This is a genomic window from Lentzea sp. NPDC036949, assembly GCF_055608075.1.
The window spans coordinates 1-369,045 of sequence record NZ_JBVJRA010000010.1 but is presented as its reverse complement, the minus strand read 5'-3'; the positions used below and the strand labels follow the sequence as shown (position 1 = coordinate 369,045).

The 369,045-nt window shown below is 71.8% G+C and carries 334 protein-coding genes and 6 pseudogenes; 156 read left to right on the top strand and 184 right to left on the bottom strand.

Features of this window, described 5'->3' with window-relative positions; translation table 11 throughout:
• Positions 1-264 precede the first annotated feature (264 nt).
• Positions 265-3,483, top strand: coding sequence for a fused isobutyryl-CoA mutase/GTPase IcmF (gene icmF / locus ACZ7CD_RS28035; protein ID WP_470371230.1), 3,219 nt, complete (start codon positions 265-267; stop codon positions 3,481-3,483).
• 185 nt (positions 3,484-3,668) lie between these two features.
• Here the strand turns inward: icmF and ACZ7CD_RS28030 are convergent, their stop codons facing one another.
• Positions 3,669-4,349, bottom strand: coding sequence for an MOSC domain-containing protein (locus tag ACZ7CD_RS28030; RefSeq protein ID WP_458431313.1), 681 nt, complete (start codon positions 4,347-4,349; stop codon positions 3,669-3,671).
• A gap of 4 nt (positions 4,350-4,353) precedes the next feature.
• A complete protein-coding gene (locus ACZ7CD_RS28025; protein ID WP_360396291.1) occupies positions 4,354-4,788 on the bottom strand; it encodes a nuclear transport factor 2 family protein in 435 nt (144 codons plus the stop codon).
• A gap of 85 nt (positions 4,789-4,873) precedes the next feature.
• Here ACZ7CD_RS28025 and ACZ7CD_RS28020 point away from each other — a divergent pair, with 85 nt between their 5' ends.
• Together ACZ7CD_RS28020 and ACZ7CD_RS28015 are read left to right on the top strand one after the other, a co-directional pair.
• On the top strand, positions 4,874-5,428 hold the full coding sequence (locus tag ACZ7CD_RS28020) for a CGNR zinc finger domain-containing protein (RefSeq protein ID WP_360396292.1): 555 nt from the start codon (positions 4,874-4,876) through the stop codon (positions 5,426-5,428).
• Positions 5,429-5,538: 110 nt separating this feature from the next.
• The gene (locus ACZ7CD_RS28015) at positions 5,539-6,696 is read left to right on the top strand and encodes a hypothetical protein (protein WP_470380051.1); all 1,158 of its coding nucleotides are present in this window, start codon (positions 5,539-5,541) and stop codon (positions 6,694-6,696) included.
• Between the two features lie 60 nt (positions 6,697-6,756).
• Here the strand turns inward: ACZ7CD_RS28015 and ACZ7CD_RS28010 are convergent, their stop codons facing one another.
• Positions 6,757-7,410, bottom strand: a complete 654-nt coding sequence (locus ACZ7CD_RS28010) for a hypothetical protein (RefSeq protein ID WP_470380050.1) — start codon at positions 7,408-7,410, stop codon at positions 6,757-6,759.
• Positions 7,411-7,566: 156 nt separating this feature from the next.
• Here ACZ7CD_RS28010 and ACZ7CD_RS28005 point away from each other — a divergent pair, with 156 nt between their 5' ends.
• A complete protein-coding gene (locus tag ACZ7CD_RS28005) occupies positions 7,567-9,141 on the top strand; it encodes a sensor histidine kinase (protein WP_470380055.1) in 1,575 nt (524 codons plus the stop codon).
• Positions 9,142-9,147: 6 nt separating this feature from the next.
• Here the strand turns inward: ACZ7CD_RS28005 and ACZ7CD_RS28000 are convergent, their stop codons facing one another.
• Both ACZ7CD_RS28000 and ACZ7CD_RS27995 read right to left on the bottom strand, forming a co-directional pair.
• Positions 9,148-9,798, bottom strand: a complete 651-nt coding sequence (locus ACZ7CD_RS28000) for a response regulator (RefSeq protein WP_458431317.1) — start codon at positions 9,796-9,798, stop codon at positions 9,148-9,150.
• A gap of 172 nt (positions 9,799-9,970) precedes the next feature.
• Positions 9,971-10,528: a YceI family protein gene (locus tag ACZ7CD_RS27995; RefSeq protein ID WP_360396300.1), complete on the bottom strand. Its 558-nt coding sequence runs from the start codon at positions 10,526-10,528 to the stop codon at positions 9,971-9,973.
• 95 nt (positions 10,529-10,623) lie between these two features.
• Here ACZ7CD_RS27995 and ACZ7CD_RS27990 point away from each other — a divergent pair, with 95 nt between their 5' ends.
• Positions 10,624-11,157: a MarR family winged helix-turn-helix transcriptional regulator gene (locus tag ACZ7CD_RS27990; RefSeq protein ID WP_360396302.1), complete on the top strand. Its 534-nt coding sequence runs from the start codon at positions 10,624-10,626 to the stop codon at positions 11,155-11,157.
• Here ACZ7CD_RS27990 and ACZ7CD_RS27985 read toward each other — a convergent pair.
• Positions 11,062-12,006, bottom strand: coding sequence for a GlxA family transcriptional regulator (locus tag ACZ7CD_RS27985; RefSeq protein WP_470380049.1), 945 nt, complete (start codon positions 12,004-12,006; stop codon positions 11,062-11,064). The two genes, ACZ7CD_RS27990 and ACZ7CD_RS27985, sit on opposite strands and share 96 nt — an antisense overlap.
• Before the next feature lie 70 nt (positions 12,007-12,076).
• On the opposite strand from ACZ7CD_RS27985, the gene ACZ7CD_RS27980 reads away from it, so the two are divergent.
• The gene (locus tag ACZ7CD_RS27980) at positions 12,077-12,226 is read left to right on the top strand and encodes a hypothetical protein (RefSeq protein WP_360396306.1); all 150 of its coding nucleotides are present in this window, start codon (positions 12,077-12,079) and stop codon (positions 12,224-12,226) included.
• Here ACZ7CD_RS27980 and ACZ7CD_RS27975 read toward each other — a convergent pair.
• A complete protein-coding gene (locus ACZ7CD_RS27975) occupies positions 12,219-13,328 on the bottom strand; it encodes a citrate/2-methylcitrate synthase (RefSeq protein ID WP_458431318.1) in 1,110 nt (369 codons plus the stop codon). The two genes, ACZ7CD_RS27980 and ACZ7CD_RS27975, sit on opposite strands and share 8 nt — an antisense overlap.
• Positions 13,329-13,369: 41 nt before the next feature.
• On the opposite strand from ACZ7CD_RS27975, the gene ACZ7CD_RS27970 reads away from it, so the two are divergent.
• Complete coding sequence (locus ACZ7CD_RS27970) at positions 13,370-14,497, top strand: citrate synthase (protein ID WP_470374792.1); 1,128 nt, start codon at positions 13,370-13,372, stop codon at positions 14,495-14,497.
• A gap of 535 nt (positions 14,498-15,032) precedes the next feature.
• Here the strand turns inward: ACZ7CD_RS27970 and ACZ7CD_RS27965 are convergent.
• The 9 genes and pseudogenes from ACZ7CD_RS27965 to ACZ7CD_RS27925 form a co-directional block, all read right to left on the bottom strand.
• On the bottom strand, positions 15,033-16,739 hold the full coding sequence (locus ACZ7CD_RS27965; protein ID WP_470380048.1) for a 1-deoxy-D-xylulose-5-phosphate synthase: 1,707 nt from the start codon (positions 16,737-16,739) through the stop codon (positions 15,033-15,035).
• Positions 16,729-17,670 carry a 4-hydroxy-3-methylbut-2-enyl diphosphate reductase gene (locus ACZ7CD_RS27960; RefSeq protein ID WP_470380047.1) on the bottom strand — a complete coding sequence of 314 codons (942 nt, stop codon included), beginning with the start codon at positions 17,668-17,670 and terminating at the stop codon, positions 16,729-16,731. Before ACZ7CD_RS27960 ends, ACZ7CD_RS27965 begins: the two co-directional genes overlap by 11 nt.
• 27 nt (positions 17,671-17,697) lie before the next feature.
• Positions 17,698-18,756: a family 2 encapsulin nanocompartment cargo protein polyprenyl transferase gene (locus ACZ7CD_RS27955; RefSeq protein ID WP_360396316.1), complete on the bottom strand. Its 1,059-nt coding sequence runs from the start codon at positions 18,754-18,756 to the stop codon at positions 17,698-17,700.
• A gap of 2 nt (positions 18,757-18,758) precedes the next feature.
• Positions 18,759-20,159 (bottom strand): family 2B encapsulin nanocompartment shell protein, encoded by a 1,401-nt coding sequence (locus ACZ7CD_RS27950; RefSeq protein ID WP_360396318.1) that lies wholly within the window; start codon positions 20,157-20,159, stop codon positions 18,759-18,761.
• A gap of 37 nt (positions 20,160-20,196) precedes the next feature.
• Entirely contained in the window at positions 20,197-21,207 is a 1,011-nt protein-coding gene (locus ACZ7CD_RS27945) for a terpene synthase family protein (protein WP_360396320.1), read from the bottom strand.
• 22 nt (positions 21,208-21,229) lie between these two features.
• Positions 21,230-22,279, bottom strand: a pseudogene (locus tag ACZ7CD_RS27940) (terpene synthase family protein); the annotation flags it as partial.
• Between the two features lie 3 nt (positions 22,280-22,282).
• Positions 22,283-23,689, bottom strand: a complete 1,407-nt coding sequence (locus ACZ7CD_RS27935; protein ID WP_470380046.1) for a family 2B encapsulin nanocompartment shell protein — start codon at positions 23,687-23,689, stop codon at positions 22,283-22,285.
• Positions 23,690-24,091: 402 nt separating this feature from the next.
• Positions 24,092-24,559, bottom strand: a complete 468-nt coding sequence (locus tag ACZ7CD_RS27930; protein ID WP_470380045.1) for a heme-degrading domain-containing protein — start codon at positions 24,557-24,559, stop codon at positions 24,092-24,094.
• Positions 24,556-25,563, bottom strand: a complete 1,008-nt coding sequence (locus ACZ7CD_RS27925; RefSeq protein ID WP_360396328.1) for a Gfo/Idh/MocA family protein — start codon at positions 25,561-25,563, stop codon at positions 24,556-24,558. Before ACZ7CD_RS27925 ends, ACZ7CD_RS27930 begins: the two co-directional genes overlap by 4 nt.
• A 37-nt stretch (positions 25,564-25,600) precedes the next feature.
• On the opposite strand from ACZ7CD_RS27925, the gene ACZ7CD_RS27920 reads away from it, so the two are divergent.
• The 7 genes from ACZ7CD_RS27920 (at position 25,601) to ACZ7CD_RS27890 (ending at position 31,172) form a co-directional block, all read left to right on the top strand.
• Complete coding sequence (locus ACZ7CD_RS27920; protein WP_470380044.1) at positions 25,601-26,578, top strand: ROK family transcriptional regulator; 978 nt, start codon at positions 25,601-25,603, stop codon at positions 26,576-26,578.
• Between the two features lie 50 nt (positions 26,579-26,628).
• Positions 26,629-27,024 (top strand): GntR family transcriptional regulator, encoded by a 396-nt coding sequence (locus ACZ7CD_RS27915; RefSeq protein WP_360396332.1) that lies wholly within the window; start codon positions 26,629-26,631, stop codon positions 27,022-27,024.
• Complete coding sequence (locus ACZ7CD_RS27910; protein ID WP_360396334.1) at positions 27,021-27,920, top strand: ABC transporter ATP-binding protein; 900 nt, start codon at positions 27,021-27,023, stop codon at positions 27,918-27,920. Before ACZ7CD_RS27915 ends, ACZ7CD_RS27910 begins: the two co-directional genes overlap by 4 nt.
• The gene (locus ACZ7CD_RS27905) at positions 27,917-28,882 is read left to right on the top strand and encodes an ABC transporter permease subunit (protein WP_360396336.1); all 966 of its coding nucleotides are present in this window, start codon (positions 27,917-27,919) and stop codon (positions 28,880-28,882) included. Before ACZ7CD_RS27910 ends, ACZ7CD_RS27905 begins: the two co-directional genes overlap by 4 nt.
• A 73-nt stretch (positions 28,883-28,955) precedes the next feature.
• Positions 28,956-29,747: a helix-turn-helix domain-containing protein gene (locus ACZ7CD_RS27900; protein WP_470380043.1), complete on the top strand. Its 792-nt coding sequence runs from the start codon at positions 28,956-28,958 to the stop codon at positions 29,745-29,747.
• A gap of 4 nt (positions 29,748-29,751) precedes the next feature.
• Positions 29,752-30,150, top strand: a complete 399-nt coding sequence (locus tag ACZ7CD_RS27895; protein ID WP_360396340.1) for a VOC family protein — start codon at positions 29,752-29,754, stop codon at positions 30,148-30,150.
• Positions 30,151-30,431: 281 nt separating this feature from the next.
• Entirely contained in the window at positions 30,432-31,172 is a 741-nt protein-coding gene (locus ACZ7CD_RS27890; protein ID WP_470380042.1) for a class I SAM-dependent methyltransferase, read from the top strand.
• Here the strand turns inward: ACZ7CD_RS27890 and ACZ7CD_RS27885 are convergent.
• The 3 genes from ACZ7CD_RS27885 to ACZ7CD_RS27875 all read right to left on the bottom strand — a co-directional run bounded on the left by ACZ7CD_RS27885 (position 31,169) and on the right by ACZ7CD_RS27875 (position 36,413).
• Positions 31,169-32,830: a DEAD/DEAH box helicase gene (locus ACZ7CD_RS27885; RefSeq protein WP_360396346.1), complete on the bottom strand. Its 1,662-nt coding sequence runs from the start codon at positions 32,828-32,830 to the stop codon at positions 31,169-31,171. The two genes, ACZ7CD_RS27890 and ACZ7CD_RS27885, sit on opposite strands and share 4 nt — an antisense overlap.
• A gap of 127 nt (positions 32,831-32,957) precedes the next feature.
• Complete coding sequence (locus tag ACZ7CD_RS27880; protein ID WP_470371216.1) at positions 32,958-36,083, bottom strand: phosphodiester glycosidase family protein; 3,126 nt, start codon at positions 36,081-36,083, stop codon at positions 32,958-32,960.
• Between the two features lie 54 nt (positions 36,084-36,137).
• On the bottom strand, positions 36,138-36,413 hold the full coding sequence (locus tag ACZ7CD_RS27875) for a hypothetical protein (RefSeq protein ID WP_360396350.1): 276 nt from the start codon (positions 36,411-36,413) through the stop codon (positions 36,138-36,140).
• Positions 36,414-36,699: 286 nt separating this feature from the next.
• Here ACZ7CD_RS27875 and ACZ7CD_RS27870 point away from each other — a divergent pair, with 286 nt between their 5' ends.
• A complete protein-coding gene (locus ACZ7CD_RS27870) occupies positions 36,700-37,518 on the top strand; it encodes a P-loop nucleotide/nucleoside kinase family protein (RefSeq protein ID WP_470371215.1) in 819 nt (272 codons plus the stop codon).
• Positions 37,519-37,563: 45 nt separating this feature from the next.
• A complete protein-coding gene (locus ACZ7CD_RS27865; RefSeq protein WP_360396354.1) occupies positions 37,564-38,421 on the top strand; it encodes an ornithine cyclodeaminase family protein in 858 nt (285 codons plus the stop codon).
• Between the two features lie 125 nt (positions 38,422-38,546).
• Here the strand turns inward: ACZ7CD_RS27865 and ACZ7CD_RS27860 are convergent, their stop codons facing one another.
• The gene (locus ACZ7CD_RS27860) at positions 38,547-39,770 is read right to left on the bottom strand and encodes a family 16 glycosylhydrolase (protein WP_458431334.1); all 1,224 of its coding nucleotides are present in this window, start codon (positions 39,768-39,770) and stop codon (positions 38,547-38,549) included.
• A 209-nt stretch (positions 39,771-39,979) separates the two neighbouring features.
• On the opposite strand from ACZ7CD_RS27860, the gene ACZ7CD_RS27855 reads away from it, so the two are divergent.
• Positions 39,980-40,543 carry a TetR/AcrR family transcriptional regulator gene (locus tag ACZ7CD_RS27855; RefSeq protein WP_360396356.1) on the top strand — a complete coding sequence of 188 codons (564 nt, stop codon included), beginning with the start codon at positions 39,980-39,982 and terminating at the stop codon, positions 40,541-40,543.
• Positions 40,544-40,597: 54 nt separating this feature from the next.
• Here the strand turns inward: ACZ7CD_RS27855 and ACZ7CD_RS27850 are convergent, their stop codons facing one another.
• A complete protein-coding gene (locus ACZ7CD_RS27850; RefSeq protein WP_470380041.1) occupies positions 40,598-41,077 on the bottom strand; it encodes a nitroreductase family deazaflavin-dependent oxidoreductase in 480 nt (159 codons plus the stop codon).
• Complete coding sequence (locus ACZ7CD_RS27845; RefSeq protein ID WP_360396358.1) at positions 41,077-41,841, bottom strand: LuxR C-terminal-related transcriptional regulator; 765 nt, start codon at positions 41,839-41,841, stop codon at positions 41,077-41,079. Before ACZ7CD_RS27845 ends, ACZ7CD_RS27850 begins: the two co-directional genes overlap by 1 nt.
• A gap of 115 nt (positions 41,842-41,956) precedes the next feature.
• Between ACZ7CD_RS27845 and ACZ7CD_RS27840 the strand changes: the two genes are divergently transcribed.
• The 3 genes from ACZ7CD_RS27840 (at position 41,957) to ACZ7CD_RS27830 (ending at position 45,718) form a co-directional block, all read left to right on the top strand.
• The gene (locus ACZ7CD_RS27840; protein ID WP_470374801.1) at positions 41,957-43,633 is read left to right on the top strand and encodes an AMP-binding protein; all 1,677 of its coding nucleotides are present in this window, start codon (positions 41,957-41,959) and stop codon (positions 43,631-43,633) included.
• Positions 43,634-43,709: 76 nt separating this feature from the next.
• Complete coding sequence (locus ACZ7CD_RS27835; RefSeq protein WP_360396362.1) at positions 43,710-44,531, top strand: SDR family NAD(P)-dependent oxidoreductase; 822 nt, start codon at positions 43,710-43,712, stop codon at positions 44,529-44,531.
• On the top strand, positions 44,507-45,718 hold the full coding sequence (locus ACZ7CD_RS27830; RefSeq protein WP_360396364.1) for a hypothetical protein: 1,212 nt from the start codon (positions 44,507-44,509) through the stop codon (positions 45,716-45,718). Before ACZ7CD_RS27835 ends, ACZ7CD_RS27830 begins: the two co-directional genes overlap by 25 nt.
• Here ACZ7CD_RS27830 and ACZ7CD_RS27825 read toward each other — a convergent pair.
• Positions 45,696-46,556, bottom strand: a complete 861-nt coding sequence (locus ACZ7CD_RS27825; protein WP_360396366.1) for an AraC family transcriptional regulator — start codon at positions 46,554-46,556, stop codon at positions 45,696-45,698. The two genes, ACZ7CD_RS27830 and ACZ7CD_RS27825, sit on opposite strands and share 23 nt — an antisense overlap.
• 28 nt (positions 46,557-46,584) lie before the next feature.
• The gene (locus ACZ7CD_RS27820; RefSeq protein ID WP_360396368.1) at positions 46,585-47,253 is read right to left on the bottom strand and encodes a nitroreductase family protein; all 669 of its coding nucleotides are present in this window, start codon (positions 47,251-47,253) and stop codon (positions 46,585-46,587) included.
• 71 nt (positions 47,254-47,324) lie between these two features.
• Here ACZ7CD_RS27820 and ACZ7CD_RS27815 point away from each other — a divergent pair, with 71 nt between their 5' ends.
• Together ACZ7CD_RS27815 and paaZ are read left to right on the top strand one after the other, a co-directional pair.
• Positions 47,325-48,230, top strand: coding sequence for a LysR family transcriptional regulator (locus ACZ7CD_RS27815; protein ID WP_470371212.1), 906 nt, complete (start codon positions 47,325-47,327; stop codon positions 48,228-48,230).
• A 250-nt stretch (positions 48,231-48,480) separates the two neighbouring features.
• Positions 48,481-50,502 carry a phenylacetic acid degradation bifunctional protein PaaZ gene (gene paaZ / locus ACZ7CD_RS27810; RefSeq protein WP_458431341.1) on the top strand — a complete coding sequence of 674 codons (2,022 nt, stop codon included), beginning with the start codon at positions 48,481-48,483 and terminating at the stop codon, positions 50,500-50,502.
• A gap of 65 nt (positions 50,503-50,567) precedes the next feature.
• Here paaZ and ACZ7CD_RS27805 read toward each other — a convergent pair whose 3' ends face one another.
• Positions 50,568-52,049, bottom strand: a complete 1,482-nt coding sequence (locus tag ACZ7CD_RS27805) for an FAD-dependent oxidoreductase (protein WP_360396374.1) — start codon at positions 52,047-52,049, stop codon at positions 50,568-50,570.
• A gap of 63 nt (positions 52,050-52,112) precedes the next feature.
• Between ACZ7CD_RS27805 and ACZ7CD_RS27800 the strand changes: the two genes are divergently transcribed.
• The 3 genes from ACZ7CD_RS27800 (at position 52,113) to ACZ7CD_RS27790 (ending at position 55,317) form a co-directional block, all read left to right on the top strand.
• Positions 52,113-53,381, top strand: a complete 1,269-nt coding sequence (locus tag ACZ7CD_RS27800) for an NAD(P)/FAD-dependent oxidoreductase (RefSeq protein ID WP_360396375.1) — start codon at positions 52,113-52,115, stop codon at positions 53,379-53,381.
• Between the two features lie 31 nt (positions 53,382-53,412).
• Entirely contained in the window at positions 53,413-54,339 is a 927-nt protein-coding gene (locus ACZ7CD_RS27795) for an SRPBCC family protein (protein ID WP_360396377.1), read from the top strand.
• Between the two features lie 150 nt (positions 54,340-54,489).
• Positions 54,490-55,317 (top strand): extensin family protein, encoded by an 828-nt coding sequence (locus ACZ7CD_RS27790; protein ID WP_458431344.1) that lies wholly within the window; start codon positions 54,490-54,492, stop codon positions 55,315-55,317.
• Between the two features lie 185 nt (positions 55,318-55,502).
• On the opposite strand, the gene ACZ7CD_RS27785 is transcribed toward ACZ7CD_RS27790, so the two are convergent.
• The 3 genes from ACZ7CD_RS27785 to ACZ7CD_RS27775 all read right to left on the bottom strand — a co-directional run bounded on the left by ACZ7CD_RS27785 (position 55,503) and on the right by ACZ7CD_RS27775 (position 58,614).
• Entirely contained in the window at positions 55,503-56,012 is a 510-nt protein-coding gene (locus ACZ7CD_RS27785) for an ATP-binding protein (protein ID WP_360396381.1), read from the bottom strand.
• Positions 56,013-56,668: 656 nt separating this feature from the next.
• On the bottom strand, positions 56,669-57,952 hold the full coding sequence (locus ACZ7CD_RS27780; protein ID WP_360396383.1) for a HAMP domain-containing sensor histidine kinase: 1,284 nt from the start codon (positions 57,950-57,952) through the stop codon (positions 56,669-56,671).
• Positions 57,949-58,614 carry a response regulator transcription factor gene (locus ACZ7CD_RS27775; protein ID WP_360396385.1) on the bottom strand — a complete coding sequence of 222 codons (666 nt, stop codon included), beginning with the start codon at positions 58,612-58,614 and terminating at the stop codon, positions 57,949-57,951. Before ACZ7CD_RS27775 ends, ACZ7CD_RS27780 begins: the two co-directional genes overlap by 4 nt.
• A gap of 23 nt (positions 58,615-58,637) precedes the next feature.
• Here ACZ7CD_RS27775 and ACZ7CD_RS27770 point away from each other — a divergent pair, with 23 nt between their 5' ends.
• Entirely contained in the window at positions 58,638-59,192 is a 555-nt protein-coding gene (locus tag ACZ7CD_RS27770) for a hypothetical protein (protein WP_470380040.1), read from the top strand.
• Between the two features lie 66 nt (positions 59,193-59,258).
• Here the strand turns inward: ACZ7CD_RS27770 and ACZ7CD_RS27765 are convergent, their stop codons facing one another.
• On the bottom strand, positions 59,259-60,452 hold the full coding sequence (locus ACZ7CD_RS27765; protein WP_470374807.1) for an AGE family epimerase/isomerase: 1,194 nt from the start codon (positions 60,450-60,452) through the stop codon (positions 59,259-59,261).
• Between the two features lie 176 nt (positions 60,453-60,628).
• Between ACZ7CD_RS27765 and ACZ7CD_RS27760 the strand changes: the two genes are divergently transcribed.
• From ACZ7CD_RS27760 to ACZ7CD_RS27750, 3 genes are all read left to right on the top strand, one after another.
• Positions 60,629-60,769: a hypothetical protein gene (locus tag ACZ7CD_RS27760; protein WP_154697563.1), complete on the top strand. Its 141-nt coding sequence runs from the start codon at positions 60,629-60,631 to the stop codon at positions 60,767-60,769.
• A 20-nt stretch (positions 60,770-60,789) separates the two neighbouring features.
• Positions 60,790-61,866 (top strand): nucleotidyltransferase family protein, encoded by a 1,077-nt coding sequence (locus ACZ7CD_RS27755; protein WP_360396391.1) that lies wholly within the window; start codon positions 60,790-60,792, stop codon positions 61,864-61,866.
• Between the two features lie 145 nt (positions 61,867-62,011).
• The gene (locus tag ACZ7CD_RS27750; protein ID WP_360396393.1) at positions 62,012-62,734 is read left to right on the top strand and encodes a nucleoside-diphosphate kinase; all 723 of its coding nucleotides are present in this window, start codon (positions 62,012-62,014) and stop codon (positions 62,732-62,734) included.
• Here the strand turns inward: ACZ7CD_RS27750 and ACZ7CD_RS27745 are convergent.
• Together ACZ7CD_RS27745 and ACZ7CD_RS27740 are read right to left on the bottom strand one after the other, a co-directional pair.
• The gene (locus ACZ7CD_RS27745) at positions 62,681-63,655 is read right to left on the bottom strand and encodes a hypothetical protein (RefSeq protein ID WP_470380039.1); all 975 of its coding nucleotides are present in this window, start codon (positions 63,653-63,655) and stop codon (positions 62,681-62,683) included. The genes ACZ7CD_RS27750 and ACZ7CD_RS27745 overlap by 54 nt on opposite strands.
• The gene (locus ACZ7CD_RS27740) at positions 63,652-64,593 is read right to left on the bottom strand and encodes a GNAT family N-acetyltransferase (RefSeq protein WP_458431348.1); all 942 of its coding nucleotides are present in this window, start codon (positions 64,591-64,593) and stop codon (positions 63,652-63,654) included. The genes ACZ7CD_RS27745 and ACZ7CD_RS27740 overlap by 4 nt, the downstream gene beginning before the upstream one ends.
• Before the next feature lie 131 nt (positions 64,594-64,724).
• On the opposite strand from ACZ7CD_RS27740, the gene ACZ7CD_RS27735 reads away from it, so the two are divergent.
• The 4 genes from ACZ7CD_RS27735 to ACZ7CD_RS27720 are packed head-to-tail and all read left to right on the top strand — an operon-like array spanning position 64,725 to position 70,462.
• Positions 64,725-65,924 carry a tRNA lysidine(34) synthetase gene (locus ACZ7CD_RS27735; protein WP_360396398.1) on the top strand — a complete coding sequence of 400 codons (1,200 nt, stop codon included), beginning with the start codon at positions 64,725-64,727 and terminating at the stop codon, positions 65,922-65,924.
• A complete protein-coding gene (locus ACZ7CD_RS27730) occupies positions 65,917-67,629 on the top strand; it encodes an aminotransferase class I/II-fold pyridoxal phosphate-dependent enzyme (protein WP_458431349.1) in 1,713 nt (570 codons plus the stop codon). Before ACZ7CD_RS27735 ends, ACZ7CD_RS27730 begins: the two co-directional genes overlap by 8 nt.
• The gene (locus ACZ7CD_RS27725; RefSeq protein WP_458431351.1) at positions 67,626-69,278 is read left to right on the top strand and encodes a DUF4910 domain-containing protein; all 1,653 of its coding nucleotides are present in this window, start codon (positions 67,626-67,628) and stop codon (positions 69,276-69,278) included. Before ACZ7CD_RS27730 ends, ACZ7CD_RS27725 begins: the two co-directional genes overlap by 4 nt.
• The gene (locus ACZ7CD_RS27720) at positions 69,278-70,462 is read left to right on the top strand and encodes an MFS transporter (protein WP_470371203.1); all 1,185 of its coding nucleotides are present in this window, start codon (positions 69,278-69,280) and stop codon (positions 70,460-70,462) included. Before ACZ7CD_RS27725 ends, ACZ7CD_RS27720 begins: the two co-directional genes overlap by 1 nt.
• Here the strand turns inward: ACZ7CD_RS27720 and ACZ7CD_RS27715 are convergent.
• Positions 70,441-71,418, bottom strand: a complete 978-nt coding sequence (locus ACZ7CD_RS27715) for a hypothetical protein (RefSeq protein WP_470380038.1) — start codon at positions 71,416-71,418, stop codon at positions 70,441-70,443. The two genes, ACZ7CD_RS27720 and ACZ7CD_RS27715, sit on opposite strands and share 22 nt — an antisense overlap.
• Positions 71,419-71,533: 115 nt before the next feature.
• On the opposite strand from ACZ7CD_RS27715, the gene ACZ7CD_RS27710 reads away from it, so the two are divergent.
• Positions 71,534-72,418, top strand: a complete 885-nt coding sequence (locus tag ACZ7CD_RS27710; RefSeq protein WP_360396406.1) for a Ppx/GppA phosphatase family protein — start codon at positions 71,534-71,536, stop codon at positions 72,416-72,418.
• 7 nt (positions 72,419-72,425) lie between these two features.
• Here ACZ7CD_RS27710 and ACZ7CD_RS27705 read toward each other — a convergent pair whose 3' ends face one another.
• The 3 genes from ACZ7CD_RS27705 to ACZ7CD_RS27695 all read right to left on the bottom strand — a co-directional run bounded on the left by ACZ7CD_RS27705 (position 72,426) and on the right by ACZ7CD_RS27695 (position 73,478).
• Positions 72,426-72,779 (bottom strand): STAS domain-containing protein, encoded by a 354-nt coding sequence (locus tag ACZ7CD_RS27705; RefSeq protein WP_360396408.1) that lies wholly within the window; start codon positions 72,777-72,779, stop codon positions 72,426-72,428.
• Positions 72,780-72,858: 79 nt separating this feature from the next.
• Complete coding sequence (locus ACZ7CD_RS27700) at positions 72,859-73,023, bottom strand: DUF6480 family protein (RefSeq protein WP_470374812.1); 165 nt, start codon at positions 73,021-73,023, stop codon at positions 72,859-72,861.
• 68 nt (positions 73,024-73,091) lie between these two features.
• Entirely contained in the window at positions 73,092-73,478 is a 387-nt protein-coding gene (locus tag ACZ7CD_RS27695; RefSeq protein ID WP_470371200.1) for an ATP-binding protein, read from the bottom strand.
• A gap of 104 nt (positions 73,479-73,582) precedes the next feature.
• Here ACZ7CD_RS27695 and ACZ7CD_RS27690 point away from each other — a divergent pair, with 104 nt between their 5' ends.
• Positions 73,583-73,951 carry an STAS domain-containing protein gene (locus tag ACZ7CD_RS27690; protein ID WP_360396413.1) on the top strand — a complete coding sequence of 123 codons (369 nt, stop codon included), beginning with the start codon at positions 73,583-73,585 and terminating at the stop codon, positions 73,949-73,951.
• Positions 73,952-74,037: 86 nt separating this feature from the next.
• Here the strand turns inward: ACZ7CD_RS27690 and ACZ7CD_RS27685 are convergent, their stop codons facing one another.
• Positions 74,038-78,186, bottom strand: a complete 4,149-nt coding sequence (locus tag ACZ7CD_RS27685; protein ID WP_360396415.1) for a hybrid sensor histidine kinase/response regulator — start codon at positions 78,184-78,186, stop codon at positions 74,038-74,040.
• Between the two features lie 137 nt (positions 78,187-78,323).
• Here ACZ7CD_RS27685 and ACZ7CD_RS27680 point away from each other — a divergent pair, with 137 nt between their 5' ends.
• Complete coding sequence (locus ACZ7CD_RS27680) at positions 78,324-79,709, top strand: PP2C family protein-serine/threonine phosphatase (RefSeq protein ID WP_360396417.1); 1,386 nt, start codon at positions 78,324-78,326, stop codon at positions 79,707-79,709.
• Positions 79,710-79,766: 57 nt separating this feature from the next.
• On the opposite strand, the gene ACZ7CD_RS27675 is transcribed toward ACZ7CD_RS27680, so the two are convergent.
• Positions 79,767-80,624 (bottom strand): helix-turn-helix transcriptional regulator, encoded by an 858-nt coding sequence (locus ACZ7CD_RS27675; RefSeq protein WP_458434364.1) that lies wholly within the window; start codon positions 80,622-80,624, stop codon positions 79,767-79,769.
• Positions 80,625-80,757: 133 nt separating this feature from the next.
• Between ACZ7CD_RS27675 and ACZ7CD_RS27670 the strand changes: the two genes are divergently transcribed.
• The gene (locus ACZ7CD_RS27670; protein WP_470380037.1) at positions 80,758-81,687 is read left to right on the top strand and encodes an SDR family oxidoreductase; all 930 of its coding nucleotides are present in this window, start codon (positions 80,758-80,760) and stop codon (positions 81,685-81,687) included.
• 14 nt (positions 81,688-81,701) lie between these two features.
• On the opposite strand, the gene ACZ7CD_RS27665 is transcribed toward ACZ7CD_RS27670, so the two are convergent.
• The 3 genes from ACZ7CD_RS27665 to ACZ7CD_RS27655 all read right to left on the bottom strand — a co-directional run bounded on the left by ACZ7CD_RS27665 (position 81,702) and on the right by ACZ7CD_RS27655 (position 84,119).
• The gene (locus ACZ7CD_RS27665; RefSeq protein WP_470380054.1) at positions 81,702-82,814 is read right to left on the bottom strand and encodes an IS630 family transposase; all 1,113 of its coding nucleotides are present in this window, start codon (positions 82,812-82,814) and stop codon (positions 81,702-81,704) included.
• A 119-nt stretch (positions 82,815-82,933) separates the two neighbouring features.
• A complete protein-coding gene (locus tag ACZ7CD_RS27660; protein ID WP_360396422.1) occupies positions 82,934-83,542 on the bottom strand; it encodes an alpha-ketoglutarate-dependent dioxygenase AlkB in 609 nt (202 codons plus the stop codon).
• A 37-nt stretch (positions 83,543-83,579) separates the two neighbouring features.
• Positions 83,580-84,119, bottom strand: coding sequence for a TetR/AcrR family transcriptional regulator (locus ACZ7CD_RS27655; protein ID WP_470371198.1), 540 nt, complete (start codon positions 84,117-84,119; stop codon positions 83,580-83,582).
• Between the two features lie 49 nt (positions 84,120-84,168).
• On the opposite strand from ACZ7CD_RS27655, the gene ACZ7CD_RS27650 reads away from it, so the two are divergent.
• Positions 84,169-85,764, top strand: coding sequence for an AMP-dependent synthetase/ligase (locus ACZ7CD_RS27650; protein ID WP_470380036.1), 1,596 nt, complete (start codon positions 84,169-84,171; stop codon positions 85,762-85,764).
• A gap of 60 nt (positions 85,765-85,824) precedes the next feature.
• Here ACZ7CD_RS27650 and ilvD read toward each other — a convergent pair whose 3' ends face one another.
• Positions 85,825-87,504: a dihydroxy-acid dehydratase gene (gene ilvD / locus ACZ7CD_RS27645; protein WP_360396428.1), complete on the bottom strand. Its 1,680-nt coding sequence runs from the start codon at positions 87,502-87,504 to the stop codon at positions 85,825-85,827.
• Between the two features lie 20 nt (positions 87,505-87,524).
• Entirely contained in the window at positions 87,525-88,694 is a 1,170-nt protein-coding gene (locus tag ACZ7CD_RS27640; RefSeq protein ID WP_470371196.1) for an alginate lyase family protein, read from the bottom strand.
• Between the two features lie 105 nt (positions 88,695-88,799).
• On the opposite strand from ACZ7CD_RS27640, the gene ACZ7CD_RS27635 reads away from it, so the two are divergent.
• From ACZ7CD_RS27635 to ACZ7CD_RS27620, 4 genes are read left to right on the top strand one after another with little or no spacing between them, the layout of a single operon-like run.
• Positions 88,800-89,261, top strand: coding sequence for a TetR/AcrR family transcriptional regulator (locus ACZ7CD_RS27635; RefSeq protein WP_360396434.1), 462 nt, complete (start codon positions 88,800-88,802; stop codon positions 89,259-89,261).
• Position 89,262: 1 nt separating this feature from the next.
• Positions 89,263-89,616: a hypothetical protein gene (locus ACZ7CD_RS27630; protein WP_360396436.1), complete on the top strand. Its 354-nt coding sequence runs from the start codon at positions 89,263-89,265 to the stop codon at positions 89,614-89,616.
• Entirely contained in the window at positions 89,613-90,086 is a 474-nt protein-coding gene (locus ACZ7CD_RS27625; protein ID WP_470380035.1) for a hypothetical protein, read from the top strand. The genes ACZ7CD_RS27630 and ACZ7CD_RS27625 overlap by 4 nt, the downstream gene beginning before the upstream one ends.
• Positions 90,083-90,613 carry a hypothetical protein gene (locus tag ACZ7CD_RS27620; protein WP_470380034.1) on the top strand — a complete coding sequence of 177 codons (531 nt, stop codon included), beginning with the start codon at positions 90,083-90,085 and terminating at the stop codon, positions 90,611-90,613. Before ACZ7CD_RS27625 ends, ACZ7CD_RS27620 begins: the two co-directional genes overlap by 4 nt.
• 240 nt (positions 90,614-90,853) lie before the next feature.
• On the opposite strand, the gene ACZ7CD_RS27615 is transcribed toward ACZ7CD_RS27620, so the two are convergent.
• Positions 90,854-92,317 carry a DUF1996 domain-containing protein gene (locus ACZ7CD_RS27615; protein ID WP_470380033.1) on the bottom strand — a complete coding sequence of 488 codons (1,464 nt, stop codon included), beginning with the start codon at positions 92,315-92,317 and terminating at the stop codon, positions 90,854-90,856.
• An 84-nt stretch (positions 92,318-92,401) separates the two neighbouring features.
• Positions 92,402-93,295 carry a DUF4142 domain-containing protein gene (locus tag ACZ7CD_RS27610; RefSeq protein WP_360396441.1) on the bottom strand — a complete coding sequence of 298 codons (894 nt, stop codon included), beginning with the start codon at positions 93,293-93,295 and terminating at the stop codon, positions 92,402-92,404.
• 139 nt (positions 93,296-93,434) lie between these two features.
• Between ACZ7CD_RS27610 and ACZ7CD_RS27605 the strand changes: the two genes are divergently transcribed.
• Positions 93,435-94,193 (top strand): SGNH/GDSL hydrolase family protein, encoded by a 759-nt coding sequence (locus tag ACZ7CD_RS27605; RefSeq protein WP_360396442.1) that lies wholly within the window; start codon positions 93,435-93,437, stop codon positions 94,191-94,193.
• Between the two features lie 36 nt (positions 94,194-94,229).
• Here the strand turns inward: ACZ7CD_RS27605 and ACZ7CD_RS27600 are convergent, their stop codons facing one another.
• On the bottom strand, positions 94,230-95,000 hold the full coding sequence (locus ACZ7CD_RS27600; protein WP_470380032.1) for a class I SAM-dependent methyltransferase: 771 nt from the start codon (positions 94,998-95,000) through the stop codon (positions 94,230-94,232).
• Between the two features lie 93 nt (positions 95,001-95,093).
• On the opposite strand from ACZ7CD_RS27600, the gene ACZ7CD_RS27595 reads away from it, so the two are divergent.
• The 5 genes and pseudogenes from ACZ7CD_RS27595 to ACZ7CD_RS27575 all read left to right on the top strand — a co-directional run bounded on the left by ACZ7CD_RS27595 (position 95,094) and on the right by ACZ7CD_RS27575 (position 100,048).
• The gene (locus tag ACZ7CD_RS27595) at positions 95,094-96,443 is read left to right on the top strand and encodes a cellulose binding domain-containing protein (protein ID WP_470380031.1); all 1,350 of its coding nucleotides are present in this window, start codon (positions 95,094-95,096) and stop codon (positions 96,441-96,443) included.
• A gap of 174 nt (positions 96,444-96,617) precedes the next feature.
• A complete protein-coding gene (locus ACZ7CD_RS27590) occupies positions 96,618-97,634 on the top strand; it encodes an MFS transporter (protein ID WP_360396448.1) in 1,017 nt (338 codons plus the stop codon).
• A gap of 198 nt (positions 97,635-97,832) precedes the next feature.
• Positions 97,833-98,690: a bile acid:sodium symporter family protein gene (locus tag ACZ7CD_RS27585; protein ID WP_360396449.1), complete on the top strand. Its 858-nt coding sequence runs from the start codon at positions 97,833-97,835 to the stop codon at positions 98,688-98,690.
• 33 nt (positions 98,691-98,723) lie between these two features.
• A pseudogene (locus tag ACZ7CD_RS27580) lies at positions 98,724-99,530 on the top strand (carboxylesterase family protein); the annotation flags it as partial.
• 296 nt (positions 99,531-99,826) lie between these two features.
• Entirely contained in the window at positions 99,827-100,048 is a 222-nt protein-coding gene (locus ACZ7CD_RS27575; RefSeq protein WP_470371190.1) for a hypothetical protein, read from the top strand.
• A gap of 119 nt (positions 100,049-100,167) precedes the next feature.
• Here the strand turns inward: ACZ7CD_RS27575 and ACZ7CD_RS27570 are convergent, their stop codons facing one another.
• Both ACZ7CD_RS27570 and ACZ7CD_RS27565 read right to left on the bottom strand, forming a co-directional pair.
• The gene (locus tag ACZ7CD_RS27570) at positions 100,168-100,956 is read right to left on the bottom strand and encodes an ABC transporter permease (RefSeq protein ID WP_458431362.1); all 789 of its coding nucleotides are present in this window, start codon (positions 100,954-100,956) and stop codon (positions 100,168-100,170) included.
• On the bottom strand, positions 100,953-101,891 hold the full coding sequence (locus ACZ7CD_RS27565; RefSeq protein WP_470380030.1) for an ATP-binding cassette domain-containing protein: 939 nt from the start codon (positions 101,889-101,891) through the stop codon (positions 100,953-100,955). The genes ACZ7CD_RS27570 and ACZ7CD_RS27565 overlap by 4 nt, the downstream gene beginning before the upstream one ends.
• Positions 101,892-101,992: 101 nt before the next feature.
• Here ACZ7CD_RS27565 and ACZ7CD_RS27560 point away from each other — a divergent pair, with 101 nt between their 5' ends.
• A complete protein-coding gene (locus ACZ7CD_RS27560; protein ID WP_360396455.1) occupies positions 101,993-102,745 on the top strand; it encodes a TetR/AcrR family transcriptional regulator in 753 nt (250 codons plus the stop codon).
• A gap of 216 nt (positions 102,746-102,961) precedes the next feature.
• On the top strand, positions 102,962-103,717 hold the full coding sequence (locus ACZ7CD_RS27555) for an anti-sigma factor family protein (RefSeq protein ID WP_470380029.1): 756 nt from the start codon (positions 102,962-102,964) through the stop codon (positions 103,715-103,717).
• A 62-nt stretch (positions 103,718-103,779) separates the two neighbouring features.
• Here the strand turns inward: ACZ7CD_RS27555 and ACZ7CD_RS27550 are convergent, their stop codons facing one another.
• Genes ACZ7CD_RS27550 through ACZ7CD_RS27535 form a run of 4 tightly spaced genes read right to left on the bottom strand, consistent with a single transcriptional unit; the run spans position 103,780 to position 108,435 of the window.
• Entirely contained in the window at positions 103,780-105,162 is a 1,383-nt protein-coding gene (locus tag ACZ7CD_RS27550; protein WP_470380028.1) for a nickel/cobalt transporter, read from the bottom strand.
• The gene (locus tag ACZ7CD_RS27545; protein ID WP_360396461.1) at positions 105,159-106,421 is read right to left on the bottom strand and encodes a tetratricopeptide repeat protein; all 1,263 of its coding nucleotides are present in this window, start codon (positions 106,419-106,421) and stop codon (positions 105,159-105,161) included. The genes ACZ7CD_RS27550 and ACZ7CD_RS27545 overlap by 4 nt, the downstream gene beginning before the upstream one ends.
• A 26-nt stretch (positions 106,422-106,447) precedes the next feature.
• Positions 106,448-108,046 (bottom strand): DUF4331 domain-containing protein, encoded by a 1,599-nt coding sequence (locus ACZ7CD_RS27540; protein WP_458431366.1) that lies wholly within the window; start codon positions 108,044-108,046, stop codon positions 106,448-106,450.
• Positions 108,047-108,069: 23 nt separating this feature from the next.
• Complete coding sequence (locus tag ACZ7CD_RS27535) at positions 108,070-108,435, bottom strand: hypothetical protein (protein WP_470371184.1); 366 nt, start codon at positions 108,433-108,435, stop codon at positions 108,070-108,072.
• Positions 108,436-108,886: 451 nt separating this feature from the next.
• Here ACZ7CD_RS27535 and ACZ7CD_RS27530 point away from each other — a divergent pair, with 451 nt between their 5' ends.
• From ACZ7CD_RS27530 to ACZ7CD_RS27520, 3 genes are read left to right on the top strand one after another with little or no spacing between them, the layout of a single operon-like run.
• A complete protein-coding gene (locus ACZ7CD_RS27530) occupies positions 108,887-111,649 on the top strand; it encodes an ATP-binding protein (RefSeq protein ID WP_470380027.1) in 2,763 nt (920 codons plus the stop codon).
• 34 nt (positions 111,650-111,683) lie between these two features.
• On the top strand, positions 111,684-114,164 hold the full coding sequence (locus ACZ7CD_RS27525) for a DNA gyrase/topoisomerase IV subunit A (RefSeq protein WP_470380026.1): 2,481 nt from the start codon (positions 111,684-111,686) through the stop codon (positions 114,162-114,164).
• Entirely contained in the window at positions 114,165-114,689 is a 525-nt protein-coding gene (locus ACZ7CD_RS27520) for a GNAT family N-acetyltransferase (RefSeq protein WP_360396470.1), read from the top strand.
• A gap of 27 nt (positions 114,690-114,716) precedes the next feature.
• Here ACZ7CD_RS27520 and ACZ7CD_RS27515 read toward each other — a convergent pair whose 3' ends face one another.
• A complete protein-coding gene (locus tag ACZ7CD_RS27515) occupies positions 114,717-115,277 on the bottom strand; it encodes a DivIVA domain-containing protein (protein WP_360396472.1) in 561 nt (186 codons plus the stop codon).
• Between the two features lie 96 nt (positions 115,278-115,373).
• On the opposite strand from ACZ7CD_RS27515, the gene ACZ7CD_RS27510 reads away from it, so the two are divergent.
• The 4 genes from ACZ7CD_RS27510 to ACZ7CD_RS27495 all read left to right on the top strand — a co-directional run bounded on the left by ACZ7CD_RS27510 (position 115,374) and on the right by ACZ7CD_RS27495 (position 119,631).
• Positions 115,374-115,745, top strand: coding sequence for a YchJ family protein (locus ACZ7CD_RS27510; protein WP_360396473.1), 372 nt, complete (start codon positions 115,374-115,376; stop codon positions 115,743-115,745).
• Complete coding sequence (locus ACZ7CD_RS27505; RefSeq protein WP_470380025.1) at positions 115,742-116,419, top strand: hypothetical protein; 678 nt, start codon at positions 115,742-115,744, stop codon at positions 116,417-116,419. The genes ACZ7CD_RS27510 and ACZ7CD_RS27505 overlap by 4 nt, the downstream gene beginning before the upstream one ends.
• Positions 116,420-116,592: 173 nt before the next feature.
• The gene (locus ACZ7CD_RS27500) at positions 116,593-119,367 is read left to right on the top strand and encodes a hypothetical protein (protein ID WP_470380024.1); all 2,775 of its coding nucleotides are present in this window, start codon (positions 116,593-116,595) and stop codon (positions 119,365-119,367) included.
• 138 nt (positions 119,368-119,505) lie between these two features.
• Positions 119,506-119,631 carry a hypothetical protein gene (locus tag ACZ7CD_RS27495; RefSeq protein WP_470374836.1) on the top strand — a complete coding sequence of 42 codons (126 nt, stop codon included), beginning with the start codon at positions 119,506-119,508 and terminating at the stop codon, positions 119,629-119,631.
• Here ACZ7CD_RS27495 and ACZ7CD_RS27490 read toward each other — a convergent pair.
• Positions 119,615-120,619: a GDSL-type esterase/lipase family protein gene (locus tag ACZ7CD_RS27490; protein ID WP_470380023.1), complete on the bottom strand. Its 1,005-nt coding sequence runs from the start codon at positions 120,617-120,619 to the stop codon at positions 119,615-119,617. The two genes, ACZ7CD_RS27495 and ACZ7CD_RS27490, sit on opposite strands and share 17 nt — an antisense overlap.
• A gap of 260 nt (positions 120,620-120,879) precedes the next feature.
• On the opposite strand from ACZ7CD_RS27490, the gene ACZ7CD_RS27485 reads away from it, so the two are divergent.
• Both ACZ7CD_RS27485 and ACZ7CD_RS27480 read left to right on the top strand, forming a co-directional pair.
• Positions 120,880-121,818 (top strand): GlxA family transcriptional regulator, encoded by a 939-nt coding sequence (locus ACZ7CD_RS27485; protein ID WP_360392715.1) that lies wholly within the window; start codon positions 120,880-120,882, stop codon positions 121,816-121,818.
• The gene (locus ACZ7CD_RS27480) at positions 121,818-122,438 is read left to right on the top strand and encodes a DJ-1/PfpI family protein (protein WP_360392718.1); all 621 of its coding nucleotides are present in this window, start codon (positions 121,818-121,820) and stop codon (positions 122,436-122,438) included. The genes ACZ7CD_RS27485 and ACZ7CD_RS27480 overlap by 1 nt, the downstream gene beginning before the upstream one ends.
• Here the strand turns inward: ACZ7CD_RS27480 and ACZ7CD_RS27475 are convergent.
• The 10 genes from ACZ7CD_RS27475 to ACZ7CD_RS27430 form a co-directional block, all read right to left on the bottom strand.
• A complete protein-coding gene (locus ACZ7CD_RS27475) occupies positions 122,407-123,027 on the bottom strand; it encodes an ABC transporter ATP-binding protein (protein WP_470380022.1) in 621 nt (206 codons plus the stop codon). The genes ACZ7CD_RS27480 and ACZ7CD_RS27475 overlap by 32 nt on opposite strands.
• On the bottom strand, positions 123,024-123,623 hold the full coding sequence (locus ACZ7CD_RS27470) for an ABC transporter ATP-binding protein (protein WP_470380021.1): 600 nt from the start codon (positions 123,621-123,623) through the stop codon (positions 123,024-123,026). The genes ACZ7CD_RS27475 and ACZ7CD_RS27470 overlap by 4 nt, the downstream gene beginning before the upstream one ends.
• A complete protein-coding gene (locus ACZ7CD_RS27465) occupies positions 123,620-126,064 on the bottom strand; it encodes an ABC transporter permease (protein WP_470380020.1) in 2,445 nt (814 codons plus the stop codon). The genes ACZ7CD_RS27470 and ACZ7CD_RS27465 overlap by 4 nt, the downstream gene beginning before the upstream one ends.
• Positions 126,065-126,125: 61 nt before the next feature.
• Entirely contained in the window at positions 126,126-126,977 is an 852-nt protein-coding gene (locus ACZ7CD_RS27460; RefSeq protein WP_360392726.1) for a hypothetical protein, read from the bottom strand.
• A gap of 35 nt (positions 126,978-127,012) precedes the next feature.
• Positions 127,013-128,005: a proline racemase family protein gene (locus ACZ7CD_RS27455; RefSeq protein WP_470380019.1), complete on the bottom strand. Its 993-nt coding sequence runs from the start codon at positions 128,003-128,005 to the stop codon at positions 127,013-127,015.
• A complete protein-coding gene (locus tag ACZ7CD_RS27450) occupies positions 128,002-128,895 on the bottom strand; it encodes a dihydrodipicolinate synthase family protein (RefSeq protein ID WP_470380018.1) in 894 nt (297 codons plus the stop codon). The genes ACZ7CD_RS27455 and ACZ7CD_RS27450 overlap by 4 nt, the downstream gene beginning before the upstream one ends.
• Positions 128,892-130,088: an FAD-dependent oxidoreductase gene (locus tag ACZ7CD_RS27445; RefSeq protein WP_470380017.1), complete on the bottom strand. Its 1,197-nt coding sequence runs from the start codon at positions 130,086-130,088 to the stop codon at positions 128,892-128,894. Before ACZ7CD_RS27445 ends, ACZ7CD_RS27450 begins: the two co-directional genes overlap by 4 nt.
• Positions 130,085-130,267, bottom strand: a complete 183-nt coding sequence (locus tag ACZ7CD_RS27440) for a 2Fe-2S iron-sulfur cluster-binding protein (protein ID WP_458431381.1) — start codon at positions 130,265-130,267, stop codon at positions 130,085-130,087. Before ACZ7CD_RS27440 ends, ACZ7CD_RS27445 begins: the two co-directional genes overlap by 4 nt.
• A complete protein-coding gene (locus ACZ7CD_RS27435) occupies positions 130,264-131,343 on the bottom strand; it encodes an NAD(P)/FAD-dependent oxidoreductase (protein ID WP_470380016.1) in 1,080 nt (359 codons plus the stop codon). The genes ACZ7CD_RS27440 and ACZ7CD_RS27435 overlap by 4 nt, the downstream gene beginning before the upstream one ends.
• Positions 131,344-131,372: 29 nt before the next feature.
• A complete protein-coding gene (locus ACZ7CD_RS27430; protein ID WP_360392744.1) occupies positions 131,373-131,918 on the bottom strand; it encodes a helix-turn-helix domain-containing protein in 546 nt (181 codons plus the stop codon).
• 29 nt (positions 131,919-131,947) lie between these two features.
• Between ACZ7CD_RS27430 and ACZ7CD_RS27425 the strand changes: the two genes are divergently transcribed.
• Complete coding sequence (locus ACZ7CD_RS27425) at positions 131,948-132,337, top strand: hypothetical protein (RefSeq protein WP_470380015.1); 390 nt, start codon at positions 131,948-131,950, stop codon at positions 132,335-132,337.
• Here the strand turns inward: ACZ7CD_RS27425 and ACZ7CD_RS27420 are convergent.
• Complete coding sequence (locus ACZ7CD_RS27420; protein ID WP_470380014.1) at positions 132,334-133,653, bottom strand: tetratricopeptide repeat protein; 1,320 nt, start codon at positions 133,651-133,653, stop codon at positions 132,334-132,336. The two genes, ACZ7CD_RS27425 and ACZ7CD_RS27420, sit on opposite strands and share 4 nt — an antisense overlap.
• Entirely contained in the window at positions 133,623-134,483 is an 861-nt protein-coding gene (locus tag ACZ7CD_RS27415) for a DUF4231 domain-containing protein (protein WP_470380013.1), read from the bottom strand. Before ACZ7CD_RS27415 ends, ACZ7CD_RS27420 begins: the two co-directional genes overlap by 31 nt.
• 208 nt (positions 134,484-134,691) lie before the next feature.
• Here ACZ7CD_RS27415 and ACZ7CD_RS27410 point away from each other — a divergent pair, with 208 nt between their 5' ends.
• Positions 134,692-135,522, top strand: a complete 831-nt coding sequence (locus ACZ7CD_RS27410; RefSeq protein ID WP_470380012.1) for an oxygenase MpaB family protein — start codon at positions 134,692-134,694, stop codon at positions 135,520-135,522.
• Here the strand turns inward: ACZ7CD_RS27410 and ACZ7CD_RS27405 are convergent.
• Positions 135,512-136,276, bottom strand: coding sequence for an alpha/beta fold hydrolase (locus ACZ7CD_RS27405; protein WP_470371170.1), 765 nt, complete (start codon positions 136,274-136,276; stop codon positions 135,512-135,514). The genes ACZ7CD_RS27410 and ACZ7CD_RS27405 overlap by 11 nt on opposite strands.
• Positions 136,277-136,373: 97 nt before the next feature.
• On the opposite strand from ACZ7CD_RS27405, the gene ACZ7CD_RS27400 reads away from it, so the two are divergent.
• Entirely contained in the window at positions 136,374-137,879 is a 1,506-nt protein-coding gene (locus ACZ7CD_RS27400) for a chitinase (protein WP_470380011.1), read from the top strand.
• Positions 137,880-137,925: 46 nt separating this feature from the next.
• Here ACZ7CD_RS27400 and ACZ7CD_RS27395 read toward each other — a convergent pair whose 3' ends face one another.
• Positions 137,926-139,347, bottom strand: coding sequence for a 5'-methylthioadenosine/S-adenosylhomocysteine nucleosidase family protein (locus ACZ7CD_RS27395; protein WP_360392762.1), 1,422 nt, complete (start codon positions 139,345-139,347; stop codon positions 137,926-137,928).
• Positions 139,348-139,552: 205 nt separating this feature from the next.
• Here ACZ7CD_RS27395 and ACZ7CD_RS27390 point away from each other — a divergent pair, with 205 nt between their 5' ends.
• The gene (locus tag ACZ7CD_RS27390) at positions 139,553-140,038 is read left to right on the top strand and encodes a GNAT family N-acetyltransferase (protein WP_470380010.1); all 486 of its coding nucleotides are present in this window, start codon (positions 139,553-139,555) and stop codon (positions 140,036-140,038) included.
• A 105-nt stretch (positions 140,039-140,143) separates the two neighbouring features.
• Here ACZ7CD_RS27390 and ACZ7CD_RS27385 read toward each other — a convergent pair whose 3' ends face one another.
• Together ACZ7CD_RS27385 and ACZ7CD_RS27380 are read right to left on the bottom strand one after the other, a co-directional pair.
• Complete coding sequence (locus ACZ7CD_RS27385; protein WP_458431390.1) at positions 140,144-141,277, bottom strand: hypothetical protein; 1,134 nt, start codon at positions 141,275-141,277, stop codon at positions 140,144-140,146.
• A 4-nt stretch (positions 141,278-141,281) separates the two neighbouring features.
• Positions 141,282-142,352, bottom strand: coding sequence for a helix-turn-helix domain-containing protein (locus tag ACZ7CD_RS27380; protein WP_470380009.1), 1,071 nt, complete (start codon positions 142,350-142,352; stop codon positions 141,282-141,284).
• A 324-nt stretch (positions 142,353-142,676) separates the two neighbouring features.
• Between ACZ7CD_RS27380 and ACZ7CD_RS27375 the strand changes: the two genes are divergently transcribed.
• Positions 142,677-143,204: a hypothetical protein gene (locus ACZ7CD_RS27375; RefSeq protein ID WP_360392774.1), complete on the top strand. Its 528-nt coding sequence runs from the start codon at positions 142,677-142,679 to the stop codon at positions 143,202-143,204.
• Between the two features lie 49 nt (positions 143,205-143,253).
• Here ACZ7CD_RS27375 and ACZ7CD_RS27370 read toward each other — a convergent pair whose 3' ends face one another.
• Positions 143,254-143,895, bottom strand: a complete 642-nt coding sequence (locus ACZ7CD_RS27370; RefSeq protein ID WP_360392777.1) for a thiaminase II/PqqC family protein — start codon at positions 143,893-143,895, stop codon at positions 143,254-143,256.
• Between the two features lie 70 nt (positions 143,896-143,965).
• On the opposite strand from ACZ7CD_RS27370, the gene ACZ7CD_RS27365 reads away from it, so the two are divergent.
• Positions 143,966-144,292 carry a DUF6204 family protein gene (locus ACZ7CD_RS27365; protein WP_470380008.1) on the top strand — a complete coding sequence of 109 codons (327 nt, stop codon included), beginning with the start codon at positions 143,966-143,968 and terminating at the stop codon, positions 144,290-144,292.
• 67 nt (positions 144,293-144,359) lie between these two features.
• Here ACZ7CD_RS27365 and ACZ7CD_RS27360 read toward each other — a convergent pair whose 3' ends face one another.
• On the bottom strand, positions 144,360-146,489 hold the full coding sequence (locus ACZ7CD_RS27360) for an RICIN domain-containing protein (RefSeq protein WP_470380007.1): 2,130 nt from the start codon (positions 146,487-146,489) through the stop codon (positions 144,360-144,362).
• Between the two features lie 105 nt (positions 146,490-146,594).
• Here ACZ7CD_RS27360 and ACZ7CD_RS27355 point away from each other — a divergent pair, with 105 nt between their 5' ends.
• Both ACZ7CD_RS27355 and ACZ7CD_RS27350 read left to right on the top strand, forming a co-directional pair.
• Entirely contained in the window at positions 146,595-147,095 is a 501-nt protein-coding gene (locus tag ACZ7CD_RS27355) for an ArsR/SmtB family transcription factor (RefSeq protein WP_470380006.1), read from the top strand.
• Positions 147,085-147,660 (top strand): SRPBCC family protein, encoded by a 576-nt coding sequence (locus ACZ7CD_RS27350; RefSeq protein ID WP_470380005.1) that lies wholly within the window; start codon positions 147,085-147,087, stop codon positions 147,658-147,660. Before ACZ7CD_RS27355 ends, ACZ7CD_RS27350 begins: the two co-directional genes overlap by 11 nt.
• 98 nt (positions 147,661-147,758) lie before the next feature.
• Here the strand turns inward: ACZ7CD_RS27350 and ACZ7CD_RS27345 are convergent, their stop codons facing one another.
• Together ACZ7CD_RS27345 and ACZ7CD_RS27340 are read right to left on the bottom strand one after the other, a co-directional pair.
• Positions 147,759-148,124 carry a D-arabinono-1,4-lactone oxidase gene (locus ACZ7CD_RS27345; RefSeq protein WP_470380004.1) on the bottom strand — a complete coding sequence of 122 codons (366 nt, stop codon included), beginning with the start codon at positions 148,122-148,124 and terminating at the stop codon, positions 147,759-147,761.
• On the bottom strand, positions 148,121-148,960 hold the full coding sequence (locus ACZ7CD_RS27340; protein WP_470380003.1) for an FAD-binding protein: 840 nt from the start codon (positions 148,958-148,960) through the stop codon (positions 148,121-148,123). The genes ACZ7CD_RS27345 and ACZ7CD_RS27340 overlap by 4 nt, the downstream gene beginning before the upstream one ends.
• A gap of 130 nt (positions 148,961-149,090) precedes the next feature.
• Between ACZ7CD_RS27340 and ACZ7CD_RS27335 the strand changes: the two genes are divergently transcribed.
• Positions 149,091-150,041, top strand: a complete 951-nt coding sequence (locus ACZ7CD_RS27335) for a methyltransferase (protein ID WP_470380002.1) — start codon at positions 149,091-149,093, stop codon at positions 150,039-150,041.
• Here the strand turns inward: ACZ7CD_RS27335 and ACZ7CD_RS27330 are convergent.
• The 3 genes and pseudogenes from ACZ7CD_RS27330 to ACZ7CD_RS27320 all read right to left on the bottom strand — a co-directional run bounded on the left by ACZ7CD_RS27330 (position 150,031) and on the right by ACZ7CD_RS27320 (position 153,066).
• Entirely contained in the window at positions 150,031-150,291 is a 261-nt protein-coding gene (locus ACZ7CD_RS27330) for an SIP domain-containing protein (protein ID WP_470380001.1), read from the bottom strand. The genes ACZ7CD_RS27335 and ACZ7CD_RS27330 overlap by 11 nt on opposite strands.
• Before the next feature lie 73 nt (positions 150,292-150,364).
• Positions 150,365-150,769, bottom strand: a pseudogene (locus tag ACZ7CD_RS27325) (siderophore-interacting protein); the annotation flags it as partial.
• A gap of 41 nt (positions 150,770-150,810) precedes the next feature.
• Positions 150,811-153,066 carry an ATP-binding cassette domain-containing protein gene (locus ACZ7CD_RS27320; protein WP_458431397.1) on the bottom strand — a complete coding sequence of 752 codons (2,256 nt, stop codon included), beginning with the start codon at positions 153,064-153,066 and terminating at the stop codon, positions 150,811-150,813.
• Between the two features lie 82 nt (positions 153,067-153,148).
• Here ACZ7CD_RS27320 and ACZ7CD_RS27315 point away from each other — a divergent pair, with 82 nt between their 5' ends.
• The 3 genes from ACZ7CD_RS27315 to ACZ7CD_RS27305 all read left to right on the top strand — a co-directional run bounded on the left by ACZ7CD_RS27315 (position 153,149) and on the right by ACZ7CD_RS27305 (position 156,473).
• Positions 153,149-153,928, top strand: a complete 780-nt coding sequence (locus tag ACZ7CD_RS27315) for a TetR/AcrR family transcriptional regulator (RefSeq protein ID WP_360392802.1) — start codon at positions 153,149-153,151, stop codon at positions 153,926-153,928.
• A gap of 133 nt (positions 153,929-154,061) precedes the next feature.
• Entirely contained in the window at positions 154,062-155,609 is a 1,548-nt protein-coding gene (locus ACZ7CD_RS27310) for an outer membrane protein assembly factor BamB family protein (RefSeq protein ID WP_360392805.1), read from the top strand.
• Positions 155,610-155,828: 219 nt separating this feature from the next.
• Positions 155,829-156,473: a PP2C family protein-serine/threonine phosphatase gene (locus tag ACZ7CD_RS27305; RefSeq protein WP_470380000.1), complete on the top strand. Its 645-nt coding sequence runs from the start codon at positions 155,829-155,831 to the stop codon at positions 156,471-156,473.
• A gap of 10 nt (positions 156,474-156,483) precedes the next feature.
• On the opposite strand, the gene ku is transcribed toward ACZ7CD_RS27305, so the two are convergent.
• Positions 156,484-157,284 (bottom strand): non-homologous end joining protein Ku, encoded by an 801-nt coding sequence (ku, locus tag ACZ7CD_RS27300; protein WP_470379999.1) that lies wholly within the window; start codon positions 157,282-157,284, stop codon positions 156,484-156,486.
• A gap of 114 nt (positions 157,285-157,398) precedes the next feature.
• Here ku and ACZ7CD_RS27295 point away from each other — a divergent pair, with 114 nt between their 5' ends.
• The 3 genes from ACZ7CD_RS27295 to bla are packed head-to-tail and all read left to right on the top strand — an operon-like array spanning position 157,399 to position 159,213.
• The gene (locus tag ACZ7CD_RS27295) at positions 157,399-157,746 is read left to right on the top strand and encodes a hypothetical protein (protein ID WP_470379998.1); all 348 of its coding nucleotides are present in this window, start codon (positions 157,399-157,401) and stop codon (positions 157,744-157,746) included.
• Positions 157,747-157,801: 55 nt separating this feature from the next.
• Positions 157,802-158,296, top strand: coding sequence for a metallophosphoesterase family protein (locus tag ACZ7CD_RS27290; protein ID WP_360392811.1), 495 nt, complete (start codon positions 157,802-157,804; stop codon positions 158,294-158,296).
• Between the two features lie 14 nt (positions 158,297-158,310).
• Positions 158,311-159,213, top strand: a complete 903-nt coding sequence (bla, locus tag ACZ7CD_RS27285; protein ID WP_470379997.1) for a class A beta-lactamase — start codon at positions 158,311-158,313, stop codon at positions 159,211-159,213.
• On the opposite strand, the gene ACZ7CD_RS27280 is transcribed toward bla, so the two are convergent.
• The 3 genes from ACZ7CD_RS27280 to ACZ7CD_RS27270 form a co-directional block, all read right to left on the bottom strand.
• A complete protein-coding gene (locus tag ACZ7CD_RS27280) occupies positions 159,189-159,941 on the bottom strand; it encodes an esterase/lipase family protein (protein ID WP_458431401.1) in 753 nt (250 codons plus the stop codon). The genes bla and ACZ7CD_RS27280 overlap by 25 nt on opposite strands.
• A gap of 39 nt (positions 159,942-159,980) precedes the next feature.
• On the bottom strand, positions 159,981-162,902 hold the full coding sequence (locus ACZ7CD_RS27275; RefSeq protein ID WP_470379996.1) for a discoidin domain-containing protein: 2,922 nt from the start codon (positions 162,900-162,902) through the stop codon (positions 159,981-159,983).
• A 112-nt stretch (positions 162,903-163,014) separates the two neighbouring features.
• The gene (locus ACZ7CD_RS27270; protein ID WP_360392823.1) at positions 163,015-163,626 is read right to left on the bottom strand and encodes a hypothetical protein; all 612 of its coding nucleotides are present in this window, start codon (positions 163,624-163,626) and stop codon (positions 163,015-163,017) included.
• Between the two features lie 20 nt (positions 163,627-163,646).
• On the opposite strand from ACZ7CD_RS27270, the gene ACZ7CD_RS27265 reads away from it, so the two are divergent.
• Entirely contained in the window at positions 163,647-163,808 is a 162-nt protein-coding gene (locus tag ACZ7CD_RS27265; protein WP_360392826.1) for a hypothetical protein, read from the top strand.
• Between the two features lie 18 nt (positions 163,809-163,826).
• Here the strand turns inward: ACZ7CD_RS27265 and ACZ7CD_RS27260 are convergent, their stop codons facing one another.
• On the bottom strand, positions 163,827-164,183 hold the full coding sequence (locus ACZ7CD_RS27260) for an ArsR/SmtB family transcription factor (protein ID WP_470379995.1): 357 nt from the start codon (positions 164,181-164,183) through the stop codon (positions 163,827-163,829).
• A 55-nt stretch (positions 164,184-164,238) separates the two neighbouring features.
• Here ACZ7CD_RS27260 and ACZ7CD_RS27255 point away from each other — a divergent pair, with 55 nt between their 5' ends.
• The 3 genes from ACZ7CD_RS27255 to ACZ7CD_RS27245 all read left to right on the top strand — a co-directional run bounded on the left by ACZ7CD_RS27255 (position 164,239) and on the right by ACZ7CD_RS27245 (position 168,204).
• Positions 164,239-165,558, top strand: a complete 1,320-nt coding sequence (locus ACZ7CD_RS27255; RefSeq protein ID WP_470379994.1) for an MFS transporter — start codon at positions 164,239-164,241, stop codon at positions 165,556-165,558.
• Positions 165,559-165,872: 314 nt separating this feature from the next.
• Positions 165,873-166,793, top strand: a complete 921-nt coding sequence (locus ACZ7CD_RS27250) for an ArsR/SmtB family transcription factor (RefSeq protein ID WP_470371155.1) — start codon at positions 165,873-165,875, stop codon at positions 166,791-166,793.
• A gap of 19 nt (positions 166,794-166,812) precedes the next feature.
• Positions 166,813-168,204 (top strand): BTAD domain-containing putative transcriptional regulator, encoded by a 1,392-nt coding sequence (locus tag ACZ7CD_RS27245; protein WP_470379993.1) that lies wholly within the window; start codon positions 166,813-166,815, stop codon positions 168,202-168,204.
• 94 nt (positions 168,205-168,298) lie between these two features.
• Here ACZ7CD_RS27245 and ACZ7CD_RS27240 read toward each other — a convergent pair whose 3' ends face one another.
• The 7 genes from ACZ7CD_RS27240 to ACZ7CD_RS27210 all read right to left on the bottom strand — a co-directional run bounded on the left by ACZ7CD_RS27240 (position 168,299) and on the right by ACZ7CD_RS27210 (position 183,512).
• Positions 168,299-170,101: an SWIM zinc finger family protein gene (locus tag ACZ7CD_RS27240; RefSeq protein ID WP_470379992.1), complete on the bottom strand. Its 1,803-nt coding sequence runs from the start codon at positions 170,099-170,101 to the stop codon at positions 168,299-168,301.
• Positions 170,098-171,201 carry a VWA domain-containing protein gene (locus tag ACZ7CD_RS27235; RefSeq protein WP_470379991.1) on the bottom strand — a complete coding sequence of 368 codons (1,104 nt, stop codon included), beginning with the start codon at positions 171,199-171,201 and terminating at the stop codon, positions 170,098-170,100. The genes ACZ7CD_RS27240 and ACZ7CD_RS27235 overlap by 4 nt, the downstream gene beginning before the upstream one ends.
• Complete coding sequence (locus ACZ7CD_RS27230; RefSeq protein WP_470379990.1) at positions 171,198-173,414, bottom strand: DUF5682 family protein; 2,217 nt, start codon at positions 173,412-173,414, stop codon at positions 171,198-171,200. The genes ACZ7CD_RS27235 and ACZ7CD_RS27230 overlap by 4 nt, the downstream gene beginning before the upstream one ends.
• Entirely contained in the window at positions 173,414-174,484 is a 1,071-nt protein-coding gene (locus tag ACZ7CD_RS27225) for an ATP-binding protein (protein ID WP_360392849.1), read from the bottom strand. The genes ACZ7CD_RS27230 and ACZ7CD_RS27225 overlap by 1 nt, the downstream gene beginning before the upstream one ends.
• Positions 174,481-178,284, bottom strand: a complete 3,804-nt coding sequence (locus ACZ7CD_RS27220) for a WGR and DUF4132 domain-containing protein (protein ID WP_470379989.1) — start codon at positions 178,282-178,284, stop codon at positions 174,481-174,483. Before ACZ7CD_RS27220 ends, ACZ7CD_RS27225 begins: the two co-directional genes overlap by 4 nt.
• On the bottom strand, positions 178,281-181,868 hold the full coding sequence (locus ACZ7CD_RS27215) for a DUF4132 domain-containing protein (protein ID WP_470379988.1): 3,588 nt from the start codon (positions 181,866-181,868) through the stop codon (positions 178,281-178,283). The genes ACZ7CD_RS27220 and ACZ7CD_RS27215 overlap by 4 nt, the downstream gene beginning before the upstream one ends.
• A gap of 90 nt (positions 181,869-181,958) precedes the next feature.
• On the bottom strand, positions 181,959-183,512 hold the full coding sequence (locus ACZ7CD_RS27210) for a glycoside hydrolase family 13 protein (RefSeq protein ID WP_470379987.1): 1,554 nt from the start codon (positions 183,510-183,512) through the stop codon (positions 181,959-181,961).
• Positions 183,513-183,722: 210 nt separating this feature from the next.
• Here ACZ7CD_RS27210 and ACZ7CD_RS27205 point away from each other — a divergent pair, with 210 nt between their 5' ends.
• From ACZ7CD_RS27205 to ACZ7CD_RS27190, 4 genes are all read left to right on the top strand, one after another.
• Positions 183,723-184,499, top strand: a complete 777-nt coding sequence (locus ACZ7CD_RS27205) for a DUF1684 domain-containing protein (RefSeq protein WP_470379986.1) — start codon at positions 183,723-183,725, stop codon at positions 184,497-184,499.
• A 329-nt stretch (positions 184,500-184,828) separates the two neighbouring features.
• Positions 184,829-187,351 carry a glycosyltransferase gene (locus tag ACZ7CD_RS27200; RefSeq protein ID WP_470379985.1) on the top strand — a complete coding sequence of 841 codons (2,523 nt, stop codon included), beginning with the start codon at positions 184,829-184,831 and terminating at the stop codon, positions 187,349-187,351.
• A complete protein-coding gene (locus tag ACZ7CD_RS27195; protein WP_470379984.1) occupies positions 187,351-188,736 on the top strand; it encodes a radical SAM protein in 1,386 nt (461 codons plus the stop codon). The genes ACZ7CD_RS27200 and ACZ7CD_RS27195 overlap by 1 nt, the downstream gene beginning before the upstream one ends.
• 49 nt (positions 188,737-188,785) lie before the next feature.
• A complete protein-coding gene (locus tag ACZ7CD_RS27190) occupies positions 188,786-190,132 on the top strand; it encodes a pyridoxal phosphate-dependent decarboxylase family protein (protein ID WP_470379983.1) in 1,347 nt (448 codons plus the stop codon).
• Here the strand turns inward: ACZ7CD_RS27190 and ACZ7CD_RS27185 are convergent.
• The 4 genes from ACZ7CD_RS27185 to ACZ7CD_RS27170 form a co-directional block, all read right to left on the bottom strand.
• The gene (locus ACZ7CD_RS27185) at positions 190,101-191,075 is read right to left on the bottom strand and encodes a LacI family DNA-binding transcriptional regulator (protein ID WP_360392886.1); all 975 of its coding nucleotides are present in this window, start codon (positions 191,073-191,075) and stop codon (positions 190,101-190,103) included. The two genes, ACZ7CD_RS27190 and ACZ7CD_RS27185, sit on opposite strands and share 32 nt — an antisense overlap.
• 113 nt (positions 191,076-191,188) lie before the next feature.
• Entirely contained in the window at positions 191,189-192,208 is a 1,020-nt protein-coding gene (locus ACZ7CD_RS27180) for a LacI family DNA-binding transcriptional regulator (RefSeq protein ID WP_360392889.1), read from the bottom strand.
• A gap of 410 nt (positions 192,209-192,618) precedes the next feature.
• Positions 192,619-194,106 (bottom strand): sigma-70 family RNA polymerase sigma factor, encoded by a 1,488-nt coding sequence (locus tag ACZ7CD_RS27175; RefSeq protein ID WP_470379982.1) that lies wholly within the window; start codon positions 194,104-194,106, stop codon positions 192,619-192,621.
• A gap of 253 nt (positions 194,107-194,359) precedes the next feature.
• Positions 194,360-196,702 carry an ATP-binding protein gene (locus tag ACZ7CD_RS27170; protein ID WP_470379981.1) on the bottom strand — a complete coding sequence of 781 codons (2,343 nt, stop codon included), beginning with the start codon at positions 196,700-196,702 and terminating at the stop codon, positions 194,360-194,362.
• A gap of 217 nt (positions 196,703-196,919) precedes the next feature.
• On the opposite strand from ACZ7CD_RS27170, the gene ACZ7CD_RS27165 reads away from it, so the two are divergent.
• The gene (locus ACZ7CD_RS27165) at positions 196,920-197,993 is read left to right on the top strand and encodes a glycosyltransferase 87 family protein (RefSeq protein ID WP_470379980.1); all 1,074 of its coding nucleotides are present in this window, start codon (positions 196,920-196,922) and stop codon (positions 197,991-197,993) included.
• A gap of 52 nt (positions 197,994-198,045) precedes the next feature.
• The gene (locus tag ACZ7CD_RS27160; protein ID WP_470374872.1) at positions 198,046-200,139 is read left to right on the top strand and encodes an ATP-binding protein; all 2,094 of its coding nucleotides are present in this window, start codon (positions 198,046-198,048) and stop codon (positions 200,137-200,139) included.
• Here ACZ7CD_RS27160 and ACZ7CD_RS27155 read toward each other — a convergent pair.
• The 5 genes from ACZ7CD_RS27155 to ACZ7CD_RS27135 form a co-directional block, all read right to left on the bottom strand.
• Positions 200,134-201,561: a phenylacetate--CoA ligase family protein gene (locus tag ACZ7CD_RS27155; protein WP_470374873.1), complete on the bottom strand. Its 1,428-nt coding sequence runs from the start codon at positions 201,559-201,561 to the stop codon at positions 200,134-200,136. The genes ACZ7CD_RS27160 and ACZ7CD_RS27155 overlap by 6 nt on opposite strands.
• A 95-nt stretch (positions 201,562-201,656) precedes the next feature.
• Positions 201,657-202,754 (bottom strand): CU044_5270 family protein, encoded by a 1,098-nt coding sequence (locus ACZ7CD_RS27150; RefSeq protein ID WP_470374874.1) that lies wholly within the window; start codon positions 202,752-202,754, stop codon positions 201,657-201,659.
• Positions 202,751-203,305, bottom strand: a complete 555-nt coding sequence (locus ACZ7CD_RS27145; protein ID WP_470379979.1) for an RNA polymerase sigma factor — start codon at positions 203,303-203,305, stop codon at positions 202,751-202,753. Before ACZ7CD_RS27145 ends, ACZ7CD_RS27150 begins: the two co-directional genes overlap by 4 nt.
• Positions 203,306-203,389: 84 nt before the next feature.
• Complete coding sequence (locus ACZ7CD_RS27140) at positions 203,390-204,655, bottom strand: glycosyltransferase 87 family protein (RefSeq protein ID WP_470374876.1); 1,266 nt, start codon at positions 204,653-204,655, stop codon at positions 203,390-203,392.
• A gap of 78 nt (positions 204,656-204,733) precedes the next feature.
• A complete protein-coding gene (locus tag ACZ7CD_RS27135) occupies positions 204,734-206,167 on the bottom strand; it encodes an MFS transporter (protein WP_470374877.1) in 1,434 nt (477 codons plus the stop codon).
• Between the two features lie 52 nt (positions 206,168-206,219).
• Between ACZ7CD_RS27135 and ACZ7CD_RS27130 the strand changes: the two genes are divergently transcribed.
• Complete coding sequence (locus ACZ7CD_RS27130; protein ID WP_470374878.1) at positions 206,220-206,927, top strand: TetR/AcrR family transcriptional regulator; 708 nt, start codon at positions 206,220-206,222, stop codon at positions 206,925-206,927.
• A gap of 37 nt (positions 206,928-206,964) precedes the next feature.
• On the opposite strand, the gene ACZ7CD_RS27125 is transcribed toward ACZ7CD_RS27130, so the two are convergent.
• Complete coding sequence (locus ACZ7CD_RS27125; RefSeq protein WP_470374879.1) at positions 206,965-207,999, bottom strand: NAD(P)-dependent alcohol dehydrogenase; 1,035 nt, start codon at positions 207,997-207,999, stop codon at positions 206,965-206,967.
• Positions 208,000-208,092: 93 nt separating this feature from the next.
• Here ACZ7CD_RS27125 and ACZ7CD_RS27120 point away from each other — a divergent pair, with 93 nt between their 5' ends.
• From ACZ7CD_RS27120 to ACZ7CD_RS27100, 5 genes are all read left to right on the top strand, one after another.
• A complete protein-coding gene (locus ACZ7CD_RS27120) occupies positions 208,093-208,677 on the top strand; it encodes a TetR/AcrR family transcriptional regulator (RefSeq protein ID WP_470371141.1) in 585 nt (194 codons plus the stop codon).
• Positions 208,678-208,876: 199 nt separating this feature from the next.
• Positions 208,877-210,088 carry a S8 family peptidase gene (locus ACZ7CD_RS27115; protein WP_360392924.1) on the top strand — a complete coding sequence of 404 codons (1,212 nt, stop codon included), beginning with the start codon at positions 208,877-208,879 and terminating at the stop codon, positions 210,086-210,088.
• Between the two features lie 146 nt (positions 210,089-210,234).
• Positions 210,235-211,107, top strand: a complete 873-nt coding sequence (locus ACZ7CD_RS27110; protein WP_360392927.1) for a helix-turn-helix domain-containing protein — start codon at positions 210,235-210,237, stop codon at positions 211,105-211,107.
• Between the two features lie 156 nt (positions 211,108-211,263).
• Positions 211,264-212,826: a hypothetical protein gene (locus tag ACZ7CD_RS27105; RefSeq protein WP_470379978.1), complete on the top strand. Its 1,563-nt coding sequence runs from the start codon at positions 211,264-211,266 to the stop codon at positions 212,824-212,826.
• A 141-nt stretch (positions 212,827-212,967) separates the two neighbouring features.
• Positions 212,968-215,781 carry a helix-turn-helix transcriptional regulator gene (locus ACZ7CD_RS27100; RefSeq protein WP_470374881.1) on the top strand — a complete coding sequence of 938 codons (2,814 nt, stop codon included), beginning with the start codon at positions 212,968-212,970 and terminating at the stop codon, positions 215,779-215,781.
• A gap of 243 nt (positions 215,782-216,024) precedes the next feature.
• Here the strand turns inward: ACZ7CD_RS27100 and ACZ7CD_RS27095 are convergent, their stop codons facing one another.
• Positions 216,025-218,472, bottom strand: coding sequence for a penicillin-binding protein (locus ACZ7CD_RS27095; protein WP_470374882.1), 2,448 nt, complete (start codon positions 218,470-218,472; stop codon positions 216,025-216,027).
• A 216-nt stretch (positions 218,473-218,688) separates the two neighbouring features.
• On the opposite strand from ACZ7CD_RS27095, the gene ACZ7CD_RS27090 reads away from it, so the two are divergent.
• Both ACZ7CD_RS27090 and ACZ7CD_RS27085 read left to right on the top strand, forming a co-directional pair.
• Positions 218,689-219,495, top strand: a complete 807-nt coding sequence (locus ACZ7CD_RS27090) for a lysozyme (protein WP_360392938.1) — start codon at positions 218,689-218,691, stop codon at positions 219,493-219,495.
• Positions 219,496-219,498: 3 nt separating this feature from the next.
• Complete coding sequence (locus ACZ7CD_RS27085; protein WP_360392940.1) at positions 219,499-219,936, top strand: hypothetical protein; 438 nt, start codon at positions 219,499-219,501, stop codon at positions 219,934-219,936.
• Positions 219,937-219,999: 63 nt separating this feature from the next.
• Here ACZ7CD_RS27085 and ACZ7CD_RS27080 read toward each other — a convergent pair whose 3' ends face one another.
• Entirely contained in the window at positions 220,000-220,368 is a 369-nt protein-coding gene (locus ACZ7CD_RS27080; RefSeq protein WP_360392943.1) for a hypothetical protein, read from the bottom strand.
• A gap of 215 nt (positions 220,369-220,583) precedes the next feature.
• Between ACZ7CD_RS27080 and ACZ7CD_RS27075 the strand changes: the two genes are divergently transcribed.
• The 4 genes from ACZ7CD_RS27075 to ACZ7CD_RS27060 are packed head-to-tail and all read left to right on the top strand — an operon-like array spanning position 220,584 to position 224,989.
• Positions 220,584-222,188: a hypothetical protein gene (locus ACZ7CD_RS27075; RefSeq protein ID WP_470379977.1), complete on the top strand. Its 1,605-nt coding sequence runs from the start codon at positions 220,584-220,586 to the stop codon at positions 222,186-222,188.
• Positions 222,185-222,922: a hypothetical protein gene (locus tag ACZ7CD_RS27070; protein WP_470379976.1), complete on the top strand. Its 738-nt coding sequence runs from the start codon at positions 222,185-222,187 to the stop codon at positions 222,920-222,922. Before ACZ7CD_RS27075 ends, ACZ7CD_RS27070 begins: the two co-directional genes overlap by 4 nt.
• A 13-nt stretch (positions 222,923-222,935) precedes the next feature.
• Complete coding sequence (locus ACZ7CD_RS27065) at positions 222,936-223,823, top strand: DUF3152 domain-containing protein (protein ID WP_458431441.1); 888 nt, start codon at positions 222,936-222,938, stop codon at positions 223,821-223,823.
• Entirely contained in the window at positions 223,820-224,989 is a 1,170-nt protein-coding gene (locus ACZ7CD_RS27060) for a glycosyltransferase (RefSeq protein WP_470371135.1), read from the top strand. The genes ACZ7CD_RS27065 and ACZ7CD_RS27060 overlap by 4 nt, the downstream gene beginning before the upstream one ends.
• Here the strand turns inward: ACZ7CD_RS27060 and ACZ7CD_RS27055 are convergent.
• On the bottom strand, positions 224,961-225,314 hold the full coding sequence (locus ACZ7CD_RS27055; protein ID WP_470374885.1) for an STAS domain-containing protein: 354 nt from the start codon (positions 225,312-225,314) through the stop codon (positions 224,961-224,963). The two genes, ACZ7CD_RS27060 and ACZ7CD_RS27055, sit on opposite strands and share 29 nt — an antisense overlap.
• A 333-nt stretch (positions 225,315-225,647) precedes the next feature.
• Between ACZ7CD_RS27055 and ACZ7CD_RS27050 the strand changes: the two genes are divergently transcribed.
• From ACZ7CD_RS27050 to ACZ7CD_RS27040, 3 genes are all read left to right on the top strand, one after another.
• Positions 225,648-225,884: a hypothetical protein gene (locus ACZ7CD_RS27050; protein WP_360392957.1), complete on the top strand. Its 237-nt coding sequence runs from the start codon at positions 225,648-225,650 to the stop codon at positions 225,882-225,884.
• A 139-nt stretch (positions 225,885-226,023) separates the two neighbouring features.
• A complete protein-coding gene (locus ACZ7CD_RS27045) occupies positions 226,024-226,335 on the top strand; it encodes a hypothetical protein (RefSeq protein WP_360392960.1) in 312 nt (103 codons plus the stop codon).
• 331 nt (positions 226,336-226,666) lie between these two features.
• Complete coding sequence (locus ACZ7CD_RS27040; RefSeq protein WP_470379975.1) at positions 226,667-226,855, top strand: hypothetical protein; 189 nt, start codon at positions 226,667-226,669, stop codon at positions 226,853-226,855.
• 9 nt (positions 226,856-226,864) lie between these two features.
• Here ACZ7CD_RS27040 and ACZ7CD_RS27035 read toward each other — a convergent pair whose 3' ends face one another.
• The 3 genes from ACZ7CD_RS27035 to ACZ7CD_RS27025 all read right to left on the bottom strand — a co-directional run bounded on the left by ACZ7CD_RS27035 (position 226,865) and on the right by ACZ7CD_RS27025 (position 229,995).
• The gene (locus ACZ7CD_RS27035; protein ID WP_470379974.1) at positions 226,865-228,388 is read right to left on the bottom strand and encodes an anti-sigma factor antagonist; all 1,524 of its coding nucleotides are present in this window, start codon (positions 228,386-228,388) and stop codon (positions 226,865-226,867) included.
• Positions 228,389-228,623: 235 nt separating this feature from the next.
• Positions 228,624-229,700, bottom strand: coding sequence for a TerC/Alx family metal homeostasis membrane protein (locus tag ACZ7CD_RS27030; protein WP_470379973.1), 1,077 nt, complete (start codon positions 229,698-229,700; stop codon positions 228,624-228,626).
• An 88-nt stretch (positions 229,701-229,788) separates the two neighbouring features.
• Positions 229,789-229,995 carry a CsbD family protein gene (locus ACZ7CD_RS27025; protein ID WP_470371132.1) on the bottom strand — a complete coding sequence of 69 codons (207 nt, stop codon included), beginning with the start codon at positions 229,993-229,995 and terminating at the stop codon, positions 229,789-229,791.
• A 245-nt stretch (positions 229,996-230,240) separates the two neighbouring features.
• Between ACZ7CD_RS27025 and ACZ7CD_RS27020 the strand changes: the two genes are divergently transcribed.
• The 5 genes from ACZ7CD_RS27020 (at position 230,241) to ACZ7CD_RS27000 (ending at position 235,611) form a co-directional block, all read left to right on the top strand.
• A complete protein-coding gene (locus tag ACZ7CD_RS27020) occupies positions 230,241-230,393 on the top strand; it encodes a hypothetical protein (RefSeq protein WP_360392972.1) in 153 nt (50 codons plus the stop codon).
• Between the two features lie 95 nt (positions 230,394-230,488).
• Positions 230,489-232,006: an FAD-dependent oxidoreductase gene (locus ACZ7CD_RS27015; protein WP_458431447.1), complete on the top strand. Its 1,518-nt coding sequence runs from the start codon at positions 230,489-230,491 to the stop codon at positions 232,004-232,006.
• Positions 232,003-233,022 (top strand): carotenoid biosynthesis protein, encoded by a 1,020-nt coding sequence (locus tag ACZ7CD_RS27010; RefSeq protein ID WP_470379972.1) that lies wholly within the window; start codon positions 232,003-232,005, stop codon positions 233,020-233,022. The genes ACZ7CD_RS27015 and ACZ7CD_RS27010 overlap by 4 nt, the downstream gene beginning before the upstream one ends.
• Positions 233,019-234,137 carry a glycosyltransferase family 2 protein gene (locus tag ACZ7CD_RS27005; protein WP_470379971.1) on the top strand — a complete coding sequence of 373 codons (1,119 nt, stop codon included), beginning with the start codon at positions 233,019-233,021 and terminating at the stop codon, positions 234,135-234,137. Before ACZ7CD_RS27010 ends, ACZ7CD_RS27005 begins: the two co-directional genes overlap by 4 nt.
• A 1-nt stretch (position 234,138) precedes the next feature.
• Positions 234,139-235,611: a phytoene desaturase family protein gene (locus ACZ7CD_RS27000; protein ID WP_470379970.1), complete on the top strand. Its 1,473-nt coding sequence runs from the start codon at positions 234,139-234,141 to the stop codon at positions 235,609-235,611.
• Here the strand turns inward: ACZ7CD_RS27000 and ACZ7CD_RS26995 are convergent.
• A complete protein-coding gene (locus ACZ7CD_RS26995; RefSeq protein WP_360392983.1) occupies positions 235,573-236,286 on the bottom strand; it encodes a CDP-alcohol phosphatidyltransferase family protein in 714 nt (237 codons plus the stop codon). The two genes, ACZ7CD_RS27000 and ACZ7CD_RS26995, sit on opposite strands and share 39 nt — an antisense overlap.
• A 55-nt stretch (positions 236,287-236,341) precedes the next feature.
• Here ACZ7CD_RS26995 and ACZ7CD_RS26990 point away from each other — a divergent pair, with 55 nt between their 5' ends.
• Both ACZ7CD_RS26990 and ACZ7CD_RS26985 read left to right on the top strand, forming a co-directional pair.
• A complete protein-coding gene (locus ACZ7CD_RS26990; protein WP_360392986.1) occupies positions 236,342-237,181 on the top strand; it encodes a YhjD/YihY/BrkB family envelope integrity protein in 840 nt (279 codons plus the stop codon).
• Entirely contained in the window at positions 237,166-238,509 is a 1,344-nt protein-coding gene (locus ACZ7CD_RS26985) for a cryptochrome/photolyase family protein (RefSeq protein WP_470379969.1), read from the top strand. The genes ACZ7CD_RS26990 and ACZ7CD_RS26985 overlap by 16 nt, the downstream gene beginning before the upstream one ends.
• Positions 238,510-238,513: 4 nt before the next feature.
• On the opposite strand, the gene ACZ7CD_RS26980 is transcribed toward ACZ7CD_RS26985, so the two are convergent.
• The 6 genes from ACZ7CD_RS26980 to ACZ7CD_RS26955 all read right to left on the bottom strand — a co-directional run bounded on the left by ACZ7CD_RS26980 (position 238,514) and on the right by ACZ7CD_RS26955 (position 247,373).
• On the bottom strand, positions 238,514-238,954 hold the full coding sequence (locus ACZ7CD_RS26980) for an SRPBCC family protein (RefSeq protein ID WP_360392992.1): 441 nt from the start codon (positions 238,952-238,954) through the stop codon (positions 238,514-238,516).
• Between the two features lie 3 nt (positions 238,955-238,957).
• The gene (locus ACZ7CD_RS26975) at positions 238,958-239,251 is read right to left on the bottom strand and encodes an STAS domain-containing protein (RefSeq protein ID WP_470379968.1); all 294 of its coding nucleotides are present in this window, start codon (positions 239,249-239,251) and stop codon (positions 238,958-238,960) included.
• Positions 239,181-243,389 carry a SpoIIE family protein phosphatase gene (locus ACZ7CD_RS26970; protein WP_470379967.1) on the bottom strand — a complete coding sequence of 1,403 codons (4,209 nt, stop codon included), beginning with the start codon at positions 243,387-243,389 and terminating at the stop codon, positions 239,181-239,183. The genes ACZ7CD_RS26975 and ACZ7CD_RS26970 overlap by 71 nt, the downstream gene beginning before the upstream one ends.
• 268 nt (positions 243,390-243,657) lie before the next feature.
• A complete protein-coding gene (locus ACZ7CD_RS26965; RefSeq protein WP_470371124.1) occupies positions 243,658-244,269 on the bottom strand; it encodes an acetoacetate decarboxylase family protein in 612 nt (203 codons plus the stop codon).
• Complete coding sequence (locus ACZ7CD_RS26960) at positions 244,259-245,911, bottom strand: FAD-dependent oxidoreductase (RefSeq protein WP_470379966.1); 1,653 nt, start codon at positions 245,909-245,911, stop codon at positions 244,259-244,261. The genes ACZ7CD_RS26965 and ACZ7CD_RS26960 overlap by 11 nt, the downstream gene beginning before the upstream one ends.
• 4 nt (positions 245,912-245,915) lie before the next feature.
• Positions 245,916-247,373 (bottom strand): flavin-containing monooxygenase, encoded by a 1,458-nt coding sequence (locus ACZ7CD_RS26955; RefSeq protein WP_470379965.1) that lies wholly within the window; start codon positions 247,371-247,373, stop codon positions 245,916-245,918.
• Positions 247,374-247,453: 80 nt separating this feature from the next.
• Between ACZ7CD_RS26955 and ACZ7CD_RS26950 the strand changes: the two genes are divergently transcribed.
• Positions 247,454-248,479: an AraC family transcriptional regulator gene (locus tag ACZ7CD_RS26950; protein WP_470379964.1), complete on the top strand. Its 1,026-nt coding sequence runs from the start codon at positions 247,454-247,456 to the stop codon at positions 248,477-248,479.
• On the opposite strand, the gene ACZ7CD_RS26945 is transcribed toward ACZ7CD_RS26950, so the two are convergent.
• The 3 genes from ACZ7CD_RS26945 to ACZ7CD_RS26935 form a co-directional block, all read right to left on the bottom strand.
• Positions 248,462-248,713, bottom strand: coding sequence for a hypothetical protein (locus ACZ7CD_RS26945; protein WP_470379963.1), 252 nt, complete (start codon positions 248,711-248,713; stop codon positions 248,462-248,464). The genes ACZ7CD_RS26950 and ACZ7CD_RS26945 overlap by 18 nt on opposite strands.
• A gap of 3 nt (positions 248,714-248,716) precedes the next feature.
• On the bottom strand, positions 248,717-250,027 hold the full coding sequence (locus ACZ7CD_RS26940) for a TIGR01777 family oxidoreductase (RefSeq protein ID WP_470379962.1): 1,311 nt from the start codon (positions 250,025-250,027) through the stop codon (positions 248,717-248,719).
• 111 nt (positions 250,028-250,138) lie between these two features.
• Complete coding sequence (locus tag ACZ7CD_RS26935; protein ID WP_470379961.1) at positions 250,139-251,275, bottom strand: DICT sensory domain-containing protein; 1,137 nt, start codon at positions 251,273-251,275, stop codon at positions 250,139-250,141.
• A 165-nt stretch (positions 251,276-251,440) separates the two neighbouring features.
• Here ACZ7CD_RS26935 and ACZ7CD_RS26930 point away from each other — a divergent pair, with 165 nt between their 5' ends.
• The 3 genes from ACZ7CD_RS26930 to ACZ7CD_RS26920 all read left to right on the top strand — a co-directional run bounded on the left by ACZ7CD_RS26930 (position 251,441) and on the right by ACZ7CD_RS26920 (position 253,312).
• Positions 251,441-252,229 carry a hypothetical protein gene (locus ACZ7CD_RS26930; protein ID WP_470379960.1) on the top strand — a complete coding sequence of 263 codons (789 nt, stop codon included), beginning with the start codon at positions 251,441-251,443 and terminating at the stop codon, positions 252,227-252,229.
• A 394-nt stretch (positions 252,230-252,623) separates the two neighbouring features.
• The gene (locus ACZ7CD_RS26925; protein WP_360393021.1) at positions 252,624-252,935 is read left to right on the top strand and encodes a DUF3099 domain-containing protein; all 312 of its coding nucleotides are present in this window, start codon (positions 252,624-252,626) and stop codon (positions 252,933-252,935) included.
• Positions 252,932-253,312: an NAD-binding protein gene (locus ACZ7CD_RS26920; RefSeq protein ID WP_470371117.1), complete on the top strand. Its 381-nt coding sequence runs from the start codon at positions 252,932-252,934 to the stop codon at positions 253,310-253,312. Before ACZ7CD_RS26925 ends, ACZ7CD_RS26920 begins: the two co-directional genes overlap by 4 nt.
• A gap of 4 nt (positions 253,313-253,316) precedes the next feature.
• Here ACZ7CD_RS26920 and ACZ7CD_RS26915 read toward each other — a convergent pair whose 3' ends face one another.
• A complete protein-coding gene (locus ACZ7CD_RS26915) occupies positions 253,317-254,966 on the bottom strand; it encodes a glycosyltransferase family 4 protein (protein WP_470379959.1) in 1,650 nt (549 codons plus the stop codon).
• Between the two features lie 200 nt (positions 254,967-255,166).
• On the opposite strand from ACZ7CD_RS26915, the gene ACZ7CD_RS26910 reads away from it, so the two are divergent.
• Positions 255,167-256,471: a nucleotide disphospho-sugar-binding domain-containing protein gene (locus ACZ7CD_RS26910; RefSeq protein ID WP_470374899.1), complete on the top strand. Its 1,305-nt coding sequence runs from the start codon at positions 255,167-255,169 to the stop codon at positions 256,469-256,471.
• Between the two features lie 225 nt (positions 256,472-256,696).
• On the opposite strand, the gene ACZ7CD_RS26905 is transcribed toward ACZ7CD_RS26910, so the two are convergent.
• Complete coding sequence (locus ACZ7CD_RS26905) at positions 256,697-257,506, bottom strand: hypothetical protein (RefSeq protein WP_470379958.1); 810 nt, start codon at positions 257,504-257,506, stop codon at positions 256,697-256,699.
• A 138-nt stretch (positions 257,507-257,644) separates the two neighbouring features.
• On the opposite strand from ACZ7CD_RS26905, the gene ACZ7CD_RS26900 reads away from it, so the two are divergent.
• Positions 257,645-258,895 carry an FAD-dependent monooxygenase gene (locus ACZ7CD_RS26900; RefSeq protein ID WP_470379957.1) on the top strand — a complete coding sequence of 417 codons (1,251 nt, stop codon included), beginning with the start codon at positions 257,645-257,647 and terminating at the stop codon, positions 258,893-258,895.
• A gap of 227 nt (positions 258,896-259,122) precedes the next feature.
• Here the strand turns inward: ACZ7CD_RS26900 and ACZ7CD_RS26895 are convergent, their stop codons facing one another.
• From ACZ7CD_RS26895 to ACZ7CD_RS26885, 3 genes are all read right to left on the bottom strand, one after another.
• A complete protein-coding gene (locus ACZ7CD_RS26895; protein WP_360393037.1) occupies positions 259,123-259,905 on the bottom strand; it encodes an ANTAR domain-containing response regulator in 783 nt (260 codons plus the stop codon).
• Between the two features lie 199 nt (positions 259,906-260,104).
• Entirely contained in the window at positions 260,105-261,145 is a 1,041-nt protein-coding gene (locus ACZ7CD_RS26890; RefSeq protein ID WP_360393039.1) for an NAD-dependent epimerase/dehydratase family protein, read from the bottom strand.
• Between the two features lie 36 nt (positions 261,146-261,181).
• Positions 261,182-261,955, bottom strand: coding sequence for a DUF1990 family protein (locus tag ACZ7CD_RS26885; RefSeq protein WP_470379956.1), 774 nt, complete (start codon positions 261,953-261,955; stop codon positions 261,182-261,184).
• Between the two features lie 128 nt (positions 261,956-262,083).
• Here ACZ7CD_RS26885 and ACZ7CD_RS26880 point away from each other — a divergent pair, with 128 nt between their 5' ends.
• Positions 262,084-262,914 (top strand): phosphotransferase family protein, encoded by an 831-nt coding sequence (locus ACZ7CD_RS26880; protein WP_470379955.1) that lies wholly within the window; start codon positions 262,084-262,086, stop codon positions 262,912-262,914.
• 4 nt (positions 262,915-262,918) lie between these two features.
• Here the strand turns inward: ACZ7CD_RS26880 and ACZ7CD_RS26875 are convergent, their stop codons facing one another.
• Positions 262,919-263,980 carry a hypothetical protein gene (locus tag ACZ7CD_RS26875; RefSeq protein ID WP_470379954.1) on the bottom strand — a complete coding sequence of 354 codons (1,062 nt, stop codon included), beginning with the start codon at positions 263,978-263,980 and terminating at the stop codon, positions 262,919-262,921.
• Positions 263,981-264,216: 236 nt separating this feature from the next.
• Between ACZ7CD_RS26875 and ACZ7CD_RS26870 the strand changes: the two genes are divergently transcribed.
• Positions 264,217-264,858 carry a DedA family protein gene (locus tag ACZ7CD_RS26870; protein WP_470379953.1) on the top strand — a complete coding sequence of 214 codons (642 nt, stop codon included), beginning with the start codon at positions 264,217-264,219 and terminating at the stop codon, positions 264,856-264,858.
• An 8-nt stretch (positions 264,859-264,866) separates the two neighbouring features.
• On the opposite strand, the gene ACZ7CD_RS26865 is transcribed toward ACZ7CD_RS26870, so the two are convergent.
• A complete protein-coding gene (locus ACZ7CD_RS26865) occupies positions 264,867-265,451 on the bottom strand; it encodes a TetR/AcrR family transcriptional regulator (protein ID WP_360393053.1) in 585 nt (194 codons plus the stop codon).
• Between the two features lie 3 nt (positions 265,452-265,454).
• On the bottom strand, positions 265,455-266,909 hold the full coding sequence (locus tag ACZ7CD_RS26860) for an MFS transporter (RefSeq protein ID WP_470380053.1): 1,455 nt from the start codon (positions 266,907-266,909) through the stop codon (positions 265,455-265,457).
• A gap of 391 nt (positions 266,910-267,300) precedes the next feature.
• Between ACZ7CD_RS26860 and ACZ7CD_RS26855 the strand changes: the two genes are divergently transcribed.
• Complete coding sequence (locus ACZ7CD_RS26855) at positions 267,301-268,764, top strand: FAD-dependent monooxygenase (protein WP_470379952.1); 1,464 nt, start codon at positions 267,301-267,303, stop codon at positions 268,762-268,764.
• A 218-nt stretch (positions 268,765-268,982) separates the two neighbouring features.
• Here the strand turns inward: ACZ7CD_RS26855 and ACZ7CD_RS26850 are convergent, their stop codons facing one another.
• Complete coding sequence (locus ACZ7CD_RS26850; RefSeq protein WP_470379951.1) at positions 268,983-269,705, bottom strand: SDR family oxidoreductase; 723 nt, start codon at positions 269,703-269,705, stop codon at positions 268,983-268,985.
• An 85-nt stretch (positions 269,706-269,790) separates the two neighbouring features.
• On the opposite strand from ACZ7CD_RS26850, the gene ACZ7CD_RS26845 reads away from it, so the two are divergent.
• The 3 genes from ACZ7CD_RS26845 (at position 269,791) to ACZ7CD_RS26835 (ending at position 271,664) form a co-directional block, all read left to right on the top strand.
• Positions 269,791-270,654 (top strand): LysR family transcriptional regulator, encoded by an 864-nt coding sequence (locus tag ACZ7CD_RS26845; protein ID WP_470379950.1) that lies wholly within the window; start codon positions 269,791-269,793, stop codon positions 270,652-270,654.
• A 99-nt stretch (positions 270,655-270,753) separates the two neighbouring features.
• A complete protein-coding gene (locus ACZ7CD_RS26840; protein ID WP_360393067.1) occupies positions 270,754-271,104 on the top strand; it encodes a hypothetical protein in 351 nt (116 codons plus the stop codon).
• Positions 271,105-271,160: 56 nt separating this feature from the next.
• Complete coding sequence (locus ACZ7CD_RS26835) at positions 271,161-271,664, top strand: SRPBCC family protein (RefSeq protein WP_458431483.1); 504 nt, start codon at positions 271,161-271,163, stop codon at positions 271,662-271,664.
• A gap of 139 nt (positions 271,665-271,803) precedes the next feature.
• Here the strand turns inward: ACZ7CD_RS26835 and ACZ7CD_RS26830 are convergent, their stop codons facing one another.
• On the bottom strand, positions 271,804-272,292 hold the full coding sequence (locus ACZ7CD_RS26830; RefSeq protein WP_470379949.1) for a MarR family winged helix-turn-helix transcriptional regulator: 489 nt from the start codon (positions 272,290-272,292) through the stop codon (positions 271,804-271,806).
• Between the two features lie 54 nt (positions 272,293-272,346).
• Between ACZ7CD_RS26830 and ACZ7CD_RS26825 the strand changes: the two genes are divergently transcribed.
• Positions 272,347-273,567, top strand: a complete 1,221-nt coding sequence (locus tag ACZ7CD_RS26825; protein ID WP_470371103.1) for a multidrug effflux MFS transporter — start codon at positions 272,347-272,349, stop codon at positions 273,565-273,567.
• 80 nt (positions 273,568-273,647) lie between these two features.
• Here ACZ7CD_RS26825 and ACZ7CD_RS26820 read toward each other — a convergent pair whose 3' ends face one another.
• The 3 genes from ACZ7CD_RS26820 to ACZ7CD_RS26810 form a co-directional block, all read right to left on the bottom strand.
• Positions 273,648-273,878: a hypothetical protein gene (locus ACZ7CD_RS26820; RefSeq protein ID WP_360393079.1), complete on the bottom strand. Its 231-nt coding sequence runs from the start codon at positions 273,876-273,878 to the stop codon at positions 273,648-273,650.
• Positions 273,879-273,997: 119 nt separating this feature from the next.
• Positions 273,998-274,201 (bottom strand): cold-shock protein, encoded by a 204-nt coding sequence (locus ACZ7CD_RS26815; protein WP_360393081.1) that lies wholly within the window; start codon positions 274,199-274,201, stop codon positions 273,998-274,000.
• A complete protein-coding gene (locus tag ACZ7CD_RS26810; protein WP_360393084.1) occupies positions 274,198-274,479 on the bottom strand; it encodes a hypothetical protein in 282 nt (93 codons plus the stop codon). The genes ACZ7CD_RS26815 and ACZ7CD_RS26810 overlap by 4 nt, the downstream gene beginning before the upstream one ends.
• Positions 274,480-275,320: 841 nt before the next feature.
• On the opposite strand from ACZ7CD_RS26810, the gene ACZ7CD_RS26805 reads away from it, so the two are divergent.
• The 5 genes and pseudogenes from ACZ7CD_RS26805 to ACZ7CD_RS26785 all read left to right on the top strand — a co-directional run.
• Positions 275,321-275,479 carry an RGCVC family protein gene (locus tag ACZ7CD_RS26805; RefSeq protein ID WP_470371102.1) on the top strand — a complete coding sequence of 53 codons (159 nt, stop codon included), beginning with the start codon at positions 275,321-275,323 and terminating at the stop codon, positions 275,477-275,479.
• Positions 275,476-276,051 carry a GNAT family N-acetyltransferase gene (locus ACZ7CD_RS26800; protein ID WP_470379948.1) on the top strand — a complete coding sequence of 192 codons (576 nt, stop codon included), beginning with the start codon at positions 275,476-275,478 and terminating at the stop codon, positions 276,049-276,051. Before ACZ7CD_RS26805 ends, ACZ7CD_RS26800 begins: the two co-directional genes overlap by 4 nt.
• Before the next feature lie 101 nt (positions 276,052-276,152).
• Positions 276,153-277,004, top strand: coding sequence for an STAS domain-containing protein (locus ACZ7CD_RS26795; protein ID WP_470379947.1), 852 nt, complete (start codon positions 276,153-276,155; stop codon positions 277,002-277,004).
• Positions 277,004-277,393: an STAS domain-containing protein gene (locus tag ACZ7CD_RS26790; RefSeq protein WP_360393095.1), complete on the top strand. Its 390-nt coding sequence runs from the start codon at positions 277,004-277,006 to the stop codon at positions 277,391-277,393. Before ACZ7CD_RS26795 ends, ACZ7CD_RS26790 begins: the two co-directional genes overlap by 1 nt.
• Positions 277,394-277,933: 540 nt before the next feature.
• Positions 277,934-278,134: pseudogene (locus ACZ7CD_RS26785) on the top strand (arsenic resistance protein); the annotation flags it as partial.
• A gap of 445 nt (positions 278,135-278,579) precedes the next feature.
• On the opposite strand, the gene ACZ7CD_RS26780 reads toward ACZ7CD_RS26785, so the two are convergent.
• The 3 genes from ACZ7CD_RS26780 to ACZ7CD_RS26770 form a co-directional block, all read right to left on the bottom strand.
• Entirely contained in the window at positions 278,580-279,620 is a 1,041-nt protein-coding gene (locus tag ACZ7CD_RS26780; protein WP_470374911.1) for a fatty acid desaturase family protein, read from the bottom strand.
• Positions 279,617-280,798, bottom strand: a complete 1,182-nt coding sequence (locus ACZ7CD_RS26775; protein ID WP_360393101.1) for an AI-2E family transporter — start codon at positions 280,796-280,798, stop codon at positions 279,617-279,619. The genes ACZ7CD_RS26780 and ACZ7CD_RS26775 overlap by 4 nt, the downstream gene beginning before the upstream one ends.
• Positions 280,799-281,064: 266 nt before the next feature.
• Entirely contained in the window at positions 281,065-281,685 is a 621-nt protein-coding gene (locus ACZ7CD_RS26770; RefSeq protein ID WP_360393103.1) for a hypothetical protein, read from the bottom strand.
• Between the two features lie 260 nt (positions 281,686-281,945).
• On the opposite strand from ACZ7CD_RS26770, the gene ACZ7CD_RS26765 reads away from it, so the two are divergent.
• The 4 genes from ACZ7CD_RS26765 (at position 281,946) to ACZ7CD_RS26750 (ending at position 284,382) form a co-directional block, all read left to right on the top strand.
• Positions 281,946-282,419: an STAS domain-containing protein gene (locus ACZ7CD_RS26765; RefSeq protein WP_470371098.1), complete on the top strand. Its 474-nt coding sequence runs from the start codon at positions 281,946-281,948 to the stop codon at positions 282,417-282,419.
• A gap of 414 nt (positions 282,420-282,833) precedes the next feature.
• Positions 282,834-283,376, top strand: a complete 543-nt coding sequence (locus tag ACZ7CD_RS26760; protein WP_360393109.1) for a DUF5994 family protein — start codon at positions 282,834-282,836, stop codon at positions 283,374-283,376.
• Positions 283,373-283,528 (top strand): DUF6307 family protein, encoded by a 156-nt coding sequence (locus tag ACZ7CD_RS26755; protein ID WP_360393111.1) that lies wholly within the window; start codon positions 283,373-283,375, stop codon positions 283,526-283,528. The genes ACZ7CD_RS26760 and ACZ7CD_RS26755 overlap by 4 nt, the downstream gene beginning before the upstream one ends.
• A complete protein-coding gene (locus ACZ7CD_RS26750) occupies positions 283,525-284,382 on the top strand; it encodes a transglutaminase-like domain-containing protein (protein WP_470379946.1) in 858 nt (285 codons plus the stop codon). Before ACZ7CD_RS26755 ends, ACZ7CD_RS26750 begins: the two co-directional genes overlap by 4 nt.
• 1 nt (position 284,383) lies before the next feature.
• Here the strand turns inward: ACZ7CD_RS26750 and ACZ7CD_RS26745 are convergent, their stop codons facing one another.
• The 5 genes from ACZ7CD_RS26745 to ACZ7CD_RS26725 form a co-directional block, all read right to left on the bottom strand.
• Entirely contained in the window at positions 284,384-285,343 is a 960-nt protein-coding gene (locus ACZ7CD_RS26745) for a hypothetical protein (RefSeq protein WP_470379945.1), read from the bottom strand.
• 282 nt (positions 285,344-285,625) lie between these two features.
• Positions 285,626-287,089 (bottom strand): glycoside hydrolase family 130 protein, encoded by a 1,464-nt coding sequence (locus tag ACZ7CD_RS26740; RefSeq protein ID WP_360393120.1) that lies wholly within the window; start codon positions 287,087-287,089, stop codon positions 285,626-285,628.
• Positions 287,086-288,096, bottom strand: coding sequence for a hypothetical protein (locus ACZ7CD_RS26735; RefSeq protein WP_360393123.1), 1,011 nt, complete (start codon positions 288,094-288,096; stop codon positions 287,086-287,088). Before ACZ7CD_RS26735 ends, ACZ7CD_RS26740 begins: the two co-directional genes overlap by 4 nt.
• The gene (locus ACZ7CD_RS26730) at positions 288,093-289,211 is read right to left on the bottom strand and encodes a glycosyltransferase (protein ID WP_360393126.1); all 1,119 of its coding nucleotides are present in this window, start codon (positions 289,209-289,211) and stop codon (positions 288,093-288,095) included. Before ACZ7CD_RS26730 ends, ACZ7CD_RS26735 begins: the two co-directional genes overlap by 4 nt.
• 132 nt (positions 289,212-289,343) lie before the next feature.
• Positions 289,344-289,529, bottom strand: a complete 186-nt coding sequence (locus tag ACZ7CD_RS26725) for a hypothetical protein (RefSeq protein WP_360393129.1) — start codon at positions 289,527-289,529, stop codon at positions 289,344-289,346.
• 618 nt (positions 289,530-290,147) lie between these two features.
• Between ACZ7CD_RS26725 and tkt the strand changes: the two genes are divergently transcribed.
• The 4 genes from tkt to ACZ7CD_RS26705 are packed head-to-tail and all read left to right on the top strand — an operon-like array spanning position 290,148 to position 295,603.
• Positions 290,148-292,355, top strand: a complete 2,208-nt coding sequence (gene tkt, locus ACZ7CD_RS26720; protein WP_470379944.1) for a transketolase — start codon at positions 290,148-290,150, stop codon at positions 292,353-292,355.
• Positions 292,356-292,392: 37 nt separating this feature from the next.
• Positions 292,393-293,526 (top strand): transaldolase, encoded by a 1,134-nt coding sequence (tal, locus tag ACZ7CD_RS26715; protein WP_470380052.1) that lies wholly within the window; start codon positions 292,393-292,395, stop codon positions 293,524-293,526.
• Positions 293,514-294,710: a zinc-dependent alcohol dehydrogenase gene (locus ACZ7CD_RS26710; protein WP_360393738.1), complete on the top strand. Its 1,197-nt coding sequence runs from the start codon at positions 293,514-293,516 to the stop codon at positions 294,708-294,710. Before tal ends, ACZ7CD_RS26710 begins: the two co-directional genes overlap by 13 nt.
• Complete coding sequence (locus tag ACZ7CD_RS26705; protein ID WP_470379943.1) at positions 294,707-295,603, top strand: SDR family NAD(P)-dependent oxidoreductase; 897 nt, start codon at positions 294,707-294,709, stop codon at positions 295,601-295,603. The genes ACZ7CD_RS26710 and ACZ7CD_RS26705 overlap by 4 nt, the downstream gene beginning before the upstream one ends.
• A 91-nt stretch (positions 295,604-295,694) precedes the next feature.
• On the opposite strand, the gene ACZ7CD_RS26700 is transcribed toward ACZ7CD_RS26705, so the two are convergent.
• The 5 genes from ACZ7CD_RS26700 to ACZ7CD_RS26680 form a co-directional block, all read right to left on the bottom strand.
• A complete protein-coding gene (locus ACZ7CD_RS26700; RefSeq protein WP_470379942.1) occupies positions 295,695-296,981 on the bottom strand; it encodes a glycosyltransferase in 1,287 nt (428 codons plus the stop codon).
• Between the two features lie 153 nt (positions 296,982-297,134).
• Complete coding sequence (locus ACZ7CD_RS26695; RefSeq protein ID WP_470379941.1) at positions 297,135-297,902, bottom strand: ANTAR domain-containing protein; 768 nt, start codon at positions 297,900-297,902, stop codon at positions 297,135-297,137.
• 68 nt (positions 297,903-297,970) lie between these two features.
• The gene (locus ACZ7CD_RS26690) at positions 297,971-298,672 is read right to left on the bottom strand and encodes a GAF and ANTAR domain-containing protein (RefSeq protein WP_470374922.1); all 702 of its coding nucleotides are present in this window, start codon (positions 298,670-298,672) and stop codon (positions 297,971-297,973) included.
• Between the two features lie 333 nt (positions 298,673-299,005).
• Positions 299,006-299,233, bottom strand: a complete 228-nt coding sequence (locus ACZ7CD_RS26685) for a DUF2188 domain-containing protein (protein ID WP_360393150.1) — start codon at positions 299,231-299,233, stop codon at positions 299,006-299,008.
• Positions 299,234-299,524: 291 nt separating this feature from the next.
• Entirely contained in the window at positions 299,525-299,728 is a 204-nt protein-coding gene (locus ACZ7CD_RS26680) for a cold-shock protein (protein ID WP_086661517.1), read from the bottom strand.
• 523 nt (positions 299,729-300,251) lie between these two features.
• Between ACZ7CD_RS26680 and ACZ7CD_RS26675 the strand changes: the two genes are divergently transcribed.
• The 3 genes from ACZ7CD_RS26675 to ACZ7CD_RS26665 all read left to right on the top strand — a co-directional run bounded on the left by ACZ7CD_RS26675 (position 300,252) and on the right by ACZ7CD_RS26665 (position 302,349).
• On the top strand, positions 300,252-300,887 hold the full coding sequence (locus ACZ7CD_RS26675) for a TetR/AcrR family transcriptional regulator (RefSeq protein WP_360393153.1): 636 nt from the start codon (positions 300,252-300,254) through the stop codon (positions 300,885-300,887).
• 83 nt (positions 300,888-300,970) lie between these two features.
• On the top strand, positions 300,971-301,681 hold the full coding sequence (locus ACZ7CD_RS26670; RefSeq protein WP_360393156.1) for a hypothetical protein: 711 nt from the start codon (positions 300,971-300,973) through the stop codon (positions 301,679-301,681).
• Complete coding sequence (locus ACZ7CD_RS26665; protein WP_360393159.1) at positions 301,678-302,349, top strand: DUF4166 domain-containing protein; 672 nt, start codon at positions 301,678-301,680, stop codon at positions 302,347-302,349. Before ACZ7CD_RS26670 ends, ACZ7CD_RS26665 begins: the two co-directional genes overlap by 4 nt.
• 4 nt (positions 302,350-302,353) lie before the next feature.
• Here ACZ7CD_RS26665 and ACZ7CD_RS26660 read toward each other — a convergent pair whose 3' ends face one another.
• Positions 302,354-302,944, bottom strand: a complete 591-nt coding sequence (locus ACZ7CD_RS26660) for a TetR/AcrR family transcriptional regulator (RefSeq protein ID WP_470379940.1) — start codon at positions 302,942-302,944, stop codon at positions 302,354-302,356.
• Between the two features lie 86 nt (positions 302,945-303,030).
• On the opposite strand from ACZ7CD_RS26660, the gene ACZ7CD_RS26655 reads away from it, so the two are divergent.
• Positions 303,031-303,780, top strand: a complete 750-nt coding sequence (locus tag ACZ7CD_RS26655) for an SDR family NAD(P)-dependent oxidoreductase (protein ID WP_360393164.1) — start codon at positions 303,031-303,033, stop codon at positions 303,778-303,780.
• A gap of 264 nt (positions 303,781-304,044) precedes the next feature.
• On the opposite strand, the gene ACZ7CD_RS26650 is transcribed toward ACZ7CD_RS26655, so the two are convergent.
• Positions 304,045-304,905: an enoyl-CoA hydratase/isomerase family protein gene (locus ACZ7CD_RS26650; protein WP_470371090.1), complete on the bottom strand. Its 861-nt coding sequence runs from the start codon at positions 304,903-304,905 to the stop codon at positions 304,045-304,047.
• Positions 304,906-304,986: 81 nt separating this feature from the next.
• Here ACZ7CD_RS26650 and ACZ7CD_RS26645 point away from each other — a divergent pair, with 81 nt between their 5' ends.
• Positions 304,987-305,571, top strand: coding sequence for a TetR/AcrR family transcriptional regulator (locus ACZ7CD_RS26645; RefSeq protein WP_470371089.1), 585 nt, complete (start codon positions 304,987-304,989; stop codon positions 305,569-305,571).
• 2 nt (positions 305,572-305,573) lie between these two features.
• Here the strand turns inward: ACZ7CD_RS26645 and ACZ7CD_RS26640 are convergent, their stop codons facing one another.
• Positions 305,574-306,362, bottom strand: a complete 789-nt coding sequence (locus tag ACZ7CD_RS26640) for an HD domain-containing protein (protein WP_360393173.1) — start codon at positions 306,360-306,362, stop codon at positions 305,574-305,576.
• A gap of 332 nt (positions 306,363-306,694) precedes the next feature.
• On the opposite strand from ACZ7CD_RS26640, the gene ACZ7CD_RS26635 reads away from it, so the two are divergent.
• The 3 genes from ACZ7CD_RS26635 (at position 306,695) to ACZ7CD_RS26625 (ending at position 309,821) form a co-directional block, all read left to right on the top strand.
• Positions 306,695-307,321 carry a hypothetical protein gene (locus ACZ7CD_RS26635; RefSeq protein ID WP_470379939.1) on the top strand — a complete coding sequence of 209 codons (627 nt, stop codon included), beginning with the start codon at positions 306,695-306,697 and terminating at the stop codon, positions 307,319-307,321.
• Between the two features lie 128 nt (positions 307,322-307,449).
• Complete coding sequence (locus tag ACZ7CD_RS26630) at positions 307,450-308,898, top strand: hypothetical protein (RefSeq protein WP_470379938.1); 1,449 nt, start codon at positions 307,450-307,452, stop codon at positions 308,896-308,898.
• 134 nt (positions 308,899-309,032) lie between these two features.
• Positions 309,033-309,821, top strand: coding sequence for an MOSC domain-containing protein (locus tag ACZ7CD_RS26625; RefSeq protein ID WP_458431504.1), 789 nt, complete (start codon positions 309,033-309,035; stop codon positions 309,819-309,821).
• A 3-nt stretch (positions 309,822-309,824) separates the two neighbouring features.
• Here ACZ7CD_RS26625 and ACZ7CD_RS26620 read toward each other — a convergent pair whose 3' ends face one another.
• Positions 309,825-313,280 (bottom strand): DEAD/DEAH box helicase, encoded by a 3,456-nt coding sequence (locus tag ACZ7CD_RS26620; protein ID WP_470379937.1) that lies wholly within the window; start codon positions 313,278-313,280, stop codon positions 309,825-309,827.
• A gap of 129 nt (positions 313,281-313,409) precedes the next feature.
• Here ACZ7CD_RS26620 and ACZ7CD_RS26615 point away from each other — a divergent pair, with 129 nt between their 5' ends.
• Together ACZ7CD_RS26615 and ACZ7CD_RS26610 are read left to right on the top strand one after the other, a co-directional pair.
• Positions 313,410-316,133 carry an AfsR/SARP family transcriptional regulator gene (locus tag ACZ7CD_RS26615; protein ID WP_360393188.1) on the top strand — a complete coding sequence of 908 codons (2,724 nt, stop codon included), beginning with the start codon at positions 313,410-313,412 and terminating at the stop codon, positions 316,131-316,133.
• Between the two features lie 88 nt (positions 316,134-316,221).
• On the top strand, positions 316,222-316,719 hold the full coding sequence (locus ACZ7CD_RS26610; protein ID WP_360393191.1) for a glutathione peroxidase: 498 nt from the start codon (positions 316,222-316,224) through the stop codon (positions 316,717-316,719).
• 21 nt (positions 316,720-316,740) lie between these two features.
• Here the strand turns inward: ACZ7CD_RS26610 and ACZ7CD_RS26605 are convergent, their stop codons facing one another.
• From ACZ7CD_RS26605 to ACZ7CD_RS26595, 3 genes are read right to left on the bottom strand one after another with little or no spacing between them, the layout of a single operon-like run.
• Positions 316,741-317,388 (bottom strand): CoA transferase subunit B, encoded by a 648-nt coding sequence (locus ACZ7CD_RS26605; protein ID WP_470371082.1) that lies wholly within the window; start codon positions 317,386-317,388, stop codon positions 316,741-316,743.
• Position 317,389: 1 nt separating this feature from the next.
• Entirely contained in the window at positions 317,390-318,166 is a 777-nt protein-coding gene (locus ACZ7CD_RS26600; protein ID WP_470379936.1) for a CoA transferase subunit A, read from the bottom strand.
• Entirely contained in the window at positions 318,163-319,374 is a 1,212-nt protein-coding gene (locus ACZ7CD_RS26595; protein ID WP_470379935.1) for an acetyl-CoA C-acetyltransferase, read from the bottom strand. The genes ACZ7CD_RS26600 and ACZ7CD_RS26595 overlap by 4 nt, the downstream gene beginning before the upstream one ends.
• Before the next feature lie 78 nt (positions 319,375-319,452).
• Between ACZ7CD_RS26595 and ACZ7CD_RS26590 the strand changes: the two genes are divergently transcribed.
• Together ACZ7CD_RS26590 and ACZ7CD_RS26585 are read left to right on the top strand one after the other, a co-directional pair.
• Positions 319,453-320,340, top strand: a complete 888-nt coding sequence (locus tag ACZ7CD_RS26590; protein WP_470379934.1) for a LysR substrate-binding domain-containing protein — start codon at positions 319,453-319,455, stop codon at positions 320,338-320,340.
• Positions 320,341-321,741: 1,401 nt separating this feature from the next.
• Positions 321,742-322,512 (top strand): dioxygenase family protein, encoded by a 771-nt coding sequence (locus tag ACZ7CD_RS26585; protein WP_360393206.1) that lies wholly within the window; start codon positions 321,742-321,744, stop codon positions 322,510-322,512.
• Between the two features lie 232 nt (positions 322,513-322,744).
• Here the strand turns inward: ACZ7CD_RS26585 and ACZ7CD_RS26580 are convergent, their stop codons facing one another.
• The 16 genes and pseudogenes from ACZ7CD_RS26580 to ACZ7CD_RS26505 all read right to left on the bottom strand — a co-directional run bounded on the left by ACZ7CD_RS26580 (position 322,745) and on the right by ACZ7CD_RS26505 (position 334,106).
• Positions 322,745-322,900, bottom strand: a complete 156-nt coding sequence (locus tag ACZ7CD_RS26580; RefSeq protein ID WP_470379933.1) for a hypothetical protein — start codon at positions 322,898-322,900, stop codon at positions 322,745-322,747.
• A gap of 30 nt (positions 322,901-322,930) precedes the next feature.
• Positions 322,931-324,508, bottom strand: coding sequence for a tyrosine 2,3-aminomutase (cmdF, locus tag ACZ7CD_RS26575; protein ID WP_470379932.1), 1,578 nt, complete (start codon positions 324,506-324,508; stop codon positions 322,931-322,933).
• On the bottom strand, positions 324,505-325,752 hold the full coding sequence (locus tag ACZ7CD_RS26570; protein WP_470379931.1) for an APC family permease: 1,248 nt from the start codon (positions 325,750-325,752) through the stop codon (positions 324,505-324,507). Before ACZ7CD_RS26570 ends, cmdF begins: the two co-directional genes overlap by 4 nt.
• 223 nt (positions 325,753-325,975) lie before the next feature.
• Positions 325,976-326,526 (bottom strand): annotated as a pseudogene (locus ACZ7CD_RS26565) (transposase); the annotation flags it as partial.
• Between the two features lie 233 nt (positions 326,527-326,759).
• A complete protein-coding gene (locus ACZ7CD_RS26560) occupies positions 326,760-326,927 on the bottom strand; it encodes a hypothetical protein (RefSeq protein WP_470379930.1) in 168 nt (55 codons plus the stop codon).
• A gap of 96 nt (positions 326,928-327,023) precedes the next feature.
• A complete protein-coding gene (locus ACZ7CD_RS26555) occupies positions 327,024-327,149 on the bottom strand; it encodes a hypothetical protein (RefSeq protein ID WP_470379929.1) in 126 nt (41 codons plus the stop codon).
• A gap of 237 nt (positions 327,150-327,386) precedes the next feature.
• Positions 327,387-328,397 carry a serine hydrolase domain-containing protein gene (locus ACZ7CD_RS26550; protein WP_470379928.1) on the bottom strand — a complete coding sequence of 337 codons (1,011 nt, stop codon included), beginning with the start codon at positions 328,395-328,397 and terminating at the stop codon, positions 327,387-327,389.
• A complete protein-coding gene (locus ACZ7CD_RS26545) occupies positions 328,394-329,299 on the bottom strand; it encodes a DUF6895 family protein (protein WP_470379927.1) in 906 nt (301 codons plus the stop codon). The genes ACZ7CD_RS26550 and ACZ7CD_RS26545 overlap by 4 nt, the downstream gene beginning before the upstream one ends.
• A complete protein-coding gene (locus tag ACZ7CD_RS26540) occupies positions 329,296-329,739 on the bottom strand; it encodes a hypothetical protein (RefSeq protein ID WP_470379926.1) in 444 nt (147 codons plus the stop codon). The genes ACZ7CD_RS26545 and ACZ7CD_RS26540 overlap by 4 nt, the downstream gene beginning before the upstream one ends.
• A gap of 350 nt (positions 329,740-330,089) precedes the next feature.
• Positions 330,090-330,275: a hypothetical protein gene (locus ACZ7CD_RS26535; RefSeq protein ID WP_470379925.1), complete on the bottom strand. Its 186-nt coding sequence runs from the start codon at positions 330,273-330,275 to the stop codon at positions 330,090-330,092.
• Between the two features lie 74 nt (positions 330,276-330,349).
• The gene (locus ACZ7CD_RS26530) at positions 330,350-330,733 is read right to left on the bottom strand and encodes a peptidase inhibitor family I36 protein (protein WP_470379924.1); all 384 of its coding nucleotides are present in this window, start codon (positions 330,731-330,733) and stop codon (positions 330,350-330,352) included.
• Between the two features lie 928 nt (positions 330,734-331,661).
• Positions 331,662-332,081: an Imm1 family immunity protein gene (locus ACZ7CD_RS26525; RefSeq protein ID WP_470379923.1), complete on the bottom strand. Its 420-nt coding sequence runs from the start codon at positions 332,079-332,081 to the stop codon at positions 331,662-331,664.
• The gene (locus tag ACZ7CD_RS26520; protein ID WP_470379922.1) at positions 332,069-332,830 is read right to left on the bottom strand and encodes a DddA-like double-stranded DNA deaminase toxin; all 762 of its coding nucleotides are present in this window, start codon (positions 332,828-332,830) and stop codon (positions 332,069-332,071) included. Before ACZ7CD_RS26520 ends, ACZ7CD_RS26525 begins: the two co-directional genes overlap by 13 nt.
• Positions 332,831-332,977: 147 nt before the next feature.
• Positions 332,978-333,271: a hypothetical protein gene (locus ACZ7CD_RS26515; protein ID WP_470379921.1), complete on the bottom strand. Its 294-nt coding sequence runs from the start codon at positions 333,269-333,271 to the stop codon at positions 332,978-332,980.
• Positions 333,268-333,492, bottom strand: coding sequence for a hypothetical protein (locus ACZ7CD_RS26510; RefSeq protein ID WP_470379920.1), 225 nt, complete (start codon positions 333,490-333,492; stop codon positions 333,268-333,270). Before ACZ7CD_RS26510 ends, ACZ7CD_RS26515 begins: the two co-directional genes overlap by 4 nt.
• A 302-nt stretch (positions 333,493-333,794) precedes the next feature.
• Entirely contained in the window at positions 333,795-334,106 is a 312-nt protein-coding gene (locus ACZ7CD_RS26505) for a hypothetical protein (protein ID WP_470379919.1), read from the bottom strand.
• 170 nt (positions 334,107-334,276) lie between these two features.
• On the opposite strand from ACZ7CD_RS26505, the gene ACZ7CD_RS26500 reads away from it, so the two are divergent.
• A complete protein-coding gene (locus ACZ7CD_RS26500; RefSeq protein WP_470379918.1) occupies positions 334,277-335,473 on the top strand; it encodes a hypothetical protein in 1,197 nt (398 codons plus the stop codon).
• 180 nt (positions 335,474-335,653) lie between these two features.
• Here the strand turns inward: ACZ7CD_RS26500 and ACZ7CD_RS26495 are convergent, their stop codons facing one another.
• From ACZ7CD_RS26495 to ACZ7CD_RS26455, 9 genes are all read right to left on the bottom strand, one after another.
• On the bottom strand, positions 335,654-337,972 hold the full coding sequence (locus tag ACZ7CD_RS26495) for a beta-L-arabinofuranosidase domain-containing protein (protein WP_360393236.1): 2,319 nt from the start codon (positions 337,970-337,972) through the stop codon (positions 335,654-335,656).
• 233 nt (positions 337,973-338,205) lie between these two features.
• Positions 338,206-339,147 carry a 4-hydroxy-3-methylbut-2-enyl diphosphate reductase gene (ispH, locus tag ACZ7CD_RS26490; RefSeq protein ID WP_470379917.1) on the bottom strand — a complete coding sequence of 314 codons (942 nt, stop codon included), beginning with the start codon at positions 339,145-339,147 and terminating at the stop codon, positions 338,206-338,208.
• Positions 339,147-341,255 (bottom strand): aminodeoxychorismate synthase component I, encoded by a 2,109-nt coding sequence (gene pabB, locus ACZ7CD_RS26485; RefSeq protein ID WP_470379916.1) that lies wholly within the window; start codon positions 341,253-341,255, stop codon positions 339,147-339,149. Before pabB (ACZ7CD_RS26485) ends, ispH begins: the two co-directional genes overlap by 1 nt.
• Positions 341,256-341,309: 54 nt before the next feature.
• Complete coding sequence (locus ACZ7CD_RS26480) at positions 341,310-342,230, bottom strand: AurF N-oxygenase family protein (RefSeq protein WP_470379915.1); 921 nt, start codon at positions 342,228-342,230, stop codon at positions 341,310-341,312.
• Positions 342,231-342,251: 21 nt separating this feature from the next.
• On the bottom strand, positions 342,252-344,261 hold the full coding sequence (pabB, locus tag ACZ7CD_RS26475) for an aminodeoxychorismate synthase component I (RefSeq protein ID WP_360393248.1): 2,010 nt from the start codon (positions 344,259-344,261) through the stop codon (positions 342,252-342,254).
• Entirely contained in the window at positions 344,258-345,088 is an 831-nt protein-coding gene (locus ACZ7CD_RS26470; RefSeq protein ID WP_470371077.1) for an arylamine N-acetyltransferase family protein, read from the bottom strand. The genes pabB (ACZ7CD_RS26475) and ACZ7CD_RS26470 overlap by 4 nt, the downstream gene beginning before the upstream one ends.
• Positions 345,085-345,981: a 4-hydroxybenzoate octaprenyltransferase gene (locus ACZ7CD_RS26465; protein ID WP_470371076.1), complete on the bottom strand. Its 897-nt coding sequence runs from the start codon at positions 345,979-345,981 to the stop codon at positions 345,085-345,087. The genes ACZ7CD_RS26470 and ACZ7CD_RS26465 overlap by 4 nt, the downstream gene beginning before the upstream one ends.
• 11 nt (positions 345,982-345,992) lie before the next feature.
• Positions 345,993-347,159: a cytochrome P450 gene (locus ACZ7CD_RS26460; RefSeq protein WP_360393258.1), complete on the bottom strand. Its 1,167-nt coding sequence runs from the start codon at positions 347,157-347,159 to the stop codon at positions 345,993-345,995.
• A gap of 25 nt (positions 347,160-347,184) precedes the next feature.
• On the bottom strand, positions 347,185-348,213 hold the full coding sequence (locus ACZ7CD_RS26455) for a polyprenyl synthetase family protein (RefSeq protein ID WP_470379914.1): 1,029 nt from the start codon (positions 348,211-348,213) through the stop codon (positions 347,185-347,187).
• A 271-nt stretch (positions 348,214-348,484) separates the two neighbouring features.
• On the opposite strand from ACZ7CD_RS26455, the gene ACZ7CD_RS26450 reads away from it, so the two are divergent.
• Positions 348,485-349,705 carry a cytochrome P450 gene (locus ACZ7CD_RS26450; protein WP_458431524.1) on the top strand — a complete coding sequence of 407 codons (1,221 nt, stop codon included), beginning with the start codon at positions 348,485-348,487 and terminating at the stop codon, positions 349,703-349,705.
• Positions 349,706-349,758: 53 nt separating this feature from the next.
• Here ACZ7CD_RS26450 and ACZ7CD_RS26445 read toward each other — a convergent pair whose 3' ends face one another.
• A complete protein-coding gene (locus ACZ7CD_RS26445) occupies positions 349,759-350,592 on the bottom strand; it encodes a methyltransferase domain-containing protein (protein ID WP_458431526.1) in 834 nt (277 codons plus the stop codon).
• Between the two features lie 88 nt (positions 350,593-350,680).
• Entirely contained in the window at positions 350,681-351,583 is a 903-nt protein-coding gene (locus ACZ7CD_RS26440; RefSeq protein WP_470379913.1) for an SAM-dependent methyltransferase, read from the bottom strand.
• Positions 351,584-351,905: 322 nt separating this feature from the next.
• Between ACZ7CD_RS26440 and ACZ7CD_RS26435 the strand changes: the two genes are divergently transcribed.
• Positions 351,906-353,717: a 1-deoxy-D-xylulose-5-phosphate synthase gene (locus tag ACZ7CD_RS26435; RefSeq protein WP_470379912.1), complete on the top strand. Its 1,812-nt coding sequence runs from the start codon at positions 351,906-351,908 to the stop codon at positions 353,715-353,717.
• Between the two features lie 23 nt (positions 353,718-353,740).
• Here the strand turns inward: ACZ7CD_RS26435 and ACZ7CD_RS26430 are convergent, their stop codons facing one another.
• Positions 353,741-354,031: a LuxR C-terminal-related transcriptional regulator gene (locus ACZ7CD_RS26430; protein ID WP_360393276.1), complete on the bottom strand. Its 291-nt coding sequence runs from the start codon at positions 354,029-354,031 to the stop codon at positions 353,741-353,743.
• A gap of 471 nt (positions 354,032-354,502) precedes the next feature.
• On the opposite strand from ACZ7CD_RS26430, the gene ACZ7CD_RS26425 reads away from it, so the two are divergent.
• The 4 genes from ACZ7CD_RS26425 to ACZ7CD_RS26410 all read left to right on the top strand — a co-directional run bounded on the left by ACZ7CD_RS26425 (position 354,503) and on the right by ACZ7CD_RS26410 (position 357,747).
• Positions 354,503-355,144: a LuxR C-terminal-related transcriptional regulator gene (locus ACZ7CD_RS26425; RefSeq protein WP_360393279.1), complete on the top strand. Its 642-nt coding sequence runs from the start codon at positions 354,503-354,505 to the stop codon at positions 355,142-355,144.
• Between the two features lie 72 nt (positions 355,145-355,216).
• Positions 355,217-355,822 carry a helix-turn-helix transcriptional regulator gene (locus tag ACZ7CD_RS26420; protein WP_360393282.1) on the top strand — a complete coding sequence of 202 codons (606 nt, stop codon included), beginning with the start codon at positions 355,217-355,219 and terminating at the stop codon, positions 355,820-355,822.
• Between the two features lie 33 nt (positions 355,823-355,855).
• Positions 355,856-356,992 carry a chorismate-binding protein gene (locus ACZ7CD_RS26415; protein WP_470379911.1) on the top strand — a complete coding sequence of 379 codons (1,137 nt, stop codon included), beginning with the start codon at positions 355,856-355,858 and terminating at the stop codon, positions 356,990-356,992.
• Between the two features lie 20 nt (positions 356,993-357,012).
• A complete protein-coding gene (locus ACZ7CD_RS26410) occupies positions 357,013-357,747 on the top strand; it encodes an aminotransferase class IV (protein ID WP_470374994.1) in 735 nt (244 codons plus the stop codon).
• A 7-nt stretch (positions 357,748-357,754) separates the two neighbouring features.
• Here ACZ7CD_RS26410 and ACZ7CD_RS26405 read toward each other — a convergent pair whose 3' ends face one another.
• Positions 357,755-358,177, bottom strand: a complete 423-nt coding sequence (locus ACZ7CD_RS26405; RefSeq protein ID WP_458431533.1) for a MarR family winged helix-turn-helix transcriptional regulator — start codon at positions 358,175-358,177, stop codon at positions 357,755-357,757.
• 81 nt (positions 358,178-358,258) lie between these two features.
• Between ACZ7CD_RS26405 and ACZ7CD_RS26400 the strand changes: the two genes are divergently transcribed.
• Complete coding sequence (locus ACZ7CD_RS26400; protein WP_470374995.1) at positions 358,259-359,053, top strand: SDR family NAD(P)-dependent oxidoreductase; 795 nt, start codon at positions 358,259-358,261, stop codon at positions 359,051-359,053.
• A gap of 86 nt (positions 359,054-359,139) precedes the next feature.
• On the opposite strand, the gene ACZ7CD_RS26395 is transcribed toward ACZ7CD_RS26400, so the two are convergent.
• Complete coding sequence (locus ACZ7CD_RS26395; RefSeq protein WP_470379910.1) at positions 359,140-359,988, bottom strand: endo alpha-1,4 polygalactosaminidase; 849 nt, start codon at positions 359,986-359,988, stop codon at positions 359,140-359,142.
• A 192-nt stretch (positions 359,989-360,180) separates the two neighbouring features.
• Between ACZ7CD_RS26395 and ACZ7CD_RS26390 the strand changes: the two genes are divergently transcribed.
• Complete coding sequence (locus tag ACZ7CD_RS26390; RefSeq protein WP_470379909.1) at positions 360,181-360,939, top strand: DeoR/GlpR family DNA-binding transcription regulator; 759 nt, start codon at positions 360,181-360,183, stop codon at positions 360,937-360,939.
• Between the two features lie 23 nt (positions 360,940-360,962).
• Here the strand turns inward: ACZ7CD_RS26390 and ACZ7CD_RS26385 are convergent, their stop codons facing one another.
• Positions 360,963-361,901, bottom strand: a complete 939-nt coding sequence (locus tag ACZ7CD_RS26385) for an NADP-dependent oxidoreductase (protein ID WP_470379908.1) — start codon at positions 361,899-361,901, stop codon at positions 360,963-360,965.
• 128 nt (positions 361,902-362,029) lie between these two features.
• Here ACZ7CD_RS26385 and ACZ7CD_RS26380 point away from each other — a divergent pair, with 128 nt between their 5' ends.
• Positions 362,030-362,527 (top strand): MarR family winged helix-turn-helix transcriptional regulator, encoded by a 498-nt coding sequence (locus tag ACZ7CD_RS26380; RefSeq protein WP_360393303.1) that lies wholly within the window; start codon positions 362,030-362,032, stop codon positions 362,525-362,527.
• 19 nt (positions 362,528-362,546) lie between these two features.
• Here ACZ7CD_RS26380 and ACZ7CD_RS26375 read toward each other — a convergent pair whose 3' ends face one another.
• Genes ACZ7CD_RS26375 through ACZ7CD_RS26350 form a run of 6 tightly spaced genes read right to left on the bottom strand, consistent with a single transcriptional unit; the run spans position 362,547 to position 367,890 of the window.
• Complete coding sequence (locus ACZ7CD_RS26375; protein ID WP_470379907.1) at positions 362,547-363,203, bottom strand: hypothetical protein; 657 nt, start codon at positions 363,201-363,203, stop codon at positions 362,547-362,549.
• Between the two features lie 29 nt (positions 363,204-363,232).
• A complete protein-coding gene (locus tag ACZ7CD_RS26370; protein ID WP_470379906.1) occupies positions 363,233-363,541 on the bottom strand; it encodes a hypothetical protein in 309 nt (102 codons plus the stop codon).
• A gap of 3 nt (positions 363,542-363,544) precedes the next feature.
• Positions 363,545-363,892, bottom strand: coding sequence for a hypothetical protein (locus tag ACZ7CD_RS26365; protein ID WP_470379905.1), 348 nt, complete (start codon positions 363,890-363,892; stop codon positions 363,545-363,547).
• Positions 363,889-364,770, bottom strand: a complete 882-nt coding sequence (locus ACZ7CD_RS26360) for an immunity 49 family protein (protein WP_470379904.1) — start codon at positions 364,768-364,770, stop codon at positions 363,889-363,891. Before ACZ7CD_RS26360 ends, ACZ7CD_RS26365 begins: the two co-directional genes overlap by 4 nt.
• 44 nt (positions 364,771-364,814) lie before the next feature.
• Positions 364,815-365,669: an immunity 49 family protein gene (locus tag ACZ7CD_RS26355; RefSeq protein WP_470379903.1), complete on the bottom strand. Its 855-nt coding sequence runs from the start codon at positions 365,667-365,669 to the stop codon at positions 364,815-364,817.
• Between the two features lie 46 nt (positions 365,670-365,715).
• Entirely contained in the window at positions 365,716-367,890 is a 2,175-nt protein-coding gene (locus ACZ7CD_RS26350) for a hypothetical protein (RefSeq protein WP_470379902.1), read from the bottom strand.
• Between the two features lie 4 nt (positions 367,891-367,894).
• Between ACZ7CD_RS26350 and ACZ7CD_RS26345 the strand changes: the two genes are divergently transcribed.
• Both ACZ7CD_RS26345 and ACZ7CD_RS26340 read left to right on the top strand, forming a co-directional pair.
• On the top strand, positions 367,895-368,134 hold the full coding sequence (locus tag ACZ7CD_RS26345; protein WP_470379901.1) for a hypothetical protein: 240 nt from the start codon (positions 367,895-367,897) through the stop codon (positions 368,132-368,134).
• A gap of 117 nt (positions 368,135-368,251) precedes the next feature.
• Positions 368,252-369,045 (top strand): annotated as a pseudogene (locus ACZ7CD_RS26340) (hypothetical protein); the annotation flags it as partial.

The window sequence follows — 369,045 nt, the reverse complement described above, 5'->3', positions numbered from 1 at the left end:
TGGATCAACCATAGCGCTTCGGGGGAGGTGAAGGTAGCCCTCTGAGCTGGGCATTAGTGATCAGCTGGGTACTTGTCCATGGAGACCCCCCAGGTTTGAACGATCTGAATACATGCCTACCGGATCTGTCGCCGGGAGCGCAACCGCCCGCCGAGTCCCGGTTGAGGCGTGCGGAGCACAGTCGGGGTGCCGGGTTCGGGTTCGATACAGAGACCTGGACCACCCTCGGTTGCACGTCCAATAGTAGGAAGTCAAACTATTCTCATGACGACGTCCCTCGCGCCCGCGTTGCACAAGCCGGTCAACCCGGTGCGCTTCGTGACCGCGTCCAGCCTCTTCGACGGCCACGACGCGGCGATCAACATCATGCGGCGCATCCTGCAGGCGCAGGGCGCGGAGGTCATCCACCTCGGGCACAACCGGTCGGTCGCCGAGGTCGTGACCGCGGCGGTCCAGGAGGACGCGCAGGGCATCGCCATCAGCGCCTACCAGGGCGGGCACGTCGAGTACTTCTCGTACCTGGTCGAGTTGCTGAACGAGCGCGGTGCCGGGCACATCCGGGTCTACGGCGGCGGTGGCGGCGTCATCGTGCCCGAGGAGATCGAGCTGCTGCACTCCCGCGGGGTCGCGCGGATCTTCTCGCCGCAGGACGGGCAGACGCTCGGCCTCGCCCGCATGATCAACCTGATGATCGAGGAGTGCGACCACGCGCTCACCGCGCCGTTCAGCCACGACGCGCTGCTGACGGGAGCCGACGAGGCCCTGGCGCGCGCGATCACGCACATCGAGGCGGGCACGGCCGAGCCGCTGGAGGCCACGCGCAAGGTCCCGGTGCTCGGCATCACGGGCACCGGTGGCTCCGGCAAGTCGTCGCTCACCGACGAGCTCGTCCGCCGCTTCCGGCTCGACCAGCAGGACAAGCTGCGCATCGCCGTGCTCGCGGTCGACCCGACCCGGCGCCGCGGCGGTGGCGCGCTGCTCGGCGACCGGATCCGGATGAACTGCCTCGACGGCGACCGGGTGTTCTTCCGCTCGCTGGCCACGCGCCGCGCCGGCAGCGAGATCCCGGACGGCCTGGAGCAGGCCATCGTGGCGTGCAAGGCCTCCGGTGCCGACCTGGTCATCGTCGAGACCCCCGGCATCGGCCAGGGCGACGCGGCGATCGTGCCGTTCGTCGACTTCTCGCTGTACGTGATGACGCCGGAGTTCGGTGCCGCGTCGCAGCTCGAGAAGATCGACATGCTCGACTACGCCGACGCCGTGGCGATCAACAAGTTCGAGCGCCGCGGTGCCGAGGACGCGCGCCGCGACGTGGCCCGCCAGATGGTCCGCAACCGCGAGGCGTTCGGCGTGAAGTGGGAGGACATGCCGGTCTACGGCACGTCCGCCGCGACGTTCAACGACGACGGCGTCACCGCGCTCTACCAGTTCCTGCGCGACGGCCTGAAGGAGCACGGCCTGCACGTCGAGGACGGCGCGCTGGCACCGGTGTCCGGCAAGACGTCGACCAGCGCGTCCACCGTCGTGCCCGCCTCCCGCGCCCGTTACCTCAGCGACATCTCCGACACCGTGCGCGGCTACCACCGCCGCACCGAGGAGCAGGTCGCCGCGGTCCGCGCGCACACCCAGCTCACCGCGGCGCAGAAGGCGCTGGAGGCAGCGGGGAAGGGCGTCGCGGACATCGCGGAGCTCGCCTCCGCCGCCGAGCGCGGCCTCGACCGCGACACCACCGACCTGCTCGGTGCGTGGCCCGCGACCGTCGAGCAGTACAGCGGTGACGAGCTCGTGTTCACGGTGCGCGACAAGGAGATCCGCACCAGGCTCACGCGGGAGACGCTGTCCGGCAACCAGGTCCGCCGCGTCAGCCTGCCCCGGTACGACGACGAGGGCTCGCTGCTGCGGTTCCTGCGCAAGGAGAACCTGCCGGGCTTCTTCCCGTTCACCGCGGGCGTCTTCCCGTTCAAGCGCGAGGGCGAGGACCCGGCGCGCATGTTCGCGGGCGAGGGCGACGCGTTCCGCACCAACCGCCGCTTCAAGTACCTGTCGAAGGGCAATCCGGCCACCCGCCTGTCGACCGCGTTCGACTCGGTGACGCTCTACGGCCGTGACCCCGACACCCCGCCGGACGTCTACGGCAAGATCGGCACCTCCGGTGTCTCGATCGCGTCGCTGGACGACATGAAGGCGCTCTACGACGGCTTCGACCTGGTCGCGCCGACGACGTCGGTGTCGATGACGATCAACGGCCCGGCGCCGACGATCCTCGCGTACTTCCTCAACACCGTGATCGACCAGCAGGTCGCGAAGTTCACCGCCGAGGAGGGCCGCGAGCCGTCCGCGGAGGAGCACGCCCGGATCAAGGCGTTCGCGCTGGCCAACGTCCGCGGCACCGTGCAGGCCGACATCCTCAAGGAGGACCAGGGCCAGAACACCTGCATCTTCTCCACGGAGTTCTCGCTGCGCATGATGGCGGACATCCAGGAGTGGTTCATCCAGCAGCAGGTGCGCAACTTCTACTCGGTGTCGATCTCGGGCTACCACATCGCCGAGGCCGGGGCGAACCCCATCAGCCAGCTCGCCTTCACGCTCGCCAACGGCTTCACCTACGTCGAGTCGTACCTGGCGCGCGGCATGAACATCGACGACTTCGCGCCGAACCTGTCGTTCTTCTTCTCCAACGGCATGGACGCGGAGTACAGCGTCATCGGCCGCGTGGCCCGGCGGATCTGGGCCGTGGCCATGCGCGACCGCTACGGCGCCTCGGAGCGGTCGCAGAAGTTCAAGTACCACGTGCAGACCTCGGGCCGTTCGCTGCACGCGCAGGAGATGGACTTCAACGACATCCGCACCACGCTGCAGGCGTTGTGCGCGCTGTACGACAACTGCAACTCCCTGCACACCAACGCCTACGACGAGGCGATCACCACTCCCACGGAGTCGTCCGTCCGGCGCGCGATGGCCATCCAGATGATCATCAACAAGGAGTGGGGCCTCTCGGCCAACGAGAACCCGCTGCAGGGCTCGTTCGTCATCGACGAGCTGACCGACCTCGTCGAAGAGGCCGTGCTGATGGAGTTCGACCGCATCTCCGAACGCGGCGGCGTCCTCGGCGCGATGGAGACCGGCTACCAGCGCGGCCGCATCCAGGACGAGTCGATGCTCTACGAGCAGCGCAAGCACGACGGCTCGCTGCCGCTGGTCGGCGTCAACACCTTCCTGCCGGAGGACGGCACCCGCGAGGTCGTGAAGATCGAGCTCGCGCGCGCCACCGAGGAGGAGAAGGAGTCGCAGGTCGAGCGGACCCGCGCGTTCCAGGCCGCGCACCGCGACGAGGCCCAGAAGGCCCTCGCACGCCTGCGCGAGGTGGCGCAGACGAACGAGAACGTGTTCGCCGTGCTGATGGACGCCGCACGCGTGTGCACGCTCGGTCAGATCACCGAGGCGTTCTTCGAGGTGGGCGGCCAGTACCGCCGCAACATCTGACCCCTGCTTCTGCAAGTACCACCAACTCAACATCAACAGGCACTTTTCTACTACCAACAGCGCCTCCGACCGCCTGCCGACGCGGTCCTAGTTCGTTGGACGACGAACATGTTGGTAGTAGTTGGCGGCGGTTTGATCAAGGGTTGGTGGTACTTGCAGACGCCCTTGCCGACAGGGGCAAGGGGCTAGACGGCGTAGGGGCGGCCGACGATCCACCCGCCCACCCGGTCGGGCAGCTCGTCGGTCGGCACCAGCTCGACCGGGTCACCCACGTTCACCACGCCGGGCCGCACCACCCAGCTGTCCAGGCACAGCACCCCGCCGAACTCGTGCCGGATCCGCCGGTGCACGTCCAGGTCCTGCGCCCCGGTGTCGGGGTCGATCGTCGTCACCACGCACCGCGCCCGCTGCCGGTACATGCCGATGACGACGTCGCCGACCACCAGCGCGTGCCCCGGCCAGCTCTCCTCCTCGCCGGCCTCGACCCCGCCGACGAGGATGTTGGGCCGCAGCCGCCGCACGTCCACGCCCGCCGCCGCGACCTGGCCGTCGGTGGCCACCAGGACGTTGAGCACGTCGAAGCGCTCCGGCCCGGTGTAGCGGGTCAGCCGGCCGCCGAACGGCAGCACCCGCTCGTGCGCTTCCCAGCTGTCCCACGGGTGCCCGTCCACGAGCGGGCCGTCCGGCCCGGTCGTCGCGGGGATGGTCAGCAGGCCGTACCGGGTGCGGCCGGTCAGGACCCCGCGCGGGCCCTGCACGTGCACGAGCCGGTCGCCCTCGACCCCGTCGGAGGTGAAGGCCGCCGACTTCAGCGGCTCGCCGCCGAGCGACTTCACCGGGTAACGCCACAGTCCTGAGACGTGCATCGGTCTACTCCGTCGGGAGGTCGTGGGTGGAGGTGGGGTCGACGCGCCGGTCCGCGGCGGCGATCCGCACGTCGTTGATGCTCGCCTCACGCCGGGACATCAGGCCGGACGGAGCGAACTCCCAGTTCTCGTTGCCGTAGCTGCGCCACCACTGGCCGTCGTCGTCGTGCCACTCGTACTGGAAGCGGACGGCGATGCGGTCGTCGCCGAACGCCCACAGCGACTTGCGGAGCGCGTAGCCGTGCTCGCGCTCCCACTTGCGCGTCAGGAACGCGACGATCTCGCCGGTCCCGCGCACGAACTCGGACCTGTTGCGCCACACCGAGTCCGGTGTGTAGGCGCGGGCCACGCGCTCCGGGTCGCGGGTGTTCCAGGCGTCCTGCGCGGCCTGCACCTTCTGCCGGGCGGTGTCGGCGTCGAACGGTGGCACGAGGGTCACGGCGGCGTCCTTTCCAACGGTTGGGAGACACCGCAAACGTTAGAACACGACACTAATGGATGCAAGGACGTGTTACCGTTAGGTCGTGTTGCTCACGCCCGACGAACCCCGGCCGGTCCTGCTCATGAACACGATCTGGGCGAACCGGTCGCAGGTGAACGACGACCTGGTGACCGTCGCTGGGCTGAACGGGTTCCTCGGGTTCGCCGCCGGTGAGACCGGCGAGGACGACCTGCGCGCGTTCCGCACGCTCCGCCAGGCCCTGCGGGACCTCGCCGCCGTGCTGACGCAGGACACGCGTGCGGTCGCCCAGGACCGCGACCTCGCGCGGGCCGTCACCGACCTCAACCTCGCCGCCAAGCGCGCCACCGAGTGGCCGCAGCTCGCGGAGGAAGACGGAAAACTGGTGCGGCGCAACGAAGTCGGCGGTTCGCGGGTCGACCGCGCGCTGGCCTCTATCGCGGCCGAGGCGGTGGAGCTGTTCACCGGCGAGCAGCAGGTGCTGTTGCGAGCCTGTTACGCGCCAGGGTGTGTGCTCTACTTCGTGAAGGACCACCCGCGGCGGGAATGGTGCTCACCGGGCTGCGGCAACCGGGTCCGCGCGGCCAGGCACTACCGGCGCAACCGGGCGGGCGAGTGAGCGAACCGCCTGGTCCGAACGGGTTTTCCTGATCGCACGGCCTACACGTGAGCCGCCCGAGTTCCGATAAGTGGACAAGGGAGCGCTTTTTTGTGTGGTGGTGATCCGCGATGTCCCGAGAATCCGTACCAGGCCACGACATCAGCTATCACCTCGTCTGCTTCGACGAGACCGGCAACGAGCGGGGGCACGACAGCGCGGACGTCCTACGCGACGCACGCGCCGGTGTCACCGATGTTTTCTTCTTCGTGCACGGGTGGAACGGTGACGTCCCGGCCGCCCGGCACCAGTACGGCCAGTGGGTCGCGACGATGGCCGCCTGCGGGGCGGAACGTGCGGCGGCGCACCGGCTTCCGGGCGGGTTCCGCGCACTGCTGGTCGGCCTGCACTGGCCGTCGAAGGCGTGGGGCGACGAGGACGTCAGGTCGGAGGAGTTCGTCAGGGTCTCGGCCGCGCGGCTCGGCGGGGGAGCGGCCCGCACGGCCGCGGTGCGCACGATCGTGCAGGCCGCACTGCACCACCCGTGCCGGATGTCGCCCGCCGTCAAGGAGGCCTACGTCTACCTCGAAGGCTCGGTGCCGGACCTGCCGGGCGAGGACGGGATGCCGTTCGACCCCCAGCAGCTCTACCGCGCGTGCCTGGAGGACCCCGCGCTCGGCGGCATCCTGTCGCCGTTGCGGATCCTGACGTTCTGGAAGATGAAACGGCGTGCGCGGGTGTTCGGCGACAGCGGTGCGGCCCGGATCGCCCGCGAGGTCGCCCAGGTCGCACCGGACGCGCGCATCCACCTGATGGGCCACAGCTTCGGCTGCATCACCGCGACCGCCATGGCGACCGCGGTGCCGGCGGCGACGCTCACCCTGGTGCAGGGCGCGATGTCGCTGTGGTCGTTCGCGGAACGGCTGCCAGACGAACCGGGAGCCGGTCACTTCCGCGGCGTGCTCGGCCGGGTGCCCGGCCCGATCGTCGTGACCACCTCGGCGCACGACCACGCGATCGGCCGGTTCTACCCGCTGGCCGCGCGGTCGGGCCGGCAGCTCGACCTCGACGCGTACCCGAAGTACGGCGGCATCGGAGCCCATGGCGTGCAAGGCACCTACGTCCACGGCCACCACGTCGGGTCGGTCGGCGACCTGGTCAGGGGTCAGGTGCACAACGTCGACTGCTCGTCGGTGATCCGCCGCGGCGACGGGATCGCGGGTGCGCACAACGACATCTGCCACCCGGAGCTGGCACGCGTGCTGTGGCGGGCCGTGCTGGCCCGCTGACGGGGTCGTGCCCGTCCCGTGCCGCGGGCTCGACCCCCGCGCGGCACGGGACGGGCACGGTCACCCCGTGCCCAGTCGCAGGACCACCTGCGGCACCAGCGTGCTGCCCAGGCACGGGCGCAGGTCCGCGCGCAACGCGGACAGGCTCACCGGCGGCTGCGCGGGCAGCACCGCCGCACCGACCGTCGCCGCCGTCAGGACGACCCGCTGCATCGCCTGCCCCGCACGGATCTCCGCCGCGGCGCCCTGCGCGAACGTGCACAGCACCAGGTCCTGCCCACCGGGTGTCACGTGCAGCCACGCGCGTTCCACCTCCGCGGCCCGCGACAGCAGCCCGCGCCAGGGGCCCACCCCGGGGAACGTCGTCCACGTGCGACGGTGCGCGCGCAGGGCGTGCAGCAGCGCGAGCACGTCCGGGTCCGGGTCCTGGTGCCCGCCCAGCCGCACGGCCGCGGCGGCGTCGTGCGCACCGGCCCCCGGCAGCAGCGTCACCAGCGGGCGGATCCCGTGGCCCTGCAACGCCAGCCGGACGTTCAGCAGCGCCACACCGCACGCGATCCTGGCCTCCCGGCTGTGCGGGCTCATGGTGTGCAGCTCGATCCGCTCGGGCCGCACCTCGAACCGGACCTGCGGCGCGGCGTGCGTGGCGAGCGCGAGCACCCCGCGCACGTCCTCACCCGCCAGTCCGAGCGATTCGGGCACGGCGGTGGTCATGCCCTCACTGTCCGGGCAGCGCGGTGCGCGGACCACGGCCGAAGGTCCTCACTTGCCAGGGCCGTGTGATCGCGGGATGTGTGCGACGCTAGCGGCGTGCCCACCCCTCCCGGCCGCCGTGACCTCGACGAACTGCTCGACGAGGTGCGGGATCGCATGGACGAGATCGTCACCACCCGTGACCACATGCAGGAGCTGCTCGGCGCCGTCCTCGCCGTGGCGTCCGGGCTGGAGCTCGACTCGACGTTGCAGCGGATCGTGCAGGCCGCCGTCGACCTCGTCGGCGCCCGCTACGGCGCGCTGGGCGTGCTGGGGACGCGCGACGACCTGTCCGAGTTCGTCCACGTGGGCGTGGACGCGGAGACGAGCGCGAAGATGGGCCACCTGCCCGAGGGCAAGGGCCTGCTGGGGCTGCTGATCAAGGACCCGACCCCGTTGCGGCTGCACGACCTGGCCCGGCACGACATGTCGGTCGGCTTCCCGCCGAACCACCCGCCGATGCACAGCTTCCTCGGCGTGCCGGTGCGGGTGCGCGACGAGGTCTTCGGCAACCTCTACATGACCGAGAAGATCGACGCCGCCGAGTTCACCGCCGACGACGAGGTGGTCCTGCAGGCACTGGCCGCGGCGGCGGGCATCGCGATCGACAACGCCCGGCTGTTCGAGAAGTCCCGGATGCGGGAACGGTGGCTGGAGGCCATCGGCGAGGTCAACTCCGAGCTGCTGGGCGGCGCGTCCGGTGAGTACGCGCTGCGCCTGATCACCCAGCGGACCGTGGAGCTGGCCTCCGCCGACGCGGCGCTGGTGGTGCTCGGCGACGGCCGGCACGCCCCGCTCGCGGTGGCCGCGAACGCGGGCGCGCGGCTCGGCGACTTCGACCCCGCCGACTACGCCCTCGACGAGGTGGTCCGCACCGGAACACCCCTGCTGTCCGACGACCTCACCGCCGCCTTCGGCTCCGTGCTCGCGGTGCCGCTGCGGTCGGGTTCCGCCGTCACCGGCGCCCTGGTCGTGCTGCGCCGCGGCACCGAGTCCCGCTTCCTGCCCGACCAGGTCCCGATGCTGGCCTCGTTCGCCGACCAGGCGGCGGTGGCGCTGGAGTTCGCGGAACAGCAACGCTCCCAACGGTTGCTGTACGTGCTGGAGGACCGCGACCGCATCGCCCGCGACCTGCACGACCACGTGATCCAGCGGTTGTTCGTCACCGGGCTGACCCTGCAGGCCACCCTGCGCCGCATCACCGAACCGGAGGTCGCCGCCCGCCTGCGCACCGCCGTGGAGCAGCTCGACGAGACCGTGCGCGAGATCCGCACCTCGATCTTCGACCTGCACTCGACCGACAACACCTCGCTGCGCCGCCGCCTGCTCGACCTCGTCGCCGGCCTGACCGAGTCCACGCACCTGTCCCCGGCCGTGCGGATGTCCGGCACCGTCGACAACTCCGTGCCGCCCGAGCTCGCCGAACACGTCGAGGCCGTGGTGCGCGAGGCCGTCACGAACGCCGTGCGGCACGCGGAGGCCACCGAGCTCACGGTGCTGGTCGACGCGGGCGACGACGTGGTGATCACCGTGCAGGACAACGGGATCGGCATCGCACCCGACGTGGCGCGCAGCGGGCTGCGCAACCTCGCGCACCGGGCGGCGCAGTTCGGCGGCACGTTCGCGGTGCGCGCGGCCGACGGCGGGGGAGCGCGCGTGGTGTGGCGGGTCCCGCTGGACCGGTCGTCCTAGCCCGTTCTAGCGGGGCTTCTCGCCGTCCCTGCGGAACTGCGACGCGAACACCGCCGCCTGCGTGCGGCGCTGCATGCCGAGCTTCGCCAGCAGATGTGAGACGTAGTTCTTGACGGTCTTCTCCGCGAGGAACATCCGCTCGGCGATCTGCCGGTTCGTCAGCCCCTCGCCGATGAGGTCGAGCACCGTGCGCTCCTGCTCGCTGAGCACGCGCAGCGGGTCGCCCTCCTCGCGTTCGCGGCGGATCCGGTTGAGCAGGGCGCTGGTCGTGCGCGCGTCGAGCAGCGACTGGCCGGCGGCGACCGTGCGGACCGCGTTCACCAGGTCGGCGCCCAGGATCTGCTTGAGCACGAACCCGGAGGCGCCCGCCATGATCGCGTCGAACAGGGCCTCGTCGTCGGCGAAGCTCGTCAGCATCAGGCACTGCAGACCGGGGACGCGGCTGCGCAGCTCCCGGCACAGCTCGATGCCGTTGCCGTCGGGGAGCCGGATGTCGAGCACCGCCACGTCGGCCTGGGCCTCCGGCACCGCGGCCAGCGCCTCCGCGACCGTCGCGGCGTCACCGACCACCTCCAGGTCGGGCTCCTCACCGAGCAGGTCCGCGATGCCGCGGCGGACGATCTCGTGGTCGTCGACGAGGAAAACACGCGTCGCCATGGGGTTCACGGTAGTCCAAGGACACTGCTCCGAGGGGTTTGGAGGCACTCGCCGCACTGGGCCGATCGGGCGTCGTCCGGGGCTGCTGGAACGCGGGAGGCTCGCCCGCTGGAACGCGAAGGTCCGGGTCGCTGGAAAGCGCCCGGACCTGTCACGACGTGACCGGCTGCGGTCAGCCCTGCTTGATCGCCGAGATCTCGAACTCGAGGACGACCTTCTCGCTCACCAGCACGCCGCCGGTCTCCAGCGCCGCGTTCCAGGTGACGCCGTAGTCCTTGCGGTTGATGGTGTGCGAGCCCTCGAAGCCCACGCGGGTGTTGCCGAACGGGTCCACGGCCACGCCCTCGAACGCGAACGGGATGGTGATCGACTTGGTGACGTCCTTGATGGTCAGGTCACCGGTGATCTCGAAGTTGCCGTCGTCGACCTGCTTCGCGGAGGTCGAGACGAACTTGATCTCCGGGTAGGTCTCGACGTCGAGGAAGTCGTTGGTGGTGAGGTGGCCGTCGCGCTGCGCGTTGCGGGTGTCGATCGTCGCGACCTTCACGGTCACCTCGGCGGTGGTGTTCTCCGGCTTGTCACCGTCGATCTTGATCTTGCCGTCGAACTCGTTGAACGCACCACGAACCTTGGTGACCATCGCGTGGCGGGCGACGAAGCCGATGCGGGAGTGCGACGCGTCGATGACGTAGTCGCCGGTCAGTTCGGAGAGGTTGGTGGGCGTGGTCATGGCGGTATGTCCTTCGGTCGGTCGGGTTGGTTGAACTGTCATCTACCTTGCACCAACCATGGATGATGTGTCAACTATTCCCGTATGCTGAGCGTGTGACCCGATGGCTTGAACCTGAACAACAGCTGGCGTGGCGTGCCTACGTCCGCATGCAAGGGGAGCTGAACGCCCACCTGAGCAGGCAGATGTCCGCCGACTCCGACATTTCCATGGCCGACTTCGCCGTGCTCGTCCAACTGACCGACACGCCGGACGAACGCGTGCGCGTGCTGGAGCTCGCCCGGTCGCTGAACTGGGAGAAGAGCCGCATCTCGCACCACCTCGGACGGATGGTGAAGCGCGGGCTCGTCGCCCGCGAGGGGTGCGCCAGCGACGGGCGCGGCTCCTACGTGGTGCTGACCCAGCAGGGCCGCGCGGCCATCGAGGCGGCGGCGCCCCGGCACGCCGAGACGGTCCACCACCTGGTGTTCGACCTGCTCGGTGACGAGGAGGTCGCGGCGCTGCGGTCGATCTCGGAGAAGATCTTCACGCGGTTAACGACAGGCGAATGTGCGGCGGTAGTCGCTCGGTGCGACGCCGACGACCCGGTGGAAGTGGTGGCGCAGGAGTGCGGCGGCGCCGAAGCCTGACCGGGTCGCCACCGCGTCGACGTCGAGGTCGGTCTCCTCGAGCAGCCGGCGCGCGTGCAGCACCCGTTGGAGTGACAGCCACTTGTTCGGCGTGGTGCCGGTCTCCGCGACGAACCTCCTGGCGAACGTCCGCTCGGACATGACGGCGAGCTTCGCCATCGACGCCACCGTGTGATTGTCCGCGATCGTGTCGAGCACCTGCTCCAGCACCGGTTCGAGGCTGTCGGCCGAGCAGTCGGGGATGGGCAGCTCCACGAACTGCCGCTGACCGCCGTCGCGCTGCGGCGGCACGACCATCCTGCGCGCGATGGTCGTGGCGACCCTGGTGCCGAGCTCGCGGCGCACCAGGTGCAGGCAGGCGTCGATGCCGGCGGCCGTGCCCGCGCTGGTGATGATGTTGCCGTCGTCGACGAACAGCACGTCCGGGTCGACCTGGGCCCTGGGGAAGCGCTCCTGGAACGCCTTCGTCTCACGCCAGTGGGTGGTGCACCGGCGGTCGTCGAGCAGGCCCGCCTCGCCGAGGATGAACGCCCCGCTGCAGACGCTCAGCAGCGTCGCGTCGGTCTCGCGCAACGTCTTGAGCAGCTTCTCCGGGTAGGCCTCGCGGATCTTGGCCGCGGGCAGCGCGACCAGGTCGGCGTCGAGCAGGGCTTCGAAGCCGTGCTCCGGGGTGATGGAGACACCGGGGACGTCCGTGTGCACCGGCTCGTTCGGGAGCTCGCCGCAGACCCGGAAGTCGATCAGCGGCACGCCCTCCTCGGTCCGGTCGACGCCGAACACCTCGCAGAGCACGCCGAACTCGAACGGCGCGACGCCGTTGATGAGCGGAACCGCCACCGATCGGAGCATGGCAGGATTTTAGCGCGCATCGTCAGATCTGCCACTGTTGGCGGGATTTTGTCGGCCGCAAACTTTCTACATGACTCTTGCAGCGATCCTCCTGGTAGTGGCAGTCCTCGCCGTCTGGCTCGACCGGCACCGCGACCGCAGTGCCGGCCTGGCGGGCTCCTCCGACGTCGTCGACCGCGACCGCATCCGCGTGCGCAACGACATCCGGTACCTCACTTGATGAGCGGCTGCGGTCCCGTGTAGCGGGCGATCGGGCGGATGATCTTCGTGTCCTCGGACTGTTCCAGGGCGTTGGCACACCACCCGATCACCCGGCTGCACGCGAACGTGGGCGTGAACATGTCGCGCGGGATCCCGCACTGCTCCATCACGACACCCGCGTAGAACTCGACGTTCGCGTACAGCTGCCGGCCCGGCTTGAGCTCGGCCAGCAGCTCGGTCACCCGGCGCTCGACCGTCGTCGCGAACTCCGTCAGCGGCGTCGGCCGCTCCAGCGCGATCTCCCTGAGCAGGCGTGCCCGCGGGTCCTCCGTCCGGTAGACGGCGTGGCCGAAGCCCATGATCCGGTTGCCCTGCTCGATCTGCTCGCGCACCCAGGCGTCGACGTCGTCCGGCGAGCCGATGAGGTCGAGGCTCTCCAGCGCCCGGTCCGGCGCGCCGCCGTGCAGCGGCCCGGAGAACGTGCCGATCGCCGCCGTCACCGCCGACACGACGTCAGCTCCCGAGCTCGCGACGACGCGTGCCGTGAACGTTGACGCGTTGAAGCCGTGGTCGATCGTCGCGATCAAGTACTGCTCGACTGCACGACTCGTCCACGTTGACGGCTCCTGTCCAGTCAACATGTACAACCAGTTCGCTGACGTTGACAGCTCAACCCTGGGGCGGACGGGCTCAAGCCCGAGCTTGAGCCGGTGCAGTGCGGCCAGGATCGTCGGCGTCACAGCACACACGCGCAGCGCGTCGGCCCGGCGTGCCGCCATCGGCGCGTCCCACATCGGCTGCGACGGCAGCAACGACAACGCCGTCCGCAGCCCGGCCAGCGGCGTGACCCCGGCCTGCGCAATGGCGGGCAGCACGGCAGCGATGCCGTCGGGCAGCTCGCGCAGCTCCGCCGTCCGCCGTGCGAACAGCTCGCTCTCCGCCGCGTCCGGCAGCCGGCCCTCGGCGAACAGGAACCACACGTCCTCGAACGACCGGGTCCTGGCCAGCTCGATCGCGTCGTGCTCGCGGTAGTGGTAGTAGCCCGCAGCCCCGTTCACATCCCCGATCAGGGTGGTGGTGACGACGACGTCCTTCAACCCTTTGGGTGCATCAATCAACATGGACAAGAGGCTCCGTCAACCTCCAGGTACAGTCAACGTTGATGGAATCAATGCTGACGACAACGCAGACAGCCCGCCGCCTCGGCGTGAAACCGGCGACGGTGTACGCCTACGTCAGCCGCGGCCTGCTGACCAGCACGAAGCTGAACCGCGCGAGCATGTTCGACGTCGCCGAGGTCGAGGCCCTGGCGCAGCGCACTGGTGCGCGCGGAGCAGTGGCCGCTGTGACCGATCGCATCCGCACCCGCATCTCCCTGCTGGAGCACGACCGGCTGTTCTACCGCGGCCGTTCCGCCGTCGAGCTGAGCGGGACGCGCCGGTTCGAGGACGTGGCGCAGTGGCTGTGGACCGCCGTGGAGACCACCGGTGTCGAGTTCCCCGAGGGCCAGGAGATCTGGATGGCCCTCCCCGACAGCGCGACCCTCACCGACCGCGTCCGCGTGGCAGTGGCCCTCGCCGGCGCCGGTGACCCGCTGCGCTTCGACCTCGACCGCGCCGTCTCGACCGCCAAGGCCCTGATCGCCGACGTCGTCGAGTCCCTCCCGCTCATCCAGCGCCCGCAGGGCACCGACATCGCCGAGCGCCTCTGGGCCCGCCTGTCACCCGAACCGCCCCAGCCCGCCGTCCTCAACGCGGCCCTGGTCCTGCTCGCCGACCACGACCTGGCCGTCTCCACGATGGCCGCCAGGGTCGCCGCCTCCGCCCGCGCCCACCCGTACGCCGTGGTGTCCGCGGGCCTCGGCGCCATGGAGGGCCAGAAGCACGGCACCGCCAGCACCCTCACCCACCGCTTCCTCCTGCAAGCCGCCCCCGACCCGATGGCCGCGGTGGCCGAACGCCTGCGCGCAGGCGAGCCGATCCCCGGCTTCGGCCACGCCGTCTACGAACGCCACGACCCCCGCGCCGACCACCTGCTCGCCCTCCTGCGCACCCACGGCGACGCCGACCTGGTGGCGGACCGCGTCATCGCCACCCAGCCACTCACGTTCCCCAACGTCGACCTGGCCCTCGCCCAACTCGGGGTCACGTTCCAGATGTCCCCCGACGCCGGCGAGGCGATCTTCGCGATCGCCCGGATCGTCGGCTGGATCGCGCACGCGATCGAGGAGTACGCCGAGCCGGGGCTGCGGTTCCGGACGCTGGGCGTGTACACGGGCGACCGCCCGTAGCCGCCCGGCGCAACCGTCGCGGTAGCCGCCGGGCCAGCTGGCGAGCTAACTGCCGGGACAGTTTCGGAGCAGCCGTCGGGGCTGACGCCAGGCAGCTGCCGGGCGTGGGTGCGCGGCACGGGCGTCGGGGCGCGCAGTTGGGCACGGCACCGGGCGCTGGACGGTGCGGTTGGGCACGGACGCTAGGCAGTGCGCTTGCATGTCGGCGGCGAGCCGGTGGCGCGCCTCGCCTGCACCGTTGCTCGTGTCGCCCCGGCCCGACGCGGCCGTTGTCAGCTCGTGCTGCGCTGGCCGCATCGCCGTGCTTGCGCCGCTCCGCCCGCCTGCTCGCCCCGCTGCGACTGCGTCACGCGGGCGACGCGTCGCCCGCGCCGCGTCGCCCGCGCTCTCTTACGCCGCGCTGACGATGCCACTCCGTTCGTGCCGCCCCGCCTGCCTGCGCTGCCCAGCCCGCCCACGCCGCCCTGCCTGCACCACGCCGCGCCGCGCCGCGTGGGGGCGGGTGCGGTCGGCCTTGCGTTCGCGGCGCGGGTGGTCAGCGCACGCCGAGGCGCTTCAGCACGCTCGTCGTGATGCCCGCGGCGTCCAGGCCGTGGGCGCGCAGGATGCGAGCGCGGGAGTCGTGCGGCAGGAAGCGCGGGGGCAGGGCGAACGTCGCCACGCACGTCGGGCCGCCTGCCAGCGCCTGGCCAAGGCGGGCGCCCAGCGCGCCTGTCGAGGTGGTGTCCTCCACGGCCAGCACCAGGCGGAAACCGCTGCTGTACTTCACGAGGTGCGGGTCCAGCGGCGCGGTCCAGCGCGGGTCGACGACCGTGACACGGACGTCGTGTCCAGCCAACTCCTCCGCGGCTGCGAGGCACGGGCCGGCGAGTGGGCCGACCGCGACCAGCAGGACGTCGGCGTCCGGGGTCTCGTGCAGCACGTCGAAGTGGCCCACCCGCCGCACCGCGGGCACGTCGGGGCCGGCGGACGCCTTCGGGTAGCGCACGACCGTCGGGCCGTCGGAGACGTCGACCGCCTCGCGCAGCAACGCGGCCAGCGACGCCGGGTCCCGTGGTGCGGCCAGGCGCAGGCCCGGCACGACGGGCAGCACGGAGGCGTCCCACATGCCGTGGTGCGAGGCACCGTCCGGGCCCGTGACACCTGCGCGGTCGAGCACGAACGTCACCGGCAACCGGTGCAGCGCCACGTCCATCAGCAGCTGGTCGAAGGCGCGTGACAGGAACGTCGCGTAGACGGCCACCACCGGGTGCAGGCCGCCCATCGCCATGCCCGCCGCCGACGTCACGGCGTGCTGCTCGGCGATGCCGACGTCGAACACCCGGGACGGGAAGCGCGCAGAGAACGGCCGCAGGCCGACGGGTTCGAGCATCGCCGCGGTCACGCACACCACGTCGGGCCGGTCGGCGCCGATCGCCACGATCTCGTCGGAGAACACGTCGGTCCACGTGCGTGCCGAGGTGGTACCGGCCGCGCCGACCGCGTGCATGCGGTCCGCCTCGTCGGCCTCGGCCGCGTCGTACCCCTTGCCCTTCACCGTCCTGCAGTGCACGACCACGGGACGGCCCAGCGACTTGGCCTCCCACAGGGCGTTCTCGACGGCGTGCACGTCGTGCCCGTCGACCTCGCCGAGGTAGGCCAGGCCCAGCGCCTCGAACAGGCAGCGCGCCGTGCCGTCGAGCAACGACGCCGCGAGCCCGCCGGCCGTCGGGTCGTAGGAACGGCCGTTGTCGTTCAGCAGCACCACGACCGGCCGCGACGACCCGCCGATGTTGTTCAGCGCCTCCCAGCACATGCCGCCGGTCAGCGCGCCGTCACCGACGACCGCCACCACCCGCCGGTCGACGCCGCCGAGCTCGAACGCCTTCGCCAGACCGTCCGCATAGGACAGTGCGGTGGAGGCGTGCGAGTTCTCGACGACGTCGTGCGCCGACTCGGCCGCGGACGGGTAGCCGGACAGGCCACCGGCCTGCCGCAGCGAGTCGAAGTCGGCGCGGCGACCGGTCAGCAGCTTGTGCACGTACGACTGGTGCCCGGTGTCGAACAGCACGACGTCGACCGGGGACGAGAACACCCGGTGCACCGCGATCGTCAGCTCCACCGCGCCCAGGTTCGGGCCGAGGTGCCCGCCGGTGCGGTGCACCTTGGCGATGAGGAACGACCGGATCTCCGCGGCCAGCCGCGCCAGCTCGGACGAGGACAGCGCCCGCACGTCCGCGGGCGAGGTGATGTCAGCCAGCACGGCGCACCGCCAGCGGCAGTGTGAACGAGATCGTCTCGGTCGCCGTCGTGTGCGTGGACACCGACACCGTGCCCAGCGCCTCCAGCGCCGCCACCACCTCGTCGACCAGCTCCGGTGGCGCCGACGCACCCGCCGACAGGCCCACCGTCGTCACGCCCTCCAGCCACGCCGGGTCGATCTCCGAGGCGTCGTCGACCAGGTGCGCGGGGGTGCCGGTGCGGGCGGCCAGCTCCACCATCCGCACCGAGTTCGACGAGTTGCGCGACCCCACCACGAGCACGAGGTCGGACTGCGCGGCCACCTCCCGGATCGCGATCTGCCGGTTCGTGGTGGCGTAGCAGATGTCGTCCGAACCGGGACCGCGCACGTGCGGGAACCGCCGCCGCAGCGCCGCGACCACCTCGGACGTCTCGTCGACCGCCAGCGTCGTCTGCGTCAGGTACGACACCGGGCCGGTGATCTCCAGCGCCTCGACGTCGGCGGCGGTCTCCACGAGCACCATCCGGTCGGGCGCCTCGCCCAGCGTGCCCTCGACCTCCTCGTGCCCGGCGTGTCCGATGAGGACGATCGTGTCACCGCGGGCGGCGAACCGCCGCGCCTCCGCGTGCACCTTGGTCACCAGCGGGCAGGTCGCGTCCAGCACCTCCAGCGACCGCTCCGCGGCCTCGGCCCGCACAGTGGGGGAGACGCCGTGCGCGGAGAAGACGGCCGTGGCACCGGGCGGAACCTCCGACAGCTCCTCCACGAACACGGCGCCACGGGCCTCCAGACCGCGCACCACGTGGACGTTGTGCACGATCTGCTTGCGCACGTAGATCGGGCCACCGCGCTGGTCGAGCAGTCGTTCCACGATCTCGACGGCCCGCTCCACCCCGGCGCAGAACGACCGGGGTGAGGCGAGCAGCACCGAACGCGGCGGGTGTTCCGTCATCGGGCGCCTTCCGGGGAAGAGGGGCGGTCAGTGGTCTCGGTGGGTGACCAGCTGGGCGAGCGTGCCGAGCTCCACGGCCGCCCGCGCGGCCGGCGAGGACTCGCCCAGGTGCAGCAACGCCCGCGTGTGCAGCTCGTCGGCCTGCTCCTGGCTCCACGCCCGCCCGCCGGCGGAGTCGACCAGCGAGGCCGCCAGCGCCAGCTCGGCCGCAGACAGCTCGCCCGCCCGGAAGTACAGCGCCGCCAGCTGCTCCGACGCGGGCGTGCCGGCCGTGAGCGCCCGCACCACCGGCAGCGACTTCTTGCGGCTGTGCAGGTCGGTGTGCGCGGCCTTGCCCGTCACCGCCGGGTCGCCCCAGATGCCGAGCAGGTCGTCCACGTGCTGGAACGCGAGCCCGAGCTGGGTGCCGTAGCCGCGCAGCGACTCGACCTGCCCGTCGGTCCCGCCGCCGTACAGCGCGCCCAGCGCGGTCGAGGCACCCAGCAACGCGCCGGTCTTGCCCAGCGCCATCGTGACCACCTCGGGCACCACCACGTCCGTGCGGTTCTCGAAGTCGAGGTCGTGCGCCTGCCCGTCGAGCAACGCGACGACCGCGTCGCCCAGCAGCCGGATCGCCTCCAGCGCCCGCGGGTGCCCGGACGCCGCGAGGACGTCCACCGCGAGCGCCTGCAGCGCGTCACCGGCCAGGATCGCCGCGTTGACGCCGAACACGGTCCACGCCGTGGCGCGGTGGCGGCGGGTCTCGTCACCGTCCATCACGTCGTCGTGCAGCAGCGAGAAGTTGTGGATCAGCTCCACCGCCACCGCCGCCGGGATGGCGGCCGCCGCCTTGCCGCCGACGGCCTCGGCCGCCAGCAGCACCATCGCCGGCCGGATCGCCTTGCCGCTGTTCTCCAGCACCGGGTTGCCGTGCTCGTCGCGCCACCCGAAGTGGTACTCGGCGATCACGCGCATCGACTCGGGCAGCTGACTGACGGCCCTGCGCAGAGCCGGGGTCACCAGGCTCCGGCTCCACGCGAGCACCTCGCCCGCGGGGCGTCCCGCGGCGAGCCGTTCGGTGCTGGGGGAGGACATCTCCGCTGTCATCGCTAGAGACCGATCTCCACGTTCTCCAGCACGCCCAGCGCGTCCGGCACGAGAACGGCGGCCGAGTAGTAGGTCGACACCAGGTACTTGAGCATCGCGTGCTCGTCGACGCCCATGAACCGCACGTTCAGGCCGGGCTCGTACTCGTCGGGGATGCCGGTCTGGCGCAGGCCGACGACGCCCTGCTTCTCCTCGCCCAGGCGCATCGCGATGATCGACGTCGTGCCGTTCTTGCTGACCGGGATCTTGTCGCACGGCGCGATGGGCACGCCCCGCCACGTCTGCATCGGCTTGCCCTCCACCACGGCCGTCGGCGTGTAGAGGCCGCGCTCGGACAGCTGCCGGCCGAACGCCGCGATCGCCCTGGGGTGGGCCAGGATCAGCTTCGTGTTGCGGCGCCGGGAGATCAGCTCGTCCATGTCGTCCGGCGTGACCGGTCCCGACCTGGTGCTGAGCCGCTGCTTGAGGTCGGCGTTGTGCAGCAGGCCGAACTCCCGGTTGTTGATCAGCTCGTGCTCCTGCCGCTCGCGCAGGGCCTCGATGGTGAGCCGCAGCTGGTGCTCGACCTGGTCCATCGGCTGGCTGTAGAGGTCGGCGACGCGGGTGTGCACGCGCAGGACCGTCTGCGCCACCGACAGCTCGTACTCGCGCGGCCGCAGCTCGTAGTCGACGAACGTGCCGGGCAGCACCGGTTCGCCGTCGTGGCCGGAGGCGATGTCGATCTCGGCCTCGCCGTGCTTGTTCTGCGGGTTCGTCGGGTGCGCGAGCTGCTGCTCGATGTGCGTGCGCAACGGCTCGACCTGCTGGTTGAGCTGGTTGAACACCGAGCGCGGCAGCTCGACCACGGTCGTGTGGGTGAGCGCGCGGGCGGTGAAGCTCCACGCCACCTCGGCACCGGACAGCACCTCGTTGTCACCGAAGTGCTCACCGTCGGCCACGGTGCCCAGCGCCACGTCGTCGCCGAACTTGCCGCGACCGGTCTTGGCGACCTTGCCGTGCGCGATGACGACGATGGTGTCCACCGGGGTGCCGCGCTCGGCGATCACCTCGCCCGGCTGGTACTCGCGCTGCTCGAACCGGCTCGCGAGGGCCACCAGCGAGTCCTCGTCCTCGAACCCGCGCAGCAGTGGGAACTCGGCCAGCTCCTGCGGCACCGGGCGCACCTCGGAACCGACGCTGGTGAACGTGACCCGGCCGTCGCCGATCGCGAACGTGAGCCGCCGGTTGACCCGGAAGGCACCACCCTTGGCCTCGACCCACGGCAGCAGTCGCAGCAGCCACCGCGGGGAGATGCCCTGCATCTGCGGCGCGGACTTGGTGGTCGACGAGAGGTTGCGGGCGGCTGCCCTGGAGAGGCTCAGCTGCTTGTCGTCGACCCCGAGACCCGGATCGGTAACAGTCACTGCGAGTCCTGCCAATCTTGTTCAGCGGGAGGAGGGATCAGCGGACCAGCACCGCGGCGGTGCCGAGTCCGGACGGCGCGTGGAACGACCGTCGGGTGGGGGTGGTGGTGGGGCGGTAGCGGCCGGAGCGCTGCGTCCACAGCAGCTCACCGGCCAGCCACGACCGCATGGCCTCGGCGTACCGGGACAGCCCGGCCGTCGCCTCGGCGTCGAGGTCGTACTCGGTGGCCAGGGCAGGCAGCTCGGCCATGATCGTGCCGATCTGCCGCAGCCGCGCCGAGATCAGGTCGCCCACGAGGTCCACGGCCTGCTGCAGCTCGCAGTCGAAGAACTGCCGCACCGCCAGCACCGCGCTGGTCGTGCTGCCGCCGGTGGCGTGCACGCGGTCGTGGTTGAAGAGGTCCATCCGCAGCGACGGGACGTCGCCGAACGAGTCGACCAGCGCCCTCATCGTGGAGTTGCGCAGCAGCTCCTCCGGCAGGTCGGCGCGGGCGGCCTTGCGCACGAGCCGGGCCGACAGCTCACCCATGATCGACCTGCGGCGCATCTCCACCAGGTCGACCGGGTCGGGAACACGGCCCTGCACGGTGTTGTGCAGCTCCCACAGCAGTGCGTCGAGGTAGTCGAGCAGCATCGCGCGGTCGGCCTCGTCGGGGGTGCCGCGGGACAGCAGGTCCGCGAGCCCCCTCTCGGCCGGGTTCACCGCCGGCACCGACGGGTCCGCGAGCACCGCCTTCAGCCGGGCGGCGAACGCCCGGCCGCCCGCGAGGTTGCGCGGCCGCAGGAAGCCGTCGAGGAACGCGTCGTCGACGTAGAAGCCCCAGACGCCCCAGTCGTTGACGTACCGCAGCTCCTCGGCCGGCAGCGCCGGGAACGCCAGCGGCGTGAAGCCGCCGTAGTCCGCGGCGTCGTAGAACGCCTCCGTCCACGGCGAACCGGTGAACATGCCCATGTCCCGTGCCCACGCCCTGCTGTGCTGCCGGACGCGGTCCACGTGCGGCGAAAGCCGTGCCGCGTAAGGCATCTCGAACTCGGGAAGCTCAACCACGGGCCACCCCGAGCCACGCGCCGGACGTGCCCAGGCCGGTCGGCCCGCGCAGGATCGTGCGGAAGAACGCGCTGTTGCCCGCACCGGAGTCGGACTTGGTGTAGCGACCGGCGTGCAGGTGCCACTCGTGGCCCCCGGACTGCCAGTCCTGCAGCCCCTTCACGTACTTCAGCACGCGGGCCTGCTCGGACGGGTCGGTCCCGTGCTCGGCGAACAGCACCGGCAGCTCGGTGAACACGGTGTTCTCGAACTGGTGCAGGCGGGAGGTGAGCAGCTTGTTCACCGCCTCGACCGCCGTCTGCGTGTCGTGGCCGAAGAACTTCTCGAACACCAGCACACCGTTGGAGTTCTCGCCCTCGCGCAACACTTCCCGCTCGTAGGAGAAGATGTCGTTGCGCAGGTGGATCGCGTCGGAGAACGTGTCGGAGAGGACCCGCAGCGGGCGGGTGCCCGCGATGGACGCGGGCACCTCGGCAGCTTCGGAGACCTCCACCAGGTTCGCCGACCAGGGCGCGCCGCCGACCTTGCGGCGCATCTCGATGTACTCGATCGGGTTGGCGACCGTGCCGCTCTCGATGTTCTTGATCTCCCACATGCACTCGAGCAGCAGGTTGTGGGTGCTCGTGGTGAACCGGCGCCGCCAGTCCTGCGACATCAGCGGAATCGTCCGCTGCCACAGGTCGACGAGACCGCGCTCGGTCGGGTTCTGCGGCTCCGGCCACGGATCGGTGCCGTTGAGCGGCATGAACGCCGGCAGCCGGTCCAGGTAGGCCTTCGCCCCCGCCACGTCCTTGGTCTGCTTGAACTCCGCGAAGAACTCGTCGTCGAAGTAGAAGACCCAGACGTACCAGTCGGTGATGAGGTCGAGGACGTCCGCGGGGGCGTCGGGGTGGGTCCACGCGCACATGAACCCGTAGTCGTCGCCCGCGAGGACCTCCTCGGTCCACACCCCGGTGTCGAGCATCCCCATGTCCCGCGCCCACTGCGTGGAGTGGACGCGGGCCCGTTCGAGGTGCGGGTTCATCCGCGCCGGGTGCGGCACGTAGAACTCCGGCATGGTGAAGGAGGCCAAGACCTACCCCTCGCGACCGAGCTCGACGTGCTCCAGCACGCCGATCGCGTCCGGCACCATGATGGCGGCGGAGTAGTAGGCGCTGACCAGGTAGTTGATGATCGCCTGGTCGTTGATGCCCATGAACCGCACCGACAGGCCCGGCTGGTACTCGTCGGGGATGCCGGTCTGGTGCAGGCCGATGACGCCCTGGTTCTGCTCGCCGACGCGCATGAGCATCACCGACGACGTGCGGGTGTCCGAGATGGGGATCTTATTGCACGGCAGCACCGGGATGCCGCGCCAGGCAGGCACCTGCTGGCCGTTGAAGTCGATGTGCTGCGGGTAGACGCCGCGCTTGTTGCACTCGCGGCCGAACGCGGCGATGGTGCGCGGGTGGGCCAGGAAGTACGAGGGGTCCTTCCACACCACCGAGAGCAGGTCGTCGAAGTCGTCCGGGGTCGGCGGGCCGGTGCGGGTGTGGATGCGCTGCTTGAGGTCGGCGTTGTGCAGCAGGCCGAACGACCGGTTGTTGACGATCTCGTGTTCCTGGCGTTCGCGCAGGGCCTCGATCGTGAGCCGCAGCTGCTGCTCGACCTGGTCCATCGGGTGGTTGTAGAGGTCCGCGACACGGGTGTGGACCTGCAGCACGGTCTGCGCGACGCTCAGCTCGTACTCGCGCGGCGAGAGCTCGTAGTCGACGAACGTGCCGGGCAGCACCGGCTCGCCGTCGTGGCCGGCCGCCATGTCGATCTCGGCCTCGCCGTGCTTGTTCTGCGGCTTGTTGCGGCTGTTGTAGACCTGCTGGATGTGCGCGCGCAGGCCGCCGGCCTCACCGTTGAGGGCCTGGAAGTCCTCCCACGACAGGGTCAGGACGGTGACCGGGGTGACCGCCTTCGCGGTGTACTCCCACTCGCCCTGCGGCCCGGCGAGCACGGTCTCGCCGAAGTACTCGCCGTCGGCGAGGTTGCCCAGGACGGTCTGGCCGCCGTACTCGCCGGTGCCGACCTTGTCGACCTTGCCGTGCGCGATCAGCACGACCTGGTCCTTCGGGCGGCCCTGCTCGACGATGACGTCGCCGACGCGGTACTCGCGCTGCTGGAACCGACCGGCCAGCGCGGCCAGCACGGCGTCGTCGTCGAACCCGCGCAGCAGCGCGAGCTCCGTGAGCTCCATCGGGATGACCCGGATCTCGGAGCCGGTGTTGGTGAACGAGACGCGGCCGTCGCCCAGCGTGTAGGTGAGGCGCCGGTTGACGCGGTAGGCGCCACCCGCCGCCTGCACCCAGGGCAGCACCTTGAGCAGCCAGCGGGAGGTGATTCCCTGCATCTGGGGTACGGACTTGGTGGTCGTGGCCAGATTACGAGCGGCGGCCGTACCCAAACTCAGCTGCTGACGGCCCTCATTGAGGTCAGAATCCGTCACAGTCACAACCTGCACCCACCTATCTCAATGCGCTGATGGACCAATCCGACAAAGGCCGGACTGGACGTTAGTTCTCGCGGATGAGAAGTGGGAAGCGGCCAAGAAGGCGACATTCGGGTGGGTGGTTTACGCCTATGGGTGCTACGCAGGGTACAACTTCTGCCGTACCGGCGACCGTGGTATCGGCAGAAGAGTGAAGAGGCTTGATTCTTCGGAGTTCCGAAGCTGTCACTCGTTTGGTCCTGTAAGACCACTCCATTGTGGTATTGGTGGACGGCAGGACCCTGCTATACGAAACCGCTTCGAATGCAATCGAAATCCACCCGAAGCGGTGTGCGTCAATGCCACTCCCGGGAACTCGTCGCACACTGCGGCGAAAACCCGGTTTTGGGCCGGACGTCATTCGTGCTATTGCGCTCCCGTGGCGTTCAGGAAAGCTTCCAGCTGGCTGACGACGAACGCGTGGTCCTCGGCCTGCGGCAGGCCGGACACGCCGACCGTGCCCACCGGCCCCGTGCCGCGGACGATCACGGGGAACACGCCGCCGTGCGCCGCGTACCGGTCGGGGTCGAGCCGTGACGCCGCCTCGAACGTCGTGCCCTTCTCCCGGAACGACGTGCCCACCTGGAACGAGCTGTGGCCGAACAGCTCGACCACGCGGGCCTTGCGCTCCAGCCACCGGTCGTTGTTCGGCGCGGTGCCGGGCAGGGAGGCGTGGAACAGGCGGTGCCCGCCACGGCACACCGAGATCGCAATGGGCAGGCCCTGCTCGCGAGCCGCCCTGAGCAGGTGCAGGCCCAGCTCGATCGCGGTGTCGTTGTCGAAGGAGCCGAACTGCAGCCGTTCTTCTTGCGCCAAGAGCTCTTCGCTGGTCACAGGGTCACCACCCGGTTGTCGTGTGCGGACGTGAAAGCGGCCTCGATGACCTGCAGCGCGTGCACGGCCCCTGCCGGGTCGACCGGGATCCGCCCGGCCTGCAGCTCGCGGTAGAAGTGCTGGTAGGCGCCGTGTTCGAGGGGCACCTCGGTGGCGTCGCCGAGCACGCCGAGCCGGCCGGTGCGGGGCTCCGCGCCCCAGCCCGGGTCCGTCGGGCGGCCACCGGCGGCGAGCGCGTCCTCCTGCCCGTCCAGGCCGTCGACGACGAACGCGCCCTCGCTGCCCAGGACGCGGAACCTCGGCCCGTGGTGGGCGGCGTGCGCGTTGGCCCACAGGTGCGAGCGGACGCCGTTCTCGTGCGTCAGCGCCACGAACACGTCGTCGTCGACCCGCACGCCGGGGCGGCGCAGGTCGAGCTCGGCGTAGACGTGCCGGACCGGCCCGAACAGCTCCAGGGCCTGGTCGACGAGGTGGGCGCCGAGGTCGTAGAGCAGCCCGCCGGCCTCCTCCGGCGCACCCCGCTCGCGCCAGTTGTCCCAGACCTCGGGCACCCAGCGCTCGAAGCGGGACTCGAACCGGCGGACCTCACCCAGCCGCCCGACGACCTCCCGGACGGTCAGGAAGTCGCTGTCCCAGCGGCGGTTCTGGAAGACCGTCAGCGGCACGCCCTTCGCGCGGGCCGCGTCGACCAGCTCCCGCGCCTCGCTGCTCGTGGGTGCGAACGGCTTGTCGACGACGACCGCGACGCCCTTCTCGACCGCCCGCCGCGCGTACTCCACGTGCGTCCGGTTCGGCGTCGCGACCACCACCAGGTCGAGGTCCATGGCGAACAGCTCGTCCGCGGTGACGATGCGCGCCCCGGGGTGGTCGGCGCGCGCCTGCGCCTGCCGCTCCGGGTTCGCCGTCACGACCGCGGCGAGCTCCATGCCCTCGGTCGAGGTGATGAGCGGGGCGTGGAAGACGCGTCCCGCGATGCCGTACCCCAGCAGTCCTGCCCGTGTCATGGTCCCGATTAAAGCAACGCTGTTGCATAATTGCCAGGTGGACCTCGCCGCAGTGCGCTCGCACAACGACCGGACAGTGCTCGGGCTCGTGCGCTCAGGGGCTCTGAGCAGGGCTGACATCGCCGACCGCGCCGGACTGACCCCGCAGGCGGTGTCGAAGATCGTGGCACGGCTCCTGGCGGCCGGCCTGCTGGAGGAGACCGGCACCGTGCGCGGCGGCGGTCGCGGCAAGCCCCGGACGTCGCTGCGGCTGCGCGCCGACGGTGCCTGTGCCTACGGCGCGTACGTCGACCGCGACGAGCTGCGGGTCGTGCGCCTCGACCTCACCGGCGCGCAGGTGTCGTCGTCGGTCGTGCCCCTCGCGCCGATGTTCGCGCCCGCGGACGTGCTGGACGCGCTCGCGCCGCTGGTCGAGCCGGGCGGGAACGTGCTGGGCCTGGGCATCGCCATCGCGGGCCCGCTCGACTTCCGCGACGGGGTGGTGTCCCCGAACGGGCTGCCCGGCTGGTCGGCGGTGCCGTTGCGGGTGCTGGCCGAGGAACGGCTGGGACTGCCCGTGGCGGTCGACAAGGACACGAACGCGGCCGTGCTCGCCGAGGCGTGGGCCCGGCCGTTGCGCGACGCGGCACTGGTGTTCGCCGGCACCGGCCTGGGCATGGGTCTGCTGCTCGGCGGCGAGGTGCACCGCGGCGCGCGGTCGGGGGCGGGCGAGTTCGGGCACACCACGATCCAGCTCGACGGCCCGCTGTGCGTGTGCGGGCGGCGCGGGTGCGTGGAGGCGGTGCACAACGCGGCGGTGTCCGGGACGGAGGCGGCGCGGGTGCTCGCGGCCGCGGTGGTGAACCTGGTGCAGCTGCTGGACCTCGACCAGATCGTCCTCAGTGGACGGCGGGTCCTGGAGTCGCCGGAGCTGTACCTGCGGGCACTGGCCGGTGTGGACGTGAGCGTGTCGGCGCACGGCCCGGACCTCGTGCCCGTCGGCGCCGCGCTGCTCGTGCTGGACGAGCTGTTCTGACGGACCCTCACTGCTTTACTATGGTACTAGGAAAGCAGTAAGGGGCTCCCGTGTTCGTCTTCCGGCTCGACACCCACTCCGGCGTGCCGCCGTACCTGCAGCTCGTCCAGCAGGTGCGCCAGGCGGTGCTGCTGGGCTTCCTCCACCCCGGTGACCGCCTCCCGCTCATCCGCGAGGTGGTCGAGGACCTGGCCATCAACCCGAACACCGTCGCCAAGGCGTACCGGCAGATGGAGCAGGAGGGCCTGGTCACCGGCCGGCCCGGCCAGGGCACGTTCGTCAACGAGCAGCAGTCGCCCGTGATGCCCGCCTCGACGTACACGTCGCTGCGCCGCGGCCTGGCGACCTGGCTGCGCCGTGCCTACGCGGCGGGCCTCGACGAGCAGGCGGTCACCGCGCTGCTCACCTCGGTGCACCAGCAGGTCAGGAACGAGGACGTGGCGTGACGGCGGCCGGGTTTGCGCTGCGCACCGACGGTGTCGGCAAGAGGTACCGGAAGGGCTGGGCGCTGCGCGACTGCACCCTGTCCCTGCCCGCGGGCGGCGTGATCGCCCTGGTCGGGCCGAACGGCGCGGGCAAGACCACGTTGCTGCGGCTGGTCGTCGGGTTGCTGGCGCCGAGCACCGGCACGGTGGAGGTCCTCGGCCACGACGTCACCGCCAGCACCCCGCACACCCTGTCCAGGATCGGGTTCCTGGCCCAGGACCACCCGCTGTACAAGCGGTTCACCGTCGCCGAGATGCTCCGCTTCGGCCGGACCTGCAACCTGCGGTTCGACCAAGGGCTGGCCGAACGCCGGCTGGCGGCGCTGGGCATCCCGCTCGACCGCAGGACCGGCACGCTCTCCGGCGGGCAGCAGGCCCAGGTCGCGCTGGCACTGGCACTGGCGAAGCGGCCGGACCTGCTCGTGCTCGACGAGCCGGTGGCGAGCCTCGACCCGCTGGCCCGGCGCGAGTTCCTCCAAGTCCTCATGGGCGCGGTGGCCGAAGGAGGCGTGACCGTCCTGTTCTCGTCCCACGTCGTGCACGAGCTGGAACGCGTCTGCGACCACCTGGTCGTGCTCAACCAGGGCCGGGTCACGCTCACCGGCGACATCGACACCCTGCTCGCCGAGCACCGGCTGCTCGTCGGCCCGCGCACGGCCACCGACCTCGACCGGGCCGGCACCGTCGTGGAGGCCGTCCACAGCGACCGGCACACGACCCTGCTGGTCCGCGACGGCGGGCTCCCGGTCGCGCCGGGGTGGCAGGCCCGGCCGGTCGCGCTGGAGGACCTGGTGCTCGCGTACCTGAGCCGGCCGTCGGAGCCGGGTGCCGAGGTCACGGCGGTGGGGGCGTCATGACGTGGTTGCTCTGGCGCCAGCACCGGACCGAGGTCTGCGTCCTGGGCCTGCTCGTCGGCGCGTTCGGCATCGCCCTGCTCGTGCTCGGGACGCAGGCCCACGACCTGTTCCCCGGCGGTCCCGCCCGGTGCGAGGGGCAGGCCGGTGTCAGCGATGCCTGCACGGCCGCGTTCCGCCGGCTCGACGACGAGTACGGGTTCGTCGAGAACCTCCTGGCCGCCTTCTACCTGGTCCCCGTCGTCATCGGCGCGTTCCTCGGGGCGCCGCTGCTCGCGCGCGAGCTGGAGGACGGCACCTGGCAGCTCGCCTGGACGCAGGCCGTGCCGCGGATGCGCTGGCTCGCGGCCAAGCTCCTCGCACTGGCCGGCGTCACCGTCGCGCTCACCGGCCTGTTCACCGCGGTGCTCACGTGGTTCCGCCGGCCGTTCGACGCGTGGGAGGGGCGGTTCCAGTACGACGCCTTCGACCTGCAGGGGCTCGTCCCGGTGGCGTACGCGCTGTTCGCGTTCGGCGTGGCCACCGCCGCCGGTGCGGTCCTGCGGCGCAGCCTGCCCGCGTTCGGCGTCGCGTTCGGTGCGTTCCTCGCCGCCCGGATGTCGGTGGCGCTGCTGGCCCGTCCCGCGTACGCCACACCGCTCACCGCCACGAAACCGGTCCCCGTCGGCGGTTCCCAGGACCGGGCCGCACCCGGCTTCGCCGACTGGACGGTCGAGCGCGGCTACGCGGACGCCACCGGGCGCAGGCTGAGCTCCACCGAGTACCTCGCACTGGAGGACAGCGCCGACCGGGCCGGCACCAACCTCAACCAGTTCCTGCACGAGCGGGGCGTCCAGCGGTTCGAGGTCTACCACCCGGCCGACCGGTTCTGGACGTTCCAGCTCATCGAGTCGGCCCTGTTCGCGACCGTCGCGGCGGTCCTGCTCGGCGTGGTGGTGTGGCGGGTGCGGCGCCGCCTGCTCTAGACCCCGCATCCCCCTTGCAGATGCCGGGGCAGGCAGGGAGGGGAGGAGCGCGGCGGTGCTTACCATTGGGGGCGTGGACGTCGAGCACGTCGTCGGGCTGCCGCACCCGCGGTTACGGCCGTTCGTGACGCGGTACTCCGGCTATCGGATGCGGACCGCGCCTGGCACCCACCGCGGCCTGCCCTCGCGGTCGCTCACGCTCGTCGTCACCCTGGACGGCACGGTCGACCTGCCGGAGGGCCGCTTCTCCGCGTTGTGCGGCGGGCTGCACGACGAGGCCGTGCTCATCACCCACGACGGGTTCCAGCACGGCGTGCAGTGCGACCTCACGCCGCTGGGCGCACGGGCGTTGCTCGGGGTGCCGGCGGGTGAGCTGGCCGGGGTGTCCGTCGGGCTGGACGCGCTCGACGCGCCCGCCGGGGAGCTGCGCGAGCGCTTGCGGGCCGCGCCGACGTGGCTGGACCGGTTCGCGCACCTGGACCGGGTGCTCGGCGGGCTGCTGCGGCCGGTGCGGCAGCAGGTGGAGGTGGCGTGGGCGTGGCAGCGGCTCGCCGACGGCGCCGGGGTCGGTGCCATCGCCGCGGAGGTCGGGTGGAGCCGCCAGCACCTCAGCGCCCGCTTCGCCGCCGAGTACGGGCTCACGCCGAAGGTCGCGAGCCGGGTGATGCGGTTCGAGCGGGCGAACCGGATGCTGCGCGGCGAACGCAGGCCCACGCTCACCGAGGTGGCCGTCGCCTGCGGGTACGCCGACCAGGCGCACCTCAACCGGGACTGGCGGGCGCTGTGCGGGGCCACGCCCACCGAGTGGATCACGGCCGAGCTTCCATTCGTCCAAGGCAGCGAGGGCCCGCACGTCGCAAGGTAGTCCCATGACGACACCCGCACCCACCTGCTGGCCCACGCTGACCTACCGGGACGCACCCGCCGCGATCCGGTTCCTGGTCGAGGGCTTCGGTTTCCGCGAACACCTCGTCGTGCCGGGGCCGGCCGACGGCGAGGTCGTGCACTGCGAGCTGGTCTGGCCCGAGGGCGGCGGCGTGATGCTCGGATCCGCGCAGCGGTCCGCCGGCGAGCCAGGGGCGACCGCCGCCGGCCGCGCGTCCGTGTACGTGGTGACCGACCGCCCGGACGAGATCCACGCCCAGGCCTTGGCGCACGGCGCGACGGAGATCCGCGGGCTGCGCGACGAGGACTACGGGTCGCGCGGCTTCACCGTGGCTGATTCCGAGGGCAACCGCTGGAGCTTCGGCACCTATCGCGGCGCCTGACGCAACCCGCCGCACCGGTCGCGGAGCGTCCTGGGGGCAGCTCGGTGGACCAGACCGTGCTGCGGGCCTACCGCCTGCGGGACTGAATCGGGTGACTAGGCCGGACGGTCGCTGGAGTTGCGTCTCAAAGGCGTAACCGGGCGGTCGTTCGGTCGTTGTCCTCGCTGCGGCACCTGTCCGGGGCAGTGCACGGGACGATGAGGACGCGGGCGTCTCGCGCACGGGCAGGTGCCGCTGTATTCGGTGGCCGGCACCGGCCCGATGTGGTGGCATCTGCGGTCATGGGGTTCGAGGAGCTGGTCGCCGAGGGGGCGGCGGTACCGCTGGAGGGCTGGGACTTCTCCTGGTTCGACGGCCGTGCCACCGAGGAACGACCGCCGTGGGGCTACGCGGGGCTGATCGCCGAACGGCTGGCGCGGGTCGGGACCGCGCTGGACCTGCAGACCGGCGGGGGAGAGGTCACGGCGTCCGCGCCGGTCAAGCCGCCGGTGCTGGTGGCCACCGAGTCGTGGGCGCCGAACGCTGCCGTGGCCCGGCGGAACCTGCCCGGCGCCGCGGTGCTGCGGGTGCCGGACGAGGGGCCGTTGCCGTTCCGGGACGCCGCGTTCGACCTCGTCCTCAGCCGCCACCCGGTCGTGACGCTGTGGGCCGAGGTCGCGCGGGTCCTGCGGCCCGGTGGCACCTACCTGTCGCAGCAGATCGGGGCCGGCACGAACCGCGAGCTCACCGACTTCATGATGGGGCCGCAGCCGGTCAGCCAGACGCGCAGCACCGAGAGCGCGCGGCGGGACGCCGAGGCCGCCGGGCTGGAGGTGCTGCGGCTCGAACCCGTGGCGCTGCGGGTGGCGTTCTTCGACGTCGGCGCGGTGGTGCACTTCCTGCGCAAGGTCCTGTGGACCGTTCCCGGCTTCACCGTCGAGGGGTACCGGGAACGGCTCAAGGCGATGCACGAGCACATCGAGGCGCACGGCGAGTTCGCGTGCACCTCGACGCGCTTCCTGGTAGAAGCCCGCCGGCCCTAGCGGGGCTGGCGCTCCCGGCGCACGGTCACGCGCTTGCCCTTGATCGTCGCGTCGCGCAGCTGCGTGATCACGTCGTTCGCGGCCTCGCCGGGCACCTCGACCAGCGAGAACCGGTCCGCGATCTCGATCGCGCCGATCTCGCGGCCCTTCAAGCCGGTCTCACCGGTGATCGCGCCCACGATGTCCTGCGGGCGGATGCCCGACGAGCGGCCGGCACCCAGGAACAGGCGGGTCATGCCCTCGGACGGGCCGCGGCGCTCCCGGCGGGGACCGGCGGGGGCACCGTCGCGGCGCGGGCGGTCCTCGCGCGGGCGGACCTCGGGGATCTCCTCCTCGTCCGCGGCGGCACCGGAGGCCTCGTGCGCGAGCTTCACGGCGGCGAGCGCGATCTCCATCACGTCGAACTCGTCGGCCAGCGTCTCGACCACGACGCGGAAGCGCGACAGGTCGTCCTCGAGCAGCGACTCGTGCAGCGACGAGCGGGTGAGCTCCAGCTGGCGGGCGCGCAGGTCGGCGACCGTCGGCACCTTCTCGACCGGGATCTTGGTCTTGGTGACCCGCTCGATCGTCTTCAGCATCGAGTTCTCGCGCGGCTCGACCAGCGTGATCGCCACGCCCTCGCGGCCCGCGCGGCCGACGCGGCCGATGCGGTGGGTGTAGGCCTCGGGCGCGGACGGCACGTTGTAGTTCACGACGTGCGTGAGCTGCTCGATGTCGAGGCCGCGTGCTGCGACGTCCGTGGCCACCAGCAGGTCGGCCGTGCCGGAGCGCAGTCGCGCCATGACCCGGTCGCGCTGCTCCTGGCTGATGCCGCCGTGCAGCGACTCGGCGCGGTAGCCGCGGCCGTTCAGCGTCTCGGTGAGCTGGTCGACCTCGTCGCGCGTGCGGCAGAAGACGACGGCGGCGGTCGGCGACTCGACGTCCAGCACGCGGCCGAGCGCGGCCGGCTTGTGCTCGCGGCGCACCAGGTACGCGGTCTGGCGCACCCGCGGCGCCTCGCCCGGCTGGGTCTTCTCGCGCTCGATCTGGATCAGCTCGGGGCTGCGCAGGTGGCTCTTCGCCATGCGGTCGATGCGCGGCGGCATCGTCGCGGAGAACAGCACCGTCTGCCGGTCGGCCGGGGTCTCGGTGAGGATCGCGTCGATGTCCTCCGCGAAGCCCATGTCGAGCATCTCGTCGGCCTCGTCGAGGACCACGATCCGCAGCGCGTCGAGCTGCAGCGTGCCGCGTCCCAAGTGGTCGATGGCACGGCCGGGGGTGGCGACCACCACGTCGACACCGCGGGACAGCTCCCGCAGCTGCCGCCCGATCGGCTGACCGCCGTAGATCGGCAGCACCCGCGTGCCCAGGTGCCGGCCGTAGCGGTGCACCGCCTCCGACACCTGCACCGCCAGCTCACGGGTCGGGGCGAGCACCAGCGCGAGCGGTTTGTCGCTCTTGCCGATCTGGTCGGCGATGCGTTCGAGCAGCGGCAACGCGAACGCCGCCGTCTTGCCGGTACCGGTGGCCGCCTGGCCGAGCAGGTCACGGCCCGCCAGCAACGGTGGGATGGCTTCGCTCTGGATCGGCGTCGGCTCCTCGTAGCCCAGCGTGGTGAGCGCGTTGAGGATGTCGGGCCGCAGCCCCAGGTCGGCGAAACCGTTGTCGGCGGTGGTCATGGCGCACATCTTCCCTTACCGGCGGTTGCCACACCCGACTAGGTCCGCTGGTCGGCACCGGAGCGGGAAGTGAGAGAATCACCCCGAGGCCGTGCGCACCCGCCGCCGGCCCCGGGGTGGTGCGCCGCTACCGGCGCCGCACCGAGATCCCCGCTCGCGCCACGACACCGTTCACCGCGACCGCGATCTCCACCTGTCCAGACCGGACAGCCGTGAGTACTCCGGTCTCCGGGTCGAACCACGCCACGTGCCACGGCCGCAGCCCCTGCGCCCCGCCGACGTGCAGCGAGCGGGAGCCGGTCCAGGTCGCGGCCATCGGGTAGTCGAGCCGGACGGTCCGGTCGCCCTGCGCGATGGTGGGCTCGATCCGCACCTGGCCGCGCACGGTCGCGGGTGCGTTGAGCGCCAACGAGTCCACGTGCGGCCGGATCTCCGCCCGCACGCCGTGCTCGCCGACGCCCACCAGCGTCCAGCCGGTGAACCCGCCGACCTCGGCCGGTGCCTTGCCGGAGTTGCCGTTGACCACGTAGTGGACGCCGTCCACTTCGGACGCGAAGAACCCGCCGACGTGGCCGCCGATGAACGTGGCCCTGCCGTTCTCCGCCAGCAGCCGTTCGAAGTACCGCGCCTCCAGCGGGTCGGCCAGCTGGCTGGTGCGCGCGGGCGTCGGGTCGCGCGGCGGGTGGTGCATCAGCACGACCGTGTGACCGGGCGCGGTGCCGAGCGCGCGGCCGAGCATCTCGACCTGGTCGGTTCCGCCGCCCCTGAGCGTGCCGGTGGACGAGTCGAGCAGCACGAACCGCGTGCCCCGGTGGTCGAACGTGCGGTGGGTCGCCCCGAACTCGCGCCGGAACCCGTCGATCGTGCCCGGTCCCATGACCTCGTGGTTGCCCGGCACGTAGTACCAGGGGAGGTCGCCGAGCTCCTCGGTCAGCACCCTGCGGGCGAACGCGAGGTCGGCGGGGGAGGCCTCGTCGACCAGGTCGCCGTTGACGACGACGAACTCGGCACCGGAGGCCCTGATCTCCCGCAGGGTCCTGCGCGCCGCCCGCACCAGGGCGCTGTCCGGAGCCCTCGCCACGAACTGCGCGTCGGACATGACCGCGAACCGCCAGCCCGTGGCGGGGCCGATGACCTCCTCGCGCGGTTCGGCGACCGGTGGGAGCGCGACCGCGGGCGGCACCCGAGCGGTGATGTCGTCCACGACCACCTCGCCCCGGTACGAGCGGTCTGCTCTCGTCTCGATCGCGTAGAAGCGGGTGACCGCGATCGGGAACTCCAGCTCGCCCGGCACCGGGACGGAGAGCCGCTGCCAGCCGGTCCAGGTGATGTGCGGGCCGTAGAGGGAGCGGGACTGGCCGCTCGCGTCGGTGACCGTGAACGCCGTCCACTCGCCCCGTGCGCTGCCGTGCACCCACGCGGAGAGCTCCAGCGGTTGTCCGTTGACCCGCAACGGTTTCGGCGGCACCGCGTAGGCCGTGCGGGTGCCGGTCGACCTCGTGAAGTCGTAGCTCAGCCGGAGGCCGGTGCCGGTGTGGCCGGCGGGCTCGGGTGCGGCGGAACCGGTGGCGCGCGCCGACCCGAAGCTCCACTGCGGAGCGTCGTCGAACGGGGCGAGCAGCTCGTCGGCCGCGCCGACGGTGACGGCCGTCAGCGCCTCCCTGCCCTGCGCCCGTGCCCTGATCGTGGTCGCGCCGGGCTTCTTCGCGACGACCTGGAGGTCGGGCGTGACGTCGACGACCGAGCGGTCGTAGTCCAGGTCGAGGTCGGCGCGTTCGATCGGCGCGCTGTAGCCGGCGGCGTCGAACCCGTTGATGCGCAGCGGTTTCCGCCCGTCCGGCGCGAGACTGATCCGCTGTTCCGCCGGGGCGAGCCGCGCGAGCTCGCCGAGCACGGTGAGGCCGACCGTCTTGTGTGTCGAACCTTTGTGGACGGTGAACGAAGCCTTGCCGGGGCGCTGTGCCGCGTGGAAGGTGTCGCCGACCGCCCACCCGCCGGTGGCGCGCGTGAGGTGCGGGCTCGTGGCCGGTCCGAACGTCTCGTCGTGGCCGCGGACGGTGATCCTGCGGGTGAGGCCGGGGAACACCCGCTGGTCGGCCGGCTGGACGTGGAACCCGGTGAGCCGCCCCGAGCCCGGCGGCGCGTAGAGCGCGAGCCCGTTGGCCACCGGGCGTTCCGCGCCGTCCGACGGGGTGTTGACCACCTTGAGCGCGGTGCTGCCCGGTTCCCGCGCGAGCATGGTCGACGACCCGCCGCCGTCGAGGTTGAGCGCGTTGTGGGCGCCCAGCTCGATCATCGTGTCGGCCAGGTCGCGCAGGTCCAGGCCCGGCAGGTGCGCACCCTGCCGCCCGTCGACGGTGAGCAGCACCATCTTCCTGCCGTCCCGCGAGAAGCCGACCGCCGTGCGCGGGTGGAGCGCGTCCACCGGAGCGACGTTCCTGCCGTCCTGCACCAGCAGCTGCCGCCCGCCGATGGCCGTGACGGGCTCGCTGCCGTCGCTGGTCCGGCTCGCGTAGGTGACCTCGACCCGGTCACCCGGCTTGAGCTGCCGGAGCACGCCCGCACCCCGGTCGCGGCCGACGAGCACGTACCCGCTGATGGGCCGGTCACCCGGCGCACCGACCTCCTCGACGACGTCGCCGGAAACCCTGACCTCGGCCGTGTCCGCGGCACCCTGCACGGCCCGCGCCCTGGAGTAGCCGCCCCACAACGGGGTGAACACGCCGATGCCGTCGACGTCGATCTGCGCGCTGTTGAGCTGCGTGATCCGGTGGACGCCGTTCAACGTGCCCTCGAAGAACGTCTCCATGACGCTCCCGACCCCGGCCGCGTCGATGCCGACAGCGCGCCCGTGCCCGGACTTGACGAGCCGCCCGTCCCGGACGCCGACGCCTTCGGGCGCGTTGGAGTTGCCGATGTCGAAGAAGTCCCCGTTGACCGCCGCGACCGCCCTCGGCGTCTGCAGCGAGAGCGGCCGGGCCGCGCTCACCGAGCCGGCGTCGACGTACCCGACCCCGGTGCCGCCGGTGAGGTCGACCGTCATGGCGTCACCGCGGGTCCACCCGCCGGGGCGGTACCAGTCGAAGGAGCTGAGCGTGACGCCGGGGGCGACCGGTGTGGTGGTCCGTTCCGTCTCGATGTGACCGCCGATGCCGGCATGGGCCGGGGCGGGCGCCAGGACGGCGGTGGGCGTCAGGAGGGCGGGCGTCAGGAGGGCCGCGGCGACCATCACCGGTAGTGCGCGTCTCGTCACAGTTCGCGACCATAGACCGGTGCGGTGAAGATCCGCCTGACGGACCGCGCCCGGTCACCCGGCCCGGCGCACTTCTTCGTCCGGTGCACGGTCTTCCGGAACTGTCCGCAGCTCGTTCGCCTCGGCCAGGTACAGGTGCCCGAGGTCGATGAGCAACGTGCCGAGCTCCTCGAAGTGCGCCGCCCGTTCCGGGTCCGGTGCCGTTCCACAGGTCAGCAACATGTGGCGGGCGAGCAGCTCGCCGAACTCCGGGTGCGTTGCCACCACCTCGCGGGAGAGGCGGGACAGCGACGTGCGCAGCAGGTCCTCGGTCAGAACGTCGACGGCCACGGCAAGATCCCCTCGCTCTTGCGGTACTTCACAGAATCATTCTGGATCGTGGAACAATTCCAAGGCGGGGTCTTACGGGTTGTTTCGAGGTCGAGTGGTATCGAAAACATAACTGCGGTGATGTTCAGGCGCCGGCGTTCAAGCATGCCTCCTGAGTAGGCTTGATCCACTTGCCTCGACCACTTCGCCTGGGGGGACAGTGCACCGCATCAAGGCCAGTCCTGCCCTGGCACGGCTGGAATGGGTCCTCGACGGCCTGGACGGGAAGCCCGGCTGGGGAGCTGACGTGTCCGACGTGCTCGCGCCGGAGTTCACCGCCGTCGTCACAACCGAGAGGTACGTCGAGGTGACCCGCGGTCGAGCTGCCCGTTACGCGCCGGTCGTCGTGGTCGGTCTCGACGTCGGCGAGACCACCGCCCAGGCGCGGATCCGCCGCCACGACGGCACCGTCGATGTCGTTTCCTGCGTCGTCGAGACCGCCCGGCCGCATCGAATTGCCGGCACGTGGGTCACCGAACTCGTGCCGACGGATCTGACACCGAGGTTGCCGGCCGATTTCACGGACTACGACTTGCCTTCCGCCGCCACGAAAACGCGGCTTGTCGTGTTCTCCGGGGTGCCCGGCAGCGGGAAAAGCACCTTGGCCGACGCGGCAGGCGCCGAGCTGGGGATCCCGGTCTTCGCCACCGACTGGCTGCTCGGCGCGCTGACCCCGTTCGGCGGTCGCCACTTCGAGGCTCCGCTGGCCATCGCTGAGGAAGTGCTGACCACGCTCGCCCTGCGGCAGCTCGTCGCCGGGCAGTCCGTGATCCTCGACCACCCCACCGAAGAGGTGGCGACCAGGAACCGCTGGCGCAGCCTGGCACGCCGAGCCGGTGCGGAGCTCCGCGCGGTCGTGTGCCGCTGCTCCGACCCGGAAATCCACCGCGGCAGGCTCGAAGGGCGCAGCCGCGGGATCCCCGGTTGGCATGACGCCGGCGACTGGTCCAACATGCGGCAGCGGCTGGCCGGCTTTCCCCCTTGGCACGGGGAGGCGCTCTCTGTGGACACCGTTCAACCACGCGAGCTGACCCTTGCCGCAGTCCTGCGGCACATCACCACCTGACGGCGCACCGCCGAGGTGCCACGGCAGGTCGTTACCATCCGAACCATGACCATGCCCGCAGCGATCGAAGCCGTCCGGGACGCGTTCACCGGCCTCACCGCGGGGGAGTTCGACCTGCCGCCGCGGCAGGCGTTCGGGGAGAGCCGGTCGCTGGTCATGGCGGTGCACCACCGGCCGAGCGCGTCGACCGCGGTGAAGGTCGTCAGCATCGAGGTCGAGCGGGACCCGGTGATCACCGGGACCGTGGTGTTCAGCCACCCCGGCGGGCAGTTCGCGACGGATGCGGTGCCGTTGACGACGTTGCGGACCGGTGCGGTGGTGGGGGTGGCGACGGATCTGCTCGCCGACGAGGACGCCGGGCAGATGGCGTTGCTCGGGGCCGGGGCGCAGGCCGCGGACCAGGTGCGGGCGGTGCACGCGGTGCGGCCGCTCAAGAAGCTCGTGGTGTTCAACCGGCACCTCGGGCGGGCCGAGGCGTTGCTGGAGGGGCTCAGGGACGAGTTGCCGGACACCGTGCTGGACGTGGCGGCCGTGGCCGACGAGGCGGTGGCGCAGGCGGACGTCGTGTGCTGTGCGACGGCGGCGACCGTGCCGTTGTTCCGGATGGAGGCGTTGAAGGAACGGGTGCACGTCAACGCGATCGGGTCCTACCGGCCGGTGATGCGGGAGCTGCCGCAGGAGTTGCTGGCGAGCGCCGAGGTCGTGGTGGTGGACCAGGTCGAGGCGGCGTTGAGCGAGGCCGGGGAGATCATCCGGGCGGTGCGGTCCGGGGTGCTCAAGCTGGAGGCGCTGGTGGAGCTGGGGGCGGCGCTGGGGAACCCGCCGCTGCGGCAGGGGCGGACCGTGTTCAAGTCGGTCGGGATCGCGGTGCAGGACTGGGCGGTCGCCAAGCTGTTGGCGTGAACGCACAGCCTGAAGACAAGACCTGACAACGAGAACTGGGCGCGCACCCTCTCCGCCGCGAGGGGTGCACGCCCAGTTCGCACCTCCGCGCGGGCCGTGAGCGGTCCGCGCGGAGACTTCTCAGGTCAGACCTGCCACTTCTGGCTGGCCACGCCCAGGCACTGCCAGATGTGCGTTCTCGTGCCGTCGCCCGAGGCGCCACCGACGGTGTCGAGGCACTTGTTGGCCTGCGGGTTCACGATGTCCTGCGCCCCGCTGACGGCCCACTTCTGGGCTGCCGAGCCGTTGCAGTCCCAGAGCTGGACCACTGTGCCGTTCGCGGTGCCGCCGCCGTTGACGTCGAGGCACTTGCCCAGTGCGCGGATGGTGCCGTCACCGGGGCGGCTCCACTTCTGGGCGGCGTTGCCGTTGCAGCCGACGATCTGGATGGGCGTGCCGTTGGCCGTGTTGGCCCAGGGCACGTCGAGGCACTTGCCGCCGATGCCGCGGATCTCCGAGCCACCGGCGGGCGGGGTGGAGTCGCTGGAGGAGGCGCGGACCCAGTCGATCACGAGCTGCTGCGGGAACGTCGTGCTGGCGTCGGGGTAGCCGGGCCACTCACCACCGACCGCGAGGTTGATGATGATGAAGAACGGCTTGTTGAACACCCACGGGTTGCCGTTGACGTCGGTCGGGGTGTTGCGGGCGTAGACGTTGCCGTCCACCGACCACGTGATCTCGCCGGGCTTCCAGTCGACCGCGAAGTTGTGGAAGCCGTCGGAGAAGTTCGGGCCGTTGTAGGCGTGCGACTTGCCGCCGGCACCGGAGTAGCCGGGGCCGTGGATGGTGCCGTACACGGTGTTCGTCTGGTGGCCCAGGAACTCCATGATGTCGATCTCACCGGAGCCCGGCCACGGGTTGCCGGTGTTGATGTCGGCGCCCAGCATCCAGAACGCGGGCCAGATGCCCTTGCCGCGCGGCATCTTCATGCGCGCTTCGAAGCGGCCGTAGGTCTGCGTGAACTTGTTCGCGGTGTTGATGCGCGCGGACGTGTACTGGCAGCGGCCGTACCAGCAGTTGTAGTTGCCGGGGTTCTCCTTCTTGGCGGTGATGACCAGGTTGCCCTGGCCGTCGTGCGCCGCGTTGGAGGTACCGGCCTGGTACCACTGGTGTTCCCTGTTGTTGCCGTTGTTGTTGCCCACTTCCATGTTCCACTTGCCACCGTCGACACCGGTGCCGGCGGGAGCGTTGAACTCGTCGGCCCAGGTCACCGCCGCGTTGGCAGGGGGAGCTTGGCTGGTGGTGGCGACGGTGATCCCTGCGGCCACCATCAAGGCGGCGGCAAGGGCCGTCCCGATGCGTCGCTGCATCGAACCGACCTTTCCGGGTGTTTAGTTGTGCGCCCAGTGGTTCGGAAGTGTTGTCGCGCCGTGACTCTCGGTCAACTTGTAAACGTTTTCAGGTTGTCGTCACGTGGGAGCGCTCTCAAGAACTCCAGGCCGTGACCAGCAGGTTTGGAGCCAGTTGACACGAACGGACTCGCTTGCGCGATGAGGCTAAGGGCATTAGCCTTCGGGCTGTGAACGTTCGAGCCAGGCTGAGCACCGCCGCTGTCGTGGACGCCGCGGTGGCGGTGCTGGACGAGCACGGGGTCGAGGGCTTGACGCTCGCCGCCGTCGCCGCGCGCACCGGGGTGGCCACGCCCTCGCTCTACAAGCACGTCGGCAGCCTCGCGGAGCTGAAGGCGCACGTCGCCGTGCGCGCGCTCGACGACATGACCGAGCGCTTCACAAAGGCGGTCCTCGGCAGGGCGGGCGACGACGCGGTCACCGTGCTGATGCACGAGTACCGCGCCTACGTCCGCGAGCACCCGAGGCGGTACGCGGCCATGTCGGTCGACCCGCTGCACGACCCGTCGTTGCGGGAGGCGGGTGTGCGGCTGATGGAGGTCATGCTCGCGACGCTGCGCGGGTACGGCCTCGAAGGTTCCGACGCCGTCCACGCCACGCGCCGGCTGCGGGTCCTCGTGCACGGGTTCGCCGACCTCGAGGCCCGCGGCGGGTTCGGCCTGCCGGAGGAGCTCGACGACACCTACGACCAGCTCGTCCGGATGTACCTCGACAGCCTCGGGGGGACCACGTGAAGATCGCGCACGGCGTGCTGCTGCCGACTGGCTGCGCGTGGCTCGCCCGGGAGCTCAGCCGGACGCGGGAACCAGCCGGAACACCCGCGGTGCCCGCCCGGAGCGCGTGACGTAGCCGTCGAACGCGGGCCACACCGCGAGCATCTTGCCCCACGCCTCGTCCCGTTCGGCGCCTTCGAGCAGCCGGGCGCGGACGGGGCGGATGGTGCCGCGGACGTTCGTCTGCGCGTCCGGGTTCTTGAGCAGGTTCGCGGTCCACGCCGGGTGGTCCGGCCGGCCCCAGTTCGTGCCGGCGACCAGCACGCTGTCGCCGTCGGGCACGTACTGCACCGGCGTCTCGCGGCGCTGACCGCTCCTCGCGCCCGTCGAGATCAGCGTCAGGCCCTTCTGGCCGCTGAACGACGTCGTCATCACCCGGCCGCCGCTGACCCGGTACAGCGCGCGGTCGAACGCCATGACGACCGGGCGCAGGTTCGCGAGCCACCTCTGCTCGCCGAGCCACCTCTGCTCGCCGAGCCACCGGGCGAGTGCCATCACAGCACCCCTGAGGACCGTGCCGCGTGCACGGCGGCCGTGCGGTTGTGGACGCCGAGCTTGCGCATCGCGCCCTTCAGGTACGCCTTCACGGTCTCGGCGCTCAGGCCGAGCTCGCTCGCGATCTCCCGGTTCGCCGCGCCCACGGCCGCCAGCCGCAGCACGTCGAGCTCCCTCGGGGTCAGCGTCGTGGGAACGGAGCCGGTCACGGGTTCGCCGCCGAGGTCGTGGTGGACCTTGCGGAGCCGGTCGCGCAGCGCCGGGTCGTCGACGAGGCGGGCGACCTCGGCCAGTTCGCGGAGTGCCGCTTGGGTGTGCAGAGAAGGCATGTCCAGGTCCTGTGCGAAGCCCTGCGCGATCGCGCCGGCCAGCCTGATCGCCCGGTCGCCGACGGTGGCGTTGCCGCGCACGGCGCCGTAGAGCACGCCCTGCACAGTGCCGCGCACCGCGACCGGATAGGCGAACACCGAGGTCAGGCGCTCCTCACCGACGACCATCGGGTCGAACTCGTGGGTGATCGCGCGGGTGGAGGCGTAGTCGTTGACGCGCACGGGCGTGCCCATCGCGACGGCCGTGCCGCCCAGCCCGCGGCCGGAACCGACCCGCAGGCCGTGCAACGACGTGCCGCGGGTGCCGTGGAAGTGCGAGAGCAGCAGCTGGTTCGCCGCCGTGACAGCGCCGCCGAACACCACGGGCAACCCGGTGGCGCGGCGGAGCATGTCCAGGCGTTGCGGCAGCAACGCGGGGAAGCGGTCCGGCAGCACGTCCAGCAGTCTTGCTGACGGGAGCACCCTCGAAAAGGGGTGCACCCCCGTCCGGGGGTATCGGCGTGCCCTCGGGCCACCGCACCCTCGTCAGCCAGCGAAAGGAGGCCAACCGATGGCCAGTCACGACACCTACCGCGCGGCCCGCGACCTGATGCTCACCGACCCGGGGTCGTTCCGCTGGCCGAGCTTCCCGGACGCCTTCAACTGGGCGCACGACTGGTTCGACGTCATCGCCGAGGGCAACGCCGCCACCGCGCTGCACATCGTCGAGGAGGACGGCCGCGAGCGCGCGCACTCGTTCGACGAGCTGCGCCGCCGGTCCAACCGGGTCGCGCACTGGCTCGCGCGGCACGGCGTCGGCAAGGGCGACAGCGTCATGATCATGCTCGGCAACCAGGCCGAGCTGTGGGAGTCGATGCTCGCGGTGATGAAGCTCGGCGCGGTGATCATGCCGACCACCACCGCACTCGGGCCCGCCGACCTCGCCGACCGGCTGCGGCGCGGTGCCGTCCGGCACGTCCTCGCCCGTGCCGAGGACGCGGACAAGTTCGAGGGCGTGGCCGGGGAGGACACCGGCACGGTGCTGATGGCCGTCGGCGGTGGCGCGCGGGCCGGCTGGCTCGACTACGCGCAGGCCGGCGACGAGCCGGACACCCCGCTGCCGCACCCGCAGACCCGCGCCGACGACCGCTTGCTGCTGTACTTCACCTCCGGCACCACCAGCCGCCCGAAGCTGGTCGAGCACACCCAGGTCTCCTACCCGGTCGGGCACGTCACGACCATGCGCTGGATCGGCATCCGGCCCGGCGACGTGCACCTCAACATCAGCTCGCCCGGCTGGGCCAAGCACGCGTGGAGCTGCTTCTTCGCGCCGTGGATCGCCGAGGCGACGATCTTCGTCTACAACTACGCCCGCTTCGACGCCGCGGCACTGCTGGAGCAGATCCGCTCGAAGGGCGTCACCACGTTCTGCGCGCCGCCGACGGTGTGGCGGATGCTGATCAAGGCCGACCTCAGCGGCGGACCCGGTGCGCTGCGGGAGGTCGTGGCCGCGGGCGAACCGCTCAACCCCGAGGTGGTCGAGCAGGTCCGGCAGCACTGGGGCCTCACCCTGCGGGACGGGTTCGGCCAGACCGAGACCACGCTGTCGGTCGGCAACCTGCCCGGCGAGGTCGTGAAGCCCGGCTCGATGGGACGGCCGCTGCCCGGTGTGCCGGTGGTGCTGGTCGACCCGATCACCGGTGAGCGCGCCGACGAGGGCGAGATCTGCATCGACCTGGGGGAGCGGCCGATGTCGCTGATGGCCGGCTACCACGGCGACGAGGAGCGCAACGCCGAGGCGATGGCCGGCGGTCACTACCACACCGGCGACATCGCCTCCCGCGACGAGGACGGCTACCTGTTCTACATCGGACGGTCCGACGACGTGTTCAAGGCCTCGGACTACAAGATCTCGCCGTTCGAGCTGGAGAGCGTGCTGATCGAGCACCCGGCCGTCACCGAGGCCGCCGTCGTGCCCGCGCCCGACCCGCTGCGGCTCGCCGTGCCCAAGGCGTACGTGGCGCTGAGCCCCGGCTGGGAGCCGACCAGGGAGACCGCGCTGCAGATCCTGCGGCACGCCCGCGAGAACCTGGCGCCCTACCAGCGGATCCGGCGGCTGGAGTTCGCCGTGCTGCCCAAGACGGTGTCCGGCAAGATCCGCCGCGTCGACCTGCGCGGCCGCGAGGAGCAGGGCGTCGAGCAGGCGGCGGAGTGGCGCGACGAGCAGTTCCCCGAACTGCGCAGGTGACCGTCGCTCGACCTGGTGCCGACCGGCGATCACTGGGAGCGTGGACGACCTCGCCCACGACGACAGGAGCACACCCATGGTGCGCAAGATCGCCGGTCGGCCCGCTGTGATCACCGGTGCCGCCTCCGGCATCGGCCGCAGCCTCGCGCGGCGGCTGTCCCGGCACGGCTCCCCGGTGGTCATCGCCGACGTGAACGAGGAGGAGCTCGCGAAGACGGCGGCCACGCTGTCCGGGCCGGTGCTGAGCCGGGTGCTCGACGTGCGCGACGCGGAGGACTTCCGGCGCTTCGCCCGGGAGACGCGGGAGTGGCTCGACCTGCCGCTGGCCGCCGTGTTCAACAACGCGGGCGTGGCGACGGCGACGAGCGTGCTGAACGCCGTGCCCGAGGACGACACCTGGCTCTTCGACATCGACTACTGGGGTGTCGTGAACGGCACGCGGGCGTTCCTGCCGATGCTGGTGGAGCAGAACTACGGCGTCGTCGTGAACACCTCCAGCGTCTACGGGCTGGTGGGCATGCCGAACAACAGCGCCTACTGCGCGGCGAAGTTCGCGGTGCGCGGCTTCACCGACTCGCTGCGGCAGGAGCTGCGCGGCACCGGCGTCAGCGCGGTGACCGTGCACCCCGGCGGGATCAAGACCAACATCATCCGCAACGGCCGCATCCGCCGCGACCCCGAGGACCGCGGCCGGGACCTGGAGCAGATCGCGGCCGACTTCGACGCCATCGCGCTCACCACGCCCGACCGCGCAGCCGAGGTCATCCACCGCGGGGTGGAGAAGGGCAAGGCGCGCATCCTCGTCGGACCGGACGCGCACGTGTTCGACGCGCTGGCCCGCATCGCGCCCACGCACTACTTCAGCGCGATGGCGTGGTTGTTCGACCGGCGGCGGTGACGCTGCCGCCGGAGGACTGGGGGAAGATCTCGCGCATGCGTTCCTCGACCGCGGTCCGGCGGACCGAGCAGTGGTTCGTCCGGCAGGGCGCGCCGACCATGATCGAGGGCTACGCCTTCCTCACGCACGTGCTGCCGCGGATGCTGCCCGTGCTCGCCTTCATCGCGGCCGGCAGCCTCGCGTGGCTGGTGCCGCTGCGGGCGGCCGGGCCGGGCCGGTGGGTGCTGCTCGGCGTCGTCGTCGCGGTGACGGTGGGCGCCTGGGCGGTGATCTCGGTGTTCGTGCGGCGGCTGCCGACGTTCTCGCGGCGCACGACCTTCCTGCTGCTCGGGGCGTACGCGGCGATGCCGGTCGCGGTTCCGCTGCTGCAGCTGGTGATCGACGACACGATCACCGCGCCGGGCGAGGAGCTGTTCGGGCTCGTCGGGTTCGTCGTCTTCTTCGGGGTGGCGTTCGTCGCGGCGATGGTGTTCACGACCTACGGCGTGGCCGGGCTGGTGCGGGCGGCGGTCCGGCACGTCCTGCACGACCTGCGCAACAGCGTCCACCTGCTCGGCCGCGCGTTGCCGCCGATGCTGTTCGTGACGCTGTTCCTGTTCTTCACCGGTGAGCTGTGGCAGGCGATGAACCAGCTGTCGTGGCAGCGGGTGAGCCTCGTCGTGCTGCTGTTCGCGGCCATCACCGTGCTCGCCGCGGCGGCCCGGCTGCGCGAGGAGATCGGGCGGGTGGAGCAGGACCTGCGCCCCGAGGTGCTGGCGCGGGCGTGCGAGGGCACCCCGCTGGCCGGTGTCGAGGTCGCGGAACCGTTGCAGCCCAAGCGGCTCACCGGCAGGCAGCTGCGCAACCTGCTCGTCATGCTCGCCACCAGGCAGCTCGTGCAGGCCGCGGTGATCGGGCTCGCGCTGTTCGCGTTCTTCGTGCTGCTCGGGCTGATCGTGGTCACGCCGGCGGTGGCCGAGCAGTGGATCGGGTCGCCGCCGGTCATGTCCCCGGTCCTGGGCCTGCCGTCGGCGATGCTGCGCAACGCCACGCTGTTCGCGGCGTTCGGCAGCATGTACCTGTCGGTGACGTCGATGAGCGACAACGAGCACCGGCGGCAGTTCTTCGCCTCGGTCGTGGAACGGGTCGAGCGCACGCTGGCGGTGCGCGCGGTGTACCTGGACCTCAGAAAGCAGGTTCGGGGCTGAGCGCGGTGTCGCGGCTGGGCGGCACGCCGAACCGGCGCCGGTACTCGCGGCTGAACTGCGACGGGCTGTCGTAGCCCACCCGGTGGCCGGCCCGCGTGACGTCCGTGCCGGTGGCGAGCAGCACCCTGGCCTCCTGCAGGCGGATCTGCTTCTGGAACTGGATCGGGCTCAGCGCGGTGACGGCCTGGAAGTTGCGGTAGAACGCCGACTCGCTCATGCCCGCGACCCGTGCGACGTCCTCGACCTTGAACGACTCCGCGTAGTGCGCGCGGATCCAGCTCACCGCCCTGGAGATGTGCGCGAGGCTGGAGTCGCCGCTGCCCAGCTGCCGCACGGCGGCGCCCTGGTCGCTGTTCACCACCCGCCAGAGGATCTCCTGCTTGACCAGCGGGGCGAGCACCCGCGCGTCCCGCGGCCGCGCGACGAGCCGGGCCAGCCGGGTGACGGCGTCGAGCAGCTCGGGGGTGGCGTCGCTGACGGCCAGGCCCTGCGGGGTGCCGGTGGTCCGCGGCAGGTCGTGGCGCAGCAGCAGCTCGGCCACCGCCTCCGGCCGCAGGACGATGCCGAGGCCGAGCGCGGGGTGCGCCGGGCTCGCGCCGACCCAGTCACCGGTGATCGGCAGGTCGACCGAGGCGACGAGGTACTGGCCCGCCCGGTAGTCGTGGACCCGGTCGCCGAGCGCGATGCGTTTGCGGCCCTGCGCCACGAACGCGAGGATCGTGCCGGTCGTCGACGGGCCCTCGTGGCCGCGGACGACCTTGGCCATGAGCACGTCCTCCACCGGTGTGCTCAGGTCCGGCCGGGCGTGCCGGAGGATCAGGTCACGCAGCTCGTCCACCGCGGTGATGGTCCTCGCCGCCGGAGGATCAGGCAAGCCCGTCCACGAACGTCAGCGCCTCCGACAGCGGTTTGCGGTGCAGGTCCGGCACCTCGCAGTCGTCGGCGGGGTACCCGACCGGGAACAGGATGTAGGGCCGTTCGGACTCGCGGCCCAGCAGGTCGGTCAGGAACGTCATGGGGTTGGGCGTGTGCGTCAGCGTCGCCAGGCCCATCGAGTGCAGCGCGGCGATGAAGAACCCGCACGCGATGCCGACGCTTTCGTTGGTGTAGTAGGTCTTCCGGCCGTTCTGCTGCTTCTGCGCGAACACCACCACGAGCCAGGGCGCGACCTCCAGGAACTCCTTGTGCTCGTCGGTCTCCAGCCGCGCCAGCGCCGCGTGCCACTCGGGGACGTCGCGCTCGCGGTAGAAGTGGCGCTCCTCCCGTTCGGCGGCCTCCCGCACCCGGCGCTTCACCTCCGCGTCGGCCGTCGCGACGAACCGCCACGGCTGCTGGTGCGCGCCGCTCGGGGCGGTGTTCGCGGCCCGCACCGCCACCTCGATCGCCTCGGCGGGAACGGGGTCCGGCGAGAACCAGCGCACCGAACGGCGCCGGTCGAGCAGCCGGTGGAACTCCCGGCCGCGGTCGAGGCCCTCCGCGATCGGCAGGCGCGGTGGCGTGTACGGCAGGAACGGGTGGCGGTGCTCTCGGGTCACGCCCTGGACGATGCCGATCCGCGCAGCCGAAGACCAGCTCAAGTTTCTCAGGCCAGTTGTAAGTTCAGCTCATGAATCTGCCGAACGTGACGCTGCGGCAGCTGGAGTACCTGGTCGCCGTCGCCGAGACCGGGTCGCTGACCGGCGCAGCGGCCCGGTGCCACGTCTCGCAGGGCGCGGTCTCGCTGGCGCTCACCGAGCTCGAACGCGTGCTGGACCTGCAGCTGGTCGTCCGGTCACCGCGCAGGGGAGCGGCACTGACCGCCGCCGGCCAGCGGGTGCTCGCCGACGCCCGCAGGGTGGTCGGCGCACTGGGCGACCTCGGCGCGCAGGCCCGCGGGCTGAGCCGGACGGTCGGCGGGACGCTCGTGGTCGGCTGCTACGCGCCGATCGCGCCGTTCCACCTGCCGGCGGCGATGGCCACGTTCGAGCAGGCCAACCCCGGGGTGTCGGTGCGGTTCGTCGAGGGGAGCCTGCCGGAGATCGGCGAGCACCTGCTCACCGGCCGCTGCGAGATCGCGTTCCTCTACGACCAGGACCTGCAGCCGGGTCTCGCGTTCCGCAGGCTGTACGACCAGGAGCCGAAGGTGCTGCTGCCGCAGGGACATCGGCTGCGCCGGCGACGCGCGGTGCACCTGCGCGACCTCGCGGGTGACCCGTTCGTGCTGCTGGACGTCCCGCCGAGTGAACACTACTTCCGCTCGGTGTTCGCGGCGGCGGGGCTCGACATGGTGGTGGCGCACCGGGCCCGCAGCTTCGAGCTGGCCCGGTCCCTGGTGGCGCGCGGCCTCGGCTACTCGATGACCGTGCAGCAGCCGGCGGTGTCGCAGTCCTACGAGGGGCTGGAGGTGGTGAGCCTGCCGTTGCGCGACGCCGTGCCCACCACGCCGGTGGTGCTGGGCTGGGCGCAGGGCGGTCCGCTGACCCGGCGCGCGCAGGCGTTCGCGGACCACTGCGCGGTCCTCTTCCGCCCGTGAGCAACTGCAAGTACCACCAACACATGATCAAACCCCCGCTGACCACCACCAACATGTTCGTCACCTGCCGAAGCAGACTTGCGTGCGCAGGGCGGCCGGGGGTGCTGTTGGTAGTGGAAAAGTGCCTGTTGATGTTGGGTTGGTGGTACTTGCAGATGCGTGGGTCAGGGAGGGGCGGGGTGGTCGCTGATACGTTGCCGTGGGACGGGTGGTGAGGATCCACCACCCCTCGCGGAGAAGGGTTGGCTCGATGAGCTTGCTGCGCAGTTACGTGTCGGGGAAGTGGCACACGCCGGACGCCGAGGGCGCGCCGTTGCACGACGCCGTCACGGGTGAGGAGATCGCCCGGATCTCGTCCGCGGGCATCGACATGGGTGCCGCGCTCGACCACGGGCGCCGCGTGGGCGGGCCGGCGTTGCGCGAGCTCACCTTCCACCAGCGCGCGCAGCTGCTGAAGGCCCTCGGCCTGTACCTCAAGGAGCACAAAGCCGAGCTGTACGCGTTGTCCGCGCGCAGCGGTGCCACGAGGTCCGACTCGTGGATCGACGTCGACGGCGGCTTCGGCGTGCTGCTCGGCTACGCCTCCAAGGCCAAGCGCGAGCTGCCCAACGACAAGGTCTACGTCGACGGGCCGGTCGAGCCGCTGGGCCGCGGCGGCACGTTCGTCGGCCAGCACATCTGCACGCCCCTGCGCGGTGTCGCGGTGCAGATCAACGCCTACAACTTCCCGATGTGGGGGCCGCTCGAGAAGTTCGCGCCCGCGTTCATCGCCGGGGTGCCGTCGCTGATCAAGCCCGCCTCGCAGACCGCGTACGTGACCGAGAAGCTGGTCGAGCTGATGCTCGCCTCCGGTCTGCTGCCGGAGGGGTCGCTGCAGCTCGTCTGCGGGTCGGCCGGCGACCTGCTCGACCACCTGACCGAGCAGGACCTGGTCGGGTTCACCGGCTCCGCGTCGACCGCCCAGCACCTGCGCACGCACCAGGCCGTGATCCGGTCGTCGGTGCGGTTCAACGCCGAGGCGGACTCGCTCAACTGCTCGATCCTCGGGCCGGACGCCGTGCCGGGCACGCCGGAGTTCGACCTGTTCGTCGGCCAGCTCGTCGCCGAGATGACGACCAAGGCCGGTCAGAAGTGCACAGCGATCCGCCGTGCGCTGGTGCCGTCGTCGCTCATCGACGCGGTGGGCGAGGCGACGGCCGCGAAGCTCGCCGAGGTGGTGATCGGCAACCCGGCCGACAGGTCGGTGAAGATGGGGGCGCTCGCCGGTCTGGAGCAGCGCGAGGAGGTGCTGCGGTCGCTGAAGGCGCTGCGGGAGAACGCTTCCGTGGTCTACGGCGACGGCGCGCTGTCCCTCGTGGACGCCGACGCCGAGCGCGGTGCGTTCATGTCGCCGATGTTGCTGCGCGCGCCGGCGGACGCCGTGCAGCCGCACGAGGTCGAGGCGTTCGGGCCGGTGTCCACGCTGATGCCGTACGACTCGGTGGACGACGCGGTGACGCTGGCCGCCAGGGGCTCCGGCTCGCTGGTCGGGTCGATTGTCTCGGCGGACACCGGCTTCGTGCGCGACGTCGTCGTCGGCGTGGCGCCGTGGCACGGGCGGCTGCTGGTCCTCGACCGCGACGACGCGGGGGAGTCGACCGGGCACGGGTCGCCGCTGCCGATGCTGGTGCACGGCGGACCGGGCCGCGCCGGCGGTGGCGAGGAGATGGGCGGCATGCGCGGCGTGCTGCACCACATGCAGCGCACCGCCGTGCAGGGCTCGCCCAAGGCCCTGGCCGCCGTGACGAACCGGTGGGTCGCCGGGGCGCCGCGCACCGAGGCCGAGGTGCACCCGTTCCGCAAGACGCTCGCCGAGCTGCGGCTCGGTGACACCGTGGTGGCCGGCCCGCGCACGGTGACGCTGGCCGACATCGAGCACTTCGCCGAGTTCACCGGGGACACGTTCTACGCGCACATGGACGAGGAGGCCGCCGCGGCCAACCCGTTCTTCGGCGGGCGGGTCGCGCACGGCTACCTGGTGGTGTCGTTCGCGGCGGGCCTGTTCGTCTCGCCGGAACCGGGGCCGGTGCTCGCGAACTACGGCCTGGAGAACCTGCGGTTCGTCACGCCGACGTTCCCCGGCGACGAGCTGACGGTGACGCTCACGGTCAAGCAGATCACGCCGCGCGAGGACCAGGACTACGGCGAGGTGCGCTGGGACGCCGACGTGGCGAACCAGAAGGGCGAGTCGGTGGCGCGCTACGACGTGCTGACGCTGGTCGCGAAGAGCTGACCGCACAGCACAGCGGGCCGGCGGCGACCTGCGCCGCCGGCCCGCTGTGTTCAGGAGGAGCCGGGTTACTTCGGGTCGCGCCGGGGCAGCGGCCGCGTGGCCGGTCCCTCCAGCACGTTGCCGTCCACGTCGAACCGCGAGCCGTGGCACGGGCAGTCCCAGCTGCGTTCGGCCGAGTTGAACCGCACCAGGCACCCGAGGTGCGTGCAGCGCATGGACACGGCGTGCAACTGCCCCTCCGGGTCGCGGTAGACACCGGTCTTGCCGAGGCCGTCGCGGATGACGTGCGCGTGGTCGGGCGGCAGCGCGTCGCTGTTCGTGGCGTCGGCCGGCAGCACCCGGTCGCCGACCATCTCCACGGCCACCTCGGCGTTCTTCTTCACGAGCGCCGGCAACGACTTCAGCGACAGCCGGTGCGGGCTGAACCGCTCGGCGAGGTCGTTCGGCTTGCCGGTCACGAGGTCCGCGAGCACGGTGGCGGCGAACGTGCCGGAGGTCAGGCCCCACTTCATGTACCCGGTGGCGGTGAAGATGGTGTCCGCGCCGGGCGTGTAGCTGCCGATCATCGGCAGGCTGTCGTAGGCCGTGGGGTCCTGGGCCGACCAGCGGTGGGTCACCTCGGTGACCGGCCAGTGCCGCCGGGCGAACTCCTCCAGCCGCCGGTACGGCTCCTGCACCGGCTTGCCGGTCTCGTGACCCTGCCCGCACACGATCAGCTGGTCGCCGTACGCGCTGATCGACCACGACGGGCTGCCGGCGCTGATGGCGAGCGCGCTGGGCGGCGGACCGTCCAGCCGGGCGGCGATGGCGTAGGAGCGCGGCGTCTTCAGCCGGGCGAAGAACAGGCCGCGGTCGAGCAGCGGGTAGTGCGTCGCGAGCACGAGCCGGTTGAAGCGCACCTCACCGTCCTTGGTGGACAGCTTCTGCCCGGTCACGTCGAGGACGCGGCTGTGCTCGTAGACCTTGCTGCCGTCACCGTCGACCGCGGCGGCCAGGCCGTGCAGGTACTTCACCGGGTGCAGGGTCAGCTGGTCGTCCAGCCGCACCGCGGCGTGCACCTCGAACGGCAGGTCGAGGTCCGCGTCGAGGCGGACCGGCAGCCCGGCCTGCCGCGCGTGGCGGAACTCGGCCTCGACGGTCGCCACCTCGTCCTCGGCGTAGGCGTAGGTGGCGGCGGAACCGCGCCGCAGGTCGCAGGCGATCTCCTCGCGCTGCACGAGGTCGGCGACCTGGCCCACGGCCGCCAGTGACGCGGCGGCGTAGTCGGCGGCGGTCGCGACGTCGTGCGTGCGCACGAGGGTCGAGTACACAGTGGACTGCAGCGCGGTCACCTTGGCGGTGTTGTTGCCCGACGCGCCGGACGCCACGCGGTCGGCCTCCAGCACCACGACCCGCAGGCCGCGGCGTTTGAGCAGCAACGCGGTGGTCAGACCGGTGATGCCGGCGCCGACGACCGCGACGTCGAACGAGTGGGTGCCGGTGAGCTGCGGACGGGGTCGGGCGGGCAGTGCGGAGAGCCAGAGCGACTGGTCGCCGGTGGTGGTCATGGCGGCCGGGTACCCGCGAGTGGTCTCTGCATGCCTGCGGCCGTGGCGGGGTATGCGGGGTGCATGGGTAAGCACCGGGTAGTCGTCGTCGGCGGAGGGTTCGGCGGCCTGAACGTCGTGCGCGGGCTCAAGGACGCCGACGTCGAGGTCACGCTGATCGACCGCACCAACCACCACCTGTTCCAGCCGCTGCTCTACCAGGTCGCGACGGCGTTGCTGCCGGCAGGGGACATCGCGCCCGCGTTCCGCGCCATCCTGCGCAAACAACGCAACGCGCACGTGCTGCTGGGCGAGGTGACCGGGTTCGACACGCAGCAGCGGCTGGTCGACGTCGACCTCGCGGACGGCACCGCCCACCGGGTCCCGTACGACACGCTGGTCGTGGCCGCCGGTGCCCGCGACAGCTACTTCGGCAACGACCAGTGGGCCGAGCACGCGCCGCCGATGAAGACCCTGGAGCAGGCCGTCGACCTCCGCTCACGGCTGCTGCGGTCGTTCGAGCACGCCGTCACCGGTGACCCGAAGGAGTGGTTGTCGTTCGCCGTCATCGGCGCCGGCCCGACCGGCGTGGAGCTGGCGGGCCAGCTCGCCGACCTCGCCCGCCGCGCCCTGAAGGGCCAGTTCCGCGAGATCGACCCGCGCGACCTGAGCATCACGCTCCTCGATGCCGTGCCGCACGTGCTGCCGCCGTTCTCCGACCCGCTGCGCAAGCACGCGCGGGCCAAGCTCGAACAGCTCGGCGTCACGGTCATGACCGGCGCCATGGTCGAGTCGATCGACGACCGCGGCCTGACCACCAAGGACGGTGACCGGGTCGAGGCGCGCACGATCATCTGGGCCGCGGGCGTGCAGGCCTCGCCGCTGTCGCGCAAGATCGCCGAGGCCACCGGTGCCGAGCTCGACCGCAAGGGCCGGATCAAGGTGGACCCCGCCGACTGCTCGGTGACGCCGGAGATCTTCGCGATCGGCGACATGGCGAACCTGAACGACCTGCCGGGCATCGCCGAGCCCGCGATCCAGGAGGGCCACCACGTCGCCCGCGTGATCAAGGCCCGGCTCACGGGGCGCACCCACCGGCCGTTCAAGTACCTCGACCTCGGCACCATGGCCACGATCTCGCCCGCCGACGCCGTCGCGGACATCAAGAAGCTGCGGCTCAGGGGCGTCATCGGCAAGGTGGCGTGGGCGGTGGTGCACATCGCGTTCCTCGTCGGCTTCCGCAACCGGATCGCCGTGCTCGCGAACTGGGGCTGGAACATCGTGACCGGCCGGCGGACCCAGTCGATCATCCTGCAACCGGTGCAGGCGCGGGACGGGTCCACCGGCAGTTAGCGCCGGCGCGGGTGCGGGTACCCGCCCTGGCGTGAACACCGAGCTGCTGGGCCTCTACCTCAACGACCACCTGACGGCCGAGGTGGCGAGCACCGAGCTGGCCCGCCGGATCAGCCGCACCCGGCCCGAGCTGCGGGCGCTCGCCGACGACGTCGAGTCCGACCGCGAGGAGCTGCTCGACGTGATGCGCGGCTACGGCGTGGAACCCCGCGCGGCCAGGGCCGCGATCGGCCGGCTGGCGGAGAAGGCGGGGCGGCTCAAGCTCAACGGCCGGCTGCTGAGCCGCTCACCGCTGAGCGACGTGCTGGAGCTGGAGGGCCTGCGGCTGGCCGTCGAGGGCAAGGCGGCGCTGTGGCGGACGCTGCGCGCGTTGCCCGGGGCCGACACCGACCGGTTCGACCGGCTGCTGAGCCGGGTGGAGGGCCAGGCGGGCGTGGTCGAGCGGGAGCGGATCCGGATCGCCCCGAAGGTGTTCACCGCGGAGCAGCCCGCCGGCGCCGACGCCGGCGGCCTCGGGGGAGTGGACGTCGAGCGCACGTTCACCGTCGCCGCCTCCCCGGAGAACGTCGTCGGCTACCTGCGCGACTTCGCCCGCACCGAGCAGTGGGACCCCGGCACCGTCACGTGCGCGCGGCTGGACGACGGCCCCGTCGCGGTCGGCTCGCGCTGGCGCAACGTCTCCACGTTCCTCGGCCGCCGCACCGAGCTGGTGTACGAGCTGACCAGGGACGACCCGGACCGGCTGCGGTTCGAGGGCCGCAACGGCACCGCCACCACCGTCGACGACATCTCGGTCACCGCGGGCGGCACACCGGGCACGACGAAGGTCGGCTACCACGTGCACGTGGAGCTCACCGGCCTCGCGAAGCTCGGCGCGCCGGTGGCGAAGCTCGCACTGGAGAAGCTCGGCAGCGACACCGAGCGGTCGCTGATCCGGGTGCTCGGCGACGTCGGCTGAGCCGTCGCGCACAGCGGTAAAGGCAAAGGAAAACCGCAGGTCAGGACGCGTTCCCCGGCTCGGGGGCGATCCCTAGACTCCCTCAGGCCGGTTGCACGGACAGGCTCTTCCTCCTGGCGGCACCGGCCTGAGCACAGAGGGAGAACTGGGGTGTTCGAGAACAACGTCACCAGGCGCGGTTTCGTCACGGGCGCGGCAGCGGTCGCCGGTCTCGCCGGCCTGTCCACCGTCGCACCGGGCCTCGCGGCCGCCGACCCGAAGATCGGCGACCAGCACCGCGAGGAGGAGTTCACCGCCTCCGACGTCAGCGCCGCCGCGCTGATGACGTTCCAGAAGATCGACGGCACGCCCGTCTACTACTGGCGCTCCAACCGCGGCAACACCACCGCGCGCAACTGGCAGTGCACCGACGCGTTCTACACCGCGCTCGTCGCGTGGATCCGCGACCTGCGCTCCCTGTCGTCGAGCTACGGCTCGATCAGCTACATCGTCTCGGCCGGCTTCTACGTCGACAAGGCGGGCCAGCACGGCGCCGGCACCGCCATGGACCTCGACCACGTCCGCTGGTCCGGCGGCAACACCACCTCCCCGCTCGACCAGGCCCACGCGTCGGGCACCGCGTCGGTCCGCAAGCGCTACCTGGCCACCGAGGCCGTGTGCCGCCGCCGGTTCCGCTACGTGCTCGACGGCTGGTACAACGCCGACCACGCCGACCACATCCACGCCGACTTCGGCGGCATGCCGGTCCGCGCGGTCAAGGACTCCGAGTCCGACACCAAGTTCGTCCAGGCCGTGTGCAACAACTTCCGCGGCGCCGGCCTCGCCATCGACGGCATCTGGGGCCCGGCCACCACGAGCGCGTTCACCGGCCTCAAGTCGGCGCTCGCCATCACCGGCGACCCGCACACCAGCTCGTCGGTGTGGCAGTCGATGCTGTCGAAGATCGCGACCAAGGGCTTCGCGAACCAGAACATCTGACCCGCGCTCCGCATCGACCGGCTTTGCCGTGACATTCCGCGGTCGGCCGGTCTCGATTCACGAGCGGTGCGTTCACCGCACCTCGTGAATGCGCGAGGAAGCTTTTGGGGAATTGCCGCGCTGAAAACGGCGAGGGGCGCATCCAGCACCGTGGATGCGCCCCTCGCCGTGAGGTGGGGAAGTGCCTACCTGGGCGCGCTGCCGCCCGGGCCGCCGAGGCCGAACAGGATCCGCTGGATGAGCTCGGGATCGACCTCCGGCTCGTCGCCCAGCGCCTCCGCGGCCGGCGAGCGGCGGCGTTCGCGGCGGGGGAGCGGGACCGCGGTCGCGTTCACGCCGGTCGGGAGCGGGATCTCGCACCAGATCAGCTTCACGCCACCGCTGAGCTGCAGCTCACCGGTGCGCAGGTCGGGGGAGGTGGGCGGCATGACGAACCGGGCCGCCTCCAGCTCCACCACCAGGTAGTCGCCGGTCAGCCGCAGCCGCAGCGTGATCAGCCGTGAGGTCTTCGGGTCCGCGGCCTCGATCGCCGCCTCCACCAGGGCGCATGCGACGGCGGAGCACTCGCCGACCATGTTGCGCAGCCGCCACTCGCCCAGTGTGAACCGGACGAACAGGTCCGCGCAGTTCACCGCGGTGGGCAGCGCGATGAGTGTCAGGTCGTCGACCTGGGCGGTCGGGGCGTTCGCCTGCATGCTGCCTCCGTTTCGCGTGCGGCGCGCGAGGCCACGACAGACACCCACATGGCCGTCGCGGTGTGCCGGAATCTACATGGGTATACGGAGGAAGCAACGGCCCGGTTGACCCGTCCGTCAAAAGTCACGCTCAAGTCACGACCAGAAGGCCTGTCGTTCACTCAGTGTGGGAATGGCGGGGCTCCATGATCACTTTCCGTGATAACGGGAGTCGGCATCGCTTCCGGGCGAACCGGTACCGGGTGCCGGGAGGGGCGCCTGCTGCGGCGGGGCGACGAGGGGGACGGTGCCAGGCCGTCGCGCTGGTCGTGGGGCGCATTTCCATTTCGGGGTGGTGGCGACATCACGGCACTTAAAAATATTTAAAACGGATTAATCGTCTGAACGGTGGATCAGCGGTGCCGGGCCGTCGGCTAACTTCGGTCGTGATCGCCACAGCGGTCACCTCGACCACCTGAACACGCCGGTCCCCACACCTGGCGCCGAGAGCCCCGGCAGATCCACCTCACCACACCGGTGTGGAAGGGCACGTGCGCACTGCTCACCGGTTCCTCCCTCCTGCTCGGAACCCGGTGGTGCGGCAGCGGTGCAGCGCGGCCGGCCGGTGCCCGCCGGCGGCGCGGACCCCGTCCCGGGGTCCGCGCCGCCGGCGGTGTTCACGACACGACCCTCCGGAGCCTCAGTTGGACGCGTGCACCACCCAGAGGCCCGCGGTCGACGTGGAGGGAACCACCCGTGCTCTCCGCGACCCTGCGGGCGATGTCGAGCCCCAGCCCGGTGGACCCGCCACCGCTGGTGCCGCGCAGCACCGCGTGCCCGGTGTCCCGGATGCCGGGGCCCGCGTCCTCGACCACCAGCGCCACCAGGTCGGCCTGGTGCACCAGCGCGACACCGAACCGCGTGCCCTCCCGCGTGTGGCGGAAGACGTTGCCCAGCACCGCGTCCAGCGCCGCGGTGAGGTCGGTGCGGGCCAGCGGCACCAGCGCCGGGCGGTCGGCGCCCCTGACCGTCCACGGCCGGTCCTGGTCGTCGGCGAGCGCGGACCAGAACACCAGCCGGTCGCGCACCACGCCCGAGGCGTCCACGGCCGTGCTCTCCGGCTGGAGACCCGACCGGGCCGCCTTGATGATCTCGTCGACCTCTCTCTCAAGCCCCTTCACGGCCGCGCGGATGCGGTCCGCCCCCATCCCCTGTCCGAGGGTGTCCGCGTCCAGCAGCAGGGCCGTGAGGGGTGTTCTGAGGCGGTGGGAGAGGTCGGCGACCACCTCGCGTTCGGCGGCGAGCAGGTGCCGGACGCGTTCGGCCATCGCGTTGAACGCCCGCCCGACCTCCTTGAGCTCGGGCGGGCCCTGCACCGGGACGCGGGCCGACAGGTCGCCGTGCCCCATGCGCCGCGCGCCGTCCGCGAGCGCCCTCGTGGCCTTCACCGCCCGCGCGCCCAGCCGGTCGGCGACGAGCACCGACCCGGCCACCAGGCCGACCGCCACACCGGCCAGCGCGAGCCAGGTGCCCATGACGCCGTGCGTGAGCTGCTCCGCGGGCACGAACGCCTCGACGATCGCGATCTCGTTGCCGCCCAGGGCGATCGGCTGCAGGTAGGCGACGCCGTCCGGGCGTTCGGCGACGCCGGCCCTCGCCTGCCTCACCGCGTCGGCGAGGTCCTTCGCGGTGATGTGCGAGGTGCCGACCGTGACCGGTCCGCTGAAGTGCACGGCGAGCCGCTGCTGCCCGCCGTAGCGGGTGCTCGCGATGGCCTGCCGCACGTCCTGCGGAGTACGCGAGATCACCAGTGCGGGCGTGAGGGCACCGGCCTGCTTCTGCGCCTCGCTGAGCGCGCGGTCGTGGGCGGCGCCCTTGACGACGATCGCGAGCGGGATGAGGAACGCCAGCGCCACCATGCTCGTCGCCGCGAGAGCGACGAGCACCAGTGACCGCCTCACCTCGGTGCGACCAGGCGCACGCCGACACCGCGCACCGTGTGCAGGTACCGCGGCCGGGCGGCCCGTTCGCCGAGCTTGCGCCGCAACCAGCTCAGGTGCACGTCGAGCGTCTGGTCATCGCGGTGCGAGGGCCACAGGTGCCGCAGGATCTCCGCACGCGGCACGACCTCGCCCTGCCTGCTCGCGAGGAACGCGAGCAGCTCGAACTCCTTGTGCGTCAGCGACAGCTCCTGACCGTCCACAGCGGCCCTGCGGCGGTCCACGTCGACCTCCAGCCCGCCGACCCTGAGCTGCCGGTGGTCCTTGGCCCGCCGCAGCACCGCCTGCACCCGCGCGCCGAGGTGCTCGCTGGAGAACGGTTTGACCAGGTAGTCGTCGGCACCGGCGTTGAGCAGCCGGACGATCTCCTGCTCGTCGTCGCGCGCCGTGGCGATGACGACGGGCGTGTCGGTGACGCCCCGGATCATCCGCAGCGCGTCACCGCCGTCGAGGTCGGGCAGGCCGAGGTCGAGGACCACGACGTCGTAGGCGTGCGCGGAGACTTCGCGCAACGCCTCGATCGCGAGCGCCACACCGTGCACGACGTGGCCCTGGTCGGTGAGCGCGCGTGTGATGGCGGCGCGCACGGCGGAGTCGTCCTCCACCAGGAGTACCGATGCCATGTCGCTAACGGAGGGACGTCGCGGTGAGACGGTCGATCGGGTACCTGACCGCGTGGGCGGTCGTGACCGCGGCGGCCGTCGGGCTGTCCTGGCTCGGAATCCGGTCGGCCATGGAACCCGCCCCCGTCGCCGTCGCCGATGCCACCGGTGGACCCGGGATTCTGCCGATGCCGACCTTCGAGTCGATGAGCGTGGCCGTGCCGACCACCACCACTGCCGCTCCCGCCGCTGTTGCCACCACGACCACCAGGCCTCCCCTGCGCTCGTCCGCTCCGGTGTCAGCTGTTCCGACGAGTACTACGGATGGGCGGGCGTCGGCGGCTCAACTCCCGGCCGGCGAATGGCAGGCGGACGGGTCGTACGTGCACGCGTTCCACCTGCGCGGCGGGGACGTCGTGGTGCGGTTCCGGGCGTCCGGGGTGCAGGCGCTGTCGGCCACGCCCGCGGAGGGGTGGGCGGTGGGCGTGGAGCAGCCCGGTGGGCCGTTGGTGGTGAACTTCCAGGACCCGGCGGGGAGGTTGTCGCGGTTGGAGGCCACTTGGGAGGGTGGGCCCACCGCGCGGGTGGTCGAGAGGTAGACGGCGGCGCGGATGTTGCCCCGCCGCGGAACCGCCCGAGTGGCGGCTCCGCAACGGGGCCACGGGCTACAGGCCGATGGCCTTCGCGATCTGCGCCGGCCGGAGCACCCGCAGGATCGCCTCGAACAGGTAGTAGTCGCCGTACGGCAGCGAGACCTCGACGCCGTCCTCCGCGGGCCGGTTGCGGGTGCCGCGCGCCAGGACCGCCTCCGCCCGGCTCGACTGCGACGTCAGGCAGGTGCGGACGAGACCGTCGAGGATCAGCAGCGCGCGCCGGCGGTAGCGCTCCTGGCCGGTGGCCTTCGCGAGGTCCAGCAGGCCGCAGGCCAGGATCGCGCCCGCGGAGGAGTCCTTGACGTCGTTGGCGCCCAAGGGGGAGCGGTAGTCCCACACCGGGACGTTGTCGGGGGTGAGGACGGACAGGGCGTAGTCGGCCATCCTGCGGGCGGTGTCGCGGAACTCGCGCAGGCCCGTGCGGCGGTACATGGTCGTGAAGCCGTAGACGCCCCAGGACTGGCCGCGCGACCAGCACGAGGCCGGGCTGTAGCCCTGGACGGTGCCGGGGCCCAGGGGTGCGCCGGTGTCCGGGTCGAAGTCGAAGACGTGCGGGGTGGAGCCGTCGGCGCGCACGAAGTGGGTCTGGGTGGTGCGGGCGTGGGCGGTGGCGATGTCGATGAACCCGCGGTCGCCGGTCTGCTCGGTGGCGAACGCGAGGAGGTCGAGGTTCATCATCGTGTCGATGATGACGCGGCCCGCGTTGCCGGGGGTGCCGAGGCGGCCCCAGGCGCGGATGAACCGGCCGGTGGCGTTGTAGCGCCGGGTCAGGGTGTTCGCCGCGTCGACGGCGCCGTCGCGCCAGACCCGGTTGCCCGTCAGGCGGTACGCCGTGACCCAGGAGGGGGAGAAGAGGAAGCCCAGGTCGTGGTCGCGGGGGTCCAGGCGGCGCGGGGCCAGGCGGTCGTTCGCGGCCTCGGCGAGGGTGCGGAACAGCGGGTCGCCGGAGTCGAGGTGCGCGAGCCAGAGGGTGCCCGGCCAGAAGCCGCCGACCCAGCCGCCGTCGGCGACGTGGGTCCACTTCTCGAAGCGGGTGATCTCCGGGAACGAGGTGGTGCCCGGTGCGACCGCGCGGAGCTTCGCCAGGCCGTAGTCCAGTGCCGCGCGCAGGCGGGCCGGGTCGGCGGAGGCCGTTCCGGTGCCTGCGGAGGCGACCAGCGGGGTGGTCGCGGCGGACGCGAGGAGGGTGCGTCGAGACAGGTTCACGAGACCGTCCAGTCCCTTTCGGATTCCGTGCGCCCGGCGCCACCCTGCCAGAGACGATCAAGGTCCGGCAAGAGGTATTCGGGTTGTGCATGGGCAGTACGGAAAACCTTGGGATTGACGGTGTGAAAAATTGATTCTTACGCTCGATTGCGTCGAATCGAGTTGGAGGTCTTGAGATGGCACAGGTACGGGTTCGCAAGCCGGTCGCGCCGGTCGTGCTCACGCCGTCGCTGGTGCAGGCGATGATCGCCCGCCGGCAGGCCGTCCAGGTGGCCAAGTTCCGCACCACCTGCACCGACTGCCTGCCCAACTACTGAGCGGCTGAGGGGACTTCGCCGTGGAGCTCGACGCTGATGCGCTGATTCGCGCCTTGGCGGTGTGCTGCGGCGAAGAACCCGCCGACCCGGCGGAGGCGGTGTGGCTCGCCCGCAAGAAGCAGCCGTCGTTCCTCGCCACCCTGTGCTCCGCGTGGGGTGAGCTGAACGACGGGCTGGCCTTCGAGCTGGCCGCGCAACGCGACCGGGTCGCGTTCTACCGAGTGCTGGCGGCCTCGCTGGACTCCCCGGAGATCATTCCGCTCAAGGGCCTGGAGGTCGGGCGGCTCTACCCGGCCGGCTGGGTCAGGTACATGAACGACCTCGATTACCACGTTGGAAAACCCGAACTGCTGTGGGAGGTCGCAGCCGCTTTGGTCGAACGCGGCTGGACGCTCGACTCCGGCACGTTCACGAGGGTGGACAACTCACTGCAGGTGCTGCTGAGCTTCCGGATGCCGCACCCCGACCGCTACCAGCTCCCCTACGGTGTGGAGCTGACGAGCTACGTGAGCCTCGGCGACCTCGGTGCGGTGCCGCCGGTGCTCACGCTCACACCGGACCTGGCGCCGGTGAAGAACCTGATGATGCTGCTGTTCGAACGGTTCGAGCAGCCGTTCCGGGCACGCGACCTCCTCGACGGGGCGTTGCTCGTCGAGGCGGCGCAACCCCGTGACGTGGAGCGGATGCTGGACCGGCTCGACCTGTGGCCCGAGTACGCGGAGCTGGCGTCGCTGCTCGCGCGCGCAGAACTGGGACCGTCGCCGCAAGTCCCGCGTGACGCCGTGGTGAGAGCACGTCGGCGTCGCGCGGGACGGGCCGTGCGCAGCGTGCTGTCCACCGCCGGGCTGGCCCGCAGGGCGCAGCACCGGATGGTGGACCGCGGGCTGCCCGCAGCCGGGCGCAGGGCGTTCGAACGGGTCGGTGCCCGCTGGGCGCTCGACTCGGGGCTGCTGTGCTTCGGGCTGCCGGTGGACGGGCGGTCCGACCGCGTGCGCGTCGGCGGGCGGGGGGACCTGACGTGGGTCGACACCCCGGTTGCCCGGTTCCTGCTGACTCCCGGCGACGAACTGCCGTCGTCCGCCGAGGAGTTCGTCTGAGGAGGTGTGTTGGTCATGGCCGTGAACTCCCGCAAGCCCAAGCTCCCGACGAAGAAGTAGGAGGACTCCAGATGGCGAAGAAGCACGGTCACAAGCAGGCGGTCAAGCCGAAGATCAAGAAGCGGCGCTAGGAGGTCGGGACGCTGTGGTGTTCGTGCTGCTGGGACCCGACGCGGTGGCGCGGCAGCTCGGCGTCCCGATCCTGGACCGGCTCGAAGGGGCCGGTTTCACCCCGCTGCGCTGGCACCTGATCGGCCGGCGACCGTCCGGTTTGGACGCCTTCCACGCCGAGAACATCGACAAGCACTGGAAGGGCTACCTCTACCGGCTCGTCGACCGGCTGTTCGCCCACGGCCCGTTCCTGGCGCTGGAGGTCAGCGGGTCGCACGAGGAGCTGCGGGCCCTCAAGGGCTCCAGCGACCCCGCCCAGGCCGCCCCCGGCACGATCCGCGGCGACCTCGGGACGATCAACGTGGTGCTCGCGCTCATGCACAGCTCGGACACGCCCGCGGACTCCGCACGCGAGAGCGCGGCGTTCCTGCCCGGCGGTTTCGCCGGCACGGGCGACCCGCGGCCGGTGCTCAAGACGCTGGCCCGCGGCGGGGTCGCGGAGACGCGCGGGTTCGACGAGGTGCTCGTCGGGCTGCACTCGCGGATCGAGGCCGCGCTGTGGCACGAGCCGCCGGGCCACCCGGTGGAAGCGGTGCTGGAGCACGACTTCCTGACACCGGAGCTCGACGTGGAGCACGCGGCGGCGCTGGCGGCGACCGTCGGCGTGCGGATCGACCCGTGGGAACGGCTGGTGCTCGCCACCTCACAGCACTTCGCGCCGCGTCGTGGCGGCACTGCGGCGGAGCACCTGCGCTAGCTCCGGGTCGCGGGTGCGGACCCAGCCGTTGAGCGGCGTTCCCGTGCACCCCCTGCCGCGCTTGGCCGCCCACGCACCCTGGCCGTAGCCGATGGTCCGCACGCCCTCGGCGTACGCGTGCTCCGCGGCCGCGTAGAAAGCGGTGCCGAAGTAGGCCAGCCGCGAGCGGTCGTCGGTGTAGTCGAACCCGACCGAGGTGCAGGTCCAGTCGCCCTCGTGGCGGGCGAACATCGCGTAGCCGACGGCGTTGCCGCTGTCCGGCCGGGCCACGAGCGTGGTCGCGTCCATCGCCGCGAGGTCGGCGAGCTTGCGGCGTTCGGCGGCGAAGTCGGCGCTGCCGCGGTACTTCCGCGCGAGCTGGCACTTCAGCGCGGCGAGCTCGTCGAGGTCGGGCTCCTCGCGGCGGACGTCCGCGGCGGACCGCATCTCGCGGCGGATCTCCTTGCGGCGCTTGCGGGGGAACGCGGCGAGGTAGTCGGCGACGCCCGTGCCCGGCAGGTGCAGGTCCCACGTCATCGACAGCGGCACGCACGTGAAACCGCGCTCGCGCAGCACCGGTTCCAGCGGACCGGGCCGGGTGTAGAGGAACGCCGTCGTCGGGACGTCGTGCGCGAGCGCCGCGTCGACCAGGCCGTGCAACGCCTCCGGGTCGGTGGCGCGCGGACCCACGGGCAGGCACTCGTAACCGGGCACCATCACGGTCAGCACCGGCACCCACGGCGGCGAGTCGATGGGCTCGCGGGTGATCGGCAGCGCGGGCGCCGGTCCGGCCAGCGCGTACCCGAGGTCGAAGAACTCGGTGGGCAGCGGCTCGTGCTGGACGAACGCGTGCGCCTCGACCCCGTCGGCGCGCAGCGGAACCGGCGGCGGCAGCCGGCCGCCCATCACGGCGAGCCACGTGGGAGTGGTGAGGATGCTCATGCGCGCAGCAGCACGCCGTCGAGGTGGCGCGGGCCCAACCCGTGCCGCTGCTTGAAGACGGCGTTGCTGCGCCCGCCTTCCAGCACCGGTTTGCCCAGGGCGAGCGCGAGCCGCACCGACTCGGCGAACAGCACCCCGTACGGGCTGTGGTTGCCGTCCACCGAGTAGTCGACACCGCACGTCCAGGTGTGGAACCGCGTCGCGTCGGTGAGGCAGACACCGGCCGCGACGAGCCGGCCGCGCTGGCGCACCTCGATCACGTGCGCGCGCTCGCCCAGCGCCAGCACGAACTTCGCGAACGTGCCCTCGGGGTAGAAACCGCCGTTCTCGAACCGGGCCGCTGTCCGGCCGCACAACGGCGTGATCTCGTCGAGCGACGCCGACGCCACCGGCAGCACCTCCGTCGTGACACCGGCCTCGCGCGCCCTGCGCTCGTTGCGCCGCAGGTTCGCCCGTGCCCGTTCACCCAGCCGGGACAGGTAGTGCTCGTAGTCGGTGACACCGGTCAGGTCGGCCGCCCACCGGTCGACCAGGTGCCGCGCGGGCAGGCCGTTCGCCCGCAGCTCCTGGCCGAACTCGCTGCCGCGCCGCACGTTCACGAACCCGCACCACTGCGCGCGGAACAGCGACGCGGTGCGCAGCATGGCGTTGATGACCGTCGGCACCACGTCGATGCCGATCGTGGACGGCACGTGCGCGTCGTAGCAGTGCCAGGTGTGGCTGAGCAGCGCGGGCTGGTCGCGGGCCTCCGGGTAGGCGGTGTACAGGCAGCCCAGCGGGTCCGCCGCCGTCTGGAGGTACATCGGGTTCACCGCGACCGCCTGCTCGCCGCGCCGCACCACCAGGTAGGCGAAGGCGTCGATGGCCGTCAGCGGTGCCTGCTCGTAGGCGTCGAGGTACGCGTGCTCGTAGAACACCGGCGCTCCGGCCGCGTGCACCACCGCATCCCAATCGGCAGCATCGAATTCCCTTATGGAGCGGGAAAACTCGACACGCATCGACGTTGACGCAGGTGGTTTCGGCACGCCCATACTCTACGACCTGTGCCAGGGCGAACGAGGAGATCGAGATGGCATCGGTGTACTTCCTGACGAAGCTGGGCACGACCGAGGAGCTCGCTGCCTCCCCCGGCCAGCCGCTGCCGGACGTGTTGCGCCGGCACGGGATTCCGGTCAACGCGGTGCTCACGTCGGTCAACGGCGAGATCGTCGCCGAGGACACCGTCGTGATCGGCGCGGACGACGTGGTGCAGGTGCGGCAGGTCCGCTTCTACGACCTGGACGTGGCGCGCCGCCCCAAGACCGTCGTCTACGGCACGCCGAACCCGGTCTACACCAAGAAGGTCATGTTCGACACCAACGGTTCGCTGGAACACCGGTGCGAGCAGCTGGACGCCGACTCGTTCGTGCAGTACGTCGAGGAGGCGTTCGTCCAGAGCTACGTGCTGAACGCCGGTGAACGCGTCGTCATCGGCCTGTCCGGCGGACGGGACAGCGTGGCGTACCTGACGCTGCTGGAGCGGACCCGCGACCGGCTGCCCGCGGTCGACATGACCGCGGTGACGATCACCGGCCTGCCGGACTGGGAGGAACCGGCGACGTTCGCCGCGGCCCGCGAGTCCGGCGCACGGCTCGGCATCGACCAGGTGATCGTGACCGCCGAGGACGTCGAGCGGGTGTTCCGGCTGCGCAAACCGTTCGTGGAGGCCATGAACGAGGTCGTCGCCGGCGACGGCGCGCACCTGACGATGGTGATCGGCCACCAGGTGCTGCGGCGGATGCTGGAGGAGGACGCCCGTGCCCGCGGCGCCTCGACGGTGGCGTTCGGCTTCAACGCCGACGACCTCGTGGCCTCCATGGTCACCTGGTACACGACCGGTTTCCGGATGGGCGGCATCCCGGCGCGCGAGATCGGCGGCCTGCGGTACGTGTTCCCGTTGTACCGCATCACGAAGAAGGAGCTGACGCTGTACCTGGAGCTGGTCGCGCCCGAGCTGAACCGGCAGGGCACACCGGGCCGCTTCACCACGGGACCGGACGAGCGGTCGATGTCGTACGCGGTGACGGACCACCTGTTCGACCTGTGGCCGGGCGTGGACTACTACCTGTTCTCGGCGTTCGAGAACATGCAGCGGTACATGTTCCCGATGGTGGAGGCCAAGTGCCGCTACTGCGGCGGCGTCTACCTGCTGCAGGAGGGCATGCAGAACGCCTCCGACGTGTGCGACGTCTGCGACTTCTTCGCGCGCCGGGAACTCAACTTTGCGTGAGCACCCGTTCTTCACGCGGGACTACTGGGTCTTCGCCGCCGCCGAGTACTCACCGGCCCGCACCGCCGCCGAGGTCGCCTACCTCACGTCGGTGCTGCCGGCCGGTGGGCGGGTCCTCGACCTCGGCTGCGGGGTGGGTCGGCACGCCCACGGGCTGGCGCGCGCCGGGTTCGACGTGGTCGGGGTCGACGTGTCGGAGTGGGCGGTCGACCAGGCCCGGCGCGGGCCGGGGGTCTTCGTGGCGGCCGACCTGACGAGGGCCTGGCCGGACTTCGCCGGCCTGGGTTCCTCGGGGCCGGGTTCCGCTGGGCCGAACTCCGCTGGGCCGGGTTCCGACGGACCAAGTGCACCCCCTGGGGGCCCGCCACGCGGGATCGATCCAGGGTTCGACGCCGTCGTGTGCGTGCAGGCGTTCGGGTGGGGCGGTGACGCGGACCAGGTGCGGTTGCTGCGGCGGGTGCGGTCGGTGCTGAGGCCAGGCGGGGTGCTGGTGCTCGACCACTCCAACGCCACGGCGATCCTGCGCGGCTACCGGGACCACGCGGTGGCGGAGGTCGACGGCCACACGTTCACGTTCCACCGCCGCTTCGACCCGCTCACCGGGCGCAGCGGGGGAGAGGTGCGCGTCGAACGGCCCGACGGGTCGTCGTGCGTGCTGCACGACGACGTGCGGCTGTACCACCCGCCGGAGGTCGCCTCGCTGCTCGACCGGGCCGGGTTCGTCGTCGAGCACGTGGACGCGGACTTCACCAGGGGTGCCCCGGTCACCGCGGACACGCGGTACGTCCAGTTCGTCGCCACCGCTCGGGTGTCGGCGCTGGAGGGGCACCGCGGGGCGGCGGAGGGGGTCGACCTGCGGTGGGCACCGGACGAGGTGGAGTTCGTCCAACCCGCCATCGACCGGGCGTGGGCGGCGCTGGGCGGTGTGGCGGAACGGGCGCGCCGCTACGACGTGGCCGACCCGTACGGTGCGAAGGCAGCACCGGTGCTGCAACGGTACTTCGGGATGTTCCTGGAACCGGAGCAGGTCACCTGCGGTGCGGGTGCGACGGGGTTGCTGCGGTCGCTGGCCGCGCTGGCGGTCGACGGCTTCACCTGCGCCGGGCACCCCGAGTTCGCGCTCGCCGCTGCCGCGATCGGGGCGCCGGAGGGCTCCGCCGTGGTCGTGGTGGACCGGCCCGGCGTCTCCGGTGAGGTCATGGGGCTCGACGAGATCGGTGAGATCGAGGCCGACGTCCTCATCGTCGACGAGACGTGTGCCGCGTACCTGGAACCGCACGACAGCGCGGTGCGGTTGCTGCCGCACCGCCGCGGGCTCGTCGTCATCAGGAGCATGTCGAAGGGCTACTGCTGCGGCGGGCTGCGGGTCGGGTTCGCGCTGGCGTCCAGGGACATCGCGTCCAGGGTGCGGGAGGTCGCCGCACCGCTGGCCGTGTCGGCGCTGTCGCTGGACCTGGCGCTCGCCCTGCTGGAACAGGGGGACGTGCTGCGGCCGCTGCGGGACCGGATCAGGGCGGTGAAGCCGTCGTTCGTGGACCTCCTGCCCGACGTGGCACCCGGCGACCCGCGGGTGCCGTGGGTGCGCGTGCCGTTGTCGGCCGAGGTCTGGCTCAAGGAACGCGGTCTGCAGGGCAAGGTGCTGCCGGACGGCATCAGGCTGTCGGTGCCGTTGTCGCAGCAGCGGCGCGAGGCGGTGTTCGGGTGAGGTTGCAGGAGCTGGTGGACGCGCTGCACCGCGGCTTCGACGCCGAGGCGGCGATGGCCGACGTGAAGGCGCTGTGCGAGTTCGACCGGTACCAGGTGTCGGCCGGGCTGCAGGCGGCGGCGGAGTACGTGGCGGACCGGGTGCCGCTGCGCGACGTCGAGGTGCGCCAGCACCGGCCGGAGAGCCGGTGGTGGACCTTCCGCGGGCCGCCGGCGTGGACCCCGGTGTCGGCGACCCTGGAGGTCGGCGGCACCGCGCTCGTGTCGTACCCGGACCAGCCGTACGCGCTCGGGGCGTTCTCGGCCGCCTGCGCGGGCCGCACGGTGCCGGTGAGCGCGGAGACCCGGCCGGGGGCGCTGGTGCTGGCACCGGAGCTCTCACCGCACGAGCTGGCCCGCCGCGGGGTCTTCGGCTTCGTCACGCGCGCCGGGCGGGTCGAGCTGCCCCCGCACAGCCCGCTGGTCGCGTTCTGCGTCGACGAGGAGCAGCTCGCGGTCCTGCGGCAGGCAGGGCACGCGCGGGTCTCGGTCGAGCTGGGCGAGCCGGTGCAGATGCCGGTGGTGTCCGGGCTCCTCCCGGGAACGGGACCGGAGCTGCTGCTCACCGCCCACCTGTGCCACCCGCGGCCCAGCGCCAACGACAACGCCTCCGGTGTGGCGGCGTTGATGGCGGTCGCGTCGCTGCTGCGCGAGACGGCCGGTGCGCCGGTGCGGTTCGTGTGGGGACCGGAGTTCGTGGGCACGGCCGCCTACCTGCAGGACGCGCCGGTGCCGGCGGTCGCGGTCAACGTCGACATGGCCGGGGAGGACCAGGCGCTGTGCGGCGGGCCGCTGGTGATCGAACGGTCACCGGACGAGAAACCCTCGTACGTCACGGCGTTGGCCGAACGGGTGGCCGCGCTGATGCCGGGAACGCGGTCCTACAGCGGGGCCGTGCCGTGCGACGTGTGGTCGTGGCGGTCGGTGCCGCACGTCGGTGCCTCGGACCACGCGCTGGTGCCGTGCCCGAACGTCGGCCTCAACCACTGGCCGGACCGGTTCAACCACACCGCGTCCGACACGTTCGACAAGGTGTCGGCCGACGAGCTGCGCCGGACCACCGCGCTCGCGGCCGCGGTGATCGGTGCCATTCGGGTTGATGATGGCTCGCTCAAGGCCGACGTCGCGGACGCGACCTCCGCGTGGGCGGCGGCCTACGTGGCGGGCGGGCTGGCCGGTGCGGCACCGCGGCGGCAGCTGGAGTGGGACGAACCCGTCTACGACCCGTGGGCGACGACGGCGGCCGCACGCCGGCTCGCGCACCGCAGGGCCGTGGCCCAGGCGACCGTGGCGTCGCTGCGGCAGCCGCCGACCTCCGGCGAGCCGCGCAGCGGTGGCGTGGTGGCGTTCTGGGACGGGCCGTTCAACCTCCGCGCGCTGGCGGAGGACTGTTCTCAGCAGGACCGTGCCTGGCTGGACGCGCGCATCGCCGAGGACCGCGGCGGTGCCTACGCGCGGATGTCGGCGCTGGCGCGGGGGATCGACGGGCGGCGGTCGCGGTACTCGGTGGGGTGGTGGGCGGCGCTGGCCTCGGAGCTGACGGTTCCGGTCGCGTTCGCGCAGCGGTTCCTCGACGTGCTGTGTGCCGCGGGATGGGCGGGGGAGTCGTGATGTGGCGCAAGGTGCTGAGGGACCGGCGGCTGCGGGTGCTGTTCGTCGGGCAGGTGCTGAACATGTTCGGCAACACCGCCCTCGTGATCGCGCTGGGCATCTGGGTGCTGGAGCTGACCGGGTCCAGCGGCGCGGCCGGGGTGATCTTCTTCCTGATCGCCGTGCCGACGCTGTGCGCGCCGTTCATCGGGCTGCTGGTGGACCGGTTCCCGCGCAGGACGGTGCTGATCTGGGCGGACCTCGGCGCCTGCGTGCTGGTGGGTCTGCTGGTGTTCTGGCCGTCGGTGTGGCTCATCTACGTGGTCACCCTCGGGTACGGGGTGTCGGCCCAGGTCTACCGGGCGGCCCGCGGCGGGCTCGTGCACTCGATGGTCACCGAGGACGAGCTCGGCGACGTCAACTCGGTGTTCGGCGCGCTGAACCAGGGGCTGCGGATCGTGGGACCGCTGGCCGGTGCGGCGGTGTTCGCGGCGTTCGGCGGGTCGGCGGTGGCCGCCCTGGACGCCGTGACGTACCTGGCGTCGATCGTGTCGCTGCTGCTGTTGCGCGGTGTTCCCGACCTGACCAGGACACCGGAGCGGGAACCGATCGTGCCCGCCCTGCTCGCCGGGGTGCGGCACATCTGGGGCACCCCGGCGTTGCGGCAGATGGTGATCGCGGGCGCGGTGGCGTTCACCGGCGCCGGGATGCTCAACGTCGCGGTGTTCGACCTCGTGACCGCGGGCCTCGGCCGGCCACCGGAGTTCCTCGGGGTGCTCGGGTCCGTGCAGGGCGCGGGGGCGGTGCTCGGCGCGGTGGCGGTCGGCCGGTTGATGCGGCGGCGCGGGGAGTTCGTGACCGCGGCGACCGGGTTCCTGCTGAACGGCCTGGGTCTGGGGCTCGCGGCCACCACGACCCTGACCGGCGTGTGCGCGGGCGCGGTGCTGATCGGGCTGGGGCTGCCGATGATCCTCGTCGCCGCGATGACCCTGGTGCAGCGCAGGACCCCGAACGAGGTGCAGGGACGGGCCATCGCGGCGTCCGAGGCGATGGTGGACCTGCCGTACACGGTGGCGATCGGCGTCGCCACCGTGGTCATCAGCGCGGTCGGGTACTTCGCGATCTACGTCGTGCAGGCGGCGGTGTTCGTCGTCGTCGGGCTCGTGGTGCTGCGCATCCGCGATCAGGTGCGCCAGACGGCGTAGGGCACCTCGACCTCGTCGCGGCTCACACCGCCGTGCTCGAAGCGCGCGGACGGGTCGGGCACCGGGAACGCCGGCGACGCCGCCACGGCCACCACCGGGCCCGCCTCCGGCTGCGGCAGGCCGAGGTCGGACGCGTGGTGCACGGTCGCCGCGTCCCCCAGGGTCGTTGCCACGCGGTCGAAAACGGCCTCCAGCCGGTCCGGCCTCGGGTACAGCCAGCGCATCCGGCCCGCCCCGCCGGACGGGATCGCGCACTCCTCGCGGACGATCGCGTCCCACGCCTCGACGAGATCGGGGTCGGCCGCGACCGGGACTTGGCCGTGGTCCGAGTGCGCGACGACGGTCCAACCCGCTGCGGCCCAACGGGAAGCGTGTGCGTCCAGACGCAGCATCGCCTCGTGCACCGACTCGTCGTACCCGTTGCGGTGCACGTGGTCGTCGATGTTGACGTAGGTCCACAGGAAGCCGTGGTCGGCCGAGACCTTGTCCAGGTCCGCCACGACGTTCGCGACGAGCAGCGGTGGGTCCTCCGCCTGCGCGGTGAGCTTGTGCTGTGCGGGCGCGGGTATCCGGGTGCACCCCCGCAGCAGCGCCCGCGCCCAGGTGCCGGTCAGCAGGTCGATCTCCCGCGCCAGGACCGCGGCGCCGTGGCGTTCCAGCACGGTCGGCAGCGACGGGATCGACGGTGTGCCGGTGATGGCGTGCACCAGGCCGGAACCGTTGCGGTACACCGTTCCCGGAACGCGGTGCACGTCGGCGGCGGCACCGGTCAGCGCCGTCAGCCAGGCCGTCGCCGACGTCGACGGCAGCGTGGAGGTGAGCGTGGTGATCTCGGCTTCGAGCCACGTCTGTTCGGCCACGTCCGATGAGAGCCCGTCCACGGCGAGGACGATGACGCCCCTGTCCGCGCTGCGCACCGCGTCGTCGAGCCGGGAAGGCACCTCTGCCAATGACATCGCAGCACTGTAACGCACGTCATCGGGTGACTTTTGCGCGGTTGGGCGCTAAAAGTTCGGGTATTCGAGCCGGATGCGGTAAAGAGGTCCTTTACGGGTGAGGGAAGGCGGGCGGATGGCGGTCGGGGTTCTGGACGTCGGGTGCTTCAGCGCACACCTGGTGGTCGTGGAACGTGACCTGACGCGTCCGCTGGTGTCCCACAAGGTCCGGCTGCGGCTCGACCGCGAGCTGAGCGCGGAGGGCGCCATCAGCCCGGCCGGGATCGACTCGCTGTGCGAGGCCGTGCAGGCCGCCCGCAAGGCCGCGGGGGACACGCCGTTCCTGCCGTTCGCCACCTCGTGCGTGCGCGACTCCGCGAACGCCGGCGAGGTGATGCGCAAGGTGTCGCGCCGCACCGGCGTGGAGCTGAAGGTGTTGTCGGGCAAGGAAGAAGCCCGGCTGTCGTACGCGGCCTCGCGGCACTGGTTCGGCTGGGGCGCCGGCCCGCTCGTCGTGCTCGACGTCGGCGGCGGCACGGTCGAGCTCGCCGCCGGTGACGGCGCCGAACCCGAGTTCGCGATCTCCTTGCCTTTGGGGGCAAGGACTTTGACCCGCTCCGGCCTCGCGGTGGAGGACATGCGGGAAGAGGTGCGCGAGCGCATCGAGGCGGTGTTCCCGCGCTACGACGGCGCTCGCGCGATCGGGTGTTCCAAGGTGTTCCAGCAGCTCGCCCGGCTCGCGGGCGACCGGCGGTCGGCGTCCTCCGCGACGCGGCAGCTGCGGGCCAAGGACCTGGAGAAGTGGATCCCCCGGCTGGCCAAGCTCTCCGTGCGGGAACGTGCCGCGCTGCCGGGGATCTCCCGGCACCGCGCGCGGCAGTCGCTCGCGGGGGCGGTGGTGGCCGAGGCGTTGATGCGCGCCACCGGACATGACGTCGTGGACATCTCGCCGTGGTCCACCAAGGAGGGTCTGCTGCTGGACCTGGTCGAACGGTCGCGCCGCGTCACACCGGCCGCCTGACCCGCCCTCAGCGGGTGTTGACCAGAGCGGTCACGGCATTGTCGACGCTGCCGAAGATGAGCAGCAACTGGTCGACCGCGGTCACTTCGAGGGGCTGCAGCACAGCCCTGCTGTTGCTCACGACTCCGAACCGGATGCCGAACTCGTCGGCCGTGTTCTGGGTCTCCACGAGCGTGCGGATGCCTTCGGAGCCGAAGAAGCGGACCTCGCGCAGATCGATGACCAGCGCGGGCGGCCTGCGGTCGAGCAGAGCGGCGATCCTGCTGGTCACCGGCGCTGACGACATCATGTCTATCTCGCCGGTGAGAGAGACGACCGGGATGGACTGGACATAGGTCGTTCGCTGTTGAAGTTGGTTCATAGGGGACTCCCGTCCGCACCGACCGTACGCGCCCTCCCACGACACCCACAACCCGGACGGGGTCCCCCCACCGCGCCGCTCAGGTGAGCAGGAAGGCCCTGACCAGCAGCATCGCGGCCACCAGCACCGCGAAGGCGATGATGACGATCACGGCGATCCGCCCGAGGTTGCGCGGCGGCGTCGCCTCCTGGTGGGACAGCCCCGAGGTCTGCCCGGCCTCCGGGGGTGTGTCACCCGGTTGCACCCCTCCGCCGGATTCGAGTCCAGGTGTGCGTTCTGGGTCAGCGGTCATAGGGGCACAGGTACCCGTTTTCAGTCTTCCAACTCCGCCCAGACGACTTTGCCGCCACCATCGGGTGTCGTCCCCCAGCGCACGCTCAACGCCTGCACGAGCTGCATGCCGCGCCCGCGCGCACTGGTCGGGTCCACCGGACGCATCTGCGGCAGCCGCTCCGACAGGTCGTGCACCTCGACCAGCATCCCCGCCGCACGCCGCGTCACCGTCAGCGTGATCGGTCCCTTGCCGTGGTCGATGCCGTTCGACACCAGTTCCGTGACGATCAGCTGCGCGTCGTCGGACAGGTCCTCCGACAGTCCCCAGGAGGTCGCGGCCTCCCGTACGACCTGACGTGCGCGCGCACACGACCCGCCCTCGGCGGTCAGGGTCACCCGCACCTCTGCCAGTGGGTCGTTCAACACAGGGCGCATCGTCGCACATCCGGTGGGTCGTCCGGATCTTTCAGCCCCCCGGTGGTCGCACGGGTGGACGTCGTGCTGCACGATTTGGGTCGCACGAGTCGGGCGTGGCGGAAGGAACGGCGACGATGGAGCTCAACGTCGGCAGCGAGGTCCAGCGGGGGTGGCGGGTGCTCGCCGTCGCCGGTGAGCTGGACATCGACACCGTCCCCGTGCTGTCCGCGCGGATGGACGCGGACGTGACCGGGAAGCACGCGGTGCTCGACCTGGAGCTGCTGCAGTTCATGGACTCGACCGGGCTCGCGCTCGTGCTCGACTGGCACCGGCGGCTCGCCGAGTCCGGCGGTCAGCTGCGGATCGCCGCTGTTCAGGCGCCCGTGCTGCGGTTGTTCACGCTGGCCGACGTCGCCGGGGTGCTGAGCCTGCACGAGAGCGTGGACGCGGCGGTGCAGGAGTCCGTGGAGAGCGCCCTCTAGCGGCGTCCGCTCCAGCGCGGGTGGGCTGAACGCGAGCCCACCCGGGGTGCTGTCACGGGTGAGACCACCCCGGCCGGGCTCCGCGCTCACACCTCCCCGGACACCCCCAGGTAGTACGCGATCAACCGGATCAGGTGCTCGGTGTCCACCGGCTTCGTCACGTAGTCGGTGGCACCGGAGGCCAGCGACTTCTCCCGGTCGCCCTTCATCGCCTTCGCCGTGACAGCGATCACAGGCAGGTCCGCGTAGCGCTCCATCGCCCGGATGGCGGAAATCGTGGCGTTGCCGTCCAGCTCGGGCATCATGATGTCCATCAGGACGATCGCCACGTCGTCGTACTGCTCCAGCGCGCGCACGCCGGTGATGCCGTTGTCGGCGAAGATCGCTTCCAGGCCGTGCAGCTCCAGCACGGACGTCAGGGCGAAGACGTTGCGCAGGTCGTCGTCCACGACCAGGACCTTCTCGCCGTGGAAGCGCATCGAGTCGGACGGGGCCAGCGGCGCGGCCGGCGCCACGATCGGCGCGGGTTCGGGCAGGACGACCGCGTCCGACACGACCTTGCCCAGCGGCAGGCAGAGGGTGAACGTCGAGCCGATGCCCGGCTCCGAGCGCACGCGCAGGGCACCGTTGAGGAGCTGGGACAGCTCGCGGCTGATGGACAGGCCCAGGCCGGTGCCGCCGTACTTGCGGGACGTGGTGCCGTCGGCCTGCTGGAACGCCTCGAAGATGACGGCCAGCTTCTCCGCGGGGATGCCGATGCCCGTGTCGTGCACGTCGAACGCCACGGTCGAGGGGTCGTCCATGCGCACGTGCAGGCGGATGCCACCGTCGTGGGTGAACTTCACCGCGTTCGACAGGAGGTTCCGCAGGATCTGCTGGAGGCGGTGCTCGTCGGTGCGCAGGGTCTCCGGCACGTCCGGGTCGACGCGGACCGAGAACTCCAGGTGCTTCTCGGCGGTCAGCGGCAGGCAGAGCGTCTCGACGTAGCGGACCAGCTCGTCGAGGCGCACCCGGTCCTCGTGCAGCGTCATGTGGCCGGCCTCGACCTTGGTCAGGTCGAGGATGTCGTTGATGAGCTGCAGCAGGTCCGAGCCCGACGAGTGGATCGTGCGGGCGAACTCGACCTGCTTCGGGTTCAGGTTGCCGTCGAGGTTGTCGGCCAGCAGCTTGGCCAGGATCAGCAGTGAGTTCAGCGGCGTGCGCAGCTCGTGCGACATGTTCGCCATGAACTCGGACTTGTACTTCGAGGCCGTCTGGAGCTGGCGGGCGCGGTCCTCCAGCTCCTCGGAACCGGCGCGCAGCTCGGTGGTCAGGCGCTGCGACTCGACGAGCAGGGCGTCGGTGCGGGAGTTGGCGAGCATCGTGTTCACGTTGACGCCGATGTTCTCCTTCAGCTGGTCCAGCAGGTCCAGGTGGACGTCGGAGAACTCGTTCAGCGAGGCCAGCTCGATCACGCCCAGGGTCTCGCCCTGGAACAGCACCGGCAGGATGACCAGGTTCACCGGTGCCGACGAGCCCAGCGCGGAGGACACCGTCAGGTAGCCGGCGGGGACCTTGGTGACCAGGATCGTCTTCTTCTCGAACGCGGACTGGCCGACGAGCGACTCGCCCATCTCCACGCGGGTCGCGCGGGCGGCGTCGAGGCGGAAGCCGTAGGAGGCGGTCAGCTCCAGCGTCTGCTTGCTGTCGTCGTCCTCCTGGAGCTGGTAGAACGCGCCCTGGTGGGCGCTGACCAGCGGCGTCAGCTCGCTCATGATCAACGACGCCAGCGCGCGCAGGTCGCGGTGGCCCTGCATCAGGCCGGACAGCCTGGCCAGGTTCGTCTTCAGCCAGTACTGCTCGCGGTTCGCGCGGGTGGTCTCCTTCAGGTTCGCGATCATCTGGTTGACGTTGTCCTTGAGCTCGGCCAGCTCGCCGGACGCGTCCACGGTGATCTGCCTGGTCAGGTCGCCCGCGGTCACGGCGGTGGCGACGGCGGCGATCGCGCGGACCTGGGTCGTGAGGTTCGAGGCCAGCTGGTTCACGTTGTCGGTCAGCTTCGACCACGTGCCGGCCACGCCGTCGACCTCGGCCTGACCGCCCAGCTTGCCCTCGGTGCCGACCTCCCGGGCGACGCGGGTGACCTCGTCGGCGAACGACGACAGCTGGTCGACCATCGTGTTGATCGTGGTCTTCAGCTCCAGGATCTCGCCGCGCGCCGAGACGTCGATCTTCTTCGTCAGGTCGCCCTGCGCCACGGCGGTGGTGACCTGGGCGATGTTGCGGACCTGGTTGGTCAGGTTGTCCGCCATGAAGTTCACCGAGTCGGTGAGGTCCTTCCACGTGCCCGCCACGCCCGACACGCGCGCCTGACCGCCGAGGATGCCCTCGGTGCCGACCTCGCGGGCCACGCGGGTGACCTCGTCGCCGAACGCGCGCAGCGTGTCGACCATGCCGTTCAGCGTGTCGGCGAGGGTCGCGACCTCGCCCTTCGCCTCGACGGTGATCTTCTTCGACAGGTCGCCGTTCGCGACCGCGGTGGCGACGGCGGCGATGTTGCGGACCTGGTCGGTGAGGTTGTCCGCCATCAGGTTGACGTTCTCGGTCAGGTCCTTCCACGTGCCGGCGACGCCCTGCACGCGCGCCTGGCCGCCCAGGCGGCCGTCTGTGCCGACCTCGCGGGCGACGCGGGTGACCTCCTCGGCGAACGAGGACAGCTGGTCGACCATCGTGTTCAACGTCGACTTCAGCTCCAGGATCTCGCCGCGCGCGTCGACCGTGATCTTCTGCGACAGGTCGCCGTTCGCCACGGCCGTCGCGACGTGCGCGATGTTGCGGACCTGGTTGGTCAGGTTGTTCGCCATGAAGTTGACGTTGTCGGTCAGGTCGCGCCACGTGCCCGCCACGCCGGGCACCTGCGCCTGGCCGCCCAGGCGGCCGTCGGTGCCGACCTCGCGGGCGACGCGGGTGACCTCCTCGGCGAACGAGGAGAGCTGGCCGACCATCGTGTTGATCGTGGTCTTCAGTTCGAGGATCTCGCCGCGCGCGTCGATCGTGATCTTCTGCGTCAGGTCGCCGCGCGCGATGGCGGTGGTCACCGAGGCGATGTTGCGGACCTGGGTCGTCAGGTTGTTCGCCATGACGTTCACCGACTCGGTCAGGTCGCGCCAGGTGCCGGCGACGCCGGGGACCTGGGCCTGACCGCCCAGCCGGCCGTCCGAACCGACCTCGCGGGCCACGCGGGTGACCTCGTCGGCGAACGAGGACAGCTGGTCGACCATCGTGTTGATCGTCGACTTGAGCTCCAGGATCTCGCCGCGCGCGTCGACGGTGATCTTCTGGGTCAGGTCGCCCTGCGCCACGGCGGTGGTGACCTGGGCGATGTTGCGGACCTGGGTCGTCAGGTTCTCCGCCATGAGGTTCACGTTGTCGGTCAGGTCGCGCCAGGTGCCCGCCACGCCCGGCACCTTCGCCTGACCGCCGAGCTTGCCGTCCGTGCCGACCTCGCGGGCGACGCGGGTGACCTCGTCGGCGAACGAGGACAGCTGGTCGACCATCGTGTTCAGCGTGTTCTTCAGCTCCAGCATCTCGCCGGAGACGTCGACCGTGATCTTCTGGGTCAGGTCGCCGTTGGCCACGGCCGTCGCGACCTGGGCGATGTTGCGGACCTGCTTGGTCAGGTTGTTCGCCATCGAGTTCACGTTGTCGGTCAGGTCGCGCCACGTCCCGGCGACGCCGGGAACCCGCGCCTGACCGCCCAGGCGGCCGTCGGTGCCGACCTCGCGGGCGACGCGGGTGACCTCGTCGGCGAACGACGACAGCTGGTCGACCAGGCCGTTGACCGTCGAGCCGAGCGTGGCGAACTCACCGCGCAGCGTCTGGTCGGACATGCGCTTGGTCAGGTCGCCCTCGGCCACGGCGGCGAGCACGCGGCTCAGCTCGGTCGTCGGCCGCATCAGGTCCTCGACCAGGCCGTTCACCGAGTCGGCGATCAGCGACCAGCCACCGGCGGTGCCCGCGGGCGCCACCCGTTCGGTGAGCCTGCCCTCCTGGCCGACCGCCTGCCGGACCCGGCCCAGCTCGCCGGCCAGCCACTGGTTGCGCTCCGCGATCTCGTTGAACACGTCCGCGAGAGCCGACACGGGCCCGTTCCCCGGCACCACGAGCCTGCGGCGGAAGTTGCCGTCCCGCAGGTCTCTCATGGCGGAGAGCACCCGGTCGAGGGTCGCGTCCGTCTCTTCGTTGGCCGTGGTCACTCCAAGCCTCCGTGCCTCGGTGGTCGCAGCCAAGCCTGCCACGTTAGGTTGGGAGCGAGGTAACTTGATGCCGCGATGCACGCCAACGACCCGCAGGAGGCCGTGATGACCCGGCCGTCCGCGCAGGACCAGAGCGGATGAGCAGCACCGTGGGCATCGACCTGGACGGCTGGCAGCGCCTGGTGGACGGGCTGCGCGAGGCGGTCCTCGTCGTCGACCCCGCCGGTGCCGTGCGGGTGCGCAACGCCGCGGCCGCCGAGCGGTTCCCCCGGCTGTCCCCCGGCGAGCACCTCGACGTGCACGTCGCCGGCCGGCAGCTGGACCTCGGTGACGGCTGGAGTGCCTGGTACTTCACGGACTCCGCGCTCGACCACGCCCACCTGCGGCTCGCGGGCGGCACGTCGCGGGAGACGACGCTCAAGACCATCGTGCAGCTCGCGGCCGAGCTGCTGGGCGAGCACTGCGTGGCCGTCGTGCCCGCGACGCGCGACCGGCTGGAGTGGTGGCGGTGCGGTGGCGGCGAACCCACGGTCACCCGCACGCCGCGCCGGGCGACGGTGCTGGCGGAGGTCCTGACCGGCACCTCGACGCTGACGAGGATCACCTCCCTGGGTGACGGCAGCTGGGGCGTGCCGGAGGACTTCGGCACCGCACTGGCCGTGCCGCTGGGCGTCGGGGGAGCGCTGGTCGTCGTCCGACGGGGTGAATTCCCGCCGAACGACGTCGAGCGAGTGCGGTTGTTCGGCAAGCACGCGGCGGCGGCGCTGGAGTCGTCGTCGAAGCTGACCGAGCAGCGGCGGATGATCGAGGTGCTGCGCTCGGCGCTGCTGCCGCTGCCGCTGCCCGAGCTGCGCGGTGCCTCGCTCGCGTCGGTGTACCTGCCCGCCCACCAGCGGGCGGAGGTCGGCGGCGACTTCTACGACGTGCACCCGCGCACCGACGGCTCGGCGACGTTCGCGCTGGGCGACGTCTGCGGCCACGGGCTGGAGGCCGCGGTCCACAGCGGACGGGTGCGGCAGTCGCTGCAGGCGCTGTCGCTGGTCGAGACGAACCCGGTGCGGCTGCTGCACCTGCTGAACACCTCGCTGCGCGCCACCGGCTCCAAGCTCTTCACCACGATCGTCGTCGGCGAGCTGGTGCCGCTCGCGTCCGGGGGAGTGCGGCTGTCGCTCGCGTCCGGGGGCCACCCGTCGCCGCTGGTGCTGCGCGCGGACGGCACGGTGCAGGAGATCAGCGCCCCCGGTGCGATCGTCGGCATCCTGGCCGACGTCCGGTTCACCGGCGAGCAGGTGACCCTGGCACCCGGCGACACGCTGCTGCTCTACAGCGACGGGTTCACCGAGGCCCGCGCGCACACCGACCGCAACGAGCTGTTCGGCGAGCAGCGGCTCCGCGCGGTGCTCGAGGAGTGCAAGGGGCTGCCGGCGGAGGAGATCGCGCGGCACTGCCAGGAGGCGGTGCTGCGGTGGCTCGGCAGCGGCGACCACGACGACCTCGCCCTGCTCGCGGTCCAGGCCGTGTGAGCTCGCCCAGGTGACGAGCGTCCCCGGTCCGCGCACCGGGCACGGCGGCCGCCGGTGCTACGCCGACCCGGTGTTCGCCGACGTCATCTGAGTGCCGACGACGGACAGCAGCCGCAGCTTCTCGTGGCTCTCGCTGCCCGGCGTGGCGGTGTAGACGAGCAGGAAGTGGTGCTGGTCGGGGTCGAGCAACGTCTGGCAGTGCAGCTCGAGCGCGCCGACGGCCGGGTGGACGTACCGCTTGACCTCGCGCGGGCGCAGGCCGATCTCCTGCCGGTCCCAGACGGTCCGGAACTCCTCGCTGGTCGCCAGCAGGAGGTCGGCGTAGTGCGCGGCCCGCGAGCCCGGTCCGCGCCGGGTCAGGGCCTCCCGCAGCCCCGAGGCGAACATGCGGCCCAGGAACGCGTGGTCGGCTGGCTCGTACAGCGCCCGCGACGACGGGTCGCTGAACCAGCGGAAACCGAGGCTGCGCTCCGGTCCGGTGCGGGCGGCCGCGTCACCGGTGAGCGCGACGCCGAGCGGGGTCTGGCGCAGCGTCTCGCCCAGCTCGGTGACGACCTCGGCCGGGGTGTCGTGCAGGCGGTCGAAGATCCGGGCGAGGCCGGGGCTCACGTGGTCGCTGGTCCCGCCCCTGCCCGGCGGTGGGTGGCCCGCGAGGCGGAACAGGTGGTCGCGCTCATCGAGGGACAGGTGCAGGCCCTGGGCGATGGCGGCGATCATCTGCTCGGACGGGTGCGGCCCGCGTTCCTGCTCCAGCCGCGCGTAGTAGTCGGCGGACATGCTGCAACGGGCGGCGACCTCCTCGCGGCGCAGGCCGCTGGTCCGGCGGCGCCGCCCGCGCGGCAGGCCGATGTCCTCCGGCTGCAGCGCCTCCCTGCGGTGCCGCAGGAACGCGGCCAGCCCGGCTCGGTCGATCACGGCGTCTCCTCTCGCTGTCCCCTTTCTAACGCTCACGCCCCGCCGTAGCCACGGACTCCCAGGTCCTGGATGTGCGCGCGCCGTCCGTCCACGGTGGAACGGAGAGACCGCGGACGAACCAGGGGAGTGTGCGATGAGCAGGAAGTTCGACGTCGAGGTGCCGGACCTGACCGGGAAGCGTGCGGTCGTCACCGGCGGCAGCGACGGGGTCGGGCTCGGCATCGCCGGACGGCTCGCGGCGGCGGGGGCCGAGGTCGTGCTGCCCGTCCGCAACCCGCGCAAGGGCGAGGCCGCGCTCGCCGAGATCCGGCGGCGGACACCCGGCGCGACCGTCTCGCTGCGCTCGCTCGACCTGTCCTCGCTGCGCTCGGTCGCCGCGGTGAGCGCCGAGCTGCTGGAGGAGGGCGCGCCCGTGCACGTCCTCGTGAACAACGCGGGCGTCATGACCCCGCCCGAACGGCAGACGACCGCCGACGGGTTCGAGCTCCAGTGGGGCACCAACCACCTCGGCCACGTCGCGCTCGTGACGGCGCTGCTGCCGCTGCTGAAGGCCGGCCGCGCCCGCGTCACCTCGCAGATCAGCATCGCCGCCAACCAGAACGCCATCAACTGGGACGACCTGAACTGGGAGCGCTCCTACAGCGGCGGCAAGGCCTACAGCCAGTCGAAGATCGCACTGGGCCTGTTCGGGCTGGAGCTCGCGCGCCGCAGCGAGGCGGGCGGCTGGGGGATCACGAGCAACCTGGCCCACCCCGGCGTGGCACCGACGAACCTGCTCGCCGCCCGCCCCGAGGTCGGCCGCGCGAGCGACACCCCGGCCGTGCGCCTGATCCGCGTCGCGTCCGCGGTCGGCGTGCTCGGCACCGTGGAGTCCGCGCAGCTGCCGGCTCTGCTGGCCGCCACCGCGCCGCACCCCGCGCCGTTCTACGGCCCGACCCGCTTCGGGCACCTCAGCGGCCCGCCCGCAGAGCAGGCGCTCTACAGCCGCCTGAGGTCCGCCGACGAGGCCCGGCGCGTCTGGGAGGTGTCCGAGGAGCTCGTCGCTAGTGCGTTGACCACATAGGTTCGCCGGGTTGGTCAGGCTGCTCGTGGTCGGCCCCAGCGTTGGTGGCGTTCGCTGCGGATGCGTGCTCGTTCGCGGCGTTGAGCGGCGAGGACGTCGGGGTGGCGGGCGTTGGCGTTGCGCCAGCGCAGGTGTTGTTGAAGCCGGCGTGCCAGAACGGTGTGGTTGGGGTGGTCGGAGTTGGCGATGACGAAAGTGCGCAGTGGTCCGAACTGCGGCTCGATGGGGTTGGCCCAGGAGGCGTAGGTCGGGGTCAGGCAGATCTCGACGTTGTTGTCGGCGGCCCATGTGAGGATCTTCGGGGTTTTGTTGGCCGACAGGTTGTCCATGATCACGTAGATCGGTGCGCCGTCCGGTCTGGCCGCCCTGATCGATTTCAGGGCGGCCAGGCTGTGGTCGCCGCCTTTGCGGCGGCGGGTGACGCCCCAGAGCGTGTCGTCGCCGACGGAGTAGCAGCCGTGGAAGTAGCGGATGCCGTGCGTGCGTCGGTAGGTCGCCGGAATCCGGTCGGGACGCGTGCGCGGTGCCCAGCCGCAGCCGTGGTGCGGGCGGATCGACAGCGGCCCGAACTGGTCGAAGGCGAAACACCGCCGTGGGAAGCGGGTCAGGACTTCGTCGATGCGGTCGAGCTTGGTGTCGAAGGCCGGATCGTTGGAGGTCTTCCAGGTCCGGGTGCGCTGGAAGCTGATGCCGTGACTGTGCAGGATCTGCCGAAGCCGCTCACGGCCGATCCGCACCCGCCGATCGGGGTTGCGGTGCAGGTGGGCGGCGAGTTTGCGCAGGCTCCAGCGAGTGAAGGGCAGGCCCGCCCCGGCAGGGCGGGCCTTGGCCGTCGCCACGACGAACGCGATGTCGTCAGGGCTGATCAGGCGGGGACGGCCTCCCGCCCACCTAGGGTCCAGCGCCGCCAGGCCGCGGGCGTTGAAGTCATGAATCACGTCTCGCACCGTGTCGGCGTCCGCCGCGACCAAGCGCGCGATCGACGGCGCGGGCGTCCCGGACGACGACGCCAGGATGATCATCGCCCGGCGCATCCGGATCGTGCCCTGTTTGCCCCGACGCACATAGTTCAGCAGGCGGCGGCCCTCGTCCTCGGTCAATCGACGTGCTCTGACCGGCTCGGCCATCGACCCGTCCTCATGCTCGGCGGCCACTACGTCACCGCCGAGCATGGGATCACCACAAGCCTGCGTCAGGGATCTTGTCCGGCGTGTCCCCAACCCGGTGAACGTATCTGGTCAACGCACTAGCGGACTCCGTGCGGGCGGAACTGGACGCTGATGCGCGGCCCGACGACCTTCGCGGTCTTCGGGATGGCGTGCTCCCACGTGCGCTGGCACGACCCGCCCATCACCAGCAGGTCGCCGTGGCCCAGCGCGTACCTGTGCGTCTCGCCGCCGCCGCGGGGCCGGAGCAGGAGCGCGCGCGGCGTGCCGACGGACAGGATCGCGACCATCGTGTCGTCGGTGGCGCCGCGGCCGATGGTGTCGCCGTGCCACGCGACGCTGTCGCGGCCGTCGCGGTAGTAGCAGAGGCCGGCGGTGGTGAACGGTTCACCCAGCTCGGGCCGGTAGTGCTCCGAGAGGGCGGCACGGGCGTTCGTGAGCACGTCCGAGGGCAGCGTGCCGTAGTAGAAGCAGAGCAGGCGTGGCACGTCGACCACGGTGTCGTACATCTGGCGGCGTTCTGCCCGCCACGGCACGGTCTCGACCAGCTCGTCGAACACGGCGTCCGCGCCGGAGAGCCAGCCGGGCTGCACGTCGACCCAGGCGCCGTGGCCGAGCTCGGTGCGGCGCGGGGCGAGCGGGGCCAGGACCGGCTCCGCTTCCAGGTCGAAGAGAGATCCCTGGCGCATGGCGCGCAGCCTAGTCGAACAGGTGTTCTACGACCACTCAGGGTCGCAGCACGGCGCAGACCGCGTCCGCGACCAGGTCGCGGGCCGCTGCCAGGTCGAACACGCCGAGCAGGAACCGGCGCACCGACTCGTGCGCCGGACCCATCGCCACGGGTTCCAGCGCCCACGGCGGCACGGTCCGCAGCTCGCCCGTCTCCATTCGCGCCAGGAACCACGTCAGCACCGGGGCGAACTCCGCCTGCTTGGCCACGGGGTCGGCGTGGTCCGGTGCGGCGTAGAGGAACCGCGCACGGCTGGGGTTCGCGGTGACCCAGTCGAGGTAGCGCAGCGCCAGGTCGCGGACGGCCGCGAGGGCGGGCCGGTCGTCGAGCGCGGGGGTCATCGCGGCGACGCAGCGGCCGTAGGAGTCGGCGTAGAGCTGTGCGAACACGCCCGCGCGGCTGCCGAAGTGGTGGTAGATGCTGCCGTTCGACATGCCGGAGCGCTCGGTCAGCGCCGCGATGGTGACGGCGTCGAGCCCGCCCTCCTCGACGAGCCGCAGCGCCGCGTCGAGAAGGGACTGTCGTCGGTCGGCCATGGGGGTTAGAGTACCGCTCTGGAGCAACGCTCCAGAGAAGGGGAGAGCAATGGCGCTGTCGATTCCCGGCCTCCTGCGCGACCGGGTCGCCCGCACGCCCGGTGCCGAGGCGGTGCGGTACCGCTCCGGTACCGGCTGGGTCTCGCTGACCTGGGCGGAGCTGCAGGACCGCGTGGCGCGCGAGGCGTTCGGGCTGCGCGAGCGGGGGCTGCGGCGCGGCGACCGGGTCGCGCTCATGGGCCGCACGAGCATCGAGTGGATCGTCACCGACCTCGCCGTGCTGGCCGCCGGTGGCGCCACCACCACGATCTACCCCAACAGCACCGCCGCCGAGGTCGCGCACATCGTCAGCGACTCCGGCAGCAAGCTCGTGGTCGTCGAGACCGACGAGCACGCGGCGCTGGTGCCGGACCTCGACGTGCTGCGGTTCGGCGCGGTCCCGCAGGCCGACGGCGACTACGCCGCGCTGATCGCCGAGCTGAGACCGGACGACCTCGCGACGCTGATCTACACCTCCGGCACGACCGGCACCCCGAAGGGCGTCGAGCTCACCCACGCGAACTGGGTGACCACCGCGGAGGCCATCGCCTCGCTGGGCATCCTGCGCGAGGACGACCTGCACTTCCTGTGGCTGCCGCTGTCGCACGCGTTCGGCAAGGTGCTGACCATGGCGATGATCGCCGTGGGCGCCGCCACCGCCGTCGACGGCTCGGTCGAGCGGATCGTGGACAACCTCGGCGAGCTGCGGCCGACGATCGTCGCCGCCGCCCCGCGCATCTTCGAGAAGATCCACGGCCGCATCGTCACCGGCGCGCGGGAGAAGGGCGGGCTCACCGAGAAGGTCTTCCGCTGGGCCGACCGCGACCACGGCGCCGCGACCCGCTGGCTCGCCGACCGGCTGGTGTACCGCAGGCTGCGCGACCGCGTCGGCGGCCGGATCCGCTACTTCGTCTCCGGCTCCGCCCCGCTCGCCGGTGAGATCGCCGAGTTCTTCTCCCGCGCGGGCATCACGATCCTGGAGGGCTACGGCCTCACCGAGTCGTCGGCGGCCACGTTCTTCAACCGCCCCGGCATGATCAAGATCGGCATGGTCGGCCCGCCGATCCCCGGCACCGAGGTGCGGATCGCCGACGACGGCGAGGTGCTGCTGCGCGGCCCCGGTGTCATGCGCGGCTACCACAACCGCCCGGACGCCACCGCCGAGGCGCTCGTCGACGGCTGGCTGCACACCGGTGACATCGGCGAGGTCGACGACGCGGGCCGGCTGCGGATCACCGACCGCAAGAAGGAGCTCATCAAGACCTCCGGCGGCAAGTACGTCGCCCCGGCCCCGGTCGAGAGCCTGCTGAAGGCCGCGTCCCCCTACATCAGCAACGTCATCGTGCACGGCGACCGCCGCAGGTACTGCGTGGCGCTCGTGACGCTGGACCCGGACACGCGGGCGGGGCTGCCGGACCCGGAGGCCGAGATCGGGCGCGCGGTGGAGGTCGTCAACGCGCAGCTGCCGCGGCACGCGACGATCAAGCGGTTCGCGGTGCTGGAGGAGGACTTCAGCGTCGAGGACGGGTTGCTGACCGCGTCGCTCAAACCCCGCCGCCGGGAGATCGAGAAGCGGTACGCGTCCACATTGGACGGCCTGTACTAGACGCCTGTGCGGGCTCGTTCGGGGCGCGCCTCGAACGGAGCCCGCACGGGCGGTGGGTGCTCAGTCGCAGACGGCGCCGCGGGACGCCGAGCCGACCAGCTTCGCGTACTTGGCGAGCACGCCGCGCTGGTAGCGCGGGGGCAGCGGGGCCCACCCGTCACGGCGGCTGTCGAGGTCCGCGTCCACGTCGAGGGTGCCCTCGGCGACGTTGAGCGTGATGCGGTCGCCGTCCTGGACGAACGCGATGGGCCCGCCGTCGACGGCCTCCGGGGCGACGTGACCGACGCACAGGCCGGTGGTGCCGCCGGAGAAGCGGCCGTCGGTGAGCAGCAGGACGTCCTTGCCCAGGCCCGCGCCCTTGATGGCCGCGGTGATCGCCAGCATCTCGCGCATGCCGGGACCGCCCTTGGGACCCTCGTAGCGGATCACCACGACGTCGCCCGCGGTGATCGTGCCGTCCTCCAGGGCGTCCATGGCGGCGCGTTCGCGGTCGAAGACCCTGGCGGTGCCGGTGAAGACGTCCGAGTCGAAGCCCGCGGACTTGACCACGGCGCCGTCCGGGGCGAGGGAGCCCTTCAGGATGGTGATGCCGCCGGTGCGGTGGATGGGCCTGTCCAGGGCCCGCAGGACGTTGCCGTCGGGGTCGGGCGGGGCGATGTCGGCGAGGTTCTCGGCGACGGTCCGGCCGGTGACGGTGAGGCAGTCGCCGTGCAGCAGGCCCGCGTCCAGCAGCGCCTTCATGACCACGGGCACGCCACCGATGCGGTCGACGTCGGTCATCACGTGCCGGCCGAACGGCTTGACGTCCGCCAGGTGCGGCACACGCGCGCTGATGCGGGTGAAGTCGTCGAGGCTGAGCTCGACCTCGGCCTCGTGCGCGATGGCGAGCAGGTGCAGGACGGCGTTGGTGGAGCCGCCGAACGCCATGACGACCGCGATGGCGTTCTCGAACGCCTCGCGCGTCATGATCTGCCGTGCGGTGATGCCCTTGCGCAGCATCTCCACGACCGCTTGGCCGGACCTGCGCGCATAACCGTCGCGGCGGCGGTCGGTGGCCGGTGGCGCGGCACTGCCGGGCAGGGACATGCCGAGCGCCTCCGCCGCGCTGGCCATGGTGTTCGCCGTGTACATGCCGCCGCACGCGCCCTCGCCGGGGCAGATCGCGCGTTCGATCAGGTCCACGTCCGCGCGGCTCATCAGCCCCCGCGCGCACGCGCCCACGGCCTCGAACGCGTCGATGATGGTCACCTCGCGTTCGGTGCCGTCGGTCAGCGTGACCCGGCCCGGCAGGATCGACCCGGCGTAGAGGAACACGCTGGCCAGGTCCAGCCGCGCGGCCGCCATCAGCATGCCCGGCAACGACTTGTCGCACCCGGCCAGCAGCAGCGACCCGTCGAGGCGCTCCGCCTGCATCACCGTCTCGACGCTGTCCGCGATCACCTCCCGCGACACCAGCGAGAAGTGCATGCCCTCGTGGCCCATCGAGATGCCGTCCGACACCGAGATCGTGCCGAACTCCAGCGGGTACCCGCCGGCCGCGTGCACCCCGTCCTTGCCGGCCTTCGCGAGCCGGTCCAGCGACAGGTTGCACGGCGTGATCTCGTTCCACGACGACGCCACACCGATCTGCGGCTTCTCCCAGTCCTCGTCGCCCATGCCGACGGCCCGGAGCATGCCGCGCGCGGCGGTGCGCTCCAAGCCGTCGGTGACGTCCCGGCTGCGTGGCTTCACGTCTGTCATGCCACGAACGGTAGTGCCAATCAGGCGGGATTCGCCGCATGGGTGAGCGTTTCCCACGCGACGAACAGGTTGTCCGTCCCCTGTGGACGCTGGCTCTCGGTGTAGCGCTGGGTGTTCGCCATCCCGATCCCGAGCCGGGTGCTCAGCGCGGTGAAGCTGACCTCGCTCGTCGGCCCGAGGTGGCGGTTGAGCGTGCCACCGCACAACCAGCTCGGCATCGGCTCACCGTTCTGGTACCTCGTGTGCAGTCCCCACGCGTGGCGCATCCGCTCCCGGATCTCGCCCCAGAGGTCCTGGCCCTGGTGCCTGGCGGTCTCCGCGAAGTGCGCGGCGGCCGCGAGCCCGTAGGCGGTGTGGGTGAAGTCCCGGCACGTCTCCTGGGTGAGCCCGTCGACGAACGTGTCCTGGCCGTACCAGTAGGAGATGATCTCGTCCCTGGTGTCGACGGCACTGCCCGGCCGCGTCTTCGGCAGCGCTCCGTCACCGGTCAGGTAGATGAACGCGGGAAGGCGTCCGCGGAAGATCCCGACCGCCCTGTCGTAGACGGCCCGGTCCTCCAGGAACACGGCGATGCCCAGCGTCGCCTCCATCATGCTGAGCTCCCAGTTGCCGGCGGTGTCGACCCGGCCGTTCCCGATCTCCGGCAGGTACACGTCGCGCAGCATGGTGGCGAACCGGCCGCTGTTCGGCCAGTTCCCGCGGACGTGCTCGATGATCTCGGCGGCCTTGGGCCAGCTGCTCGCCGACCACGCCGTCTGCAGCGGGGCGTTGGAGCCGGTGTGGTCGCGGATGGTGGCCGACCAGGCGTCCATGAGCTGGATCGCCTTCTGCGCGTAGCGGTCGTCGCGGGTGATGTACCAGGCGAGCGACATCGTGTACGCGGCGATGGCGTCCTCGCGCTCGTCGGTGCAGCCGAGGTTCGGGTTGGAGTAGGAGCCGCACTCGACGACGGCCCGCGGCTTCGGGACGCGGTTCAGGTCGGCGTACTTGCTCGCCATCATGCGGTCGTAGGCCGTCTTCCACGGCTGGGCGCCGGCCTGGACCTTGGCGCGGACGAAGTCGAGCTGCGGGCGGGAGACGACGACACCGGGGTGGGTGAAGGTGGCAGGAGCGGCGGTCGCCGTCGTGGTGGCCGGGGCGATGAGGGACGCGAGCAGTGCGATCAGCACCGCGCAGGAACGGGTGACCATGCGGACCAGTGTCAGAGGTGTGGACCTTCGCCGTCAAAGACCGGCGCAGATTTTTAGGAACGGTCGTTCTTGACTGATCGTTCCCGAAAACGCTAGGGTCGTGACATGGGACGACGGAGGTCTTTCGACGTGGACGAGGCCGTGGCGGCGGCTGCGGACCTGTTCGCCCGCCGGGCCTACGACGGGGTCTCGATCGACGACCTGGTGACCCACACCGGCGTGCACCGCAACAGCCTCTACGGCGTGTTCGGCAGCAAGCGCGGGCTGTACCTCGCCGCGCTGCGCCACCACGTCGAGCAGGACGTCCGCCCGCGGCTGGCCGAGGCGGCCGGAGCGGGGCACGTGCCGGGGTGGGACCTGCTGCTGCTCGCGGCGGTCGACCGGGCGCGCGAGGACCCCGAGGTCGCCGGGCTCGTGTCCGCGGTCCTCGGCGAGGTCGACGCGGCGACGGGGGACCCGAGCGCCACCGAGGAGCTGCTGGGGCGGTGGCTGCGCCACCGGGCGACCGGCGACGGCGTTCCCGACAACGACGAGGCACCGGGAACGGTGCAGGGTGAGGAGAGCTGACGTGGCGGTCATCAGTGTGCAGGGCGAGGACCTGGTCGTGGAGATGGAGGGCCTGGACAAGCTGTGGGCGTTGAAGAGCAGGCTGACCATCCCGCTGGCGAACGTGCGGGGCGCGACGGCGGACCCCGGGATCGCGGGTGAGCCGAAGGGGCTGCGGGCGCCGGGGACGCACCTGCCGGGGGTGATCACGGCGGGCACGTTCCACCGGGATGGCGAGAAGGTGTTCTGGGCGGTCCGCGACGGCAAGAACGCCGTGGTCGTGGAGCTGGCCGACGAGCAGTTCACCCGGCTCGTGGTCGAGGTCGACGACCCGCGCGAGGCCGTGGCCCTGGTCGAGAAGGCGATCCGCCGGTGATCGGCAAGGTCGCGGTGGCGCTGGTGGCCGTGGTCTCCGCCGCGGCGGGCGTGGCACCGCCCTTCGTCGCGGGCACCGCCTCCGCCGTCGCCCACACCGCGCGGCACGGCTCCTGGGTGCCCGCGCACGACGAGGAGGTGTCGTTCGTCGTCGACGGCACGACCACCTGGGGAACGCTGCACGTGCCGGCGCGCCGCCGCGGTGAGCGCCTGCGCGCCGCGGTGCTGCTGCCCGGCAGCGGCCCGACCGACCGCGACGGCAACCAGCCACCCGCGCTCATGGCGAACACGCTGCGCGACCTCGCCGGAGTGCTGGCCGCCGACCGGGTCGCGACGCTGCGGTTCGACAAGTACGGCACCGGCCGCACGGGATCGTCCGGCAGGCCGCGGCCGCACGCGACCTGCTGCACCGCCGTCCTGAGGTCGACCAGCGCCGGGTGGCGCTCGCCGGCCACAGCGAGGGCGGCATGACGGCGCTCGTGGTCGCCGCGCAGGCGCCTCGGCACCGCCGGGCCGCCGCGCTGGTCATGTTGCAACCGCAGGCGTTGCGGTTCCTGGACGTGCTCGCGATGCAGCTGCACGGCCAGATCGCCCAGCTGGTCGCGTCCGGGCAGCTGTCCGAACAGGACGCGGCGGTGATCGACCGCGCGGTCGACACGGCCGTGACCGACCTGCGCACCGGCCGGGCGGTCGACACGACGGCCATGCCACCGGCGCTCGCCGCGCTGTTCGGCTCGCTGGCCGGCCCGAACCGGAAGTTCGTGGTGAGCGACGACGCGGTCAACCCGCCCGACGTCGCCCGCACGCTGCCGCCGCGCACGCCCGTGCTCGTCACCTGCGGCGAGCTCGACCCGCAGGTGCCGTGCCACACCACGGACCAGCTCGTGTCCGTCGTGGGCGGCCGGGTGGTCCTGCCCGGTGCGGGGCACGCGATGACCACGGCCGACGGGACGTTCTCACCCGTTCTCGTGCACAGCCTCAAGGCACTGCGGTGGTGACGGGTAAATCCTGAGTGGACAGAGCGGACCCTGGCTCTGCCGGCGCCTGCAAGTACCACCAACTCAACATCAACAAGCACTTTTCTACTACCAACTGCGCCGTCGGCCGTCCGTAGACCTGGAACCTGGTTCGACGGGTGGTGACCATGTTGGTGGTAGTCAGCGGCGATTCGATCATGTGTTGGTGGTACTTGCAGACGCCTGGGCAGCAACGAGGGGGCGGGCCAGGTGCTCAGCGGGTCACTCGCGGCACTTCTTGCCCGTGTTCACGCAGTTGACCAGACGGTTCATGATCTTCTGCGACATCACGTTCGCGAAGTCGTCGTGGTCGGTGAGCGGGTTGTGCTCCTCCTCCGGGAAGGAGTCGACCAGGTAGCGGCCCTCCTTCTGGACGTCGAGCGGGATGTCGTAGGTCAGCGAGATGCGCAGCTGCGGCACGGCCTTGAAGCCCTGCTTGCAGCGGCCGTTCTGGTCGGGGAACACGATGTGGTCGCGGTGGTTCGCGGAGTCGATGTTCTTGCCGTCCCAGCAGCTCGGGAAGTCGTGGACCCGCTTGACCTTCGCGCCCTGCGGGCAGATCGGGTACTTGTCCATCAGGACCTTGTCCTCGAACCCGGTGCAGGTCCAGGAGGCCCTGGCGTTCTTCGGGCCGTTCTGGCCCGCCTTGGCGTCGCCGTAGAGCACGCGGAGGAACTTCGGCATCGCGGTGACCTTGCCGACGGGCGAGCCGCGGAAGGTCAGGTCGACGACGGCCGGGCGCTGGATCTCGCCCTCGTTGCCCTCGAGCTCGTTCTCGGCGTTCTCCTCGGCGTTGTCCTGGTCCTTCTTGCCCTCGGTGCCCTCGGCCTGGGCGTTGTCGCTGTTCTGGCCGCCGTTGTCGAGGCCCTGCTCACCCTGGGCCTGGTCCTTGACGGCGCAGGCGGCGGCCGGGTTCAGGTCGGGGGCCTGCCGGCCCTGGCGGCTGAACGCCAGCATCATCCGGTCGAGGATGGCGGCGCGCTTCTCGCGCGTCGGGCCGACGATGACGTTGTCGCGGTCGGCGGCCTTGGTGGCGGCCACCTTCTTCTCGGCCTCCTCGGTCACCTTCTCGATGTTCTCGAGCTCGCGGTCGATCTCCGCCTGGGCCGCGTCCGGCACGTCCTCGGGCAGCAGCGACGCGACGTCGGGGCATTCGAGGCGGGCCTCGGCCTTGGCGGCCTTGTCCTCGTCCTGCTGGGCCTTGTCGTCCTTCTTCGGCGGAACCTGCTCGCCGCCCTCCGCGGCCTCCTCCTCGTCGATGATGCGCACGACGGGCCAGAAGTAGGCGGACCTGTCACCGTTCTTGCAGGTCGTGCCGGCGGCCTGGAGCGACTTGTTGTTCGAGTCCGCGTTCGTGGACAGGTTGCCGACGTAGTCGTGCAGGTGCTGGGCGCCGTTGCGGACGCCGGGCTGCGCGATGAAGTTGTCCGGGTTGAAGTGCCCGTTCTCGTTGCGGCCGCAGTTGACGGTGAACGTGCCGGTGGTGGCGTTCTGCTGCTGCCTGGGTTTCTTGACGTTCGGCTTCACCTTGGTGATGTCGACGAACAAGCTCTTGTCCGCACCGTCGGCGAGCGCGGCGCCATCAGAAGAACTGATGGCCACCACCGCGGCGCCGCCAGCGACCACGGCCATCGCCGCGGCGGCAGCGGTGAGCCAGATCGTGGATTTCCTCCGGTGAATAGCCATGTGCCACCTCGTGGTAGTCCGGAAAAACGGCATGCTGAAGAAGGCGGCGATGAGCCGCGTGTTCGGTTCGAGCTCGGTGTGCGGTCAGTGAGAACGGGAACTGCGTCGTGACTTCTTCTTCGACCGGGAAATCATCCGCATTCCGACCAGGGCCAGTGCCAGAACGGCGATGGCGCCGAAGAAGACGCCGTTGTTGTCGCCGAAGACGCCCTGTTCCGCGGTGCGGGTGAACCTGGTGCCCTCCGGCACGGTCGGGATCACCCCGTCGGTCGGGTTGACCGAGGCGTCCGCGTCGGCGGCGTCCGTCGTGCCCGCCGGGTCCGGGGTCCCGGACGCCGCGGTCGGGGGAGCGAGCGGTTTCGGCGACTCCAGTCCGGCGAAGTCGACGCGACCGGTGTCCTCCAGCACCTTCATGTGGTCGAAGACGGTGATCATCGCCTGCGTGGAGAGGATGCGGATGAGCTCGTTCTTCGTGCCCGCGCGGATCTGCGCCGCATAGGCGTAGACCTTGCCGTGCGCCGCGCGGAGCCGGTTGGCGAAGACGGCGTCGAACTCGTCACCGGTCGCCGCGTCCATCTCGGCGAGCCAGCCCTTCTGCTCGTCGGAGGCCTCGGTGGGCAGCGTGTGGCCGAGCAGCACGCCCGCCCTGTTCACCACGTTGTCCAGCAGCGTGTGGCCCTCGACGAGGTGCTTGCTCGCCTCCAGGATCTTGGGCTGGTCCGGCCGTTTGGCCCTGCCCTTGTCACCGGCGGGCTTCTCCCACAGACCGGCCTGCTTGACGCGGTTCATGAAGTCCCGGTCAGCGGGACCGAGCGGCCCCCACTGCGTCTGCACGACCTCGTCACCCGTGCCGGCGCTGCCGGGCGGCGGGGTGGAGATCGGCGTCGACGGGTTCGCGGGTTGGCCGATCGCGCTCCCGGTGCTGAGCAGCACGGCCAGCGCACAGCCGGCCAGCGCGACGAGCAGTCGCGCCGGCATTGCCAGGTCCATGGGGAGTCGCACGAACGGGAGTACGGCCGGGGGCAGGAGCGCGCCTCAGTTCGAGACCCCGGCGTTATCGAACCGTTATCCGGACCCGCGCAACCCGGCCGCGCGGCTCCGACCTACCGTGAACGCCATGAGCAAGCGTTTCGTGGCGTTGGGGGACTCGTTCACCGAGGGAGTGGGCGACGACGACGCCGGTCGACCGAACGGTGTCCGCGGCTGGGCCGACCGCGTGGCCGAGGTGCTGGGTGCGGCGGACCCGGAGTTCGGCTACGCCAACCTGGCCGTGCGTGGCCGCCTGCTGCCCCAGGTGCTGGGGGAGCAGCTGGAGCGGGCCCTCGCGATGAAGCCGGACCTCGTGTCCCTGTACGCGGGCGGCAACGACCTGATGCGCCCCAAGGTGGACATCGACGGCCTGATGCGCCGGTACCGGGCCGCCGTGGCGCGGCTGACCGTCGCGGGCGCGCGCGTGGTCCTGTTCACCGGCGTCGACGGCGCGGACGACCCGGTGTTCCGCCGGATGCGCGGCCGGGTGGCCATCTACAACGAGCACGTGCGCGCCATCGCGGCCGAGCACTCGTGCGTCTTGGTCGACATGTGGTCGATGCGGCAGCTGCGGGACCGCCGGATGTGGTCGGTGGACCGCCTGCACCTCAACGCGCTGGGGCACCGCGAGGTCGCGATCTCGGTGCTGGACGGCCTCGGTGTGCGGCACTCGCTGGAGCGGACCGTGCTGGACATCGCGCCGCTGGTGGACCGGCGGGTGCGGCGCGCGGAGGACCTGCGGTGGGCGCGCGAGCACGTCGTGCCGTGGGTGGTGCGGCGGCTGCGCGGGCAGTCGTCGGGGGACGTCGTCCGGCCGCGGTGGCCGGAGCTGTCGCCGCCGTCGTGAGCCGATCTTTCCTGCCGCGAGAACGTGTTGTGGCAACTAGCGTGCTGTGAGCGCGTAGGCGGGCAACGGCACGTTGCCGTGCTTGGCCGCCGACTGCCGCAGCAGCTCCTTGGCCAGCCCGTCCGGTGCCTCGTGCAGGGCGATCGCGACCTCCCAGTCGGCGTCCTGCAGCTCGCCGGTGTCCACGTCGGACACCCGCTCGACCTCCCACCCCGTGCGGCCCAACGCGTCGAGCACCGTCGCGCGGGTCAGCGGTGCGCGCACGTTGACGTCGGTGTCCCCGGTGATCCGGTCCTGGGCGAGCACGGCCAGCAGGTGCGGCAGTTGGTCCACCGCGGCGGGCTGCGGGTCCCACTCGGCGAACGCGAGCCGGGCGCTCAGCTCACGCGCCTTCGCCAGGGTCCGTTCGAGCAGGCCCGCGGACGCGAAGTACCAGGAGCAGTGCGCCAGCACGACGAGGTCGTACCCGGTTCCGACGTCGTCGGTCAGGACGTCGGTCTCGAACCGCATGTCGATCCGCGCACCGAGCGGTCCGTCGAGCAGGTGCCGGGCGGACTGGCCGACGGTGACCGGCGCGCCGTAGTCCCGCGACGCGACGTCGACGCCCACGACCGTCCCGTTCGGACCGGCGAGGTCGGCGAGCACGGCGGTCATGTCGCCTTGCCCGCAGCCGATCTCCAGAATCCTGCCACCGACGGGGATTTGCCAGTTTTCGGCCAGTTGCAGGCGGTATCGGGTCTGCACGACCTGGATGTCCGGACTGGCGGCCCAAGCGGCCATGTGTCGCGCGATCTCTGCTGCCCTCATCGCGACCGAGACTAGACGTGCGCACCCTTGAACCAATGGTCCAGACCAGTTAACGTGCTCGCCATCACGTATCCCTGCACGTGAAGGAGCACCATGAAGAGGTTTCGCTGGCAGTTCCTGACCATCGGGGTGGCGGTCGCCGCCGTGGTCGGAGGCGTGCTCGCCGCTCCCGCGAGCGGTGCGACAGGCGTGACGGCCGCGTTCACCAAGACGTCCGACTGGGGCGGCGGCTACGAGGCCAAGTACACGATCGGCAACGGCGGCTCGACCGCGCTCACCTCGTGGACCCTGGAGTTCACGCTGCCGAGCGGGCAGTCGATCGCGTCGCTGTGGGACGGCACCTACACCGCGAACGGCCAGACCGTCACGGTGAAGAACAGCTGGAACGGCAACGTCGGCGTCGGCGGCTCGACCAGCTTCGGCTTCACCGTCCGCGGCTCCGGCGGCAGCCCCACCGGCTGCAAGATCAACGGCGCGTCGTGCGACGGCACCGGTGGCACGACGACGACCACCACCAAGACGACCACCACGACGACTTCGACCACGACCACGTCGAACCCGCCGCTGCCCGGCACCGGCCGCGGCGCGCCCTACCTGTACCTGGGCTGGGGCAACCCGCAGAGCGCCACGCAGGTCATGAGCCAGACCGGCGTCAAGTGGTTCACGCTCGCGTTCGTGCTCTCCGGCGGCGGCTGCACCCCGTCGTGGGACGGTCAGCGCCCGCTGACCGGCGGTGTCGACCAGCAGACGATCAACGCGGTCCGCGCGGCCGGTGGTGACGTCGTGCCGTCGTTCGGCGGCTGGAGCGGCAACAAGCTCGGCCCGAACTGCTCGACGCCGGAAGCGCTGGCCGGCGCCTACCAGAAGGTGATCGACACCTACGGCCTCAAGGCCATCGACATCGACATCGAGAACTCCGACGAGTTCGAGAACACCACCGTGCAGGACCGCATCCTGACCGCGTTGAAGATCGTCAAGCAGAAGAACCCCGGCATCCAGACGATCGTCACGTTCGGCACCACGACCACCGGGCCGAACTTCTACGGCGCCCGGCTGATCGACCAGGCCAAGGCGCTCAACGCGAACGTCGACGTGTTCACGATCATGCCGTTCGACTTCGGCAGCTCGAACGTCCGCACCGACACGATCGGCGCGGCCACCGCGCTGAAGAACAAGCTCAAGTCGACCTTCGGCTGGAACGACGCCGAGGCGTTCAAGCACGTCGGCATCTCCGGCATGAACGGCCTGTCCGACCAGCGCGAGGTGACCAGCGTCGAGGACTGGACCGCGATCCGCGACTGGTCGAAGGCGAACGGCCTCGGGCGCCTGGCGTTCTGGGCGGTCAACCGCGACCGCGGCGGCTGCGACGGCCAGGTGGCGGACCAGTGCTCCGGCATCGCGCAGGCCGACCTGGCGTTCACGAAGATCACCGCCGGTTTCTAGGCGACACGGCCGGTTCCCGGTCGAGCACGAGCCGTCAGCGCCGTTTATTCGGTGGCGCTGACGGCTTACGCTTGTGCCATGCGTCGACGACATTGATCTTCAACTGATCTGACCAGGACCGCGACGGCGTGGGCGTGGTGTTCGCACCTCCTCCCGATCTACGCGCTGTACGCGTTGCTCTTCGCCGACAGCGGGCTGTCGGACGCCCACATCTCGGTGCTGCTCGCCATCTGGTCGACCACCGCGGTGGTCTTCGAGGTGCCCTCGGGCGCGATCGCCGACCGGTTCTCCCGGCGCGGCTCGCTGGTCGCCGCCGGGGTGCTGCAGGCACTCGCGCACGCGGCATGGGTGGTGTTCCCGTCGTTCTGGGGCTTCGCGGCCGGGTTCGTGCTGTGGGGGCTCGGCGGCACGCTCACCTCCGGTGCGTTCGAGGCGCTGCTGTACGACGGTCTGGCGGCGAACGGGGACGAGGAGTCGTACGGGCGGCTCAACGCCCGTGTCGACACCGTCGAGCTGATCGCCCAGGTGCCGGTCGCCGTGGTGGCCACGGTGCTGTTCTCGCTCGGCGGCTACTCGCTGGCCGGGTGGGTGAGCGTGGCGATGTGCCTGCTGTCGGCCGTGATCGCGCTGCGGTTCCCCGAACCGGACAGGGAGCCGGCGCCCGGCGAGGACGGGTACCTCGCGACCCTGCGCACCGGGCTGCGCGAGGCGGTGCCGGTCAGGCGGGCCGTCATCGCGGTCGCGCTGGTGTACGCGATCGACGCCTTCGAGGAGTACTTCACGCTCCTGGCCCACGACTGGCACGTGCCCACGGTGTGGGTGCCGCTGGCCACGATCGGGGTGCCGCTGATGGGTGCGGCCGGTGCGTCGCTCGCGGGCAGGCTGCCGTGGCGCGGCTGGGTGCTGTTCGCCGCGGGTGGCGTGCTGGTGCTCGCGGCCGTGCTGGCGGTACCGGCGGCGATCGTCCTGCTGGGACTGTTCTACGGGCTCTACCGGTTCGTGCTCGTGCACGTGGAGACCGAGTTGCAGCACCGCATCGACACCGACGCGCGGGCCACCGTGACGTCGGTGGCCGGGATCGGGTCGGAGTTCGTGGCGTACGCGGTGTACGCGGCGTGGGTGCTCGGGTCGGCCGTGGCGGTCGGGGTGCTGGTGCTGGTGGTCGCGGTGGTGGTCTCGCTGCGGAGGTGACCGGTGGGCGTGCGCACCCCGGCGGTCAGGCCGGGTTCGACCCGGGCGGAGAGGGACAGGCCGGCCGAGCACGCTGCCGAGGCCGGCCGTTCGACGTCCGCGGGGGAGCTGACGTGCCGATTCCACCGGCGCGGGCGTAACGCCAGGACCGTCCGAACAGATCGAACCTCACAAGCCGGACAATCCGCGGAGGCCGCCGTGTTCGTCGTCCAGATCTTCCTGCCGCTGGCGTTGGCCCTGGTCATGTTCGGCCTCGGCCTCACGCTCACCACCGGGGACTTCGCCAGGGTCGCGAGATATCCCAGGGCGGCCGTCATCGCTCTCGTCTGCCAGGTGGTGGTGCTGCCCGCGATCTGCCTCGGCCTGGTGCTCGCGTTCGGGCTCCAGGGCGTGCTCGCGGTCGGCATGATGCTGCTCGTCGCGTCGCCGGGCGGCACGTCGGCGAACCTGTTCAGCCACCTCGCGGGCGGCGACGTCGCGCTCAACATCACGCTGACGGCGATCAACTCCGTGCTGGCGGTGTTCACGCTGCCGCTGGTGGTCGGGCTGAGCATGGCGCACTTCATGGCGGACAGCGCCGAGGTCGGGCTGCAGCCGGCGAAGTTCGTGCAGGTCTTCGCGATCGTGCTGGTGCCGGTGGCGATCGGCATGTTGGTGCGGCGCAGGTTCGAGGCGTGGGCGCTGCGGATGAACGACCCGGTGCGCGTCGCGTCGGTGGTGGTGCTGGTGCTCGTCATCATCGCGGCGATCGCGCAGGCCCACCGGCAGCTGCTCGACAACATCACCACGCTCGGCCCGGTGGCGTTGCTGCTGAGCGTCTTCAGCCTGCTGATCGGCTACTACGCGCCCAAGGCGTTCAACGTCGACCGCGGGCAGGCCGTCGCCAGCGCCATGGAGATCGGCATCCACAACGCCACGATCGCGATCACCCTCGCCCTCACCGTGCTGAACGACGAGACGATGGCGATCCCGCCCGCGGTGTACGGCGTGCTGATGTACCTGCCGGCGGCGATCGCGGCGAAGTTGCTGGCGCGGAACAGGACCGCGGTCGGCTGAAGCGGTTGCGGCTGTGGCTGGGTTGAGCGTGACATGCGTTCAACCACAACCACAACCACAACCACAACCACAACCACATTGCTCGCGGCCGTTCGCCGCGCCCCCGTCGGGGAGAACCGCTGGCGCGACCCGCAGCCCGCCCGGCCCTGGCAGGGCGTCCTGAAGGCGGACCGGCCAGGTCCGCGGTGCGACCAGGCAGAGGACTGCCTGTACCTCAACGTCACCAGGCCGCCGCGGGCCGCGCACCGGCCGGTGCTGGTCTGGGTCCACGGCGGCAGCTTCACCACCGGCGCCGGAGCCGACTACGGCGTCGAACGACTGGTGCGCCGGGGTTCCGTCGTCGTCGTCACCGTCAACTGCCTCCTGGGTGCCTTCGGGTACTTCGGCTTCCCCGGGCTCGCCGGGTCCGGCGCGTTCGGGCTGTGCGACCAGCAGGCCGCGCTGGAGTAGGTCCAGCGCAACATCCGGGGCTTCGGCGGTGACCCGCACAACGTCACGCTGTTCGGGGCGTCGGCGGGCGGGCTCTCCACGTGCGCCCAGCTGACCTCGCCCCGGACGCGCGGGTTGTTCCACCGGGCGATCATCCGGAGTGGACCGTGTCAGTTCGGCACCCCGGCGGGGGAGGGCCGGGTCCAGCACGCCTGGGCCCACCGCGCGGACGTCGAACGGGCCGGTGCACAGGCGTCGGGCTGCCCGGACGCCGCCTGCCTGCGCGCGCTCAGCTTCGAACAGGTGCAGGCCTTGACGCCGTTGTTCTCCTCACCCGCGCACGGCACGGAGGCGTTGCCGGAGAACCCGGTCACGGCACTGCGGGAGGGCCGCTTCCACCGGGTCCCGGTGCTCGCCGGAACCGCTCGCGACGAGTTCTCGGTGTTCGCCGCGATGTTCTTCCCACCGCTCGACGCCGCCGGGTACGAGCGGGCGCTGGTCGAGGGGTTCGGCCCGGCCGGGGCACAGCGGGTCCTCGCCGCCTACCCACCGCGCGGTGGCGACGAACGGGTGCCGCTGTCCGCGGCGCTCTCGGACATGACCTCGGTGTGCCCGACGGCCGAGTTGCGCGCGCAGACGCACGCGTTCGGCTACGAGTTCGCCGAACCGGACCCGCCGATGACCTTCCAGGGGATGCCGGAGTTCCCGTGCGGCGCCACCACGGCTCGGAGCTGCCGTCCCTGTTCGGCTACGGCGGCGGCGGCGTCGAGCTCACCGCGCGGCAACGGGCGCTGGCGGACGAGATGGCCGGTGTGTGGACGCGGTTCGCGCGCACCGGACGTCCCGGCTGGGCCCGCCAGGACGTCCGGGTCTTCGCGACCGGGCAGGTCGCACCGGCCGACCACCGGTGTGACCTCTGGACCGGCTGAGCGATCCGAGCGGCGCGCGTCCGTGCGACCTGCCGGATGCGCGCAAAGCCGTGCCGCGGCAACCACGCCCGGCCCGGCGCCGGCTCGCCGACCACTTCCGCACCGGCTACCGCGCGGCGCTAACGGTTGAGGTCGCGGTACTTCAGCACCGACAGCGGCCAGAAGACCGCCACGAACACGGCGGGCCACAGCACGGCCAGCAGCACCGAGTGCTGCGCCGCCCAGGAGTCACCGCCGACACCGGGGTTGCCGAACAGCTCCCGCGCCGCGGCCACCGTGGACGACAGCGGGTTCCACTCCGCGACCACGCGCAGCCAGCCCGGCATCAGCTCCGGCGAGACGAACGTGTTCGCGAACATCGTCAACGGGAACAGGAACATCCACGACGCCTGCGCCGCCGCCGGCTTCACCAGCAGGCCGACGTAGATGCCGACCCAGACCAGCGCGAACCGCAGCCACAGCAGCAGTGCGAACGCCAGCAGCGCGTTGACCAGCCCGTCGTGGAACGACCAGCCGATCACCAGTCCGCACAGCGCGAGCACGAGCAGCTCCAGCGAAGAGTTGACCAGGTCGGCGATGCTGCGCCCGGCCACCACCCCGGTCTGCGACATCGGCGAGGCGCGGAACCGGTCCGTCACGCCCCGGTCGGCGTCCATCGACACCATCAGCAGCGTGCTGCCGACGCCGAACGCGACGGTCTGGCCGAACATGCCCGGCAGCAGGAACTCGATGTAGTCGCCGCCGCCGAAGACGTTCATGGCGCTGCCGAACACCAGCCCGAAGATCAGCACCGAGATGACCGGGTAGGCGAGGTTCGCGAACACCCTGACCGGTTCGCGCACCCAGTGGACGAGCTCCCTCTTGGCGACGACCCACGAGTCGACCGCCGCGTACCCGGCCGCGTTCACGCCCGCGCCTCCGCCCGGTGGCCGGTGATCGCCAGGAAGACCTCGTCGAGCGTCGGCCGCCGCAGTGCGATGTCCTCCGCCTCCACCCCGCGGGCCGCCAGCGCGGAGGTCACCCGCGTCAGCGCCGCCACCCGGTCCGCGACCGCCGCGCTCACGCGGAACGCGTCGTGGTCGACCTCGGCGTCCGGTCCGAGCACACCGGCCACGACCGGCAGCTCCTCCGCGGTGCGGACCACGACCTCGATCCGGTCGCCGCCGAGCGTGGACTTGAGCTGGTCGGGCGTGCCCTGGGCGGCGACCCGGCCGGTGTCGAGCACCACGACCTGGTCGGCGAGCTGGTCGGCCTCGTCCAGGTACTGCGTGGTCAGCAGGACCGTCGTGCCCTCGGCGACGACCCGCTTCACCTCCCGCCACACCTCACCGCGGTTGCGCGGGTCGAGCCCGGTCGTCGGTTCGTCCAGGAACAGCACCGACGGCCGCGTGATGAAGCTCGACGCGAGGTCCAGGCGCCGCCGCATGCCGCCCGAGTAGGCCTTCACGCGCGTGTCGGCGGCATCGGTCAGACCGAACTGCGCCAGCAGCTCCTCCGCGCGGGCGTGGGCCTCCTTCCTGGACAGGTGGTAGAGCCGCCCCCACATGACCAGGTTCTCCCGGCCGGTCAGCACGTCGTCCACCGTGGACTGCTGACCGTTCAGCGCCACCTGCCGCCGCACCTGCGGCGCCTCCCGCGCGACGTCGTGGCCCGCCACCTCGGCCCGGCCGCCGTCCAGCCGCAGCAGCGTGGCCAGGATGCGCACCGCCGTCGTCTTGCCGGCGCCGTTGGGCCCGAGCAGGCCGCACACCGTTCCCGCCGGCACCGCCAGGTCGAACCCGTCGAGCGCCGCCTTCCCGCTGAACCCCTTGCGCAGGCCTTCCGCGAGCACCGCGTGTCCCACGTCCTCACCCCCGTGACTGAACTGTGTACAACGTATACGAGGTGTACGTTGTACACGGTTTTAGGATTCACCGGCAAGTGCGGTGTGGACGAGGGGGCTGGGTGAAGCAGAGCGACCGGGACCGCAGCGTGCGCCTGCTGTGGGCGCCGCCGGCGGAGCCGACCAGGGGACCGAAGGCGGCGCTGAGCCAGTCGCGGGTGGTCGGGGCGGCGATGGAGGTGGCCGACGCCGAGGGGGTCGACGCGCTCACCATGCGCCGGGTCGCCGAGGCGCTGGGCAGCACGGCCATGGCGCTGTACCGGCACGTGCCGGGCAAGTCGGAGCTGCTCGACCTGATGGTCGACGCGGCCTGGGGCGAGACCGAGCGCACCCCGCCCGGACCGTGGCGGGAGGGCCTGGAGTTCTTCGCGCGCCAGATGTGGGCGATGTACCGCGCGCACCCGTGGATGCTGCAGCTCACCACCTCGCGGGTCATGCCGGGACCGCACGCCATGACCCGCCGGGACGCGGCCTACGCCGCCGTCTCGCAGCTGGGGCTGCGGCCGGAGGAGATCGTGGCCGTGGTGACGGCGGTCGCCCACCACGTCGACGGGGTCGGCCGCGCGATGGCCGACCGCGTGCGGACGGAACGCGAGACCGGGGTGTCCGAGGAGGACTGGTGGACCGGCAGGGAGGCGCTCTGGGAGCACTTCACGCCGGACCGGCTGCCGATGATGACCCACATCTGGAACACGGGCGGTTTCGAACGGCCGCTGGACGAGTTCGAGTTCGGTCTCGCACGTCTTCTCGACGGTCTCGCGGTGTTCCTGGAATCCGGAGAACGACCGGTGGTTCGTCGAGAGACGTGCCAGTAGTCCTGTGTGCCCGGTGAGGTGGACTTGAGTCGGCCGTTCGAGTGAAATGCGCTGTTCAGCGCACCGGTGAACCGGAGTCGAGCGGTTGCGTAATGCCATTGTTATGCGCAATCGGATTCAACTCGTTCACGGGCTGAACCGAGCACTCCCGTCCGCCCGTTTTCCTTGTGACACCGTTTCGCCGCGGGGGTCGATTCGGGACGACGAGGAGGTCGCATGACAGCTGGCGCGCACGATGCGGTCACACTTGGCTGCTACGCGCTCGGCGTTCTGGACGCGCAGGAGAGCCATGGCGTGGAGCAGCACCTGAGGGGCTGCCCCTCCTGCCGTGCGCAGGTCGCCGACTTCCACCGGATCCGCAGGGCGCTCGACGAGGTGCCCCGCGAGGTGTTCCTGCACGAGCTCGAAGACGACCTGCCCACGCCGTCGGACCTGGTGCTGCAGCGGGCGCTGCGGCAGATCAGGCAGGAGTCGGTCATCCCGCAGCCGCGGGTGGCCGACCCGCAGCCCAGAGCCAGTCCGCGGCAGGTGGAGGAGCTCGCGGAGCCGCAGCACGCCAAGGCCCGGCGCTGGCCGGGCTACCTCGCCGCCGCGGCCGTCGCCGCGGTGGTGGCGTTCGGCGGTGGTGCGGTCTTCATGCAGAACCGGGCACCGGACACGTCCATCTCCGCGTCGCGCAGCGGCGAGGGGACCTCGGGCGGGATCAGGCTGGTCGCGGAGGTCGCTCCGTCCTCGCAGGACCGCTACGAGGTCACCGCGAGGATCGAGGGCCTGCCCGCCGCCCAGAGGTGCAGGCTCGTCGTCATCGGCGCCGACGGGACGAGGACGGAGGCCCACGTGTGGACCTCCAGCGAGAAGGGGCGGCTCGAGGGAGTGACCGTGCGGGGCATGGTCAGCGTTCCCCTCGACGAGGTGAAGTCGGTGGCGGTCGAGAACGGGGACGGCAAGCCGTTCGTCGTGGCCACCATGTAGGAACGGACGAAGAAGGGCCCGCATTCTGTTCGGAATGCGGGCCCTTCTCGCATTGATGTCATTTATGCGGACTGCAATGCGAGCCACCCGCCGACCACGATGACCAACGCGGCTGTGCCCACGGGTGCGCAATGCGAGAGCAGTTTTGTGGCACGGCCGTCCAGCAGCCGTTCGACCCGGTCGCGGGCCTTCACCAGCAGCAGGCCGACGCCGGTCAGCGTCGCGGCCATGCCGAAGCCGTAGCCGAGGACCAGCAGCACGCCGAACCAGGTGCGCCCGAGCGCGACGGCGCCGAGCAGGACGACGAGCGCGGAGGGTGACGGGACCAGGCCGTTGGCCGCGCCCATGCCGATCAGGCTCGCCCGGCTGTACCCGTAACCGTGCCCGTGACCGTGCCCATGTCCGTGCCCGTGCCCGTGCCCGTGCCCGTGCCCGTGCCCGTGTCCGTGTCCGGCTCCCGCGAGCGCGGGTTCGCGGGTCAGCGCGGAGCGCAGCAGCAGGACGCCGATGCCGGTGATCAGCAGGCCGCTGACCAGCCCGAGCCAGCGCAGCACCTGCTCGCCGGCCAGCGCGCTGGAGGCGCTGACGACCAGGCCGAGCAGCAGCACGCCACCGGTGTGCGTGACCGTGACCGAGGCACCGACGACGAACGCGTCGCGCGGCGTGCCCTGACGGCCCGCCAGGTAGGCGGCGATGAGCGTCTTGCCGTGACCGGGCAGCGCGGCGTGCGAGGCACCGAGGACGAGCGAGAGCAGCAGCGCGAGGAAACCGAGCCACGGCGTGAGCTCGTCGCTGCCCAGGATGTCGTTGAGGGCGGCGGCCGTCGTGCTGAACGACCGGATCGGGGAACCGGTGGCCTGCTTGGGCTCCGACCCGGAACCGGGCTGCGCGGTGAACGCGACCGAGCGGACGTCGAGCGGGCTGCTGAGCAGGTCCTCCGGGTAGGTCCGCAGCTCGCCGCTGATGCTCTCGGTGGGCACGGGCGAGCCGGTGAGCCGCACCCCGGTGCCGGCGGCGGTGATCTCCCGCCAGCCGACCCGGTCGGTGTTCGACTCGTCGCGGAACTCCAGGCGGGCCGGCCGGGTGAGGTCGACCTTCGCGGTGAGCTCGCAGACCAGCCGGGTGGTGACCAGGTCGGCCTGCCCGACCGGGTGCTCCTTGGTGGCGCCGGCGACGGTCCAGGTGATCCGCCGGCCGTCCACGGTGGACCGGTCGGTGCCGGCCAGCTCGTCGCACCAGCGCCCGGCGTCGCGGTCCCGCAGGTTCTCCTGCAGCGTCGGGATCTCCGCGACGTCGACCACCGACCTGAGGTCGATCCGGTCGGGGTGCAGGTGCAGGCCGTGGTAGTGGTTGACGCTGAAGTTGCCCAGCGGGTGCCCGAAGGCCTCGCCCTGCAGGCCGAAGAACCCGGCCAGCAGCAGGGCGCCGATGACGGCGTACCTCACCGCCCGCCCCGCAGCTCGGCGAGCTTGCGGCCCGCCTTCAGCGCGTGCAGCGGGGAGAAGTTCGCGTTCAGCCGCAGCGCCCGCACCAGCGCCTCCTGCGCCTCGGCCACCCGGCCGAGCGCGGCGAGGATCATGCCGCGGTGGTAGGAGAACGTCGCGTTCTGCCAGCCCAGCGCGGCGGCGCGGTCGGCGTGGGCCAGCGCCTCGGCGTCCCGCCCGTTCACGTGCAGCGCCCACGCCATCGCGTCGGCGACGAACACGCTCTGCCGCTTGCCCCACTCCGACTCGGCCCGGCGCAGCGCCCGCACCCCGTCACCGCGGTCGGCCGCCACGAGCGCCGCGGCGAGGTCGTCGGAGGCACCCTGCGACTCCATCAGCCGCTGCTGCTCGGACAGCACGTCGTACTGCCGGGCCGCCTCCTGCGCCCTGCCGTCGGCCGCGAGCAGCTCCGCGTACTCCTGCAGGTACTGCGGCAGGGGAGCGCGGGCCACGAGCCTGCGGTACTCCTCGATCGCGACCGGGACGTCACCGCGTGCCGCCGCGACCTTCGCCTTGCCCTGGGTGAGGGTCATGTCGTCTCCTCTCGCCGCCAGACCCCGTTCGTAGTGCTGAGCGGCTTCGTCGAGCCGGTTGTGGTCGAACGCGAGCTCGCCCAGCCGGTACCGGCAGAAGGCGATCTCCTCGGGCGTCGCGGCCGCGTTCAGCGCGCGGGTCATCGCGGCGCGGGCGCCGTCGACGTCGCCGTGGAGCTCCAGGTGGAAGGAGGCGCGGGCGAACGAGGCCGTGTTCGGCTTGAGGTCGAGCATCCGCTGCACCGCGTCCTGTGCACCCGCGTCGTCGCCGAGCTGCGTCAGCGCGTCGGCCAGCACGCCGTAGCCCTCCGCGGAGGACGGCAGGGCGGCGACCGCCCGCAACCCCCACTCGCGTGCGGCGTGGAAGTCGTGCCGGGCGTTGGCCAGCGTGCCCATGCCGACGGCGGCCAGACCGGTGTCGCCCGCGTTCTTCAGCGCGCCCTCGGCCTTCGCGTAGTACGCCGGGTCGGCCGTGACCCGCGCGAGCTCCACGTAGGAAGCGCCGAGCCGCGCCCACGACGCCGGGTCGTCGGGCACCCGGTGCAGCCGCTGCTGGAGCTGGTGCACCACCCGGTGCAGCTGGTTCTGCTGCGCCACCACGGGAACAGGGGGCTCGCCCCCGGCCCTGCTGCCGGCAGGACCGGAGGCGACCAGGTGGACAAGCGCCGCGGTGACCAGGAGACCCACCGCGACGGCCTGTCGCTGCTGATACCTCACTTCGAGTGCGACCCGTACTCGCGGATGTGGGTCTGGCGCTTGCGCCACAGGAAGAAACCCGCGCCGAACACCAGCGCCGAGCCGACCGCGGTGGTCATCGCCATCGGGTCGAGGTTGCCGATCCGGCCGACCGGGTTCACCGCGACCTCGGCGGTGGTGCCCGAGGTGTTCACGGCCGTGCCGTTGCGGGGCAGCGCCACGTACGGGAACGCCGCCTCGAACGGCTGGTCGTTCTGGTCGACCTTGTCACCGGCGGCCAGCGCCTCGACGAGCTTGCCCGTCACCGCCGCGCCCTCGAACGCCTGCAGGCCGATGTCCACGACGTCGTCGGTGAGGCGGCGGCCGTTCGGGAAGCCCTGTGTGTCACCGGCGAGCAGCCCCAGGCGGTTCGGGTTCGGGTTGGGGTTGATCGACATGTTCAGCCGCAGCATCTCCGCGGGCCGGAACCGGTGCTTGTCGACGTCGGCGTTGTTGATCTGCGAGTTCAGGTCGGCGTTGATCTGCGCGCCGATCTTCGTGCTGATGCCGGTCAGGAAGATCTCGGCCAGGTCGTCGCGCTGGCCCTTCGGCGCCGGGATCTTGTAGATGGCCTCGACCAGCTTCGGCAGCTCCGGGTTCACCACCCGGTCCACCAGCTCCTTCACCCCGGCGTCCTGGTCGGGGCGCAGGCCGTTGAACGCGTCCTTGAGGCCCGCGGGCGCCACGACCTCGTTCACCAGCGGGTTGCCCAGGCGGGAGACCTGCACGAAGTCACCGACCGCCTCCGCCTTGCCCGGCGACAGCTTCATGGTGCGGCGCTGCGTGGTGCTCCAGATGCCGATGTTCGGGTTGCGGTTCGCGTCGTTCTTCAGCGCCAGCGCGTGCTTGGGCAGCTGGATCGCGATCGTGTTGACGTTGTAGCCGCGCAGGGTGTCCTGGCCGACCTCGCTCAGGTTCCCGCCGTAGAGCAGGTCGAACACCCGCAGGTCCAGGAAGAACGGGTCCTCGGCCGGCCCGACGTACACCTTGCCGCCACCGGGCAGCTGCACCGTCGCCTGGTCGCGCAGCTTCTTGAAGTCCGGCATCGACGCGGGGCCGTTCGGCGACGGCGCGACCGGGGCGTTGTCGACGAGCTTGACCTTCTGGCCGTTCTCGTAGATCGCCTCGATGTCGTAGCGCTGGCGGAACAGCAGGTTCTCGTCGTCGAGCGAGTCCACCTGGCCGTTGGTGTAGAGGAACGTGTTGTTCTTGCGGCGGTCGTCGTCGTGGAACTGCCAGCGCAGCACCACGTCGGCCTTGGCGTCGCCGTCGTTGTCGATGTTGAAGTCGTACTGCGCGTCCGTGGCCCACGGGAAGAAGTTCGGGCCCCCGTTGGGCTCCTGGAACGGGAACCAGTTGCCGACCAGGGTGACCGTGTCCCCGTGGTCGGGGCTGACGAACGCGTACAGGTCCGTGTTGTCCACGGCCGGGTCACCGGCGATGAGCGGTGCCTCGCGGTGGGAGGACGCGGTGGCACCGGATCCGCCGAACAGGGCGGCGTTGAGCAGGGTGGCTGCCACCAGCGCGGCCGCGGCCACCTGGCCGCGCCGACCGCTGAGGACGTGCGGTGACGACATCTCTGGTCTGCCTTTCGAGGGGGTCAGGCGCTGTGCATGAGCAGCGGGGGTTCGCCGGGGTGGGCTGAGTGCGCTGAGGTCCACCTCGCCCTGGTGAAGTCGCGGATGCCTTCGACGAGCCGCTCGACGTCGGACTCCGGCCGGACCACCAGGCGCGCGAAGACCCTGCTCATGCCGAGCTCGGTGCCGCACTCGCGGATGAGGACCCGGTGCCGGGACAGCAGCCGCAGGCTCTCCGCCGGCTCCTCGAACGTCTGCGGGGTCGGGAAGTGCGGGTTGCGCGGGATGCGGAAGCCCACCGGCTCACCCGCGCCCGTCCTGGCCGGCTCGAAGCAGGACGGGCTGTGCGCGGTCTGCTGGAAGGGACCCGGGTCCACACCGTGCCGCACGCGATCACCCCGTCCCGGTCGTCGATCTGACACCGGGGCATACGTGCCGCCGTTCACAGCGGTTCACGGACCAGTGTCGGGAAGGTCTCGGCTGGGTCACGCGCGCAACCTCGGCCCCCGCCGCCGACCGGGAGCACCCGCCGGTTTCCGGTCCACAGTGGACGATCGCAACCGCCTGATCCGGTCCCTCGCCCGACCCCGCACGTGCTCGGGCACCCGGCCTCGGGGCGCGCTCGGGCCCGTGACGTTCGACAACCGCCCGGTCGCCGTGGTCGTTTGGGCCGGTGAACCGCGTCTTGCCAGGTCAGCAGGCTTTCTCGGGACCGCCTGACCGGCGCGCGAGGTCGACGTCACCCGCCCTGCGGGTCGAAGGGCACCACCGTTGCGGAAAATTGTCGGTCCAGGCGGATACCCTGCTGGCAGTCCGCACACAATCCAGGGAGCACCACCCGTGACCGCTGAGACCCTGTACGGGGCCGACGACCTGACGCACCTCGAAGGTCTCGAGGCCGTCCGCAAGCGGCCAGGCATGTACATCGGGTCGACCGACAGCCGGGGCATCAACCACCTCTTCAGCGAGATCGTCGACAACTCGACCGACGAGGGCGTGGCCGGCCACGCCACCAAGATCGTCGTCACCCTGCACGCCGACGGCAGCGTCCAGGTCGACGACGACGGCCGCGGCATCCCCACCGACGTGCACGCCAAGTCCGGTCTGTCCGGTGTGGAACTGGTCCTCACCAAGCTGCACGCGGGCGGCAAGTTCGGCGGCTCCGGCTACAAGACCTCCGGCGGCCTGCACGGCGTCGGCGCCTCCGCCGTCAACGCCCTCTCCCACCGCTTCGACGTCACCGTCCGCCGCGGCGGCAAGGTCCACGAGATGTCGTTCACCCACGGCGTCCCCGGCGTCTTCGACGGCCCCGGCCCCAAGGCCGCGTTCACCCGCCAGAACGGCCTGAACGTCGTCGGCAAGATGAAGCGCGGCGAGTCGACCGGCACCTCCATCCGCTACTGGTACGACGCCCGCTACTTCGAGAACGGCGCCTCCCTGGACGTCGAGACCGTGCGCATGAAGCTGCGCAACACGGCGTTCCTCGTGCCCGGCGTCACCTACGTGCTCAAGTCGGCGCTGGAAGACGCGATCTCCGAAGAGGTCTTCCACTACCCCAACGGCCTGACCGACATGGTCGACTTCCTGGCCCCCTCCGGCGACCGCGCCGTCTCCGGCACCCTCGTCATCACCGGCACCGGCACCTACTTCGAGAACGCCGCCGACGAGAACGGCGTCATGCGGTCCAAAGTGGAGCGACAGGCCGAGGTCGAGGTCGCCCTGCGCTGGGGCACCGGCTACGACCGCACCGTCGAGTGCTTCACCAACACCATCCGCAACGTGCACGGCGGCACCCACCGCCGCGGCTTCGACCGCGCCGTGCTGAAGGCGGTCCAGGACGCCATCTCCAAGACCCGCGGCCTGCTGAAGCCCAAGGAGGACCCGCCCACGCTGGACGACGTGCTGGAGGGCATGACCGCCGTCGTCCACGTCCGCATCCCCGAACCCCAGTTCACCTCGCAGACCAAGGACGAGCTGTCCACCGCCGGCATCACCAAGGTGCTGCAGGGCATCGTCGACCAGCAGGTGCGCGCCTGGACCGAGGACCGCAGGACCAAGGTCGAGGCCAAGACCGTGCTCCAGAAGGTCGTCGACGCCTCCCGCGTCCGGCTGACCCAGAAGCAGCAGAAGGACGCGGCCCGGCGCAAGACGGCGCTCGAAGGCGCGGCGATGCCGGCGAAGCTGGTGGACTGCCGGACCACGGGTGTGTCGCGGTCTGAGCTCTTCCTCGTGGAGGGCGACAGCGCCCTCGGGTGTTTCACCGCTGAGACGCAGGTCGCGCTGGCGTCTGGCAAGTCGCTGTCGTTCCTGGAACTGGTCGACGACTGGCAGCGCGGTGTGACGCACTTCGGCTACGCGACGAACAAGGCCGGCCGCGTGGTCGTCGTGCCGCTGGTCGAGCCGCGGCTGACGAAGAGGGATGCCCCGCTGGTCCGCGTCACCCTGGACAACGGCGCGTCGGTCCGCTGCACCCCCGACCACCTGTTCCGCCTGCGCGACGGCTCGTACCGCCGCGCCGACGCGCTGCAGCCCGGCGACTCGCTGATGCCGCTCTACCGGTCGGTGTCGTCGAAGGCCGAGGGCCACAACCTCGACGGCTACGAGCGGGTGTGGATGAACGACCGGCAGGAATGGGTCTACACCCACTACCTGGCCGATGCCCACAACCTGCGCCACGGCCTCGACAGCGCCGCGAACGGCAACGTCCGCCACCACGTGGACGTGGACAAGCGCAACAACGACCCGGCGTTCCGCGCCCGCATCGAGCAGGACTTCCAGGACCGGTACGCCGGGCTGAGCGACGCTGACAGGGCCGCCCACTCCGCCCGGCTGCGGGAAGCGGCGACGCTGGTCAACCACGCGGTCGCCGCTGTCGAGGCGTTGCCGGAGCGCGAGGACGTCTACGACCTGACCGTGGACGGCTACCACAACTTCGCGCTCGAAGCCGGTGTGTTCGTGCACAACAGCGCGCGCATGGCCCGCGTGTCCGAGTACCAGGCGCTCCTCCCGTTGCGCGGCAAGATCCTCAACGTCCAGAAGGCGTCCCTCGCCGACACGCTGCGCAACGCCGAGATCGCCTCCATCGTCCAGGTCCTCGGCGCCGGCACCGGCCGCACGTTCGACATCTCCCAGATGCGCTACGGCCGGGTGATCCTGATGGCCGACGCGGACGTGGACGGCAGCCACATCCGCACGTTGCTGATCACGCTGTTCGCGAAGTACATGCGCCCGGTGATCGAGGACGGCCGCCTCTACGCGGCCATGCCCCCGTTGCACAAGGTCATGACCCGCGGCCGCAACGCCGAGACGCACTTCACCTTCACCCAGCGGCAGATGGAGCAGACCGTCGCGCGGCTGGAGAAGGCCGGCAAGCAGGTAGTGACGCCGGTGCCGCGGTTCAAGGGCCTGGGTGAGATGGACGCGGACGAGCTGTGGGAGACCACGATGAACCCCGCGACCCGCAGTGTCCGCCGCATCACGATGGACGACGTCGAGGCCGCGGAGGTCGCGCTGGAGCTGCTGATGGGCGAGAAGGTCGAGCCGCGCCGCAACTGGCTCGTCGAGTCCGCCGCACGGGTCGACCAGTCGGCCATCGACCTCTAAGCCTTCTCGAGAGAACAGACGGAGTTACGAAGTCATGGCACGCCGTAAGGGACCCACGACCAAGGTCGATCCGGCCGCGTTCGACCGGGCCGGTGCCCGTGTGCTCGACAACTCGCTGAAGACGGAGATCGAGGACTCGTACCTGGAGTACGCGTACTCGGTCATCCACTCGCGGGCTCTGCCGGACGCGCGGGACGGCCTCAAGCCGGTGCACCGCCGCATCCTGTTCTCGATGAACCAGAACGGGCAGCGGCCGAACACCCCGTACGTGAAGTCGTCGCGCGTAGTCGGCGACACCATGGGCCGGTACCACCCGCACGGTGACACGGCGATCTACGACGCGCTGGTCCGTCTCGCTCAGGACTTCAGCCTCAACGAGCCGCTGATCGACGGCCACGGCAACTTCGGCAGCCCCGATGACGGTCCCGCGGCGAGCAGGTACACCGAGTGCCGCATGTCGCCGGTCGCCATGCAGCTGGTCGGCGAGCTCAACGAGGAGACGGTCGACTTCCGTCCGAACTACGACGGTTCGCTGGACGAGCCGAGCGTGCTGCCGGCGGCGTTCCCGAACCTGCTGGTCAACGGCACGTCCGGCATCGCGGTCGGCATGGCGACGAACATGATCCCGCACAACCTGCGCGAGGTGGTGGGTGCGGCGCGGTGGCTCATCACGCACCCGAACGCCGACCTCGACAAGCTCATGGAGTTCGTCCCGGGACCGGACCTGCCCACCGGTGGCATCCTGCTCGGCCTCGACGAGGTGAGGAAGGCCTACGAGACCGGTCGCGGTGTCGTGCGGATGCGCGCGAAGATCGAGATCGGCCCGCTGGAGGGGTCGCGCGGGCGGCAGGCCATCACCGTCACGGAGCTGCCGTACGGCGTGGGTGCGGAGCGGATCGTCGAGAAGATCACCGACGAGGTGAACAAGTCGAAGCGGCTGACCGGCATCGCGGACGTCAAGGACCTGACCGACCGCGAGAACGGCATCCGGCTCGTCATCGAGTGCAAGGTCGGGGTGAACCCGCAGGCGCTGCTCGCGGACCTGTACCGGTTGACGCCGATGGAGCAGTCGTTCGGCATCAACAACCTGGTGCTGGTGGACGGGCAGCCGCGGACGCTCGGGCTCAAGGGGCTGCTGGAGGTCTTCCTGCGGCACCGCTACGACGTCGTCACGCGCAGGACGAAGTTCCGCAGGCGCAAGCGCGAGGAGCGGTTGCACCTGGTCGAGGGGCTGCTCAGGGCGCTGCTCGACATCGACAAGGTCATCAAGCTGATCCGGGGCAGCGAGAACGCCGCCGCCGCGAAGGACGGCCTGATGAAGCAGTTCACGCTCTCGGAGATCCAGGCGTCCTACATCCTCGACACGCCGCTGCGGCGCCTCACCAGATACGACAAGATCGAGCTGGAGGGCGAGCAGGACAAGCTCACCAGGGAGATCGCGGAGCTGACGGCGATCCTGGAGGACGACGGCGTCCTGAAGAAGCTCGTGTCGAGCGAGCTGGCCGCGGTGGCGAAGGAGCTGGGCGGGGACCGCAGGACGAGCCTCATCGACGGTGACCTCAAGGAGGTGCTGGCGGCGTCGAAGCCGGCCGGGCCGCTGGAGGTCGCGGACGACCCGTGCCAGGTGATCCTGAGCGCCACCGGGCTCGTCGCGCGCACGGCGGCGGAGTCGGAGGAGGCGTCGGAGGGCAAGCGGCGGGCCGGGCGGGTCAAGCACGACGCGGTGGCCGCGCTGGTGCACTCCACGGCGCGCGGTCAGGTCGTGCTGGTCACGAACCGGGGGCGGGCGTTCAAGACGGACGTGCTGCCGCTGCCGGTGCTGCCGGAGCAGAGCGGGACGGTGAGCCTGCGCGGCGGCATGGCGGCCAGTGAGCTGGTGCCGCTGGAGAAGGGCGAGAAGGTCGTCGGCATCGCGCCGCTCGACCCGGGGTCCTCGCCGGGCATCGCGCTGGGCACGAAGCTGGGCACGGTCAAGGTGTGCTCGCCGGAGTGGCCGGTGCGGTCGGACGAGTTCGAGGTCATCACGCTCAAGGACGGCGACGAGGTCGTCGGCGCGACCTGGCTGGACGACGGCACGGAGGCGCTGGCGTTCGTCAGCTCCGACTCGTCGTTGCTGCGCTACGACGCGAAGCTGGTGCGGCCGCAGGGCCTCAAGGGCGGCGGCATGGCGGGCATCAACCTCAGCGGTGACGCGCACGTGCTGTTCTTCGGCGCGGTCAAGACGGGTGACGGCCAGCACGGCGAGCCGATGGTGGTCACGTCGAGCGGGCAGAGCGTCAAGGTCACGCCGTTCGCCGAGTACCCGGCGAAGGGGCGCGCGACCGGCGGTGTGCGGTCGCAGCGGTTCCTGAAGGGCGAGACGCACCTGGTGGTGGCGTGGATCGGGTCGCGACCGGCCGGGTCCGACGTGAAGGGCACGCCGGTGGAGCTGCCGGAGATCGACCCGCGCCGCGACGGGTCCGGGCACGCGCACCCCGGTCCGGACGTGGTGGGCCACCTGATCGAGAGGGACTAGGTGTTCCGGCGGTTCGAGGCCGGCGAGGCGGAGGCGTTGGCCGACTTCCTCGCCGGCGAGCCGTGGCCGTTCCACGCGAACGCCACCGTCGACCGCGCGGACGTGCTCGACCGCGTCCGGTCCGGGTACTACGACGAGACGTACTGGATCGAGGTGGCGGGGGAGCGGGCCGGGATCGTGCGGCTGTTCGACCTCGGGGACGAGACGCCGATGTTCGACCTGCGGGTGGGCGCACGGCACCGCGGCCGCGGCCTGGGCAGGGCCGCGGTCCGCTGGCTCACCGACAAGCTCTTCACCGAGCTGGCGCACGTGCAGCGGATCGAGGCCACGACCCGGCAGGACAACCTGGCGATGCGCCGCGTGTTCGCGCAGTGCGGCTACGTCAAGGAGGCGCACTACCGCCGGGCGTGGCCGGACGGTGAGGGCCGCCGGTTCGACTCGGTGGGGTACGCGGTGCTCCGGCACGACTGGCGCACGGGGACGACGACCGTGCCGGACTTCCACGACCTCGACCAGGAGCCGTAGCTCCCGTCCGCGCGGGGCGGGGCCGCGTCATCCGCCGTGCTCGATCCCCGCGCGCCGCACCCTCGCCTCCGCGACGATCCGGTCCGCCTCGTCGAGTGCGACGTCGCGCAGCTCCGCGAGGGCCCGCATCGCCTCGGCGCGGCGGGCGGACATGGCGAGCCGGAAGTCCTCGCGGACCTCCTCGCGCTGGGCCGCGGCCTGTTCTTCGAGGCCGCGGGCGCGCGACTCGGCCTCCCCGACGATCATCAACGCCTGGAGCTGCGCGTCCCTGATGACCTCGCGGCGTTCCTCCTCGGCCAGCGCGACCATGCGCGCGAGCCGTTCGGGCAGGCCCCTGAGGTCGATCGGGGTCAGGCAGATGCGGTGCAGGCCGTCCTGCAGCGCCGTGTTCTCCTCCTGCACCGACATCAACCTGCTGGCCAGCGCGTCGGCGCGGGCCTCGGAGGCGTCGCGGTCGGCGGTGACCAGGCGCAGCTCGGCCTCCAGCTCGGCGACGTAGTCGTCCACCTCGTCCCGGTCGTAGCCGCGCCAGCGCAGCCCGAACCACGTGCGCAGCGGAACCAGGTCCGCCCTGCTCTCGACGGTCACGTGCGGCCTCCCATGCCTCCCGCGAGTCAGTCCTGACAGGGGGTACGTACGCGGTGCGGCATCGGTTCTACCGAGTTCACCGGGCACAATGTGGACGTGACCACCAAACTGTGCCCCTGCGGCACCGGCCAGTCCTATGTGGACTGCTGCGGTGCGCTCCACTCCGGCGTCCGCACGGCGGCGACCGCTGAGCAGCTGATGCGCTCCCGGTACAGCGCTTTCGCACTGTCCGATGAGGACTACCTGCTGCGCACCTGGCACTCGCGGCACCGGCCGTCGGACGCGGGCACCGGCGACAACGACCGCTGGCTGAAGCTCGAGGTGCTGGCGACCGAGAACGGCGGATTGCTCCAGAACGAGGGCGTCGTCGAGTTCCGGGCGCACTACGTGGGCGGTGTCGTGCACGAGCGCAGCCGCTTCATCAGGGAGAACGGCCAGTGGGTGTACCTGGAGGGTGACCAGAAGTGACGACCGTGACGATCGGGAGCCGGTTCAACGGCCCGCCGGGGACGGGCAACGGCGGCTACGTCTCCGGCCGCCTCGCCGCGCACGTCGGCGCCGGTCCGGTGAGCGTGCGGCTGCGCAAGCCGGTGCCGCTGGACCGGGAGATGCGGGTCCGCGACGGTGAGCTGCTCGACGGTGACGTGGTGATCGCCTCGGCCGCACCGGCGGCGCTCGACCTGGTGGTCCCTGCCGTCCCCACGCTGGCGGAGGCCCGCGCGGCGGCGGCGCAGGTGCCGTGGCGCGACCGGCACCCGTTCCCGACCTGTTTCGGCTGCGGCCCCGACCGCGAGGACGGCATCGGCGCGCTGCTCGGGCCGCTCGCGGGCCGGGAGGAGTGGGCCGGGGTCTGGCGCCCGACCGCGGTCCTGCCCCACGAGGGCGGGCACGTGCTGCCCGAGGTCGTGTGGGCGGCGCTGGACTGCCCGTCGGCCCAGCCGGTGGCCCCCGACGGCGGTCCGGCGTTCGTGCTCGGCACGTTCGTGGCGCAGGTGGAGCGGCCGGTCGAGCTGGACGTGGACCACGTGCTGCTCGCGTGGGAGCTCGGCCGCGAGGGGCGCAAGGCGTACTCCGCGTCGGCCATCATCGGCCCGGACGGTGTGTGCGGCCGGGCGACCGCGGTGTGGGTCTCGATCGGATGACACCAAATAACCCGACTGGGTGACGGAGCGCTGACGCGTGTTGATAGCGTGCACGACCGTTGCCCGGTTCCACCGAAAGGGCGAGTGAACGGGATGGCACGGAGGTGATCAGGCGCTTGATGGGCCGACGTGCCGCCGCCCGCGGCGACCAACAGACGCAACAGGTGCAGCCGATGCACGCACAGGCCCAGGAACAGGCCCTGCAACCGGCCGAGCAGCCGACGCCCACCTACGAGGTGCCGGCGTCCTACGAGGCCCCGTCGTCGTACGAGTACGAACCGGAGCCGCCGAAGCCGCCGCAGCCGCAGCGGACGCCGTACGCGGCGAACTTCGTCGGTGCCACGCTCGTCGTCTCCGCACCGGAGGGACCGGGTCAGGGCGCGACCGGGCTGGCGCGCGCACTGCCGGCCGACCGCGGTCGCACCGTGGTCGTCGTCGACTTCCCCAGCGGGGACCAGAGCACGTTCTGGCCGCACGTCGTGACGGCGCTGAACGGGCGCGGGCCGGTCCGGCTCGCCGTCTCGCACGCCGGCACGATGCGCCCCACCGCGCCCGCGCAGTGGCTGGCCGAGCAGCTGCAGACCGAGGTCGTGGCCCCGGACGGCGTGCTGACGACCGTGCCGGGTGCCGCGTTCGTGGTCGGCTCCCAGGGCTACGGCAGCTGGGTGCGGTTCCAGCCGAACGCCTCGCCGATGCCGTTCGGCCGCCGCTTCCCGGTGCCGCAGTGGGAGGCAATGGACCCGAACTCGCCGTGGCCCACCGGCGAGGTCGGCGTCTCCGAACCCATCCCGTCGGGGCTGTGGCTGCGCGCGCAGCAGCCGCCGTTCGACCCGTCCGCCCCGGACGCCCGCCCCATCGTGGCGCTGCCGTGCCGCGACAACGTGCTGACCGTGGTCGTCGGCGGGCCTGGCCAGCCGGCCATCCCGACCGACGAGGTCTGCCGGCTCCTCACCGCGCTGCCCCAGGCCGCCCGGTCGCGGGTGCGGCTCGTGCCCTACGGCGTCGACGCCGAGCTGGGCAAGCTGGTCGCCGACGAACTCGGCGAGCCGATCGCCGCGTTCACCGGCCTGCCGGTCGGCAACCTGCGCGGCGGCGGTCCCGCGGTCATCGCGGTCGACCCGCGCGGGCAGCAGACGTGGCGGCCGTTCGTGACCGAGGTGCAGTGCGTCCCGCACGAGAGCGTGCCGGTCGTGACCGGCTACCGCACGCCGGTGCCGGGCCTGAGCGAGGTCTCGCCGGGCGTGTTCTCGCTCGGCGACGGCGTGGTGCTCGAAGTCGTGCCCTCGGGTCTGTGGGTGCGCGAGCACGACGAGCCGTACAACGCCGCCGAGGTCCGCTCTCAGGCCGTGGACCCGGAATGGGCACGTCTGACCGTGGGCACGCCAGGGCGCACGACGCCCGGTGCGGTCGCGGTGCACGGCGCTGCTCTCGTGGAACGCCTTGAGCCCGAGGTCCGCAAGCTGCTTCGAGTCGTCTTCTGCGACTCGAAGGTGTCACCGCCGCCTCCGCCGCCCCCCTCGGTGCCGCAGCACGCCGCCCCGGCCCACGCCGCGGTGGACGGCGGGTTCGCCGAGCCCGCCGAAGCGCCACCGGTGGCGAAGACCGGGTCGTCCGCCACCATCGCCGCGGCGCTCGGTGCGGCCGCGCACGCGTTGTCGCAGCGCGACTCCGCGGACAACGGCACCGGCTTCTTCGCGGCCGTGACGCCAGCGGATGCGGAGCGGCCCACGTTCGGTGCCGGGGTGACGCCTGCGGGATCGGAGCGACCGGCGTACGCGGAGCCCGACCACCCGGCGCGGCCCAGTTTCGGTGCCGGGGTGACGGCCGACTACGAGCCGCGACCCGCCTACGAACCCGAGGCACCGCGCGCCACGTTCGCCGGCATCCCGGTCGACACCGACCAGCCTGCCCGGTCCGCGTTCGCCGAGCCCGAGTCGCCCCGCCCGGTGTTCGTCGGTGTGCCGGTCGACCAGGAGGCGACGGTCCGGGTCGCGTTCGCCGCGGTGGGCGCTGATCCGGAACAGCCGGCCCGGCCCGCCTTCGGTGCCGCGGCCGTCGAGGGCGGTCCGGCCATGGCGGCCGTGACGTCGCACGCGCTGGCCGACCCCGACGACGCCGCCTACCCGTCGTCCGACCCGGACGCCGCCGCAGTGCGGTTCCGCGTCGACGGGCCGCTGCCCGCCCAGCCGCTGGCCTTGTGGGAGCAGCCCGCGCAGGGCACCGGCGACCGCGAGACCGTGGCACCCGACCACAGCAGCTCGGAGGTCGAACGCGACGCCGTGCGCCGTGCGCTGGGCGAACGGTACGGCGCGCACGCGGCGACCGTGTGCCGGCTGCTGGCGCAACGACCCGACGCCGAGGAGGACCCGGCGGCGTTCGAGGCGATGGTCACCGACCTGACGGCGTTGCTCGCGTGCGTGTCACAGGACGAGGAGATGGTCGTCGAGACGCTGCGCATGGGCCGCCTGGGCCGGTTGCGCCCGTACGTCGCGTGCATCGTCTCGGGGCTGAACCGGCTGCCGGTGCACAACGGCGTGGCGACCGTGTGGGGTGTCACCGGCCCGACCGGGCCGCGGCGCTACCGCAGCGGTGACGTCCTGGTCGAGCACGGCCTGCTGGACGCCGTCGCGAACCCCGTCCAGCGCGTCGAGGGCGCGGTCGAGTACCTGCTGTGGTCGGTCACCGGCCGCAGGGTCGAGGTCGCCGACCGCGTCGCCGTGGCCACCGAGGAACGCGTCGTCTTCCCGCCCAGCACCACGTTCCGGGTGCTCGCGGTCTCCGAGGCCGAGGGCGAGCACCCGATGCAGGTGCTGCTGCAGGAGGTCGCGGGCCCCGCGGCCGACCAGGAGATCGCGAACCTGCGGCCCAGCGTGCTGTCCCGGCTGGAACGCGCGGCCGCGAACCTGCGCGTGCTGCCGTCGGTGCCGGCCGCCGCGGTGCAGGCCTGACCGCCCACCCGGGCATCCGGTACGCCGAACCGGCGGTCGGCCCGCTGCGCCTGCGTCCGCCCGTGGACTGCGACGGCGAGCCGACCGGCGCGTTCGGCGACCGGCACCCGCCTCGCCGAGCAGGCCGGCGGCTACCGCTTGGTCTACGCGCACCCCGGCGCGGACGTGCCCGCCGTGTTCCGCGGCGACATCGCACGGGCGTGGGCCGCGTTCGCGCACACCGGCAACCCCGGCTGGCCGCGCGAGGTCAGTTTTCGGTGGTGAGCCCGAGCGTGCCGTCGAGCTTCGGCACGCAGGCCCCGTCGCGCTCGTCGGCGGCCAGGAACTCGCTCAGGCAGTTCGCGAGCTGCTCGTGCCCGCGGGCGTTGGGGTGGAACGACTCCTGCCACGCGTGCGCCGACCGCCGGTCGTCCTTCAGGCCGTCCCAGTCCAGCGTCAGCCGGGTGAACCACTCCTCCTCCGGTGACGAGCCGCCCGCGCACGCCTCGTGGCCCTCACCGGCCCGTGCCAGGTCGAGGAACCGGGCGTTGACCTTCCCGGCCGCCACGCGCAACCCGTTCGACAGCTCCGGCACGCCCTCCTCGACGACCCACTCCAGGTCACCGGTGCGCAGCGGGCAGCCGGACAGGTTCTGCAGCGACTTCGGCACGTTCGGCGCGACCGGCGCCGCGTAGGACTGCACGACGAGCTGGTAGGACGAGTCGAGGTAGCCCGAGTCGCGCATGGTCTGGCGGATCGCGTTCAGCGTGTTCTCGACCTTCGGCACCATCTTCGCGACCCGCTTGGTCCACTCCGGCGCCACCTTCGCCGTGCAGTCGCTGCGCGCACCCCACGCCTGCACGCACGTGTTGAGGATGTCCGCGAACTTGGGGTCGTCGTTGGCCCCGACGGCCACCACGAGCACGACGACCCGATGGGAGCCGGCGATCCTGCGCAGCTCCGGCAGCTGCTGGGTGCGCAGCCGGTCCGAGTTCGCGCCCGAACAGGCCAGGTTGAACCGCTCGTCGGCCTCGAACCGCGCCTTCATGATCGACGCCTCGCTGGAGCGGTGGCACCAGTTGCCGCCCTCCTCGCCGTTCGTGCCCGGCTCGTAGGAGCCGGCGCCCTCACCGGACAGGGTGCTGTCGCCGAGCGCCACCACCGCCGTCCTGGACTCGCGGTCGGGGTCGGACGGCGGCGGGAACGGGTGGTCGCTCACGACCAGCACGATCGCCAGCACGACGATCGCTATCAGCGGAAGAACTCTGCGCATCGCACACCAGCCTACCGACCCCCTCCCCGCCCGCCCGCTTGCCGCACGCGGGGACCTCCCGTGCGCCAGGAGAGTACGAAAGCTCCCCGCGTGCACTCCGCTGGCTTGCTTGCTGCGCGTGGGGGCCTTTCGTGCGCCAGGAGAGTACGGAAGCTCCCCGCGTGCACCTGAGCGGTGGCCGAATGAGAGGGCGGAATGGCGTTGCCGCCACCGCGGGTGATGAGGAAAGTGGAGTTGTGGGGAACTTGAGGGAAGTAGTCGTGGTCGGTTACGACCGCACGGCGCTGCTGGACCTGGCGGGGCCGGTAGAGGTGTTCCAGGCGGCGAACCACGGGGGTCAGCGCTACCGCGTCACCGTGGCCACGCTCGGGGGAGAACCGTTCACCGCCACCGCGGGGGTGCGGATCGGGGCAGGTGCGGACCTGCGCACGCTCGACCGGCCCATCGACACGCTGCTCGTCGTGGGCGGCTGGGGGTACGACGAGGCCGCGACCGACCCGGTGCTCACGACGCACCTGCGGCGGCTCGCGCTGAAGTCGCGGCGGATCGCGGGCGTCTGCACCGGTGCGGTGGTCCTGGCGGGGGCCGGGCTGCTGCACGGGAAGAAGGCGACGACGCACTGGGCGTTCACGGGCGAGCTCGCGGCGCGCGGGGTCGACGTGGAACCGGACGCGATCTTCGTGTGCGACGGTCAGGTGTCCACTTCGGCCGGTGTGACGGCGGGCATCGACCTGTCGCTCGCGATGGTCGAGCAGGACCACGGCCCGGCGCTGGCCCGCCGGATCGCGCAGTACCTGGTGGTCTTCCTGCAGCGCAGCGGTGGCCAGTCGCAGTTCAGCGTGCACACCCGCACGCCACCGGTGTCCGACGACGCGCTGAGGGCGTTGCTGGACGCGATCCACGCCGACCCGACGCGTGAGTGGACCGTGCCCGTCATGGCGCGCAGGGCGATGATGAGCGTCCGCCACTTCGCCCGCGTCTTCTCGCGCAGCGTCGGCATCTCACCCGCGCAGTACGTCGAACGGGCCCGCGTCGAGGCCGCGGCCGACCGCCTGGCCAGCACCGGTGACGGGCTGGACCTGGTGGCGCGGCAGAGCGGTTTCGGCTCGGCCGAGACGTTGCGCCGGGCCTTCCTGCGCGTGCTCGGCGTGTCGCCGGGCAGCTACCGCGCCCGCTTCCGGACGACGGGGGTCGCCTGATGGACGTCGCGTACGTGCTCTACCCGAACCTGACCGCGCTCGACCTGGTCGGGCCGTTCGAGGTGCTCGGCTGCGTGCCGGTGGTGACACCGCGCTTCGTCGCGCGGACGCTCGACCCGGTGCGCTCCGACAACGGCCTGACCATGGTGCCCACCGACACGTTCGACACGCTCAAGTCGGCGGACGTGGTCGTGGTGCCGGGGTCGGGCCGCTGGAGGGAGGTGCTGCGCGAGTCCGCCGAGCTGGTGGCGTGGCTGCGGGAGGTGCACTCGACGACGAAGTGGACGACGTCGGTGTGCACGGGCTCGACGCTGCTCGCGGAGGCCGGGGTGGTCACGAGGGCCACCACGCACTGGGCCGCCCGCGACGACCTGACCGCGCGCGGGGTGCAGGCGTGCACCGACCGGGTCGTGTTCGACGGCAAGGTCGTGACCGGTGCGGGCGTGTCGGCCGGCATCGACATGGCGTTGCAGCTGGTGGAACGCGAGTTCGGCACGGCGGTCGCGCAGACCGTGCAGGTCGGCATCGAGTACGACCCGCAGCCGCCGCACGCCTACGCGCAGATCCCGGCGGAGATCGAGCAGAACCTCAGGGCGCTGTTCGCCGCGAGCCCGAGCTGATCCGGCCGCCGGCCAGCTCCAACACCCGGTCGGCGGCGGCGTGCACGGCGTCGTGGTGCGTGGCGATCAGCACCGCGGCGCCGTCGTCGGCGACCCGGCGCAGCAGCCCGATCGTGGCGTCGGCGCTGATGGCGTCCAGGTGCGCGGTCGGTTCGTCCGCCAGCAACGCCGACGGCTTCGCGACCACCGCACGCGCCAGCGCCGCCCGTTGCTGCTGCCCGAACGACACCTGCGCCGGGTACCGCCGGGCCAGGTCCGCGATCCCCAGCTCGGCGAGCACGTCCGCCACCGGGTCGACCGGCAGCCCGCGCAACCGCAGCGGCAGCGCGACGTTCTCCTCCAGCGTCAGCTCGGTCGCGAGTCCCAGCGACTGCGGCAGCACCGCGCACGCCGACCACGCCACCGGCCCCGGCCTGACGGTGCCGGAGTCGGGGAAGTCGAAGCCGCACAGGACGGACAGCAGCGCCGTCTTGCCCGACCCCGACGGCCCGCTCAGCGTCACCAACTCGCCCGGTGCCACGGACAGGTCGACCCCGCCCAGCACCTCGACGCCGCCGAACGACCGCCGCACCCCCGTCGCGCTGATCACGACGCCACCAGCGGCACGCAGAGGTCGGCCAGCTCGACCAGCCGCGGGTCGTGCGAGGCCACCAGTGCGGGCGCCGGCAACGACGTCAGCATCTCCAGCACCAGGTCCGCCGACCGCGCGTCGAGCTGTGAGGTCGGCTCGTCCGCCACCACGACCGAGGCACCGCGCGCCAGCGCGCAGCCGAACGCGAGCCGTTGCTGCTGCCCGCCCGACAACGCCCCGATCCGCCACGTCCCCGACCCGCCCAGCCCGAGCCGGTCCAGCAGCGACAGGTCCGTCGCGCCCGCCGCCCGCAGGTTGTCGCCGACCGTCAGGTGCCCGATGAGGTTGTCCGCCGGGTTCTGGAACACGACCGCGATCTCCTTGCGCCGCAAGGACCGCAGCTCGCGCCACGACAGCTGCGAGGTCGGCCGGTCGTGCACGAAGACCTCGCCGGCGGACGGCCGTTCGACCAGCGACAGCACCCGCAGCAACGTCGACTTGCCCGACCCGGACGGCCCCGACAGCACGGTCAGGCCGGGCGCGGTGCGCAGCGACATGTCCGCCACCGCCCGCACCCCGCCGTAGGACACCCCGACGCCACAAGCGCGAATCACCTGAGCAGCTCTCCCATCCGCGCGGTGCGCACGCCGCGCAACGCGAGCCACGCCGCCGCCGCGACCACCGCCGCACCGCACACCACCATCAAGCCCAGCAACGGCACCAGGTCCGGCAGCACCGGTGCCGGGTTCAGCCACGGCGCCGGGTCCAGCCGCGGCACCGCGGCCCCCGCGCTCACGAACGACGCCACCGCACCGACCGCCACCGCCGCCACCGCGATGGCGCCCACCTCCAGCAGGTGGCTCGACCACAGCAGCGCGGGCTTCATCCCCATCCGCGTCGACAGCGCGCCCGACACGGCGTTCTGCCGCCGCCGCACCTCGATCGCCAGCAGCAGCGCCACCGCCGCCACCACCGCGAGCACCACGCCGATCGCCGCCACGAACCCGAACGTCCACTGCACGGTCAGGAACGGCAGCCCGTCGAGCACCTTCGCGCGGTCGGCGACGTTCGTGTAGTGGATGCCCGCCTTCTGCAGCTCCGCGGTCAGCGCGCTCACCGGCAGCGACGACCACAGGTGCCACGACCCGACCTGTTCGGGCGCGGGCACCGCGGACCGCGTGATGACGTACCCGCGGGTGCCGAGCTTCGGGAACGACGGCAGCGACTCGGACGGCTTCAGCAGCGGCAGGCCGGGGACCTGCATCTCCTGGTTCGCCGCGCGCCCGATCCGCACCGCGGAGGCGACCGCGCCGGTCTTGCGCAGGCCCGCCAGCACCGCCCGCACCCGGTCCGGGTCGCCGACGATGGCCGCGTCGGTGAACGTCGCCGGGTCCACGACGAGCGCGCCGGAGCTCACGCCGACGAGCGTTGTGGTGCCGCGCAACGACTCCGGCAGCGCCACCTTGCCGGTGGCGAGGTCCTGCGACACCTGCGCCGTGCTGTTGGCGCCCACGTGCACGGCGGACTTCGAGTCCAGCGCCGACCGCTGGGCACCGGCGACCGAGCTGCCGACCGCGATCGTGCCGACCGCCAGCACCCCCACGAGCACCACGCCGGTGACCGGTCCGGCGGCCGCGGCGAGCCGGCGCACCGCCAGCTGCGCGGCCGGCACCCGCCAGAACTGCACGCGGTGCGACCAGGTCAGCGTCCAGCGCAGCACCCGCGTGGCGAGCAACGCCGCCGCGAGCACCACCAGCAGCGGGAACGTCAGCGCCGCCGCGTCGATGCGCGGCAGCTCACCGGCCCCGGGCCGGGTGCCCAGCCCGTTCTCCGCGAGCCGCAGCCACGCGAGCACCGCGAGCCCGCCGACCGCGAGCTCCCACGGCAGCACGGCGAGCCGCCACCGCCGGGGCCGTCCCTGGAACGTCCGGTGCGTCCTCCAGCAGGCGGTCAGCACGGTCACCGCGAGGCTCAGCACCACCACGGCCAGCACCGCACCGAGCGCGGTCCACAGCGTTCCCGGCGCCGGCGCCGTGCCCGGCCCGTAGAGGGGCAGCAGCACCCGCGCGGCCACCAGTCCCAGCACACCGCCGAGCACCAGCGGCAGCCCCAGCTCCAGCACCCCGCGCAGGCCCAGCGCGAGCGGGCCCGCACCGCGCACCCACAGCAGCCGCAGCTCGGAGTGCCTGCGCTGGGCCCACTGCACGGTCACCGTGCCGACACCGGCGAGCCCGACGAGCACGCTCACGACCACCAGCGGCAGCAACGCCGACCCGACGTTGTCCCGCGCGGTGGCCGACGCGGTGATCGCGGCGCTGACGAGGTCGGTCCTGGTCAGCGGGAGGCCGAGCTTCGCCAGCAGCGCGTTCCCGTTGTCGCGCAGCGCTTCCGCCTCGGCGATGGTGGTCACCGGCTCGGCCGGGAACCGGATCGACACCGTGGCGCTGGAGAAGTCCGCCGGCAGCAGTGCGAGGTCGGCGGCCTGGTGCACCCAGATCACCGACGTGCTGGCGCCCTCACCGGCCAGCGGGTTCGGCACGACGGTCTTCGCCTCGGAACACCACCAGTCCGCCACCGGGTGCGCGAGGTCCGCGTAGATCGCGCTGACCACGAGCGTCGACCCGACGAGCCGGTCGCCGATCTTCACCTTCGCGGCGGACGCGACCGTCTGCGGCACCCACAACCCGGTGCCGCCGCCCTGCAGCACCCGCAGGTGCTCGGTGGCACCCGGCCGGTACCCGAACCGCGCGTAGGTCGCGAGCCCGGTGAAGTCCGGCCGCGCGATGTTGGTGTAGACGGCACCCAGGCCGCCGTTGGTCGTGGCCGTGCGGACGGCCTGCGCCAGCGGAATACCGTCGCCGTCGAGGGAGGGGTGCATCGACTGTGGACAGACGCGGCCCTGCTGGTAGGCGAGCGCCGCGCTGCCGGCCGCCGAGGAGTGCAGGACCGCCGCGGCCACCACGAAGCCGAGCAGCAACGTCGTCACGATGCTCACGACGAGCGTGAGCGGGCTCGACAGCGCTGCCCGGGGGGCGGCTCTCCACGGCAACTGCACCAGCGCACGCTAACCGGCGAGCTGCGTTTTCGGGAGCCCTTGGCCGTTCTCGTCGCCGGACCTACACCCAGCTCCACCGGATGCCGACCCAGTTCACCGACACGTTCGACTCGAAGTGGTGCACCGAGTGCGTGTGGTCGAGCGACAGGTCGATCGTGCGGTGCGGCTCGGTCTCCTCCCAGTCCTGCAGGTAGACGTGCGGGTCGACGGGCAGCGCGGCCGGGTCGAAGTGGACCTCGATCAGGCTCTGCGCGAGGAAGCACCGCACGCCGTGCGCGTACTCGACGCTGTCCACGCGCGTCGGGTCGTGGATCGAGTACTCGAACACCCACGTCTCGCCCAGCCGCAGCGGCCGGTCGAACAGCAGCTCCTCCACGGTCGTCCGGTCCTCCAGCACGGTCTGGCCGAGCCGGCAGTTGCGCAGCGGTTCGTGCGCCACGCGGACCAAGTCGTCGCCGTAGTAGTGCGCGTTGTAGCGGTCCACGCCGTCGGTGTGCGCGCGGACGACCATCTTCACCAGGGCGCGGGAAGCGTGCCGGTCGGCGTCGACGAACACCCGGTCGTGCCGGGCGACGACCTCCAGGTCGTTGGCGTCGAAGCCGGGCATCATGCCGGGCACGACGTCCGGCCAGCCGCTCGGACCGGTCTGCTCCAGCAGGTCCAGCAGCGAGCGGTGCGGGACGTCGAGCAGCTCCTCCAGCACCGCGACCGCGCGCAGCGACTTCGGCGAGACCGGCCGGACCCGGCCCTGCTGCCAGTCGCTCAGCGTCGACAGCGCGACCGGGACGTCCTGCTGGGCCAGTCGCGAGCGCAGCCGCTCCAGGGTGAGCCCACGCCGGCGGATCGCGGCTCTCAGCGCCGCGTGGAACGGCCCGATGCGCAGCAGTGCCTCGAGACTGGGCGTGGTGCTCACCCCCGTGAGCCTAACGACTCCGCGGAGCCCACCGGTTACAGCGAGAAGCCCTCCGGGAACGGGTCTGCCGGGTCGAGCAGGTACTGGCCCATCCCGGTGATCCACGCCCGGCCGGCCACCGTCGGCAGCACGGCGGTGCGGTCGCCGAGCGCGACCTCCTCCAGCAGCGTCCCGATGAAGCGGGTGCCGATGAACGACTCGTTCACGAACTCCGCGCCCAGCGCGAGCTCGCCGCGGGCGTGCAGCTGCGCCATCCGGGCGCAGGTGCCGGTGCCGCAGGGGGAGCGGTCGAACCAGCCGGGGTGGATGGCCATCGCGTTGCGCGAGTGGGCGCCGTCGTGACCGGGCGCGGTGAACTGGACGTGCTTGCAGCCGCCGATCGCCGGGTCGGTCGGGTGGACCGGCCGGTTGGTGCGGTTGATCTCGTCCATGATGGACAGTCCGGCGGCGAGGATGCGGTCCTTCTCCGCGCGGTCGAACGGGATGCCGAGGTCCGCGAGCGGCAGGATGGCGTAGAAGTTGCCGCCGTAGGCCATGTCGTAGCGGACCTCGCCGAGACCCGGCACGGTGACCGCCGCGTCGAGCTCGTGGGCGTAGGCCGGGACGTTGCGGATCGTCACGAGCCTCGTGCGGGTGTCGTAGTCGGCGAGCACCAGACCGGCCGGGGTGTCCAGCCGGACCGTCGTCACCGGCTCGGTCACCGCGACCATGCCCGTCTCGACCAGGACCGTGGCCACGCCGATGGTGCCGTGACCGCACATCGGCAGGCAGCCGGACACCTCGATGTAGAGCACGCCCCAGTCGGCGTCCTGACGGGTGGGCGGCTGGAGGATCGCACCGCTCATCGCCGCGTGGCCGCGCGGTTCGTTGACGAGCAGCTTGCGGACGTGGTCGTGGTCGGAGATGAAGTTGAGCCGCTTGTCGGCCATCGTCTCGCCGGGGATGACGCCGACGCCGCCGGTGATGACGCGCGTGGGCATGCCCTCGGTGTGCGAGTCGACCGCGCTGAAGTACCGGGCGAACCTCATGAGGTGGCCAGCTCCATGTCGGCCTCGATCCGGGTGCGCTGCGCGTCGGACAGCGGGCCGCGCGGGGGACGGCACGGTCCGCCGAAGCGGCCGACGAGGTCCATGCAGTACTTGATGGCCTGCACGAACTCGGTGCGCGAGTCCCAGCGGAAGGCGGGCACCAGGCGTTCGTACAGCGACCGGGCCTCGTCGAGCTTGCCGGCCCGCGCGAGGTCGAACAGCTCGGCCGACTCGGCCGGGAACACGTTGGGGTAGCCCGCGAACCAGCCGGTGGCGCCCATCAGCAGGCTCTCCAGCACCACGTCGTCGGCACCGGCCACGACGGTCAGGTGCGGTGCGGCGGCCCGGATCTCCAGCACCCTGCGCACGTCGCCGGAGAACTCCTTCACGGCCACGACGTGCTCGATCTGCCCGAGCTCCGCGATCAGGTCCGGCGTGAGGTCGACCTTGGTGTCGATCGGGTTGTTGTAGACCATGATCGGCAGACCGGCCTTGGCGACCTCGCGGAAGTGGTGCACGACCTCGCCGCGGTTGGCCCGGTACATCGTGGGCGGCAGGCAGAGCACGCCGTCCGCACCGTCCTCGGCGGCCAGTTCGGCCCAGTGGCGGGCCTGGTGCGCGCCGACGCCGTGCACGCCGACGACCGCGATGCCCTTGCCCTTGACCGCGGCGATGGCGGTCTGCGCGACCTGCCGGCGTTCGGCGTCGGTCAGCGACGAGTACTCGCCGAGCGAGCCGTTCGGGCCGACGCCGCGGCAGCCGGACTCGACCACCCAGCGGCAGTGCTCGGCGAACCGGTCCAGGTCGGGCCGCAGCCCGGCGGGAGCACTGGCGTCCTCCTTGTACGGCAACGCGGTGGCGACGATGACGCCGTCGAGGCGTTCGGTCATGAGTCCTCCTCGGGGAGCGCGGCGAGTTCGCCGAGCGGGATCGGGACCGCGATCACGCGGCGCTGGTCGTCGAACGGGATGCCGGTGAGTTCGGCGGCGTTGCGGGCGCAGATGCGGCCCTGGCAGCGGCCCAGCGCGACCCGGCTGGTCAGCTTGAGCTCGCGCATGGTCGTGGCGGCGGCGGTGTCGAGCGCCGCGCGGGTCACCTTCTCGCAGCGGCAGACCGTGGTTTCCGGTGTGAGCCAGGTCCGCCAGCCGGGCCGGACGGCGTGCACCCGCGCCAGTGCCGCGGCGAACAGGCGGCCGTCGCGCACGGCCTTGAGCGCGGACGCCGGTGGTTGCCGCCCGGCGGCCGCGGCCCCGGCGACGACGCCCTCGGCCTCGGACAGGTCGGCGCCGCCGATGCCGGTGACCTCACCCGCCGCGTACACGCCGGGCACCGAGGTCCGCTGGTGGTCGTCCACGTCGTAGAACCCGCCGGTCCTGGCGGCGTGCGGGACGAGGTCGGCGCGCGGCAGGAAGCCGTAGCCGACGCACACGAGGTCTGCCCGCACGGTGCGGTGGCCGACCGGGCGCCAGGCGCTGTCGAGCTTCGCGACGGTGACGCGGTCGCCGTGCTTGGCGACGACGGCGGTGCGGGTCTCCAGGCGCGGCAACACCTTCCGGTACCGCGCGAGCTCGGCGATCTTGTGCCGGTTCGCGGCGACCGCCCTGGCCTCCTTCGCCCACGCCAGCGGCGAGTTCGCCTCGTAGACGCCGACGAGGGTGGCGCCGAGGTCCTGCAACGCGGTCGCGACCGGCAGCAGGAACGGGCCGGTGCCCGCGACCACCACGCGTTCGGCGAGCGTGACGCCCTGCTTGGCCAGCGCCTGGGCGGCACCCGCGGTGATCACGCCGGGCCCGTCCCAGCCGGGGAAGGGCAGCGGGCGGTCGTAGGCGCCGGTGGCGACGACCAGCGCGTCGAACGGGAGCTGCCGCGGGCCGCGCAGGTGCAGGACGCCGTCCTCGACGAGCCACGCCTCGGTGTCGCGGAGGTGGGTGACGCCGGGGTGCGCGAACGTGGTCCTGCCGCGCAGGAACTGGCCGCCCGCCTCGGGTTCGGAGTCGACCATGACGACGTCCGCGCCCGCGTCGGCGGCGGTCCTGGCGGCGGCCATGCCGGCCGGTCCGGCACCCACCACCACGACCCTCACGACGTGGTCCTGATGGTGTCGCCGTCCGCGAGCCGGTGCCGGCAGGCGCGGACCTCCGGGGTCCCGTTGATCTCGGCGACGCAGCCGAAGCAGACGCCGATGCCGCAGAAGAACCGGCCGGGCAGCAGCTCCGCGACGTGGTCGGCCTCGCGGGGGAGGCCGTTGAACGTGACCTTCACACCAGCACCTCCGGCCGGTCGACGCGGAACGGGTGGGGATCGACGTGCGGCGCGGCACCGGTGAGCAGCTCGGCGAGCAGCCGCCCGGTTGCCGGTGCGAGCCCGACACCGGCGCCCTCGTGCCCCGTGGCGTGCCACAGGCCCGGTGTGCGCGGGTCCTCGCCGATGATCGGCAGGTGGTCCGGCGCGTACGGGCGGAAGCCGCCGTACGCGCGCATGACCGGCACTCCGGCGAGCATGGGGAACATCGCGATCGCTCTCTGCGCCAACGCCTTCAGGACCTTCGACTCGATCGTGTCGTCGAACCCCTTGCGCTGCCGGCTCGACCCGATCAGGACCGTGCCGGCCTGCGTCGACTCGACCACGCCGGAGGTCTGCAGGTCGGCCTCGCCGCTCGCGACCGCGCCGACGTAGTCCGCGTCGTAGACCTTGTGCCGGATCGTGCCGGGGATCGGTGTGGTGACGAGGACGACGCCGCGCCGGGGCAGGACGTTCACGCCGAACCGGCGCGCCCACGGCCCGGTCGCGTTGACGACGGCACCGCAGTGCAGGACGCCCCGGTCGGTGGTGACGGACCTGCCGTCCACCGCGGACGTCTCCGCCTGGAGGACCCGGATGCCGCGCAGCAGGATCCTCGTCGCCTTGACCGGGTTGAGCTGGGCGTCCTGGAGGTAGTGGACCGCGGCGGTGACACCGGGGTTGAGGTGCGGTTCGCACGAGAGGGCTTCCTGCGCGGTGAGCTCGCACGCGTCGATGCCCGCGGCGCGCTGCCCGGCGGCGAAGGCCCTGAGCGGTTCGACGGCCTGCTCGGTCGTGGCGACGACGAGCCCGCCCTTCTCCTCCCACTCCGCGTCCTGCGCCAGCTCCGGCCACAGCTCCCGGCTGGCTCGGGCGAGCTCCAGCTCCGGTCCCGGTCCCTTGTCGCTGACCAGCACGTTCCCCTCGCCGGCCGCGCTGGTGCCCGCCGCCGGCCCGTGGCGGTCGACAACCAGGACGTCGAGCCCGCGCGCCGTCAGCGCCTGCGCGCACGCGGCCCCGACGATCCCCGCTCCCACCACCACGACGTCCGGGTGCATCACTCCACCTCCGTTCAATAGAATGAACGTTAGTGCTTCGGGTACTCCAGCACCAGTACCGAGCTGACCTCACCGCCGACGGTCTCGTACAGGTGCGGCACCGAGCCGGGGAAGCACACGTAGTCGCCGGGCCCGAGCTCGAACGGCGAGTCCGTCGGCCCCACCCGCAGCGTCCCGCCGGTGACCAGCACGTGCTCCTTGCCGGGATGACCTTCGCTGGTCTGCGTGGCGCCCGGCCGCACACGCTGGTCGTAGATCTCGATGACGGTGTCCGCGACGTCCATCCGGCGCATCAGCCGCAGGTCGACCGCGTTGCTGCTGAGCTGCTCCACGTCCCTGGCCCGCACCAGGATGACCTCCGGCGCCGTCCGCTCCGACAGCAGCTCCGACACCGGCACGTTCAAAGCGTTCGACAAACTGAACACTGTCTCGATGGTCGGGTTCCCCGACCCGCTCTCCAGTTGCGACAGCGTGCCCTTCGCGATCGACGACCGCCGCGCGAGCTCCGACAACGACAACCCGCGCTGCTCGCGAAACGCCCTGATGTTGGCGCCGAGCACCCGACCCGCACTCATACCGCGAGATCGTTGCATAGGCTGACCGCATGACTGCCTACACGGAGGCGGAGGGCCAGACGCTCCGCACCGCCGTCTTCGGTGCCATGGTCCTGGTCTCCACCGCGGACCCCGGCGCCGTGGACGAGGAGAGCCACGCCGGCATCCGCGCCATGACCCTGCTCTCCGACAACCTGCGCGAAGTGATCGCCGGGGCCCCACCGTCCCTGCCTCGCGGCTCGTCGGCCGACGTGGAGGAGGGCGTCCTGACCGCGCTGCGCTCCGCCGTGGACATCATCGCCGCGCACGAGCCGCGTGACGTGCCGATCTTCCGCGCGGCGGTGGCGGAGATGTGCCGGTCGGTGGCCGGGGCCGACGGGGCGGTGGCGGTGGCCGAGAAGGCGGTGGTGGAACGGGTGGTGGCGGCGCTGGGCTCCTAACCGGCCTGCTCGCTCTCCCGCACGAGCCCGCGCAACGCCTCCGTCACGTCGTCCGGCAGCCAGCTGACTGCGAGCAGTTCGTTCCACATCGGCGGCATCGGGCCGAGTGCGCCGCGTGCGGTCTCGACCGCCGCGTCGCGGTTCCCGCAGAACGCCAGTGCTTCCGCATGGTGCAGCCGCACCGTCTGGTCACGTCTTCTTGCGGCCAGGTACTTCAGGTAGCCGCACAGGTCGCGGAAGCCGGCCAGGGCCTTGGCCCGCGCCTCGACGTGCTCCGCCAGCAGCACGTCGAGGCGCGCCTCGTTCAGGAGCGAGCCCGTGTCGTCCGCGGTGATCCTCTCCGCCGCCCGGTAGGCGTCGCGCGCCTCCGTCAACGCCGCCCGGTCGTGCCGGACCCTGGCTCGTTGCCAGCAGACGTCACCGAGCGCTCGGCGGGACTCGGCGTCCGACTCGTCGAGCGCGGTGGCGGCGTGCAACGAGGCGACGGCTCCGTCCAGATCACCCGCCGCCGCGAGCGCGAGGCCCAGCTCACGGGTCCAGAGAGCGGAGCTCGGCCGGCGCTGCACGGCGGTGGTGAGGGAACCGACGGCGCGGCGGGGATCTCCTGCCGCGCGATAGGCCCTGCCGAGCTCGCCGTGAGCGTCCGCGTCGGCGGGGTTGATCTCGACAGCACGCCGGAGCAGGTCGATCCGGTCGTGGCCGGAGGCGAGCAGGGCGGCGCTGCGCAGCTCGCCGGTGCGTTCCCGCCGCAGCTTGCTCACCTCGGCGGTGAGCTGGTCGTACTCCGCTCTGGACACGGTGATCTGGTCGGCTCCGTGCCGCACCATGCTGTCGACGTGGCCCAGGTCCAGACCGTTGACGATCATGTTGGTGATGGTGGTCCGCGCACGCTCCAGCTCGGCCGGGTCGCTGCTGTAGAGCACCGCGCGCGTAGCCGCCACGTTGAACATCACGTCCCGCTCGGGGTTCTGGCACACCGGGATGGTCACGTTGTCCCGCAGCGCCCACCGCGCCCCGAGCTCGAGGTACACGTTGGGGTTCGCGTCGGTCAGGTCGGCGATGTAGATCGTCGCGCTGACCGCCTCGGCGAACATCGTGTGGTGGATCGGTCCCGCGGCCTGCCGGTCCCGTTCCACCAGCACGTCGACCTCGCACCCGAGCCGCTCGCCGACGGCGGCACCGACCGGGCGGTACAGGTGCGCCTTGATCGCGTCGAGATCGGTCCACTTCCCCGGACCGTCGAGGATCCGGCCGGGAGAGGCGACGAAGGTCCTCAGCCGTTCCGTCACGTCGTGCTCGGCCGGGACGCCAGCCACGCGCTGTGCTCCTTGCTGATCGCCCCCTCGGCCTCCGCCACCGCGGCGGGCCAGTCGGCCTCCTCCACGTCGGCGAGCCGTTCGTAGATCAGCGCCAGGTCGCTCGCGGCCGCGGAGTAGCCGAGGGACAGGTTCTCGTGCTGCTTGAGCCCCAGCCACGCCGCGCCGCCGGCGACCGCCGCCGCCATGACGCCGGACATGTCGACGTCCCAGGCGCCCATGACGCGGGCGCCGGCGAACAGGATCGCGACGAACTCACCGGCGATCAGCAGCATGCGCCACAGGTTCGCGCGGAACTCGTTGGTCGCGGCGCGGGCTTGGTACCACTCCAGCTGGTCCTTCACCCGGCCCTCGCGGTAGGCGGTGCGGCGGTCGGCGAAGGGCTTGCGGCGCAGTTCCTCGCGGCGCTCGGCGCCGGAGGGGTTCGTGCTGGCCAGGCGGAGCTTCTTGCCGTGTTCGGCCACGACCTCGGCGATCCTGAGCTGCAGCAGCTGCTTGGCGCCGGCTCCGGTGAACGGGTCGGCGCCCATGGCGTAGCGCCACACCAGCGACTTGATCTGCTCGGCGACGGCGCGGCCGGCGTTCCACTTCTGCTCGGGGTGCTGCGCCCACAGCAGGATCTCCGTGAACAGCGCGACGAAGAAACCGGCCAGGGCGACGAACGCCCACAGGTCGTAGGTGCCGCCGATCTTCCACTTGAACGCGCCGCCGATCGCGGCGACCACGGCGCTCACCAGCCGCACGCGGCTGAGCAGCAACGTCTTCCGCTGCCCTTGGCGGGACGCCTCGTCCGCGTCGTGGAAAAAGCCGGGCAAGTCCGCGTCGGTCATGTGCTCCCTCTCCGCCAACGCTGATCGTCTGCCTCCGAACGTTGTGGTATCACGTCCCGCTCCAGCGTGGAGGAGGTACCGCGGACGAGCCGGGGTGTTCACCCGGACAGCCGAGAGGCGGCTGCTGCTTTCGCGGCGCGAGACGCCACGCCCGCCTTCCTGAGCGGAGGAGGTCCCGTTCTCAGCTACCGCCGCGCATCATGGGGTCATGCTGGAAGCACTGCGGCGGCAGCTGAGCAACGGCCTGTTCGAGAAGGTCGTGGGCCCGGACCGCGAAGACCAGGTCCGCACCATCCACGAGGCACCCGGCCCCCGCATGTTCGCCGACGATCGCCCGATCCGGCAGGTGCACGCCGACCACGCCATGTTCATCGGCGGGTTGCGGGCACTGCTGCTGCAGTCGCTGCACCCGCTGGCGATGGCGGCGGTGGCCGAGCACTCCGACTACCGCACGGACCCGTGGGGGCGTCTTCAGCGCACGAGCCTCTTCGTCGGCGTGACCACGTACGGCACGAAGGAGGACGCGCACAAGGCGATCGACAAGCTGGCGCGCATCCACACGCACATCCACGGCACGGCGTCCGACGGACGCCACTACCGCGCCGATGACCCGCACCTGCTGGAGTGGGTGCACGTGGCCGAGGTGGACAGCTTCCTGCGCTGCCACCAGCGCTACGGCGAGCAGCCGCTCGACGACTACGACGGGTACGTGCGGGACATGGCGGTGATCGCGCGGGCCATGGGCATCGCGGACCCGCCGGAGACCACGCGGGAGCTCGCGGACCGGCTCGACGCCTACCGGCCCGAGCTCAAGGGCACGCCGGAGGCCCGGGAGGCGGCGCGGTTCCTGCTCCTCAAGGCACCGCTTCCGCTGGTCGCGAAGGGGCCGTACGCGGTGCTGGGCGCCACGGCCGTGGCCACGTTGCCGGTGTGGGCGCGGATGCCGCTGCGGCTGCCCTACCTGCCGGTCTCCGAGGCCACCGGGGTCAAGCTCGCCGGCCACGCGTTGATGCGCGGGCTGCGGTGGGTCACGAGCTGAGGAAGTCCACCACCAGCGGTGACGCGACCGCGCGGAACTCCTCGAAGTAGCCGTGCCGTGCGCCCTCGATCAGCTCCACGCGCGCGCCCGGAATCCGTTCGGCGATCAGCGGTGCGTTCGCGGTGGGGTTGAAGATGTCGTCGGTGCCGTGCACGACCAGGGTCGGGCAGGAGATCGACGGCAGGGCGTCCCACGCGTCGTGTTCCGCGCTGGCCATGAGGTGCAGCTTGCGCGCGTAGGGCGGCATCGCGGGATCGCCGAGCGTGTTGAACGGGCCGCGGTACGCCGGTGTGTACATCAGGTCGACGAGCGCCTTGCGCGCCTTCATCTGGTCGACCTGGGCCAGCGACCTCCTGACCTCGGCACTGCGTTCCACGGCGTGCGGGCCGCCGGGGGAGGTGCAGCCCAGCACTAGTTGGGAGACCCGCTCCGGGTGGGCCGCCGCGATCCACTGCGCGATCCGCCCGCCCATCGACGTGCCGTACACCAGGGCCTGGTCCAGGCCGAGGTCGTCGAGCACCGCGACGCAGTCCGAGGCGAACAGCCGCGTGCTGTACGGGGACTCCGGCTTGTCGCTGGAACCGGTGCCGCGGTTGTCCATCACGATCGTCGTGAAGTGCGGCGTGAAGTCCGGCAGGACCTGCCGCCACCACCGCGACGAGTTCGCCTGGCCCGCGATGAGCAGCAGCGGAGGGCCAGAGCCCTCGACCGAGTAGAAGAGCGCGGTTCCGTCCGTCGCACGAGCGTGGGGCACGGGTGCGCAGTCTACGACCTTGACGCGGTGGTAGATGGTCTAGTCCAATTCACGGTGGACCCCCTGCCGGCCGCCACGCGTGAGGGATGGATCAGCCATGACGTTGTTCGCTCGAATAGCCGCGGTGGCCGCACTGGTGCTCGGCACCGTGCTCGTGAGCCTCGCCCCCGCCAGCGCCGCCGGAGTCACGGCGACGGTCACCAAGCAGTCCTGGGCCACCGGGTACACCGCCACGGTCACGGTCAAGAACGAGACCAGCGCGGCCATCGGCTCCTGGAAGGTCGAGTTCGACCTCCCCGCGGGCACGAGCGCCGGTGCCTACTGGGACGCGCTGCTCACCAAGAGCGGCAACCACCACGTGTTCACCAACCGCGAGTACAACGGCTCGGTCGCGCCCGGCGCCAGCGTCTCCTTCGGGTTCAACGCCACCGGCACCGCCGACCCGCAGAACTGCACCGTCAACGGCGCGGCGTGCGCGGGCGGCGGCACTCCGCCGACCTCCACGACCACGACCAGCACCACCACAACGACCACAACCACCACCACGACGACGACGACGACGACCACGAGCGGACCGCCGCCCACGGGTTCGTTGCCGCGCAAGGTCCTCGTCGGCTACCTGCACGCGAGCTTCGCCAACGGCTCCGGCTACCTCCGGATGCGCGACGTGCCGGACGAGTGGGACGTGATCAACCTGTCGTTCGCGGAACCCACCAGCGCCACCAGCGGTGAGCTGCGGTTCGCGCAGTGCCCGGTCGCGGAGTGCCCGAACGTCGAGTCCGAGGCCGACTTCATCGCCGGCATCCGCGCCCAGCAGCAGAAGGGCAAGAAGGTCCTGATCTCCATCGGCGGTCAGAACGGCCAGGTGCGCCTGGAGACCACCGCCGCGCGCGACGCGTTCGTGCGCTCGGCGTCGGCGATCATCGACAGGTACGGGCTGAACGGCCTCGACGTCGACTTCGAGGGCCACTCGCTGTCGCTCAACGCCGGCGACGTCGACTTCAAGAACCCGACCACGCCGGTCATCGTGAACCTGATCTCCGCGCTGAAGTCGCTGAAGTCCCGCTACGGCGCCGACTTCGTGCTCACGATGGCGCCGGAGACGTTCTTCGTGCAGGTCGGCTACCAGTTCTACGGCGGCACGGGCGGCGCGGACAGCCGCACCGGCGCGTACCTGCCGGTGATCGAGGCGATGCGCAACGACCTGACGCTGCTGCACGTCCAGCACTACAACTCCGGCCCGATCATGGGCCTGGACAACCAGTACCACTCGATGGGCGGCGCGGACTTCCACGTGTCCATGGCCGACATGGTGCTCGCCGGGTTCCCGGTGCGCGGCGACGCGACGAAGTTCTTCGCGCCGCTGCGCCAGGAGCAGGTGGCGATCGGCCTGCCCGCGTCCGTCAACGCCGGCAACGGCTTCACGTCGGTCGCGGACGTCCACACCGCGCTGAACTGCCTCACCAAGGGCACGAACTGCGGCAGCTACAAGCCGAAGGGCGTGTACCCGAACCTGCGCGGCCTCATGACGTGGTCGATCAACTGGGACAAGTTCAACGGCTCCGAGTTCTCCAAGCAGCACCGGGCCTACCTGCCGAGGTAGCGCCACCGCGGGCGGTTCCGCTGTCGTCCCCCGGCGGCGGAACCGCTCAGCACGCCTGCCGGAACGCCAGGTGCAGCCGGGCCGTGATCTCCTGCGCCGCCTCCTGCGGGCGCGCCAGCAGGGCGTGGAACGGCACCGCGGCACCGGACTGCACCCTGATCCGCGCGGCCGTGCAGAACCCGCCGGCACCCGGCAGGTGGCCCGCACCGTGCTCGGTCAGCCCCGCGGCCGGTTCCAGCCCCGCGGTGACGGCGACCGCGGCCGGCGCGGGCACACCGGAGAGCCCGGACAGTTCGGTGAGCAGCCGCAGCGACCGTTCGACCTGCTGCCCCAGCGCGGTGCGGTCGACCACCGACCCGTGCGCGTCGTACCGCAGGGGAGACCACGCGCACCGCTGGCCGGAGCGGCGGACGGCGAGCCCGCGGTGACCGTCCGGGCTCGGCGCCGACCGCACCCACACCGCGTCCGCCGTGACGTCGGAGGTCAGCCGCTCGGAGCCGGTGAACAGGCCGTGCCCGCGCCCGTGCGCGGCCAGGAGCTCCCGTAGGCGCTCCAGCGCGGGCACCTCCAGCCGTCCGTACTCGTCCATCGGCACGAGGTGGACCTCGACGGCACACCGCTCGACCACCGAACCGGTGCCGATGAGGTCGGTGCGCCAGCTCAGCTCCACCGGCCGCTGCCACGTGATCGCGGCGCCGTGGCCCGTGACCTGCGCGGGCAGGCGGGGCGCCGAGGCGAACAGCTCGGCGGCGACCGCGAGGGTGAAGGCGGCGGCGTTGCCCGCCGCGATCGACTGCCACCCGGCGCGGTCGGTGTCCAGCTTGCGCCCGTCGGCCTTGTCGCTGATGCCGCGCACCGTCAGGAACGGCGCCCGGTTCAGGTGCGCCGCCTTCGCCGTGCCCGCGCTCTCCAGCTCGACGGCGGCCGCGTCCGAGTAGTGCCGCCGCAGGTGCTCCGCCGACGGCGTGAGCCGGGAGTCGAGCACGACCTCACCGGCGGCGATCGGCCGGAACACCACCCTGGGCGCGGTGGGCAGCCGCCACCGCCCGTCCCGGCTGACCGCACGCGCGATCTGCTCCAGCTCGTGGTCGGCGTCCCACGCCTGCGGCCGCGCGCCGAACCCGTTCTCGCCCTCGACACCGCCGTGGTGGCCGTAGACCTTGGTCGCGACGACGACGGCGCCCAGGTCGAGGTCGTCGTGCAGCGCCCCCGCGATCCCGGCGAAGAACACGGCCCGCGGCCGGAACTCCGCGATCGCCCGTTCGGCCAGCACCGCGGCCGGCTGGTTGCCCGCACCCGCCGACGCCAGCGCCACCCGCCCGGTGCCGCCCCGGATCCGGCCGACCTCGAACCGCGTGCCGGCGGCGTGGCGGAGTACCGCCGGCTCCTCGACGAGGTCCCTGACCGCGGTGTACTCGCTCTCCAAGGCCGTCAGCACGACAACGATGTCGGACGCTTCGCTCGTCACGGTGATCCTGTCCTGGCAGCGCACTCCTGCGGGCAAGCTACCTGCCGCGATGCGGTTCCTCCCCGTGCTGTCCGGTTTTTGTCAATGAACCGTCGACTTCACACGTCCGGTCGCCGCGTCCCGCGTCCACTATGGACAGACGAGTCGGTGTGCTGGAACGAACTGGTTCGGTTCGGAATGTGGTACACGGGGTGGCATGGGCGACGTGACCATCAGGCCGGCGCGACCCGAAGACCTCGGGGCGCTGGCCGAACGACTCGGGCAGAAGCGCTACTTCGCCGACCGCCTGCGCCGGCAGTCGAACCGCAGGGGAGTGCTGCTCACGGCGTGGCTCGACGACGTGCTGATCGGCGACGTCTACCTCTGGCTCGAACCGGCGGAGGAACCGGAGATCCGCCGGTACCTGCCGAGAACGCCGCTGGTCACGCATCTGGAGGTGCACCGCGACCACCGCAGGCAGGGCACCGGGACGAAGCTGATCGGCAAGGCCGAGCGACTGCTGGCCGAACGCGGGCACGGCGTGGTGGCCCTGGCCGTCGAGGTGACCAACACGGCAGCGGCGAAGCTCTACGACGGGCTGGGCTACCGCGGCTGGGGCCATTCGGCCGTCGAGTGCTACGCGCCGCCCGACGAGAACGGGCACCGCGAGGTGGAGGTCTGCGACGTGCTGGTGAAGGAGCTGGTCCGCTGAGCACCTGGCCAGAAGTCTTGCCCGCTCCCTTCCCCTCCTTGCAGACGCCGGCGAAGCCAGGGGCGGGGACTCGGGGCGTCACAGGCACAACATCTGGCAACCTGCTCAGAGGTACGTGGTCACGTGCGCCAGACCCAGGTGGGCGATGACCTTGCCCAGGTCGCTGTCACGCGGCGCGTGCTGCTCGTGGTGGTCGAGGTGCCGCTGCCAGACCGCCCGGTCCCTGCGCCAGGCCTCGACGTACTCCTCGCACGACTTCGGCGAGATGGACCGGCAGCGGCGCAAGGCGGCGTCCAGCGACCTGAGCTTCTTCGCCTTCCGGCCGGGATCCACCTCGGTGTCCCTCGTCATGTCCATCGTCTGCGCGATGAACTTCTGCCGCTTCGACAGGTAGCCGGCCCAATGGCCGGTGTTCGCGCCGGTCAGCGGCAGGCCTTCGTCCAGCAGCCAGAAGAGCCCCTCCGCGAGGACGTCGCCGAACTCCTCCGCCTCGGCCCGCTCGTGGACGCTGAACGGGTCGTACTCCTCCTGCACGGCGATCCCGGTGACCGTGGTCCGGCGCAGCTTCTCGTCACCGAGCAGGAAGAACCAGTCCTCGTTGTAGATGTCGGGGAAGAAGGACGACGTCGTGCCGGCGTGCACCGCCATCGCGCCCCCGCCGACGAACGTCTCCTGGGCGCCGCCCGCCTCCCGGTAGGCGTGGCACACGACGGAGTTGTCGGGGTAGCCCGTGATCTTCAGGCCGACTCCGGCGTAGTCGTCGGTGAGCGCCGCCGCCCGGCCGAGGTCGAGGTGGTCCGGCACCTCGATGTCGTCGTCCAGGAAGACGATCCGGTCCCACTTCGCCACCCGCGCCAGCAGGAGGCCCAGGTTGCGCTTCAGGGCGAGGTCGCTGCGGTGGGTGAACTCGGTGTCGCGCAGCAGGGTCGACGTCCTGAACGCGGGCAGGAGCCGCGGGGGGAGGTCTTCCACGTCGATCGCGACGACCTCGACCCCGGCCCGGGAGGCGCGCAAGGCCACTCGGAACGCCGACGTGTCGTTCCGGCTGCACAGCGCCACCAGGACGCAGCCGAGCCGCACCGCCAGGTCGATCGCGTGCTGCATCGCGTGCGACGAGCGGATGGTCGGCACGACGATCGCCCGCAGCGCGGCGGTGGACGTGGTTCTCGGCGCTTCGTCGAGCAGCCCGCGGTGGTTGCCGTGGTGGTGCTCGGAGCGGACCTGGGTGGCGTTCTTCACGGGATCACGCTTGCCATTCGTGCAGGAGGTGGTCGTCGCTGGTCCAGTCCGGCGTGATGACGGTTCCCTGCAGGACCGGCACGCGGCTGAGGATGCTGAACGAGTCCAGGCCCGCGAACCGGGTCCGGGCGTGGGCGGTGTTGCGGTCGCGGAACCGGGCGTCGGTCAGGGTGCGGACCGCGCCGAGCACGCCACGGGAGTAGGCGCCGTTGCAGATGGTGACGGTGCGCTTCTGGTTGAAGGGGTTGCGCGACCGGTAGAAGTGCGCGACGTCCTCCACGAGCACCTGCCTGTCGCCGATCCTGCGCAACTTCGGGAGGAACGTCTCGACCACCTCCCCGTCCGCGACGACCTCGAACCCGCTCGTGTCGGTGTCGTCCGGCCGTTCCTGCTGGCGGATCGGCAGGTCGATGCGGTGCAGGAGCTCGGCGGTGATCTCGTTCCAGTCGACGCCCCCCAGCAGCACGAGGTGGCTGGAGCTCTCGTCGGCCGTGAGGACCCCCGCTCCAGGGCGTACGCGCACGGTGTTCGTCGGGTTCATCGCGCGGATGTGGCCGTGCAGCTCGAACAGCGAGTCCAGGTCCGAGTACTGGTACAGCTCGACGTAGTCGGGATCGTCCGGTCCCGCTCCCGGGAGCTGCCTGCGGAGGCGTTCCGGCAGCTTGGAGCACACGATCGTGATGTCCTCGTTGGGCGGAAGCCGCCACAGGTTGTCGACGAGGACGGGCGTGTCCTCGGCGGGCGACTCGCCCAGCGCGCGGTCGCGCAGCGCGATGAGCTCACCGAGCAGGGCGTCCTCGGCCACCTGTTCCTCGGCGGTCAGCTGGGACAGCACCCGGTACGGCTCGCGGTCGGCCGAGCGGCTCGTGGCGAAGAAGGTGGCGTAGGCCCGCAGGCGCTGTTCCGGCGGCAGCACCGGTTTCTGCCTGCGCTCCCAGGACGAGATCAGCGGAACGCTGACGTCGAACGCCTGGGCCAGCTGGTCCTGGGTGATGCGCTTGCCGGGCCAGCCCTTCCTGCGCAGCTCGCGGAGCCGCTGCGCGAGCCGGAGCGCCGGGTCCACTGCGGAGGTCACGCCATCACTTCCTTCAGCTGAACTTCAGTGAAAGGATCGGCAGTACTCGCTCATCGTCGGAGGTCAACCGGTCATTACACCCGGGTTCAGTCACCTGGTGGAGTGCATGGGGCAATTTTTCCGGCTATTGCTCGGACTTCAGTTGAGCCTTACTCTTAACTATAGACATAAAAAGTAGATCAACTGAAGTTAACTGAAGTTCACTGCCCAAACGGGTGAACCACCGCCAGTGCCCGTACCTCCGCACGTTCGAAGGTCAGGAGGCGGGGAGCCATGAGTACCCCCTCGATACAACCGTGTCAGCGCACGATCCTCGCTGTGGCCATGACACCACCGACGGCCTGCAGCAACCTCGTGATGGCCTTGCTGCGCAGGGCCGTGATCGACCTCGTCGAGCACGCGCTCGTGGACAGCGGCGTGACCCCCGACCTGCGGGACCGGTTCGTCGACCGCGGCGACTGGCTGATCGTGCTGGTCCACCCGACGGACCGGATTCCGAAGACCTGGCTGCTCACCAGGCTCGTACCGCGGTTGAAGGCGCTGCTCGACGAGCGCAACGCCGGGCAGGACCACCCGTTGCGGCTGCGGCTCGTCATCCACCCCGGTGACGTGGCGTGCGACGACTTCGGCTGGTTCGGCGAGGACATCGACATCGCGACCAGGCTGCTCACCGCGTCGACGCACGAGCAGGCCACCGCCCCGCTCGTGCTGGTGGTGTCCGAGCCGATCCACCGCTCGGTGATCCGGCACGGCTACGACGGCGTCGACGACTGGGTGTTCGTGCCGCTGCCCAGGGTCGAGGTGGCGGGCGAGGAGTGCAAGGGGTGGGTGCACGTCCCCGACGAGGTGTGAAGCGCGGCTCCCGCCCTCCCGGCCGGACGACGGGAACCACGCTCTGGCCTCAGGCCAGCGTCGACCAGAACTGGAGCTCGTAGGCCTGCAGCAGGCGGCCGTAGCGCCACGCGTGCTTCGGCTGCCACCCGGCGTCGAGCGCCGCCTGGATCGCCGCCAGCGCCCGCTCCTCCACCTGCGGGGCCGGCTGGGCGAAGAAGTCGACGAACCCGCACGCCTCGTCGCCGAAGTCGTAGTGTTCGCGCAGGCCCTTGGCCATCCGGGCGCAGTAGCCGCCCCACGCCGTGAAGTTCGCCAGGATCGCCAGGACGACGTCCGTGGGCTCGCCGTTCAGCGCCATCCACGACTGGTAGGCCGGGTAGGCCTGGCAGCCGGGGAACGGCTCGTGGGCGTGGAAGTCCTTCGCGGTCATGCCGGCCGCGCGGGCCAGCGGTTCCAGCATCGGCAGCACCAGCTCCTCGCCACCGGCGAGCAGGGTGAAGAACGCCCGTGCGTTCGGCTCCTCTGCCTTCGCGGCGAGGGTGAGGAATGTTCGCCAGTCGGAGGAGACGATGTGGTGCTCCTCGGCGGCGAACGTGGCGATCACGGCGCGCGGGGCTTGTCCGGTTTCGATCAGTTTGACCACGAGGTTGTCGTGTTCACCGGGGTGCAGCTCCGTCCGGATGCGCGTGACCAGGTCCTTTGCGTTCATGGATCATGATTCTTGCGCACCGCGGAAATCGTTCGCCAGAGTGCGGGGCGTTCCTGCACGATGTTTTCTCGTGGCTGAACACACCTACCGAGTACTCGTCCGCGGTCGCTTCGCCGACCTCACCGACGACCAGCGCACCGCGCTGCGGGAACGCCTGGAGGGCTTCGACTTCCTGCGCGACGCCGGGTTCAGCGAGGAGGGCGCGCTGACGTTCGACGAGAAGCTCGACTTCTTCAGCTACCGCGTGATCCTCACAGCGGCGGAGAAGCCGGACGACGCGGGCCTGCGGCGTGCGAGCGCCGCCCTCGACGCGCTGGGCGTCGACTTCCGCGGCCTCAAGGCCAAGGTCACCGACATGGACGAGATGAAGATCAACCGCCCGAAGCGGCTGGGCTGACCGGGACGGACCGGTCCCGTGCTCCAGGGCGGAGCACGGGGCCGGTTCCTCCGGGTTCAGCGCGTCATCACGGGTAGTTCGCCAGGTAGGCCTCGGTCGACCCCGCGGTCGCCGTGCCGCCCGAGCTGTTGATGATCCGCTGAATGGTTCCCTTGCCGCCCAACGACACCGTCACCATGCTGTGGAACTTCACGCCAGGGGTGTTCGGCACCTCGAACGCCCGGTCGGCGACCACGGACGGGTTCGCGTTCATGAAGGCGTAGCTGCCCAGGCCCCACGCCTCGTGCGTCGTGACGTTGTTCGAGACCTTGTAGGCCGCGTAGCCGCGGGTGGACCCGTTCATCCACGCTGCCTGATCGGGCACCTCGTACGGCATCTCGTTCTGGTAGAAGTACGTCCGGCCGCCCTGGCCGTTCCAGATGGTCTGGTACTTCTGGTAGTGCTCGACGAACAGGCCGTACATCGTCACGTTGTTGCCGTTGACGACCAGCCCGGTGTCCGCGGTGTTGAGGTCCCAGCCGACGCCGTAGGAGTGGTCGCCGCGCCACAGCCACAGGTGGTCGCCGATCACGTCGTGGCTGTTGACCACCAACGAGGTCGTGGCCCGCCCGACCGCCGAACCGCCGATGCGCACGTACAGGTCGTGCACCGAGGTCGGGTTGGCCTGGTGCCGCGCGCTGCTGCCCGGCGCGCCGATCTGCGCCAGCAGCGGCGAGTTGGTCGGAGCCGCGTCGAGCAGCAGACCGGCGATCTTCACACCGTCCACATCGGCCACGTCCAGGGCCATGTTCCCGTTGGTGGGCATGACGGTCGCGAGACCGAGGCCCATGACCACCGTGTCCGGCCGCGTGACGCGGATGGGCTCGGAGACCTGGTGGACGCCCGGCGTCAGCAGCAGGTGCTTGCCGGCCGCCAGCTGCTGGTTGATCGTCGCCGCGCTCGTGCCGGGCTTGGCGATGAAGAACTGCGACAGCGGGATGTTGGTGCCCTGCTGCTGCCCGCTCGCCCACGTGGTGCCGCTGGAGTTGCTGCGCAGCGCCGGGACGAACACGTTGTAGCCGCCGCCGGCGTCGACGTTCAGGAACGGCTTCTCCCGCACGACCGGCGTCTGCGCGACCGTGGTGTACGGCGGCTCCGGGAACGAGGTCTGCGGCGCGTTGCGCGCACCGACGAACACCATGTTCCAGTTCTCCCCGGTCCACGAGCCCCACTCGGTGTTGCGCGACAGCCACTGCTGCTGCGAACCGGAACGGACCTGGCCGGTGACCACGGAGTCGGCGAGGAAGCCGCCGCTGGACCAACCGTTGTCGTCGAGCTGCATGTTGCCGTAGGTCTTGGTGCGGCGCATCGCGGAGGCCTGCGAGACGGCCCACGTGTTGGTGCCGCTCGGCGGCCGGATCGCGAGGTTCTCCGCGCTGCGCCAGAAGTTGTGCGTCGCGTTGCCCTGGAACCAGTCGGCCTCGACGTGCACCTGACCGTTGATCGTCACGCCGTCGGGCAGCAGGCCCAGGCCGAGGACCTGGGTGAAGAAGCCGATGTTGACGTCGACGTTGTAGTTGCCGGGCTTGAACATGATCGCGAACCGGCGGGCGTCGTACTGCCCGGTCTCCTGCTGCCGGAACACGTCGTTCAGGCGCGCCTGGATGGTGCTCGCGGGCATCGACGGGTCGAAGACCAGCACGTTCGGCCCGAAGTCGGGCTGGCCGGGGTTCGGGGTGCCGGAGGTGAGGCGGAAGAGCTGCGCGTTGGTCCCGTTGCAGGTGTACTGGACCAGCTGGACGTCGCCCGTGGTGGCGCCGGGCACGTCGAGGCACTTCCCGCTGTGGCGGCTCACGAACCGGTAGGTGTCCGTGCCCACCTGCTCGGCGCGCCACTGCTGGTTGTTCGCGGTGAAGGACTGCCACATGTGGATCGCCGCGTTGTCCGCGGTGGACACGTTCGAGACGTCCCAGACGGCACCTTCGCCGACCGTGTGGTAGCCGTCGCTCGTGGGCGTGAACTTCCACGTCTGCCCAGAGCAGGGCTGTTGCCGGAGCTGCGCGCCGTTCGCCGATCCCAGCGACTCCACGCATTTCCCGCTACCGACGTTCGTCACTTGATAAGCGGTTCCTGGCACGACGTCGGCCTGCGCGGCGACCGTCCACACGGGAACGATCGCTGCTGCTGCCAACGCTGCCACCAGCAGGGGGGTTCTCACGGTCCCAGGGTGGAGGCGGTTTGTTGCAACCGTCAACGAACTTACCTGTTTCCGGTCGCGTTCCGGTATTGACAAATGATTTTGTCAAATGGCACCGTGACGGCCGTGGAGCTCTCCCCGTTGCGCCGCTCGCTGCTGGAGCTGCTGGCCTCGCCCGCGTCGGCGACCCAGCTGGCGGTGGCGCTCGACCTGCCCCGGCAGCGGGTCAACTACCACGTGCGCGCCCTGGAGCAGGCCGGCCTCGTCGAACTCGTCGAGGAACGCCGGCGCCGCGGCTGCGTCGAGCGCGTGCTGCGCGCCCGCCCCGGCCGGTCGGTGGCCGCCGGCGTGCAGGACCAGTTCGCCGCCACCCATCTCGTGTCGGTCGCCGCGGACACCGCACGCGAGGTCGGGCGGATGGCCGGTTCGGCCGCCGACGCCGGAAAGCGCTTGCTCACGTTCACGGTGGAGACCACGGTCCGCTTCGGCGAGCCCGGCGCCGTCCACGAGTTCACCAGCGACCTGGCCGAAGCGGTGCGGCAGCTCGCGTTGCGCTACGACACCGAATCCGGCCGCCCGTACCGGGTGGTCGCACTGGGGCACCCTGGAGTTCCCGATGAGCGATGACGGCGTCCGGATCGAGATCACCGTGGCCGCACCCGTCGAGCAGGTGTGGCGGTCGTTCCGCGACAGGGAGAAGATCCGCCACTGGCACGGCTGGGACCTCCCCGGGCTCGACGCGGAGATCGACCAGATCTACTTCGAGAACGCGCGGGAGGACGGCACCACCCTGGTCGTCCACGGCCACGACACGTTCGCGCTGTCCCCGGTCCCCGAGGGCACGCGGGTCGTGTGCACCCGCGCACCCAAGGGCACGTCGCCGGAGTGGGACGACTACTACGACGACGTCACCGAGGGCTGGGTCACGTTCCTGCACCAGCTGAAGTTCGCGCACGAGTTCCACCCCGGCGAGGCGCGGCGAACCCTGTTCTGGCCGGCCGAGGTGGCGTTCGCGGTCGACGGGAGGCCGTTCTTCACCGCCGAGCACCAGCGCGGGGTGGTGGTGGACGCGTGGGGGCCGGGGCTGCTGGTGACGAGCGCGAAGATGACGGTGGTGACGACGTACGGGTTCTCGGACGGGCAGTTGGAGGAGCTGCGCAGGGAAGGGGACGCGGTGGTCGAGGGTGGATGACCGGCCCGCAGGGCATCCTGCGGCTCGACAGCGATGACGTCGACCCCGCGGTGGCCGCTGACGCGATTGCGCGGGCCGGAGGCGGACTTGCCGCGGCGTCAGCTGGATGCCGTCGACCCGAGGTAGCGGGTCAGGAAGTCGTTGCGGAACACGCCCTTCGGGTCGTGCTCGCGCAGCAACGCCCGGAAGGCGTCCCACTGCGGGTAGCGGGCGGCCAGCAACGGCGCCGGCACCGTGAAGAGCTTGCCCCAGTGCGGCCGCGGCGCGATGGCCTCCTCCATGCGCGGCAGCACCTCCAGCACCCGGCGGGTGTCGGGCACCCAGGTGAAGTGGATCGCGACGCTGTCCCGGTCGTGCGCGGGACTCAGCCACTGCGGCTCGGCGGAGATCGTGCGGATCTCGCAGGTCTGCACCAGCGGTGAGATCACCGTCGACATCTCCGCCAGCGCGCGCAACGCCGTCACCGCCGGGTGCGCGGCACGAAGTACTCGGTCTGCAGCTCGGCTCCGACCGACGGGGTGAACTCGGCGCGGAAGTGCGGCAGCCGCTCGTGCCACGGTCCCGCCACCCCGCCCTGCACGGTGCACCGCGACGGTGGCTGGCCGGGCACCGGGTGCCGCGGGCCGTCCGCCGGCCGGCCGGGGAAGGCGTGCGGGTGGTCGCCCACCCGGTGCTTCACCCACAGCGTCGCGCTGCCCTGCCAGTCGATGAACGCGCTCACGCTGTACGCGCCGTCGAAGACCTGCTCCAGCGACCCGAGCAGCGCGGTCCACGCCACGTCGTCGTACACCGTCTGCTCCACCTGGAACGACGGCACCACGTCCAGCTCGACCGCCGTGACCACGCCCAGCCCGCCCAGCGACACGACCGCGCCCGGTGAGGTCAGCGACACCACGGACCCGTCGCCGCGCATCACCTCCACCGCGCGCACGGCACCGGCCAGCGACCGGGAACCCGAGCCGTGGGTGGCCGTAGTGACCGCGCCCGCGACCGTGATGTGCGGCAACGACGGCAGGGTGTGCAGGGCCAGCCCCTCGGCCTCCAGCCGCGGTGCCAGCTGTGCGAGCGTCATGCCCGCGCTCACCCGTGCCGTGGTCCCGGAGACCTCGAACTCCTCCGGCATCGCCGCCAGCGACACCAGCGTCCCGGTCGTGTCGGCGACCGTGCTGAACGAGTGCCCGCTCCCGACGACGTGCACGGCCGAGGCGCCGCGCACCACGGCTCGCAGGTCGTCGGCCGACTCGGGCGTGACGACCGAGGCCGCGGAGAAGGTGACGTTGCCGGCCCAGTTGGTCCTCATATGCACACGGTAGGCGCCGAACGTCGACTTGTTCCACACTATCTCTTCAGTGTTGAGTGAAAACAAGTTGACGCCGGTGGGACGGTGGACCGTCGTGGACCACGAGAACGAAGTACAGACGCTGCGAAAGATGGCCGGCCTCGTCACGCCGATGGCACTGCGGGTCGCGGTGACCCTCGGCCTGCCGGAGCTGCTGGCCGAACCGGGCACCGCGCACCAGCTCGCCGCCGCCCTCGACGTCTCGCCGCTGGGTCTGGACCTGCTGCTGGGGCACCTGGTCACGCTCGGCGTGCTGGAACGCGCGGGTGAGGGCTACCGCACCACGCCGTTCGGCGCCCACCTGCGGTGGGACGCGGACAACGGCCTGGCGAACCTGCTGGACGCGAGCACCGCCGCTGGCCGCGCCGACCTGGCGTTCGTCGACCTGCGGCACAGCGTCACGACCGGCGAGGCGGCCTACCCGCTGCGCTACGGCCAGGACTTCTGGTCCGACCTGGCCGACCACCCGCACCTGCGCAGGGCGTTCGACGCGCAGATGGCGTTCCGCATCCGCGAGCAGCTCCCGCAGGTCGTGGCCGGCTTCGACTGGGCCAGGTTCGGCACGGTCGTCGACGTCGGTGGTGGTCCCGGCCGGCAGCTCGCCGCGGTCCTGGCCGCGCACCCCGGGATCACCGGGCACCTGGTCGACCTGGACGTGACCGAGGCGCAGAAGGCGTTCGAGCCGTTCGGCGACCGCGCGAAGGCCACGGCGGGCAGCTTCTTCGACCCGTTGCCGCCGGGGGCCGACGCCTACCTGTTGTTCGACGTCCTGCACGACTGGGACGACGAGCACGCCCGGCGGATCCTGCGGCGCTGCGCGGAGGCGGCGCCGCGGGACGGCCGGGTGCTGGTGGTGGAGGCGGTCGGCGGGCTGCGGGCGAGCACCGAGATGGACCTGGTGATGCTGGTGCATTTCGGTGGCAGGGAACGCCGGGTCGACGAGCTGGAGCGGGTGGCGGCGGACAGCGGTCTGGTGCTCGACCAGGTCGTGGAGCTGACGCCGCAGCGCTACCTGCTGGAGTTCCGCGGGGTCACTCGGTGAGCGCGGCGATCCGTTCCCGGGCCTCGGCGAGGTCGTCCTCGGTCGGGGCGTCGTCCTGGGTGAGCGCGCGCCGCCAGTAGCCGGTGAACTCGATGTCCTCCCTGGACACACCGAGGCTCACGAAGTGCCTGCGCAGCAGGCGAACGGCGGAGGCCTCGCCGGCGAGCCACACCCAGACGGAGGCGGGCACCTCCACGGCGCTGACCGCGGACACCAGGTCCTCCCCGGTGCTGCGGTGCACCCACCGCACGCCGGGCAGGTTCTGTTCCTCCGCGGGGGTCGGCGACCTCGACGAAGGCCAGGAACCGCTGGTGCGCGGGCAGGACCTCCAGCAGCGAGCCGATCGCGGGCAACGCGGTCTCGTCGCCCGCGAACACCAGCAGCTCGGCGGTTCCGAGCGGCCGGGCGTAGTCGCGGGACGGCCCGAACCGCCCGAGCACGTCACCGGGTTTCGCGGTGGCGGCCCATCGGGCGGCTGGGCCGTGGTCGCCGTGCAGCACGAAGTCGACCGTCAGCACGCCGTCGGCCAGTGCGCGCACGGTGAAGCTGCGCATCCACGGCCGCGTCTCCTCTGGGAGGGCGAGGTAGGCCTGGTACCAGGTGCCGGTGTCGGTGGCGTCCGAGACGTGAGCGGAGCCGCCCTGCTTGGGGAACAACAGCTTCAGCTGCTGGTCGGGCCACGCGCCGAGGTCGGCGAGGCCGTCGCCGGTGAACGTCACGCGGGTCATCCGCGGGGTCAGCGCCCGCACCCCGGTGACCGTCAGCAGGCTCATGCCAGGTACTCCTTCAGGTGGTGCGCGGTGAGCGTGTCGGAGTGTGCGACGAGGTCGCCGGGGGTGCCGGTGAAGACGACGCGGCCGCCGTCGTGGCCTGCTCCCGGTCCCATGTCGACGATCCAGTCGGCGTGCGCCATGACGGCGAGGTGGTGCTCGATGACGACGACCGTGTTGCCGGCGTCGATGAGCTGGTCGAGCAGGCCGAGGAGCTGGTCGACGTCGGCGAGGTGCAGGCCGGAGGTGGGTTCGTCGAGCACGTAGGTGGCGGCTTTCTCGGCCATGTGGATGGCGAGCTTGAGGCGTTGCCGTTCGCCGCCGGACAGGGTGGTGAGCGGCTGGCCGAGGGACAGGTAGGACAGGCCGACGTCGTGCAGCCGGGAGAGCACGGCGTGGGCCTGGCCGGTGGGGAAGAACTCGCGGGCCTCGGCGACCGGCATGGCCAGGACATCGCTGATGTTCTTGCCCCGCAACGTGTAGCGCAGCACCTCGGGGGTGAACCGCTTGCCTTCGCACTTCTCGCACACGGTGGCGACGCCGGCCATCATCGCGAGGTCGGTGTAGACGAGGCCGATGCCCTTGCAGTGGGTGCAGGCGCCTTCGGAGTTGGCGCTGAACAACGCGGCCTTCACGCCGTTGGCCTTGGCGAACGCGGTGCGGACGGAGTCGAGCAGCCCGGTGTAGGTGGCCGGGTTGGAGCGGCGCGACCCGCGGATCGGGGACTGGTCGACGGTGACGACGCCGGGGCGGCCCCGCAGCGAGCCGTGGACGAGCGAGGACTTGCCGGAGCCGGCCACGCCGGTGACGACGGTGAGCACGCCGAGCGGGAGGTCGACGGAGACGTCGCGCAGGTTGTTGTGCGACGCGCCGGTGATGCTCAGAAAGCCCTTGGGGGAGCGGAACTCGGAGCGCAGCTTGGCACGGTGGTCGAGGTGCCGGCCGGTGAGGGTGCCGGAGGAGCGCAGGCCGCTGACGTCGCCGGAGTAGCAGAGGTGGCCGCCGTTGACGCCGGCGCCGGGGCCGAGGTCGACGACGTGGTCGGCGATCGCGATGGTCTCCGGCTTGTGCTCGACGACGAGGACGGTGTTGCCCTTGTCCCGCAGGCGCAGCAGGAGGTCGTTCATGCGCCGGATGTCGTGCGGGTGCAGGCCGACGGTCGGTTCGTCGAAGACGTAGGTGATGTCGGTGAGCGAGGAACCCAGGTGCCGCACCATCTTCACGCGTTGCGACTCGCCGCCGGACAGCGTGGCGGACTCGCGGTCGAGTGAGAGGTAACCGAGGCCGATCTCGACCAGCGAGTCCAGCGTGCCGCGCAGTGTCGCAAGCAGTGGTGCGACGGACGGGTCGTCGAGCGAGCGCACGAACTGCGCGAGGTCGCTGATCTGCATGGCGCAGCAGTCGGCGATGTTCACGCCGTTGATCCGCGAGCCGAGTGCGGCCTCGTTGAGCCGGGCGCCGCGGCAGGCGGGGCAGGTGGTGAACGTGACCGCGCGGTCGACGAACGCCCGCACGTGCGGCTGCATGGACTCGCGGTCCTTGGCGAGGATCGTGCGCTGCAGCTTCACGACGAGACCCTCGTAGGTGACGTTGGTGCCGCCGATGGCGATCTTCGTCGTCGGTTTGTGCAGGAGGTCGTGGAGCTCCTGCTCGGTGAACTCGGCGATCGGCTTGTCGGGGGAGTAGAGGCCCGAGTGCGCGAGGACCCGCCAGTACCAGGTGTCGACGCCGTAGTTGGGTGCGTCGATCGCGCCCTCGTTGAGCGACTTCGTGCGGTCCACGAACGCGTCGACGTCGATCGCGGTGACCTTGCCCAGGCCCTCGCAGGTGGGGCACATGCCCTCGGGCAGGTTGAAGCTGAACGCGCCGGACGTGCCGGCGTGCGGCTGCCCGAGGCGGCTGAACACGATCCGCAGCATCGTGTGGGCGTCGGTGGCGGTGCCGACGGTGGAGCGGGCGTTCGCCCCCATCCGCTCCTGGTCGACGATGATCGCCGCGCTGAGGTTGCGCAGCGCGTCCACGTCCGGGCGGCCGATCGAGGGCATGAACGACTGCAGGAACGCGGTGTAGGTCTCGTTGATCATGCGCTGGGACTCGGCGGCGATGGTGCCGAAGACCAGCGAGGACTTGCCGGACCCGGACACGCCGGTGAAGACGGTCAGGCGGCGTTTGGGGAGGTCGAGCGAGATGTCCGCGAGGTTGTTCTCCCTGGCCCCGCGGACCTCGATGACGTCGTGGCTGTCGGCAGCGGTCATTGCGAGTGCTTTCCCCCGGTGTATTGCTTATGCCGTAAAGTGTGGACTGACGAGGTTACTTTACGCTGTAAGGAGTCGCAAGGTGGTCGTCTACGCAGGGCAGGGCGATCCCCGCCGTTCGATCGAGCTGCTCTGGCGTGCCGGGGCCGTGCCGGAACGGCGCCCCGGCCCGCGGCCCGCGCTGAGCGTCGACGCGATCGTGGACGCGGGCATCGCGGTCGCCGACGAGGCCGGCATGGCGGCGTTGTCGATGCGCGCGGTGGGGGAGCGGCTCGGGCGCACGGCCATGGCGCTCTACACCTACGTGCCGGGCAAGAACGAGCTGGTCGACCTCATGTACGACCGCGCGATGGCCGAGCTGCCCACCTCCTACGACCTCGGTGACGGGTGGCGCGCGGCCGCCACGGCGTGGGCGAACGCCATGTGGGAGTTCTACGGCCGCCACCCGTGGGTGCTGCAGGTGTCGCAGGCCCGGCCGGTGCTCGGCCCGCACGAGTTCGCCGTCATCGAGTCGCTGGCCGCCGTCGTGGTCACGACCGGGCTGCCCGCCCGGCGGCTGCGCGGCATCGTCGGCGCGATCAACTACTTCGTGCGCGGCGCCGCCCAAGCGCTGGCCGAGGCGCGGGCGGCCCGCACCGCGACCGGTGAGGGCGACGAGGAGTGGTGGTACGCGCGGTCGGCGGTGCTGCTGGAGGTCGAACCGGACCTCGCGCGGCGGTTCCCGGTGCTGCACCTGCTGGAAGGCGACCGCGAGCCCGTCGACCCGGAGCTGCCGTACCTGGAGAACGACGCGGTGGAGAACTTCCGCGGCGGCCTGGAGGTGCTGCTCGACGGGGTGGCGGCGGCCGTGGCTCGCCGGTAACGCGTTCGCAAGCCGGACCGCATCAACCGTTCGGCTGGTCCTGGGCCCGACTTCCGTCGGCCGGGTCGATGCCTTCGGACGATCGCGCCGCCTTTCCGCCGCTGCCAGGGTGGTGGTGGAAGGGGGAGGTTCCATGTTGAGGAGAACAGCGCTGCTGACGACAGCGCTCGTCGTGCTGACCGCCGTGCCCGCCGACGCGCACCGGTCCGGTGACTGGGCGGGGTGGACGAAGGACCTGGCCGGCTCCCGGCACAACGCCGCGGAGTGGCGGATCAACGCCGGCACCGTCGGCAGGCTCAAGGTGAAGTGGGCGTTCGCCTACGAGCGGGGTGACTACAACACGCCGCGCAGCCAGCCCGCCGTCGTCGGCGACACCATCTACTTCGGTGGCCCCGACGGGAAGTTCTACGCCCGTGACGCCCGCACCGGTCGCGCCCGGTGGGAGTTCGCGCTGCCGCCGGCACCCCGGTACGCGTTCAACTCCGACGGCCCGACGGTGGCGAACGGCAAGGTGTTCTTCGGCGACAGCGCGGGCCGGCTGTTCGCGCTCGACCAGCGCACCGGCCGCGAGGTGTGGCGGGCGCAGACCGACGACAACGCCGCCGCGCTGATCACCAGTTCACCGACCGTCCACAACGGACTCGTCTACGTCGGCACGTCCAGCGGGGAGAACACGTTGCCGCGCGACTACCCGTGCTGCACGTTCCGCGGTCACGTCGACGCCTACGACATCACCAACGGGGCGCTGGTGTGGCGCCACTACACCGTGCCGGAGCCGGTCGAGGCCGGTACGTGGCCCAACGGCGCCAAGCGGTTCGAGCCGTCCGGTGCCGGGGTGTGGAGCTCGCCGGTGATCGACCGCAGGTCCGGCACGCTGTACGTGGGCACGGGGCAGAACTACACGGGCAAGGGCGGGGAGTTCGACTCGCTGCTCGCGCTGGACGCGCGCACCGGCCGGGTGCGGTGGACCAACCAGGTCACCGACGCCGACACGTGGCGCAGCGCCTGCAACGAGCCCGACGCCGAGGGCTACTGCCCCGGCCTGAAGGACAACACGAACCTCGACTACGACATCGGTGCGACGCCGAACCTGTTCGAGGTCGACGGCCGCCTGCTCGTCGGTGTCGGTCAGAAGTCCGGTGTGTACCACGTGTTCGACGCGCGGACCGGTCAGGTCGTGTGGCGCCGCCAGCTCGGCGTGCCGCTGCCCAGCGGTGGCATCTCGGGCATCCAGTGGGGGTCGAGCTACGACGGCAAGCGGCTCTACATCTCCACGTTCTTCGCCGATCCGGGCACGCTGTTCGCGGTCGACCCGGCCACGGGCAAGGTGCTGTGGGAGACCCCGGCGCCGGCGGACGGCTGTTCCACCGGCGGTGCGGTCGGGCAGGCGGCCTGCGCGCGGGCGCACGGCGTTCCGGTGACCAGCACGCCCGGGGTGGTCTACCTGGGTGCGGGTGACGGGAAGTTCCGCGCCTACAACGCGAAGACGGGCGCGGTCCTGTGGACGCACGACACCGTGCAGGACGTGCGCGGCGTCAACGGCGTGACCGGGCGGGGCGGGTTCATGGCCGGTCCCGGCAGCGGGGCGGTGGTCTCGGACGGCATGGTCTACGTGCACTCCGGCTACTGGCCCGAGTTCGAGAACCCGCACGGCCACGTGCTCCTGGCGTTCGGGCTGTAGCAGCGACCGGCCTCGCCCCGCACACCGCGGGGCGAGGCCGGTGGTGTCAGCCCAGGAACGCCCCAGGCCTCGGCGAGACGGTCGTGCGGGCGTTGCTGACGCCTTGGGCAAGCAACGAGGGGGCGGGGAAGGCTTCCGGCCAGGTGCTCAGAGCTTTCTCAGGCTGCTGACAGCAGACTCCCAGCCGGCCGGGGCTAACTGGAAGGCAGGGAGGTCGTCATGCTGGTCGAACACACCGTCCCCCTCGGGACCGCGCTGAGAGTCACGGGCTCGTCCGAACGCGGCCCGCGCACCCACAACGCCGACGCGTACGCCTCGCACCACCGCACCTTCGTGCTCGTGGACGGCGTCGGCGACTCGCCGTCCGCCGCCGAGGCCGCGCACGCCGCCGCCCAGGCCGCCGCGCTGCTCACCGACCCGGTCGCCGCGATCCTCGCCGCCCAGGCCGCACTGCAGCTGCACACCGGTGACGCCGTGATCGTGGTCGCCGTCGCCCGCGTCGAGGGCGGGTTCGACCTCGCGTGGGCCGGTGACGCCCGTGCGTACGCCTCGGACGGCGCGGACCTCGTGCAGCTGACGACCGACCACACCGTCGCCGAGTACTTCCGCCAGCGTGGGGTCGTGCCCGGACGGCGGATGGAACACGTCGTCACCAACACCGTGCGACACGCGACACCGGCCACCATCGGCCGTGCCAGCACCCGTGCGCCCCGGCTCGCGCTCGTCTCCGACGGCGTCTACGGGCCGCTGGGACACAACGGCATCGCGGCCATCATGGCCGGCCGTGGGCCTGCGGAACGACTCGTTCGCGCGGCGCTGCACGCGGACGGCACGGACAACGCGACGGCACTCGTCGTCGGCTGAGGGCGAGGGGTCAGCCCGCCTTCTTGCGCTTCTTCTTGCTGGCCTCGACGCTGCGCTGCAACGCCTCCATGAGGTCCATGACGTCGGTGGCGGCCTCGGGCTCCGCTTCGACGACGACCTCGCGGCCCTTCTGCTTGTCCTTGATGAGCTTGTTCACCCGTTCGGTGTATGTGTCGCGGTAGTCCTTCGGCCGCCAGTCATCGGACATCGACTCGACCAGCGACACCGCCATGTCGAGCTCCTTGCCGCGCGGTGCCCGGCCCTGCGGTGCCACGTCCAGCACGTCCTGCGGCGTGCGGATCTCGTCGGCGAAGTACAGCGTGTGCACCGCGAGGAAGCCGTTCTCCTCCTTCAACGCGGTCAGGTACTGCTTGCCGCGCATGACGAACACCGCGATGCCCGCCCTGTTCGTCTTCTTCATCGCCTGCGCGAGCAGCAGGTGCGGCCGGGAGAACTCCTCCTTGGCCGGCCCGAGCCAGTACGTCTTCTGGAAGTGCACCGGGTCGATCTCGTCGAGGTCCACGAACGCCTCGATGTCCAGGGTGCGCGACCGGCCGGGTGCGATGTCGTCGAGCTCCTCCTGCTCGACCACCACGTACTCGCCGTCGTCGACCTCGTGGCCCTTCACGATCTTGTCGTAGGGCACCTCGCGGCCGGTGCGCTCGTTGACGCGCTTGTAGCGGATGCGGTCCGACGTGCCGCGCTGGAACTGGTTGAAGTGCACCGTGTGGTCCTGCGTGGCGCTGTACAGCTCCACCGGGATGTTCACCAGTCCGAAGGAGACGGACCCGCTCCAGATCGCCCGTGCCATGGGGGCCGGGTACCCGCTCGCGCACGAGTGGAACCTGCGTCAAAAGTGATCATGCAACCTCCTCGGCCCCCGGCGGCGTTTCCCCTGTGATCGACACTTTCCTGGGGAGGAAAATTGAAGAAGGCACTACTGGGGCTCGGCTTCGCCGTGGTCGCCCTGCTGGGCACCACCGGGGCCGCGCAGGCCTCCACCCCCGACACCTGGACGGTGGAGGCCTGGCACGACGCCGTGATCAGGGACTGCGAGCACCTCGCCTGCACCCCCGTCGGCGTGATCAGGGCAGGTGAGACGCACGTGGCCTACTGCTGGGAGTACGGCCAGTACGTGCGGGACCTGGGCTACAGCAACAACGTCTGGATCATGGTCAGCATGATGGACGGCGGTCGCTACCTGACCCCGGCGATCTACCTCAAGGGCGACATCCGCGCGAACATCCCCTACGAGGACGACTGCGTGGGCTGACCTCGGCGCCGGGGCGCGCGGGCAGGCGCGTCCCGGCACCACTACGGTCGGTGGGGTGCGAGTCGTAGTCCTGTCCGACACCCACGCGCCGCGGTTCTGGAAGCGGTGTCCACCGGCCGTCGCCGAACACCTGCGCACGGCCGAGCTGATCCTGCACGCCGGTGACGTGTGCGTGGCGCCCGTCCTGGACGAGCTGGCGCAGTACGCGCCGGTCGTCGCGGTGTGCGGCAACAACGACGGCGCGGACGTCGTGGCATGGGGCGCACCCGAGACCGTCGAGCTCGACATCGCGGGCCTGCCCGTCGCGATGGTCCACGACAGCGGCCAGAAGACCGGCAGGCTCGCCCGCCTGCGCCGCCGGTTCCCGGCCGCGCGCCTGGTCGTGTTCGGACACTCGCACATCCCGCTGGACGAGCAGGACGACGGCTTCCGGATCCTCAACCCCGGCTCGCCCACCGACAAGCGCCGCCAGCCGCACGGCACGCTCGCCCTGCTGCACGTCGAGGACGGCGAACTGCTCGACGCGCGGATCGTGCCCGTCACGCCGTGACTAGGTTGTAGGCCATGGGTCTGTCTCGCCGTGTCTTCCTCACCGCCGCCGCGGTTCCGCTCGCCGGATGCACGGCTTCACCGCCCCCGCAACAACAGACCACCTCCACTGCCGCGCCGTTGACGACCACGACCACCACCACGACTGCGGCACGGCACGAACCGCTGTTCGCGCTGGAGCAGAAGTTCGGCGCACGCCTGGGTGTGTTCGCCAGCCGTGGCGACCGCACCGTCGAGCACCGCGCGGACGAGCGGTTCGCGTTCTGCTCGACGTTCAAGGCACTGGCCGCCGCGGCCGTGCTCAGCCGTGACGTCGCACTGGACACCGTCGTCACCTACACCGAGGCCGAGCTGATGAAGAGCTCGCAGATCACCCGCCGGCACGTCACCACCGGCATGTCCCTGCGCGACCTGTGCGACGCGGCGGTCCGCTACAGCGACGGCACGGCCGGAAATCTCCTGCTGCGCACCGCCGGCGGCCCCGCGGAGCTCACCGCGTACCTGCGCGGTCTCGGCGACGAGGTGACCAGGATGGACCGCGTCGAGCCCGACATCACCTCCGCGGTCCCGGGCGACCCGCGCGACACCAGCACCCCGCGCGCCCTCGGCACCACCTACCGCGCGCTCGTGACGGGCACCGCGCTGCCGGAGCGGCACCGGGCGTTCCTGCGCGACCTGATGGAGCGCAACACCACCGGTGACCAGCGCATCCGCGCCGGCGTGCCGAAGGACTGGAAGGTCGCCGACAAGACCGGCACCGGCAGCTACGCGACGATGAACGACATCGGCATCGCCTGGCCGCCCACCGGTGAGCCGCTGCTGATCGCGCTCATGTCCAGCAAACCCGCCGCGGACGCGCCCTACGACCAGGCGCTGCTCGCGGAGGCCGCCGCCTACGTGGCCGCCACCCTGTCCTGAGACCGCGCCCACTGCGCGAGGCGGGGTTCGAGCAGCGCGTAGACGTGCGGGTCGAACCCCATCCCGGTGTGCGTGCTGCGCACCTCGACGCACTCGGCGTACGGGTCCTGGCACAGCTCCCACGGCACGACGCCGTCCGCGCGCGAGAAGATCGAAATCGCCGGCACCCGCAGCGGCTCGGTCATAGACTCGATGTGCTCGGCGTAGCAGGGCCCGTCGAAGCAGTCGGCGTCGAGCAGGCCCGGCAGACCGGCGGCCGACAGCCGCGTCAGGAACCGCGCGACGCGCATGACACCGGGATGCGCGCCCAGCGGGTCGAGCACCGGGCTGCCCATCATCACCAGACCGCGCACCAGATCGGGTCTTCTGGCGGCGGCCAGGCGCGCTAGACCGCCGCCGCGGCTCTGGCCGAGCAGCACCACCGGCGCACCGGTGCGCTCGGCGTGCGCCTCGACGCTGCGCAGCAACCGGCCGAACAACGTGGTCGTGCAGCCGAGCGTGAACCCGATCCGCGCGCTGACCGGCCGGTAGCCGCGGGCGCGCAACCACGACGCCGCCGGTGCGAGGCTCACGTCACCCGCACCGAAACCAGGCGCCAGCACCACGCCGAGACCGCGGCCCGCTGACGGGTCGCCCGCGCGCCACACCGGGTGGCGCACCAGCCTCGGCACGTCGACCAGAGCCCGGAAGGCGCTCTCCCGAGCCGCGGATCGCAGACCGTCGAACATGCGTCTGGTTTGCCGCGGACCCGGCCGTTGAAACCAGCGTCACCGCACGGTGATGCTCTTGAGCGAGGCGTGCCCCGGACGCCACCCGGTCGAGACCGCCACGTACCGCGCCTCCGTCGCCGTCCCGTACGTCCGGCCGTCGACGCTGTACCCGGTCGTGTGCGGCGGCACCGGCCCGTCCGTCCACATGAGCCGGACCTCCTCGATCCGGTGCACCGCACCGAGGTCCACGACCATGCGCCCGTCCTGCCCCGGTGTCCACGCGGTCCGCTGGTCACCGTCGACCGCGGCGGCCGGATCGGTCATCCCCTGCGGCAGCACCGAGTTCGGGAACGTGACCCGCCCGAGCGCCAGGTCGTCGAACGGAAACGCTTGCGCGCCCGGCATCGTGACCGTGTGCTCGGCTTGGCCCAGCACCACCGGCAGCGTGCGGCCGTCCCGGTGCTCCAGCGTGAACCGGGCCGGACCGCCGCGGAACGTCACGCGCCGCCCGTCGTGCACCACGGCCGTGATGCCGGCCGGGATGTCGCGCGCGGTGAACCACGGCGCCTCGACCCGCGCGGTGGCGGCGGGCAGCGTGAGCGCGTAGTTCGTCCCACCGGCGGTGGTGACCTGCGTGCCCCGGTACAACCTCGACCCGCGCAGCGCGACCGTGCCGGTGACGGCGGCGCCGGAGAGGTTGAAGAGGCTGAGGTACCCGTCGGCGACGCTCGCCCGCACCCCCGGCGGGCACTGCGGCGGTGCCTGCGCGGCGATGGCCCGCAGATCGGCCCGCACGTAGCCCTCGACCACGCCCGCGGGCAGCGTGATCGTGTCGCCCTCCACCCTGATCGGCTCGGCCCCGCGCGCGACGAACCCGGCGCGGCCGTCGACGTCGAGCCAGCCCGGCGTGCTCAGGTCCGGCCGCGGGTACTCGACGACCGTCTTCCACGCGGCGCCGTCCACCGACGTCTCGACCCGGTAGGCGCCCGCCGCCGCGGACTCCCAGCGCAGCCGCACCTGCCGCACCGCGTGCGCGGCACCCAGGTCCACCGCGAGCCAGCTGTCCACCCGCCCGCGCTCGGCACGGGAGACCGCCCACCGCGTGTCCGGGTTGCCGTCCGTGGCCATGCGCGGCTCACGGCCGGTGTCGTACGACGACGCCGTGGTCGCCTTGCCGCGGGCGAGGTCGCCGTTCACGTCGAAGTCGAACACCGAGTAGCCGTAGGTGGGATGCGGACGCACCCCGACCACGCGGACATGGCGGGCCGTGGTCTCCGGGAACGTCAGCTCGTCGACCCGGGACGCCTCCCGTGCCCGCACCACGGCCGTGCCCGCGGAACCCCGGTACGTGCGGGAGCCGCTGAGGATGCCGGGCATGTCCAGGTTGTGCACGTCCACCCGGCCGGGCCGGGGGAGCGCGCACACGATCGTGCCGGTGGGCAGCGTGGCCGTGCCCGCGAAGCCGTCCGCGAACGCCAGCAGGCTCGCCGTGGCGGCGAACCCGTCGCGGACCTCCCGGTAGACGACGGTGGCGCGCTTGGTCACGGCAGCGGGCGGCAGCAGCATCGGGGTCGCCCCGCTGATCTTGAACAGCCAGTCGTCGTGCGCGGGCTGCCAGGCGAGCTTCGTGAAGCCCGGCTTCGTGACCGTGCCCGCCCAGGCCGCCGCGGACTGGTGCGTGAGCAGACCGGGGTCCGCGCCGTGGTCGACCGTGAACGCGGCCCGCTCGAAGAACTCCTGCTGCGACACCGGAGCCGGCGCCGGGCGCAGCTCGTGCAGCAGGTAGCTGATCGCGATCTCGGCCCGCGCCTCCGGCTCGTACTTGGCCTCACCGGAGAACTTCGCGAGCCGGTAGGTCGGCGGGTGGTTCTGGTAGGCGAGCAACCGGGCCGCGAGCGCGCTCTCCGCCCACGCCGCCATCCGGTCGCCCAGCACGGTCGCGCGGAACGCGAGCGGGATGACGTCACGCCCGTAGAGGTGCTCCCGGTCGGCGACCATCGGCATCAACGGCTCACCGGCGTCGCTCATGGTCGCGAGGATGGTGCGCCACAACAGCTCCCCGTTCGGCTGCCGGGTCAGCACCTCCGGCAGCGGCCGCCCCGCCAGCAGGAAGTGCACGGCGTTGCGCCCCGAGGTGCGCCACAGCTCCTCCTGGTAGTGCGGGCCGAACGAGCCGTGGTTCTCCACGATGAACGTGTCGTGCAGGTTCCGCGCGGTGTTCGCCGCGATCGGCACACCGTCCACCAGCGCCGGGTTGGCGAGGTCCGCGGCCGGCAACCCGGCCTCGTTGCGGCTCCACCGCCCGAACGCCTCCCGCCACCCGCTGCCGTCACCGTGCCACGCGAGCCCCGGCGCGAGCGCCTGCGCGTAGACGCCCATCTCCTCCAGCTTGGTGTCGCCGCGGTGACCGCCGGTCAGCCCGTTCGGCGTCCAGCTGCCCGACCGCGGGTCGTTGCCCGTGCCGAGCGACGTCGTGTAGTCGGCCTGCCCCCGTGCGATCGTCTCGACGTTCGCCCGCGTCGCCGCGTCCAGCTCGTGCCACAGCAACCGCGCGGCCAGCACGAAGTACGACTGGAACGTGGTGTCCCAGAACAGGGTCTTGCCCCACTCCGTGCCGCCGGTCAGCACGTTGCTCGCGGCGAAGTGCCTGATCGTGGCCAGCGTGCGCTGCCGGAGCACCTCCTTCTCCACACCCGCGAGCGCCGCGTCGTAGGTGCCCCTGGTCAGCAGCACCGCGTTGCCGAGCACGACGGCGAACCCGAAGTCCGTGCGCCGGTACCGCCCGGCCGTCGCGTCGAACTGGGTCTCGGACCACCTCGTGTGCCGCAGCAACACCTCGTGGTAGACGTCCCGCACAGCCCGCTGCGGGGCCGCCTCGCGGGCGAGCGCGGTGCCCGGCGCCGCGGCGAGGATCCCGGGCGCGGCGGCGAGCAGGCCCGTGGCGTGGAGGAAGCGTCTGCGGTCGATCTGCCATGACATCGTTGTCAGCTCCTCGAGGTGAGACCGGCCCGATCGTGTGAGACGGGCCGGTCGGCGGTCAAGGTGCTGATCGATATAAGTCGTTTTGTGGACAGCCGGGCGTGGTCCGTGCTCAGACGGTGACCGCGATCTCCGCGCCCAGCTTCGCCCCGTCCAGCAGCTCCAGGTCGTCCCCGCTCCAGAACCGCCCGGGGTCATACCAGTTCGGCCGGCGCTGGGGCAGCAGCCCCATGGCCTCGTAGGTGACCGCCACGACCTCCGCGCAGAACGCGCTCTCCAGCGTCGCGTCCGCCTTGGGCCGCAACGGGACCCGTCCCCGCAGCCAGCGCGACGCGAGCCGGGCGGTGGTCGGGAACGGCGTGCCGTCCAGGCGGGCGATGGTCTGCAGGACCGCGTCCTCCACCTCCTTGGTGACGGGGTGGTGCAGCTGCCGCACCCACGCGCGCTGGCCGTACTTGTCGTGCCACGTCACCACGGCGTCGCGCAGGTCGTGCAGCTGGGCACCGCGCTGGTGGGTGCCCGACCACATGTCCTTGAGCGACTTGCCGAGCTCCGCGTGCCACATCAGCGGCGGCAGGTCGTCCAGGACCACCGCCATGCCCACGTGGTTGACCGGGCTGTTGGTCATCGCCTGGATCGCCCGGTCCGCCGCGCTGCGGCCGCGGAAGACCCACACGTCGCCGGTCCGGGTCAGTTCGACGGCTTCGTCCAGGGTTGTCGCCATGGGCACGTAGCCTAGGCAACATGAAGCTCTGGAAGGTGCTCGGCATCGCCGCGTTCGCCGGTGTCGCGGCCAGTGGCGCGCTCGTGGCCCGCAACCAGCGCCGCCGGGCCGCCTACACGCCCGACCAGATCAGGGAGCGCCTGCACGAGCGCCTCGCCGAGGCCGGCCGCGCCCAGGACTGAGGGCGCCGGCAGAGCCCGTCAGTCGTGGTCGGGCGCACCGGTCAGGTGGTGGTCGGCGGCGCTGACGGCCTCGGACAGCAGCCTGCGCACGTGCCCGCCGCAGGCGCGGTAGAGCGAACGGCGGCCGTCGCGCCGCACCGTGACCAGACCGGTGAGGCGGAGCTTCGCCAGGTGCTGTGACACCGCGGGCCGCGCGATCTGCACCTTCCCGGCGAGCGTCGTCACGTCGTACTCGTCGCCGCACAACAACCACAGCATGCGCAGCCGCGTCGGGTCGGCGAGCATCCGGAACCCGTCGACTGCGGTCTCGACGTGCTTGCCCGACGGCAGCTGTTGCCAAGACTCCGTTGTTGCAACGTGGTCGCGTGAGCCCATGCCCGCATGATGTCACGGTCGACGTGTGCGTACATGTGCACATATAGTGCCGCGCATGCTGGTCGTGCTGCGCAACCGCACCTACCGCCACCTGTTCGGCGCGCAGGTCGTCGCGCTCACCGGCACCGGCCTCGCGACCGTCGCACTCGGGCTGCTCGCCCACGACCTCGCCGGGGCACAGGCGGGTGCGGTGCTCGGCACCGCGCTGGCGGTCAAGATGCTGGCCTACGTCGGCGTGGCACCGGTCGCGGCCGCCGTGCTCGGCGCGTTGCCGCGGCGGGAGGTGCTCGTGGCGCTGGACCTCGTGCGCGCGGCGGTCGCGGTGGCGCTGCCGTGGGTGGACGAGATCTGGCAGGTCTACACGCTGATCTTCGTGCTGCAGGCCGCATCCGCCGCCTTCACGCCGTTGTTCCAGGCGACCATCCCCGACGTGCTGCCTGACGAACGCGACCACACCCGCGCGCTCACGTTGTCGCGACTGGCCTACGACCTCGAAGGCCTCCTCAGCCCCGCGCTCGCCGCCGCACTGCTCACCGTCGTCAGCTTCGGCCACCTGTTCACCGGCACGTCCATCGGCTTCGCCGCGTCGGCGGTGCTCGTGGTGTCGGTGCTGCTGCCCCGTCCGGTGGCCCGCACGGGCCGCTGCCGCGCCACCACCCGCGGCCTCCGCATCTACCTGGCGACACCACGGCTGCGCGGCCTGCTCGCCGTCCACCTCGCCGCCGCGGCCGCCGGGTCCATGGTGCTCGTCAACACCGTCGGCCACGTCCACGACGGGCTGGGCCGCGCCGCCCCGGACGTCGCGGTCGCGCTGGCGGCCAACGGGATCGGCTCGCTGGCCGCCGCGCTCGTGCTGCCCCGCCTGCTCGACCGGCTGCCCGACCGCGTGGTCGTGCTGCGCGCCTGCGCGGGACTGACCGCTCTGCTGTTCGCCGGCGTCACCGCGGTCTCGGCGCACTGGACGGGCGTGCTCGTGCTGTGGGCGTTGATCGGCGCGGGGTGCTGCTTCGCGCTCACGCCAGGAGCCCGGCTGCTGCGCCGGTCCGCGGCCGACCCCGACCGCCCCGCGCTGTTCGCCGCCGACTTCGCGCTCTCGCACGCCTGCTGGCTCGTCTGCTACCCGCTGGCCGGCTGGGTCGCGAGCACGGCCGGCACCACCGCGGCGTTCGCCGTGCTCGGCGTGCTCGCCGCGGCCGCCGCACTGGCCGCTCCGCACCTGTGGCCCACGGCCGACCCCGAGGTCGTCGAGCACGTCCACGACGACCTCGACCCCGGCCACGACCACCTGTGCGACGCGGTCCCGGCCGGGGGAGCGTGGCGGCATGCTCACCCGTTCCGCATCGACGACCACCACGAGCGGTGGCCGCGCCACTGACGGGTCACTTGCCCGGGGGGAACGACCACGTCGCGATCCTGACCGTTCCCGAAGTGCGGCAGCGCACCGGCAAATCGATTCAGACGGGCTGTGCCGACTCATTCCGATGCACTCGACAGGGTGACGCCCGCCGATCTTCCGCAGGGCGGTCGTTGAACCGCGACGACACCCGTGACCTGCTGTTCGAGCTTGTCGAGCAGGGCGGTCCGCCGGTCTGACATTGTCCACCGATCGTTGTACACCGGAACAACTCTGAGACCGGACAACGAAATCTGCGTACCGTCGGAAGTGCTTGCACTCCGGGGGGAACGCAAATGCCGATCGTGTTGTCCGAATCCGCGCCCAAGGGACGTGGACTGACCATTCTCTTCGAGCTGGAAGACCTCGCGCGCACCCGTTTCGCACCGGCCCCGCTGCCGATGTACGAACTGGTGTTCACGGTGCACAGCGGCAACTGGGACCGCCTGCTGCTGCCGCAGATCCGCCCGCTCGCCGAGCTCGTGCGACCGGGGCGGTTCATCCCGGACTTCTTCAACTCCGCGCGCGCCGACTTCGACGAGGCCGTGCGCCAGGTGCTCGACGTGCCCGCGACCCGCGTGCGCGACCAGATCGCGACCATGCTCGGCACCACCTCTCCGTGGCTGCGCTCGTTCGCCGCGGGCACGCCCACCTCGCGCCAGGACCTGCGCGCGGCGCTGAACGCCGGCTACCGCGACCTGATCGAGCACGACTGGCCGGAGACCCGCCAGGCGTTCGACGCGGAGGTGCGGCTGCGGTCCAGCCAGGCCGTGACCGGCGGCCTGGGCGACCTGCTCGGCAACCTGCACCCGTCGATCTCCTGGACCGCACCCGCCCTGCACGTGGAGCTCGCCTGGGACACCGAGATCTCGTTGCGCGGCACCGGAATGCTCATCGTCCCGGTGCTGCACGGCCTCACCCGCCCGGCCGTGTCGATGTTCGCGGAACCACAACCGCTGCTCTTCTACCCGGTCGCCACACCCCAGCCCGGCGGCGCCTCCCTGGAGCTGGCCCTGGGCCGCACCCGCACCCTCGTGCTGCGCGCCCTCACGTCCGAACGCACCACCACCGAGCTCGCCCGGCACGTGGGCATCAGCCTGCCCACCGCCTCACAGCACGCGACCGCACTGCGCACCGCCGGTTTCGTGTCGACCCACCGCAACGGCCGTTCCGTCCGCCACCGCCTGACCAGGCGCGGCTGGGAACTGCTCACCTGACCGCCACCGGGAGGCCCGCATGACCGTGCTGCCGCGGTACCGCACCGACCCGAGCCCACGCGCGCTGGCCACCCGCCTGCGCGCCCTGCTCACCGCCGACGTCCCCGTCGCGTGCGGCGTCTACGCCGGCCTGACCGACCCCGTGCCGACGTCCGCCCTGCACGCCCGCATCACACACGCGATGGCGCGCGCGTTCGTGGCCGGCGAGTCCGCCGCCGTACCCCGCTTCTCCCCGCCACCCTCGGCCCAGCTGCGGCTGCTGACCGCGGCCAGCCGGGGCCGCCTGGACGGCGCCGGCGCCGACATGACGACGTTCCCGGTGGACCTGGCCTCGGAACTGTGGTGGCGGGTGCACGCCCACGCGGGCGAGCCGTCGCTGCGCCCCGCCGAACGCCGGGTGGCCTGCGACCTGTTCCTGCGCCTCGGCTACCCGCACCGCGCCGCGTCCGTGATCGGCCTGACCGTGGCCGACGCGCGCAACCACACGTTCGCCGCCGAGTTCGCCGCGGAACAGCTCGCGGTCCTGCGCTGCCACCTGCCCGCCCCGGCAGTGGAGGCGCTCGCACTGCGCGGCGCCCGCTCCGGCCTGCCCGCCGCCACCCGGCGGGACCTGGCCCTGTTCGTGGTGTTCCGCGCCGCGGCCACCGGAGTGGACTCGACGTCCCTGCACGCGGCCGCCGCACTGGCGATGAGGGCCGCCTCGGAACTGCCGCACGCGGGCTTCTCCGACGCGTTGGCACGGGTCCGCCTGCACCGGGCCGTCGCCGCGATCCCGTTCGTGCGGCGCGACATCGTGGAAACCCACCGCCTGCTCGGCCGGGCCGTGGAGGGCCTGACCTCCGTCGCACCGGGCGAGGCGGAGTTCGACCGCCTGGCGTGGGCCGACGAGGCCTACGCCCTCCACGCCCTCCTCGTGCAGACGCACCTGGCGATCGGCCTGGGCCAACGCGCGGTCGGCCACGCCGACGAACTGGTCGCCCTGAGCCCCGGCGACGACCGCACGTGGGCGTTGCGCGGCGACGCACTGGTCTCCTGCGGGCGGCTGGAGGAAGCCGTGGAGGCGTACACGCAAGGCGTGGCGCTGGGCGGCTGGGGTGCGGCTCGGGCGGCCCACCTGCGGGGGTTCGCGCTGCAACGGCTCGGGCGGGCGGTGGAGGCGGAGGCGGACTTCCTGCTGGCACACCGGATCGACCCGACCGCGTCGGTGGGCGGAGTGGGGGTCGCGGCGGGGCGAAAGGCGATGGCCGGGCGTGTCGGCGCTGGTGCTCCTTCCGCTGTCGTCGCGGCGACGGTGCCGGTCGTGTGGGCGGTTCCGGCGGACCAAGCCGTGCCAACGGTTCAGGCCGTGCCAGCGGTTCAGGCCGTGCCGACAGCGTCCACGTCCGCTGCGTCCAGCGGGTCTGGCGGGTAGACAGGCCGCTCGACCCGCACCGCGCCTTGCCGTCAGCTCTGCCTCGCCCTGCTCAATCTCCCGCCTGCCCTCCCGAGCCGCCCCCTGGCGCCGGTCAGCGGGCGTCGGCCGTCACCAGCAGCCTGAGGTGCGCGGCGACCCAGGTCTGCGAGCTCGGCCCGTCGGCGAAGGCCGTCAGGCGTGCCGCCGCCGTCCGCAGGCCGAGGCGGTGCAGGTGGGCGGCGACCTCGCGGGTGCGGGCGAGCAGGCTCGGGGACAGGTGGTCGAGGCCGCGGTGCGCGGCCTCGGAGGAGACCGTCAGCGCGCTGTCGATGGCCGCGGTCAGCGCGTCCGCGGTCGTGTCACCCGGCGGTAACTGCTGGGGTGCGGTGCCGGTGGCCAGGTCCAGGACCACGACACCGGACTCGGTGTGCACGGCCAGCGGGTCGATCACCAGGGTGCCGCGGTGGCGGCGCACGGAACCGGTGATCGTGGTCGGCGAGGAGCGCAGGGCGGTGGCCAGGGCGTCGAGCGCGTGTGGTGCCACGGCGCGGTGAGCGGCCTCCAGGCGGCAAGTGCCGGTCGGGTTGTGGAGGGCCGCGGTCAGGCGTTGCGCGGCCGGGTCGTACGCCACGTCCGACACCTCGGTGACGTGCAGGGCGCGGACCAGCTCCGCCTCGACGCGGGCGCGGACCTGGCGGGGTGGCAGGTCGGCCAGGGCCGCGGCGGTCGCGGGGTAGTCGGTGACGACCAGGGCGAGCGGCAGGTCGTCCCAGGCGGTGCCGACCGGGGTGAGGGACGTCTTGGCGACACGGCTGGTCTTCAGGGTCACCACGCGGCTGGCGCTGCGGGTCGCGGACTCGGACACGACGTTCGAGGCGGCCAGGCGCACGGCGGTGCGCAGCGGGGTGTCGCGCTGGACCAGGACCACGTCACCCGAGGCGAGGTACACGTCGGCGGTGGTCTCGGTGCGGCGGCGGGCGCCCAGCGCGGTCAGGCGGACGCGGCGCAGCGGGGTTTCAGCTGGCTCGTCGAAGCCGAGGACCTCGGCGCGCGGACCGGTCGCGGTGGTGCGGGCGTGCAGCTCGGTGAGCAGGGCGGCGAACTGCTCGGCCGCGTAGTCGGCGCTGCGGGTGCGGTAGGCGGTGAGCTGGGCGAGCAGGTCCGCGATCACCGCGGCCGGCCAGTGCAGGCGCTGGGCGGTCAGGTCCCGGTGCAGGCGGTGCCACGCGGCGTCGAGGACCTCGCTCGCGTTCGTGGCACCGTCGAGCAGGAGCTGGTCGAGCAGGTCGGTGACCGCAGTCAGATCCGTTGCCGTGGTGGGAGATCCGCCGACGTCCACGGTGTCCGCGCCGGTGGCGTCCGCCGCGCGGAACGCCCACACCGCCAGGGCCGTGGCCTCCTCGCGGTGGACGGCGTCGGTGTGGACGTAGGACAGGTCGCCGGGCACCAGGAACGTCACCGTGCAGGTCGGCAGCTCCGCCTGCGCCGTCTGGTCCTCCGCGGTCGGGCGGCGCAGCTTCGCGCGGTACCCGGCCTGGAACGCCCGGCGGGCGCGGCGCAGGGTGCGCTCGCCCATCAACGCCGTCAGGTCCTCGTCGGTCACCGCGCCCGGCGACCACAGCTCGACCGGTGCGCTCGCCGGCCCGGTCCGCTGGTAGGCGAGCACCACCGCGATGCGGTGGCGGCACACACCGGCCGCGCCACAGCTGCACCGCGCCGCGTCGAGCGCGGTGTTCGGCGGCAGCGTCGTGGTCGTGCCGTCCGGGAACTTCCCCTGGACGGTGCCCGCCGGGTCGGTGTCGAGCGCGGGCACGACCCCCGCGTCGAGCTCCTTGACCGCGCGTTTCACCAGCCCGCGGTTGGCGAGCGCGGCCAGCGCGTCCGGGGTCAGCGCGAGCAGGTCGGGTCTGGTCACCTGAGTTTCTCCGCAACGAATTCGGCGAGCTCGCCAGGGGTCATCGCGCCGACGTGGGCGCCCGCGTTCGCCAGGCGCTGGCCCAGCACGCGGTCGTAGTCCGGGTTCGCCTGCTCGTCCAGCGCTGCCAGGCACAGCACGTGGGTGCCCTGCTCGCACAGGTCCTTCACGACGCGGACCAGGCGTTCCGGGTTGCCGCCCTCGTAGAAGTCGCTGATGATCGCGACGACCGCCCTGCGCGGGCTGTCCACGAGCCCGGCGCCGTACGCGGCGGCCTTGGCGATGTCCGTGCCACCGCCGAGCTGCACCTTCATCAGCAGCTCGACCGGGTCGGTCACGTCCGAGGTCAGGTCCACCACGTTCGTGTCGAACGCGATCAGGTGCGTGCGCAGCCCCGGCAGACCCCACAGGCAGGCCGCGGTGACCGCGGAGTGGATCACCGAGCCGGTCATCGACCCGGACTGGTCCACCAGCAGGATCACCTGCCACTGCTCGACGTGCTTGCGGTTGCGGGAGAAGAACTTCGCGTGCTCGATCGACAGCTTGCGCTCGTCGGGCCGGTAGCGCTGCAGGTTCGCCCTGATCGTGGCGCGGAAGTCGAAGTTGCGCGAGTTGCGGTGGATGCTCGGCCGCCGCGACCGCGTGCCGCTGAACGCCTGCCGCACCTCGGTCTTCAGCTTCTCCACCAGCTGCCGGACGACCGCCTCGACGATCTTGCGGGCCATCGCGAGCACGGCCGGGTTCATCAGGTGCTTGGTCCGCAGCACCGCGCGCAGCAACGCCGCGTTGGGTTCGATCCGTTGCAGCACCTCGGGGTCCGTGACGATGTCGGTGATCTCGTACCGCTCGACCGCGTCGCGTTCCAGCCGTTCCACCGTCTCCTTCGGGAACAGCGCGTGCACCTCGTCCAGCCAGTCGACGGTCTGCACGACCGAGTCCTGGTTGCCGCCCTTGCGCACACCGCGCTGGGCCAGCTCGGGATCACGCCCGTAGAGCCACTCCAGCGCCGCGTCCCTTCGTGCCGCCTCGCCCCGCAGACCCCCGGCGCAGCGCGCGGAGGGCTCACCGAGGATCAGCCGCCAGCGTTCCATGTCCGTCATGCCAGCCCGCCCTTCACCAGCAGCCCGTCGACCCGCCGTTCCACCGCCAGCGCCTCCGCCACGAGCACCGGGTCGGTGTCGAGCCGGGTCACGGCGCGCGCGTCGCCGTCGGCCCCGCGGTGCTCCAGCACGGTCGCCGCGATCGTCTCCCGTTCCCTGGGCGGGAAGTAGCCGAAGGCAAGCCGCAACGCGGGCAGCGCCACCAGGAACTCCTCCTCGGTCATCGCGCTGACCAGCTCGTCCAGCACACCGACCAGCTCAGGGCTCGCGAGCACCTCCTCGCGCGCCACCGCGAACAGCCCGGCGAGCCAGTCGCCCAGCGCCGTGACGGTCCTGACCTTGCGCACGTCCGGCTGCGCACCCAGCGACCAGGCCAGCCCGAGCGCGGCACCGCGCAGGTCCGGTGGCGCCTGCACGTCCTCGCTCACCCTGGTCGCCACGCCCGTCACGTCCGCGATGTCGAGCGACAGCGCGGACTTCGCGTGCAGCACCGCGTCCCTGGTCGCCGCCATCGCCCGCAACCGGTCCGGGTCGGCCGGGGCCGGCCCGCCGTGCAGGCCCTCGACCAGCCACAGCACCCTGGTCGTGCCGGCGTCGACCACCGCGCCCAGCAACGGGTCCTTCGCCGTGCCGAACAACCGGTCGTGCCGCCACAGCCCCAGCACACCGCTCAGCACGTGGCCCAGCGCCGCGAGGTCACCGGTCTCCCGCACGCCCTCGTTCAGCGCCTCCTTGACCTTGCCCGACAACGTGGAGATGCCGCACAGCACCGCGTCGAACAGGACCACGGCCAGCTCCTGCAACTGGGCGTGCCTCGCCCGCCGCTCCAGCACCGCCCCGGCCGCCTCCGGCAGCGTGGCACCGTGCTCGGCGGCCTCGATCAACGCCGCCAGCCGCTCCTCCGCCGGCCGCAGCACCCACTGCTCCTCCAGCACCGGTGCCGCGCCCCGGTCCGGCCCGCTGGTGCGGTGGAAACCGGGAATCCGCAGCGCCCGCAGGCGGTGCAGTACCCGGCTGCGCTCCAGCGACCGCGGCTCGGTGAGGTCGAGCGACAGCGTGCCCTCGTGGTCGAGGCCGTGCGTGCGCAGCAGCTCCTGCACCGCGCCGACCAACGGCGGCGCCGGCGTGCTCGGGTGCAGCCGGCCGACCTGCTCACCGCGCAGCGCGCCGAGCATCTCGACCAGCGCCGGGTGCGCACCCGGCTGCAGCGTGCCCCGGCGCGACCACGGCGGTGGCTGCGTCAGGTCCTCGGAGATCAACGCACTGGTCAGGCCGTCCAGCACGTCCGTGCGCGCGAGCTGCTCGTGCCCGCGCAACCGCGCCAGCGCCCCGGCCTGCGTGCGCGCGGCGATCAGGTCGGCCGTCGACACCGGCTGCTGCCTGCGCCGCAGCCGCGTCGCCACCGACTCGACGAGCCAGTCCGCCGCCCGCTGCGCACCCTGCTCCCAGACCTGCTGGTAGTAGCCGGGTGACGGCATGCCCGACTGGTAGCCGGTGAACGCGTCCAGCCGCGCGTGCGAGTACGGCACGAGGTAGCTGGCGCCCCGTTCGCGTTCGGGCACCTCCGGCCACTCGGCGGTGTCGTCCCCGGGGGAGGCGGCGAGCATCGCCCTGAGCGCGGGCGTGTGGAAACCACCGGTGACCACGACGACCGGCCGGTCCCCGGCCTCACCCACCGCGGCCCGAACCCAGCGCGCCATGTACTCCTCGCGCGCCGAGTCGCCCTCGTCCGCCGTGGCCGTTCCGCGCAGCAGGTCGAAGTACTCGGCGAGCCCCCGCGGGTCCTGCACGGACTCGAAGAGGTGGTCCCACAGCACGTCGACGTTGTCGACCGCGAACTCCCGGCACAGCCGCTCGACCACCTCGGTGTAGCGCAGCTCCGCGTCGGCGTACCGGTTGCTGACGTCGCGGAACGCCCTGTGCCACGCGGGCAGGTCGATGAACCTGACCTCCGCCCCGCAGCGGCGTGCCTCCGCGATCGCCACCCACTCCGGCGAGTAGTCGCAGAACGGTGCCCACGACGCGTGCTCGTCGGAGTAGCTGAACAACGCGATCGGCAGCTCGTGGCCCAGCAGCAGCTCGTCGATGCGGTCGTTGAAGTCCGCGGGGCCCTCGATCAGCACGTACGCCGGCTGCTGCGCGGAGATGGTGGCGGCGACCAGCCGGGCACAGGCGGGACTGTGGTGCCGGACGCCGACGAACACGGCCCCCATCAGCCGGGCAGCAGGTGCCGGGCGCGGTGCAGCTCCTGCCACTGCTTGCCCTTGCGGCGCGGCGCGTGCTGCTCCAGGTACCGCCGCAGCCGGGCCAGGTCCTCGGCGTTGTCCTTGGCCGCCGTGCCCGCCAGGCACTCGACCACGTCCGCCGCCGACCCCTGCTCACCGCGCAGGAACCACCCGCGCAGCCCGACCGCGTGGGCCACCGACACCGCCTCCGCCGTGCTCATGACGGTGGTGAGCCGGTCGCTGCCCTCCCGCAGGTCCCGGAACGTCCTGACCAGGACCTCCAGCACGTCCCGCTTCGGCGCGAGCTGCACACCGGACCGGTCGAGCAGCTTCGCGGCCTCCTGCTCGACCAGCGCCAGCTCGGTGTCGAAGTCCGCGATGGGGAACACCGTCTCGAAGTTGAACCGCCGCTTGAGCGCCGCGCTCATCTCGTTGACACCGCGGTCGCGCGTGTTCGCCGTGGCGATCACGTTGAACCCGTCCTGCGCGAACACCATGCCGTCCGGGCCGTTCAGCTCCCCGATCGCCATCACCCGGTCCGACAGCATCGACAGCATGCAGTCCTGCACCTCGAGCGGGCAGCGGGTGATCTCCTCGAACCGCACGACCTTGCCCTCGGCCATGCCCCGCAGCATCGGCGCCGGCACCAGCGACCGCGGCGACGGTCCCTCCGCCACCAGCAGCGCGTAGTTCCACGAGTACTTGATCTGGTCCTCGGTGGTCGCCGCGCCGCCCTGGATCGTGAGCGTTGACTCGCCGCACACCGCCGCCGCGATCAGCTCGGACAGCAGCGACTTCGCCGTGCCCGGCTCACCGACGAGCATCAGCCCGCGGCTGGTCGCGAGCGTGACCAGCGCCCGGTCCACGAGCGACGGGTCGCCGACGAACTTCTTGCTGACACCGCGCTTCTCGTCGCCGACGACGAACCGCCGCGCGGCTTCGAGGCTCAGCGCCCAGCCCGGCGGCTTCGGCGCGGTGTCGGAGTCGCGCAGGCGGGCGAGCTCGTCGGCGTAGCGGACCTCGGCCGGTGGGCGCTGCATCGTCTGGGTGCTGGTCATGGCTGAAGGGACTCCAGTTCGGAGAGGAGCTCGGAGGTCGTGATCGGGTCGACCTCGTACGAGCGAGGTGCGTCCTTGGGCGCGGACCACGTGCCGCGGCCGCTGGGGGAGAACCACATGTCGCTGAAACCGACCTCGGGGAAGACGTCGACGGCACCGACCGCGATGCCGGGGTCGAGCGACGCGACGAGCGCTCCGCCGCCGGGGAACGGCCGGGTGATCCAGCACTCGACGCCGGCGTCCTGCGGCTCGCCGCGGACCCAGCCCTTCTTCGTCAGCCCGAGGACCTTGCCGATCGGGTGTGGCGTGTTGCAGTACTTCTTCAAGCGGGGCAACAGGTCCTCACCGGCCGGCAGGACGTGCCGCGGCCGGCCGAGCTGCGGGAACGGCTGCAGGATCTCGTAGTCGGCGAACACCTCGCCCCACGCCGCCAGCGAGTCGCCGAGCGCGACCGGGTGCGCGACCCGCACGGTCGCGTCCGCGGGCAGCGCCACCTCGTCGTCGTTCGAGTCGGCGAGCGTGCGGTCCTCGGCGAGGCGGAACGACAGCCCCGAGTCGGTGAGCCACACCAGCCGGCGGACGATGTGCCACAGCAGCGGGTGCGCGGCGAGCACCGTCTGGAACTCCTCGGCCGTCCACGTGCGCTGGTCGACCATCGCCCGCTCCAGCCGCTGGATCTGGTCGGAGGCGACGGTGCGGACGTCCTTCTTCAACGCCGAGAACCGCTTGTGCTCCACCGGGGCGAGGTCCTGGTCGTCCTTGGCACCCGGTTTGGGCAGGTCCTTGCGGCGCTTGCCGTCCGGGTCCAGCACGTAGGGCTTGAGCTGTTCGTCGAAGCCGACGCGGAACTGGCGCGGGCCGTAGTCGATCACCAGCGAGGCCGCGTCGTCCAGGCCCAGGCGCGGCACCAGCCGGTCCGCGAGCTGTTCCCGCGAGAGCCCCAGCTCTGCGGCGATCTGCGAGACCTTCTCCTGCGCCCGCGTCTTGAGGCCCTTGAACGGCACCTTCTCGGCGATGCTGTTCAGGTGCGACAGCGCCACCTCGGTGCCGATGTCGGCGAGCACGTCGAGACCGGCGACCGCCCTGGCGTGCTGGCTGGCACCCGGCCAGGCGCGGATCAACGGCGACAGCGCGCGCACCGTCGTGTCGTCGCCGAACCAGCCCAGCGCGTGCAGCGCCCAGCTCTCCTTGGACGAACCCGACCGGTGCCACTGCTCGAACACCGCCCACGCGAACGTGGCCAGCGACGCGGGATCGAGCGCCTCACGCGCGACCGGCAGCCCGGCGTAGACCTCACCGGGCTTGGACAGCGCGGCGGTCATCAGCAGGTGGCTCGCCGCCTGCGGGGACAGCGCGTGCTTGCGGTCGCGCAGCAGCACCTGCGGCAGCAGCCGGGTGTCGGCCCACTCGCCGATGGCCGGCAGCTTCGCGGGCAGCACGTCCACCGGGTCGACCGACAGCACGGCGTCGACCGCCGCCTGCGCACCGCACTCCGCGGCGAGTCCCGCCACGTCGACCCCGAGTCCGTGCAGGTGCCGCAGGGCCGCCTCGGCGTCACGGCGGGCGGTACCGGCCTTGCCCGCGGCCACCGGGATGAGCAGCCGGGCGGCCTGCTCGCGGTGCCGGGCGAGCCACGCGAGCCCCCAGCGCCGGGGCTGCTTGGTCCGCGCGAACCACCCGGCCATCACCACCGCCACCTCGGCCGTGGCGAACGGCACCAGCACCACGCCACCGGCACCCGGAGTGGACTGCGCGAGCAGTGTCAACGGCGGCACCGCGTCCAGCTCGAACCGCGCGGCGATCCGCTTGCCCCACTCCTCGACGCTGTAGGTGTATTTCGGAGTCCACTGCGCCAGCAGCGGCCGCACCTCGTTCTCGGGCGCCGCCAGGAACAGGTCGTTGTCGTAGTAGCCGATGTTGCCGCTCTTGAAGTCCTTGAGCAGCTTGCGCCAGCTGTGGTGGGCGGTGATCCACTCGCGGCCGGACTCCAGCCACTGGTCGCGTTCACCGTCCTCCCACCGCACCGACGGCGCCGGCAGCGGCAGGCCGGTCAGCACCACGGGCTTCGGCGCCGGCCTGCGGTCCAGCCACGGCGGCGCCGCCAGCAGCGGCGGCAGCTGACCGGGTTCGGCCTCCGGCCACACGTCCACCTCGTGCTCCGCGATCACCGCCAGGACCTCGGCCGGCACCTCCAGCTCGGGGTGCGACATCAGGTGAGCGGTCAGCAGCCGGCGCATCTCGTCGTCGCGTCCGGCCCGTTCCCCCAGCAGCCGGGCCGCCCGCCGCGGGAACGCCGCCATCGCCGACAGCACAGCGGGACGCACGTACTTCGCGGTCAACCGGTCGAGCAGGACCGTGAACGCCTCATCGGTCGGCAGCACCGCGAGCACCTTCACCGCCTGCTTGCGGCCGTCCGCCCAGCCGTACTCCTCGTCGAGCTCCTGCGCCAGCAACGGTGCGATGGCCGGCCCCAGCACGTAGGCCGCCGTGTACAGCACGAACGCCGAGTTGGTCAGCGACGCCTCGGCACGCACGAAGTCCTCGTAGCTGCGCGCCGTGCACGGCAGCATCCACCACTTGCTCGACGTGTGCGGCAGCGCGCAGACCTCGGCGAACCAGTCGGACCGCTCCGGCACCAGGAACGATCGCAGCTCCTTCACCCGGCCCGTCGCGCCCATCTCCTCCAGGGCGGTCTCGGCGGCGGCCCGTTCCGCGTCGTCCGCGACCGCGAGCGCGTACCGCACGGCGATGAGCATCTTGGCCTCGGCGGTGTCGGCCGCCGCGTGGAAACCGTCGGTCACCCGGTGCAGGCAGGCCTTGCCCCAGGCCGCCTTCCTGGCGTTCCACTCGTCGGAGAACGTCAGTCCCATGAACTCGACGACCGCCTCGGCGGCGAACGCCGCGCCGTGGTCGGCGATCCACGCGTGCACCACCGGCTGACCGGACGAAGTGATGGTCGCGACCGCCGCCGCACCCAGGGGACTGGGCCGGCCGGCGAGGTGCCGGCGGGTCGCCTCGACGAGGTCGGGGGCCGCACCGGCCAGTGCGCGGTCGATCAGCTCGGCGTTGTCGGCGAACTGCCGGCGGGCCTTGGCTGCGAGGGCGGCGTCGAGGGTGAACTCCGGGGCCGGGTCCAGGCCGCGCTGCCGGATCACGGTGCGGGCCCAGGCCTTGGGCATCTCCCAAACGTCCTCGTCGACGGCGGGAGGTGGGGTGTCGGTCGGGGTGTTGGTTGGGGCGCCGGTCGGAGCGTCGGAGAGGGAGGAGGTGGAGGCGGCCGGTTGTGGGGTGGGCGAGGCCGACAGGGTGGAAGTGGTGGAGGACGGGGTGGTTGCGGGCTGGGCAGCGCTGGGTTGGGCAGCGCTGGGTTGGGCGGCGCCGGGTTGGGTCGCGGTGGGCTGGGCCGCAGCGGGCTGAGCGTTGGTGGGCTGGGCAGCGCCAGGCTGTGCGCCTGCGGGCTGCGCAGCGCTGGACTGGGCCGAGCCGCTGGAAGCCGGTGCCGTGCCGACTGTCGGTGCCGTGCCGAGTGCAGGTGCCGTGCCGCCCGTGGGCGCCGTGGCTGCCATCGTGCCGACGGCGGCGTAGCCCTTCTTCTCCTTCTCCGCCACCAGCTTCGCGACGTGGGCCGTGGCCTTCGCCTCGTCGGCGAGCTCCTTGACCTGGGTCTGGCCGGCCGTGCCGATCCGTCCGAAGCGGACGGTCACCTCCGTGCCGTTCTGGTCGACCTCCCAGAACTTCGCCGAGCTGCCGGAGACCAGCTCCCACCTGCGCACCGCGGTGCTCCTCTGGTTCGTGTTCACGACTGCAGGGACTCCAGTTCGGACAGCAGCTCGGAGGTCGTGATCGCGTCGACCTCGACCGCGGTCGAGGCATTCTGCTGGGCGGACCAGTAGCCCCGGCCGTCGGGGGAGTACCAGAGGTCGTCGAACTTGACCTCGGGGAAGACGTCGACCGCGCCGACCGCGATGCCGGGGTCGAGCGACGCCACCAGGGCGCCGCCTGCGGGGAGGGGGCGGGTGATCCAGCACTCGACGCCGGCGTCCTGGGGTTCGCCGCGGACCCAGCCCCTCTTCGTCAGGCCGAGGATCTTGCCCACCGGGTACGGCACGTCGCTGTACTTCTTCAGGTGCGGCAGGAGGTCCTCGCCCTCGGGCAGGACGTGCAGCGGGCGGCCGAGCTGGGGGAACGGCTGGAGGATCTCGTAGTCGGCGAACACCTCGCCCCACGCGTCCGCCGAGTCGCGCAGCTGCACCGGGTGCGCCACGCGGACGGTCGCGGTCTCGGGGAGGGTGACCTCGTCGTCGCCGGAGTCGGCCAGGGTGCGGTCCTCTGCGAGGCGGAACGACAGGCCCTCGTCGGTGAGCCACACCAGCCGGCGGACGATGTGCCACAGCAGCGGGTGCGCGGCGAGCACCGTCTGGAACTCCGCGGCGGTCCAGGTGCGCTGGTCGACCATGGCGCGTTCGAGGCGGTGGATCTGGTCGGCCGCGATCGTGCGGACGTCCTTCTTCAACCCCGCGTAGCGCTTGTGCTCCAGCGGGGCGAGGTCCTGGTCGTCCTTCGCGCCGGGTTTGGGAAGCTCCTTGCGGCGCTTGCCGTCCGGGTCCAGCACGTAGGGCTTGAGCTGTTCGTCGAAGCCGACGCGGAACTGGCGCGGGCCGTAGTCGATCACCAGCGAGGCCTCGTCGTCGAGGCCCAGGCGCGGCACCAGGCGGTCGGCCAGCTGGTCGCGGGACAGGCCCAGCTCGGCGGCGATCTGCGAGACCTTCTCCTGCGCGCGGGTCTTGAGGGCCTTGAACTTGACCTTCTCCGCGATGCTGTTCAGGTGCGACAGCGCCACCTCGGTGCCGATGTCGGCGAGGACGTCCAGACCCGTCACGGCCCTGGTGTGCTGGCTCTCGCCGGGCCAGGCGCGGATCAACGGCGCGAGCGCGCGCACCGTGCTGTCGTCGCCGAACCAGCCGAGCGCGGTCAGCGCCCAGCCCTCCTTCGACGGGGCACCGATCTCCAGCCAGCGCTGGAAGACCGTCCACGCGAACTCCGCCAGCGAGTCGCGGTCTAGCTGTTCGCGGGCGAGCAGCAGGCCCGCGTAGACGTCGCCGGGCTTGGACAGCGCGGCCGTCATCAGCAGGTGGCTCGCCGCCTGCGCGGACAGGGCCTGCTTGCGGTCGCGCAGCAGCACCTGCGGCAGCAGCCGGGTGTCGGCCCACTCGCCGATGGCCGGCAGCTTCGCGGGCAGCACGTCGACCGGGTCGACGGACAGCAGGGCGCGCAGACCCTCCGCCGCCGCCTTGGGCGCGGCGGCCACGACGTCCACGCCCGTGTTCTGCAGCTGGCGGAGCGCCGCCTCGGCGGCGCGGCGGTCGGCGCCGGGCTTGCCGAGCGCTGCGGGGACGAGCAGGCGCACGGCCGTCTCGCGGTGCCGGGCCAGCCACTCCAGGGCGACCTTGCGGACCTGCTTGAGCCGCACGAACCAGTCCGCCATCAGCGCCGCGACCTCGGGCGTGGCGAACGGCAGCAGGACCACGGCGTTGTTCGAGTTCGCCTCGGCCATCCGCAGCAGCGGCGGCAGCGCGTCCAGCTCGAACCGGGCGGCCAGCATCTTGCCGGTGAGCTCGGCACCCCAGCCCGTGTTCGGGTTCCAGTCGGCCAGCAGCGGGCGCACCACCTCCTCGGGCGCCAGCGCGAACAGGTTCCGCGCGCGGTAGGCGATCTTGCGCTCGTGGAACTCCACCAGGAGTTCCTGCCAGGTCTGGTAGGTGGTCCAGTAGCCCTCGCGGAGCCACTCCGAGCGTTCACCCGGCGCCCACACCACCGACGGCCCTGGCACCGGCAGGGCCGCCACGACGACCGGCTTCACCGGCGGCTTGCGGTGCAGCCACGGCGGTGCGGCCAGCACCGCGGGCAACGCCTCGGCCGGCGCCTCCGGCACCTGGTCGGTCTCGACGGGGGTGAACCCCTCGGGAGCCTCGACGTACGGGTGCGACATGAGGTGCGCGGTCAGCAGCTGCCGCACGGCCGCGTCGCTGCCCGCCCGCTCACCCAGCAGCCGGGCCGCCCGCCGCGGGAACGCCGCCATCGCCGCCAGCAGCGCGGGCCGCACGTACTTGGTGTCCAGCCGGTCGAGCAGGGCCGTGAACGCCTCGTCGCACGGCAGCTGCTGCAACACCCTCAACGCCTGCTTGCGCCGGTCCGACCGCTGGTAGGTGCTGTCGAGGTCGGCGGCGAGCAGCGGCGCGACCGCCGGTCCGAGCACGTACACCGCCGTGTACAGGACCGTCGTCCCCGTGTTCAGCGACGCGTGCGAACGGTCGACCTCGTCGAGCGTGCTGGCGCTGCAGATCGTCATCCACCAGCTCGCCCCGGACTGCGCCCGGCACGCCCGGTCGAACCAGTCGGCCCGCCACGTCACCAGATAGGCCCGCACCAACTCCGTGTCGGGGGTGCTCAACCGCTCCAGGACGGCTTCGGCCTCCGCGCGCTCCGCGTCGTCGGCCACGGCGAGCGCGTACCGGGTCGCCGTCAGCATCCGGCCCGTCGTGCTGTCCACCCGCGGGTGGACAGCGGCACCGTAGCGGTACAGGTGCGGCTCGCTGGGCGCGCTCCGCTGGGGCAGCCACTTGCTGCCGGCCTGGATGCCGAGGCTCTCGACCACGGCCTCCACCGCGAACGCGAGCCCGTGGTCGGCGATCCAGTGGTGCACCGTCGCCACGTCCTTGGCCGTCATGGCGGCCACGCAGGCGGCACCGACGGGGTTGTGCCGGCCGGCGAGGTGCTGGCGGGTGGCCTCGACCAGGTCGGGGTGGGAGTCCTCGGCGGCGAGGAGGCGGTCGGAGGTGGCGACCTGGTCCGCGGCGCGGGCGCGGGCGGTGGCGGCGAGCTCGGGGTCGAGGGTGAACTCGGGCGCCGGGTCGAAACCGCGCTGGCGGATGGCCTCGCGCAGCCACGCCTTCGGCATCCTCCAGGTGTCCTCGTCCACCACGGGCGGTGGGGAAGGAGGCGTGGAGGTGGGGGCGGTGCTCGGCTGGGACGGAGCGGGGGTGGCAGCCGCGGGCTGTGCGGCAGGCCGGCCGAGAGGCGCAGTGGCCGTCAAATGGCCGGTGGTGTGCGCTGTAGTGGCTGCGGGCCGGCTGGACGTCGACGGTGCGGCACCGGGCTGCACGGCCTTGGGAGAGGCAGCCGACGTGGAGCGGTAGCCCTTCTTCTCCTTCTCCGCCACCAGCTTCGCGACGTGCGCCGCGGCTGCCTCCGCCGAGGCGAGCTCCTTGGTCTGGGTCTGCCCGGCGGCGCCGAGGCGTCCGAAGCGGACGGTCACCGCCGACCCGGTCAGCTCCACCTCCCAGAACTTCGCCGAGCCACCGGAGACGAGCTCCCACCTGCGCACGCCGTACCCCCTGAGTCCAATCCGGAGTTGATGTCCTGGACCGTACTCAGGGGGTCTGACAATTTTCGGTGAACCGGGAAATCCGGCTGGTCAGAACCAGATCGCGGTGTCCGGCGGGAGCAGCAGCGAGCCGTCGCGCACCCCGTAGTACGACGAGGCCAGCAGCACGGCGCCGGGGTCGGGCAGGGCGACGACCTCACCGGACAGGTTCACCACGCACGACACCCGCCGGTCCTCGCGCGTGCGCGTGAACCACAGGACGTCCACGGGCCCGTCCACCCACGTCACGCCGTCTCCGGCGCCCAGCGCCGGGTGGTCGCGGCGCACGCGCAAAGCGGTGCGGTAGAACGACAACATCGAGTCCTGGTCGGCGGCCTGGACCTCGACGCTCAGCTTCGCCCAGTCCGCGGGCTGCGGCAGCCACGAGCCGCCGGTGCCGAACCCGAGCGACGGGCCCGACGCCGACCACGGCAGCGGCACCCGGCAGCCGTCGCGGCCGCGTTCGGTGTGGCCCGACCGCTCCCACATCGGGTCCTGCAACACCTCGTCGGGCAGGTCGAGCACCTCGGGCAGACCAAGCTCTTCGCCCTGGTAGATGTACGCGGAACCGGGCAGCGCCAGCATCAATGCCAGCGCAGCGCGCGCACGGCGCACACCGGTCTCGCCGCCGCCGTACCGCGTCACGTGCCGCTGAACGTCGTGATTGGACAGCACCCACGTGGTGGGCGCGCCCACCGGTGCCACCGCCGCCAGCGACGAGTCGATCACCGAGCGCAACGCGCCGGAGCTCCACTCGGCCGTGAGGTAGTGGAAGTTGAACGCCTGGTGCATCTCGTCGGGACGCAGGTACATCGCCGTGCGCTCGGCGGACGGCGTCCACGCCTCGGCCACGAGCACGCGGTCGCCGGGGTAGGAGTCCACCACCTTGCGCCACTCGCGGTGGATGTCGTGCACACCGTCCTGGTCGAAGAACGGCAGCGGCTCGGTGCCCAGCAGCTTCAGCTGGTCGGTGTGCCCGATGTCGGGCAGCCCGGCCGCCTTGACCATGCCGTGCGCCACGTCGACCCGGAACCCGTCGACGCCGAGGTCCAGCCAGAACCGCAGCACCGACAGGAACTCCTCGCGCACCTCCGGCAGGTCCCAGTTGAGGTCCGGCTGCTCGGGCGCGAACAGGTGCAGGTACCAGGACCCGTCGGCCACGCGCGTCCACGCCGGGCCGCCGAACACCGACTCCCAGTCGTTGGGCGGCTGGTCGCCGACGCCCTCGCGGAAGACGTACCGCTCCCGGTTGCGGCCGGCCAGCGCCTCCTGGAACCACTCGTGCCGGTCGGAGCTGTGGTTCGGCACGATGTCGACGATCACGCGGATGCCGAGCCCGTGGGCGTCCTCGACCAGCGACCGCACGTCGTCGAGCCCGCCGAACGACGGGTCCACCGCGCGGTAGTCGGCCACGTCGTAACCGCCGTCGGCCATCGGCGAGGCGTAGAACGGCGTGATCCACACCGCGTCGACGCCCAGGTCGCGGAGGTAGGGCAGGCGTGAGCGGATGCCGGGCAGGTCACCGACGCCGTCGCCGTTCGAGTCGGCGAAGCTGCGCACGTAGACCTGGTAGATGACGGCGTGTCGCCACCAGTCCTGGGACATGTCCTTGCCTTCCGTGGGTGCGGTGTCAGCGATCCAGGAAAGTCGTTGCAAAAGTTTTCCGCAAGTCGCCAGGAGGATTACTTGAGAAGCAGGCGTAATCCTGCAAACTTTTTCATAGATTTTCGCAGGCGTTGACCCGGTCGAGCGACGAACGGCTTCTCAGCAGCTGAGACGGGGAAGGCGCTGCGCGAGCGGATCGTTCGCAATGACATGAGCGGCTTCGCGGAAAACTGGCAGACGTGGAAGACGGAACGGGAACGCGGCCTGGCCGATCCCTACGGATGGCTGGCGCTGGTGTCACTCGACTGGCTGGAGACCAAGCCTCGCGCCTATGACGGCATACCGGGGCTGTGGTGGCAGGACGACGACGAGGCGCACTTCGACCCGCAAGGTGCCGAGGTCACGCACGACGGCGTGCCGATCACCGAACCCACGAGCTTCAAACTGGTCCAGAGCGGCCCCGGCACGCGCGTCCGGGCGGGTGACGTGGACATCGAGATCGCCCGGCGCGGCGGCTACCTGGTGCGCGTCCACGACCCGAAGGCCGAGGTGCTCAGCAGCTTCCGCGGCGTGCCGGCGTACGAGCCCGACGAGGCGTGGGTGCTCGAAGGCGTCTTCGAGCCGTTCGACACCCCTGTGCCGACGACGGTCGGTGCGGTCGTGGAAGGGCTCAGCCACGTGTACGAGGCACCAGGGCGTGTGCGGTTCACGCACGACGGCGCCGAGCACACGCTGACGGCGTTCAACGGCAAGGACGGTGGCATCACCATCCTGTTCACCGACGAGACCAGCGGCGTCACCACCTACGCGGCGAACCGGGAGATCTCGGTCAAGCCGGTCGACGGCAAGGTCGTGCTCGACTTCAACCGGGCCGTGAACCTGCCGTGCGCGTTCACGGCCTACGCCACCTGCCCGCTGCCGCCCGCCGGCAACCACCTGCCGTTCAAGGTCGAAGCCGGCGAACGCACCCCGTACGAACAGGGTTAGGGCAAGCGGTACCCAGTAGAGCCCGAGGGGTCGGGAACGAGGCCGTAGTCGCGGTTTACCGCGGCTGCGGCCTCCTCGTCCAGCTCTCCGGCGCACCAGCACGTTCGGCCGGCAGACGTCGCCGTGCACCACGGCGGCAGCGGAGCGTTACCGGACCTGTGGTGAGATTGGGCCGAGCGGGTGTTAACCGCCGGTACGCGTCACGCCCCGTGCCGGATCTGTGGTGAAACCCCTTTCCCCACGTCCCCTGCTGAGACGGCGATCTGTCCGGAGAGCGCTTTCGGATTAGGTTCGGTCGTGGATGGGGTTTCGACCAGGAGCGGGTGCGCATGGCCGTCTTGTGGGGAGTGTCCTTCGACGCCACGGCGATGTCGGGCGTGGTGGTCGAGTTCGTCAAGACCGCCGCGCTGTTCGCCGGACGTGGTCACCGGGTCCACCTCGACCTCGGCTACGACATCAAGGCGGACAAGGGCCCGTTCTTCCGCCCCTACCAGGACGAACAGGTACCGGACTGGATCACGCTCGACCGCGTCGACGGCCTGGACGAGGTCAGCGGCTACGACCAGGCGTTCGTCACCGCCACCCTGGAGGCGGTGCAGCGCGACGAGACTCCCTACGTGCGGGAGGTCGCGGACCGGATCGCCCGGCGGATCGAGCAGACCTGGGAGGACCGCGGCGTCACGACGGTGATGGTCGAGAACGGCACCCTGCCCGAGAACGTCGCCTACACGACCGCCCTCCACCAGGCGATCGAACGCTACGGCGCCCGGCACGCGCTGGGCCGCTTCGTGTTCTGGCGCGACCACGACATGATGTGGCAGAGCGAACCCGGCAAGTACGGCACGTTCCCTTTCCCGGGCACGCCGCCGATGCGCGACTCACCGCACATCCACTACTTCGCGCTGCACGAGGAAGCCCTGCGCCGCACCCTGGAGTGGCAGCCGCACCTGCGCAACATCGACGTCCTGCCCAACACCTTCAGCCCGCCGCACCGCGCGGGCCGCGCGGACTTCAAGCGCCACCACGGCATCCCCGACGACGTCCGGCTGATCGCCCGGTTCACCCGGATCATCCCGCAGAAGCGCATCGACAGGGACCTGCACCTGCTCCGACTGCTGCCCGACGACGTGCACCTGTTCATCGCCGGCGACACCGGTGAGCACCCCGCCGAGACCGTGAAGCTGCGCGCGCTCGCCGACGAGCTCGGCCTGACCCGGCGCGTGGTCTTCGGCGGCACCCTCGCCCAGGCCGAGTCGGCCGGCGACGCGTTCTCCGTGCGAGACCTGCTGGCGCACGCCGACATCGTGTCGTTCCTGACCTCGTACGACTACGAGAGCTACGGCAACCCGATCAGCGAGGCGGTCGCGGCCGGCGTGCCGTACCTGACCAGCCGGTACGCGTTGTACGACACCGTCTACCCGGGATTTCGGGCGCCGGTGCTGGACGTCCTGGCCCACGACCTGCCGACACCGGAGTTCGCAAGAGACGTCCACGAGCTGATGACCAACGCGGAGAGGAGGGCGGAAGTGGTGGCGCACAACCAGGAGCTCGGCCTGCACAGCAGGACCGCGGCGAACGAACTGGTCGACCGGCTGTTCCCGCCGGCCATGGGGGAGGACGTGCGGCTCAGCGTCGTCCTGCCCGTCTACAACGAGGCGGCCAACCTCGACGCCGTCCTCACCAGCCTGCACGACCAGGAGGGCATCGAGCGCGACCGGTACGAGATCGTGCTGGTGGACAACAACTCCACCGACGACACGGTCGCCATCGCCCACCGCTTCGCCGCCGACCACCCCGGCCTCGCGCTGCACGTGATCTCCGAACCCGAACAGGGCGTGGCGTGCGCGCGCAAGGCGGGCATGGACTACGCGGCCCAGCGCAGCCGTGCCCGCAAGGACCCCGGCGAGCGGTTCTACCTGGTCTCCGCCGACGCCGACTGCCGCGTCGACCGCCGGTGGCTCGCCGAGCTGTTCGCCGCCATGGAGGACGACAAGGCCGCGATCGGCGTGTGCGACTACTACTACAACGCCGATCACTTCGCCGGCCGGCCGCGGTTGTGGGACGCCATCCAGCGCACCCTGCGGTGCCGCGCGGTCACGTTCGCGTTGTTCGGCGGCTTCCCCGACGGCAAGGGCTTTGCCGTCGAACGCGAGGCCTACGAACGCGTCGGCGGCATCGAGATCTGCTACCAGCTGCACAACGGCCGGTTCGTGAACCACCTCTCCGACGACTGGGACTTCGGCATCAAGGTCCGCGGCTCCGGCTTCGACATCACCTACGCGCCGCTGTCGAAGGTCGAGATCAACCCGCGCCGGGTCAACCACGCCATCGACGAGGTCATCACCGGTCGCGCCTACGGGTCCGACGGCATCATCGTCATGCGCGACATCCGCCCCGACACCGAGGCGCAGACCGCGGACCTCACCGAGGAGGAAGCGCTGCAGGCGTGGGAGTTCTCCATCAAGGACTTCACGCCGAAGAACACCATCCTGCCCGTGCTGCTCACCCCGTCGTTCCTCGACGACGACGCGGTGGTGGCGTTCTTCGGCGCCGACCTGGCCGAGCGCCTGGGCCGGCGGATCGCCGAGATCAAAGACGAGATGCGGGTCGTCGACCTCACCCCGATCCACTCCTACAAGACGCCCTCCTACCGGCTCTACCTGGAGTTCCGCGACGAGCTCTTCGAACGGCTGCGCGCGGCGGTGGGGGAGGACATCGGCTACCCGCCGCCGCTGCCGGAGTGCTTCGCCGACGTGCCGCAAGAGCGGTTCGCGGAGTTCGTGAAGTACTACTGCGAGGACCGCGAGTCCGGCGAGGCGCACAACTACTTCGGCAACGGAGGAGTGTTCTGATGGACCGCGAACCGAGGGTCTGGCGTTCGTTGCAGGACCCCGCCAACGCCCACCTGCTGGAGTACGTCACCGAGGACCCGTTCGGGGCGCACGTCTTCCCCGGCAACGTCCCCGGCTATCCGGTCGACGGCTTCCTCGACGACCTCAGCGACCAGCTCGTCGGCACCGCACCCATCCACCTGTGGTCCTACATCCCCACGTGCGCCTACAAGTGCCGCTTCTGCCAGTACCCCGTCGTGCTCGTCAAGGGCGCGAACGCGACGGAGAAGCTGACGAGGTGGGTGGACTGGAACATCCGCGAGGCCCAGCTGTGGCTCGCCCGCGTGCCCGAGCTGGCCAAGGCGCCGGTCGGCGAGTTCAACGTCTTCGGCGGCACGCCCTCGTTGCTGCCGCTCGACCAGATCCGCCGGCTGCTCGACTTCTACCGGGACAACTTCGGCTTCACCGACGACACCACCATCCGGTTCGAGGGCGACCCCAGCACGTTCACGCCGGAGAAGCTGGCGGCGTTGCGGGAGCTGGGCTGCACCAAGCTGTCCAGCGGCGTGCAGTCGTTCGACGACCCGGTGCTGCGCGAGTGCGGCCGCGAGCACACCTCGCAGATGTGCGTCGACTTCGTGCGCAACGCGAAGAGCGCCGGGTTCGAGTGGATCAGCATCGACCTGATGTACGGGCTGCTCGACCAGACCGTCGACAGCGTGCGGCGCGACCTCGACGTCGTGCTGGAGGAGGAGATCACCGCCGTCGTCTGCACCAAGCTGCACCTGAAGTCCTACTCGGACACCCGCACCGGTGTCGCCGGTGAGCAGCCGGCGCCGTGGCAGCTGCCCGCCTACCGCGACAAGCTGGTGCAGAACGGCCACTTCTGGCCGACCTTGGCCGAGCAGTACCGGATGCGCGAGGTGCTCACCGACGGGCTGCGCGCCGCCGGCTACACCGAGCACCCCACGATGTACTTCGCACGCGACGGCCTCGGCCCGGAGAAGTGGAAGTCCATCATGGTCGACCAGGACCGCCAGGAGGCCGAGGTCGCGATCGGCCTGGGCGGCAGCTCCAGCTGCCGCGCCTCGGAGGCGATCACCGACGTGCAGTGGAAGTCCTACGCGGAGGCCGTGGACGCCGGCCGCGTGCCGCTCGGATCGGCGACCCGGTTCACCGAGGAGGCGCAGGAGGCCAGGAGCGTGAAGATGGCGCTGTCCACGTTGCAGCCGGTGCGCGACGACCTGCACCGCGCCCGCTTCGGGCGGTCGTTGTTCGACGAGCCGTGGCTCGCCAAGTTCACCTCGCTGCGGGAACGCGGGCTGCTCACGATGGACGCCGACGCCGTGACCCTCACCGACGACGGCGAGGTGCTGGTGGAGGCCATCATCAACACCGAGCTGTAAGGCCGTATCCCGCGAGCGCGGCGCCGCGCGGGCTTCGTACCGTGTGCTCATGCTGCAACCGGACCGCGAGACCAGGGCCGAGTGGATGAAGGCCGTCACCGCGTTCGTCGACGAGTTCGTCGAGGGACTGGAGGCCGCGCCCGCCTCCACACCGGGCCGGGCACTGCTGCCCCCACCGCCGGCGGAGGCCCCCGGCGAGCTGGCCGACCTGCTGGCGCAGTTCGGGGAGGCCGCACGCCAGTCCGTGGAGACCGCGGGCCCGCGCTTCCTCGCCTACTTCCCGGCCGGTGGCCTCTACAGCTCGGCGCTGGCGGAGCTCCTGGCCCAGGTCACCAACCGCTACACCGGCGTCGCCTCCACCGCGCCCGCGCTCGTGGCGCTGGAACACAGCGTCATCCGCTGGTTCTGCACCGAGTTCGGCCTGCCCGCCGGCTCCAGCGGTGTGTTCACGACCGGGGCCTCGCTCGCCACCCTGTCCGCCGTCCACACCGCCCGCGAGGACCGCGGCGCCACCGCGGACGGGACGATCTACGTCACCGCGCACACCCACCACTGCGTCGCGAAAGCCGCGCGCATCACGGGCTTCCCCGCTGACCGCGTCCGCGTCGTGCCCGGCCTGCGCATGGACGTCGACGCGGCCCGCGCCCTGATCGCCGAGGACCGCCGGGCGGGCCTGAAGCCGTTCCTGGTCGTCGGCACCGCGGGCGCCACCAGCACCGGCATCGTCGACCCGCTCGACGCCATCGCCGCCCTCGCGCACGAGGAGGGGCTGTGGTTCCACGTCGACGGCGCGTACGGCGGCGCCTTCCAACTGACCACGCGCGGCCGGGAGGCCTTGCGCGGCATCGAACGCGCCGACTCCATCGCCTGGGACCCGCACAAGAGCCTGTTCCTGCCCTACGGCACCGGCGTGCTGCTCGTCCGGGACGAGGCACGGCTGCGCGCGGCCCACGTGGCCGACGGCGACTACCTGCAGGACCTCGACCACGACACCGGCGTGCCGAACTACTCCGACCTCGGGCCCGAGCTCACCCGCGAGTTCCGCGGCCTGCGCGTCTGGCTCCCGCTGCACCTGCACGGCGTGGCCGCGTTCCGTGAGGCGCTGGACGAGAAGCTCGACCTGGCCGCCGAGGTCCGCACCGCCCTCGCCGACGTCGAAGGCCTCGAAGTCCTGCCCTCGGAGCTGAGCGTCGTCGTGTTCCGGGCCGCTGACGACCCGACGAGCGAGCGGCTGTTCACGGCGATCAACGACTCGCGGCGGTTCTTCCTGTCCAGCACCCGGCTCGACGGCCGGTTCGCGCTGCGGTTGTGCGTGCTCAGCCACCGCACCCACCGTGAGCACGTGGCGGAGTTCGCAGACCTGGTCAGGCGCTTGTCCGCAGCACCAGCGAGGTAGGCAGCAGCACCGACGGCGGCAGTCCCTCCTCGCCGTCCACCTCGGCGAGGAGGCGCCACGTCAGCATCCGCCCGAACTTCTCCACGTCCTGCCGCACGGTCGACAGCGGCGGTACGGCGGGCACCGAGTCGTCGAACCCGATCACCGCCACGTCACCGGGCACCGACCGGCCGCGGGCGTGCAGCACCTGCAGCGCGCCGAGGGCCATGATGTCCGCGGCCACGAACACGGCGTCCAGCGCCGGGTCCCGGTCCAGCAGCGCCGCCATCGCGGCCGCACCACCCTCGGACGTGAAGTCGCCGTGCACCACCAGGTCGGCGGCCCGCCCGCTCATGGCGCGGCGCCACCCGGCCAGCCGGTCGAGGCCCGCCGCCATGTCCGCGGGGCCCGCGATGGTCGCGATCCGCCGCCGTCCCGACGAGATGAGGTGCTTGGTCGCCTCCTGGGCGCCGGTGAAGTTGTCCGAGTCCACGAACGGCACCGCGCCGCCCGACAGCGGACGGCCGCCGACCACGACGGGCAACCCGTTCTCCTGCAACACCGACAGCAGCGGGTCGTGGCCGTGCAGGCTCACCACGAGCGCGCCGTCCACGTGCCCGCCGGTGAGGTAGGCGGACACGTCACCGGGCTGGCTCATCATCAGCACGAGCTGGGTGCGGCCCGCCAGTTCGGCGTGGACCCCGCGCATCAGGCCGGCGAAGAACGGGTCGGACAGCACCCGGCCGCTCGGTTCGGACAGCACGAGCGCGATGGCGTTGGCCCGGTGCCCGGCCAGCGACCGCGCGGCCTGGTTCGGCGTGTAGTCGAGCTGCACGACGGCGCGCTTGACCGCAGCCTTCGCCCGTTCGCTCACGTGCGGTGCGCTGTTGAGGACGCGGGACACGGTGGACTTGGACACCCCGGCCAGCCGGGCGACCTCGTCGATGCCGGCTCGTCTGTTCACTTGGCGACTTCCTCTGGCGGCGGCGGCGTTCTGGGAACGCTCCCAGAAACAGTGAGGAGTCTTTACCGCAGCCGGGTGGCGCGTCAAGCGAACGAGGGGGTGCTCTCAGTTCGTCAGGCGGTGGCGCGGCGCACCAGCGAGGTCGGGAGCAGCAGCGACGGCGGCAGACCGTCCTCACCGGCCAGCTCCGCGAGCAGCCGCCACGTCATGGTGCGGCCGAGCTCCTCCACGTCCTGGCGGATCGTGGTGAGCGGTGGCGTCGAGGTCGCGGCCAGCACCGAGTCGTCGAACCCGATCACCGCCACGTCGTCGGGCACCCGCTTGCCCTGCGCGTGCAGCGTCTGCAACGCCCCCACCGCCATGATGTCCGCCGCCACGAACACGGCGTCGAGGTCGGGCGCCTGCTCCAGCAGCTCGGCCATGGCCCGCGCGCCGCTCTCCGGCGTGAAGTCCGCGTGCGCCACCAGGTCCGTGGCGATCTTGCCCTCGCTCAGCCCGCGCCGGAACCCGCTCAGCCGGTCCGCGCCCACCGCCATGTCCTTCGGGCCGGCGACCGTGCCGATCCGCTTGCGCCCCAACGAGACCAGGTGCCGCGCGGCCTCCAGGCCACCGGTGAAGTTGTCGGCGTCCACGAACGGCACGCTGGTGTTGCCCAGCGGCCGCCCGCCGACCACGACCGGCATGCCCATCTCGTGCAGCATCGGCACCAGCGGGTCCTCGCCGTGCAGGCTGACCAGCAGCGCACCGTCGGCGTGCCCGCTCGCGAGGTAGGCGACCAGGTCGTCGGTGTCCGACGGCTGGCTCATCATCAGCAGCAGCTGCACGTGCCGCCCGGCCAGTTCGGAGTGCACCCCGCGCAGCACGCCCGCGAAGAACGGGTCGCTCAGCACCCGCCCGGTCGGCTCCGACACGACGAGCGCGATGGCGTTCGCCCGGTTGCCGGCCAGCGCGCGGGCGGCCTGGTTGGGGGAGTAGCCGAGCTGCGCGATGGCGGCGTGCACGGCCTCGCGCGCCTTCGTGCTGACGTACGGCTCGCCGTTGATGACCCGGGAGACGGTCGACTTCGACACCCCGGCGACCCGCGCGACCTCCTCGATGCGAGGCCCGGGTCGTCTTTTCGCCGTCTCCGTCATGACGTCATCCTAGGGCTCCGGCGGAATCCGGCGGCGGTGCGGCGCGCTCATGTCGGAAACCGGACAGTTCAATGACATCGGCGGGCGCGGCTAATCGGGCTCGAATGCCGCGTTGCGCATTCGGGTCTGGGCAACGACATCGTCCTGCGCGCGCTTTACCGGGGCGCGACCCGCTGCTCCGCGCGGGTCCGCCATGGCGGCCACCGGCTGCCGGCGCGTTTGTTCACGCCGGAAATGGTGCGGTTCCGGCGGCGGCACGCGGGCCGCAACGGGTATCCGCTCACCGTCGGATTTCCGTCGCACCCCGTGATCGAGACCAATCCCGACCTGTTCGACAACGACGACCGCGTCACCCTTTTGCGGATCGGCCGGGTGCCCGGGCGTCGGTCTTGCCGGCGAACCGGGTGCGGCTACTTCGGCGTGATCGTCACCCGGATCTGCACCCGCAGCCCGGTGTTCGTGACCCCCTTGATGACCCCGCTGCTCGCCTTGGGCCCCGCCTGCAACCGCAGCACGAACCGCACCGACTCGTTGGCGGCCAGTTCGCCCGCCGAGCACGTCACCTGCCCCTTGCCGGCCGGGCAGCCGACCTCGCCCGCGCCCGTGGAGCCCGCCCCGACGGTCTTGAGCTCGGCGGGCAGCGTCAGCGTCAGCGTGGACGGGGGTGCGGTGCCGGAGCCGACGTTGCTCAGGGAGATCTCCACCGGGGTGGGCGGGCCGTTCGTGGTCATGCCGACGTCCGGGGGCGAGCCCATCACCAGCGACGGCTCGCCGTTCGACGTGTCCTGGCCGGTGGTCGTGGTGGGGGCGCCGGGGACGGGTGCGTTCGCGGCACCGGAGGTCTGGGCCGCGCCGGAGGTCGCGGTTTCGGTTGCGGCGGTGCCGGACGTGGTGGTCACGACCGAACCCGAGGTGGTCAGGCCGGTGGTGGGCGCGGTCGACGTGAACGAGGCGGCCGGGGGAGCGGTGGTGTCGGCCCTCGGCGGGTTGAGCGGGGCGCTGACGCCGGCGGTGACGACGATGACGACGGCGGCGGTCGAGGCGGCGGCCACGGTGAACCACGAGGAGACGCCCGCGGAGGCCAGTGCGCTCGCCTTGCTGAAGCCGAGGTAACCGGCGGCGGCACCGCCGAGGACCAGGGGTGCGACGACGGAGCGCAGGGCGGCGTTGACGTCGGCCAGCTCACCGGCGATCGCGCGGCACTCGGCGCAGCGGTCGAGGTGGGCGTCGAGCTGCATCGACTCGCGCGCGGACAGGCCGCCGCGGGTCCAGGCGCCGAGCTTGGCGACGGTCGCGCGGCAGCGTTCCGCGGGGTCGCGGGCCACGTGGGCCTGCAGGTAGGCGCGGCGCAGGCCCTCGCGGGCGCGGTGGGCCATCGCGGAGACGCCGTTGGCGGACAGGCCCAGGATCGGCGCGACCTCGCCGGGCGACTGGCCCTCGATGGCGGTGTGCCACAGCACGGTCTGCCAGCGTTCCGGCAGCGACTCGAACGCCGTGGCCGCCAGCGACTGGTTCAGCGAGGCCACCGCCGTGTCGCTGAACTGCACGCTCGTCACGCGGGTCGCGCCGGGCACCTCCTCGACGTCACCGGCCAGCTCCAGCCGCTTGTCGCGCCGGGTCTTGTCGTAGGCCGTGTGGCGCACCGCCGTGAGCAGGTAGGGCCGGAACGACGCGTCGGGGCCACCACCCGTGCGCAGTGCCGAGAGCACCTTCGCGAACGCGTCCGAGACCAGGTCGTCGGCGTCGGCGGACGACCCGGTGAGCTGCAGGGCGAGGTTGAGCGCCGCGCGCACGTGCCGTTCGTACAGCCGGCCGTAGGCCTCGACCGCACCGCGGCGCACGGCGTCGATCAGCTCCGCGTCCGAAGGCGGCCGAGGAGCGCCTTCCTCGTCGATCAAGCTTTCCGCCTATCTCCGTGCAACGGGTGATAGGCGGACCTTATCGAGACACGTCAACCCGAACAATCCACGCATCCGAACCAAATGCATTGGGAGTCCACAATGGACGTTGTTTGGGCTGGTCTTCCACAGCCGCCGCCGTCGGGGCGCGATCCACATCGCGGGACGGCGGTCCTGTTCACCGCGCGCCGCGGCCCGATCCCCGGGCTCGAAGACGGGTCTTGTTCCTCTGGCGGACCGGCCGTGTCCCTGCTCAGGCCAGGTCGGCGGTCAACTTGGCGGCCATCGCGCGCACGGCGGGCGTGTCGTAGCGGTCGCATTCGGCCAGCGCCCGCACCCGCAGCTCGCGCGCCTGCGCGGCGTCACCGGCCACGTCGGCGAGCTCCGCCAGTCGCGCCAAGACCTCGATCCGGTGGTCGGACAGCCGGGCCTCGTCCAGCGCCGACAGCAGCTGCTCGCGCGCCTCGCCGAGCCGGCCCGCGTCCATCAGCACCAGACCGCGGTTGTGCCGCACCCGCGCGACCCCGGCGGTCGTGCCGTGCCTGGAGAACAACGACTCCGCCTCGTTCAGCAACTCCAGCGCCCCGTCCACGTCGCCCGTGGCGGCCAGGCTGGTCGCGAGCCGGATGAGCATCATCGCCAGCAGCTCCTCGTCGCCGCCGGCCGCGCGGTGCTGCTCGACGCTGCGCCGCTGCACCTCGACCGCCTCGCCGAGCTCACCGGTGCCGTGCAGCATGAGGCCCAGCAACGACAACGCCAGGTTCTCGCCGATCGGGTACCCGGCCTCCTCGAACAACGCGAGCGCGCGCCGCCCCAGCTCGACCGCCCGCCGCGGTTCCCCGTTGCGCCGCAGGATCGCCGAGCCGTAGTACCACGTCCACGCCTGCGTGACCGTGTCGTCGACCTCGATCGCCGCCGCCTGCTCGTGCGCCACCAACGCCTCCCGCGGCTGCCCGCACAACGCGTACTGCGCCCACGCCAAGTAGTTCAACTGTTCCACCGTGTCCCGCGGGGTGCCCAACGCGCGCGCCGCGTCCGCTCCCGCCCGGAACACCTCACGCCACAGCTCGCCGACCCCGTGCAGGTCCGAGTACCAGTGCATCGCCTGCGCCAGCGCGAGCACCCGCTCGTGCTCGCCGAGCCGGGCCGCCGACCGCAGCGCACCGCGCCAGTGCTCCAGCTCCATCACCAGCCACCGGCCCGCGGACTCCTTGTCGGGCAACGACTCCGAGCGCACCGGCGGGTCGTCGTGGTCGAAGTGGCGCGCGGCCGTCGTGGCGATGTCGAGCAGCGAGTGCCGCAGCCGGGTGCTCAGCTCGCGCACCACGGCGGGGTCCTCGTCGAGCTCCAGCCGTTCGGCGGCGAACACCCGCAGCAGGTCGTGCCGCCGGTAGCGGCCGGGCGTCTCGCTGACCCCCAGCAGGCTCGCGTCGGCCAGCTCCTCCAGCACCTCCTCGGCGCCGTGCCCGCCGTCCTCGCCGGCCACCACCGCGGCCAGCTCCACGCTCGTGTCCGGCCCCGGGACCAGCGCCAGCCTGCGGAAGAGCCGTGCCGCGTCCGGGCTGAGCTGGTGGTAGGAGTTCTCGAACGCCGTGCGCACCTGCAGGTCGCCCGCCTTGAGCAACGACAGCCGCCGCCGTTCGTCGGCCAGCTGCGTCGCGAAGTGCTCGACCGTCCACTGTGGCCTGCTGGCCAGCCGGTTGCCCGCGATGAGCAGCGCCAGCGGCATGCCCCCGCACAGCTCCGCCACGCGCTGGGCCGCCTCGGGCTCGGTGTCCACCCGGTCGCCCGCCACCGCGCGCAGCAGCGCGACGGACCGCTCCAGCGGCAGCAGGTCCACCGCGAGCCGGTGCCGCGCGTCCAGGCCGGTAAGCGTGTTCCTGCTGGTCACGAGCACCATCGTGCCGGGGCTCGACGCGATCAGCGGCCGCACCTGGGCCTCGCCGGCGGCGTTGTCGAGCACCAGCAGCACCGTCCGGTCCCGCAACAACGAGTGGTACAGCGACAGCCGGTCCTCGGGGTCCGCGGGGATCTGCCGCTCGTCGACGTTGAACGACCGCAGCAACCGGTGCGCGGCCCGCCCCGGTGACAACGGCTCGGCGTCCATCCCGCGCAGGTCCAGGAACACCGCGCCGTGCGGGAACCGCGCGCCCAGCCGGTGCGCCGCGTCGACCGCGAGCGCCGTCTTGCCCGCGCCCGGCGGCCCGTGCAGCACCGCGATCTGCACCAGCGCCGACGACTCCGCCTCGCGCGCGAACCCGTCCACGGCCCGTTGCTCGGCCTCCCGGCCGGTCAGCTCCAGCAGCACCGGCGGCAGGCTCGCCGCCGGCAGCACCGCGCTGGGCGGCTCCGGCCGGACCTCCGCCTCCGGCACCCGCCCTGCCCGCGCGAGCGCCGCGAACTCGGCGGCCTCGTCCCCGGCCAGCCCGAGCCCGCTCACGAGCAGCTGCACCGTGCGTGACTGCGGGGTGAGCGTCCGGCCGCGTTCCATGTCGCTGATCGCGCGCATGCTGAGCCCGGTGCGGTCCGCCAGCTCCTCCTGGGTCAGCGGCACGCGGGATCGGTAGAAGCGCAGGAAGTCCCCGAACGAGCTCACCGGGCCATGTTGCCACGACCCGGCAGTTCTCGTTCGCGTCCTCGTCGCTTCGGTGAGAATTTCTTCCGGAGGTTCTGCCGGTCAATCGTCAAGGTGGTGCGCGCATTCCGCGGATAGCGTCGGGGTAATCGTTCTTCTTTGTTCGAACCGGGGAAAAGACGTGTCAGAGTTCAATGGGTTGCTCCAGCGTGCAGAAAATCACCGAATTCGTCCGGTGGTGGGTCTGGCGTGGGTGTTGGCGCTGGTCGGGCTGCTGATCCGCTGGCACGGCCACTACCCGATCGACCTCGACGTGTACCGGCTCGGCGGCCTCGCCTGGCTGACGGGCAATCCGCTCTACTCCGGGTTCACCGGCCCGCCACTCGACCCGGGGCTGCCATTCACCTACCCGCCGCTGGCGGCCGTGTCGTTCAGTGCGATGAGCTTTGTTCCGGGGTGGGCGCTGAACCCGCTTCTGCTGACCGCGGGCTTCGTCGCTTTGACCGCCGTGTGCGTCACCGTGGCGGGCCGGGTGCGGCCCGGCCTGCGGTGGACGCTCGGCCCGGTCGCGCCGATCGCCGCGCTGGCGCTGGACCCGGTGGAGTCGACGTTCGGCTACGGCCAGATCAACCTCCTGCTGCTGGGCCTGGTCGTGGTCGACTGCCTGGCGGTCACGGACCGTCGCTTCCGCGGCGCGCTGGTCGGCGTGGCGGCGGCGGTCAAGCTGACACCGCTGATCTTCGTGCTGTACTTCCTCGTCCGCCGCGACTGGCGGGCCGCGCTGACCTCCGCCGCCACCTCCACCGGCCTGGCCGTGGTGGGCTTCCTGGTGGCGCCGCGCGACTCGGTGCAGTTCTGGTTCCACGCGATGGTGAACCCCGAACGGATCAGCGGCGTCGCGCTGCAGACGAACCAGTCGATCCAGGGGCTGCTGCGCGGCCTCGGCCTGGAGCCCGGCACCCGGTCGCTGCTGTGGGTGGTGCTGTCAGTCGTCGCCGTGGCCGCGGCGGCGTTCGTGGCGTGGCGCTCCGATGACGACGTCGTCGCGTTGTTCGTCATCGCGGCCGCCGGCCTGTTGGCGTCCCCGGTCTCGTGGCTGCACCACTGGGTGTGGTGCGTGCCTGTGTTGTTGTTGCTCGTGCTGCGCGGTCATTGGCCGATGTTCGTCATCGTCACCGCGGTGTTCATGATTCCTGTGCACGAGGTTGACGGTTATGTGGCGCTGGCGGCTGTGGCGTTGAGCGTGCTGGCGTACCGGTCGCGGATCGTCGCCACCCCGACCACAGCCGCGGTGAAGCTGAGCACGGGTTGAGGCCACGCGGCCACGTCGACCGGCCGATTGTTCGGGTGCGTATGGTTCTCGGATGGCCGAGAAGCCGGACAACTTGACGCACAACACGGTGCACGGCGACGTCAGGACCGTGGTGCAGGCCGGGAACGTGCACGTGCACGGCTCGTCGCCCGCGTTGCCGGTACCGCGGGAACTGCCGTGCGACGTGCGGGGATTCGCAGGCCGCGCGGAACACCTCGACCGGCTCGACCGGCTGTTGGAGGCCGACGGGCGTGCGCTGGTCATCTCCGCGCTCGCCGGAGCGGGAGGGGTGGGCAAGACAGCGCTCGCGGTGCACTGGGCGCACCGGGTCCAGGACCGCTTCCCGGACGGCCAGCTGTACACGAACCTGCGGGGGTACGACCCCGTCGAACCGTCCGCGGAACCGGGGCTGGTGCTCGAAGGCTTCCTGCGCGCCCTCAACGTGCCCGACGCGCACATCCCGATCGACCTCGAAGCCCGCCAGCGGTTGTACCGGTCGCTGCTCGCCGACCGCCGGGTCCTGATCGTGCTCGACAACGCGGCGACCGCGGACCAGGTGCGTCCGCTGTTGCCCGGGAGCAACCTCTGCCGCGTCGTGGTGACGAGCCGCAGCGCGTTGTCGAGCCTCGTGGCACGCGAGGGAGCCCACCGCGTCACCGTGGACGTGCTGCCGCTCGGCGAGGCGGTCGAGCTCCTGGCCGCCGAGCTGCACGACATGCCGGTGGCGGCGCTCGAGAACCTCGCCGAGCTGTGCGGGCGGCTGCCGCTGGCGTTGCGGATCATCGCGGAACGGGCCGCCGCCTCGAACGTGCCACTGCCGGACCTCGTCGCGGAGCTGGCGGACGAGCAGTCACGGCTCGAGGCGTTGTCGCCGGACCCCAGCGCGGTGCGGGCCGTCTTCGCTTCGTCGTACCGCGCGTTGTCCGCAGAGGACGCGCGGACCTTCCGTTTGCTCGGCTTGCACCCAGGACCGGACATCAGTGCCGCCGCCGTTGACGCACTCGTCGGCGGTGAGGCTCGGCGGTCGTTGCAACGGCTGGTCGGAGCGCACCTGCTGGAGGCGCACGGTCGGCGTTACCGGTTCCACGACCTCGTGCGGCTCTACGCGGCCGAGTGTGCGCGCCGGGACGAAACCGTTGCCGAGCAACGTGAAGCGTTTGCGCGCGTGGCCGGCTGGTACGTGCACACCGTCGCGAACACACAACGGGTGCTGGACCCGCACTACCGACTTCTCACACCGGATCCGTTGCCGGCAAGGGTCGTGCCGTCGAGGTTCCGCTCCAGGGAGGAGGCGCTGGCGTGGATCGCAGACGAGCACGCGAACCTGGTCGCGGTCACACGACGCGCACACGACAGCGGCGTGAACGGGCCGGCTTGGCAGCTGCCGGCCTTGCTGACGCGCTACTACATGAACACACACCGCTGGGAGGAATGGCACACCGCCACCCACATCGGGTTGGACGCCGCCACGCTCCTGGGTGACACCTGGGCCGAGGCCGAGGTCCTGAACAGCCTGGGAATTCTGTTCGCCCAGAAACAGCAGCACGAGGAGTCCTTCGCCTGTCACAGCCGGGCCCTGGACCTGCGGCGTGCGCACGGGGACCGGCACGGGGAGTGCGTCACCCTCAACAACATCTGTTTCCCGTTGAGACAAGCAGGTCGGCTCGAACGTGCTCGTGAGCTCTTGCTGCAAGGACTGGAGGTGGCCCGGGACATCGGCTACGCGGGTTGGTTGCCCACCCTGCTGGGGAACCTCGCCGGCACGAGCGGTGAGCTGGGCAGGTGGAACGAGTCGCTGGAGTGGTGCGAGCAGCAGGAGCGGGCTGCTTTGGAGCAGATCGACCACTACGAGGACAACCTCCTGAGCAACCGCGGTGAGGCTTGCCGGGGGCTGGGTCGCCTGGAAGAGGCGATCCAGTGCCATGAAAGCGCTCTGAGCCTGGTTCGGGCGCAAGGCCGCGTGCGGCATCCCCTTGCCCAGGCCTACAAGCTCAGTCTGCTCGGTCGTGCGTACCGAGACGCGGGACGTCTCCAGGAAGCGGTCGAGGTGCTCCAGAGGGCGGTCGCCCTGTGTCCCGAGTACGACTCCGGTTCTGTGCACACCATGTGCCTGCAGGATCTCGCCGAGGTGCGGAGCAGGCTATGAGGGGCGTGTGTAGCGGTGCTTCACCCCCACCGGGAAGTACTCCGGGTCCCCGGCCGGTCGCAGCACCACCTCCGGCAGCTGCCGCTCCACCGGCACGTAGTTCGCGAACTCGCTGTTGAGCCGCAGCAGCTGCGCCCGCACCGACTGCGCGATCGCGGGTGCGTCGGCGGTGGCGCCCGGCGCGACCTCCACCGTGATCCGCAGCGACCGGTCGCGGTCCGCGTCCTCCACCGACTCGATCACGAACTTCCCTGTCACCGTCGCGCTGATCTCCGGTTGTTCCAGCCCCACCGTCACGTTCTCCGGGTACACGTTCGCCCCGAAGAACGACACCGTGAACAGCGAGCGCCCGAACACGTAGACGAACGGCAGCGGCGGGCCGTCGGGTGGTGTGAAGCCGTGTTCGGCGCACAGTGCGAGCAGTTCGGCGTGGGGGAGGAGGCCGCCCTCGTCGCCGATGCGGTAGCGCACCAGCGGGATTCCGCCGTCTGCGGTGAACACGAGGGTGTCGTCGACGACCTCGAAGAAGCGGCTGGCGGGGTCGTACTGCACCAGGGTCGGCAGGCGCGGGTCGCCGAACACCAGCCGCGCCAGGTCGGGGCGGTGGGCGAGGAAGCGGCGGATGCCCACCGACAGCGCGGTCTCGGTGCCGAGCACGCCCGCGTCGGCAGTGCCGTAGAGCGCGGCGATGTCGTGCACCGGGTCCGCGATGCCGGCCCTGGTGGCGACCAGGTCGCGCCACTGTTCGCTGAAGACCTCGCCGGCCAGCACCAGCTTCACGTCGAACGACCAGTCGGTGCCGGAGTCGACCACGTCCTTGACGAACGGCGGGTAGCCGAGCAGGACGGTCTGCTCGAAGTGCGGTGCGAGCTCAGGCAGGACGCGCAGGACCTCCGCCTTGTTGTTGCCCGGCGCCACCACCGTGATGGGGCAGCCCTTCGCGGCCAGGTGGCGCACGCACGCCTGCGTGAACAGGCCGCCGACCCACGTGCCGAGCGGGAAGCACACGACCGCCAGCGTGCTGCGCTCGTCCGCGCCGAAGCCGTCGACGAGCACCTGCTCGAAGCGGCGGGCCACGTGCAGCTCGTCCTCCAGAGACCGCGGCCAGATCGTCGGCTTGCCGCTGGAACCGGACGAGACGGCGATCATGTCGCAGGCCGCGAGGGTGCCGTCGCGGCACAGGTCGGGCAGCGGGTGGCGCTGGTGGTAGTTCGCCTTCTCCGTCAGCGGCAGGCGCTGGAAGTCCGCGAACGCCTGCACGGACTCCGGCTCGATCCCGTGCTCGGCCAGGAAGTCCCGGTAGGCGGGCACGGTGGTGGCGGTGCGGCGGAACAGGTCGAGCACCCAGGACGGGGACGGCTCCGCCGCCGGGGCGAAGAACGTCTCGAACGCGCGGAGCACACGGGCCTGCCGATCACTCATGGTCCTGACCTTGCCAGACGGCGGTTCGGTGCGCGTGCCCGGCGCGGGCGGAGGCCGGCCGCGGAAACCGCGACCGGCCTTCCCGCGCCACCGGCTCAGCCGACGCTGTCGACGACCTTCGTCGTGATCGCCGTCGAGGTCAGCACCGTGCCCTCGGGCAGCCAGGTGTACTCGCTGCCGGGACCGGTGAGCCTGCGGTCGCCGATGAAGTCGCCCGTCTCCGGGGAGATGACGAGCTCGACGCGCTCGTGCCGGTCCGTCAGCGTGATGCCGACGCCGGTGCGGCCGTCCATGGTCACCTTCTGCGGGGAGACCGTGACGCCGTCGATCTTCGCGATGGCGCGGTACCAGCCGGCGCGCAGGTCCGCGGGCATCAAGCCGGCGCGGAGGATCTCGGTGGCCTTGGCGAACATGGCCGCGGGCGTCGAACCGCGCTGGCTCGTGGTGCTGCGCAGCCACTCGTACAGCGCCGCCGGGTCACGCGGCAGCGCGGCGTAGAACGCGGGCGAGTCCCAGTCGGTCGGGTCGCCGCACACCTTGCGCGGCTGGGACTTCGGGAAGAAGTCACCGCACTTGCCGCGGCGCTCGCCGGTGTCGGTGTCCTGGTTGGTGTAAGGCGCCTCGGACTGCGGGACGTTGCCGCCCAGCCACTTCGCCTCACCGTTCTGGGTGCGGCGGTTGACCCACTCCTGCGTGACGTCCGCGGGGATCCACGTCTGGTAGGTCAGCTCGACCGCGTAGGTGGCGCCCCTCATCGGCTGGGGATTGTCCACGGAGGACCCGAACATCATGCCGCGCGCGTACGTGCCGTGCTCGGTGATGAGGCGGTACTGGCCGGGCCCGACCGGCTGGTCGACCGGCGTGATCTTGCCCGCCGCGTCGTCGAGCAGCTCGGCCGCGGACAGCAGCGCCACCTGCTGTTCGGTGGGGCTCGGCGACGCGGACACCGGGGGCGCGGCGGCAGGCGGTGCCTGGGACGGTGCGTCGGTGTCGCGGACCACGACCACCCCCGCGGCGACGAGTGCCACGGCGGCCGCGGCGACGGTCACCGGTAGCAGCTTGCGGCGGCGCAGCGGAACCACGGTGCCCGTGGCCGCGGCTTCGACGACCCTGGCGCGCACGGCGTCGAGCGGGCGGGTGCTCGTGCGGTCAGCCCGGTGCAGCAGGTCCAGTGCTTCGTCCAACTCGGTCATGACGACTCCCCTGTGAGCAGTGCCTGCAGTTTCGTGCGCACGCGGTGCAGGCGTGAGCGGACCGTGCTGGCAGGCAGGTTCAGCGCGGTCGCGACCTCGGACGGGTCCAGCCCGGCCCAGGACGTCAGCAGCAGCAGGTCCCGCTCCTGCACCGACAGCCTCGGCAACGCCCGCGCGAGCTGGCGCTGGGCGTCCACCCTGGCGGCGACCTGTGCGTCGTGGGAGTGCTCGGTCTCGGTGTGCAGCCGTTCGGTCGCCCGGTAACCGCGCAGCTCCGTGCGCACGTGGTTGCGCAGCAGGTTCGTCGCGATGCCGTACAACCAGCCGCGCACCGGCGCCTGGGCCGGGTCGTAGGCGCCGCGCCTGCGCAGGGCCACGAGGAACGTCTCCGCGACCAGGTCGTCGGCGGTGTCGAGCCCGACGCGGCCCGCCAGGTAGCCGCGCAGGGCAGGGGCATGGGTGTCGAAGAGCGCGGTGAACGCGGCGGCCGGGTCCTCACCGTCGAGGTCCGGCCTGCTGCCGTCCACGGCGCGCTCCTTGGGCTTGGTCACGCTGGTACTTGTCCGCTCCGGCCCCGAGCGTCCCCGACCTGTGACCGCCGTCACTGCTGTGTACTGATGAGTCCGGGGTGGACGTTATACCGCCTGCGCGGCAGGTGTGCTGCTCAGCGCCGGTGCGCGGGCCGCGGCCAGCACGACCGGCAGGAGCAGCAGACCGGTCAGCGGCCACAGCCCCGCCGCGAGCTGCTGCCACACCGTCAGCCCGCCGGACAGCGGCGGCACCTCCGGCACGTCGAGCAGCGCGAACCACCGCACGGCGAACACCACGAACACCACGGCGGTGAGCACCGCCAGGCCCGGCGACCGCCGCAGGTGCGCGTGGGCCGCCAGCCACACCAGCAGCGGCACCACCCAGACCCAGTGGTGCTCCCAGCTCACCGGTGACACGAGCAGGCTGGTGACCGCCGCGGCCGAGAACCCCAGGAAGTCCGACCCCCGGCGGTGCGCGGACCGGGCCACCGCCAGGCCGCAGACCGCCACCAGCGCCAGCACGGGCAACCACGACCGGTCGAACCCCACCGTGCCCAGCGCCCTGGCCAGCGCGCCCGGCAACGACTGGTTCGGCGTCACGTACACGTCGGCCACCCGCGACGACTCCAGCACCAGCCCACCCCAGTACCGGGCCGAGTCACCCGGTGCGACGAGGAAACCGGCCGCGACCGTGCCCAGGAACGCCAGCGCCGCAGTGCGGGCCGCCGCCCACTGCCGGGTCACCAGCAGGTAGCCGATGAACAGCAACGGCGTGATCTTCAGCCCGGCCGCGATGCCGATGCCGACACCCCGCCACCGCCCCGCGCCGGGGCGGAAGTCCAGCAGCACCAGCAGGAGCAGGAATGCGTTGATCTGCCCGGCGATCAGCTGCACGCGCACCGGCAGCAGCAACGACACCAGGACCAGACCGGCGACCACGAGCAGGCCGCGGTGCCGCCGGACCCCCGCGATCCGCACCGTCAGCCACACCACCGCGCCCAGCGCGGCCAGCGACGCGGTGTTCCACAGCAGGCCCGCCGCTCCGGCCGGCAGGAACGACAGCGGCGCGAAGATCGCGGCGGCGGCCAGCGGAGGGTAGGTGTAGGACATCGGCCCGTACAGCGGCGACAGCACCACCAGGTCGTAGAGCGACCGGCCGTCGCGCACCGCCTGCCCGCTGGCCAGGTACACCTTGAGGTCCACCGTCCAGCGCAGGCCCCAGTACGGGTCGCGGGTGTAGACGGCGTGGGCGACGAGCGCCAGTGCGACCGAGGTGGCCACGACCGCTGCCACGAGAGCCGCGGGGCGGGCGAAGCGCGCCCTGGGAGCGGTGGGGGAGGCGGTGGTGCTGGGCTTGGCAGGGCTGAGCATCGGCGTGCACCCTCTCGTCCGAGACCAGAGCGCTCTCATGCTCTCGGGGCCGGCTCGAGCGCCGCTCACGTCCGCCGTTCACACCCGCCGGGCGCGCACGAAGCCCCAGCCGACGAGGGCGGCCGACAGGGCGGTGAGCGCGAGACCGCCGATCGTGACGGCCCGCTCGAACTGCACGGTCTGCGCGGCACTCCACCCCGGCTGGGCGATGCCGCCCGCGAACAGCACCGCGAGCACCGTGCCGCTGACGGCGACCCCAGCGGCGGCGGTGACCTGCGAGGCGGTGTCGACGAGCGCCGCACCGATCGAGGTCCGGTTCTCCGGCAGGCCCTTCAGCACGTTCACGCCCGCGACCGCGCCGACCACGCGGATGCCGATGGCGACGAGCACGAGAGCGGCCGCGACCGGCGCGTAGCCGAGTCGCCCGAGCAGCGCGTACACCGCGAGGCCCGTCACGACGCAGCTCCCGCCGAGCCACGCCGCCCGGTCCAGGCCCACCGCGCGCACGAACCGGGTGACCAGCGGGCCACCGGCGATCAGCACGACGACCTGCGGCAGCATCCCGGCCGCCGCGAGCGCGGGAGACCAGCCCCAGTCGAGCTGCAGCTGCAACGTCACGAGGTAGGTGAGACCGGCCGCCGCCAGCCCGGTCGCCGCCTTGTGCGCGAGACCGCTGGCGACCAGCGGCCGTGCGACGAGCTTGAGGTCCAGCAACGGATGGCTGGCCGTGCGCGCGCGGACGACGTACAGAACCGCTGCCACGACCGTTGCGGCGGAGGCGGTCCACGGCAGCCACGACGAGGCGCCCCGTTCGACGAAGAACGTCGGCACGACCAGGGCGAGCACGATGGTCGCGGTGCCGAGCACGCCGCCGAGGAGGTCCGCCGGGTCGCGGTGCAGCTCGGCCGCGGTGTCGGCCTCGACGCCGCGGCCGATGCCGGCGAACGCCAGCACCGAGATCGGGACGTTGACCAGCAGCAGCGCCTGCCACGGCGCCACGGTCAGCAGGGCGCCGCCGAGCGGCGGGCCGATGGCCAGGCCGACGAGACCGACCGTGGAGATCAGCGTCATCGCGCGGACGCGCAGGTCGTCGGCGCGGAACAGCCGGAAGGCCAGCGCGATCGAACCGGGTGTGGTCATCGCGGCCGCGACGCCCATGACCGACCGCACCGCGACCAGCTCGCCCACGGACGTGACGAAGAGCGTCGCGAGGCTCGCGGCACCGAGCAGGACGAGCCCGGCGAGCATCACGCGGCGCCGCCCGACCCGGTCGGCCACGGCACCGAACACGAGCATCAGCCCGCCGAACACGACGGCGTAGGAGTTCGACACCCACTGCAGCGCGGTCGTCGAGGCGTGCAGGTCGCGGCCGATCGTGGGCAACGCGACGGTGAGGATCGAGCCGTCGAGCATCTCGAACAGGAAGACGGCGGACAGCCCGGCGAGGGCGATCCACGCCTCCCGCAGGGAACCGGGGGAGCGCAGGCGGGGCTGCGCGGTGGAGGTTGACACGAACATCGTTCTACTTACGAACGATGTTCGTGTCAACTGTAGGCTGAGTGCCATGAACCGGAAGAGCGCCTCGGCACGCGACGAGTGGGCGGCGCAGATCGCGGCACTGGACGAGCAGCCCGCGGCGCGCAAGGAACCGATCACGGTCGGCCGCATCGTCGACACGGCCCTGCGGATCGTGGAGACCGACGGCTACGCCTCGTTGACGATGCGCCGGGTCGCCGCCGCCCTCGACACCGGTCCGGCCTCGCTCTACGCGCACGTGCGCAACAAGGCCGAGCTCGACGACCTGCTCATCGGCGCGCTGGGCAAGCGGGTCGCGCTGCCCGCACCGGACGCCGAGCGGTGGCGGGCCCAGTTCGCCGACGTCTGCGGGCAGCTGCGCGACGAGTTCCTGCGCTACCCCGGCATCGCGCAGGCCGCGTTGTCGGCCGCGCCGAAGAACCTCGACACGCTCCGCATCACCGAGGGCATGCTCGGCATCCTGCTGGCCGGCGGCGTGGACCCGCAGGCGGCGGCGTGGACGATCGACGCGGCACTGCTGTACGTCAGCGCCTACACCGTCGAGGCGTCGCTGCGCCGGCACCCCGACGGCGGCCGGGACACGCGCGTCGTCGACCGCGCCGAGGCCCTGGCGCGGCTGCGGATGCTGCCGGTGAGCCGTTTCCCGCACACCGTCGAGCACGCCGACAAGATCGGCGCCGGCGAGGGCCACGACCGGTTCGACTTCGCCCTGGAGCTGCTGCTGCGCGGCCTCTGACCACCCGGCGGACGCGATCTCGCCGCGGTGCTCCGGTTCAGGACAGGTCGGACAGGTCCAGCACGAACCGGTACCGCACGTCCCCGCGCGCCAGCCGGTCCAGTGCCTCGTTCACCCGCGCCGACGGCAGGACCTCGACGTCGGCGGTGATGCCGTGGGTGGCGCAGAACTCCAGCATGGCGGTGGTGGCGGCCAGGCCTCCGCTGCCGGCGGAGCTGAGCTTCTTGCGGCCCACCAGCAGGTCCAGCGCCTCGACCGTGATCGGGCCGAGGTGCCCGACCTGGCTGAGCGTGCCGTCCAGGGCGACCAGGCCGAGGTACGGGCTCAGGTCGTGGGCGACCGGGATGGTGTCGAGGACGACGTCGAAGCGGTCGCGGGCCGCGGCCATCTGCCCGGGGTCGGTGGAGACGACCACGTCGTGCGCGCCGAGGCGGGTGGCGTCGGTCGCGCGGTCGGCCGAGCGGGTCACCACCGCGACCTCCGCGCCCAGGGCTGCCGCGAACTTCACGGCGAGGTGGCCGAGGCCGCCCAGGCCGCTCACCGCGACCCGCGTGCCGGGGCCGACTCCCAAGGCGCGCAACGATTCCCACACCGTGATCCCCGCGCACAGCAGCGGCGCGGCGGCGGCCGGGTCCAGGCCGGGCGGCAGAGGATGGGCGAAGCTCTCGCGCACGACGTACTCGCGGGAGAAACCGCCCAGCGTCGTCGAACCGTCGTGCCGGTCCGTGCCGCCGTAGGTCAGCGTGGGGAACTCGCGGCAGAAGTTCTCCTGTCCCGCCAGGCACATCGGGCACGTGCCGCACGAGTCGACGATGTTGCCGACCGCGACCGGGTCGCCGACGCGGAAGGCGGTCACGTCCTGGCCGGTCTCGGTGACCACGCCGGTGAACTCGTGGCCGGGCACCAGCACGGTCCCGCCGTCGTGGGCGCGCAGGGAGTGCAGGTCGGTGTGGCAGACACCGCAGTGGTCCACGCGCACCGCGATGTCGTCACGGCGCAGGTCGCGGCGGGGGATCGGGGCGGCGCGCACCGTGGTCGCGTCGTGGGCCCGCCAGCCGGTGGTGGTCCTCATGGGCTCTCCTCCAAACAGACTGTTCTGTCTATTTCACGCTAACCCCAGGCGCCCGGCAAAGCAAACCAACTGTTCTGTCTGTAGGCTGGCACCATGTCCGACCAGCGGTTGACCGCCCGCGGCGAGGCCACGCGGCAGCGCATCATCGACGTCGCCACCCGCGAGTTCGCCGAGTACGGCATCGCCGGTGCCCGCATCGAGCGGGTCGTGGCCGCGGCACGGACGAACAAGGCCCAGCTCTACGGCTACTTCGGCAGCAAGGACGGGCTGTTCGACGCGATCTTCTCCGGGTCGCTGGAGCGGATCATGGACGTCGTCCCCATCGACGCCACCGACCTCGCAGGCTGGGCCGTGCGCCTGTACGACGAGTACCTGGAGCGGCCCGACCTGATCCGGCTCGCCACCTGGGCCCGGCTGGAACGCCGCCCCACCGGCCACCTCGTCGCCGACGCCGACCGGGTGGACGCGGGCAAGCTGGAGGCCATCGCCCAGGCGCAGGCCGCCGGGCTCGTCCGCGCCGGCGAGCCGTTCGACGTGATGGCCGTGGTGATCGCCATGTCCATGGCGTGGTCGCCGGTCAGCAACGTGTACGCGGCCACCGCCGACGAAGCCGCCGAGGAGCACGAGCGGCGCCGGGCGTTCCTGCGCGACAGCGTGCGCCGCGCGGTAGCGCCCTAAGACCGTCCACGTACCGGATAACGGATAACGGTCGTTCGCCCGCCGTTAGCGGTAGGTGGTGCGGTACGTGGTCGTCCCGGCCGCAGCTTTGAGTGTTGTCGGCTGCACAACCGCACTTTTACGTTCGTGGAGCGGAGCAACCGCGGTCACCACCGCGGTCCCTGAACCCGCATCCCCTGCGAAGTAAAGGTGCACGTCGATGCGCAACAAAATCATGAGGGCGGTCGCCTGCGCGGCTGCCGCGGCCGGTGTGGTGGCGATGACCGCCGGCACCGCCGCGTCGCAACCCGAGGCCGGTCCCGCGATCCTGAACGCGGGTGCCTCGGACGCCGTGGCCGACCGCTACATCGTGGTGTTCAAGGGCGAGGACAACGTTGACGCCTCGGCCGCGGCGATGGTCCAGCGGTACGGCGGCACGGTGCGCAAGACCTACGACCGGGTGGTCGACGGCTACTCCGCCACCATGTCGGCGACCCAGGCCGCGAAGCTCGCCAAGGACCCGAAGGTCGCCTACGTCCAGCAGGTCAACCGGATGTCCACGATGGACACCCAGACGCCGACGCCGAACTGGGGCGTGGACCGGATCGACCAGCGCGACTACCCGCTCGACAGGAGCTACAGCTACCCGTCGAGCGCGGGCCAGGGCGTGCGGATCTACATCCTCGACAGCGGCATCAACGCGAGCCACAGCGAGTTCACCGGCCGGATCGCGGCGGGCTACGACTACGTCGACGACGACCGCACGCCCCAGGACTGCAACGGCCACGGCACCCACGTCGCCGGCACCGCGGCGGGCACGAAGTACGGCGTGGCCAAGAAGGCGACGATCGTGCCGATGCGCGTGCTCAACTGCAAGGGCGACGCCTACGACGACGACATCCTCGCGGCCGCCGACTGGGTCGCCAAGAACGCCGTGAAGCCCGCGGTGGTCAACTACAGCATCGGCTGCCGCCAGCGGTGCAACACCCCCGCCATCGACAACGCCGTCAAGGCCGTCGTGGCCAGCGGCGTGCAGTGGGTGCAGGCGGCGGGCAACTCCACCGACGACTCCTGCTACTACAGCCCGCAGAAGGTCGCGGCTGCCGTCACCGTCGGCAACGCGACCTGGGAGGACGAGCGCCGCTTCGACAGCAACTACGGCTCGTGCCTGGACATCTGGGCGCCGGGCACGGACATCGTGTCGGCCTCCTACTCCAGCACCACCGGCACGGCGACGATGTCGGGCACGTCGATGGCCTCGCCGCACGTGGCGGGTGCGGCGGCGCTGTACCTGGCGCGCAACACCTCCGCCACGCCGGCGCAGGTGCGTGACGCGCTCGTGCGCAACGCGACCACCAACCGCCTGACGGGCATCGGGTCCAGCTCGCCCAACGCCCTGCTGTACACCGCGTTCCTCAACGGCGCGGCGTAACACCCCCTGAACGCACGGCGCCCGGCGAGACCAGGACTCGCCGGGCGCTGTGCCACCACACGACCGTCCACATCGCGAACCCCGCACTTGAACTCCCGCACGAAGCCGCCGACCATACCGGGACGACGAGTTCCAGGAGGCCGGTGATGTCCCAGGAGGTCGGCCGGGAACGGCTCGCGTCGTTCGCCGAGGCGCTGGACGCCGCGATCACCGCCAGCGGGCTGACGCTCGACCGCGTCCGCCACCGGCTGGCCGAGCAGGGCACCGAGATCGGCATCGCCACCCTGAGCTACTGGCGCCGCGGCCACCGCCGCCCCGAGGGGCCGGAGTCGTTGCGCGCGGTGCAGCTGCTGGAACGGGTGCTGGGCCTGCCACCGGCCTCGCTGGTCGTGCTGCTGGGCGCGCCACGCCCGCGCGGGCGCTGGGTCACCCGGCCGGACAGCCCGCACGTCGCACCGCTCGTCGCCGAGCTCGACGACCCGGACGAGGGCCGGTGCGGGCTCGTGTCGGCGCACGACGTCTTCACCGTGCGCGCCGACCGCACCGAACGCGGTGTGCGGTCCAGGGTGGTCCTGCGCGGGCTGAGCGGACTCGTCCACCGGTACCTGGTGCGCTACGAGGCAGACGAACCGGGCACCACGCCCGCGTTGACGGCCGTCGACTTCTGCCGCGTCGGCCGCACGGTGGTCGACGCCGCCTCCGGGCTGATCGTGGCCGAGCTGCTGCTGGACCGGCCGCTCAAACCCGGCGAGCACACCGTCGTCGAGTACGGGCTGTGCGCGCCGCCCGGTCCGCCGGTCGAGTTCTACTCCCGGCGCTTGCGCAGTCCCGTAGGCGAGTACGCGCAGCTGGTCCGGTTCGAAGGCGACCCACCGGCCGGCGGGCACACGTTCCGCAAGGACGGACCGGCCGCACCCGAGCACACCACCGAGCCGCTGCACGTCGGCGCGTCCGGCACCAGCGCGCTGGTCGTCCACGACGTGCGGCCGTGCGTGGTCGGCACCCGCTGGCACTGGTGACCGGTTTTTCACAGCATTGAGGCCGCGTCCCGGCCGTGGCGGCACCTTTTTCACACAATTGGCGAGGGCGTCCCGACGTCATTGCCGCGGCGGGCCCCGCGACCCATCCTTTCGGTCGTCACAACGGTGTGACCAGGCCCGGAAGGCTCCCCTGCAATGGTTCCCCACCTCATCACCGCCCTGGCGGTCGCGTCGGCGGCCGCGCTGGCCGTCCCCCTGCCCGCGACCGCCGCCGCCGCCGAGTGCCCGCCGGCACCCGAGTCCTGTGTGGACACGGAGCTCGCGCTGGACCGGCTGCCCGCCGTCGGCGAGTCCGCGACCGCGACCCTGCACCTGCGCCCGAAGGCCCGCGTCGACCGGGCCCAGCTCGTCGTGCGGCTGCCGGCCGGGTTGCGGCTGACCGACCGCGGCGGGCTCTCCGCACCGCGCACGGCCGGGTTCGGCACGGTCGCCGAGCAGTCGATCGGCCTGAGCGCCGAGCGGACCGTGCGCTTCGGCGTCACGGCCGTGCAGGCGGGTCCCGCCCAGGTCGAGGCGACCGTGCGCACCGACGCCCGGCTGCGCCCCGCCCGTTCCGCCGCGACGCTCACCGTGGCCGGACAGCCCGGTGCGTCCAGGGCCGGTGCGGACGGCGCCGACATGGCCACCGTGTCGCGGACCGCGGTCCAGGACGCGCAGGCCGCGGCGAACCAGGTCTGCGCGAAGGGCAGCTACAGCCACGCCACCCCGGACAACACGTGGAAGCCCGTCCGCAACGCCGGTGTGCGCGTCGAGGGACGCACCACGGCCGGCAGCCAGGTCACGACCTACGGCACCGGCTTGACCAGCGCCCAGGACGGCTCGTACCGCGTGTGCTTCCCCGCCACGACCACCCTGTCCCAGGTGTGGGTGCGCTTCACCGCCGACTCCGGCCTGTGGCAGGTGCGGCCGTTCACCACCAGCACGCCCTACACCAGCTACACCGCGGCCAAGACCTCGGTCGCCACCGGCACCGAGGTCGACTTCGGCGCGACCGCCCCCGCCGACTTCCAGATGCGCGGCTGGCGGGCGTTCGACATCATCACCCGCCTGTGGGGCGTGCACGGCCAGAGCCGGTGCTGGACCGGTGCCGAGACCGGGACCTGCCGCAAGCTCTCCCTCTGGTGGCACCCGGACAGCACGGTCGGCGCCCACTGGGACAACTCCGTCGCCCTCCCTGACCGCCACGTCGAGCTGGCCGCCGCCGACCCCGACTCCGAGCACCTCGTCATCCACGAGGCCGGGCACGGGCTGATGGACGTGCTCCACCAGGGGTGGTGGCCGCGGGACGACTGCCCCAGCCCGCACTACCCGAACCGGGTCAGCGGCACGAACTGCGGGTGGACCGAGGGCTTCGCCAACGCACTGGCCGGCTACGTCATGGGCGACGGCAAGTACGTCTACGTCAACGGCGTCGAGGTCGACCTGATGAACACCCGCTGGTTCGACCCGTCCCAGCCGACCTCGGCCACCAACCTGCAGAACGGCGACCAGGTGGAGGCCAGGGTGGCGGGCGCGCTGATCCGGCTGTGGCGCGAGGTCGACAACGGGCCGGTGCGCACGTTCGACAGCCTCGCCGGCAACCGCACCAGCAACCTCCGCGAGTGGTTCCTCTCCCGCAGGCCCGCCGCCGGGCTGGACGTGTCCGCGTCGACCCGCAACCTCGTCTACCGGCACACGATCGACTACCGCAGCGCGTAGGCGGTGAGCGCGGGACGTCGCCGGTGGGCTCACGGCGGCGTCCCGCGCTGCCGGGTTTCCGGCGGATTCCGCTCCCGCGCATCCCGTTCCGGCCCTGGGCGCCTCTACACCGGTGAACGCACGTTCGTCCGGAGGGACCACATGCCAGGAGCCCAGTCGTCGTCCACCCCCGCGGCCCTGGTGGGCCGTGCCGCCGAGCTGGGCCTGCTGCGGGCCGCCGTCGTGGGGCGCAGACCGGCGCTGGTGCAGGTGGAGGGCGAGGCGGGGGTCGGCAAGAGCCGGCTGGTGCGGGAGCTGGTCGCGGCCGTCGCGCCGGTGCTGCCGACCGTGCTGACCGGGCGGTGCCAGCGCACGCCGGAACCGTTCGTGCTGGGGCCGGTGCTGGAGGCGTTGCGCGGGCTGCGCGGGGTGCTGGCCGGTGGCGGGCTGTCGCCGGTCACCGCCGCGCTGCGGGCCGTCGTGCCGGAGCTCGCGGACGTGCTGCCGGCGCCGGTCACCGCCGCCGACCCGCGGTTCGACCGGCACCTGCTGTTCCGGGCGGTCCGCGAGGTGCTCGCGGTCGCGGGACCGGCGGTGCTCGTCGTCGAGGACCTGCACTGGGCCGACGAGGCGACGCTGGCGTTCCTGCGGTTCCTGCTGTCCGACCCGCCCGCGCGGCTGGCGGTCGTGATCACGTTCCGGCGCGAGGACGTGACCGGCGGGATGCCGCTGGGGACCGCGTTCCGGCCGGCCGCCGGGGTGACGACGGAGATCGTCGAGCTGGCGCCGCTGGACGTCGCGCAGGTCGGTGAGCTGGCCGCGGCGGTCCTGGGGGTGCCCGCGGTGGGCGAGGCGGTCGCCGCCGAGCTGCACGGACGCACGGCGGGGCTGCCGTTCGTCGTCGAGGAGGCCATCCGCGGTCACGGTGCGGGCCACGGCGGGGTGCCGGTGCTGGTGCGGGAGTCCGTGGCGGAACGGGTCGCGGCGCTCACGCCCGACGCGCGCCGGCTGGTCCGCGCGGCCTCGGTGTTCACCGAGCCGGTCACCGCGGAGCAGCTCGGCGAGGTGGCGGACCTGGCAGGGCAGCGGCTGCGCGCGGCGGTGGACGAGGCGCTGGCCCGCCCGGTGCTGCACCAGACGGGGGAGAACACCTACTGGTTCCGGCACGCGCTGGCCCGGCAGGCCGTGTACTGCGCCGTCGGCGTCATGCACCGCACCGAGCTGCACGCGCGGGCGGTCCGGTCGCTGGCCGCGGCCGACCCGCCGCCGCTGGTGCAGCTGGCCGAGCACAGCCGCCTCGCCCACCGGCGCGACGAGTGGCTCACCTACGGCGAACGGGCCGCCGACCAGGCACTGGCCTCCGCCGACGCCACGACCGCCACCGCGTTGCTGCGGCTGCTGCTCGCCGAGGCGTCGCTGTCCGGTGCCGACGTCGACCGGTTGGGTGCCAAGCTGGGGGAGGCGTCGCTGCTGGGCCTGGACGTCGCCGCCTCGGTGGCGGTGCTCAAACCGCTGCTGGCCGACGAACGGCTCTCGCCCGCCGCGCGCGGTGAGGTGCGGATGCACCTGGGGCTGCTGCTGGCCCGCCAGTCCGACACCCTCGCCGAGGGCCGCGCGCAGCTGGAGCTCGCCGTCGACGACCTGGCAGGGCGCCCGGAGCTGGCCGCGAAGTGCGTGAGCGCGCTGGCCCAGCCGTTCAACGGCGACGCGCCGCTGCCGTCGCTGACCAGGTGGCTGCGCGAGGCCGACGCCATCGCCGGTCGCTGCGAGGACGGTGAGCTGCGCATCTCGCTCGTTGCCAACGTTGTCGGCTCGCTCGTGGCGGTCGGCGACCGGGCGGTGCTCGACCGGCTCGACAGCCTGCCGCGGGCGGGCCGCACCCTCGGCGAACAGCGCCAGGTCGCGCGGGCGCACTGCAACCTCGCCGACTCGCTCACCATCGTCGGCCGCTTCGACCAGGCGGGCGCCCACCTGCGGTTCGGCATGCGGGCCGCGCGCGACAGCGGCGCGCGGTACGTGCTGAGCACCGCGCACAGCACCGAGGTGCGGCTCGCCTGGTTCACCGGCGAGTGGGACGGGCTGGCCGAACGGGCGGCGGCGCTGCTGGCCGAGCACCGCGGGCTGGTGGCGGTGGCGGGCGAGCTGCACCTGGTGCTGGGCCTGCTCGCACTGGCCCGCGGCCAGTGGGCCGCCGCCGCGGCGCACCTGGAGCAGACCGGGGTGCGCACCCCGCGCGACGCCGTCACCCCGGTCGCGCTCGCCGGCAGCGCCGGTCTGGTCCGGCTCGCGCTGCGCGACGACGTGGCACGGGCCGGCCACGAAGCCGACGCGGGGCTCGCACTCGCGCGGCGCAAGCAGGTGTGGGCGTGGGCGGGGGAGCTGGCCGAGGCGGCGGTCGACGCCTACCTGGCCGCTGACCGCGTCCACGACGCCAGGGACGTCGTGCGCGACCTGGAGGAGGGCATCGCACAGGCGGCCGCACCGCTGGCCGCCGCCGCGCTGCACTCCTGCCGGGGCGCCCTCGCCGCGCACACCGGCGGTGACGGGACACCGTGCTTCACCGCCGCCGCCCGCGCCTACGAGGACTGCCGGGCCCCCTACCTCGCGGCACTGGCGTGGGAACGGGCCGGCTCGCACCTGCTGCGCCGCGGTGGCAGCGCCGCGATCACCGCCTACACCCGCTGCGCCGACCGGTTCGAGGCGCTCGACGCCTCCCACGACGCGGCCCGCTGCCGCCACCTGCTGCGCGGCCTGGGCGCGGTCACCCCGTCCCGGCGCGGCAGCCGCGGCTACGGCGACGACCTCTCGCCGCGGGAACGGGAGGTGGCGCGGCTGCTGGTCGCCGGGCTCACGAACAACGAGATCGCCGAGGTGCTGTTCCTGTCACCGCGGACCGTCGAGCAGCACACGTCGAGCGTGCTGCGGAAGCTCGGGCTGGGCTCGCGGCGGGACATCCGGTCCGCGCACCTGGCCTGATCACGCTCACCGGACCGCCGCGCTCGGCCTCGACGGGGTGCCGGCGTTGGCCGGAGGCCGTTCTGCGATGCGGTGCCCGCCGGACCCGGCGCGACCGCGGCCCGTGCGCGTCCGGTCAGTGCCGCTCGGACGGTGTGGACGTGGACGGGCCGCCGCGCTCGGCTGCGGCCCGGACGACCACACCCTCGGCCTCGACGGCGAGCACGGCCCGCACCCGAGCTGAGACCACCGGCGAGAACCGCGTCAGCCGGTGGGCGCGGAGGACGGTGGCTCCTCCGCCGGCGAGGACACCGGTGCCACCGGCTCCGGCCGCGGCGCGGTCGTCTCCGGAGTCGTCGGCGCCGCCGGGGCCGGCCGGGGAGCGCCGTTGCTGACCGACAGCGTCACCGCCGTGCCGCGGATCGCGATCCCCTGCGGCGACTGGGAGATCACCGAGCCGGACGGCTTCGTCGAGCTGACCGACACCGTCGACACCTGGTACCCGGCCTCGCGCAGCATCGCCGTCGCCTTCTCCAGGTCCGCGCCCACCACGTCCGGGATCTTCTGCTGCTGGTCGCCGTGCCGGTAGCGGTCCTCCACCTCCGGCAGCGGCTTCTCCGGCAGGTCCGCGTGCACCGTCATCATCGTCTGGTACCAGGTGGCCGCGGGAGCCGTGCCGCCGTAGATGTTGCCCTCCGGGCACAGCCGCGGCGGGCCCGAGCTGATGCAGATGCCCTGCGGCGAGGTGCTGTCGTTGAACACCTGCACGGCACCCGCGTAGTCGGGGGTCGCGCCGATGTACGCGGCGGACTTGTACTCCTCGGTCGTGCCGGTCTTGCCCATCATCGGGCGCGTCCAGCCCGCCTGGCGCGCGGCGTACGCCGTGGTGCCCATGCCCTTGTTGTCCTCGCTCAGGCCGACGGCCAGCGCGTTGGCGAGCGGTTCGGCCACGGCCTGCTCGCACGGCGGCTTGACCAGCTCCACGGGCTTGCCGTCGCGGTCGTAGACCTTGCGCACCGGCGTGGGCTTGCACCACTTGCCGCCGCTCATGATCGTCGCGGCGACGTTCGCGAGCTCCAGGGTGCTCGACGGGGCCGGGCCGAGGGTGAACGACGCGTTGGCGTTGGCCTTGTAGTACTCGGCCTGGGAGACGCGCAGCTCCTTGACGGCCTTGGGGTCCGGTGCCACACCGGCGATGTTCGTGGCCATCGTCTTGCGCATCCCCAGCCGGGAGGCCATGTCCACCACCGCGTCCAGGCCCGTCTTCTCCTCCAGGATCACGAACGCCGTGTTCGGCGAGGTCGCGAGGGCCTGGCGCAACGGCATCTGCGGCGGGTAGCGGTCGTTGTGGTTCGACAGGCAGTACCAGTAGGTGTTCGGCTCCCCGGTCGACGGGCAGGACGCCGCGCCGCCCTTGAACACCCGCGAGGTGTAGGAGTTGGGGGAGGGGATGACCGTGTCGATGCCGATGCCCTTCTCCAGCGCGGCAGCCGCGGTGAACACCTTGTACACCGAGCCCGTGCCGAACTTGTTCTCCACACCGCTGGGCAGGTCGAACTGGGTCTGGAACTTCTCCTTGTCGAGGCCGTAGTCGCGGTTGGCCACCAGCGCCACGACCTCGTGGGAGTCCTTGCCGGGCTTGACGATCGCCATGGTGTTGGCCACGCCCGGCGTGTTCTTGGGCGCCTGCGCCTCGACCGCCTGCTTGGCCTGCTCGGTGATCTTCGGGTCCAGCGTGGTCTCGATGCGGTACCCGCCGATCTTGAGCTCCTCCAGGTTGAACCCGGCCTCGGTCAGGTACTCGATGAGGAACGAGCAGAAGAAGCCGTGCGACGGCCCGGCGCCGACGCACCCGGTCTGCAGCGGACGGACGGGTTCCTGCAGCCCGAGGGGCGCGGCCTTGTGCCGTTCGGCCTCCTCCTTGGGCAGCTTGTTCTCCGCCACCATCGCGTCGATGACGATGTTCCTGCGCTGCAACGCCTTGTCCGGCCGCGCCTCCGGGTCGAGCGCGGTCGGGCTGTTGACCATGCCGGCGAGCGTGGCCGACTGCGTGACCGTCAGCTTGTCCGGCGTCGTGTCGAAGTACGCCTGCGCGGCGGCACCGATGCCGAAGATCGTCGAACCGAACGGCACCAGGTCGAGGTAGCGGGAGAGGATCTCGTCCTTGCTCAGCGCCACCTCCAGCCCCACCGCGATCCGCGCCTCCCGCAGCTTGCGGGACAGGCTCTGCTCCTGCGCGTCCTGCTGCGCGCCCTTGTCGGTGCGGGCCAGCACGTGCACGAGGTAGTTCTTCACGTACTGCTGGGTCAGCGTCGACGCGCCCTGCTCCACCTCACCGCTGGCGTTGTTGCGCGCGGCGGCCCGTAGCGTCGCGAGCCAGTCGACGCCGTTGTGCTCGTAGAACCTGCGGTCCTCGATCGCGAACAACGCGTCCTTCATGTGCGACGAGATCTTGTCCGGTGGCGTGCGCACCCGGTACTGGTCGTACAGGTACGCGATCGGCGTGCCGTCCTTGTCCACCACCGTCGTCATCAACGGCGGCTGGGTGTTCAGCATCTGGGCCAGTGTGGACTTCACCTGGTCGCTGATCCGGTTCGACACCGTGCCGATCGTCCCGGCGGCCGGGAAGAGGAGCCCCGCCACCAGAAGGCCGGCCACCAGGCACAGCCCGGCGAGCTTTCCGACGCACGAAGCGATCCTCCTGCGGTCCACTGTCGACTCCCCTCGATGGTTCGGCCTCCGACGGTTACCCGCCGTCCCCGTGATCAGGCGCCCGCTTCGAATGAACCCGGTCCGCGAAACCGGTCACCGAGAGTGCTTTCCGGGCCGTCCGTCCACCCGCTCGTGTCAACCCGTGGGTGTCCGGTTTTTCCGTTACCGGCACGGGTAGCTGGCCATCAGACGATTCACACACGGGGAGGAAGTCCAATGCCGTCGCAACCAAGTGCTGGCCACCTCGTACTTCGCGCCGCCGCGGTCGCGCTGGTCGTGGGCGCGCTGTGCACCGCGCCCGCACAGGCGTCAGAAGGCGCCGAGGACCACTTCGCGGGCTCGCAGATCGCCAAGCACGAGGGCACCGGCGAGATGCTCATGACACCACCGGACCTCGGCGTGGGCCGGGTGGACGGGATCGACGTCAGCAGCCACCAGGGTGCCGTCGACTGGGGACACTGGTGGAACAACGGCAAGCGGTTCGCCTACATCAAGGCCACCGAGGGGACGAACTACAAGAACCCCAACTTCACCCAGCAGTACAACGGTTCCTACAACGTCGGCATGACCAGGGGCGCCTACCACTTCGCGTTGCCCGACCGCTCCGACGGCGCCACGCAGGCGCGGTACTTCGTCGCGAACGGCGGCGGCTGGTCGCGTGACGGCCGCACGCTCCCGGGAACGCTCGACATCGAGTACAACCCCTACGGCGGCGACACCTGCTACGGCCTGAGCCCCGCCGCGATGGTGGGCTGGATCAAGAGCTTCAGCGACACCTACCAGGCGCTCACCAAGCGCTGGCCGGTGATCTACACCTCGACGCTGTGGTGGGACAGGTGCACCGGCCGCACCGGTGACTTCAGCTCCACGAACCCGTTGTGGGTGGCCAGGTACGCGCCCTCGGTGGGCCCGATGCCGTTCCAGTGGCCGTTCCACACGATCTGGCAGTTCACGTCCTCACCGATCGACCAGAACGTCTTCAACGGCGGCGCCGACCGGCTAGCCGCACTGGCCACAGGATGAGCCATGAGCCTCTCGGCAAGCAGGTCGAACCTCATCTTGCTCGTGTTCCTCGCCGTGGTCTTCGCGGTGTCGTCGACACTCGTGGTGATCTCGGTGGTGCACATCGAGCGAACCGGCCTCGTGGTCGAGGGGATCGAGGACGGGTCGGTCGTGCCCGTCTCGGCGATGCGCAACGTCAGCGTCTCCGCGAGCGACCCCAGCGTGCTGAACGAGGTGGAGGTCCTCGTCGACGACACCGTGGTCGCGACCCGTCGGGTCGGCGAACGGCTGGTGCTGAACGAGGTCAAGCTCGCGGAGGGCGACCACGTGCTGGTCGTCCGCGCCCCCAGCCCGACGTCGCTGTCGCTGACCGCGGAGGTCGCGTTCGAGTTCACCGTGGACAACACCTCGGAACCGTGGCGGGCCGGGCTCCAGGTGAGCACGCCCGCCGGCGGCTCCTGACAGGTGCCGGGTCTGTGCCGAGGTCCCGTTCGACGGGCGTCCCGCCCGTGCTCCCGGGCCGCCTCAGGCGTCGGCGGTCTCCGCGCACGCCACCACGGCGCGCGCGAGGTCGGCCGCGCGGTGCATCGCCTCCGCGTAGAGCGCCATCAGGCCCAGCGACTCGACGTGCCCGGCCAGCTCGCCGGTGTCGGCCACGTCGAGCCGGGTCTGCGCGGTGGCGCGCACGATCGAGGCCGTGGCGGCACCCATCCGCTGCGACAGCGCGGCGATGGCGCGCATGACGTCCTCGGCGTCGGCAGGGCTGATCGGCACCTCGGTGTCGTCGCCGACCAGGAGCCGTCCGAGGTCGGCGTCCCACGTGGCCGCCGCCGTGCACAGGGCGGTCGTGAACGGCCGCCAGTCGGCGTTGTCGAGTGCTCCGTGTTCGCTCACCGCATCCACCTCCAACCGGATTTGAACCGGGATACCCGAAGGTCACCGCCCTGCGCCCCCGTGACGGATGAACCGTCCACCAGAATTGATGACACTCCGTGAGGAATTCACTAGAGCGAGTGCATACCTGGTCCGGAACGACTGAATGGCCAGGTCGCGGGTACCTGCCGACCACGACACGACCACAGCCCACGTTCAGGGAAAGGACAGGGGCAATGGCTATCGACGAACTCCTGAACGAGGGCCACGACGGCTTCCGCACCCGCTGGCCCGGCTACGACCGCGCGCAGGTCGACGAGGCGTTCGCCCGCCTCGAGGAACAGCTGGAGGTCGCCTGCGCCGACCGCGACGCCGCCCTCGCCACCGCGGAGGACCTCGCCCGGCACCTCGAGGAAGCCCGCTCGGAGCTCACCGAGTACCGCATGATCCACGCGGGGCACAGCAAGGAGAACGCCGTCTCCGGCTGCATCCGCTACCTGCTGCACGTCGCCCGCCGCAAGGCGGAGGAGATCGAGACCGACGCCCGCGCCCGCGCCGAGAACGCCGTGCAGCGCGCCGAGGAGGCCGCCGGCCGGCACGCCCGGCTCCTCGACGAGACCGAGCAGGAGACCCAGCGCCGCCTCGCGGAGGCGAGCCAGCGCGCCCGGCAGATCGTGGGAGAGGCGCTGGAGCAGTCCCGCTCCCTGCTCGCCGATCTCGGGGAACGGCAACGGTTGCTGGACCAGTGGTACACCGAGCTGGCGACCGTGCAGGGCCTGCCACTGCCCCGGCAGGCGGAACCGGAACGGAAGCCGGGGGAGCAGGCACGTGCCGCGTGGGAGGAGCCCGAGCCGGAGGAGTCCGAGGCGGACGAGTCGCGCCGGGACGAGCTCGGGCGGGGTGGGGCCGACCGGGGTGAGTCCGGGATGGACGGTTCCCGCCGGGACGAGCTCTCGCGGAGCAGGCCCGGCCGGGGTGGGTCCGGAGTGGACGAGTTCCGGCGAGGTGAGTCCGGGGTGGGTGAGTCCGGTGTGGACGAACCCGGGTCGGGGAAGACCGGACGGGCGGAGCCGGGGCGGGTGAGGCCGGGTTCGACCGAGCTCGCACCGGCTGCGCTTGTGCGGACCGAGGCCGAGGACGCGAAGCCCGCGGTGGTGCGGCGCAGGCTGCGCAGGTCGGCGCTGGCCGAGCCCGCGTGGGCGGAGGTCGCGGTTCCCGAGCCCGCACAGGCCGAGTCGACGCTGACGATGGCCGCGTTGACCGAGCCCGCGGCTCCCGAGTCCGCGCCGCTCGAGTCGACGCTGACCATGGCCGCGGCGACCGAGTCCGCGTCGATCGAGCCCGCATCGGCTGGGACCGCGCTGGCCGCGGCTGCGCCGTCCGCGCCGCTCGACTCCGCTCCGGCCATGGCCGCGCTGACCGAGACCACCCCGGGCCTGCCCCTGCTGGACGAGCCCGCACCCGCGCCGGCCGAGTCGACGCTGGCCGACCCGGCCCTGGTCGAGAAGCTGTTCACCCACCCCGCACCGACCGACATCGCCCAGCCCGACACCGCTCAGTCCGACGCCGCACCGGCCGAGTCGACGCTGGCCGACCCGGCCCTGGTCGAGAAGCTGTTCACCCACCCCGCCCAGCCCGACACCGCTCAGTCCGATGTCGCTCAGTCCGACGCCGCACCGGCCGACTCCACGGCCACCGAACCCGGCGCAGAACCCGGCACCGAGCCTGGCGCCGAACTCGACGCCGACCCCGCGTCCGGCCCCGCCGCCGTCACCGCGCCGCCCGAGGCGCCCGCCGAGACCACCCGCACCACCACCGACCCGCTGAGCGTGACCCGATGACCGCCATCGCCGACCGCCCCACCACCGACGACCTCACCACCGACAACCTCACCGCCGACCCTGCTGACGTCACCGCCACCTGCGTCGTCGTCGACCTCCAGGACTGCGGCGGCACGGGCGTCCGCTGGGCGGCCACGTGCGCCGAGGCGCTGGGCGTCGGCCTGGTGGTGCGGGCCGGGAACGCCCCGCACCGCGTGGCACAGCTCCTGGAGGGCCACCCGGACCTGACCGTCCACGTCGAACACCCCGACCAGCCGCCCGCGCGCTGGGAAGGCGGCCTGGTGGTCATCTCCCGCGCGACCGCCCAGGCCGCGCCGCCGCTCGCCGGACGGGACTGCCGCGACGTCGTGGTGGTGTGCGGGGAACCCGCCGCGCTCGCCGGGCGCTACGGTGTCGTGACCGCGGTCATCGACCCCGTGGGTGGTGAAGGTGTGCTGCGGCGGGCGGTCGTGCACTGCCGGGCGCGCCGGGCCACCCGGTTGCGGGTGCTGACGCGGCCGTACGCCGGTGTCGTCGACTCGCTCGACGCCGCCGACGTCGTCCACTCCGCGTGCCCGGACGTCATCGTCGAGCTGGTGCACGAGACCAGGTCCGTCGACGACGAGACCCGGCTCTACCCGAGCGACCTGCTCGTGGTGTCCGGGCGGGAACGCGGGCCGGCGGAGGGTCTGCAACCGGCCGCGCTCGCGGCACTGCACCGCGCGCCCTGCCCGGTGCTGTTCAGCTGCTCATGACGGGGGAACACCGATGACCACCGGCAGGATCGTCATGTACGTCTTCGCCGCGATGCTGGCGGGGGTGACGCTCGGCCTGCTGAGGAGCTGGCCGCCATCGGACGTGCAGAACGGTGTCGCGCAGCCCCAGGTCCCGGTGATCGACTCGCGCATCTCCGTGCGCCCTGGACCCTCCTCGACCAGCACGCCGCCGAGCCCGTCGAGCACACCGAGCCCGGCGCCCGGCACCGAGGTCCTCGCGCTCACCAGCCCGGACACCCCGAAGCCGGGACCCGACCTGCCGCCCGGCGAGTACGTGCGCGAGACGGGCGAGGGCTGGTGGCGGACCATCGCCGGCACCACCCCGCAGGTCGGGCGCGGGCAGGTGCACACCTACTCGGTCGAGGTGGAGCAGGGCGCGGTGCTGCCCTCGCAGCACCAGCCGTTCGCCGCCGCCGTGGACGCGGCGCTGGCCGACCCGCGCGGGTGGACGGCGTCGGGGACCGTCGCCTTCCGCCGGGTGGACGTCGAGGAACCCGACGTGCGCATCCGGCTCACCGCACCGGCGACCGCCAGGGCCACCTGCGGGTTCGAGCTGCCCTACGACACGTCCTGCTACATCGACGGGGTCGTGTACGTGAGCGCTCCGAGGTGGTTCCGCGGCGCCGAGTCGTTCGGGGGAGACCTGGCGGGCTACCGGAAGTACCTCGTCAACCACGAGGTGGGGCACCACCTCGGTCACGGCCACGAGGTCTGCCCGCAGGACGGCGCGCTCGCGCCGGTGATGATGCAGCAGACCCTCTCCGTCTCGAACGACCGGCTCGCCGAGGTCACCGCCGCCACCCCGCAGGGCAGGACGGTGCCGCGCGACGGCAGGACGTGCCGGCCCAACCCGTGGCCGAACCCGGAGGTGACCAGGTGAAGATCGCGATGGTCTCGCTGCAGACCAACCCGTTGACCGCACTGACCGACCCGGACGCGGCCGGCCCGCGCCTGCACGTCGCGAAGCTCGCCGAGGCGCTGCGCCGGCAGGGCCACGAGGTGACCGCGTACACCCGCCGGACCGACCGCAGGCTGCCGCAGCGGGTGCGCGTCGCCGACGGGTTCGCCGTCGTGCACCTGCCGGCCGGCCCGGAGCAGCCACTGGAGGAGGACGTCGTCGTCGCGCACATCGGGGAGTTCGTGCGGCGGCTGCAGGGGTGCTGGTCCGGTGCGGCGGCACCCGACGTCGTGCACGCCCACCACTGGACGTCGGGGCTCGCGGCGGTGCTCGCCACCCGGTCGAGTGGAATCCCGGTCGTGCAGAGCTTCCACGCACCCGTCGGCGGCGACTCCGCCGGACCGGAGCGGCTGGTCGGGCGCACGGCAGCGGCCGTGATCGCCACGTCCGGGCACGAGGTGGACGAGCTCGTCCGGCTGGGCCTGCGCCGCTCCGCGATCACCACGGTGCCGTGGGGTGTCGACGCGGACGTCTTCACGCCGACCGGCCCGGCCGCACCGCGCACCGGGATGTGCCGCGTTCTCGCGGTGAGCGAGCTCGGCCCCGACGCGGGGGTGGACGACCTCATCGGCGCGCTGCCCGCGGTGGCGTGGACCGAACTCGTCGTCGCCGGCGGCGCGGACGGCCCCGAGCTGCGCCGGCTGCGCGCCCTGGCCGTCAAGCTCGGCGTCGCCGACCGCGTCACCTTCCGCGGCCCCGTCCCGCACGCGGAGCTGCCCGCCCTCTACCGCTCCGCGGACGTCGTGGCGTGCCCGCAGCGGCGCGAACCGTTCGGCGTGGCCGCGCTGGAGGCGATGGCCTGCGGTGTGCCGGTCGTGGCCTCGGCGGTGGGCGGCCTGGCCGAGAGCGTCGTGCACGGCGCCACCGGACTGCTCGTGCCACCGCGGGAACCCGGCCTGCTGGCACGGGCGCTGCGGTCACTGCTGCGCGACGACGTCCGGCGCCAGGAGCTCTCCTTCGCAGCCCAGGATCGCGCCCGCGTGCGCTACGCGTGGGAGCGGGTGGCGCTGGAGACGGCCACGACCTACGAACGGGTGATGTCCGCGAGCGGACCGGTGGTCACTCGGTGGCAGAAGACGCCGGTGTGAACGCCCCGACCGCGGCGGGCACGTCGGCGAACATCGTCAGCAGCTCGTGCAGCCCGGTCATCTCGATGGGCTGCCGCGCGGCGCGTTCGCTCGCCACGACGCCGAACGCGACCCCGGACTCCGCCGCGAGCCGGTTGACCGCCACGAGCACGGACAGGCCCGCCGAGTCGAAGAACTCCACCGCGAGCTCCAGCACCAGACCCCGCGGGCGCGCCTCCAGCTCCTTCGCCAGTGCGCCGTGCACCTGGTCGGCGTTGGTCATGTCGACCTCGCCGGCCAGCCGCACGACGGCGACACCGTCCTGCGCCGAGACCGCTATCCGCATCACCAGTCCGCCTTCCGCTCCCGACAAGCATCCCGGTCGCGGACGCGCGATGCACGACCGGTGTCCGTGACGACGCGGACCGGCAACTGGGCGGCCGGCGCTCCGGCCGCCTCCGCGGGCATTTCCGGCATCGGTCCAGTTCAAATGCTGAAACTCCCTCAAACGCAGGAAACGAGAGATCACTCGATAGGGTGATGAGGCGTATTCGTTCACACCATCGCGTGATGTCTGATTTTGTGTTCTGAGTGCACTTCGATACGGTTCTCGCGGAGTTGCGGCCGGTTCGATTTTCTCGGCGCATTCCGATCGATTCAATCACTCAAGGAGATTTTCGTGCTGAAGAAGGCAGGGGCGGCCGTCGCTATCGCGGGCGCTTTCCTCGGTTTCGGTTCGCAGGCGCTGGCCGACACCCCCGAGCTGGACATCACCGACCAGGTGGGTGTTGCGGACCTGAACGACTCCGAGGTCCTCAGCGACCTCAACGCCTGCTTCATCGACGTCAACGTCATCGCGGTGCCGGTCCTGTCGGACAACGACAGCGGTCTGTGCGGCAACCCCGACGACAAGTGACGCGACGGCGCAACCCGGGTTGCGCCGTTGTCGTGGGTGGGAGCGGGGCCGAGGCCGGGGTGCCGCACTCCGTTCCCCTTCTCCAGCACCTGCACGTAGTCAGACCCAACCACGAGTGCTCGAAGAGGAGCGATTCTCCATGCTGAAGAAGACTGTTGCCGCTGCTGTTGTCGGTGCTGCTTTCCTGCTGGTCGGCACGCCGGCGTTCGCGGGTGAGTCCGAGGACTTCGGCCACATGATGGCGATGGCCGCCGAGTACGACCACACCCACCAGGTCGGCCTGCTGAACCTGGAGGACTCCGAGGTCCTCAGCGACATCAACGTCTGCCACGTCGACGTCAACGTCATCGCGGTGCCGATCCTCTCGAACAACGACAGCGGCGTCTGCGCGAACCCGGACACCGACATCGACGTGGTCGAGGCCCACGCCCACGACGGCGACGACGACTGATCGTCTGACCGCTGCGTGACCCCGACCGTTTCGGCGATGTCCGGACGTCCGGTTCCGTTTTCTCGAACACGACGCGGGTGACCTGGGCGAACATCGCGACTGAGGTCGGCGGGTGCCGGTTCGCGGTTCAGCGGACCGGTGGTCCCCACCAAGCAGCGCCCGGCTGGGCAAACCAGCCGGGCGCTGCTTCGCGTTCGGAACCGTCGATTTGCCGGTGACCTCCGCAGCCGGGCAACGACATTGTTCCGCTTGCCACGACGTGGCGTCACCCGATCTCGCGGTTTGCAGGTTTTCGGTCCTTTTCCGCGATTCTTGCCGCCACAATGTCCGCATGACTGGTACGCCGATCTTCGATGAGCTGTACGCCAAGTACGTCTCCGGCGCGCCTCGCGCCGGGGCGGCGGTCGCGGAACGGCCCGTCCTGCCTCCTCCGGCGACGGCGAGAGACGAGCGACAGCACCCGCCCGCGGCGCAGCACCACCACGCGGCCAAGCACGAGGCGTTCGTGTGGCCGAGCTGAGCACCCGGTTCAGTCGGACTTCGTCGTGACACCCCGGCACGCCGCGACCCGTTCGTAGACCGCCACGGCCTCCCTCGCGATCCGGTCACCGCAGTAGCGCGCCAGCACCCGGTCACGTCCGGCGACGCCGAACTCCTCCCGCCAGGTGTCGTCGGCCAGCAGCCGCCGCAACGCCCTGGCCAGTGTGGCGGGCTTGCCGGCGGGCACGTGCAGGCCGGTGACGTTGTGCACCACGACGTCGAGCAACGCGCCGACCGCGGTGGCCACCACCGGGACGCCGCACGCCATCGCCTGCAACGCCGCGACACCGAACGGTTCCGCCGACGGCACGCACACCACGGCGTCGGCCGAGCGCAGCAGTCGCGGCAGCTCGGCCCGCGGCACCGCGCCCGCGAACACCACCCGGTCCCGCACGCCGAGCCGGCCCGCCAGCTCGCGCAGGTCCGCGTCGTCACCGCAGCTCCCGGCGACCACCAGCTCGGTGTCGTCCATCGTGGACACGGCGGTGAGGGTGTCGGCGACCCCGCCGCGGTGCGCCGGCCCGCCGGTCACGAGGACCCGCCGCAGGGCGTTGCGCACCGCAACCGGGCCCTCGGGGCGGAACAGCACCGGGTCGACCCCGCACGGCAGCACGGAGACCTGCGTGCGGCGCAACCCCAGCCGCCACAGCTCCTGCGCCTCCTGCGCGCTCATCGCCACGATCGCCGACGCCCTGCGCGCGACCAGCACCTCGGCATCGGCCCGCCGGCCGGTCCGCTCCGCCCCCACCGCGGTGTACGTGTGCACGACCGGGACCCCGACCAGGTGGGCGCCGATCACGCCCACCAGCGCGGAGGTCCAGTGGTGGGTGTGCACCACGTCCGGCGGACGCGCCCGCCACTCCCGCGCCAGGAACTCCGCGAACTCGCCGAGGTGCGGCACGGTCTCGTCCTCGGTGAGCGGGTGCTGTGGCCCGGCCGGCACGTGGACGACGTCGTAGCCCTCGGCGGTCCGCACGCGGTCCAGGGGTGAGGGGCCGTTCCGCCGGGTGTAGACCACCACCTCGTGACCCAGCCCGCTCAACGCGGCCGACAGCTGTCCGACGTGCGCCCCCTGCCCGTGGTCGGCCACCAGCGGGCTTGCCTGCTCCGACACCAGGGCGACGCGCATGCGCCGCACCACCGCCGGGCCGGCCGAGCGGAACGCGTCGAGCAGCGTCCGGTGCCGCGGCACGAGGTCGGCGAGGCCGCTGACCTCCAGCGCGTGCAGCACCTCCGGCCCGGCGGCGACCAGGTGCAGCGGAACGCCCCGGTTCGCCGTCTGGTCGTGCGCGTCGAGCAGGGCGCTGACCCCGCACGGGCTGAGCGAGACGACCTGTCCCAGGTCCACCAGCAGGGCACGGGGTTGCTGCTCGGCCTGTGCGGTCAGCTCGGCCGCCAGTGCCGGGGCCGCGGTTGTATCCACTTCGCCGGCCACGGCGACCACGGTGATCCCGTCGTGCGACGTCGAGTGGAGCGACCAGCGGTCGGTCAGCCCTGGAACGGGGTGCGGCATCTCGGGTTCTCCCTCGCACGAGGCCGGTCACCGAGCTGCAGGCTCAACTCGCACGTCAGGTCGTCAGGACTCCGAACCTAGGCCCGGAACGGCAGGGCCCACAACTCGACGTGCGACTGTCACCCAGGAGGGGTGCGCACTTCCGCCCGACCGGGAGGAAGGGGTCACGCGTGGTGATCTCGACGCGGGAGGCAAGTCCACTGTGGAGTGTTCAAGAACCGGCCCGCCGCAACGGTCAGCGACGCGCCCGGTCGTCTTCCTCTCGCCGGGTCCGTCCGGCGGACGCGCGCCGGGTCCGCAGCGAGGCGGGGCGGGCCTTCGCGGACGGGTCGCGCTTGGTCTTGACCAGGCTCGCCACCGTGACCACCAGCAGCACCACGGCGATGACCCCGAGGCTGAGCAGCGTGGGGATCTCCGGGACGCTCTCGTCGACGTCCTCGTGCAGCCACTGCAGGATCAGCTTCACGCCGATGAAGGCGAGGATCAGCGACAGCCCGACCGACAGGTACACCAACCGGTCCAGCAACCCCTGCACGAGGAAGAACAACGCGCGCAACCCGAGCAGCGAGAAGGCGTTCGCGGCGAAGACGACGTAGGGCTGGGCGGTGATGCCGAAGACCGCGGGGATCGAGTCGAGCGCGAACAGCAGGTCGATGGTCCCGATCGCCACCAGCGCCACGAACAGCGGCGTGACCATGCGCTTGCCGTTGTCGCGGGTGAACAGCTTGCCGTCCACGTAGTCGTCGGTCACCGGCAGCACCCGGCGCGAGGTCTTGACCACGACGTTGTCCTCGATGTCGGGGTCTTCGTCGCGGTGGCGGAACAGCTGCACGGCCGTGTAGATCAGCAGCAGCCCGAACAGCAGGAACACGAACGAGAACAACGACAGCAGCGTGGCGCCGAGCGCGATGAAGATCGTCCGCATGATGAGCGCGAGCACGATGCCGAACGTGAGCGCCTTGTGCCGGTGCTGGTCGGGCACCGCGAACGTCGACATGATGATGACGAACACGAACAGGTTGTCGACCGACAGGCTCTTCTCGACCAGGTAGCCGACGAAGTACTCCGAACCCGGCCCGCCGCCGTAGTGCAGCGTGAACCAGACGCCGAACCCGAGGGCCACCGCCACGTAGAACACCGACCATGCCGTCGCCTCGCCGAACCCGACGTGGTGCGGGCGCTTGGCCGCGACGAGCAGGTCGACCGCGAGCAGCAGCACGACCAGACCGACCGTCACCGCCCAGGTCAGGAAGCTGATGTCGAGCTGCTGGGCGTTCACGGGGCCGTCGCCGTTCGCGTGTCCATGTCGCACCGGGTTCCCGGTGACCGGTGTCCGCGAACCTCCGTGCTCCCCGCGAGCGGGTGGGACACCCCGGCGCGGGCGTCCCGGCTCGCTCCGGTTACTTCTTGAGGTTCTTCGTGACGCTGTCGACGATGCCGCCGACCGCGTCCTTCACCTTCTCGACACCGTCCTTGAGCGCAGCCTTGGCCTGGTCGGCGCGGCCCTCGTCGGCGAGCCGCTCGTCGCCCAGGGCCTCGCCGGCGGCCTCCTTGGCCTTGCCTCCCAGGTCCTCCGCCTTGTTGCCGAACTTGTCCGCCAGCGACATCGCGTCCTCCTCAGTCGAGTTCCGGATGTCTTGAGGACACGTGCTCCGCGGCGGGCGTCACGCCCTGATCAGGTGAACACCGGGTGAGCGTCGTCACGGGCCGGCCGCGGACCCCTGCATTCCATTATGGACGAATTCGTCGCCGTTCCCGGTTTCCGGTGGGTCCCGCGCGGGAAAGCTGGAGCACCACCGCCTGCCGCCGGCGGGCACAGCACTCGGAGAGTCGCATTCCCATGAACAACCAGATGGTTTCGCAGCGTGCCTCGGCGCAGTCGACGGCGGACGTCGTCGCGGACGGGCTCTTCAGCCACCCGGACGTGCAGCCGGCCACCACGAAGACCGCCGTCGCGGCCAAGCAGGGGTTCTACACCGACCTGTTCCGCGAGCCCACTTCCTGACCAGCGCTTTCGACGTCGCTGACCCGCTCGTCGTGCACACCGGCCCGGTCACCCATACGGTCGACCAAAGGGCTTGGGGCTGGACAGGAGCAGCGGTGAGGGATCGCAAGGCGGTGCGGATCGCCGCGCCCGCGGGACGGCCGGGGTTCACCGACGACGTTCCCGCCGTCGTCGTCGTGGGTGGCGGGATCGCGGGGCTCTCGGCGGCCACCGTGCTCGCCGAGCGCGGCGCGCGGGTGGTGCTGTGCGAACGCGAGGACTACCTCGGCGGGCGGGTCGGCGGCTGGAGCACGCGGCTGAAGGACGGCAGCGAGGTCACGATGACCCGCGGCTTCCACGCGTTCTTCCGGCAGTACTACAACCTGCGCGCGTTGCTCGGGCGGGTCGACCCCGGCGGCAGGGCGCTCACGCCGATGCCGGACTACCCGCTGTGGCACGCCGGTGGCGACCGCGACTCGTTCGCCGGGCTGCCGACGACCGCGCCGTGGAACGTGCTCGCGTTCCTGCGCAGCAGTCCCACGTTCCGGTGGCGCGACCTGCCCGGCATCAACCCGGAGGCGGCGCTCAAGCTGCTGGACGTGTCGGTGCCGGAGGTCTACGACGACCTGGACCGCATCGACGCCGTCGAGTACCTGGAACGCGTCCGGTTCCCGAAAGCCGCGCACGCGCTGGCGTTCGAGGTGTTCTCCCGCAGCTTCTTCGCGCACCCGCGGGACATGTCGGCCGCCGAGCTCGCGGTCATGTTCCACATCTACTTCCTCGGTTCCAGCGAGGGCCTGCTCTTCGACGTCGCCGCCGACCCGTTCCCGCACGGCCTGTGGGACCCGCTGGGACGCCGGCTCGTCGAGCTCGGTGCCGACGTCCGCACCGGCACCGAGGTGCGGTCGGTGGCCCGCGGCGGGAAGCGGCGGTTCACCGTCACCACCGCCGGCGGCACGATCGACGCCGACGCGGTGGTCCTCGCCGCCGAGGTGCCCGGTCTGCGCAAGGTCGTGGCCGCGTCCCCGGACCTGGGCGACGCCCCGTGGCGGGAGCGGATCGCGGCGCTGCGGACCGCACCGCCGTTCCTGGTGTCGCGGTACTGGCTCGACGAACCCGTGGACCGGCCCGGTTTCGTCGGCACGAGCGGGTACGACCTGCTCGACAACGTCAGCGTGCTCGACAACTACGAGCACGAGGCACGGGCGTGGGCGGCGCGCACCGGCGGCTCCGTCGTGGAGCTGCACGGGTACGCCATTCCGGCCGACGTGGACGAGGCCGAGGCCCGTCAACGGCTCTGGCAGCAGCTCACCGAGATCTACCCCGAGACCAAACGGGCCACCGTCGTCGACGAACGGCACGAATGGCGCGAGGACTGCCCGCTGTTCCCCGCCGGTGGCTACGAGCACCGGCCGCGGGTGAGCACACCGGACGACTTCGTCGTACTGGCCGGTGACCTCGTCCGGGTCGACCTGCCGGTCGCGTTGATGGAACGCGCGGCCACCACCGGGTTCGTCGCCGCCAACCAGCTGCTCGGCCGCTGGGGCGTCACCGGCACGGACCTGTGGACCGTGCCGTCCGAGGGCCGCGTGCCGCTGCTGCGCGCCGCGGCCCGCCGGCGGAGGTCCGCGTGACCGCAGCCGGGCAACCGACCGGCAGAGGGCCCACCGGCGCACGGGCGGCGGCAGCGGTCGCGTGGCTGTTCGGCGCGCTGGTGGTGCTGGCGCAGATCGTCTACTCCATGACCGACCCGGCCGACCGCCTGTTCACGACGGTCGGCTCGGTGCTCGCGTTCGCCGTCGCGTCGGTGTGCGACGCGTACGCGCGGTTCGGCCCGCGTGCGGCGGGACTGCTGGTGGCCGTCGCCGGCGGTGGCGGTCTGCTGGCCGAGACGATCGGCGTGCACACCGGGTTCCCGTTCGGCGACTACCGCTACACCGGCACGCTGGGCCTGGAGGTCGCCGGAGTGCCGGTGGTCGTGCCGCTGGCCTGGGTGATGATGTGCTGGCCCGCGCTGCTCGCCGGCCGGGCGCTGGCGCGGTGGCTGCGCGCGGACCGGCCGGTGTGGCCGGTGGTCGCGCTCGGTGCGTGGGCGCTGGCGGCGTGGGACGTGTTCCTGGACCCGCAGATGGTCGACGCCGGCCACTGGGAGTGGGCGCACCCCACCCCTGCGCTGCCCGGTGTGGCCGACGTGCCGCTGACGAACTACGCGGGCTGGCTGCTGGTCGCCGTGCTGATGATGACCGCGTTGCAGCGCACCGTCGGGGAGGCGCGCGAGCTGCACCGGGTGCCGTTGGGGCGGCGGGTCGTGGAGCTGTTCCGGACGCGCGAACCGGTGCCGCACCGGGGCGTCGGGACGCGGTCGGGTGAGCTGGACCGGGCGTCGGTGCCGCACCGGGCTGCCGAGGCGCGCCGGTCGGGTGAGCTGGACCGGGCGCCGGTGCCGCACGCGGCGGCCGAAGCGCGCCGGTCGCACGAGCTGGACCTGCGGTCCGGACCGGCGCCGGTGCTGTACCTGTGGACGTACGGGTCGTCGGTGTGGGCGCACACGGCGTTCTTCGGCCGTCCCATGGTGTCCGTGGTCGCCGGCCTGCTGATGGGTGCGGTGGCGGTGCCGTTCGCGGTGGCGCTGTGGCGAGCGCACCGATGAGGCGACTGGTCACCGGCGCGGTGCGCGGTGCCGCCGTCGCGGCCGTTGCCGCCGCCGCGCACACCGTGGTCAACGCGCGGCTGATGCGCGTGCCGCCCGCCGACCCGCGCGAGTGCGTGGAACCGGTGTCCGTGCTGGTGCCCGCACGCGACGAGGCCCATCGGATCGCGCCGACCATCCGCTCGGTGCTGGAGCAGGAGGGCGTGCCCGACCTGGAGGTCGTCGTGCTCGACGACGGTTCGGCCGACGGCACCGCCGACGAGGTGCGCCGGGTGACGGCCGGCGACCCGCGGCTGAAGGTCGTCACCGGTGACGGGCCACCCGCCGGGCTGCCGGGCAAGCCGCACGCCTGCGCGCAGCTGGCCGAGCTGGCCCGCGGGCGGGTGCTGGTGTTCGTCGACGCGGACGTCGTGCTCGCCCCGCACGCGGTGGCCGCGGCCGTGGAGCTGTTGCGCGCCAACCGGCTCGACATCGTCTCGCCGTTCCCGCGGCAGCTCGCCGACGGTGCCGCGACCCGGCTCGTGCAGCCGCTGCTGCAGTGGTCGTGGCTCGTGTTCCTGCCGCTGCGGCTGGCCGAGACCTCGCCGCGGCCCGCGCTGTCCGCGGCCAACGGCCAGTTCCTCGTCGTGGACGCCGGGGCCTACCACCGCTGCGGCGGCTTCGCCGGTGTCGCCACCGCCGTGCTCGACGACATCGCGCTGATGCGGGCGGTCAAACGCAGCGGCGGCCGCGGTGTGGTCGTCGACGGCAGCACGGTGGCGGCCTGCCGGATGTACGAGGACTGGGCGGACGTGCGGCAGGGCTACGAGAAGTCGCTGTGGTCGGCCACCGGCACCCCGGCGGCGGCGGTCGCCGTGTCGGCGTTGTTCGCCTGGCTGTACGTCCTGCCACCGCTGGCGGCGCTCACCGGGTCGCGCGCGGGTGCGGTCGGGTACGCGGCGGGGGTGCTCAGCCGCGTGGTGGCCGCCCGGCACACCGGTGGCCGGGTCTGGCCGGACGCGCTCGCGCACCCGGTGTCGGTGGGGGTGTTCCTGACCCTGGTCGCCCGGTCGTGGCGGGCCCGGCGGGCGGGCAGCCTGCACTGGAAGGGCCGTTCGTTGAAGGGGAGCAGCTGACGTGGCACGGGTGGTGGTCATCGGCGCGGGCATGGGCGGACTGGCCGCGGCCGCACGGCTCGCGAAGGCCGGGCACGAGGTCACGACGTTCGAGCAGGCGGCCGGGCACGGCGGCAAGCTCGGCACGGTGCGGCGCGGCGGTTTCACCTTCGACACCGGGCCTTCGTTGCTGACCCTGCCGCACGTCTACCGCGACCTCTTCGCCGCCACCGGCGCCCCGCTCGACGACCTCGTCGACGTCGTGCCGGTGGAACCGACCTGCCGCTACCGCTTCCCCGACGGCTCCGAGCTCGACCTGCCGCACGCCGAGAAGCAGGTGGACGACGCCATCGCCGACGCGTTCGGACCGCAGGCCGCCCGGCAGTGGCGCGCGGTGATGACCGACGCGGAACGGTTGTGGGACCTCGTCGGCGAACCGGTGCTGCAGAACCCGCTCGGCGGTGTGCGCGACCTCGTGCGCCGCTCGGCGAGCGTCCGCGACCTGATGGCGATCGCGCCGTGGCGCACGCTGCGCGGGGTGGGGGAGCGGCGGTTCACCGACCCGCGGCTGCGGATGCTGCTCGACCGCTACGCCACCTACAGCGGGTCCGACCCGCGCCGCACCCCGGCGCTGATGACGGTCGTCCCGTTCATCGAGCAGCGGTTCGGCGGCTGGTACGTCCGCGGCGGGCTGCGCCGGCTCGGCGACGCGTTGTTCGAACGCTGCGCCGAGCTGGGCGTGCGCTTCCGGTTCGACACACCGGTCCTCGGCGTCGACACCGACGCGAGCGGAGTCACCGGCGTGCTGCTGCCCGGCGGCGAACGGCACGGCGCCGACGTCGTCGTGTCCGATGTGGACGCCGAACACCTCTACGGCGAGCTGCTCACCGAACGGCGCGCCCGCCGCCCGCGCCGGATGCTCGCCAAGACCCAGCCGTCGCTGTCGGGGTTCGTGCTGCTGCTCGGGCTGCGGGGCCGGACACCGGACCCGGCCCACCACCGCGTGCTGTTCCCCGCCGACTACGACGCCGAGTTCGACGCGATCTTCGGCAGGCACCCGCACCCGGTGACCGACCCGACGGTCTACGTGTGCGCACCGGACGACCCCGCCGTGGCACCCGAGGGCGACGAGGCGTGGTTCGTGCTGGTCAACGCGCCCCGGCAGGGCCCGGTCGACTGGACGGAGCCGGGGCTGGCCACCGCCTACGCCGACCGCGTCCTGCGGGTGATGGCCGACCGCGGCCTCGACGTGCGCGACCGGGTGCGGCTGCGGGAGATCCGCACCCCGGCCGACTGGGCCCGCGACACCGGCTCGGTCGGCGGGTCGATCTACGGCTCGTCGTCCAACGGGCCGCGGGCGGCGTTGCTGCGCCCGGCCAACCGGTCGCCGGTACCGGGGTTGTTCCTCGTCGGCGGCTCCGCCCACCCCGGCGGCGGGCTGCCGCTCGTGGCGATGTCAGCGCAGATCGTCGCTCGGCTGGTGGGCCCGGCCTGACCCGGTCCACGGCCGGCCGGCGAGCTCCCGCCGGACACCGGCCGCGAGCTGACCGAACCCCACGACCGCGCACACCGCCCACAGCACCACCGACACCGCCGCCCAGCCCCACCCGGTGACGGGCGTGCCACCGGGCGACAGCGCCGTTCCCGCGCAGGCGACCGCGACCACGACCACCCGCGTCGGCCGCTCCGCGACGGTGATCGCACCCGCCGACGTCATCCCCACGGCCTGCGCCTTGGCCCGCGCGTACTCGTGCAGGAGCAACGACATCGCGATCCCGGCACACCACCACGCCTGCGCCCCGAGCACCAGCAGCACCAGCACCAGGCACACGTCGGCCAGCCGATCGGCGACCGCGTCGACCACCGCACCCAGCGGCCGCACCCGGCCGGTGCGCAGGGCGACCGCGCCGTCCAGCCCGTCGAGCACCCCGGTGCCCACCACGAGCAGCAACGCCAGCAGGGCCCACCACCCGCCCGCCGCGGCGGCACCGACGGCACCCAGGGCGACGACGACACCGGCCGCGGACAACACGTCGGGGTGGACCCGGTCGAACGGGCGGGCCAGCGCGTGCACGAACCGCAGCCAGCCGACGACCAGCCGGCTGCCGGACACGTCCTCGCCGTGCACCCGCGACCACTCGGCGACGGGATTTCGCTCAGCACCGGTCACAACCACAACCGTAGGCGGAGGGGTGACATCACGCAGGTTCGGGTACCTCCCGATCATGCAGGTACTCCGCGCTGTGGTGGCAGCCACCCGCTCGGCGCTGCACGGCCGGGACCTCCTGCTGTGGGCGGCCGGTCTGACGTTCTTCGCCGGCCTGGGCCTGGTCCCGCTGCTGCTGCTGGCCCTGCGCGGCGCGGCACTGCTGTTCGGGCCCGGGTTCGTGCTCGACAGCGCCCGCCTGCTCGGTGACGCGCTCCCGGCGGCCGCGCGGAACCCGACCGAGGGGCTCGTGCGGCTGGCCGAGGCGGCGGTGACCGCGCCGTGGCCGCTGCTGGCGGCGTCGTTGCTGCCCGCGTCGCTCTACGGCGAGGGGTTGCGCCGCGGCCTGGGCCAGGCGGCCGGTGAGAAGGTGACCAAGTGGACCGGGTGGGCGGGCCGCATCGCGTTCCTGCCGGTGCTCGCACTGGCGCCGCTGCTGATCGCGCTGCCGCTCGCGGTGACCCCCGTCGTCGCCCCGCTGTACGCGGAGGGCGGCTGGTCCGCGGTGCTCGGGGTCGTGCTGTCGTTCCACGCCGACCTCGTGCCGGTCTGCGCGACCGTCGGCCTGGTGTTCGCCCTCGCCGGACCCGTCGACCTGCCTGCCAGGACGAGCTTCGCGGCCGGTGTCGCCGTCGGCGCGGTCCTCACCGGCTTCCTGCACGGTTTCGTGCTGTTCCTCGCCATCCCGGTGGACTGGGCGATTCCCTACGGCGGCTTGGCCGGTCCCGGCGTCGTGGCGGCACTCGCGCTGTGGCTGTTCCTGCTGCACGCCCTGCTGTTGTTCGGGTACCGGGCGACACTGAGCACGCACGAGGTGCTCACCGCCCAGCCGCAGGGGGTTCGTTGCCCGTCTCGCTAGCGCTCTTCACGCGCGACCTGCGCGTGCACGACAACGCGATGCTCACCGCCGCAGCCACCGCCGGCGAGGTGCTCCCGCTCTTCGTGGTCTCCTGCGCGGACTTCGCCGGGCCGAACCGGGCCGCGTTCCTCACCGGCTGCCTGCGCGACCTCGCCCGCGGCCTCGCCGACCGGGGCAGCGCACTGGTCGTCCGGCACGGCGACCCCGCGGCCGTCGTCGCGAACCTGGTGCGGGAGCACGACATCACCCGCGTCCACGTGTCCGCCGACGCGAGCGCGTACGCCCACCGCCGCGAGTACGCCCTGCGCGAGGCGGTGGGGGACCGGCTCGTGGTGCACGACGACGTTGTTCCCGCCGTGGCAGCGACCGGTCCGTTCGAGCCGGTGTTCACACCGTTCTTCCAGCGCTGGAACGAGGTCCCGCCGCGCACCCCGCTGCCCGCACCCGGCGGCCTGCGGCTGCCCAGCGTCGACCCCGGCGAGCTCCCCTCGGCCGAGACCTTCTCCCGCGGCATCCCGGCACCCGGCCTGCCACCCGGCGGCGAACGCCACGGCCGGGCCCTGCTGGACTCCTGGGCGCGAACCGGAGTGCACCGGTACGCCGACGACCGCGACGACCTGGCCCGCCAGGGCTCGTCACACCTGTCCGCGCACCTGCACTTCGGCTCGCTCTCCGCGGCCGAGACCCGTCACGCCGTCGGCGCGCACGCCGGCCAGTTCGTGCGCCAGCTGGCGTGGCGCGACTTCTACCTCCGGGTCCTCGCCGCACGACCGGACGCCGCGTGGCGGGACTACCGCGACCGCGGTGACCGGTGGCGCCACGCCCCGGCCGACCTGCTCGCCTGGCAACGGGGCCGCACCGGCTACCCGGTCGTCGACGCCGCCATGCGCCAGCTCACCACCGAGGGCTGGCTGCCCAACCGCGCCCGCCTGCTGGCCGCGAGCTTCCTCTGCAAGACCCTGTACCTCGACTGGCGGCCGGGCGCCGCGTTCTTCCTGCACCACCTCGTCGACGGCGACCTCGCGAGCAACCAGCTCAACTGGCAGTGGGTGGCGGGAACCGGCACCGACACCCGCCCCGGCCGGGTGTTCGACCCGGTGTGGCACGGCGAGCAGCACGACCCGGACGGCGCCTACGTCCACCGGTACGTGCCCGAGCTGCGGTCCGTGCCCGGTCCGCTCGTGCACCGGCCGTGGGAGCTCGACGCGTCCGTCCGCAGTGGACTCGACTACCCCGGACCCGTGGTGGGGCTGGAAGAGGGGTACGCGCGGTTCGTCAGCGCCCGCAGGAAGCACAAGCAGGGCAAACAGCAGAAACGCAGGCGCTGACCGCTCAGGCCGCCGCCGCGCCGAACAGCCCCGCCAACCGGTCGAGCGACCGCTTCATCGCCACCTCGTTCCGCCGGGGAATCCCGGACAGCCCGAGCAGCCACGCCGTGCGCGCGGTCGACCAGTCGAACGTCTCGGTCACCTCGGTCGTGCCGTCGCCGAGCGGGACGAGCCGCCACCGCCACCGGTGGCCGTTGAAGTGGCGCCAGGCGATGAGCCGGTCCTCCTCGAACTCCACCACGGTGTTCTCGATCCGGTACGCCACACCGATGCGCATGTCCATGCCGAAGGTCGCGCCGAGCGACAACCGGGCCGGGGCGCCCGGCCGGGGAGCGCGCACCGTGCCCGACCCGTCGATCAGCGGGTGCTTCGCCGGGTCCGCCAGCAGGTCGAAGATCCGCTCCGCCGCCGCGGGCACCGTCCTGGTCACCGAGGTGCTGCGCACCGGCTACCCCTCCGTGCGGCGGACGGTCGTCATCGAGGTCAGGCCCGACATCTCCAGGATCGGCGTGAGCAGCGGCGTCGCGATCAGCTCCGCCCGTTCGGCGTGCGCGAACAGGACGCTCATGCCGGCGCTGTCGATGTAGTGGACCTCGGTCAGGTCCACCACGAGCGGGCCGGTGGTGCCGGAGAGCGCGGCGGCGAACGCCCCGGTGTTGCTCAGGTCGATCTCACCCGCTGCCTTGACCACCGATCGGCCGTCCGCGGCGGTGGTCTTGGTCAGCTTCAGCGGCGTCGTCATCAGGAATCATCACCTGCATCGTCACGGTCGTACCGGTCGGTTCGGGGAGGATGGCGACCTCGTCCATCATCGTCCGCATGATCGTCGTGCCCATGCCGCGGCGCGCGGCCGGGTCGGTGTTCGGGGTCTTCCAGGTGCCGGTGTCGACCACGGTCACGAGCAGCCCGGTGTCGCCGGCGGACTCGACGCGCACCCGCACGTTCTCGCGGGTCTCGTCGCGGTAGGCGTGCTCGATGGCGTTGGTCCAGGCCTCGCCCACGGCCAGCAGCACGCCCTGCGCCAGCGTCGTGGACAGTCCGCACTGGCCCAGCCAGGTGCGCAGCGTGTTGCGCGCGCCGTGCATCTGGTTCGGCTCGGCAGCGAAGTTCAGCTCCAGCGGCGCCGGGTGGCGGTAGAGCAGCAACGCGACGTCGTCGTCGTAGCCGCCGGCCGGGGCCAGGGTCTGCATGATCTCGCCCGCGAGGTCCTCCAGGCCGCTGGACCGGCCCTGCTGCACCGCTTCCGCCGCCTTCTCGATGCCCTCGGTCAGCGAGCGGCGCCGGCGTTCGACCAGGCCGTCGGTGTAGGTCAGCAGGGTCGAGCGGGGCGGCAGGGTGCACTCGGCCTCCGCGCGCCGCACGCCCGGCTTGACCGCGAGCGGGATCGACCGGCCGTCCTCCAGCAGCCGGGTGGTGCCGTCGTGCAGCGCCAGGATCGCGGGCGGGTGCCCGGCGCTGGAGTAGACGAGGTGACCGGTCGTGGGGTCGAGGACACCGCAGAACACCGTGGTGCACAACGCCCCCGGCACCCCGGCGGCGAACTGGTCGAGCGCCTCCAGCGCGCGGGCGGGACCGATCTCCTGCAGCAGCAGGGCGCGGCAGGCGCTGCGCAGCTGGCCCATCACGGCCGCCGCGGTGAGCCCGCGGCCCACGCAGTCGCCGACGACGATGCCGATGCGCCGGTCCGGCAGCTCGAACGTGTCGTACCAGTCGCCGCCGACCTCCAGCGGCCGCGCGGCCGGCTCGTAGCGCACGGCGAACCCGCCCGGCAGGAGCGACGGACCGAGGATGGCCCGCTGCAACGCGATCGCGGTCTCCCGCTGCTGGTCGATCTGGTGCGCGCGGGACAGGCCTTGCGTGAGGTGACCGGCCAGCACCGACAACAGCAGCTCGTCCTGCTCGGTGAACTGCTGCAACGCGTCGATGCGCAGCCACAGCACCATCGGTCCGTCCGGGTGCTCGACGGTGACCACGACGCTGCCGTCGCCGAGCACGACCGGGACCAGCGCCTGGTGCTCCCGGAACGACGTCAGCACCACCCGCTCGTGCTCCGGCATGTCCTCCCAGACGAAGCCGGCGGACCCGTTGACGACCAGCGGGTCGTGGTGCCGTGCGAACACGACGGCCAGGACGTGCTCCGTCCGCCAGAGACCCTCCAGCTGCTCGATCGCACTCGTCAGCGCGTCGCCGGTGTCCGTGGCCTGCGACAGCCGCATGCTCATCTCCGCGAGCGCGGCCTCCCGCCTGCGGGCGTGGTGCTCTGCGGTGACGTCGCGGAAGGTGCCGACCGTCATCGTGTCGCCGCTGTCCGGGTCGCGAGCCGGGTTCATCAGGGCACTGAGCCACAACCGCCGGCCGTCGCGGTGGGTCACCGGCACGGTGTGGCTGCGCTGGTCGCGGCCGGACCGCTGCTCGAACGCGGCGGCGAACTGCTTGCGCGCCTCCGGGTCCGTGGGCCACCACGGGTGCGGCACCGGGTAGGGCAGCCCCTCCGGCCCGTAGCCGAGGATGTCGGTGAACGCGGCGTTGATCTCCACGACCGTGCCGGCGCCGTCGCAGACGAAGAACGCCTCCTGCAACGAGTCGATCAACGCGTCCCGCCAGCGGGCGTGCCGGCCGCGCAACCGGGCGAGGTCCACGTTCGCCCGCACCCGCGCCAGCAGGTCCGCAGCGGCGAACGGCTTGACCAGGTAGTCGTCCGCCCCGGCGCGCAGGCCCTCGCCGGAGGCCTCCTGACCGGCCCGCGCGGACAGCAGCAGCACCGGCACCGCCAGCGTGCGCTGGTCCGCGCGCAGGGCCGCCACCAGCGACAACCCGTCCATCCGCGGCATCATCACGTCGCTGACCACCAGGTCCGGCGGCCGGGCGCGGGCGGACTCCAGCGCCGCCAGGCCGTCGTCGACCGCGCGCACCTCGTAGCCCGCGCGGTGCAGCAGCCGGGTCAGGTACTCGCGCATGTCCGCGTTGTCGTCGGCGACCAGCACCGTCGCGGGCAGCTCCGGCGCGGCACCGGCGGCCGTGCTGGGCAGCAGCTCCTCCACCGTCAGGCCGGGCTCCGGCAGCCAGCGCAGCGCCTCCTGCACGTAGGGGGCGGCGATGTCGGACGTGGCGGGCGCGGTGGAGTCCTGCGCGAGCGCGTCGGCGGGCAGGTGGTGCGTGCCGAACGGCAGCTCGACGGTGAAGGTGGTGCCGGCGCCCTCGGTGCTCTCGGCGCGGATCGTGCCGCCGTGCAGGCCGACGAGCTCCTGCACCAGCGCGAGCCCGATGCCGCTGCCCTCCTTGGACCGCGACCACGTGTTCTCGATGCGGTGGAAGCGCTCGAACAGGCGCGGGATCTCGTGCTCCGGCACCCCCACACCGGTGTCGCTGACCGTCACGACCGCCCGGTTCGACCCGGCCCGCACGGACACGCCGACCGATCCCTCGACGGTGAACTTGAGCGCGTTGCTCAGCAGGTTCAGCACGACCTTCTCCCACAGGCCGAGGTCGACGTGCACCGGCTCCGGCAGTGGCGCGCAGTCGATCTCGAAGCGCAGCCCGGCCTTCTCCACCGCCGAGCGGAAGACGCTGGCGAGCTCCGCGGTCACCGCGGCGAGGTCGACCGGCTGGAAGTGCGCCTGCATGCGGCCCGCTTCGAGGCGGGAGAAGTCCAGCAGGGTGTTGACGAGCTTGCCCAGCCGCAGGCCGTTGCGGTGGATGACCTCCAGCTCCTGACCGGCCTGCGGGTCGGCGGCGGACAGCCGGTCGCGCAGGTCCTGCACCGGACCCATGATCAACGTCAGCGGCGTGCGGAACTCGTGGCTGATGTTGGAGAAGAACGCGGTCTTGGCGCGGTCGAGCTCGGCCAGCTCCTCGGCCCGCCGTTGCTGGGCCTGGAAGTTGCGGGCACCGGCGATGCCCGCCGCCAGGTGGCCGGCGACCAGCTCCACGAACCCGAGGTAGCCGTCGTCGAGCGGCCGGTGCCGGTTCAGGCCGGCGACCAGGAACCCGTACGGCGCGCCACCGGGCCGTTGCAGCGGCACGACCAGCGCGCTCGTGGGCGGCCGGCTCCACGCCCCGGTGGGCAGGCCGTCGTGGTCGTCGAGCCCGACCACGACGGACTCGCCGCGCTTGGCGGCCGCCAGCGGCCAGTCCACGGCACCCGGCGGCGCCGGCAGGTTCTGCGGCGCGGCCTGGTGGTCCTGCCCGATGCCGGTGGCGCAGGCCAGCCGCGCGTGGCCGTCGTCGAACAGGTAGGTCAGGGTGAACGGCAGGTCGCGCTGGTTGCGCCCGAGCTGCGTGCACGCGAACGCCAGCACCTCCTGCTCCTCGCGCGCGACGCTCGGGTCCGAGCCGAGGTCGCGCAGCGTGGCCATCCGCCGCTCGGCGATGACGCGGTCGGTCTCCTCGCTGACCACGCACAGCATCCCCGCCACCGCGCCGCTCTCGTCGCGCAGCGGGCTGTAGGAGAAGGTGTGGTAGCTCTCCTCGGAGTAGCCGGACCGTTCCACGAACAGCAGCAGCGCCTCGTCCCACGTCGCGTGCCCGGTGGTGAGCACGCTGTCCACGCGGGGACCGATGTCCTCCCAGATCTCCGCCCACACCTCGGCCGCCGGTCGCCCCAGCGCCCACGGGTACTTGCGGGCGAGCGTGTTGCGCCGGTAGGCGTCGTTGCAGAAGAAGGTCAGCTCCGGGCCCCACGCGAGCCACATCGAGAACCGCGACGACAGCAGCACGCTGACGGCGGTCTGCAGGCTCTGCGGCCACCCGGAGGGCGGGCCGAGCGGGGTGGCGGTCCAGTCGACCGCGGCGAGGTCACGACCGACCAGCGGGTCCTCGGCGAAGACACCGGTGAGCGCGGGCCGGTCGTCTCTTTCACCGGTGTCGTCAGAGCGGGTCACCGACCGTCCCTTCGCCACACCTCGACAGTTGACCTGTCCAGGGTGCCCAAACCCGGCGACGGCTGCACAACCAGATCCGACGGGTGTGCCCCGCGCCACGGCGTGGAGGGGGACCGGACCGCCCCGCCGCGGCGAAGGCGGGCGGCCTCCGCCGCCGGTAGCGCCCGCGCTCCGGTGGCGACCCACCGGGTGCCGGGAGGGTCTGCCCGGTGCCCTCGAACACGACCGCGGAGTCGGTGCGCGCGGTCGGTCCGGCGGCGGCGGGGCGTCAGCCGAAGCGCATGCGCAGGTTCGTCACCGCGAGGTGCAGCAACGGCTTGCCCGCGCGGAGCCAGCCGAGCCGCCCGCCGGGCGTGAGCCGCCAGCGCACCCGCGTCGGCCGGACCCGCGCCGAGGTGCGCAGCGCGGTGCGGTGCGCCTTCCCGTGCAGCGACTGCCACACCGACGTCCCCGCCCACACCGGCAGGCCCGGTGCCCGGAGGGGCTGCTCGTCGGCGGCGGCGATGGTCGTGTCGTCCACCAGCGCCACGGCGTCGAGCGGGCCGGCGGAGAGCGTGAAGTCCGCCAACTCCTTGGGGATGCCCCACATCGCTCGCGCGCCCTGCTGCGACCGGGTGTCGTCGACCCAGATGTCCGTGATGGACAGTCCCGGCCGGAACCCGCGCCGCACCACCACGGCCGTCATCAGCTCGTGGTAGGAGAGCAGTCCGGGCGGGCGGTAGTCGACGAACGCCGACACCACGAGCACGCGGCCGAACAGGGACAGCGGCACGACGCCGCCCGGCAACCGCAGGGTCGTCGCCGAACGTGGTGCCGTCCACACCGTGAGCCAGCCCTGGCCGCACAGGTTCCACGGCGCCGGGGGGAAGTCAGCGGACATCGGTCACCTCGCCCGCGGGCCGCAGCGCCGCCGGCGCCCCCGCCGGAACCGCCGGCCGGTGCGGTGCCACGGCGCTGAGCCGGGCGTAGGTCGCTCCGAGCGGGGGCCGCGGGTCCGGTTCACCCTTGTTGGGCCACAACGACATCGCGCGCTCGGCGAGCGCGGTGATCGTCAGCGCCGGGTTCACGCCGAGGTTCGCCGGGATCGCGGAGCCGTCCACCACGTGCAGCCCGGGGTGGCCGTGGACGCGGTGGTACGGGTCGACGACGCCGGTGGCGGGGGAGTCGCCGATCACGCAGCCGCCGATCAGGTGGCCGGTCAGCGGGACGTCCGCCAGGTCGTTCCACGCGCCCCGCGCGACGCCGCCGGCGCGGGCCGCGAGCCGGCGGGCCACCTCGTGCCCGGCCGGGATCCACGACGGGTTCGGCGCGCCCTCGCCCTGCCGGGTCGTCAGGCGACCCCGCCGCAACGACGTGGTGAGCGAGTTGTCCAGGCTCTGCATCACCAGCAACGCTATCGTCTCCTCCGACCACCTGCGCGGCGAGTGCATCCGCAGGGCCGTGCGGTACTCGGCCCGCAGCTGGGCCAGACCGCGGCGCAACCGGCCGGGTCCGCCGTCCACGAGCGTGGTCATCAGCAGGCCCATCAGGTTGCTGCCGCGCCCGTAGCGGACCACCTCGACGTGCGTGTCGGCGTCCGGGTGGATCGACGACGTGATCGAGGTGCCGAGCGAGTTGTCGATCCGCCCACCCGGCACCCGCACCGCCACGACCGCCTCGGAGTTCGTGCGGCACAACGCTCCCAGCCGCGGCGACAGCCCGGGCAGACCACCGCCGGCGCGGATGCGGTGCAGCAGCTGCTGCGTGCCCAGCGACGCCGCCGAGAACACCACCTGGCCGGCGGTGAAGATCCGCTCCGCCCGCCCGCCGGTCCGCCGCGTGCGCACCGCGTACCCGCCGCCGGGACGGGGCCGCACGTCCGTGACCGTCGTCAACGGCCACACCCGCGCACCGGCCTGCTCGGCCAGGTGCAGGTAGTTCTTCGGCAGCGTGTTCTTCGCGCCGTGCCGGCAGCCGGTCATGCACGCGCCGCAGGCGGTGCACCCGGTGCGACGCGGCCCGGCACCGCCGAAGAACGGGTCCTCGCCGTCGGGTCCGAAGTGGACACCCACTCGGGACGGGCGGTGGGTCGACGGCACCCCGAGCTCGACGGCGACCTCGCGCAGCAACCGGTCGGCGGCGGTGCGGCACGGGTTCTCCACCACCCCCAGCACCCGGCTCGCCTGGTCGTAGTGCGGCGCGAGCTCCGCCTGCCAGTCGGTGACGTGCGCCCAGCGCGGGTCGCGGAAGAACGCCTCGCCCGGCTCGTACAGGGTGTTCGCGTACACCAGCGACCCGCCGCCGACCCCGGCGCCGCTGAGCACCAGCACGTCGCGCAACGGCGTGATCCGCTGGATGCCCGTGCACCCCAGCCGCGGCGCGAACAGGTAGTCGCGCAGCTGCCAGGACGTGCGCGGGAACTCGTCGTCGGCGAACCGGCGCCCCGCCTCCAGCACGCCGACCCGGTAGCCCTTCTCGGTCAGCCGCAGGGCGGTCACCGCGCCACCGAACCCCGACCCGACCACCAGCACGTCGTGGTCCACGGCGTCACACCCCTTCCGCTGCCAGGTCACCGGTGTGCGTCAGCACGTGGTCGCCCAGCCGCAGCTCCGCGGTGCGCCGCAGGTACTCCCGCGTGCTGCCGGGCCAGTTCGTCGTGACGGACCCGTCGCCGGCGCGGTACCACGACCCGCAGCCGCTCCACAGCCCGCCGGTCAGCCGCGCCCGCATCTCCGCGTCGAACGCGTCGGCGACCCCGGGCCGCACCTCCAGCGCCGCCGTACCGGTGTGCGCGAGGTGGCGCACCGCGGCCACGACGTAACGGCACTGCGCCTCGATCATCGTGATCACCGAGCTGCCGCCGAGGTTCGTGTTCGGCCCGTACACCAGGAAGAAGCTCGGGAAACCGGGCACCGACAGGCCCAGGTGCGCCCGCGGCCGCCCGCCCCACACCCCGGCGAGCTCCCGGCCCCGCCTGCCGGTGACGCGCATCGGCAGGGCGAAGTCGGCGACGGTGAACCCAGTGCCCCAGATCAGCACGTCCGCGGCGTGCTCGCGGCCGTCAGCGGTGCGCACGCCCCGCGCCGTGACCTCGGCGATCGGCTCGGTCACCACGTCGACGTTCGCGGCGGTGAGCGCGGGGTACCAGTCGTTGCTGAACAGCACTCGCTTGCAGCCCACCGGGGTGGTCGGCCGCAGCCGTTCGCGCAACGCCCGGTCCCGCACCCGCACCCGCAGGTGGGCGGCCGCGAGACCGGCGACCAGGCCGCGGGAGAACCGGCCGGAGTGCAGCAACCCGGTCAACGCCTCGCCCGCGAGCCACACCCCGCCGCGCGCGGCCCGTGCCGCCAGCGGACAGGCCCGGCCGCGCAGCCCCCCGTCGGGCTTGGGCAGCACGTGCGGGGCGGTGCGCTGGAAGACGGTCAGGTGGTCTGCCCGCGGCTGGACCCGCGGCACGAACTGCGCCGCGCTCGCCCCGGTGCCCACCACCGCGACGCGCGTGCCGCGCAGGTCCACGTCGTGCCGCCACCGGGCGCTGTGGAACACCGGGCCGCCGAACCGGTCGAGGCCGGGCAGCACCGGCACCGCCGGCCGGTTCAGATGGCCGACCGCCGACACCAGCACGTCGGCCTCCAGCACCTCGCCGTCGGCGAGCTCCACCCGCCACCGGTGCCGTGCCTCGTCGAACGTCGCGGCCACGACCCGCGCACCGAACCGGATCCGGTCGCGCACGACCGCCGCCGCCCGCCGCAGGTAGTCCAGGACGTCGGGCTGGGCGGCGTAGCGGCGCGGCCACGACGGGTCGGGGAAGAAGGAGTACGAGTACAGCGAGGACGGCACGTCGCACGCGGCACCCGGATAGGTGTTGTCCCGCCAGACGCCGCCGACCTCGTCGGCCCGCTCCAGCACCGTGACCCGGTCGAAACCGGCTCTGTGCAGCGACAACGCCACGCCCAGGCCGCCGAAACCGGCACCGATGACCACCACCTCGGGGTTTTCTCGCACGTCACCGAAGCTAGGAACAACCACCCGTTCGCACCAGGACAACACCGGCCGCGCGATTGACAATCGCGGCCATAAGGACGTTGGCCCCACCCGCGACCCGGCACTGGGACTTCCCCCGCGGCATCGCGAGCGCGGCCCTGCTGCTGCGCTTCGGCGCCGGGCAGGGCCTGTCCCGCGCGGAGCTGCTCGACGGCAGCGACCTCACCGCCGAACAGCTCGCCGACCCGGTGGCGGAGATCGGTGCCCGGCAGGAGCTGGCGGTCGTGCGCAACCTCGCCGCGCGGTTGCCGCACGCGGGGATCGCCGCGGGCCGGCACTACCACGCCACCACGTTCGGCGTGCTCGGTCACGCGTTCCTCAGCGCGGCCACCGTGCAGGACGCGGTCGACGTCGCGTTGCGCTTCCTCGACCTCAGCTTCACCTTCACCGCGCCCGCCGCCGTGCTGGACGGCGACCGGCTGGTGATCACGCTCGACCCCGGCGCACTGCCCGCCGACGTGGTGCCGTTCCTCGTCGAACGCGACCTCGCCGCCATCCACACGGTGATCGGCGAACTCCTCGCCGGTGCCGTGCCGGTGCTCTCGGTCGACCTCGCCCACCCCGCACCGGCCGACACCCGCGACCACGAGCAGGTCTTCGGCACCCGGCCGCGGTTCCGCGCACCGCACAACCGGTCCGTGGTGGACGCCTCGGTGCTCGTGCGGGCGTTGCCGCTGGCCAGCCCGGAGGCCACGGCGCTGTGCGCACGGCAGTGCGAGGACCTCGCCGCCCGCCGCCGCAGGACGCCGGGCATCGCGCGGGACGTCCGCCGGCTGCTGGAGGGCTCCGCCCGGTTCGAGGAGACCATGCCGGTCGTGGCCCGCGCCCTCGGCGTCAGCCCCCGCACCCTGCGGCGCAGGCTGACCGAGTCCGGCACCAGCTACCAGGTCCTGTTCGACGAGGTCCGCGCCGAGCGCGCCGCGGTCCTGCTCACCCGCGGCGGGCTGTCGGTGGAGCAGGCGGCCGGTCAGCTCGGCTTCGCCGAGGCGGCGAGCTTCATCCACGCCTTCCGCCGTTGGTACGGCACGACGCCGAGCACCTACGCCCGCTCAGCGCTCCGGCCGTGACCAGTCGCTGCGGTGGTGCAGGTTGGTCTCGGCGACGTTGCCGACCGCGGGGGCGTCCCGTCCGCCGTCGACCACCAGACCCGCTTCAGCGGCAGGCGCCCGGTACCAGCCGGAGCACCCGTTGACGCACGGGTGGCTCATCTCCGTCAGCGCCATGCCGCCGTCCGCGCCCGGAACGGGTTGCATCCACGTCATCGAGCCGCTGCCCTCGCACAGCTCGCAGGTGCCGTCCACCGCTCACCGCCCCAGCAGGTGGCGCAGCGCCGGGTCGAGCCGCGGGTAGCGGAACACGTGCCCCGCCTTGGTGAGCACCGCCGGGCGCACCAGCTGGCTGGCCTGCGCCAGCTCGCGGGCACCCTGGTCGCCGAGCAGCACCTTGGGCGCGAACGACGGCACCGGCAGCAGCGCCGGCCGGTGCAGCACGTGCGCCAGCACCTCCGTGTACTCGCTGTTGCGCACCGCCTCCGGTGCCACCGCGTTGACCGGCCCCGACAGCGCGGTGTCGTAGAGCGCGCGGTGGTAGACGTCCACGAGGTCGTCGATGCCGATCCACGACTGCCACATGTGCCCGTCACCGAGCTTGCCGCCCAGCCCGGCCGCGAACAGCGGGTGGAAGATCCGCAGCGTGCCCCCGGCCGGTGACTGCACCAGCCCGGTGCGCACGGTCACCACGCGCACCCCGTCCGCCTTGCTCGCCGCCTCCCAGTCGGCGACCACGTCGGCCAGGAACCCGTCGCCGCGCTCGCTCTCCTCGGTCAGCTCCTCGTCACCGCGGTCGGGACCGTAGAACCCGATCGCCGACGCGCTGACGAACACCTCCACCCCGGCCGCCGAGGCCAGGTCCGCGAGCGCGCGGGTGGGCCCGATCCGGGACGAGCGGATCGCCGCGCGGTGGGAGTCGGTGAACCGCCCGGCGATCGACGCGCCGGCCAGGTGCACCACGGCGTCGACCCCGGCCAGCAGGTCGGGCGCGGGCCGGTCCGGGTCCCAGCGCCGTTCGCCGGGACCGTTCACCTGGCCGCGCACCAGCCTGACCACCCGGTGCCCGGCGGTGGTCAGGAACGGCCCGAGCGCGCGGCCGACCAGACCGCCGGCACCGGTCAGCGCGATCGTCCTCGGCCGGTCGCCCGCGAGCCGGGCGGCCCGCTGGGCGGCGAGGTCGGCCGCCACCTGGCGGTGCCGGTAGGCGAACGTCGACCGCAGCAGCGCGCCGGGCACCTGCGTGTCCACCCGGTCGGTCATCCGGGTGCCGTCGCCCTCGGCCCGGAACTCGTGGCTGTGCCGCCACTTCAACGCCCAGCGCAGCGGCGCCGAGTCGAGCTCGTCGACGAACCGGTGCGGCGGCGCGTACCCCGAGTGCTTCGCGCCCCAGCGCAACCCCAGCGGGAAGCCGAGGACCGCGCGACCGCCGTCCAGCGTGCTCGCCTCGCGCACGACGCTCATCGGGTGCCACGGCGGCGTCAGCCGGTGAATGGCACCGGGGCGCTCATGCCAGGCGAACACCTCGTCGAGCGGTGCGTCGACGACGCTGGAGTAGATCAGGGACATGCACCAACGCTAAGCAGGCCCTGCGGGATCTGCACGATGAGCGGAACCAGTCCCGCGGGGCGCCGCCCGGACCGCACCTCGTTCGACGCCGCACAACGGGCGGCAGGCGTCTCAGGCCGGGCGGAGGTGGTCCCACTCGTCGTCGTCGAAACTGCCCGACAGCACCATCTCCCGGTTCTCCGCGGGCCCGCGGGTGCCGAAGACCTCGTCGAGCCGCAGCGGCCGCCGGGTCGTCGCCGCCGTCTGCACCTCCACCCGGACGGGAACGTGCGGGTACGTCTCCTCCAGCCGCCCCAGTGCCTCCGCGGCGTTGTCGGCGATCGACCACACCCGCGGCGCCGGGACCGCGGGCAGCACGAGCAGGAACTCCGTGCGGCTCATCCGCACCGCCCGGTCCACCGGCCGCAGCTCGCGGCGCAGCAGGTCGGCGACGTTGTTCTCGGTGTGCACCGCGGCGCTCGGCCCGTGCAGGCCCTCCACGTCCTCCAGGTCCGGCACCCGGACGCGAATCAGCCCCAGCTCGACGGTGTCGGCGAAGTCCGTGCCGAGCCACGAGTCCAGCGACTCCGGCGTGTGCAGCCCGGTCCACGGGTCGCGCGCGTCGCGCACCTCGTCGGCCCGCCGCGCGGTCAGCCGCTCGACGCGGTCGCGCGCACGGGCCATGCCGGTGACCAGGTGCACCACCGCCGCCTCCGCCCGCCGCTCCACCTCGGTCGCGGGCGGCTCGACCGTGCTCGCCAGCACGTCGTCCAGCCGCCGGCGCACGTCGGGCGGCACCCGGTCGCCCAGCACGTCGCGCAGCCGGACCGCCTCGGCGTAGGCCTCCTCGCGCCGGAACCCCCAGCGGCCGTGGAAGAGCCGCGCCGGCTCCAGCGAGGTGCCGTCGAGGGCCACCTCGCCGAGGTCGGTCGCCACGACGCTCGCACCGAACCGCGCCGACAGCACCACCACCGACCACTCGGCGGCCAGCTCCTCGTCCTTGCGCAGCAGCACCGGCGTGACCCCCGCCGGCAGGTCCGGCCTGCGGTCGGCGACCATGCCCACGACCGTGACCTCCGCCAGCCCGGCGATGCGGCGGTAGACCTCGCTCTCGCGTTCGAAGTAGGGCAGCCGCTGGAACATCGCGATCACCAGCAGCGGTTCGGAGCCGTCGCCCGCGAGCGCGGCCCGTTCCACAGCGTGCGAGGCGATCACCAGCGTGCGCTTGGTCAGCAGTCCCGCCCTGGCGTCCCGTGCTGACGCGTTCACCCACCTGCTCCTGTCGTCGTGGCCCACCTCGGCGGCACTTCGAACCTAGTTCGGGCGCCCCTCCCGGCAGAACTGCACGAACGGGTGACGTCCGGCCGTTGTGCGGGCCGGGCACCGGACCCCGACGATGGAGGTGCAGCGGTTCGCCGAGCGGGGAGGAAGGCAGTGCTGACGACCACGAGGACCGGTACCGGGCTCGGGTGGCGGGTGCTGCTCGCCGTGCTGGCGGCCGGGCAGGTCGTGAGCCCGCTCGTCGTCACCGCGCTGGGCGGCGGGGAGTTCCGCACGTCCGACCGCGCGGGGGAGCCGCCGATCGTGCCCGCCGGGTACGCCTTCTCCATCTGGGGCCTGGTCGAGGCCCTGTGCCTGGGGTACGCGGTGTGGGCGCTGGTCACGAAGGCACCGGGCGGTGAGCTGCGCGACCGGCTGGCGCGTCCGCTGGCGGTGGTGTTCGCCGGGTTCACGGTCTGGCTCGTCGCGGCCGAGGTGGAACCGGTGTGGTCGACCGTGGCCGTGTTCGTCGTGATGGTCGTGTTCCTGCTCAAGGCGTTGCGGCTCGCGCTCGCCCACCGCGCCGAGATCGCGCGCTGGCACCGGTCACCGCGGCTGCTGCTGTGGACCATGCTCGGCGTCTACACCGGCTGGAGCACCGTGGCGATCTGGGTCAACCTCACCACGGCGCTCACCGGGAGCGGGGCGCCGATCGACGGCACCGCCGGTGTCGCCGGCCAGGTCGCGGTCCTCGCCGGTGCGACGGCGACCGCGGTGGCGTTGCTGTGGCGCACCTCCGGGCTGCTGTCCTACGGCCTCGCCGTGGCCTGGGCGCTCGTCGCGGTGGTCATCGCCGCGGCCGACGCCGGACAGCCCGCGCTGGCGGTGGTCGCGGCCGCGGCGCTGGTGCTCGTGGCCGCCGCGACCGCGTGGTTCCGCCTGCGCCGCACCGCCGCGGCGTGACCGTCAGCTCAGATCGCCCCGCCCCGTGCCGGTGCCGCCGGTGAGAACGCCGAGCGTGGCCGCACCGTCGTGGAGCCACACCCGCTAGAGCCCTTCCGGTGCGTCTCCCAGCCCAGTCCGGCCATCTCGCGCGGCGAGCCCGGACCGGCACGCCGCACAGGTGCGCAGGTGGTCCTCAGTCGACCCGCCCGCCGCCCAGGGGGTGTGTTCCACGCGGCCGCGCATCGAAAGCACTCCGTCCGGCGTCGTGTGGAACCGGGCGCCGTGGGTACGACTGACAAGGCCGCCGCAGGCGCACCGACGCGAGCTCCTCCGGGGATCGCCGCAGTGACGCACAAGACACGAACCCGATCGGTCCCCGTGCCGAACCACTAGGAGAACGGAGGTATCGGTTGTGAACTCGCATCGAAGCGAACACCCCGTGCTGATCACCTCGGCGGCGCCGTCCTACTCCGACCAGCTCGCGGCCCGGCGGCGCCGGTACGCGGTGATGATGAGCCTGCGCATCCCGTGTTTCGTGCTGGCCGTGCTGTTCGCGAAGGTCTGGTGGCTCGCGCTCGCCCTGATCCTGCTGTCCGTGCCGCTGCCGTGGATGGCGGTGCTGATCGCCAACGACCGGCCGCCGCGCAAGTCGGAGTCGCCGGAGAAGCTCACGCCGTCCCGCAAGGCGCTCGGCGCGGGTGACGAGAGGCGGGGTGCGCTGTGATCGGGCTGACCGTCGTCGTCGGCTACGGGGACGCCGCGCTGGACGTCTTACGCCACTTGCCGTTGCGCCACGGGCACACCGAGGTCGTGGTGGTCGACCCGGACGCGGTCGCGCTCACCGGCGCGCTCGCCAACGGCGCCAGGGCCACCCGCGGCGACGGGCGCGACATCTGCGCGTTGCGGCACGCCGGGGTGCCGTTCGCGGGACGGGTCGTCGTCGCCGTGCCCGACGACCTCGACGGGTTGCAGATCACCCTGGCCGTCCGCAGCCTCAACCGGACCGCGATCATCGTCGCCGCGGTCCGCGACCCGGCCAACCAGGACCTGTTCAGCAGGCTGGGGGCCGACGAGGTGTTCGTGCGGGTCAGCTCGGCCTGACCGGTCAGCCCGCCAGCCGGCGGTAGAGGTCCGCGAACGGTTCCGCGACCGCGTCGATGGCGAACCGTTCGCGCACGGTCGCCCGCCCGGCCACCGCCACCGGTGCCGCCGCCGCGCCGAGTCCGACGACGTGGGCCAGCCCCGCACCGAGCGTGCGCGCGGTCGAGGTGTCGACGAGGAACCCGTTGCGCCCGTGGTCGAGGTAGCAGTGCATGCCACCGCGCTGCGGACCCACCGCGAGCAGCCCTGCCTCCATCGCCTCCAGCACGGCGATGCCGAACTCCTCCTTCACGCTGGAACACGCGTAGACGTGCGGTCCGCCGGTGGCCGCCAGCTCGTGCTGCAACCGCCGGACGTCGTCGTTGGACCACGCGGGAAGAACCGCGATCCGGCCGCGTGCCGACGGCGTGGACTCGGCCAGCGCCAGCACTTCGTCGAGCACGGCCTGTTCGTCCGGCGTCCGGTCGGTGCGGGAACCACCGATGACCACCAGCGCGGTCCGCTCGTGCAGACCCGCCTCCAGCCACGCCCGCACCAGCAGCGGCTGCTGCTTCATCGGGTGCAGCCGCCCCACGTTGAGCAGCACCGGCAACCCGGCGGCCGAGTCGTCGAGCCGGGGGAGCGCGGACGGCCCGAACAGCTCGGCGACCAGCGAGCGGTCCGCCGGCGCCGGTGGTGGCGCGATGCCCTCCTCCAACGCGCACAACGCCGCCGCGTCCAGCTGCGGGAAGTGCGCCAGGACCTCGTCCTGCCGGCCACCGATGGTGATCACCTGGTCCGCGCGTGCGACGAGGTGGTCGGCGGCCCACACCCGGTGCAGGTCGAACCGCATCGCCGCCACGTCCGCGGTGCCGTCGAGGTGGCGTTCGGCGAGGTGGCGGTGCGGGTCCGGGGTCACGGTGAACACGAGCCGCGCCCCGAGCAGCCGCGCGGCGTCGGCCACGGCGAGGGACCCGTCGTCGGAGTAGCGGACGTGCACGACGTCCGGCGCCAGACCGCACCGCAGCAGCAACCGGCTGAGCCACCACGTGATCCCGGCCCGGTGGCGGGCCATGTCCGGCTGGACGAGCGCGACCGGCGAGTCGACCGGGACGTGCACCGTCCAGTGGTCGAGCCCGGCGTGCCGCGTCACCGTCACCGCCGTCGGTTCCGGCGCCAGCACGACGGTGACGACCCGGCCGACGTCCGGCCGCCGCACCAGCGCGTCCGCCAGTGACGACAGGAACACGGTGAGCCCGCCGCTCGCGCCCTCACCCGGCCGAGCCGTGCCGCCGATGAGCATCGACTGGGCGATGACCGGCCCGTCCGCCGGCGGTGCCACCGGCAGCGCGAGGTCGTCGTGCAGCAGGTCGAGCATCAGCTTCTCGTAGGGGGACCGCGGAGAGGCGTCGACCGGCTCGCCCAGCGCGTCCAGGTACCGCCACAGCGCCGGGCCGCGGAGGAGCGCCCGTGCCTCGTCGGGGGTCAGCGGGGTGAGGCGGTGCAGCGTGGCGGCGTCGAGCAGCCACGTGCCGAGCTCGCCGTCCTGAGTGGACCGCAACGCGTGCCGCAGCCGCGCGGTCACGGCCGCTGCGCCGTGTGCCCGCACGATCGCGGGGAGTTGTTCGCACAGCAGGGAGAAGAAGGCCGGGTCGCTCGTCAGTGCCGCGACCACGGACTCGGGGGCCGGCGCCGCAGCGGTGTTCTGCCGGGCTTCCAGCGCTCGCTGAACCTCTGGATGTGTCCGCACACCCGGTGTTCGAACCGGGAGGCGCGTTCGGATCGAACAACTTCCGAGTTCTGCCAAGGAGGAGGAGGAGCCAGGTGCCGCGCTTTGTCGTTGTGAGTCCCCCTTTCCGCTCGCACGCCCAGCCCATGTCGGTGTTCGCCACCGCGCTGGCCGCGGCAGGTGCCCGGGAGGTGACGTTCGCCTGTGGCGCGGAGTTCGCCGACCTGGCACGCGATGTTCGTTTCGCGGCAATGAGGACGACCCGCGAGTCGAACAGCGGCATCGCCGAGAGGACCGCGCAGGACGCCCGCGCGGCCCGTGGTGTGACCGACTTCCTCGAAGCCACGAAAGGAGGTGCGGTCGCGGCCCTGCTCGCGCAGACCCGGCGGCGCAGGACGGAGCCGCTGACCGCGCCCGCCCAAGTGCTGCAGGACATCCGCGCACTGCACGAGGACGTGCGACCGGACTTCTACGTCGTCGACCAGATCGACTACGCGACCACGCTCGCGTTGCACGCGCTCGACCTGCCGTTCGTGTCCTACGTCACCGGGCACCCGACCTACCTCGTCACGCGCGACGACCAGTTCTTCGGCCTGCCGCAGCTGTGGCCGTCCGCGGTGCGTCCGTCACCGGCCGAACTCGCCGAGCTGGCAACAGAAGTGCGGCTCACCGACCGCGCCCTCACCGCCGCGTTCGCCGAGTTCCTGGCCGAGCACGCACCGTCCAGGCCGGTGCCGCCCCGCGCGTTCGCCTCGACCTCCTCCCACGCCGCCGTCGTGAACTACCCGCACCTGCCTTGGCTTCCGCCGCTGCCGTCACCGCAACAGCAGGTGTTCCTCGGCCACTGCACCACTCCCGAACCGCTCGACGACACCTGGCTCGCCCGCGTCCGCGGCCGCCGCGTCCTGCTCGTCGCGCTGGGCACGTTCCTGTCCGCACGCCACGACGTGCTGCGCACGGTGGTCCGCGGCGCCCTGCAGGTCCCGGACCTGACCGTGGTGGTCGCCGCCGGCGGCCGCGTCGCTGAACTTGCCGACCTGGCAACGGATCCACGCGTGGTCATCGAGTCCGTGGTCCCGCAGCGCGCGTTGCTGCCGCACGTCGCCGCGATGGTCCACCACGGCGGCAACAACTCGTTCACCGAATGCCTGCAGGCGGGGGTTCCCGCGGTGGTGCTGCCGTTCTCCAGCGACCAGTTCTGCATCGCCCACGACGCGGAACGGGCGGGCGCGGGCGTGTGCCTCGACCCCAACGCCGCCACCCCCGAGGACGTGACGAAGGCGCTGCTGTCGGTGCTGGACCAGCCCGAGCCGTTCGCCTCCCTGCGCGCCGCGGTCCGCGCGGCCGGTCCGGACCGCGGCGCCGCACAGCTGCTGGAGGTCCTGGCGCGTCATCGCTCGTCCGCGAGCCGCGCGGCGGCCCCACGGCCGGACCACGGCTCGCACCGGTGACAAGACACGCCTCGGCGTCCATGCGATCCATGGTTGCCCGGCCCTGCCAGGCCTGCATGATGAGCGTCGTGTGATCCCAGGTTCCGGGTTTCGCATGTCCGAGGAGTCGCGTTGTCCCGCTCCACCAGCCAGGCGGTCCCTCCACGCACCAGATCCGCGCCGAGGGCGGCGCTCGGGGGCGTGTCGGTGAGGGGCGACGTGGTGGCGATGGCGTACCTGCGGCGGTCAGACCTCCGGCAACAGGGTTGCGCCGCCGGGGTAGTGGTCCTTCCACCTGTGGAGGATCATCCGCGCCTGGAACAGGTCGTCGTGCTCGTACAGGTGGGAGGACGGCAGGAGTTCGTCGTCGGTCGGAAGCGAGGTCCGCATCCCCCACCGCTCGACGAGCGTGCGACCGTCGGGCTGGAGGTACCTCTTCTCGCTCCAGCCCGAGGTCTCGGTGAAGCTCTTGTGCTCGTCGCGCACCGGCCATCCGAGGGTGATCACCGGGTTCCAGCGCCGGTCCCACCAGGAGCCGTCGTTGTTGGGGCGCGTTCGCGGCGGTATGCGCGTGATCTGGAGCGCTCTGAGCAAGCGCGCACCGTCGACCGGCCCAGGCCGCATCACGAGTGTCTCGCCGTCCAGGCCCGGACGAGTCGTGAGCCAGGTGGCGAGGGCCAGCGGGTCCATCAGCGGAAGTGCCAGGTACTGCCGCTGTCGTTCCTGTTCCTGCAGCTTGCGAGCCGCTTCCAGCGCGGGCGCGGCCGCTTTCCGCTCTTCGCTGTCCGCGACGGCGCACGAGGTGCACAGCAACGGGTCCGCGTAGATCGGAGCATGGCGGCTGCACAGGGGTCTTCGGCACCGAACGCACGCCCCGATCGCTCTGATGCCGCACTGGCACGACTCGGGTTGAACGTTGATGCCGCCGTGGACGACGCCGGCCTGCAGCGCGGTCCCGTAGTTCGTGCCGGAGAAGTTGTTCCCGGTGACTTCTCGTGCGTGCTGCTGGGGAGATGTCCCGGTGCGGTTCGGTTCCTCGGGTTCGGCAGCGCTCAACGGGCCACTCCGCTCTCGCTCGGATTCGCCTGGCTCGATCTGGATCGGAGGCACGGCATGCGTCGTTACCTCCGCCCGTCATGCAGGCCTGAGCCCACCTCACCAGATTCCGCAGGTAGTCAGCCACGGGAGCTTTCGATGGTCGAACAACGCGCAACCGACTGCGTCGTCGCCGGCGGTGGGCCGGCCGGTGTGGTGCTCGCCCACCTGCTGGCCCGCACCGGGCTGAGGGTCGTGCTGCTGGAGGCGAAGAAGGACTTCAACCGCCGGTTCCGCGGCGACACGCTCGCCCCGGCGGTGCTCGACTACCTCGACGAGCTCGGGCTGGCCGACGAGCTGCTGCGGACCATCCCGCACACCACGGCCCGCACGTTCGACTGGCACACGGCGAAGAAGACGTACACGATTGCCCGCTACGACAAGACCAGCGCCAAGTACCCGTACTACGCGCTGATCCCGCAGGCGTTGTTCCTGCCGCACATGGTCGGGCTCGCGAGCGCCTACGACGGCTTCGAGGTGCGCATGCAGGCCAAGGTGAGCCAGCTGCTGCGCGACGACACCGGACGCGTGTGCGGTGTGCAGTACGCCGACGCCGACGGACGGCACGAGCTGCGGGCCCGGCTCGTGGTGGCCGCCGACGGGCGCAACTCCAGGGTGCGGGTGCTCGCCGAGGCGCGGACCATCGAGCTGGGGGCGAGCCTCGACCTGCTGTGGCGGGAGTTCCCGCGCCGCGGCGGCGATCCGGCGTTGTCGGGGTTGCAGCTGTTCGGGCACCGGCTGGGCACCATCGCCGTGCTCAACCAGCTCGACCGGTGGCAGGTCGGGTTCACCATCGAGGCCGGCTCGTTCCCGCGGTTCCGCGAGGAGGGGGCCGGGCCGGTCGTGGCGGCGTTGCGGGAGAGCCTGCCGTGGCTGGGCGACCGGGTCGACGCCGTCGCCGATCCGGGGGAGTTCACGCTGCTGCCGGTCCGGATCACGGCGGTCGACCGCTGGTACCGGCCGGGGGTGCTGCTCATCGGCGACGCGGCGCACGTCATCTCGCCGGTCGGGGGCAACGGCATCAACTTCGCCATCTGCGACGCCGCCGAGACCGCGAACCAGGTCGTGCCGGTGCTGCTCGACGGCGGGACCGATGCCGAGCTCGACGCGGCCTGCGCCGAGGTGGAGGTGCGGCGGCGGCCGCCGGTGCAGGCCGAGCAGGAACGGCAGGTGCGCATCGAGCAGAGCAGTGCCAAGCGGTTGCGGCGCGGGCTCGACGGGCCGGCGCCGGTGCTGCGGCTGGTCGCCGCGGTCAAGCCGCTCGCCACCCTGTTCGGGTCGCTCAACGCCAGGCACGTCATGGCGCCGTCCGACGTCGTCCTGCGCCGCGAGGTGCCGGTGCGCGACTGACGGTGTCGCCGAGCGGCGCGCGTGGTCGTAGGCGGCGGTGGTGCGTGTGCTGTGAGCGGCCATGCGCTTGCGCAGCAACCACGCCGGCACCAGCCACAGCAGCACCCGCGACGCGCAGCACCGGTGACCGAGAGGTCCTCTGTGGACCGTGCGCCGTGACCGGGCAGGTCCTGCGTGAGCGTGCGGTACCCGGCCTCGGTGAACGCGGGCAGCACCGGGAAACCCGGTCAGGCCTTGCGGACGGAGCTGAGCAGCTCGTGCACGACCTCGCGCAGCTTGGTGTTCTGCTCCTGGGAACGCTTCACCAGCAACGCGAACGCCTCGTCCGCACTGCACCCGTGCAACGCCATCAGCATGCCCTTGGCCTGGTCGATCTCGGCGCGGGAGAACAGCGCCGTCTCCAGCTGCGTGACCCTGGAACGGGTGTCGTGCCACAGCCGGGCGTTGGTGATCGCCGCGCACGCGGCAGTGGTGAACAGCCGCACCACCCCTTCGTCGAACGGGTCGAACGCGCTCGCCGTGGCGCTGTAGATGTTCAGCGAGCCGAGCAGCTCGTCGCCGTTCGTGCTCGTCACCAGCATCGGCACGGCCAGGTGGGCGCTGATGCCCAGGCGGTGCGCCGCCTCCTCGAACTCCGGCCACACCTGCTCGTGCTCACCCACCACCGCGCGGACGGTCTCACGGGCGTGCGCGGCCTGCAGGCACGGACCGCGTCCGGCGGCGTACTGGGCCTGGTCGATCTCGGCGAGGTGCTCGTCGGTCGCGGCCTCGGTGTGGCTGCCGCTGTCGGTCACCACGGTGATCGTGACGCCGTCGGCGTCGTGGAAGGCCTGGACGGCGCTGTGCGCCACGCGGTCGAGGACGGCGCCGAGCGGCTCGGCGAGCGCGAAGACGTCGCGCAGCGCCTCCAGCGCGACGGTGGCCTCGTCCAGCCGTTCCAGCGTGCCGGGCCGGCCGACGAGCAGCGACTCCTGCTCGCCGCCTGCGCCGGGCTCCTCGGGTCTTCCCATGTTCGGCCACTCCCTGTCGGCGCCACCGGAGGTGGCTGTGATCCACCGAACCGGATAGTAGCGCCGTTCGTACCAGGTGGGACCCCGCGGAGCCGTGCGCTACCGCCTGCGGGTGACGACCCCCGACAGCGTGCCGGCGACGACGGCGGCCACCAGGAACCACGCCGGCCTGCGTGTCACCACATCCCCCTGTGCCAGGTCAGGAAACCGGGGACTCCGTCTTGAACCGGTCGCGGCGCAACGCCGGACTCGGCAGCGCCGTCGCCTCCGCGAGCCCCGCGAGCTGCTCCCGCGCACAGGCCGCGCTGGACTTGCGCGGCACCCACCCGAGCTCGGTGCGCGCCCGTGCGGTGTCGACGAGCGGCGAACGCGTGCCGACGTCGAACCAGCCCGGCGACATCCGCAGCACCCGCAGCCGCCACAGCAGGCTCACCAGTGCACGCGCGATGCCCGGCCGCACCGGCACAGCGCGCGCACCGGCGGTGGAAGCCAGGTCGGTGACGTCGAGGGTGTCGGCGGCGATGTTGAACGGCCCGCGGGCACGGGTCTTCAGAATCCGCACGATCGCGTCACCCACGTCGTCGGCGTCCACCAGCTGCACCCGCAGCGAGGACGGCAGCGGCAGCAACGGCAGCTTCCCCCTGCGCAGCAACCCGAACAGCTGCCGCGGCACGACCGGGTCGAGGAACAGCGCCAGGAAGCTCGCCGACGCACCGGCCTGCGCCACCAGCGCCGGCCGCACGAGCGCCACCGCGATGTCCGGGTTCTCCTGCGCGAACCGCGCGACCTCGCTCTCCACTTCGGACTTCCCCGCGCCGTAGCTGGAGCCGGGAATGCCCGTCGTGGCGGCACTTTCGTCCACCGGTGCCGGCGCGGGCGCGTAGGCCGCGATCGAGGACCCGTGCACGACCTGCCGCACACCGGCCCGCCGCGCCGCCCTGAGCACCGCGGTGGTGCCCTTGAAGTTGGTGCGCTGCAAGCGTTCGCCGTCGCGCACCGGCTGGAACATCCACGCGAGGTGCACGACGGCGTCGGCGCCGCGCATCGCCTCCTCCAGCACGTCCGGCGCCGAGTCGCCGGCCAGGTCGCACGCCACCCAGCGGACCGCGGCGTAGGGTGCGACGGCATCCGGTGGCCTGCGGCAGACGCCGATCACCTCGTGGTGGGTGCTGTCGGCGGCCAACGCGCGCACCAGCCCGGTGCCCACGTTCCCCGACGCACCGGTGATCACGACCTTCACGATCGACCTCGATCCGCCTCGGCGTCCACTTCCGTCCTACGGCGTGTACCCGTGCGACCTCCCGGTATGCGCCACCACCTCGTCCGGGTGCGAATCCCGCGCGCCGTCCAGCACGGCGACCGCCCAGGACGACTCCGGCCCGCTCTCGACCGGCACCTCCACCAGGCCCTCCCCGCTCACGGCCGGGCTCACCCCGGTCTCACGGGCCCGTTCGGACAGCTCCCGCAGGTTCGCGCCGACCGCCGTGTAGAACCGGTGCTGCGCGCCCCGGCCGAACACCGCCCACCCCAGCCGCACCAGCGGGTGCGCCCGCGGGTTCACCTGGTTGTAGCTGTTCACCTCCAGGGTGACCACACCGGACTCCAGGTGCTTGACCACGCGGTAGTCGACCCGTCCCCGTTCGAGGTGCCCCTGCAGCGTCTCGTAGCTCCAGCCCCAGCTGTACCGCACACCGTCCTCGTCGAACGCCGTCTCGGTGATCCGCACGCCCATCAGGAACCGGGCGAACGCGAACCGGCCCACGAGCAGCAGGTTGCGCCCGAGCAGCGGTTCCTCGGGCACGTAGTGGGCGCGCAGGAGCTTCTTCGGCGTGAACGTGTACGCACCCAGCTCGCGGCAGGCGTGCCACCACAGCGACCCCTCCTCCGGCCGTCCCGCCGGGTCCTGCCCGAGCACGAACCGGTGGTGGTCGAAGTGCCAGGTGGACGCCCGGATCTCGGCCGGGTCGTAGTTGAGGCTCTTCTCCCGCAACCCGAGCACGACCTCGCGCACCGGCACGTTCCCCGCCCGCATCAGGCGCATCGTGGGCATCTCCTCGGCTCGTCCTGGTCGGCCGGACGCCTGCGGGTACCCGCTGCCCGCCGAACGACTCGGCTTCGCGCCAGCGGGTGCACCGGCTACCGTCGAAGATCCACACCCGAGCCCGGAGGACACCCGTCGTGGACGACCTGCTGGAGATCGCCGCCGCCCTGCTTCCCGGCGTCAACCTCGACCGGGCCGTCCTCGCGACCGAGGGCAACGTCCACCGCGTGCTGCTGGTCCCCGGCACCGCCGCCGTCCGCGTCAGCAAGCGTCCGCTGGCCGCGGCCACCATGCCCCGGCGCGTCGCCGTGCTGCACGCGCTGGCCGCCGCCGACCTGCCGTTCCAGGTCCCGGTGCCGCTGACGCCGGTCACCCCGTTCGGCGATCAGACCGCGGTCGCCGTGTCGTGGCTCGACGGCACCCCGCTGCCGAAGGGCGAGGGCTCGCCCGCCCAGGTCGCCGAGGTGCTGGAGGCCGTCCGCTCCGTACCGCTCGACGCCGGCTTGCTGGCCGCGGTCGACGGCCGCGCCGAAGGCAGGCACTGGTCGGACGTCATCGGCACCGACGTCGTGCCCCGCCTGCCTCGGCGCTGGCAGGCCGAGGTCCTGCGCCGCCTGGACGCCGCACTGGCCCTCGACCCCGTCCCCGACGCCCTGGTGCACGGCGACCTCGGCGGCGGCAACGTCCACTGGTCGGCCGACGGCAAGCTCCTCGGCGTCCTCGACTGGGACACCGCCATGCCCGCCGACCCCGCGATCGACGCGGCGCTGATGGCCTGGCACGGCTGGGACACCGTGCGCAGGGCCGTGTCCGCGCAGACCTACCACCGGGCCCGCACCTGGGACGCGCTGCTCGGCGTCGGCCACCTCGTGGCGTGCCTGAACGGACGGCCCATGACCAATCCCGACGGTTTCGTCCAAGCGGTCGTGCCGTGGCTGGAGGCCGACGGTCAGCCTGCGGCGGAGTAGGGCGTCACGCCGGTGGGCTCAGCGCGGTGATCCTCCTCAGCCCGACCCGAAGGCGGTCCGGCGTGTCCTCGGCCAGCGCCGCGGTGAGCTCGTCGAGCAGGTCCCAGTAGCGCCACTTCTCCCGCCACTCCAACGGAATCGACGCAACCCGCACAGCGCACATGCGCACCGCCACCCGCATGCGCACGACCGCGTGCTCCCCGTCGTACGCGGGTGCCTCCCACAGGCTCTCCGCCGCGGACAGTTCCGAGACCAGCGCGGCGTGCTCGTCCCGGGCAGCGCTGTGCCGGCCCTGCCTGGTGCGTTTTCCCAGCACGTGGTCCACGCTCATCTGCAAGGCGGCGGCGACCAGCGCGACGACCCCCGTCTTGACGACTTCCTTGAGCACCGACTCGCTCACGGCGAACGCGCCCGAGGCCGCCGAGGCGAGGACGACGAACCCGAGCAGGACGAACTTCGACACGAACGCCAGCAGCCGGTCGAGCAACGAGTGGTCCCGGGTGGCCACCACCTGCCGCAACTGGCCGCGCAGCCACCTGATCTGCTCCAGCGCCCGCTGCCGCTGGGCGGGACTGATGCCACCGTGCCGGGCCAGCGAGTCCAGCACGGCCGCGACCCGGTCGGGTGGCAGGTCGAGGAACTCGCCCACCTCCGCCCAGGGCAGCGCGGAGATCGCGGAGATCGCCACGAGGTGCGGCATGGCCTCCCGCACCCGTTGCCGCGACCTGCGGCGGGAGGTCTGGCGCAGGTGGTCCTCCGCGCTGTCCAGCAACACGTCCAGGTCTTGGACGACCCCGACGAGCGCGGTGGCCGCGAGCCGCAGGTCACCGGAGGCCCGTGCCGCCGCGCGCTCTTCCTCGTGGTGCAGCAGCAGTTCGAGCACGGGCGGCGCAGCGGCAGCCGGCTCCTCCTTCTGCCGCAGCGGCCGTGCGGCGACCCTGTCGTCCGCGGGAGGTGCGGGGAGCTGCTCCGCCGCCTGCCGCGCCTGGGCGACCACCGACGTGTCCTCCTGCCGCTTCTCGCGGTGGAAACCGTCGTCGCGCCGGAACGGGGTGGAGTAGCTCATCGCGCTCCTCTCACAGCACGCCCAGCCTACTGACCGGCGCTCCGGTTCGGAGGCGAACGATCGTTCCGGGGCATCCACCTGACGGGGACGTCCCCCACCACTCGGGGGGTCCCCTTACCCCCTGAGGTGTACCGCTCTTCAGACCGCGGACCGATGTGCGCGCAGCGGCCGCTCCGGTGAACTGTCCGCAAGTCCACCGTCGAGCCACCGCGCCGACGCCTGCCGCGGGAGAGTTCATGGCCTTCTTGACCGACGCCCTCGATGGCCTGGCCGGTCTGCCGCAGCCCGCCGTGCTGGCGGTGACCGGTGCGCTGACGCTGGCCGAGTGCACGCTCGGCGTGGGGTTCCTCGCGCCGGGGGAGACCGCGTTGCTGCTCGCCTCGACGACGGTGACGAGCGTGCCCCGGTTCGCGGTGATGTGGCTGGTGGTCACGGTGTGCGCGGTGGCGGGCGACAGCATCGGCTACTACCTCGGGCGCCGCTACGGCGACCGGCTGCGCGACAGCCGGCTGGTCCGCAGGATCGGGCGGCAGCACTGGGACAAGGCGAGCGACCTGCTGCGGCGGCGCGGGGCGTGGGCGGTGTTCGTCGCCCGGTTCATGCCCGTCGTGCGGACGCTCGTGCCGGCGTCGGCGGGTGCGTCGAAGCTGGAGTACCGCAGGTTCCTGCCTGCCTCGGTCGCCGGTGCGGCGTGCTGGTCGGCGCTGCACATCGGCATCGGCTCGGCGGCGGGTGCCTCCGCGAAGTACGTCGAGTCCGTCTTCAACGGCGCGATGTGGGTGCTGCTGGGCATCGCGGTGGTGGTCGGCGCGGTCGTCGTGCTGCGCCGCCGCGGCAAGGCAGCGGCGGAACCGCGGGAGCTGGAAGAGGTCGCCTGAGCCGTCGCTCACGCCGGGGCGAGGTGCTCCCAGGCTGGGCCGGGCGTGGTGAGGCTCAGCAGGAGGGCCTCGAGGTCGACCAGCGGCTGCCGGTCGGGGTGGTGGTGCCAGGTCGGGATGGCGCTGATCCCGTCGGCCGCGGCCATGACCAGTGCGGTGACGTGCGGCGGGAGGCCGTCGGCCGCGAGGTCGCCGTGCCAGCGCAGGGTGTCGTCGCGAGCGAGGTCGATGATCTCCGGGATCGCGACCAGGTGGCTGAGCAGCGGCACCAGGTCGCGGAAGTTGCCGGGGTCCTGCGAGAAGGCGGCGCTGACCCGGACGTAGGCGCGGGTGAGGCGGCCCGGCCCGGTGTCGGCGGGGTCCACGGCGGCGAGGACGTCGGCGCGGAACCGGTCGAACAGGTCCTGGGCCAGGGCCCGCACCAGGTCGTCCTTGGTGGCGAAGTGGTGCAGGAGACCGCCCTTGGACACGCCCGCCTCCCGCGCGATGTGGTCGAGGGTGGCGGAGGTGCCGCGGGCGCGGATGCACACGCCCGCGGCGTCCAGCAGCGCGCGGCGGGTGTCCTCGGGGGTGCGCCCGGCTACACGCGGCATGGACTACTCCTCGATCGGGGCCGTGGTGGTGCCGCTCTTCCTACCGGAGGGGATCGTGCGCCAGGCGATGAGGGCGGCGATCGCCGTGGTCGCCGCGGCGACCACGGACGTGACCTGCATGGCGGTGGTGAACGCCGCCCGTGCCGCCTCCAGCACGCCCGCGTTGTCGCGGACGGTGTTGACGGCCGCCGCCAGCGAGTCCTCCACGGCCGCCCGTGCCGTGCCGGTCAGGCCCGCGGGCAGCTCCAGCGCCGCCCGGTAGACCAGGCTCACCGTCGAGCCGAGCAACGCGATGCCGAGCGCGCCGCCCAGCTCGAAGGCCGTCTCGGAGATGGCCGAGGCCGCACCGGCGCGTTCGGACGGCACCGCGGAGACCACGGCGTCGGTGGTGAGCGTCATCGCCACGCCGATGCCCAGCCCCAGCGGGACCAGCGCCGCCGCCAGCCACAGGACGTGGTCGGAGCTCTCGGCGACGGCGACGAGCGCCAGGCCGAGCGCGGCGAACAGCAGGCCCGCCGCGACGGCACGGCCGGTGCCCAGCCGTGCCACCAGCACGCCGACCACCGCCACGGCCAGGATGGACGCGACCGTCGTGGGCAGCTCGACCAGCCCGGCGGCGAGCGGGCGCAGACCGCGCACGAGCTGCAGGTACTGGGAGAAGAAGAACAGCACGCCCATGAGCGCGAAGATCGCGACGAAGTTGGCCAGCACCGCTCCGCTGAACGCCCTGTTCGCGAACAGCCCCACGTCGATCAGCGGTGTCTCCAGCCGCCGCTGACGGCGGACGAACAGCACGCCCGCGGTCACCCCGGCCACCGCGGTCAGCACCGCCGCGAGGTCCACCCCGGAGCCGATGGCGTGCTTGACCGCGTACACCAGCGGCACGACCGCGGCCATCGACAGCGCGGCGGACAGCAGGTCGAACCGGCCGGGCCGCGGGTCGCGCGACTCCGGCAGCAGCACCGCGCCCGCCACCAGGAACACCAGCACCACCGGCACGTTGATCAGGAACACCGAGCCCCACCAGAAGTGCTCCAGCAGCAGCCCGCCGACCAGCGGCCCCAGCGCCATCCCGCCGGCGGAGGCCGCCGACCAGATCGCGATCGCCCTGGTGCGTTCGGCCTGGTCGGGGAACATGTTCCGGATGATCGACAGCGTCGACGGCATGATCGTCGCGCCCGCCACGCCCAGCAGCAGCCGTGCCGCGATCAGCATCTCCGCGTCCGGCGCGAACGCCGCCAGCGCCGACGCCGCACCGAACGCCGCAGTGCCCGCCAGCAGCACCCGCTTGCGCCCGAGCCGATCGGCCAGGGTGCCCGTCGTCACCAGCAGACCTGCCAGCGCCAGCGCGTAGACGTCGCCGATCCACAGGACCTGCGTCGAGCTCGGGGCCAGGTCGGCGGTCAGCGACGGCACCGCCAGGTACAGCACCGTGCCGTCGATGGCCAGCAGCAACATCGAGCCGACCAGCACCACCAACGCCGCCCACCTGCGGCGATAGAGAGTCGGCACCGTCGCCGCCGCAGGGGTGTTCTCAGGAGTCACGGACTTATTGTACCGGCTGGACGGTTTAATACCGTGGGTGTCGCCGGTCCGTTCGCCCTGACGAGTGTCAGCGGATCAGGACGAGGAACTTCAGGCGGGCCTTGCCGAACGCCACCCGCGGCAAAAGCGGTGGACGAAGAACGCGCCGGGCTTGTAGCTTCCCGGCGAACGTGACGCTGACCGAGGAGGTGAGACCCATGACCGCAACGCCGTGGGCGCTCTCCCTCCCGTCACGGCCGGGCGACTGACGCAGGTGTCGCCGGGAGCGCCTCGACCACCGAGCCACTCCCGAAGGGCACCACTGATGCATCCCACCGGCCACCCCGCCGACCACCCCGACGTGATCATCGTCGGCTGCGGCCCGACCGGCGCCGTGCTGGCCGCCGAGCTCCGCCTCCACGACGTGCGCGTGCTCGTCCTGGACCGCGACACCGAACCCGCCTCGGTCGTCCGCATCGTCGGCCTGCACGCCCGCACCCTCGAACTGATGGCCATGCGAGGCCTGCTCGACCGCCTGCTCGACCGCGGTCGCCGCCGACCGGCCTCCGCGTTCTTCGCCGCCATCGACAAGCCGGCGCCCACCGGCCTCGACACCGCGCACCCCTACCTGCTGGGCATGCCGCAACCGGTCGTCGTCGACGTCCTCGAACGGCACGCGGCCGACCTGGGCGCCCTGGTCCGGCGCGGCTGCGCGGTCACCGGACTCGACCAGGACGACGACGGCGTCACCGTCGAGCTGGCCGGCGGCGAACGGCTGCGCGCCCGCTACCTCGTCGGCTGCGACGGCGCGCGCAGCACGGTCCGCAAGCTGCTCGGTGTCGGCTTCCCCGGCGAGCCCTCGCGCAACGACACGCTGATGGGCGCGCTGGCGGTGAGCGCCCCGCAGGACGAGATCGACGCCAAGGTGGCCGAGGTCAGGCGGACCTGCCGGTTCTTCGACGTCAACCCGTTCGGCGACGGCGTCCACCGCGTCGTCGTCCCCGCCCCGCACGTCAGCGACCGCGGCGAACCGCCGGTGCTCGACGACTTCCGGCAGGCGCTGCTGGCCATCGCCGGCACCGACTTCGGCGTGCACTCACCGCGCTGGCTGTCCCGCTTCGGTGACGCCACCCGGCTCGCCGAGCACTACCGGGTCGGGCGGGTGCTGCTGGCCGGCGACGCGGCGCACGTCCACCCGCCCGCCGGTGGCCAGGGCCTCAACCTGGGCGTGCAGGACGCGGTCAACCTCGGCTGGAAGCTCGCCGCGCAGGTCCGCGGTCGGGCACCGGAGGGGTTGCTGGACACCTACCACTGCGAACGGCACCCGGTCGCCGCGGACGTCCTGGACAGCACCCGCGCCCAGGTGCTGCTGGCGTCCCCCGAACCGGGCGCGCGGGCGTTGCGCCGGCTGCTCACCGAGCTGATGGACTTCGACGTGGTCAACCGCCACCTGACCGAGAAGACCACCGCGATCGGCCTGCGCTACGACCTCGGAGGAGGCCACGACCTGGTCGGCCGGCGGCTGCGCGACCTCGACGTGGCGCAGGGCCGGCTCTACGACCGGCTGCACCGCGGCCGCGGCCTGCTGCTCGACCGCACCGGGCGCCTCGGCGTCGGTGGCTGGGCGGACCGGGTCGACCTCCTCGCCGATCCCTCCGTGGACGTGGACGCGCCGTGCGTGCTGCTGCGTCCCGACGGGCACGTGGCGTGGGCGGGGGAGGACCAGCACGACCTCGACGCGCACCTGGCCCGCTGGTTCGGCCCGGTCACCGCACCAGCCTCTCCCTGAACGCCGGCAGTGCCTTCACCCCGGGGGCCTCCGACTTGATCGCAAGGCCTTGACCGCCGTCCTCACCGTTGTCACCCGCCGAACCCGATCGGCGTGCGCGGAGAGCCCGAGGTGCTGTTGGTAGTAGCTACGAGCCTGTTGATGTTGAGTTGGTGGTACTTGCAGATGCCGGTAGAGGCAGGGGGTCGCGGGCGCGGCTGACGACCGGTCCCAGCGCGTCACCAGGGAACGGGGCCTCCGTCGTCGAAGAACCCGCCGCGCGGCCCGTCGTCGGGCAGCGTGGCGAGCCTGATCGCGATCGCCGCACCCTGCTCGGGCGTCCGCGGTGCGTTGAACCCGGTGAAGTCCGTCGCGACGTAACCGGGGCAGACGGCGTTGACGATGACGTTCGTGCCGGCGAGCTCGCGCGCGTACTGCGCGGTGATGCTGTTGAGCATCGACTTCGACGGCGCGTAGGCGGCCAGCACCGGCCCGGTCTGCAACGTCAGCGACCCCATGGTGCTGGAGATGTTGACGATCCGCGGCGACTCGGCCCTGCGCAGCAGCGGCAGCACCGCGTTCGTCACGCGCACGACGCCGAACACGTTGGTGTCCAACACGGTCCGCATGACGTCGAGGTCCAGTGTGGACGGGTTCTGCGCGCCACCGTCGAAGCGGCCGGCGATGCCCGCGTTGTTGACGAGCACGTCGAGCCCGCCCGCGGTCTTCTCGATCGTCTTCGCCGCAACGGTGACGCTCTCGCCGGACGTGACGTCCAGCGCCACCCCGAACGCGTCGATGCCCTCATCTTGCAGGCGCGCAACGGCTTCCTCGCGCCGTGCGCTGTCACGTGCACCCACCGCCACCCGGAACCCGATCGTCCCGAGCCCGCGTGCGATGGCGAAACCGATTCCCTTGTTCGCGCCGGTGACCAGCGCGGTCTTCTTGTTCACACCACCCATGCTCAGCGCCGCCGCGGACGGTGTCCAAGATCGATCCAGTACCTCGTGATACTCCACGGGTATCAGCGCGCGTACGCTGGCCGGGGTGCACGACGTCGAGACCCGCGAGCTGCGCTACTTCGTCGCAATCGCGGAGGAGCTGCACTTCGGTCGCGCCGCCGACCGCCTCGGCATCGCCCAGCCGCCGCTCTCGCGCGCGATCCGGCAGCTCGAACACCGCCTGGGCGTCCAGCTCCTCGACCGCGACCGCCGCGGCGTTTCCCTCACCGAACCCGGCCGCGTGCTGCTGCACGAGGCCCGCCTGGTCCTCGCCGCGGTCTCGGCCGCCGTGCGCCGCACCCGCCAGGCCGCGGCCGAACGCCGCCCGCTGGTGCTCGTGACGAAGGCCGGCGCGTCCCACGAGCTGTTGCAGCGCCTGCTCGACGCCGTCGGCAGCGCGCCCGACCCGGTGCCGGTCGAGGTGCTGCTGTGCGAGGTCGGCGAGCAGGCCGGGCTGCTGCGCGACGGCAGCGCGGACGTGGCGGTCATGCACCGCCCCTACGACGACCTGGCCGGGTTCGACACCGAGGACCTGGTGGTGGAGGGGCAGGTGGCGATCCTGCCCGCCGCCCACCCGCTCGCGGCCCGCGCGGAGCTCACGCTCGCGGAGGTCCAGCACGTGCCGGACTTGCCGATCGCGCGCTGGCCGCGACTGGACGGGTCCTATCCGGACGGTCCGGGGCCGGAGGTGCGCACCCAGTCGAAGCTCGCGCAGCTCGTGGCGCTCGGCAGGACGCTGCTCGTGATCCCCGCGTCCAGCCGGGCGTGGCAGTGGCCGGAGCACGTGGCGGTGCCCGTCGTGGACGCGCCGGAAGTCACGACGGTGCTCGCCTGGCAGCCCGGCAACCGGTCGCCGGCGCTCGCGTCGTTCGTCCGCACCGTCACCGAATCGGTGCGAATCCCAGGGTGAACCGTTTCTGAGTCGATTTCTCGGGTATCGCTATAGCGGCGGATGACCCGGTCGTGTCGAGAGGAGACGGGAATGTCCCGTGATGGTGCCGGTGTGGTCATGACACGTGTGCTGGGTGCGGTGACCGCCGCGTACAGCGCCGCGTTGATCGTGTCCCCGCGGATCTTGGCCAAGCCCACGGGCCTGACCACGCGGGGAGATGACGTGCCGGGACCGGTGCGGACGCTCGTCGCCGCCATCGGGGCCCGTGACACCGCGATCGGCCTGGCGATGGTCCTCGCACCTACGGGGCGACCGCTGCGCACGGCCGTGGCCACGCGCGTCGCCGCGGACCTCTCGGACGCGGCGGTGTTCGGCCTGACGCTGCCCGACCCCGCGGCACGGCGCAAGGTCGCGGTGTTCGCCGTGACCTGGGCGGTGCTGTGCGGGGTCTTCGGCCTGCGCCGCTGACCGCCGGTCGTCCGCGTCCGCCAACGCGTTCACCTCAACCGCAGGGAGTTCCGAGCATGAGCACGATCACCAAGTCCGTCGACGTCGAGGCGGACGTGACCAGCGTCTACAACCAGTGGACCCAGTTCGCGGAGTTCCCGCGGTTCATGGAGGGCGTCGACCGGATCGACCAGCTCGACGACACCCACACGCACTGGACGGTCAGCATCGCCGGCGTGAAGCGCGAGTTCGACGCCACGATCACCGAGCAGCACCCCGACCAGCGGGTCGCGTGGCGCTCCGACAGCGGCCCCGACCACGCCGGTGTGGTGACCGTGCACCGCCTCGACGACCGCCACACGCGCGTGACGGTGCAGATGGACATCGACCCGGAGGGCTTCGTCGAGAACGTCGCCGACAAGCTCGGCGTCCTCGACCGCCGCGTGCAGGGCGACCTCGACCGGTTCAAGACCTTCATCGAGGAGCGCGGGGGAGCCGAGACCGGTGCGTGGCGCGGTGACGTCGACCGCCCCGGCCAGACCGCGCCCGGCCAGACCGCGCCCGGTACCGGCCAGCTCTGACCGGGTCGCACGAGTCCGCCGCGGTGTTCCGGCCACGGCCAGGTGGGGCCTTTCCGTGGCCCTGGGAACACCGCGGCACCCTCGTGTCCCCGGCCGGTGTCTTGCCGGCCGCTTCCCGGCCCGCCACCTCGGCGGCCCGTCAGCCTGACCCCGGCTCGCCCCCACCGCCCCCACCGCCCTGACCGGCGCGGGCGCGGGCCTTCTCGCCGAGCTTCGCCTCGATCCGCCGCAGCGTCGAGATCATCGACTCCACGTCGTCCTCATCGGACACCGCGTCGTCGAGCAGATCGCTCCACAGCACGCTCAACCGCCGCAGGTTCTCCTGCGCGCGGGCGGTGGGGTAGAGGCGCACGCGCCGCGCGTCCTCCGCATCCGCCTCGCGGTGCACGAGCCCCTTCTTCTCCAGGCTGCGCAACGCCCGGCTGAAGTTGCTGGAGATCTGGTGGGTGGCCTCCGCCGCCACCCCCGCCGACGTGCCGGGGTTGCGGTCGATGAACCGCATCGCGGCGATCTCCACCGGTGTCAGCGGTTCCCGGTGCAGCACCTCCTTGGCGGCGTGGATCTGCCGTCCGACCGCCGCGATCAGGTCGGCGAGCTCGAACAACCGCGCCTTCTGGTCCTCGTCCACGGCCACATGATAACTTCGCTATCACCTGATAGCTATCAACCGATAGGAGAGTGCGTGGACACCCCTGCGCGCGGCGCCGTCCCCACGCCGCTCCTGCTCGTGCTGGCCCTGCTGGCGAGCGTGGCCCCGTTCGGCATCGACCTCTACCTGCCCGCGTTCCCGCGCATGGCCACCGACCTCACCACCACCGACACCGCCGTCCAGCTGACCCTCACGACGTTCCTGCTCGGCCTCGCCGCCGGCCAGCTCGTCTTCGGCCCCCTGTCGGACCGCTGGGGCCGCCGCGGCCCGTTGCTGGCAGGCTCGGCGGTGTTCGTGGCCGCGAGCCTCCTCGTCGCCACCGCACCGACGATCGAGGTCCTGCTGGCCGGCCGCCTCTTCCAGGGCCTGAGCGCCGCCGCGGGCATGGTCATCGGCCGCGCGGTCATCGCCGACCTCGCCACCGGCCGCACCGCCGCGCGCGCGTTCAGCCTCATGATGATCGTCAGCGGCGTGGCACCCGTTGTCGCCCCGCTGCTGGGCAGCCTGCTCATCGACGGCATCGGCTGGCGCGGTGTGCTGTTCGTCCTGGCCGGTCTCGCCGTCGCGATGCTCGCCGGTTCCGCGGTCGTGGTGCGCGAGACCCACCCGCGCTCACGTCGGGGTTCGGCGCGGTCCGGCGGTTTCCACGCGTTGGGGCGCAAGGCTTACCTCACCGCCACGGCCACGTTCGTCTTCTCGTTCGCCGTCCTGATGGCCTACATCTCGGCCTCGCCGTTCCTGTACCAGGTCGTCATCGGCATGGGCCCGGTCAGCTACGGCCTGCTGTTCGGGCTCAACGCGCTCGGTCTGATCACGAGCAGCGCGGTCGCCTCCCGCCTGCTGCGTCGCGGCAACCCCCGCCGCATCCTCACGATCGGTGTCACGTGGCTCTTCTCGGCCGCGGTGGTGCTGCTCGTGCTGGCGCTGCTGCCCATCGGCGCGGGCTGGCTGGTGGTGCCGATCTTCTTCGCGGTCGCGTCCCTCGGGTTCGTGCTCGGGCCGGCCACGGCACTGGCCCTCGACGCCGTTCCGCAGGCGGCGGGCACGGGGTCGGCGGTGCTGGGGGCGTCGCAGTTCGGGCTTGCCGCGGTCGTGTCACCGTTGGTGAGCGCGGGGGAGGGCCACTCGACGTGGCCCATGGCGGTCACGATCGCGGTGCTGGCCACGATCGCGGCGGGTTTCTGCGCGCTGCTGCGCCGTGCGCCCCGGCAGGTGGACGCGCCCGAGGTCGACCGCCTGCCCGTGCGGACGTGACGGGGCTGGACGCGCGCGAAGCCTGACCGCAGCGCGCGCCGGCGGCGTCATGGAGGACGTGGCTCCCGGCAGTCGGCGGCTCAGCGGTTCGAGGACGGGAACTGACCACCGGCACTGCCGAGCGCGAGGAGGTCGGTGTACTGCTCCTGCCAGGACCTCTCGGTGGCGAGCAGGTCCGCGAGTCGTTGCACCCACTTCGCGTCGACCGGGGCGCCGACTGCCGCCGCCAGGTGCCGTTCGGTCTCCCCGCGAGCGCTGAGCCACTCGGACAACGTGGGACCGAGCGTGGGACCGCCCTGTGCATCAGTCATGGGGCGACAGTACTGCCGGCGCCTTCAGCGGGCGCGCGAGGAGGGGCCGTCCGCCACCGGCGAACCGGCGGAGAAAGCGGACCACCCGGTGGTGGCCCGCTTTCGGATGCCTTGTCCTGTCAGAGAAGGCGGACCGACGTGGCCTGCGGCCCCCTGTCGCCCTGCCTGATCTCGAACTGCACCGGCTGGTGTTCCGGTATGCCCTGGTAGGCGTACTCGTGGACCTCGGAGTGGTGCACGAACACGTCCGGTCCGCCGCCCTCGGGGGCGATGAAACCGAACCCCTTGCTGCCGTTGAACCACTTCACGGTTCCCTGGGTCATCGACGTGCTCCTTCGGTCGTCCGGTGCACGCCGAGCGCCTCCGGGGAAGTCGTGGTCTTCTGCTCGTCCCGCGTCGGACCTGCGGTACGCGGTGCGAGTTCGGACAGGCCCAGCATCGCGAGCAGGTCGCGGCAGTCCTGCGCGTCGTGGCAGTGCTGCGCGACGAGGCGGGCCGCTTGGCGTTGCCGGACGACCCCCGTCTCGTCGGCGGCGAGCCTGGCCTCGGTGAAATCCGCGGCGGCACCGGTCTGCCTGCCGATCTGGCCGGTCCGTGTCATGAGCGCACCTGCTCGTCCGGTGCGGTGCGGTGGCTTCGGGAGGACGAGGTGAAGAGCTGGCGGTCCGGCGGCAAGCCGGTGCTCCGATCTCCGGCCGAAGGCGACAGCGCCGGATTGGATCGGGGCCCGCGGCGGCTGGATGCGGCAACTGGAACCCCAACCCCGCCGACAGTACTCCATCGCGCACCGGTCTGCTCCTGACCGGTTTCCCCGCACCGGCTCTCGTCGCCGCGATGTCACGGGCGTGGGCGGGGGAGTGCGCGGAGACCGGCTGCCCGGCTCACCCCCGCGAACGGCGAGGGCCGGGTCGCGCTGCTCCGCGAACACGACCGGTGGCGGGCAGGAAGACCCCGATCACGGCACAGGAGACGGGTGACCCGCGATGTCAGTCCACTTCGGACGATGAGGGCTGGGTGCTCCTCCGGCTCGACCTCGCGGGGACGTGCGGTGGCGGCCGGACCGGCGCCCGCGTTCAGCGCGAACGCGGTGCGCCGCGCTCGGAGGAACCCGCCGGGCCCTGGCGCGGGGTGCGCCGGGGGCCCGGTCGCGGCGCTAACTGTCCTAACAGGACCGAACTTCGCCGCGGACTCGCGGGTGCGTCGCGCTGTGCGGCGGCACCGGCGAGCCGGGCTCCGGGACTGGCGTAGACTGGGGAACACCGAGGGCATGTCGTGCAGCAGCGGTCGAGCTGGTGCCGCCTTGGGCGCATCACGAGACCCGGCCGTCCGGCTGGAGGTTGGGAGCGCCGGGGCGACCTCGGACCCGTTTCGCGGCCCTGGTGTCCTCGCGCCTCTTCCACCGGCGTCCTCTTCCTCGCAGCACCGTTCATCGGAGTTCCCGCATGACCACGTCCGAGCCACTGACCATCGACACCGAAGCCGAAGCCGGTCGCGTGTGCGGCGTCTGCCCGCACCTGTGGCGCGAGCACGACCCCCTCGGGGTGCGGTACTGCACCGCCACCGCGGTCTCCGCGTTGCCCCGGGGGTGCATCTGCTCATGACGACCACCACCGTGCTCACCACCGGGCGGCTGACCCTGCGCCCGTGGAAGCTCGAGGACACCGCCGTGGCACTCGCCGTGTACGGGCGCACCGAGGTGACGCGCTGGCTCAGTCCCGAGATGGACCAGGTCCCGGACCGGGCGGCCATGCGGCTGCTGTTGCAGCAGTGGGCCGCGGAAAGCGTGCGGCTGCCCGCGCCGTCGGGCCGCTGGGCGATCCAGCGCGACAGCGACGGCCTGGTGATCGGCGGGGCAGTCCTGCTGCCGCTGCCGCCGGGCGAGGAGGACCTGGAGATCGGCTGGCAGCTGCGTCCCGACACCTGGGGCAACGGCTACGCCACCGAGACGACCCACGCCCTGGCCTCCTGGGCGTTCAGCCAGGACGTGAACGAGGTGTTCGCCGTCGTCCGGCCGGGCAACACCCGCGCGGCGGCCACCGTGCGCAACAACGGCATGCACTGGGTCGGCGAGACCACGAAGTACTTCGGCACCGAACTCCAGGTGTTCCGCCTCCGCGCGGCGGACCTCGACGCGGCCGCGCCGACCTCGCCCCACCCGCCAGACCGCGACTGACCGCATCGGCACCGAACGCACCTCGTGCCGGCGGACCTGGCCCCCACCAGGCGTGCGGGTGGTCAGCCCCGGCCGCGGAGGTGGAAGCCCAGGAGGCTCGTATGACTGCAGGCGCAGGGCAAGCCAACCACTTGGCGGAGCTGTTGCGGACCAACGCCGAAAGGGTGGTCGAGGAGTGGGTGGACGCCGTGGCGGCCCCGCTGCGCGGGCGTTCGACCAGGGCGGAGCTCACCATCGACTTCCGTGAGCTGTTGCAGCTCGTGCTGCCGCTGGCGGGATCGGACGGCCGGGACGTCTCCGGACCGGCGTTCGACGAGGTCCGGTCGTTCCTCCAGGAGTACTCCCGCTCCGGCGTGCGGGGCGGCTTCACGCCCACGGAGACCGCGTCGAGCGTCTTCTCGCTCCAGCGCGGGGTCTTCGCGCTGGTGGAGAACGGCGAAGATCCGGCTTTGTTCCGGCAGGCGCTCGCGTTCTCCGCGCTGCTGGACGCATTGGGGTTGTGGACGTTCGAGTCGTACGCGCGGGCGCGTGAGGAGATCATCCGCGAGCAGTCGGAGCAGTTGCTGGAGCTGACCACGCCGGTTGTCAAGATCTGGGAGGGCGTCCTCGCCGTGCCGCTGGTGGGCACGCTGGACTCCGCGCGCACCCAGGTGGTGATGGAGAAGCTGCTGGAGATGCTGGTCGAGACCGGCTCCGAGCACGCGATCATCGACATCACCGGGGTGTTCGCCGTCGACACGCAGGTCGCGCAGCACCTGTTCAAGACCGTCGTCGCGGCCCGGCTGATGGGTGCGGAGTGCATCGTGTCCGGCATCCGCCCGCAGATCGCGCAGACGATCGTGGCGCTGGGCATCGAGTTCGGCGACATCGTCACCAAGGCCTCGCTCGCCGACGCCCTGAGGCACGCCCTGCGCCACGAGGGCGTCGGCGTCCCGGACCACGAGGCCGTGTGATGGAACGCGTCCCGATTCTCGAGATCGGTGGCGTGCTGCTGGTCTCCGTCCAGATCGACCTGCGGGACCAGGGAGTGCTCGCGCTGCAGGAGGACCTGGCCGAGAAGATCAGCTCGACCGGCGCCCACGGTGTCGTCATCGACATCTCCGCGGTCGAGATCGTCGACTCGTTCATCGGGCGGATGTTCGCCACGATCGCGTCCATCTCCCGGCTGTTCGACGCCGACACCGTCGTGGTCGGCATGCGCCCGGCCGTGGCGATCACGCTCGTGGAGCTGGGCCTCGCGCTCGATGGTGTGCGCACGGCCCTGGACCTCGAACAGGGTGTGCGGCTCCTCGGGCGACCGGGCCGGGGTGCGCGCTCCGGTCACGCCGCGCAGGACGCCTGAGGTCGCCTTGCCGGAAGCGCCCGCCGGGGCCTGCCCGGTCGGCATGAAGAGCTACGGCCGTGCGCCGACGTTCCTGTCGCTGACCGGCTCCGGGCGGGCCCGGTCTGCCGCTGGCGCGGTCTCCGGTGACCTCGCGGCCACCCGGCGGGTCGAGCTGGCGCTGCCCGAGGCCGGTGTGTGCGGCGGTGCCGGTGTGTTCGACGCGCCCGATGAGCAGGCCGACGGCGGAGGGTGCTGCGAAGCGCCCGGAACGGCCGACGTGGCGCTCGGCCTCACACCCGGCCCATGCCGAGGTGTTGCGGCAGTGCCGCGGCCGGCTGGGAACGGCCCGCGTTGTGGCCGCGGACGACCAGCACCTCGGGGGTGTCGGCCACGGCGGTCCTCCTCGGTCCCGGTGAGGCCCTCCGTCGCAGATCACACCTGTTGTATCGACTTTCGTCAATCCAAGTGGCCGGGGTCGTGGCCATGACGAGTCCGGAACGGCGTGCTGAGCGGGGAGAGGCGCGGGACTTGAGCCGGTACCGCGTCGAGAACACCGCCATCAGCCGCAGGCTGGGGGAGCCGTCGAAGGGCCGGGAGTGGTACGAGTCGGAGTACCTGCCGCGCGTCGGCCCGATCGCCCTGTACGGGCTGCTGTTCACGATCGTCGTCCTGTTCGCGCTGCGGGGCGGGGCCGTCACGAGCCGCCCGCTCGACGTCGTCCGGATCGCGGTGCCGCTGCTGGTCTCCTTCGCGATCATGTAGGCCGGTTCGTACGCGCTGGGCAAGGCGTCCGGACTGTCGTACGAGCGGACCACGACCCGCTCGTGTGCGTGAGCCTGTGGCTGCGCCGTCGGTGGAGGAAGCGGGAGCAGGCCTGACGGCGTGGTGGCTCCTCGCTCGACAGCCTGGCCGCCACCTCTGGGACGCACCACACGGGATCGCGCCGACGTGATCGGCCCGAACTCGACGCCGCGCTCGCCGACCAGCCCACCCGCCGGTCGGCGCTTCCCGGCACTTCACCGCTCTCTCCGGCTCCGCCCGGTCGTCGCGGTAGGAGCGCAGGCGGGCACCGAGAGCCGCCAGGCGCTCGACGACCCAGTCGCGTTCGGACGCCGGGAAGCCGATGGCCAGGTGCAGGCGCTGGTCGACCGCGGACGCGTCCCGTCCGCGGACACGGCGTTCGCCGGCGTCTCCCCAGGACCGGTCATCGTGCTGTGCCGCGCAGCGGCGCACCCGCGTCGTGCAGGTGCCGCAGGACCTCGGCGTACGACCGGACCATGGTCGTCTTGCTGTACGGGATTCCGTGGCGTCCGCAGAAGTCCTCGACGACGGGTTGCGCGTGGCGCAGGTTGGGGCGGGGCATGTGCGGGTAGAGGTGGTGCTCGACCTGGTGGTTGAGCCCTCCGAGCAGCGCGTCGACCCACCGGCCACCGGTGACGTTGCGGGAGGTGAGCACCTGCTTGTGCAGGTGGTCGAGGCGTTGTTCACCGGTGATGATCGGCATCCCCTTGTGGTTGGGTGCGAACGAGCACCCGAGGTACACGCCCATCAGGCCCTGGTGCACGGCGATGAACACAACCCCCTTCAACGGTGAGAGGACGGCGAAGACCGCCAGCAGGTACGCCGCCAGCGGCACGATCTGGAGCGCGGCCTCGCGCCACGGGTTGCGCAGCTCGTTGCGGCACAGGGCGACGATGCCGGAGATCCGCAGCACGACCGCTTCGGCGAGCAGCAGCGGGAAGAACAGGAAGGCCTGCCGTTTGGTGATCCAGGCGTTCAGGCCGCGTTTGTCCTTGGCCTGGGCGCGGCTGAAGGCGAGGGCGTGGATCTCGATGTCGGGGTCGTGGTCCTCGTGGTTGGGGTTGGCGTGGTGGCGGTTGTGCTTCGCGACCCACCACTGGTAGCTGATGCCGGTCAGGCTGCCGTGCAGATGCCCGACCACGTCGTTGGAACGGTGGCTGCGGAAGATCTGCCGGTGCCCGGCGTCGTGCCCGATGAACGCCAGCTGGGTCGAGGCCACGGCCAGGGCCACGGCGAGCAGCACCTGCCACCAGGAGTCGCCCAGCAGCACGAAGGCGGCGGCGATGGCGCCGAGCAGGACGCCGTTGACCGCCATCCGCAGCACGTAGTAGCCGCGACGGCGCTCCAGCAGTCCGGCGGCTTTGATCTCTTTGGTCAGAAGGGCGAAGTCGCTGCCGCGAGGACGGTCGGCCGTCTTCGTCAGCACGTCGTGGGTCGAGGTCATCTGCCTGCTCCGGGTTTCGGTGTGTCGGCTTCGGTGTCCAGTCCGGGTTCGTCCGGTCCGGACTCTTCGGGTTCGCTGGTGTGCACGTCGGCGGGTGCCACGTGCTCGTCGGCCTCGCTCAGCAGGGAACGGATCGCGGAGTTGAGCACCGCCAGCAGCGGTACCGCGAGCAACGCGCCGGCGATGCCCGCGACGAGGAGCCCGCTCGCGATGGCCAGCACCACCGCGAGGGGGTGCAGCTTCACCGCCCGTCCCAGCAGGAACGGTTGCAGGACATGGCTTTCCAACTGGTTCACCGCGATCACGATGACCAGCACGATCGCCGCGGTCACCGGGCCGTTCGCGACGAGCGCGACGAGGACGGCCACACCACCCGCCACCACCGCGCCGAAGATCGGGACGAACGCGCCGATGAACACCAGCGCCGCCAGCGGAACCGCGAGCGGTACCCCCAGCACGGCCAGTCCGATGCCGATGCCGAGCGCGTCCACCACGGCGACCGCCCCGGTCGCGCGGACGTAACTGACCAGCGCGGCGAGACTGCGCCTGCCCGCGACGTCCACCCTGCGGCGAGGGCCGTCGGGGACGACGCGGATGAGGAACTGCCAGATCCTCGGGCCGTCGTAGAGGAAGAACGCGAGTGCGAACAACACGAGCAGCATCTCCACGAGGGTCTCCCCGACCGTGGCGGCCGTGGTGATGGCGCTCGACGTGATGCCGGACTGGTTGTCCTGCAAGGTTTTGACGACCCGGTCGGCGAACTCGCGCAGCTGGGTCTCGCTGAGGTGCAGGGGGCCGTCGACGAGCCAGCCGGACACGGCGTCGATGCTGCGGACGAGCTGCGCGGCCAGGGCCGGTATGCCGTTGACGAAGGTCGTCACGACGAACGTGAGCAGTCCGCCGAGGACGACGAGCCCGCCCACCAGCACCACCATCGTCGCGACACCTCGCGGAAACCGCTTCGACATGAGGAAACCGACCGCCGGTGTGAGCAACGCGGCCAGCAGCAACGCGATCGCGAGCGGCACCACCAGCGATGCCAGCCGGCCGAAGATGACACCGATCACGTACAGCGAGGCCACGACGACGAGGAAGCGCCAGCCGAGAGCCGCGCTGACGCGCAGTGTGAAGGGGACTGCGGTCCGCGTGGGCGACGAATCCCCGCGGTCGGTGATCACGACGGCTGTACCTCCGGTGTCGGTCGCCGACGCCGGGTCCGGGGTCATCGGTGGGGCAGCGGTCTGCCCGCGCACCTCTGCACGGGATTCCCCGCCGCCCGGACCACAAACCCGGATGAGCTGTGGCGTTGTCGGGCCTCGGCGGCGCCGGGCATCCGGGGATCGACGTCCCGCCGGGGGTCAGGTGGGAGGAAGGACCGGCTCCAACGCCGAGTCCGGCGGCTTGAGGAGCCGGTGGAGAAGATCGGCGCACGCTCCACCCGCGGTCAGCCGAGCACCCCGGTGCCGACCAGTCCTGCCAGCAGCAGCGCTGCGCTCACGAAGGCGCCGAACAGCTCGACCGGCACGAGCCGCCTTCCGGCCCACCGCACGAGTCCCGTGTTCACCAGCAGGTGTGCGAACGCCGTCACCACCACCCACCACGGACCGGTGCTCAGCAGCAGCGTCGCACCGAGGTGGAACGACATGGTCGTGATGCCACGAGCTGCGCTGTGCGCGGGGTGCGTGCTGACGAACCCGCCCTGTGCCTTCAGCTGTTCGGCGGCCAGCCGTCCGACGGGCCCGCTGAACCTGGTCAGCTCGGTGGCGGCGAGGAAGACGAGCTGAGCCAGCGCCCAGCCGAACCCGGCCCAGAGCGCGGACTCGACACCGCTGACGACGATCACGACGAGCGCGAGCCGGACCACCTCGTCGGTGGCACCGGACACCACCGCGATGATGGTCTCGCGCCGCCGGAGGGCGTGCAGCCGCCCGGCTGAGCCCAGCACCGGGAGCCGAGCCGCCAGGGCGACCAGCCAGCCCAGGACCCCCAGCAGCACCACACCGGCCTGGTCGAGGCCGAGCAGCACCGCCAGCACCGCCGCGAGGAGCGCGAGGAGGACCGCCACCACGGCGACGCCCGCGCGGATCCTCCCCCTGACCTGAGTCGGGCCCGCGGCCGGTCGTTCTTCGTGCTCGGAGTCGTTGATGCCTCCGACGCTACTCCACCTCCGCGGGACCGGTGTCCTCGATCATCCACTGTGGATCTTCCGGTGCGGCGGGGGAGACGTCGCGGCACGCGGAGCTTCCGCCTCGGTGGTACTGCGGTGTAACGTCAGCGGCACGTGCCCTGGACCCGGCGTCGCGCCAGCCGACGAAGGAAGTTCCTGTGGTGCACATCGATCTCACCGGTGCCGGCGGCCTGCGGGCGGCCCGGCCGAGCCGGTGCCCCGCCGAACTGCTCACCACCACCGCGCGGACGACCCCCACCGGAGCGGTCGTGGTCGCCGTGCGCGGTGAGGTGGATGGGATCACCTGCGCGGTGCTGCACGATCAGGTCTTCGGGCAGTTGCGGCTCACCCACCACCTCGTTCTCGACCTCGGAGGGGTGGACTTCCTCTGCGCGGCCGGACTCACCGTCCTCGTCGCCCTGGAGAAGACGGCACGGCAGGCCGGCGCGGTGCTGTGCGTCGTCGCGCCCAACCGCCAGGTGTGCATGCCCCTGACGATCACCGGCCTGTCAGCCGTCCTCGACCTCCACCTCGACGTCGCCGGGGCGGTGGTGTGCGAGCACGCGGCCCCGGCGTCGCCACCGGCGAGGTCGCGGCTGGCCGCCCCCCGCCGACCCGGCGACCTCCGTTGATCCGCCGGGCGGCTGTTCCCCCGTCGGCGAGCCCGATGAACGTTCGGCTCGTCGGCGATTTCTCGCGAGAACGGAACGGCCACCGGCGTCCGGCGATTTTCCGGCTCGGCCAGGAAATCGCCGGCCGAAACCTCCTCGGATCATTTCGCGCACCGTGGCGAGAACGTTCCGGTGGGCGCGGCGGAATTCTGCGGGCGGACGGCCGCGCAACGGATTTGCCCCTGCGTGCCACCTGCCGGCAGCGCTGTCGGCAGGTGGTGGCGGTCAGAAATCAGTGGACGTGCAATCGGTTGAGTGCGAAAAAAGGGTGTAGTGTCAATTGTGCCGAGAACATCTCGTACCTGAGCGGTCAAGCTCACGTCGTACTCGGCGAAACCAGAACCGGCCGTTTCGGCCGGAGACGGGAGTCCCGGCATGACGTCGGCTCCGCACCGGTCCATCGCCCCGCCGGCCGTCACGGCCACGGAGCAGCCTCGGCATCACCAGCTGCGACTGCGGTTGCGGCCGAAGGCGCTCGTCACGGGGCATGTCGACGGTGCGTGGTGGCCGCGTTCCCGGGACCTCGCCGCCGAACTGCCGGCACTGCTCTCGGTGCTGGCAGTTCGGCTGGGCGACATCCCGCGGGTGAGCTACGACCTGACCGGCTGGGACACGGCGCCGCGCCAGATCGCGGTGGACGGCGTCCGCGTCCGCCTCAACGGGTTCTGGTCCAGGCCGGCGCACACCCTCGACCTCGTCGCGGGTGACCGGAGCCGCCTCGCGCTGCTGGTCGTACCGCCCGGCACCGACCCGTCCGCCGCCCACCACACGATGATGCGCGCTGTCCGGCGCGACAACACCGACACCGTCGAAGACCTGTTCCGCATCGGTGCCCTGGAAGCCGAGGAGTCCACTGTGGACTTCTGGGAAGCCGAGGGCGGCCGGGTACCCCAGCAGAAGACGAGAGATGCAGAATGACTGAATCGACCTTCACGTCCGCCTACGACCGCCGGCTCAAGATGGTGGAGGACGTGCTGACCGGCCGCACCGAGCTCGGCGGCAAGGCCGCGCGGGCTCTGGCCGTGCACGTGTTGCACGCGCTCGACCACATCCCCGAGCGAGTGCGGTGACCTTCCGCCACAGCGGCGAGGCACGACCGACGCGGAGCACTCGCCTGCTCCGCGTCGGCTGCGTGTTCACCTACCGCGCCGAGGTGCCGACCCCGGCGGTGTTCCTGGTCGGACCGGACCGGCGGGACCACGTGCGGGTGAGCGGTGAGGACCTGTTCACCGAACCCGACCTGCCGGTGCGGGAGCACTTCGACGTGTACGGCAACCGGCTCGCGCGCCTGGTGCTGCCACCCCGACTGTCCACGGTGAACTACGTCGCGTGGGTGGACGTGCCCGACCGCGTCGAGGACGTGGACGAGGACGCGCCGGAGCTGTGGCCCGACGACCTCCCCGATGACGCGCTGCTCTACACGTTGCCCAGCCGCTACTGCGCGTCCGACGCGCTGGGCGACGAGGCCTGGTCGAGGTTCGGCGCCCATCCGCCGGGATACCGCAGGGTGCGAGCGATCTGCCGGCACGTCCACGAGTCGCTGGAGAGCGGCTGCGGCACCTCCACGGCGTTGTCCGCCGGCGTCAACGCCGCGGAGATCGGGCTCTGCCGCGACTTCACGCACCTGGCGATCTCGTTCTGCCGCGCCCTCGACATCCCCGCCCGCTACGTCCTCGGCTACCTGCCCGACCTCGACGCGCGGCCGGACGGGGCGTCGATGGACTTCGCGGCGTGGATGGAGGTCTGGCTGGGAGACCGCTGGTGGACCTTCGACCCGCGCAACGGCGGGCCCCGCAAGGGCAGGGTCGTGGTCGGCCGCGGCAGGGACGCCGCCGACGTCGCGATGGTCACCACGTTCGGAAGTCCTGTGCTGGAGTCGATGGTCGTCCACGTGGAGGAGGACCTGGCGCCCGCGTGGCGGTGAGTCAGGTGGTGGCCACGACCCGCCGGCCGTGGAGCCGCCACGTCGACCCCGCCGCCGCGGAAGGACGACCGCCTCGCCCAGCGCGATCCGCGGGTGCCCGGCGAGCACCACTTCCGCCCGGTCGGCGAGCACCCTGCTGCGCAGCGCGTGCCGCACCCGGCCGGATCGTCCACCCCCTTCGCCCGGAGCCGGTGGACTGGCGCGACGTCCGCCGCACCGCGCCGAAACCCGCCGCCACCTGCGGTCGTCCTCGCGGAGGCGGGCGGGTCGACCGGAACGACCGGGCCGGTACGCGGACCTCGGTGCCGCGACCGGCCGCTCGTCGCTCACGACGCCGCCGTGGCGTTCCCGAGTCGATGCGGTGGGCGAGGTCGAGCGCCCCGGCGTGGGACGGGTGGCTGCGCGCCTGCGCGGCGAGGGGGCGGAAGCGGTCGCGCACCCTGGCCGAGCCGACCGCGGTCGCCGACTCGACGGCCCGCAGGCCGGTGGCGACACCGACATCCAGGTCTCCCCCGACGAGATGACCGGTGGCCGGCAGCACCAGGCTGAGCACCCGGCTGCGGAGCATGTCCTCGCCGTAGCCGTCGACCGCCGTGAGGAGCAGCGGAACGGCGGTGTGCGTGGTGCCGGCCAGCACGGTGTGCACCGCTCCGCCCATGGCCGACAGGTCGGGCTCGGTGAGGAACCGCGCCCAGCCGACCACCTCGGCGCGGTCCGCGGCGCCGAACTCCTCCCGGCCGCGGTCGAGCAACGTGAGGGCGTTGTGCTCGACGCCCTTCTGCGCACACGCCCACGCCGAGTTGACGGCCAGGACGCCGGTCGAGAGCCGGTCGCCGGAGCGCGCGGCCGCGAGACGGCCGAGGTCGAAGTACCGCAACGCTTCGTCGAGCTGCCCGTGGCGCAGGGACACCCGCCCGAGCCGGTGGCACGCGTTGGCGATCAGCCCGTCGTCGCGGGCCACCTCGGCCGGCGCCGGCGCGTGCGAGAAGTGGTTGCGCAGCGGTGACCAGGCCGGCGTCGAAGCACACCCAGCCTGCCAGGTTCCGCAGGTCGGCGAAGGCGACGCGCAGGCGGCGCCGCACCTGTTGCGGTGCCGGCGCGACGAGCAGTGGCAGGCTCTCCCGGCTCCGCGCGACCGGCACCGGAGCGGCGATCCCGGTCGTGCGGAACAGCTCTCCGGCGAGCGCTCGTGCCGGTCAGGCCGGTCGCTCGGGTGCCGTCGCGGCACGCGCGCAGGACGGTGTCACGGGACCATCGCGGCGATCACCTCGGTCACCGACGTCGTGGCCAGAGCGATGGTCGCGTCGCTCGCGCCGTACGGGATCACGAGGGTGTCTCCGTGCAGCAGGCCGCCGCACGAGTAGACGACGTTCGGCACGTAGCCGTCGCGCTCGGAGGGACTCGGCGTCAGCAACGGTTCCGGCAGTGCGCCGAGCACCTTCGAGGGGTCGTCGAGGTCGAGCAGCATCGCGCCCATGGAGTAGAGCCGCATCGGACCCACTCCGTGGGTGAGGACCAACCAGCCCTCGGGCGTCTCGATCGGCGAGCCGCAGTTGCCGACCTGAACGAGCTCCCAGTCCCTGGCCGGTGCCGCCACGGCCTGGGGTCGCTGCCACGTCCTGAGGTCCGCGGAGGTGGTCACGGCCGTGCTCTCGCCATCTCCGCGGGACAACGCGGCGAACCTGCCGCCGATGCGGCGGGGGAACAGCGCCATCCCCTTGTTGCGCGCGGCGGGACCGGTCAGCTGCGTGACCTGGAACGTGCGGAAGTCGTCGGTCTGCAACAGTTGCGGCGCCACGTCGACACCGTCGTAAGCGGTGTACGTCGCGTAGTAGGTCTGCGAGCCGTCGTCGTCGGTGAAGCGCACGAACCTGGCGTCCTCCATGCCGTGGCGTTCCGACGGGCCGGCCGGCCAGAGCACCCGTCCACCCACCGACGACTCCTGCGGGAACTCGGTGGTGTAGTTGCACGCGGCTATCCACCTGACCAGCTCGACGGTGCGGTGAGCGGCCTGCCGCTCGACCAGCTTCGGGTGCAGACCGGTCAGCAGCTCGTCGAGCTCCGCTCCGGTGAACCGCACCGGCAGCCAGCGGTTCAGCACGGCGGAGACCTCGTCGTCATGACCGCGTTCGGCGAGCTTGCCCTGGAAGAGGCCCTTGTCGTAGACCGAGTCCCTGCGCAGACCGGTGCTGGTGGTGCCCGGCTGCGGGTCCACGGTGAGAACGCCATCCGGACCGGCCGTGCCGGTCCGGAAACCGATCGAGGACAGGTGCCCCTCACCGATCCCGCGCACGCTCAGCACGAACCTCAGCTGTCCCTGCGCCATCCCGCTCTGGTCGGGGTGGGGGACCATGGACGGGTTGCACAGCGCGGCACCCTCGACGGCGTACTCGTGGGTGAAGTACGCGCCGATCAGCAGACGGCGGGACTCGGACAGCTCGACGTCCGGGGCCAGCCGGTGGCTGACGCTCGCGAAGTTGTCCGCGAAGGTCGCGCGGACGTCGCGGTGCCGTCCGGCGAACAGCCGGACCGTGCGTTCGAGCGCGGCGCACGCGGTCGTCTCGTCCAGCGCCATCACCCGCCGGATGACGGCCGCCGACCGGGACTCGTGTTCGGGAACCTCTTCTCCCGGCACGAACAGCTTGGTGATCACCCGGCGGGGGTCCGGGCGCAGCCGCACCGGGCTGCGCGTGACGCGGGCGTTCACCCGGCGCTCCGCTGGAGCGTGCGGAGGTGTTGCCGGGTGGAGATCAGCGCCAGGGTCGACTCGGCGCCCTGGTTGGTGTTCGGGCCGTGCGGTGTCAGGCCGTCGTAGCCGCCCCCGGTGTGCTCGTCCTGCATTAGCGAGCCCAGGTCGTTGTCCCCGCTGAACCACGCGATCGCGCGGCGGACACCGGTGAGCCACGCGGAGTCCCCGGTGACCCGGTAGGCGCGGGCGCAGGCGTCGGCCAGGGCGGCCGCCTCGATGGGCTGCTGGTCGAACGCCGGTCGCGGCTCGCCGAGGAACCACCCGCCGGTCGGGACCGGCGAGAGGTGGCGGTCCTTGGACTCCACGGCCAGCAACCAGTCCAGCAGCCGCAGCCCGTCGTCGCGGACCTCGTCGCTGCCCAGGAGGTCACCCGCGGCGATCAACGCCTCCGGCAGCACGGCGTTGGCGTAGAACAGCCGGTTCTCCGGCCACGGCCAGTTCGGGTCCGGACGGGGACCACCGATGTAGGAGGTGATGTCGCCGAGCAGGGCGGCGGCGGGCGCGTGGAGGGGTTCGGAGCTCAGCACCTCGGCGGCACCGAGTGCGGCGAACGCCATCGTGCGCACCGACGGTGGCCTGTGGTGGGCGCTGCGGTCGAAGCACTCCAGCGCGGTCCGCCGGATCGCGGGCACCGTGCTGCGCGCTGCGGCGGTGCCGAGCCCCCACAGCGCGCGTCCCCACCAGTCGCCCAGTCCCGGTTCGTCGATCCACCGGCGATCGGGGCTGAGCCGGTTGTGGAAGCGCCCGTCCTCGGCCTGCGCGTAGGCGGTGAAGGCCAGGAAGTGTTCGGCCAGAGCGGCCAGCTCAGCCGACAGGGCTGGTTCGCGGCTCAGCACGACCAAGCCCCGCGCGACGTCGTCGAGGCAGTAGCCGTGCTCGCGGCGCGGCAGCGGGCCGTCGGCGTGCTCGTGCAGACCGGTGTCGTCGCTCAGCCGGATCAGGTGGGCGAAATCGAGGCCGCTCATCGCGTCACGGCGACGCGGTCGGCGAACAGCCTGTCCGCCACGAGGGTGTCGCAGAGGCTGCGGTAGCGGTTCGCCACGGCGGGCCAGCTCAGCACGGCACCCAGTTCCGCGGACCGGTCGCGCATGCCCGCGGCGACACCCGGTTCGGTCAGCACGCGGCGCAGCGCCGCGGCGATGGCGGCGGGATCGCGGTGCGGTACCAGCAGTCCGGCGCCGTCCGCGAGCAGTTCGACCGCGTGCGGGAACACCGTCGCGACCACCGGTTTGCGCGCGGCGAGGGCTTCGACGAGCACTCCGGAGGTGACCTGTTCGGACGAGTCGTACGGCAGCAGCACGACATCGGCCCTGCCCACCAGGTCCGCCAGCGCCTCGGCGCTGAGGTAGGCCGGGTCGAACTCGACCAGGTCGGTCACCCCGGCGGCGGCGGCCTGCTCACGCAGGTGCGTCCGGTACGCCTCGCCCTCGTGTGCCAGCACCTTGGGATGGGTCTGACCCGCCACGAGGTACCGCGGCCGCAGGTCGCGCAGCGCGGCGAGCGCCGCGATGCCCCACTCGACGCCCTTGCCGCGTCCGAGCAGGCCCCAGGTGAGGACCAGCGGGCCACGGCCCGGTGCTGCGGAGGCCGGCCTGTCGGCGGGCACGGCGCCGTGCGGGATCACCACGACCTCGCCCGGCCGTTCGACCGCGTAACCCGCCAGGAGGCGGCTCTTGGCCGCCTCCGACATGGTGATGACGGCGTCGGCGCGGTCGACGACCGCCTCCAGCACCCGGCGCTGTCCCGGCGTGGGCGTGGTGAGCACCGTGTGCAGCACGACGGCCACCGGGACCCGCAGCCGGGCGAGCACGTCCAGCGCCTCCTCGCCGTCACTGCCGGCGTAGATCCCGTACTCGTGCTGGACCAGCGCGACGTCGCACCGGTTGAGGACCGCGGCCGCGGCCTCCACCCCACCGGGACGCATGGGGTGCCCCGCCGACGGTTCCGCTGTGTGCGGTTCGACGTCGCTGAGGACGCGGACGACGCGGCTCCCGCTGCCGGGGGTGACGGCGGCGAGGTGGCGCTGGAGGGAGGCGGTGAACGTCGCGAGCCCGCATTGTGTTGGTGGATAGGTGCTCAAGAAGCCATAGGTGCGAACCATGGAGCGGTGGGCCTTTCGGATCGGGGCAGACGGCTTCGCGCCCCGGCGTGAGGCCGGGGCGGGGCGGTGTCTGTTCAGGAGTGAGGCGGTGCGGAGGTCAGACGAGCCGGGTCACGGCCGCGTGCACCAGGTCGGCGGGTTCAGCGCCGGAACGGTGGTGGCGGGGTCGGTGGCGAGAGGTCGCCAGCCGCCGGGGAACCGGCCGCCGGACAGGGCGTCCGGCTTCCTCGTCACCCGCAGCCCGCGTGGCGCGGTCAGTTCGGTGCTGGGACTGGTGCTGGTCGGGCCCGAGATCATCCCGGTGCTCCCGCCTCCGTCCGGACCAGCCGGGCGGGGTCGCTGACACTCCGGAGGGGGCACCTGGCTCGGACGCCGATGCGCGAGGTCCCCTCGGACCACTCACTCTACGCCCCTGACCGGGACGCGCCGGTCGCGCCGGAACGACGTCGGCGGCGGCACAGGGCACCGGGACGTGGCCCTCGCCCGGTGCCCCGTGCACCGCCACCTGCCGCCGAGACCCGGCAGCACCAGGACCAGCTCCGGTGCTCTGCCGCCCTGGCACGTCACCCGCAACACCCGCCCGGCGCACCGGGCGGGGCAGGCGGCTTCGCGGACCGGCGCCGTCCCCGAACCGCCGAGGTGCGCCGAGGCGGTCAAGCGGAACCTGCGCGGAGCCACCGGTGTGCCCGAGGCGGTCGCGACAGTGCTGCGCGCGTCCCCGTGGACGAGCGATCGGCTCAGGTCCCGCAGTCACCCGGTCCGCCGGTTCCACCACATCGGCGACACCGAGGTGCACGGCGAGTTTCGGCGGCCCGATTGCGGCTATTCGCGTGGGGAAGCTTCAACAGCCGCCCGGACCCGCGACTTCGTTGATCCAGCACGTGGACGCACCGAGCTCCGGGAAGGCCTCGACAGATGACACGCACGGCCACCGCACCACTTCACCGCGACCCGTCCCTGCCGCTGCCGGTCGCGCAGGCCGCGGGCTGGACCGACGCGGACGTCCGTGCCGTGGACACCGTCCGCGTGCTGGCCGCCGATGCCGTCCAACAGGCGGGGAACGGCCACCCCGGCACCGCGATGAGCCTCGCACCGTTGGCCTACCTGCTGTTCCAGCAGGTGATGCGGCACGATCCCGCCGACGACCAGTGGCTCGGCCGCGACCGGTTCGTCCTGTCCTGCGGCCACACGAGCCTGACGCTGTACGCGCAGCTCTACCTGAGCGGCTACGGGCTGGAACTGACCGACCTGGCCTCGTTGCGCACCTGGAACTCCGCCACGCCCGGCCACCCGGAGTACCGCCACACCCGCGGTGTGGAGATCACCACCGGACCACTGGGCCAGGGGTTCGCCTGCGCGGTGGGCATGGCGCTCGCTGCTCGCCGCGAACGCGGACTGCGTGACCCGGACGCCGCGCCGGGGCAGAGCCCGTTCGACCACCACGTGTACGTCCTGGCCTCCGACGGCGACCTGATGGAGGGGGTCACCGCCGAGGCCTCCTCGCTCGCGGGGCATCAGGAGCTCGGCAACCTCGTCGCGTTCTACGACGCGAACCACATCTCCATCGAGGACGACACCGACGTCTCCTTCAGCGAGGACGTGGCCGCCCGCTTCGCCGCCTGCGGCTGGCACGTCCAGTCCGTCGACTGGACCAGCACCGGCCGCTACGTCGAGGACGTGGACGCGGTGCTCGCCGCGGTCGAGGCGGCGAAGGCGGACACCGGCCGTCCGTCCCTGATCGTGCTGCGCACCGTCATCGGCTGGCCCGCGCCCACCCTGCAGAACACCGGCAAGGCGCACGGGTCCGCGCTCGGCGCCGAGGAGGTCGCCGCCGTCAAGACCCTGCTCGGCTTCGACCCGGAGCGCAGCTTCGCGGTGGAGGACGAGGTGCTCGCGCACGCCCGTGCGGTGCTGGACCGCGGTGCGGCCGCCCACGAGCGCTGGGAAGCCGGCTACGCGGGCTGGCGCACCGCGAACCCGGACCGCGCGGCGCTGCTGGACCGGTTGCGCGATCAGCGGCTTCCGGACGGCTGGACCGACGCCCTGCCGGTCTTCCCCGCCGACCCGAAGGGGATGGCGACCCGCACGGCGTCGGGCAAGGTCCTCTCGGCACTGGCTCCCGTGCTGCCGGAGCTGTGGGGTGGATCGGCCGATCTGGCCGGGAGCAACAACACCACGATGGACGGCGAGCCGTCGTTCGTCCCGATGGGCAAGCAGACCACGAAGTGGCAAGGCGGTCCCTACGGGCGCACCCTGCACTTCGGCATCCGCGAACACGCCATGGCCGCCGCGCTCAACGGCATCGCGTTGCAGAGCCTGACCCGCCCGTACGGCGGTACGTTCCTGGTCTTCAGCGACTACCAGCGGCCCGCGATCCGGCTGGCCGCCCTCATGCAGCTGCCCGTCACCCACGTGTGGACCCACGACTCGATCGGGCTGGGGGAGGACGGACCCACGCACCAGCCGGTCGAGCACCTCGCCGCGTTGCGCGCGATCCCCGGTCTGGACGTCGTGCGCCCGGCCGACGCCAACGAGACAGCGGTGTGCTGGCGGCGGATTCTGGAGAACCGGGACCGTCCCGCCGGTCTGGTCCTGACGCGGCAGGACGTCGCCGTGCTCGACCGCGGTCCCGGCGGCCTGGCCCCGGCGGAGGGCGCCGCGCGGAGCGGATACGTCCTCGCCGGACCAGGAGAGCCGGACGTGGTCCTGGTCGCGACCGGGTCCGAGGTGCAGATCGCCCTCGACGCCCGCGCGTTGCTCGCAGAGGACGGCGTCGAGGCCCGCGTGGTCTCGATGCCCTGCCTCGAGTGGTTCGCCGCGCAGGAACCGTCCTACCGGGACGAAGTGCTCCCGCCGGGCGTGCGGGCCCGCGTGAGCGTCGAGGCCGCGGTCGCCCAGGGCTGGCGCGACGTCGTCGGCGACGCCGGCCGGATGGTGTCGCTCGAACACTTCGGCGCCTCCGCCGACCACCGCCGCCTCTACGAGGAGTTCGGCGTCACCGCCACTGCGGTCGCGGAGGCCGCGCACGACTGCCTGCACGACGCGGTCACGTCGGTCCGCCCGGGAGGTGTGCAGCGCAGCACCGCGCCCACCACCGGCGGCACCGGCGACCGCCCCGCCTGAACCACCAGGATTTCCCGACCACGGAGGCATCATGGCCATGGGCCACGACCCGCTCACCGAACTCGCCGCCGCAGGCGTGTCCATCTGGCTCGACGACCTGTCCCGCGAGCTCCTCTCCGACGGCCGCCTGAAGGCGCTGGTCGCGGACCGCGGGGTCGTCGGCATCACCACCAACCCGACGATCTTCGCCTCCGCGCTGGCACGCGGCGAGCGCTACACACCGCAGCTCAGGCGCCTCGCGGAGGCAGAGGCGAGCGTCGAGGACACGGTCTTCGCCATCACGACCGACGACGTCCGGGCGGCCTGTCAGGTCCTGCGCCCGGTGTACGACCGCACGGGCGGTGTCGACGGCAGGGTGTCGCTGGAGGTCGACCCCGGCCTCGCCCACGACCCGCAGGCCACCGTCGACCGCGCCCGTCTGCTCTGGTCGGTGGTGGACGAGCCGAACCTGCTCATCAAGATCCCGGCCACCACCGCCGGACTGGACGCGATCACCGCGGTCATCAGTGAGGGCATCAGCGTCAACGTCACGCTCATCTTCTCCCTGGACCGCTACCGCGAGGTGGTCGACGCCCACGTCACCGGTCTGGAGGCGGCCCGGCTCAACGGGCACGACCTGGCCGGCATCCACTCGGTGGCCTCGTTCTTCGTCTCCCGCGTGGACACCGAGATCGACGCGCGCCTCGACGCCATCGGCACCGACCGCGCGCTCGCGGCCAAGGGAAAGGCGGCGATCGCCAACGCCCGCCTCGCCCACGAGATCCACGTGTCGAGCCTGACCACGCAGCGCTGGCGCCACCTGGCCGAGGCGGGAGCCCGGCCACAACGGCCCCTGTGGGCCTCCACGGGGGTGAAGGACCCCGCCTACCCGGACACGATGTACGTGTCCGAACTGGCCATCCCGGGCACCGTCAACACCATGCCCGGGCCCACCCTGGAAGCCTTCGCCGACCACGGCTCGGTACCACCTCTCGTGCCGGGGGAGCTCTACGGCCCCGCCCGCGACGTGCTCAGCGAGATCGGCCGGCTCGGGATCGACTACCGCGAGGTCACCGACGAGCTGGAACGCCAGGGGGTCCGCAAGTTCACCGACAGCTGGGACGAGCTCGCGGACACCGTCCGCGGTCAGCTCGGCCGTGACCTGACCGAGGAGATGTCATCAAAGCGCTGACATGGCAAGGCAATGAGAACGTCGAGGTCGTCGACGTGCCGGACCCGCGCATCGAGGAACCGACCGACGCGGTCGTCCGGGTCACCTCGACCGCCATCTGCGGATCGGACCTGCACCTGTACGGGGTGCTGGGGCCCTACCTGAAACCGGGTGACGTGCTCGGCCACGAGGCGATGGGCGTCGTCGAGGAGGTGGGCGCCGAGGCGGCCGGCCACCTCAAGGTGGGCGACCGCGTCGTGGTGCCGTTCAACATCTCGTGCGGGCACTGCTGGATGTGCGAGCGCGACCTGTTCGCGCAGTGCGAGACGACGCAGGTGCGCGGCGAGGGCAAGGGCGCGAGCCTGTTCGGCTACACCTCGCTCTACGGTTCGGTGCCCGGCGGCCAGGCCGAGTACCTGCGGGTGCCGCAGGCCCAGTTCGGGCCGATCGTCGTCCCGGACGGCACGCCCGACGAGCAGTTCCTGTTCCTGTCCGACATCCTGCCGACCGCGTGGCAGGCGGTGCGGTACGCCGACGTGCCACCGGGCGGCACCGTCGCCGTGCTCGGCCTCGGCCCGGTCGGGCAGTTCGCCGTCCGGATCGCGCGGCTGCTCGGCGCCGGCCGTGTGATCGGCGTGGACCGGGTGCCCGAACGTCTCGCGCTGGCCGAACGGCACGGCGCGGAACCCGTCGACTTCGACGAGTTCGGCGGCTCCGACGAGCTCGCCGCCGCGCTGGTCGAGATGGTGGACGGCCGCGGTCCGGACGCCACCATCGACGCCGTCGGCATGGAGGCGCACGGCGGGGGTGCCGTCGCCCTGGCGCAGAAGGCCGCGGGACTGCTCCCCGACGCGCTGGCGCAGAAGGTGGTCGACAAGCTGGCCGTCGACCGGCTCGACGCCCTGCACACCGCTCTGAAGGGCGTGCGGCGCGGCGGCACGGTGTCGGTGTCCGGTGTGTACGGTGGAGAGCTCGACGCGATGCCGATGATGGAGATGTTCGACCGCGGTATCCAGCTGCGCATGGGACAGGCCCACGTGCGCCGCTGGACCGACGACATCCTGCCGTTCGTGCTCGACCCGGCCGATCCGCTCGGCACCCTGGACCTGACCACGCACCGCCTCCCGCTCGCCGACGCCGCGCACGGGTACGAGGTGTTCCGCGCCAAGAGCGACGGCTGCGTGAAGGTGGTGCTGAACCCGTGACGGGGCGCGTCGTGCTCGTGGTCGGGGCCAGCAGCGGGATCGGGCTCGCCGCGGCGACGGCGTTCGCCTTCCGCGGGGACGACGTCGTGCTGGTCTCCCGCAGCGGAGAGGCGCTCGACGCCGCGGAGAAGGCCTGCCGCGCGGTGGGCGTGGCCGCGGTGGACGTCGTCGTCGACGACGTCGGAGATCCCGCCGCCGCCGACCGGATCGTCACGAAGGCGCTGGAGCTGCACGGCCGCATCGACGTCGTCGTGCACACCGCCACGGTGATGGCCTACGGACCCGTCGAGTCGATGCCCGCGGCCGTGTTCACCTCGGTCGTCGACACCGCGGTCCACGGCACGCTCCACCTCGCCCAAGCGGTCCTGCCGGTCCTGCGGCGTCAGCGCACGGGGGTGTTCATCGGGGTGAACTCACTGCTCGGCTCGATCACCGTTCCGCGGATGGGCGCCTACACCGCGGCCAAGTGGGGCCAGCGCGCGCTGCTGCGCACCCTCCAACAGGAAACCCGCGACGAACGAGGCGTGCACGTGTGCATCGTCAGCCCCGGCAGCGTCAACACCCCGGTGTACGACCAGGCCGCCAACTACGGCGGACGTGCGGCACGCCCACCGGTCCCGGTGCTGAGCCCGGATCGCGTCGCCGCCGCGATCGTGCGCCTGGCCGACCGGCCGCGCCGGCACGTCTCCGTGCCGGTCGGCCCGGCGAACCCGTTGATCGTCTCGGTGTTCCGCTGCCTGCCGGAGCTCTACGACCGGCTCGTCGGGCCGCTGTTCCGCCTCGCGGCACTGACGAGGGAGACGGTCTCACCCACCTCCGGCAACGTGTTCGAGCCGGTCGCGGCACGGGAGAGGGCGTACGGGCGTTGGCCGGCCAGGCGGCGCCGGTGGTGACGGCGGTGCCCCCGTGACGTGCGGTGGTGGTCGGGGGCGGTGGCGTCCGGCGTATCGGTGTCCGGGGCGGCGGCGGGGGGAGCCGCCGCGCTCACCTCGGTGTCGACCCCGTCCGCGCGCGGGAGGACCGCGACCCGACCACCGAGGTACCGGCACTGCGGGCGTTCACCGCCGTGGAGTAGGTGCGCACCAGGTCGGAGGCGACCCGCTGCCACGAGTACCGCGCCTGTGCCCTGTCGTGTCCTGCGACGCTGAGCAGATCGCGGTACGTGCCGTCGGCGAGCAGGGCCCTCAACGCCTTGGCGGTCGCCTCCGGCCGGTCGCGCGGGACCAGCACCCCGGTCAGCCCGTCCACCACGAGGTCGACCAGACCGCCGACCGGGGTGGCGAGAACAGGAGTGCCACAGGCCATCGCCTCCAGCGCCACGCCACTGGACGACTGGTGCCTCGGCGTGCACACCACGACGTCAGCGGACCGCAGCAGCACGGGCAGCTGCGCGTAGGGCACGTGGCCCGCGAACACGACGCGGTCGCCGACACCCGTCGAACGGGCCAGCGCGAGCAGCCTCCTGCTCTCCGCGTCACCGCGGACGTCGCCCTGCGCGCCCCCGCCGGCGATCACCAGCTCTTTGTTGTCCACAGTGGACAGGATGCGGATCAGGTCGTCGAACCCCTTGTGCGGCAAGAGCCTGCCCACCGAGACGATCCTGCGCGGAGGATTCCGGTCGGTGGTCCCCTGTCCTGCCGCGAACAGGTCGAGATCGACGCCGGTGGGCACCACGACGAGCTTCGACCGGTCCACGCCCATCCCCAGCACGGCCCGCGCCTCCGCGGACGAGGTCGCGACGACGCGGGTGGCCTCGTGACCGACGAGCCGCTCCACGGTGCGGCGTTTGGTGGAGTCGCGGTCCGTCGCACAGCGGTCCTGCGGTTGCGCCGGGCCCAGCGAGTGGTACGTCTGCACGACGGGCACCAGGCTCCTCCGCGCGCTCAGCACGGCCGCGATGCCGGACTGCCAGCCGTGGGCGTGGGCGACGTCGGGGCGCTGCGAGGTCCAGGCGCGTTCGAGGAACTCGACGAAGTCGCCCGCGTGGCCGAGGACCTCCTCCGCGTCCAGCGCCGCGGCCGGCCCGGCCGGCACGTGCACGACCTCGTAGCCCTGCGGGGTCTGCACGTGCTGCGGAAGGTGCGGGTGGTCGCGCCGCGTGTAGACGACGACCCTGTGGCCGAGCGCGGCCAGGGCGGCGGCGAGCCCCGCCACGTGGCGGCTCTGGCTCCCGGAACCGGTCACACCCGGATCGGTCAGCGGACTGGCTTGCTGGGACACGAGCGCGATCCTCTTGCGCGTGAACGCGATCGACTCGGTGCTGACGCCCACGGCGTTCTCCTCACGACGAGGTGATGAGACCGCGGGTCCGGGCGGTTGTTCCTTGTTACCAGCGAGATCAGACTACCCGGACCCGGTGGGTCCCACACGCGGTGACGCGGTGAGCGCAGCCCGCGGTCGGCGTGCGGGCGACGTGAGTCGGAATCACACGTCGGAAGGACGACGCCGCACCGAGAGCAGGTCCTCGGGCCGCAGCTCTCCGACGACGAGCTCCCTGGCCACGTCGGCCAGGCGGCGACCGCCGTTGCGCGCATAGCTGCGCAGTGTGTGGAACGCCTGCTCCATCTCAATATCCCCGGCGAACGCCAGCACCCCCTTGGCCTGCTCTATGACGACCCGGCTGTTCAACGCCGTCTGCAGCTGCTCGGTGACGACCTCACCGCGCCGGATCGCGCGCTCCTGCAAGATCCCGATCGTCGCCGTGTCCGCCAGCGCGCGCACGACCAGCAGGTCCTCGTCGTTGAGCAGCCCGGTCTCGCGGCGGAACAGGGTCAACGTCCCGATGGTCTCGCGGCGCAACCTCATCGGCACCGCGTGCACGGAGGCGAAACCCTCCTCGACGGCGCGCGGTGCGAACCGGGGCCACCGCCGCACCTCCGTCGTCAGGTCCGCGACCAGCACAGCCTCACCGCTGTGCACGCAGTCCATGCACGGGCCCTCGCTCGCCTGGAGCTGGAACAGCTCGAGCATGTGGGTCTGGGCCGACGAGTAGGCCACCACCCGCAGGCCGCCGTGCTGGTCGGACAGCATCAACCCGGCCGCCGTCGCATCCAGCAGGTGGACGCAGTGCTCGACCAGCCGGTGCAGCACGTCCACCACGTCGTAGTCGTCGACGAGCGTGTCCGCCAGCTGGACGAGCGCCCTGAGCAACCGCGACTCCCGCTCTGTCGTGGACAGTGCGTTATCGCTCATCACCAGCTCCTGTCTTGGTCGTCCTGCGGTGGGTGCCGCGCAGGACGGGAGTGCTGTGTCGTACGTGGTCATGTGGCGAGCTCCAGCGGTGACAGCTTGCGGCTCGTGATGTCCCTGGCGATCTCGTCCAGCGACCTGCCCCTCGCGAAGGCGTAGCCCCGCAACCGGGACAGCGCCTCCTCCGCGGGGACGCCGAGGGCGGCGATGAGCATGCCGGTCGCCTGGTGGACCTGTTCGCGACCGGGTGCCATGACGCTGCGGAGGCCGGTGGTGTCGTCGACCTCACCCAGGAGCAGACCGAGCAGCACCGCGGTCACGACGTCGACCACCTCCAGCGCCATGGTGAGCTCGTCAGCCGAAAGCCAGCCGGGCTGCCTGCGGTAGAGGTCGAGCGCGCCGATGCCGATCGCCCCCGCCTGCAGCGGGAACGCGAAGATCGCGCCGATGGGCAGCGCGGCGATGGCAGCCGCGAACACCGGCCACTCCAGGACCGACGCACGGGGCAGGTCGGGAACCAGCACGGGTTTGCGGCTCGCGAACGCCTCGAAGCACGGGCCCTCGCCCAGGGTGAACTGGACGTCCTCGATCTTCGTCGCGATCTCGTCGCTGGCGTACAACGTCTCACGTTCCCGCGGGCTGCTCATCACCGAGATCGAGGCGCCGTCGACCGGCAGCACGTCCACGCACGCGCGGATCACGCGCGCCATGGTGTCGAGCCCGCTCCCGCTGTCCCGAAGCGCGGCCATCACCGCCGCTCGTGCGTCGCTCACCGACCGATGCGGCCCATCAGGTGCGCGCACCTTCGCTCACACCGCCGAACAACGGCCGGTCGTCCACGGCTGGCACAGCATTCCTCCACCACGTCGACTGATTCCAGTCGCTCGTGGACGTAGCGAGGTCTGGGCCCACGCCTTGCGTGACCGCATCAGGTTTAACTTTTTCACCGTACTGCGCGCATGCCCGCGGCGCGCAGTACGGTCTCGCCGGCGGCTTGCGGGCGCGTCGCCGGGCAGGCTCCGCGGTCGCCACCCCGCCGTTCCTCACCCGCCGACCAGGTCGTGCCGTGTTCTCGCACTCCCGGTGCGAGAACACCGACAGCGGCATCAGCGGGGAAAGGTGTGGGGGTCGCGGCCGCGGGGGTAGACGTCGTGCTCGCTGATCACCCCGTCGCGGCCCCGGACGATGTGGTCCACCGCGTGCACGATCGCCATCTCACGACCGTTCGCGGCCGCGTCCTGCTTGGTGAGGTGTGTGCTGGAGACCTGGTCGTTGCCCTGGACCTTGTTCTTCCACCGGCCGTCTTCGAAGTAGGTCTCGATGTCGCCACGCATGGGCTCTCTCCCGTCGGGGTCGCTCGGTCGAGTACCCCGGACGTCGAGCGGCACACCACTCGCGCTCCATCGGCGTGATCAGCCGTGCCGGCGGTGAACGAGGAGTACGCGAAGTCGGTGGCCTGCTCGACCAGCGCACGACGCTCGGTCCGGCTCGGCGCGGCGGGTGGTGGCACCGGAGCCGGCGAGCGGCCACCGCGCACGTCAAAGCCCGGCCGGGATCGGTGGACCCAGGCCGGGCTTCGGTGTGACCAGCTCAGTCCGACGAGCGGACCGGCAGCCGACGCAGAACTAGGCGGGAACGACGTTGTCCGCCTGCGGGCCCTTCTGACCCTGAGTGACCTCGAAGGAGACCTTCTGGCCCTCCTGGAGCTCCCGGTAGCCCTGCGCGGCGATGTTCGAGTAGTGGACGAACACGTCGGCGCCGCCGCCGTCCTGCTCGATGAAGCCGAAGCCCTTTTCGGCGTTGAACCACTTCACGGTTCCGGTAGCCATGTGCACTCCTGTGATGAGTTGGCATCCGCACTGTCGCGGGTGCCTGGGGATCATCCGCCACGGCCTGCGGAAACGCTGAAACAGCAAAAAGCCCGTGATACTGATCACGGGCGAGTTCTACTTCGTAACCATGACTGATGGGGACCACCCTACACCATGATCTCCGGTTGGCGCGAACGCCCGGCCGAATTCGATCAAGTCCGCAGGTCGTGGTCGTGTCGTACGCCCTCGCCGACTGGAGCCGCTGGGGCCGGTGGTGACCTCAGGTCGAGGGGCACGAGGACCGAGTTCGACACCGCCGCCGCACCGAGACGGCAGCGGGGGACCCGACATCCCGCTTCCGCATCGCGCGGGCGACGTGGTGTTCGGCGGGGCGTGGTGACAGGAACGGCTCGTCGGTGACCCGCCGGTCGGTGCGCCCTGTGAGGCCGTGGAGCACCCACCGGTACCGGCGCGTCCGGTGTGCGTCCAGTCGAGGGCCGTCTCACCTCGGGCGCCCGGCGCGGGCCTCTACGGTGATGCCGTGGCCGACACCCGACAACGCCTGATCGACGGCGCGATCGAGACCATTCGCACGCACGGTTTGACCGGCACCACGGCGCGCAGCATCGCGGCCACCGCCGGGGTCAACCAGGCGCTGGTCTTCTACCACTTCGGCACCGTCCACGACCTGCTCCAGGCCGCGTGCCTGGCCGCCACGCAGGCGCGGGTCGAGCTGTTCGCCGAGCGGCTCGAGCAGATCACCGACCTGCGCCGGCTCCTGGAGCTGGGCCGCGCGCTGCACGCCGAGGAACGGGCGCAGGGCAACGTCATGGTGCTCGCCCAGCTGCTGGCCGGCGCCCAGGCCGACCCCCGGCTCGCCGAGGCCACTGCGGCGTCCCTGCGGTTGTGGATCAACCCGATCGAGCGGGCGCTGACCCGGTCGCTGGCCGGCTCCCCGGTCTCCGACCTGATCGACACGGCGGGTCTCGCCCGTGCGGTGAGCGCCGGGTTCATCGGGCTGGAGCTGTACGAGGGCGTCGACCCGGACGGGTCGAAGGCGGCCATGGACGCCCTCGACCGGCTGGCCGTGCTCATCGAGGTGGTGGACGACCTCGGGCCGATCGCGGTGCGCGCGCTGCGCTCCAAACTCCGCAAGACGGCCGGGAAGGCGAAGTAACCCCAGCTCAACGCCCTGTTTGAGCATCTGCTCAAATCCGGCTACCCTCCTGTTTGAGCAACTGCTCAAACAGGAGGGGTGCCATGGCGCGGCGGCGGACGCTCTACGTGGAGACGGTGATCAGGGCCGACCTCGACGACGTGTGGCTGCGGACCCAGGACCCGCACCAGCACCAGCGGTGGGACCTGCGGTTCACCACGATCGACCACCTGCCGAAGGCGGACCAGGACGCGGAGCAGCGCTTCCGGTACTCGGTCCGCGTCCTGCCCGGTCTGGAGGTGGACGGGACCGGGGTCAGCGTCGGTGAGCGGGTCAAGGCCGACGGCTCGCGGACGTCGGCGCTGCGGTTCAGCTCGGCGCACCCGCTGTCCCCGATCCGCGCCGGGTCGGGGTACTGGCGGTACGTGCCGACCGCCGCGGGGGTCCGGTTCCTCACCGGCTACGACTACCGGCCCGGCTGGGGGCGGCTGGGGGCGCTGGCCGACCGCCCGTTCCGCCTGCTGATGGGGTGGGGGACGGCCTGGTCGTTCGACCGGCTCCGGCTGTGGCTCGAACGCGGCGTCCGTCCCGAGGTGTCGTTGCGGTGGGCGCTGCTGGACGCGGGCACGAGGGCCGGTGTCTGCGCCGTGGCCTGGCTGTCCGGGCCCGCCGTGCTCGCCGCGGCCCTCACCCTCGCCGCCCTGCTGGCCCCGCCGCTGCCGTCCACCCCGGCCGCCAGGAGGTGCCGGCGCACGCCGCCGGACCGCCGGTCGTCGACGGCGCCCTCGACCCTGCTGACCTTGGAGCACCCGTGACGTCGATCTTCCAGCGCGCCCTCGGCGCCGACTTCGACCGCCTGCACCCGCAGCTGCAACGCCGGTTCGGCTTCACCAGCGACGACGGCATCGCCTGCGTCGGCACCGGCACGATGGACCGGGTGTGGCACGGGCGCGGCTTCACCCGGCCGTTCCTGTGGCTCGGGGCCAAGCGCCACATCCTGCTCCCCGGCCACGGCAGCGACGTCCCCTTCACCATCGAGAACTACCCCTACCGCGACTCGCTGGGCCGGGAGACGATGACGTTCGTCCGCACCTTCGCCTTCGAGCGGCCCCGGCGGTGGGACGCCACGATGATCTACAGCCCCGAACGCGGCCGTGTCGTGGACTACCTGGGCACCCACCAGCACGTCTCGGTCGACCTCGACCTGTCCGTGGACGACCGCGGCGGGCTGCTGATCCGCAGCGGTGAGCAGCGCTTCCACGAGGGCCCGCTCCACTTCCGCGTCCCCGGCCTGGTGACCGGCGCCGCGACGGTCCGCGAGTCCTACGACGAGGACCTCGGCCGGTTCCGCATCGACGTCGAGGTGACCAACCACCGGTTCGGGCCGCTCTTCGGCTACCGCGGCACCTTCACCTGCGCCTATCCCGAGGGCGGGCGCGTGCCGGACGCCGTCAGGCCGGTCCGGGAGCAGGCCAGGGTCTGACGGCTCAGGGGCGCGGGAGCGCGGCGAGTGCGCTCTCCGCGACCGCCTCCAGGAAGCGCGCGTCCTTGCCCGCCTTGCCCAGGGCCTCCATGCCGCGCAACACCGTGAGCACGAGCGCGGCCAGCCGGTGCGGGTCGGCGCCGGGGGAGAGGTCGCCGTGGCGCTGGCACGCCTCGATGTCGGCGACCAGGAGGCGTTCGAGCTCGTCGAACGTCCGCAGCGCGCGGGCCGCGACGACCGGGTCGTGCTCGGCCAGTTCGGCGGTGCCCTTGGCGAGCAGGCACCCGCGGTGCGCGGTGTCCGCGGCGACGGAGGCCGCGATGCCGTGCACGTGGGCGGTCAGGCGCGTGAAGGCCTCCTCGTCGGGGCCGGTCAGCTCGCGGCGCACCCCGTCCTCGGCCTGCGCGCAGTAGTCGTCGAACACGCGGTGGAACAGCTCCTGCTTGCCGCCGAAGGCGCCGTACAGGCTGCCCTTGCCCAGGTCGGTGGCCGCGGCGACGGCGTCCATGGTGGTGCCGGCGTACCCCGCCGACCAGAACTGGTCGCGTGCGGCGGCCAGGACGGCTGACTCGTCGAACTTCCGCGGACGTGGCATGCCTCATCGTACCCAGTTCTTGACTGAATCGTCCATAAGTGCCTACGTTATGGACGAACCAGTCAAGAACTAGGGAGTGGTGCTTCATGTCCGGTGTGCTCGCCGACAAGGTGGCCGTGGTGACCGGCGGCAACAGCGGGATCGGGTTGGCCATCACGCGCAGGTTCGTCGCCGAAGGCGCACGGGTCTTCGTCACCGGCCGCAGGCAGGAGCAGCTCGACGCGGTCGCGGCCGAGCTGGGTGACGCGGTCGTGCCCGTGCGGGCCGACGTCGGGAAGCTCGCCGACCTCGACGCCCTCTACGCCGTCGTGCGCGAGAAGGCGGGGCGGATCGACGTGCTCGCCGCCAACGCGGGCGGTGGCGTGATGGCGCCGTTGGAGGAGATCACCGAGGAGCAGTTCGACAGCACGTTCGCCGGCAACGTCAAGGGTGTCATCTTCGGACTGCAGAAGGCGCTGCCGCTGCTGTCGCCCGGTGCGTCGGTGATCGTCACGGGCTCGACCAGCTCGCTCCGGCCGGACCCGGGGCTGGAGGTCTACGGCGCCTCGAAGGCCGCGGTGCGCAACCTCGTCCGCAGCTGGGCGCGCGACGCGAAGACGCGCGGCTTCCGCGTCAACGTGCTCAGCCCCGGCCCGACCGAGACGCCGGGCCTGGTCGGCCTGGTGGCGGAGGACCAGCGGTCCGGGTTCCTCGACGAGCTCGCGAGCGCCGTGCCGCTGGGCCGGGTCGCCGACCCGGACGAGATCGCCGCGGCCGCGCTCTTCCTCGCCTCGGACGCCGCGAGCTTCGTCAACGGGGCGGAGCTGTTCGTGGACGGCGGCTACGTCCAGGTGTGACCGCGGCACCGGGTGCCGGTGTCCTCCCCGGTGGGCAGTGGCGGCAGGTCGCAGGGGCCGCTCCGGTGGTCGTGCAGGGCCGGCCGCCGTGCTCGCGGTGCCGCACCCACGCCGGTTTCGTCTTGTCCGTGCGGGACATCTCGTTCCTCCGGAACCAGCCACCCGTGCTCCCGGACCCTCCGGGCGGGCGGCTGGGGCGTCCGCTTCACCGCGCCCACCTCCTGCCGATCCGCACCGCCCACGTCACCGGCGTCGCCGTGCCGGTCAGAGCCCGTCGAGGAGACCTTCGAGGTCGCGTTCCCCCTCGCGGGTCTGCACGCCGGCGGCGAGCTGGCGGTGGGCGGACGCGACCATGTCCTCGGTGAACAGCGAGTACAGGGCGGCGTTCTCCACGGCGTAGGCCTCGTGGGGGATCTTCGGCGCGATGGTCTCGACGGTGGCCTTGATCGCGGCGACGACCTCGGGGCGTAGGCGGGCGATCCGGCGGGCCAGCCGGTCGACGAACGCGTCGATCTCGTCGGCGGGCAGCGCCCGGTTGACCAGGCCGTACCGCTCGGCCAGCTCGGCGTCGACCAGGTCGGTCCCGAGCAGCACCTCCAGCGCGCGTTCCCGGCCGAGCAGCCGGGTCATCAGCACGGTGCCACCGCCGCCGGGGAGGATGTCCATGACGGCTTCCGGCTGCGCCTGACCGGACCGGCCGATGGCCGCGAAGCGCAGGTCGAGCGCCATCAGGAACTCGTTGCCCGCGCCACGGGCGAAGCCGGCGATCTTGCCGATGGTCACCTGCGGCAGCCCGCGCACCTCGTCGGCAACGGCCTGGAGGATGTTCATGCCGTCCGGGACGGGCGCGTCCGGCGCGGCGGCGATCGCGGCGGCGGTGGCGGCGGGCAACGCCGCTGGGTCGGTCAGGTAGGCCATGTCGCCGTGTGCGCTGAAGAACTCCGGGTCCGCGCTGTCGAACACCACGACGCGCACGCCGGTGTCGTGGCGCACCCGGTTGACGAAGCCGCGCAACGACGGCACCAGCACACCGTCCATCAGGTTCAGCGGCGGGTGGTCGAGCGTGGCGGTGGCGATGCCGTCGGCCACGGAGATCCGCAGCCCGGTCAGGTCGTCGTAGGTCATCTACACTCCTGCGATAAGTGGGGAGCTTCCCCGGATGCGAGTATGTGGGGACACTCCCCACTTTGTCGAGGAGGAGTTGCGTTGGCTGGAACACGCCCTCTTCGCGCTGACGCCCAGCGCAACCGCGACGCGATCCTGGCCGCCGCGCGGGAGACGTTCGAGGCGGAGGGAGTGCTCGCCTCGCTCGACGCGATCGCGTTGCGCGCCGGCGTCGGCAACGCCACCCTCTACCGGAACTTCCCCACCCGCGACGACCTGGTGGCCGCCGTCATCGAGGGCTTCTATGCCCGTGCGCTGGCCGAGGCCGACGAGCTGTCCCGTGCACTGCCTCCGGCCGAGGCACTGGCCGAGTGGCTGGTGCGGGTGGGCTGGGGACTGCGGATCTGGCACGACCTGCCGGTGTGCCTCGCGACCGCGCACGACGACGACAGCTCGGCGTTGCACTCCGCGAACGCACCGCTGGTGGAACGGGTCGGGGTGCTGCTGGACGCGGCCGAGGAGGCAGGGCAGGTGGCGGGGGAGATCAGCGCCGACGAGGTGTTCGAGCTGGTGCTGGCGCTGTCCTGGGCCATCGACCGGTTCGGGGACGACGAGGAGAAGGCGCGGCGGCGGGTGGTGATGGCGACAGCGGGGATCTTCCGGTGGCCGGAGGCCGGCCGCGGCTGAGGTCAGCTCGCCCGGCGCAGCAGCCGGTGGATGCGGCGCACCGCGGCCAGCCGCTCCTCGCCGTTGAGCGCGAGCGCGCGCACCACCGGGTCGTCGGGGCCACGACGCCGGCGGATCTCCGCGAGCCGGGCCTCGACCGTGATCGCGTGGCCGTCGGGGCAGGTGGACATGTCGGCGTACCAGAGCGCGTCGCGCAGCCGGCCGCGTTCGTCGGGGAACTCCGCCAAGGCGCCGGCCAGACCGGTCAGCTCGGCGACGGCGGCGGCACCGGAGTGGTGGGCGACGAGACCGCACAGCAGCGGGGACATCCCGGCGCGGCGCAGGTAGCGGGCGCCGTCGACCGGGTGCAGGCCCGTGTCGGCCAGCTCGGAGGCGTAGCCGATGTCGTGCACCCAGGCGGCCGCCACCAGCAGGTCCCGCTGGCCGGCGGGCAGGACGCGGGCCACCTGCTCGGCGCGGCGGGCCACGCCGGCGGTGTGCGACCAGCGGCGGGGGAGCTCGGTGGCGAGCAGGCGGCGGGCGGTGTTGCGGGCCCAGGCCGACAGCCACGTGCCCGGCAGCTCCGGTGAGCCGGAGGAGAAGCCCTGCGCGGAGGCCCGCACCGAGCGCTCCACCAGCAGCGGGACGTAGTCGCGCACGCGCGCGCCGCCGAAGCGGGCGATGGCGCGTTCGACCCACTCGTGCACCAGGCTCGGTGGCACCTCGTCGTGGTCGCGGACCAGCCGCGCCTCCAGCCGCCTGATCCGCTCGGCCACCTGATGCCCGGTCGCAGGCGACGTGGTCGTCAGCACGCCGACCACCGTAACCCACGGACCGCTGATCGCCGATGATCCAGTCGGCCGCTCCGCCGCGCTCTCACTCCGCGTTGACCCATCGGCCTCGAACGGTGTCGCAAAGTAGTGGGAAATGCGTGTTTCAAACTAATTCAGATCGCTGACCTGGAGCAAAAGAAAAACTTCCACTTTCGAGTGAACCGGCACCCGTGGGGCACCGAATGCCTCGATGACAGGTGCTGGTTCAGCGAAAGGGGGTGATACGCATGAAATCAACATGTTCTACAACGCTGCGGCGAACTCTGGGAGTGGCCGGGTTCCTCTTGGGATTCGGCTTGCTCTCGGCGGGAGTGGCGAATGCCGACGAGAACGACTCGGGCTTGCTGGACGCGCTCGTGTCCCCGGTGGCCGAGGTGGTGGCGCCGATCGCCCAGGTGACCGCACCGCTGCTGACACCCGTGGTCGACACCGCGGTGCAGACCCTGGACCCGGTGCTGGAGCCGCTGCGGCCCGTGACCGCGCCGGTGCTCGCCCCCGTGGTGGGCGTGGTGCGGGACGATCCACCTCCGCAGGTCGTGGAACCGCTGGTGCCACTGCCATCGGCCCCGCCGGAGGTGGTCGCACCCGTGGTGCCGGCCGTTGTTCCCGAGGCGCCCGCGGTGGCGCTGCCCCAGCAGGTCGTGCCGGCGAAGGCCGAGCAGACCTCCGCGCCTGACGTGGCGCCACCGGCCCAGACGCCGGTCCAGACGCCGGTCCAATTGCCGGTCCAGTCGCCGGAAGGGCAGTCGCCCGCTGTGCCGCTCGCTTTGCCCGGCACGACGGGATCGGCGTCGTCGAGCGGATCGACGGGCACCGCCGTCCCGGACCTCCCGGCTCTTTCGGGAGTGCACTCGGACAACGCGTCGCCGATGGCGAGTGGAAAACAGCAGTTCCGCGGCTCGTGGTGTTATTACTACGGCCGAAATCACCCCAGCTGAGCAGTCCCGCAACCAAGCCGACCAGATCACCAGCTTGATTGACGGGAAGGTTCGACATGCACAGCTCTGTGCGACGCGGTCTCGTGGCCGCAGCGTTCTCGGGAGGATTCCTCCTGTTCGGAACAGCGATGGCCAGCGCCGACACGGGTGACCACGGTCTCCTGGGCGGGGTGAACGACATCGTGAGCTCGGTCGTCAAGGGCGGCAACGGCGGTGACTCGGGCAACGGCGGCAACGCCACCAGCTCGAACACCGCGCGGTCCGGCAACTCGGGCAACTCCGGGAACTCGGGTGCCACTGGCGGCAACAGCGCCTACGGGCTCTGTGTGCTGGCGGAGTGCCACACGAACGTGAGTTCGGGTGACTCCGGGAACACCGGTGCCACGGGTTCGACCGGTGACGCTTCCAATCACAGCAACACCGTGGGCGGAAAGTCCGGCGCCGCGGGCAACGGGGGCGACGCCACCGCCACGGGTCGTGCGCGGAACACCTCCGCGACCGCCGGCAACGGTGGTGACTCGGGTCAGGGCGGCAACGCCACCAGCTCGAACAACGCCACGTCCGGCAACTCGGGCAACTCCGGGAACTCGGGTGCCACTGGCGGCAACAGCGCCTACGGGCTCTGCGTGCTGGCGGAGTGCCACACGAACGTGACGTCGGGCGACTCCGGCAACACGGGTGCCACCGGTGCGACCGGGGACGCGGCCAACCACAGCAACACCGTGGGCGGCAACTCCGGTGCCGCGGGCAACGGTGGGCACGCCACCGATGGTCAGAAGTGGGGCCACCACAGCAAGTCCGGCTCCGCCAAGGCCACCGCGGGCAATGGCGGCAACTCGGGTGACGGTGGCAATGCCACCAGCTCGAACAACGCCACCACCGGCAACTCGGGCAACTCCGGGAAGTCGGGCGCCACCGGCGGCAACACGGCGGTCGTCCGCACGACCGGGTCCGAGCGGGGCCACGGCTGGTCCTGGGACAGTACGAAGTCCTGGACCGCGGTGACGTCGGGCGACTCCGGCGACACGGGTGCCACCGGTGCGACCGGTGACGCTTCCAACCACAGCAACACCGTGGGCGGCAACTCCGGCCCGGCCGGTGACGGCGGCGACGCGTGGGCCGTGACCGAGCAGAAGAAGTCCTGGAACCACCACAGCGACAAGTGGGGCCACCACAGCAAGTCCGGCTCCACCAAGGCCACCGCGGGCAACGGCGGCAACTCGGGTGACGGTGGCAACGCCACCAGCTCGAACAACGCCACCACCGGCAACTCGGGCGACTCCGGGAGCTCCGGTGCCACCGGCGGCAACACGGCCGTGGTGAAGAACGAACAACCCGGCCACCACGGCGACAAGTGCCACGGGTGGAAGGGCCACGACTGGAAGCACGGCTGGACGAACCACGGCACCCAGTCCTGGACCGAGGTCAGCTCGGGCGACTCCGGGAACACCGGTGCCACGGGTTCGACCGGTGACGCGACCAACCACAGCACCACGGTCGGTGGCCACTCCGGTCCCGCGGGCGACGGCGGCGACGCCACGTCCTGGGCGCACGGGAAGCACTCCGTGAAGGCGTGACCACCAGGTGATCACGAGGCGGGGTCGGCTCAGGCCGGCCCCGCCGCTGTGTGCGCCGGGCAGTTCCACCAATCGTGAGAGCGTTCTCATCGAATTCGACTCAGCGGTGTCCGAGGCCGAGTACGTTGGCGCACATGGCACACGTGCACGCGTTGACGCTGTACCCGATCAAGGGGTGCGCCGGTGTCGCCGTGGACCGGGCAGAGCTCACCCCGGCCGGGCCGGCGGGCGATCGGCTGTTCGCCGTCGTGGGGGTGGACGGGTCGACCCAGTGGCAGGGTGAGCTGCCGCGGCTGGCCCTCGTCCGCGGCCGGGTGCTGCGCGAGGGCGCGGAACTGGAGCTCAGCGCACCCGGCGCCGGTGAGCTGGTGCTGACCGTCGTGACGGGTGGCGCCACCCGGCCGGTGGCGGTGGAGAAGTGGCCCGACACCGGGATCGACCAGGGCGACGAGGCGGCCGCGTGGCTGTCCGAGGTCGTCGGCAAGCCGGTCCGCCTGGTGCGGGAGCCGGACAGGGCCGCTCGGGCCGCCGCGGGCACGGACCCGACCGCGGTGCACGTCCTCTCACTGTCCTCAGTGGACGACCTGAACGCCCGGATCGCCGAGCGCGGCGGGAACCCGGTGGCGCTGGAGCGGTTCCGGCCCAACGTCGTGGTCAGCGGCTGGCCGGAGCCCTGCACCGAGGACAGGGCCGAGCGGATGGCCGTTGGCGGTGCGGAGCTCGGCTTCGGCGAGCTGGCCGTCCGGTGCGCCGTCACGCTGGTCGACCAGGACGAGGGCGTGCGGGCCGGACCGGAACCGCTGCGCACGCTCGCGACCTACCGCCGTGGGCCCGACGGCGTCGTCTTCGGCCTGAAGGCGGCCGTGCTGCGGCCCGGCACCATCGCCGTCGGCGACGACGTCACGATCACCGGCTGGCGCTGACGTTCAGCGCACCCGGCCGAGCCCGCGCCGGGCCGGTTTGGGCGCGGGTTCGTCGTCGGACTCGACCGTCGGGCTGATCCGGTCGTACTCCGCCAGCCAGCCCGTGGCCCGGTGGTCACCGCGGCGGGTGAACACCGCGGCACCGGACGCGGCGTCCAGGTCGGGGTCGCCCTCGTCCACGACCGGGTAGCCGATCTCCGTGGTGGCCCTGGTGATCGTCACCGCGGTGCGCTTGCGGCCGGTCCACGCGACCGCCGCCGCACCCGCGATCCCGGTGACCGCAACGCCTTGCGCGCTCACCGTCAGCACCGCCGACGTGGTCCGCTCGCGCAGCAACGCGGTGTAGGACGCCTGGTCGAGCTGGCAGTGCGCCGGTGGCCGGCCGGGGGCCCAGTCCGGTGCGCGCACACCGCGGCTGACCGCCGAGCGCCACATGCCCGGCACGAGCTCCTTGGCGTGCGCGCGGGTCGCCATCTGCTCGCACATCCACAGCAGGCGGCCCGCACCGCGGCCGGGAGTGCAGGAACGCCACCGCACCCGCCGGTCCAGGTCCGCCGACACGATCGCCACCCACGGGTGCACGGTGCCCAGATGTCCTTGCGCCGCAAGCCAGGCGAGGTAGCGCGGTGCCTGCTCCAGCACCGGGTGCAGGGAGCCCAGCGGGATGCCCGCGACAGCCCGGCGGCCGCGGCCCGCGAACAGCTCGGGTGAGCGGGCCACGAGCAGCAGCGCCGCCCACGCCAGGTCACCGCGCTGGACGTTCGCCGACGAACCCAGGCCCTGCACGGCGGTGGTGTCGGTGATCCGCGAGGTGCGGCCGCGGGCCCGGATCGCGGTGGCCACGGCCGGGCGGTTGGCCTCGGCGACCGGTGCGTCGGCCAGCTCGGGGACGGTCACGCCGAGCACGCACGTCAGCGCTTCCTCCGCCGTGTCGGCGTCCTCCGGTGCCGGCAGCAGGCCGAGCACCTGCCGCAGCCGGGCGCCGGTGTAGGTGGAGACCATCAGCTGCGCGGTCAGCCGGCCGAGGTCGGTGACCGTCAGCGTGGTACCGCGCTGCACCAGGTAGTCCTTCTCGACGAGGAACGCCACGGCGTCGTGCACCGGTTCGACGTCCTCGTCGCCTTGGGCGAAGGCCAGCGTCTGCCGCCACCACGCCTCGGCCTCGACGACCGTGGTGATGCGGCCCTGCAACACCTCGGCGAGCACGTGGTCGGCCAGGCTGTCGTAGATCTGCGAGTAGACGGCGTACCCGGCCATGAGCCGCCGCTGCCAGTCCGCGCGCTCGGTCTCGTCGGTCACGAGGTACGCCCAGCCCTCGGTCTCGCCGGCGCCGACGCGACCGGCCCGGCCGAACATCTGCATGACCGTGGCGGTGTCCATCGGGTCGGTGCCGATCTTCGTGTCGCGCACGACCACGGCGCGGGCCGGCAGGTTCACGCCCGCGGCGACCGTGGTCGTGGCGACCAGCACGTCGGCCTCGCGCGCCCGGAACGCCTGCTCGGCCGCGTGCTTGCCGTCCCAGTCGGCGTAGTGCAGCCGCACCCCGACCTCGGCGCACACCGTCTCCAGCTTGTCGAAGTCGGTGGGCCCCACCAGGTGCACCGGCGCACCGCGCTCGGCGGCGATCATCAGCGCGGTCGAGCGGACCTTCGGCTTCGACCCGCAGAACACCAGCACGCTGCCCTTGTCGGCGGTGTGCCGCTGCACGAGCTCCGCCACCGCCTGCTCGCGCATCCGCGACGCCTCGGCGTGCCGGGAGGTGGCGGGCAGCATCGGCAGCTGCCAGGTGAGCCGCGACGGCCGCCAGGTCGTGGTGACCAGCTCGCCCTCCAGCCAGTCCGCGACCTCCTGGGCGTTGGCCACGGTCGCCGACAACCCGACGATCCGCACCGGCGACTCGGCCCCGCGCACCCGTGCGAGCAACGCCTCCAGCAACGCACCGCGGCCCGCGCTGCCGAGCAGGTGGATCTCGTCCACGACCATGCAGCCGACCTCGGCGAGCGCCGTCTGCAGCGACGACGCCCGGCAGATCGCCTCGAACTTCTCCGTGGTCGCCACCCACAGGTCGGCGGCGCGCACCCGTTCGACGTCGACGGTGTACTCGCCGGACAGCCGTTCGACGCGCAGCCCCTGCCCGCGCCACGTCTCCAGCTCGCGGTCCAGCTCGTCGGTCAGCGTCCGCTGCGGCACCAGCCACGCCGCCTTGCGCCCCTCTTCGAGGATGCTGCGCAGCACCGCGAGCATCCCGACCACCGTCTTGCCCGCACCGGTCGGCGCCGTGACCACCACGTGCCCGTCACCGTCCACAACGGACGGGCAGGCCTGCGCCTGCGCGGGGTTCAGCGTCGAGTAGGGCAGGAACCGCAGCCAGTCGCGCGGCACCAGGTCAGCCGCGGGCACCGGTCGTGGTTCGGTGGCGCGGTCGACCGGCTCGTGCAGGTCCCACAGCAGCTCGAACGCGTCCCGCGCCGCCCGCGCACCGGCGTCGGTCAGCGGCGCCGTCGGTTCGGCGACCATGCCCGCCATCCCGGTCAGCGACGGCGTCACCCGCAACGGCCCCAGCGCGTCCTCGTCGACCGAGCTGATCCGCTCCTCCTCGACCCAGTGCGGCACCGCGCGGAACGGGACCCCGGCGGCGCTCAGCCGGGCGCGCAGGTCCGCGAACCCGTCCGCGTCCGGGAACACGACGCGGACGTCGGTGCCCTCCGGCAGCCGCGGCACGGTCAGGTCCGGGTCGACCGTCTTGCACCAGAACAGCATCCGGTGCTCGGTGACGTCCTCGGCCGGGGCCAGCGGCACCGCGACCGGGTGGCTGCGCTCCTCCGCGCCGTCGGCGTCGGCGAGGATGCGGCGGATCTTCGCCGCGATGACCGTGGTCGACGTGCGCCGCGGGGGAGGGGCGATCGGCTCCGGGGAGATCGGCTCTGTCGCTGCTGGTTCGGGTGGCGCGGGCGGCTGCGGTGCCGGTTCCGCGCGCTTCCCGGTGGGCTTCCCGGCGGGTTTTCCGGCGGGTTCTTCGGCGGGCTTTTCGGTGGGCCGAGGGCGTTCCACGACCGGTGCCGCCCGAGGCTCCGGCGGTGCGGGCCTGGTCCACTGCTCGACGGCCAGCTTCGACAACCGCTCGTCGTCGGCGAGCCGCCGGGCCACCGCCTCCGGCCGCAGCTCACCGAGCACCGCGCGCTGCGCCAGGTGCAGGTCGCTCAGCTTGAACGACGCCGGGCACCCCGGGCACACCACCGCCGCCTGCAGCCGCGGTTTGCCGACGTTGCCCGCCACCCGGTACAGCCCGTGCAGCTCGCCGGAGCACCGCGGGCACGGCCGGTCGATCGGGTGGGGCGAGGGCTGCCAGCCAGGTTCCGCGTAGCGCGGGATCGCGGGTGCCGGCTCGACGCCCCAGAGGCGGCGAGCAACACCGGCGACGGACGTGTCGCGGCCGGAGCGGTCATCGGCGTCAGTCATGCACCAGTACCTGTACGAGGTGAAAAACGCGACGATACAGCGAGCGGACCCGCCGGGGCGGGGAGCGGCGGACGGCAGCGCAGCGTGTCCGGTCGTAACGGTCCGTGACCACCTCGGTAAGGTGGCGGCGTGAACGGTGTCAGGACCCGGTTCGCCGTGCTGGGAACCATCGAGGCGCGGTCCTGCGACGGGCCGCTCGACCTGGGCCCCGCGATGCAGCGCAAGGTGCTCGCGGTGCTGCTGGTCGGGGCGGGCGAGGTCGTGCCGGTCGACCAGGTCGTCGACGCGGTGTGGCACGACGACCTGCCGCACCGGGCGCGGGCCACGCTCTACACCTACGTCGCCCGGCTGCGGCGCGTGCCGGGCGTGGTGATCGTGCGGCGGCCGGGTGGCTACCTGCTCGACGTCGCACCGGACCACGTCGACGTGCACCGGTTCCGCGCACTCGTGCGGCAGGCCCGCGACCTGCCCGACGACGCGGCGGCAGGGCTGCTCGCGGAGGCGCTCGGGCTGTGGCGCGGCGAAGCGTTCGACGGCGCCGACACGCCCTGGTTCGCCGCGCAGCGCGCCGTGCTCGCGGACGAGCGGTTCGCCGCCCGGTTGCTCGGCACGGACATCGCGTTGCGGCGGGGCGGGCACAGCGCGCTGGTACCGGAGCTGATGGCGATGGTCGCCGAGCGCCCGCACGACGAGCGGCTGACCGGGCAGTTGCTGCTCGCGCTGTACCGGGACGGGCGGGCGGCGGAGGCGTTGCGGTGCTACGAGGACCTGCGCGTGCGGCTCGCCGAGGAGCTGGGCGTCGACCCGTGTCCCGAGCTGCGGCGCCTGCACCGGCAGATGCTCACCGACGACGCCGCGCTCGCCCTGGTCACGCCGCCTGCGGTGCCGCGCCAGCTGCCGGCGCCACCGCCCGCGTTCGTCGGGCGGGAGGGGGAGCGCGCCGAGCTGGACGGCGTGGCCGGCGGGGTGGTCGTCGTCGGCGGGCCCGGCGGGGTGGGGAAGACCTCGCTGGTCCTGCGCTGGGCGCACGACCACGCGCACGCGTTCCCGGACGGCCAGCTGCACGTGAACCTGCGCGGCTTCGACCCGTCCGCGCCGCCCGCCGCGGCCGGTGTCGTGCTGCGCGGGTTCCTGGGCGCGCTGGGCGTGCTGCCCGAGCGGATGCCCGACGACCTCGACGCCCGCAGCGCGCTGTTCCGGGAACGGGTCGCGGGACGGCGGGTGCTGGTCGTGCTCGACAACGCGCTCGACGAGGACCAGGTCCGGCCGCTGCTGCCCGGCGGGACCACCTGCCTGGTGCTGGTGACCAGCCGCAACCGGCTGACCGGACTGGTCGTGGCCGAGCAGGCCCGGCCGGTCACGGTGCCAGTGCTCACCGACGACGAGGCGGCCGCGCTGCTGACCCAGCGGCTCGGTGCGGCGCGGGTCGCGGACTCGGGCGCGGTGCACGACCTCGTCCGGCTCACGGCCGGGCTGCCGCTCGCGCTGTCCGTCGTCGCGGCACGGGCGCTGGCGCACCCCGCGTTCGGGTTGGGGGTGCTGGTGACGGAGCTGCGCGACGAACGCAGCCGCCTCGACGCGCTCGATGCCGGGGACCCGGCGTCGAGCGTGCGGGCCGTGCTGTCGTGGTCCTACCACCGACTCTCGCCCGCTGCCGCCCGGTTGTTCCGCCTGCTCGGCGCCCACCCCGGCCCGGACGCCGACCTGGCCGCCGCGGCCGCGCTCGCCGGTGCCGACCCCGGCGTCGTCCGGCCGTTGCTCGCGGAGCTGACCAGGGCGCACGTGCTGGACGAGCCCGCGCCGGGCCGGTTCGCCTCGCACGACCTGCTGCGCGCCTTCGCCCGTGCCGAGGCCGCGCCGGAGGAGACCCGGCAGGCGCTGAGCCGGGTGCTCGACCACTACCTGCACACGGGTTTCGCGGCCGAGCGCCACCTTTCGCCGCACTGGCCGCCGATCGACCTGGCCCCGCCGTGCGACGGCGTGACGCCGTTGCCGATCGACTCCTACGACGACGCGGTCGAGTGGTTCACCGCCGAACGCCCGGTGCTGCTCGCCGCCACCGCTCTGGCCGCGCGGTCCGGCTGGGACGTGCACGCCTGGCAGCTGGCCTGGGTGCTGTCGACCTTCCTGACCCGCGTCGGCCAGTGGGACGACCGGGTCGCCACGCAGCGCACCGCCCTCGCCGCCGCACACCGGCTGGGCGACCGCACGGCACTGGCCGAGGTGTCGCTGCTGCTCGGCCGCGGCACCAGCGTCGCGGGCGACCAGCCGCGCGCCGTCGAGGAGCTCACCGAGGCGCTGACGTCGTTCCGCGCCGTCGGCAACGACACCGGCGCGGGCATCGCGCACTTCTCGCTCAGCGTCGCCCACGCCCGCGGCGCCGAGCCCGCCGCGGCCCTGGAGCACGCCCGGCGGGCGCTGACCCTGTTCCGCGCCACCGGCGACCGCGCGTGGGAGTCGTTCAGCCTCAGCGCGGCCGGGTGGTTCCACGCACTGCTGGGCGACCTCGACCTCGCGGTCGAGCACAGCCTCGCCGCGTTGCGGTTGCAGGACGAGGTGCACGACCGCGACTGCGAGGCGCACACCCGGCGCACCCTCGGGTTCGTGCAGCAGCAACGCGGCGACCACGCCGCCGCCGTCAAGCACCACCGGCGCGCCTGCGCGTTGTTCCGCGAGCTGGGCGACTCCTACAGCGAGGCCGTCACGGCCGACCAGCTGGGCGACGCGCTGACCGCCACCGGCCATGCCGCGGAGGCGGTGGAGGCGTGGCAGCGGGCCGAGGCGTTGTTCGACGCGCTGGACCTCCCGGAGGCGCACGCGGTGCGCGAGAAACTGGCGCGCGTTCTTCCGTGAACCCCGACACCGCAGGTCACGGCGGTGCGGCAGAGCAAGATCGACCAGTGCCGTGTGGAGTCAGGCACCAGTGACATAGGTTCGTGCCGTGAGCATCTACGACATCCCCGTTTCCACGCTGTCCGGCGAACCCGGCGACCTGGGCCCCCTGCGCGGCAAGGTGCTGCTCGTCGTGAACGTCGCCTCCAAGTGCGGCCTCACGCCCCAGTACGCGGGCCTGGAACGGTTGCAGGGCAAGTACTCCGACCGCGGGTTCAGCGTGGTCGGCTTCCCCTGCAACCAGTTCGGCGGCCAGGAGCCCGGCTCGTCGGAGGAGATCGCGACCTTCTGCTCGGCCACCTACGGCGTCTCGTTCCCGATGTACGAGAAGGTCGACGTCAACGGACCCGGCCGCCACCCCGTCTACACGGCGCTCACCGAGCACGCCGACGCCGACGGCACCGCCGGTGACGTCCAGTGGAACTTCGAGAAGTTCCTGCTGTCCGCTGACGGGCAGGTGCTGGCCCGGTTCCGGCCGACGACCGAGCCCGAGTCCGAGGCGGTCACCTCGGCCATCGAGGCGGCGCTGGAGCTGCGCGAGTCCTGACGCGCCGCGGAAGCGGTGCGGTCACGGCCGGGCCGGCTCGCGTTCCACCACCGGCGCACCCGTCTTCGCCACGACCTCCTCCACCGGCACGCCCGGAGCGAGCTCGACGAGGTGGAACGCCCCGTCGGCGACGTCCAGGACGGCCAGGTCGGTGATCACGCGGGACACGACCCCGCGGCCGGTCAGCGGCAGCGAGCACGACTCGACCAGCTTCGGCTCGCCCTTGCGCGTGGTGTGCTCCATGAGGACGATGACGCGTCCGGCGCCGCTGACGAGGTCCATGGCGCCGCCCATGCCCTTCACCATCGCGCCGGGCACCATCCAGTTGGCCAGGTCGCCGTGCGCGGAGACCTGCATGCCGCCGAGGACGGCGGTGTCGATGTGACCGCCGCGGATCATGGCGAAGCTGGTGGGGGAGTCGAAGAACGACGCGCCCGGCAGCACGCTCACGGTCTGCTTGCCCGCGTTGATCAGGTCGGGGTCGACCTCGTCGTCGTAGGGGAACGGGCCGACGCCGAGGATGCCGTTCTCGGCGTGCAGCGTCACGGCCGAGCCCGCCGGCAGGTGGTCGGGGATCAGCGTGGGCAGGCCGATGCCGAGGTTGACGTACTCGCCGTCGCGCAGTTCGAGCGCGGCCCTGGCGGCCATCTCGTCGCGGGTCCAGGCCATGTCAGTTCGCCTCCCGGCGGGCGCGGGTGGTGCGCTTCTCGATGTCCTTGCGGGCGGCCTGCTCCGGGGTGAGCGCGACGACGCTCTGCACGAACACGCCCGGCAGGTGCACGTGGTCGGGGTCGATCTCGCCGGCCTCGACCACGCGTTCGGCCTCGACGACGGTGAACCGGCCCGCCATCGCGGCCGCGGGGTTGAAGTTGCGGGCGGCGGCGTGGAACACGCAGTTGCCCGCGCGGTCGGCGACCGCGGCCCGCACGAGCGCGGCGTCGGTGACGATCGACTCCTCCAGGACCATCTCCCTGCCGTGGAACGTCCGCACCTCCTTGGGCGGTGAGACGACCGCGACGGTGCCGTCGGCGTGGTAGCGCCACGGCAGGCCGCCCTCGGACACCAGCGTGCCGACCCCGGTGGGGGTGTAGAACGCGCCGACGCCGGAACCGCCCGCGCGCAGCCGTTCCGCGAGCGTGCCCTGCGGGGTGAGCTCGACGGTCAGCTCGCCGGAGAGGTACTGCCGGGCGAACTCCTTGTTCTCCCCGACGTAGGACGCGATCACCCGGCTGATCCGGCGGTGGTCGAGCAGCAGCCCGAGACCGGCACCGTCGACACCGCAGTTGTTGGACACGATCGTGAGGTCGTTGGCGCCCTGCTCCAGCAACGCCTCGATGAGGAACCACGGGATGCCGGCGAGCCCGAACCCGCCGACCGCGACGCTGGCCCCTGACCGGATGCCGGCGACCGCCTCCGCGGCTGAGCCGACCACCTTGTCCAGGCTCATGACCGCACCGCCTCGAAGACGGCGGCGAGACCCTGCCCGCCGCCGATGCACATGGTCTCCAGCCCGTAGCGGCTGTCCCTGCGCTGCATCTCGTGCGCCAGGGTGGCGAGGACGCGCGCCCCGGTGGCGCCGACGGGGTGGCCGAGGGAGATGCCGGACCCGTTGGGGTTCAGCCGTTCGTCGGCCGGGTCGAGCTTCCACTCGCGCAGGCAGGCGAGGACCTGGGCGGCGAACGCCTCGTTGAGCTCGATGACGCCGACGTCGTCGAGGGTGAGCCCGGCGCGGTCGAGCGCGGCGGCAGCGGCGGGCACCGGACCGATGCCCATGACCTCGGGCCCGACACCGGCCACGGCCCACGACCTGAGCGCGAGCAGGGGTCGCAGCCCGCGCTTCTCCGCCTCGGCGCGCGTGGTGACGACGCACAGCGCGGCGCCGTCGTTCTGCCCGCTGGCGTTGCCCGCCGTGACCGTCGACTCGGGGTCGATCTTCGCACGCACCGGCCGCAGCTTCGCCAGGTCCTCCAGCGTGGTGTCCGGCCGCGGGTGCTCGTCGCGGTCGACGACCACGTCACCCTTGCGGTGCGGGACCGTCACCGGCACCAGCTCGTCGGCGAACCGGCCCGCCTCCTGCGCCGCGCCCCACCGCTGCTGCGAGCGCACCGACAGCTCGTCCTGCTCCTCGCGGGAGATGCCGTACTCGCGGCGCAGGTTCTCCGCGGTCTCCAGCATGCCGCCGGCCACCGGGTGGAACCGGCCACCGGCCGTCTCGCGTGCCCGCACCAGCCGGTCCACCAGCTCGACGCCGCCGCTCTTGACGCCGGTGCGCAGCCCGAGCGCGTAGTGCTCCACCTGCGACATCGACTCGGCACCACCGGCCACGACGACCCGCGCGGCACCGGTCGCGACCTGGCCCGCCGCGTACAGCACGGCCTGCAGCCCCGACCCGCAGCGCCGGTCGACCTGCACACCCGGCACCCCGACGCCCAGCCCGGCGTCGAGCGCGGCGATCCGGCCGATCGCGGGTGACTCGCCGTTCGGGTAGCACTGCCCGAGCACGACGTCGTCCACGTCGCCCTCGCCCAGCCCGGTGCGGCGAACCAGTTCCTTCAGCAGGGTGGCCGCCAGGTCGGTGGCGCTCAGCGGTGCCAGAGCACCGCCGAACCTCCCGACCGGTGTGCGGAGGGGCGCGCAGATCACGACGTCGGTCATGCCCTCGACGCTAGATCGTCGCGTCCATATCTGGAAATACTCATTTCACGTCGGCTGAGACTCTGTGAGTATCAATGCGTGGAACTCCGCCATCTGCGCTACTTCGTCGCCGTCGCCGAGGAACGGCACTTCGGCCGGGCCGCCGAACGCCTGCACATGGCCCAGCCGCCGCTGTCGCAGCAGATCCAGCAGCTGGAGGCGGAGCTGGGCGTGACCCTGCTGCGCCGCACCACCCGCAAGGTCGAGCTCACCCGTGCCGGCGCCGTCTACCTGGACCGCGCCCGCGCCGTGCTGGCCGCCGTGGACGACGCCGGTGCCGAGGCCCGCCGGGTCGCCGCCGGGCTGGAGGGGCGGCTCGTCGTCGGCTGCGTCGGCTCCGCCACCTACAGCCTGCTGCCCGCCCTCGCCCGCACCCTGCGCGAGGAGCTGCCCGACGTGGACTTCGCGTTCCGCGGCGAGATGCTCGCCCCCGACCAGGTTGCGGCGCTGCTGGCCCGCACGATCGACCTCGCCCTGCTGCGCCCGCCGGTCGACCACCCGTCGGTGCGGCTGAGCACGGTCCGCCGCGACCGCCTGATCGTCGCACTGCCCGAGGGTCACCGCCTGGCCCGCCGCCGCCGGTTGGGCATCGCGGACCTGGAGACCGAGGACCTGGTCGTGCACGCCTCCGGCGGCCGGTCGGTGATGCACGGGATCGTCGCGCGGCTGTGCCGTGCCGCCGGGTTCGAGCCGCGGGTGCGGCACGAGGTGTCGGAGACCTCGACCCTGGTCACGTTCGTGGCGTCCGGTCTCGGGGTGGCGGTGGTGCCGGAGCCGGTGGCCGAGCTGGGCGTCACCGGCACGGTCTACCGGCCGTTGACCGGGGCGCACCGCATCGACCTCGCCGCCGCCGTGCGGGTGGACGACGACTCGCCGGTGCTGGCGCGAGCGCTTGCGGTGCTCGGTGAGCTGACCCGGCAGGCCTGAACGCGACCGTCACTTTCGATCTTGCTGTGACTGTCCACATTGGTCCTTACTGGCCGGTAGCCCGCTATTTGGGAGGATTTGGGGAGAATCGGTTTGCGCGGGGCGAAATGGGGTTGCGTTGCCTCAAGCGAATTGCACCCTCCGTTTGGGTGTTCTTCCTGGTCGCGGTCGGCGTGTGACGGCGTTGTCCGAGCGCGGCAGAGCCTGGTGATCTCATGGGTCGTGCACCTGCAGCGCTGGGCTGTGATCAGTGTGGTGACATCGCGGTGTTCCTCGCGCGGTGGTCATCTAGGTGATCCAGAGGACACATCTGGTCACTGAGGACCGGAAGCCGTTCAACGCTTTGACCTGCGGCTTGGCTCGACCGAGCGCAGGTCGGGTCGGTCCGAGGACTACTTATGTGTGAACTATGGCAGCGATACCGCGCTGACCTGCGAAAACAAGACTCCTGCAGGTCAGCGCGGTTCCGTTCAGGTCCATTGAGGTCCATTGAGGTCCATTGAGGACCATTGAGGCATGTTCAACGCACGAAGTTGCTCCCAATCTGCTCTCACTCCGTGCTCCCAAGGCTCACGCAGCGGTCCGAACGCAACAAGCCGGGCGATCCCTCTGAATATGCTTGAGGGTCGCCCGCTTGTCATCCGCAGGTTGCGGGCGGCGCGGTGGCTCGATCCCCGAAGCGGTCGATCAGTTCTGCCGGATAATCGTCGAGCACGTAGTAATGCTGAACGCAGGCGATGTACGTCCCGCCGCTGAGGATGTTCTCCAGCCGCCCTGGGAGTCCACGAACCAGGCTGTCTCGTTGGACATGCGCAGCACCCAGTTCCGGGCGTTGATGGGGAGTTCGATGGTCGGTTGGGTGTGGTCGCACTTCACCGGGTAGCCGGACTCCTCCCCCACGGGATCGTGGTTGCGAAGTCTCGCAGCATGTAGCGGCGATTGAGACAGGAAATGGTCTCCGCGTCGGTTGTGCTCATCCACCCCAACCTGGAAGGGCACCGTCAACGTCTTCCAGGGTTGGTGGCGTGGGTGCGCGGTCGGGGCTCGAATGCCCGATCCGGAGACACCGATCTGCGTGCGCAACCTGTAGGTGTCCGTGACCACGTCGAGGCGCCGCGACAGTCGCCGTGCCGCCGTCCGGCGGTAACAGCGTGATGAAGATATAGCTGGGAACGGTCCGGACCACGTGAATTGCCCCATGTGCAATGACTGCGGATTCCGATGATCGGCCTATCAGTCCCACGAACGGTATTTCGTGATGGCGGCAGACGGGTGAATCCTCTCGACAGCGATTCTGGCGGTCTTGGACAGTTCCATCGTGCGCGGTTTCCTGCAACCACTCACCACATGCATTCCGTTCCCGCCACGCACAGCGAACGGTATGCCCGGAAGGAAAACTCCATGCACGACGACGATGAGCCGGTAGGCCGTGTACTCGGCCGACGGCAGGCGCTGATCCTGCTCGGCGCCGCAGGCGCGACGCTCACGGTTGCGGGATCTCCCGTGGCCGGCGCCACCCAAACAGCTGGCGGCCCCGAGGTCTGCGCACCGGCGCTGAACTGCGTGGTCAAGCCGGAGCAGATGGAAGGTCCTTATTTCGTCGACAGGATGCTCAACCGGTCCGACATCCGAACCGACCCGGCCACCGGTCGGCCGTCGCCCGGAACGGCGCTGACGCTCAACTTCACCGTCCAGTCGGTGCGCCCAGGGCAGTGCACCCCCCTGCCCAACGCCACAGTGGACATCTGGCAGTGCGATGCGTTCGGGCTTTACTCGGACATCCCGTCACAGGGAAGTTCCGGTCGCCGTTTCCTGCGCGGCTATCAGAACACCAACACGGATGGGAAGGCCCAATTCATCACCATCCTGCCCGGCTGGTACACCGGCAGGACCCTCCACATCCACATCAAGATCCGGACGACCGGCACCAACGGCCGTCCGTACGAGTTCACGTCACAGCTGTACTTCACAACCGCGTTCGGTGCGGCCTACCTCCAGACCCAGCCGTACGCGCGTAAAGGCCCTGCGGACACCACCAACAACAGGGACTCCATTTACCTGAGGGGTGGTGCCCAGATGGTGCTGAACCCCACCAGCACCGGGACCGGCTACAGCGCGGACTTCGCGATCGGTCTCGACCTGTCCAACACCCAGGTCGGCCTCCCCGACTGATCGGGACGTTCGCCGGGCCTTCTTGACTCGTCGTACTCGGCCCTTCCAGTCCGAGTAGGACGGTCAGATCGCCGGCGGGGAAGGGAAGTGGTACCGGCAGGTCCCGACTGCCCTTGACCGGGCACTGGTGCTTCCGGGGTGGCCTTCATGAGTGGGCTGCTGCCGCCGACCGGGATCGCCTTGCAGGTCGAAGGCCGTGGGTTGCGCGGTTTGTCGATGCGCGGTGAGGTCGTCAGCACCGGCTGCGCCGCGAACCGCGCTCACCGGACGACACCTCGACCGGGCACATCCCGATCTCGATGATCTCCGTCGACTCGCCCGGCGGCGGTGTTCCCGCCCAACAGGTCGCCTCGACGTCGACGACCAGCACGTGGTCAACCACCATCACGTGCTGATCGTCCCCGGTGTGTGAAGCCGATCAGTTGAGCTCCACCCCGACAGCGGACACGAACTCACCCGCCGCGACAGCGGCGGCGACGACCTCGATGTCGTCCGCCATGAACCGGTCCTCAGCCAGAGTGGGCACCAACGACCGGACCTTCGAGTACGTGGCCGCAGACTGCGGGCTCAGCCCGGACCGCCGCCCCGCCACGTCCACGGCCTGAGCGGCCGCCAGGTACTGCACGGCGAGAATCCGGGTGTTGTTGGACAGCACGCGGCGGGCGTTGCGTGCCGAGATCAGGCCCATGCTGACGATGTCCTGGTTGTCCCCGTTGGACGGCACACTTTGCGTGGACGCGGGGCCGATCGTCCTGTTCTCCGCGACCAGCGCCGTGGCCGGGTACTGCGCCCCGGCGAACCCGCTGTTCAGACCAGGATCGCCGGCGACGAGGAACTCCGGCAGGCCGTAGTTGAGGTGCCTGTTCAGCAGCCGGTTCGTCTGCCGTTCGGACAGCACACCCAGCTGCGTCAACGCGATCGTCACGTAGTCCATGGCAAACGCGATCGGCTGGCCGTGGAAGTTGGCGCCGTGGAAGATCTCCCTGCCCTCGAAGAACAACGGGTTGTCGTTCGACGAGTTGAGCTCGATCTCCAGCTTGCGCACGGCGTCGTGCAACGTGTCCCGCACCGCGCCGGCCACCTGCGGGACGGCGCGCATGGTGTACGCCTTCTGCAGATAGATCTCCGTGCGCTGCACGTCCTTGCCGTCGTGCCCCTCCTCCAGCTCGCGCCGCAGGTCGGCGTGCTCGACGGTCAACAAGCTGCCCGCGAGCAACGCCCGCAGGTTCGCGGCCGAGGCGATCTGGCCGGGGTGCGGGCGGGCGATGTCGTGACCCTCGGCCAGGAACGGGCTGGTGGAGCCGCGCAACGCCTCGATCATCAGCGCGGTCACGATCTCCGCCTGCCGCACCTGTTCCAGTGCCCGCGCCACGACCAGCGAGCCGAGGCCGGTCATCGCGGACGTGCCGTTGATCAGTGCCAGACCCTCCTTGAAGCGCAGCTCCAGCGGCTCGATGCCCCTGGCCCGCAACACCTCCCCGGTCGGCACGGGCTTGCCGTCGCGCAGCACGTAGCCCTCACCGATGACCGTGCTCGCCACGTGGGCGAGCGGCGCGAGGTCACCGCTCGCGCCGAGCGAGCCGATCTCCGGGATGGCGGGCGTGATGTCCGAGTTGAGGTACAACGCCAAGCGCTGCAGCACTTCCGGCCGCACCGCCGAATACCCCTTCGCCAGTGCGTTCAGCCGTGCCGCCACGATCGCGCGTGCCTCGTCGACGGCGAACAGCGAGCCGACGCCCGCGCTGTGGCTGCGCACCAGGTTCGTCTGCAGTTCCACCTCCTTCGCCACGTCGACGCGCATGTAGATCATTTCGCCGTAGCCGGTGGTCACGCCGTAGATCGGGATGTTCTGCCGGGCGATGTCCTCGAACATCGCGCGGCTCTTGGCCGCCTTCGCGAGCGCGGTCGGTGCGACCGCGCACTCCTGCCCCAGCTCCGCGACGGCGCGGATGCCCGCGATGTCGAGGTGCTCACCGTCGAACTCGACCAGACTCAACTGATTCCCCTTCTCAGTGTGGTTGCGAGCAGCAGCACGGCGAGCGGGTACAGCAACGCCCACCCGCCGAACGGCAGCACCAGCAGGCACCCCAGAAACGCGACCACGGCGCAGACACGGCCGATGTCGTCGGGTGGCAGCACCTTCACAGCGGCCGCGGTGCCCGCCAGGTACAGCACGAGGAACGTGGCGCTCGGCCACCCCAGCAACTCCCCGAGATCAGGTCGCAGCAGTGCGTCCGCGAGCAGCACCACCGCGAAGAAAACTCCCAGGCACGCCAACGCGACCCACGGCGTGCGGTGCCGGGAGTGCAGCCGCGCCAACGCTTTCGGCAGCTCGCCCACGCGCGCCTGGGCGTACAGAAGGCGGGAGAGGCCCGCGATGTTCGTGTGCACGGCCACGAACGCGCAGGCCAGCGCGAACACCGCTGTCGCCACCCCTGCCGCCCGGCCGAACGCGGACGCGGCGACCACGCTCATCGGTGCCAGCCCGTTGCCCTGCAGGTACGCGCCGGTGCCGATGGTCACGAACGCCGCCGCGCAGTACAGCACCGAGAGCACGATCGACGCGATCCCCATGCTGAGCGGCAGATCGCGTCCGGGGCGGCGGAAGTCCTCCGCGAGGTGCACGACCATCTCGAACCCGATGTAGGACCAGAAGATCAGCAGAGCGGCCGCTCCGACCGCCACCCACCCGTTCGGCACAAACGGCGTCAGGAACCCGGACCGCACATCGGGCAGTCCGGCGACGGAGATCGCCGCGATCACCGCACCCACGGCCGCCACAGCCCCGGTTTGCACCGCCGCGGACGCCTTCAGCCCCCGCGAGTTGAGCCACAGCGACACGAACAACAGCACCAGGGCCAACACCGAGGCGGCAGCGTCGGGCAGGCCGAAGTACGACGTCACGTAATGCGCGCCGACCAGCGCGATCACCGGCACGGACAGCGGCACCGAGGCGAGGAACCACCAGCCGCAAACACGGGCGGACCGAGGCCCGAAGGCATGCGAGACGTAGGCGATGATGCCTCCGGCGTCCGGGATGCGCGCCCCGGCCCGGCCCAGCGCCACTGCCAACACCAGCCCGAACAACGACATGGCCCCCCACGCGACGAGCGCGGCCGGTCCCGCGGTCCGTGCGGTCAACGCCGGCAGCACCAGCACGCTCGGTCCGAGCACCGCGCCGACGGCGAGCGCGGTCCCGGCGGGCACGGTCAAGTGCCGGCGCAGGCCGGTTTCCCCCATGAAGGATTCCACCCCAATGAGATAGCAGTGCGTGATTGCCCCACTTCGTACCGTAACCACATCGGGGTTGGTTCGTCGAGGTTCCAACCGGAACTTGCTCCGGTCTGCGGTTCGAACCGGACCGGTACTCCAGCCGCACTTCGTGGTCCTTGGCCTGCCTGCGCTGGTGGTGCAAGGTTTTCGCGCGGCGCTGGTGACGTCTTCGCCAGCGGGACCAGGCCCACTCGCGGGTGCGGTTTGGCGCGCAACATAAGTAGTAGGCCAGTTCGTGCTCGCCCGTCGCATTGCGCGTGAGCGAACGGCGGACCAGGAGCCAGCGGCGCCACCCTGGCGGGGTGGTGTCCTTGTAGATGGGCAGCGAGGCCATCGCCGAGTCGAACAACCGTGACCCCTGGCTCCGTGGCCGCAACTGCGACGTTTCCAGGCGTCATCTGGTGCTCGCGCCGCCAAGACGTCGGCGCGGAACGTTTCGCCGACCGCGGGGACAGTCTGATCACAGGCCACGGCGATGACGTAGCCGATGCGCTGTTGCTCCAGCTAAGTACACAATTTGTAGACCTTGCCGTAGGCCTCGTCTGCGGTCACCCACACCGCGGGGACCCCGGCGTCACGGCAGCGGTTGCGGTCCTCGGTCCACGACTTCGGCAAATACAACTCGCGGTCGATGAGCGTGCGTCCTTCACCTGTGGTGTAAACAACAAACACGCCGAGCTGACCGTTCTCGGTCCGCCTGGCGGTGCCGGAGTGCTGCCGCTGCACTCCGGCACCGCCGGTGCGCACACTGTCATTGACAACCACTTCCGCGCCGACTACCCCGAAAACCACTGTGAGAAGACGGCCGGCACCCCTATCGCCCAGGCGGCCGGTCGCACCAGCGAGTGACTGTGGGCTGGAGGATCGGATGGCACGGCCACCGCCGGTGCCTGCTCACCGGCGGTGGCCGTCCGGCGGCCGTCACAGCACCGAGGCAGGCCGTCCCTGCGGGCTCAGCGGGGGTCTGCGTCGCTTCAGACCACACTTGGCGTGCAGGTACTCATGTCCAGGCGGGTCAACTCGACTCGGAACCGGGTGTTCCAGGTCGGGTTGATGTCGGTGTGCAGTGTGAGGTCGATGGCGTTGTCGCCCAGCAGCGATATTGTCCGCATCCCGGTCGAGATCGTGATCTTGAGCGCCACCGCGGGGGAGCAGTCAGGAACGGGTCGTATTCCAGCCACAACACACCACGCAGCCCCTGGAAGGCTGGTCTTGTTGGCGGGTTCGAACGTGGTTGACTACGGGGCGCCGGTGACGATGTCTGCCCGCGCGGGGATGTCGCCGACCAGCACCGTGAGCTCGGCGGCGCTGGCGATCCCGGTAACAGGAGCGAAGTGCTCGTCGAAGGGCGTCGTGATCCTCACGCACAGTCGGCATCAACCTCTGTGCTTGGTGCGGCGGCTGTGTGCTCCATGGCCCGGCGTGATCATCGGGATCTGGCGGCCGGACTTCTCGGGAGTGAGCCGAGCGCGCGCCGATCCAGCCGACCGCGTCGGTCTGGGTGCAGCGAGGCGACAACACTTCACATCTCGACCGCGTGTAATCGACTGGTGGGTCTGCTCGCTGTCAAGCAGCTTCGGCCCTCGCCGGCGGATGGGCAGCTACTTGATCATGGCGAGGGCTCGCAGCGTCTCGTAGGAGCGTTGGATGAAGTTGCCGCGCAGGGTGGCGCCGGCGTTGGTCAAGGTCACCAGCGCGGTGCCGGATTGGGGGCTGAACCCCGCGAAGGCGGTGAACCCGCTGGTTCCGCCTGAGTGGAACAGCAGGTCGTGTCCCGGCCGCGCCCGGCGGAACCACAGGAGGCACAGGTCAGCGGTGTCTTCTAACGGAACGCGGGGGCGAGTGACGTCGGTGAGTGCACGGGCCAGGGGAGTGGCATCGGGTGCGAGGTGGGCGGCGAGGTAGTTCAGCATGTCGTGGGGTGTGGAGCGGAGTACCCCGGCGGCAGGCAGGCCGGGGATGTGCCACGGTGGCAGTGGTATGCCTCGCCAGTGGCCCACGGCCTGAGGCGTCGGCGCACCGCTGGTGGCGGTCAAGCCCAAGGGGCGCAGGACGCGTTGCGCGAGCAGCTGCTCGAACGGGAGGTGAGCCGCTTCGGCGAGCGCCCACCCGAGCAGCCCGACTCCGAAGTTGGAGTAGTGGCACTGCGAGCCGGGCGCCGAACGCAACCGCACGCGGGCCAGCGCGGCTTGGATCTCAGCCGACCCCAGAGCCTGGTAGGTGTTGGAGATCCAGGTCCGCAGCACCTTGGGCATGGCGGCCAGTGGTACCTGCGGCAGGCCGGAGGTGTGGGTGGCGAGGTGTTCCAACGTGATGGGGGCCGGACGCCGCAGCCGCCATCCCGGTGGGAGGTAGTCGTCGACGGGGTCGTCGTAGCGGACTTCTCCGCGTCGCACCATGTCGGCCAGCAGCAACGCGGTGAAGGTCTTGGTGACCGACCCGATTTCGAACCGGGTGTCCGGCGTGATCGGCTGCGTTCGATCCTTCGCGCTGAAGCCGTTTGCGCGAAAGGTTTTCCGGTCGCCGTGCAAGACAGCCACCGCCACGCCGGGTGACCGTCGGAGCAACGCCCGGATCAGCTCGCCGGGGTCGGAGGTGCCGGCCGCGGTCATCGGTTGCCCAGCAGCCGGGACACGGCCAGTGTGCCGGCGACCACGGCGCCGACCGTGGGGTGGTAGTGGTCCCAGAAACGCTCGGCCCGGTCGCCGTCGACGGTCTCGGCGTCGCGTGGCAGCAGGCCGTCGTTGTGCTGGACGGCAGCGAATCGCGTCCACACGTCGAGGTCGAATCGCGGTTCGGGCAGGCAGGCGTCCACGATCAGCAACTCGGCGACGAGGTCCCACTCCCCGACTTCTGCCCACACGTCCGTCCACACCGGAAGCCAGGTGCCGAGGTACTCGGCGATGTCGGGCGGCAGGTCGTGGGGCCGTGCGCCCCAGTCGGTCACGTGGAAAACGGTGTGGGTCATGCTGTACGCGGTGTCCCAATCGATGGCCCAGGGGGGCGGTGTCGCGCCCAGCCAGGTCGCCCGCAGCAGTGATTCCCAGTCGTCACCGGTGGGGATGCCGCACGTCCGGTAGGAGTTGGCCACCGCGAGCCGGCGGTTGGGGTAGACCTCGGGCAGCGAGCCGACCGCGGCGTTGTGCGCGACGAGTCGCTCGAGTTCCTCGTGGCGGTGGCCACCGTGGACGAAGTGGCAGTACACCTCGATGGGGTCGGTGAGCAGGCAGTTGCGCATCTGGCGTTCGTAGAGCAGGTCGCCCTCGCGCAGTTGGCGCCAGGTGAAGTCGATCAGTTCGCGTGCGGCGTGCAGCTGCCTGGTGCCCCCGACCCCCTCCCGCAGGACCAGGGCGGCGGCCATGCCGATTTCGGCGACGGGCTTGTAGACGGTGTCGGGCTCTTCCGGCTCGACCGGGATGTCGGCCGGGAACACTTCGGCGTCTCGATGGTCGTGCAGGTACGTCAGGCCCCGGTGGGCGACGTCGTGGGCGATCGGGATCAGCGAGGCCGTCATGCCGGTTCCATTCCGAGTTGCCGGCCGGCGATGGCGAGGTCGAGTGACAGCCGCGATCCGGTGCCGCCGTACAACCGGATGCGCTCGACGAGCAGGCCCGGATCGAGCAGTTGCCGCACGCCGCTGCTGCTCAGCAATGCGATCCAGCGGACCAACCGCGCCGCGGTGACGAAGTCCCGGCGCAACATCGCTCGGGTGGCTCCTCGCGTGAGCGGACGTGCGCCGTGGAACATCGCCGCCGCGATCGGACCGCCCACGCCCGGCAACGCCAGGGGAGAAAGCTGCGCCGCGGTGGCCGACCACTCCTGCCATGTCCTCGCACCGTCGAGGAACGCCGCTGCCGTCTGCGGCACCGCCGTCGGGACGGCATCGGGTCCCGAAGGGTCCGGCTGGCCAGTACGGGCGAGCAAATGGCTCGTGGCCCAGTCCCGCCATGCCACGACTTGCTGCTGCCGGGTGGTGGTCTGCCCGGCAGGGGGAAGACGGTGAAGGAACGGGCGATGACCGCCGCGTCGTCAGGGTGCACGGGGCGGCCCAGCAGCAGGTGCGGAGCGAAGACGTCCGCGCCGATCAACCGGACCGCCCCGAGGGCGATGCCCGTGTCCGCACCGGTGTTCATGTAGTCGGCGAGCCCGATGTCCTGGGCGCCGTCCACGGCGCCGAGAACGCGGTCGGCGACCTTGGCCGCCGCGTCCATCAGCGACACTTGCAGTCGTTCATCGTTCACCGGTACCAACAGCCCTTCCACTCGACTTGCGGCTGGCCCCGGCGGTCCGGGGCCGAACCCGTGCTAGTGCTTGGGCTCCTTGGGCAGCGGGGGCGAGAGCTTGAGCTTGAGCAGCAGCAGCGCCTGCGGGACGTCGACGCGCCGCGGCGCGTCACTGACACCGGCTTCGGGCTCCACCATGAGCGCCTCCACCGCGCTCTGCTCCTTGACGGCGGTCACCGCGCCGAGGAATACGTGCTGAGCGAACATCACAGCCTCCTTGGTCACCTGATATCGATGTGGAACGGGCAGGTCAACGTGACCCGGTAAATCGATTGGTCCGGTCAGGCCGGAATGAACACGACGCTACCGATCGAGAGGTTGTTGTTCATGTAGCCGCTCGCGATCGTCACGGCGTTCAGGGAGGTGCAGTTCGCGTCGTCGTAGACGACGGCCGAGTACCCCGTCTCGTTCTTGAACGACTTTCGCGGTCCTTTGAGGTCGTAGCAGGTCCGCGGACCGAGCAGGAGGTTGAGCACCGGGGTGGGGGAGGGGTTCGTCACGTTGTAGACGTTTCCCTGGAAGTAGGGCTGGTCCCACGCGCAGAACGTCGGTGTGGTGGAACAACCCTGAGCGGCCATGGCCGACGGGGTCGCCACGGTCAGGGACAGCAGGACCGATGCCGCTGCTGTGGCAGCGACGGCGCGCGGACTTCTCGGCAAAAGCATTTGTTCTCCTTCTGGGGAAGATGCAGTGCTCGTCCAATGAAGGCAGGAAAGGCATCGAAGTACTCTTCAACGGCCTTCCGTGAGGGCTACCGAAGAATCTGTCGGTCCTGCTCCTTCATTCTGTAGACGTCCGAAATCCGCTCAGTACTCAAACGTTCACCCGATCGGCCCAGAGAAGTGGCTGGTGCCATTGAAGAACGACTTTGCTCGAATCATGGGCACGAACACAGACCATCGAGCACACGTCACACCCTGGGTGGTCACCCCTGCTGACCTTCGTGGCGATCGCTCTGAGACAAACGGCACTCACCACCGATCGCGTGGGCGCCCGCTACTACGCGACCTAAACCCTCATACGCCCGGACTACCACGATCGAGCTAACTGAGATGGCGGAACGTCACGCGACCGCTGCCAGTGACGATTCCCGCTGACAGGGACTGGCTGCTGCTCTGTTCGCATCGATGAGATCGGGTGCGCGGACGGTCAGCGACTCGGCATCGACACCGATGTCGTCGATGCGGCGAGCACGGGCTGCACCTCGCGGACGCTGCCGTCGGTCGGCACCTGGAGGGCGAGGCTGCCGTCAGTCGCACGTGGCCTCGGCGAGCGTGTCCTCGGCCGCGGGCCCTCCGCGACGACCTGGCCGCCCTCGATCACCGCGATGCGGTCGGCCAGCTCGTCGGCCTCTTCCGGTATTGCGTGGCGAGGAAAATCGTCACGTCCGTGTTCGCAAGCCCTCCCCCCAGCTCCACCGTGCTCGCAACATCAAACAACAGCGTTGAGACTCTCGGCAGCAGCCCGATCAGTAGAACCACTCAATCGTGTAGTACATCGGCTCGCCTGGAAGGGGCGCACTGCATCTGTCCGTGGTACTCGTTGCGGGAGGTGTGTCCGGATGAACCGCAACCTGCGGACCTGGACGGCGAACTACTTGTGCGCAAGTCGGTGGAGATCCGCGAAGTCCGCGGGGATGTTGCCGCCGTGCTCGAAGTACGCGGTGAGGACTCTCCGCACCGTCTTCAGGGGTACCACCTGCTCGGCGGGGATCTCTTGGGTGTTGGCCGCGAAGTCGAACAGCTCCGTCCCTGCGGCGTTCTGGTCGCCAAGCGTCGCGCGGGCCGGTTCCCACAACTCGTGCACGAAACCGGACTTCATGCCGATGCCCGCATACAGGTGAGGGAAGCCATACGGGTCGTCGTTGACCGCGAGCTCGACGATCGCGGGAACCGGCTTGTCGCCGGGCAGCGCGATCACGCGATCGATCAACGCGGACAACTCTTCCTCTGAGTCGATCAGTACGGGAGATTTCGCCGACTCGCGATCAAAAACGGCCTTCAGCGTTGCCACGGTGCCCGTGTCCCTCCTGCGATCGTCTGCTTGTACCCGTCCGAACCGTAGATCGTGAGCGTGGAGCCGGCGGGCAGGATCGCCCCGACGAGCACCTCGCACCCGAAGTCACCGGGACACGGAAGGTTGTTGATCAGAACCGTAGCGTGCTGGATGTCGTTGTTGCGCATGTGCACCGCGAGCTTCGTTTCCACGTGCCACGCGGAGAACGGCAGCCCGGGACGCGGAAGTTGGAGCGACTTCAGGCACTCCGCGACGTCAGCGGCGTCGGCTCCTTGTCCGCTCACGATTTCCGTGTCATCGACTCCGTCCGCGAACCACCGCCCGTGCGTCTTCTGGCCTGTGCTCGCCTCGACGGGTGGGGGAAGCTGATCGCGGAGCTTCTGGATGTGCTCGGGTGAGCCCGGCTTCGGTCCACCAGAACGCGCCGGAGATGCGGGAGGCGCGGGTGAAGGCGAAGTTGGCGGGCCGCCGTCGAGTTGCAACCGACTGACCATGCTCTTGATCGCGTCCGCCGCCGAGCCGAGACCCGACGTCAACCCCTCGGGCTCGCGTATGCCCTCGACTGCCTTCGTGAACATGGCACGTGTTTCTTCAACATCCGCTTGAAGCGAACCCGTCCCAGCAGCCCCCAGAAGTTCGTAAGCCTCCTCGGCGAGATCCGCCGCCGCGTGTGCCGCACTGATCGCTTCTTCGATCTTGTTGAGTGCCCCGTTGAGTCCGTCCCCGACCTCGCCGATCGTTGCCACCGTGCCCCTCCGATCGGCATCGATGCTCGCACGAGGCACCGACAAAAGCAGGGACCCCGCCAGACGCATGGCCTGGCGGGCGCAGTTGCCGTGCTTGATGTAGCGACTAATACGAATCGCACCGTGCCTCGATTGAGTGAAAGGTCCTCAGCGCCGGTGGTTTGCCGCTATGGCCGTCAGGTCGACACGGAAGAACGCGTCGTCGATCGCCACATCCACCTCGGCGTCGACCCACCCGTCCGCGAAGACCTCGTCGTCCTCGATGTACAGCCCGACCGGGTCGAGCACCCTGTTCAACGCCGCCAGGTAGTCGCCCACGATCGCTTCGACATCGTGAACACCGGCGGTCGGGCCGAGATGCGCGCGCACAGCACCCTCCAGGGTGGTGGCCTCACCGAGATCGTGCCGGGCGGCCAGTGCGCCCAGCGACCGCTCACTCACGCCTGCCTCCCGTACAGGTCAGTCAGGATGACGATGTCCTTCGTGCCGCCGATGCGCGGGACCGAGCGCAGCTGTTTACGCATGAACTCACCGGCCCGGCCGGCGAACTGCCCGGCAACCGAACCGGCGCTGGCGAGCCAACGCAGCCAGGTGAGGTGCGTATCGACGTCGCCAGCCGCAGGGCGACCGTGGTCGACTTCCGCCGTGGTCGTAGAGGTCATGACGACATGGTGTCGATCGAGGGCCTCACTCGATCGAGACACCACCCTGCGATCGCGACTTCTGTTCGTGCTGATCAAGCGCAAGTGGGTGCGAGGTCGAGTTCCACATGTTATCGGCGGTAATGGTGCAGGCGACGCCAGCGTCGCACATCGCGCGACCGCGGTGCTGCCCCCGTTGACGTACTAGATCTTGCCCTCGTCGTACTGCAGGACAACAAGCTCTGCACCGCCTGCGGCTGCCAGTCGGTCAGGCCGTCGGCGTGCGCGGTCTTGGCGGGCCAGGTGGTGGTCTGGGTGTCGGACTACCGGATGTGTTGCAGCTCGGCGGCAGCCTCGGCGATGAGCTCCAACGACTCACCATCGCTCAGTGCCATCTCGCTCAGCTTCGTGAACCGCTGCACACATCGCTCGGTCAGGCTTGGGTCTTCGTCGTAGTCGCCTTTGAGGAAGGTTTCGAAGTACGCGACGGGTCTGCTGCACGAGCAGGTGACCCCCATCCTTTGGTACGCCCGCCGGGGACTCGAACGCACACCACGCCGTCGCTGGACCATCGACGACCACTTGATTCGCGTACAGGCGTTCGACGTCCGCAACGGTAGGTACAGGCTGAACATGGGAGGATGGCGGGAGGAGATTGGGAGAAGGCAAGGTGTGGCAATAGGATTGAGATGCTTTCAAGTGCATCCAACTGCATCGCCACGACCAGTTGCTTCAGCGTTCGCGCAAGCCAGGCGATGATCTGGCCCACCCTGAAGGTGTGGTTCCTGAGAGGAGAGGTCAGCCGATGAGCCGGTCCGGTGTGGACGTGCACGTGCTCGGCGACGACAGCGCGCCGGTGGTCGGTGAGGTGGAACGGATCTGCGCTCACGCCGACCCGGTCGTCCGCAACCTGCAGATCACCCACTGCTACCACCGGTTGTCGCGGGCGCTGGCCGCGCGCACCGGCGGGGGCGCGAACTGGTGCACCTTCGCGGTGTGGGCGTCGAAGCAGGTGGGGCAGTCGATCCGGCAGGAGGACCTGGCGCGCACGGTCGAGCGGTTGCTCAAGGCCTCGCCCGAGGTGGCCGCCGGCGTGGACCTGGTGGTGCGCGGGCTGCGGCGGGGTGTGCCGCGGGAGGTGCTGGAGCACGCGCACGGCGTGGTGCGGCAGGCCGTGCTGACGACCGCGCGGCTTGACGACGTCGGTGCCGCGGCGGCGCGGGGCAACCTCAAGGTCTTCGAGGAGGTCGCGCGGGAGTTCGCCCGGTTCCTGGCCGGCTTCAGCGGCGGTGCGGACGAGCCGATCGGGGAGTTCCGCGACTCGCTGCGGTCCGGTGAGCCGCCGGAGGGGCAGCGGTACCTGCGCCAGGCCTTCGGCCGGTACCACCGGGCGATGACCACCGACGACCCCAAGCAACGCGCGGAGTTGCTGCTGCTGGCCAACATCGAGGTCGGCCTGCACGAGCAGACGCGGTTGCAGCCGGAGATCGCCGCCGCGATGCAGGCGCCCGTGGTCGACCCCCGCGAGCTCGAACGGCGGCTGTTCGAGCTGCTGCTGCCCGGTAGCCGGGTGGTGCGGTGGCTGCGCAAGGCGGTGTTGTTCGTGCTCGGCCGCCGGACCGCCGTGCGCATCGCCACGGAGCAGTTGGCCGACCAGGCGCGTGCGGTGGTCCGCCGTGCGGTGACCCGGCACCTGATGACGCTGGCGTTGCCCGGTGGTGAGGTGCTCGACCTGAGCGACGACCTGCCGGCCGCGTTCCCGCCGCTGCTGGCAGAGCTGGCCGACCCGGAGCTGCTGGCGTTGCTCGCGCAGGTCGACCCGACGCCGGACAGCCTGCGCGACACGGCCGCGCGGGACTGGGCCGACCTGCCGGACCGGATGCACTACATCGCCGACATGTTCCGTTGCCACGCGGTGCGCGACGACCTGCTCGGCGCGCCGTTCACGGCCGAGCAGGTCGAGGCGCTGACCTCCGGGCGGCGCCCCGGCGGCCCGCTCTGACCCCCTGCTCCACCCGCATCTGCAAGTACCACCAACTCAAGATCATCGAGCACTTTTCCACTACCAACTCGTCCTCCCGTCACCTGCTGCTTCGGCGACCGGCGAACAGGTTGGGTGCAGTCAGCGGCGATTTGATCAAGAGTTGGTGGTACTTGCAGATGCCCGGGGCAAGCAGGGGAGTTAGTTCTGGACCAGGCGCCAGCGGTTGTCCGCGCTGCCGTTGTCCGGGTCCTGCACGATCTGAGCGCCGGCGGCGGTGGAGCCGTTGAGGACGCCGAGCAGCTTGCCGCTGTTGGCGTTGCGGACCTTGTAGGTGCCGTCGCCCTGCGGCAGCAGCGTCCAGCGGTGGTCGGCGGTGCCGTTGTCCGACCACTGCAGGACGCGGGCGTTGTCGGCGGTGGACATGTTCTCCACGCCCAGCACCTTGCCGCTGTGCACGTTGCGCAACCGCACGTCGGCGCCGTCGGTGACGATCTGCCAGTTGTGGTCGGCGGTACCGCTGTCGTGCCACTGCACCGCCAGCCCACCGTCCGAAGTGGACATGTTCTGCACGCCGAGCACCATGCCGGTGGCGACGTTGACCAGCCGGTGGCTCGTCGTGCCACCACCGCCGCCGGCGTTCCAGTAGACGGTGTAGTTGAAGCCGTGCGCGTCGTGGAACGGCCCGAGGTTGACCTGCGTGCCGTTCGCCGTCGCGGTGAACGCCAGCGCCGACGAGCTGGTGCGCGTCACGGAGCTCACGTTGAGCGACGGCAACCCCGACAGGCTGGAGTTGCCGTAGTTGCCCGCCAGCACCGCCGGGCCGTAGGTGAGCGCGACGACGTTCGAGTTGTCGTTGGCCGCCTGGGCGATCACGCGCATCGGCAGCTTCAGCACCACCACGTCACCGGAGGTCCACGACCGGGTCAGCGACGCGTAGGAACCGGGCGTGGCGGTCACGTCCTGCGCGGCACCGTTGACGCTGATGGTCGCGCCCGACGTCCAGCCGGGGATGCGGAACCGCATCGTCCACGACCCGCTGACGTTGCCGGTGACGGTGAACGTCGTCGTGTCGCTCGCCGGGTAGGTCGTGGCCTGGGTGACCGTGATGCCGCGCGCCGACCACGTCAGCACCGACGGCGCGTACAGGTTCACCGTCAGCGTGGTGCCGCTGTAGAAGTAGATCGAGTCGGCGAGCTTGGTGTTGTTCTCCAGGCCGGTGCCCTGGCAGCACCAGAACGTGGTGTAGTCCGTGCTCCAGTTGCCGCCGCCCCACGCCGGCCCGGTGTTGCCGCGCCGGTGACCGGGGTTGAGGCCGGTGAAGTAGCAGATGTGGCCGTGCGGGTCGGCCGGGTTCTGCTGGCCGATCAGGTGGTTGATCAGGGCGCGCTCGTAGTAGTCGAAGTACGCGGCCCTGTTCGGGTCGAGCAGCCACAGCTCCCGCGTCAGCTTCAGCATGTTGTAGGTGTTGCACGCCTCGCACGCGTCGGTGTTGAGGTACGCGGCGATCGCGTTGGGGGAGCGGAAGTGCTCGGCCTGGCTGTTGCCGCCGATCACGTACGTGTGCGCGCCGACGGTGATGTTCCAGGCGTTCGAGGCGATGTCGCGGTACCGGGTCGTGCCGGTCGCCTTGTACTCGCGGGCCGCGCCGATCCACTTCGGCACCTGCGTGTTGGCGTGCAGGCCGGCCAGCCGGTCCTGGTTGGCCGCCAGCGGGTCGAAGACCGAGGCGTGGTCGAACCGCTGGGCCGTGGCGAGCCAGCGGGAGTCGCCGGTCTGCTGGTACAGGTCGGCGAGCACGGCGTTCATGCCGCCGAACTCGGTGCCCAGCACGCGCTGCATCACGCTGTAGGACAACCGGGACGTGCGCCAGTCCACCCAGCCGGCCAGGCGCAGCAGCACGTCGCGCGCCTGGTTGTTGCCGAGGTAGCGCCACGCGTCGAGCAGCCCGGCGAGGGTCTTGTGCATCGAGTAGTACGACACGGCTTTCGGCGAGCCGGACTCCATCGCGTCGAAGTCCGACTCCGGGAAACCGGCCAGGTACCCGGTGTTGAACCCGGCCGCACCGTTGTTCGCCTGGCACTTGGCCAGTTCCGCGACCATGTAGTTCGCTTTGTCACGGCACGTCGTGTCGCCCAGCATCGCCCACGCCTGCGCCCACGCCGTGAGGAAGTGGCCCTGGCTGTGCGTGCGGAACGGGAAGTTCGGCGCCTCCCAGCCACCCAGCGCGGCGGCGCCGTTCGTCGACAGCCGGTGGTTGGCGCGGAAGTTGTAGAGCAGCCGGTCCACGTCGACGAACCGCAGGTACGACAACGTCCGGTTCTGGTTCTCCTGCCACCGCCCGGACGTCAGCCGGACCTCGGACAGGTCGAAGGCGTAGGCCGACACCCCCGCGTCACCGCGCACCGGCGGCACCGCGGCCGCTTGGGCCGCGGCGGAGACCAACGAGGGTGCGGTGGTCGCGACCGCGACCACGCCCGCTGCCTGGAAAAGCCTGCGTCGACTCAACGATGAGGACATGGCGCGCTCCGGTTGCTCGGCGAGTGGTGCGACGTCGCACCGTCGTGGCTCCGCGACCGAATGTAGCCACGACCTCACCGACCGGTCAACGGTTCGATGTGAGCGCTAACGTCCGTGGTGAGGTTTTGGACCAGGGTGCCATCCCGGCTTTACAAGCACGTTCGACGATTCGATGACCACTTCCGGACAACCTAAATGTTATCGCTAACATGATCTTGCGGTGACCGGTGTGATCAGTCGGCACGGCGCACCGCCGACGGCATGGTGAACGAGATGGTCTCGACGGCGGTGGTGTGCGTCGACACGTCGACCACGCCCAGCTCCCGCAACGCGGCGACGACCTCGTCCACCAGTTCCGGTGGCGCCGAGGCACCGGCCGACAGCCCCACCGCGGTCACGCCCTCCAGCCACGCCGGGTCGATCTCCGAGGCGTCGTCGACCAGGTGCGCCGGGGTGCCGGTGCGGGCCGCCAGCTCGACCATGCGCACCGAGTTGGAGGAGTTCTTCGAGCCCACGACGAGCACCAGGTCGGACCGCGCGGCGACGTCGCGGATCGCCACCTGCCGGTTCGTGGTGGCGTAGCAGATGTCGTCGGAACCGGGTCCGCGCAGCTGCGGGAACTTGCGCTGCAACGCCGCCACGACCTCGGCGGTCTCGTCGACCGCCAGCGTGGTCTGGGTGAGGTAGGAGACCGGGCCGGTGATCTCCAGCGCCTCGACGTCGGCGACGGTCTCCACGAGCACCGTCCGGTCGGGCGCCTCGCCGAGGGTGCCGTCGACCTCCTCGTGCCCGGCGTGGCCGATCAGCACGATGGTGTCGCCGCGCTCGGCGAACCGGCGGGCCTCGGTGTGCACCTTGGCCACGAGCGGGCAGGTCGCGTCGACCACGTCGAGCGACCGTTCCACGGCCTCCGCGCGCACGGCGGGGGAGACGCCGTGCGCGGAGAACACCGCCGTGGCACCGGGAGGAACCTCCGACAGCTCCTCCACGAACACGGCGCCACGGGCCTCCAGACCGCGCACCACGTGGACGTTGTGCACGATCTGCTTGCGCACGTAGATCGGGCCACCGCGCTGGTCGAGCAGTCGTTCCACGATCTCGACGGCCCGCTCCACCCCGGCGCAGAACGACCGGGGCGAGGCGAGCAGCACCGAGCGTGGCGGGTGTTCGGTCATCAGGGGGCCTTCCGATCGTCGGGGACCTTCGCCTTCGGCAGTGCGCGCAGGGTGGCCTGGGCCTTGAGCAGCATCTCGTCGTACTCGGCGGCGGGGTCGGAGTCGAGCACGATGGCGCCGCCCGCGCCGATGGTCAGCTCGCCGCCGTGGCTCACGGCGGTGCGGATGGTGATGCTGAGGTCGGCGGTTCCGTTGCGGGACAGGAAACCGATGGCGCCGGAGTAGACGCCGCGGGCCTCGGTCTCCAGCTCGTCGATGATCTCCATGGTGCGCAGCTTCGGCGCTCCCGTCATGGACCCGCCGGGGAAGCACGCCCGCACGGCGTCCACCGCGGACGTGCCGGCCCGCAGCGTGCCGGTGACCGTGGAGACCAGCTGGTGCACGGTGGCGTAGGACTCGGTGGCCATCAACGACGGCACGGTGACGCTGCCGACCTCGCAGATCCGCCCGAGGTCGTTGCGCAGCAGGTCCACGATCATCAGGTTCTCCGCGCGGGTCTTGGGGTCCATCTGCAACGAGCGCCGCCGCTCGTCGTCGGTGCGCGGGTCGGGGTGGCGGGGCGCGGTACCCTTGATCGGCTTGGTCTCGACGGTGCGGGTGGCGTCGACCTTGAGGAACCGCTCCGGCGAGGAGCTGAGCACCGTGACGTCGCCCAGCCGCAGGAACGCCGCGTACGGCGCCGGGTTGAGCCGCCGGAGCCGCCGGTAGTAGGCGAAGTCGTCGGCCGGTGCGGGCAGGCGGAGCTTGTCGGTCAGGCAGATCTCGTAGCTCACGCCCTCGCGCAGCCGCCGGTCGCACTCGGCGATGTCGGCGAGGTACCGCTCCTGCGAACGGACGAGAAACCCCGACACGTCGTGCTGTTCCGCTTGCGCGGCAACGGGGTCCGGTGCCGGAGCGGGCAGGTCGGCCAGCGCGCGGACGGTCGTGCCGGTCCACTCCTCGGCCGCTGCCAGGTCCCGCTGCTCGCCCACGGCGACGACGTAGGTGCGGTTCTCCGCGTGGTCGACGGCGATGAACCGGTCCGCCTGCAGCCACACGGCGTCCGGGGTGTCGGACCGGTGGGCCCTGTTCGCGCCGCAGTCGGCCTTCAGCTCGTACCCGAAGTAGCCGACGTACCCGCCGGTGAGGTCGAACGGCAGCCCCTCGGTGCCGGCGACCACGCGGCCGGTGCGGCGGTCGAGCGCCTCGAAGATCGTGCCGCTCTCGAACCGCGCGGTGCCTCCGGCCGGGTCCACGACGACGTGCCCGTCCTCCACCCGGTAGGTGAGCATCTCGGCACCGGGTGCGTCGGCGGTGCCCAGGAACGAGAAGCGGGCCAGTCCCGGTTCGACGTGCGCGCTGTCGAGCCAGAACGCCCGCCGGCTCGCACCGAACGCGGTCTGGAACGCGGCCTCGGTGTCGACGGCCTTGTCCAGAATCCTGATGTGCGCCCGCAGCGGTGCATCTGGAGAGTGCACTGTGGACGGTGCGTCAGGCAGTGCGGTGCCGGTGCCGTTGCCGGTGAGGCCGTGCCCGTTGGTGCGCCGGTGTGCGCTCAGGGCCAGGTCGCGGAAGTTCGCCACGAGCCGGGCACCGTGCTCGGTGCAGATCGACTCGGGGTGGAACTGCACGCCCCACCACGGCCGGTCACGGTGCGCCAGGCCCATCACCACGCCGTCCTCGGCCCGTGCGGTGATCTCCAGGTGCGCGGGCACCGGCTCGGCGACGCTCAGCGAGTGGTACCGCACGGCGGTGAAGTCCTGCGGCAGGCCCGCGAACAAGCCTTCGCCGTCGTGCCGGACCGTGGTGAGGTGCCCGTGCCGCGGCTGCGGGGCGGGGGTGATCCGCGCGTCCGCCAGCAGTCCCATGCCCTGGTGGCCCAGGCACACGCCCAGCACCGGCAGCCGGCCGTGCTCCAGCACGTCGCGGGACCGGCCGAAGTCGCGGGACAGCGCCGGGTGCCCCGGTCCCGGCGAGATGACCGCGGCGTCGAAGCCGTCGAGGTCGAGGTGCTCCCAGCCGGCGTCGTCGTTCCGCACGACCACGGGCGCGACGCCGTACACCTCTGCCAGCAGCTGGTACAGGTTGTAGGTGTAGGAGTCGTAGTTGTCGACGAGCAGAACGCGCATGGGTTCATCACCAGCTTCGGTGGGCGCCTGGGGTGGTGGGGCGGGGTCGTCGCGTCACGTCCCGAGCAGGTCGTGGCCGATGCCCAGGTCGTCGAGCAGCAGCTGCAGCGGTCCGTTGTCCCGCTTCGGCACGGGCCGGGCCGCCGCCCACTCGCGCAGCTGGTCGGCGCCGATCTCGAAACCGCCCTGTGCCGCGACGGCCACCCACGGCTCCAGGTCGGCGGAGCGGAACGCGGTCAGGCCGCTGACGAGCGCCTCGCGGAACATCCGCTGCTGCGCGGAGTCCAGGCGCCGGTACAGCGATCCGCACAGCTCGCGGAACACCACGGCGTGACCGCTCTCGTCACGCCGGTGCAGGTCGGTGGTGATGCGGTTCATCGGCTGGATGTCCTGGGCCGTGGACAGCGTCGAGAGGAACCCGCTGATCGTCGTCTCCGCGGCCAGGGAAAACGCGATGTCGACGATGTCGCGGTCGAACCCGGACAGCCCGGTGCGTGCCGCCGCGAGCCCCTGCACCACCGACCAGCCGCCCGGTGCGAACCGCACGTCGCTCATGTCCCTGCGCCGCCGCGTGACGCCGACGGCGTTGTGGCACATGAGGATGTGGTAGTGCTCGTCGAGCATCGTCTGGTGCAGCGCCTCGACGGCGGCGTCGTCGCGGCGTACCGGGATGTTCCCGTGCAGCATCAGCCCGCAGGCCGGCAGGATGATCTCGTCCTCGATGGCCGCGGTCTTGGCGTTGTAGGCGATCCAGGCCGCGGACAGGATGCGCTCGCGGGCGTCGCGGTCGAGCCGTTCGGCACCGGGCAGGGCGAGCACCGGCACGAGGTGCTCCGGGAAGTCCGGCAGGCGCGGGTCGAAGTGCCCGTCGAGGTCGAGCTCGTCCTTCTTGACGGCCACCCGCCCGGCCCAGCGGCGGTTCAGCTGGACCAGCAGGTCGCGCTCGTACTCCTCGCGCACCGGGGTGCTGGACATCGGGAAGCCTCCTTCAGGTGGTCAGCTCGGGGACCGGGCACGCCAGGCGCGCAGCGACGCCGCGGCCTTGAGCAGCATCTCCTCGTACTCGTCGGCGGCGTCGGAGTCGAGCACGATCGCCCCGCCCGCGCCGATGGTCAGCCGGTCGCCGACGCGCACCGCCGTGCGGATCACGATGTTGAGGTCGGCGCCGCCGGAGAGGCCGAAGTAGCCGAGGGCACCGGAGTACACGCCCCTGGCCTCCGTCTCCAGCTCGTCGATGATCTCCATGGTGCGCAGCTTCGGCGCCCCGGTCATCGACCCGCCGGGGAAGCACTGCCGGACGCAGTCCAGCGCGCCGACCCCGTCCCCGAGCCGGCCGTGGACGGTGGAGACGAGCTGGTGCACCGTCTGGTAGCTCTCGACCGCGAGGTACGGGTCCACGAAGATGCTGCCCACCTCGCACACCCGGCCCAGGTCGTTGCGCAGCAGGTCGACGATCATCAGGTTCTCGGCCTGCGTCTTGGCGCTGGAGGCGAGGGTGGCGGCGATCTCGGCGTCGCGCACGGGGTCGCTGTCGCGCGGGGCGGTGCCCTTGATGGGTTTGCTGGTGACGGTGCGGTCGCGCTCGACGCGCAGGAACCGCTCCGGCGAGGAGCAGAAGACCGAGAGGTCGCCCAGGCGCAGCAGGGCGGCGTACGGTGCCGGGTTCGCCCGCCGCAACCGCCGGTAGAACGCCGTGTCGTCGTCGTGGAACGGCAGGTGCAGCTTGTCGGTCAGGCAGATCTCGTAGCTCTCGCCCAGCCGCAGCTGCCGCTGGCACTCCGCGATGTCCGCGAGGTACTGCTCCCGGTCGCGGACCAGGAACCCCGCCGCGTCGACCGGTTCGGCGGGCTCGACCGGCGGTTCACCGGCCTGGCGCAGTCCGGTGAGGACGGTCGCGGTCCGGTCCACCCAGTCCTGCGCGTCCTCACGGGTCGCCGGGTCGTGCACGGCGACGACGTAGGTCAGGCCCTCGCGGTGGTCGAACGCGATGACCCGGTCGGCGAACATCCAGGCCGCGTCGGGGGTTTCGGCGGTGTGCCGGTTCGAGGTGCCGCAGTCGGCCTTGAGCTCGTAGCCGAAGTAGCCGACGTACCCGCCGGTGAGGTCGAACGGCAGGGTGGTGCTGGCGACCTGCCGCTCGCGCAACCGGTGTTCCAGGTAGTCGAACACGGTGCCGGGCACGTCGCGTTCCCCGCCGGCGTCGCGCACCCGCACCACGCCGGTACCGCAGCGGTAGGTCACGACCTCGCTGTGCGGCCCGGACACGTCGCCCAGGAACGAGAACCGGGACAACCCCTCCTCGACCCGGCTGCTGTCGAGCCAGAAGCAGTGGGTGGACTCGCCGAACAGCTCCAGGAAGACCGACTCGGCGTCGGCGGTCGTCGGCACGACGGCGCTGACGAGCTCCAGCTCACCGCGGCGGTGGGCCTGGCGGGTCAGCTCGGCGAAGTTGCGCAGGATCTCCGCACCGTAACCGGAGGCGACCGACTCGGGGTGGAACTGCACGCCCCACTGCGGCCGGTCCCGGTGCCGCAACGCCATCAGCACCCCGTCGTCGGCCCACGCGATCGGGACGAGCTCCTCCGGCAGCGGTTCCCGCACGCACAGCGAGTGGTACCGGACCGCGACGAACTCGCTCGGCACACCGGCGAACAACGGGTCGCCGTCGTGGGAGACCTTGGCGAGGTGCCCGTGGCGCGGTTCGGGTGCGGCGGCCACGGTCGCGCCCGCCAGGTGCCCGATGACCTGGTGCCCGAGGCAGACCCCGAGCACCGGCAACGTGGTGCGGCGCAGCAGCTCCCCGACCAGGCCGATGTCGCGGGGGTGCTGCGGCCGGCCGGGGCCGGGGGAGACGACGATGTTGTCGAAGCCCTCCCGCCACAGCTCGGGCAGCGCCGGGTCGTCGTTGACCACGACCACCGGTTCCCGTCCGTTGATCTCGGCGATCAGCTGGAACAGGTTGAAGGTGTACGAGTCGTAGTTGTCCACCAGCAGGGTGCGCGTCATGAGCCGGCCAAGGTCTTCCCGAGGAGCTGGACGTCCTCCGGTTCCAGGGTGATCCCGAAGACCTCCCCGGGAGCGGCCAGCGCCTCCGCCTCGTCGAGCTCGCGGACCTCCGCCGGCGCACCCGGCCGCAGCTCGGTGAGCGTGGTGCCGACGAGGAGGTGCCGCACGTCCGGTCGCGTGCGTTGCAGGACCATCCGGTGGTTGAACGGGGACCGGGGGTGCGTGAGGCAGAAGTGGTTGAGGAGCTCGAAGTCCGACGGGTAGCGCACGTCGGTGGTGAAGCCGTAGAGCTCCGCCGGTCCCTCCGGCCGCAGCATGCGCAGCACGTGCTCACCGGTCGGCTCGCGCACGAGGTCGAACGACCAGGGGCCGTCCAGCCGCGCGTCCTGCGCGAACCGGATCGGCTCGTGCGGCCCGTGGGCGCCGAAGCTCACGTCGTGCAGCCACCGCTCGCCGTCCAGGTCGACGAGCAGGGCCACGTGCAGCGCCGGACCGACCCTGCTGCCGGTGCGGATGCGGGTCCGGCCGGCGAAGGCGGTGAACGTGAACCCGATGCGGTCCAGCACCGCGGCCACCAGGACGACCTGCTCCAGGCACCAGCCGCCGCGGCCCTGCCGCAGGACCTTCTCCTGGACGCGGTCGAGGTCCAGCGGCACCTCGGTGCGCCCGAGCAGCGGGTCGAGGTTGTCGAACGGGATCGCGTCGACGTGGGCGACGTGCAGGCGCCGCAACGTGTCGAGGTCCGGCGCCACCGCGCCCTCGACGCCCACGCGGGCCAGGTAGGCGTCCAGGTCGACCGCGTCGCCCTGCCACATCGCGGTGCTCACGTGAACTGCCCGGCGATCACGGCGGCCAGGACGATCCAGCCGTAGTTCGTGTTGGCGACGAAGGTGTCCCAGCACGCCTTCGGGTCGTCCAGGTCCACCCGGAACAGCAGGTGCGCCAGGTACGCCGCCGCCAGCACCACGACCGCGTAGAACGCCCACCCGATCGACGTCAGCGAACCGGCCCACAGCACACCGGCCACGCTGAGCACGACGAAGAGCGACAGCCACGCCTTGGTCGCCCCGCCGAACAGCAGCGCCGAGGACCTGACACCGATCTTCCGGTCGAACTCCTTGTCCTGGTGGGAGTAGATGGCGTCGTGCACCATCGTCCAGAACGTCCCGGCGGCGTACAGGCCGTACACCGCGGGCGGGTAGTCGGTGTCGCCGGTCGCCGCCGTCCAGCCGACGAACACGTAGGTGCTCATCACCAGCCCGAGGAACCCCGAGGGCCAGAAGAAGAAGCGCTTCATGAACGGGTACGCGACGATCAGCGGGTACGTGGCGAGCGCGACCAGTGCGGTCTCGACGTTCGCCAGCAGCAGGACGAGCAGCGCGGCCAAGGCCTGTGCGGCGCCCCAGAGGATCCCGTTGCGGACGCTGATCGTCCCCGCCGCGACCGGTCGCCCCACGGTGCGGGCGACGCGGGCGTCGATCTCCCTGTCGGTCACGTCGTTGCTGGCGCAGGCGAAGCCGCGGATCAGCACCGCGGCGACGGCGATGGCCGCCACCGACAGCAGGTCGGGCCGGTGGCCGGAGGCGAACACGACGGCCCACAGACCGGGCAGCAGGTAGAGGACGTACCCCGTGGGCCGGTCCAGCCGCATCAGCAGCAGGTACGGGCGGACCGGGTCCGGGCTCTTCGTGACGACGCCCGCGGATATCTTGTGCAGCATCAGGTTCCCAATCACCAGGTCACCGGGAGTTCGACCAGACCGCCGATCAGCGTGTCGGTGCGCAGCGCCAGCTCGTCCACGCCGACGGCCAGGCGCAGCGACGGGAACCGCGCGACGAGCTGGGTGAGCACCACCTGCAGCTGCATCCGCGCCAGTGCCGCCCCCACGCAGTGGTGCGCGCCGTGCCCGAACACGAGGCTGGCCGCGGTGTCGCGCGTGACGTCGACCCGGTCGGCGCCGGGGAAGACCGCCTCGTCGTGGTTGGCCGCGATGATGTTCAGCAGCACCGGGTCACCGGCCCGGATCGTGACCCCGTCGACGTCGAGGTCGGTCACCGCGTACCGGGGCATGCCACCGTTGTGCGGGTTCGGCATCGACAGCCGCAGCGTCTCCTCGACGGCACCGGGCACGAGACCGGGGTCGGCCACCAACGCCCGCCACTGGTCCACATCGGACAACAGCAGCAGGGTGCTCGTGCCGATCCGGGCCACCGTGGTCTCGTAGCCGCCGAACAACAACAACGCGGTCAGCCCGAGGACTTCGTCGTCGGTGATGCCCTCGGTCGCGCAGATCCGGGAGATCGCGTCGTCACCGGGGGTGCGCCGCTTGTCGGCGACGAGCTGCCGGCAGTAGCCGAACAACCCGCCCAGCCCCTGCTTGGACCGGACCGGGTCACCGACGCCGGCCGCGTCCCTGGTCCAGCCGCCGAAGCGGTCCTTGTCCTCCTGCGGCACGCCCAGCCACTCGCACATCACCTGGATCGGCAACGACAGCGCCACCGCCTCGCGCAGGTCCACCGGCGGCGTCCGCTCCGCGAGCCGGTCGAGCAGCTGTCCGGTCTGCTTCTCGACGTACGGGCGCAGCTCCGCCATGCGTTCGGGCGAGAAGTGCGGTTCCAGCAGCGCGCGCATCCGGGCGTGGTCGGTGGCGAAACCGCCCAGCAGGCTCGCGAGCAGCGCCGAGCTGGGGTCCTGCGCGGCCGGGTCGGGGTTGGTGCGGCTCAGCCGGTCGTCGTCGAGCAGCTGACGCACGTGGGCGTGCCCGGTGACGAGCCACGCCGCGCCGCCGTCGGGGGTGCGCACCCGGTGGACCGAGCCCTGGGACTGCAGCTCGCGCAACCGCGGTGCGAGCCGCAGCACGTCCTCCTGCTCGAACGGCAGTTGAACCGGGGTACTCACTGACGACCTCCGCCGGGATCGAGGTTCACGGGGTGCGGTGGACGATGCGGTCGAACAGGGCGGCCAGCTCGGCCGCCGCCGCGGGGGTCAGCCCGGCGCGTGCGAGGTGCGCCAGTGCCGAGTCGAAGTGCTGGCGGGAGGTCCGCTCGGCGGTGCGGCGACCGCCGGACTCCTCGACGAGGTCGGCCATCTCCCGCAGGTGCGCCGCGGAGGTGTCGTCGGACTCCCACAGCCCGAGCAGCCGCTCGCCGGCCGGGCCACCGGTCGCGAGCGCGGCCAGCACGGGGAAGGACGGGTTGCGCCGCCCGATGTCGCCGCGGACGGGCTTGCCGGTCACCGCGGGGTCGCCCCAGACGTCCTCGACGTCGTTGGCGATCTGGAAGGCGAGGCCGAGGTGCCTGCCCGCGCCGCGCAGGGCGGCCACGACGTGGTCCGCGCTGCCCGCCCGCAACGCCGGTGTCACCAGGGCGCACTCCAGCAGCGCGGACGTCTTCTCCTCCACGATCCGGTCGTACGCGGCGACTCCGGCGTCCGGGCCCAGCCGGACGGTGAGCTCGCGGGACTGGCCGGAGAGCACCAGCCGGGTGGCCTCGGCGAACGCGCCGGCGATCTCGGCACGGCCGGGACCGGGGTCCTCGACGACCATCTGGATGCTCAGCGCCTGCAACGCGTCCCCGGCGAGGATCGCGAGGCCCGTGCCGAACACCCGCCACGTCGCCGGCCGCCCGCGCCGCAGGTCGTCCGCGTCGATGATGTCGTCGTGGACCAGGGTCGAGTTGTGCAGCAGCTCCAGTGCCGCCGCCGGGGCGAGGACGTCCTCCGGTCGCAGCCCGACCCCCGCTGCCGCCGCCATCATCAGCGACGCGCGGGTCAGCTTGCCGCTCGCGGCGTCGCTGGGCGCACCGTGCTCGTCGGTGAAACCGAGGTGGTAGGAGCTGATCCTGGCCAGCGCCGGTTCCAGCGCGGACACCTGCTGGCGGACGACGGGCAGTACCGCGGCCCGCACCGTCGCCGGCGACAGGAGCGCGGTCGACGAGGTGCCGGGTGTGCTCATCGGATTTCCCTCCGGCGCTCGAATTGAATACCGAAAAAACGCCACTGGTTCGCTGAGTGGTGCTCGGGATTTCGAGCGGTGGTTCCGATCAGCATCCTGAACGACCCGCTCCCGCGGTGTCAACGACTCGGCGCGCACACCCGTTCGACTTTGGGAAAAACCCCAATGTGCGCGGAGTGCGACCGGGAACTGGATATTCTGCGGATTGGTGGCTGCTGGTTCCACTGACAGCTGGAGAGGCGAAATGGCTGTGTCAGCCGATTCCGGGAAAGTGCGCGAAGGCAGGCCGTTCGACCCGTACGGCGAACACCGCGACGACCCGTACGAGTTCCTGGCCGGCATCGGGGACGACGAGCCGGTGTTCTACGCGCCGCTGCTCGACGCGTGGTGCGTCAGCCGGCGCGAGGAGCTGCTCGCCGTGCTGAAGGACGACAAGAGCTACTCGGCGCGCGACCACAACCCGCGTCCGAAGGTGAAGCTGCCCGACGACGTGGCCAGGATGTTCAAGACGTGGCGCGGTGACGGTGGCCTGGGCGTCGGCTCACTCGACCCGCCCGCGCACGCCAGGGTCCGCGAGGTGCTCAACATCGGGTTCACCCCGGCCAAGGTCAGGGCGTTCGAGCCCACGATGCGCAAGATCGCCGCGGAGCTCGTCGAGCGGGTCGCGGCCGACGCCGAGTTCGACCTCATCGAGGCGTTCGCGGTGCCGTACGCCCTTGAGGTGATGTGTGCGCGCCTCGGGGTGCCCGACGACTACCTCGACCGCTGCCGGCTGTGGTCGGAGCAGCGCATCGAGCTGATGATGCTGCAACGCGACACCGACCCCGAGCTGCTGCGGGAGTGGGCGCAGGGACTGGTCGACTTCGGCGCGTTCGCCCGCGAGCTCGCGCGGGACCGGCTGGCGCACCCGCAGGACGACCTGATCAGCGAGCTGCTGCACGACGGCAGGGCGGGCAACACGCTCACCGCCGACGAGGTCGCGGTGCAGATCCCCACGCTGATCTTCGCGGGCCACATGACCTGTGCGGAGGCGCTCGGCACGATCGTGTACCACCAGCTGCGGTCGCCCGGTGGCTGGGCGGAGGTCGCCGACGGCACGGTCGACACCCGCGACCTCGTCGAGGAGGGGCTGCGGTTCGACGCCCCGCTGGCGGGCATGTACCGGACGGCGACCCGTGACGTGGTGGTCGGTGACGTGCACCTGGCCGAGGGGAGCAGGCTGCTCCTGCTGTACGGCACCGCCGGCCGGGACAGCCGCGTCCACGCCTGCCCCGCCGCGTTCAGCCCGGGCAGCGGGTCGTCCTCGCACCTCGCGTTCGGGCACGGCATCCACTTCTGCCTCGGGGCGTCGTTCGCCCGTGCGGAGCTGGAGGTCGCTGTGCAGGCCATCGCCGCCAGGATGCCGGGCCTGACCATGGCGCCGGGGCAGTCGCACCGGCACAAGCCGGTGTTCCCGCTGCGGGCGTTGACCGAGCTGCGCGTCCGGCAGTGACGACGGGAGAAGAGCCCCGGCCAGGAGTGGCCGGGGCTCTTCTCGTCGTCAGGTCAGGCGCGGACCGCGGTGACGTAGATGTAGCCGCTCTCCGGGATGGACCCGAACCGGCGCACGAAGTCGATGAGCGAATCGGCTTGTTCGGCGCCGACCAGGTCGGCGAGCTTGTCGCGGACCGTCTCGAAGGCGTCGGCCATGAGCAGGAGGGTGCGGATCACGTTGTCGGTGATGTCGCGGACCTCCACGTCGACGAAACCGGCGGCGGCGAGGTTGCGCTCGTACTCGTCGATCGTGCCCAGGGTCGTCACGCCGTAGTTGGCCTTGACGTGGTCGATGACCACCTGTCCCTCGGGGGTGATCGGCTCGCGCTGGACGACGTCGGCGACCACGAGCCGGCCGCCGGGGCGCAGCACGCGGGCGGTCTCGGCGAGCACCCGGCCGCGGTCGGGCATGTGCCACATCGACTCGAACGCCCAGGCCGCGTCGAACGAGCCGTCGGGGAACGGCAGGTCCATGGCGTCGGCGAACTGGAACGTGGCCTTGTCGCCGAGACCGGCCGCGACGGCGTCGTCGTTCGCCTGCTCCACCTGCAGGTGGCTGATGCTGATGCCCACCACGTGCACGTCGCTCGTGCGGACGAGCCGCCGCGCGGGGTGGCCGATGCCGCAGCCGATGTCGAGGACCCGCTGGCCGGGCTGCGCGGCCAGGCCCGAGATCATCAGGTCGGTCAGGCGGTCGGTGGCGACCTCGACGGAGCTGTCGTCGGCGTCGTCCTCCCAGTAGCCGTAGTGGATGTTCGGTCCCCACACGGAGCGGTAGACCCGGCCGAACCCGTCGTACACGTTGCGGACCTCGGCGTGATGGGCGGGAGTCTGGTCGATCGTCATGACGAACTCCGAATCGTCGGGAACGGGGTGGACATGCGGACGCTCGGCCGGGGAGTTCCGGCCGAGCGCGGGTGCGGAGCTTTCTCCTTCACTTCTTCTCGAAGCGCAGGAAGCCGAGCGTCAGGCCGCCCGCTCGCCATTCGGCGCCCTGCGCCTGGTTCGCCAGCAGGGAGATCCGCATGTTCCTGCGCTCGACCGCCGAAAGGCTGTCGTCGGTGTCGAGGACCGCCTTCGTCCAGGCGGCGCTCTCCTCCCAGAACGGCGCGGTCTCCGCCGTGACGTCGACCTCGTCGACCAGGGCGAAGCCCGCCGCCTCCGCGGCCTGCACGTACTCGCGCACCGGGACCGGCTTGCAGTAGAAGTACTCCGCCCACACGTCGGCACCGCCGGGCCGGGTCGTGAACACCTCCTCGATGCACACGCTGCCACCGGGGCGGATCACGTCCGCCAGCCGCTGGAACCACTGCGGGCGGTTGAAGTAGCCGCTGCTCTCGATCGCCACCGCCGCGTCGTAGGGGCCGTCGTCCACGCTGAGCCGGTTGGCGTCGCAGACCAGCGAGCGGACCTTCCCGCCCACGCCGGCCTCCCGCGCGAAGCCCTCGACGATCGGCGCGTGCTCCGGCGCGTTGGTGACCGCGGTGACGTCGGCGCCGTACTCCTGCGCCCAGAACAGCGAGCCGCCGCCCAGACCGCAGCCGACGTCCAGGACCTTGCCCGACAGCCGGTGCTCCGCGCCCCAGACCTTCGCCGCGTACTGCAGCAGGCCCTCCTGGTGGACGCGGATGCTGCTGCGGATGTCCTCCGGGCTCGCACCGGGCGCGTGCGCGGGCGTCCGGCTGTCCGGGTAGTAGCCCACGTGGTAGTGAATTCGCGGGCCAGGACCGTACTTGCGCACGAGCTTGGCGGTTTTGCCGTCGTAGTACTGGCCGACTACCCGTACCTCGTCCTGGGGGTCCAGCGCTGCCAGAGGTGAACTTGGAAGATTTGACACGGTCACTTCTCCAGGGCTCGGTTGCCGACGACTGCGTTGGTGGATGGCCTGTGGACCGAATTCCTCGCGAATAGCGAGCGGATTCCATCGTGGAGGCGCCGTCCGGGTGGTGTCAACGACGCCGGAGTGCGCGGGATCGACTTTGGGAAAAACCCCAAAGGAACGCGGAGGTGGGACTGACCGGGACTATTCTGCGGATTGGTGGATTCTGCGCGACACCGGAAAACTGCGTCCGGGAACGGGCCGGGAATGAGGCGCGGACCCGCGTGACCGGTCAGGACCGATCGAGAGCGACCACACCCGATGAGGAGCTCTGTTCGACATGGCGCTGCTGGAAACCGTGCGCGACCCGGCGCGGCTGCGTGAGCTGACCGCCGCGCAGCTGCGCGACCTCGCCGGCGAGATCCGCGCGTTCCTGGTCGACCGGGTCTGCGCGAGCGGGGGACACCTCGGCCCCAACCTCGGCGTGGTGGAGCTGACCATCGCGCTGCACACCGTCTTCGAGTCCCCGCGCGACCGGGTGCTGTGGGACACCGGGCACCAGGCGTACGTGCACAAGGTCCTGACCGGTCGCCAGGCCGGGTTCGACCGGCTGCGCCGTTCCGGTGGCCTCTCCGGCTACCCGAACCCGGAGGAGTCCGAGCACGACCTCGTGGAGAACTCGCACGCGTCCACCGCACTGTCCTACGCGGACGGACTGGCACGCGCGGACGCCCACCTCGGGCGGCGTGACCGGGCGACCGTCGCGGTCGTCGGCGACGGTGCGCTGACCGGTGGCATGGCCTGGGAGGCGCTCAACAACATCGCGGGCGGGCCGGACCGGCCGCTCGTCGTCGTCCTCAACGACAACGGCCGGTCCTACGCGCCGACGGTCGGCGGGCTCGCCCGGCACCTGGCCGACCTGCGCGCCGGCGGCGGGCCCGGTGTGTTCGAACAGCTCGGGCTCGGCTACCTCGGCCCGGTCGACGGTCACGACATCGCGGCCGTGCAGGACGCGCTGCGGCACGCGGCCGCCCTGGCCCGGCCGGTCGTCGTGCACGTGGTCACGGCCAAGGGCAAGGGGTTCCGCCACACCGAGGACAACGACCTGGACCTCGGGCACGCCGTCAAACCGATGGACCCGCGGACCGGCCAGCCGCTGCCGGCTTCCGGCCGGTCGTTCACCTCGGTGTTCGCGCAGGAGCTGGTCGAGCTGGCCGAGCGACGGGCCGACCTGGTCGCGATCACGGCCGCCATGGCCGAGCCGACCGGCCTGCTCCCGTTGCAGCGCAAGCACCCCGAGCGGGTGATCGACGTCGGCATCGCCGAGCAGCACGCGGTCACGATGGCCGCGGGGCTCTCGCTGGGCGGCGTGCACCCGGTGGTGGCGATCTACTCGACGTTCGTGAACCGCGCGCTGGACCAGGTGCTGATGGACGTCGCACTGCACCGGCGCCCGGTGACGTTCGTGCTCGACCGGTCCGGGGTGACCGGTGACGACGGGCCGAGCCACAACGGCATGTGGGACCTCTCGGTGCTGCAGGTCGTGCCGGGGCTGCGGATCGCGGCACCGCGTGACGGCGCCCGGCTGGCCGAGCTGCTGGCCGAGGCGGTGGCGTGGTCGGAGGGCCCGACGCTGCTGCGGTTCCCCAAGGGACCGGTCGGCCCCGACCTGCCGGCCGTCGCCACGTTCAACGGTGTCGACGTGCTGCGCCGCTCCGGTCCGTCGGACGTGCTGGTCGTCGCGGTCGGGGCGCTCGCGGGGCTCGCGCTGGCGGTCGCGGACGGCGTGCGCGCCCTGGGCATCGGTGTGACCGTGGTGGACCCGCGGTGGGTCACGCCGGTCAACCCCGCGCTGGCCGACGTGGCCCGCCGGCACCGGCTCGCGATCACGGTCGAGGACAACAGCCGCGCGGGCGGTGTCGGTTCGGCGATCGCGCAGACGTTGCGGGACAACGACGTCAGCACCCCGTTGCGGGAGTTCGGCATCCCGCGGCGGTTCCTGAGCCACGGTTCGCGGGCGGAGGTGCTCGCCGCCTGCGGGCTGACCGCGCAGGACATCACGAGGGCCGTGGTGGACCTGCTGGCCGGCCTCGACGCGGCGCCGGTCGGCATCGACGACGCCGGCGCCGTTCACGCGGGGGAGGAGCGGTGACGACCGCCGGGGCGGTGTCGCGATCAGTCCACGGTGTCGCACGCGACCCGCGGTGGCCACGTGTCGGCGCGCAGGATGTCGAGGACGAACGCCCTGGACACCAGCGCCACCCGGTTCGGCGCCTGCAGCTTGTCCGACATGACGCGGACGTGGTAGTCGACGGTCTTCGGGCTGAGGTAGAGCTCCCTCGACAACCGCCCGCTGGAGAATCCCGCGGCGACACCTTCGAGGATCCTGGCCTGCAGCGAGCTGGGCGTCCAGCAGTTCGCCGGTCGCTGCTCGCGTTTCCACTTGTCGTTCTGCCCGTGGTGCATGACACCCACCCATTCCCGTGCAGCCGGTGACCGCGGGTTGAATCGGGGACCGATCCCAGAATTACCGTGGCGACCAGCAATGGTCAAGTGACGGCGTCAAGTGATCCTGCGGGGCCTCCCGCGGCGTTGTCAACGATGTCGGCGCAGCCGGTCGAATGACTTCCCCTTGGGGATCAGACCGGTGCCCCTTGGGGAACGAGGTGGGCAAACTCGCAGGTGGGGAGGTTTGAACCGTGATGTTCTGCCGGTCGGCAACGTTGTCGGCCAATCCGGCGAACCGGGCATTCCGGAGGTCCAGGGAGCCGGTGTGCTGTCAACCTGCGCACTCGCGTAGGAAACCAATGTCCGATGCTGCGGACGAGTGGTGCGGGACGCATTCTTCGGGACGCCAATTGATACGACCTTGGTGGCCTCGGTGATGTGTCGTACGCTCGGAGTCGCCTGAATTCTTTTGCGGGAGAGGAAAGAAGAATGGGCGTCACACGCGTCGTCGTGTGTTGTGCGGACTTCATCGCGAGAACCGGCGTCGTCATCTCCCTGCGTTCCTTCCCCGAGGTCGAGGTGCGCGAGGAGGCGGCGCTGGCCGCGGCTGCGGCGCGGCAGGGGGCGGACGTGGTCGTCGCCGTCGCCGACCGGCTCTCCGTGGACGTGGCCGCGGCGTTGCGGCAGCTGCGGCAGCTCCTCGACCGGCCGGTCGTCCTGGTGGTGCGGGAGGTCGAGCAGGTCGACGTGGTGCTGGCGGTCGACTGCAACGTCGTGGCCGTCCTGCCCGCCGCCGAGTTCACCGCCGACCGGCTGCACACGGCGGTGCTCACCGCGGCCCGCGGCGGCGCGGTGCTGCCGTTCGCGCTGGCCGGCGACCTCGTCCGGCACGTCCGGCGGGTGCACGCGGAGCTGCTCGACCCCCACGGCCTGCGCGCCTCCGGGCTCAAGCCCAGGGAGGTGGAGGTCATCGAGCTCATGGCCGACGGGCACGACACCGCGGAGATCGCCGCCAAGCTGAGCGCCTCCGAGCGGTCGGTCAAGAAGCTGATCCACAACGTCACGAGCAGGCTCAACCTGCGCAACCGGCCGCACGCGGTGGCCTACGCGCTGCGCCACGGCGTGATCTGAGCCCGCAGTCCGGCAGTGCCGCCGGTTCCCGGTGTTCTCGACGCTTTCGACGTTCCGACGTGAGGTGCAGCGATGGTCGCGGCGACGGTCCTGGTGCAGGCGCGGGACCCGATCACCCGTGCTGGGCTGGTCGGTTTCCTGCGCGCGAGGAGGGAGGTCGAGGCGCACGGCGACCCCTACGACCGCTACGACGTGGCGGTCGTGGGGGCGAGGCGGTTCTCCGCCGAGGTCGCGGCCGAGGTGTACGGGGTGACGGCGGGCACCGTGCCGGCGGTCCTGGTCGTCGACGAGATCGGCACCGCGGACCTGAGGTCGGTCGGGACCAACGTGGTCACCGTGCTGTCCCGGCGCCGGATGACCGGTGCCGAGCTGGTCCGCGCCGTGCTGGCCGCGGTGGTGAGCGGCGACGAGACGCTGGGCGAGCGGCGCAGGCGGCTCGCCGAGCAGGTCGAGGCGATCACCCGCGCCCCGGCCGGCGCCGCGGAGGCGGAGTTCACCCAGCGGGAGGTCGAGGTGCTGCGGCTCACCGCGGAGGGGTGCAGCACGGCCGAGATCTCCGCGCGGCTGCACCTGTCGGAACGGTCGATCAAGCAGACCGTCTTCGGCATCACGACCCGGCTGAACTTCCGCAACCGGTCCCACGCCGTGGCCTACGCGCTCAGAACCGGGGTGATCTGACCGCCGCCGCCCCGCCCACAGGTGAGGTCTCCGATGAGTACCCATGAGCGCAGCGTGCCCTTCGCGGGCGACGCGCTGGAGGCGGCCGCGGCACTGGCCCGCACCGCCGCCGAACCGCACGTCGTCCACGAGAACGGCGCCACCGTGCACTTCGCGGAGGGCGAGGCCGAGACCGTCACCGGCGGGCTCGCCGACGTGGCCCGCCTGGCCGGGCGCACCGCCTACGGCTGGGTGTCGTTCGAACGCACCGGCCACCTCGCCGTGCCGCGCGCCGAGGTCCGGTTCGCCGACGGCACGGCGGTGCTGCGCGCGGACGACGAGGCCGCGCTGGACGTGCTGGAGAAGCGGCTCGCCGACGTGTCCACTGTGTACGTGGTCGAGGCCGGGGTGCGCGCACCGGTGGAGACGCACGGTGCCGAGGAGTACCGCTCGGCGGTCGGCGCGGCGGTGGCCGACATCCGGGCGGGCCTGCTGGACCGGGTGGTGCTGTCCAGGACCGTGCCGGTGCCGGGGGAGGTCGACTTCGCGGCGACCTACCTGGCCGGGCGGCGCGGTGGCGACCCGGCGCGGTCGGCCCTGCTGCGCCTCGGCGGCTGGGAGGTCCTCGGTTTCGACCCCGAGGTCGTGACGAGGGTCGACACCGCCCGCGGCCTCGTGACGCAGGCGCTGGCACCGTCGAGCGGCGACCCGGTGTTCGACGTGGCGTGGCGGGAGGAACCGAGCCGTGCCGCCGGTGCGGTGTTCGAGCGCGCGGTCGCGGTGCGCCTGGCCGCCGCCGAGCTGGCCGGCGTGTGCGAGCCGGGTTCGGTGCGGGTGGCGCAGTTCCCGGCCGCCGAGGTCACCGGCGCGCTGTCGGTCGGTCGCACGTCGTGGGACGCGCTGGCCGCGCTGCTGCCCGCCGTCACGGCCTCGGGGGTGCCGAAGGCGCGGGCGTGCGCGCTGATCGACCGGGTCGAACCCGAACGCGGCCTGTACGGCGGCGCTGTCGTCCTGGTCGAGCCGGACGGTTCGCTGGACGCGGTCCTGGTGCTGCGCGGTCTGTTCCGGCACGGCGGCCGCACGTGGCTGCGCGCCGGTGCGGACGTGGCGGCGAAACCCGGCTGTGCGCTGGAGGAGACGACCGAGAAGCTGCGCAGCGTCTCCCGCTTCCTGGTTCCGTTGTGCGCGTAGGGGCGTGGGCGAGGGGAGACGTGGGCACCTTCCTGTGGCGGGACGGCCGGCTGGCCGAGGACCCCGGTGAAGCCGCGCTGCTGGTGGCGGACTCGTGGCTGGTCTCGGACGGCGTGACGCGCGCACTCCCGTTGCACCACGACAGGTTCGTGTCGTCGTGCGAGCGCGAGGCCGGGCTCGGCGCGGCGGCGGTGCGCCGGTTCCTGGACTCCGCAGCCGGTGCGGTGCCGCGCACCGGCCGCTGGTTCCCGCGCGTCGAGTGCGGTGCCGACCACCGGCTGCGGCTGCGGTTGCGACCGGCTCCCGAGCCGTCGGCGGAGGTGGTGCTGCTGCCGCACCCAGGCCCGGACCCGCGCCGCCACCCGCGGACGAAGGGGCCGGACCTGGTGGCGATGCAGGCGTTGCGCGTGTCGGCGGCCTCCGCTGGTGCGGACGAGGTGCTGCTGTGCACCGGCACCGGCACGGTCCTGGAGGGCGCGCTCAGCTCGGTCGTGTGGTGGCGCGGGGACCTGCTGTGCGTCCCCGACCCGAGCCTGCCCGTGCTGGACAGCGTGACACGCCGGTTGGTCGTGGACCTGGCCGGTCGGCAGGGCGTGGCGGTGCGGCCGGAGCGGTGCGATCTGGCCTCTTTGGACGGTCTGGAGGTGTGGAGCCTCGGCGCTCTGCACGGCATCCGCGCCGTGACCGGGTGGCGGGGGTGCGGGCTGACGGCCGGTCCCGCCGTGCGGGCGGACGAGTGGCGCGCGCTGCTGTGACCCGGACTCACCCCTCGGGCTGAAGGACGCGGCCCAGCAACGCCGTGAGCTGCCGCAGCTCGCCCTCGTCCAGCCGGGCCAGCGGAGTGTTCTCCAGCGCGGCCCGCACCACCTCGTCCCGCACCCGCCGCCCCTTCGCGGTGAGGCTCAGCACCCGCGACCGCCGGTCCGCCGGGTCGACGCTGCGCTCCACGAGTCCCCGGTCGAGCAGCTGGCCGGTGACGAACGTGAGGTTCGGCGCGTTGCAGTGCAGCCGCTCGGTCATGACCTTCATCGACGGCGGCGGCTCTGCCGGGTCGATCGCCCACAGCGCCTGGAAGGTCGCGGTGGTCAGGCGGTGCTCGGCCAGCACCGGCCCGAGCCGGTCGGCCGTGCGCATCCACACGTCGTGGGTGGCGGCCAGTGCCGCGGTGAGGTCGGCCGCCGTCATACCGGCATCCTACCTTTGCTTCGAGTCTCGAAGTGTTCTGCTAGCGTGAGTACTTCGAGTCTCGAACTGGTGGAGGTTGTCGTGAGGCACGAGTACCGCGGTGTCACCGCACTGGTCACCGGCGCGTCCAAGGGGCTGGGCCGCGCGCTCACCCTCGACCTGGCACGCAGAGGAGCGCGCCCGGTCCTGCTGGCCCGCTCGGAGTCCGGCCTGCGCGAGCTCGCCGCCGAGATCGGTGGTGCGGAGGTCATCACCGCCGACCTCGCCACCCCCGACGGCCCGCGCCGGGTGCTCGCCGAGCTGCGCGCCCGGGACCTGACCGTCGACCTGCTCGTGAACAACGCCGGCGCGGGCAGCGCCGGCCCGTTCCTCGACCGCCCGCTCGAACCCCAGCTGCGGTCGCTGCACCTGAACGTCGCCGGCCTCGTCGAGCTGACCCACGCCATCGGCCGCGACCTGGTCGCACGCGGCACCGGCGGCATCGTGAACGTCTCCTCGACCGCCGGCTTCCAGCCCCTGCCCTACCAGGCCACCTACGCCGGCACGAAGGCGTTCGTCCTGTCGTTCACCGAGGCACTGGCCGAAGAGCTGCGCGGCACGGGCGTGCACGTCATGGCCGCCCACCCCGGTGCGATCGCGACCGGCTTCTTCGACGGCACCACGGCGTCGATCAACCCGCGCTTCGCCGACTCACCGGAGTCCGTCGCGCGCAGGCTGCTCGACGACTACGCCCGGCGCCGCACGGCGTCCTACCCCGGCCGGGGGCTGACCCGCGCGATCACGTGGGTGCCGCGCCTGCTGCCGCGTGCGGCGGTGGCGAAGGCGGCCGGGGCGATGAACCGCGGGCTGCGGCTGCACGAGGTGGTCGACGTCTGACCCGCCGGCCGCAGGCCGATCGCGGTGGCGCCGCGCCGCGTCGCGCACGAGGAGGAGCGGCCCCGCGACCGGGGCCGCTCACGTGGTCAGCAGTGGTCGAACGCGTAGCCGGGGTCGTTCGGCCCGACGAGGAAGCGGTCGCGCAACGTCGTGACGGCCGGGGTGTCCGGGTCCCCGCACACCTCCTCGAACGTACCGCGCAGGTCGTCGGTGTACTCGACGTCCATGACGTTCTTCCCGTAGACGTCGCTGTAGGACGAGCACTCCTCCCAGCGGTGGCACTCCTCCGACACGGCGAAGTCGAAGCCGACCTGGGACTTCGCCTGGGCGGCCTGTTCCGCGGAGTTCTTCTGGCCGATCGCGAGGTTCCTGCCGTGCGCGCGGTCGGCGAGGAGCTTGGCGTAGGCGAGGTTGTCGCCCACGGTCAGCTTGCCGCGGGAACGCAGGTACGAGTCGAGGTTGTCGACCTCGACGGCCTTGAAGCCCTTGTTCGCGCACAGGTCGATGGTGGCGCCGATGATCGAGGCGAGCTCGGTGCGCTTGGCCGGGGTGGAGGTGTCGAGCAGGAACTCGTCCGGCCAGCCGGGGTCGACGACCGGGTTGCCGGAGGAGTCCTCGAGCAGCAGGTGCCTGCGCTGGTTCAGCCAGAGGCTCTTCTCGCCGGGCTGGGTCTGGAACCCGTTGACGTAGCAGATCGAGTAGACGCTCGCGGGTGACGCGCTGCTGTCGCGGGTCACCAGGGTCACGCCGGCCGGAGGGGTGTAGGCCGCGCCGAGCTGGTAGTCGAGCACGCCGCTGGTCGGCGGTTTCTCGATGGCGGCGGCAGCGGACGGCTCGACCGCGGCGCCGGCCGAGGCCGGGGGCCCGGCGGCGCAGGCGGTCAGTGCGGCCGCGGCGAGCGCGGCCCCGGCGAGGGCGCGGGCAGGGGAGGCCATGGACGCCACACTCCTTGATCGCTCAGTTGGTGATCGGATGTGAGCGACTGTAGCGAGGAAGGCCTAATGAGACCGCTGACCAATCATATTTGATCAGATCAGTTGCTTATTTGATTGTTTCCAGTTCGGTGTCCGCCTTCGGTACATCGTTTCGCGCCTAAACGGACACAATTTGTGCGCTATTCTGATCGAATGCGTCAAGAGCAGCGCCTCGCCACGATCCTGGAGAGGCTCGCCGAGTCGGGCTCGGTGACCGTCACCGAGCTGGCGGAGGACCTGGGCACGTCCGTCGCGTCGATCCGCCGCGACCTCCAGTCGCTGGAGGAGCAGAAGCTGCTCAAACGCACCCACGGCGGCGCGGTCGCGGCCGAGGTGATCTACGAGCTGCCGCTGCGCTACCGGGTGGGCCGGCGCGAGGAGAAGCGCCAGATCGCCGAGGCCGCCGCGAGGTTCGTGACCGGGTCCGTCCACTCGGTCGGTCTCAACGGCGGCACGACCACCACCGAGCTGGCCCGCCTGCTCGCGGTCGCCCGCCAGCTCAAGATCGTGACGAACGCCCTCAACATCGCCTCCGACCTGTGCCCCCGCCCGACCATCGACCTGGTGGTCACCGGCGGCGGCGTGCGCCCGGAGAGCTACGAGCTCGTCGGCCCGATCGCCGACCGCGCGCTCGCGGGCATCAGCCTGGACGTGGTGTTCCTCGGCGTGGACGGCGTCGACGCCCGCGGCGGCATCACCACCCACGACGAGGTCGAGGCCCACACCGACCACTGCCTGCTGCGCACCGCCGACCGCGTGGTCGTGCTCGCCGACGGCTCGAAGGTGGGCAAGCGCGCGTTCTCCCGCATCGCCGCGATCACCGACGTGCACGTGGTGGTCACGGACTCCTCCGCCCCGGCCGCGGACCTCGACCGCCTGCGCGCGGCCGGTGTCGAGGTCGTCGTCGCCTGACCCCACCGCCGTCGTCGTCCTCCTCAGTCCCCGGTGCCGACGAAGACGACGACCTTGCCGGCCACCGCACCCGCGGCGTGCAGCGCGGGCAGCTCGGCGAGCGGCACCCGCTGACCGACGTCGATGAGCAGCTCGCCGCGGTCGACCAGCCCGACCAGCCGCGCCAGCTGCTCGGCGTCGCTGCGGACGTAGAGGTCGATGCCGCGCACGTCGCGTGCCTCGTCGGAGGGCGCGGGCATCCACACCGTGGTGTTCACGACGACCCCGCCCGGCCGCACCAGCGTGACGAGCGCGGCCAGTTCCTCCGGGGCGACCGGCGCCAGGTTGAGCACGAGGTCGACCGGCTCGGTGACCGCCGCGGTCACGCTCGTGGCGGTGTGGTCGACGACCTCGTCGGCCCCGGCGGTACGCACGGCCTCGGCACTGCGCGGGCTGGCCGTGGCGATGACGTGCGCACCGGCACCCTTGGCCAGCTGCACGGCGTGCCCGCCGACCGCTCCACCCGCGCCGTTGACCAGCACCCGTTGCCCGGCCTTCAGCCGGCCGTGGTCGAACAGCGCCTGCCACGCGGTAAGCCCCACCACGGGCAGTGCGGCGGCATCGGCCAACGGAATCCCCTTGGGTGCCCGTGCCAGTGCCTCCGCCGGTGCGAGCGCGTACTCGGCGGACGCACCCGGCTTGGTCATCGGCAGGAAGGCGACAACTTCGTCACCGACGGACCAGCCGGTCACGCCCTCGCCGAGCGCGTCGACCGTGCCGGCGACGTCGAGACCGGGCGTGTGCGGCAGCTCCACCGGGATCGCCCCCTGCATGAAGCCGGCGCGGATGTTGCCGTCGACGGAGTTGAACGACGTGGCGACCACCCGGACCCGCACCTCGCCGGCACCGGGCTGCGGCTGTTCCGCGTCCTCGTGGCGCAGGACCTCGGGGCCGCCGTACTCGTGGAAACGCACTGCCTTCATGGCTCTCCCACTTCCGCTGTTGTGCTTCGAACTCGAAGCAACTGAGGACGACGCTACAGCCTGCTTCGAATTCGAAGCAAGAGATGTGCTCGCTGTCACTTCGAATTCGAAGCAGTAGACTGCCGGGCATGCCCGCCCCACCGCCGTCGCTCGACCCGGCCCAGCTCGGCGCGTACTTCACGCTCGTCGAGGTGACGAGCCTGCTGCGGCACGCGGTCGAGCAACAGCTGAAGGAGGCCGGCGACCTCAGCTACGTGCAGTTCCAACTGCTGGCCCGCCTCGGCGACGCGCCCACCGGCAGCCACCGCATGACCGACCTCGCCGACGGCGTCGTCTACAGCCGCAGCGGCCTGACCTACCAGGTCGGCCTGCTGGAGAAGGCGGGCCTGGTCACCCGCACGCAGTCACCCGACGACGAACGCGGCGTCACGGTCACCATCACCGACACCGGCCGCACCCTGCTCGCGCAGGTGCTCCCCGGTCACATCGAGGTGGTCAGCGGCCTGCTCTTCGACCGCCTGTCGCCCGATGACGTCCAGACCCTCGCGGACCTGCTGACCCCGGTCCGCGACCACATGCGCGCGGCCCCGCCCCGTTCCGCGGCACCGCGCCGGCGCAAGCGTTGACCAACACGCCCGGTGTCTCTCAGTCGACCTGGTGGGTCAGACCCGCTTCCTCGACCTTGCGGTCGCGGTCGAACTGGAGGAACCTCAGCGCCTCGCCGCGTCCGCCGTTCTGCCAGCGTTCGAGCAGCTCTTCGTAGAAGGGGAGCGACTTGGTGAACTTGCCGTGTTCGTTGATGTAGTCGATGACCTGTCGCAGCGGTTCTTCCGGTGAGCCGGTGTCGAGCACGACGCGGTATCCGGGCGCCAGCATCCAGTAGTACGGCGGGCGCCTCTGCTCGACGGGACGTTGCATCGACCTGTCAGCGGCGCCGGCGAACTTCTCCACCGTCCACTTGTCGAACAACGGCAGCGCCGCGTTGTGCGCGAAGTCGTGCAGCACCTGCCCGGCTTCCGGGGACCGCAGGTCGACTCGCCTCGGCCCGCCCCGCACCTCGTCCATGCGTAGCCCGAACGTCCTGGCCCACCGGAAACTCTCGAGGACCAGCGGTTCGACAGCGGCCTGGAACCAGCCCTCCTCGGAGAACGAGCTCCGCTCGAAGCCGATCCACGAGACGGTCCAGTCCCGCGGCTCCCGGACCAGCACGGTGAGGTCGCCACGACCTCGCACCGACCACTGGCCCGGCAGTTTCCGGGCCAGCTCGTGCCAACGTTCTTCCAGCTTCAAGACTTCACCCACCGCAAGTCCGCGAACTTCTCCTGCACGAGTCAGCTGGGAAGCAGGTGGGTCAGACCCGCTTCTTCGACCTTGCGGTCGCGGTCGAACTCGAGGAACCTCAGCGCCTCGCCGCGTCCGCCGGTCTGCCAGCGGTCAAGCAGCTCTTCGTAGAACAGGAGCCCACTCCGGAACGCCTCCCGCTCGGTGCAGTAAGCGATGATCTGCCGCAGAGGGTCCTCTGACGAGCCGGTGTCGAGGACAAGGCGACAACCCGGTGCCATCAACCAGTAGTGCGGTGGACGCCTGCGGTCAACGGGCCGCAGCAACGACTTCTCGGCCCCGCTCGCAAGCTCCTCCACCGTTCACTGGTCGAGCTCCGGAAGCGCCGCGTTGTGCACGAAGTCGTGGAGCACCTGGCCGGCGTTGTCCGACCAGAGGTTCACGCCGAGCGGACCGCCGCGCACCTCGTCCATGCGCATCCCGTAGGACAGCGCCCATCGGAACCGGTCGAGCACAAGAGGTTCGACAGCCGCCAAGAACCAGCCTTCGTCGGAGTACGCGCTCTTGTCGAAGCCGATCCACGAGACGGTCCAGTCCCACGGCTCCTGGACCAGCACCGTCTGCGCGCCCCGGCCACGCAGAGACCACCGGCCCGGTAATGACGGCGCCAGTTCCCCGGCGAGCTGGTGCCAGCGTTCGCGGAGCTTCACCGAGGTACGACCGGTGGGCAGGAGGTCCGGTACTCGCCGACCCACGAGCCGAGCACGAGGTGCTTGGGCAGGTAGTCCGATTCGACCTCTACGTTCAACCCGGAGTCCTTGGCGATGCACGCGAGCCCGAGCGGAGCCAGCGCGACGAAGCCGCGCGGGTTGTCGGCCAGTTCGCTGTCCTCTGTCCAGTGAACTTGGAACTGTTCCAACGCTTGTGCGAGCGCTTCGTTGAACTCGCGTTCGTGCTTGCTGCGCGTCAGGTTCAGGAAGGCGTTCATCACCGGGAGAACCAGGCGTAGTGCGTAGTCCGGCGTGCTGACCGTCAGTCGTTCGGGGTCGGTGGCGGCCATCGCCTCGGCGAACACCTCGGCCATGCCGGGCTCGTTCCTGGTGAACATCTGCAGCGTGCGGGCCCACAACGCGTCGAGTTCCTCGTACTGTTCGCCCGACGCCTTGATGATGTCCAATGGCATCGAGGCGAGCAGGTCGAGGCACTTCCTGTCGCGGATGATCGCCGCGAGCCAGAAGGCGTCCAGCCACCGCTTGAAGTTCGCGTAGCGCACCGGCCCGGTCGCGGGGATGTGCACTGTTCGCTCACCGATCAGCCATTCGACCGTGCCCTCGGCTGCGCCGGCCGCGGCGAAGATGCCGGTGGTGACCTGCATTGCCTGGACAACGGCGTCCCAGGTCGTCAGGTTCTCCGCAGTCGGGTCGAGCACTGTGGCGTAGCCGAGTCGGCTGAGGGCGGCCGGGTGCAACACGCTCAGCCGCTCTGGCGACTGCTCGACGCTCGGCGCGCCCTCTGGAACAACCGTGACGTAGTACTCCAGCTGCTCCTCGGCCCACTCGGCGTCGGTTGGATGGCGGGGGACCTTCATCGTTCAGCCATCGTCCGACGCACGAGTTTCAGGAACACCAGCGGTCACGAGGTCCGGTACTCGCCGACCCACGAACCGAGCAGCAGGTGCTTGGGCAGGTAGTCCGACTCGACCTCGACGTTCAGACCGGAGTCCTTGGCGATGCACGCGAGCCCGAGCGGGGCCAGGGCGATGAGCCCGCGCGGGTCGTCCGCCAGCTTGCTGTCCGCGGTGAAGTAGGCCTTGTGCTGTTCGAGGGCCTGCACGAGCGCTTCGTTGAACTCGCGCTCGTGGTTGCTGCGGAGCATGTTGAGGAACGTGTTCATCACCGGGAAGGCAAGCCGCAGTGCGTAATCCGGCGTGCTGACCGTCAGTCGTTCGGGGTCGGTGGCGGCCATGGCTTCGGCGAACACCTCGGCCATGCCTGGCTCGCTCAGCGTGAACATCTGCAGCGCGCGGACCCACAAGGCGTCCAGCTCTTCGTACTGGTTACCCGACGCCTTGATGGTGTCCACCGGGAACGAGGCGAGCAGGTCGAGGCACTTCTTGTCGCGGACGATCGCCGCGAGCCAGAAAGCTTCCAGCCACCGCTTGAAGTTCGCGAATTCCACTGGGCCGGTCGCGGGGATTTGGACCGTCCGCTCACCGATCAGCCACTCGACGGTGCCTTCAGTGGCACCGGCCGCGGCGTAGATCCCGGTGGTGACCTGCATTGCCTGGACAACGGCGTCCCAGGTCGTCAGGTTCTCCGCGGTCGGGTCGAGCACCGTCTCGTAGCCGATCCGGTCGATCGCGCTCATCTGCAGCACTGGCAGGCGCTCGGCCGACTGCTCGACGCTCGCCGCGCCTTCCGGAACAACCGTGACGTAGTACTCCAGCTGCTCCTCAGCCCACTCGGCATCGGTCGGATGACGCTGCACGGTGACCACCTGGAAACTCACTCTCCCGCGAGGTGTGGGGCTTCAGTCACTGGAACTTCTTCATCTTGTACCCATCGTAGACGTCACGGGTGCCGTTGCCACCGGGGATCGGCTCCTGCTTGACCTGCGCCTTGACGTGCACGTATTCGGCGTTGTGCGGGTAACCGGCAAGGATCTTCCTGGCGAGGTCGCGTTCGACTTTCAGCGCGTCCTTGTGAGCCTGGATTTCTGCGTCGGTTGCGCCACGGGAGCGCATTTTCGTCTCCAGCTCCGGCGTGAGCCGGTTCCCCTGCATCTCGCGAAGGATGCTTCGCGCGTAGTTGGGATGTCCCTGCATGTAGAGCTCGCCGTCAGTCCAGCGACGAGGCGTGAGCGTGCCGTTGGGACCCTTGGCCTCGACCAGCACGTACTTGGTGCCGCCGTTGCCGTCGGGCACCTCCCAGATCTGGTCGAAGCGCCCAGATCCGCCGAGGTTCGGGTCGAGTCGTGTGGTCGGCGAGCCGAACTCGACCGGGATGGCGTTCTCTCCGGCGAGGTCGCCGAGACGTTCGCCTTCCTTGGTCTGCCGCTCGAAGGCGTCCCGCTTGGCCTCTGCGGTCTCCTCGGTCGGTGAGCTGTTGTGGTCCTTCTTGGCCTGATCGAGGTCCTCGATCGCTTTCTGCCTGTTCTCGACTGCCTTCTCGACGTCTTTGTCCTGCTTGCCGCGGTTGCCGTCGGTGTAGTCGTCGATCTCGCGCTCGCCCGCTCGCCTGGTGGACTCCCAGTCCTTGTCCGGGTTGTTCGGATCCGGTTGGTACTTGCCGCTGATCGCGGTTTCCTTCTCGGTCTCGATGAACTGGCCGTCCTTCTCGCGGATCTTCGGAATGGGGTCGCCGGAAGCGTCCGTTTCGTTGATCTGCTTGCGGTGCCAGCCGTCGGCCCGTTCGTTGTAGTACTTCGCGCGGTAGTCCGGATCTTGGATCCGGTCCTTCATCGGGATGTTGTTCTCGGGCTTCTCGACCTCGACGACGTTGGTCTTGTCGACCTTGCCCGGCCGGTCCTTGGCGTCGGTGGGGTCGAGGCCGTCCTTGTCCTTCGGGTCGGTGCCGGGTGCGAACCCGTCCTCGCTCGCCTTGGACTTCGTGCCGTCCGGGTGGTGGGTCTCCCACTCGCCGTTCGGCGGGATCTTCGGCTGGCGGGTGCCGTCAGGGCCGATCTCCGCGTCACTGGTGAACACCCGGCCCCGGCTGTCCGTCCACGCGGGCTTGGTCGGTGCGACGACCGGCGCGTCGAGGTGGCGGGACAGCTGCTGGGCGAAGTCGTTGCTGCCCGCGTCGCAGCCGATCAGGCGGACCGGGCGACTGCCGTCGTAACCGCCGCGGCGCAACATGTCCGCGTACTCGGCGGGGGTGTAGTCGTGTCCGCCGATGCGAGCCCGCCCGTCCGGCGTGATGTGCACGTCGGCCGTGAAGAACCGCGGGTCGTCCGGCACGCGGTGCGGCAGGTCGCCCATGTCCGGGTCACCGCCGTGGTGCGACACACCGGCGGGCGTCTGCTCGGCGTGGCGCTCGTGCGCGGTGGCCGGGTCGGGCCGCTCGTCGGCGTGGCTGGTGGGCGTGTCGCCGTCCGGTCGGCCGTCCGCGTCGTGGTGGCCGGGGCCGTCGGGCTTGTTCGCGTCGGGGTGCGTCCCATCCGGACGACTGCCGTCGGGGTGAGTGCCGTCTGGCCTGCTGTCGGGACGGGTTCCGTCGGGACGAGCGCCGTCGGGGTGGATGCTGCCGGGATGCGTGCCGTCAGGACGAGTGCCGTCCGGGCGGGACGTGTCGGGGCGGGAGCCGTCGGGGCGGTTGTGGGGCTGTCCGGGTGCGTCGGGGCGCTGGCCGGGATGGGGCGTGGGGTTGTCGAAGCCGCGGGGGCGTGCGCCGTCGGGGTGGTTGGGGCCTGGACGGTGCGGTGTGGGGGAGTCCGGCCTGCTCGGGCCGTTGGGGTGGCCGCCGGGGGCGTCGGTGCGTGGGCGTGAGGCGTCCGGGCGGGGGCCGTCGGGGCGTGAGCCCGGGGTGTCGGGGCGTCCGCCGGGGCTGTGGGTGCCTGGGGTGTGCGGGGTGCCGGCGTGCGGGGCGTTCGGGCTGCCGGGGGACGGCGAGAAGCCCTGCTGCTGGGGCACGTGCGGGCTGTTCGGGGAGTTCGGGGTGGTGTGCGGGGCGTCGGCGTGGGGGGTGGCCGACTGCGGGCGGGTTGGCACGTCCGTGCGGCCTGCGGCCGAGGTCGTTCCCGGGCCCTGCGGTGCGTCGGGGGAGTGCGGGGCGTTCGGGCTGTGCGGTGCGCCGGGGCCCGAAGGCGCGTGCGCGGTGGAGGGGCCGCCGTGGGGCGCGCTCGGTGCCGAGAGTGCGTTCGGTGCCGACGGGCCGTTGTGGGGCGCGCTCGGGCTGTGGGGCGCACTTGGTGCCGAGGGTGCGTTCGGTGCCGAGGGGGTGCTGGGGCTGTGAGGGGCGCTCGGAGCCGAAGGCGCGCTCGGGCCGCCGTGGGGAGCGGTTGGGCTGTGCGGGGTTACTGGGCTGGAAGGCGCGTTCGGCGACGACGGGGTGTTCGGGCTGTGCGGCGCGTTGGGAGTGCTGGGAGCCGACGGCGCGGTGGGACCGCTGTGGGGCGCGCTCGGGGCCGAAGGTGCGCTCGGGGTGCCCGCGTGCGGCGCGGAGGGTGCGCTGGGCGAGTGCGGGGTGTTCGGGGAGGACGGGCTGAAGTTCGGCTGCGACGGCGCGGGCGGGCGGGCCGAGGAAGGTGACGTGTCCGGTGTGCGCTGGGACGGCATGCCGGAGCCGGTGTCGCCGCGAGAGCCGGGGGTGCCGGTCCAGCCCTGGTTGCCGGTGCCGGGGCGGCCTGCGGTGGGGGAGGACGGGGTGTTGCCGCCGGCGTTCGGGGTGCTGCCCATCGGGCCTGACTGGGACGACGACGGGGTGGTGTCCGGGGTGCGCGGGGGCTGCGGGGCGTGGGGGACGTCCGTGCGCGGCGGGGCCTCGGGGGTGGCGACCGAGGACTGGGTGGTCTGGCCGGTGTTGCGCGGAGGTGCTGCCGGGGCGTCCGGAGTGGACGGGGCATCCGGCGTGCGGGACGGGCTCGGGGTCGACGACGGCGACGGGCTGTCGGGAGCGCGCGAAGGGCCGTCCGGAGTCGACGACGGTGACGAGGGAGAAGAAGGTGACGACGGTGACGAGGGAGACGACGGCGACGGCGAGCTGTCCGGAGACGAAGGCGACGAGGGTGAAGACGGCGAGGACGGTGAAGACGGCGAAGACGGTGAAGAGGGCGAAGAGTCCGGAGTGGACGAAGACGGCGAACCGGAGTGCGACCCCGACGGAGACCCGGACGGCGTCAGGTCCGGAGAGTTCGTGCTGTGGAA

What these genes read in the sequence shown, in the direction of transcription:
- icmF (WP_470371230.1), top strand. Translation starts at nt 265, where the DNA reads ATGACGACGTCCCTCGCGCCCGCGTTGCACAAGCCGGTCAACCCGGTG.
- ACZ7CD_RS28030 (WP_458431313.1), bottom strand. Translation starts at nt 4,349, where the DNA reads ATGCACGTCTCAGGACTGTGGCGTTACCCGGTGAAGTCGCTCGGCGGC.
- ACZ7CD_RS28015 (WP_470380051.1), top strand. Translation starts at nt 5,539, where the DNA reads ATGTCCCGAGAATCCGTACCAGGCCACGACATCAGCTATCACCTCGTC.
- ACZ7CD_RS28010 (WP_470380050.1), bottom strand. Translation starts at nt 7,410, where the DNA reads ATGACCACCGCCGTGCCCGAATCGCTCGGACTGGCGGGTGAGGACGTG.
- ACZ7CD_RS28005 (WP_470380055.1), top strand. Translation starts at nt 7,567, where the DNA reads ATGGACGAGATCGTCACCACCCGTGACCACATGCAGGAGCTGCTCGGC.
- ACZ7CD_RS28000 (WP_458431317.1), bottom strand. Translation starts at nt 9,798, where the DNA reads ATGGCGACGCGTGTTTTCCTCGTCGACGACCACGAGATCGTCCGCCGC.
- ACZ7CD_RS27995 (WP_360396300.1), bottom strand. Translation starts at nt 10,528, where the DNA reads ATGACCACGCCCACCAACCTCTCCGAACTGACCGGCGACTACGTCATC.
- ACZ7CD_RS27985 (WP_470380049.1), bottom strand. Translation starts at nt 12,006, where the DNA reads ATGCTCCGATCGGTGGCGGTTCCGCTCATCAACGGCGTCGCGCCGTTC.
- ACZ7CD_RS27980 (WP_360396306.1), top strand. Translation starts at nt 12,077, where the DNA reads ATGACTCTTGCAGCGATCCTCCTGGTAGTGGCAGTCCTCGCCGTCTGG.
- ACZ7CD_RS27975 (WP_458431318.1), bottom strand. Translation starts at nt 13,328, where the DNA reads ATGTTGATTGATGCACCCAAAGGGTTGAAGGACGTCGTCGTCACCACC.
- ACZ7CD_RS27970 (WP_470374792.1), top strand. Translation starts at nt 13,370, where the DNA reads ATGGAATCAATGCTGACGACAACGCAGACAGCCCGCCGCCTCGGCGTG.
- ACZ7CD_RS27960 (WP_470380047.1), bottom strand. Translation starts at nt 17,670, where the DNA reads ATGACGGAACACCCGCCGCGTTCGGTGCTGCTCGCCTCACCCCGGTCG.
- ACZ7CD_RS27955 (WP_360396316.1), bottom strand. Translation starts at nt 18,756, where the DNA reads ATGACAGCGGAGATGTCCTCCCCCAGCACCGAACGGCTCGCCGCGGGA.
- ACZ7CD_RS27925 (WP_360396328.1), bottom strand. Translation starts at nt 25,563, where the DNA reads ATGACACGGGCAGGACTGCTGGGGTACGGCATCGCGGGACGCGTCTTC.
- ACZ7CD_RS27905 (WP_360396336.1), top strand. Translation starts at nt 27,917, where the DNA reads ATGACGTGGTTGCTCTGGCGCCAGCACCGGACCGAGGTCTGCGTCCTG.
- ACZ7CD_RS27895 (WP_360396340.1), top strand. Translation starts at nt 29,752, where the DNA reads ATGACGACACCCGCACCCACCTGCTGGCCCACGCTGACCTACCGGGAC.
- ACZ7CD_RS27890 (WP_470380042.1), top strand. Translation starts at nt 30,432, where the DNA reads ATGGGGTTCGAGGAGCTGGTCGCCGAGGGGGCGGCGGTACCGCTGGAG.
- ACZ7CD_RS27885 (WP_360396346.1), bottom strand. Translation starts at nt 32,830, where the DNA reads ATGACCACCGCCGACAACGGTTTCGCCGACCTGGGGCTGCGGCCCGAC.
- ACZ7CD_RS27865 (WP_360396354.1), top strand. Translation starts at nt 37,564, where the DNA reads ATGACCATGCCCGCAGCGATCGAAGCCGTCCGGGACGCGTTCACCGGC.
- ACZ7CD_RS27860 (WP_458431334.1), bottom strand. Translation starts at nt 39,770, where the DNA reads ATGCAGCGACGCATCGGGACGGCCCTTGCCGCCGCCTTGATGGTGGCC.
- ACZ7CD_RS27850 (WP_470380041.1), bottom strand. Translation starts at nt 41,077, where the DNA reads ATGGCACTCGCCCGGTGGCTCGGCGAGCAGAGGTGGCTCGGCGAGCAG.
- ACZ7CD_RS27840 (WP_470374801.1), top strand. Translation starts at nt 41,957, where the DNA reads ATGGCCAGTCACGACACCTACCGCGCGGCCCGCGACCTGATGCTCACC.
- ACZ7CD_RS27835 (WP_360396362.1), top strand. Translation starts at nt 43,710, where the DNA reads ATGGTGCGCAAGATCGCCGGTCGGCCCGCTGTGATCACCGGTGCCGCC.
- ACZ7CD_RS27815 (WP_470371212.1), top strand. Translation starts at nt 47,325, where the DNA reads ATGAATCTGCCGAACGTGACGCTGCGGCAGCTGGAGTACCTGGTCGCC.
- paaZ (WP_458431341.1), top strand. Translation starts at nt 48,481, where the DNA reads ATGAGCTTGCTGCGCAGTTACGTGTCGGGGAAGTGGCACACGCCGGAC.
- ACZ7CD_RS27805 (WP_360396374.1), bottom strand. Translation starts at nt 52,049, where the DNA reads ATGACCACCACCGGCGACCAGTCGCTCTGGCTCTCCGCACTGCCCGCC.
- ACZ7CD_RS27800 (WP_360396375.1), top strand. Translation starts at nt 52,113, where the DNA reads ATGGGTAAGCACCGGGTAGTCGTCGTCGGCGGAGGGTTCGGCGGCCTG.
- ACZ7CD_RS27785 (WP_360396381.1), bottom strand. Translation starts at nt 56,012, where the DNA reads ATGCAGGCGAACGCCCCGACCGCCCAGGTCGACGACCTGACACTCATC.
- ACZ7CD_RS27775 (WP_360396385.1), bottom strand. Translation starts at nt 58,614, where the DNA reads ATGGCATCGGTACTCCTGGTGGAGGACGACTCCGCCGTGCGCGCCGCC.
- ACZ7CD_RS27760 (WP_154697563.1), top strand. Translation starts at nt 60,629, where the DNA reads ATGGCACAGGTACGGGTTCGCAAGCCGGTCGCGCCGGTCGTGCTCACG.
- ACZ7CD_RS27745 (WP_470380039.1), bottom strand. Translation starts at nt 63,655, where the DNA reads ATGAGCATCCTCACCACTCCCACGTGGCTCGCCGTGATGGGCGGCCGG.
- ACZ7CD_RS27735 (WP_360396398.1), top strand. Translation starts at nt 64,725, where the DNA reads ATGGCATCGGTGTACTTCCTGACGAAGCTGGGCACGACCGAGGAGCTC.
- ACZ7CD_RS27720 (WP_470371203.1), top strand. Translation starts at nt 69,278, where the DNA reads ATGTGGCGCAAGGTGCTGAGGGACCGGCGGCTGCGGGTGCTGTTCGTC.
- ACZ7CD_RS27715 (WP_470380038.1), bottom strand. Translation starts at nt 71,418, where the DNA reads ATGTCATTGGCAGAGGTGCCTTCCCGGCTCGACGACGCGGTGCGCAGC.
- ACZ7CD_RS27710 (WP_360396406.1), top strand. Translation starts at nt 71,534, where the DNA reads ATGGCGGTCGGGGTTCTGGACGTCGGGTGCTTCAGCGCACACCTGGTG.
- ACZ7CD_RS27705 (WP_360396408.1), bottom strand. Translation starts at nt 72,779, where the DNA reads ATGAACCAACTTCAACAGCGAACGACCTATGTCCAGTCCATCCCGGTC.
- ACZ7CD_RS27680 (WP_360396417.1), top strand. Translation starts at nt 78,324, where the DNA reads ATGAGCAGCACCGTGGGCATCGACCTGGACGGCTGGCAGCGCCTGGTG.
- ACZ7CD_RS27670 (WP_470380037.1), top strand. Translation starts at nt 80,758, where the DNA reads ATGAGCAGGAAGTTCGACGTCGAGGTGCCGGACCTGACCGGGAAGCGT.
- ACZ7CD_RS27665 (WP_470380054.1), bottom strand. Translation starts at nt 82,814, where the DNA reads ATGGCCGAGCCGGTCAGAGCACGTCGATTGACCGAGGACGAGGGCCGC.
- ACZ7CD_RS27660 (WP_360396422.1), bottom strand. Translation starts at nt 83,542, where the DNA reads ATGCGCCAGGGATCTCTCTTCGACCTGGAAGCGGAGCCGGTCCTGGCC.
- ACZ7CD_RS27655 (WP_470371198.1), bottom strand. Translation starts at nt 84,119, where the DNA reads ATGGCCGACCGACGACAGTCCCTTCTCGACGCGGCGCTGCGGCTCGTC.
- ACZ7CD_RS27650 (WP_470380036.1), top strand. Translation starts at nt 84,169, where the DNA reads ATGGCGCTGTCGATTCCCGGCCTCCTGCGCGACCGGGTCGCCCGCACG.
- ilvD (WP_360396428.1), bottom strand. Translation starts at nt 87,504, where the DNA reads ATGACAGACGTGAAGCCACGCAGCCGGGACGTCACCGACGGCTTGGAG.
- ACZ7CD_RS27640 (WP_470371196.1), bottom strand. Translation starts at nt 88,694, where the DNA reads ATGGTCACCCGTTCCTGCGCGGTGCTGATCGCACTGCTCGCGTCCCTC.
- ACZ7CD_RS27635 (WP_360396434.1), top strand. Translation starts at nt 88,800, where the DNA reads ATGGGACGACGGAGGTCTTTCGACGTGGACGAGGCCGTGGCGGCGGCT.
- ACZ7CD_RS27620 (WP_470380034.1), top strand. Translation starts at nt 90,083, where the DNA reads ATGACGGCGCTCGTGGTCGCCGCGCAGGCGCCTCGGCACCGCCGGGCC.
- ACZ7CD_RS27615 (WP_470380033.1), bottom strand. Translation starts at nt 92,317, where the DNA reads ATGGCTATTCACCGGAGGAAATCCACGATCTGGCTCACCGCTGCCGCC.
- ACZ7CD_RS27610 (WP_360396441.1), bottom strand. Translation starts at nt 93,295, where the DNA reads ATGCCGGCGCGACTGCTCGTCGCGCTGGCCGGCTGTGCGCTGGCCGTG.
- ACZ7CD_RS27605 (WP_360396442.1), top strand. Translation starts at nt 93,435, where the DNA reads ATGAGCAAGCGTTTCGTGGCGTTGGGGGACTCGTTCACCGAGGGAGTG.
- ACZ7CD_RS27600 (WP_470380032.1), bottom strand. Translation starts at nt 95,000, where the DNA reads ATGAGGGCAGCAGAGATCGCGCGACACATGGCCGCTTGGGCCGCCAGT.
- ACZ7CD_RS27595 (WP_470380031.1), top strand. Translation starts at nt 95,094, where the DNA reads ATGAAGAGGTTTCGCTGGCAGTTCCTGACCATCGGGGTGGCGGTCGCC.
- ACZ7CD_RS27555 (WP_470380029.1), top strand. Translation starts at nt 102,962, where the DNA reads ATGACAGCTGGCGCGCACGATGCGGTCACACTTGGCTGCTACGCGCTC.
- ACZ7CD_RS27540 (WP_458431366.1), bottom strand. Translation starts at nt 108,046, where the DNA reads ATGTCGTCACCGCACGTCCTCAGCGGTCGGCGCGGCCAGGTGGCCGCG.
- ACZ7CD_RS27525 (WP_470380026.1), top strand. Translation starts at nt 111,684, where the DNA reads ATGGCACGCCGTAAGGGACCCACGACCAAGGTCGATCCGGCCGCGTTC.
- ACZ7CD_RS27500 (WP_470380024.1), top strand. Translation starts at nt 116,593, where the DNA reads ATGCACGCACAGGCCCAGGAACAGGCCCTGCAACCGGCCGAGCAGCCG.
- ACZ7CD_RS27490 (WP_470380023.1), bottom strand. Translation starts at nt 120,619, where the DNA reads ATGCGCAGAGTTCTTCCGCTGATAGCGATCGTCGTGCTGGCGATCGTG.
- ACZ7CD_RS27480 (WP_360392718.1), top strand. Translation starts at nt 121,818, where the DNA reads ATGGACGTCGCGTACGTGCTCTACCCGAACCTGACCGCGCTCGACCTG.
- ACZ7CD_RS27455 (WP_470380019.1), bottom strand. Translation starts at nt 128,005, where the DNA reads ATGAGGTTCGCCCGGTACTTCAGCGCGGTCGACTCGCACACCGAGGGC.
- ACZ7CD_RS27450 (WP_470380018.1), bottom strand. Translation starts at nt 128,895, where the DNA reads ATGACCGAACGCCTCGACGGCGTCATCGTCGCCACCGCGTTGCCGTAC.
- ACZ7CD_RS27435 (WP_470380016.1), bottom strand. Translation starts at nt 131,343, where the DNA reads ATGCACCCGGACGTCGTGGTGGTGGGAGCGGGGATCGTCGGGGCCGCG.
- ACZ7CD_RS27430 (WP_360392744.1), bottom strand. Translation starts at nt 131,918, where the DNA reads ATGAGTGCGGGTCGGGTGCTCGGCGCCAACATCAGGGCGTTTCGCGAG.
- ACZ7CD_RS27425 (WP_470380015.1), top strand. Translation starts at nt 131,948, where the DNA reads ATGACTGCCTACACGGAGGCGGAGGGCCAGACGCTCCGCACCGCCGTC.
- ACZ7CD_RS27415 (WP_470380013.1), bottom strand. Translation starts at nt 134,483, where the DNA reads ATGACCGACGCGGACTTGCCCGGCTTTTTCCACGACGCGGACGAGGCG.
- ACZ7CD_RS27410 (WP_470380012.1), top strand. Translation starts at nt 134,692, where the DNA reads ATGCTGGAAGCACTGCGGCGGCAGCTGAGCAACGGCCTGTTCGAGAAG.
- ACZ7CD_RS27400 (WP_470380011.1), top strand. Translation starts at nt 136,374, where the DNA reads ATGACGTTGTTCGCTCGAATAGCCGCGGTGGCCGCACTGGTGCTCGGC.
- ACZ7CD_RS27375 (WP_360392774.1), top strand. Translation starts at nt 142,677, where the DNA reads ATGACACCACCGACGGCCTGCAGCAACCTCGTGATGGCCTTGCTGCGC.
- ACZ7CD_RS27370 (WP_360392777.1), bottom strand. Translation starts at nt 143,895, where the DNA reads ATGAACGCAAAGGACCTGGTCACGCGCATCCGGACGGAGCTGCACCCC.
- ACZ7CD_RS27350 (WP_470380005.1), top strand. Translation starts at nt 147,085, where the DNA reads ATGAGCGATGACGGCGTCCGGATCGAGATCACCGTGGCCGCACCCGTC.
- ACZ7CD_RS27340 (WP_470380003.1), bottom strand. Translation starts at nt 148,960, where the DNA reads ATGAGGACCAACTGGGCCGGCAACGTCACCTTCTCCGCGGCCTCGGTC.
- ACZ7CD_RS27335 (WP_470380002.1), top strand. Translation starts at nt 149,091, where the DNA reads ATGGCCGGCCTCGTCACGCCGATGGCACTGCGGGTCGCGGTGACCCTC.
- ACZ7CD_RS27320 (WP_458431397.1), bottom strand. Translation starts at nt 153,066, where the DNA reads ATGACCGCTGCCGACAGCCACGACGTCATCGAGGTCCGCGGGGCCAGG.
- ACZ7CD_RS27310 (WP_360392805.1), top strand. Translation starts at nt 154,062, where the DNA reads ATGTTGAGGAGAACAGCGCTGCTGACGACAGCGCTCGTCGTGCTGACC.
- ACZ7CD_RS27305 (WP_470380000.1), top strand. Translation starts at nt 155,829, where the DNA reads ATGCTGGTCGAACACACCGTCCCCCTCGGGACCGCGCTGAGAGTCACG.
- ku (WP_470379999.1), bottom strand. Translation starts at nt 157,284, where the DNA reads ATGGCACGGGCGATCTGGAGCGGGTCCGTCTCCTTCGGACTGGTGAAC.
- bla (WP_470379997.1), top strand. Translation starts at nt 158,311, where the DNA reads ATGGGTCTGTCTCGCCGTGTCTTCCTCACCGCCGCCGCGGTTCCGCTC.
- ACZ7CD_RS27280 (WP_458431401.1), bottom strand. Translation starts at nt 159,941, where the DNA reads ATGTTCGACGGTCTGCGATCCGCGGCTCGGGAGAGCGCCTTCCGGGCT.
- ACZ7CD_RS27275 (WP_470379996.1), bottom strand. Translation starts at nt 162,902, where the DNA reads ATGTCATGGCAGATCGACCGCAGACGCTTCCTCCACGCCACGGGCCTG.
- ACZ7CD_RS27270 (WP_360392823.1), bottom strand. Translation starts at nt 163,626, where the DNA reads ATGGCGACAACCCTGGACGAAGCCGTCGAACTGACCCGGACCGGCGAC.
- ACZ7CD_RS27265 (WP_360392826.1), top strand. Translation starts at nt 163,647, where the DNA reads ATGAAGCTCTGGAAGGTGCTCGGCATCGCCGCGTTCGCCGGTGTCGCG.
- ACZ7CD_RS27260 (WP_470379995.1), bottom strand. Translation starts at nt 164,183, where the DNA reads ATGGGCTCACGCGACCACGTTGCAACAACGGAGTCTTGGCAACAGCTG.
- ACZ7CD_RS27255 (WP_470379994.1), top strand. Translation starts at nt 164,239, where the DNA reads ATGCTGGTCGTGCTGCGCAACCGCACCTACCGCCACCTGTTCGGCGCG.
- ACZ7CD_RS27250 (WP_470371155.1), top strand. Translation starts at nt 165,873, where the DNA reads ATGCCGATCGTGTTGTCCGAATCCGCGCCCAAGGGACGTGGACTGACC.
- ACZ7CD_RS27245 (WP_470379993.1), top strand. Translation starts at nt 166,813, where the DNA reads ATGACCGTGCTGCCGCGGTACCGCACCGACCCGAGCCCACGCGCGCTG.
- ACZ7CD_RS27235 (WP_470379991.1), bottom strand. Translation starts at nt 171,201, where the DNA reads ATGACGGACATGGAACGCTGGCGGCTGATCCTCGGTGAGCCCTCCGCG.
- ACZ7CD_RS27230 (WP_470379990.1), bottom strand. Translation starts at nt 173,414, where the DNA reads ATGGGGGCCGTGTTCGTCGGCGTCCGGCACCACAGTCCCGCCTGTGCC.
- ACZ7CD_RS27225 (WP_360392849.1), bottom strand. Translation starts at nt 174,484, where the DNA reads ATGACCAGCACCCAGACGATGCAGCGCCCACCGGCCGAGGTCCGCTAC.
- ACZ7CD_RS27210 (WP_470379987.1), bottom strand. Translation starts at nt 183,512, where the DNA reads ATGTCCCAGGACTGGTGGCGACACGCCGTCATCTACCAGGTCTACGTG.
- ACZ7CD_RS27205 (WP_470379986.1), top strand. Translation starts at nt 183,723, where the DNA reads ATGAGCGGCTTCGCGGAAAACTGGCAGACGTGGAAGACGGAACGGGAA.
- ACZ7CD_RS27200 (WP_470379985.1), top strand. Translation starts at nt 184,829, where the DNA reads ATGGCCGTCTTGTGGGGAGTGTCCTTCGACGCCACGGCGATGTCGGGC.
- ACZ7CD_RS27195 (WP_470379984.1), top strand. Translation starts at nt 187,351, where the DNA reads ATGGACCGCGAACCGAGGGTCTGGCGTTCGTTGCAGGACCCCGCCAAC.
- ACZ7CD_RS27190 (WP_470379983.1), top strand. Translation starts at nt 188,786, where the DNA reads ATGCTGCAACCGGACCGCGAGACCAGGGCCGAGTGGATGAAGGCCGTC.
- ACZ7CD_RS27180 (WP_360392889.1), bottom strand. Translation starts at nt 192,208, where the DNA reads ATGACGGAGACGGCGAAAAGACGACCCGGGCCTCGCATCGAGGAGGTC.
- ACZ7CD_RS27160 (WP_470374872.1), top strand. Translation starts at nt 198,046, where the DNA reads ATGGCCGAGAAGCCGGACAACTTGACGCACAACACGGTGCACGGCGAC.
- ACZ7CD_RS27155 (WP_470374873.1), bottom strand. Translation starts at nt 201,561, where the DNA reads ATGAGTGATCGGCAGGCCCGTGTGCTCCGCGCGTTCGAGACGTTCTTC.
- ACZ7CD_RS27150 (WP_470374874.1), bottom strand. Translation starts at nt 202,754, where the DNA reads ATGACCGAGTTGGACGAAGCACTGGACCTGCTGCACCGGGCTGACCGC.
- ACZ7CD_RS27140 (WP_470374876.1), bottom strand. Translation starts at nt 204,655, where the DNA reads ATGCTCAGCCCTGCCAAGCCCAGCACCACCGCCTCCCCCACCGCTCCC.
- ACZ7CD_RS27130 (WP_470374878.1), top strand. Translation starts at nt 206,220, where the DNA reads ATGAACCGGAAGAGCGCCTCGGCACGCGACGAGTGGGCGGCGCAGATC.
- ACZ7CD_RS27125 (WP_470374879.1), bottom strand. Translation starts at nt 207,999, where the DNA reads ATGAGGACCACCACCGGCTGGCGGGCCCACGACGCGACCACGGTGCGC.
- ACZ7CD_RS27120 (WP_470371141.1), top strand. Translation starts at nt 208,093, where the DNA reads ATGTCCGACCAGCGGTTGACCGCCCGCGGCGAGGCCACGCGGCAGCGC.
- ACZ7CD_RS27115 (WP_360392924.1), top strand. Translation starts at nt 208,877, where the DNA reads ATGCGCAACAAAATCATGAGGGCGGTCGCCTGCGCGGCTGCCGCGGCC.
- ACZ7CD_RS27110 (WP_360392927.1), top strand. Translation starts at nt 210,235, where the DNA reads ATGTCCCAGGAGGTCGGCCGGGAACGGCTCGCGTCGTTCGCCGAGGCG.
- ACZ7CD_RS27105 (WP_470379978.1), top strand. Translation starts at nt 211,264, where the DNA reads ATGGTTCCCCACCTCATCACCGCCCTGGCGGTCGCGTCGGCGGCCGCG.
- ACZ7CD_RS27100 (WP_470374881.1), top strand. Translation starts at nt 212,968, where the DNA reads ATGCCAGGAGCCCAGTCGTCGTCCACCCCCGCGGCCCTGGTGGGCCGT.
- ACZ7CD_RS27090 (WP_360392938.1), top strand. Translation starts at nt 218,689, where the DNA reads ATGCCGTCGCAACCAAGTGCTGGCCACCTCGTACTTCGCGCCGCCGCG.
- ACZ7CD_RS27085 (WP_360392940.1), top strand. Translation starts at nt 219,499, where the DNA reads ATGAGCCTCTCGGCAAGCAGGTCGAACCTCATCTTGCTCGTGTTCCTC.
- ACZ7CD_RS27075 (WP_470379977.1), top strand. Translation starts at nt 220,584, where the DNA reads ATGGCTATCGACGAACTCCTGAACGAGGGCCACGACGGCTTCCGCACC.
- ACZ7CD_RS27070 (WP_470379976.1), top strand. Translation starts at nt 222,185, where the DNA reads ATGACCGCCATCGCCGACCGCCCCACCACCGACGACCTCACCACCGAC.
- ACZ7CD_RS27065 (WP_458431441.1), top strand. Translation starts at nt 222,936, where the DNA reads ATGACCACCGGCAGGATCGTCATGTACGTCTTCGCCGCGATGCTGGCG.
- ACZ7CD_RS27055 (WP_470374885.1), bottom strand. Translation starts at nt 225,314, where the DNA reads ATGCGGATAGCGGTCTCGGCGCAGGACGGTGTCGCCGTCGTGCGGCTG.
- ACZ7CD_RS27045 (WP_360392960.1), top strand. Translation starts at nt 226,024, where the DNA reads ATGCTGAAGAAGACTGTTGCCGCTGCTGTTGTCGGTGCTGCTTTCCTG.
- ACZ7CD_RS27040 (WP_470379975.1), top strand. Translation starts at nt 226,667, where the DNA reads ATGACTGGTACGCCGATCTTCGATGAGCTGTACGCCAAGTACGTCTCC.
- ACZ7CD_RS27035 (WP_470379974.1), bottom strand. Translation starts at nt 228,388, where the DNA reads ATGCCGCACCCCGTTCCAGGGCTGACCGACCGCTGGTCGCTCCACTCG.
- ACZ7CD_RS27025 (WP_470371132.1), bottom strand. Translation starts at nt 229,995, where the DNA reads ATGTCGCTGGCGGACAAGTTCGGCAACAAGGCGGAGGACCTGGGAGGC.
- ACZ7CD_RS27020 (WP_360392972.1), top strand. Translation starts at nt 230,241, where the DNA reads ATGGTTTCGCAGCGTGCCTCGGCGCAGTCGACGGCGGACGTCGTCGCG.
- ACZ7CD_RS27005 (WP_470379971.1), top strand. Translation starts at nt 233,019, where the DNA reads ATGAGGCGACTGGTCACCGGCGCGGTGCGCGGTGCCGCCGTCGCGGCC.
- ACZ7CD_RS26990 (WP_360392986.1), top strand. Translation starts at nt 236,342, where the DNA reads ATGCAGGTACTCCGCGCTGTGGTGGCAGCCACCCGCTCGGCGCTGCAC.
- ACZ7CD_RS26975 (WP_470379968.1), bottom strand. Translation starts at nt 239,251, where the DNA reads ATGACGACGCCGCTGAAGCTGACCAAGACCACCGCCGCGGACGGCCGA.
- ACZ7CD_RS26965 (WP_470371124.1), bottom strand. Translation starts at nt 244,269, where the DNA reads ATGTCCGCTGACTTCCCCCCGGCGCCGTGGAACCTGTGCGGCCAGGGC.
- ACZ7CD_RS26940 (WP_470379962.1), bottom strand. Translation starts at nt 250,027, where the DNA reads ATGTCCCTGATCTACTCCAGCGTCGTCGACGCACCGCTCGACGAGGTG.
- ACZ7CD_RS26910 (WP_470374899.1), top strand. Translation starts at nt 255,167, where the DNA reads ATGTCGGTGTTCGCCACCGCGCTGGCCGCGGCAGGTGCCCGGGAGGTG.
- ACZ7CD_RS26900 (WP_470379957.1), top strand. Translation starts at nt 257,645, where the DNA reads ATGGTCGAACAACGCGCAACCGACTGCGTCGTCGCCGGCGGTGGGCCG.
- ACZ7CD_RS26895 (WP_360393037.1), bottom strand. Translation starts at nt 259,905, where the DNA reads ATGGGAAGACCCGAGGAGCCCGGCGCAGGCGGCGAGCAGGAGTCGCTG.
- ACZ7CD_RS26885 (WP_470379956.1), bottom strand. Translation starts at nt 261,955, where the DNA reads ATGCCCACGATGCGCCTGATGCGGGCGGGGAACGTGCCGGTGCGCGAG.
- ACZ7CD_RS26875 (WP_470379954.1), bottom strand. Translation starts at nt 263,980, where the DNA reads ATGAGCTACTCCACCCCGTTCCGGCGCGACGACGGTTTCCACCGCGAG.
- ACZ7CD_RS26870 (WP_470379953.1), top strand. Translation starts at nt 264,217, where the DNA reads ATGGCCTTCTTGACCGACGCCCTCGATGGCCTGGCCGGTCTGCCGCAG.
- ACZ7CD_RS26865 (WP_360393053.1), bottom strand. Translation starts at nt 265,451, where the DNA reads ATGCCGCGTGTAGCCGGGCGCACCCCCGAGGACACCCGCCGCGCGCTG.
- ACZ7CD_RS26860 (WP_470380053.1), bottom strand. Translation starts at nt 266,909, where the DNA reads ATGTTGCTGCTGGCCATCGACGGCACGGTGCTGTACCTGGCGGTGCCG.
- ACZ7CD_RS26855 (WP_470379952.1), top strand. Translation starts at nt 267,301, where the DNA reads ATGCATCCCACCGGCCACCCCGCCGACCACCCCGACGTGATCATCGTC.
- ACZ7CD_RS26850 (WP_470379951.1), bottom strand. Translation starts at nt 269,705, where the DNA reads ATGGGTGGTGTGAACAAGAAGACCGCGCTGGTCACCGGCGCGAACAAG.
- ACZ7CD_RS26840 (WP_360393067.1), top strand. Translation starts at nt 270,754, where the DNA reads ATGACACGTGTGCTGGGTGCGGTGACCGCCGCGTACAGCGCCGCGTTG.
- ACZ7CD_RS26835 (WP_458431483.1), top strand. Translation starts at nt 271,161, where the DNA reads ATGAGCACGATCACCAAGTCCGTCGACGTCGAGGCGGACGTGACCAGC.
- ACZ7CD_RS26820 (WP_360393079.1), bottom strand. Translation starts at nt 273,878, where the DNA reads ATGACTGATGCACAGGGCGGTCCCACGCTCGGTCCCACGTTGTCCGAG.
- ACZ7CD_RS26815 (WP_360393081.1), bottom strand. Translation starts at nt 274,201, where the DNA reads ATGACCCAGGGAACCGTGAAGTGGTTCAACGGCAGCAAGGGGTTCGGT.
- ACZ7CD_RS26810 (WP_360393084.1), bottom strand. Translation starts at nt 274,479, where the DNA reads ATGACACGGACCGGCCAGATCGGCAGGCAGACCGGTGCCGCCGCGGAT.
- ACZ7CD_RS26805 (WP_470371102.1), top strand. Translation starts at nt 275,321, where the DNA reads ATGACCACGTCCGAGCCACTGACCATCGACACCGAAGCCGAAGCCGGT.
- ACZ7CD_RS26800 (WP_470379948.1), top strand. Translation starts at nt 275,476, where the DNA reads ATGACGACCACCACCGTGCTCACCACCGGGCGGCTGACCCTGCGCCCG.
- ACZ7CD_RS26795 (WP_470379947.1), top strand. Translation starts at nt 276,153, where the DNA reads ATGACTGCAGGCGCAGGGCAAGCCAACCACTTGGCGGAGCTGTTGCGG.
- ACZ7CD_RS26790 (WP_360393095.1), top strand. Translation starts at nt 277,004, where the DNA reads ATGGAACGCGTCCCGATTCTCGAGATCGGTGGCGTGCTGCTGGTCTCC.
- ACZ7CD_RS26780 (WP_470374911.1), bottom strand. Translation starts at nt 279,620, where the DNA reads ATGACCTCGACCCACGACGTGCTGACGAAGACGGCCGACCGTCCTCGC.
- ACZ7CD_RS26760 (WP_360393109.1), top strand. Translation starts at nt 282,834, where the DNA reads ATGACGTCGGCTCCGCACCGGTCCATCGCCCCGCCGGCCGTCACGGCC.
- ACZ7CD_RS26755 (WP_360393111.1), top strand. Translation starts at nt 283,373, where the DNA reads ATGACTGAATCGACCTTCACGTCCGCCTACGACCGCCGGCTCAAGATG.
- ACZ7CD_RS26735 (WP_360393123.1), bottom strand. Translation starts at nt 288,096, where the DNA reads ATGAGCGGCCTCGATTTCGCCCACCTGATCCGGCTGAGCGACGACACC.
- ACZ7CD_RS26725 (WP_360393129.1), bottom strand. Translation starts at nt 289,529, where the DNA reads ATGATCTCGGGCCCGACCAGCACCAGTCCCAGCACCGAACTGACCGCG.
- tkt (WP_470379944.1), top strand. Translation starts at nt 290,148, where the DNA reads ATGACACGCACGGCCACCGCACCACTTCACCGCGACCCGTCCCTGCCG.
- tal (WP_470380052.1), top strand. Translation starts at nt 292,393, where the DNA reads ATGGGCCACGACCCGCTCACCGAACTCGCCGCCGCAGGCGTGTCCATC.
- ACZ7CD_RS26695 (WP_470379941.1), bottom strand. Translation starts at nt 297,902, where the DNA reads ATGAGCGATAACGCACTGTCCACGACAGAGCGGGAGTCGCGGTTGCTC.
- ACZ7CD_RS26685 (WP_360393150.1), bottom strand. Translation starts at nt 299,233, where the DNA reads ATGCGTGGCGACATCGAGACCTACTTCGAAGACGGCCGGTGGAAGAAC.
- ACZ7CD_RS26680 (WP_086661517.1), bottom strand. Translation starts at nt 299,728, where the DNA reads ATGGCTACCGGAACCGTGAAGTGGTTCAACGCCGAAAAGGGCTTCGGC.
- ACZ7CD_RS26670 (WP_360393156.1), top strand. Translation starts at nt 300,971, where the DNA reads ATGGCGCGGCGGCGGACGCTCTACGTGGAGACGGTGATCAGGGCCGAC.
- ACZ7CD_RS26660 (WP_470379940.1), bottom strand. Translation starts at nt 302,944, where the DNA reads ATGCCACGTCCGCGGAAGTTCGACGAGTCAGCCGTCCTGGCCGCCGCA.
- ACZ7CD_RS26655 (WP_360393164.1), top strand. Translation starts at nt 303,031, where the DNA reads ATGTCCGGTGTGCTCGCCGACAAGGTGGCCGTGGTGACCGGCGGCAAC.
- ACZ7CD_RS26650 (WP_470371090.1), bottom strand. Translation starts at nt 304,905, where the DNA reads ATGACCTACGACGACCTGACCGGGCTGCGGATCTCCGTGGCCGACGGC.
- ACZ7CD_RS26630 (WP_470379938.1), top strand. Translation starts at nt 307,450, where the DNA reads ATGGCCAGCGCCGACACGGGTGACCACGGTCTCCTGGGCGGGGTGAAC.
- ACZ7CD_RS26625 (WP_458431504.1), top strand. Translation starts at nt 309,033, where the DNA reads ATGGCACACGTGCACGCGTTGACGCTGTACCCGATCAAGGGGTGCGCC.
- ACZ7CD_RS26620 (WP_470379937.1), bottom strand. Translation starts at nt 313,280, where the DNA reads ATGACTGACGCCGATGACCGCTCCGGCCGCGACACGTCCGTCGCCGGT.
- ACZ7CD_RS26605 (WP_470371082.1), bottom strand. Translation starts at nt 317,388, where the DNA reads ATGGCCTGGACCCGCGACGAGATGGCCGCCAGGGCCGCGCTCGAACTG.
- ACZ7CD_RS26600 (WP_470379936.1), bottom strand. Translation starts at nt 318,166, where the DNA reads ATGAGCCTGGACAAGGTGGTCGGCTCAGCCGCGGAGGCGGTCGCCGGC.
- ACZ7CD_RS26595 (WP_470379935.1), bottom strand. Translation starts at nt 319,374, where the DNA reads ATGACCGACGTCGTGATCTGCGCGCCCCTCCGCACACCGGTCGGGAGG.
- ACZ7CD_RS26585 (WP_360393206.1), top strand. Translation starts at nt 321,742, where the DNA reads ATGCACGACGACGATGAGCCGGTAGGCCGTGTACTCGGCCGACGGCAG.
- ACZ7CD_RS26570 (WP_470379931.1), bottom strand. Translation starts at nt 325,752, where the DNA reads ATGGGGGAAACCGGCCTGCGCCGGCACTTGACCGTGCCCGCCGGGACC.
- ACZ7CD_RS26550 (WP_470379928.1), bottom strand. Translation starts at nt 328,397, where the DNA reads ATGACCGCGGCCGGCACCTCCGACCCCGGCGAGCTGATCCGGGCGTTG.
- ACZ7CD_RS26545 (WP_470379927.1), bottom strand. Translation starts at nt 329,299, where the DNA reads ATGACGGCCTCGCTGATCCCGATCGCCCACGACGTCGCCCACCGGGGC.
- ACZ7CD_RS26535 (WP_470379925.1), bottom strand. Translation starts at nt 330,275, where the DNA reads ATGTTCGCTCAGCACGTATTCCTCGGCGCGGTGACCGCCGTCAAGGAG.
- ACZ7CD_RS26530 (WP_470379924.1), bottom strand. Translation starts at nt 330,733, where the DNA reads ATGCTTTTGCCGAGAAGTCCGCGCGCCGTCGCTGCCACAGCAGCGGCA.
- ACZ7CD_RS26510 (WP_470379920.1), bottom strand. Translation starts at nt 333,492, where the DNA reads ATGACCTCTACGACCACGGCGGAAGTCGACCACGGTCGCCCTGCGGCT.
- ACZ7CD_RS26505 (WP_470379919.1), bottom strand. Translation starts at nt 334,106, where the DNA reads ATGTTCAGCCTGTACCTACCGTTGCGGACGTCGAACGCCTGTACGCGA.
- ACZ7CD_RS26500 (WP_470379918.1), top strand. Translation starts at nt 334,277, where the DNA reads ATGAGCCGGTCCGGTGTGGACGTGCACGTGCTCGGCGACGACAGCGCG.
- ACZ7CD_RS26495 (WP_360393236.1), bottom strand. Translation starts at nt 337,972, where the DNA reads ATGTCCTCATCGTTGAGTCGACGCAGGCTTTTCCAGGCAGCGGGCGTG.
- ispH (WP_470379917.1), bottom strand. Translation starts at nt 339,147, where the DNA reads ATGACCGAACACCCGCCACGCTCGGTGCTGCTCGCCTCGCCCCGGTCG.
- pabB (WP_470379916.1), bottom strand. Translation starts at nt 341,255, where the DNA reads ATGCGCGTTCTGCTCGTCGACAACTACGACTCCTACACCTACAACCTG.
- ACZ7CD_RS26480 (WP_470379915.1), bottom strand. Translation starts at nt 342,230, where the DNA reads ATGTCCAGCACCCCGGTGCGCGAGGAGTACGAGCGCGACCTGCTGGTC.
- pabB (WP_360393248.1), bottom strand. Translation starts at nt 344,261, where the DNA reads ATGACGCGCACCCTGCTGGTGGACAACTACGACTCGTACACCTTCAAC.
- ACZ7CD_RS26465 (WP_470371076.1), bottom strand. Translation starts at nt 345,981, where the DNA reads ATGCTGCACAAGATATCCGCGGGCGTCGTCACGAAGAGCCCGGACCCG.
- ACZ7CD_RS26455 (WP_470379914.1), bottom strand. Translation starts at nt 348,213, where the DNA reads ATGAGCACACCCGGCACCTCGTCGACCGCGCTCCTGTCGCCGGCGACG.
- ACZ7CD_RS26445 (WP_458431526.1), bottom strand. Translation starts at nt 350,592, where the DNA reads ATGACGATCGACCAGACTCCCGCCCATCACGCCGAGGTCCGCAACGTG.
- ACZ7CD_RS26435 (WP_470379912.1), top strand. Translation starts at nt 351,906, where the DNA reads ATGGCGCTGCTGGAAACCGTGCGCGACCCGGCGCGGCTGCGTGAGCTG.
- ACZ7CD_RS26430 (WP_360393276.1), bottom strand. Translation starts at nt 354,031, where the DNA reads ATGCACCACGGGCAGAACGACAAGTGGAAACGCGAGCAGCGACCGGCG.
- ACZ7CD_RS26425 (WP_360393279.1), top strand. Translation starts at nt 354,503, where the DNA reads ATGGGCGTCACACGCGTCGTCGTGTGTTGTGCGGACTTCATCGCGAGA.
- ACZ7CD_RS26420 (WP_360393282.1), top strand. Translation starts at nt 355,217, where the DNA reads ATGGTCGCGGCGACGGTCCTGGTGCAGGCGCGGGACCCGATCACCCGT.
- ACZ7CD_RS26415 (WP_470379911.1), top strand. Translation starts at nt 355,856, where the DNA reads ATGAGTACCCATGAGCGCAGCGTGCCCTTCGCGGGCGACGCGCTGGAG.
- ACZ7CD_RS26405 (WP_458431533.1), bottom strand. Translation starts at nt 358,177, where the DNA reads ATGACGGCGGCCGACCTCACCGCGGCACTGGCCGCCACCCACGACGTG.
- ACZ7CD_RS26395 (WP_470379910.1), bottom strand. Translation starts at nt 359,988, where the DNA reads ATGGCCTCCCCTGCCCGCGCCCTCGCCGGGGCCGCGCTCGCCGCGGCC.
- ACZ7CD_RS26390 (WP_470379909.1), top strand. Translation starts at nt 360,181, where the DNA reads ATGCGTCAAGAGCAGCGCCTCGCCACGATCCTGGAGAGGCTCGCCGAG.
- ACZ7CD_RS26385 (WP_470379908.1), bottom strand. Translation starts at nt 361,901, where the DNA reads ATGAAGGCAGTGCGTTTCCACGAGTACGGCGGCCCCGAGGTCCTGCGC.
- ACZ7CD_RS26380 (WP_360393303.1), top strand. Translation starts at nt 362,030, where the DNA reads ATGCCCGCCCCACCGCCGTCGCTCGACCCGGCCCAGCTCGGCGCGTAC.
- ACZ7CD_RS26360 (WP_470379904.1), bottom strand. Translation starts at nt 364,770, where the DNA reads ATGAAGGTCCCCCGCCATCCAACCGACGCCGAGTGGGCCGAGGAGCAG.